The sequence below is a fragment of the Gardnerella coleohominis genome (assembly GCF_002896555.1).
GTDB lineage: Bacteria > Actinomycetota > Actinomycetes > Actinomycetales > Bifidobacteriaceae > Bifidobacterium > Bifidobacterium vaginale_F.
The window spans coordinates 1-334,236 of sequence record NZ_MNLH01000003.1 but is presented as its reverse complement, the minus strand read 5'-3'; the positions used below and the strand labels follow the sequence as shown (position 1 = coordinate 334,236).

220 protein-coding genes, 11 tRNA genes, 1 other RNA gene and 5 pseudogenes are annotated in these 334,236 nt (G+C 41.8%); 63 read left to right on the top strand and 174 right to left on the bottom strand.

Annotated elements, in window-relative coordinates:
• A partial coding sequence (locus tag BFS05_RS06825) for an Ig-like domain-containing protein (protein ID WP_258004252.1) occupies nt 1–1,283 on the top strand: 1,283 nt, incomplete at its 5' end.
• A gap of 469 nt (nt 1,284–1,752) precedes the next feature.
• Here BFS05_RS06825 and BFS05_RS04665 read toward each other — a convergent pair.
• The 10 genes from BFS05_RS04665 to BFS05_RS04615 form a co-directional block, all read right to left on the bottom strand.
• On the bottom strand, nt 1,753–3,207 hold the full coding sequence (locus BFS05_RS04665; RefSeq protein WP_103084815.1) for an RNA-binding domain-containing protein: 1,455 nt from the start codon (nt 3,205–3,207) through the stop codon (nt 1,753–1,755).
• An 18-nt stretch (nt 3,208–3,225) separates the two neighbouring features.
• Nucleotides 3,226–3,717 carry an SLATT domain-containing protein gene (locus tag BFS05_RS04660; protein WP_258004256.1) on the bottom strand — a complete coding sequence of 164 codons (492 nt, stop codon included), beginning with the start codon at nt 3,715–3,717 and terminating at the stop codon, nt 3,226–3,228.
• A 417-nt stretch (nt 3,718–4,134) separates the two neighbouring features.
• The gene (gene uvrB / locus BFS05_RS04650) at nt 4,135–6,249 is read right to left on the bottom strand and encodes an excinuclease ABC subunit UvrB (RefSeq protein ID WP_103084814.1); all 2,115 of its coding nucleotides are present in this window, start codon (nt 6,247–6,249) and stop codon (nt 4,135–4,137) included.
• A gap of 86 nt (nt 6,250–6,335) precedes the next feature.
• Nucleotides 6,336–7,040 (bottom strand): dephospho-CoA kinase, encoded by a 705-nt coding sequence (gene coaE, locus BFS05_RS04645; protein WP_103084813.1) that lies wholly within the window; start codon nt 7,038–7,040, stop codon nt 6,336–6,338.
• A gap of 55 nt (nt 7,041–7,095) precedes the next feature.
• Entirely contained in the window at nt 7,096–7,620 is a 525-nt protein-coding gene (locus BFS05_RS04640; RefSeq protein ID WP_103084812.1) for a GNAT family N-acetyltransferase, read from the bottom strand.
• Nucleotides 7,621–7,777: 157 nt separating this feature from the next.
• The gene (locus BFS05_RS04635) at nt 7,778–8,323 is read right to left on the bottom strand and encodes a TM2 domain-containing protein (protein ID WP_103084838.1); all 546 of its coding nucleotides are present in this window, start codon (nt 8,321–8,323) and stop codon (nt 7,778–7,780) included.
• Nucleotides 8,324–8,528: 205 nt separating this feature from the next.
• Nucleotides 8,529–9,980: an App1 family protein gene (locus BFS05_RS04630; RefSeq protein WP_103084811.1), complete on the bottom strand. Its 1,452-nt coding sequence runs from the start codon at nt 9,978–9,980 to the stop codon at nt 8,529–8,531.
• Nucleotides 9,977–11,665, bottom strand: coding sequence for a L,D-transpeptidase (locus tag BFS05_RS04625; RefSeq protein ID WP_103084810.1), 1,689 nt, complete (start codon nt 11,663–11,665; stop codon nt 9,977–9,979). Before BFS05_RS04625 ends, BFS05_RS04630 begins: the two co-directional genes overlap by 4 nt.
• A gap of 406 nt (nt 11,666–12,071) precedes the next feature.
• Entirely contained in the window at nt 12,072–13,574 is a 1,503-nt protein-coding gene (gene rpsA, locus BFS05_RS04620) for a 30S ribosomal protein S1 (RefSeq protein ID WP_103084809.1), read from the bottom strand.
• A gap of 144 nt (nt 13,575–13,718) precedes the next feature.
• Nucleotides 13,719–14,594 carry a bifunctional methylenetetrahydrofolate dehydrogenase/methenyltetrahydrofolate cyclohydrolase gene (locus BFS05_RS04615; RefSeq protein ID WP_103084808.1) on the bottom strand — a complete coding sequence of 292 codons (876 nt, stop codon included), beginning with the start codon at nt 14,592–14,594 and terminating at the stop codon, nt 13,719–13,721.
• A 147-nt stretch (nt 14,595–14,741) separates the two neighbouring features.
• On the opposite strand from BFS05_RS04615, the gene BFS05_RS04610 reads away from it, so the two are divergent.
• Entirely contained in the window at nt 14,742–15,803 is a 1,062-nt protein-coding gene (locus tag BFS05_RS04610) for a metal ABC transporter solute-binding protein, Zn/Mn family (protein ID WP_103084807.1), read from the top strand.
• 170 nt (nt 15,804–15,973) lie between these two features.
• On the opposite strand, the gene BFS05_RS04605 is transcribed toward BFS05_RS04610, so the two are convergent.
• The gene (locus tag BFS05_RS04605) at nt 15,974–16,570 is read right to left on the bottom strand and encodes a CarD family transcriptional regulator (RefSeq protein ID WP_180978606.1); all 597 of its coding nucleotides are present in this window, start codon (nt 16,568–16,570) and stop codon (nt 15,974–15,976) included.
• A 135-nt stretch (nt 16,571–16,705) separates the two neighbouring features.
• On the opposite strand from BFS05_RS04605, the gene glgB reads away from it, so the two are divergent.
• From glgB to BFS05_RS04585, 4 genes are read left to right on the top strand one after another with little or no spacing between them, the layout of a single operon-like run.
• Nucleotides 16,706–18,979, top strand: coding sequence for a 1,4-alpha-glucan branching protein GlgB (gene glgB / locus BFS05_RS04600; protein WP_180978599.1), 2,274 nt, complete (start codon nt 16,706–16,708; stop codon nt 18,977–18,979).
• A 14-nt stretch (nt 18,980–18,993) separates the two neighbouring features.
• Entirely contained in the window at nt 18,994–19,758 is a 765-nt protein-coding gene (locus BFS05_RS04595; protein ID WP_103084805.1) for a response regulator transcription factor, read from the top strand.
• Nucleotides 19,759–19,798: 40 nt separating this feature from the next.
• Nucleotides 19,799–21,037: a sensor histidine kinase gene (locus BFS05_RS04590; RefSeq protein WP_258004251.1), complete on the top strand. Its 1,239-nt coding sequence runs from the start codon at nt 19,799–19,801 to the stop codon at nt 21,035–21,037.
• A 52-nt stretch (nt 21,038–21,089) separates the two neighbouring features.
• A complete protein-coding gene (locus BFS05_RS04585) occupies nt 21,090–21,863 on the top strand; it encodes a type III pantothenate kinase (RefSeq protein ID WP_103084804.1) in 774 nt (257 codons plus the stop codon).
• 63 nt (nt 21,864–21,926) lie between these two features.
• On the opposite strand, the gene BFS05_RS04580 is transcribed toward BFS05_RS04585, so the two are convergent.
• The 13 genes and pseudogenes from BFS05_RS04580 to map all read right to left on the bottom strand — a co-directional run bounded on the left by BFS05_RS04580 (nt 21,927) and on the right by map (nt 37,586).
• Nucleotides 21,927–23,303, bottom strand: a complete 1,377-nt coding sequence (locus BFS05_RS04580) for an ABC transporter substrate-binding protein (RefSeq protein ID WP_374703768.1) — start codon at nt 23,301–23,303, stop codon at nt 21,927–21,929.
• Nucleotides 23,304–23,448: 145 nt separating this feature from the next.
• Entirely contained in the window at nt 23,449–25,356 is a 1,908-nt protein-coding gene (glmS, locus tag BFS05_RS04575; protein WP_103084802.1) for a glutamine--fructose-6-phosphate transaminase (isomerizing), read from the bottom strand.
• An 81-nt stretch (nt 25,357–25,437) separates the two neighbouring features.
• Nucleotides 25,438–26,313 (bottom strand): amino acid ABC transporter permease, encoded by an 876-nt coding sequence (locus BFS05_RS04570; RefSeq protein WP_103084801.1) that lies wholly within the window; start codon nt 26,311–26,313, stop codon nt 25,438–25,440.
• Between the two features lie 100 nt (nt 26,314–26,413).
• A complete protein-coding gene (locus tag BFS05_RS04565) occupies nt 26,414–27,379 on the bottom strand; it encodes an ABC transporter substrate-binding protein (protein WP_103084800.1) in 966 nt (321 codons plus the stop codon).
• 231 nt (nt 27,380–27,610) lie between these two features.
• Nucleotides 27,611–28,465 carry an amino acid ABC transporter ATP-binding protein gene (locus BFS05_RS04560; protein WP_103084799.1) on the bottom strand — a complete coding sequence of 285 codons (855 nt, stop codon included), beginning with the start codon at nt 28,463–28,465 and terminating at the stop codon, nt 27,611–27,613.
• Between the two features lie 86 nt (nt 28,466–28,551).
• Complete coding sequence (locus BFS05_RS04555) at nt 28,552–29,580, bottom strand: amino acid ABC transporter permease (protein WP_103084798.1); 1,029 nt, start codon at nt 29,578–29,580, stop codon at nt 28,552–28,554.
• A 240-nt stretch (nt 29,581–29,820) separates the two neighbouring features.
• Nucleotides 29,821–30,729, bottom strand: coding sequence for an ABC transporter substrate-binding protein (locus BFS05_RS04550; protein ID WP_180978598.1), 909 nt, complete (start codon nt 30,727–30,729; stop codon nt 29,821–29,823).
• A gap of 255 nt (nt 30,730–30,984) precedes the next feature.
• On the bottom strand, nt 30,985–31,476 hold the full coding sequence (smpB, locus tag BFS05_RS04545; RefSeq protein WP_103084797.1) for an SsrA-binding protein SmpB: 492 nt from the start codon (nt 31,474–31,476) through the stop codon (nt 30,985–30,987).
• A gap of 66 nt (nt 31,477–31,542) precedes the next feature.
• Nucleotides 31,543–32,934, bottom strand: coding sequence for a CHAP domain-containing protein (locus BFS05_RS04540; RefSeq protein WP_103084796.1), 1,392 nt, complete (start codon nt 32,932–32,934; stop codon nt 31,543–31,545).
• Between the two features lie 173 nt (nt 32,935–33,107).
• Nucleotides 33,108–34,031, bottom strand: a complete 924-nt coding sequence (gene ftsX, locus BFS05_RS04535) for a permease-like cell division protein FtsX (RefSeq protein ID WP_103084795.1) — start codon at nt 34,029–34,031, stop codon at nt 33,108–33,110.
• A 427-nt stretch (nt 34,032–34,458) separates the two neighbouring features.
• A pseudogene (ftsE, locus tag BFS05_RS04530) lies at nt 34,459–35,464 on the bottom strand (cell division ATP-binding protein FtsE); the annotation flags it as partial.
• Between the two features lie 103 nt (nt 35,465–35,567).
• The gene (gene prfB, locus BFS05_RS04525; protein ID WP_103084793.1) at nt 35,568–36,725 is read right to left on the bottom strand and encodes a peptide chain release factor 2; all 1,158 of its coding nucleotides are present in this window, start codon (nt 36,723–36,725) and stop codon (nt 35,568–35,570) included.
• An 87-nt stretch (nt 36,726–36,812) separates the two neighbouring features.
• A complete protein-coding gene (gene map / locus BFS05_RS04520) occupies nt 36,813–37,586 on the bottom strand; it encodes a type I methionyl aminopeptidase (protein ID WP_103084792.1) in 774 nt (257 codons plus the stop codon).
• A gap of 69 nt (nt 37,587–37,655) precedes the next feature.
• Here map and BFS05_RS04515 point away from each other — a divergent pair, with 69 nt between their 5' ends.
• Nucleotides 37,656–39,791: a M13 family metallopeptidase gene (locus BFS05_RS04515; protein WP_103084791.1), complete on the top strand. Its 2,136-nt coding sequence runs from the start codon at nt 37,656–37,658 to the stop codon at nt 39,789–39,791.
• A 553-nt stretch (nt 39,792–40,344) separates the two neighbouring features.
• Nucleotides 40,345–40,866, top strand: coding sequence for a single-stranded DNA-binding protein (locus BFS05_RS04510; RefSeq protein WP_103084790.1), 522 nt, complete (start codon nt 40,345–40,347; stop codon nt 40,864–40,866).
• A 338-nt stretch (nt 40,867–41,204) separates the two neighbouring features.
• Here the strand turns inward: BFS05_RS04510 and BFS05_RS04505 are convergent, their stop codons facing one another.
• On the bottom strand, nt 41,205–42,446 hold the full coding sequence (locus tag BFS05_RS04505; protein WP_103084789.1) for an ATP-binding protein: 1,242 nt from the start codon (nt 42,444–42,446) through the stop codon (nt 41,205–41,207).
• A 1,040-nt stretch (nt 42,447–43,486) separates the two neighbouring features.
• Here BFS05_RS04505 and BFS05_RS06820 point away from each other — a divergent pair.
• On the top strand, nt 43,487–47,149 hold the full coding sequence (locus tag BFS05_RS06820; protein ID WP_258004250.1) for a hypothetical protein: 3,663 nt from the start codon (nt 43,487–43,489) through the stop codon (nt 47,147–47,149).
• 505 nt (nt 47,150–47,654) lie between these two features.
• Here BFS05_RS06820 and BFS05_RS04480 read toward each other — a convergent pair.
• Entirely contained in the window at nt 47,655–49,490 is a 1,836-nt protein-coding gene (locus BFS05_RS04480) for a proline--tRNA ligase (RefSeq protein WP_180978596.1), read from the bottom strand.
• Between the two features lie 270 nt (nt 49,491–49,760).
• Between BFS05_RS04480 and BFS05_RS04475 the strand changes: the two genes are divergently transcribed.
• Nucleotides 49,761–50,753, top strand: a complete 993-nt coding sequence (locus tag BFS05_RS04475) for a hypothetical protein (RefSeq protein WP_103084786.1) — start codon at nt 49,761–49,763, stop codon at nt 50,751–50,753.
• Between the two features lie 111 nt (nt 50,754–50,864).
• Here the strand turns inward: BFS05_RS04475 and BFS05_RS04470 are convergent, their stop codons facing one another.
• From BFS05_RS04470 to infC, 27 genes are all read right to left on the bottom strand, one after another.
• A complete protein-coding gene (locus tag BFS05_RS04470) occupies nt 50,865–52,331 on the bottom strand; it encodes an ATP-dependent DNA helicase (RefSeq protein ID WP_103084785.1) in 1,467 nt (488 codons plus the stop codon).
• Nucleotides 52,332–52,406: 75 nt separating this feature from the next.
• A complete protein-coding gene (gene orn, locus BFS05_RS04465; protein WP_103084784.1) occupies nt 52,407–53,114 on the bottom strand; it encodes an oligoribonuclease in 708 nt (235 codons plus the stop codon).
• 193 nt (nt 53,115–53,307) lie between these two features.
• Entirely contained in the window at nt 53,308–54,852 is a 1,545-nt protein-coding gene (guaB, locus tag BFS05_RS04460; protein WP_103084783.1) for an IMP dehydrogenase, read from the bottom strand.
• Nucleotides 54,853–54,919: 67 nt separating this feature from the next.
• Nucleotides 54,920–56,023: an MraY family glycosyltransferase gene (locus tag BFS05_RS04455; RefSeq protein ID WP_103084782.1), complete on the bottom strand. Its 1,104-nt coding sequence runs from the start codon at nt 56,021–56,023 to the stop codon at nt 54,920–54,922.
• On the bottom strand, nt 56,020–56,736 hold the full coding sequence (locus BFS05_RS04450; RefSeq protein WP_103084781.1) for an L-threonylcarbamoyladenylate synthase: 717 nt from the start codon (nt 56,734–56,736) through the stop codon (nt 56,020–56,022). The genes BFS05_RS04455 and BFS05_RS04450 overlap by 4 nt, the downstream gene beginning before the upstream one ends.
• Nucleotides 56,714–57,628, bottom strand: coding sequence for a peptide chain release factor N(5)-glutamine methyltransferase (gene prmC, locus BFS05_RS04445; protein WP_103084780.1), 915 nt, complete (start codon nt 57,626–57,628; stop codon nt 56,714–56,716). Before prmC ends, BFS05_RS04450 begins: the two co-directional genes overlap by 23 nt.
• A 90-nt stretch (nt 57,629–57,718) precedes the next feature.
• Nucleotides 57,719–58,816, bottom strand: coding sequence for a peptide chain release factor 1 (gene prfA / locus BFS05_RS04440; protein ID WP_103084779.1), 1,098 nt, complete (start codon nt 58,814–58,816; stop codon nt 57,719–57,721).
• A gap of 186 nt (nt 58,817–59,002) precedes the next feature.
• Nucleotides 59,003–59,215, bottom strand: coding sequence for a 50S ribosomal protein L31 (gene rpmE / locus BFS05_RS04435; protein ID WP_075523086.1), 213 nt, complete (start codon nt 59,213–59,215; stop codon nt 59,003–59,005).
• A gap of 180 nt (nt 59,216–59,395) precedes the next feature.
• Entirely contained in the window at nt 59,396–68,935 is a 9,540-nt protein-coding gene (locus BFS05_RS04430; RefSeq protein WP_103084778.1) for an InlB B-repeat-containing protein, read from the bottom strand.
• A 323-nt stretch (nt 68,936–69,258) separates the two neighbouring features.
• Entirely contained in the window at nt 69,259–70,596 is a 1,338-nt protein-coding gene (gene glnA, locus BFS05_RS04425; protein WP_103084777.1) for a type I glutamate--ammonia ligase, read from the bottom strand.
• A gap of 147 nt (nt 70,597–70,743) precedes the next feature.
• Nucleotides 70,744–71,655 (bottom strand): hypothetical protein, encoded by a 912-nt coding sequence (locus BFS05_RS04420; protein WP_103084776.1) that lies wholly within the window; start codon nt 71,653–71,655, stop codon nt 70,744–70,746.
• A gap of 98 nt (nt 71,656–71,753) precedes the next feature.
• Nucleotides 71,754–75,308, bottom strand: a complete 3,555-nt coding sequence (gene dnaE, locus BFS05_RS04415) for a DNA polymerase III subunit alpha (protein WP_103084775.1) — start codon at nt 75,306–75,308, stop codon at nt 71,754–71,756.
• 45 nt (nt 75,309–75,353) lie between these two features.
• The gene (locus tag BFS05_RS04410) at nt 75,354–76,328 is read right to left on the bottom strand and encodes an RluA family pseudouridine synthase (protein WP_103084774.1); all 975 of its coding nucleotides are present in this window, start codon (nt 76,326–76,328) and stop codon (nt 75,354–75,356) included.
• Nucleotides 76,321–76,815 carry a signal peptidase II gene (locus BFS05_RS04405; protein WP_103084773.1) on the bottom strand — a complete coding sequence of 165 codons (495 nt, stop codon included), beginning with the start codon at nt 76,813–76,815 and terminating at the stop codon, nt 76,321–76,323. Before BFS05_RS04405 ends, BFS05_RS04410 begins: the two co-directional genes overlap by 8 nt.
• A 161-nt stretch (nt 76,816–76,976) precedes the next feature.
• Entirely contained in the window at nt 76,977–78,290 is a 1,314-nt protein-coding gene (locus BFS05_RS04400) for a DivIVA domain-containing protein (RefSeq protein WP_103084772.1), read from the bottom strand.
• Between the two features lie 260 nt (nt 78,291–78,550).
• A complete protein-coding gene (locus tag BFS05_RS04395) occupies nt 78,551–78,850 on the bottom strand; it encodes a YggT family protein (protein ID WP_103084771.1) in 300 nt (99 codons plus the stop codon).
• Nucleotides 78,851–79,032: 182 nt separating this feature from the next.
• Entirely contained in the window at nt 79,033–79,500 is a 468-nt protein-coding gene (locus BFS05_RS04390) for a cell division protein SepF (RefSeq protein ID WP_103084770.1), read from the bottom strand.
• A 24-nt stretch (nt 79,501–79,524) separates the two neighbouring features.
• Nucleotides 79,525–80,733 carry a cell division protein FtsZ gene (gene ftsZ / locus BFS05_RS04385; protein WP_103084769.1) on the bottom strand — a complete coding sequence of 403 codons (1,209 nt, stop codon included), beginning with the start codon at nt 80,731–80,733 and terminating at the stop codon, nt 79,525–79,527.
• Nucleotides 80,734–80,958: 225 nt separating this feature from the next.
• The gene (gene dusB / locus BFS05_RS04380) at nt 80,959–82,113 is read right to left on the bottom strand and encodes a tRNA dihydrouridine synthase DusB (RefSeq protein ID WP_103084768.1); all 1,155 of its coding nucleotides are present in this window, start codon (nt 82,111–82,113) and stop codon (nt 80,959–80,961) included.
• A 110-nt stretch (nt 82,114–82,223) separates the two neighbouring features.
• Nucleotides 82,224–83,744 (bottom strand): glycine--tRNA ligase, encoded by a 1,521-nt coding sequence (locus tag BFS05_RS04375; RefSeq protein WP_103084767.1) that lies wholly within the window; start codon nt 83,742–83,744, stop codon nt 82,224–82,226.
• A 118-nt stretch (nt 83,745–83,862) separates the two neighbouring features.
• Nucleotides 83,863–84,273, bottom strand: a complete 411-nt coding sequence (locus BFS05_RS04370; protein WP_258004248.1) for an alcohol dehydrogenase — start codon at nt 84,271–84,273, stop codon at nt 83,863–83,865.
• Between the two features lie 168 nt (nt 84,274–84,441).
• Entirely contained in the window at nt 84,442–86,364 is a 1,923-nt protein-coding gene (gene typA, locus BFS05_RS04365; RefSeq protein ID WP_103084766.1) for a translational GTPase TypA, read from the bottom strand.
• A 278-nt stretch (nt 86,365–86,642) separates the two neighbouring features.
• Nucleotides 86,643–87,482 (bottom strand): ParA family protein, encoded by an 840-nt coding sequence (locus BFS05_RS04360; RefSeq protein ID WP_103084765.1) that lies wholly within the window; start codon nt 87,480–87,482, stop codon nt 86,643–86,645.
• Between the two features lie 50 nt (nt 87,483–87,532).
• Nucleotides 87,533–88,546 carry a site-specific tyrosine recombinase XerD gene (xerD, locus tag BFS05_RS04355; protein WP_103084832.1) on the bottom strand — a complete coding sequence of 338 codons (1,014 nt, stop codon included), beginning with the start codon at nt 88,544–88,546 and terminating at the stop codon, nt 87,533–87,535.
• Between the two features lie 314 nt (nt 88,547–88,860).
• Nucleotides 88,861–89,244 (bottom strand): 50S ribosomal protein L20, encoded by a 384-nt coding sequence (gene rplT, locus BFS05_RS04350; protein ID WP_103084764.1) that lies wholly within the window; start codon nt 89,242–89,244, stop codon nt 88,861–88,863.
• A gap of 60 nt (nt 89,245–89,304) precedes the next feature.
• Nucleotides 89,305–89,499, bottom strand: coding sequence for a 50S ribosomal protein L35 (gene rpmI / locus BFS05_RS04345; protein ID WP_103084763.1), 195 nt, complete (start codon nt 89,497–89,499; stop codon nt 89,305–89,307).
• Nucleotides 89,480–90,190 (bottom strand): translation initiation factor IF-3, encoded by a 711-nt coding sequence (infC, locus tag BFS05_RS04340; RefSeq protein ID WP_103084831.1) that lies wholly within the window; start codon nt 90,188–90,190, stop codon nt 89,480–89,482. Before infC ends, rpmI begins: the two co-directional genes overlap by 20 nt.
• A 492-nt stretch (nt 90,191–90,682) precedes the next feature.
• On the opposite strand from infC, the gene BFS05_RS04335 reads away from it, so the two are divergent.
• The 6 genes from BFS05_RS04335 to BFS05_RS04315 all read left to right on the top strand — a co-directional run bounded on the left by BFS05_RS04335 (nt 90,683) and on the right by BFS05_RS04315 (nt 96,402).
• Nucleotides 90,683–91,477 carry a thiamine diphosphokinase gene (locus BFS05_RS04335; RefSeq protein WP_103084762.1) on the top strand — a complete coding sequence of 265 codons (795 nt, stop codon included), beginning with the start codon at nt 90,683–90,685 and terminating at the stop codon, nt 91,475–91,477.
• A 265-nt stretch (nt 91,478–91,742) separates the two neighbouring features.
• Entirely contained in the window at nt 91,743–92,798 is a 1,056-nt protein-coding gene (gene gap, locus BFS05_RS04330) for a type I glyceraldehyde-3-phosphate dehydrogenase (protein ID WP_016638074.1), read from the top strand.
• A 174-nt stretch (nt 92,799–92,972) separates the two neighbouring features.
• Nucleotides 92,973–93,473, top strand: a complete 501-nt coding sequence (ybaK, locus tag BFS05_RS04325; RefSeq protein WP_103084761.1) for a Cys-tRNA(Pro) deacylase — start codon at nt 92,973–92,975, stop codon at nt 93,471–93,473.
• Nucleotides 93,474–93,558: 85 nt separating this feature from the next.
• Nucleotides 93,559–93,633 (top strand): 50S ribosomal protein bL37, encoded by a 75-nt coding sequence (locus BFS05_RS07145; protein WP_369803150.1) that lies wholly within the window; start codon nt 93,559–93,561, stop codon nt 93,631–93,633.
• A gap of 172 nt (nt 93,634–93,805) precedes the next feature.
• Entirely contained in the window at nt 93,806–94,576 is a 771-nt protein-coding gene (locus tag BFS05_RS04320) for an exonuclease domain-containing protein (RefSeq protein WP_103084760.1), read from the top strand.
• Nucleotides 94,577–94,614: 38 nt separating this feature from the next.
• The gene (locus BFS05_RS04315) at nt 94,615–96,402 is read left to right on the top strand and encodes a UDP-N-acetylmuramoyl-L-alanyl-D-glutamate--2,6-diaminopimelate ligase (protein WP_103084759.1); all 1,788 of its coding nucleotides are present in this window, start codon (nt 94,615–94,617) and stop codon (nt 96,400–96,402) included.
• A gap of 263 nt (nt 96,403–96,665) precedes the next feature.
• On the opposite strand, the gene BFS05_RS04310 is transcribed toward BFS05_RS04315, so the two are convergent.
• On the bottom strand, nt 96,666–98,126 hold the full coding sequence (locus BFS05_RS04310) for a bifunctional folylpolyglutamate synthase/dihydrofolate synthase (protein WP_103084758.1): 1,461 nt from the start codon (nt 98,124–98,126) through the stop codon (nt 96,666–96,668).
• A 362-nt stretch (nt 98,127–98,488) separates the two neighbouring features.
• On the opposite strand from BFS05_RS04310, the gene BFS05_RS04305 reads away from it, so the two are divergent.
• The 3 genes from BFS05_RS04305 to BFS05_RS06815 all read left to right on the top strand — a co-directional run bounded on the left by BFS05_RS04305 (nt 98,489) and on the right by BFS05_RS06815 (nt 101,513).
• Complete coding sequence (locus tag BFS05_RS04305) at nt 98,489–100,087, top strand: aminopeptidase P family protein (protein ID WP_103084757.1); 1,599 nt, start codon at nt 98,489–98,491, stop codon at nt 100,085–100,087.
• 365 nt (nt 100,088–100,452) lie between these two features.
• Complete coding sequence (locus BFS05_RS04300; protein ID WP_103084756.1) at nt 100,453–101,349, top strand: carbohydrate kinase family protein; 897 nt, start codon at nt 100,453–100,455, stop codon at nt 101,347–101,349.
• Nucleotides 101,350–101,363: 14 nt separating this feature from the next.
• Nucleotides 101,364–101,513: a hypothetical protein gene (locus tag BFS05_RS06815; protein WP_180978595.1), complete on the top strand. Its 150-nt coding sequence runs from the start codon at nt 101,364–101,366 to the stop codon at nt 101,511–101,513.
• Between the two features lie 81 nt (nt 101,514–101,594).
• Here the strand turns inward: BFS05_RS06815 and BFS05_RS04295 are convergent.
• The 4 genes from BFS05_RS04295 to nrdD form a co-directional block, all read right to left on the bottom strand.
• Nucleotides 101,595–101,671, bottom strand: a tRNA-Ile gene (locus BFS05_RS04295).
• Between the two features lie 48 nt (nt 101,672–101,719).
• The gene (locus tag BFS05_RS04290; protein ID WP_103084755.1) at nt 101,720–102,361 is read right to left on the bottom strand and encodes an ECF transporter S component; all 642 of its coding nucleotides are present in this window, start codon (nt 102,359–102,361) and stop codon (nt 101,720–101,722) included.
• A 296-nt stretch (nt 102,362–102,657) separates the two neighbouring features.
• Nucleotides 102,658–103,365, bottom strand: coding sequence for an anaerobic ribonucleoside-triphosphate reductase activating protein (gene nrdG / locus BFS05_RS04285; RefSeq protein ID WP_103084754.1), 708 nt, complete (start codon nt 103,363–103,365; stop codon nt 102,658–102,660).
• Between the two features lie 221 nt (nt 103,366–103,586).
• Nucleotides 103,587–106,019 carry an anaerobic ribonucleoside-triphosphate reductase gene (nrdD, locus tag BFS05_RS04280; protein WP_103084753.1) on the bottom strand — a complete coding sequence of 811 codons (2,433 nt, stop codon included), beginning with the start codon at nt 106,017–106,019 and terminating at the stop codon, nt 103,587–103,589.
• Between the two features lie 484 nt (nt 106,020–106,503).
• On the opposite strand from nrdD, the gene BFS05_RS04275 reads away from it, so the two are divergent.
• Nucleotides 106,504–106,926, top strand: a complete 423-nt coding sequence (locus BFS05_RS04275; RefSeq protein ID WP_103084752.1) for a DUF3052 domain-containing protein — start codon at nt 106,504–106,506, stop codon at nt 106,924–106,926.
• Nucleotides 106,927–106,977: 51 nt separating this feature from the next.
• On the opposite strand, the gene BFS05_RS04270 is transcribed toward BFS05_RS04275, so the two are convergent.
• The 4 genes from BFS05_RS04270 to BFS05_RS04255 form a co-directional block, all read right to left on the bottom strand.
• On the bottom strand, nt 106,978–108,231 hold the full coding sequence (locus BFS05_RS04270) for a hypothetical protein (protein ID WP_103084751.1): 1,254 nt from the start codon (nt 108,229–108,231) through the stop codon (nt 106,978–106,980).
• Between the two features lie 40 nt (nt 108,232–108,271).
• A complete protein-coding gene (locus BFS05_RS04265; RefSeq protein WP_103084750.1) occupies nt 108,272–109,450 on the bottom strand; it encodes a hypothetical protein in 1,179 nt (392 codons plus the stop codon).
• Between the two features lie 216 nt (nt 109,451–109,666).
• Nucleotides 109,667–111,745 (bottom strand): YhgE/Pip domain-containing protein, encoded by a 2,079-nt coding sequence (locus BFS05_RS04260; RefSeq protein ID WP_180978594.1) that lies wholly within the window; start codon nt 111,743–111,745, stop codon nt 109,667–109,669.
• The gene (locus tag BFS05_RS04255) at nt 111,735–112,478 is read right to left on the bottom strand and encodes an ATP-binding cassette domain-containing protein (RefSeq protein WP_103084748.1); all 744 of its coding nucleotides are present in this window, start codon (nt 112,476–112,478) and stop codon (nt 111,735–111,737) included. The genes BFS05_RS04260 and BFS05_RS04255 overlap by 11 nt, the downstream gene beginning before the upstream one ends.
• 449 nt (nt 112,479–112,927) lie before the next feature.
• Here BFS05_RS04255 and BFS05_RS04250 point away from each other — a divergent pair, with 449 nt between their 5' ends.
• Nucleotides 112,928–114,703, top strand: a complete 1,776-nt coding sequence (locus BFS05_RS04250) for a zinc-dependent metalloprotease (protein ID WP_103084747.1) — start codon at nt 112,928–112,930, stop codon at nt 114,701–114,703.
• 65 nt (nt 114,704–114,768) lie between these two features.
• On the opposite strand, the gene BFS05_RS04245 is transcribed toward BFS05_RS04250, so the two are convergent.
• Entirely contained in the window at nt 114,769–116,412 is a 1,644-nt protein-coding gene (locus BFS05_RS04245) for an ATP-dependent helicase (RefSeq protein WP_103084746.1), read from the bottom strand.
• A gap of 293 nt (nt 116,413–116,705) precedes the next feature.
• Between BFS05_RS04245 and BFS05_RS04240 the strand changes: the two genes are divergently transcribed.
• The gene (locus tag BFS05_RS04240; protein ID WP_103084745.1) at nt 116,706–118,400 is read left to right on the top strand and encodes a phosphotransferase; all 1,695 of its coding nucleotides are present in this window, start codon (nt 116,706–116,708) and stop codon (nt 118,398–118,400) included.
• Between the two features lie 46 nt (nt 118,401–118,446).
• The gene (locus tag BFS05_RS04235) at nt 118,447–118,671 is read left to right on the top strand and encodes a DUF3107 domain-containing protein (protein ID WP_103084744.1); all 225 of its coding nucleotides are present in this window, start codon (nt 118,447–118,449) and stop codon (nt 118,669–118,671) included.
• A gap of 39 nt (nt 118,672–118,710) precedes the next feature.
• Here the strand turns inward: BFS05_RS04235 and BFS05_RS04230 are convergent, their stop codons facing one another.
• The gene (locus BFS05_RS04230; RefSeq protein ID WP_103084743.1) at nt 118,711–119,361 is read right to left on the bottom strand and encodes a vitamin K epoxide reductase family protein; all 651 of its coding nucleotides are present in this window, start codon (nt 119,359–119,361) and stop codon (nt 118,711–118,713) included.
• Nucleotides 119,362–119,437: 76 nt separating this feature from the next.
• Here BFS05_RS04230 and BFS05_RS04225 point away from each other — a divergent pair, with 76 nt between their 5' ends.
• Complete coding sequence (locus BFS05_RS04225; RefSeq protein ID WP_103084742.1) at nt 119,438–120,415, top strand: PHP domain-containing protein; 978 nt, start codon at nt 119,438–119,440, stop codon at nt 120,413–120,415.
• Nucleotides 120,416–121,031: 616 nt separating this feature from the next.
• Here BFS05_RS04225 and murI read toward each other — a convergent pair.
• The 5 genes from murI to BFS05_RS04200 form a co-directional block, all read right to left on the bottom strand.
• Nucleotides 121,032–121,805, bottom strand: a complete 774-nt coding sequence (gene murI, locus BFS05_RS04220) for a glutamate racemase (protein ID WP_103084741.1) — start codon at nt 121,803–121,805, stop codon at nt 121,032–121,034.
• A 49-nt stretch (nt 121,806–121,854) separates the two neighbouring features.
• On the bottom strand, nt 121,855–123,615 hold the full coding sequence (gene nikE, locus BFS05_RS04215) for a nickel ABC transporter ATP-binding protein NikE (RefSeq protein ID WP_103084740.1): 1,761 nt from the start codon (nt 123,613–123,615) through the stop codon (nt 121,855–121,857).
• Between the two features lie 6 nt (nt 123,616–123,621).
• Nucleotides 123,622–125,328 carry an ABC transporter substrate-binding protein gene (locus tag BFS05_RS04210; protein ID WP_103084739.1) on the bottom strand — a complete coding sequence of 569 codons (1,707 nt, stop codon included), beginning with the start codon at nt 125,326–125,328 and terminating at the stop codon, nt 123,622–123,624.
• A gap of 171 nt (nt 125,329–125,499) precedes the next feature.
• Complete coding sequence (locus BFS05_RS04205; RefSeq protein ID WP_103084738.1) at nt 125,500–126,747, bottom strand: ABC transporter permease; 1,248 nt, start codon at nt 126,745–126,747, stop codon at nt 125,500–125,502.
• Nucleotides 126,744–127,673 (bottom strand): ABC transporter permease, encoded by a 930-nt coding sequence (locus BFS05_RS04200; protein WP_103084737.1) that lies wholly within the window; start codon nt 127,671–127,673, stop codon nt 126,744–126,746. Before BFS05_RS04200 ends, BFS05_RS04205 begins: the two co-directional genes overlap by 4 nt.
• A gap of 329 nt (nt 127,674–128,002) precedes the next feature.
• Between BFS05_RS04200 and BFS05_RS04195 the strand changes: the two genes are divergently transcribed.
• The gene (locus BFS05_RS04195) at nt 128,003–128,278 is read left to right on the top strand and encodes a BrnT family toxin (RefSeq protein WP_103084736.1); all 276 of its coding nucleotides are present in this window, start codon (nt 128,003–128,005) and stop codon (nt 128,276–128,278) included.
• A 288-nt stretch (nt 128,279–128,566) separates the two neighbouring features.
• Here the strand turns inward: BFS05_RS04195 and ileS are convergent, their stop codons facing one another.
• Nucleotides 128,567–131,965 (bottom strand): mupirocin-resistant isoleucine--tRNA ligase, encoded by a 3,399-nt coding sequence (gene ileS, locus BFS05_RS04185; RefSeq protein ID WP_103084734.1) that lies wholly within the window; start codon nt 131,963–131,965, stop codon nt 128,567–128,569.
• 346 nt (nt 131,966–132,311) lie between these two features.
• On the opposite strand from ileS, the gene BFS05_RS06810 reads away from it, so the two are divergent.
• On the top strand, nt 132,312–132,461 hold the full coding sequence (locus BFS05_RS06810; protein ID WP_180978593.1) for a helix-turn-helix domain-containing transcriptional regulator: 150 nt from the start codon (nt 132,312–132,314) through the stop codon (nt 132,459–132,461).
• Nucleotides 132,462–132,467: 6 nt separating this feature from the next.
• Here the strand turns inward: BFS05_RS06810 and BFS05_RS04180 are convergent.
• The 21 genes and pseudogenes from BFS05_RS04180 to BFS05_RS06805 form a co-directional block, all read right to left on the bottom strand.
• Nucleotides 132,468–132,540 (bottom strand) — tRNA-Arg (locus BFS05_RS04180).
• 104 nt (nt 132,541–132,644) lie between these two features.
• Nucleotides 132,645–132,977 carry an exodeoxyribonuclease VII small subunit gene (locus tag BFS05_RS04175; protein ID WP_103084733.1) on the bottom strand — a complete coding sequence of 111 codons (333 nt, stop codon included), beginning with the start codon at nt 132,975–132,977 and terminating at the stop codon, nt 132,645–132,647.
• 71 nt (nt 132,978–133,048) lie between these two features.
• Entirely contained in the window at nt 133,049–134,404 is a 1,356-nt protein-coding gene (gene xseA, locus BFS05_RS04170; protein WP_103084830.1) for an exodeoxyribonuclease VII large subunit, read from the bottom strand.
• A 203-nt stretch (nt 134,405–134,607) separates the two neighbouring features.
• Nucleotides 134,608–140,574 (bottom strand): S8 family serine peptidase, encoded by a 5,967-nt coding sequence (locus BFS05_RS04165; RefSeq protein ID WP_103084732.1) that lies wholly within the window; start codon nt 140,572–140,574, stop codon nt 134,608–134,610.
• Nucleotides 140,575–141,354: 780 nt separating this feature from the next.
• Nucleotides 141,355–141,428, bottom strand: a tRNA-Lys gene (locus BFS05_RS04160).
• Nucleotides 141,429–142,333: 905 nt separating this feature from the next.
• Nucleotides 142,334–143,464 carry a class C sortase gene (locus BFS05_RS04155; RefSeq protein WP_103084731.1) on the bottom strand — a complete coding sequence of 377 codons (1,131 nt, stop codon included), beginning with the start codon at nt 143,462–143,464 and terminating at the stop codon, nt 142,334–142,336.
• A gap of 95 nt (nt 143,465–143,559) precedes the next feature.
• Entirely contained in the window at nt 143,560–145,314 is a 1,755-nt protein-coding gene (locus BFS05_RS04150) for a SpaH/EbpB family LPXTG-anchored major pilin (protein ID WP_103084730.1), read from the bottom strand.
• Complete coding sequence (locus tag BFS05_RS04145; RefSeq protein WP_103084729.1) at nt 145,311–148,361, bottom strand: Rib/alpha-like domain-containing protein; 3,051 nt, start codon at nt 148,359–148,361, stop codon at nt 145,311–145,313. The genes BFS05_RS04150 and BFS05_RS04145 overlap by 4 nt, the downstream gene beginning before the upstream one ends.
• A 633-nt stretch (nt 148,362–148,994) precedes the next feature.
• Nucleotides 148,995–155,015 carry a MiiA motif-containing surface protein gene (locus BFS05_RS04140; RefSeq protein ID WP_103084728.1) on the bottom strand — a complete coding sequence of 2,007 codons (6,021 nt, stop codon included), beginning with the start codon at nt 155,013–155,015 and terminating at the stop codon, nt 148,995–148,997.
• 1,049 nt (nt 155,016–156,064) lie between these two features.
• Nucleotides 156,065–156,151 (bottom strand) — tRNA-Ser (locus BFS05_RS04135).
• 193 nt (nt 156,152–156,344) lie between these two features.
• Complete coding sequence (gene truA / locus BFS05_RS04130; protein WP_103084727.1) at nt 156,345–157,304, bottom strand: tRNA pseudouridine(38-40) synthase TruA; 960 nt, start codon at nt 157,302–157,304, stop codon at nt 156,345–156,347.
• Nucleotides 157,305–157,360: 56 nt separating this feature from the next.
• Nucleotides 157,361–158,239: pseudogene (locus BFS05_RS07010) on the bottom strand (Mbeg1-like protein); the annotation flags it as partial.
• A gap of 1,100 nt (nt 158,240–159,339) precedes the next feature.
• A complete protein-coding gene (gene rplI, locus BFS05_RS04120) occupies nt 159,340–159,786 on the bottom strand; it encodes a 50S ribosomal protein L9 (RefSeq protein WP_103084726.1) in 447 nt (148 codons plus the stop codon).
• A 16-nt stretch (nt 159,787–159,802) separates the two neighbouring features.
• Nucleotides 159,803–160,051 carry a 30S ribosomal protein S18 gene (gene rpsR / locus BFS05_RS04115; protein ID WP_103084725.1) on the bottom strand — a complete coding sequence of 83 codons (249 nt, stop codon included), beginning with the start codon at nt 160,049–160,051 and terminating at the stop codon, nt 159,803–159,805.
• 112 nt (nt 160,052–160,163) lie between these two features.
• Nucleotides 160,164–160,796, bottom strand: a complete 633-nt coding sequence (locus BFS05_RS04110; RefSeq protein WP_103084724.1) for a single-stranded DNA-binding protein — start codon at nt 160,794–160,796, stop codon at nt 160,164–160,166.
• A gap of 155 nt (nt 160,797–160,951) precedes the next feature.
• Nucleotides 160,952–161,248 carry a 30S ribosomal protein S6 gene (rpsF, locus tag BFS05_RS04105; RefSeq protein ID WP_103084723.1) on the bottom strand — a complete coding sequence of 99 codons (297 nt, stop codon included), beginning with the start codon at nt 161,246–161,248 and terminating at the stop codon, nt 160,952–160,954.
• A 139-nt stretch (nt 161,249–161,387) separates the two neighbouring features.
• A complete protein-coding gene (locus BFS05_RS04100; protein WP_103084722.1) occupies nt 161,388–162,404 on the bottom strand; it encodes a ribose-phosphate diphosphokinase in 1,017 nt (338 codons plus the stop codon).
• Nucleotides 162,405–162,520: 116 nt separating this feature from the next.
• A complete protein-coding gene (locus tag BFS05_RS04095) occupies nt 162,521–163,540 on the bottom strand; it encodes a DMT family transporter (RefSeq protein ID WP_103084828.1) in 1,020 nt (339 codons plus the stop codon).
• A gap of 227 nt (nt 163,541–163,767) precedes the next feature.
• Nucleotides 163,768–164,454: a non-canonical purine NTP pyrophosphatase gene (locus BFS05_RS04090; protein WP_103084721.1), complete on the bottom strand. Its 687-nt coding sequence runs from the start codon at nt 164,452–164,454 to the stop codon at nt 163,768–163,770.
• Nucleotides 164,455–164,489: 35 nt separating this feature from the next.
• Nucleotides 164,490–165,251 (bottom strand): ribonuclease PH, encoded by a 762-nt coding sequence (gene rph, locus BFS05_RS04085; RefSeq protein ID WP_103084720.1) that lies wholly within the window; start codon nt 165,249–165,251, stop codon nt 164,490–164,492.
• 484 nt (nt 165,252–165,735) lie between these two features.
• Nucleotides 165,736–166,059: a hypothetical protein gene (locus tag BFS05_RS06805; RefSeq protein WP_180978607.1), complete on the bottom strand. Its 324-nt coding sequence runs from the start codon at nt 166,057–166,059 to the stop codon at nt 165,736–165,738.
• On the opposite strand from BFS05_RS06805, the gene BFS05_RS06800 reads away from it, so the two are divergent.
• The 3 genes from BFS05_RS06800 to BFS05_RS04070 all read left to right on the top strand — a co-directional run bounded on the left by BFS05_RS06800 (nt 165,968) and on the right by BFS05_RS04070 (nt 168,223).
• Nucleotides 165,968–166,330 (top strand): ComF family protein, encoded by a 363-nt coding sequence (locus BFS05_RS06800; protein ID WP_180978592.1) that lies wholly within the window; start codon nt 165,968–165,970, stop codon nt 166,328–166,330. The two genes, BFS05_RS06805 and BFS05_RS06800, sit on opposite strands and share 92 nt — an antisense overlap.
• Nucleotides 166,331–166,439: 109 nt before the next feature.
• Nucleotides 166,440–167,273, top strand: coding sequence for an HAD hydrolase family protein (locus BFS05_RS04075; protein ID WP_103084718.1), 834 nt, complete (start codon nt 166,440–166,442; stop codon nt 167,271–167,273).
• A gap of 521 nt (nt 167,274–167,794) precedes the next feature.
• On the top strand, nt 167,795–168,223 hold the full coding sequence (locus BFS05_RS04070; protein ID WP_103084717.1) for a metallopeptidase family protein: 429 nt from the start codon (nt 167,795–167,797) through the stop codon (nt 168,221–168,223).
• Between the two features lie 38 nt (nt 168,224–168,261).
• Here the strand turns inward: BFS05_RS04070 and BFS05_RS04065 are convergent, their stop codons facing one another.
• On the bottom strand, nt 168,262–170,103 hold the full coding sequence (locus tag BFS05_RS04065) for a DUF5719 family protein (RefSeq protein ID WP_103084716.1): 1,842 nt from the start codon (nt 170,101–170,103) through the stop codon (nt 168,262–168,264).
• Nucleotides 170,090–173,464, bottom strand: coding sequence for a glycosyltransferase family 2 protein (locus tag BFS05_RS04060; protein WP_103084715.1), 3,375 nt, complete (start codon nt 173,462–173,464; stop codon nt 170,090–170,092). Before BFS05_RS04060 ends, BFS05_RS04065 begins: the two co-directional genes overlap by 14 nt.
• 446 nt (nt 173,465–173,910) lie before the next feature.
• Between BFS05_RS04060 and BFS05_RS04055 the strand changes: the two genes are divergently transcribed.
• The 4 genes from BFS05_RS04055 (at nt 173,911) to BFS05_RS04040 (ending at nt 179,340) form a co-directional block, all read left to right on the top strand.
• Nucleotides 173,911–175,302 carry an LCP family protein gene (locus BFS05_RS04055; RefSeq protein WP_103084714.1) on the top strand — a complete coding sequence of 464 codons (1,392 nt, stop codon included), beginning with the start codon at nt 173,911–173,913 and terminating at the stop codon, nt 175,300–175,302.
• A 246-nt stretch (nt 175,303–175,548) separates the two neighbouring features.
• The gene (locus BFS05_RS04050; protein ID WP_421777365.1) at nt 175,549–176,886 is read left to right on the top strand and encodes an LCP family protein; all 1,338 of its coding nucleotides are present in this window, start codon (nt 175,549–175,551) and stop codon (nt 176,884–176,886) included.
• A gap of 75 nt (nt 176,887–176,961) precedes the next feature.
• Nucleotides 176,962–178,944 (top strand): FtsK/SpoIIIE domain-containing protein, encoded by a 1,983-nt coding sequence (locus BFS05_RS04045; protein ID WP_258004241.1) that lies wholly within the window; start codon nt 176,962–176,964, stop codon nt 178,942–178,944.
• Between the two features lie 123 nt (nt 178,945–179,067).
• The gene (locus BFS05_RS04040) at nt 179,068–179,340 is read left to right on the top strand and encodes a WhiB family transcriptional regulator (protein ID WP_103084712.1); all 273 of its coding nucleotides are present in this window, start codon (nt 179,068–179,070) and stop codon (nt 179,338–179,340) included.
• A gap of 119 nt (nt 179,341–179,459) precedes the next feature.
• On the opposite strand, the gene BFS05_RS04035 is transcribed toward BFS05_RS04040, so the two are convergent.
• From BFS05_RS04035 to hflX, 3 genes are all read right to left on the bottom strand, one after another.
• The gene (locus tag BFS05_RS04035; RefSeq protein WP_103084711.1) at nt 179,460–180,944 is read right to left on the bottom strand and encodes a sensor histidine kinase; all 1,485 of its coding nucleotides are present in this window, start codon (nt 180,942–180,944) and stop codon (nt 179,460–179,462) included.
• A 132-nt stretch (nt 180,945–181,076) separates the two neighbouring features.
• Entirely contained in the window at nt 181,077–182,039 is a 963-nt protein-coding gene (locus BFS05_RS04030) for an L-lactate dehydrogenase (RefSeq protein ID WP_103084710.1), read from the bottom strand.
• A gap of 307 nt (nt 182,040–182,346) precedes the next feature.
• Nucleotides 182,347–183,861 (bottom strand): GTPase HflX, encoded by a 1,515-nt coding sequence (gene hflX / locus BFS05_RS04025; RefSeq protein WP_103084709.1) that lies wholly within the window; start codon nt 183,859–183,861, stop codon nt 182,347–182,349.
• A gap of 68 nt (nt 183,862–183,929) precedes the next feature.
• Here hflX and BFS05_RS04020 point away from each other — a divergent pair, with 68 nt between their 5' ends.
• The 4 genes from BFS05_RS04020 to ssrA all read left to right on the top strand — a co-directional run bounded on the left by BFS05_RS04020 (nt 183,930) and on the right by ssrA (nt 191,241).
• Nucleotides 183,930–184,634, top strand: a complete 705-nt coding sequence (locus tag BFS05_RS04020; RefSeq protein ID WP_103084708.1) for a class I SAM-dependent methyltransferase — start codon at nt 183,930–183,932, stop codon at nt 184,632–184,634.
• A 125-nt stretch (nt 184,635–184,759) separates the two neighbouring features.
• Nucleotides 184,760–188,866, top strand: coding sequence for an ATP-dependent RNA helicase HrpA (gene hrpA / locus BFS05_RS04015; protein WP_103084707.1), 4,107 nt, complete (start codon nt 184,760–184,762; stop codon nt 188,864–188,866).
• A gap of 136 nt (nt 188,867–189,002) precedes the next feature.
• Nucleotides 189,003–190,541 (top strand): MFS transporter, encoded by a 1,539-nt coding sequence (locus tag BFS05_RS04010; RefSeq protein ID WP_103084706.1) that lies wholly within the window; start codon nt 189,003–189,005, stop codon nt 190,539–190,541.
• Nucleotides 190,542–190,844: 303 nt separating this feature from the next.
• Nucleotides 190,845–191,241: a transfer-messenger RNA gene (gene ssrA / locus BFS05_RS04005) on the top strand.
• A gap of 137 nt (nt 191,242–191,378) precedes the next feature.
• Here the strand turns inward: ssrA and miaA are convergent.
• On the bottom strand, nt 191,379–192,392 hold the full coding sequence (gene miaA, locus BFS05_RS04000) for a tRNA (adenosine(37)-N6)-dimethylallyltransferase MiaA (RefSeq protein ID WP_103084705.1): 1,014 nt from the start codon (nt 192,390–192,392) through the stop codon (nt 191,379–191,381).
• Nucleotides 192,393–192,670: 278 nt separating this feature from the next.
• Between miaA and BFS05_RS03995 the strand changes: the two genes are divergently transcribed.
• Together BFS05_RS03995 and BFS05_RS03990 are read left to right on the top strand one after the other, a co-directional pair.
• A complete protein-coding gene (locus BFS05_RS03995; protein ID WP_374703767.1) occupies nt 192,671–193,375 on the top strand; it encodes a GTP pyrophosphokinase in 705 nt (234 codons plus the stop codon).
• A 197-nt stretch (nt 193,376–193,572) separates the two neighbouring features.
• A complete protein-coding gene (locus tag BFS05_RS03990; RefSeq protein ID WP_103084703.1) occupies nt 193,573–194,325 on the top strand; it encodes a Bax inhibitor-1/YccA family protein in 753 nt (250 codons plus the stop codon).
• Nucleotides 194,326–194,663: 338 nt separating this feature from the next.
• Here BFS05_RS03990 and BFS05_RS03985 read toward each other — a convergent pair.
• Nucleotides 194,664–194,748: transfer RNA gene (locus BFS05_RS03985), tRNA-Ser, on the bottom strand.
• Nucleotides 194,749–194,827: 79 nt separating this feature from the next.
• Nucleotides 194,828–196,114, bottom strand: a complete 1,287-nt coding sequence (gene serS, locus BFS05_RS03980; protein WP_103084702.1) for a serine--tRNA ligase — start codon at nt 196,112–196,114, stop codon at nt 194,828–194,830.
• Between the two features lie 523 nt (nt 196,115–196,637).
• On the opposite strand from serS, the gene BFS05_RS03975 reads away from it, so the two are divergent.
• The 5 genes from BFS05_RS03975 (at nt 196,638) to BFS05_RS03955 (ending at nt 202,080) form a co-directional block, all read left to right on the top strand.
• A complete protein-coding gene (locus BFS05_RS03975; protein ID WP_103084701.1) occupies nt 196,638–197,012 on the top strand; it encodes a thioredoxin family protein in 375 nt (124 codons plus the stop codon).
• 260 nt (nt 197,013–197,272) lie between these two features.
• Nucleotides 197,273–198,259, top strand: a complete 987-nt coding sequence (locus tag BFS05_RS03970) for a G5 domain-containing protein (protein WP_103084700.1) — start codon at nt 197,273–197,275, stop codon at nt 198,257–198,259.
• A 450-nt stretch (nt 198,260–198,709) separates the two neighbouring features.
• On the top strand, nt 198,710–200,260 hold the full coding sequence (locus BFS05_RS03965; RefSeq protein WP_258004253.1) for an MDR family MFS transporter: 1,551 nt from the start codon (nt 198,710–198,712) through the stop codon (nt 200,258–200,260).
• Nucleotides 200,261–201,129: 869 nt separating this feature from the next.
• Nucleotides 201,130–201,603: a nucleotidyltransferase family protein gene (locus BFS05_RS03960; RefSeq protein ID WP_103084699.1), complete on the top strand. Its 474-nt coding sequence runs from the start codon at nt 201,130–201,132 to the stop codon at nt 201,601–201,603.
• A gap of 69 nt (nt 201,604–201,672) precedes the next feature.
• Complete coding sequence (locus tag BFS05_RS03955) at nt 201,673–202,080, top strand: HepT-like ribonuclease domain-containing protein (RefSeq protein ID WP_103084698.1); 408 nt, start codon at nt 201,673–201,675, stop codon at nt 202,078–202,080.
• 376 nt (nt 202,081–202,456) lie between these two features.
• Here BFS05_RS03955 and BFS05_RS03950 read toward each other — a convergent pair whose 3' ends face one another.
• From BFS05_RS03950 to BFS05_RS03920, 7 genes are all read right to left on the bottom strand, one after another.
• Entirely contained in the window at nt 202,457–206,473 is a 4,017-nt protein-coding gene (locus BFS05_RS03950; RefSeq protein WP_103084697.1) for a DNA-directed RNA polymerase subunit beta', read from the bottom strand.
• 63 nt (nt 206,474–206,536) lie between these two features.
• The gene (gene rpoB, locus BFS05_RS03945; RefSeq protein WP_103084696.1) at nt 206,537–210,172 is read right to left on the bottom strand and encodes a DNA-directed RNA polymerase subunit beta; all 3,636 of its coding nucleotides are present in this window, start codon (nt 210,170–210,172) and stop codon (nt 206,537–206,539) included.
• Between the two features lie 299 nt (nt 210,173–210,471).
• Entirely contained in the window at nt 210,472–211,287 is an 816-nt protein-coding gene (locus BFS05_RS03940; RefSeq protein WP_258004240.1) for a peptide ABC transporter permease, read from the bottom strand.
• Nucleotides 211,288–211,429: 142 nt separating this feature from the next.
• Entirely contained in the window at nt 211,430–212,077 is a 648-nt protein-coding gene (locus BFS05_RS03935; protein ID WP_103084694.1) for a tRNA (cytidine(34)-2'-O)-methyltransferase, read from the bottom strand.
• Nucleotides 212,078–212,266: 189 nt separating this feature from the next.
• Complete coding sequence (locus BFS05_RS03930; RefSeq protein WP_103084693.1) at nt 212,267–213,631, bottom strand: PFL family protein; 1,365 nt, start codon at nt 213,629–213,631, stop codon at nt 212,267–212,269.
• A 29-nt stretch (nt 213,632–213,660) separates the two neighbouring features.
• Nucleotides 213,661–213,987 carry an ACT domain-containing protein gene (locus BFS05_RS03925; RefSeq protein ID WP_103084692.1) on the bottom strand — a complete coding sequence of 109 codons (327 nt, stop codon included), beginning with the start codon at nt 213,985–213,987 and terminating at the stop codon, nt 213,661–213,663.
• A 69-nt stretch (nt 213,988–214,056) separates the two neighbouring features.
• A complete protein-coding gene (locus BFS05_RS03920; RefSeq protein WP_103084691.1) occupies nt 214,057–215,421 on the bottom strand; it encodes a dipeptidase in 1,365 nt (454 codons plus the stop codon).
• Nucleotides 215,422–215,559: 138 nt separating this feature from the next.
• On the opposite strand from BFS05_RS03920, the gene BFS05_RS03915 reads away from it, so the two are divergent.
• From BFS05_RS03915 to BFS05_RS03905, 3 genes are all read left to right on the top strand, one after another.
• Nucleotides 215,560–216,195: a DUF3043 domain-containing protein gene (locus tag BFS05_RS03915; protein WP_103084690.1), complete on the top strand. Its 636-nt coding sequence runs from the start codon at nt 215,560–215,562 to the stop codon at nt 216,193–216,195.
• A 173-nt stretch (nt 216,196–216,368) separates the two neighbouring features.
• Entirely contained in the window at nt 216,369–217,178 is an 810-nt protein-coding gene (locus BFS05_RS03910; RefSeq protein ID WP_103084689.1) for a DUF4191 domain-containing protein, read from the top strand.
• Between the two features lie 393 nt (nt 217,179–217,571).
• A complete protein-coding gene (locus BFS05_RS03905) occupies nt 217,572–218,042 on the top strand; it encodes a metal-sulfur cluster assembly factor (RefSeq protein ID WP_103084688.1) in 471 nt (156 codons plus the stop codon).
• A gap of 38 nt (nt 218,043–218,080) precedes the next feature.
• Here BFS05_RS03905 and sufU read toward each other — a convergent pair whose 3' ends face one another.
• The 9 genes from sufU to aroC all read right to left on the bottom strand — a co-directional run bounded on the left by sufU (nt 218,081) and on the right by aroC (nt 229,402).
• A complete protein-coding gene (sufU, locus tag BFS05_RS03900; protein WP_103084687.1) occupies nt 218,081–218,740 on the bottom strand; it encodes a Fe-S cluster assembly sulfur transfer protein SufU in 660 nt (219 codons plus the stop codon).
• Nucleotides 218,741–218,789: 49 nt separating this feature from the next.
• Nucleotides 218,790–220,121: a SufS family cysteine desulfurase gene (locus BFS05_RS03895; RefSeq protein WP_103084825.1), complete on the bottom strand. Its 1,332-nt coding sequence runs from the start codon at nt 220,119–220,121 to the stop codon at nt 218,790–218,792.
• A gap of 114 nt (nt 220,122–220,235) precedes the next feature.
• Nucleotides 220,236–221,012, bottom strand: coding sequence for a Fe-S cluster assembly ATPase SufC (gene sufC, locus BFS05_RS03890; protein ID WP_103084686.1), 777 nt, complete (start codon nt 221,010–221,012; stop codon nt 220,236–220,238).
• A 32-nt stretch (nt 221,013–221,044) separates the two neighbouring features.
• Nucleotides 221,045–222,346, bottom strand: coding sequence for a Fe-S cluster assembly protein SufD (gene sufD, locus BFS05_RS03885; RefSeq protein ID WP_103084824.1), 1,302 nt, complete (start codon nt 222,344–222,346; stop codon nt 221,045–221,047).
• 53 nt (nt 222,347–222,399) lie between these two features.
• Entirely contained in the window at nt 222,400–223,854 is a 1,455-nt protein-coding gene (gene sufB, locus BFS05_RS03880) for a Fe-S cluster assembly protein SufB (RefSeq protein WP_180978602.1), read from the bottom strand.
• 362 nt (nt 223,855–224,216) lie between these two features.
• Nucleotides 224,217–225,899: a CTP synthase gene (locus BFS05_RS03875; protein ID WP_103084684.1), complete on the bottom strand. Its 1,683-nt coding sequence runs from the start codon at nt 225,897–225,899 to the stop codon at nt 224,217–224,219.
• A 50-nt stretch (nt 225,900–225,949) separates the two neighbouring features.
• Nucleotides 225,950–226,405, bottom strand: coding sequence for a type II 3-dehydroquinate dehydratase (locus BFS05_RS03870; protein ID WP_103084683.1), 456 nt, complete (start codon nt 226,403–226,405; stop codon nt 225,950–225,952).
• An 18-nt stretch (nt 226,406–226,423) separates the two neighbouring features.
• A complete protein-coding gene (locus tag BFS05_RS03865; protein ID WP_103084682.1) occupies nt 226,424–228,118 on the bottom strand; it encodes a bifunctional shikimate kinase/3-dehydroquinate synthase in 1,695 nt (564 codons plus the stop codon).
• Between the two features lie 96 nt (nt 228,119–228,214).
• Nucleotides 228,215–229,402, bottom strand: a complete 1,188-nt coding sequence (aroC, locus tag BFS05_RS03860) for a chorismate synthase (protein WP_103084681.1) — start codon at nt 229,400–229,402, stop codon at nt 228,215–228,217.
• Between the two features lie 239 nt (nt 229,403–229,641).
• Between aroC and BFS05_RS06690 the strand changes: the two genes are divergently transcribed.
• Entirely contained in the window at nt 229,642–230,208 is a 567-nt protein-coding gene (locus BFS05_RS06690; RefSeq protein ID WP_146026732.1) for a prepilin peptidase, read from the top strand.
• 118 nt (nt 230,209–230,326) lie between these two features.
• On the opposite strand, the gene rpmG is transcribed toward BFS05_RS06690, so the two are convergent.
• The 5 genes from rpmG to BFS05_RS06795 all read right to left on the bottom strand — a co-directional run bounded on the left by rpmG (nt 230,327) and on the right by BFS05_RS06795 (nt 232,468).
• On the bottom strand, nt 230,327–230,497 hold the full coding sequence (gene rpmG / locus BFS05_RS03850; RefSeq protein ID WP_103084679.1) for a 50S ribosomal protein L33: 171 nt from the start codon (nt 230,495–230,497) through the stop codon (nt 230,327–230,329).
• Nucleotides 230,498–230,547: 50 nt separating this feature from the next.
• Nucleotides 230,548–230,621: transfer RNA gene (locus BFS05_RS03845), tRNA-Met, on the bottom strand.
• 4 nt (nt 230,622–230,625) lie between these two features.
• A tRNA-Thr gene (locus BFS05_RS03840) sits at nt 230,626–230,697 on the bottom strand.
• A 1-nt stretch (nt 230,698) separates the two neighbouring features.
• Nucleotides 230,699–230,780: transfer RNA gene (locus tag BFS05_RS03835), tRNA-Tyr, on the bottom strand.
• A gap of 443 nt (nt 230,781–231,223) precedes the next feature.
• Complete coding sequence (locus BFS05_RS06795; RefSeq protein WP_180978591.1) at nt 231,224–232,468, bottom strand: hypothetical protein; 1,245 nt, start codon at nt 232,466–232,468, stop codon at nt 231,224–231,226.
• A gap of 275 nt (nt 232,469–232,743) precedes the next feature.
• On the opposite strand from BFS05_RS06795, the gene BFS05_RS03825 reads away from it, so the two are divergent.
• Nucleotides 232,744–232,828 (top strand) — tRNA-Ser (locus BFS05_RS03825).
• Between the two features lie 243 nt (nt 232,829–233,071).
• Here the strand turns inward: BFS05_RS03825 and rfbB are convergent.
• Together rfbB and BFS05_RS03815 are read right to left on the bottom strand one after the other, a co-directional pair.
• Nucleotides 233,072–234,151 carry a dTDP-glucose 4,6-dehydratase gene (gene rfbB, locus BFS05_RS03820; RefSeq protein WP_103084678.1) on the bottom strand — a complete coding sequence of 360 codons (1,080 nt, stop codon included), beginning with the start codon at nt 234,149–234,151 and terminating at the stop codon, nt 233,072–233,074.
• Between the two features lie 86 nt (nt 234,152–234,237).
• Complete coding sequence (locus BFS05_RS03815) at nt 234,238–235,488, bottom strand: UDP-galactopyranose/dTDP-fucopyranose mutase family protein (protein ID WP_103084677.1); 1,251 nt, start codon at nt 235,486–235,488, stop codon at nt 234,238–234,240.
• Between the two features lie 125 nt (nt 235,489–235,613).
• Here BFS05_RS03815 and BFS05_RS03810 point away from each other — a divergent pair, with 125 nt between their 5' ends.
• The gene (locus BFS05_RS03810) at nt 235,614–237,797 is read left to right on the top strand and encodes a glycosyltransferase (RefSeq protein ID WP_103084823.1); all 2,184 of its coding nucleotides are present in this window, start codon (nt 235,614–235,616) and stop codon (nt 237,795–237,797) included.
• A gap of 66 nt (nt 237,798–237,863) precedes the next feature.
• Here the strand turns inward: BFS05_RS03810 and BFS05_RS03805 are convergent, their stop codons facing one another.
• Together BFS05_RS03805 and BFS05_RS03800 are read right to left on the bottom strand one after the other, a co-directional pair.
• Nucleotides 237,864–239,141: an ABC transporter ATP-binding protein gene (locus tag BFS05_RS03805; RefSeq protein ID WP_103084676.1), complete on the bottom strand. Its 1,278-nt coding sequence runs from the start codon at nt 239,139–239,141 to the stop codon at nt 237,864–237,866.
• 76 nt (nt 239,142–239,217) lie between these two features.
• Nucleotides 239,218–240,054, bottom strand: coding sequence for an ABC transporter permease (locus tag BFS05_RS03800; RefSeq protein ID WP_258004237.1), 837 nt, complete (start codon nt 240,052–240,054; stop codon nt 239,218–239,220).
• A gap of 85 nt (nt 240,055–240,139) precedes the next feature.
• On the opposite strand from BFS05_RS03800, the gene BFS05_RS03795 reads away from it, so the two are divergent.
• A complete protein-coding gene (locus BFS05_RS03795; RefSeq protein ID WP_103084675.1) occupies nt 240,140–242,455 on the top strand; it encodes a glycosyltransferase family 2 protein in 2,316 nt (771 codons plus the stop codon).
• Nucleotides 242,456–242,616: 161 nt separating this feature from the next.
• Here the strand turns inward: BFS05_RS03795 and BFS05_RS03790 are convergent, their stop codons facing one another.
• On the bottom strand, nt 242,617–243,750 hold the full coding sequence (locus BFS05_RS03790; protein ID WP_103084674.1) for a LicD family protein: 1,134 nt from the start codon (nt 243,748–243,750) through the stop codon (nt 242,617–242,619).
• A gap of 208 nt (nt 243,751–243,958) precedes the next feature.
• Here BFS05_RS03790 and BFS05_RS03785 point away from each other — a divergent pair, with 208 nt between their 5' ends.
• Nucleotides 243,959–245,755: a phosphotransferase gene (locus BFS05_RS03785; protein WP_103084673.1), complete on the top strand. Its 1,797-nt coding sequence runs from the start codon at nt 243,959–243,961 to the stop codon at nt 245,753–245,755.
• Between the two features lie 115 nt (nt 245,756–245,870).
• Entirely contained in the window at nt 245,871–246,836 is a 966-nt protein-coding gene (locus BFS05_RS03780; protein WP_103084672.1) for a DMT family transporter, read from the top strand.
• On the opposite strand, the gene BFS05_RS03775 is transcribed toward BFS05_RS03780, so the two are convergent.
• The 5 genes from BFS05_RS03775 to BFS05_RS03755 form a co-directional block, all read right to left on the bottom strand.
• Nucleotides 246,771–248,405 carry a glycosyltransferase family 39 protein gene (locus tag BFS05_RS03775; protein ID WP_103084671.1) on the bottom strand — a complete coding sequence of 545 codons (1,635 nt, stop codon included), beginning with the start codon at nt 248,403–248,405 and terminating at the stop codon, nt 246,771–246,773. The two genes, BFS05_RS03780 and BFS05_RS03775, sit on opposite strands and share 66 nt — an antisense overlap.
• Before the next feature lie 69 nt (nt 248,406–248,474).
• On the bottom strand, nt 248,475–249,443 hold the full coding sequence (locus tag BFS05_RS03770) for a glycosyltransferase (protein WP_103084821.1): 969 nt from the start codon (nt 249,441–249,443) through the stop codon (nt 248,475–248,477).
• A 341-nt stretch (nt 249,444–249,784) separates the two neighbouring features.
• Complete coding sequence (locus tag BFS05_RS03765) at nt 249,785–252,220, bottom strand: glycoside hydrolase family 25 protein (RefSeq protein ID WP_103084670.1); 2,436 nt, start codon at nt 252,218–252,220, stop codon at nt 249,785–249,787.
• A gap of 170 nt (nt 252,221–252,390) precedes the next feature.
• Nucleotides 252,391–252,464, bottom strand: a tRNA-Gly gene (locus BFS05_RS03760).
• 106 nt (nt 252,465–252,570) lie between these two features.
• On the bottom strand, nt 252,571–253,107 hold the full coding sequence (locus BFS05_RS03755; RefSeq protein WP_103084669.1) for a holo-ACP synthase: 537 nt from the start codon (nt 253,105–253,107) through the stop codon (nt 252,571–252,573).
• Between the two features lie 354 nt (nt 253,108–253,461).
• Here BFS05_RS03755 and BFS05_RS03750 point away from each other — a divergent pair, with 354 nt between their 5' ends.
• Entirely contained in the window at nt 253,462–255,129 is a 1,668-nt protein-coding gene (locus BFS05_RS03750; protein ID WP_103084668.1) for a zinc-ribbon domain-containing protein, read from the top strand.
• Between the two features lie 66 nt (nt 255,130–255,195).
• Here BFS05_RS03750 and BFS05_RS07000 read toward each other — a convergent pair whose 3' ends face one another.
• The 4 genes from BFS05_RS07000 to BFS05_RS03730 form a co-directional block, all read right to left on the bottom strand.
• Nucleotides 255,196–257,274 (bottom strand): zinc-ribbon domain-containing protein, encoded by a 2,079-nt coding sequence (locus tag BFS05_RS07000; RefSeq protein ID WP_258004235.1) that lies wholly within the window; start codon nt 257,272–257,274, stop codon nt 255,196–255,198.
• 252 nt (nt 257,275–257,526) lie between these two features.
• A complete protein-coding gene (locus tag BFS05_RS03740) occupies nt 257,527–267,228 on the bottom strand; it encodes a type I polyketide synthase (RefSeq protein ID WP_103084667.1) in 9,702 nt (3,233 codons plus the stop codon).
• A 72-nt stretch (nt 267,229–267,300) separates the two neighbouring features.
• Nucleotides 267,301–268,929, bottom strand: a complete 1,629-nt coding sequence (locus BFS05_RS03735) for an acyl-CoA carboxylase subunit beta (protein WP_103084666.1) — start codon at nt 268,927–268,929, stop codon at nt 267,301–267,303.
• The gene (locus BFS05_RS03730; RefSeq protein ID WP_103084665.1) at nt 268,929–270,887 is read right to left on the bottom strand and encodes an ATP-binding protein; all 1,959 of its coding nucleotides are present in this window, start codon (nt 270,885–270,887) and stop codon (nt 268,929–268,931) included. Before BFS05_RS03730 ends, BFS05_RS03735 begins: the two co-directional genes overlap by 1 nt.
• Before the next feature lie 156 nt (nt 270,888–271,043).
• Here BFS05_RS03730 and BFS05_RS03725 point away from each other — a divergent pair, with 156 nt between their 5' ends.
• Nucleotides 271,044–271,703, top strand: a complete 660-nt coding sequence (locus tag BFS05_RS03725) for a biotin transporter BioY (protein WP_103084664.1) — start codon at nt 271,044–271,046, stop codon at nt 271,701–271,703.
• Nucleotides 271,704–271,869: 166 nt separating this feature from the next.
• Here the strand turns inward: BFS05_RS03725 and BFS05_RS03720 are convergent, their stop codons facing one another.
• Nucleotides 271,870–272,751: a biotin--[acetyl-CoA-carboxylase] ligase gene (locus BFS05_RS03720; protein WP_103084820.1), complete on the bottom strand. Its 882-nt coding sequence runs from the start codon at nt 272,749–272,751 to the stop codon at nt 271,870–271,872.
• Between the two features lie 272 nt (nt 272,752–273,023).
• Between BFS05_RS03720 and BFS05_RS03715 the strand changes: the two genes are divergently transcribed.
• On the top strand, nt 273,024–275,039 hold the full coding sequence (locus BFS05_RS03715; protein ID WP_103084663.1) for a DUF6020 family protein: 2,016 nt from the start codon (nt 273,024–273,026) through the stop codon (nt 275,037–275,039).
• A 107-nt stretch (nt 275,040–275,146) separates the two neighbouring features.
• The gene (locus tag BFS05_RS03710) at nt 275,147–276,760 is read left to right on the top strand and encodes a helix-turn-helix domain-containing protein (protein WP_103084662.1); all 1,614 of its coding nucleotides are present in this window, start codon (nt 275,147–275,149) and stop codon (nt 276,758–276,760) included.
• 78 nt (nt 276,761–276,838) lie between these two features.
• Here BFS05_RS03710 and proB read toward each other — a convergent pair whose 3' ends face one another.
• From proB to BFS05_RS03685, 5 genes are all read right to left on the bottom strand, one after another.
• The gene (gene proB / locus BFS05_RS03705) at nt 276,839–277,984 is read right to left on the bottom strand and encodes a glutamate 5-kinase (protein WP_103084661.1); all 1,146 of its coding nucleotides are present in this window, start codon (nt 277,982–277,984) and stop codon (nt 276,839–276,841) included.
• A gap of 126 nt (nt 277,985–278,110) precedes the next feature.
• Nucleotides 278,111–279,781 (bottom strand): GTPase ObgE, encoded by a 1,671-nt coding sequence (obgE, locus tag BFS05_RS03700; protein WP_103084660.1) that lies wholly within the window; start codon nt 279,779–279,781, stop codon nt 278,111–278,113.
• 199 nt (nt 279,782–279,980) lie between these two features.
• Nucleotides 279,981–280,232, bottom strand: coding sequence for a 50S ribosomal protein L27 (gene rpmA / locus BFS05_RS03695; protein ID WP_103084659.1), 252 nt, complete (start codon nt 280,230–280,232; stop codon nt 279,981–279,983).
• A gap of 33 nt (nt 280,233–280,265) precedes the next feature.
• On the bottom strand, nt 280,266–280,574 hold the full coding sequence (gene rplU, locus BFS05_RS03690; RefSeq protein ID WP_004111933.1) for a 50S ribosomal protein L21: 309 nt from the start codon (nt 280,572–280,574) through the stop codon (nt 280,266–280,268).
• 182 nt (nt 280,575–280,756) lie between these two features.
• Entirely contained in the window at nt 280,757–285,523 is a 4,767-nt protein-coding gene (locus tag BFS05_RS03685) for an Rne/Rng family ribonuclease (protein ID WP_258004232.1), read from the bottom strand.
• A gap of 389 nt (nt 285,524–285,912) precedes the next feature.
• Here BFS05_RS03685 and BFS05_RS03680 point away from each other — a divergent pair, with 389 nt between their 5' ends.
• Nucleotides 285,913–286,854: an AEC family transporter gene (locus BFS05_RS03680; RefSeq protein WP_103084658.1), complete on the top strand. Its 942-nt coding sequence runs from the start codon at nt 285,913–285,915 to the stop codon at nt 286,852–286,854.
• A gap of 91 nt (nt 286,855–286,945) precedes the next feature.
• On the opposite strand, the gene BFS05_RS03675 is transcribed toward BFS05_RS03680, so the two are convergent.
• The 33 genes and pseudogenes from BFS05_RS03675 to BFS05_RS03505 all read right to left on the bottom strand — a co-directional run bounded on the left by BFS05_RS03675 (nt 286,946) and on the right by BFS05_RS03505 (nt 328,187).
• On the bottom strand, nt 286,946–288,199 hold the full coding sequence (locus tag BFS05_RS03675; protein ID WP_103084657.1) for a hypothetical protein: 1,254 nt from the start codon (nt 288,197–288,199) through the stop codon (nt 286,946–286,948).
• A 249-nt stretch (nt 288,200–288,448) separates the two neighbouring features.
• Nucleotides 288,449–288,736 (bottom strand): toxin-antitoxin system antitoxin subunit, encoded by a 288-nt coding sequence (locus tag BFS05_RS03670; RefSeq protein WP_103084656.1) that lies wholly within the window; start codon nt 288,734–288,736, stop codon nt 288,449–288,451.
• A 33-nt stretch (nt 288,737–288,769) separates the two neighbouring features.
• On the bottom strand, nt 288,770–289,063 hold the full coding sequence (locus BFS05_RS03665) for a hypothetical protein (protein WP_103084655.1): 294 nt from the start codon (nt 289,061–289,063) through the stop codon (nt 288,770–288,772).
• A gap of 178 nt (nt 289,064–289,241) precedes the next feature.
• Nucleotides 289,242–289,532 carry a hypothetical protein gene (locus BFS05_RS03660; RefSeq protein ID WP_103084654.1) on the bottom strand — a complete coding sequence of 97 codons (291 nt, stop codon included), beginning with the start codon at nt 289,530–289,532 and terminating at the stop codon, nt 289,242–289,244.
• A gap of 371 nt (nt 289,533–289,903) precedes the next feature.
• Complete coding sequence (locus BFS05_RS03645; protein WP_103084652.1) at nt 289,904–290,356, bottom strand: DUF2442 domain-containing protein; 453 nt, start codon at nt 290,354–290,356, stop codon at nt 289,904–289,906.
• Nucleotides 290,357–290,651: 295 nt separating this feature from the next.
• Nucleotides 290,652–292,019, bottom strand: a complete 1,368-nt coding sequence (locus tag BFS05_RS03640) for an ATP-binding protein (RefSeq protein WP_103084651.1) — start codon at nt 292,017–292,019, stop codon at nt 290,652–290,654.
• 315 nt (nt 292,020–292,334) lie between these two features.
• Complete coding sequence (locus tag BFS05_RS03635; protein ID WP_180978589.1) at nt 292,335–293,573, bottom strand: ATP-binding protein; 1,239 nt, start codon at nt 293,571–293,573, stop codon at nt 292,335–292,337.
• Nucleotides 293,574–293,752: 179 nt separating this feature from the next.
• Complete coding sequence (locus BFS05_RS03630) at nt 293,753–295,237, bottom strand: Maf family nucleotide pyrophosphatase (protein ID WP_103084649.1); 1,485 nt, start codon at nt 295,235–295,237, stop codon at nt 293,753–293,755.
• A gap of 44 nt (nt 295,238–295,281) precedes the next feature.
• Nucleotides 295,282–295,575 carry a toxin-antitoxin system protein gene (locus tag BFS05_RS03625; RefSeq protein WP_103084818.1) on the bottom strand — a complete coding sequence of 98 codons (294 nt, stop codon included), beginning with the start codon at nt 295,573–295,575 and terminating at the stop codon, nt 295,282–295,284.
• 110 nt (nt 295,576–295,685) lie between these two features.
• Nucleotides 295,686–296,762, bottom strand: coding sequence for a homoserine kinase (gene thrB / locus BFS05_RS03620; RefSeq protein WP_103084648.1), 1,077 nt, complete (start codon nt 296,760–296,762; stop codon nt 295,686–295,688).
• A 19-nt stretch (nt 296,763–296,781) separates the two neighbouring features.
• Complete coding sequence (locus tag BFS05_RS03615; RefSeq protein ID WP_103084647.1) at nt 296,782–298,167, bottom strand: homoserine dehydrogenase; 1,386 nt, start codon at nt 298,165–298,167, stop codon at nt 296,782–296,784.
• A 213-nt stretch (nt 298,168–298,380) separates the two neighbouring features.
• A complete protein-coding gene (locus tag BFS05_RS03610; RefSeq protein ID WP_103084646.1) occupies nt 298,381–299,373 on the bottom strand; it encodes a CPBP family intramembrane glutamic endopeptidase in 993 nt (330 codons plus the stop codon).
• Between the two features lie 153 nt (nt 299,374–299,526).
• A complete protein-coding gene (locus tag BFS05_RS03605) occupies nt 299,527–300,669 on the bottom strand; it encodes a D-alanine--D-alanine ligase family protein (RefSeq protein ID WP_103084645.1) in 1,143 nt (380 codons plus the stop codon).
• 69 nt (nt 300,670–300,738) lie between these two features.
• Nucleotides 300,739–301,734, bottom strand: coding sequence for an NAD(P)H-dependent glycerol-3-phosphate dehydrogenase (locus BFS05_RS03600; protein ID WP_103084644.1), 996 nt, complete (start codon nt 301,732–301,734; stop codon nt 300,739–300,741).
• A 158-nt stretch (nt 301,735–301,892) separates the two neighbouring features.
• Nucleotides 301,893–302,780, bottom strand: a complete 888-nt coding sequence (locus tag BFS05_RS03595) for a lysophospholipid acyltransferase family protein (RefSeq protein ID WP_103084643.1) — start codon at nt 302,778–302,780, stop codon at nt 301,893–301,895.
• 123 nt (nt 302,781–302,903) lie between these two features.
• The gene (locus tag BFS05_RS03590) at nt 302,904–303,776 is read right to left on the bottom strand and encodes an anchored repeat-type ABC transporter permease subunit (protein ID WP_103084642.1); all 873 of its coding nucleotides are present in this window, start codon (nt 303,774–303,776) and stop codon (nt 302,904–302,906) included.
• Nucleotides 303,776–304,564, bottom strand: a complete 789-nt coding sequence (locus BFS05_RS03585) for an anchored repeat-type ABC transporter ATP-binding subunit (RefSeq protein ID WP_180978588.1) — start codon at nt 304,562–304,564, stop codon at nt 303,776–303,778. The genes BFS05_RS03590 and BFS05_RS03585 overlap by 1 nt, the downstream gene beginning before the upstream one ends.
• 20 nt (nt 304,565–304,584) lie before the next feature.
• Nucleotides 304,585–306,369, bottom strand: coding sequence for an anchored repeat ABC transporter, substrate-binding protein (locus BFS05_RS03580; protein ID WP_103084640.1), 1,785 nt, complete (start codon nt 306,367–306,369; stop codon nt 304,585–304,587).
• Between the two features lie 53 nt (nt 306,370–306,422).
• The gene (locus tag BFS05_RS03575; protein ID WP_180978600.1) at nt 306,423–308,618 is read right to left on the bottom strand and encodes a choice-of-anchor M domain-containing protein; all 2,196 of its coding nucleotides are present in this window, start codon (nt 308,616–308,618) and stop codon (nt 306,423–306,425) included.
• A 13-nt stretch (nt 308,619–308,631) separates the two neighbouring features.
• Nucleotides 308,632–309,863 (bottom strand): annotated as a pseudogene (locus tag BFS05_RS03570) (choice-of-anchor M domain-containing protein).
• A 34-nt stretch (nt 309,864–309,897) separates the two neighbouring features.
• Nucleotides 309,898–312,258, bottom strand: a complete 2,361-nt coding sequence (locus BFS05_RS03565; RefSeq protein ID WP_103084637.1) for a choice-of-anchor M domain-containing protein — start codon at nt 312,256–312,258, stop codon at nt 309,898–309,900.
• A gap of 275 nt (nt 312,259–312,533) precedes the next feature.
• Nucleotides 312,534–313,631: an endolytic transglycosylase MltG gene (gene mltG, locus BFS05_RS03560; RefSeq protein WP_374703766.1), complete on the bottom strand. Its 1,098-nt coding sequence runs from the start codon at nt 313,629–313,631 to the stop codon at nt 312,534–312,536.
• A gap of 268 nt (nt 313,632–313,899) precedes the next feature.
• On the bottom strand, nt 313,900–314,373 hold the full coding sequence (gene ruvX / locus BFS05_RS03555) for a Holliday junction resolvase RuvX (RefSeq protein ID WP_103084635.1): 474 nt from the start codon (nt 314,371–314,373) through the stop codon (nt 313,900–313,902).
• Nucleotides 314,374–314,478: 105 nt separating this feature from the next.
• Nucleotides 314,479–317,160: an alanine--tRNA ligase gene (alaS, locus tag BFS05_RS03550; protein ID WP_103084634.1), complete on the bottom strand. Its 2,682-nt coding sequence runs from the start codon at nt 317,158–317,160 to the stop codon at nt 314,479–314,481.
• A 127-nt stretch (nt 317,161–317,287) separates the two neighbouring features.
• Nucleotides 317,288–317,650, bottom strand: coding sequence for a hypothetical protein (locus tag BFS05_RS06995; protein ID WP_258004230.1), 363 nt, complete (start codon nt 317,648–317,650; stop codon nt 317,288–317,290).
• 139 nt (nt 317,651–317,789) lie between these two features.
• A pseudogene (locus tag BFS05_RS03540) lies at nt 317,790–318,197 on the bottom strand (DUF948 domain-containing protein); the annotation flags it as partial.
• Between the two features lie 145 nt (nt 318,198–318,342).
• Nucleotides 318,343–319,017, bottom strand: a complete 675-nt coding sequence (locus BFS05_RS03535) for a histidine phosphatase family protein (RefSeq protein ID WP_103084632.1) — start codon at nt 319,015–319,017, stop codon at nt 318,343–318,345.
• A 242-nt stretch (nt 319,018–319,259) separates the two neighbouring features.
• Entirely contained in the window at nt 319,260–320,879 is a 1,620-nt protein-coding gene (galT, locus tag BFS05_RS03530) for a galactose-1-phosphate uridylyltransferase (protein ID WP_374703765.1), read from the bottom strand.
• Nucleotides 320,880–321,321: 442 nt separating this feature from the next.
• Nucleotides 321,322–321,948 (bottom strand): 30S ribosomal protein S4, encoded by a 627-nt coding sequence (gene rpsD, locus BFS05_RS03525; protein ID WP_103084631.1) that lies wholly within the window; start codon nt 321,946–321,948, stop codon nt 321,322–321,324.
• A gap of 198 nt (nt 321,949–322,146) precedes the next feature.
• A complete protein-coding gene (locus BFS05_RS03520; protein WP_103084630.1) occupies nt 322,147–322,989 on the bottom strand; it encodes an ABC transporter ATP-binding protein in 843 nt (280 codons plus the stop codon).
• 19 nt (nt 322,990–323,008) lie between these two features.
• Nucleotides 323,009–324,220, bottom strand: a complete 1,212-nt coding sequence (locus BFS05_RS03515; RefSeq protein WP_103084629.1) for an ABC transporter permease — start codon at nt 324,218–324,220, stop codon at nt 323,009–323,011.
• A 105-nt stretch (nt 324,221–324,325) separates the two neighbouring features.
• Complete coding sequence (locus BFS05_RS03510; protein ID WP_103084628.1) at nt 324,326–324,811, bottom strand: DUF4418 family protein; 486 nt, start codon at nt 324,809–324,811, stop codon at nt 324,326–324,328.
• Nucleotides 324,812–325,082: 271 nt separating this feature from the next.
• Nucleotides 325,083–328,187 carry an ATP-dependent helicase gene (locus tag BFS05_RS03505; protein WP_103084627.1) on the bottom strand — a complete coding sequence of 1,035 codons (3,105 nt, stop codon included), beginning with the start codon at nt 328,185–328,187 and terminating at the stop codon, nt 325,083–325,085.
• 385 nt (nt 328,188–328,572) lie between these two features.
• Here BFS05_RS03505 and BFS05_RS03500 point away from each other — a divergent pair, with 385 nt between their 5' ends.
• The 4 genes from BFS05_RS03500 to BFS05_RS03485 all read left to right on the top strand — a co-directional run bounded on the left by BFS05_RS03500 (nt 328,573) and on the right by BFS05_RS03485 (nt 333,537).
• Nucleotides 328,573–329,160: a xanthine phosphoribosyltransferase gene (locus BFS05_RS03500; protein WP_180978587.1), complete on the top strand. Its 588-nt coding sequence runs from the start codon at nt 328,573–328,575 to the stop codon at nt 329,158–329,160.
• Nucleotides 329,161–329,517: 357 nt separating this feature from the next.
• Nucleotides 329,518–330,804 carry a thiolase family protein gene (locus tag BFS05_RS03495; RefSeq protein WP_103084625.1) on the top strand — a complete coding sequence of 429 codons (1,287 nt, stop codon included), beginning with the start codon at nt 329,518–329,520 and terminating at the stop codon, nt 330,802–330,804.
• Nucleotides 330,805–330,831: 27 nt separating this feature from the next.
• A complete protein-coding gene (locus tag BFS05_RS03490) occupies nt 330,832–332,154 on the top strand; it encodes a hydroxymethylglutaryl-CoA reductase, degradative (RefSeq protein ID WP_103084624.1) in 1,323 nt (440 codons plus the stop codon).
• A 159-nt stretch (nt 332,155–332,313) separates the two neighbouring features.
• Nucleotides 332,314–333,537 carry a hydroxymethylglutaryl-CoA synthase gene (locus BFS05_RS03485; protein ID WP_103084816.1) on the top strand — a complete coding sequence of 408 codons (1,224 nt, stop codon included), beginning with the start codon at nt 332,314–332,316 and terminating at the stop codon, nt 333,535–333,537.
• A gap of 96 nt (nt 333,538–333,633) precedes the next feature.
• Here the strand turns inward: BFS05_RS03485 and BFS05_RS03480 are convergent.
• A tRNA-Ser gene (locus BFS05_RS03480) sits at nt 333,634–333,720 on the bottom strand.
• A 272-nt stretch (nt 333,721–333,992) separates the two neighbouring features.
• Between BFS05_RS03480 and BFS05_RS03475 the strand changes: the two are divergent.
• A pseudogene (locus tag BFS05_RS03475) lies at nt 333,993–334,236 on the top strand (helix-turn-helix domain-containing protein); the annotation flags it as partial.

Here is a 334,236-nt window from a genome sequence, read left to right as displayed (position 1 = left end):
AGATGTGGATAAGAGACAGAAGCAAGGACGGTGCAACCGGAACCCCAGTCGAAACGACCGTAACCGGTGAAACACCAGCAGCAGGAAAACCAGCTGTTAGCGAGCAGAAAGCTGAAAACAAGACTGGTAAAGACAAGACAACCGTGAGTGGTAAAGCCACTCCAGGCGCAAAAGTCACTATCAGCAAGAACGGTCAAACAGTTGGCGAAACAACAGCTAAAGACGACGGAACCTTCACTGTCGATATTGATAAGCAAGACCCGAACACCAAGCTCACGCTCACTCCAAGCAAGGACGGTGCAACCGGAACCCCAGTCGAAACGACCGTAACCGGTGAAACACCAGCAGCAGGAAAACCAGCTGTTAGCGAGCAGAAAGCTGAAAACAAGACTGGTAAAGACAAGACAACCGTGAGTGGTAAAGCCACTCCAGGCGCAAAAGTCACTATCAGCAAGAACGGTCAAACAGTTGGCGAAACAACAGCTAAAGACGACGGAACCTTCACTGTCGATATTGATAAGCAAGACCCGAACACCAAGCTCACGCTCACTCCAAGCAAGGACGGTGCAACCGGAACCCCAGTCGAAACGACCGTAACCGGTGAAACACCAGCAGCTAAGCCAACTGCTCCAACTGTCACGCCTCAAGACAATGGTTCTGTTGACGTAACACCAGCAGCCGGTACTGATAGTCTGGAAATCACTTATACGCCAGAAGGTGAAACCAACGAGAAGACCATCACTGTCAAGAAAGACAAAGATGGAAACTGGACTGGTAACACTCCAGAAGGCGTAACCGTTGATAAAACTACTGGTAAAGTCACTATTCCAGCAAACAAAGTCAAAGACAATAGTGAGGTAAAAGCTAAAGATAAGAAGGGTAACGGTACCAACAGTGACGAAGCCACTGGTAAAGCCGGAAACAACGGCGGAAATTCTGGTTCTGGAACAGGTTCTGATTCAGGTTCTGGTTCTGATTCCGGTTCTGGTTCTGAGACTGGAAACAGCAATAGTTCTGAATCTGATTCGGGTAACGATTCCACGTCTAACAACGCTGGTAACGCTGAAACCGGTAATGCTGGAAACAGCAACGCTGGTAACGCATCCACTGGTGCTTCAGGTTCCAACGCATCTAATAAGTCCGGCAACAAGGTTCCTGCAAAGCATTCGTCCCAATTAGTAAAGACTGGTGCCGAAGTGGAACGAGTAGGATTGATCAGCGCAATGATTGGTGTACTGGGAGCTGCAGCAGCATTCTTCTCTCGCAAGAAGAATCGCGAGTAAAAAGTTCACCTACAAAATTAAACAAAAGTAAACTAATAATTGAAAATAATTAGGAAAAGGAGCTGAGCCACAACCCCAGCTCCTTTTCTATATCACTGCTCACTTACACATACGAACTCTTGTATTGTGATTCAAAACATATCTTATTTAAGAAGAACCATCTTTGAATATTTTCAAATAAACGATAATAAAATCAATAAGAACAATTTTTGACAGAACTGCAATATAAAAATTGCTCTTAAACCACATTTCCGCGTATAAACAGCTGGGTGCAGGATAGGTGCGAGGTGTGTGCACCTTTTAACGTTAACATCCTGTGCACTCGACCCTACACCGTCGACATGTTTCCTCAAACAGCCAAAACATCATTCAAAACGCCACTTAAAACGTCATCTTGGCGTTTTGGCACTTTGGCTTGATCTATAGGTGCGCTTTGGAGTGCCCTAAAATGCAGATGAATATATTTATCTCAATTCTTATAAATAACTTCCCAATAGCCGTTCTGACTTGTCCCGTGGCGTAGAATTACGGAATCCTTCTTTAGCTTATTTATATAATATTTCACAGTATTAACATCCCAGTTTAATTCATTCGCAATCTTTGCTTGTGTATGGTACGGATGCTTCAGTAAGAGATTAACTAACGTCTTATCTCTTTCGCTCAGTTCAGCTTGCATAGTACCTTGGGTAGTACCTTGGGTAGTACCTTGGGTAGTACCTTGGGTAGTCGGCCCGACCGTGGCAGTTGCAGCCTCAGAAAGAGGAATCACTGTCGTAAAAACATCTGCCTCTGTAAAGACAGGCTCTCCACCAGAATACATTTTCGTGTATTTATAGCTGTTGCGCATACCACTTCCCAGTTCGTCAGCAAGACCGATCTCACGGAACACTTTTGCTATCGGCGGATTCTTTGCAAATGGCTTGAATGTTTTCAGATTTAGGTTGCCGTGTCCATGCGCAAGATTGGCATTCTCTGTTGTAATCTTATTCCGTTCAATGACAAGCTTCGGTACATATCCACTGGAAAAATCACGGTGCATCAACAAATTGGAAATAATCTCACGCAGGATTTTATCTCTGGCGCTTATCCGCTGGACACCATACAATGTAAAAACATCATTCAGATGCTTCTTTCCAAATTCCATCAAACGATCGTAGCTTTCAATCAGGTTTGTGATCACCACATCCCTGTCATCATAACGATCAACATTGAACACTCTGAAAATAGCGTCTGTCTTATGCTGCGGTAACACGGACATGATACGGTTATCCGTACCAAAGAGTAAGACTGCCGCAAGTGTGATACCTTCTTTGTTCGTTTCCGGATCCTCAAGTATAAGCCCACAGCTTCTGAGCATCTCCTCATCCGTCATGTCAATCCACGGATGGTGCTCAGTATTCACTCTCGTCATTCTCCTTGCTCGATCCATAAGATCATGGCGAAGGCTTGAAACCGGGATGGCAGGGTAAACCTTATTCACAAAATAGGTACTTTGCTTACGGGCATAAAGGTTGAAAACCATATCCGCATTATCTGTAATATCGATGTCAGACTCATTATTGCGATCAAATATTCTGCCCGCATTGCGATAAACGGTTTTTCCAACCGGGACATAGACATAAAGAACAATACGCCCATCGATCTCATATTCCTCTGTAGTCAAATAGAGTGGAGGATACATTTTTCTCTCATTGTTGATCGTAGTAACAAAATTTTTCTTCATCTGTTCAACGCAGTCTTTATCAACACCGAGAATCGTACCGTTATCCTTCACGCCAAAGAAAATATGACCGCCATCCCGATTAGAAAAAGAGCAAACAGTATCGTAGACATCCTTCGTAATATCTTTTGTTGATTTTTTGAATTCGACTGTCAGCCCCTCGCCCTGACGAATCAAGTTCATCAAATTTTCAGGGAGTATCATATAACTCACCCCTTTCGATTATTCACTTATCAATTCCATTATGTAAAATGGAATCAACCTCGTTCTCCTTAAAAGTCTGTTCTTCTTCCTTTTGCAAAGCCTTCTGCACAGCCCTGTAGCTTCTCTCATCAGTTGCAGGATAACTATTATTGACTTCTGAAACTTTATTACAAAGAACATCTCTCTTTTTTGTATCTCACTATCGTCAAGCACTTCAAAATCAACTAATAAGGAAACATACTCTTCTCGAATACCCCACAACATATTTGCTGCATTTCGATGCTGACTTACTTCATTTTGAATCTTATATTCCTTGGCATATAGATTTAGGCACAAAGACAATACAGCAGCAATTCCACCTACCCATGTCAATATGACCTTGTTTGTTATAATGCTGGCAAAAAATCCGCAAGAAGAAAGTGCGGTCAATATAATCTGTGCATTCTTCACATACTTATTTTCTTTCTCAAGTCGATCAGCTAATTTGTGATGCGCAGTATATGTGTATATAACTTTTCCACAAGCATCCTTTATTTAATTTTTTAATAGTGCCCTATAGCTTTTATCACTTTCCATTTTACTCAGATACCATCCTATTTAGGATCTTGCCGAGGATATACCATCCCTTTTGTAGTATCAATCAACATTCCGCTTCCGGGAGCAGATAGACTTGGCGCAAATATTCCGTTGCACGAAATACGATTATAATAATTAAGTAATGCCTGTTCATACGATCTTTGTTGGCTTGAGGAATTGCTATCTCCATCAGTAAAATGCCATCCTCCCATCGCAACATATACAAAGGAATCAATTAAAATTCCTGACAGATGATAGCTCGAATAAGAATCATCTCTGATCGTTCTTATGTGCTTACAAGTAGCACACAATCATCAATTAGCAACGCTCACTTACCATCACTCATTACCCTCACTTATTAGCCGCATCCATTTGCCGCAACTCTTTCTTTAGATCGCGTATTTCGTCGCGCAAACGCGCTGCAAGCTCGAATTGCAACTGTTCTGCAGCAACATGCATCTGCTCGCTCAAATTCTTAATTAAAGAAATAATCTCATCTTGTGGCAACGCAGAGATATTCGCCATACGCTTTTCTTTACTTTTCTGCCCAAGATTCGGCTCTTTTGGCACACCATAATGCGAGTTCCCAGCCTTATTAGCATTTCTGTAACCGCCTGCTAGCAAAGTTTGAGTATCAACATCCTCTTTAGCAAGCATGTCGTTCACATCGCTAATCTTCTTTCGCAAAGGCTTAGGATCAATTCCATGAGCCTTGTTATACGCGATTTGCTTTTCGCGGCGACGCTCCGTCTCGCTAATCGCCTTGCTCATAGCATCCGTAACCGTATCCGCATACATAAGAACAGTTCCAGAAACGTTACGAGCAGCACGACCAATCGTCTGAATAAGCGAACGGTAAGACCTTAAGAAGCCTTCCTTATCTGCATCCAAAATCGCAACAAGAGAAACTTCCGGCAAATCCAAACCCTCACGAAGCAAATTAATGCCAACAATCACATCAATTTTGCCTTCACGAAGCTCGCGCAAAAGCTCCACTCTGCGCAAAGTATCAACATCCGAATGCAAGTACTCAACTTTAATACCAAGCTCCAAAAAGTAATCAGTTAAATCTTCCGCCATTTTCTTTGTAAGCGTAGTAACAAGCACGCGCTCATCTTTTGCTACTCGCTCCTTGATTTCCGCAAGCAAATCGTCAACCTGACCTTCTACAGGGCGAACCTCAATCTTAGGATCAAGCAAACCTGTAGGCCTAATAATCTGCTCAACTACGCCATCTGAAAGCCCCAGCTCGTAATCTCCAGGTGTTGCCGAAAGATACACAGTTTGACCAATATGCTCCAAAAATTCTTTCCACTTTAACGGGCGATTATCCATTGCAGAAGGAAGCCTAAAGCCATGCTCTACAAGCGTTCTTTTGCGCGAAGCGTCGCCTTCATACATGGCTCCAATTTGCGGCACTGTTACATGCGATTCGTCTAAAACTAGCAAAAAGTCGTCTGGGAAAAAGTCAAGCAAAGTATGCGGAGGCGTGCCAGCCGCGCGGCCGTCAAAATGTCTAGAATAATTTTCCACTCCCGGGCAAACTCCAACCTGTCTAAGCATTTCCAAATCGTATGTAGTTCGCATTTCCAAACGCTGAGCTTCCAGCAATTTATTCTGCTTTTTAAGCTGTGCAACTCTCTCGTCACGCTCTTTTTCAATCGCCTCTAACGCGCGCTCCATGCGCTCCGGACCCGCAATATAGTGAGATGCTGGGAAAATATGAACGCTGTTCTCCTGGCGAATTACTTCTCCTGTAAGCGGATGCAACATTGTAATTCTGTCTATTTCGTCACCAAAGAACTCAATTCTCACAGCTAATTCCTCGTACACTGGAATAATCTCAACTGTGTCACCGCGCACTCTAAAAGTTCCACGCGTAAAAGCAATGTCATTGCGCTTGTATTGCATGCTCACGAATTGACGCAATAAATCATCTCGCTCAAGCTGCTCGCCAACGTTTAGCATAAGCATTCGCTCGGCATACTCCTCTGGAGTACCAAGTCCATAAATGCAAGAAACAGTAGCTACAACAACGCAATCCCGTCGCGTAAGCAAATTCGCTGTAGCTGCGTGACGAAGACGCTCAACATCATCGTTAATATTCGAGTCTTTTTCAATATACGTGTCTGTTTGCGGAATGTACGCTTCCGGCTGATAGTAATCGTAATAAGACACAAAATAGCTCACAGCATTATCTGGCATAAGCTCACGAAATTCCGCGCAAAGCTGAGCTGCCAAAGTCTTATTCGGCTCAATAATAAGCGTCGGTCGTTGCAAACGCTCAATAAGCCAAGCGGTTGTAGCAGTTTTACCAGTGCCCGTAGCACCCATTAAAACAACATCGTTTTCGCCGTTTTCAATGCGATTTGCCAACTCTTCGATTGCTTGCGGCTGGTCCCCTGAAGGCTTGTATGGTGCTTTTACTACAAAAGGCTTGTTTGTGCGCTGAATTTTATTCGACATAATCTTTTACTTCCCCAATCTTTTACTTCCCAAGTTTTTTACTTCCCAAGTTTTTTACTTCCCAAGTTTTTTACTTCCCAAGTTTTTTACTTCCCCAATTTCGCTATTTCAGCGCTTTTATTGTTTATTTCGCGCAACCATGATTTCAACATATCGTCAACACTGTTAAGCATAGATTCCATTGGTTTAGTGGAATCAACTACAAAATCCGCCATATCTTTTCGAACTTTACTTGGAAGTTGACTATTTATTCGCGCTAAAGCCTGACTCTCAGTCATATTTCGCTCGCTTATCATTCTCTTAACGCGAATTTCTCGAGGAGCTTCAACAGTAATAATATGGTCAAAACTAAATGGAATGCTGTCAATTACTTGCGCAAGAAGTGGAATGTCGTGCACAATAACTGAACTTAAAGATGCTCGTTCACAGCAATCTTCCTTAGAAATTTTCCTATCACACTCGCTTTTATATTCGCTTTCTAAAAGCTTTGCGCAATCATAAATAGCAGGATGAATTATAGACTCAATCTTACTTAACTCTTTCTTACGTTCATCGCCATCTCCAAAAATACGCTCCGCAATAAACGCTCGATTCAAAGAGCCATCATTCTTAACGGCATTTTCCCCAAAAATGCCTACTATTTGTTGCAATACTGCGCTTCCTGGTTCCACTACTTTACGCGCTAAAACGTCGTAATCTATAACAAACGCGCCACGCGAACGCAAATGGTTTACTACAGTAGATTTTCCGGCTGCAATTCCGCCCGTTACAGCAATCCGCATCATTGTCATATTTTGATTATAAACGATACATTTCGCACAATAACGTAAGCTATCATTGTCCTTACTAAAACTTCTTATATAGCACGCAGTAAATAGGCCCGTAATAGGATTTCCAATTATCAGTTAATAAACTGTATCCAAGCTTGTTATAAAAATCTAAAGCAATCGCATTGTTATCTTTTTCTGTAGATAAAATTATTGTCTTATATAATTTAAGATTTTCAACATTCTTCATAAGAGCTCTACCCACGCCTAGATGCTGGAACTCAGGATCTACAAATAACTCATTTAACTCTAAGCTTTGATTAAACCAATCATAATTTTCGGATAAAAATGGTTTAATTTGATTCGCATACCAATTATCTTGTAATAATTCTATGCCATACAAAACACCGATAATACGATTATTCATCATAGCAACAAGTAAAAGCGCACTACTGTTATATTTCAAACTATCTAATATGCGTTCACGAACATTATCTATACGATCAAGTTCTTTAGGAAACGCTTTTAGATATAAGTCTAAAATTATATTCATATTATCTTTGGCTTCTGAATAATCTAATTTTTTAATTTCAATATTCTTCATAAAATTATTCTTCTAAATACTTTCTCTTATTTACTCAATCACTATAATTTCTTATTTTTAAATATAAAAATAAAAGATGTGCTTCGGAAATTGGATTCTAAAACACATCTTTTATTTATAAAATTATTTAGAAAGCTTAAAACTAAATTTGCAAAAACTAGTCCTGCAACTCAGCTCCATCGCCATCCTGGTGATACTCAGAGCCTGGCTTAGAGCAAAGAATCATAATGAACTCAATGAATGCCCAAATGCCACTAATCCAGCAGAAGAAAACTGAAATAGTCAAAAGAAGCTGAGCAACACCCCTACCTGTCTTACCCAGGTAGAAGTTATGTACACCAAGATATCCGAGGAAGAATGCAAGTATAGCTGCAACAATCTTACTGCGCTTGCTAACAACAACTTCATTCTGTGAATAGTCTACATACTGCTGATTGTACTGTGGCTGAGTGTACTGAGGATCACTGTACTGAGGCTGAGCATACTGCTGATCATATTGTGGTTGAGCATACTGCTGTCCGTACTCTGGCTGAGCCTGGGCCTGATCCTGGCCGTACTCTGGCTGAGTCTGATCTTGGCCGTACTCAGTCTGGCCGTACTCTGGCTGAGTCTGATCTTGGCCGTACTCAGTCTGGCCGTACTCTGGCTGAGTCTGATCGTTTGATTCAGTGTATTCACCATTCTGGCTGTCCATGTCACCCATAACATTCACACTTTCTCTTATAAACTTACTAATTCACAACATCAGCTTAAACACAAATCTGAGTTCAAACTCACATTAATGACAGATTTTACACATATGTGCATACGAAACACACCAAAAATAAAAGATTTACAGAAGATACATAAAGATTTTCTACTATACTTTTTACTGTTTTTCAGGCATTCAACAGTATATTTTTCAGCATTTAAAGATTATTTGACAAATTTGTAATATAAGGCAGCAACATCTCTGAAAGAGATTCACCTTCTGGAGAAACAAAAAATGGTACTCCATTAACAGTTCCAGCAGCACCAACAGCATCAGATGTTTTATCAATATCGCTATACGCCAAGCGAGAAGTAGAAAAAGAGATATTAAAATCGTGAGCGCAACGACGTCGAAAATCTTTTACGGTGGCATTATGTTTGAGCTGACGTATACCAACTGCAGCCACGCGACCAGGATATTGTTCAATGATTTTCGCATAAGTGCTCGGATCTTTTTGACCGTCATCACCCAATAAAATAAAACGCATATGTGGAAAATCATCCATAAGCTGTGCAGCAAATTCCATTTTATGCTGAGGGCCGGTTGGGATAAAAGTTTTAGGTCTTGGATCCAAATCGCGCAATAATAATGGACCTTCAGGAAAACCTTCACGCACAATAAAATGCCTAATAGAAGCTTCAACATTCCAAGGCGATGTAGAGAGATAGAAAAATGGCGCGTCTGGCAGAAGCTTAGAAATTTTCGAGAACAGCGAAGACATGCCTCTAACTGGCGAGCGATGTTCTGGATTCATAATAAGCACATTGTAAGCAGCTTTTATAGGAGATGGAGCCTGAGTGACCATAATAGTGTCATCTACGTCAGAAATAATTCCAATAGAAGCAGATGGTGAAATAGCAAATAAACTAGATTCAACAGGTTCACGGCCATCAACACTATAAGTAACAGTGTGTCTTCCAACGCATAATGCTCGTTCAGTTATTAAATCAAGATATCCTGCACGATCCGAAATACAATACTCAGCTCCGCAAACTCCACGAGCGTCTATTTTGTCGTATACTTCAGAATCGCCGACTTGCGCGCGTTCTACAGGTACATCATCAATAGAAATGGATACTCTAACGCGTACGGCAGGAACAACAAGCATTGCGTAAATGCCGCGCTTAAGCACAGAATGATGTCCTTTACTTGGAGCGTAAACTGTACGACATATAAGACGCGCGTAGGAATCAGTGCCATAGCCAATATAAGGCTCAACACTTGGATAAAAACCAAATTTACGCGATACTTTACCAGCTATACGCATCCACATGCCTACTGATGATGTAACAAATTTTCGTAAGCAACGAACTATAAATGGTTTATCATCTATAAGCTCTTCCGGCGCTGGTGTATCAAACAGTGTTGCTGTGGCATGCACAGGAATTGGAGTACTGCTGATACACCTAGCTGGTTTACGTGGAGAACACTCTACTTTGTCAACGATTGATTTGCGTTCCGAATCCGAAGCAGAATCTGCAGAAGAATCAGAGTCTGTAGAAGAAGAATCTCTATCCGCATCTATATCTGCATCTATATCTGCATCAGAATCGGAGTCACTTAAATCATTATCAAAGTCGATATGATCTTGCACGTCACTATTACTCATTTACGCACCGGACCATTTGGAGTAGTTCCAATAACTTGCACGATGGTACCGCGAGGGCAATTATCGTAAATCCAACGAGCGTCAGCTTCATACATGTTTACACATCCATTTGAACCGTGCTTTGCAGGATCACCGGTAGAAATTCCAACAGAATTCCAAGCAGCAGTATGGAAGCTTTCACCGCCATTAAAGTAGCTAACCCAGCGTATACCAGGCAAAACGTAAGTAGTACCATCAAATTCATGCACACCGCGCATAGTTTGCACGTCGTATCTCAAATAAATATAGAAAGTACCATTGTCGGTTTCAGCAAGATTGGTAAGACCTGTGCAAACTGGGAATGTCTTAACAACTTCATCATTCTTATAAACTGTTGCAATCTGCTTACTTTTATCTACGACAATTCGCATTTCTATGAGTTTCTTATCAACTTTAAACTTAGAAACTTCCGCAGGAACAGAAACTTTGATATCCTTTTGATCCTTCAAAGCTGAAATAACTTTCTTAGAAATATCGTCTGAATATTTAATAGAAACGCCATTCACACCTTTATTAATAGTGAGAATAACCTTTCCATTTTTATCTACGGAATCTTCCTGATTCACCTTTTCTTGATTTAATTCTTTAGGAAGATTTTCAGAAAGCCACTTTCCAACAGCATCATTATCTATATCATACGAAATCTTATGATTGGAATCATCGGAATTGATCCTTACAAACGAAGCAAGAACTTCCTTAGGCAAAGTGAAATCTTTACCATTGCTATTATCGAACTTGATTTTCTTAGAAAGCAAAGTATTAAGTTGATCAGCTACTTTTTGCGCATCATCTTGTGTGATAGGAGCATTCACACGGCGATAAACAACCGCGACTTTAGCAACATGACCAGGATTTGCAATCATCTTTTTAATTGCTTCGTCTACAGGCAAAATCTCAATAGAGCGTCCAGGCATGCCGTCTTTTACAACAAACTTTTTCTCTTTCTTGTTGAATTCTGGAGTGTAAGGTACAGCTCGATCTGATTCTTTAACGAAATAGTTGACAACATAAGCATTCATTCCAGAATGATCTGCGGTAACTGAAAGACTTACATTTGTTCCAACCCAAGGGAAAAGCATAGTAAGGAAATTATCATGCTTTGCGCTCATAATATTACGAACAGTTGCTTTCACATCTGGCTTTACATGCAAGTCATCAAACTTAGCATCAAGATCATTGCCCCTGTCGTCACTGATTTTAAACACGGAGCTTGAGACAGCATCCTCAACTACGCGTTCAACATCGTCAGCTTTTTTGCCAACAATTCTTTCAGTAAGTTTATCGTTACCAAAATGCACGCCAGGAACAACGCGATCATGGAAGTACCATGAAGTTCCTAGATAAGCTCCAACAATCAAAATTAAAACAACTAGCAAAGAGTAAAGGAAAGGAGCTGCAGAACGATTCTTAACGCGACTTTTATTACTATTTTTACGCGATTCAGGCGATGCGCTAAATAGACCGTCGTCAGATTTTGAAGACACGCTTGCAATATCAGCAACGCTCATAGAAGTAGTTTCATCATTATCTTCCGCGCTGGAAGAATTATAAGATGAAAAATAATTGCTGTTTGGATTATTTACAGAATTATTTACAGAATTATTTGCGTTATCGCCAAAATCAGTAAAATTGTTAGGATTTGTCATACTCTCAAACCTCTACTCACTTTTATGCACAAAATGCAAAATTTATGCTACCACTAACCGCATAAAACTAATTACGATAGCTCCCAAATTAGTGCTAATTCTAGTTGATTCGTTAATAATTCCCAAATCGGTGTTTATGTTAAGTAACAAGCCAGCCTTGGTGCACCAAGCTATCGTTTAATACCAAGCTAGTGTCGAATACAAAGTTGCATTTGTGTACAAATCTAGAGTTGGCTCACAAAACTAGAGTTAACTAAAAAAGTTGATTCAAAAACACAAAATTATGCTTTAAATAAAAATGTGCCCCGATGAACATAACATCACCGGAGCACATTCAAAACATTACATAACAGTCATTTATAACTAAAACAACTGCTAAGTAAAGTTTCTAAAATTTAAGCAGAAACTACTTCTTTTCGCTTAAGAGCTGTTCACGCAAAGCTGCGAGCTGATCGGAATCAGCTAAAGCACCTTCGCTAGTTGCTTCAGAAGAATAGTTGGAAGCAACTTCTTCCTTCTTTTCTTCCTTAGCTGGCTTCTTTTCAGCTTCTTCCTGCTGACCATCAGCGGCTGCGGATTCTGCTGCAGCTGCGAGTTCCTTAGCGGCGAACACCTTGTGCTGCTCCCACAATTCGTGAGCTGCTGCATACTGTGCTTCCCACTCTTCGCGCTGCTGCTCGTAACCAGCAATCCACTCGTTAGTGTTTGGATCGAAGCCTTCTGGGTACTTGTAGTTTCCTTCTTCGTCATACTCAGCTGGCATACCGTAGAGAGCTGGATCGAAATCTTCAGAATTTGGATCAACAGCCTCGTTAGCTTGCTTCAAGGAGAGCGAGATACGACGACGATCGAGGTCTACGTCAATAACCTTAACGAATACTTCTTCGCCACCCTTAACAACAGTTTCTGGGTTCTCTACATGACGGTTAGCAAGCTCGGAAATGTGAACCAAGCCCTCGATGCCGTCTTCAACGGAGATGAACACACCGAACTGAACGATCTTGGTGACCTTGCCCTTAACAACCTGTCCAGGAACATGGGTACGAGCGAAGCGCTGCCATGGATCTTCCTGAGTTGCCTTAAGGGAGAGGGAGATGCGTTCGCGATCGAGATCAACGTCAAGAACCTCAACGGTGACCTTATCGCCAACCTTAACAACCTCGGATGGGTGATCGATATGCTTCCAAGAAAGCTCGGAAACGTGAATGAGACCGTCAACACCGCCGAGATCAACGAATGCGCCGAAGTTCACGATAGAAGACACAACGCCTTCACGAATCTGACCCTTCTTAAGCTGCGAAAGGAAGGTTTCGCGAACTTCAGACTGGGTTTCCTCGAGGAACTGACGACGAGAAAGAACAACGTTATTGCGATTCTTATCGAGCTCGAGAATCTTAGCCTTAATCTTCTGGCCAATGTATGGGGAAAGATCGCGGACGCGACGCATTTCCACGAGGGAAGCTGGCAAGAAGCCACGCAAACCGATGTCTACGATTAAGCCGCCCTTAACAGCCTCAATAACAGTACCTTCAACAATACCATCGGCATCTTTGATCTTCTCGATATCACCCCAAGCACGCTCATACTGTGCACGCTTCTTGGACAGAATAAGACGTCCTTCCTTGTCTTCCTTAGTGACAACAAGGGCTTCAATGGTGTCGCCAACTTCAACGACATCATCTGGATCAACGTCTTTCTTGATTGAAAGTTCACGGGAAGGAATTACACCTTCAGTTTTGTAGCCGATATCCAACAATACTTCGTCGTGATCAATCTTTACGACGGTACCTTCAACTAAATCACCATCATCAAAATTCTTGATGGTTGAATCGACTGCCTTGATGAAGTCTTCTTCGGTGCCAATATCATTAATCGCAACCTTGGCGACTTCGTTATTATTCTCTGCCATTACTTATTAGTGGTTTCTTCTTGGGGTGGATATTACTCGATATTAAATTATTAGTTATATTTGCGGCGCATTTTGCACACGCTCTGTCAATGTTATATATAGGCATAGCCAAAATAAGTGTTTTACTTCGGGCGTGTCGGATTATTACACTAAGCGTTCAGCCATATCTACAACATTTGCAAGTAGCATTGCTCGAGTCATTGGACCAACTCCGCCGGGGTTTGGAGAATACGCTCCAGCAAAATCTCTACACGCAACGTCAATATCACCTTTTATGCGATATCTTCCAGCTTCTTCATCGAACACGCGAGATACGCCAACATCAACCAGCACAGCTCCAGGCTTCACATCTTCTGGCTTAACAAATCCAGCACTGCCCATCGCTGCAATAATAACGTCAGAACGACGCATAACTTCTTGCACATTTTTCGTGCGAGTATGACACAACGTAACAGTTGCATCAACTCCCCTTCTAGTTAAAAGAAGACCAATTGTTCGACCAACAGTAATACCACGGCCAAGCACGCAAATTTCTTTTCCAGAAAGATTAATATCATACTCATCAAGCAGAGCCAAAATTCCACGCGGAGTGCAAGGCAAAGGTGTAACAATATCTCCAGAAATATGCATCACCAATTCGCCTAAATTATAAGGATGCATTCCATCGCAATCTTTTTTAGGATCCACTGCCTCAATAATCTTCTTAGAATCCACGCCTTTAGGCAAAGGCAATTGCACTATAAAACCTGTGCAAAGAGGATCATTATTTAATTTTTCGACAGCAGCAAGAATTTCATCTTCACTAGCATCTTCTGGCAAATCGCATCGGATTGAGCGAATCCCAACTTCTTCGCAATCCTTATGCTTTCCAGCTACATACTTTAGTGAACCAGGATCACTACCTACTAATAGCGTTCCTAAACCTGGCTCTACACCTTTTTCTTTAAGCAAAGCAACACGCTGAGCCAAGCTTTTTTTAACCTTGCTAGCTAAAGCCTTACCGTCTAATACAATAACCATAAAAATTATCCCTTCCCGACTCGCACAATTCGTATGGATAGGCTATCGTGAGGTATAGAGGTGTACGACACTGCGCGTAAAAATACGAGCACATATAGAACGTACGCCACTTGCCGACGTAATTAAACGACGGAAGGAGCGACAACGATGCGTATCACTGTTAAAACTTTAGTGAAAACATGCAAAACTATTGCGACATTTACAATAGCATCACTTATAGGCTTAAGCGTTGCAGCATGCGGATCTCAAACACCTGATACTAGCACTAAGCCGACAGAAGATAAAAATAAGCCAATATCCGTAGTTTCTACGGTAGACACTTGGGGTACTTTAGCAAAAGAAATTGGCGGAACAGATGTAAAAGTAGTGTCTTTGCTAGCTGGAGCAGATACAGATATATCTGACGTAAAGCTTAATGGAAAAACTTCTGAAGCATTAAGTTCAGCTCAAGTAATTGTAACTAACGGAGCAGGCTATGACGATTGGGCAACCAAGAATTTGCCAAAGCAAGCGGAAAACGTAAGCGCTGCAAGTACTGTTGGAGCGCTTAAAGGAGACAATCCATACTTATGGATGTCTAAAGATGCAAGAAAAGCAATGGCGAATTCATTATCTGAAGCTTTTTCTCGCGTTAAACCAAATAAGCGCAAGGAATTTGAGCAAAGATTAAATGATTGGAAAGATAGAGAAAAGAAGCTAGAGGATTATCTTGACGAATTCGCTAAGAAACACAAGGATTTGAAGATTGCTTCTACTTCTCCTATTTTATTCTGGCTTATGTCAGATTTAAATCTTAAGGATAACGCTCCAAAAGATTACTTATCTGCTATTTCTCAAGAAACCGATCCTAGCTCGAAAAGCGTTTCTGACTTTAGTAAAATGCTTGAGGACCGAAAAGTCGATGTTCTTATAAACGATTCCCAGCAATCTAAAAATGACAATATAAATTTGATTACTGGTATTGCAGGACGTAGCTACACAAGCATTATTAATGTAAGCGAATTAATGCCTTCGTATGCTAAGCAGCTCGATACATGGATAATTAAGATTTGCGACGACATTGATAATGCAACTAAAATGAGCTCATCAATGCGAGAAGAAATTGATAAGCAATTAAAGAAGCCTAGTAAGTTAGTTACTGAAAAACCAAAGCCTGTTGTACCTGGACCAGCTCGTTCTAATCAAGGTCAAACAGACCCAGGAAAGTAATAAAAGTAATCCTGTAAAACAGATACTGCAAAACAACAAAATTCAAAAAAACAAAGCCTTGTCTGAAATCAAAAGTTTTAGACAAGGCTTATTCTATAAAGTTTTATTTTTATAAGGATTTATATAGCGTTATAAAGATTTATAAAGTCTTATAATAACTAAACTTTAACTCACTTTTTGCGAGACTTACGAGAACTACTAGCCAACAAAGCTAAAGTTTCAGAAGCAGGTTCCTCAGGGAATGAAGTATGATGATTCTCATCTCCATCTTGAGGATGCTCATAACCGAGATTCACATTTAACAAACGCTCAGCTTCCTGCTCATCAATCTTTTCAGACAAAGCAATTTCTGAAATTAAAATACTGCGAGCGCGTGCAAGCATACGTTTTTCGCCTGCAGATAAGCCATGCTCATCCACATCTCTTTGAGATAAATCGCGAACTACTTCTGCAATTTTATTAACATCGCCAGTAGCAATCTTTTCAACGTTAAGCTTATAACGACGAGACCAATTCATCTCTTTTTCGATAATTGGTGTACGTAAAATCTCAAATACTTTCGCTACTTCTTTAGCGCCGACAATATCTCTAACGCCGACTTTTTTGACACTGTCAACAGGAACATTAATTTCCAGACCGTCTGATGAAAGAACAACAAGGCGCAAATATTGTCGAGTAACACCCTTTACTGTTCGCTCACTGATTTCCTCGACTCTAGCAGCACCATGACGAGGATAGACGACCATATCGCCGACTTGATATTCCACAGAACCCTCCGTACGCACAGAAAAACTCATAAAAGTTTCTCATAAGCTAACGACTTGAGGAAAAAAATTAATATTTTTTAATAACTTCTCGAAACACACGCGACTTCATACATGAAAGCATGTATTATGGAGAGCATGAGTACAGTTTCTACCATCAATGAAGATGCAGTCGCAGTTGAAGTCCGACAGGACGTATTAGCTGCGGTCAGCAACGCAGAGTATTACAATCCACATGAGGTCCTTGGCGGACATCTTGGAACAGGCGAAGGAGCCGGAACTGCCACGGTACGCGTTTTACGTCCAATGGCCAAGAAAGTAGTAATTCTTACCAAGTCTGGAGAGTACGAGGCTAAGCACGAATATAATGGTATTTTCACCGCTGTTATTCCTGCAACCAAGCACGCTCGTTCTAAAGAGTGGTCAGTACCAAGTTATCGCGTACGTACTGTTGAAATAGACGGCACTGAGTCAGTCGATGACGATCCATACCGTTATCTACCGCAAGTTGGCGAGTTAGATATGTATTTGTTCGGCGAAGGCCGTCATGAGCGTTTGTGGGAAGCACTTGGTGCACACGTAAAGACGATAACCGATTCATGGGGACTTGTTTCTCCAGAAACCGGCAAAATGGTCAAGAAGATTACAGGTACTGCGTTCTCAGTGTGGGCACCTAATGCACGTGCTGTACGAGTAGTAGGTAATTTCAATTACTGGAATGGACGTCGTCACGCCATGCGCTCATTGGGTTCTTCTGGAATCTGGGAGCTTTTCATCCCTGGAATTGTTGCAGGAGAAGTTTATAAGTTCGAGATCCTCACACAATCCGGCGCATGGATTATGAAAGCAGATCCTATGGAGCGCTCGCATGAGGTTCCACCAAACACAGGTTCTGTTGTTGTCGATTCTGAATTCAAGTGGCATGATAGCGAATGGCTTGATAACCGCGCTAAGACCAATGCACACGATGGCCCTATCAGCATCTACGAAGTACAAGCAAATAGCTGGAATCGTGATTTAACTAATTATCGCGAATTAGCAGATAAGCTTGTTGACTATGTAGAAAAAGAAGGCTTCACTCATGTTGAGTTTATGCCTCTTACACAGTATCCATACTCAGGTTCTTGGGGATATCAGGTAACTGGTTATTACGCAGTTGATTCTCGCTTGGGCTCCCCTGACGACTTTAAGTACTTGGTTAACAAGCTCCATAAGGCTGGTATCGGTGTGATTATGGACTGGGTTCCTGCACACTTCCCTAAGGATGATTTTGCACTCGGTCGCTTTGACGGTACAGCTTTGTATGAAGATCCTGATCCTATGCGCGGAGAGCATCCTGATTGGGGTACTTACATCTTCAACTTCGGACGTCATGAAGTTCGCAACTTCCTCGTTGCTAATGCATGCTTCTGGCTTGACGAATACCATGTTGATGCATTGCGTGTTGACGCAGTATCCTCAATGCTTTACTTGGATTACAGCCGTGAAGCAGGACAGTGGAGACCAAATATTTATGGTGGCCGCGAAAATCTTGAGGCAATTGACTTCATTAAGGAAGCAAACGCAACTGCATACAAGAATAATCCTGGCATCATGATGATTGCTGAGGAATCCACTGCTTATCAAGGCGTAACTGCTCCAACCGATATGGGCGGCTTAGGCTTCGGCTTGAAGTGGAATATGGGCTGGATGCATGATACTTTGCAATACCTTAAAGAGGAACCAATTAATCGTCGTTGGCATCATAACGAGATTACATTCTCAATGGTTTATGCCTATTCCGAGCATTACGTTTTGCCATTAAGCCACGATGAAGTTGTGTACGGCAAGGGTTCTTTGTTAGGTAAGATGCCTGGAGATGAATGGCAACAGTTTGCAGGATTGCGTGCACTGCTTGCTTACCAGTGGTCTCACCCAGGTAAGAACTTGCTCTTCATGGGTGGAGAAATTGGCCAATCAAGCGAATGGAATTTCAACGCTTCACTCAACTGGAACGAGCTGCAATGGCCATTCCATCAAGGTGTACAAAAGCTTGTAGCTGATTTGAATACTCTTTATAAGAGTTCTAGGGCTTTCTGGAGCCAAGATTTCACTCCAGATGGATTCCAGTGGCTTACAAGCGATGATGGCGATCACAATACTTTGAGCTACATGCGAATTGGCGATGACGGCGATTTGATTGTTGTCGTAGTCAACTTCTCAGGTCAGGCTTGGCAGAATTATCAAGTTGCACTTCCTCAAGGAGGAAAGTGGCAAGAGATTCTCACAACCGATGATGCTAAGTATTGCGGATCGGATATTCACAATGGTACATTTACTGCAGCTGCTGAAGAGTATCATTCTCGTCCGTATTCTGCAAGAATTACTGTACCAGCATTGGGTGCCGTGTTCCTTAAGCCTGTGAAAGACTGAAAGGTTTTATTGTAATGATTAACGCTCCATCAGGCAACGGAGTTCCACGAACAATCCTTGTGGTTGAAGACGAACCAGATCTTGCAACTGCAATTGCACAGCGTATAGCTGCACAAGGATGGAGAGCTCGAGTTGTATCTGATGGAGCGTCTGCTGTTAAAGTAGCAGAACAGTTGCAGCCAGATTTAATTATCATGGACATAATGCTTCCAATTATGGATGGCGTTGAAGCTACTAAGAGGATTGTGTCTAAGCGCCCTGTGCCAATTCTTATGCTAACAGCTAGAGATGCAGAGTCAGATAAAATTACTGGCTTAAGCGCTGGGGCTGACGATTACATGACTAAACCATTTTCCCCTAGAGAGCTTATTGCTCGTTGCGCCGCGCTTTTGAGACGCGTTGAACGTGCTACGCAAATAGCTAAAGCGATGGAAAATGAACGAGCCATAGTATTCGGTGATTTGGTGATTAAACCTCAACAGCGCGTTGTTACACGCGGCGACGAAGAAATTCACTTTACTCCTACAGAATTTGATTTGCTAGCAACCTTAGCTCGCAAACCTCATACAGTTTTTAAACGCGAAAAGTTACTAGAAGAAGTATGGGATTGGCCTGACGCTTCTGGAACTCGAACTGTTGATTCACATATCAAATCTTTAAGGCATAAAATTGGTTCTTCTTTAATTAGAACAGTGCATGGAATTGGTTATGCTTTTGAACCGCCTATGAACGAATCTGATTTAGAAAATAATTACTCAACTGATAAAAATTCTGATTAAGTAATACTATTAACATCTTATTTAAGAATGTTTTTAAAATATGAAAGAATCAACATCTATATTAAAATCTTCAATCAGCTCACCTTCAAATTCTAAAGCTGAACGCGCTGAATCAGACAAGCATGCCGAATCCGCAGAAGAAAATAAGCATGCCGAATTAAATAAAGAATCTTCTAAAAGTCGCTTTGCAAATCGCGTATCACACTATAAAAAACTTAAAAAACACAATATTTCTCAACAATCAACGGGATTTTTCCCATCTATATTTACATCCCTAAAAAGCGAATTATCCGCAATAATAGTTTTTGCAACAGCAATAGCATTCGTAATGGCATGGTTCCTTCTAAAAGTAGGATTAAGCGGATGGATTGCAATGCCGATCACATTAGCTGTCGCATTAGGCATAACCTATGCGTTTTCACGCGGATTAACTGCACCATTGCGTCAAATGAGAGACGCGTCTGAAGCAATGGCAGAAGGTGATTATTCCGTACGAGTTGCAATAGAAAATCGCAGAGATGAAGTAGGAAAACTAACTTTAGCTTTTAATGAAATGGCTGAAGAGCTAGAGCATGTTGATCAAATGCGAAGCGATTTAATTGCGAACGTAAGCCATGAACTTAGAACGCCTGTTTCCGCATTACAAGCAATGTTAGAAAATCTTGCAGATGGAGTTGTAGAGCCAACGCCTGCAAATATGGAAGCCATATTAAACCAAACACATCGCCTTGCAGATCTTATTACTTTCCTATTAGATTTATCTCGAGTTGAAGCCGGAGCAGAAAATCTTAATATAACATCTTTTGACTTTTATGAATTTATAGACTCAATAGTCGAACCTTTAGAAATAGCCGACGGAGGACATAATCATCATATTGACGTTAAAATTAGCGATAATATACAAATCACAGGAGATAAAAATCGACTATCTCAATTATTCACAAATATAATTTCTAACGCTCTTAAACATTCTCCAGACAACACTAAAGTTCTTATAACAGCTTATGCAGATTTGGAAAATAATATGCTCACAAGCAATGTTATTAACTTCGGAAAGCAGATTCCAGAAGAAGAACGCTCGGAAATCTTCCGTAGATTCGTTAAAGGAAACCAAGGAATTGGAACTGAATCAGGTGGAACTGGACTCGGATTGTCTATTGCACGCTGGGCAGCAGGGCTTCATCATGGTACCGTAAAAGTAGTTGACGATAGGCGCGGACCTAATTTTGAAATCACGCTCCCCCTAAAATACGACGCTGTAACAGATAATAATGAATAACTCTGAAGTATACTAATACAAATAAATCCACTAACAGCCTAAGGAGATGCACATGCTATTAGCAGTTGACATCGGAAATACGAATATTGTGCTCGGATTTTTAGAAGGAAATCGCATAGTAGGCACATATCGAATGACAACTAAAGCAAGTCAAACTTCTGATGAGTATGGCATCATGATTATGCAATTCCTTCATTTAAGCGGATATAGTCTTAAAGATGTGGATGACGTGATAGTTGCATCTGTTGTTCCAAAAGTAATGCACTCATTTAGATCGAGTATTATTAAATTCATTCATATTGACCCAATGATTGTAGGCCCAGGCGTAAAAACCGGTATGAATATTCGCATAGATGAGCCTAAAACTCTTGGCGCTGACTGCTTAGCAGATTGCGTTGGTGCAATAACACAATACGGCGGCCCTGCTTTAGTAATCGACTTTGGTACAGCAACTACTTACAATTACGTAGACGAATATAACGCTATTACTTGCGGACTTATTTGCACAGGAATCCGCACGGCCGCAGCAGCTTTATGGGATAACACAGCGCAGCTTCCTGAAGTAGAAATATCCCGACCAGAATCAGTTCTAGCGAAATCAACTCGTACTGCTATGCAAGCAGGCTTGTACTACAGCTTCTTAGGCGGAATTGAACGCACAATCGAACAGTTTAAGACTGAAATCAATGAGCCGTTTAAAGTAATTGCCACAGGCGGATTAGGTAGTCTTTTTGAAAAAGACGTAAAAGCGATAGACTATTACGATCCAAACTTGATTTTCAAAGGAATGGCAGCAATTTATAATCGCAACACTAGCTCAAAATAGTGCTACTTCTATAGTTCTATCTCTATAGTTCTATTCCTATAGTTTGTTTGACAAAGCAGAAGTTTACTTAACTACAAAGCCTTGATTATAACCGTATTCTTGCAAATCTTTACGCCATAAAGAAAGTCCATCTTGCAAAGAAATACGATCGCCTGGATCATCCGGAAGCCGCAACTGCTTGCCGTCATTCTGCGTTATTCCAGCATCAATCATGGCTTGAACGCGTAAACGAGCGCGCGATTTTCTGCTCCAATCATATGCTTTGCCAACGGTGTAGCGAAAATCACTACGAGCATACACTTCAAACGGCAGATACTTGTACCCCGTATTAACACAATCTGCAGCATCTGCTAAAACGTGGTTAAACTTTTGACCACCAAAATAAGGTATATCAATACCTCTAGAATCGCGAACTGTTGTCTTATTCAAAAATGACTTATTTCTTAACGTAACAACATCCGCTGGAAAAGCTCCACTATCAACTCTCATACGAATGCCTTGCGAATTATGGCATACATATTCCACAAAACGCATAGCAGCCTCAGGCTTACGGCTAGATTGCAATACAGCTAACGCAGATCCACCCATTTCAGAATTGCTCCGTTCGCCATGCAAAGTTGGAACTTTAGCAACACGCCATAATCCAGCATTACCAGGAACATTTGCTAATAGAAGCGATGGCATCCAAGCGCCTGAAAAAACTGAAGCGACTTTACCGGATCCAAGCGCATACTTCCAATCAGATGACCAAGTATTAAACCTAGTTTCAATCAAATCTTCATCAATCATAGACTGCCAAAACTCGGTAAATTCCTTCGTAGCTTTATCTTCTTGCAAACGAACAGTCACAGTTTTGCCATCATTCGAAGTTATATAAGGCTTACCTCCAGCAAGCCAAATCATAGCATCATAAAAACTAGCGTCACCGGAATCGGCTGCAATATAAACGCCAATATCTTTCAACTTTCGAGCAGCATGCCGGTAATCTTCCCAAGTGTGGATTTTAGACGCGTCTACCCCAGCCTGCTTAAAAACATCGTCATTATAAAACCAAGCCATAGGACCTGAATCCATTGGCAAACCATAAACGCGATTCCCTAATTTAACAGACGACCAAGTGCCAGGCGTGTAAAAAGTTTTCATGTCTCGCACGCGATCCGTAATGTCTAAAAGTTGACCGCTAACTGCGTATTGCGGCAAAGCATGATATTCAAGCTGCGCAACATCTGGCATACCATAGCCATCCTGAATCGCATTATTCAAAACGTTATAGCCGCTCGTATCCTTAACTGTTACTCGAATATCTGGATTTGACTTTTCAAATTCAACAGCCAAGCGTTTCATGCTAGGCTCCCAAGACCAAACAGTAATATGCGTTCTGGAATCCGTTTGCCCGCAAGCACAAGAAAAAACTATGGAGATAATACATAAAAGCGACATAGAGAAACGCCATGAAGCAATCTTGAGCATGCGAAAATTCTTCACACTCAAAAATCGCTTAAGCCAAGAAACGCGCTTCAAAACGCCGCTTTTAAACGCAATCATACAATCGCCTAATACTATTTATTCAATATTTATTCAATATTTATTCAACTGTTACAGACTTAGCTAAATTACGTGGCTTATCAACGTCATAACCCTTTAATTTAGCCATATCCATAGCGAAAAGTTGCAATGCTACTACGTCAACTAAAGGACTTAACAAAGTTGCACATTTAGGACGCCAGAACACAATATCAGCGTAACGTTCAGCATCAGCATCACCAACTTCAGCAACTGCAATCGTAAAAGCTCCACGCGCTTTAACTTCTTCAATGCCAGAAATGACTTTAGAATGAAGAACGTCACGTCCTCGAGAAGATGGAACTATTACAACAACAGGTTCGCCGTCATCAACTAATGCAATAGGACCATGCTTAAGCTCGCCTGCAGCAAAACCTTCTGTAAAAGTATATGCGATTTCTTTAAGCTTTAAAGCACCTTCCAAAGCTACAGGGTACCCAACGTGTCTGCCTAAGAATAAGAACGATTTTGCGCCTATTGTACGTTTAGCAGCTTGCATAATAGCATCCGCTTGAGTATCGAGAACTTCTTGAATCTTATCCGGCATATCTTTAAGCTTAGAAACGATTTGCTGAATTTCATCGCGATACATTGTGCCTTTTACTTGCGCTAAATACAAGCCCAACATATAAGCTGCAACGATTTGCGCTACGAACGCCTTTGTAGAAGCAACAGCTATTTCTGGACCAGCATGCGTATAAAGAACAGCATCGGATTCGCGCGGAATACTAGAACCTTGAGTATTGCAAATCGCAAGCACACGACTACCCTGCTCGCGAGCATGACGCAAAGCCATAAGCGTATCCATAGTTTCGCCAGATTGCGAAATCGCTACTACAAGCGTTCGATTATCTAAAATAGGATCTCTGTATCTGAATTCATGTGCTAATTCCACTTCAACAGGTACACGAACCCAATGCTCAATAGCATATTTTGCAACTAAACCAGCATAACTTGCAGTTCCACAAGCAACAACAATAATTTTATCTATTGAACGCAAAACATCTTGACCAATATGAACTTCGTCAAGAACAATATTTCCCTTAGTGTCAAAGCGACCGCGCAAAGTATCCGCGACAGCATGCGGATCTTCATGAATCTCCTTGTCCATAAAGGAATCCCATCCGCCTTTTTCTACTGCAGACGCGTCCCAATCAACTGTAAAACAAGTAGGATTTTTAACCTCATTGCCATTGAAATCAGTAAGCAAAATACTTGCCTTACCAGATTCATCAATGTTACCAACGCATACAGCTTGATCTTGGCCGACTTCCAAAACTCGATCCGTATAAGCAACAAAAGCTGCAACATCTGATCCAAGGAAATATTCACCATTCCCAAGGCCTACAACCAAAGGCGAATCGTGACGAACAGCAGCAACGATACCCGGTTGACGAACATCAACAGCTAATAGTGTGAAAGCTCCTTTAAGCATTTTTGCTGTACGACGAATCGCAGTAAATAAATCCGGATTGCCAGTTTCATTTATAATTTCATTCGCGATTTTACCAAGCAATTTTGCAGCAACTTCAGTATCTGTTTGAGAAGAAAATTCGTATCCTTCTTCATGAAGCTGCTCTTTTAACACAAGTGCGTTTTCAATAATACCGTTATGAATAAGCGCTATTTTACGATCTGCACTCGTATGAGGATGTGCGTTAATATCGCAAGGAGCACCATTCGTAGCCCAACGAGTATGACCGATAGCTGCACTCGAATCAGGCATAGGATTTTTAGCTATATCGTTACGCAAATTAGTAAGCCTACCAGCTTTTTTACGAACGTCAGCATAATCCATTCCTGGAGCAACTAACGCAACTCCAGAAGAATCATATCCGCGATACTCTAAACGCTCTAAACCGCCTAAACAAACTTCTAAAGGTTTTGCACAAACTTTTCCAAAACCTGCGTATCCAACAATGCCACACATAATTTTCTATTCTACGTTATAAAACGTGTGTGTTTCTACATGTTTTGCAATTATGTTTTGAATTATGTTTTGCGATTACTGTTACCTGTTGATATGAATACTATCTGCTTTTGCTTCAAATCCTTTGCCAAAATGCTTCTCGAGCATGTATTGCAAAACCATCAAAACAGACGTAATCACCAAATACCAAATACTAGCAACAATAAGAAGCGGAATCGGCTTATAAATACGATTAGCAACAGCATTAGTAGCAAACTGAAGCTCCAAAGTAAAAGGAACAGCCAAAACCAAAGACGTAGTCTTAAGCATGCCAATAGTTTCATTACCCAAAGGCGGAATAATAATACGCATAGCTTGAGGCAAAATAATACGACGCATCATCAAAGACCTACCCATACCCAAAGCCTGAGCAGCCTCAACCTGACCAGAATCCACAGCCTCCAAGCCAGCGCGAACAATCTCCGACAAATACGCAGCTTCATTCAAAGACAAACCAATAACAGCAGCGTTCAAAGAAGTCATAACAACATTAGAATCAATAGAGAAAAACTCTACAGAAGTAAACGGTATACCCAAACTCAGCTTAGGCACAAGAACCGCAAACATACCCCAAAAAACAAGTTGCGTATAAACAGGAGTACCTCTGAAGAACCAGATAAAGAACCAGCTAACACCGCGAAGAACTGGATTAACAGATTTACGCATCATAGCTAAAACAACAGCCAAAATAATTGCAATAACCATTGAGACAACAGTTAAGAACAAAGTCCAACCAATACCTGAAAGAACGTTCTCGTTAAAAATGTATTTCCAAACGATTGCCCAATCAAATCGAGAATTTGTAGCAATTGAATACACAAGAGCACACGCTATAATCGCAACAATAATGCCAGATATAATAGGTCCAGGTTTTCTGACTGGCAAAATACGCTCGTTGTTGTTATTTTTAGCAAACATGTTCTTAATCCTACTCTAAGCAACCAAAGTTTCTACTAGTGAATATTAAACAGCTAAATCAATCATACAAAGTATCAGCAAAGCAAATCACACAAATCAATCACACTTTTGGATTTACTTCTGGGTGTTTAATCATAACGTCTTCAACACCCCACGCCTTCATTATTTCTTGATAAGCGCCCGTTTGTATTAGCTTTTCAATACCAGCTTTTATTGCTTTTACAAGCTGAGTATCTCCTTTTTGAGTAATAATACCCATAAGAGCTTTATCACGACTTTTACCCAATGGCTCCAGCTGACCGTCCGTTTGCTCAATCGCAAAACTAGAAACAGGAGTATCGGCATACATAACGTCTGCGCGACCTGCCACTACTGCAGTCGTAGCATCCGTTTGCTCTCTAAATGCAAGAACATCTAATGGCGCTTTGCGACTTAACTTGCAAACATCTCTTGCGTCATACATTTGAGTTTCGCTTGTTGTTCCAACTTGAACAGAAACTTTTTTACCACATAAATCGTTAAGATTTACATTTGTTGGATTTCCTTTTCGAACAACAAAAAGCAAACCAGCGTCCGCGTACGTTACAAAATCAACTGACTTTTCTCGCTCTTTGCTAACCGTAAATCCCGAAACACCAATATCAAATTTGCTTCCAACAGATGGCAAAATCGCGTCAAATGGCGCATGAACAATGCGAAGCTTTAATCCCATTAGTTTTGCTAGCGCTTTGTTTAAGTCTATTTCGTAACCTACAACAGTTCTTCCATCTCTAGCGTAGAATCCTGCAGGCGCATATCCAACATTAGTACCCATTACAAGCTCGCCACTTTCTACAAGCTTTTTCGGCAACATTGCAGCAATACTTTCATCTTTTTTAATACGATTGACGTCGTAGCTGCGCGCTAAAAGAGGATCTGGCCCAACCGCATCGCTTGTTCCGCAAGCACTGGAAAATCCTAGTAAAGATAGAGATGTAAACGCTGCAACAAATCTTAGCCAACGAGATACACGAACGCCGTTCTTTCTATGCGAGTTTGATTCGCATGAAGAACATGCACCACTCATACTAATCTCCGAATAAATTGGATGGAATATTTAAACAATGAACAACTTTACACTATGTTTGTTATTAAACAAACATGCCAAACATTGCTAAAGATATCCTTTACGTAAAATTGTTTAAATAATAGTGCTAATCAAAATAAAAAGGCTGCAGCAAACACCACAGCCATAAATTATTCATAATTTTACACAAAATGATTTAATTTTTACATATTTATGTTTATATGTTATATCTTACAAAACGCTGTGCAGAAAATCCTTGAACCTTTCAGTTTGAGGATTATCAATAATCCCAGACGTTCCAAATTCAACAACTTTTCCACCATCCATAAACACAACTTGATCTGCAACTTCTCGAGCAAAACCAATCTCGTGAGTTACAACAATCATTGTCATTCCATCGTTTGCCAAGTAGCGCATAACATTAAGCACTTCTCCAACAAGTTCTGGGTCTAACGCAGACGTAGGCTCATCAAAAAGCATGATTTCTGGCTTCATAGCAAGCGCGCGAGCAATCGCAACTCGCTGCTGCTGGCCGCCAGAAAGCTGAGAAGGATAATGATCCATGCGGTCTGCCATTCCAACACGCTTTAATTCTTCAATAGCTAAATTACGCGCTTCAATTTTACCCATATGCAAAACATGAACAGGAGCTTCCATAACGTTTTCTAATGCAGTCATATGTGGGAACAAATTAAAACGCTGGAACACCATTCCAAGCTTTGCGCGTTGCACTGCAATCTCCTTGTCGTTTAACGCTTGCAAAGCTTCTTTTCCATTATGAACAACAGTTTTTACGCCAATGCGCTCGCCGTAAATCGTGATTTTTCCAGATGTGATTGTTTCAAGCTGGTTCACCAATCGTAGCAAGGTTGACTTTCCACTTCCCGAAGGACCGAGTATAACTGTTACACTTCCTGGCTTTACAGTCATATTAATGCCCTTAAGAACTTGCAAATTGCCAAAGCTCTTATGCAAATCACTTATAACTACAGCTGGAACATCATTACTATGATTCTGATTTTGCACGTCTTGTACATCTTGCACGTCTTGTACGTCTTGCTCTGTAACTGTTAGATTATTTGTCATTTTTCCTCAAATCTAATAAAAACTAATGGAATTTTACCATTTATAATGCACTTATTTATGCTTATATTAATTGCAATCAATACAACCTATGCATTAAATCCAAGCATTGTTGCATTATTGCGACCATTTACAGCATCGCTAGCAGCCTTAATAGCTTCATCTCCACGCTTTGCAGCATTAGAGTTGATTTGCGTATTTTTTACAATGTCTTTTGCTTCAAAGCCTTTCCCAAAATGCTTCTCGAGCATGTATTGCAAAACCATCAAAATTGAGGTGATAAGCAAATACCAAATACCAGCAACAAGCAAAAGCGGAATCGGCTTATAAATTCGATTAGAAATAGCCCTTGTTGCAAATTGTAATTCAAGCGTAAAAGGCACAGCAACAACTAAAGAAGTAGTTTTCAACATGCCAATAGTTTCATTACCGAGAGGAGGAACAATAATACGCATAGCTTGAGGCAAAATAATACGACGCATCATCAAAGAACGAGACATACCTAAAGCTTTAGACGCCTCTACCTGACCAACATCAACAGCCTCTAAGCCAGCGCGAACAATCTCCGACAAATACGCAGCTTCATTCAAAGACAAACCAATAACAGCAGCGTTCAAAGAAGTCATAACAACATTTGAATCAATAGAGAAAAACTCAACAGACGTAAACGGTATACCCAAACTCAGCTTAGGCACAAGAACCGCAAACATACCCCAAAAAACAAGCTGAGTATAAACAGGCGTACCTCTGAAGAACCAGATAAAGAACCAGCTAACACCGCGAAGAACTGGGTTAACAGATTTACGCATCATAGCTAAAACAACAGCCAAAATAATTGCAATAACCATTGAGACAACAGTTAAGAACAAAGTCCAACCAATACCAGCAAGAACATTATCGCTTATAAGATATATTGCAACTTCATACCACTCAAAACGTGGATTAGTAATAATTGAATATAAAAGGAAGCATACGATAATTGCAACTATAATTCCTGCAACAACAGGACCTGGATTTCTAACTGGCAAAATACGCTCAGCATTATTTTCGGATTGCTGCTTCAAATTCTCTTCTCCGCTATGCTCTTCTCCGCTATATTTTTTGGCATTGTAATTCATACTGTTCACTCCATATAACCGTATAAATGCAAGTCTTCAGGAAGTCAATCGTTGCCGCCTGCTTGACTTATTCGCATTTGGTTGATATTGCGATTTATAGTTCTACTATTACAGCTATTATCGCAGCTGTTATTGCCCTTGCTTATTTAAAATATCTTTAAAAACATCTTTAAAGCAGAATATGGCGTATACTGCGCAATCCAATAAATTACACAATATACGCCATAAAAATCATTTCAATCAGAGTTTAGGATTCACTACTGCTTGATCAATAGCAACATCCTCAACACCCCACTTTTTCAGGATGTCTTTGTAAACACCTGACTGCATAAGCTTATCAATGCCAGCTTTCACTGCTTTAAGCATCTTTTCATCGCCTTTTTTAACAGCTGCACCCATTGGCTCAGAATCCTTGCTCTTTTCCAAAATTTCAAGCTTTCCAGGATTCTTAATTGCAGCGTAACCTGCAACAGGTGTATCAGCGTACATAACGTCAGCGCGACCTGAAACTAAAGCAGCAGTTGCATCAGTTTGCTCTTCGAAGCTCAATATTTCCAGAGGCTTATCTTTCTTTGCAGCACACTGCTTCTTAGCTTCTTCCATAAGAGGCTCACCTACTGTGCCAGTTTGTAAAGAAACTTTCTTTCCGCACAAGTTACTTGTATCTACATGCGTTGGATTTCCTTTACGGATTTCAAAAGATAAACCTGCATTAGCGTAAGTTACGAAATCTACGCTCTTCATACGCTCAGCATTAACAGTAAAACCGGAAATACCAACATTATATTTACTGCCGATTGCTGGGATAATCGCGTCAAATGGAGCGTGCATGATTTTAGCTTTTAAGCCAAATACTTTTGCTAAAGCTTTAGCAAAATCAACTTCATATCCGACTGGAGTTTTTCCATCAGCAGCAAAGAATTCAGCAGGCGCATAACTTACATTTACACCAACGGTAAGTTCCCCACTTTTCACAACATCTTCAGGAAGCATAGCTGCGATAGCGTCGTCTTTCTTAACTTGGCTTACGTCATAGCTTCTTGCAACATCTGGATCCGCAGCTTTAGAATCAGCTGGTCCGCATGCAGCAACAGAACCAATTAATACAAGTGACACTGCTATTGCCATTGATTTCCATAACTTTGACATTTTACTTCTCCTAAAAATTACATATTTACAATGTTGTGTATAAATATACATGAAAGTGGCGATATTGCAAGTGTATTTTTCTACGTATGTTGTATATTATAGATTTCTTATACATAATTTTGGCAGAAAATCGCTAATTACAAGTGAATATAATGAATAATATGCAAAAAAATGAATAATAATAATTGATATTCGCGCCTTAAAAGCACAATAAAAGTCTCAAAAACTCAATAAAAGTCTCAAAAACTCAAAAAATTATGCGCGAGAACGCAAATTACGATAACGCATTTCACGCAAAGCTTCTCGCTTATCTTGTTCTTCACGCAAAGCTTGACGCTTATCAAACTCTTTCTTTCCTCGAGCCAAAGCAATCTCAACTTTTACATAGCTTCCGCGGAAATACAATCGCAAAGGTACAACAGTGTAACCTTTCGCTTCTGTTTGCCTGGAAAGCTTAGCAATTTCAACAGCATGAAGTAACAATTTACGCTTACGCTTAGGAGCATGATTATTCCAAGTACCATTCAAATACTCAGGAATATTCGCTCCCTCTAACCACATTTCTCCACGTCTATCAATACTCACAAATGATTCAGCTAAAGAAGCGCGCCCTTCACGAAGAGACTTGACTTCAGTACCAGTAAGCGCAAGACCAGCTTCATAGCAATCCTCTATAGCATAATCATGATAAGCTTTGCGATTATTAGCTATTGTAAGAGTCCCATCTTGAGCAGGTTTTTTATCCACTTTTCACTCCAAACATCTTAAATAAAGCGCACGCAAACCACAGGTAAATTCCCTTTTTCAAAGAATTTAGTAATGTACAAATTCAAACATACCAGGATTACTAATAGTTCTATAAGACGGGAATGTAGCAAATCCAACGCCACCTTCAGAAATTAATACAGAACCATCGGAATTAACGCGCTCAACAACAGCCACATGGCCATAAGTTGAATCAGATCCAGCAACTCCACGAGGAAATACCATAATTGCGCCAACATGAGGAGTGTGATTCACTAAATACCCCAATCGGCGTCCACTAGCAGCCCAATCAGCTCCATTTCCCATATAAGATCCTACAGGAAGATTCAACTGAGAACGGCGCAAATAAGCCCATAAAGTGCATTGGCGAGCAGGATAAGCAGAACCACCAACACTGTTACCAGTTCCATGGCCATAGCAGAACTTAGATCCTTCAGAGCAATTTCCTGGAACATCGTAATTCATACCTTGTGCAAAACCAGAACCTTCAGGCATAGATTGCAAAGACACATTAGATGAATTAGCTCCATTAACCTGCTGACGATTACCGAACCTAGGATTAATACGAGCGGCAGCACTTCTAGCTAAAGCCCTTGCTTGAGCGTCAATAGCAGACTTCATTTTGATAATTTCTGCAGCTTCACGAGCCTGCTGCGAAGCAAGACTACCTTTTTGACTTTCAAGCTGCTTACGAATCTCTTGACCTTTATCTCGCAAATCTTGCAAATACTTTTGCTTATTCTTTGCTTCTTGCTCAGCAACCTGAGCGCTTTGAACTTGCTCGTCTGCTTTCTTCTTTAACTTTGTAATTTCAACTTCAATAGCAGCCAAACGCTGTTTACGATTCATAGAAGTATTCAAAGTTATTGCCGCATTATGAGCCGCATTTGATTCACTACGCGCTATAGCAGCATCCGACTGCATCTTACCAACAAATTGCTCAGTCGTAGTTGAATTCGTAAGCATAGCCATAACATGCGAAGAATTCGAACCATGGAAACTTTCACGAGCAAGCTGAGCTACAGCAGCCTTAGCATCATCATAATCAATGCCAGTTTCTTTAATTTTTTCTTCTAATTCAAGCTTATCTTTTTTAGCAGATTCTAAACGCTGGTTAGTAGCATCCGCAAGATTACGAGCCTGCTCTGAACGCTGTTCTGCTTGTTCTACTTCTCGAAGCTGTTTAGGGATTTGACGCTCGTTAAGATCATTTAACTCTACTATTTTATCTGCAAGCTTCTTACTAACACCAGCTAGTTTTCTACGCAAAGCAGCATTGTTTCGCACTTTTCGATGGTATTCTTGCAAGCTAACAGCTTCTGCCGGAGAAGTCGAAAAAATCGAACAAGTTGCACCTACAGAAAGCATTAATGTAGAAGCCATGATTACACCAACTGCAATTCGAAGACGACTATTGTCTTTCATACGAGTCTTCATCATTACCCTTTCCACGACCTCATTCGTGCTAGTATACCACGCCTTTCGAATTATGAATGTCTAACTAGTTAATTTATAAAGCAGACTTGCAATAATATCTACTCTAAAACCATAAAACAAAGCCTTATTCTAAAACCGCAATACGAAACCTTACTCTAAGGCACTATTTTAAAGTCTTAGGCTTGCAAATACCTACGCAAAGCAATAGAAGACGCAACAATAGAAAGAACTACAGCTCCAATCACGAGACCTGGAACAGTCACCCAAACCGTTGTTTGATCCACAAAAGGCATCCACTTAACCTTCTGAGCAAGCCAATCCGTAATAAACACTTTCACTACAGCGCTTAAAACAACTCCAGAAAGAAGTGAGCCTAAGAAAGAAGCTATGGATCCTTCTAGAATGAACGGCATACGAATAGTCCAATTAGAAGCGCCAACAAGTCGCATAATTTCTGTTTCTTGCTTACGTGAAGCAGCAGACATTCTAATAGTAGTTCCAGTTAGCATAATAGCTACAACAACCATCACAGCAGCTAAAACAATTGTTACTGCGGTAGCACGATTCAATACGCTAAAAACTGGATCAAAAATTTGACGCTGATCAACTACGCTTTCTACGCCATCTCTACCTGAAAGAACTTCTGAAACAACTTGATATTTCATAGGATTACGTAATTTCAATCGCAAAGAATCTTGCATATCTGCTGCAGTAAGCGTACGACCTTGATAAATTCCACGCGGATATTGCTTTAAGAATGTGTTTTTATAAAACTCTTCCCTACTGACATAAGTAATATGCGAAACGTCATCGCCAAGTTCTCTAGAAATAACCTCTTCAAGCTTAACAATGTCTTCTTTAGTAGGAGCTTTGCCAGATGCGCATGAAGCAGATTGACTCGTACCATCTGGGCAAAGCCATGCTACAACTTCTACTTTGTCATACCAATCGCCTTTAGCTTTTGTAATCTGAGCCTGCATTAATACAGAAGAGCCAATAAAAAGAAATGATATGAAAGTGACGAGCATAACTGAAAGAATCATAGAAACATTGCGACGTAAACTAATGCAAGTTTCTGAAAAGATAAATCGCAAACGCATTATTTCTCTCCTTCAGCTTTATTCGTATCATTATCGCTATTTACAGCGCTAGCGTCTGTATCACTAGCATCTTCAGCACTAGCATCTTCAGCACTAGCCTTCTTGTTATGAGTGTTTGATGACGCAACAGGAGGCTTAGGCGGAGCAGGAGGCAACGCAGATTCTTTAGCTACAGCGGCTTCTTTAGCTACAACGTCTTCTTTAGGCACAGCGACTTCTTTTACTACAGAGTCTTCTTTAGCCTCAGAGTCTTCTTTAGCCTCAGAGTCTTCTTTAGATACAGCATTTTCATTATTAGCTACATTAGCTTCATTAGCCTCGGCGTCTTTTTTAACTTCAGCTTTTTCTTTAGCTACAGAGCCTTCGTTAGATTCAGAGCCTTCGTTCAATCCAGATTTTTCAGAAGATTCGGCATTATTCAAACTCAAACCGCGTCCCCAAGTCATAGTTGTTTCCAAAGACTGGAACACTTCACCATAGCGACCAGTTCTTCCAGAATGAACAGACTGAGCGAGACGCGCAATACCCTCATTTTCAGAAGTATCACTTTGAAGATATTGCGTAACAATATCAACAGTTTCGCGAGCTTGCGCTGCACGTTGAGCTTTCTTAGAAAGTCGCTTATGACGTTCAGTTCTTTCAGGCTGCTCACTCACAGCTGAAATTTCATGCTCTTCTTCATTTTTTTCAACAGACTGCTGAGCTTTAGACTTTTGTTCAACATCAGCATCCGGGAAGTAAAGCGCAGAATCATACGATCCTTCGCGCTCATCGCGCACAATTTTTCCAGCATGAAGCTCCACAACTCGCTTACGCATTGAATTCACGATTTCCTCATTATGCGTAGCCATAACAATTGTTGTGCCAGTTCGGTTAATAGCATCCAAAACTTCCATAATTCCGAGAGAAGTAGTTGGATCCAAATTACCAGTAGGCTCATCTGCCAAAATTATTTGAGGATGATTAACATAAGCGCGCGCAATAGCCACACGCTGAGCTTCACCACCGGAAAGCTCATGTGGATAATTATTTTCTTTTCCAGTCAAACCAACTGTTTCCAAAACGCGCGGAACAAGCGAACGAATAGTCGCTCTACTCGTACCAATCACCTCTAAAGCAAAAGCAACATTTTGATAAACTGTTTTATTATTAAGTAATTTATAATCCTGGAAAATAAAGCCAAGAGACCTGCGATACTGCGGGACTTGACGATTAGCTAAACGCCTTAAATCGTTACCAGCAACATGAATTTCACCGCTAGTCGCTTCCTCTTCACGCAATAAAAGACTTAAAAGAGTGGTTTTACCAGATCCTGATGCTCCAACTAAAAATACGAAATCACCGCGATTAACATCCAAAGAAATATCGTCCAAAGCAGGACGCGAACCCTTAGGGTAAATCTTAGAAACATGTTCCAATGACATTAGTGACATGTCCGACTTTCCTTCCAAACAATGACACGAACATAATAAAGTTCAAAATCATATATTTTGCTAATCCGTTTTTGCTAATCCGTGATATTCAATTATATTTAAATTATTTATTGTCAGATTTCAAATCAGACTCTGCTTCAGCTTCTTTTTGAGCTGCAACTCGCTGCTCATGACGCCAACGAATACCAGCTTCAATAAAACCGTCAATATCACCGTCAAAAACAGCCTGAGTTTGTGAAGTTTCGTAGCCAGTGCGCAAATCCTTCACCATCTGATAAGGGTGAAGCACGTAGGAGCGCATCTGATCTCCCCAACTTGCCTTAATATCTCCAGCAAGCTCCTTCTTTTTCGCTGCTTCCTCAGCATGCTTAAGCACAAGCAAACGCGATTGCAAAACTGCCATTGCAGCAGCGCGATTTTGAATCTGACTGCGCTCATCTTGCATAGAAACAACCAAGCCGGTTGGCAAATGCGTAATGCGTACAGCAGAATACGTAGTGTTTACGCCCTGGCCACCAGGTCCTGAAGCTTGGAAAGTATCCACGCGAATATCTGAATCTGGAATATCAATATGATCCGTAGCTTCAACAAGAGGAATTACTTCCACAGCGCTAAAGCCAGTTTGACGACGACCTTGATTATCGAACGGCGAAATACGAACCATTCTGTGAGTGCCGCCTTCTACAGAAAGACGACCATACGCGTAAGGAGCATCAACTTGGAAAGTAGCGGATTTAATACCAGCTTCTTCTGCATAAGACGTGTCCATCATCTTAGTTTTATAGCCGTTTCGCTCAGCCCAGCGCAAGTACATACGAAGAAGCATTTGAGCAAAATCAGCGGCATCTACGCCTCCAGCACCAGAGCGAATCGTAACAACTGCAGAACGAGCGTCATACTCGCCGTCAAGAAGAGTCTGAACTTCCATATCGTCCAACTCGTGAGCAATACTTCCAAGCTCTTCTTGAGCCTCGCTCATAGAATCAGCATCGTCTTCTTCTTGACCAAGTTCAATTAAAGTCTTAGTATCTTCAATTCGCTGCTCAACAGCTTGCAAACGCTTCAATTGAGACTGAGCTGCAGAAAGCTTACTCGTAACCTGCTGAGCATGCTCAGAATCATCCCAAAGCCCAGGCTCTGCAGCCTGCTTTTCTAAATCAGCAATCGTAACTTTCAACGAATCAACATCTAGTGCTTTAGAAATCGAAGAATACTTTGCTTCAACATCATTTAACGCTTGGGCAAAATCAAATTCCGCCATTTACTTAAAGTTCCTCTTTATATACTTGTCTTACGCAATCACTATTCGCAAAACTCTTGCCAAATAAACTTTTTACTCTTTATAAGTTTAGCGTACAGTCAAAATCTCTGGACCGTTCTCAGTAATTGCAATCGTATGCTCAGTGTGTGCACCGCGAGAACCATCAGCAGAACGAAGAGTCCAACCATCCTTTGGATCCTGGTAAATCTCGTCAGTAGTCTTTAAGAACCACGGCTCAATTGCAATCACAAGACCTGGGCGAAGCTTGTAGCCATGATGAGCAGTGCCATCGTTAGGAACATGCGGATCACCATGCATAATATGGCCGACTCCGTGACCACCAAACTCAAGGTTTACGCTGTAACCATACTCGTGAGCAACGCATCCAATAGCAGAAGAAATATCTCCAAGACGATTTCCAGGCTGAGCCATATTAATACCAGCCTCCAGCGCTTCCTCAGTGCACTTAATCAAGCGCAAATCCTCAGGATCCGCATGCTTTCCAACCACGAAACTAATAGCAGAATCTCCAACCCAGCCATCAACGTTAATTGCCAAGTCAAGAGTTAGTAAATCACCATCTTTAAGGTTGTAATCAAAAGGAACTCCGTGAAGAACAGCATCATTTACAGAAGTGCAAATATAGTGTGCAAAAGGACCAGTTCCAAAATCAGGAGCGTAATCAACATAGCAAGAAGACGCACCTTTGCGGCTCATAATTCGCTGGCGTACAAAATCATCAATCTCAAGAAGATTGGTTCCAACTTTTGTCATTGCTTTCAAGTCTTTAAGAATACTACCGACAAAGCGACCTGCAGGCTTCATCGCTTCAATTTCAGATGGAGTTTTAAGTTCAATCATGCTTTAAGACTAACGCGCAGGCACGAAAATGGCGCAAAAACTGTCGCTTAATACTTGTAATCTAGACACATGTCTAATAACAATGAAATTAATAATAATAAGGAATCGCAGAACGAAATTTCTGCTGTAAATTTTGATCCTGCATCCTTCTCATCGGTTACTCGACCACAAGATGATTTATTCCGTTACGTAAACGGTCCTTGGATTGACACTTACACTCTTCCAGAAGACAAACCAATGTATGGCGCTTTCTACAAGCTTGCAGAAGATGCAGAGACGCAAATTCGAGATATTTTAGAAAGCGAAGATTGCCAAGCCAAAAAGTCACAAGCTTTATACCGTAACTATTTGGATACTGCAGCTATTGAAAAAGCTGGAATTACACCAATCAAGGGCGATTTAGACGCTGTTGATGCGGCTAACAGCAAGGAAGATTTGGTTCGCACTATTGGTGCTCTTACTCCATACGGCGGCCCTAATGCAATGTTTGCTTTTGGCGTTTACGGAGACCCTAAGGATCCTAAGACGAATATTATGCATATTGAGCAGGCTGGATTGGGCTTGCCAGACGAAGCATACTATCGCGAAGATAATTACGCTCCAATTCGCGCTGAATACGTAAAAATGGTAGCTTCATTGTTGCGCTTAGCTGGATACGGTGACGCATCCACTACAAGCGAGCAATCGGAACGTTTCTTGAAGGTTGAGACGCAAATCGCAAGCAACCATTGGGATAACGTTGCAACTCGCGATTCTCAAAAAACTTATAATCCTTACAATTATGCTGATTTGGCAAAAGCACTCGAAGCGCTAAATCTTGACGCTTTCTTAGACGCTGCTCAAAAAGCATACGACGATTGCGAAGAAGCAAAGAATCAGCCAATAGATTTTCTTAAAGCTTTTAGCAAAGTAATAGTTCACGAGCCAAGCTTTATAGAAGGATTGAATAAGATTTGGCAAGAAGCCGATTTAGAAGATCTAAAGCTTTGGACACGCGTACACGTGATTTTGTGCTGGGCAAGCATGTTAAGCGAGGATTTTGCACAAGCACGATTTGACTTCTACGGCAAAGTTCTTTCCGGCGCCACCAAGCCGCGCGACCGCTGGAAGCGCGCAATCGGAGTTGTTGACGATGCTTGCGGCGAGGAAATCGGACGCGAATACGTGCGATTGCACTTCCCTGAGTCTTCTAAAAAGTATATGCAAGGCTTAGTTGACAATCTTATTAACGCTTACCGCGAGTCGATTTCTCACAGCAGCTGGCTTGGTGAGGAAACTAAGGCGAAGGCCTTGGAAAAGATTAGCAAGTTTGAGCCAAATATTGGTTACACGAATCATTGGATTGACTACTCTGCGCTAAATATTAAGGAAGACGCTGGCTTAATTGAGAATATGCGCGAAGTTTCTCGATTTGTGTTTGGTAGGTATACTGCAAAAGCTGGAAATCCTGTGGATCGCGAAGAGTGGCAGATGACTCCGCAAACCGTAAACGCTTACTACGATCCATTGCTTAACGTAATTGTGTTCCCGGCTGCGATTTTGCAACCACCATTCTTTAGCCCGAGTGCTCCAGACGCAGCAAACTACGGCGCTATTGGTGCCGTAATCGGTCACGAAATCGGCCACGGTTTTGACGACCAAGGTTGCGAATACGACGGCGACGGTGTACTTAACAATTGGTGGACTGACGAAGACAAAACAAACTTTGCTGAGCGCACTAAAAAGCTTATTGAGCAATACAACGCTTTTACACCAACACAGCTTATTGTTAAATACTCTCACTTAAAGAGCAAAGAAGAGCGCGATGCAATGCCTCACGTAAATGGCGCTTTAACAATCGGCGAAAACATTGGCGATTTAAGTGGCGTAACTATTGCTCTTAAAGCCTACGCTTTTGCTTTGCAAAAGAGCAAGGGTCAAGAAATCGACGGAAGCGACGATGCGATTCGCGAAACTTTGCTGAACGCTCCTAAGATTGATGGTTTCACTGCTTTGCAACGATTCTTCTTAAGCTACGCACTTGTGTGGCGTTCAAAGGCTCGTAACGAGATTGCTGAGCAATACCTTCAAATAGACCCACACTCCCCTGCAGAATGCCGCACTAATGGCATTGCTCGCAACGTTGACTTGTTCTACGATGCTTTCGACGTTAAAGAAGGCGACGAGATGTGGCTCGACCCAAGCGAGCGCGTGCACATTTGGTAAAGCAATATGCGTTTGCAATAAGTACGCACTAGGTATTAAATACACAATAGGTACTAAGTATTCACTAGGTATTAAATACACACTAAGTATTAAATACGCACTAAGTATTAATACGCTAGATAAGAGATAAGAGATAAAAGAAATAAAAGATAAAATAAGCTCACTCGCAGTAATGTGTTGTGAGCTTATTTTTTATGCTAAAAATAAGCGCTAAATCAGAATCAGGATTATTCCCCAAAGTTATTTCCCAAAGTTAGTTCACGAATCAGCTGCGGTTAACAAATCAGTTGCGATTCACAAATCAGTTGCGATTCACGAATAGAAGTTAGTTCGCAAATCATTTAGCACTTTTTCCAAAAAAGTCAAGATTTTACTCTCTTTGTGGTCGGAAGAACTTCTGACCACAATGGAATTTTTTTCTATGCAAAATTTTAAACATGCTTCATAGTAGATAGTACTGCGGCATTTCCTCGTAGCTGCGAAGCTCAGGGGCAATGAAGGCTCTGATTTCGGGGCTGAAATGGCTGCAGTCCAATTTGTGAAAGGATTAAAAATGGTTCAACAACAGGCAACTATTACTATGAGTGGGTATGTTAGTTCAGACCCTGTGGAATTCGGTAAAAATGGCGGAACTACAGCATGCACATTGCGAATAGCCAATACTCCATCTTACTATCATGCTGAAGAAAAACATTGGGTAGATAAACCTACAACTTGGATGACAGTTAAAGCATACAGGAATCTTGCAAGCAACGTATTGCAAAGTGTACACAAAGGCGATGCGATTGTTGTATCTGGAATTTTAAACACTGAAGCATGGCAAAAAGACGGATCAGACTATAGCAGAGTAATCTTAGAAGCTTCTGCAATTGGCCATGATCTTAATCGTGGAACTACTCAATTTACAAAGCACTCATACGACTCTAATAAAAATGCTAATTCTAAAAATTCTTCTGAAGGCTTACAAACACAAAAGAATAATGAGCAAAACAAAATAAGCGTTACATCGTCTAAATCATCAAATATTAATTCTCAAGTAGAAAACGATGAATTCGGAGGTGATGCGAATATTTAAATGGATGGTAATAAATAAATAAAATAAATAAATAAATAAAGTTTTTTGCACATTTCATAATTTGCCGCCAAGAACAATGCTACTACTAGTATCAATACGCGTTACGATACGAAAATAGCAAAATTCCTGGCGGCAAGTTTTAATTTATAAGCGTTTACGCAAGCAAAGCGTTTACGCGCGAGCGCCAACTGCACGGGTGTCTTAAAACGAGCAAAATAAGACACTAACGCAGAAACCATACTGCGCGAGTGCCCGAAGATAGACAAAATCAGGCCCTAACGCAGTACACATACTGCACGGGTGTCCAAAAAAGTGGTACATATCAGAATATTTTATTATCAAATATCCAAAAGCGTTTCATCAAGAAGAAAATCAATAACTCCTAAGACAAGAATTCCGTCATCTGTTCTCCACGGTTTAATACAATCTTTAACAATAATAATTTTCTTGAAATTATCTGATATATTGTTCAACGATCTAGATTCTTGCAAAGTCTTCGCGTGCGTAGACAAATTCAAAGACGACTGAATATAGTACTTGTTATCCGCAAGATTACAAACAAAATCTACTTCTGTTTGAATTCTCTTATTTCCTTCGCGAATCTCAACAACGCCAACATCTACGTTATATCCCCTCACAACTAATTCATTATAAATAACATTTTCCATTAAATGAGACTCTTCCTGCTGCCTGAAATTGAGTCGCGCATTCCTAAGTCCCAAATCAGAAAAATAATACTTTTGTGGAGTATTAATATATTTCCTTCCTTTAATGTCATAACGTAACGCTTTTTCAACAATGAACGAATCTTCTATAAAAGAAAGATAAGAAATAACCGTACATAACGACAGTTCCTTTTCTCCTTTGCTTTTGAACGTCTCAAATATTTTCTGCGGATTTGTCAAAGAGCCAACAGAAGATGCGAGAATATTAATAAGCGTATCCATAACGTCTAAACGCTTAATTCCGTTACGCTCTGTAATATCGCGAACATAAGTTTGATCAAACAAATTCTTTAAATATGAAGCTTTTTCTTTATCATTTTTCTTCGATACGATAAGCGGCATGCCACCATAAGTAAGATATTCATTCCAAGCATTAATCTTGTCGGAATCAACAACTGAATAAAATTCAGAAAACGACAACGGATGAACATGTATTTGCTCACCTCGACCTCTAAATTCTGTAATAATGTCAGAAGAAAGGAATTTAGAATTACTACCAGTTATATAAATATCAATATTTTGCTCATGCAATAGTCCACTTACAACAAATTCAAACCCTTTCACCAACTGAATCTCATCAAGAATAAGGTAATAAGGATTACTGTCTTTAATCATCGCCAAAATATCTTGCTCAAGCAACTCTGCATTATTGTGATATTTCATACTAATTGCGCGATCTAATTCTATTTTAATAATATGATCCGCAGGTACGCCTTCAGAAAGCAGATAATTTCTATATAAAGGATCCAAAAGATACGATTTTCCACATCTTCGAATACCGGTTATCACTTTAACCATTCCATCATCTTTTTTATCAATTATCTGCTGTAAATAATGTTCTCTCGCAATTTGCATTACTATTCCTCACTATTCTCACTAAACAACTCGCTAAACAACTCGCTAAATGATTCATTAGTAATTCACTTAGTAATTCACTCGATAATTTCTTTAAATTACTCACTGAATTACTCACTGAATAAATTTGACAGAAACGGCAATTTTCTTCACTGGAATTCCTTAAGTTTGATTCTATTGCAATCATAAAATAAAAGCAATGAAGATTTTTGCCATTTACGGCAATTTTCTTCACCGACACAATGCGGCCAAACCCAACAGGCAGACAATTCTAAGGTACCCAACCTCTGCTAAGTAAACAAAACCAAGAACCCCCTCTTGCTTTTGTTTACCAACACGCTACCTAAGTAAACAAAACCAAGAAACCATACTGCACGCGTGTCTTAAAACTAGCAAAATCTGACCATAACGCAGAAACCATACTGCGCCAGTGTGCGAAAAACACCAAACAGAGACACTAACGCAGCGCGACGACCTGCCTGAACGCTGCGATTTAGCGCGCGAAGTCAACTCGGAGCGCCGAGCTTGCTCAAAGTTGAAAACACAGTGCGCTTTCAACGCAAGCTCAGTAGCGAGCGCGTAATCCGCGCGAGCGCAATCTGCGAGCGTGCCCAAAAACAGCCAAAATCAGCGCTGCTTTCACGCACAACTCTTGGTTCTACTTCCGAATTAAAACGCAGATTGTCAACAATCATATTGGGCATACTTAAACATTTGTGATACCTGCGTTACAACATTACTTATTTACAACATTACTTATTTTTAATACCACGCTTATGGCTACTGGAATTGTTCTTTCGCAGTTTATTCAGTAACTTACGTCTGAGGATGGCTAGTGATATAGCATTTTTTATTTAGTTAAATATCTAATCGAAAATCAGACTATTCCGAAACGCAAATAAGTGTTTATTGATAATTTTATCAATAAACACTTTTATTTTTTATCAAATTCATTATAATGTAATGTGCAATTTGCATATTTGTTATATTTTATGAAGCAAAATAACAAAAGTTTAATTAATTAATCAATCGGGTATTTTATGAATAAGACAGCGAAAATTATTCTGACTTCAACCATGATGGGTATTGCCACGGCAGCTTGCGCAGTATGCATGAGCCAAACCGCTTATGCTTCTAGCACTGACGCAAGTAGCGCTAATGGAAGTAGCGTTAGTGCAAGTAACACCAACGTAAGAAACACTACTGGCAATAACACTGAAAACAATAATAGCGTAAAAACAAACACCCCCCCCCATACCAATTTCGCTAACCAAAATACTTTAGAAAATAGCGACAAAAATAGTAATAATAAATCTGAAGATAATAAAGCCAGCGAAAATAAAACTAAAAATAATAAAATTAGCGACAATAAAACAGAAGATAATAAAACTAATCCCTCTTACGAAGTTAAAAATACTTTAGACAATAAAAATGCTGAATCTAACAGCACTTCCAGCAATAAAAGTGAAGCAAATACTGCAATTAATAGTAAATTGGAAAATCGCAGCGCAAAAACAACTGAAGATTCAGATTCACAGGAAGAAACCGTTTCATATCCTCAAATGACAGTTGTAGAGCCGGGCGTAGAGGTTACCATTAAGCCAAAGTTCATGCGCGGTAGCAAAGAGATTACGTTAGAAGAATCAAAGAAATACGGTCCTTGCCGTGATAATTATGAGTATATACGCGTAGAATATAAGGACGGCGACAAATACAAACTTGCATATGGCAGTGCTATAACGCGCTCCTCAGATTATAGCTACACGTTCAAATGGCGCACGGTCGCAGCGAACGAACATCCTAACGCTACTATCCAAGTTACTGGACTTCGTATGTATGACAAGGAAGGGCATCAACTTCAAGAAGAGGTTATTCCAACATTTAGGACTAAAGATGCTGATAAACATAAGCCTGAACCAAAGCCATTCGAATTTAATCGGAACGAATTATCGGCAGGACTTGCAACCGACAAAAGCGGTAATTATGTTCGTTGGAGAGTGTTAAGCAACAACGACTCACCATCAATAGATGAGCAAGAATACTGCAGCAAGTTCCTTGACTACGATCCTGACGCACACATACTCAAAACTAAAATCATTGATAATACTGTGCCGCCAATAAACAATAGAGCTCCAAGCGTTGTTGCAAAGCGTTTTATAGGAATTACGCTTCAAACAATGGGCATGAACGATACAGTTCCAGTAACTGAAAATCTTAAAAATACTCCTTGGTTCTTTAAGGACGCAAAAGAAAAAGCTGATTTTGAGAACGCATTGCATAACAAGGTATGGTCGAAACAATATAACTACGATCAATACAGAATCTTGCAGCAAATAGGAGGTAAACTTCCAAAGGGCGTTAAATACAATCTTAATACAAGAGCTTTCGAAGGAAATCCAGAAATTAACGATTGGCAAGAAAACGAGACTATGCGAGAATATCCGCTATATCTCGCTCAAGTCACAATGTATAACACAGCAGATTATCTTACTTTAAAACCATATACCAGCTATATTGTAAGTAAGCCAAAATCTCAGCCGAAACACGATGAAGCTCAAAACTTTAGCGATACTCCTGCAAATGTGGTGTCCACTGGATTGTCGTCTGATAAAAAGTTGCGTTGGCGCATTTTAAGCGACGATTTGCCGAAGGGCATTGATAAAAGCAAGGTTACATATAATTCTGCTACAAAGCGTTTCGAGCCGCTGTACTATGAAGGCTTATCTAAAGATCCAGGTGTTATTGCACAAGTAAGCAATCTCACTCTGGAAACTATTGATGCCAATGGTCATACAACAAAGTATCAGAAAACACCTGTTTTCGTCTATAAAAACGAGGATAGCCACAAAAAGGTACTGGTTATTTACGATACAAAAAAGCGCATTGGTGATGGAACTTTAGAAACTTCAGCCGGTTCATTCAACTATATCGCAGCTGGAGATTTGCCAAACGGCGTTAGTTTTGATGCAGAGACGTGCACTTTTTCTGGCACCGCTAAGATTACTGATTGGAAAAAAGACGAAACTAGCCGCACATATCCGATATATGTTGCAACGTATAAGAGACTAAACGGTACAATGTTCTTACACTTTGTGGATGACTCTATTACGATAGTACGGAACACGGATGAGAAAATTACACCGGTAACTCCATCACCTGTTGTACCACCAACTCCACAACCACCTGTTCCGCCTCAGCCGCAGCCACAGACATCTGATACTGCTGCTAATGTATTGGCATCTGGAACTGCAACTAAGGACGGCAAGCAGATTCAGTGGCAAGTGATAAACAATGATAAAAATTCTGATACGTCACAAATGAAGATGTACGCTCAGTATCTTAGTTACAATCCAGATACGAACGCGTTGACAATGACAGATGCTGCGGCGTTTACAGAAAACGGTAAAGCTATTTCCGCAAGAAAATTCAGCAATATTACGCTAAAAATCAAGAAAGACGGAAAAACAACAGAAGAAAACATTAAAGAAACGCCTTGGTTCTTCAAAGATCAAAATTCGAAGAATATGTGGGACTCAATTAACCAAACACCAATCGGCACACAAACCTTTGAAAAATACAGCCTCGAGCAAAAGATCGGCGGCGCAGGACTAGAAGGTTTGAGCTACGACTTTTTGAATAAGAATTTTGATGGCAAGCCTACGATTGCCTGGAGTGGCGATGAAAAAATCCGCGAAATTCCTGTGTATATGGCATCGATCCATAAAGGTAAAGATGGCTCAGACTATATGACGGTAGGTGAATTGAAAAAATTCAAGGCATATAAAGATAGAAATGACATCTTTATAGGCACAGCTGGAACTAATCAGCGAACGAAACAACCATACAAGTTCGATGATCTCGGTCTTAATAACGTTACGCAGACGGTAATAGGTGAATATAACAGCGGTACTTATGGAATACCTTTTTACATCAAGCCTGGCGAAACAAAGACTATCAAGCTTAGGTTCTATTTGTTGAACGACAAGCGGCAGCCAATTCAGGAAATTACTGACGAATTTATGAAGGTATTAAATCCAGAACCAAGGGAAGTGAGACTGAAGAAGGTTCAACTTTTCCGTAAAAATAAGACAACTGTGATTGAAATGAATACTGAATATACGTTGAATACAGACTATTCAATCACATTTACAGCAAACGCGGATGCCCAGGACGGTGATTCTTATAATACGTACGGTTCGAAGTTAGATGGCTTGTCTCCTATGTTTGATCCAAATGCTACGCCAACATATACATATGAAGACGGCATAACATTGCACGAAAAGAATCATCCTGAGAACATATCATTAATAAAGAACGTAGTGATTAGAGTTACGAAGCCTAAGTCGCAGCCTCCAAAACCAGAGCCTCCAAAACCAGAACCACCTAAACCGGAACCAGAGCCAACACCGGTTACACCGGAACCAAAACCAACTCCTGTTCCGATTCCAGAGCCAGAGCCTATTCCAGTTCCTATAATTCCTGCACCAGAGCCGGAAGAAGTGACAGAACCGGAACCAGAGACAGAACCGGAACCAATGCAAGAAGAGACTGTGGAAGAAGCACAAACTCCACAAACGCATGAACCGCTTGCTAGCACAGGCTCTGAAACATCAAACATTGCAGGTGCTGGATTAGCGTTCTTACTGTCAGCCTTCGGCGCGTTTTCGCTTAAACGTACTCGCATTGGCAGACACAGCAAATAACAAACACGGCAACCAAAAACGCAACTAGCGAATAACGAGAATAACCAATAAACGCCAGCCGAGTTGGAATAAACTCACTGGCGTTTATTTTTAAACACCAATCAACCAATCACAATCAACAAATAGCAAAGTACCCAACCTCTGCAATTTTGCACTTAATGGCTACTTGCGCCAAACAGAGACACTCGCGCAGCGCGACAACCTGCTTTTGCACTTAGAACGTAGTGTGCAAAAGCAACTCGGAGCGCCGAGCTTGCTCAAAGTTGAAAGCACAGTGCGCTTTCAACGCAAGCGAGGTCTGCCTGAGTCAGTGAAGACGAAGGCAGAGCAGATTTGTGTGGTGATTCATTGAGAATTAGGTTGTGGCTATGGTGCGCTGACGACCTGCCTTAGTGCTCGCTTTGACTGAGTCTGAAATTATTGGAATTTCAGGCTCCTTCAAAGCGCGATTTGGCATGTGAAGCGCACTGTGCTTCACATGCCAAATAAGCCAAACGGCTACTCTCTATGCGTTCAAGCAGGTCGTTACGCGCTCAGCGATTCGAGCCGCAGCCTCATCCACTGGAACTGCTTCAACGTTTGAGCCGTTGCGATCGCGGATTTCAATCGTTCCGTTGTTCACGGTATCGCGACCTGCTACAGCAATCAGAGGCACGCCAACAAGCTCAGCATCCTTAAACTTCACGCCTGGAGAAACCTTTGGACGGTCGTCAAAGATTACTTCGATGCCTTGCTTGCTAAGCTCTTCAACAACCTTTTCAGCAGCGTCGAAAGCAACTTGATCCTTGCCAGTAGCAACGACGTGAACCTGAGCTGGAGCAATCGCCATAGGCCATGCGAGACCAGTATCATCGTGATGCGTTTCTGCCAAGCATGCAATCACGCGGCTAACGCCAATGCCGTAGCAGCCCATCCAAACTGGTACAGCTTTACCGTTTTCGTTAAGAACACTTAAGCCCAAAGCCTTAGAATACTTTAAGCCAAGCTGGAACACCTGGCCGATTTCCACACCGCGTTCGAAGCTCAATGGGCCAGAACCATCTGGGCTCATATCGCCGTCGCGAACCTGGGCTGCTTCAACAACGCCATCAGCCTCAAAATCGCGTCCGTAAACAGCGTTATAAACGTGCTTTCCGTCTTCGTCGGCTCCTGTAATCCATGCGCTTCCCTTTGCAACATGAGCATCCATCAAGTAGCGGACAGGATTTTCAATACCACTACCCTCTTTGCGAGCTTGAGGACCTAATACACTAAAGCCAATGTAGCCCTTAACAAACTCAGGATGAGCCTTCAAATCATCCTCAGTTGCTTCTTCAATTTCTGCAGGAGCAAACTGAGCTTCAAGACGCTTCATATCTACCTGGCGATCACCTGGAATACCAATAGCCACGATTTCGCGCCATGGCTCCTCGTGCTCGCCACCCTCAGCATCAGCCGGGTGCTTAACAGCAATAATAAGGTTCTTCAAAGTGTCAGACGCTTGCCATTCGCGACCATCTTCGCGCGGATGCAAATCGTTGGAAACTTTAACCAAAGCCTCAATCGTCTTAGCGTCTGGAGTTTCAAGGGCTTCTGCTGCAGGAGTTGCTGAATAATCAACATCAGACATTTCTGGAGTGGTAAGAGCCTCAACATTCCAAGCTTTTCCAGAAGGAGCGAGAGCAAAAGTATCTTCGCCAATTGGCATTGGAGCCAAGAATTCCTCGGAATCAGAACCACCCATAGGGCCGGAAACAGCGTGAACAATCACATATTTAATGCCCAAACGGTCGAAAATTCGAGCGTAAGCAGCACGCTCTTCAACATAAGCAGACTTCAAACCATCTTCGTCAATCGAGAACGAGTAAGCGTCTTGCATAATAAACTCACGGCCGCGGATAAGACCTGCGCGAGGACGGAATTCGTCGCGATACTTCGTTTGAATCTGATACAAAGTAACTGGCAAATCCTTGTAAGAAGAATACATATCCTTAACAAGAAGCGTGAAAACTTCTTCGTGCGTTGGAGCAAGAAGATAGTCAGCCTCATGACGATCTTTAAGGCGGAAAATGTTATCACCATATTCTTCCCAACGGTTTGTCGCCTCATAAGGCTCACGTGGAAGAAGCGCTGGGAAGTGGACCTCCTGCGCACCGATACCGTTGATTTCTTCGCGAATAATAGCCTGAACCTTGTTTAAAACCTTGAGGCCAAGCGGCAACCAAGTCCACACACCTGGTGCAGATTTACGAATATAGCCTGCGCGCTGCATAAGTTTTGCGGAAGTCACGTCCGCGTCTGCTGGATCCTCGCGCAGCGTACGAAGGAACAGCTGAGACATACGAAGTACATTGGAATTCATGCGTTCCAATCTATTTGCGCATGAGGACATAAACACTTGTTTAATAGTATTAACAAAAATAAATTAGTAAAATATATAAATTCTATTTTAAATAAAATAATTATTTACGAATATTGCAATAACTTGTGAACAATATAATATGCATAAAAGTATTTATTAAATAACTTGACATTAAGAGTTATACTAAAGCCTATATGAAAAATGGCATGAATTGTTGATTTTGTAACTTATAATTTTTTAAATTGTGATTTTAAGAGAGTGGAATTTATTATGAGCGATTTTAATAACAATCATCCTTTGAACAATAATCCTTCTAACAATAATGCTTCGAACAATAATCAAGGCATGCAAAATAATAACTATTCCCAAAACAATCAACAAACAAACTGGCAAAATAATCATCCGTACAATATGCAATTCAATCAGCAAACTTGGCCATCCAGCCCATATGCTCAGCCAGCCAGCCCGTACAATCAACCACAAATTCGCAATCAGCCGCCTCATCCAGCTCAGCCAGCCGGTCCATACAATCAGCCGCCTCAACAATACGCTCATTCACCTCAACCATACGCTCATCCAGCTCAACCATACGCTCATCCAGCTCAACAATACGCTCAACAATCAAATTATTCTCAAACGCCTAATCATTACCAACAAATAAATGCTGGATACAATAACCCAAATCCTGTGAGAAATTCTCGACCAGATCATTTTATTTTGAATCCTGCTTATAAAATATCTAGAGAACCAATAACTAAAACAGAAACAATCGAAGACTTTTTTATTTACTTTATTAATTACTTTACAAAAATGTTTGTGATTAAAGAAACTGCGTCGCGTAATGAATTTTTCGCTGGAGCTCTAGCTACAGGCCTTATATTCCTTACAGTCCAACTGTTTTATTACATATATTTATTTGAAAGCGCTAATTACAATAATTTAATAACTTCTGCTTCTATTCTTCGCTCAGTGTTCTCTCCTACCAAACTTTTATTGGGAGCAATCATAGCATCCCCACTTTTATTACCTTACTCTACTCTTCTTATTCGCAGAGCATACGATGCAGGATTCCCTAATGCGATACCTCCGTTGGTATCTATCGCACTAATCGTATCTGGAACAGCATCAACCATAATTGCACTATTCGCTGATTTCTTACAACAACCACGAATATTTCTTATTTTCATATTTATCGCACTAATTTTAATGGTTTTTGGAATTGGAAGTTCGTGGAACATCATAAAAAGGCCTTCTGCAAAATAAGTATTTCTAAAATTGCTTAAGCATACTATTTATGTTAGTTTCCAGAATTTTTATGGTAATTTAAATAAAAACCACTAAATGAAGCACTAAATAAAATTAGTAGATAAAGCACTAAAACTCGTCATTGAATCCAAACTCGTCATTGAATCCAAACTCATCGTTGCTAGTACTTGCAAAAATATCAAGTTCCTGCTGACTAATGAATTCGTTTTCTAACGTGTTTTTTACGAAAGAATTAGCACCACTGTTAGTAAGCATCTTACTTGCTTTCTCAGAAGCCTCACGCAAAGATCCGTCTAGCAGTACAGCATCCACCGAAACACTAAACGCGCGATCGTTAATACCTTCCAGATAAAGCCCGCTCAGATTTTCCACGCGAGAAAGCGCCACGTATCCCATTCCGGGAGCGAAAGTTCTACGCAAATCCATTACCGCAGAATCAAGCGTCATACCTTGCGATTTATGAATCGTAATTCCCCACGCGCAACGAAGAGGCACTTGATTTACGCTTGCAAGTACAGTCTCACCGTCCGTCATTTCCCAAGCAGCCGGCTTAAGAGTCACAATATTGCCGTTTTCAAACTCAACAATCGGCCATCCGCCTTTAGACTCAGGCGCAAAACGCAACACACGACCAACCGAGCCGTTTACGTACTGCTTTTCCTGGTCGTTTCGCAACGCCATCACAGCAGCTCCGGCCTTTAAAACTAAACGTTCCGGAGCGAGCATATTCTTCTTTAAGCGATCGACGAGATTTTTAGGACCAGCTTCTGTTGCAACGAATTCGTGAGGCTCAGCATCAATTGCCGCCAGCTGCACATTATTTAAGCCATCTGCTTGCGCGTTCGTAGGGAAAAGATGCACTGAAACCTCGTCGTCTTGCGGATACTCACCAAGGCGACTAGCAAGCACTTGCTTATCGTCGTCACTTACAATACCGCCACGAATATCCGTCAAAACTTCAAGCAACTTGCCGTCATCCTGACGATGTTGCTCAGTTAAGTAGCACACAACAGGCTTTAAAGCATCCCAAGCGAAAGATTCCGTAATATAACCTTCAGGATTTTTGCCAGCAGCAGCATACTTTTCTCGCGACTCAATAAATGCCTGACTTGGCTCGAACACATCGCGATTTCGCATAGAAGTGCTTACAGGAGGCAGCTGGAAGAAGTCGCCTGAAATAACTACTTGAAGTCCGCCGAAAGGAGCAGAATTTTTGCGCAACTTCCGGCATACTTCATCAACCATGTCAAAAAGCCACGCGTGAATCATTGAAACTTCGTCCAACACGAGCACGTCCGTGGCTTTTATGCGTTTCCCTCGCCTAGCTCTAATGGTTTTAAGAAGCGTATCGCTAAGCGCATTTGAAACTCCAACTCCGCTCCACGAGTGAATGGTTTGACCGTTTAAATGAGTTGCCGCAATGCCGGTAGAAGCTGTTACGGCAACACTTAAACCATTTTTTCTCATTGCGCGAATAGCTTCGTTTAATACGTAGGTTTTACCTGCACCCGGAGCGCCGGTAATGAACGCGCTTGCACCAGCGTTGATTATGGTTAGAGCTTCGGATTGCTTCATTGGCAGTACCTTTTATTGCGTTTAGTAGTCGCGCTTTATTTAGTAGTCGCGCTTTATTCAATAGTAGCGTTGTGTTTAGTAGTCGCGCTTTTCTGCGGAATTTACGTCTTCTAATGCTTCACCGCGACGCTCATAGTCACGAAGCAAGCTAGTGCTCTCAATGTGCTGTGCGCCAGCTTTTGCCTGTGCTTCGCTTGGTCCTGGAGCTGGAACGAACATCATATCGCGGTAGTAACGAAGCTCGTCAATCGACTCAATAATATCCGCGAGCGCACGGTGACCGCCATGTTTTGCCGGCTTATTGCGGTAAACGTCTGGGTAAAGTCTGCGCGAAATCTCTTTCAACGTACTTACGTCGATTACGCGGTAGTGCAGATTTGCCATTAAATCTGGCATGTAGCGGTCGAGGAACTTTTTGTCTGAGCCAACGGAGTTGCCTGCAAGATGCGCTTTTCCACGCTCTGGCAAAAAGCGCTTTACGTACTCAACAACCTGCTTTTGCGCTTCTTCCAAAGTCAAACCGTTCTTATTCCACTCGTCAACAAGTCCGGAAGAAGTGTGCATATTGCGTACAAAATCGTTCATATGAGCCACAGCAGCATCGCTCGGCTTAATCACTAAATCAATTCCGTCGTCCAAAACTTTCAGATTAAAATCAGTTGGAACTACAGATACTTCGCATAATTCGTCATGGAAAATATCGAGTCCCGTCATCTCGCAATCAATCCAAATTAAGCGCGATTCCTCCGGCGTAAAAGTAAGATCTTCCTTAGCTTCAGCCATTTTCGTTCCTTTCCTAATATTTTTTCGAACCCATCAGCCTACATCTTCGTACAGACGAGGCGCATATTAAAAACGACGAAAAGCATGCAAGTATGGGGAACTTGGTTAACTTTTCGCCGTTTAGAGCAAAATTAATTTCGCTTTATACGTGCTTTATATGCGATTCAATTGCGCACCACGCGCACCACGCGATTTAGTTGTGGAAACCGCTGTAGTTTGGCGCTTCTGCAGTCATCACGATATCGTGAGGATGTGATTCGCGAAGACCAGCATCCGTAATGCGAATAAAGCGTCCGCGCTCTTGCATTTCCTTAATATTGTGCGCACCAACGTAGAACATGGACTGATGCAATCCGCCAAGCAATTGGTAAAGCACAGCGTTAAGTGGACCGCGATATGGAACTTCGCCTTCAACGCCTTCTGGAACCACCTTGTCGGAGCTGGTAACGTCTGCCTGGAAGTAACGATCCTTTGAATAAGACTTCTTACCTCGAGGAGCCATTGCGCCAAGCGAACCCATGCCGCGGTAAAGCTTGTACTGCTTGCCGTGAAGCAAAACCTTTTCACCAGGAGCTTCCTCGCAACCAGCCAAAGTGCCGCCGAGCATTACGGTATCCGCGCCAGCAACCAAAGCCTTAGCAATATCGCCAGAATAATGAATACCACCATCAGCAATGCATGGTACGCCAGCAGCCTTGCAAGCTTGAGCCGCATCATAAACAGCAGTAAGCTGAGGCACGCCAACGCCAGCAACAACGCGCGTAGTGCAAATAGAGCCTGGGCCAACGCCAACCTTTACAGCGTCAACACCAGCGTCAATCATTGCCTGCGCACCCTGACGAGTAGCAATATTTCCGCCAATAATCTGCACGCCATCGAAAGCTTTATCTGCCTTAATGCGACGAATCATATCGAGAGCCAAACGAGCCTCGCCGTTTGCGGTATCAACCACAAGCACGTCAACTCCAGCTTCCATAAGCGCGCACGCACGCTGCCAAGCATCACCAAGGAAGCCAATTCCAGCAGCCACGCGCAAGCGACCCTGGTCATCCTTAGTAGCATCCGGATACTGCTCGGTCTTCACAAAGTCCTTAACAGTAATCAAACCTGTAAGCTTGCCATCAGCATCAACAAGCGGCAACTTTTCAACTTTGTTGTCTGCAAGCAAACGGTGAGCGTCATCCTTAGAAATATTTGAAGGACCGGTGACGAGATTTTCACGCGTCATCACATCCTTAACCTTCAAGCGGTCGTAATCTTCGGAAGCAATGAAACGCATATCACGGTTGGTAATAATGCCAACTAAACGATTTTCGCTATCCACTACCGGCAAGCCAGAAATATGGAAACGCCCGCACAATTTATCTAAATCGGCGAGCGTAGCATCTGGATGAACAGTAAGTGGATCGGTAATCATACCGGATTCACTGCGCTTAACAATATCAACTTGCGCAGCTTGATCATCAATAGAAAGATTGCGGTGAAGCACACCAATACCACCATTACGCGCCATAGCAATAGCCATATCGGATTCTGTAACAGTATCCATAGCAGCAGAAATAGCTGGCACTTTCATGGTAATTTCGCGAGTCAAATGAGTAGAAGTATCCACTTCGGAAGGAATAACATCAGTCTCATTTGGAAGCAAAAGGACATCGTCATAAGCGAGGCCGAGCTTCTCGAAAATTGGTGGAACAGGAGCATACACGGATTCCGTGTTCATATCAGTTGTAGCCATAGGGTTACTATACGTTTTTGCTATGACGTTTAGAAAAATAGCGTTTCATGAGCGTTTCATGAGCGTCTCATGAATTACGAATTTCTGGAATTCTCTTGCGCAAATACGGGAATAGCGTAAGTACTGTAAGAAGTGAAGCTGCAATTATCATTCCAACAAGTACATAAGCAGCTTTGAAGAACAAGATCATAATAGAACCAAAAGCAATAAGCGCTGCCCAACCCCATAAAATTAAAACTGCACCTTGCACAGAATGGCCAATTCTAAGCATTCTATGATGTAAATGCATTCTGTCAGGATGCGTAGGCGACTGACCTTTAGAAAGTCTACGAACAATCGCCAAGCACATGTCTAATACAGGCAAGAAAAGAACTAAAATCGGCAATAATATTGGCATGAAAACAGGCAAATATATACTCGTATGAACCGCTGAAGGATCAATATGGCCAGTCATTATAATCGAAGCGCAAGTTATTAAATAACCTATAAGCATGGATCCTGAATCGCCCATAAAAAGTTTTGCAGGATGCCAATTATGCAATATAAAGCCTACGCATATACCTACCATAAGCACGTCAACAAGAGTTGCCATAGAAGCATATATTGGAGAAGTTCTTGCAAGAATATATGAGTACGTAGCGAATGCAATTCCACCAATTGCAACTATCCCGGAAGCTAAACCATCAAGTCCATCAACAAAATTAACTGCATTAATAGATGAAACAATTAAAAATGCTGTAATTGCAATAGACAAACTAGGAGATGCTGTAACAAGCGAGCCAAGCGGCAATGTGACGATTTGCAATCCTCCCCATGCCACAAACACAGATATAAGAAGCTGACCGGCAAGTTTAAGCATCCAATCCAAATCCCAGATATCGTCGCAAACGCCCAGAATACATATCATTATGGCACCTGCTAAAACGACCCAAGGCTGATTACTACCAGCAAATAAACCAGAAATAAATGGCATTGAACTTGCAAAAGCTAAAGCAACAGCTAATCCGAAAAGCATGCCAACGCCACCCATACGAGGTGTAGGTATAGTGTGAACATCCCTAGCTCTAACTTTTCCAACAGCTCCCATGGTTATAGCAAGATGACGCACTAAAGGCATAATCAGCCATGTAGCTCCGCCTGCAATTGCTGCAATAAACAGGTATACCCTCATCTCTTGCGACTTTCTGCTCTTATCTGTTCTTCGCTTATCACGCCTTCGCGCAAAATCACAATTCCGTCTTTATCGTTTGGATCCGCGCCAACTACTGTGCTTGCCACGTGCGAGCGAGTCGGACCAGCGTTCAAATACAGCGGAATTTCGTCTCCAAAAGCAGCCACTGCCTCTTCTACGCTGTCTGCACTTTCATGTCCACTGCGATTCGCACTAGAAGCAGCCAAAGGACCTGTAACTCGCAAAATTTGCATTAATTCCGGGCAATCTGGCACGCGCACGCCTTGAGTTGCTTCAGCTTCAGCTGACTGAGTTGCTTCAGCTGACTGAGTTTCTTGAGTTTGCGTATCGTTTTGAGCATCAGTTTCAGACGTTTTACAAAGCGTAGCAAGCCTTGAAGCAATCGAGCCTTTTTTAGCACGCGCAATCGGAGAATATCCTCCCGGAAGGAACTTTTTGCCTAAAATATCTAGCGGAGATGGCAAATAAAGCCCAAGCTTTTCTAAGTCATCTACACTGCTCATTAAAATTTGCAACGCTTTTGTGCGAGGTCTGCGTTTAAGCTCGTAAATTTTTGCAACTGCTTTCTCATTAAACGGATCGCAAGCAACTCCATACACAGTGTCAGTAGGCACTACGATTACTCCCCCAGCATTAATAATTTGTGCTGCAAGCTGCAAGGATTCTTCATTAATTGTGCAAATTTTTCTCATTTTTTCCTCTTTTTTTGCATACTACAAATCTTGCTCTGTTTGTTAAGTCGTTTTTGACTTTTGCGCTGCCAAATCCTATGTTTTGTGCATAATCCGAAAGGGCTTTTCCTTGCGTAATATCGTGCTCCATAATCATTATTCCACCTGGACGCAAATACTCAAAACTTGCTTCCATAATTTTTTGCGGTATTAGTAGACCGTCTTGAGATCCACCATATAACGCCATTTTAGGGTCATAATCTCTTGCTTCTATTTGCTCTACAGGCTGATTTTCTGGCACGTATGGAGGATTCGTAATCACTAAGTCTACTAGTCCTTTAATCGCACTTATTTCAGGCAGATTAACGTCTGAGGCATCACCCAATATTGCATGATATCTGTTTGAAATATAATATTCTTCCGCGATTTTGCAATAGTTTTTTTGTAAATATTCAAATGCTTCAGGTGACTTTTCTACAGCCCACACTTGCGCGTCTGCAACTTCCGTCACAACCGACAATCCGATTGCGCCCGAACCTGCGCATAAGTCTACAACTACCGGATTTTTTAGATTATTTGCGCGAATCCAATCTATTCCTTCTTGAACTACGACTTCTGTTTCCGGCCGCGGCACAAAAACACCTTTGCCAACGCTCAAATCTAAGTATCGAAAAGGCGCGTGACCAACAATATGCTGCAACGGCTCGCGAGAAGCACGCCTAGATATAAAATCGCTATATTTGCTAGCGTAATCGGGCGGAAAATCATTTAAATCGCCAAGTATTAGCGCTTTGTTTAAATCCGACAAACTTACTCCGCAAGCGTGTGCCAAAAGTACACGCGCGTCGTATTCCGCAGACTCCACGCCTGCTTCACGAAGACTCGCAATAGCATTTTGCAAAAGTTCGCGCATAATACAAGCAATTCCTAGAAGCTAATTTCTACGAGCTAACACAAACTAACACAAGCTAAAACAAGCAACAAGTTTAAAGGATATTACTTATTACTTGGCTTGTGCTAAGCGGTCAGCTTCATCTGCCTGAATATCACTGTCGATAACAGGCTGCAAGTCGCCGTTAAGCACCTGGTCAAGATTGTAAGCCTTGTAGTTTGTGCGATGATCCACAATACGATTTTCTGGGAAATTGTACGTGCGGATTCGCTCAGAACGGTCCAACGAGCGCACCTGCGAGTGACGCATATCCGCAGCTTCTGCCGCTTCCTGCTCGTGCTTCATGGCAAGCAAGCGCGACTTTAACACTCGAAGTGCTGCCGCACGGTTTTGAATCTGCGACTTTTCATCTTGCATGCTAACAACAATTCCGGTTGGAATATGCGTCATGCGAACCGCGGAATAAGTAGTGTTAACGGACTGTCCGCCAGGACCAGAGCTCATGAAAATGTCGATTTTCAGATCTTTTGGATCGATTTCAATCTCGTCGTCATCTTCGTCTGCTTCTGGGAACACGATTACGCCGGCTGCGGAAGTCTGTATGCGCCCCTGCGATTCCGTAACTGGGATTCGCTGCACGCGGTGAACGCCACCCTCGTACTTCATGCTCGCCCACACGCCGTCTTCTGGAGCAGGAGTTCCTTTTGCGCGAATCGCAAGCTGAACGTCTTTTACGCCGCCAAGTTCCGTTGAATTTTCGCTTTGGATTACGGTAGTCCAGCCACGCTTTTCAGCATAACGCATGTACATACGCAATAAATCGCCAGCAAACAGAGCCGCTTCTTCGCCGCCTGTGCCAGCTTTAATTTCCATAATCATATCGCGCGCATCATCCGGATCCCTAGGAATTAGCGCTGTGCGTAGCTTTTCTTTTGCTGCTGGGAGTTGATCTTCTAAGCGCTTAGCTTCTTCGGCAAAATCTGGATCGTCGCTTGCCATTTCGTTTGCGGCTTCAAAGTCGTCGCAAAGCTGCTTGTAATTTAGGTAAGCGTTTACGATTGATCCGAGTTCTGCATGCCTGCGGCCGAGCTTTCGAATAGCGTCCGGATTTGATGCAACTTCCGGGCTACCCATACGACTTTCAATATCGCGATACTCTTCTAACGCGGTAACTGCTGCCGGGAACTGTTCCTCTACTGACTCAGCCATCATATTCCTTTTTAGTCACGCTTAACGCGGATTGTAAATTAAAAATTTAAATATCAAATGTAAAACATTAGACACACGTATATTAAACACACGTCAAATGTAAAACATTAAACACGCATTTTTGGCACATAAAACGCCAGCCCCGATTCCGCGAGTTACACGAAAGCAGGGCTGGCGTCACAAAAGCTACTTAGTCTTCTTACCGTAGCGCTTCTCGAAGCGAGCCACGCGGCCGCCGGTGTCGAGAATCTTCTGCTTGCCGGTATAGAATGGGTGGCACTTTGAGCACACGTCAACCGTCATGTGATCGCCATTAGCGGTAGAACGAGTTACGAAAGTGTTGCCGCAAGAGCAGGTAACCTGCACTGCATGATAGTCGGGATGAATACCCTGCTTCATAATGTCTCCTATGGAATTCGGGCGACCCGGGTCGCAAAGCCCCAATAGCTAAGCGTGAACCGGAACCTTCGCTATTCTAGTCACCACCCTCGACGCACTTATAATTCGCATAAAACGCGTTTATAATTCGTATAAAAATGGAGCGCATGAAAAATTCAAACGCTCCAAATTTAAAATAGATTATTTATTATTGCGACGCTTGCGATGGTGCTTGCCAGTCTTTACAACCGCGAGACCGATTGCTGCGATTGCTGCCGACAAAATACCAGCGGATGCAACACTAGACGTGTCACTACCAGTCTTGGCGAGCACAGGCTTTGACTCTGGCTCTGGTTGCGGCTCTTCTTGCTCAGGCTGCTCCGGCTGCTCAACCTCAGGCTCTATAACTTGAGCTTCAGGAATCACAGAAGGCGCAAAATCTGGCACAAACGGAATCTCAGGCGTTGGAACAGGCGTTGTATCTGGCTGCTCCGGCTGTGGCGCTGGAGTTGGCGCTGGCGTGTACTCAGGAATCACATCAATTTCCATAGTAATTTCCGCGTCGCGACCGTACTTGTCGGTAGTAGTAAACTTTAGCTCAACTTTTGGCTTTCCGTTCACAATCTTTGGAGTGCCGGAAATCTTGCATTCAGTACCATCGCAGATTGCATTAATGCCGTTTACAGAAGCTAAGCCTTGAGCAATTAACTTGTTAATAGTTACTTCCTGGCCGTCTACTGTAACTGTTGTGTTATTCACATCACCTTCAGTCATGTTTTGCAATCTGAAGTTCGTGAAAATACCCTCGCGAGCAGAACCACTAAGCTTAAACTTCATAGGAGCCATCTTCTCGAAGTTTGCAGTAATAGTGGTTTCGTACGTTGGCTGTGGCTCAGGTAGAGAAGTCTCAGGATTTACACCTACACTGCGCAAAAGCTGCTTCAAGGCTTCAAAGCTAGACTTCTTGGAGCTTCGAATTATCTTTGCAATAAATGGTTTACCCGCAACTTCAGCAGCTTCAGCAAGCTCAACAAGCTCAGCAAGCTTATCAGTATTATTAATCTCCAATGGATTAGTAATATTTTGCGCTAGTAAGTTACTCAATGCAGCTAAAGTACTTTTCTTAGATCCGCGAATCAACTCAGCTAAGTAATACTTACCATTACTTTCCGCGATTTTAGCTAATTGTTCTCTCTTCGCTTTATAAAGTTTCTCTGCATTCTCCTTTTCAGCCTCACTAAGCAGATTCTGCAATGCAGCCAAAGTGGAACTATGCGAATTACGAATAATATTAGCTACAAACGGCATACCACCAACAATAGCTATATTAGCTAATACTTCACGCTCTTTACTAGTAGCTTTACGCTGATCTGCTGGAGCTGCTGGCTTTTCAATCGTCTTAGACGACCAATCCTTGAACACGTATCCCTTATCAGCAAGCACATCTGGAATATAATCCTTTATTGCAGACTCTTTGCCATTACGCACCCAGTATGTGTGCATTGGCGACTGCATGGTTCCGCCCTCGCCAGCTACATACGTTACTTTCGTGTAGTTTTCAGCAATAAATTCATATTCCTTCGTACCTTTTTCTGGCAAATCTTTATCCGCAATAACTTTTGGAAGCACACGAATATGTACCTTAACAGGAACTATTACCTGTTCCTTCTTATCATTCGTGCGAGTAACGTTTACTACGACAGTGGTAATACCAGGCTTAGTAATTGCTTTGTTAATATCGTATACGCCAGCACCTTGCACGCCAACAATATTAGGATTCGAATTAGCATCATTCCCGTGCACAAGCTCATCAGGACCAGGTATGCCGTCGCCAACGCTTAGAACAATATCCGAGGCGTTCACGTCGTCAACACGCGCCTGTTTTGCAACATATACGCGGGTTTCTTTTTTACTATAATCAGGTGAAGTGGCCGTGAGTTCGTTGCCGGCAGCCCCATAAATAGACCAGCCACCAAAGCCTTTAAGCTGAACACCTAAACCATCAACTTTATTATTAATATCGCTATAATAGTTACTACTTTCTGGATCAAAGTAGAACACCTTCGGATTGGAAGTGCCGTCGGTCCACCTTCTACCAAAACCTGGTAAGAACAAATGTGGCACGTAATTATCCGGAATCTTCTCATTGGTGCCAGGCTCCAACACGTTATCCACTTTTCTAAAGACAGCTTCGAACTTGGTGTTTTCAGTAAACGACATCTTAGCAATTTGTTCTTTAGTGTAAATATTATCCTTTGATGAATTCCCCGTTTCAACAGAACGTATTACACCAGCACCTGTTGTGTTAGGTGCAGATGCATACAAAGCTACCATTGGCAAAGCAGGAGCTGCAGATGAGGAGGTAGATGCAACAGGTTTCACAGTAGGTGTAGTAGACGCAATACTGCCCTTAACCATCTTCCAGCCAACAAACTCGTAGTGGAAGCTTCTTTCATCGTACTTTTTGCCAGTAGCTTGAGGAGCTTTTATTCCTGTAGTATTGGTTTCTTTACTAGCATTCAAGATGTAATATTCTTTACGGCCCGAAACAGTACCTTCAGTACTATTTGGATTCTCAAACTCTACCTTAACGTATTTATCAGTATTATTTGTAACAAGATTAATCTCACCAGATTCGCCAATAACTGGTGTATCATAATTCTTCTTAATATCATGCTTAGGAGCAGGCTTAGTATCATCCTTCGGCAGACTTTCTGGGTACATCAACTGATAAATAACCTTAAGGCGAGCAACGAGATTATACGGTTCAGGCTTAGCACCATCCTTGTAATTTACTGTAACCTTTAGAGGCACAGTGTACAAAGAAGGCTTAGAAAGCATTTCATTCTCAAATTCTTCTGGCGTCTTACCTTTCGGCAAATCGTAGTCAAATTTTACGTCTTCTATCTCGCCTTTCTTTTTCGCCTCTTTCAAAGCATCAAAACTTTCCTTTGTCAAATACTTTTCTAACGCCGGAAGCTCACTCTTACCTTGCACAGCAACCAAGTAATCAGTCTGAACTTTTGGCTTTGTCCAAGGAGTTTGATCTGCCACGAACTCTTGGAATGGCTTATCAACTTTCCAATCCGAAACATTGTCTATAGGCGTTACTTCCTCTTTGCCATTAATCATTTTGCTTCGAGACCACTTACCAGTAGGGTTGGTGAGATTGTTTTGAAGGAAATCTAACGCCTTTTCTTCTGTAGTGTTACCATCGCTATCCGTAACTTTTACTGTAATATCAGCAAGATTAGCGCCCTTCTTTACGTAGAACACCTTAGGGCCGTCTGAGCCGTCCTTCCACTTTCGTTTTGGAGCAGGCTTGAATATTGCAATTACAGAATCCTTAGGAACTGTTCCGTTGTCAGACGAACTGGAGAAGTAGTCGATTCGCTTGTAAATAGCGTGGTAAGTTACGCCGTTGTCTAAATTGACATTCTTGTAACGGTCGCTTGAATTTATATCAAACGTCTGCTCTTGCTTCTTCTCCTCTGGCTTCTGCTCATCTGGCTTCATCGTGCCAGAAGAAGGCGTACTAGCAGAAGGCGTACTAGTAGTCGGCTCTACAACCTTAGTCACCCAACCCTTGAATACGTAGTGGTAATGCTGGCCGTTATAATCCTTACCGAAAGCTTGCGGCACGCGGATTCTAACATCCTTATTCTTATAAACGTAAGCAGTAAGCGTAGTTATTCCGCTAGTAGAAGAACCAGTATTACCTCCATCGTGACCAATAATAGTGCCTTCATCATTCTTACCGGTAAAGGTAATCGGCACGTAGTCGTCAGCATGCTTGCTGCCGTACTCTGTAGCCTTAAACTTACCCCAATCGCTTGCGTACACCAAATCTGGCAGCACGCGGTACAGCACTTCAGCTGCAGCAGTGTTGCCATCAAGATGTACTTGCACTTTAATCTTGTGCAAGCCCGGAGTGCTGTCAAACCTTTCGCCAGGCGCAAAGCTGAACTTAGCGTTACTTGGATACTTATCAGCATTCTTTATAAGCTCTTTAGCTGAATTATCATCCAGACTCAAAGCATCTGTTGGTTTCAAAACCTTAGTATCGATTGCAACAGGAGCTTTTAGCTTGAATTTAACAGTGTAAATAACCTTCGGATTAGGTTGAGACTCAGAAAGAATTGGCAGACGGTCGAAACCATCAGTATGTGTTTGCCCACCATGTCCATCATCTATATAAATCTTAGAAGTCCAGACATCAAACTCATATCCAGGCTTCGCTTTAACTGTTGGAAGCGGCATCTGATATGCCTTCGTGCCCTTAATTGCGTCGTACACAAGAGCAGAGCCGTCGGCTACATTACTTCCTTGCCAGTCAACAACGCTACCCATAGAGCCTTGGCCATCAGCCACTTTAAACACGTAGCGCGTGTAGTTGGTTGGGCGAGATTGAGCATCATCCTGGCGCTTAAGCACGCGAACGTCTTTATATTTGAAGGTGTATGTTTTTTCGCCAATCTGCTTGCCATCTTTGCCAATAGCGTATTCAATATTCTGCTGCGTAGTTTCCGGCATAAAGCCTTCAATCGGCTTGTAGAACGCTACGTCGTACTTTCGATTTACAGAGCTGACTTCGCTTTCTGGAAGAAGATCCTTGCCGTCTTGATCAATATACTTTACCTTATACTTGCGCGTATTGTACGTTTGGTAAATAAACTCGCCAGTATTCTGATCCTCGTCCTTCGAGGCTTCAAAGCTCGTGAACTGCTTATCTGGGAAGTGCGTTTCGTCACTGTAGACTGCTTCCGCATTGTAGCGCAAATGCTCGCGCAAGCCGGAAACCGTTTGAGTAGAAATGTGGTCCACCATCGCGGCTTTGGCTGATTCGGAAAGACCAGGCTGCTTATAGTCAGTAAACGTGTACCCTGGCTTTAAGAATATATGCTTAAAAGTACCGTTGTAGCGAGTATCCTTAACCCACACTGCATCAAGCGTTATATCTTCTACTACTTTGTTGCCAAAAGCGTACGGAAGTTTTGTGCCGTTCTTGTCAATTTCCCAGCCGTAGAAGTCGTAGCCTTTGCGTGTTGGAACCTTTATATCTTTATTTTCCTTAATAACATAGTAGTGATCGAACTGCTGTTTCGTAACTACGTTAGAGTCCTTTATTTCATTGCCGTTTTCGTCAATTTCAGGCATGTGGTAGTTAAGCGTTACAGTGTGCTTAATATCAGTTGGCTTACCCCACGCAGCGTAAAGCTTAATGCCGTTGACTGGCATTGTAAAATCTTTAGCTTTGCCTTTAGCTTTGCCTTCGCCTTCAGTACCTTCACTATTGTCATTTATCTTGCCATTTATAAGATGAATACCGGCTTGATCAACAGCCCAGCCTTTAAACACGTAGTCTTTTGGCAAATTTTCAGGGCGAACGATGGAGTACTTAGTACCATTAAGCGTGAAAGTGTACTTGCCGTCGAACTGCTTAGACGTATCGTCAGCATCGTCTTTAGTTACAGAAGCATCGTAAGACTTAACGTTGCCACCGTCGTAGTACAAGTCTGCATCTTCGCCCGTCAATTTAGCATTGCCGCGCTTAGTCAAGCTATACTCAAACGGCAGTTCTTCTGTAGCAGCGACATTATCTTTTGTTATAGCATTGCCGTCCGCATTATAAAACTGCACAGCGTACTTCTGGCGGTCGTACCTAAACTCAAGTGGTTTGTTATCATCAAATTCAGTTGCATCACCAGTATAACCTTCTTGTTCATCTACTGGAACGCCCCTATACTTTCGAAATGCTAAATGATACTTTTTAGCAAAAGCTTTCTGCTCATCCTCACTTAAATCATCCCACTCCCCATGATCATGAGATTCGTTATACCACTCTTCCAGCTTACCTTCAAAGTCGTCTGAATCTAACGCATCACCAACTCTTGCCGTATCATAACCATCAGCAGGATTAAAACCAGCAATAGATGGAGCTGGATAATCATAGTCACCGCTAGGAGTATCATCTTTGCTATAAGAATCGGTAGAAAGCTCATAATCGTCCTCGCTTATGTCACCACCCTTTTTAGCAGAGGCAATACTTTGCTTCCTAATAATCACCTGTATAGGCTGACTTTGATTACTTTTATCAGCAGTAAGCAGACGCTGATTATCTTTTAACTCGTGTGTAACTTGAGGGTTATGCTCAGGGTCATCGCTAATTTTAGGTATTACTTTGTCTTTTGGATTTTTTTTAAAAGCAGCACGCCAACGAGGGTCAGCAAATTCTTCTTTAGTAAAACGATACGGAGGAGTGTCACGATACTTTACAACCCCTGCAAATCCAAGCTGCCACCCTAAAGAGCCTTTTCCCTCTTCACTAAAATATAATTCATTTACATCAGGCCAAATATCAGTAAGCTTTTGACCGTAACGAACATTTACGCGGTAGCCTTTATGGTTAATCTCAGTGCCATGCTCATCCTTGTCTTTACCAACATACTTATCTGAGCAACCGCCACCGCCAGCATAGCAATAAATAGTTGTTTTGCCGTTTTCATCTTTTCTTTTTATAGCAGCATTGTCACCATTATCTACGCCAGCCGGCTTAGCAAAAATAAGCTCATAAGTATTGCGATCGTAAACTAAGTTAAGAGTGTTGTTTAAGTCGTTCGCGCAAAGCTTCGCTTTACTACGTTTGCCTAAATCTGGACGACCCGGCACAAAATCATGTTGCTCATTGTTAAGCTTTTTAGTAAGATCCTTATTCACGTGGAAGTAGCGCGTGAATATGTCCTTGTAAACTCTATTATCCCAATTAGGGGTTTTAGCATCAATAGGACCTGTAACATAATTACCGCTAGAATCTTTAAGGTAATTGCTTTCGGCACCAGGATTAGTGGTATCATACCCTTCCAAGTTTGTTACGTGCGTATCGTTCATCCAGTTGAACTTTGCAATTAAGCCAGTTTCGTGTTTAGAATCTTTGCCTTGCAACTCTTCTTTAGTTAAGCCAAGCTCCGGGTTCTTTACATACTCAGTTTCGCTTGCGCCATTAAGCTTACTAGCATCATCAACAACGCCAGCGTCATTCATCTTATCAAGCGCAACTTCACTGTCTGTTTGCACATTCTTGCGCTCAACAAGGCCAACAAAGTCGTAGTTTACAAGCGAATCCGGATGCTCTTTGTCAACCAAATCTGCCTTTTGCACCCACACGTTCACGCGGTAGCTGGTAGCCTCGTTAGCCGACCAAGCTGCGCGGAATTGCACATTGTGATCCGGCATCTTGTAGTTAAGCGCTTCATTAGTTACAGACCTATTAGAAGTACTTGAGCGATTAGCACTCTCCCCCGGTTCTACTATCTGCCAGCCAAGGAACGTATGACCACGATATGTAGGCTCTGGAACCTTAGGCACTTTCTGTCCATAATACACTTTTTGAGCAGTAACATCCGTGCCGCCAGCAGAATCGTAAGTAACTTCATAAGCTTTACGGTAATAGCGAAGGTTCAAAACTAGCTTGTCTTTTTCGTCTTCAGAATCCGAAAGGGGCGAGCTAATAAGATTATGCTCCGGTTCGTAGCCTGGAATATACGTTGAAACAGCTGTTACATCCGAGCCAACTGTGCCCGTAATCTCAGTAACATGTATAACTTCTTTAGTTGTTGTAACGCTGCCATCGTCGTTGGTGGTTTTATGTTCTACAACAATTGGTTTGCCGATATTAGGCGCTTCTTCAAACTCATCTTTATTGTCAAGCTTTTGCAACAAGTGACGCACATAGTACTTAGCTGTTTTAGGAGCGTAGTTGATGTTCAACTCGCCGTAGTACTGAATACCGTCGTCTGAACCCGACTGCGTAGACGATGTATTCTGCGAAGTTTGAACACTATTATTGCTTTCAACAGCCTGCCTTTTCTTTACAGCGTAATCCGTAATCAGCTTCTTGCTTAAACGCAAGTAGCGAATAGCATCCGCATCCGTGCCATCGTCAATAACGAACTTGCTGTTAGCTCCCTCAACTTTTTTAACGTAGTACTGGTAATCCCCAGAATGATATACGGACGGGCGGTATCCAGCAGCTTTTGGAAGCTCAATGTATTCATATTTGCCGTCTTTGCCGAGATTATTTAAGAAGCCTTCGTCAATCGTAAGCTCGTACGGCTGCACAAGCTGCTTATTCGCAGCACCGCCAATCGTATAGCGAATTTTCAAATTGTACGTAGCTTTTGGCTTTTTGTCGGTTTGTACCTGACCATTGGCTTCACTGGTGCTGCCAGCCTCTGGATTATCTGTATTCGGCTTAATTACCTGACTATTTGGATCAGTTGCTGTGTTATTAGTTGCTGAGCCGGTGTTTGTTGTGCCAGTGTTCTGTGTGCCAGCGCCCTGTGTACCAGCGTTCTGCGTAGAAGCAGGTGAAGGCGTTGGATCATTGTTCGAAGTAGACCTAGGCTCTGAAGTAGGTGTTGAGCCAGCAGTTGAAGGAGCGCCGTTTTTATTTGCTCCTTGAACACCTGTATTTGTACCTTCTGCACTGCTTTGCGAACCTTGTGCAGCGGCATTGCCTTGTGTACTTGGCTTTTCCGCAGTTGGGTTAGCTGTAGTTCCAGCACCAGCATTAGATTCTGCACCTGCCGAAGATGTGGAAGCAGAAGGTGCAGATACATTACCTGCAGGAGCCGCAGACGGAGTTTCAGGTACATTATTTGCAGGAGCCGCAGGAGCACTTGTTGTTGTAGTTACAGTATGCTCATTCGCAGGATTAGTGTTCTCAGAATCAGTATTCGAAGTAGCAGGCTTTGCGCTTTCAGCATTTCCAGACTGCGCATTTGCAGGCTGCTGATTTTCAGCTGGATTAACCTCAGCAGGCTTAACGCCACCAGCATTTTCTTCCGGTTGCTTTGTTTCTGAAGGTTGCTTTGCATCTTGTTTCGCAGTTGGCGTTGATTCAGGCTTTACTTCTGTTGACTTCGCATCTGTTGGCTTCGCATCTGTTGGATCTGCGTTTTCTTTCTCAGTCTTTGCAGCAGGCTTTGCACTTGCAGTCTGTGAAGTTTCTGGTTCTGCAGATTTATTCGCTGCAGGAGTCTCAACTGATGGCTTTACTTCTGGCTGCTTAGCTTTCGAAGAATCAGAGGACTGAGCAGTAGATTCTGAATTAGTTGATTCCGGCTTTGTAGCTACTGTACCCTTAGCAGCTGTCTCCGTCTTTGGTTGTTGCGCAGTTGTATCTGGCTTCGCAGTATCTGGCTTCGCAGTCTTTTGATTATCTTGCCCAATAGCATCAGCAGTATCAACACCAGCAGGAGCACCAACAGCAGGATTAGTATCACTAGAAGCATCACCACTTCCATCAACCGCACCACTGTCAGTACCAGCACCAGCATTATCACCAGACACACCGGTCGCACCATTACTACCGGCAGAATCAGCACCATTGCTTCCGTCAACACCAGCACCGGCCACACCAGCACCGGCCACACTATTATTAATAGACTTCATTGCTTCTGCAGCAAGTCTATTAGCCGTACGCTTACTTAAATCACTTGAAACAGGTGATAGCGGCTCAAGAAGATTCTTATGAGTTTTTTTAATTGATCTACGAACTACACTCTCATCTGCCAAAGTACGCTTATACTCTGAAACCTGAGCTGCAGCAGAAGAAGGAAGAATCATGGCAAGAGTCGAAACGAGAACCATAGATGCAGCTGTAACATTTTTACGGTTCACTCTTTTATGAACTTTTTTACTTCTTTTTTTAGCATCAACTTCATTAACGTTAGCGCTCATACTAATCCCTACACAAAGCAAAACACTATTTGTAACGTACACTTATAAATTAAGGGCACAAAACTCTTGGCAGCACTTATACCTAAGCATTAAGTATTTAAACATCTCAATGCATATATGCAAACAAACTATACATATGGTATTGACAGTCCAAGTACGAATTATACCAACACATGCTTACAAAAAATTGCAATAATAGCAATGCCAATAGCAATATTTACAGCAACAATTCCGGCAACAATTCCGGCAACAATTCCGGCAACAATACTGGCGACAAAACCAGCAAAAATACCAGTAACAAACCAGTAAAAATACCAGTAAAACTACAATCTAGGCAGATACTTCTCAAGTTCAAAAGGCGTTACCTGACGACGGTATTCTTCCCACTCTTGATGCTTATTACGCAAGAAGTATTCAAAAGCATGCTCGCCAAGCACACTAGCCACAAAATCAGATTTCTCCATAATCTTCAAAGCTTCATCCAAAGATTCAGGAAGCGGCTGAATGCCCATTGCCTGACGCTCAGCATCAGTAAGTTCCCAAACATCATCGCTTGTAGGATCACATAAAGTCATCTGCTTATCAATACCATCCAAGCCAGCAGCCAAAAGCACAGAATATGCAAGATAAGGATTTGCTACAGGATCGAGCGCACGGAATTCCATACGGCAAGAATTACCCTTACCAGGCTTGTATTGCGGCACGCGAAGAAGCGCAGAACGATTACTATGACCCCAGCAAACATAGCTAGGAGCCTCAGCACCTCCCCAAAGTCGCTTATAGGAATTCACATACTGATCAGTAACAGCGCAAATTTCCGAAGCATGATGCAAAATACCAGCCGCAAACTGACGCGCAATAAGCGACATATTAAACTCTTGACCAGCCTCATAAAAAGCGTTAGCATCCCCTTCAAACAAACTCAAATGAGTATGCATACCGGAACCAGGCTGATCCGTTAAAGGCTTAGGCATAAAGCTTGCATACATTCCACGCTCAAGAGAAATTTCCTTAACCACAGTGCGGAAAGTCATAATATTATCTGCTGTAGTAAGAGCATCCGCATAACGCAAATCAATCTCGTTTTGGCCAGGGCCACCCTCATGATGCGAATACTCAACAGAAATACCCATTTGCTCAAGCATGCTAACAGCACTGCGACGGAAATCCATAGCTGAGCTTCTAGGCACGTGATCAAAATACCCGCCCTCATCAATAGGAACAGGAGTTTTAGACCAATCATCCTGAGCTTCGAACAAATAAAACTCGATTTCAGGATGCACGTAGAAAGTAAAACCTTTTTCTTTTGCTTTAGCGAGCGCAGTCTTTAAAACGTGACGCGGATCTCCAAGAGACGGCTCACCATCTGGAGTCAAAACATCGCAAAACATTCTTGCTGTACCCTGAGGGCCACCATGCCAAGGGAGAATTTGGAATGTAGAAGGATCCGGCTTGACAATCATGTCATCCTCTAAAATACGAGTCATGCCTTCTATGGCAGATCCGTCGAATCCTATACCCTCTTCAAAAGCTGTTTCTAGTTCAGCTGGAGCAATCGCTACAGATTTTAACGTTCCTAACACGTCTGTGAACCATAGGCGAATAAATCGTACGTCACGCTCTTCAACCGTACGTAAAGCGAACTCTTGCTGTCTATCCATAATCTACAGTCCAATCATATACACGTTAGGCATTGTTATTGTATTCTCATTATCCCCTATATATATAAGTTTTTATAAATATAAGCGATGAATTTACCTATTGTTAATTTGTTATAGTATAAAAATTACGATATAAATCTATTGCATTTATAATCCATACTTGCTGAAATATTTTTTGCAAATCGATAGCGCACCGTCAAAAGTTATATCTTCAGGGTCAAAACTTTCAACAGAAGGATGAAAATCTTTCATAGTTTTCAGTCCTAAAACAACATCTTCTACTTCTTCAGATAAGAAAGTTAAAGCTACAGGAGAAGGAAGAAAAGCATCTCTTTTTTCGCCGTACTTATACATTGAAGTTTCAAGTTTATTAGCTCGATTAACAATAAGTATCATTTCCATATCGCCAAGTAAATCACTTAATCTTAATACTGCGGCTTCAGGCTCATCATTATCGAGATTCTTCAATAATGCGACAGCAGCAGTTCCAGTCATAACGCAAATAGACGGGATCTGCGAGATTTTACAAAATGCTGATAATAAATCCGCTCCCTCGCAATATGTGATAATTATTGCAGAACGAGCTTTTTGTCCGGTTAAACCTTCAAGAGTATCTTCAAACGACGTTTCCTCTTCGAACTTTCTAGCAGCTTCTTCAGCTTCTTTGCTGCGATGCATTTTGCTTAAATCTATAGTATCGGGAATGTCGTCATATATTCCATACGAATCGCTAGATTCTGAATCATCGGAAGAATCGTCGGCAGAATTATCAGCAGAATTATCAGCAGAATCCTCGGAAGAATCGTCTGCAGAATTTCCAGAATTACCAGCATCGTTCACACTATTTGCATTATTAAATTCGCGTTCGAAACTGGCTAATGCGGCATCAAGCTCAGCATCCGTAAACGACGTTCTCATACTAGAACTATCACCCTTTGATGAAGAATTACCTAAATTATTCTGCTTATTCTGCTCATTTTGATTATTCTGCTCATTTTGATTATTCTGAGAATCTTCATTAGAATACAAAGATTCCTTATCGTCGAATTCCTTACTCATCCCTATGCAACTCCTCTTTATTTGCACAATTATTTACACAATTTAACAAACTCATACAATGCGTCTATACAACAATAAAACAATTATACATTTTACGACTAAGTACTTGGTAAACAACTAGGGCCAAACAAGATCTTAATTTCAGCAAAAAGCGAAGTATCTCGTTTAACTCTGTACTTATCACCAAAAACAAATACGTGAGCATTACCTTTATCGTCTATCATAGCTAAATTAACTTCGCAACAACCCGGGTGCTCACTTAAAACAGAACTCAACTTATTCAAGCGAACACGATTAATAGCAGAATGAGGAAGCATAATAGTAATAGGACGCGAATCAATAGACTCTAAAGAAGGCACTTCAAAATCAGTTGCACGCAAGGAAACAGTTTCATCACGAAACTCAACTTCACCGCGAATTTGAGCAACCTGATCAATAGCAAACTCATTAGCAGCAGCCTCATAAGCCTTACTAAAGAACATGCATTGTATTGAACTTTCCATGTCTTCTAAAGTAACTATCGCCCAAGCATTACCCTTTTTAGAAACACGACGATCAACGCTTGTAATTAAACCAGCTAAAGTAACTTGCTGACGCTCCCCCATTGTTTTCGCTTTATCAATAAGCTGCGCAATAGACATATCACTCAAACTCGTTAGAACAGCTGAAAGACCACTTAAAGGATGATCAGAAACGTAAAGACCAAGCATTTCACGTTCAAAATTAAGCTTAGTTTTCTTATCCCACTCTTCAACATCAGGCACACTAATATCAACATCACCTAAAAGCGACTCGCCATCATCGTCAAAATGAGAGAATAAATCAAACTGACCTTCCGCCTGCTTACGCTTAAGCGGTATAACAGAATCAATCATAGGCTCACAAATTTGCCAAATAGCACACCTATTAGGATCAATCGAATCAAAAGCTCCAGCTTTAATCAAAGATTCAACAAGCCTACGATTAAGCGCTGTAAAAGGAACTCGTTTCACAAAATCTTTGAAGTTTACAAAACGTCCTTTAGAAGACTCACGCTCAGCAATAATATCGTTTACTGCTTTATCTCCAACATTACGAATAGCACCCAAACCAAAGCGAACAACGTCTCCAACAGCAGAATATTCAAGCACGGACTCGTTAACATCAGGCTGCAAAACCTGAATACCCATGCGACGCGCTTCACCCAAGTAAAGAGCTGTCTTATCTTTATTAGTGCGTTCGTTTTGAAGCAAAGCTGCCATAAATTCCACAGGATAATGCGTTTTCAAATACGCAGTCCAATAAGAAATCAAGCCGTAAGCAGCAGAATGAGCCTTGTTAAACGCGTAACCAGAGAACGGGACTAGCACATCCCAAACAGCTTGAGCAGCCTCCTGAGAATACCCATGTTCCTTCATGCCTTCAAAGAAAGGAACCTGCTCTTTTGCTAGCACTTCAGGCTTCTTCTTGCCCATTGCTCGACGCAAAACATCTGCCTTACCAAGACTATATCCAGCTAAAATACGCGCAGCAGACTGCACCTGCTCCTGGTAAACAATCAAACCATAAGTTTCACCAAGAACATCCTTCAAAGGCTCAGCAACTTCTGGATGAATAGGAGTAATCTCTTGCAAACCATTTTTGCGCTTAGCGTAATTAGTATGCGAATCCATATCCATAGGGCCAGGTCTGTAAAGCGCAATCAAAGCCGAAATATCGTTGAAATTATCTGGCTTTAACGTACGCAGAAGCGCGCGCATACCGTCGGAATCTAGCTGGAAAACACCTAAAGTATCTCCCCTAGCAAGAAGCTGATAAGTGGCTTTATCGTCCAAAGGTATTTTCGTATAATCAATCAACTCATGACGATTATGCTCAACATTTCGAATCGTATCGCGAATAACAGTCAAATTAGAAAGACCTAAAAAGTCCATTTTAACTAGACCCAAAGTTTCGCAAGTATGATACTCAAAAGTCGTAGTAATCGTGCCATCAGTGCGCTCTAAAAGCGGCGAAGTGTTAGTTATAGGCTCAGAACCCATGATTGTTGCGCAGGCGTGAACACCAGTTTGACGAATCAAACCCTCAATACCCTTGGCTTCTTCAGTAATACGCCTAGTATCAGGATCAGACTCATACATTTCGCGGAACTCGCGCGCTTCAGCATAACGCTTGTTTTTTTCGTCGAAAATATCGCGCAAGCTCATATCTTTACCATTTTTAGGAGGAGGCAAGATCTTCGTTATTCTTTCTCCAACAGAAAACTCATATCCCATAATTCGAGCTGAATCTTTAAGAGCCTGCTTAGTTTTAATAGTTCCATAAATCACACACTGAGCTACTTTATCTCTACCGTATTTTTCACCCACGTATTCAAGAACCTTAGCGCGACCATCCGGGTCAAAATCAACATCAATATCAGGCAATGAAACTCGCTCAGGATTTAAGAATCGTTCGAAAATCAGACCGTGCTTCATAGGATCAAGCTCTGTAATACCCATTGCATACGCAACCATTGCGCCTGCAGCCGAACCACGTCCAGGGCCAACCATAACACCATGCGCTTTAGCCCAATTAATATAATCCGCAACAACTAAAAAGTATCCACAGAATTGCATTTGGCAAATCACGCCGCACTCGTAGTCAGCTTGCTTAAGAACCTCTATAGGAACGTTGTTATCGTAACGCCTCTCCAAACCTTCTTCGACTTTTTTAAGGAATAGCGAAGTCTCATCCCAACCTTCCGGGCAGTCAAATTGAGGCATAAAAGCGCCATCCTCACCGTCATCAAACATAACGTTACAACGACGAGCAATCTCAAGCGTATTATCGCAAGCTTCAGGAAGCTCCTTAAAAAGTTCGCGCATTTGCTCAGCAGACTTCAGATAATAACCAGAACCGTCAAATTTAAAACGGTCAGGATCATCCAAGCGCGAGCCTGAATTAATGCAAAGCATAGCATCCTGCGCTTCGCGATCTTCTTCATGAACGTAATGCAAATCGTTTGTTGCAAGAAGAGGAGCATTAAGACGCTTAGCAATTTCAAGCAAATCTTTAGTTACGCGCGTTTCAATAGAAAGCCCGTGATTCATAAGCTCAATAAAGAAATTATCTCGACCAAAAATATCTTGAAACTCGCCCGCAGCGCGTAAAGCCTCATCAAATTGGCCTAAACGAAGACGCGTCTGAATAATACCAGATGGGCAGCCAGAAGACGCTATAACACCCTTAGAATAAGTTGATAACACTTCCTTATCCATACGCGGGTAACGCATAACGCGGCCTTCGAGATTTGCAACAGATGACGCTTTAAGAAGATTCGTTAAACCTTCATCGTTTTGCGCCCACAAAGTCATATGCGTAATCAAACCGCCGCCAGAAACATCATCTGCATGCTGCTCTTCCGTGCCCCAATGCACGCGGCTCTTATCTTGTCTTGCAGTTTCAGGAGTAACATACGCTTCAATGCCAATAATCGGCTTAATACCAGCCTTTACAGCCGTACTCCACATTTCGTACGCGCCGTGCATATTGCCGTGATCCGTAATAGCTACAGCTGGCATACCTAATTCTTTAGCACGATTAACCAAATCTGGAATTTTAGAAGCTCCATCAAGCAATGAATAATGCGTGTGATTGTGCAAATGTACAAAATTGGTTTCCGGCTGACTCATAGACGATATTCTATAAGCGAAAGCTGACCTCTAAAATCAAAAATGCTATTTTGATAACGCTCGCATGGCTTCTAAAGCGTGTTGCAAATCTGAAGGATACTGCGACTTTAACGTAATAATTTTACCGGTAGTAGGATGCGTAAAAGTAAGTTCCATAGAATGCAACCATTGACGTTGCAACCCAAGTTCTTGAGCCAAAACTGGATTCGCGCCATACATTGAATCCCCTACCAAAGGATGGCCTATAGAAGAAAAATGCACTCGGATTTGATGCGTGCGGCCGGTTTCCAAATTAATGCTTACTAACGTTGCTCGACCGAAACGCTCAAGCACATCCCAGTGAGTTACAGCAGGCTTTCCATCCAAAGTAATAGTGAAACGGAAATCAGATACTTTTGCGCGACCAATAGGAGCCTCAATAGTTGCTTTATTTTGCGCTAAATCTCCTTGAACAAGCGCATGATATGTTTTTTTAACACTATGATTTGCAAACTGCTTTTTCATTACTTCATAAGCAAAATCTGTTTTACAAACCAGCATTAATCCGCTTGTTCCAACGTCTAATCTGCTTACTATTCCTTTGCGTGATTCATCGCAAACGGTTGTTTTTATATCTATTCCAGCAGCTTCTATGCATTCTGGGACTGTCGGCCCGCTCCATCCTTTGGCTGCATGAGATGCAACTCCAACAGGCTTATCTACAACAACAACATCGTCATCGTTATAAATTATTGGAATATCGCATATAGAAGATTTACTATTTTGCTCTTCTTTTTGTTGTGCTGTTACTTTTTCTTCTGCTGTTCCCTTATCTTCTGCCGTTTCTTTTTGATCAACAACAATCATGTCTCCATCTTGCAAAATGGAGGATTTTTGCGATTTTCTACCTAAGATTTTTGCTTGGTTACGCTCAATAAGAGATATCGCATTTGCACGCGAAACTCCCATTAGCTTTGATAAGCAAACGTCAAATCTGCAGCCGGAAAATTGGCTTGTAACTTTAAAGCAAATATCACTCATCAGCACGCTCTAAAAGAGGAATCCCAATCAAAATAAGGCATACAACTGCGATTCCTGCAAACATAAGCTCAATATCTGCAACGTTTCCAACAGACCAACCGTAGTTTATAAAATCTACGACTTTGCCATTCAAAAAACCTTGAGCATATTGCGCTCTATCAATGAGATTTCCAAAAGCTCCAGCAAACGCTAGAGCAAACGCAATAGTCCAATACAAAGATTTTGTGTGCTTAATAGCCGCTATCATGGCACCACAAGCAGCACAAGCTAATACGCTAATAACCCATGTAAAAGAAGAACCTAAGCCAAATGATGCTCCAGGATTTCGTACAAGAGTTAAAGAAAGCAAGTGTGGGAAAACTTCAATATTTTTCCCACCGCTAAGCGCTGACAAAGCCCAAATTTTCGTTATGCGATCTAGCACAACGCCAACAAAAACAATCAGTGCAAAAACGGCTACGCGAGTACGTAGCCGTTTCACACGCACATCTCTATGCGTCAATTTTTATCCGATCTGTAATAGCGAAATAGTATCGGCTCTAGCACGCAAACACTTAAAATTAACTTAAAAATCAATCTAAAACTAGCCTGAAACTAATCTAAAACTAATTTAAAAATTAATCTAAAATTGCGCGCTTGTGCAGAAAACTACTCCTTCTTATCTTCAGTGGAAGCTTGCTTCTGACCTAATGAGTCATAAGTATTTGCATCGGAAACTTGAGCAACAAGCTGTCCAAGGAAATCAGTCAAGCGAGCACGATATTCAGTTTCGAACTGCTTAAGGCTCTGAATATTACCTTCGATAACTTTAGTTTGCTTCTCAAGATTCTCACGTACCTGGCGAGCATAAGCATCGGCCTTAGTGCGAGTATTAGCGTCATAGTCGGCAGCACGATGCTGAACTTCAGCTTCATACTGATCAGCTTGCTCATGAACTTGCTTAGCGTAATCATCTGCAGCTTGACGAACCTTGCCTGAATAAGCATCAGCTTCATTATGCGCACGAGCGGCATAAGCATCGGCGTCAGAACGAGTACGTGCAGAGTAATCATCTGAATCACCACGAGTCTGCTTGCTGTATGTATCTGCTTCAGAACGTGTGCGATTAGAGTAATCATCAGCCTTTGCAATAACTTCGTTATAACGAGCTTGGCTTTCTTCAACAATCTGCTGAGCCTTAGCCTTGCCCTTATCAACATATTGATCATGAAGTTGCATAGCAAGAGTCAACATTGCAGTAGCGCGTTCAGGCTCAGATCCTGAAACTTCAGCACCAGCGCCAGCAATCTTCTGCAAGCTACCGGTTTCAGTATTTGGTTCGAGCTTAGAAACTTGCTTACGCAACTGTTCCTCGCGCTGACGAGATTCTTCAAGTTGGCGAGCTAAATCTTGGAACTTAGCATTTTCTTGCTGTGTAACAACAAGCTGCTGACGAATATTGTCAAGTTCTCGACCCAAATTCTCACTGCTTGCACGGAAGTCATCACGCTCACGCTTAACAGTTTCAAGTTCCTTCGCAGCTGCCTTATCGTCATTATCAGACTTAGCTGCTTGTGCTGTAAGCTGATCAATTTGATTGCTCATAGCGTCAAGTTGCTCCTTAAGTTGCTGATTCTGCGCAGACAAAGCGCGGTTGCTTTCTTCTGCTTCAGTAAGCTTTGCAGAAACAACATCTTCCTTATCGGAGCCTTCTTTAGAAGCTGCACGCAAAGATTCATTTTCCTTGGTTAAAGATTCAACCTTAGAAGTAAGCTCAGCAATCTTCTTATTTAATCCTGCAACATCCTGTCCCAAAGACTGAGTTGAAGCCCCAAGTCCTTGAACAGCTTGCTGACCAAGAGCTTCGATTGTTTCGGTGACTTGATCCAAAAAGTCGTCAACCTCGTCGACGTCATAACCACCTTTAAAACGAACAATCTGGAAAGTATGCTCTCGGATATCTTTAGGCGTTAAAAGAGTCATAATGCATTACACCTCACTTTTGGGGACTATGCTCCAAGATATATATCTATTTGATGCTATCACGTTGAGTAACCAATTACAGCAAAACACGAGTATAAAAAATAAAATTAATAATATTATTTATTTTTACTGCCTACTTTTAGTATCTACTTTTGCAATTTGCTTTCAATATCTACTTTCGCTGCCAACTCTCGCTGCTACTTCCAGTATCTGCTTTCGCTGTCAACTTTTATGAATGTAGATAAACAATAATTTGCTAATTAAATCAAATGAATAATATTTCTAATTAGCATAAGTCCAAAATACAAAACAATAAACGCTGTATCAAAACTTATGCGCCCCATATTCATAGGCGGAATATAGCGCCGTAAGAATTTTAATGGCGGTTCAGTCAGCTTATAAATAACGCGGATAATAATTCTTAACACGCCATTAGGCCTGAAAGATGGGAAAAACACGTGTGCCCAATCAGCAATAACTCGCAAGAAAAGTATTGTCATATAGGCGTCAATAAGCAAAGATAACGCAAGTATCACAAAGAACAACAAAATTTTAATCATACTGTCTAAATAAACTCCATCACTATTCGCGGTCTTTAATTATATACATAAAAGCAATACTTAAAATAAAAAGGCAATGAATTCATATAAAAACATTGCCTTTTATAAAATCAATATTAAATTGTGCAATCAAATCTTCACGTAATTAACGCAATTCTTCAATAGCCTAGTCAATAAATAAACTAGTCAGCAAATAAATCCCTGGCAGAATTACTCTTCGGAGTACTTTCAACCTTAATATTTACTTGAGCTGGACTTAGCAAGAATACTCTAGGTGTTACTCGCTCAATCGAACCACCAACACCAAAGACTACGCCAGCAGAAAAATCAACAATACGATACGCAACAGCTTCAGAAACCCCAGTTAGATTTAACACAACAGGAGTGCCATCTCGCAATGCGCGACCAACCATTTGAGCATCGTCATATGACTTCGGATGAATCGTAGTAATCCTGCTCATACGATTTGCGCTACCGACTCTAGGAGAAGAAAAATCCCTGCTACGAGAAGCATCATCACGCTGAATACCAGGAGCTACAGAATAATCGCTATCAAACGACCTATCTTGCTCATTAGATTCAATCGCATCGTCATCTTGTACATCTGACATACCCATGTACGACATCACGCGATTTACTAATCCAGCCATTGAACAACCCTCCTCAATTCACTTTCAGCGCAAGAAATCAGGAATATCCAACTCGTCTGGTTCCTCAACAGGTTGTACTGAAGGAGCAGGCGACTCATATTGACGCGCAGCAGGCTCTTCAAACATAGAAGGAGTGCTTGTTGCAGTTGGTGCAGCAGGTTTTGGTTCAGGCTGTGTACGAGTTTTAGATGTTGACTGAGCTGGAGCAACATGCTCAACACCAGCTTGCATATCTACAAACTTACCAGATAAACCAGCATCATCCTTCTTAGAATGAGCGTCAAATCCTGCAGCAATAACAGTTACGCGCACTTCATCGCCATAAGCATCATCCAATGAAAGACCCCAAATAATCTGGGCTTCTGGATGAATAGCCTTACGTACAAGTTCAGTTGCAGCTGAAGCTTCTTGAAGTTTCAAATCACATGGACCAGCAATATTAATCAAAGCACCATGTGCACCTTCAATGCTTTCTTCAAGCAATGGAGAACTAATAGCAATTTCAGCAGCCTGTGTTGCGCGATCTTCACCCTTAGCAGCACCAATACCGAACAAAGCAGTACCAGCACCACGCAAGATAGCCGTAACATCAGAAAAATCAACGTGAATATACGAATTGGTAGAAATAATATCCGTAATTCCGCGTACACCGGAAAGTAAAGCTGTATCAGCTAACTTGAAAGCGTCGATGATTCCAATAGCGCGATCAGATACTTCCAACAAACGGTCGTTAGGAATAACGATCAAAGCATCTACTTCTTTACGAAGATTTTCAATACCAAGATTTGCAGAAGCAGCACGCTGAGGACCTTCAAAGCTGAATGGACGAGTTACAACAGCAATGGTTAATGCACCTTGTTGATGTGCTGCACGAGCCACGAGAGGGCCAGCACCAGTACCTGTACCGCCGCCTTCGCCGCAGGTGACGAACACCATATCAGCGCCCTTTAATGCCTCTTCGATATCTGATTGATGATCTTGAGCAGCCTTAGCACCCTTTTCAGGGTCAGCTCCAGCTCCAAGTCCTCTACTAGAAGCATCTGATAATGAAATCTTTACGTCAGCATCCGAGCGCATCAAATCTTTAGCATCTGTATTTATAGCTACAAACTCTACATTCTGTAAGCCCTCGGTGATCATTCGGTTGACGGCATTACCGCCGCCACCACCGACGCCGACTACCTTAATGATGGTTTTGTCGTTGAAATTGTCAGTCTGGGCAATCTCGCTCACCGTTGTCTCCTGTCACTCAAGCACGTTTACGCAATACTTTAGCGCAAAACGCTCGATAATGGCGACTTTTTACTAATAAAAACTTAAAAAAATCGTCTGGTACGATAATACACCTGACTATACGCAAATTATTATCGTGTTTTTCTTAATAAAAGTTTATATAAATAAACAAAAGTTTAGAGTAGTTTAAACTATGAATAAAACCCTAGAAAACACTACTAAAACTTAATAACTAGCATCCATAGGATCATCGCCAAAAAGCGCTTCACGTTCTTCGTGAGACGTTTTGCGCGAATCCAACCAGCCATAAGGCAAGTGAACTTTCTTTGCGAAACGGACTCTACCTCGCGGCGTGTCTAAAATACGCTCAGGCAATCTTAAAGACCCGTCCAAAGCATCAATATTTCGTTGCACGTCATCAATTGACTCGCATTCCATAAACGCTTTACGAGTACCGCCACCAACAGGGAAACCCTTTAAATACCAAGCAACATGCTTACGCAAATCATGAACAGCCATACGCTCGTCACCATCATAAAACTCAACTAAAAGTCTCAAGTGACGCAAAATAACGGAACCAACTTCTGCCAAAGTAGGATTCACACGATTATCGCTACCTTCGCAAGCATTGCGAATATCAGCAAACAACCACGGGCGACCTTGGCATCCTCGACCGATAGCAACACCAGCGCAACCAGTTTCTTTAAACATTGCGAGCGCATCTTCCGCACCCCAAATATCACCATTGCCAAAAACAGGAATATTCAGCGCCTCTACAAGCTCCCCAATACGCTGCCAATCTGAATGACCACCGTAATATTCTGCAGTTGTGCGAGCATGCAAAGTTACAGCAGCACATCCTTCTTCTTGCGCAATATGACCAGCTTGAATAAAAGTTTCATGACTTTCGTCAATACCAACACGGAATTTAGCTGTAACAGGAATTCCTGCTGGCTCACAAACAGAAACAACGCGATGCAAAATTTCTTGCAACAAATCTGTTTTCCAAGGAAGAGCAGAACCGCCGCCGCGCCTTGTAACTTTTGGAACTGGGCAGCCGAAGTTTAAGTCAACGTGATCAGCCATGTTTTCGTCAACAACAATTCGAGCTGCTTGCTCAACTATAGAAGGATTTACACCATAAAGTTGCAAGGAGCGCACTTTTTCGCTAGGCGCAAAACGGCATAAACGCAATGCTTTTGGATTTCTTGCAACTAATGCGCGAGCTGTGATCATTTCTGCCACGTAAAGCCCGTCCGGACCATATTCGCGGCAGATTACTCGAAAAGGCCAGTTAGTGATTCCGGCCATTGGAGACAAAACAACAGGAGTTGCAATATGAACTTTCCCTAAATCCACTGGTTTTATAGAAAAATTCATATTGCTTTAACTCCGTTCACTTTAATAATAATTTTGTCTGCTAATTCTTAAGCGCTACTCAAGAGATACTCAAGCGATACTCAAGATATCTTTAATCGATAAAGCGCGTATTAGTACAATCCGCCAGCAGTCGCGATTTGCACAGGCTTAGACTCGTCTTCTCCTGCTTCTTTAGCAATATCTACAGCACCATCAGCCGAGCGAGTACCAACGATTTCAACAGGTCCTTGCGGATACTTAACACGCTTTTCGTTAATGCGGCTAGCAACGTAATCTGCAACCTTGTCCAAGGAAACACGCTCCTGCTGCATAGTGTCGCGCTCGCGGATTGTAACAGCATGATCTTCCAAAGTATCGAAGTCAACTGTTACGCACAAAGGAGTACCAATCTCATCTTCACGACGGTAGCGGCGACCAATAGCACCAGCCTCATCGTAATCAATAACCCAATCATGCTGGCGCAAATCTGCAGCCAAATCTTGAGCAACAGATTGCAATTCTGGCTTCTTGCTCAAAGGCAAAACTGCAGCTTTAACAGGAGCCAAGCGAGGATCAAGTCGAAGAACAGTGCGCTTGTCAACTCCGCCCTTAGTGTTTGGAGCTTCGTCAACGTCGTACGCGTCAACCAAGAATGCCATAAGCGAGCGCGTAAGGCCAGCAGCAGGCTCAATAACGTAAGGAACATACTTTTCGCCAGTAGCCTGATTAAAGTAGCTCAGATCCTCGCCAGAATGCTTAGAGTGAGCAGACAAATCGTAATCGGTACGGTTTGCAATACCTTCAAGCTCTCCCCAATCCGAACCTTGGAAGCCGAATTTGTATTCAATGTCGACAGTTCGCTTGGAATAGTGACTGAGCTTTTCCTTAGGATGCTCATACATACGCAAGTTTTCTGGCTTAACACCCAAATCCACATACCAACGCACGCGAGTATCAATCCAATACTGATGCCAAGCTTCGTCGGTTCCAGGCTCTACGAAGAACTCCATTTCCATCTGCTCAAATTCGCGAGTGCGGAAGATGAAGTTTCCAGGCGTAATTTCGTTACGGAAAGACTTACCAATATTTGCAATACCGAAAGGTGGCTTTTGACGAGTAGAAGTCATAACGTTCTTAAAGTCCACGAAAATGCCCTGAGCTGTTTCTGGACGCAAATAATGCAAGCTGTTTTCGTCTTCAACCGGTCCTAAATGAGTGCGAAGCATCATATTGAAGTCGCGCGGCTCAGTCCAGTTTCCACGAGTACCGCAATCTGGGCAAACAATATCTTTTAAGCCATTTTCTGGCATTTTGTCGCCATGCTTTTCAGCATAAGATTCTTCCAACTTATCTGCACGATGACGCTTATGGCAATTCAAGCACTCAATCAAAGGATCGTTAAACACGGAAACGTGACCGGAAGCAACCCACACTTGCGAAGGCAAAATAACGGAAGTATCCACGCCAACAACATCTCCACGCGTGGTAACCATGTAACGCCACCATTCGCGCTTGATATTATCCTTCAACGCAACGCCCAACGGACCGTAATCCCACGCAGAGCGCGTGCCACCGTAAATTTCGCCGGCCGGGAACACAAAACCTCGACGCTTAGCCAAGGACACGACTTCATCAAGCTTTGAAACAGCCACAATACACCTTTTCATGATCTTTAAGAATTTGTTTAAAAACGTTGCTTATTATAGAAAAACCCTGTGACGCTAGACGAATATAAATAAAACTACACTTATTTGCAAACGCGCTCTGCTGTTAGTTATGCATAGAAAAGAATTTAGAAGGTAAGAAAATCATAAGAAGCGGAAGAACAACAACACCATAAATCCATATTCGTCCAGCGTTTTGAGAAAGCCATGGAAGCTGCGCATAAAATCCAACAGGAACAAGCACATCATTGCCAATAATCCTCAAAGCCATAATCCAAACAACAGCACTTGAGCATATAACGTGCAACAACAATCCAAGTATGCCAGTTCTAGAACGCGCGCACCAAGTAGAAATAAGAATTAAAAGAAATGCTACGACTAATCCAATGGGCATATTGCTAGCAGCACCAACTCTATGAGCAAAAGTGCCGATTAATCCGCATAAAATAGCCGAAACAAACGTAACCACATACCTGCCCCACACTGGAAGATTATGCGACCACGGTTTTTCTTTCATAATACGCCTCACAAAATAAAAGTTATAAAAGAGTATACAAAATTTCTATAAATTCCCTATAAAATATCTATAAATTATAAAACAATCATGAAAAATAAGATACGCGTAACTTATGCACATTTAACATACATAAATTACGCGTAACTTAGAAAATTTATTTAAAACGCGTCACGCAGCATTATTTTGACGACGCTGCTTAGCACGCCACTTATACCATTCGTCGCGGCTCAAAATAATCTTGCGCACGCGAATAGATTCAGGCGTAACTTCCACGCACTCGTCTTCGTTAGCGAAGTCAAGAGACTCTTCCAAGCTCATCTTGATTGGTGGAGTCAAAGTTTCAAGCACATCAGCGGTTGAAGAACGCATGTTAGTCATATGCTTAGCAAGAGTAATGTTCACATCCAACTCGTCTGGCTTGTTGTTAATACCAACAATTTGTCCTTCGTAAACTGGGCTTTGCGGATCAACGAAGAAGATACCACGAGCTTGCAAACGCTGCATAGCATAAGGAGTTGCAACACCCTTACGATCGCAAACCATAGAACCGTTTTGACGAGTCACAATCTGACCAGCCCATGGAGCATATCCGGCAGAAATAGAGCTTGCGATACCAGTTCCGCGAGTAGCAGAAAGCAAAGCTGTGCGGAAACCAATAAGACCACGAGAAGGAACAGTAAATTGCAAACGAACCCAACCGGAACCATGGTTGCTCATAGAATCCATGCGACCTTTACGATCAGCCATAAGCTGAGTGACGGTACCCATGTACTCTTCTGGAACGTCAATCGTAGTGCTTTCCATAGGCTCGTTAATCTGACCATCAATAGTCTTAGTAACAACCTGAGGACGACCAACAGTAAGCTCGTAGCCTTCGCGACGCATTTGCTCAGCCAAAACAGCCAAAGCAAGCTCGCCACGACCCTGAACTTCCCAAGTATCTGGGCGATCAGTTGGAAGAACCTTAATGGACACGTTACCAATAAGTTCGCGATCCAAACGATCCTTAATCATACGAGCAGTAAGCTTATGATCCTTGCCTTCAGTTCCAGCAAGAGGAGAATCGTTTACACCGAAAGTCATGGAAATTGCAGGATCGTCAACGTGAATTAATGGAAGTGGCTTTGGATCATTCTGGTCAACAATCGTTTCGCCAATCATAATATCGTTCACGCCAGCAACAGCCACAATGTCACCAGGACCTGCAGAAGCTACAGGAGTGCGCTCCAAACCTTGAGTGCGAAGAAGCTCAGAAACGCGGAAGTTTTCAATAGATCCGTCGACGCGAGAAAGACCGTAAGTCTTACCCTTTTCCAAAGTACCGTTGTAAATTCGCACTAAACCAAGACGGCCCAAGAAGTCAGAGGAATCAATGTTTGCAACATGAGCCTGAAGAGGAGCTCTTTCATCGTATTCAGGAGCTGGAATGTTGGAAATAATAGAGTCAAAAAGTGGCTCCAAATTATCGTTATCTGGAAGAGCACCATTCGCAGGCCTATTAACAGAAGCGTATCCAGCTTTAGCAGCGCAATAAATCACTGGCAAATCAAGCAAAGCGTCGAGATCGAGGTCAATACCTTCCTCAACAACGTCCTGAGCTAAGCCAAGAAGCAAATCTGTTGACTCACCAACAACTTCTTCAATACGAGCGTCTGGACGATCGACTTTGTTTACGCACAAAATCACAGGAAGCTTAGATTCCAAAGCTTTACGAAGCACGAAACGAGTTTGTGGAAGAGGGCCTTCAGAAGCATCAACCAACAAAACAACGCCGTCAACCATAGAAATACCGCGCTCAACTTCGCCGCCGAAATCAGCGTGGCCTGGAGTATCAATCACGTTAATAGTGATACCTTCTGGATGACCATACTTTTCAGCCAATGGACCAGTGTATTGCACAGCAGTGTTCTTAGCAAGAATAGTAATGCCCTTTTCGCGTTCCAAATCGTTGGAATCCATAACGCGATCTGGAACTTCTTCACGCTCAGAAAATACGTGCGACTGCTGAAGCATAGCGTTTACCAGAGTGGTCTTACCGTGGTCGACGTGCGCCACAATTGCCACATTTCGAATATCACCGCGAACAGTCATCACAAACCTCTTCCATTCTTCGCGTATTAAGCGTTTTACATTTCCTAAATAAGCATGCAAATACTATTATTACGACTATAAATTGCATAAAACTTGACATTGTGCCAAACCGCACCGATTTTACTCGATGTTAAAGACAGTTATATACACGCTACTAATCTAATAAATCTAATAAGTATTTTTAAAATAAATTGCTCACAAATCGCAAGCAATTTTCTACTATTATTAGAAAAACTAAGACACAAACTAAGCCAGAAACCAATATAAACTAATATAAACTAAGCTACAACGCCCTTAGATATAAGCTCTCTAGCAACTTCGCGATATTCCTTAGCTGTTTTATGCTCAGGAGCAAAAATCGTGATTGGTACAGCAGCAACAGTTGAATCAGGAAGCTTAATAGAACGAGAAATCACAGAGTGAAGAACACGACCTTGGAAAGCTTCATAAATGCGTTGCAATACTTCTTCACTGTGGAGAGTGCGAGTATACATTGTCACAAGCACGCCAAAAACTTCCAAGTTTGGATTAATGCGCGATTGGACTTTTTCAATTGATTGCATAAGCAAAGCAACACCACGAAGCGCAAAGAATTCAGCAGCAACAGGAATAATCACGCCATCTGCAGCAGTAAGAGCATTAACAGTCAGCAAACCTAGAGAAGGCTGGCAATCAATAATAATCACATCATATTCATTACGAATCTTATGCAAAACACCAGCTAAAATTTGCTCACGACCAACTTCAGTAACCAATTGCACTTCCGCAGCAGAAAGGTCAATATTGGCAGGCATTACATCTATATTTTCAGTTGCAGTATGACGAATTACATCATGAACATCAACTGACGAGTCAAAAAGCGCTGTGTAAACAGTATTGTCAAGAGCATTAGCGTTAATACCAAGTCCAACAGTTGCAGCACCTTGAGGATCAAAATCAACTATTAAAACTTTACGACCATACTGACTTAATGCACCAGCGATATTGATAGAGCTTGTTGTCTTACCAACACCACCTTTTTGATTGCACATAGCAATAACACGCGCAGGTCCATGAGAATTCAATGGTTCCGGCGCACAAAAAGTTTCATATTCACGTCCAAGTAAATCAGTAGGCATGTCTCCAATGCTATCAATAGGTATGCTCACGAAACTCTGTACACAGAAAATTATTTCGCTCTTGGATGAGACATTACATAAGCTTCAATTAAAGCGTCTGGACTAATATGTGTGTAAATTTGCGTAGTAGTAACAGATGCATGCCCCAAAATTTCCTGAACAGTACGAACATCCGCTCCTCCAGCTATAAGATGCGTAGCAAAAGAATGTCTTAAAGTGTGCGGATGCAAGGATTGCGAAACACCAGCTTTTTTGCCAGCTTCCGCTATAACTGCCCAAGCGGATTGCCTAGATAATGCGTTCCCTCGTTTATTTAAAAATATAAACGGCAACTCTCGCTTACCTCGAGAAGATAATATTGGACGAGCATGTTGAAGATATTTTTTCAACGCTCTGATAGCACAACCTCCAAGAGGAACTAAACGTTGTTTAGAACCTTTGCCCGTAAGTTTTACGACTGACTCCTCTAAATCAAAATCCTCAAATTTTACACTAACAGCTTCAGAAATACGCGCTCCTGTTGCATATAAAAACTCTAGTAATGCGCTATCTCTTAAAGAAATTTCATCGTCTGAACCAAAATTTCCAGCCGCTTCAATAACTTTGTTCACCTCATCGATGCTAAGAACATCTGGCAAATGTTCTGGCTGCTTAGGAGCTTTTATAGATGAAGAAACATCACTAGTTACATCTCCATGAGCAAGCATAAAACGATGCCACTCATGAATACTTGCTAATCTGCGAGCAACTGTTCTCGCTCCAAGTCCACAATCACGGGATTCACTAATATAAGCGTCAATATCTTTATATGAAATATCTGAAATACTACGAATATTGCGATTCTTACTAAGCCATAAAACATAATTATTTAAATCAGACTTATACGCTGACACGGTTCTTGCGGAAAGACCACGCTCAATATCAATATGCGCAATAAAACGTTGAATTAAAGGCGCGAAATTTTCGTAAGACTTAGTACAAGACTTACTTGCATCGTAAGAACTACTTGTATCACAAGAGTTATCGTAAGACTGATTAAAAGACTTATCGTAAGAACTACTCATATCGTAAGACTCAGGATCCGAATTCATAGATTAATTATAGGATTACTCCCCCAAACAAGGGTTATTCCACACAAACAGGCGCAAATTATCCACTTTCAAGCGCCAGCTATCTAATTTCAAAATTAAAAATGGGGGTTATTTCCCAAAAATGGGGCTATAGGACAAAATAAAAAGCCCGCCATAAAAATGACGAGCTAAAAGGAGAAGAAATCTTAGATTTATTATACTCGAAAATTCATGAGCACGCAACAATTAACATAATTAATATTAAATAATCACTATTGCATGCTCATTATTAAACGAGAAAAATCAAATCAAGCTTCAACAGGTGCATTCACATCGGCTGGCAAAGCAGCTTTAGCAGCATCGACAACAGCCTTGAAAGCTTCGATATCGGAAACAGCAAGCTCAGCGAGAGCACGACGATCCAATTCGATACCTGCTAAACGCAAGCCCTGAATGAAGCGATTGTAAGTGATGCCTTCAGCGCGGACAGCAGCATTAATGCGCTGGATCCACAACTTGCGGAAGTCACCCTTACGAGCCTTGCGGTCACGGAAGTTATAAGTAAATGAGTGGAGCAGCTGTTCCTTTGCCTTACGATAAAGACGGGAGCGCTGACCGCGATAGCCAGAAGCCCTATCAAGAACAACGCGACGCTTCTTGTGAGCATTCACTGCGCGTTTTACTCGTGCCATAAGTATTCCTCTTTCTTAAAAATTCTTTATGCGTCTTTTTATAAGCTGTATAAGTAATGCTTACTTAGCGAGTAAGCCCTTGAGCTTCTTGCTCTGTGCTGGAGCCAAAACCTTATCTTCAGACAAGGCACGACGCTTACGAGCAGACTTATGCTCCAAGTTGTGGCGCATTGCGCTACCATCGTGCATTACTTTACCGGTGCCGGTAAGGCGAACGCGCTTGGAAGCTGCGGAATTAGTTTTCATCTTCGGCATTGCTGCCCTCCTTGTGATGTTGATCGGATTGCGCGGAATTTACTGCAGCCGCGGCCTGGGCTTGGATTTCCTGCTTAGCTGCAAGACGTGCGGCCTGACGAGCTTGACGTTCAGCACGTGACTCTGCGCCACGACGACGCTGCTCGGACTGTGTGTGAACCTTCTTGCCTTTAGGCGCAAGAGTCATAACAATATTACGAAGTTCTTGCTTTGGTGCAAACTCAACGGTTCCACTTTCTGAAACCTCATCTGCCAGCCTACGTAACAGTTCCACGCCGCCAATCGGACGAGATTGTTCGCGGCCACGCAGCATGATAGTAACCTTTACCTTATCTCCGCCATTCAAGAAACGAAGCACATGGCTTTTCTTGACTTCAAAATCATGATCATCAATCTTGAGACGGAAACGAATTTCCTTAATCTCAGCTGTGGTCTGATTTCGACGCGCCTCACGAGCCTTAATCTTCTCGTTATACTTGTACTTTCCGTAGTCAATAAGCTTGGCTACAGGAGGCTTAGCGGTAGGTGCAACCTCGACGAGATCGAGATTTGCTTCCCTTGCCAGGTTTAACGCGACTGAGGTCGCAATAACCCCAACCTGCTCGCCTTTCGGACCGATAAGACGTACCTGGGGAACGCGAATCTCATCGTTAATGCGTGGTTCGTCGCTAATGATGACTCCAATCCTTATAAATCTAGTGAGATGCAAACCAAGGAGTCATAGCAGATTCATACTCAATCGCACAATTGCATAACAACACATTTATCTTATGCAATATACTCATAGTGAGATGCATAAATAGCAACACTATGTGACCGAAGTCATGAACCCGAAACCGCTACGGCTTCCAGGTGGGGAATCCCACTTTCTTGATTACTCAAGCCGAATATCTATTTTACAGATAGCCCAGACAAATCCTAGAGATAAGTTTTAAATAAGTTTTAAATAAGTTTTAAATAAGTCCTAAATAAAAATTAAGCAAAACTTAAATAAAAAAAATATCGAAATGTTTATGCAGAAATAACAGAAATATTTGTACAGAAATATATACGATTAAAACATTAAAAATACTGTAATATTGTTAGCACACACTAACAATTGTACAAGGATGTAACATAAAAGTCACAATAAAATGCAAAACAACGCTTGAGCTACGTATTAAACGCTGTACACTATGAACGCATGGAACCTTTACAACGTTGCGTAGTATTAGCAGCAGGCGATTACTACGATCACACTCGCGAACAAATACCAGACCGCGCTTTAACAATTGCAGCAGATGGCGGCTGGGATCACGCTTGTAGACTTGGATTACACGTAGATGCTCTTATCGGAGACTTTGATTCAGTAAGACTTAAGCTCCCGAACGATGCAGTTATTACGCGTTTACCTGCGCAAAAAGATGATCCGGATTTACTTTCTGCGCTTAAAGTTGGTTGGTCTAAAGGCGCTAGAGAATTCCATATTTTCGGAGGTTTAGGTGGCAGAGTCGACCATACTATTTCAAATATCCAATTGATGGTTCGTTTAGCCGTTCGCGGAGGAATAGGATTCCTATACGGAGACGGAACTATTGTAACGGCGATTCATAACGGTTCTCTTGACTTCCCTGCTTCTAGTAGCTCTGAAGAAAGAATGGTATCCGTGTTTTCTCACACTCCTGTTTCGTATGACGTTAACGAAACTGGCTTAAAGTATCAACTTCAACATGCACAAATGTTTGGCGACGCAGTTCAAGGTTTAAGTAACGAGTTACTTAATGACGTTCCAGCTCATATCGACGTTCATGAAGGCACAATTATTGTCACATTCCCAATTAACGCACCTTTGCCTCAAGTAAAGTGGTTTAAGAGACCAAGTGGAGATTTAGGATCAATAAGCACGTCTGTGTCGGAAGCTCTAGCTACTCCTCTTGAAAGCGAAGAAGATCCTACTGATTCAACTACAGCTGCAGCGAATTCGATTAACAAAAACTAGTTTATTTGACTAGAAAAAACGGCAAATCGAACATAAATTAATCAAAAACTGCACAAAAACGCTCACAAAAATAAGTAGTTGCAACCAGTTTTCTCTCGCTTTCAAACAGAATATTTATATAACAGAAAGCTAGAAGTGTAGTACATACCGCCATTTAGAATGAACACGTTAGTTCAATATATCGAAGGCCTTGGCGTGCCTTGTAAATAGCGAGAAAACTCGTGTAATTACGCGCATTAAGAGGTCTTACTCAAGGGAGAATTACATGACAGTCAAGATTGGTATTAACGGCTTTGGTCGTATCGGTCGTTTAGCATTCCGTCGCATTTTTGAGCTTCAGGCTCGTGGCGGTCAGGCAGGTGACATCGAAGTCGCAGCCATCAATGATTTGACCACTCCTTCAATGCTTGCATACTTGTTGAAGTACGACAGCACTCATGGCACATTCCGTCACGATGACGGCACTCCTGTTGAGGTGACTTCCACCGAAGACGCGATTGTCGTAGACGGCAAGACTTACAAGGTCTACGCTGAAAAAGACGCAAACAACATTCCATGGGTTAAGAATGATGGCGTTGAGTTCGTGCTCGAGTGCACTGGCTTCTATACTTCTGCTGAGAAGTCTCAGGCTCATTTGAATGCTGGCGCAAAGAAGGTTCTTATCTCCGCTCCTGCTAAGGATGAAACCACTCCAACAGTTGTGTTCGGCGTTAACCACGAAATCTTGAAGCCAACCGACAACATTGTGTCCGCTGGTTCTTGCACCACTAACTCCATGGCTGCAATGGTTAAGCTTTTGCAGGATAACTGGGGCATTAAGTCCGGCTTCATGACCACCATCCACGCCTACACTGGCACCCAGATGATTCTTGATGGCCCACGCGGTTCCAAGCCACGCAACAACCGTTCTGCAGCTTGCAACACCATCGAGCACTCCACCGGTGCTGCTAAGGCAATCGGCAAGGTTGTTCCAGAAGTTAACGGCAAGCTCCAGGGTCATGCACAGCGTATTCAGGTTCCAGATGGATCTGTTACCGAGTTGACAACCGTTCTTGAGAAGCCAGCTACTACTGAAGAAATCAACGAAGCCTTCAAGAAGGCTTTCGAGAATTGCGAGTACTTCGGTTACAATGCTGACAGCATCGTGTCTTCTGACATCATCGGCGACACCCACGGTGGCGTTTTCGATCCAACTCAGACCGATGTTAACACTGTTGACGGCGTAACTTTGGCTCGTACCGTTACCTTCTACGATAACGAATGTGGCTTCACCGCTAACATGATTCGCACCTTGCTTTACTTCGCAGAAATCTCTGAGTGATTTCACCAAGTATCGCTAAGTATCAATCAGCAATAGCTGTTTGTGCGAATATTTAATCTATTAAAACCCCTTGTGTGACTTAGTAAAGCGACGCAAGGGGTTTTGTTATGCATTAGTCGATATACCATATCATGTAACACAATTTGACAGTTAAATATAAGGCATGGTAACAAAATGAGCAAAAAGCATGCAGAAACCGGAAAATCAACCCCAGCAATCGCGCAATTAGAAAAAGCTGGCGTGACATTTCGAGTAGTTGAATACGAGCATGATTCAGATCATATGGAAGACGGATATGGTTTAGAAGCTTCTGAAAAACTCGGGGTAAGCGCAGAACAAGTATGCAAAACTCTTATGGTAGACACAGGAGAAAAGCGCGTAATCGGAATTGTTCCTGTTAATGGTCGTCTTAGCATGAAATCGATTGCTAGCGCGGTTCATGCAAAGAAAGCTAGTATGACAAGTCCAGAAGTTGCTCAGCGTGAAAGCGGCTATGTAGTTGGGGGCATTTCCCCGTTCGGACAGCGCACGCATCATGAAACAGTTTTAGATAGCAGCGTTATGAAGTTTGACGAAATACTAGTTTCAGGCGGAAAGCGCGGACTTGACGTAGTTCTTAGCCCTAAAGATATCGTTAGCATATTGAATGCGACTGTTGCAGACATAGCAGCATAATCTACGAAATGCAAATCGTCGCTAAACGTCTTGACGACGTGCGATAATCCCTAAGGTTATGCTTTTAATCGTTAAGGAGTTTATTATGGGCATGCGTGGACGTAAGCGCAAGGCGCGTCGTAAAAAAGCAGCAAATCACGGCAAAAGACCAAATGCTTAAGCTGTAATTTTGCTTAATAATGCTATACCCACGAATTTTCTCGTGGGTTTTTTATTATCCACTATTATTCCCTACTATTACTTACTATCCACTATCGTTCCTTGCTATTCCCTATCATTCACTGCTATTCCCTACTATTTATGGGTCTGTAGCGCATTCTAGGATTAATACCATGGCGGACAACATCGAATCATTGCTAGAAAATTTAGAAGAAGCACAGACGCAATCTGGCAATACTACTTTATCTAAATCGTGGTTTTTAGGATTTGACACTGAAACTACAGGCGCAGACACTAAAAATGACTGTATTGTTTCAGCAACACTAGTGCTACGAAATCCTATTCTTGGACACGCTGGTGATGTTATTGCAACATGGCTTGTTAACCCTCATCATCCTATGAATCCTCAAGCAAGTGCTGTTAACGGTTTCAGTGACGAATACTTGCAAGAAAATGGCGGAGAACCAGTGGAAGAAATTGAGCTTCTCGCAAAGGCTGTGAGCATAGCTCAATCAAAAAACATTCCGCTTTTAGCCTACAATGCTCCTTTTGACGTATCTATGCTTCGCCATGACATAAAGCGATGGGATCTTGAACCTTTGGAAAATCGCGAAAAAAGTAGCATTAACAATGGCGACATACTTGTTGTAGATCCACTTGTTATCGATCGCGCATTGAGCTGGAGAAAAGGAAAACGAACTTTAACTGCAACAACACAATTCTACGGAGTGGAACCTATAGGGAACTTCCACGACGCTACGGCAGATACAGTTGCAGCAGTTGACTTAATGCAACCTCTTTGCAAAACTTACGATATAGTAGCAAATATGACTTTGGATAAGCTTATGGATTACGAGCGCGCAGAATACGCAAAATGGGCGAAATCTTTTAACTTATGGTTACAGTCAAAAGGTGGAAAACCTACTTCTGAGTCATGGTTGTAAAGTATTAAATTTTACATTTTTAGCAAGGAATAATACTTATGAAACGTTCGAATTTAACTTTGGAAAAAGCAAGCGATATCTTGCAAGATAATTTCTTACTTCGCGAAATTATTCAACGCCATCCAAACGTAACACCTGAGGATGTTGAAAAAGATCCGACTTACTCAAAAGTTGAGACTTGGTCTACAAATCCTAAAGATTTCCCAGATTTTAAAAAGCCTTTTAATCATGCAACATACGATACTCGTGATATTAAGCCTGGAACGTTGCTTTTTATTAAAGGAAATTTCAAAGAAGAATATCTTGCTGATGCAGATAAACTAGGCTTAAAAGTTTATGTTGCGGAACGTAGTTATTCTAATTGCACTAACGCGATTGGTTTAATCGTAACAAACGTTCGAGAAGCTATGAGCATACTTTCAGCAGAATATTTTGGCAATCCTCAAGAAAAACTTAAGATTGTTGGAATCACTGGAACAAAAGGTAAAACAACTACTGCTTACTTTACGCATCAGATTTTAAATACGCATTCTAAGGGAAAAGCTGCGCTATTTTCTTCTGTAGACAATTGCTTAGATGGTAAAACTTATGTTGAATCTGATTTGACTACTCCAGAAAGCTTTGACTCTTTCAAAATGATGCGCGAAGCTGTAAATAATGGCATGAAATACTTAGTTATGGAAGTATCTTCGCAAGCTTATAAAATAAATCGCGTATCTAATATTAACTTTGACGTTGCAGCTTTCTTAAATATTAGCCCGGATCATATAAGCCCAATAGAACATCCAACTTTTGAAGATTACTTCTATTGCAAACGTCAGATTGTTGAAAATACGAAAAACTTAGTATTAGGTTCGGAAATTAATCACGGTGATTTAATTGTTCAGAACGCTAATGAGTGCGATGTCAATATATTATCGTTTGCGAGAATAAACAAGGATGAGCTTAAAAATAATCCTTGCGATTCTAACAACTGCGACTTGTGTAAAAAATATCATAATTCATATGATTCAAGAAGGTATCCTGAATTAGCGCATCCATTCTATATTGCTATCCCATCTAAAGTAGATAACGAAGCATATGAAATTATGAAGATGGATCTTACGGACGAATACTTGGAAAGAATTTCAAGTATGAGTGTAACCAGGGGCGTTTTCGACAATCCTCCTTACAAATCTATTGGAGAGTTCAAGCTTTCGATTGCCGGCGATTTTAACTACGATAATGCTATGGCTGCTCTTGCTATTGCGAACATGCTTAACATTGATGAAGACAATGATGAGAAAGCTTTAAGGGCTATTGAAGAAGTTAAGATTCCTGGAAGAATGGAAATCTTTGAAGATAGTAAATCTAACACAATTGCAATAGTTGATTACGCTCATAACTACATTTCTGTAAAATCTATTCTTGACTTTGTTAACGAGCGATATGGTGATAAAAATCCTCGTATTACGCTTATAGCTGGTTCAGCAGGAAATAAAGCATACGATCGCAGAAAAGAAATCGTAGAAGCTGCACAAGATAGAATTAAGCAGTTTATTTTCACTATTGAAGATACTAATACTGAAGATCCAATGGATATTTGTGAGTCTATGAAAGGCTATATAACTAATCAGAATGTGGAATCTAGTATTATTATCGATCGAGATGAGGCGATTGAGTCTTGTATTTCTGACGTGAGAAAACGTTATGAGGAAAATAACAATCAGCTTAATATCATTCTTATTATCGGAAAAGGCGACGAGAAATGGATTAAGCGATTAAATAAACATGTTCCTTACGAGGGAGATTCGTTTATTGTTAAGCGAGTTTTTGAGATAGATTAAACTGAGGTTTTAATTTAAAAGTTAATTGTGTTTAAAAGTTAACTGTAACTATGTTTAAAGGTTAGCTATGTTTAAAGGTTAGCTGTCACAAGGTCAGAAAGTTAAAAAGTAGATTTACTTAGACTTCGACAATGTGGCAGCTAACTAATTTGTATTTAAATAATCTGAAACGAACTAATCTGCAATAGATAGCATAAAGCATCTAGTAAAACAGATAGTAAATCATCTAGTGAATACTGGCATTCGAATGCCGACATTCGCAATCATTTTTCAGATTCATCAATATTAGGATGAATTGCGCGCTCAGCTTTTGGCTTTAACAAATCAGGATTAATATGCTCAGCAAGCATTGTTCGTGCATCACCTGCTGTAGCAAAACTACCGCAAATAAGCACTCCCAAACCGTATCCGACGCCTAGCTCATCGTTTTCATCTACTATATTAACTGCAGTTTGAATAGCATCAGGCAACTCGTTTTCTCGAATAACACGATCGCGTCCAAATACTTTTACAGCTATTTTTTCTAATTCTTCAGGAGGCATAACGCGCTCACGCCAAGAATTACTAGTAACAACTACTTTAGTTAATATTGGCTCTAGAACACCCAAATATTCTTCAACTTGTTTATCTGCCATCATCGCAACAATGCCAACAAGCTGATCGAAATGGTAGTTTTCTTCAATAGTAGATCTCAAAGTTTCAGCGGCGTTAACGTTATGTCCGCCATCAATAATAATTGTCGGAGAATTACGAACTTGTTCAATTCGACCTGGTACTTTAACTTGGCTTAAAGCTTCAGCAACTAAATCTCCATCAAGCGCTCCACTAACAGGTAGCACAATTTCAGCTGCAGCGAGCGCAGCTAAAGCATTATGAGCTTGATGCTTTCCAAATTTATCAATAGGAACATCCTCATAAGTTCCAAGAGGCGTGCGCAAAGTAGCAATCTGCCCTCCAACAGCAGGAGTGCGAGAAACTACTTCAAGCTCCCCTTCCCCGTAAGGAGCATCTCTTAATAAAGTAGCATTATTTTTAGCTGCGACTTCTTGAATAATAGGAAGTACCTGCGATTCATGAGGTTGTGGCCCTAAAATAACCGTGCAATTAGGCTTTATAATTCCAGCTTTCGTGCGCGCAATCTCTTCAACAGTGTTTCCAAGCCATTGCATGTGGTCCATATCAACCGGCCCAATAATTGCAGCATCAGCGTTCATAACATTGGTAGCGTCCCATTCGCCGCCCATTCCAACTTCCATAACAGCAACGTCAACTGGAGCGTCTGCAAAAGCCCAAATCGCCATAGATGTAAGCACTTCAAAGAAACTCATATGAGGTTTGCCTTGCTCATCCATGCGAGCATCGACCATGTCTATAATGTCTTTCATTTGATCCCAGACATCCACAAATTGGTCATCGCTAATTTCTTGACCGTCAATCATAATGCGCTCGTTTACGCGCTCTAGATGCGGAGAAGTATACAATCCAGTACGCAAACCATAAGCTCGGCAAATCGCCTCAGCCATACGAGCAGTAGAACCCTTACCGTTCGTGCCTGTTATGTGAATAACACGCATAGATTGTTCTGGATGACCTAGAATATCAAGGATAAGTCGCATGCGATCCAGGTCGAGATTAGTTTTATTATGTTCTGGAGCGCGACTCATAATATTTCGTTCAATATCAATAATTCTCTCGTTGTTGCGATTTGGATTTTCTATAGACATAACCGCACTCCCCCTAAATTTCGTGCTTGCTTACTCATTTTCCAAATATATAGATTACTTTAAGCCAACAACACTCGCATAAGAAAATATTGTGACAATATTCACATATCCAAGACGTAGAAATACACATAACTAAGTAACAGGAACTTCACATATATAAGACACAGAAACTTACTTTGTAAATTGCATATAAAATCTTATTATTTTGCGTCAAAAAACTCGCATAAAACAATAAATAAGACTATGTTAGTTTATTGACTGTTTATTGGCTATTTGCATAATTTGCATTACTAGCATAATTTGCATATTTTGCACAATTTGAACTATTTGCATAAGCAAAGGAAAACTTAAGGAGTTTCATAATGGCAGAACATACTCCAACTGAACATGGCGAAAAATTAAATCCAGATGGCACTCAAAAAGCGGAAGACCGCGTAAATAATCGTTCTCTTCGCCCTAATAGCGATTCTTTTAAAGATTTTATGACAAGCTGCTGGGATAATCAGGAACCAGAAATCACTAGACTTGAATCAGCAAAGTACACTCCAGCTAGATTAGAAGCTCTTGGAAAGAGATTCCCAGGCGAGCGTTTAGTTATTCCTGCAGGACAGCCAAAAGTACGTAACAATGATTGCGATTACGCTTTCCGTCCTGATACAACTTTTGCATACTACACTGGTTTGGGTCAGGATTATGAAGCTGGAGCTGTTCTTGTAATGGAACCAGTTCAAGCAGGTAGCGATGAAGAAAAAGCCGGCAAAACGCATGTACCTGAGCTTTTCGTTGCTCCTCGTGCAGATAACAGCACTTCTGCATTCTATAAGGATCCACACTACGGAGAATACTGGGTTGGTCCTCGAGCAGGCTTAAAAGAACTTAAAGCGATGACAGGCATTGAAACGCGTGATATCGCTGAACTTGATGATGCTCTTGCTAAAAACGTTAGCGACGATACGAGTTCTGAAGAAAGCGTAAAAGTACGTATTATTCGCGAAGCTGATGCAGATTTAACAGCACACGTTGACACACTGCGTGAAGCTAGCGGATTTACTGATGAAGATGCGAATGTTGCTGAAGATGATAAGCTTCACGAAGTTGCAGCTGAAGCTCGCATGCTTAAAGACGAGTATGAAATTCGCGAAATGCGCAAGGCAATTGCTGCTACAAAACTTGGATTCGACCGCATGCTTACTCGTTTGCCACAGGCTTTGGGTAAGGAACATTCTGAGCGCATGGTTGAAGGTGCGTTTAATTCTGTTGCTCGCGAAGAAGGCAACGAAGTAGGTTATGACACTATTGTTGCTTCAGGCAAGCATGCTCCTATTTTGCATTGGATGCGAAATACTGGCGTTGTTTCTAACGGCGAGCTTTTGCTTATTGATGCTGGCGTTGAAGTAAATAGCCTTTATACTGCTGATATTACGCGTACTTTCCCAACTAACGGTAAGTTCACCGATTTGCAAAAGAAGCTTTATCAGTGCGTTCTTGATGCTCAGCAGGCTGGTTTTGAAGCTGCTAAGCCGGGAGCAACTTATTCAAGTATCCACCACGCATGCATGCGTGTACTTGCAGAACACTTGCACGAATGGGGTATTCTGAAGGTTAGCGTAGAAGAATCGCTTTCTGCAGAAGGTCAACAGCATCGTCGTTGGCATGCTTGTGGTGTGGCACACCATTTAGGCTTAGATGTTCATGATTGCGCTCAAGCTAGATACGAAGCTTATCAAGGTGCACCTCTCACTCCTGGAATGATTTTCACCATTGAGCCAGGATTGTATTTCGCTGCTAACGATTTGATGCTCCCAGAAGAAATGCGTGGCATTGGAATTCGTATTGAAGACGATGTGTTAATGACAGAAAACGGTCCAGAATGGCTTTCAATCGATATTCCTAAGCAAATCGATGAAGTTGAAGCTTGGATGGCTGAGCAAGCTGCAAAAAACGATATCTTCAATAAATAAAATAAATAAGCCAATAAATAAAAACTATAAAAAGTCTAAAATTAGACTGTAAAAAATTATAGTAAAACATAAAAATTAAATAAAAGATAAATAGTGATGAAAATCACTAAATTTGTCTTAAAAAATATTATTTAATAAATAATATGAATAATGATTTAAATAATTCTCTAAAATATTATTTAAATCATGAACTTAAGAATTATATAAATCAAAATGTAAATTATGGTGTGACTCACATAAAGTAAAAAATTTACTTTTATCGTGTGTTCACACCATAATTAAATTGTATATAAATTTGTATAACTATTTTATGCAACTTTTACGTTATATTATCTCTATTTACTAGCGTATTCGAAAGGAACACTATGTCACAGCCAATCGTTATTTCACTTGGAGAACTATTATGGGATTTACTTCCACAAGGAAAACGAGTTGGCGGCGCTCCTGCAAATTTCGCCTATAACGCACAAGAAAACGGCGCAGAAAGCTACGTTATTAGTGCAGTCGGAGAAGACGATTTAGGAAATGAGCTAATAAACGAAGTTGAAAAAGCTAATATAAAGCATATTATTCAACGAAATACTTGGCCAACAAGCACGGTAGATGTTGCTCTTCGAAATGGTATTCCTGAGTACACAATAGTTCAAAATATTGCTTGGGATCATATTGTTTACACTGACGAACTCGCTGATATCGTTAGCAAAGCAGACGCAATTTGCTTTGGTACTCTTAGCTTAAGATCTAAAGAAACTCATGACACTGTTTTGGAACTTTTGAAGCATACTAAGCCTGGCGCAATGAAGTTCTTCGACATAAATATACGAAGCAATTACTATTCAAAAGATTTGATTGAAGCACTTCTTAAAGAAGCTACTGTGTTTAAGCTTAATGATTCTGAGCTTCTTTTATTACGCGATATGTTTGATATTCGCGAAACTTCAGATGACGAAGCATGCAAGTGGTTCCAGAATCATTACGATTTGGATTACGTAATTCTTACAGGCGGTTCTACTTTCAGCACTATTATTGCTAAAGATGGCGAAAGTTCTACTTACACAACTCCTCATGTTGAAGTAAACGATACTGTTGGAGCAGGCGATTCATTCTCCGGAACTTTTGCAGCAAGAATATTGGAAGGCTACTCTTTGAAGGATGCTCACCGCTACGCAGTCAATACCGCTGCATACGTGTGCACTCAGGCTGGAGCATGGCCAAAGTATCCAGAACAAATCACAGACTACCTTGCTCAGGCGGAGCAGTAGAAAAAGTTACAATCATGACTGATTTCGTCTGGGATAACAGTAAAGCTGATTATTATGAAGGCGATGAATCTAAGAAAATGATTCAAGCAATGTTTATGCGCGCAGCAGATGACGCACCTGACATTGATACAGCCGTGAGACTTTTAAGAGCAGTAGGCCGCTAGAATATAAACAAAAGCTTCAACTTGTAAGACAAGGATTGATTCCTTAAATCAAACGAGTTGAAGCTTTTATTTTTAGTCATTTGGTGGGGCCTCAGGGGCTTGAACCCTGGACCGGCGGATTATGAGTCCGCTGCTCTAACCGACTGAGCTAAAGCCCCACGCTGATGAACTCAGCAACGACTAGATTAGCACACACCCATAAACGTTTAACACGCTAATGCATGTTGTTCTCTTCCAGATGCAAAATTACTTAAAGCTCCAGTTTTGCGAATTGCCACAAACAAAACCCAAGGGATAATTCCAGCAATCACAAATCCACTTATAATTTCGCAAATCATGTGAATTGTTAAATAATTTGCATTCTTTCCTTGGTAGATTACAAACATCAAATAAATACCATATTCGATTGCTGTAAGAACACCGGAAATAATACTCAAACTAAGGTTATACTTCTTATATTTGGTAATCGCAAAAGGAATCTCACTAAAAACGGCTTGCAAAGCAGCAGAAATAATAACCATAAATGCTGAGAACTGATTCCCAAGAATATTCTCAAAAACAGCACCAAGAACATTTACATAAATTGCAGCACCAGGTTTACGAATTAAAAGAAGCGCAAGTGGACCAGATAAGTACCAAACGCCATGCAAGATACTTCCAAAACCAGGCAGAATAGTTCGCAGCACAGGCGAAATCTGCGAGAAGAACACCATAGTGAATCCCCAGTAGATTACGCCAAAAACAGCAGCTAAAGAAGAAGCTAAAGCGATATCAGCAACGCGCCAGTGGAAATTAAAAGTTGATTTAGAATTATCTAGATTCAGTGTATTTTTAAAAGTATCACTCATATGAGATTCCTTTTTATTTAATGCTGCGCATTGTAATTACTTTTACAGATGTTCCCTGACCTACGCAGCCCGGGCAGAAACAACCTACGATACTTTACCATCTTTAAACTTTTAGGCAAGCGTGTTGCTATTTTTATAATATTTATGTAATTTATGAGAGATTATAAATCTTTTTATATTTTGATAGTTTTTAAACATAAGATTTTACTATTAAGATGACTCTAGATTATTTTTAAATCATCCCCAAAATCACACTCAAATTCATCTTTAAAATCATCTTTAAAATAACTTAAATACTAAGACGCGTCACCTTCGCCTTGTGCACGATCTTTTCCGTAAATAGACGGAATAAAACGCTCCTGATCATGAAGCTTTTCCCAGATTACAGGAGGATTTTGCGGATTTTCCAACGACTTTGGCACATCGATAATTCGCTGATTACTAGAACCGCGGAATTGCAAAAGCGAATCGTGCAAATCTTTCATATAACGGCCGTCAACAAGAATATCAATGTATTGCAGCAACTCAAGCTTATCAGGCGTCTCCCCCGGGCGCATAAGCTCTTCCCAAGTGTATCCAGTCCAACTCCAAATATCTTTTGTATTGCCAAACTCTTTTCGAATACGCTTGCAAAGAGGTAGCAAAATGCCAGTATTAAGTAAAGGCTCACCGCCAAGCAAAGTCAAACCTTGCACATAAGGCTGCGACAAATCTTCCATAATTTGATCTTCAAGCTTTTGAGTATAAGGATGCCCAGCGCGAAAATCCCAAATCGACTCGTTATAGCACTCAACGCAATGGAACGGGCAACCGGAAACGTAAAGCGAGCAGCGAATCCCCTCGCCGTCTGTCATCAAAAAACGCTTGTAATCGGCAATCATCCCCTGGCTCATGCGCTCACTAGACCACTGGCCGGCGCGAGGATTATTGGAAAGAGAGGTAGGAATCCACGGCCCACGATTCACATCTGCAGGCGCAAAATCGTGCAAACTAATACGAGCCATATCCAACCCCCTTCCGAAGCAAATAAACAACCAAAAAATAAACGACCAAATTTGAGAAAATAAAATAAATCCAGCCGTTAGAAAGTGCAATCACAAAATGCAATCAACATTTTCTAGCGGCCAGATTATCACCAAACAACAAACAAAAGAAACGCTATTTATCTAACTAAATTACCTATTCAACTTATTTTAATAAGTTTCACATAGTAAATTAGCTAAGTTTATTTTGTTTCCTCATACCATTCACGAGACTCACCATTGTTAAGAGTCACATGGCCAGTTTCGCCAGACATGTGTTTTACGCGGTGAGCGATTTCCTCGTGACGTCCGTGAACCATTGGGCGCTGAACAGGATTACCCAAGTAACCGCAAGTACGCTTAGTAACATTGCACTTATCTGGGTCACTATTTCCGCACTCCGGGCAACGGAAGCCTTCTTTAGTTGGCTCAAAATCACCCTGGAATCCGCAAACAAAGCAATGGTCGATTGGCGTATTCGTACCCAAGTAGCCAATGCCAATCTTATAAGCATAATCCCAAACAGCTTCCAAAGCCTTAGGATTTGCCTGCAAGCATGGGAACTCGCAGTAGTTAATAAAGCCGCCGGAAGCAAGATACGGGAAGTCAACCTCGTAGCGAAGCTTCTCCATAGGAGTTGGCTGCAACCAAACCGGGTAATGGAAGGAATTAGTGTAGAAGTCGTGATCGGTAACGCCTTCAATGCGGCCGAACTTCTGACGATCCATGCGGTTAAAGCGGTCAGTCAAAGACTCAGCAGGAGTTGAATAAACGGAATAATGGTAGCCTTCAGCCTTTGACCACTGCTGGCAAAGCTTATTCATGCGGCGAACCAAAGAAAGCGCAAATTCCTTGCCTTCCTCATTCCAGCTGTGATCTTGCATCCAATCCTTGCCGAAGAACACTGCAGTAGTCTCATACAAGCCAATGTAGCCAAGAGAAACTGTTGCGCGCTCATTACGGAACAACTGATCAACGCTCTCATTAGCTTCCAAACGACCAAAAGCACCGTAACGGAACAGTGTTGGAGCGTTCACAGGAGTTGCTTGCTTGCAACGCATAATGCGGAATCGCAAAGCCTGGTGAGCAACTTCCATACGCTCGTCAAAAAGCTTCCAGAAGCGAGACACATCGCCGTGAGATTCAAGAGCAATACGTGGCATGTTAACAGTTACAACGCCAAGATTCATACGGCCATCTTCAACATCCTTACCAGTTTTTGGATCAATCCAACCCTGGAGGAATGAGCGGCAACCCATAGGAGCCTTGAAGGAACCGGTAATCTTAACAATATTCTCGTAGAAAACGACGTCCGGATACATGCGCTTAGTAGAGCACTCAAGCGCAAGCTGCTTCAAATCGTAGTTCGGGTCACCAGCATCTGCATTAACACCGTGCTTAATAGTAAATACAAGCTTAGGGAAGATTGCGGTATGACGATCTTTACCGAGGCCACGAATTCGGTTAAGCAAAATAGCGCGCTGGATTTCACGAGCAAACCAAGAAGTACCCAAGCCAAATCCAACAGTTACGAACGGAGTCTGACCGTTAGAAACGCGGTTGGAATTAATTTGATATTCCATAGTTTGCATAGCGTCGTAAATAGCCTTACGCGTCATAATCTTTGCGTAAACTTCACGAATCTGATCAAGCTCGCTCAAGTTTTCATCAAAAGGAGTGTCTTTTGGAAGAGGATCTCTGTCTGAGCAATGAAGATTCTTAGGCTCCTGAGCCTTTAAGCCGTCAATCATATCTTTTGCGACTTGAATTGGCGTGGAATCAGGAATCATTGCGTGTGCCATAGCAAGATTCTTGTCGTAATCGCACTTAGCATAAGGCTCAAGCATCTCGTCTGCACGATTAACTGTTTGACCGCCGTATTGCGCTCCAGCAATATCCTTAATAATCTGCGTAACCTGAGTTGCAGCAGTACCAATAGACTTTGGACTATCCATCATTGCGTTACCAAGAGCAAATCCCTTAGCAAGCATATCGCCAAAATCAGGAAGTGAGCAGTTGCTCATGCAAGTAAATGGCGAATAATCAGCGTCATGGAAGTGAATATCACCCTTCATATGAGCGTTAGAAACTGCGTGAGGAAGCATAGAGAAAGCAGAAGCCTTAGAAACAGCGCCTGCAAGAAGATCGCGCTGAGTTGCGTAAACATTAGAATCCTTATTTGCATTTTCGCGAACAAGAGACTCATCACGATTTACAAGACGATTAACAGCTTCATTAATATCAGTAGCTTTAGCGCGGTCAATATCGCGATTCAAACGATAACTTGTGTAGCAGCGAGCAACCTCATAAAGATGATTTTCAATAAGGCTATGCTCAACCAAAGTCTGAATATCTTCAATCTTTGCAGGGCCATTGTAACGATCTTGAATTTCAGCCTCAATATGATCTGAAATATCGCGAATCATCTGCTCTTCTTGCGGACCGACTTCCTTGCCCAAATCCTTAAAAGCAGCCTTAATAGCCATGATTATGTTCATAGGGTCAAAATCAACCACACGACCATCGCGCTTTTCTACAAGTACGCGAGACTTTTGATTATCTCTCGAAGCGTCCTTGTAATCTGCGCTTACTTCATCTTCAGATGTTGCTTCTAAAGTCGTTCCGTAGACCTGCATGTTACAGACCTTTCTTGATTTCTTTTTTCCTTTACACCTAAGAGTTACTTGTACCTCACTTGTAACTCAATGCCAAAATCGAGCATATTGCATGCCAAATTCATAGCAACTTGGTTAACTATAACCCTAACCATGCACAATATCTAGGGTTCAAGTAAAGATTCCCACCCAGATATAGTGATTTATGTTATTTTCGCGATTTTTCAGGCGTGTCTAAGCGTGTTGAAAAATTGCGTATAAAAATTGGTCGTAAAAATTACTATTTTTAATCAAAATACTAATTATTTTTATCAAAAATACTTATGATTTTTGATACTACATTCGTATTAATTAATTAAAGAAAGCAACACTTATAAATAACCAGTGCTTTATATGTGATAAATAACACATTCAATAAATTCATGTTTTAAAACAAATATTCAAAAAAATCGAATACACGCCGGAATAAGTGCGCACTTCGTGACGATTTGATATATTGAGTGACGTGGAACAGACAGCTTTTCAACATGCAGAAGAATTTGGATTCCAATCCGGAGATGTCATACAGCAATGGCTGTGGGATGACGATGTCGATGATGCCATTTGCACAAGTATTGAACAGCTTACTGGCGTAGATCTTGTAGACGAAGACTACGATTCAGCTGTTGACGGCGTTATTATTTGGTGGCGTGACGGCGATGATGAAGATGAGCTGGCAGATACCATCATGGATGCAACTAATATGCTAAGCGATGACGCTCCAATGTGGGTTCTCACTCCTAAACCTGGACGTCCTGGCTCACCAAGCTCAAGCACAGTTCAATCCGCAGCAAAAACCGCAGGAATGAACGCAGCCACTCCTCTAACTGTTAGCGCAGATTGGAATGGAATTCGCTTGCGTGCTTTCGGAAAAGGTCAGAGTAAGTAAAGTCTTACGCTTTAGCACCATCAATAGGTGCAACTATGCGCACTTCTATGCTCACCTTCTGTAAGGAGCATTCGTGTTCGCATTGCTTTGAACGTTAATTACATTATTTGCGTTAATGCCACTACTGTTAACATTAGTGGCATTATTATTAATGTTTCGCGCACCGTTATTAACGTTCATAACATGATTATTAACGTTTCTCGCGCCGTTTCGAGTATTATTTACAGCGCTGTTCATAGCGTTGTTTCTCGCGCTGTTTCTAACACTATTACCGACATTATTTTTTACGTTGTTTTTGGTATTGTTCTTTGCAGAGCCGCCATTATTATCAATGTTGCTTATAGTATCTTCAATAGCTTTGTATTCTTTTTTGAAGAAAGTACGACATTTTGTAATAATCACATTATTTTGAAAAACTTTCGTCGTACTTTGTTTTAAAGAAATATAGTAATCTCTAAAAGAATTATTTTTATGATTAGTACCTTCATTTTGAGTATTAATACTACTAGTAGAATCAGTAACACTAGTAGTATTAATCACATTTTGAGGCGCTGCTGACATAGAAGTCACCTGCGCAGGCGTTACCGGCATATGCTGATTCTCATAAGCGTTAGGATTCTGACCAATCAAAGCAGGAGTTTGACCGACTAAAGTATTAGCTTGACCGACTAAAGTATTATCTTGACCAACCAAAGTAGGAGCCTGACCTGCAAAAGTGGGAGCATGATTCACATCTATATTATTATTTGCGTCTGCATTCATGCCGTCTTTATGGAAATTATCTGAATTATTTGCAGGCAAAAGAACTTTAGTCTGCGATACTTGACAAATCACATGATCATCATGGCTTCTCAAATTAACTTCAACTGTATTATTTTCAAGTTTTTCTTTTTTGTGATACTTTCTTTGATCAAACGCACCAATAAATCCAAAAACAATACTCATAATAGGCAATACTAGAACCAAGCTTATTGGGAAAATCACAGATCCTACGAGATAAATAATCGCAGAAGCAAGACCTGTACCCCAGCTTTTCCTAGCATATGCAATCCATCCAAGCAATATAGCTAAAACAAATAAAACAACATGCAATAAAGCTAAAACAACAATTACGAAAACAGTAGTAAGAGCTGTAGAAGAGTATTGAACTAATTTAAAAATTAAAATCCAAAACTCAAAAGACATATAGGGAATATTTACTCTAATTTTGCTGATTTGCTCAATTAGCAAAATAGTAGTTCCAAATAAAATAGGAATGTAAATAGAAGCTAAAATATTAGACGCTAACAAGGCTTTGCTTCTCATAATAATTCCCTATCCTTAACTATCTACTGAATGAATCCAACTATTCAATAACTTTAAGCTTGTACAAACGAGGCTCGCCGAAAGGCAATCCAGTATCCGAAGGGAAAACTCCATCTTTTACTGTAAAGCTTATATAAACTTTCTTATTAATGTACTTCTCCATAATTTGTCTTGCCTGACTACCATCCTCAATCGCCATCATGGTTGCATCGCTAGGATGAGGCGGATTGCCCATATCTCCTACGTGAAGCACAGTAACGCTGGTTTTATTATCAAGAATAAGAATCATGAAAGTTTGATTAAGATCTGATCCAGGATTAGGATCTTGAATATTTTGCGCTTCAAGAACCTGGTTGTATGACAAAACTCGCACAGTTCCAGAAACTACTTGCCTTCCGCTTGCTTTTTCAGCTTTAATCTTGCTATCTAAAGATTCGCCACTAGCAGCTTTCTTAGAATCGGCTTTCTTACTAGCTTTCTTGTCAGACTTCTTGTCAGCCTTCTTAGAATCCTTATCTTCTGAATTAGAGTCGCCGCCTTTATTGCTTACGGTTTTCTCATAAGTATTATCCTCAGTTTTTGCCAAATTATCGAGAAGTGTAGTGTCATCTGTACTTACAAAATTAATATCTTTTACATTCTGTTTAGGAAGATCAGTGATTATTCCAGACCAGTATTTTTCTTGTTTAAGAGGATTGCTATCCTCAATATCCATAGTCACTTTATAAGCTCCAGTATCCCCTGTTCCAGAAGACCACTCAACATAGCTTAATGAATTGCTGTCTGCATATTGAGATACTGAAGCTCTAATGCCACTAGCTACGCCAGAGCCAATTAAATCATCTGAAGAAACAACATCACTGTAATCTTTATTTGCAGCAAAAAACTTCAGCAGTGATATACCTTCCAAATTTTTCCGCAAAACAAGCTCCGGAATATCCCTATCGCTCATATTGACTAACGCGTAAGAATACTTACTTTGGCTAGCATCAATTTTTAAATCAGCATCATTAAAGTTATATTTATCAGCGTTTGCTAAAACTTTTTTATATAAAGCTGCTACTTTTGCATTAATAACATTAACTTTTTTTGCACTATTAGCGGATTTTGTATTTGCGCTATTTTGATTCGAGCATCCAGCACATAATGGCACGAAAAGAAATAGCGATAGCACTAACGCAATAAATTTTTTTAGTTTCAACATAATTTCATTAGGCATAACTACCCCTTCTCAAGCTTTAACTAATTATAAGCAAACAAGTTAAATATTTTAATACGACATTGTAATATTTGAAAACTACGAAAAATATAGATTAATTAAATATAGAAAAGATATAGAAAAAGAAGAGATAGATATAGAGAAACTATAGAAAAGCCTGCGCAAAAGCTTTTCACTATTACGCAGGCCAGTATTTAAATATTAAATAAGCAACGCTTATGCTTCGAGCGTAATAGCAGGATGCAAATCAAACATTGTAACGTTGCGCTTAATGTGAGCAACAATGCTTGTTATAGCAATTGCAATAACGCCGAAAATCACTAGTATTCCAAAGCAGAAAGCTATTTCCCCACTGTTTCTACCAGCCATAGCCTGACGCAATCCCATAATAGAATACGTCATAGGAAGGTACGGATGAACAGCTTTAAAGAATGATGGAGTCATCTGCACTGGGAATGTTCCTGCAGAACTTGTGATTTGTAGCATAAGAAGCACAATCGCCACAATTCGACCTGGTATATGGAACACTGTCATAATCATTTGCATAATCGCCATAAATGTTATAGACGCCACAACTCCCAGCAGGTAGAATACGGCAACATTGTCAATTTGCAACTTTAAAACGCAATGAACAACAACCATAAGAATAGCCGACTGAACAACTCCCATAATCGCAAATGGCGTAAGGCTAATAAGCGTGCTCTTAAGCGAATTCATGCCATTAAGTATCGATCGTCTATCTATAACTCTTAACACGAATGTTGCCATAAGAGCGCCAACCCAAAGTCCTATAGAAATAAAGTAAGGTGCGAAACCAGTTCCATAGTTTTCAACATGAGAATACTCGTGTTCTTCCAAAGAAACAGGAGCACTCATCATCTTACTTTTTTGCACAATATTGTTGATTTTCCCAGACTTTTGAGCATCTTTAAGCCCGTCATGCAATTTCTTAGCACCATCAACAAGCTTTGGAGTGTTATCAGATAGCTTCTTAGCTCCAGAATTAAGCTGATTGGAGCCATTAACTATTTTCGCAGATCCTTGTGCAGCTTCATTCACGCCATTATTTAATTTCTCACTACCGTTACTTACTTGAGTCAAACCGTCAGCGAGTTTGTTCGCTCCAGCAGCAAGCTTATTCGAACCAGCGTTAACAGTTTCAATACCAGAAGAAAGAGCGTCAACTCCGCCCTTGATTTGTAAACTTCCAGTAGAAAGTCTGTCTGCTCCAGAACTTAGCGCAGAAAGATTTGTTTCTAGAAGATCAGAATTCTCACTTAATCCTCCAGCCAAACCTTGCAAGCTAGCAAGCACATCTTCCTTAGTAACTCTAGGATCTTGAGCTTTCATAAGAAGACCCATAATTTGTGCTTTTGTTTCAGCATTTCCAGCTTTAACGCGTTCTTCTAATTCGCTGCTCGAAGCTGCAAGCTTTTGCGCACCATCGTAGAATTCGCCTGTTGCTGCCGATAGTTTTTGAGTTCCTTCACTTAATTGTTGAGCACCATTTGCTAAATCTTGCGTTTTTTGAGCAAGATATTGAGCTCCTTCTTTACTTTGAACATTTGCTTTAGAAAGAGTATTCGCGCCTTTTTGAAGCTCACTTAATCCGCCTTGAAGCTTTCTCAAAGATTGTGAAAGCTGATTAGATCCATCTGCAAGCTTATTCACTCCATTTTGCAAAGATTTTGAGCCTTCATGCAAAGCATTAGCGCCATTTACGGCAGCACCAAGAGAATCAGAAGCGGAATTAACTTTCGCAAACATATTCTCCCAATACTCTTGTGCAATCGCCTCGCTAATTTCGCTACGCATAGTATGGAAAGCAGTTTTACCAATTTGCGAAGCCAGCATATTGCTTGCTTGATCATACTTTACGTGAAGCTTTGCTTTAGTAGGAGTATCGTATTGCGCAGAAGCAATGCACTTAGTGAAGGAAGATGGAATAGTTGCTACCATAAAATAGCTGCCATTCTTAAGACCTTTGTTTGCTTCATCACTATTCACAAAATTCCACTGGAATCCTTCGCTACCATCTTTTTGATTCTTTAAGCGTGTTTTAATTTCGTTTCCAATGTTACGCATTTTGCCGTTAATAACAGCACCATTGTCTTCAACAACAACAGCCACAGGAACGGTATTTAAAGTCTTATAAGGATTAGTAAATGCCCATAAATAAAGCGATCCGTATAAAAGTGGTATTAAAGCTACGGTTCCAATAACAAGCTTTCGAGCTTTTCCTTTCAATGTATTGTTAAGCTCACGAAACGCAAGAGAAATAATATTAGCGCGCATTTGTATCACCCTCATTAAGACTATTTTTATGCTCGTGATATGAATTTGAATCGCTTAGCGAAATAATCTGATCTGCTTGTTTTTCTAATTCGCTTTGTAAAACTCCAACAATGCAAGAGCAATAGTTTTCATTAACATACGCTCTAAGATCAGCAAATAAGCAATCGCTTTGCTCGCTTGTAAGCTCCGATTCAACTCCATCAACAAACAGTAACAATGGCTTCTTTAGCAAAGCTAACGCAATTGCTAAACGCATTCGCTCGTATGGAGTTAAATCACCTATTTCTGTTTCGCGAGGAGAAAACACTTTCCACTGTGCGAGTAAGTTATACGCGTACTGACGTAAGGCTTCACGATTATTAACGTTGTTCTTATACTGTTCTAAAAATAGTTTCGATTTAGAAGCAAGTTTCAACTCACTTGTTAAGACTTCTTCTATTGTTTGAGTTTTGTAAAAGTCATTAATTCCACTAAACAATCCCAAACCAACATAATCACGCGATTTTTGAAAGTCGCGAGGAAGAACCATATCTGAAATGCTAAGAGTTCCAGTAGTGAATTTCATATAACCGGATAATGTTAGAAGTAAAGCAGATTTTCCTGAACCATGTTCGCCTGAAATAGCAACGATTTGATGAGGCTCTACTTTTAGCGATATATCCCAAAATGGAGATCTTTTAAATTTTTTTAATCCTAAATTTTTAGCTTCTAAGAGCGTTTGGAATTTTTGCATAATTAATCAGTTGGCTGCAATTTTGCTAAGCCAAGCATTCCTCCTTACCTAATAATTGAATTACTAACTTTTTTACTTTTAATCATTTGATTTTTATTTTTTTACAGCAATCTCACATTACGCGCTGCAATAAAATTTTTAACTATTTAGATTAACGATTATTACTAACTATCCGAACAAACACTTTCAGAGTACTCTTTTATATGAACAACATGTGAACAACAGTAAAACAATCGAAATAATTAATGTTTTTTGCTTAATCTGCGTATAATCTTCAGCTAATATGATTTAATACCTAAAATTTACAAGACGCAACTATCCCCAAAACTGCATCAAAAATAAGATTTCAATACATGCATATAACTAAATTATCAGGTAGAATGATTGTGCTATATAGTCTTATAACACTCCTATAACACTGTGTTTTAAAGAAATAAGGGACACGCATTATGAATGAAGAAGCAGTACATCAATGGCTAATTAAATGCTTCGGCCCTGTTCAAGGTGAAGAAGCATGGCAACAGTTAAATCAGCTTCCTTTTGAAGTGCGCGAACAACTTATGAATCAGGATGCAGATAAGTTACCAAGCCCTGAAGAAGTTCGCACAATGATGCAAGCTTTTGCTATGGGAGGATTGAACTCTCCTGCACAAATGAGCGATACTCTTGAAAAAGGCCCTATTAACGTCAAACTAGCGCAATCATTGGCTTTGCAACAAGCAACTGGAGATAATGGCTCAGTTAATGCAAATATTGCAGATTCAGCGCGTAGATCTATAAGTCAAGCAAATTTATGGCTTGATATAACAACTAATTTCAATCCAGCTCCTGGAACTCCTGAGATTCTTTCGCGTGAAGCTTGGGTTGAAGACACTATTGATTCTTGGATTAAATTCGCTAATCCTGTTGCTCGTTCTATGAGCGATGCTTTTACTTCTGTTATTGCAGAAAGATTTGGCGATGTAGATAATGCTGAAATTTCAGGATTATTTGCTGGCGTTGTTCCTATCCCACTGCCTGAAGGTATGAATAATCCAGTTCAGCTTATGAAATTGTTAGCTAACACAAGTTTTGCAATGCAATTAGGGTCTGCTGCAGGAGCATTATCTCATGAAGTTCATGGAAGTTTTGATCAAGGTATTGCTTTATTGAAGAATCCTGCTGGAGGATTAATTCCTTATAATTGCATTGATTACGCTAAAGTTTGGAATTTAGAAACAACTGAAGTGATGAATTATCTCGCGTTAAGAGAATTGGCTCACGCTAGATTATTTGCATCAGTACCATGGCTTATGCCACGATTTGAATCTCTAATTATCAAGTATTCAAATTCTATCAATATTGATTTGGATGCTATGGAAGAACAATTGCGTAGCGTTGACGCTATGAATCCTGAATCTATCAGTGGAGCGATTAATCTTTCTAAAGTTGGTCTTAGTGATTCAGAAGATCAAAAACACGCTTTAGAAAGTTTGGAAACTTTACTTGCTTTAACTGAAGGCTGGGTGGATTGCGTTACTTGGCGAGCTGGAATGGCGCATATTCCTCATATAGATCAATTGCGCGAAATGACTCGTCGCGAGCGCGCTGCAGGCGGACCTGCTGAAGTTACGTTTGAAGCTCTACTTGGATTGCATCTGCGTCCAAAGCGCATGCGTGAAGCTGCAGATTTGTGGGAGAATATCACACGCGAAAAAGGCATTGAAGAAAGGGATTCTTTATGGTCACATCCTGATTTATTGCCTTCTCTTCCTGAAGATAATTCTTCTTCTAATAAATCTGGAAATAGTAAGAATCTTGAAAGTATTGAAAATATTGAGAGTATCGAAGATATTAAAGATATTGAAAATACTAAGGATACTGAAAATACTGGTGACGCTAAAGATACTGTTGCTACTGAAGATACTAGCGATGCTAAGAATACAAGTGATGCTAAAGAAGCAAAATCTGTAGAAAATACTGCGGATTCTAAGTCTTCTAATAGCAACAATACTTCTTTAGACAGCTTAGGCTTAAATAGTAGCGATAGCGAAAAAATTGATTCAATAAATTGGGATGATGAATTAGCTAAGTTACTTGATGATTCCAACTACAATGAAGACGGTAGCAGCAATCCAAGCAAAGATAGCGATAGTACAGATAACGCAACAGATAACGGAACTGACAATACAGACGATAACGCTACAGACGATGGCACAAATAACAGCTCTAAAAAAGATGAATAATTAAAGCTAAATAATTTTTAGCCTAAAAATCTACTAGACTAAAAATCTGCTAGCCTAAGAATGTTTTAGCCTAAGAATCTACTAGGCTGTCGTGTTGCTCCTGATGCAACTTCCCTGCGCAAAGCGTATGAAAGTTGCAGTGTTTTTTCGGAGCGCGTAATTGCAACATACATTAATCGCCGCTCTTCTTCGAGATTATCGTCATCAAGAGAAGACTCGTTTCCGAAAGGTATAAGACCTTCTGAACATCCGATAATAAAAACATGTTTAAATTCAAGACCTTTAGAGGCATGAATCGTAGAAACATTAACAGGAACAAGCATACGCGATTCTTCGCTATGAGGAATATCGCGCATCAAATCAGAAACTTTCAAAGGCTTATCTTGAATTTCAGAAGACGCTAAAACCGAATTTGAACCAACTTTTAAATCTGTAGAAGTATTCGAATCTGTAGAAGTATTCGATACGCTTTCATTTGCACTATTTTCAGATGGCATTGCTTCATCTAACACAGTTCGTTGAACACCCATATCGTTACGAACTTTAACGCGCAAACCAATATTGCATAACATCTTGCAAATAATATCTTGCTGAGCATTAGTCCTAGTTAATACAGCGCAATCACTTGGCACAACCTTATGATTGCGGACCATGCTCATGATATCTTGTGCAACAGCTAAAGCTTCATCCTTATCTGTGAGAAACATTTTTTTAGAAACTCTTTGACCACCCTTAGTTAATGCACGCATTTTCACATAATCTTTGCGATAAGGAGAAGCCGAAAGTACGCGATTTGCTAAACCAATAATGCGCTCTGTAGAACGATAATCCGTGTCTAAACTAATATCTGCACTAATAGGAGCAAATTCTTGAGTAAATTGCAACAAATCATAACTACTAGCTCCAGCGAATGAATAAATAGTCTGTGCAGGATCTCCAACTACGCAAACGTTCCTATTTTCACCCAACCATAATTTCAAAAGCTCATGTTGCAATGGGGAAACATCCTGATACTCATCAACAGTAAGCCATTTAATAGATTTACGTATTTTACTTGCAGCTTGAGGAAACGCGTTAATAATATGGCAAGTAAGCAGCAATAAATCATTGAAGTCTATAAAATTATGAGAATTCTTCTCGCGCTCATAGGCCTCATACATTTCAATAAACTGTTCTACTTCCAATCCTGCTGGAGGCTTGCGATGCGTTGCTGCACAAACTTTTTCATAGTCTTTAGGAGCTATAAGAGATACTTTAGCCCAATTAATTTCCGCAATAATATCTCTAACATACGAAGCAGGAATATCAGATAATCCTTCACATTGAGATGCAGCCATTCGAACGATATTTCTAGGATCATCGATTATGTTAGGAAAAGGAGCAGAACAAACGTCTTGCCAAACACTACGAGTTTGTTGCAATGCTGCAGAATGAAAAGTAGAAACCCTAGCTCCAGCACACACGCCTAAACTATCTAGCCTATCTTTCATCTCTTTAGCTGCTTTTACAGAAAAAGTAACAGCTAATACGCCTTTAGGATCCCACTCATTTTTAGCGCAAGCGTATGCGATTCTTCTAGTAATAGTACGAGTTTTACCAGCTCCAGCGCATGCAATAATTCTCACAGGACCATGCAATGACATTGCTGCTTCGCGCTGTTTATCGTCCAAACCTTGCAATAATGCTTCAGGAGTATCTATAAAACTCATACTTCTATTGTGACAGTAATTCTAGCCATATAAAAATTTTTATTGCATATGTGGTCAGAAGTTTTGTTAATAGCTAAAAAAGACCTTCTGTTCGCGGATTGAAGCAATACTGTTAGCGACTAAAAGCAATTCTGCTCGCGACTAATACAAAACAATCGCGATTGACGCAAAACAATACTTGGAAAAACAAAAAACAATACTTGGAAAAACTGTCGCATTTCGTTACTTTGTATTACTGTGGGAGTGTGACACAGTTAAGCAGATTCAAGTTAGCAGCATTGGCCTCATCGGTCATGCCAGAAGTACAGTTCGCTGGAACCCGCCAAAGCGAGCAGGCAAATGCCACTGATGCCTCTGCGGGAATCTCTCATGCAGTTATACAGGACGTTTCAGGCAAGCTTTACGACATATTTGTCAGTAGCGAGATGAAAGGCCGTGTAAGATTACGCGATCGCGCAAGAGCAGCATGGTCATTACAGCAAACAAAAGGCTTAGCAGGACTTGGTTTTGCTCATGATGAGATGCTTAATTTTTATCCTGGAGCATTACGCCCATCGAATGAAAGCAATGACGCTGAAAAGAAATCTTCTGATTCTCAAGCAAACCTAAATTCGTCTGTTATGCAAGGTGCTACATACGGCGAATATAAGCCTTTGAAAGACGATAATCCAACTGTATTGATCTGCTCACACCTTCGCGGAACTGCTAGAGAACTTAATCTTCTAACTACTGATGATTGCATGAATGTTGGCACAGCTTTAGGTGCGATTCACAGGCTCCGTCCTACTTTTTTGCAAAGAGCAAAATACCCAGCATTTACGACTGGGAATATTAGAGCACAGCTTACTGGTTGGATTAAGCGTTTACGTTCTGCCGGTCACATACCTACAGAAATCACAGATAGCTGGTCACGAGTACTTGAAACAGAAGGATTATGGGCATTTGATACTTGCCCAGTTCACGGCGGATTCTCAGATGGAGATTTGCTATTTTCTGGTTCCACTATTAGCGCTATTACTAATTGGCAAAGTATGCAAATAAATGATCCTGCACGCGATTTAGCTTGGATTTTCGCAAAGTTAAATGAGCAAAAGCGAGATGCATTACTTTCCTCATACGGGCGCATGCGCGGATCGCATTTAGATAGCCTTATTATGCTACGCGCTAATTTATGGCTGCAGATGGAACAAGTCGGAGATTTTATTCAAGCATTACAGAATGCGGATAATATTGGAATAATGCGATTTAAAGCACAAGTTGAACGTCTTGCGCATGAGCTTAATCGCATTAATGGATCTAAAGCAGCTAAAAACGCTAGAGCTAATAGTGTTAAGCCTTCTACTCTTACAGTTGGTGATTTACTAAGCGATGACACTCGTTCTTCTGAAAGAAAACCAGCTACCGGAGCAAATCTTAAAGCATCTTATGATACTCAAATAGTCACAGATGCATCTACAGATGTTACCGCGGAAAGCGATGTCACACTCGATAGAGGCGCTCAAGTCAAAGATCCTACTAATGAGCATACTGTTCAATTAAATGATGACACTAATGAAACTACGTCTTCTACAAGTGCGAAATCTGGGACTTTTGATTCTATTGAAACACAAGTTATAAATAGCATAAATAATAAAGAAGAAGCTAACGAAGTTAACGAAAACAGCGCTGACAGCACTAATGCTACTGAAGCTACTCAAGCTACTCAAGCTGCTAAAGCTGCTAAAGCTTATGAAACTAGCGGCGATGCGGCTGACAACGCTGAAGATACTGAAACTAGAGCTGACGACGCTACGGCCACTAAAGCTACTGAAACTAACACTACTAAAGCTAAAGCTACTGAAACTAAATCTGACAGCACTAAGACTGACAACTCTAAAGCTAATCAAACTAAAGTTGATTCAGATGACGCTCCTGCTACTATTGCTATCCCGTTACTTGAACGAGAAGAACGTGCGATGCGCGACGCTAGAGCAGATTTAGATAATTAATATGCTGATAAAATAACTTTAAATAAACACACAATAGGAGATTATTATGCAAGTAGTGCTCGGAGTGAAATACGTTTCTGATTCCATTGATTTTGAAACTAAACAAAGCGCAGACGAAGTTCGTGAAGCAATAGCAAATACCAATGAAAATTCTATGATTGAACTCACTGATATAAACAATCGTAAGATTATTATGCCAAAAGAATCACTATCTTACGCAATTATCGGAGACAAACCAAAGCACACAGTAGGATTCGGCGCTCTAAATTAAGCAATATATTTTGATTTATTCAATATATTTTGCTAATTGTCACGCGAAAATATCACTGCCATGCGTTGCTAAAATCAAAGTAATCAAAGCAGCAATCCACAAAGCATCAACCATAATATCGTAATTCAAACGATAATACGTTTTAATCCATGGCATAGCTTTCAATCCTACTCCTTGCAAACAAGTAGTAGCGTGAGAAAGCGCCATGAATTGTATTGTTGTGCAAAGCATTAAAACTAAGCACCACGGGCATATGATTTTAATCACGAATAACGATTGCGAAAACAGCCAATAAGCGTAAAGCAAAGCACACAATCCACATGCCCACGAAGCAGCTGCAAGCCATTTAGGGAATTTCATTCGCGCTAATCCGATTATTGCAATCGTTACAAAAATGCTCTCTGCAGCTATTCCAAAGAATGAGTTAGGGAAACTTAATTCACCGAATCGTATGAATTCCGCCTGCCATGTTTGAGCAACTTTTGAACAAGACACTACAGCATTAACATCGCAGCTTAATTGAGAATGTGGAGCGCGAGCCAAAGCTAGCGTTTCAGACGAAAGAACAAATGAAGTTAGTAACGCTAATGCTGAAACAGCAAGCATAACGCCATAAGTCCATATATGCGAATTACGCCAACCTTTAAACTCGGCTTCGTTATTTTTTTGTGCAATATCTGATTGTTGCATAATTACTCCTACGCGTTTTTAAAGATTACGTAACTTTTCGCAAAGTGCGTTACATAGCACAGTTTACGATAGTTGTATGACTGTAAACGGTAACGATAACGAATCTACTAAAAAGCATTGCTGTGAATCCATAAACGACAACGAATGCGATTATAAAAATACGTTTTCGTATAATACAAGTTTACACTATGATTCATTAATTCATTCACATATAAGCGGCTGGGACTTGCACTGCCACACAACGTATTCCGACGGCACTAAAACTCCCCAAGATTTAATAAAAATCGCCAAAAAACTTAATATCGAAGGCGTTGCCATTACAGATCACGACACAACATCAGGATGGGATGATTTTCAAAAAGCTGCATCTAAAGAGAATATGCCAGTTTTATACGGTTCTGAAATTACAGCCGAAGATCACGGAATTTCAGTACACATGTTAGCTTATCAATATAATCCCGAAGATAATCTTGTGACAAAAATGTTTGCGACTACTAGAAAACGACGCATAGATCGCACGCGTGCAATGGTTGAAAGAATGTCAAAAGATTATCCGATTACTTGGGAAGACGTTTTAGCTCAAGCTAGCTATGGCGAGCTTACTACAATTGGACGCCCTCATATTGCAGACGCTCTTGTTGCTGCTGGAATTTTTGAAACGCGATCTCAAGCTTTCGCCGGACCGATTTCTCCTCATGGACCATACTACATTCCAACTCCATCCCCGAATGTTTATGAAGTTATTGAAGCTGTTAAACATGCTGGCGGCGTGAGTGTGATTGCTCACCCTGCAGACTATAGTCGCAATTCTATTTTGCTTTCAGACGATCAAATTATTTCCTATGCTCACTCTGGATTAAACGGATTAGAAGTTTATCACCGCGGAAATTCTTTAACGCAAAGGCAAAGATTATTAAAAATAGCTAAAGATTACAATCTGCTTATTACCGGCGGATCTGATTGGCATGGAGATGGCAAGCCGAACCTCCTCGGGGAGGAATTAACAGGGCGTGAGACAGTAAACAAAATACTCAAGCTAGGATACAAGCTCTAGCTCTAGCTAATAAAAGCATCCTCCTATTTTTTGCAGAATTTTCGCCAATTTTTGCCATTTTTGACTGTGACTCTGGCGGTGACTCTTGCTGTGAGGAATAAGGGTTGCTTGTCTCGCAGACGTTACGCTCTCGTACAGTACATGGTTTTTATGCTTGTGCTACTAGTGTTTGGATTCTTAGTTAAGTTTTTATTCCCAATAGGATTGGATTATGTGAAGGTCTGTTTAGAATCGCTCCACTCTTATATTGCTCGACCAAGCAATCCTTATCCCTCACTAGTACCTGGTGCGTAGATCTATTTACCAAACATGCTTTTACCAGTTAGGCAGAGATTTAAGATTTTTCGCCCAGAGCGAAATGAACCTCAGCACGAAGTGGTGATTCATTGAGCGAAGAAGAAAAATTGAAAAATCTCGGTGATTAACCGAAGATTAAAAGACTAAACATGCCAAGAGCTGTCGAAGTTTCTCTTAGAGCAATGTAAAAATCTTGCGATGAGAGAAACTCCGACAACTCAGCAACACTAAATAGGAGCTTAAAGCGCGCAATGCTGCACTCAAGCAGGTCGTCGAGCTAGTAATCCTTGTCTCACGCCAGAATTAAAAAATAGCAGAACTAGTTAAGCAAAGTTTTAGACAAAACGCTTATGCGATTGCTGTTATCGGAATTTGAAAGAGTTATACTGCCAATTTCTGTTTGAGGAGCAAGCTCTGAGCGCGCAAACAACACTTCGCGCAAATGATTAATAGTCCCAGCATTGCCATCAACGATGTTAACATTAGAAGGCAAAAATTCGCGAAAATAATCACGATAAAAAATAAAATGCGTACACCCAAGTACAACCGAATCAATAGACTCTAAATCGTAATCATCAAAATATTTATGAAGAGCTGCAAAAACTATATCGCGATTACTAAGCTCCCCTTGTTCAACAATACGCACTAAATCCGGGCAAGGCCTAGAGAAAATCGTGTTGTTTTGAGAAAAGCGTTGAAGCAAATCCGCAAACTTGCGCTCGCGAAGAGTTAGCTCAGTTGCTGCTACGATTACGCGTTGAGGCTTGCCTTTGCCTAAATCGCAAGCTAATTTCAAAGCTGGCTCCATACCTATGATTGGTATGTCGTAGTGCGCTCGCAAATCTTTCACAGCCGCAGAAGTGGCGGTATTGCAAGCAATCACAACTGCTTTTACATTTAGGTTAACGAATCGCTCAACGATTGCAAAGCTCAGCTTTTTAACTTCTTCAGGAGTTTTAATGCCGTATGGCGCGTTTGCAGAGTCGCCGAAATAAAGTATATGCTCATTTGGCATAGCGGATCTTATTTCGCGAGCAACAGATATCCCACCTAATCCAGAATCAAACACACCAATTGCTGCCGACGAAGACATACGCTACCTCCTAAGACAGTTCACAATCGTAATGGCGAGCCTCAACATACTACGAAATATATTGAACACTGCCATTTCTAATTATGGCAACTTCGCTAGCAACTTCTTGCACAACGCCAACATCATGAGTAATAAACAAGCATGCGTAACGGTATTTTTGTTGCAAATCATGTAATAAGTTAAGTACACGACGTTGCACTGTTACGTCAAGCGCAGAAGTTGGCTCATCCGCAATAAGCAGAGAAGGCTGTAAAATCAACGCTCGCGCAATACCTACGCGCTGTCTTTGACCTCCGGAAAGCTCGTGAGGAAAACGGCTTGCGAATTCAACTGGCACTTGTACTTGATTAAGCATTTCTTCAACGCGCTCTAAACGCTCATTGGCATCAAGATTCGTGTGTAAAAGTAATGGTTCTGCAATACTCCAGCCAATGGTTTTACGCGGATTTAGTGCGGAACCTGAATCTTGAAAAACGTATCCAATTCGCGATAATGCTTGGCGTCGAGCTTTACTGTTTAATCTGTTTAAGTTTTCTCCATTAAGTAGCACTAATCCTGAATTTGGTTTGATTTGCCCAGAAATAAGCTTTGCAATAGTGGTTTTTCCAGCTCCAGACTCCCCGACTAAAGCTAGTGTAGATCCAGAGTTAATGCGCAAGTTTGCGTTAGTGAGAGCAAGTTTATTTGAATCTTTGCTAAAACGAGCATGCGAATACTTCACACTTACGCCTTGAACTTCAACTACTGGAGATCCAGATTCTGGAGATTCAGATTCTGGAGATTCAGAAATATTTTCAGCAATATTATTAGAAATATTCTTAGAAATATTCTTAGCAATCGCTTTCGCTACTTCTTCTATACTTTCATAAGAATCACCACTTGAAGCATATTGCATATCAAATTTCGGAACAGAATCCAGCAAAGTACGCGTATATTCGTGCTTAGGATTCGCAAAAATATGCTGAACTTCGCCAGATTCCACAATATTCCCGCCTTGCATTACATACATTTCATCCGCGAGCGCGCGCACAACACTCATATCGTGCGTAATAATTAACACAGCAAGATGTAATTTCTCCGACAAATTACGTATAAGACGTAAAATATCTCGTTGCGTTGTGATGTCGAGTGCTGTTGTAGGCTCGTCTGCAATCAAAACTTGTGGACGATTTATTAAAGCCATCGCAATCATCGCACGCTGAAGTTGGCCGCCAGAAAGCTCATGCGGATAAGAACGGTACACGCGCTCAGCATCACTCAACTCAACCTCGAGAAGCTGCGAAATCACACGCTTCTTACGCTCTCTATGGCTAAGTTTTCCTGCTTTTTCAGGATGATATATTAGCGCTTCTTCTATTTGCTTGCCGATTGTTTTCACAGGATTAAACGCACTGGACGGCTCCTGAAAAATCATGCCAATCATACCACCGCGAATATGCTCATATGGGGCATCTTCGCTAAGCAAATTTATAAAGGATTCGTTAGAATCCGAAGCGTTAAAAAGCGCCACATTCCCTTCAACACGCGCATTATTATCAAGCAATCCCATAAGCGCGAGCGCAGTAAGCGACTTTCCAGAACCGGACTCGCCTACTAACGCAGAAACCATTCCGGCGCGCAATTGCATAGAAACGTTGTGCGTAATTTGCCTATCATCAATCGAAACCGACAAATCTTCAACGCTTATAACAATTTTTTTACGCGCATCTGAAGCTTGCGCATCTGAAGCTTTATTATCCAAAGATTGCGCATCCAAAGATTGCTCACTAGAAGCTTTATTATCTAAAGCTTGCGCATCCAAATTCGTCATCTTAAATCACCTATTCAAAGACACAGCTGCATAATTAGGGTAAGCAGGAAAACTTCCGATGTAAAAATTCTCAACACTGCTTCCATGAATAAACGTGTTATGCGAGTAAATAAGCGGAACAACAGGAGAATCTTCCATAATAGTTCGATCCGCCTTTTGCCACAGTTTATGAGCCGAATTCTCGTCAACAGTTTGCACAGCTTCGTGAATTAAAGCATCTACTTTAGGATTCGAATAACGAGAAATATTCCAGTTACCGCCGCCAATTTGCGAAGAATCAAAAAGCGGTCCCAAATTCGCAAAAGCAGAAGGAAAATCAGGCTGCCACGAAGCCAAAGCCAAATCGTAATCTCCGGAATTTGACGTAATTGCATCCGTAAAGTTTACTGCGTCAACAGTTTTAATCGTCACTTTAATACCAGCTCGCTTTAAACTTGATTGCACAGAAGACGCCACTTGCGTTTGATCCGGACGCGCGATAAGGCTCAACTTAATATCAGTTTTACCTGATTTTTTCAACAGTTGTTTAGCTTTCTCAACGTTCCCTCGAGGATCTTCAGAATACAAGTTAAACTGCTTTCGACCAGAAATACCAGGCGTAATAAGCGTAGTAGCAAAACCTCCAGCAATTTCGCCGCCCTTCGCAGTGCGATACGACTGCTTATCAACAGAATACTGAATCGCCTTTCGAATATTGATATCCGTTATTCTGCGCGTATTAATAGCCAAATATTCAAGAGCACCATCACTACTAGTAGTTAGCAACTTGCGAGATTGAGGATGTGCTTGAGCTTGTGCAAGCTGAGCAGGCGGCACAAAATCAGCCAAAAATGCGGCTTTTGTATCCGTATTTCCTTGAATCATAGACTGAGCTGAAACAGTAGTATCCGAACCAAGTTTCCACACGATTTCATCTGTAGCAGCTGTGCGAGTGCTGTCAAGCTTGGGATCCCAATACTTATTGCGTTGCATTACAACTTGCTTTCCAACTTCGTTTTGCACAATCCTGTATGGCCCTGAAGATTTAGGCTTTTTACTATATGTCTGAGCATCGCCTGAACTAGTTGGAACCGGCACGAATGCAGCCAAAGATGTCACCCACGGCCAATCTGCAAAAGGTGCTTTCAAATGGAAAATAATCGTTTGATTATCTGGAGTTTCAATCGAATCAAGCGACTTTCCGTCGAATGGTCCTCTATAGTTTTCAGCTCCAACAAGAAGAGTTTTGTGATATCCAAAACCACCGCTTAACGAATCTGCAAACGAGCGCTCAATGCCAAATTTAATATCGTGCGAAGTAATTTCGGTTCCATCTTCATACTTAACACCCTTTTTAAGAGTGTATTTCCAAGTTTTTCCACCGTCACTTGTTGTGCCAGTATCCGTTGCCAAATCTGGAACTACGCGCGTTTGCTTGCTTAAATCCGGATTTACTTTCCAAGTAGTAAGCGCGCGGAAGATGAAATTATTTGACGTAATTGGCAAACCCTGACTGCGAGCTGGATCGAAATTCATATTCGTATTTGACGTAAATATTGTAAGAGTTCCGCCTTTTTTAGGATTAGAATTTAGAACGGAAGCGTTCGTAATACTGGTTTTTCCCGAGTTGTAATTTGTGCAAGCTGAAAGCGAAAGTAGTGAAATTGTAAGTAGCGAAAAAGCTGCTGTTGAAGCAAGAATTTTCTTTGAAATCGTATTTTTGAAAATGAACATAATAATCCCCTTATTTCTTTAATATTTCTATTTAAAATTTAATTCTTTAAAACTCGCGCATACGCTATTTAACGTTTTTTAACTTGAAAAAAGTGAGCGAGCTGACACGATTAGCATCAATCAAACGCAAGCGCTTAGTACTCGCCCACTAACAATTGCACTCGAAAAGCACTAACAGACTGCGGCACGAGGATCGACGAAGCGATAACAGATGTCAACAATAAGATTCGCAACAATCACAAGCGCAGCCGCAAAAAGCGTCACACCAACCAGCACTTGCAAATCAAGATTTTTAACAGAATCAAGAAGTAGCGAACCCAAACCTTGCATAGAGAAAACTCTCTCAGTAATCACAGCACCGCCAAGCAAACCGCCTAAATCCAAGCCAAACATTGTTAGCACAGGAAGCATTACGTTAGGCAGAGCGTGACGAGTTATAACTTTCGTTCGCGGCATACCCTTAGCCAAGGCAGTGCGCATATAATCCTGTTGCAACTCGTCAAGCATATGAGCACGAGTAAGTCGCGTATAATAAGCGGCGTTAAGAAGCGCCAAAACAATCCACGGAAGTAGCAAATGCTGCAGCCAACCTAAAGGATTATCCGAAAAATTCACATAACCGCCTGTAGGGAAAATCGGCAAATACACTGCAAAAGCAAGTATCGCGAGCATACCAATCAGGTAAGCAGGAGACGAAATCCCAATTGACGAAAGCGCTCTAAATGCACGATCAAAAAGCGATCCTTCTTTAGAAGCAGAAATCACTCCGGTTACTACACCAATAATTACCCAAAGTAATGCAGCGCCAATCGCCAAAGAAGCTGTCACGGTGAAACGGCTCATAATAAGATCTGTGACTGGTTCGTTAAGCGTGAATGACCAACCTAAGCATGGAGACGAGCAGATAATTGCAGCACCGGCGGAACTAGCGGCACCAGCTGCTGAACCGGCGGCACCAACGGCAGCACCAGCTGCAGAAATTCCTGAGGATGCAGAATTAGTTCCAAATTCTCGTCCAAAAAATATGCCACGAATATAGTTTCCAAGCTGCTCATACCAAGGCGCGTCCGTGCCCATAAATGCGGAAACTCGAGCCAAACGCTCAGGAGTGCACGGCTTTCCGCAAGCGAGTTGCGCAGGATTCGCTGGAAGCATAAAGAAAATAAGGAATAATACAACTGCAATTAGTGTTAAAACAAGTACCGCGCTTGCTGAACGCTTTATTAAAAACGTAAGAAAATCTACGGTTTTGCTAATAATTCGCGAGTTTTGGGCGGATTCTTTATTGCTGCTATTACTAATATTTTGTTGCATATTGTTCTTCTGCGTATTATTTACATTCTGCTTATCACTGATAGTTTTCGTATTGCTATTACTATTTTTCGTATCGCTATTACTAATATTTTCCTTATATCTCATGCCGTCGCCGCCTTTTTAGCGCGAGGCTGAAGAGCACTGGCCAAACCGTCACCAACAAGATTAAAACCGAAAGTTAGCAAGAACAGTGCAATTCCAGGGAAAAGTAAATACCATGGGTCAACTAAAACCCATTGCACAGCTTCTGCAATAGCGCGACCCCACGAAGGCGAAGGCGGATTCATACCAACGCCAAGGAAAGACAACGCAGCTTCAGCTCCAATTCGTCCAGGAATAAGGAACGTTATATTTACGAGCAACAACGGCATCATATTTGGCATTATTTGTTCACGAAGAACATGCCACGTACCAGCTCCCATTACGCGAGATGCAACTGCAAAATTGCGGGATTTAAGCGTAAGAGTTTGAGCACGAACTAAACGCGCAATACTTGGCCAACCAAAAAATCCTAAAACAAGTATTAGCAAAAGTGGACGCGGAAAATCTTGTGGCACAACAGCAGACAAAGCAATCGCAAAAATCAAGAACGGGAATCCGAAGAACACGTCCATTGTGCGCGAAAGCAAAGCATCTGCAAAACCACTGAAATACCCTGCAATCATGCCGATTATGATGCCAAGAAATAGCGATATTATGGTAGAAGCGACGCCAATTCCAAGTGATACGCGCGCGCCATGAGCCACAATTGCAAAAATATCAAGACCACGAAGTGGAGTAACACCAAACCAATGCTGGAAACTAATTCCACCAAAGCCTTTTGGAACAGAATTAAGATCTAAATATTCTGGATGCTCATCATAAGGATTATTGCCAGTGATTGCAGTAAAAACATCGGCGAAAATTGCCAAAATCACGAAAATTGCAATAATTATACTTCCTGCAATAATGCCAGAATTATTTCCAGTAGGAACGGTGACGCTAGATGAATCACGCTTATAGCGTGAACGAAATACACCGACCCTTCTCATCTTTACTCATTTCGTCACCTGCACTTTCTTTTGAATATAATGCAATATAAATTAACGCAAAATACAAATCGAGTAAAAATTTGTATTGTTGTCTTATCGACACTATCGGAACCCATAGAAAATGGGGTGTCGCATCGTCTTGCTTTTTCACTCAAAGCGTAGCGTGAAAAAGCAAACCGATGCGAAAGCGCTGAACTTCTGACCACATTGAATAAAAAATATAGGAAAGCCGACTTAAAGCATTTACGATACTTAATACAAAACAACAATCATTAAAAATAGTTTCAATTGATGCTATTTTACGTTAAACTAGATGATAGAAGGTGAGTATGAATTTTGAGTACGATCCTGCAAAAAGCTTAAAAAATTTAGCTAAACATGGTATCAGCTTCAAAAAAGCCCAATTACTTTGGGAGAATACGACAATTACATTAGAATCCAAAAATTCAGGAAACGACAACTCTCGCTATTTAGTTTTTGGAAAGATAGGCAGCAAACATTGGACTGTAGTAATAACAAAAAGGAATAATCGAATTCGTATTATTTCTGTAAGAAGATCACGAAAGAAGGAGGAACAATATTATGAAAAACACCACAAAAAATAAAGAAATAAGCGGAAAAGAAATTGATAGAAAATTCGATAACGGCGAAGACGTACTTGAGTACTTTGATTTGGAGCATCCAATTATAGAGAACCACTCGAACGAACAAAAGCACGTCACTTTTATTATGCCTGAATGCATATTGAGAATAATGAAATTCTTTAGAGTAGCTACAACTCGGTAGTCGAATAAAACTAGAGATAAAACAAAAAACGTGCCGACGTATTGAATCATACAACGGCACGTTTTTTGTTTAGTTATTAGTTATCTAAAATTTGCTTAATGCTTAAACTACGCGCGCTTAAGAGTTACGCTAAGCTCAGTTGCGCTAGAATCAGCCTCAGTAACGTCTAAGCTTGTAGCAAGAGTTTCGTTAGCAATCAAATCACGGAACTGCTCAACTTTAGCAACGTCCGAAGCTGGCACGCTCAAAGTCAAAGCGATTCGGTCGCTAATATCCAAACCGTTCTCCTTGCGAGCATCCTGAACAGCGCGAATAGCATCGCGAGCGTAACCTTCAGCAAGCAAATCGCTAGTCAAAGCAGTGTCAAGCATAACGAAACCGCCAGTTGGCATTGCAGCAGAAGCCGTATTTTGAGCCGCTTGAGCATCCGAAGACTCAACTCGATTCACAAGCTCATATTCGCCTTCAACAAGCGCAACTTCGCCGTTTGGAGTCTGAACAACAGGAGCGCCAGACTCGTCAACTCGCCAATCGCCACTCTTAGAAGACTTAATAGCAAACTGAACTTGCTTACCCAAACGAGGACCAGCCGCGCGCGCGTTCACCTTAAGCTCGTGAACAATCTTCAAACCGTGAGAGCTTGCATCTTGCAAAGTGCAGAATGTAACATTCTTCACGTTAAGCTCGCGCTCAAGCACCTGCTCATAAGGCTCTACAGCAGCAGTATTTTCCGCAACAACCGTCAAGTTTGCTAACGGCTGGCGCACACGCAACTGTTCAGCCTTACGCAAAGAAAGCGTAGAAGACACAACCTCGCGCACCTTATCCATAGCAGCAACCAAAGCATCATCGTGCGCAAGAACAGCGCCAAGTTCGGTTACTTCGCCAGCCTTAGGATTCTTCTCACCATCCGAAAGAGTCTCAGGCTCAACCAAATAAGGCCAATCAGCCAAATGCACGGATTCGCCGCCGGTAAGACCACGCCACACAGCCTCCGCTTCCATAGGAGCAAGAGGAGCAATCGTGCGCATAAACACTTCCAACACAGTGTAAAGCGTGTTAAAAGCAGTCTCATCTTCATTCCAGAAACGGTCACGGCTGCCGCGAATATACCAGTTCGTAAGCACGTCAATAAAATCGCTTACTGCCGTGCAAGCATCGCTAATCGCAAACTCGTTCAAGCATTTTTCTACGCGCTCAACAAGTAAACGCGTGCGAGCAAGCAAGTAGCGATCCATGTTGCAAAGTCCTGCAACCTCATCCGCGCGAAGGCGACGAGCATCGTAACCCTTACCGCCGTTTGCAGCATTCGCATACAGCGTGAAGAAGTAGTATGAGCTCCAAACTGGAAGCATAACTTGACGAACAGTATCCCTAATGCCGTCTGCAGTCACAATCAAATTGCCACCGCGCAAAATTGGCGAAGACATAAGGAACCAACGCATTGCATCCGAACCGTACTCGTTGAAAACGCCGTTCACATCCGGGTAATTGCGCAAATGCTTACTCATCTTCTGACCGTCGGAACCAAGCACGATTCCGTGGCAAATCACGTTCTTATAAGCCGGGCGATCGAACAGAGCCGTAGCCATAATGTGAAGCGTGTAGAACCAGCCGCGAGTCTGACCAATATACTCAACGATGTAATCGCATGGGAAGTGCTCTTCGAAGAATTCCTTATTTTCAAACGGATAATGGAACTGCGCGAAAGGCATGGAACCGGACTCAAACCAGCAGTCGAGAACATCAGTAATACGGTGCATTTGCGACTTTCCAGTAGGATCGTCTGGATTTGGACGAGTAAGGCGATCGATATACGGGCGGTGCATATTCACATTGCCGTCGTCGTCGCGCGGATAGTCGCCAAAATCAGCCTTAAGTTCTTCCAACGAACCGTACACGTCTACGCGAGGATACTTCGGATCGTCACTCACCCACACTGGGATTGGCGAGCCCCAGAAGCGATTACGGCTAATCGACCAGTCACGAGCGTTAGAAAGCCACTTACCAAACTGGCCGTCCTTAACATTTCCAGGAATCCAATTAATCTCCTGATTAAGCTCTAGCAAACGCTCCTTAATCTTTGTAACAGACACAAACCAGCTAGAAACAGGCTTATAAATAAGCGGAGTTGCGCAACGCCAGCAGTGAGGATAGCTGTGCACATAGCTTTTTTCTTGGAATAGCAACGCGCGCTGATCTTCTGGCATTTGAGCAAGCGGGCCGTCTCCTGCACGCAAGTTGCGCAAAATTGGCAAGTTCGCGTCGAAAACGTACAAGCCTTCGTAATCCGGGCAGTCGCTTGTAAACTTGCAGCCTGCGTCGAGCACGTCAACGCTGCGAATTTCGTGCGCGTTAAGCGTGTTCATATCGTCCTCGCCGTAAGGAGCCTGGTGAACGAGACCAGTACCTTCAGCGGTGTCAACATAATCTGCTGTGAAAATCGTAAAAGCGTTAGGACCAGGAGTGCCACCCTCAGCGAGCGCAGAATCGCTTGCAAAGTATGGGAATACTGGGTAGTAGCGCCAGCCTGCCATATCAGCGCCCTTAAGTTCGCGCACAACTTCGTAGTTTTCGCCAAGTTCCTTAGTGTAGGAGCCGAGCAAAGGCTTACCGATGTAGAACTTCTTTCCAGCAAACTTGCCTTCAGTTGGACGAACTTCCACATAGTCGATGTCTGCGCCGACTACGATTGCGAAGTTGGTTGGAACTGTCCAAGGAGTAGTGGTCCAGAATACTGCGTAAGCATCGGCTTCGTCACGAAGCTTAACAGCAACGGAAACTGTGGTGTCCTGGCGATTCTGGTAAACGTCCGCATCCATGCGAAGCTCGTGCGCGCTGAGCGGAGTCTGGTCCTTCGGGCAGTACGGAAGCACGCGGTAACCCTTGTAAGCCAAGCCCTTATCGTAAAGCTGCTTAAAAGCCCACATTACAGATTCCATGTATGGAATGTTCAGAGTTTTGTAGCCGCGCTCGAAATCAACCCAACGAGCCTGACGATGTACGTAGTTTTGCCACTCGTTCGTGTACTTTAAAACGCTTGCACGGCAAGCATCGTTGAACTTCGCGATGCCCATTTTTTCGATTTGCTCAACCGACTCGATGCCGAGTTCCTTCTGCGCTTCCAACTCTGCTGGAAGTCCGTGAGTATCCCAACCAAAAACGCGGTTTACTTTGCGACCGCGCATAGTCTGATAGCGCGGAACAACGTCTTTTGCGTAGCCTGTTAGCAAGTGACCGTAGTGAGGAAGACCGTTTGCGAATGGAGGGCCGTCGAAGAACACGAACTCGTTTTGGCTACCTTTGCCGGACGGGCGGTATTCGATTGACTTGCGGAAAGTGTTGTTTGCATCCCAGTATTGGAGAACTGATTCTTCAAGCTTTGGGAATGAAGGATTTGGTGCAACTTGCGCGCCGGCGTTTTCTTGCGTTGATGCTGAAACACTTACCTTTGGGTATACGTTATTTGCGCACGACTCTTCTGATGGACTAGTGGATTCGCTCACTGTGATCTCCTCGCTCAACAGGGTGAATATTTCCCTGCGAGGACGACAGTTACTGCCGCGGTACCACCTCGCTTGCTACAAGATGATTACGTAACTCAAATACGCAAGTTACAAAACTTAAGTACGTAACGCAATCTAACTATTCTTATAGCCTCTCGTGTTTGGCTATACGGGCCAACCCCGTCGGTTCTAATAAGCGAGAATCTTACGAACACTCGCCGTTCTTCCGAAAACTCCCCGCCGATAACGGATCATCGCTTAAGTTAGAAACAATCTAACACTATCCCCTAACATTAGCAACTTTGCTAATATAAATTGACAGGACAATTACGCGAGGAACAATAAGATGGACAAGGTTACTTTTTCAACGTTTGATGCAAGTAAATACTTAGACACACAGGAAGCAATTGATGAATATCTTGCTATTGCACTAGAAGATGGAGATACTAAAACAGTCCAACTTGTTCTAAGAGATATAGCAAAAGCAAACAAGTAATAAAAGTGCCCCGGATCAGAATCGAACTGACGACACCCACTTTAGGAGAGTGGTGCTCTATCCACTGAGCTACCGAGGCAGTGTAGTTGATTGCAGCGCGCAACACGCAAAACGAAACACGCGCACGCATCCTGCAAAGCAACAAATGGCAATTATACACTAAGGCGTGTCACTGCGGCGCGCTTAATCCTCAAGATTCGATTGCGTACCAGCTGTAGCCGCCGTTGCAGACTGCTCCGCCTGAGCCGCGTCCAATTTGGCACGAACTGTGGCAAGCAAACCCTGCGCACGTTTTGCCAACGCCTCGCCAATCTCCCACTGACGCATGGACTGATCCAGCGTCAAACCTCCAGCTTCCAACGCCTGAACAGCCTGAACCAGCTTTTCACGAGCCTCTTCGTACGGCATCGCCTCAATCGCAGCGCGCTCTTCTTTCGTAAGTGTGCTTGCAAATTCTGCACTTTCGTTATTTTCTGCAGCTACTTCTTCCGCTTTTTTCGTTGCTTTCTCGCTCATATCTAACCTTTCGTTGTATCTAAATAAATATCTAAAATGTCTAAAATGTCTAAAAATTTACTCACTTGACTTTAAGCAGCAGCTTTCGTGCCAGTCACCTTTGTTCCAGTCACCTTGCCAAGAACCACGCCACTTTTAAGCGTAACTGTCATATCGTCGCCAACTTTCGCTAAAGCCGCGTCGTCAAGCACTCGCCCACCGCTAAGCTGCACAACGGCGTACCCGCGATTCAAAGTCGATTGCGGACTTAACGCAGTCAAGCTCGCGTGAGCCTTCTCAACAGTCAAACTCGCGTCGTCAAGAAGTCGCACTAAACCGTGACGCATTCGCTCAACAGCCTGCTCAACCAAGCGCTCGTGCGGCTCAAGCATGGTGCTCGGACGTGTAAGACTCGGGCGATTAGCATAACCTTCAACGAGGCGAATCTCATTGTCAACGCGCGCAGAAATTCGCATGCGCATAGTTTGCAACGCGTTATCAATAAGCTGCCACTGTTCGCGAACGTCCGGAACAACGCGCTTTGCAGCATCCGTAGGAGTCGAAGCGCGCATGTCTGCAGCCAAATCAATCAGCGTCCAATCGTCCTCGTGACCTATTGCAGACACAATCGGCGTCACGCACGCAGCAGTAGCACGAACCACGCCCTCGTCCGAAAAACCAATCAAATCCTCAAAGCTGCCACCGCCGCGAGCAACAATAATAACGTCAACTTCTGGGTCCGCGTCGAGCTGCTTAATTGCGGCAATAATATCCGCCGGGCACTGCACGCCTTGCACGTGCGCGTGAACAACTTTGAAGCGCGTAACAGGCCAGCGCAAATTCACGTTCGTAATAACATCGCCTTCAGCGCGAGCTTGAGGAGCACACACGAGACCGATGCACTTAGGAAATTCCGGAAGCGGAACCTTATTTTCAACGTCAAATAAGCCCTCACCTTTAAGCTTTTTGCGCAACTCATCAATTTGCGCTTTTAAGTCGCCGGCACCAACGCGCCTAATTTCGTCTGCAACGAAGCTCAAACGCGTGGCTTTCACCCAAATATCCGCTTTGCCGTGAACGACTACGCGGTCGCCCTGGCGAAGTTCGCGCGCCTGCTGCACGAAATTGCTGAAGCCCATTACGGAAATCGACACTTCTTCGTTGCTGTCGCGAAGAGTGATGTAACCGGAAGAAGCGCGTCGCATGTTAATTTCGACGATTTGACCTTCAATCCACGCTGCTGGCCACCGTTCTACAGCACTGTGGAACTTTTGGCTTAAGATTGCAACAGGCCATGGATTTTCGGCGGTAGTGTCGGCTGCTTTTAGAGGAAGCTGGCGCGGCTGAGGCATAATCGTCTGCTGCGAATCTTGCTGCAAACCTTGCGAAGTATAATCTTGCGAAGCATCATCTTGCGAAGCATCATCCTGGAATAATTGCGGCATCATATTTGACGAGGTCATGTTTACAGCTTGACTGCAAAGAAGGACAAACACGCGCTAACACTCGACAGTAGTGCCAACAATAAAATACTCCCCATGCGATTAGGCATGAGGAGTACTTAATTATTTAGAATCTTAGAATTTTAGAATCTTAGAATCTAAGATGCAACTTTAGAATCTAAAATGCAACTTTAGAATCTAAAATGCAATTATTTAATGCTTCGATTCCGCAACCTGCTAGCAATTAACGCAAAAGCACCAATTAGCATCAACAAAGTAACTGTAACCAGAGTGGAGACTGTTCCAACACCAGTTGCACTTAACTTTGAAAGCATACTATTTGCATTAGTTTCCTTTGAAGATGCAGAATTGCTTGTACCAGACTTGGCAGCGCCATTAGCTTTAGATCTACTTCCGCTCTTATTTCCGCTACCGTTAGCATCAGCATCGTTTCCACTTGCAGATACACTTGCATTTGAGCCACCAGAGCTCAAATAATCATTGGCAGAATTGCTAGAAGATTCATAATTCTCGTAATCTGAATCAAATCCAAATCCTGAAGAACTTCCCAAAACACTTCCGAAATTATTTTCAGAATGTTTCAGATTATCTTCTGCAATTGTTTCTGCAAATGAAGTTGCATTAGCCGGAATAACCCACACAGTAGTCCATGCAATCTGCGAACCCTTTTCATCAAGAAGAACAATCGTATGCTTACCTGAATATCCTTCTGGGATCTTAGCGTCGAAGCGAGGCGACCCATCATCACCTAACGTTACCGTTACATACTTAGATCCATCTTTACCTTGCAATAGCACAGGCGAAGAATAAATGTACGCGTATGCATATATGGCTTTATCCTCTTTAAGCTTCTTAGATAATTCACTATTATTATCGAGTCGAAGCTTCATAGGATTTTCGGCACCAGAACGTGCAACATTGTTCTCATTCTCGCCAACTACAAGATTACTCTTCAAGCTCTTTTTCAAGCTAATAACGCTATTAGGAGCTTGTGGGACAGGAGCATTAGCAGCAGGAGCAGGAACTTCTTTCTTCTTTGGAGCAACTGGAGTCACCGGCTTGTCTGGCTGATCTGGTTTAACAGGTCCTGGTTTAACAGGTCCTGGTTTAACAGGCTCAGGTTTAACAGGCTCAGCAGGATTCTTTTTCACGAACGAAATGGCAGTTCGCTGATTATCTCCCTTAGCAGAGTTTCCAGCATAATCAGTAGCTTCTATGCGAAGAACATGATTACCGACAGACAAATCTTTACCATGAATAACCGCCTTTAACTCCAAATTATCCTTTTCAGGTTTATCTATTTCCGTATAAGAACTATATCCTTGAATTAACGAAAGCAATGTACTTTCTACAGGATGAGGAGCTAAATTCGTATTAGAAACAGCACCGATTGGCTTGTCATCAACATATGCAGCTACAGATTTAAGATTTGCATCTTTAGCTTTTATAGTAACAGTATAGTCACCTTCTACTGATTCTCCGTCTTTCATGCTCACATCTACAGTTGGATTTGTTTTATCAACAACAACTGGAACTGAACCATACACAGACGAATTCACCTTGTCGTTAAGCTCAAGAAGAATATGATCTCCATTTTCTACATGAACATCACGCTCAAATTCCTTCTTATTTGCTTCTGGACCATCACCATTTTCTAGAGAAGTGAATTCCGCAACAACAGAATGATTAATAGAAAGCCTATATCCAGAAGCGTCATCTTGAGCACTACCCTTAAACTTTACGGTATCTTTGTTTGTAAACAACGTATGACCGTATAATTGTGGCTCAACAAAAATGGCTTTTGGAGCTTCTTTATCAAACAAGAAAGCAACTGCAAAATCCATAAGCTTATTACCATCAGCAGTTTTTACAACAGCACGGAAATCATTAATTCCCGTATGCATTGGCAAATCAATAGAGAAACTATGCGCTTGACTGTCTATTCTTGCAACAACGGCTGGCTTTATTTCATATTTACCATCTTTAAGACGTGTAGAAGGAGTGAATTCTACACTCTTGATATCTGGTCCAACAGTACCTTCCAAGGTAAAGGAATCTAAGCTTGGCCCTGCAGTAAGCGGATTAATCATCCAAATATTCGCGCCAAGTGGCGTTACATTACTTGGATAGAACACGCCATTACTTACCTCCATATAACTTGGCTCACTACGCCCCTGAAGCTTAACGGATTCAATTTTAAGATTCTGACCATTACTTGCACACAGAGTAACCTGATACGCCTTAGCAGAAGGCTTTACCGTTACTTCAAACGTACCATCTGGGTTAAGAGTTACTGTATCCTCTTTTGTTTCAGTATCATCTGCATCTTCAGCAGATTCACCACTTGAATTAGAAGAACCAGCATTAGAAGAACCAGCATCTTTCTTAACTTTATCCACTTGGTAACGAATAGTCAGTTCGAGCTTTTGCTTAGGCTGAGAACTATCTTTTACCTTGCCTTTTACAGTTACACTACCATCACTTGCAACCGGCAAATTACCGTCACTATCTCCAGTATCCGTATTAGTAACACTAATACGAGGACGCTCTGGATTGTATGTTAATGTGAACTCTTCACTAGCTATTTGCGTCTTGCATTTATCGTCAGAGAACCCAAGCACCTTTACAGTATTTTCACCACGAACAATCTTTATATTATCAGTGGTAAACTTCGGAGCTTTATTTAGATTCACTTTAACTGTTTGGTTAACAGTGGTTCCGTCGTATTTTTTATAGCTTGCTAAGACTTTCATTGATTTAACATCGTCAGAAACATAACCTTCAAGACTTAACTTATTGTCACGCACTACCGATGTTCCAACCATCTTCCCATCCATTTCCTTTCGACGGGAAATGAAAATCTTATGATTTTTATCAGCAAACACTTTCACTACACGAGTTCCATTCATTCCTGCGTCTTTAGCGACAACAGAGATAAATGGCGTAGTGTTACCAACGTTTATTTTGCAAACGCGCTTATGATGTTCTTTATCTAGAGTGCAATCAGCTGCATCATCATACTTAAACACATCATTATCGCCAACACGACGAATAACCGGAAGACCAGGATCCTCACTTAAACTATCACTTAAGGTGATTGTTACAACGCCATTAGAATCGCGGTCAGAAACATTCATATCAGGCCCATGAGTATCTAGAGCAAACTTCATGTCGTAATTTTGCCAAGGGAATTCCTTACCCAAACGAGCTTGAATACGATAAACGTAGTTTCCATCCTTAAATCTCACAAACTCTGTGGTTTTCGGATCATAGCTAGTACCGTCAAAACGACCATTCACAGCTTCATGTCCCATTGAATCCGCCGCAGAAGGCAAAGTAGGTCTAGAAACGTTATGATCCTCACCAAGAACTCGTAATACCTTAGTGGCGGTTTCATCCATAATCTCATAGCGAATGTCTGCAGCACTACGCAATAATGGCGCATAAGGTGTTATTAAATCATACCAATCGTCATTATTAGGCGAGAACATAAATCGTTTAGATCCATTTACCTTAACTTGCATGCTTCCGTCCGCTGAATCAGCCATAAGAGCTGTAGTAGAATCGATTTCACCATTACTCTCATCAGCAGGCTGGCTTGGAGTTCCCGGAGCAGGATTTGGCGCAGGATTAACAGGCTTAGCTGGCTTATCAGCATTCTTATACTTTTCACCAGGTTTAACCAAAATCTGCTCAGCATTCCAATCGCCAACAAAACCAAGATATGGAACAGACAAATCAGGCTGTCCTTCAGTTTTAGACTTTAAGCAAACCCAACCCTCAATGTAATGGTTTTGTACATATTGAGGAGTCAAAGTAAAAGTAATATTAACCTTTTCGCCTGCTTTTACAGTTACAGAAGACTTGTCTGCAGTTAATGTTTCTTTATCGTTTACGAACGTAGATGTTTTTTCACCAGCTTTATTGGTCTCATTTACAACAACCTGATTTGGTACGCTATATTCAACATCTTTAGAACCATAGTTGTTCAATGTTATATTAAACTTGCGTTCGCCTTGCTTTAACTCATAAAGAGAAGCATACGCCTTGCTTTCGTTGCTACGACTATCTTTAACAGTTGCAACAACGTCCGCCTTAATAGCCTTGTCAATCTGCGCTAAACCAGCGCCAATTTGACGAGGAGCATATGGAACTTTCTTATTGCCATCATCGCGAGTGAGAATCTTAGCTGTATTCATCAACACTTGCTCAACACGATCAACTAATTCAGAAGACTTAAGTTCTTTGCCCTTAAAACGCTTCTTGTAACTTTCCATAAGCAGCGCAGAAAGACCTGAAATATTTGGAGCTGCCATAGAGGTACCAGACATGCTCCTGTACTTATTATCATTCTGAGTAGACCACACATTTCCACCGATACCCGAAATATGAGGCTTAAAATTAAGATCTGGAGTTGGGCCCCAAGATGTGAACCTAGATGGCTTTAATGAATCTGGGTTAGCAATAGCAACAAAATCATTACTGAAAGTTACTTCCACTTTTCCATTATTCTTTTTGATTGCTTGATAAATAGCCTCTCCATCTTCGTAACGTATTGATGTTACAAAAATGTCTTTAATCTTATCAACGCCTGCCATATCTAGGAATTGAGTAGAGTCATCCTTTACGTTGTATACAACAACGCCTTCAGCACCCTTTTCTTTTGCATTATTAACCTTTTCTGTAAACGCAATATCTCCACGTTTAACTAATGCATATTTACCCTTGAGGTCAAGGTCTTTAACATCATCTTTTTTGCCAAGGTTAATATCAACAATTTCATGTGATTTCCCATCAGCAACACCAGTAGAAAGTGAATAAGGGAAATCATTCTGCTGAGCATCGCTAGAAGATGTACTTGTAGTGGATGCTTTCTTAACAGACCAAGTTGCCTTAGTCTGCGTAACTTTTGAATTTTCAACAGAAGCAACGCTGAAAGCATCTGGGAATGAAGATGGTGATCCTAAAGTACCATCGTCCCATTTGCCAAACTCATCATCTAATCCACCAGTCTTCGAGAAGTTCAAACCGGAGTTTCCAGCGGAAACAACAGGCAATACACCAGCTTTGCGAGCCTTCATTAATGCAAGAGCAGCAATGCTTGAAGTAGAGTCAAGACCATTATCGGAACCAATAGACATGTTAATAACATCGGCACCAAGCTTAACAGAATCTTCTATAGCGGCTACAATGTCTGCATCGCGGCATCCTGGCATATCTGGATTATTAGAAAACACTTTCATTGCAAGCAACTGAGCATTCGGAGCTATACCATCAACGCGATGATTGCTAGCTGCAGGAGCGTTTTCTTCATCTCCATTAGCAGCCACAATACCAGCAACGTGCATGCCATGCTGTTCTGCATGAGTATCTTTTACATCAGACGTTTCATCCGCATAATTGAATCCTGCAGGAACTTTATCAGTAAAGCCCGGCTGTGGATTGAGCTTTTTTGCAGTTTTAGCAGCAGGATCCAATTTCATATCTTTGTTTTTAATATCGATTCCAGTATCGATTATGGAAACCAGCATTCCTGTACCGTCTAGATTTTTATTAGCAGCCTTGAAAGCTTGCGTAATACCTTGAAGCTCACGAGCAAAGTTCTCCAGAGGATAATACAAGCGCTCTTTTTCTACAGACTTAACTTCTGGCTCATGACGCAAAGCTTGCATACGATTTGCTGGAATTGTTGCTTCGAAGCAGTTCATCAAATAACCAAGTTGGCGACGAACATTCATATTGTACTTTTTACGCCATTTAGCAATTAAATTATTTTGCTGATTTTTATTTGATTTCTCGGAAGCAATTGAAGGACTTTTAGGCTGATTGCGCAATGTTACAATAACAGCAATCGGCTTAGTAGGTCTGCTTGAATTATTTTTTATTGCATACTTTTCAAGCAATGCAGCCTTATTTGAATCTACGTATAAATTCTCATCTTTAGTAAGATTATGACTTATTGACGTTTTTTTATTAGATGTAAGTTGCTTTTCAAAAGAAGATACTTTCGCATCTTTTGAGTAAACACCTTTACCTATATTTACTGGATTTTTAGCATCAGCAGCATTTACTGTACCAAAAGGCACGATAAGTGTTGCAGCAGCAACACCTAATGCAGCTAAGCGAGTCAGGTATGACGTTCGTTTGAACTTCATAAATACACTCTCTTTCAAATAGAACTGCACGCTCAAGTACGCTTGTAATTCAACGCACATGTAATTCAACGCACATGTGACTCAACGCACGTATGACTTAACGCGTGTAACTCATGCCACACATGTAACTCGTTCCACACACGTTTCACATGCACATATCGTGACATCTAATTCACATATCGCGCATACATCACATGTAGCCCAAACAAGAATGGACTAATGCGTTAACTGCAACGTTCTAAATCAAATTTGGGTTAATTCAGAATTAGCTCCCAAAATCTCAATAAAATGTTGCAGAAACTACTCTTACAAGTTCTGAGCATTACTAATAAGTGTAAATATTTCTGTAAGATGTTATGAATTTTCTACCGCTATCAAATGCAAAAACAATTTAAAAACAATTCAAAATGCTTTGTAAATAGCAGATAAATACATTCATCAACGATTTCACAAAATATTTTTCACAAACTTTAGCACTACGTAGTAAATAAAATATGCAATTAATATGTAAATTTTTATGAATCTGATTTCAAAAAACACGAGCTCTTATATAAGAACGGCTATATTCCAACATTTCTAGCGCAAGAAATTTTTTAGATCGTATTATTTTAAGGCCAATAAATTAACATGTTATTCACATTTGATATTGAATATTGGACACTTTTTGGGAAATAACCCGAAATAACCCGAAATAACCAGAGAAATAACTCTACTTGTTGGGAAATAATCCGAAATATTAGATATGAAAAACCCAAGCGATGAAGCTTGGGTTTTTGTTTGTGCCCCCTCAGGGATTCGAACCCTGGACACGCTGATTAAGAGTCAGCTGCTCTAACCAACTGAGCTAAAGGGGCGTTGGTTATCTTGGTTCATTTCGCGAACCGAGTAACTACTATACTCAGAATTTGATTGGGCGCAAGCCGGCGTGTCGCATCGCCTTGCTTGAAGCTGCATTGCGAGTTTCGTAAGCGAGCAAACAAACAAGCTTCCCCGATTTTGTTTACTTATCTGGTACCTAAGTCCACAAAACCAAGAACACTTCCCCGATTTTGTTTACTTATCAAACCCATAAGCGCAACGACCTGCTTGAGCACTAATCCTCACGGCATAGCCGTTCGGCTGATTTGGCATGTGAAGCACACCGTGCTTCACAATTAAGCCAAATCACGCTTTGAAGGAGTCTGAAATCCCAATAATTTCAGACTCAGTCAAAGCGAGCACTCGATTACGCTTACTTTACCACCCTAAAGAAGCGTAATCCAACGACCAAAAAGGCTTCTTCTCGATACACTAATGCGAAAGCGCTTGCACAAACACTACTAGGCGCAATACAACAGGTGCAAATCGTAATTGAATGTGTTAGAATTTGTTTTACCTGTGTAGGTTGCTCCTACACGTGATTTCATTGAGCTCTTGTTTGTTTAGAACAAGAGCTCAGTTGTTTTTGTCTGTCGGATTTTAACGAAACGTGAGTTTCGTAAGCGAGCAAACAAACGAGCTTCCCCGATTTTGTTTACTTATCTGGTACCTAAGTCCACAAAACCAAGAACACTTCCCCGAATTTGTTTACTTACACGACCTCTAAGTAAACAAAATCAAGAACACTTCCCCGATTTTGTTTACTTACAGGGTAAATAAGTAAACAAAACCGAGAACCCCTTCTTGCTTTTGTTTACTTATCAAACCCATAAGCGCGACGACCTGCCTGAGCACTGCGATATAGCGCGCGGTAACGCGCTCGCTGCATACAGCCGTTGCTCTACTCGCGACGCAACTCGCGCAGCATTTTGCGCGAAACCGCAAGCAAATGCCTACCGCGAAGCAACCTAGAATTGCGCTTCTTATTTAAAATCGCAACCAGCATCATCGCCATCAACACCGCAGACATCACCATCGATATCACAAACAGCGTCATCCACAGCGGCCACTGCATATGGTCGCCCGGCACGTTGGCAGGATCCGGCAGCACGCGATACCCCGTCACGAGCAGCCTGTGCGTGTTAATTCCGTACGGCGTACACGTAATCAGCGTCGCCAAGTCGCGCCCCTTCTCGCGCCGCAGCAAGCGAATATCGTTCGGCTCCACCACATTTATGCGAAACACTTTGTACCGAAGAGTTTTGCCTTGCACATCAAAATAGAAGTAGTCGCCTTTTTTCAGCGTGTTTAAATCGTCGAACATCGTGGCATCCGGCATACCCGTATGCGCCGTCACAACCGTGTGCCTGCTTTTGCCACCCACCGGCAAATCCGTGCCGTACAAATGCCCAGCGCCCATTGCGAGAGTATCTTGAGTAGTTCCGTGATAAATCGGCAGTCTCACGCCAATTTTCGGAATCTTAACAATGCCCATAATCCCCATCGGCTCGCTAAGCATTTTTTCGTACTCTTTATATTCGGGAGTGTCCATGTAGTCGTTACTGCCGTTATACGGATCCGCGCTAATAATTGCCTTGTGGCGAACGTTGTATTCACGCGCCTTTCGCAAAATTTCCGCGCGATTTTCTTTAGGCTTTTCCTTATTTAATTTGTCGTACTCGATTGAGAGTTCCTTGGCAGCATGATTGTTGACCAAAGTAGAAACCACAGGATAGCTGAAACACAAAATGCCAATAGTAACAAGCGCAATCGGCTCAGCCAGCTTACGAAGTGTGGACATTGGTTTTGGAGAAGATTGGTCTTGTTGCGATTGTTGCGATTGCGGAGACTGCGATTTTGATGATGGAGATTGCAAAGTTTGCGTAGACTGCGCAGATTCAGTATTTTCGGGAGACTCAGCAATTCCAGAGCTCGCTGAATCTTCCACACTTTTGGAGGACTTATTAGCGCACATACGAGTCAGCCGCTTAAATAGCACGCGAGCAGACTCTGCAAAATCAGCCAACTTCATAATTCCTCCAATAAATAAAAAGGGAGCCGGGAAAGCGTTAGTTAACGCGCGCCCGACTCCCCATTTTCGTTAATGCTTAAAGAAAGGGATTTAACTTAAGCGCGGAGCTTAGCCTGCTCCTCTTCCTTCTTGCGGCGACGCATGTACACAAAGAATCCGGAACCAACGAAGCACATGCCGATAACTGCGAAGATAATTACGCCATCAGCACCGGTCTTTGGAAGAAGGCTGAGCCAAGAGCCGTTGCTATCGTCTGGAACATCCTTGAACTCGAAGTTCTTAATAGCGTCATTATCTCCAACTTCTACTTCAACCGCATCAGGGTTACGAATGTAACCGGCTGGAGCAACAGTTTCCACAACGTAGTACTTCTTACCGCGAACTACTGAATATTCATCAGTCTTAGCATCAGTACCCTTTGCTTCTTTCTCGCCGAAGTTAGTAGAATAAGCAGAGCAAGCGGTATCTACATTCTGATTAGATGTAATAGCCTTAGAGCAATTATCCGCATTGGTCTTATCTGCAAACAGCTTAAACTTTGCGCCTGTAACCTTGGAGTTATCCTTTGCAGAAAGCTTCTGAATAGTGAACTTTGAGAACTTCACTTCCGCCTTATCCTTACCCGTAACAACGTCTGGAGTCTTACCCTCGTGCGAAGGAATTAAGCCACCCTTGTTAATAACAGTGCTGTTGCCAAGGGTTGTCGAATCAGCAAGAGTGAACTCTAAAGTAACAAATACCTTTACTACATTGCCAGCATTATTGTTAGCAGCTGCAGCAAGCGCAGTCTTACCGTCATTAGTGAAGGAGATAGTAATCTTATCGCGTTTAGTATTATTATCGGTTGTATCCGTAAACTCTTCTGGAACGCTAACGGTGTAGTCAGTATTAGCAGTAAGCGTCTTATCGGTATTTACAGGTGCTTCGCCGGTTCCAAGTTGTACCTTTGTAACTACTTTTGCAATGCTGGTATCAGTAACCTTATGAGAGGTGTCGTCAGTAGGATAAACAAAAGCATTAGCAGGAGCGAGATCGACTACAGAATAGCCTTTAAAATCATCGGCAGTAAGAGCTGTAGCATCAGCATCCGCTGCCTTCATCTTGTCAAGCTCAGCACTAATGGTGTAGGAAATCTTATCGCCAGCGCCAACAGTCTTAGAAGTATCCGCAGTCTTCTTAACGCTATTGCTCAAATCCTTGTTCTTTGGATCCGCGTATGGAGCATAGTTGTAGACTACGTTGCCATCAGAATCCTTTTCAATCCTTGGGATTGTCATATAGAATGGCTTGGATTCGGCAGCAGAGAAGCCCTTTGGAGGATTTGATTCTGTAACTTGATACAGACCGATTCCAAGATCGAACTTCGCAACACCACTAGCATCAGTATCTTTTGGAGAACCAGTAACAGCTTCAGTGGTCACAGTAGCAGTGTTTTTATTAAGCTTATCCATCTGATTGGCGACCTTAACCCAATCGGCGTACTTAGTTAAGTCAATAGTACCGCTACCAATCTTTGTCACCTTTTTTACAGTGAACGAAGCACCGGGAACAGGAGTTGACTTCTTCTGCTTGCCGCTCTTATCAAGCTCGTCCTTCCACTTGAAAATAGTGAGGGAATAAGTTGCATTCTTTTCTTCACTAGTAAGTTCCCATGGTGCTGACTTAAGCACTGCATCTTGTGATGGAGTATCAAAACCAGTCTTACCACCTTTAGGTTGACTACCCTGTCGTGGACCAGGCTTGCTAGCCCACGCAACGCTGGATACTGTCACAGCACCCGCCGCGCACAGCGTGCCAGCCATTGCGAGCGAGGCGAATGCGGCGACGCATCGTTTTGTGAAATTATTCATTTCCTCTCCTTTATTTCATTGCCCTTACGAGCAGATACTTCAGTGCCCTTTTGAACAGCTATTTCACTGACATTTTGAGCAGAATTTCTGTATACAAAATTTTTCATAAATGCGCGCCCCCACTGTGTTTGGTCGAGAACAAACGCAAGAACCATAAGACTTGTGAAAATCGTTGTAGCAACGCTAAGAATCATGTTCCAGCCTGCGAATCCAGTTTTTGGAAGTTTAAAAGGCTCAACAACGTGAATTTTGACCGCGGTCATCGTCCAGTCCTTGCCTTTTTTGATACCAGTGATGCCGTTAAGAAGAGTATCGCCGTTTTTTGCTTTACTTTCTCCGCCTACTGCAGCAACAGCATCTTCATATTTTTTGAGCGCCGTCGGCTTCAACGCATACACAACGCACTGGTAATCGCCTGTTTCTGTAGGCGCGCCGCCAATAATCGAATCCGTGCGTTCTACTGCATAGAACGGGTTATACACATCCCAATCACTAGCTTCAACATCTCGCCTAAATAGGGTACGTTTTGCATCGCACGAAGCTGGGTTCTTATCACAACCTTTAAGTTCAGCAACAGTTTTAATATGATCCCATTTATGAATTTGATCCTCCGTAGGAGCAGTCAAACCATCAACATTACTAGACCAAACACTCGCACCACTAGAGCCACTAACGTTAGCAGTGCCGTCTTTGCTAGCTTTGCTAGCTTTGCTCACCTTAGTGCACAAAACTTTTAACGAAATTTTCTTACCCACTTCACGCAATGACCACGCATCAATATACGGATTCAAAAAGCGCATTCCACGCATCATTGTGATGCCCTGGTCTGGATCTACATCGCCATAATCGTCGGCTTGTGAATCAGACTCACCATCAGCTGAAGCTTTTTCAGTCGTCACACGTAACTTTAAATCATCATTATTAATCCGTGGAGAATTGTTGACTGAGACTTTCAAATAGATAGGCTTGCCTTCGTTACTGGAATCTTCATCCTTTGAAGAAGAGCCATCAGGATAATGCGCAACCACTGGCACATAGTAATACCCTGTTTTAATCCAAGTGCTCATTCTTACAGTAATTTTTCCATACACTGCGCCGGAACCATCACTACTATCTTTTCCGACTTTACCCCCAGCTTCGCTAGGCTTGTTACTTTGATCACTGTCATCTTCATCGTCAATAAACGAAGCCCAATCAGGTAATTCTTCAGTCGACTTAGGATAATTTGCTATTTCAAACCAAGTTCCGTCAGGAAGATGACGAGTTCTAGCTAACTTCTTACTGCAATTTTTGCCAACTCCGCACTGGTTAAGCGGTACAATAGAAGCTTGAGTTTTACCAGGTAGCGTATCAATTCCATCACCGTAATAAGGCTGATAATAATAAGACATTCTGCGAACAGTAATGTTCAAAGTTTTAGCTTCCCAAGTAATTCCAGACTTAAATAAAGCATCTTGCTTTAGCACAGAATCAATTTCATCAATCTTATTGTGTTTTTCTGCAGCTATTTGATCAAACTTCTTTACTAAAGCATCATCTTGCTCGTCTTGCACGCCGTCATCTTTAACAGAATTTCTTAAAGCATAAACTTTGCACACAAAATCACCGGTTTTATTTACAGTTCCCTTAAACTGCCCTACTGTGCGCTCGTTTACACTCTTAGGCTCAAAATTCGGATGTGTTTTAACATACTCGTTGTAGACGTAATCGTCATAAAGGAAGTCAGCCATCTTGCAGCCGTTAGCAGGATCGTCAAAGCACTTCTTTTGCTGATCGTAACTGGCATGCTTCCAAACTGTTACGTTAGTATCTTGTTTTAATTCAAGCCCGTTAATTCCACCAGACTCGTATTTTCCATCAACAGGATTTCCATTCTTATCTTTCTTATAGCAAATCACACGCTGATTGATATTGCCTATACCAAGATGCGCAGAAGCATCAAAAGTGGTTTTCTTAACCTCTTGACCAGACAATAACACTAAATCTGAGTTATCGGACTGTCCATATTTCAGATCTTCTTTGTCTTTGCTGATTATTGAAAGTTGCAAATCACTATCGTGAGGATCAAATCGCGTGACAACTACGTTTGCATAAACAGGCGAAGACTTACCACCTTTGCTATTTCCAGCATTTGCTTCATCGGAAGTAGTGCCATCAGGATAGTGCACAAGTACGTGCACTTTATAATTCCCATCTTTGGTCCACCTACTTGGCCTAAATGTAATTACACCATATTTTGATGGAATTGAAACACCTTCTGGAATAGCTTTCGTTTTCTTGCACTGTTTATTATTGCCAGATGCATTATTGCTCGACGCGTTATTACCAGACGTATTATCGCTTGACGCATCACATTGCTCACCTTCAAAGTTAGCCCAGTCGTACGCGTCTTCTTTATCACTAGGATTTGTTTTTATAAGTTCGAACCACGTGCCAGCAGGAAGATATCCAACTCTAACATTTTTATTTTTACGTATTTTCCTGCTTTTAGGCGTACCAGACTTATTCTTTGCACTTGTAGACAAATTACCAGCAAATACATTCGGATAATCCATTGGATATGCAGGATTATAGAATTGCGCGCTATTTTCGGTATTGCCAGTTACGCTTCTGTTTTCGTGATTTTCAGTTTTCGCAGATTTAGCAGCGTCTTTAGCTTTATTGTCTTTACTGCTTTGCTTAGCCTTTTTATCATTGGAAGCTTCGTTTTGAGTATTTGTATTAGTCGTTGCAGAAGTCTTTTTCTCAGGCTTACCACCAGGTTGCTGCTGCTCAGTCTTAGGCTCAGCATTTTTCTCAGCAGAACTACCAGGTTGATTTTCAGCCTTCTTCTTATCCCCTTGCTCCGCAGCACCGGTATGCTCCGCAGAACCGGCATCCTTCACAGAATCAGCACTTTTCGAAGTCTTCGCCGTTTCTTCGGTTGATGCGTTCGACGAAGCGATAGGCACAATCGCGAGAGTTGCGAGAGTCAGCACGCAGGACGTGAAACCGCAAATTACGCGCATAATCTTAGAAAGACTGTTACGACGACGCTGCGGAAACATTTCTAATCACCTTCGTTAAATTCAAACTCTCAAATTTGTGTAGCAATCATTACAAAATCAAGAACCACACAGCACTGCAAAGCCACTCATAATTGTGGCCACAGTTCTTGCAACTATACCCCCCCCCCCAAGGCAGATTTCAACCCATATTCTTTGGTAACATTGAATGCATAATTATTTAAATATTTTTTATATGAAATACTTTCTTTGATGCAATTTGCAAAACTTATAATTTATAGAAAAAATCGCATTTTCAGATATAAATATGGAATAAATACGCAGATTATGAGAAGTTAAATATATGTAACATAATGCATTTCGTGCATTTATGCGGATTTAATTACGTAATTAACTAAAACCTGACCCAAAAATAACATTGTGAAATACAAATTAACCGCATAACTAGCACGATTTAAGTGCGCAATTAACACTTGATTTAAAAAAATTGATTTTAAAAAAAATCTCATCTCTTGATTTAGAAAAAGCCTCACCCGTGAATTTAATCACGAAGCGAGGCTTTCACTAATTATTTAATTATCCAATAGCTAGATAACAACTATTAACAACAACCATTACTAATACCCATTAATAACAGCTATTAACAGTCATCTAAGCTTTTAGCTTACATTGTTCTTACCTATTGCTGTGGCGAGAAATACCGCGACGCTTGGTAGCGAAGAGCGCGGCACCTGCAGCAGTAAGAGTTGCAGCAAACAAGCCAAATGCAGACACATTACTACCGGTTGCACTCAACGAAGCAGACTCTTTAGACTCTTTACTACTTCTCAACACCTGAGCACGCACAGAAGCACGCACCTGAGCCGCGTGAGCCTTAGCAGCAGCCAAAGCCTTACGAGCAGCAGAAAGCTTCTGAGCCGCAGCATCAACCTGAGTCTGAGTTGCATTAGGATCAGCCGCAACCTTCTTAGCCTCAGCCAAAGCAGCATTTACAGCCTCCTGAGCCTTAGAAACTTGAGCGTCTGCCTGCTTCACAGATGGATTATTCTCAACAGCTGCATTCACAGCAGCAGAATTTGCGCCATTAGCATTATTGGCGTTGGAACCAGAGTTGGCATGGGCGTTGGCAGCATTGTTGTTAGTAGCGTTACCTGCATTACCTGCATTAGCGCCACCATTGCCAGCGTTGTTAGAGCCAGCGTTACCTGCACCGGCGTTACCATTACCAGCATTGCCAGGCTGCAAATCAGACTCAGCACTATCAATCTGAATGTTCAACTCGCCCTTATCCACAGTAGTAGGCGCGTTATCATTCACACCATAGCCGGATTCAGAACCAGTTCCAGCATTACCAGTTCCAGCATTTCCAGTTCCAGCACCAGGATTTGGCAATGGATCTGGAAGAGGTAATGGACTTGGGGTTGGTGAAACAGTACCATCATCAAGCCAGAAGTAACCGCGCAAAGCCTCCGCAGCACGACGCAAAGCCGCAGCAGCAGCATTCACCTGCTCCTGAGTTGCATTAGGATCACCGTAAACGCGACGAGCTTCAGCCAAAGCCGCATTATAAGCATCCTGCTTATCTGAAGACGAAATCAAATAAGAAAGATAACGCCCGAAAGTATTCGCCTTAGAAAGCTCTACAGCCAAATCCGTCTTATCGACAGCAGCAGGAGTTGGGGTCGGAGTTGGTTCCTTACCATCAAGAGCAGCAGCGGCATCTTTAAGAGTCTGGAGAGCCTTATCCAAAGCCTTCTGCTTATTCTCCTTGGTGTCCAATGTGATTTCATCATACTTAGGTGCAGAAGCACCAGCAGCGATAGGAGTAGTCAAATCAGTTATGAGCTTCTTAGCAGCTGCAAGAGCATCGTCGTACGCCTTCTTCTTATCTTCAGAAGCCTTTGTGTACCTTACAGACTTATTAATATCTGCATCTTTAGCAATCTGTTGCTCAAGCGGCTTGGTGTTGACGCCGTCAAGAGCTTTACGTGCTTCTTCAAGCTTCTGAAGCGCGTCGTCTACTGCTTTTTGCGCATCAGCCTCTTGCTCAGGAGTCCGCGGAGTAGAGTCTGGCTTCGCTTGATCTGCGTTATCGCCATTAGCTTTATTCAATGCGTCTTCTGCATCGGATAGTGCCTTGTCAAACGCAGCCTTCTTATCTGCAGAAGCAGTGGTATAAACCGAATCACCCTTAGTTGCAGGATTTGCCGTAGCGTTTGGCTTAAGAGCCTTATCGTTATCTACTTCAGCCTGAAGTGCATCAGTAATAACGCCAGCACCCTTAGCTTTGTCGTCAATGGCCTGCATTGCCTTAAGAAGATCCTTGTACAGCTCATTAACCTGATCCGCATTCTTGGCATCGCCAGTTTCCTTAGCAAGCACGGCACCAGCAGCTGTGGAGGCGGTATTAAACGCATCCTTCTTGGTCTGATCAGTAGAGCCAGTGAACTTTTCGCCCTTAGCGAACTTATCAGCGATCTCTTTCAGCTTCTCAAGACGAGCCATAGCATTATCGGTGTTTGCAGCATTTGCGAGCGCATCATCAATGTCGTCAGAAGTTGTACCGTCATCATTGGTGTGATTACCAGCATCAGTACCATTGATGATTGCCTTGAAAGCATCCTTTTGAGCCTTGTTTAAATGCTTAAATTCATCAATCTTCTTTAGAGCATCGGCAATCTTTTGAGCCTTCAGCGCGCGATCAGCAATACCCGTTGGGTCGCCAAGCTTCTTTGCATTATTGATGTCATCAATAGCCTTCTTCTTGTCTTCGGCAGAAAGACCGCTATTTTTGATGCGTTCAATCTGCTTTTCTTTTTCTTGCTTGAGAGCGTTCTGGTCATCGTTGGTGTTGCCAGTCGTATCACGCTTAGGCGTATTCTTCTTGATGTCTCCATTCGCAGCATCAATCTTAGTATCTACGCCATCAACAGCCTTCTTGATTTCGGAAGGCTTTGTTGCGTTGTTCACAGCAGTCTTAGCATCATCAATTGCTTTAATGGCAGCATCATATGAAGTTTTAGCGCTTGCTTGCTTATCAGGAGTCAACGCATTATATGCTGCATCAAGTTCTGCCTTCTTAGCATCAAGCTTCGCAATACCAGCAATCTTGGCATTCTGCTCATTACTTGTATTCTGGCGCTTTGCTTTTGCAAGAGCATTATTGATGCTTTCTGCAGTGGCATTACTATCCTTTAGAGCAGTTTCCAAATCGGTGAGCGTTTTATCCTTACCAGGAGTTCCACCGAGCAACTCATGCAAGGCTGCATCATCGGCGTGAGTATCAGCGGTGTTGTGCTCATCTCCTGTACCGTGATCAAGGAACGCAAGAGCACCCTTGGCAATGTCATTCTGCAATGCACCCTTAGCATCGTTAATAGCCTTGGCCTTTTCGAGAATATTCTTAACTTCCTCAGGAGTTTGAGCATTATCAATTTCATCTGACAACTTCTTCTTATCGCTAGAATCACCATCAGTAGTCAGATTGCTCAGAGAATTGAGAGCTTCCTTGGCTTTATCTTTATCCTTTTGAAGCTGTTGTTTGTTATGCTCCTCCTCTTCTTTTTGCTTCTTGTCTTCGGCTTCTTTCTTTGCGGTGCCGCCACCCTTGTTGTCGGTTATAGTTTGTGCCTTTGACGGATCATTTTGGTTATCTTTGCCCTGCTGAGCCGCTTTATTGAGAATCTCTTTGATCTTGTCTGCAGTGGTCGCTTCCTCAATCTGCTTCTTGTAATCTTCTTTTTGCTCTTTTGTCAAATTAGGATTACGGTCAATTTGCTGCTCAGCGTCCTTTTTCATCTGCGCAAGCGCATCAGGCGTTGGCGCAGGGGTTCCCGCCTTCTTATAAGTTACCTTAACGGAGAACAAATCATTATTAGCAGAATCCTGGAACACAAGTGTTGTAAAATCACTATTCTTATATGTAACCTTTGCAATGCCATTAGCATTAGAAGTTGAGCTAAGCTCCATTAAGACGGTATCTGTTTTTGGCTTTAGACTCGTAGGAACGGTATACGGCACCTTATCTACTGCTAGTGAATCCGTGCCATCGTAATTGGCTTTCAAGAATGCTTCTGCAGCTTTCTTGAAATCAGCTTCAGACAGATTTTCTGGGTCGGTAACTTCAATCTCAGGAATTGGATTGTACTTGCGCTCAGCTTTCTTTGCATCGGTAAGCTTGCGAATAAGGTCGCGCAGGTCTTTCTCGGCTGTTTGACCCTTTGCTATTTCATCGATCTTGGCATCATTCAGCTGATCAGGATCCACGATACCAGCGCGCTTCAAATCGTCGTTGGTAAGCTTATCAGTATTCCTGCGTTTATCTAACAGCGCTTTTGCCTGATCCTTCAAATGATCAATGGTGTTATCTTTTTGTTGCTGTGACTTGGCAACATATAAATCCGACAGAGGAACATCAAATAGTTTCTTTGAGCTATGCTCACCAGTTTCAAAACCTTGAACAGCTATGGTTCCGTTCGAATTAACGCTAAACGATACAACTCCTGCACCATTATTTTGGCCCTGAACATATCGTTGCATATTGGTCACACCAGATACAGGCGTATTATTTTCCTTAAGTGTATATGAGCCAGTACTCAAATCACTTTCGTTTACGTTAGTATAGTTCTTCTTCATGAACTTCTTAAACGCCGCAATCTGATCTTCGGGGTTAGGGGAATTAACGTTATCTACTTGTACTGGATCTACATAATACTGATATGCAGTCATCTGACCTGGATGGTGCAAAGTGGTATCTGGAGCCGGAGTTTGCTTATCAGTTTTTTGCTTGAAGAATATGCTCATTGGATACTTAGCGGGTGTATAGCCATCAGCGTTAAAGGTGATATAACCAACACCATTGTCATCAACGCTATATTCGACGCTTTTAATATTCACTTTCTTGGAAGAATCCTTAGCGTCTTTTCCCTTTTCACCAATATATAAAGCCTTAGCACCATCGAGTGTCTTAGTATTTTGTTGATTAGTTAAATCAGCTTCCGTCATCTTGAGAGGATCAAAGTTGACGTTTGTTTGGGTTGCAGGCGCTTCGACGATGAAAGTTTTATCGCCCTGTTGCGTTGGTGTTGAAGGCTCAGGGTTTTGCTTTGGCTTTTCCTTAAGGAATTGCCACGCAGAGATGGTAGTGGTTGAACCGTCTTCCCAGGTGATGGTTGCGTTTCCTGTCGCTTTATCAACTGTCACCGGCGCTTTATTGCCATTGCCCTTTTTAGCATCATCATACGGCGTGATGCCCGTGTTTGCTGTATCAAAAGCAGATACTATCTTGGTTATTTCCTCTGGCTTAAGATTTTTCAGATCGTCGACGTCGATGTAGTCAGGAACAACATACGGAGCCCAGTCGGCAATGGTTGATCCTTGGCACACGAGCTCAGAAGCGTTAATTTCAAGCTTTGAACCGTCTTGGTATGTAACAATAAGCTTGGTCCCGTCATCGTTGAACTTGATGCCGTCAGGATCAGCTTTCACATGATCGTTAAAGTCCTTTTTGTCTTTATTGGCTGTCTTAAACGCGGCAATTACCGCCGTTTTGTCAGCGTCAGTAAGCTTGGACGGATTCACGACAGGCGTACGAGCAGGCATAATAGGCTTATACTTGTCTTTGTCTTCTTCATTCTTAAAGACAAGCAAATCGGCAGAAATTGTGCGAGTCGTATTGTCTTTGAAGGTGATAGTAGCCACACCCTTATCAGACACTTCCACCTTATCCACTAAGTCCGAATAATGTTTCGTATCTTTATTAGCGTCTTTAATTTTGTCTTTAATTGCATTTTGCTCGTCGGTGCTTACGTTTTTAAGATCTTTCACAGGCGTAAGCTCAGGATACTGCAGGCCGATATGATCCGCAATCTTTGGAGTATTGTGCTTTTGACCAGCCGCATAATGCCAATTACCGGCAAAACGGTAAACGCCAGCAGCAAATCGCAAAGGATTCTTATCACGATTCTTCCATGTTGTTTCTTCCATTTCGGAAACGTAAGTCATGTCATACCAACGCCGACCAGCAGACTCCCAGTCTACGAAAATACCCTTAAGACCTTGTGTGTCCTGCTTATAAATATTCCACTGCTTCTCTGTATCACCAGCATTGTCGTAAGTCTTGCTATTGTCTTTATCACCAAGTCCAACAAGCTGCTTCCAACCCTTTGTAGCAATATTATTGCCGCTAAAGTAGAAGTTTGAAAGATTAGACCATTCTTTAGTGCTGTTGTAATGGCGATCAGAAACAGCACCATAGCCATTAGCGTCTGTAGTAATCTTCTGCGAAGAACCAGCAGGTTGAACCTGCTGCTTGCCATTTTTTGTTAACTTTTCAATACGCTTAAAATGAATATATTGAGGATCCTTCAAACCAGCAGGAACGCCAAACCACCACATTGGGCGGAACTTCCATTCGTCTGCTGTAGCATCGTTGTTGCAATTAGAAAGATAATGAACGCGAACAAATTTTCCTAAAGGATCTATTCCTTCAGTACCGCCAGCTTTGGCGTGATCTAGAGTATCGTAATATTCAACGTCAATGTTGAAATGAGCTTCTGCATAAGAAGCATCAGTTTTGAAACCGTAATAAATGTTGTTGCCAGTGCCGTCTACATACCCATCAGCATACGCAGGCAAAGGAGTAGAAACGAATACCCCCCCCCAAGCACCATTGCGCCGGCAAGCATCGCAGCGCACACACTCTTAGAAAGTGGCGCGTAAGACGTATTCTTAGCAGACTTAAGTAAATCAGCAAAATCGTTTGCGTTTATACTATTCTTCTTCATATTTCTTTACTCCATTTATTCATTATTACCATTTTTATGCATAAATCGCAGCAATAGAAAATAGCGTTCGTTCCCATTTTTGACATCCATAATTAACGCAAATGCTATTTTGCTCTTATATATTTCACAAGAAAACTTGCGAAAACTACAGATACACGTTGTACACAATACCAAAATATTCATGAATTTCAAACTATTTATACAGTGATTTTTATCACTAAATTTGTTATGACAACATTACCAAGGTGTTTTATGGTTATTTAAACATGATTATTCATTTAAACACAGCGTTTGTAATTAAAAAATAATAGTTTAATTTACAAAATATGCTTTTCCATTATTTAGGCAGAGATTTAAGATTTTTCGCACATGCATGTTCTTATGTGTGCATTACCAGGTACTAGTGAGGGATAAGGATTGCTTGGTCGAGCAATATAAGAGTGGAGCGATTCTAAACAGACCTTCACATAATCCAATCCTATTGGGAATCAAAACTTAACTAAGAATCAAAACACTAGTAGCACAAGCATAAAGACAATGTTCCTCACGAGAGCGTAACGTCTGCGAGACAAGTAATCCTTATTCCTCACAGCAACAGCCATACACTCGCTTTCAACGCAAGCGAGGACGTGAGTGCTAATCCTCACGGCATAGCCGTTCGGCTGATTTGGCATGTGAAGCGCACTGTGCTTCACAATTAAGCCAAATCACGCTTTGAAGGAGCTTGAAATGCATTATGCAATTTCAAGCTCAGTCAAAGCGCCTGCTATGAGAGAAACTCCGACAACTCAGCAACATTACATAGGAAAATCCTGCAAATTTAACTATGATATTTAATGCTAAAACAAAAAACCTGTAAACAAGCCCAAAGCGTTGATATTTGGCCCACACCACTGATATTTCAAATGTTTTCAGAATGAAAAAAAAGGGCTTCTAGCGATTTGCTAGAAACCCTGCTTGCGGATGAAGCGAGATTTGAACTCGCGGAGGGCGTAAACCCTCACACGCTTTCGAGGCGTGCTCCTTAGACCGCTCGGACATTCATCCAATGCATCGAATCACTTTAATAAAAGCGTAAACGAATGCAACTTTTCTATTATAAACCAACCTGTGAATATGACAACCAACTGAAGTCAGCAAACCAACCAACATAAAGAATCGCAAGCCCAATCACCCCAACTCTTAAATCACAAACTCACCACAACTACGAAATCACAAACGCATCACACCCAACCCAGAACTAACCCAACTCAGAAAGTTCGCGGCGCGCACGAATCGCATCCGCTCTTACACCTAACTCATCGTCTGGCGGATAAGCAACATTTTCCAAGGTCAAACCATGCGGAGCAATCGGGCCAGTCGAACCCTCTCGAATCGGATTATGAATCTTCTCATTAAACCAGTCTAAAGTACGCTTGCCCATGCCGATTTGCACAGACGCGTTAACAAGCGAGCGCACCATATTATGCGCGAAAGCATCTGCAACAATAGTGAATTCAAGCAAACCTTGTTCCAAAGGAGGCACGCGATAAAAAGCATCAGACTCCAAATTATTAGAAACAGAAGAACAGCACTCATGCGCACAAGTATTGGACTTACCACAATCCACAATCCGCTCCCAATACGCTTTCTTAACTTCGCGAATCGTAGTTCCACCAGGATTTGGCCGTGCGAAAGATCCAAAATCATGCAATCCAACCATCATTTGGGCAGCCTGATTCATAGCATCGACATCCAAAGCATAATCAATTTTCAGCACAAATCCTCGCATGCGCGGATCAACAAACGCAAAACCGGAATTGTCAATAATCCTATAAACATACGTGCGTTCTAATGCAGAAAAACGCGCATCAAAACCCTCTGGAGCCTCACTAACTTTATGAATAGCAATATCTGCAGGCAATACATGACGCAAACGATACTCCAGCGCGCTTAACGAATCACAAGACATGTGTCCAATGCAATTTTCTAAAACACTTTGCGAAACGTCTAAATGGCAAACTTGATGAGCCGCATGAACACCAGTATCTGTACGACCAGCAACCGTAAGCCTTAAAGGCTCTGACTCATCTCCCTCGGGAACGCGCAAAACTTTATGCAAAGCAGATTCCAATTCGCCTTGCACAGTACGCAATGTAGGCTGCTTAGCCCAACCGTAGAAATCGCTGCCATCATAGGCAAAATCCAAGCGAATCCTCACAATCACTCCCCTAAAGCGTTAATTACTTACTTCCCAAACACTTCTAAAATACTTACTTACTTCCCGAAACCAGCAATTGCAGCCAAAACGTCAAGCAAAAGCGAGCGCGACTTATCGTCAATATGCGATGTCATATGCCACAATTTCGGCAGCATCTCAGACCAATGTGAAGATATTTCATCAAAAGTAGGATATCCCAAACTTGAAAGCGCATTATATACACTCTCAATTCTGCGTTTACGCTCATCAAAATCAAAGCCAGACATCCACCGATTCACAACTTTTGATACAGCCAATGAGCGCTTAGTTACAGAATTACAATACGCAAAATCACCATTCTTAACTTGCCAATACATGCCAAAATGTTGCATAAGACCTATAGAATCCGCTTCAGTTACTTTATAAGGCAAACCTTCAGGCATTAACAAACCAATAAAGGCGGACGACGGCACGATTTTTTCGATTTTTGGAACCAAATCTGAAAAAATATCTATGTTAATAACATCTGAGGCAAAACCCGGCCCGTCCATTGAATAAACTCTTTCAAGACGATTGCACAAAATATTATCTGCAGAATTTTTATTTTTATTACCGGAGTCCAATTTACCGGAGCCCAACTTATCAGAGCCAAACTTACCAGAGATCAACTTATCAAGCTTCATCTTGCCCGGCTTTAACTTACAAGAGTTCAAATTGCCGGAATTCAACTTCATAGCTGCATAAACGGCCATATTCCCGCCTTTTGAATGGCCTGCCACAATAATACGCGGTACCGCTTTATGCAAATTATATCGTTTCTTAGAAGATCTTTTTGCTATAGAAAGCAAGTATTCTTCAGCTGATTCCTGCGCTGGTATCGGGCAGCGAAAAGCCATATTAAAGTCTTCTTTCCAGCCTACAAGCGTATTGTCAGTGCCTCGGAAAGCCACTACAAGAGCGCCCGAATAAGCTTCCTTCGACTTCGACTTTTTGAATAATTTGAAGCTAAATATTTTAGATAATGCGCAACCCAACTTATGCGCTATCTTCGTAAAGAATCCTGGATTTTCCCCTGATTTAACTGAATTATTATCAGAATTATTGTTATACGAATTGGAACTATCATCGCCACTTATATCAGAAGCATTACTCTCAGCGTTACTATCTGCATTAACATCTGCATTATTATCAGAAGTATTTCTACTTTCAGATTCGTTCACGCTGGAATCTTTATACAAGTCAGAAGAAGATTTATACAAATCGGCATAATCTTTATACAAGTCAGCGTAATTATTTTTAATTAAGTTATTTTTGATTAAATCATTTTTGCTTAAATTATTTTGAGGTGAATCATGCTTCTTAAGATCATCTTTAGATTCCGAAGAATAATTTGCGTTAAACCAATTTTTCACTAAACTATTCGCAAAATCAGACGCGACTATTGGCTCCATTGGGAAAGAACTATCTATGCCTTCGCAATCGCTAAGATCAAATGTCACAGCAGCAAATTGTTGTTCAAGAGTATCGTCGAAACGCTCAAGCGACTCTCCAATGCGCAAACCACGATATCTTGGATTTGCTACAACAGCCATTAACAAATTCAAACGGAACTCGTCTACTTTAGGAGATCCGCAAGAAAACATGTTTGAATATTCTTCTGCTCGAAGCAGATCAGTTATAGGAACAGTAGATATTCCTTTTGATGACGAATTGTAATTTGACACAGACTTAGGCATGCGTAAATATGCTAGTTCGCAAAAAACTAAAGAATCAGTAGCATTAAACGGCCGCTGCGCAAAAGTACGAAAATCAGTGCTTATAAGATCAAGAATATTCGACATATTTCTATAATAATTGACAAGCTAATAATTTAAAGTCTTATAAATAAAAACCTCGAGCATGCTGTAATTTAACTTACATACACGCACGAGGTTAATGCTTAAGATCAATCCAAATGGATTGCTTTCTAACGAATCATGCCAACAAGCGCAATACACTCTAAGCGTAATCACTCGTATTAAGCAGAATCGTTAGAAAGCTATAACACGTTTAAAAACTATTCAGCAACAACTTTCACAGTGAAAGAAGCGGTGATTTCTGGATGCAACGCAACAGTTGCTGGGAATTCACCAGTTGTCTTAATAGTGGCAACGCTGATAGCACGAGCTTCAACTTTAGCCTTGGAAGCCAAAGCAGCAGCAATCTTATCTGCAGAAACACCACCGAAGAGCTTGCCAGATTCGGAAACCTTAGCAGCGATTTCCACAACAGTACCCTCAATCTGAGCCTTAGCAGCAACAGCTTCTTCACGGGTAGCAACAGCCTTAGCAAGACGAGCGCGGCGCATTGCTTCAATTTGTGAAGCAGCACCCTTATTCCAAGCAAAAGCTAAGCCCTGTGGAATCAAATAATTACGTGCATAACCAGCCTTAACTTCAACAACGTCACCGGAGTGACCGAGGTTGGCAACAGTCTTGGTGAGAATAACCTTGGTTTCAGCCATGTTCTTATCCTCTCAATCAGCGACCGGTGGTGGCGTATGGAAGCAAAGCCATCTCGCGAGCGTTCTTCACGGCCTTCGAGATCTTGCGCTGTTCCTGTACGGTGACACCAGTGATACGACGGGAACGAATCTTACCGCGGTCCGAAACGAACTTACGCAGCAATGCAACGTCCTTGTAATCAATTTCTGTAATCTTGGCAGCCTTCAAAGGATTTGGCTTCTTTTTGAAAGGCTTGACCGGTGGTTGCGGCCTTTTGCGTGACATAGGATGTCCTCTCTCAAATATGTTTTAACTGATGTTTAAATATTTATTAGTAAATATAAGCAAATAAGAAAACTAAGAAATTTCCGAGAACGATTTAGGACTCAGGATTATCTTAGAACTCAGGCTCATCGTTTGCACCGCCAAAATCTGATGTTGCACCAAAGGTTGCAAAACCATCATTTGAAGGAGCAGATGCACTCCAAGGATCTTCAGCAGAAGCATCATTTCCTGGAATGGATGCGGAGATTCCATTAGCAGTTGCATTAGCGTTTGCGTAATTCGCACCGCCAGCATATCCGCCGCCAGCATACGCACCATTATTGAATCCAGAATCACTACCCTGCTGACCAGCATTAGTATTGCCAACAAAACCAGAATGTGCAGCAATACGATTTACTTGAGCAGTAGCATAACGCAATGATGGACCAATATCGTCAACAATCATTTCAATAGTGTTTCGTTTAGAACCATCTTTGGCGACAAATGAATTCTGCACTACACGGCCTTGTACGATTACGCGAACACCCTTGTGAATACTATTAACACAATGTGTTGCTAAATCATTCCAAGCAGTGCAACGCATGAATAACGTAGCGCCATCTTCATATTTGCCAGAATTGCGATTGTATGTTCTAGGAGTAGAAGCCACAGTAAAGCTAGCTAAAGATGCTCCACTAGGCGTATTCCTTAATTCAGGATCTGCAATGAGGTTTCCCACCACTGTAAGAATCGGTTCACCTGCCATATCAGTCTCCCTTTTAATCTCAAGATCTCACAAATACTTGAATATGATTTATATGACTTTACTTATCTACTTTTAACAGTGATTTTCTAAATCTAGCTATCGTTTTATTTACTAGTTACTAGATACTTTCACTGCTATTTACCCGCATTTACTGTTTACTTAGCATCCTTACGAATAATCTTCGTACGGATTACAGATTCATTAAGGTTCAAAACACGATCAAGCTCATCGCTAACAGATGGCTCGGCAGTGTAATTCACAACAGCATAATTACCTTCGGTGTAACCGTTGATTTCGTAAGCGAGCTTACGACGACCCCAATAATCGGTGCCATCAACAGAACCGCCCTCTTTGGTGACGAGCTCAAGATATTGCTCGGTCAACTTCTTAAGACCACGCTCATCAAGCTCTGGATTAGCAATGAACATCAGTTCATACTTATGTGCAGACATCACCCACCTCCTTCGGACTATCGGCTATGGTATTTCCACAGCAGGAGTGTGTTTGCAATCATTCGCGATTTCATATAGACACGAATAACTTGCTAAGTATAACTTAAAGTGAAGACCTGGAAGCACGCTTATTAGCGAATCAGTGTGCGTAAATATTCCTCTGCTTCATATCTTCAGGCAAAGCATTGCGCAAAGAAACAAGCGAACCATAGCGGAATACGGATCTAATACCAGCAGCCAAAAGTGGAGCAATCGAAAGAACGGTCATATTCTTCAAACGCTTTTCTTCTGGAACAGGCACAGTATCAGTCAAAATAATCTCTCGCGCACCGCAATTCTTAAGTCTTTCAACAGCAGGACCAGAAAGTAAAGCATGCGTTGCAACAAGCGTAACAGACTTAGCTCCAGCTTCACGCAAAGTGCGCACAGCTTCACAAATCGTGCCTGCGGTATCAATCATATCGTCAACAACAATGCAATCGCGTCCTTGAATATCGCCAATAATTCCATGCGCTTCAGCGTGATTTGGTCGAGTTGTATCGCGAGTTTTATGAATAAACGCTAAAGGCAAACCGCCAAGTTTAGCAGCCCACTGTTCGGAAACCTTAATACGCCCAGCATCTGGAGAAACAATAGTAGCATTATCAAGCTTCATAGTGCTTCTAACATAATCTATTAACACTGGCATAGCTGTTAAATGATCCACAGGACCATCGAAGAATCCCTGCTCCTGAGCCGCATGCATATCTACAGTAAGAATACGAGTAGCGCCAGCTGCGTGGAACAAATCGAACATTAATCGCGCTGTAATAGGCTCTCTACCTTGGTGCTTTTTATCTTGACGAGAATAGCCAAAGAATGGAGCTACAACATTAATGCTTCTGGCTGAAGCTCTACGCAAAGAATCAACCATAAGCAATTGTTCCATAATCCAATTGTTAATAGGATTCGTATGAGCTTGCAAAACGAATACATCCGCTCCTCGAACAGGCTGAGTAAAGCGCACGTACATCTCGCCGTTAGCAAAATCGTAAGCAGTAGTTTCAAGTACATCAATGCCAAGGTATTGGGCTGTTTCATCCGCAAGCTGTGGGTATGCTCTACCAGTTACCAACATTAACTGCTTTGTAGGTTTACCTTCAAGAATAGTAGACATATCAGCCTTCCTTCGCAATTGCACATACGAATACTTATGTTACCAGCTGGGCAAGTCGTGAGAAAAATAGGCGATTTTATAAGCGAGCTAACAAGCAAGCGCTAGCTAAACAAAATCTATCTTAAAAGCGTCATCATTATAAAAATAAGCGCAAAACCAACGAAATCAGCCCACGAGAACACAGCTCCCGTGAAAAGAACAGCAGTTAACGCAGCCATAACAGGTTCACTTGCCCCAAGCAAAGTACCGCGTACAGCACCAACTCGCATAACACCCGAAAGGAACAGCCAGTATGCTCCAAAAGTACCGCCTACAACAGTGAATGTGAAAAGCGCAATACCTCTCCAATCAAGAGGCGGCATCGTTTCCCACGGTCGCACAAAAGGCAATAAAATCAATCCGGCAATAATAAAAGTAATGCCATTAATAGTTAAATTTCCCCATTTTGCAATAAGTTTAACTGGCATAATCGCGAGCGCTGCAGTTGAAGCAGCATCTAACAATCCCCATACTAATCCCATAATAGGCAGCGAAAGCTTTGAAAAATCGCCACCAGTAGCCATTAAAGCAGTACCGACAAACGCTAGTAAAACGCCAATATTTTCGCGCATTATAGGAAGCCGCTTATTCCTTAAGCACACGTATACAAGCACAAAAACAAGATTTAAGCTTTGTAATACTGTTGCTGTTCCAGAATTAGTGCAATCAATTGCCCATAAATATGATACTTGAGTTAGTAAAACGCATACTATACCGGTTAAAGCGAACATGCCCCAAGATTTAGTTGATTTTGCAGCGCTTAATAATTGTTTTCGCGCGCATAAACTAGCTGTTATTGTAAATAAAACTCCTGCAGCAAGCTGTCTGACGCACGCGATTTGCAGTGGGCTTACTCGGTAATCAGCCATAAGTATTTTGGACACAGTCGCATTAGTGCCCCATAGCGCTCCGCCTAGAAGCGTAAGAATCATGCCGATTAATATTGTGCGAGCAGAGGAGCTAAAAGCAGGATTAGGTGAATCCGGAGAGCTTGAGATGGCAAGTTGTGCAGATTTAGATGAATCAAAAGTTTTAGAGGCAGTTTCAGAGGTGACTTTAGAAGCGTTTTCATTAGAATCCTCTTCCTTGCGATTCATAATATTTTTATCTGATTCGCAAGATGTGTCACAAGACTTTTTGTTCAATAAAAACTTAGACATAACGTTCCCCCCTGGTTCACTAAACCTAATTTTAAGCTCCACTAGCCAAGCTCTACTAGCCAAACCCCACAAGTAAAGCTTCACCAGCCAAGTCTTACTTAGTAAAGCCAAGTCTTACCCAGCAAAGCAAAGTTTTACTTATAAAAGCTTAACTTAGTAGAGCTTTACTTAGTAGAGCACATGGCTTTCAGCTCCGGAAGCAAAGCTCGCAAAGCTCTTCCCCTATGAGATATAGCATTTTTTTCTTCAGCTGTAAGCTCAGCAGAAGTCAAACCTTCCATTTGAACCCCATCTCTTACAGGCTGATTATCTGGCACAAACAACGGATCATACCCAAAACCGTTTTCACCGCGTTCCTCGTGTAAAAGATGCCCAGTCATTTCGCCAAATCGCACAATCTCGAATCCATGAGAATGATTCATTATGCTTTCATGATCTATTTCATCGCATCCTTCTGGCACTGCTAAAGCCACAGCACAACGGAATCGCGCTGCACGACAAGGATCTGGTATATCTTCAAGTTGTTTAAGAAGAAGTGAATTATTTGCGTGATCGTCTCCGTGCACTCCGCTCCACCTAGCAGAAAGCACACCTGGAGCAGCTCCTAAAATATCTACGATTATTCCAGAATCATCTGCTATTGCCGGGCAGCCAGTAAGACCTGCTACAAATCTGGCCTTTAGAAGTGCATTCTGCTCAAAAGTCACACCTGTTTCAACAGGATCAGGCAAACCTAAAGACCCAGCGGTCACAAGATTAATGCAATTTGCAAAATCTGCACATTGCTCAGAAAGTATACGCTTAATTTCTACAAGCTTACCTTCGTTATGCGTGGCCACTACTAATTTCACTTTCTCTCCTTTTACTTAAAGTTAAAACATTAATTTTAGTTTTCAAGTGCTTTACGCTGCAAAGCTTGAAGTTCAACGTTTCCTTTAGTAGCTAAATCTAATAACACGTTTAACTCATCGCGATTAAATGGACGATGCTCTGCAGTACCTTGTATTTCTATAAAGTTTCCAGATCCAGTCATAGCAACATTCATATCTGTCATAGCTTGACTATCTTCTATATATGGCAAATCAAGCATAGGAGTTCCATTTATTACTCCAACAGATACAGCAGATACAGAATCAGTGAGCACGCGATCCGCAGAATGAATATGCTTATTTTTTTCAGCCCAACGCAACGCGTCAACAAGAGCCACATACGCTCCTGTTACAGATGCTGTACGAGTGCCACCATCTGCTTGCAAAACATCGCAATCGATTTGTATTTGCGTTTCACCCATGGCTTTCATATCCACTACGCCTCGCAAGCATCGACCAATAAGTCGGCTAATTTCGTGAGTGCGTCCTCCAACTTTACCCTTAACAGACTCACGATCTGTACGCTCAGCAGTAGCGCGCGGAAGCATAGAATATTCTGCAGTAACCCAGCCGAGTCCTGAATCTCTACGCCAGCGTGGCACTCCAACTGTGAACGTAGCAGTGCACATAACTCGTGTATTTCCGCACTCAATTAATACGGATCCTTCCGGAACACTTGTAAAATTGCGCGTAATTTTAACTGGACGTAATTCGTCTACAGCACGACCGTCTGGGCGAATTGGCGTAACTAATCCCAACATATCTTTAATTTGAGCCATAATGTGTAAATTTACCATGCTAGTGGTATGTCTTAGAAAAATTTATATACGTACTTCTAACTACATGCACGAACCTCCGACCACAAATACAACTTCCGACCACATACACGAACTTCCGACCACAATAAAAGAATTTTCTTGCCCGGAAATTAATAAGTAAATAATCTAAAAACATGGTTGGAGGACGCATATTAAAACGTGCACAAGAATTGGGGTCTTGTGCACAATATTCTTACGCTCTTTGCAATCGCACGCACGGATGGTTTTGCTCTAGTTGGAAAGAATTATGGAAATCTATAACAAAAATACTTCTTCCAAGAGGATGTGCAGGATGCAATAAGCCGGATGAAATTTTATGCGATACTTGCAAAAACTCGTTAAGTAACATTTATAGCAAAGATTTTCCTGGAAGCGAGTATGGGAAATTATATGCTTGCGGCTTATACGAAAACAACGTTAGAAAAGCAATACTTTTATGGAAAGATCACAATGACGTTGAATGCGATACTCCTTTTTCTAACTTAATATCTTCTTTAGCTTTAAATGTGATATCAAATTCAAAATTAAAAATAGCAAATACAAGCTCAAGCACGCACTCAAGCTCAAGCACGCACTCAAGCTCAAGCACGCACTCAAACACAAGCACGCGCTCAAACACAATCACACGCTCAAGAAGAAACTCAAGCAAACACTCGGATGAAATCCTAATAATTCCAATGCCATCTTCTAAAAAATCATCACGAAAACGAGGCAGAAAACACGTATTACCACTCGCGAAAGCAATCGCATCAAATCTAAAAAATAACAAAATAAACGCACGCGTTTGCTGCGCTATTCAAATGCGTAAAAATGTGAGCAATAAATCTGTACAAACATCTGGAATCAAAGGTAGAGCAGAACGCACAACACACGCATTTAACGTAACAAAATCGCTAGTAAAAGGCAAAAAAGTGATAATAGTAGACGATATTGTTACAAGCGGATCCACTATGACAAACTGTGCAATTTCACTTAGAAAATCCGGCGCAGAAGTATTAACAGGATTTGCTTTGGCGATTACTCCACAAAAAATAGCATAATAATTCATCATGATGTATCATAATTCGCAAGTTAATTTCCAAGATTAAAATTATATGTAATACTGAAATAGTTAATAGTTGCGTTAATTAATAAGCTAAGGAGCCGGCGGTGTTAGAAGCTATAGTGCATGATTGCAATGAGGATTTTCTTGCACAACGCATAGCCCAATCATCGCTTATAGCTTTCGATTTAGATAACACTTTAGCGTGCTCAAGGCAACCAATGCTACCAGACATGGCTTCGATTTTAAGCGACTTAATGTGCATAAAACCAATCGCAATCATCACCGGAGGATGCTTAGGATTAGTTAAAAGCCAAGTTCTAGACGTACTTAATCCATATGTAAAACTCGAAAATTGCCATATTATGCCAACAAACGGCACGCGATATTACCGCATTGACAATGATGGAAAACTATATTGCGTTTACGCGCATAATATTTCACCTGAAGATGCAAAAAGAATAACAGAAGTTATACGTTTCCACGCTCATAAATTAGGATTACTAAAAGAAAAAGGCGATCCTGATTTGTGGGGCGAGCAAATTGAAAACCGCGGAAGTCAAATCACGTTCTCAGCACTAGGACAACAAGCTCCTGCAAATCGCAAAAAAGCATGGGATCCTCAAGGACTTTTGAAAAATGAGCTAACTAAAGCAATAGCAAAAGATTTGCCGGATTTTGCCGTTCGCTCCGGAGGCGACACAAGCGTTGACGTTTATTGCATGGGAGATGATAAAGCTCATGCATTACTCGCTCTTGCCGATTTTTGCTCAATAGACATAATGGATACCGTGTTCATAGGCGATCGTATGTGCGAAGGTGGGAATGATTATCCTACAGCCTTCACCGGTGCGCTTGCTGTGGAAGTACGGAATCCTCAAGATACTTTTTCGCTGTGCAAAGAAGTGCTAAAAGCTATTAGATTTTCACATAAACTTTGAGAATCTCAAATGGCAACAGAGTGTACTTTAAAATCCATTTTAGTGTTGTTGAGTTGTCGGAGTTTCTCTCATAGCAAACGAGGATATGGCTGTGGCGGTGAGGAATAAGGATTACTTGTCTCGCAGACGTTACGCTCTCGTAAGGAACATGGTTTTTATGCTTGTGCTACTAGTGTTTGGATTCTTAGTTAAGTTTTGATTCCCAATAGGATTGGATTATGTGGGAGTTTATTTAGAATCGCTCCACTCTTATATTGCTCGACCAAGCAACACCCGTCCCTCACTTGCATCCTGTTCTTGGTTTTGTGGACTTAGGTACCAGATAAGTAAACAAAATCGGGGAAGTGTTCTTGATTTTGTGGACTTAGAGCGCGTGTCGGTAAACAAAATCGGGGAAGTGTTCTTGATTTTGTTTACTTGAAGTCAAGTTCTATTCGCTGCGAAAAATCTCAAATCTCTGCCTTATGAATAGCAAAGCAGGTTGGGTAAGTAAATCTATAGGGTAATTTACATTGTAGAATATGACGACTTTAATCTGGGATCAACGCCGCTATAGAAACCGTCATGGACGCGGTATGCGAGCACCTATGTTCGGCACAAGACTTCCAAAATATAGAACTGCAAGCGGAATGTTTGACGCTATGGTCGCCTCTCAAATACGTAGGCTTAACGGAGCCTGGCATGATCTTATGAAAAACGTCCAATTTGCAGTAGAAGACATGCCGCCATCGCAGCCTATCATATGGGAAAATAATCGTAGAATAATGTCTCAATGCTTCCCCGCAAGTCATGGAATGCCGCCAAGAATCGTACTTTATCGCATGCCTTTATGCACGCATGTCACAAGTAGATCAGAATTAAATTACGCGATTCGGGATGAAATGGTTCAGCGATTAGCGCAACTATACGGCAGAAGACCTGAAGAAATAGATCCAGATTGGGGTTTTTAAGCAAAACAAAAGGCTAGCCAAAAAGCTAGCCTTAAAACTTATTTAACTACTCTTTGCGTTTCCGTAACTTTTATAGAAACTTGTTGCGGCTCCAACGATTGAGATCTAATCCACGATATACCTGCAAGATGCGCGTCATCGACTTCTTTTTTATGAATACGCGCAGCAAAAGATACTTTCGATTTTGAATCAGCTTCAAACACAACAGCCTTATCTCCAAAATCTTTAGCTTCCAATTCAATCGAACTATCAGCCGGAACAACCAAAGTTTTTCTTGCTATAAGAGCACCTTTATCGTCGAAAACACGCAAGTGCACAGTTGATTCACTAGAGTCAGCAGAAGCAAAATACAAAGTTGTTTCTTCGGATTTAACAGGCGTGACTAAAGCACTATATCCTTGCGAATGCACCGGTTCAGCAAAAGCTAAATCTTCCTGACCTGATTCGCCAGAACGATTTATAGAAACCATAGAGAAAACAGGATTGTTCGCTTCAACTTTTAAAGCACTTACCTTTTCCGGAACTTTTCCAAGATCCACTATTTGCAACTTTTTACCTTCAAGAAGCAAATTATTAACAGTCTTAGAACCAGATTCGCCAACCCAAGATACATTCACTTTGCTAGTAGTTTTAGACCATAAATATAACTTTGCGTTATCTGATTTAATAACACCAGGTATAAGAGCAGACTTTGAATCAGCTTGCAATGGCTGAATAACATCCACGCCTTTAACAGTTAATCCTTGCATTTTACGCACTTGTATAAACGAAGCAACAGGAGTTTGTTCGCTTAAAACTTGAATATACAAGCCTTTAGAATTCGGAGCGGCTGCAGAAATATCAAAATAAGATTCACTATGAGCTGGCACAGTAAAAGCGCTACCAGTAGATGGAGTAATTAAATTACTTCCACTTTCAACAGACCACATCCTAACTTGCACAATAGTTGACTTAGACGAAGTATTTACTGAAACTAAACGCATTAACGTACCAGTTTCAGTTTCAGGAGCTAAGAAAGTTTGGCTTCGAGTAGCATTAATACAAGATGATGCAGATAATCCTCGAAGATCCCCATTAGTTGACCATGAAGCGGAGGATGCGGCAATTCCTGTTCCAGAATCCGATTGAGATAATCTTCCTTCTAAAACTTGCGAATCTTTATCTATATTTTTAGAAGCGATAAAAGTAATATTGCTGCTGGAATTTTTACTCTCGTCACTTTCATTATTTTCGCCATCTTCATAATCATCACTGTTTTCAACAGAATCTAACGAAGAAGCTGAATCGTCACCATCTTTAGAATTTCGTACAGTAGCACGATAAACATTCCCAAATGCAGCAAAACGAGACATAGAAGTAGAGTTTCCATCTGATTCTCTATATTCTTTATCGCCGTAATCAGAAGATTCAGATACTGATAATCGCGCTGGGCAAACCATTTTTAAGCTTGTTGCTCCAACTTGTTGAGTTACGGAAGTGCTTGAACGCACTCCACTATCTACAACGTTTGGATAAATTTGCATAGTTGCGAGAATAAGAGAAACTACTATAAGAATTATTGCACTTATAGAAGATAGAAAAACAATGCCTATATTGTGAAGATGACGCTTTCTTTGAGATTCTGTTTCAGGAGAATTATCTCTATGCTGGCCTAAAGCTTTATGCTCACTAGAATCCCTATTCTCGCTGAGGTTATTGTTCTCACTGAGGTCTTCGCTTTCACTTAGATCTTTATTTTCAGTGATGCTATCGCGCTCAACATTCTCAATATCTGCACTATCTGATCTATCCGCAATATCCGCGATATTATCGATATTCTCGCTATCCGAGCTATCCGCACTATCCGCGCTATTCTCTCTATCCTTTTTACGCCAACTCATCAATACTCTCCTCTCGCTCATCATCAGCACGCTCTAACACGTTATGCTGACCAAATCGAGGAACTGCAACTAAGCAATACATTATGAACACAATTCCACAAACTGTCATCCAAGACTTTCTCCAAGCTAAAGGACGCATATTGTAATAGAACGAAGATTTAGATTTGTAAGAAACAGGATTGTCAAAACGCAAATACGTTCCTTGATGTGAACTTACAACAAGCTGAGTTGATTCAGAAGCATTCACATTAGTAATAAAACGATCCGTTGCTGATTTATCTGCAAAATTTTCACCATATAACAATGAATTTGTGGCGTACTTTTTAGCTTGAGACGAATCATCCACTACGTAAATACCGCCAAATCCAAGCTGCTCTAAAGTAGAAATAGCACCAGAATCAGCATGCGAAAGTAATTTAGCAACTGTTCTGGAAAGCGTAATATCGTTTTTAGACATGCCATATAGAACGTTGCGCACGCGCAAAGCAGGCGATTCGTCAATAGAATCACCTCTAGAAGTACGCATAATAGCAACCTCAACATCTCTATCGCTAATAGCTCGAACCGCTAAAACTCTACGATTACTGTCTTTATTAAGATAATCGACAACAACCATAGGCAAACCATTATCACTTGAATTAACAGAGCTTAAAGGTCCGCTAAGAATAGCAAAAATAGCTAATAGAATGGCCATAGCAAATATTCCACAAGCTAAAAGTCCTCTAGCGCAATATGCGATTTTTTTCAAAACCAACTCGGCAGATTTACGCATAGCAGCACGCCTATCAGCACGAGTTTTATATACCCCGTCAGAAACTTTAATATTCTTAACTTTTAAAGGCTCAAAACGACTAACGGCATGACCAGCTACCATGCATATGCACGCCAAAACGCCAATAGCTGAAAGCACTACTCCAGGCAAAGCACTACCTGCAACAGGCCCAAACTCATCTTGTCCAACTACGATTCTTACAGAAATGAGGGAAAGAACCATACCAGATATTATTACGCCCCACATTACGCGCGAAACACGCAATGCGAATGGCAGCGCAAGAGAAGCAATAGCCATAACAACAGCTATGATTGCAAAAACAATCATAATTATTCCGCGAAGCGAAAGTAGCGGATTATATGAAGAAGCAAAAGAATATCCCGCATTTGAATATCCTGCATTCATATTAAAAGCGCGCAATAATATGTCAACATATCCATCAGTTCGCGGAACGCCTTGAATACCGCTATGAACTAAAGACATAGATCCAAATATTTGACGCCACATTCCAGCGTTGTAATATCTAACAACACTTCCTAAAGTTGGCAAGCACACTAAAATCGACGGAATAGGCATAAGAGCCAACATTGGCCTATGCGACTTCACCATTACTATTGCAACTACGAAAATTACAAACAAAGCTATTAGCAACTGCGGCTGAGCTGCAACAGCAACCATAAAGCACAATGAAGCACAAGCTGCGGATTGAGTAGAAGGAACAGGCTTAACAGGATCTTCTGTAACATACATTCCAACAGCGTGGAAAGCAAACGCAAAGGCAGCTGGCAAAAATACCATGAAGATCAACATAGGCAAATCTCCACGAGCAAATAAGCCGAAAGCCATTGCTAAAACAGTCCAGCAAATTCCAGAGCAAACTCGAACTGAATCAGATCTTGTAAACACTCCAGCGAAAGCCCAGAAACTCAATAACATTGCTGGAGCCGAAAGGAAGAATGCTAATGTAACAGCTAATCCTGGATTTCCAAATGTAAAAGCGGAGGCAATAGTCCACATCAACAGCAACGGAGAAGGCGGTATAGCCGGACCAAATCCGTTATCAGGCATCCACGCGCCAGTCGCAGCCTTCCATAATTGGCTCATGCTAGATCCGGTAGGAATCCACTGCTGAGTATAAATAGTCGAGCCTTCTATAATTTCTCGCCACGAATGCCCATAAAATACAGCAACCGCACAAAATACTACTAACGCAGCAACTAACGCAGCACTCCAGCGCAATAAGATTCTTTTATGCAAATGTTTTCTTGCAAGAGGGCCAAGCAATACACCACGTTTTTGAGAAAGATACGCCGCACAACGATCTTTCCATACTGATATTTGTTTACGATCTGCAACAAGAGCACTTAAATTCTTTAAAGATACTCTAGTAGATCTAGCGACGCGGAATCGCACGAAAAACGCACTAGGCAATTGCAACAAAGCTTGCCATGGAAGCCACAATCTCACTAAAGCGATATAAGGCTGTTTAACAAATAAAGATTGCAAAGCCATGATTAAGGAAGATGGAACACTTATAAGCCAAATAAGCGGCCATAAGATGATACGAATATCCGTATAACGATAACGTTGTAAAGCTTTAAGTGAGGCAGCTATACCATGAATCATACCTGATTTTTCTTCAGGACGAGCATCCCCACTTCGAGTACGAATTCCTTCAAAACGCGCTCGCCTATGCGCAATTCGAGCAGATGGAACAACAACTACTCGCCCACCATTCAAGCAAACACGACGACAAAAATCACGAGATTCACCGAAAGTTGTCATCCACGGCTGAACACCATGCATAAGTTGCCAAGTACTTAATGGAACAAGCGCTCCAGCAAGAGATACGCTAAAAACATCCCCTCTGTTATCGTATTGCTCTTGATCTAATTCGCCTTCAACAGTTAAAGAATGCAAACTATGATGCCATGCGTACATTCCAACGTTGTGTAAAATCTTTCCATCCCAATCAACTTGCTTAGCTCCTAAAACAGATGCTGTTGGAGTGTTTCGCCATGTTTCTCTTAAATGTTCCAAACAATGCGAATCAGCTGGACGCGAATCATCGTGTAAAAGCCACATTGCTTTTACGCCGGTGCATGGCATTAACTTGTGTAAAGCTTTATCTATAGCATCGCCAAAAGATCGTGCTGCTGTTACAGGGACAATAATTATCTGTATTTTTTTGTTATACGAATCCAAAGATGAACCATATTCACGCTCTTTATAGTTCTCTTTATAGTTCTTCTTATAATGTTCTTTATAATTCTCGTTATAATGCCCTTTATAAGCAAGTTCATGATTCATCATGTCGCTTAAAGCCGAAGAAGCACAGCAAACACTAACATTAGCTCTTTTGATTTTGCTAGTTCGTCTAGCGCAATCGACTATAACAATAGTGCCTGGGAGCACTGTTTGATCAGATAAAGCGCGTAATGTTTCTTTATAAAATCGCGTATCTCGCTCAAGACACATCATTGCCATAATAGACGAGTCAACACCTCGAGGCTTTGCTTTTTTAAGACTAGCAAAAGCGCGAAGAACGTCATGTTCGAGCTTATCTACATCAGCGATTATTGAATCCATAGTTACAGTGTACGCAAGGGGTATGTAACTACAAGTGTTTATTGCAATAAAACGAGCGAATTGAAGGATCTGACACAGAGTAGAAGCTATCGCTACGACCTGCCTGAGTTTCGTATGCGCTAAGTACACAAAACTAAGAACATTCCCCCGAGTTTGTTTACCAACACGCGCTCTAAGTAAACAAAACCAAGAACACTCCCCCGAGTTTGTTTACCAACACGCGCTCTAAGTAAACAAAACCGAGAACACTACCCCGAATTTGTTTACTTATCCTGTACCTAAGTCCACAAAAGTGAGCGCGACGACCACAATATAATAATTTCAATAGATTGCACTATAGTTATGTGGATATGTGTTTAATCGTGATTCCTCCAGAGAACACGGTAAAAACACAACGATATTAGACCCTGTTTTCTGCAGAATTCTGGCTTCTGAAAGAAGGTGCCATGGTGACTTCACGCCACCCTAGAGTATACGGGAATCACGCTAGGACGAAGGTTACTCGCTTGGCCGCTCCACGGCACTCTCTTGGCTTTAGTATTAACAATCGCGTGAAGAATTTAGTATGCATGTCGCTTGTTGCAATACTCACCTTCTTTTCGACTATTGTTTCAATAACGTGGATGGATTTTTCAACAACTATTAGCAATAATTCTGTGCACGTTATTTATGGCTCAAGTGGCAAAAAATCTTCAGAACCTATAGATCCTAATGCTGGCAAACCAATTACCTTCCTTCTACTCGGTCAAGATACTCGAGAAGGTAAAAATAATAACTTTGCTCATGATGGAGAAACAGATAATCACCAATCTGATACAGCTATGGTTGTGCAGATTAGCGCAGATCGTTCGTATGTGAATATAGTTTCTATTCCTCGAGATTCAATGGTAAATGCACCAGAATGCGATACTACTCGCGGACGTATCCCTGCGCGCGAACACGTAATGTTCAACTCGATTTTTGCTTACGGATACGCTCAAGGCGGAGATTTATCTTCAGCGGCAAGTTGCTCGCTTAAAACAGTTAATTCTCTTACAGGCTTAGATATTGATAACTTTATTGTTGCAGATTTTAATGGCCTGAGCGAAATGATTAACGCTATTGGCGGCGTAGACTTATGCATTCCTGTAACTACACACGATGTTTATACTGGCGTTACTTTAAAGCGAGGAATGAGACATCTTAACGGTGTTACAGCCACACAATACGCTAGAATGCGTCACGATTCCGCAAGCGACGGTTCGGATATTATGCGTACAACTCGTCAGCAATACTTAATAAAACAGCTTGTTCATCAAGCTTTATCTAAGAATTTGCTAACTGAATCCGGACAGCTTTACCAATTGGCTAAATCTGCTTTAAATTCTTTGAATATTAGCTCAGGTCTTGCAAATCCTGCAACTTTAGTTGGATTAGCTATGAGCTTACACAAATTAGACACTTCTCATATTTACGCAAGAACAATACCGATTGTTGCCGATCCTTCTAACCCTAATCGTGTTGTTTGGGATGCTTCTGCTCAAGAGGTATGGGAGAAGATGCGCGAAAACAGGCCACTTACAAATAAACGTCACAATGCTTCTTCGCATCCAAAGTCTTCTGATAATGTTCAAAACGATAACACGCAAAATAACTCTTCGGATCATAAATCTGAATATGGTCCTGTAAACCCTAAGACTGGATTAGTTAAAGATAGTTCAGGCAGACTTATCGATCCTAATACCGGAGGAATTGTTAATCCAGAAGATGGCACTATTCGCGATCCTAACACCGGATATTACATGGGTATAGCTGATAAATACATAAACAACACTATTTGCGCTGTGCCTAAATCGTGATTGTTTGGATTGCTGAAATGTTAGATTGTTAGATTTTAGATTTTAAATTATGCAATTGTTAGATTATTAGTTATTAGTAATACTTGCATAAAATTATTCTAAAATACGTAAGCGCAAAGAAAACAACGCAAAAAAATACAGATAGCAAATAGATAAGAGTTAAGGAAGAATATGACAAAGCCAAATTCAGACGATTCTTATGATAATGAGCAGCCGCCGAGCTTTGCACCTTCTCGCAATCGTAGAATGAGGCAACCGCTTCCTTCCAATAATTCAAACGATAATATTCCGCCTAGCTTTGCACCAAATTCAAACAGACGCAAAGCAACAGCATCGAGTAGCAATATATCTAGCGATAACTCACGCACAAACAACAGGTACGAAAACAATTCTTATACAGAAAACGCATATACAAATAGCCCACGTACAAATAGCCCACGCGCAAGCAGATCTTACACAGGTGGATCTTACGCAAGCGGATCTTACGCAGGAAATAACTCTTACACAGGAAACAACTTACGCGAAAGTAATTCTTACTCAGGCAACGCATATACAAATGACCCACGTACAAATATCCCACGCGAAAATAAACCTTTAGAAAACAATAATCCAGCAATAGCGATTCCCAAAAAACGCAAAAAACATTACATTCTCATGACAATATCGCTATTGATGTGCATTTCGCTTATAGTTGCCGCAATCGTAGGAAACAACACATACCATTGGGTCGAATCGCGCATACAAAAAACGCACTGGCTTACTAACACAAATGACACTCCTGAAAAAACATGGCTTATATTAGGATCAGACCAGCGCGAAGGAGAAGAAGCCAAAGAAATTACCGGCTTTAGAATGGACTCAATCCTCGTATTAACAAAGCCAGCAAACGGGCACAGTTCCCTTATTTCAATACCTCGCGACTCGCTTGTATCAGTGAATAACAATAAGATGAAAATCAACACTGTAGCGCAATTCTTTGGCAAACCTGCACTAACTAAAGTTATCGAAAATATTACAGGACATCATATTGATCACGTTGCAGAAATACGATTTGGAGGCTTAACTCACGTTGTTGATTCTATTGGAGGAATCGAACTCTGTTACAATCGCACAGTAAAAGACAGGTTCAGTGGACTTAACTGGAAAGCTGGATGCCATCACGCAAATGGTAATACTGCTTTAGCGTTCTCACGAATGAGATATGAAGATCCTGAATCTGATTTTGGTAGAGCAAAACGACAGAGAATGGTTATTTCTGCGATTATCAAAAAAGCTACATCAAAAGATACGCTAACAAACTTTGGTAGAGTGAAAAAACTTACAGAAACAGGATTAAAATCCTTTGTATTCGACGAGAAATCTACGCCTATGTCTTTAGCAGATATGGCATTCGCTTTTAAAGAAGCCACAGGGCCTAACGGAATTTCAGGCACTGTTTATTGGACGGATCCAAATTATTTCGTTCCGGGAGTAGGATCCTCAGTGCTTTTAGACGACGATAAAAATACAAAGCTTTTCGATTCACTATCTTCTGGAACGCACAAGCCTGGAACTGTTGGTACTCTTGCAGAAATGGAAAAGTAAATTCAACTTTTGAACTTCTAACCACATAGCTCGTTTTTTCTTGCCTTTGATTAAAAGCATAGTAATCATAATGCTATGAAAACTATTACACAACGAGCACTTTTGCGATTGCAAATATTCGCAAGCATTGTACCTATTGTTGCAAACATAACAATGGCTGTTATAGCTTTTGTGCAACACCAGTGGATGATGATTGCAATGATAATACCGAGCACGATGATGTATCTTGCCAGCATTATTCCACAACTTATACAACAGCACGCAAATATGTCTAGAGATATTTCAAATAGCTCTTTAGACTCGTATGCCAATGGTTTTAAAAACTCTAATAAATTAAATAACTTGTTAGAAGCAAAATCGGAGCAATCGCTTGGAGCTATAAACTCAAATTCGCATAGAAATCAGTACGCTAATTCTCAGGAGAATTCATATTTTAACGAGAGTGGACTAAACGGGAGTGGATTAAATAATACGTTAAATAATACGTTAAATAACGTTTTAAGTAACGCACCTAAAATAGATGGAAATCCAGACGAAATAAATCCAATAATATTGGAAAAATTACTATTAAATATTCCTCAAATATCTAAGAATTATCAACTTGGAAGCAAACTACTAATGCCTCCATGGAGAGAAATCGCAAGATCTTGGCTAATGTCTTTTGCGAAAAATAAAAGCCAGAAAAGGCAACTTATAGCGCCTATAGGAGTTAGCAATAAAGGCGATATGAATATTGATCTTGTGAAAAATGGACCGCACGCTCTTGTAGCAGGAACAACAGGATCTGGAAAATCCATATTACTTACGACTTGGTGTTTGGCTCTTGCTTTTCGATATCCGCCAAGCGCATTGCGATTCGTATTCATGGATTTTAAAGGAGGAGCAACTTTTGACGCATTAGCAAAAATTCCTCACAGTATTGGCAACGTTGGAGACTTAGATTTGCATCATGCAACTCGCGCATTACGAGGTTTAGAAAAAGAATTAGATCGAAGAGAACGCTTAGTTGCAGAACAAGAATGTCATGATATTACGCAAGTAAAACCGTACCAGCCTTCAATAGTGATTGTTATAGACGAATTTCACGCATTAAAAGATCAACTTCCGCACTATATGAACAGGCTAATTCGAATCGCGTCGGTAGGAAGATCTTTAGGGATGCATATTATTGCCTGCACACAAAATCCTCTTGGTCAAGTTAATGCAGATATGAAAGCAAATATATCTATTAATTTATGCCTGCGCGTAAGGGATGCTCTTCAATCGCACGAATTACTTGGATCCTCGTGCGCAGCATACATAAATCCTCAATCACTTGGAGGAGCATATTGCAATCTTGGCGAAGGAATTACAGCTGTGCGATGCTCTGAAATAGCAAATACTTCTACTCTTATCGAAGGAATAAATCTTGCTGGAAAATTCTATCATTACAATCAAGCCGAACAATTATTTAGCAAACCATTGCCATCGCTTGTAACAGTAAAACAAGCTGAAAAATATAGTAAATTTGATGCGAATGATAAAACATCTAATCGCATTCATAAAAATAACGATATTACTATTGGATTATTAGATGACGGAATACGATTATATGCAGCCACTCTCCCACTAAACATAGGCAATATAGCTATAATCGGCACTCAAGGACGCGGCAAAACTAATATTTTGCGTCTTATAGATAACTTATTGAAAGAAGATATAGCAGACGGCGAAAATCGGGAAGAAAACACTAATCATCCTTATATTGTTGACAATGCAGATGCGCTTGTAAACCCTTTGAACAACAATCCTGATGCCATATATTTTCAAGAACAACTATCTTCATCTAATACTGTGATTTTTAGCGTAAAAACAGCTCATAGATTACGATTGCCGGATCAAGCTCCAGTGCGCATAATATTCCCAACTGGGGATGCTGGAACAGATACGATGCTTGGAATACCGTCAGAAATTCAACAATCTTTAACTCCGCAAGACTATCACACCCCGGGGCGAGCAGTACTAATTTATCCAGGGCACGCTTATCTTCTGCAGTTAATTTATTTCGAAAATACATAGCATAAATATTTATATATTTAACTAAACTTCATAAAACTCTTGAAAAAAATACATATTCGTGATTTCCTTACATACGGGGAAATTTTTTGTAATGATACTTTAAGTAGTGAGGTTTACTTAGATATGAGCAATGTATTTGACTGGCGTACAAGAGCAGCGTGTAGGGATAAAGATCCAGAGCTGTTTTTCCCAGTTGGAAATACTGGACTTTCATATCAGCAAATCGAGGAAGCAAAATTAGTATGCCGCTCGTGCAAAGTTTCTGATTCTTGCTTAAGATGCGCATTAGAAACAAACCAGGATTATGGAGTTTGGGGCGGATTAAGCGAAGAAGAACGTCGCTCACTAAAACGACGTGCAATGCGTGCACGACGTCATAGTGATTCAGAATTATAGAAATTAAATTATAAATAAATCTAGCTCGAACCAAGTTAATCTAAATTAAACTGATTCAAGCTAGATTATTGATATTATGCGAAATATTATGCAATATTACGCAATAAAATCACGCAATATTAAGCGACTCCAGGTACGCGTAATTTAATATCCAAAACCACGCGCGTACCGCCTTCATGCCTCTGCTCCCAGCGAACAGTTCCACCAAAGTCATTTGTAACAAAAGTATTGATAAGCTGCGTTCCTAAGCCAGAACCAGAAGGTCGAGCCATTCCGTGCGAAGCCTCGCTATCAATACCATCTCCATCGTCTTCAACAATAATATTTAGATTATCGCCACCACGCCCAACGGAAATCTTAATATGACCTGATTCTTTGTCTTCAAAACCATGCTCAACAGCATTAGTAACCAATTCCGTAAGAACCAAAGATAGCGGAGTTGCATCTTGAGCGGCAAGCATTCCGAATTTGCCAACAAAATCAATAGTAATTTTCTGATTTTGCGAAGCTAATTCTATAGACATCTTAAGCAAACTAGAAATAACTTTATCAAAATCAACAACTTCATCGGCAGTCTGACTTAAACCTTCATGAACAAGAGCAATAGTTTGAACACGACGTTGCGCTTCTTCTAACTCTTTTCTCACTTCTTGAGATTTAGTTTTACGCGCCTGCAAGCGCAAAAGTGCCGAAACAGCTTGAAGATTATTCTTCACGCGATGGTGAATTTCAGAAATAGTAGCATTCTTTGTTTGCAATTCACGTTCTCTACGAAGAACTTCAGTAACATCACGACATAATATTACAGCGCCAGTTCTTTCGCTAGGACCAAAAAGCGGCAAAGAGCGCATTGAAACAACAGAATGATTTGCCTCAAGTTCGCAATCTATATCTGCTTTACCACTTAAAACAAGCGGCAAACTTTCAGGAACTACATCGTTAATATGCAAAAGCCTAGTGCCAAACTCGCTTAAATACTCGCCAGTCATAGTATTTAATCCGCCAAGACGACGGAAGCAGCTAATAGCATTAGGAGAAGCGTATCGAACAATTCCATTCGCTTCAAGAACAATAAAACCATCTGCAACACGAGCATTATGGCGCTGATTTAAAACAGAATAATGATATGGGAATTGACCACGAGGAATCATATCAAAAAGTGTTTTACCAGCATTAATACTTTCTGTTTCATATCTACCGTTAGATTCGCGCGTTGCCAAATTTGTTTCTCGCAAAACAAGACCTAAAGCTTTACCATTATGGCGCACAGGAGCATAAACATTACAAACTGTTGCTCTTCCAACAGAACGCAATACTGAAGAATGGAAACTTGTTTCTGACTTCATAGCTTCCGAAAGCTCATCATACATAGAAATATCAAGCTTTTCCCCAAGCAAATCCTCAGTTCTAAGCGTTATTGCAGTAGATGGACGGCACTGTTCCGCAACAACATAATCACCATCACCATTTTGAATAACTAAAAGAAGATCTGCAAAACTTAAGTCAGCTATAACTTGCCAATCAGCTACCAAATGATGTAACCATTCACGATCGCTATCGTCAAAATCTGGACGAGTCGAAAGAATATGAGAAAAATCAGCCATATGGATAATCATATATCTAGCATGTAAGAAATAAGTCAATTAGGTATGTTGCAAAACACTTATAAAAAAGCTGCCCCCGCACTTACGTACAGAAGCAGCTTATAAAACTAACAGCGAATCTAATTATTTAAATTAGAAGCCAAACTGTGCAGCAGTTTCGCGCAAAGTCTCAGCAGAACGCTTTAATGCAGCCAATTCACGATCAGAAACTGGAGTATTAAGACGAGAGTTGACACCATTGCGGTTCAACAATGTTGGCACAGACATGCAAACATCAGAAATTCCGTGGAAGTCATCGAGCAAAGAAGACACTGGAAGAATGCGGTTAGTGTCACGAAGAACAGCCTCAACAATATCTACACCAGACATAGCGATAGCGTAGTTTGTAGCACCCTTACCGTTGATAATCTTGTAAGCAGCGTTAACAACTTCCTGATGGATTTCTTCGCGCTTAGCAGCATCAAGTGGCTCATGACCTGGAAGAGCATTCCAATCGCACATAGGGACGCCACCGATGGTTGCAGAAGCCCACAGAGGAACTTCAGAATCGCCATGCTCGCCAGCGATATAAGCGTGAACGTTCTTAACATTTACGCCAGTATGCTGAGCAATAAGGAAGCGAAGACGAGCAGAATCAAGGTTGGTACCAGAGCCAAACATTTGATTTGCTGGAAGACCAGAAAGCTTCATTGAAACGTGGGTAACAACATCCACAGGATTAGTGATTAACATGTAGATAGCGTTAGGAGCGACCTTAACAACATTAGGAATAATAGACTTCATGATGTTGATGGTTGCGCCGGCGAGATCCAAACGAGTCTGACCTGGCTTCTGGCGAGCGCCAGCAGTAATAACCACCATGTCTGCATCACGGCAAATTTCTACATCGTCCGAACCGGCAATTGATACTGCAGGATAGAAGCTTGAACCATGCTGCATATCCAAAACTTCAGCTTCTACGCGTTCCTTAGCAATATCCTCAAGCACAATTTCACGGGCAACACCACGCTGAGCGGCAGCAAAGGCGAGCGTAGAACCGACTGCACCAGCACCAATAATCGCCAGCTTTGTTGGCTTAACCTGCGAATTTACCATGCGAAACAACCTCTTTTCAACAACCTATTAACACCTTCAAAATGTATGAAACACACTAACTTATGAAGGCTGCTCTTTTATTAAGAGCCTGTGGGTATGAACACCTTTACTCTAATCGCACCACCGGAATTTGTGGCCCTGCAAAACTCGCAAATCACATATGTTAATAAGTGAAATTATTTGTGGAATTATTTGTGCAATTATGTGTGAAATTGTATTGAAATTGTGCGTGAAATTGTTTATGTAAAAATATGCATATCTAAATATGTGTGGAATTGTTTATGTAAAAATATGTAATGAATTATTTTTACAAAGCTACACTCATAAGCTTTGAAGCCAAAGAGTCATTAACATAAGCGATTAAAGCAACTCCACGATCTTCATAATCAACTTTTTCCACTACGCCATTTTCACGAACTTGCGAAAGTAAAGATCCAGCACTATACGGCAAAACAACGTCAACTTTCACTCTTGGAGAAGGCAATAACCATTCAATTCTTTGGCGAAGTCGAAGAATACCATCTCCAGATGCAGCGGAAACGATAAGAGAATCAGGATACAATTTTTCTAAACGCTCTCTTTGAGGCTGACTCATGCAATCAGATTTATTAAATACAAGTAGTTGAGGAATCTCTTCCACTCCATTAATAGATCCAAGAACTTCGTTAACAGCATCAATTTGAGAAGTAGGATCCGGATGCGAGCCGTCAACTACATGCATAATCACATCCGCTTGCGAAACTTCTTCCAAAGTAGATTTAAATGCTTCAACTAATTGTGTTGGGAGCCTACGAACAAATCCCACTGTATCTACAAGCGTATAATTGCGTCCGTCTTGTGCTTTAGAACGTCGAACTGCCGTATCGAGAGTTGCAAATAATGCATTTTCTACTAATTCTTCTGAACCAGTAAGCCTGTTAATAATAGAGGATTTGCCAGCATTTGTATATCCTACTACAGCAACAGTTGGCACACATTGCCTGCGACGAGAACCGCGCTTAACATCTCGAGCTGGAGCCATATGCGCAATATCATTCCTCAATTTTGAAATGCGATTGCGAATAGCACGACGATCCATTTCGATTTTAGTTTCACCAGGGCCTCTTGAGCCAATACCAGCATCGCCTGCAGCTCTACCACCAGCCTGCCTAGAAAGAGCAGCACCCCAACCTCTTAATCGCGGAAGCATATATTGCAATTGAGCAAGCTCAACTTGAGCTTTACCTTCACGACTCGTAGCATGCTGAGCAAAAATATCCAAAATAACAGCTGTACGATCAACAACCTTAACTTTAGTCGCATCTTCTAAAGCTCGACGCTGGCTAGGTGGTAAATCATCGTCAACAATAATCGTATCCGCATCATGCTGAGCAACTACCGCTGCAAGCTCACGCGCTTTACCTGAGCCAACGTAAGTTGCGGCATCCGGCCTATATCTTTGCTGTAACATGCCATCGCAAACAACAGCACCAGCGGTTTGTGCCAACGCTGCAAGCTCACGCAAAGATTCTTCTGCTTGAGAAAGAGTTCCACGCGCGCTTGACCACACGCCAACTAACACAACACGTTCAAGACGAAGTTTTCTGTATTCAACTTCAGTAACATCTTGTAACTCACCAAGACCAGCTACTCGTTTCAAAGCATTACGAGATTCGCGCTCCTGCCACGCTTCATCATGCTTCTCACTTTCTAAAGTAGTGTCTAAAAGTACATCAGAATGGCCAGAAAGCACATCATTATGCTTGCTATTCGAATTGCTAATAGCATCTATATCTACGTTATTTACCAAAGACGCACCCTTCGTCGTTTTACTTAATAGCATTTTACAACGTTTGTTTTATTATTGTGATTTTAGAAGACATATTAAATGCTAAATCGTAAATAAGTACAATGACTAAAAACCAGGATCAAAATCAGCTTAAGAATCGCAATCAACTTAAAAATCAACCTAAAACTAATGATGTTGCAGTAAAGAAAAGCGGCGAACAGTATTTTTCCGCAACTCCTTCATCAAGCGATGAGCGAAAAACACTTCATGTAACATTACGCGACCGTGATATTGACGTTCAAGTTTCAAACGGAGTATTCAGCGCTTCTAAACTTGATTTAGGCACGTCTGTGCTACTAAAACACGCTCCAAAACCACCGGAAAATGGCCGATTTCTTGATATTGGATGCGGATGGGGTCCTATCAGCTTATCTCTTGGATTAGAATCTCCGAATGCAGAAATCTTCGCTATCGACGTAAACGAGAGAGCGCTAGAACTCACTAAATTAAACGCGAAAAATATTAATCTTAAAAACATACACACTGAACTTGTTGAAAACGCAATTAAAAATAAAGATTTAGAGCACATAGATCTCATATGGTCCAATCCGCCAATTCGCGTTGGAAAAGAAGTATTGCACGAAATATTACTTACTTGGATACCAAGACTGAACGAAAACGGAAAAGCGTATTTAGTTGTACAAAAAAATCTTGGATCAGACTCGCTTATTCCTTGGCTTGCTGAAAATCTTGGCGAAAACTACATAGTTGAAAAATATGCAAGCTCTAAGGGATACCGAATTATAGAAGTAACAAAGACGAAGTAAGTACTAAAAGTACTAAAAGTAAAAAGCAATACTAAAAGTAAAAAGCAACGCTAAAAGCAAGAATCAATGCTAAAAACGAAAAGCAATACTAAAAGCAAAAATCTACGAAAAGAAATAAATACACTATGAAATTCGACTACCCTGTTGAGCTTCCTATTTGCGCAGCACACGACGAAATAATAGAAGCAATTAAGTCTTCACAAGTCGTGATTGTTTCCGGACAAACCGGCTCCGGTAAAACTACGCAAATCCCAAAAATGGCGCTTGAACTTGGAAGAGGCGGAAGAGGTAAGCAAATCGTACACACTCAGCCTCGCCGTTTAGCTGCACGCACTGTTGCTGAGCGAATTGCAAGCGAAATGGAAGTAAAACTGGGCGAAGAAATCGGCTACCAAGTGCGATTTACCGACGAAAGCTCACCTAAAACAAAGCTTCGAATTGTTACGGATGGTATTTTACTTGCGCAAATTCAGCGAGATCCTCTTCTTACTAAATACGACACGATTATTATTGACGAAGCCCACGAGCGCAGTCTTAACATTGACTTTTTACTAGGATATTTAACAACTTTACTTCCACAAAGACGCGATTTGAAGCTGATTATTACTTCAGCAACAATAGATTCTGCAAAATTCCGTGAACATTTTGAGCAAGCTTTACACATAAAAGTTCCTGTTATTGAAGTTTCTGGACGCACTTACCCTGTGCGAGTGCTTTATGAACCGCTTGGATCCGCGCCTTCACTTATGCGACACGTCCCCGGCTTTGCAGATATAACAATGGATGAGGAAACTGTTGCAGAAAGCCAATCAAGCGAAAGCAATCGAGACGATATTGCAGATGAAGATATGACTTCTGCAGTAACACGCGCATGCGCTCAATTAGTGATTCATTCAAGCCACGAGCAAGGCGCGCGCGATATTATGGTTTTCGCTTCCGGCGAGCGCGATATTCGCGAATTTGAATCAGGATTACGCTCATATTTTGGCACTCGAGCAAGTGATATGAAAAGAGCGGATGCTATTGAAATAGTTCCGCTTTTTGCGCGTCTTTCTGCAAAAGATCAACATCGCGTATTTGAACACCACTCTCATCAACGCATTGTTATTGCTACTAACGTTGCTGAAACTTCGCTTACTGTTCCTGGGATTCGATACGTTGTCGATCCTGGTTTTGCGAGAATTAGCAGATATTCTAAGTCTGCAAAAGTGCAGAGGCTTCCTATAGAGCCGATTTCTCAAGCGAGCGCAGATCAGCGTTCTGGACGATGCGGACGAATCGCGGACGGTATTGCTATTAGACTTTACTCGCGCGAAGATTACGAAACTCGACCTCGTTTTACTGATCCTGAAATTCTTCGCACTTCGCTTGGAGCAGTAGTATTACACATGCTTTCAGTAGGCGTTGCTAAAACTGGCGAAGATATTACGAATTTCGGTTTTATTGACCCTCCTGATATGAAAGCAGTAAGCGACGGTTTTAATGAGCTTAACGAGCTTGGCGCAATAAGTAGAAAATCAGGTTTCATCACTTTAACTCATATTGGACGCGAGCTTTCTAAATTGCCGATTGACATTCGTTTAGGACGCATGATTATTGAAGCGGCTCGTAAAACCACTCCGAATACTCTTGCTGCAGTGCTTGTAATTGTTGCGTTTTTGAGTTTGCAAGATCCTCGCGAGCGCCCTGAAGAACAGCGTGAAGAAGCGGATAGACTTCATAATCGTTATGCGGATGAAACAAGCGATTTCTTAACTGCTTTAAATATTTGGGATTATATTTTCCAAGCAGACGGAAATATGAGCAATAACGCTCTTCGCAAACTTTGTAAAGCGGAATTCTTCCACTTTTTGCGTTTAAAACAGTGGAAAGATTTAGTTAATCAACTTCAAGACTTATGTAAAGAATTGCATTATAAAGTTGGCGATCCTATTCCAGTTAGAAGACCATCTTTGGAAATTCGTCAGCTTCCTAATAATCAGCAGGCGGCTCACAGCTTGTGCTGTTCTTGGGATTATCAAGGAATACACTCATCGATGCTTGCAGGCTTGCTTTCTATGTTGGGAATGCAAGTAGTGCGTGAACCGAAAGCTTCAGATTTTGCTAATTTGCATGGATCAGCAAAAATTCGAGCTATGAAACGCGCTCAAAAAATGGCTAAAAACGACTATCAAGGCGCGCGCGGAGGAAGATTCGCAATATTCCCAGCTTCAGCTGTTTCTAAAACAACTCCTTCATGGGTTATGTGTACGCAATTAGTTGAAACATCTAGACTTTGGGCAAGATATTGTGCGCAAATCGATCCTGCTTGGGCTGAGCCGCTTGCTAAAAATCTTACTAGAATCACGTATTCTGACGCTCATTGGAGCTCTTCTAAAGGTGCTGCTGTAGCAAAATCTAAAGTATTACTATACGGATTGCCTATTGTTCAAGATCGCACAGTTCAATGGGCTAGAGTTAATCCTTACGAAGCTCGAATGATTATGATTCGTCAAGGCTTAGTTGAAGCAGACGTACAACAGCGTTTCCAACACGATGAGTTTATTTTAAATAATCGCAATGTGCTTGAAGATGCAGATAATCAAGCAAATCGCACTCGTCAAATAAGTGAAACTGTAAACGACGAGGATTTATTTACTTTTTATGACACTCGTCTTCCTCAAGAAGCAACTACTATCGCAGCTCTTGCAAAATGGTGGAAAGATAACCGCGAAGAAGATCCGCACAAGTTAGATTTTAATCCCGATGAAGTTGAACGTTTACAAACTACGCAAAGCACTGATTTAGCTGATTATCCCGATCATTGGAACACGATTGGCACAGACGGTCAGCCTATAAGACTGCGCCTAAGTTATATTTATGATCCGGCTAATCCTTTGGACGGCGTAACAGCGCATGTGCCTCTTCATATGCTTTCGCGTTTAACTCCTGAAGAGTTTAGTTGGAATGTTCCAGGCTTGCTTGACGAGCTTATTATTGGCATGATTAAATCTTTGCCTAAAGCTTTACGAGTACAGTTCGTTCCAGCTCCTGACACTGCTAAAAAAATTCGCGAGTGGATTGACGAACATTACGACGAGCTTCCTGGAATTGAAGAAACTGGAACAAACGTAAATAAAAATAGGCTGATTTGGCCAGATTTTAGAGAAGTTTTCACTAAAGCTGCAATTAGCGTAGTTGGAGCGCAAATACATCCTGAAGTTTTCGACGACGAGCAAATAAGCAGACTCTCGCCATACTTGCGCATGACGTTTAGTGTTGAAGAAAGAAAAGCTAACGAAAAAGCTAGAGAAAAAGCTAGAGAAAATCGCAATAAACCTGCAGGTCGTAACAAGTACTCTAATCGCGGAAAACCTACTATTCTTGGAACCGACAAATCATTAATTGCATTACAACAACATTTCGCAAAAGAAGCACAAGAATCTGCGCGAGCAATTGTAAATCGTAAAGCAAATGAAGCCGCACAAGCTGGGCATGTTATTGAACGAGCAGATTTATTGCACAAGTCTGGAGCTACAAATCTTTCTCGATCGCAAATGGTTTGGGATGGCGCGTTAAACATGCTGCATTTAGACAATAAGCGCATTACTTCTCGCTGGCTTGGATCGGAAGCTTTACTACTCGCAGCTGCACCTTACTCAACTTCTAACGCTTTAGCAGAAGACTTGCAAATGGCTGCAGTAAAACGACTTATTACGAACACGGATAATATTACTGACGATAATTTATTACGCGAAGCTGTTGCAAACGTATCTGAAGTGTATGAAGACACTGTTTATGCTGTTGCACACGATGTGATTGCAATATTAAAACGTCAAGCAGAATCAAGTAAAGCTGTTTCAGGCAAGGCTGATTTGCCTTTGCTTTCAGTGTTGCAATCAATACGCGAACACACTGCAAGTCTTGTGTACGAAGGATTTATTGCTAAAACTCCATCCGATTCACTACCTCGTATTGAACGCTACTTGCATGCAGACGTGATTCGTCTTGCTAAAGCTAAAGCAGATAAAAATCGTGATGTGCGGTGGGCATGGCAGGCAGATGAAGCACATAAGCTTGTAGTAAAAGCCCAAGAAAACGCTCAGAAGATTCCAGCAGGACCAGCACATGACGAGTCGCAAATAATCGCTGAGAAATTACGCTGGATGTGCGAAGAATTCTATGTCTCTCTTTGGGCGCAAGAATTAGGCACAGCTTACCCTATAAGCATTCAGCGTATGCAAAAACTGTGATAGGCCTCAAATTATTTGCAATAAGCTTATGTATCCATACGAATATAAAATTGTGAACCTATATGAACGTAACTTTAACAGCATGCAAAGTTTAGCAAGTAAACGCACTCATGCGCTGCAATAGTTTGGGAGAAATATGGCTGAGCTATCACCTGTAGATGAATCTAAAAAATCATATGCGAATAAAAGTAATGCTGTTCAAAATAGCGCTCACAATACTTCCAAACATACTATTTTCCATGCTCACACATTAAACAATGACGCTTATGAAAATCCTGAAACTCGCAATAAAATAGCAGTTCGCGCGCTTATCCTACTTCTCATATCTTATGTTTTTGGAACTTTATGCTTGCAGGGCTTCAATTTGCTATTTAAGCAAGTCGGATCAGATGTTGGAAGTCCTGAACAATCGTCTTTGATCACAGGTCTGCCTGGAATTATTTTAGGAATCGCATTATTTATTTACGGTTCTTTGGGCGATTTTGTATCGTTGAAAAAACTTGTTACAGTCGGATTGCTAACACTTTTTACAGGCTCAATATTTGGTTTTGTAGCGAATTTTTGTTTCGAGCCACATTTGTGGAGCGTTATTTTAGCTCGTATGATTCAATCTGCAGGCGAACAAGTAACAGGTTCTGCTTATCTAGTAATCGCATCAAAATATTTACGCAATGATCTTAAAGTTATTTTCTTCGGATTATTTACAGCTGGATATCAAATTTCGGCAGCACTTGGCATTTTTACAGCAGGATTATTAAGCTCTATCTCCTGGCAATCATTCTTCTTAATCCCAGCTATCACTATATTCTTCCTACCTGTTTTAAGGCGTTATTTGCCTCAAAATAATGGAAATGGAAATAAGATAGACACTATAGGATTCATGATTTTTGGCACAGCTGTTGCACTTCTCACTGTTTTCTTCTCGTATCATATTTGGTGGATGCTTATTATTTCAATCGGATTATTTATAGTATTTGGAATTTATATCAGTAAAGCTAAAAATCCTTTTGTTGCTCCAGCATTTTTCAAGAACAAACGTTGGATTTCCGCAATGATAGTTCTTATGTTCCTTTATTTCACAAACTATTGTTTCACTCCTATTTTCAACCATTTAGGAGATGAATTATATAAACTAAGCACATCTGACGTAACACACTATATGGTTTTCGCGTTTATTATTGCAGCCTTGGCTGGCACTAGCTCGGGGAAAATAATTGCCCACTTCGGTCGCAAAAATGCTGTTATTATTGCGTCACTATTAATGGCTTTAGGATGGCTTGTTTCAAGCTTATGCGTTATGAGCGGATTCTGGGCACTAACTGTTGGAGCTTGCATATATTACGCAGGCTGCGGTCTTATGTACTCTCCTCTTGTTTCTACAATTTTGGATTCTTTGCCTGTTGAAGAAACTGGACGCGGTTGCGGTATGAATGATCTCGCTATGAGTATTACAACTTCCATTGGAATCGTGATTTTTTACGGTCTTATTGACAATCACACTTTAGAAGGATTCTCGTTTATTGGCGCTAAAGGTTCAGCAGCAGGATTCTCGAATGTTTTGCTTATCGGTTCAATAGTCTCGATATTAGGATTGTTGGTATTTGTGATTAGAAATTATGTGTATTCTAAATTAGACAAAAAAGATAAAAGCAATAACAGTGATAAAAAAAGATAACAAAGTTGAGAAAATAAGAAAAAGTTGAGAAAATAAAAAAGTTGCGGAGAACGCTAGTAGATAAAGATATTAGATATGTCTATTAGATAACAATATTGGACTACTTTAGTAGATAACGATATTGGACGATTAAATACTGCGAAAATAACTACCTACAGCAAATGTTACAAATCTTATTAGAATAAATAATTTGCTCTAATTTAAAAGTTTGTTGTACTATATGTTGGTGAGTTTAAATACTTCACTAAGTTGCTTTGCTATATGAAATTCATATTGCAAAATTCATATTGCGATAAGTTAAAAGGGGTCGATCGGTTTCGACGGCGATCTGTTCGCCGCGGGGAAGCGTGCCGAGAATGCGAAAGTCCACTCGTAAACGTCCTTTCGCAAAAGAATAAGTGCTAAATCTAATCGCACTGAGTTCGCTCTCGCTGCCTGAGCTTCGCGCCAGGATTAACCAGTGAGCAGCTGCTCCGTTCACCCACTCACGTCTTCGGAGTGGTGCTGAACGTCATTAGAAGACTTGCTTGAATTGCCGGGCTTCAGGGCAATTCAGGGACTTTTACTGTAGATATGCTCGCCATGAATTGTCTGCGATAACATGGGGGCAGAAAAACTGCCGTGCGGCCAGCAGACTACGCACGTAGAAGACCGAGGGTACGGTCACCGGACCGGGGTTCAATTCCCCGCGACTCCACCAACGCAATAACGCCACTGCTATACCAGCGTATAACGCAATAGGTACACAGTGGCGTTTTTTGTAGTAAAACCTGAGTTATTTGAGTTATTTGAGTTATTTGAGTTATTTCCTAAAACCCAATGCTTACAAGATTTAAGCTAAGCGTCAAAAGCATCTCCGAGATGATGCTGAGTAGCATGCTCAGCAGTGTCAGAATTATCGCAATCAAACTCCCCCGCGTCCGCAGCATCAACTATCGCGAGCGCAGCTTCCGCAAGATCCGGTCGCAACGCATCCAGCCAGTGGATGCGCGCATCCCTACCAAACCAACCCATTTGTTTGCGCGCAAGTCGTCGAGTTTTCTGCGCAATATCCGCAAAAGCCTCATCCTCGCTCCACACACCATCCAAATAATCCATAATCTGCTGATAGCCAAGAGCACGAACTGCAGTCACACCCAATCGCCCTCGAATTGCGCGCACCTCATCCACAAAACCCTGCTCACGCATAATCCGCGTACGTAAATCCACGCGCTTATCCAAATCTTCACGACGCAAATCTAAGCCAATTTGCACGCAATCAATCACATACTTATACTTCGGAAGCGTTGCGGAATAAGGCTTTCCAGTAAGCTCAATCACTTCAAGCGCGCGAATTGTACGTCGCGGATTGCGCGCATCCATATTAGCCGCAGCAACCGGATCCTTCTGCTTCAACTCATCAAAAAGCGCACCAGCTCCCTCCTTGCGCTCGCGATCCTCCAAAGCGGCTCGAATAGACTCATCCGTGCCCGGGAATGTAATATCATCCACGGCAGCACGCGCATACAATCCAGATCCTCCAACTAAAATCGGCCTCACACCGCGCGATTGCAACTCACTAATACACTGCCTAGCCAAGGTTTGGAAGCGCGCAACCGTCATCGTTTCTTCAGGATCAATAATGTCAAGCAAATGGTGAGGTACTTCCGCCTGCTCCTCCTCACTCGCCTTCGCCGTACCAATATCCATGTAACGATACATTTGATACGCGTCTGCGTTGATGATTTCCGCACGAATCCCACGCTCAGCTAATTTTTTCGCAAGCGCAATACCTAAACTTGTTTTACCGGAAGCTGTAGGACCGACTATTGAAATTACTTTAGGAGCACGATCCTGCTTATTTTCTGACATGCTATACTCCTCAATTTCCCCACAAAATCACATTTCGCTAAATTTTTACTAGCTAAAATTTTCTGTATATTCCTTCTATATTACTTCCATATTTCTTCTATATTTTTATTATTATCACATACTTATTCGAAACTCACTATTTGCTGCACTTTCGTAAATTCACTACACTTTCGTAAATTTATTCTGTTAAATGCCACGCTATCAGCTATTTAGCAGTTTTCTGAGTATTATTAAAAGACGTGATACTTGATCGTCATAATCGCATAAATTCCGCAGAGCTGTATGCTCGCCTGCGAAGCGCTGATGCACTTGAAGCTAACGGTGACTCTATACCATCATTACCTGATGATCAAATAGATGACTTCGTAAACATGATGCAAGTTTATGAAGGCGCAATGTATGAAATAAGCACTAAGCTCGAAATTCTCGACAGTGAATTCCAAGTTCGATTCTCACATGATCCGATTCATCATATGGAAAGACGCTTAAAATCAGTACACTCTATTTTTGAAAAGCTTCATCGTCGTAACCTTGATATTTCCACTCATGCAATCCGCGATAACCTTTTTGACGTTGCTGGAATACGCGTTATTTGCAACTATAGAGATGATGTTTACGCTGTTGCGCAATATCTTTCAGAACAAACAGATATTCAAGTATTGCGAGTAAAGGATTATATTAAAAATCCTAAGCCTAATGGATATAGAAGTTTGCACGTGATTTATGCAGTCCCAGTATTTCTTTCTTCTGGAGCGCATTACACTCCTGTTGAAGTCCAATTCCGTACTATCGCAATGGATTATTGGGCCAGCTTGGAACACGCGTTGCGTTATAAAGCGGATTTGCCGGATAGTAAGCTTGCTGAGCATTCACAAACTTTGCTTGATTGCGCTTGTAATTTGCAAAAAATCGAAGCTCTTATGCAGGGAATTCACCGTGATATTAACGGCACTCCTCGCGTAGAAAATGCTCCACACTCGTAATACGTGCAGTTTAATAAGTGACTTACGTAATAAGCGACTAACACTATACGTGACTTAACACTATATCTACTTTCGCAATACGTGCATTCATATTTTTATAAGGTAAAATTGTTAGTGTTATTCATATAGCAATTATCTATAATAGTATTTGTGTGATTGTTTATTATTAGTGAAATTTATTTAAGAAAAGGAGCGTTATGGCATATTACAACGAAAAATACGAGCAACAATATGGCGACGTTAAACAAACTATAAACACGAATGCAGTTTATGCATACGAGGAAGCAAAACGAACATCTGTAGCAAAAGTCTACGGAGAAATGACAGTAGGCTTGATTGTAACAGCACTAGTTGCAATGTTTTCACAGTCGACTGGCGCTTTTGAACAATTCCTCATCGCGACCGGAAAGTTAGGTTGGATTGGCATCGTATTAGTACAAGTCGCATTGTCTGCTTTCTTGGGAATACGAATTATGAAGATGAACGTAGTATTAGCTAGAATTATTTTCTACGCTTATGCTGCTATAACAGGATTCACTATTAGCATAATATTTGATATTTTCAAAATTAAATCTATTGTAATCGTATTCGCTCTTACAGCAGGATTCTTCTTGTGCTTAACTATGCTTGCACTAACTACAAAAATCAACATGCTTAAAGCTGGACCGATTATTTTTGCTGGATTAATAACACTTGTTATTGCTCAGTTTATTCTTATGTTCCTAACGCCGAGCAACAATGCAATTAAGATAATTTCAGCCATTGGAATATTGGTTTTTGCTGGTCTTACGGCTTATGACGCTCAAAAGACTCGTGCTTTATTTGAAGAATACGATCAGCAACCTGAAGTTATCAAGAGAATATCAATTCTATGCGCTTTGCAACTTTACTTAGACTTCATAAATATGTTCGTCTATCTGTTGCAATTAATTGGAGATAGAAAAGATTAACTCGCGATTAATATTCGATTGATGCGTAGTTGATACAAGGTTAATGCGCGATTAATCAATAATCTATTATGTCTGCTGAGATTTTATGATTTCAGCAGACATTTTATTTATATCCGTTAATACAACAACTAAATTACTGTGCTTTGGGCCCTGAGCAAGCTCGGCGAATTAAAAAAGCTTCAAGCAAAACAACCACACTAATCTGGTCTGCCTGCGTCAATAAAGACACAGACAGACCTCGCTTGCGTTGGAAGCACACTGTGCTTCCAACCCTGAGCAAGCTCGGCGAATTAAAAAAGCTTCAAGCGCACAATGCAGCTTGAAGCTTGGTTAATTCGCGGATGAGGCGAGATTCGAACTCGCGGTAGGTTTCCCTACAACGGTTTTCAAGACCGTCTCCTTAGACCGCTCGGACACCCATCCATTTTGCGCATTAAAGCAATCAAATCACTGCCTTCAATGCACAAGGGTATAGCATATCATCACGTATAGAACGCAACACTCACGCTTCCCACTTAGTAGGCTCAATGACTTCCTTGCCACCCATATAAGCCTGCATAGCCTTTGGAATATCAATCGAACCATCTTCATGCTGATGATTTTCCAAAATAGCCACAAGCCAGCGAGTAGTAGCCAAAGTACCGTTAAGCGTACTAACTGGACGAGTTCCGCCATCTTCCATGCGCTCACGCACATTCAAGCGACGAGCCTGATACTCAGTGCAGTTAGAAGTAGAAGTAAGCTCACGGTAACGACCCTGCGTTGGAACCCAAGCCTCGCAATCAAACTTACGGGCTGCAGAAGAACCAAGGTCACCAGCAGCAGTATCAATAATGCGGTAAGGCACTTCCACCTTAGCAAGCATTTCCTGCTCCATACCGAGCAACTTCTGATGCTCAGCGCGAGAATCTTCCTGCTTGCAATAAACAAACATCTCAACCTTATCGAACTGATGCACGCGAATAATACCAGAAGTATCCTTTCCAGCAGCACCAGCTTCACGACGGTAGCAGCTCGACCAACCGCAATAACGCAAAGCACCATTGCTTAAGTCAAGAATCTCATCCTCGTGCATACCAGCCAAAGCAACCTCGGAGGTACCAACCAAATACTGATCATCTGGCTCGCGCAAACGGTAAATCTCATCCGCATGAGAATTCAAGAAGCCAGTTCCGCGCATAACTTCTGGGCGCACAAGCGTTGGAGTAATCGCAAGCGTAAAACCGTGCTCTTCGGCTTGATCAACAGCCATAGTAAGCATTGCGATTTGCAAGCGAGCCACAGCACCGCGCAAGAAGTAGAAGCGAGAGCCTGCAACCTTCACACCGCGACGCATATCAATTCCAGCAACGCCAGTTCCAAGAGTCAAATGATCCTTTGGCTCAAAACCTTCGGCTGCAAAATCGCGAGGCGTGCCAACCTTCTTAACTACAACGTAGTCGTCTTCTCCGCCTTCTGGCGCTTCATCTTCAACGATGTTAGAAAGCTTCCACATTGCTGTAGTGTAGTCGGCAGTAGCTTTTTCGGATTCAGCCTTGTATTCTGCAACCTTAGAAGCTAATTCTTTAGTTTCAGCAATAAGCGCAGCCTTTTCCTCTGCACTAGCTGTTGCAACCTTCTTACCAATAGCTTTTTGCTCAGCACGAGCGTCTTCAAAAGCCTTAAGAGCGGTTCGGCGCAAGTCATCGCTGCGCAATACTTCATCGACGAGTTCAACGGATTCACCACGCTTGCGCTGCGATTCCTTAACTACGTCGGCATGTTCACGAATAAATTGGATATCAAGCATGACTCCTAGCCTAGTGCCGCAAGACGACAGATGCATATAATAGGTATAAATAGTGCAAATATGACGCAAAGGCGTACCCATTTTACGAAATTCACATGTCTGATGGGGCTGAGCTGTCGGAGTTTCTCTCATCGCAAGATTTTTACATTGCTCTAAGAGAAACTTCGACAGCTCTTGGCATGTTTAGTCTTTTAATCTTCGGCTAATCACCGAGATTTTTCAATTTTTCTTCTTCATTCGATGAATCACCACTTCGTGCTGAGGTTCATCTCATTCAGGGCGAAAAATCTTAAATCTCTGCCTAACTAATAGTAAAGAACGCTTTGTTAATAAAACTTGCAAATAACCTATAACACGATATGAGTCACATATAAATACTTAAGTGTATAATTGTAGAACTTGATTCAATTCACAGCTGAATACAAATATAAATAAACACTAAAAAATAAATAAATACTGGCAAATTTAAAAAATAATAAAAGCAAATATTAAAACAACTATCTAGATCTAATGGGAGCAAAAAATGGCAGTTATGCACGTTAAGCAAGAAGACTTTATGTCTGTTGTACGATCAAATGAAATTGTTTTCGTCGATTTCTGGGCAAAGTGGTGCGCTCCATGTCGAGCATTCGGACCAATTTTTGAAAAGGTAAGTGAAAATCACCCAGAAATAACATTCATTAAGGTAGATATTGACGAGAATCCAGATATAGCCGCAGAAGCTGAAATTCACTCTATTCCAACGATTAAAGTTATAAAGAATTGCGGAGAAATTTGGAATCATCAGGGTTCTGTAACAGCCGAGGTACTTGAACTTGTTGTTGAGGAAGCGAAGAAACTTGACACGAGCGATGAAGATGATAACGAAGATAGCGGCGATAACGGCGATAACGAATAAGACAGCAACGAATAGAACAGCTACGAATATTAAGATAACTACAAAATTAAGACCGCAACAAAGCATAACCGTGCGATTAAATAAACCTTGGAATACCGCCATTCTCTTTGCGTGCGACTAATATACTAGTAGTTATGTCTATTGTTTAACTGATTAATTTTCAATATTGGTTAACGATTAATTAGACTGATTAAATTAATTAGTTAGTGTTTAATTAATTAGATTTGGATTGATTATCGCTTACTTGAAGAGGGAGGGATATGACCAGTCACCGCAAACATACAGTCACGCTTAAATCACTGAGCATGCGTCAGTGGGCAATTTTGATTGCGTCTGTTATAAGCGCGATTGCTTTAGTGGTGCTTGTCGTTGTTTCTCGAAATTTTTACGAGTCATCAGCACCTCAGGCAACTCCTGTAACTTCTTATTCGGCTACAGAAAATCTCACTACGGTTTCTCGTGGCGCAGTTCGTGATGTTCTGAATAGCAATACTTCGTATATTACTGTTGTTATTAATGGGCATCATCGCACAATTTTAGGAACTAATTTTACAGATGTTCGTTCCGTGCTAAACGCTGGAGATATCACGCTTGAGCCTCATGATGTTGTAACGCCTTCTCTTGACACGAAAGTTAAAGAATCAACTGTTATTACAATCCAACGCGAAGGCGCTAAATTAGAAACTTCAGATGACGATATTGCTTTTAACGTTGTCAAAAAGGAAACTGCCGCGCTTCCAAAAGGCACTGAAAAAGTTCAGCAAAATGGCGTTAATGGCGTTATGGAAACAGCTAAGCTTGTTACGCATGTAGGCAAAAAAGTAGTATCTTCTAACATATTTGCATCTTACGTTAAAAAAGCTCCTAAAGATAAGATCATACTTGTTGGAACAGGTGGCGAACTTGCAGGATCGCCAGCAGATATTTCACTCGGAACTACTGTCCCAGCTGGAGAAATGCAAAATTGGGCGCATGATTGGCTTCTTTCCAACGGTTATAGCGAAGCTGATTTTACCGCCACGGTATTTATTATTTCTCACGAATCTGGTTGGCGCGTAAACGCAATGAATCCTTCTGGAGCTTACGGCTTGCCTCAAGCTCTTCCAGGCGGAAAAATGGCTTCTGCAGGCGCTGATTGGGCTACTAATTATCAGACTCAGCTCAAATGGTTCTGGAATTATTGCAATCGTAGATACGGCTCAATACAAGGCGCATACCAGTATTGGATGGTTCATCACAACTACTAATCAGCCTGCTAACTGCCGAATAGTAATAGGTAGATTAGTAACAGACCGAATCGAGATCCCAAAACTAGATTCACAATCTAGACCCCAAAACTAGATTCCAAAGCTACGGCTTAGGCTGAGTTTTGATTTTAAAACTTACTTTCGTATTTACTAAATAAATTAATATTACTTAGTAAAATTATGCGATTACTGTGTATAGACTACTAACTTAAAACTGCACGTTATGTTCAGCATGCTATTTTCCGCATGTTACGACTTGCATGTTATTAGTTTGTTTTACGTCTTCACGCAGTAATCGCTTGATTATTTGTTATCGACTATTGCAGAAAGGATTAAAACGTGCCACTAACATCATGGTTGCATAAAAGCAAATGCGGCAAAACTGAATGCAGCAAATGCGATGATTTAAATCATGATAATTTAAATCATGCTAATTTAAGTCATGCTTTAATAGGCGAAGAAGCGTATAAAGACAATCACCTTACTCGCGCAGCCTTGGTATCACTGGCAATATTAACCTTCATAACATTCATAGGTAACTTCGCTCAGTTACAGCTCACAGCGGCATTGCCTACAATCGTTCGAGAATTCAATATAAGCGTTACAACAGGCCAATGGCTTACTTCAATATTCCAGCTAATTATGGCAATAATGGTGCCGTTAACAGCCTTTTTAACAAGGCGATTTTCCACTAGGCAAATAGTAATAACCTCTATGTGCTTATTCACTGCAGGCTCTATTTTAGCTTGGATAAGCACCGATTTTATTATGGCTCTAATCGGACGTACTCTAGAGGCGATTGGAACCGGAGTCATGTGGCCTGTATTGCAGATTACCGTATTTTCCGTCTACCCTCTTACGCGCAGAGGCATGGCAATGGGCAGCGTGGGTATGGCAATGAGTATCGCCCCGGCAATCGGCCCAACTATTGGCGGTTTGCAAACAGATTTCAACGGCTGGCGCTCAATCTTCTTATCTTTAACCGTAATAGGTTTTATTTCTATAATTCTCTCAGCATTTTTCTTGCATAATTTTGGCGAGCAAGATAAAAATGCGAAAGCTGATTTCTTCTCTGTAAGCCTCTCAGTTATTGGCTTCGGAGGCTTAATGTTTGGATTCACAAATATTGAAGCTTACGGTATTACTCACCCAATGTCGTGGGTGCCAATGATTGTAGGCGGCATTGGAATCATATGGTTTGTAATACGACAATTCCTTGATCAGAAGCGCGGTAAACTCCCCCTTCTTGGCTTAAGCGTGCTTAAAAATAAGTATTTTACAATTGGAACTATTTGCGCGTGCTTAACATTTTTCGCTTTCAGCTCGATTATGGTTCTCATACCGCTTTACATTCAGGATGATCGCGGATTTTCTGCAACTATGAGCGGTCTCATACTGCTTCCTGGAGCTTTCGGCATGGCTATTTCGCAATTCTTAGGCGGACGCATGCTCGATCGTTTTGGAGTCAGACCAGTTGCTATGGCCGGATCTTTGATACTGCTTTTCGGCACCGTGATGATGAGTCTTATAGATATGCACACGTGGATTTGGTGGATTTCTATTTGGCAGTTTACAAGGCAGATTGGCATGGGTTTCCTGCTTATGCCTATAACAACGTGGTCGCTTAACTGCTTGAAGCACGAAGAGCTTGGAGATGGATCTGCTGTAACTAACACTATGAGACAGCTTTGGGGTGCAATAGGCGCTCCCGTACTAGTTGTTACTATGACGGCATTAACTACTTGGCGTCATTCCAACCTTGGCACGGGGCATGCAGCGGATGTTGCTGCTAGCATTTTTGGTGTTCAGTGGACTCTTAGGATCAGTGCGATTATTACAGCTATTATGGCTGTTATCGTGATTCTTGGGGTTAAAGGTGAAGGCGCAGGATCCGCTCACGCCTTAGCTAGAAGGGCGATTGCTAAAATGCGCGTATTGCATATTCCGCATTCTTCCGAGCACAAGGATGTTTTAAACGATCATACTCATCATCAATACTGAATCTTCGATTCGCCGGAGCTGGCACAGAGAGGAAGTCCAACGCAAGCGAAGATGTGAGCAATACATTTTGTTTACGAAACTCGCGTTGGAAGTCCACTGGACTTCCAATCCAAGCGAGTTTCCGCTCCGAATTGCCTTCGCGCGCTATATCGCAGCGCTTAGGCAGGTCGTCGCGCTTACTCAAAGTTGAAAGTCCAGTGCGCTAAGGCAGGTCGTCAGCGCACCATAACCACAACCAAACTCCCAATGCAATACCAAATAAATCACCCTGCCTTCGTCTTTACTGACTCAGGCAGTCCTCGCTTGCGTTGAAAGTCCACTGGACTTTCAACCCTGAGCAAGCTCGGCGCTCCGAATTGCTTTTGCACACTACATTCTAAGTGCAAAAGCAGGTCGTCGCGCCAGCAATCCTTATCCCTCACTAGTATCCTGTTCTTGGTTTTGTGGACTTAGGTACCAGATAAGTAAACAAATTCGGGGTAGGGTTCTTGGTTTTGTTTACTTGAAGTAAAGTTCTAAATCTCAAATCTCTGCCTAACTAATAGAAGTACAGTGTGCTGCACTTTAGGGACCCTCATGCAGAAATAAAACTGCGCGAGGGTCGGATTTTGCCAATCTTTTGACACTGGCGCAGTTGGCGCTCGCGAGGATTACGCGCTCGCTTACGAAACTCCCCCAATGCAATACCAAATAAATCACCCTGCCTTCGTCAATAAAAACGAACACAAGACGATTTATCTGATCGTTTGAAACTAGGTTACGAAAACCAGCTAAAACATCACATCAAACATATAAAATCGTATGTAAACCATAAATTCACAAATTAATATCAAGGCAATTAATAAAACTTCACGCGCAAAGGAGGGGAAATGACAGCGACAACAGTAACTACGATAAATACAAGCATAATAGACTCAAATACGACATCTGCAAAAACTGTAATATCTGAAAAGCCTTCAAAAGCATCAAAAAACACGAAGTCAAATCACCCTTCTGCACTAACTCCCTCGATTGTGCAAAAACTTTGCGCGCCAGTCGCGAGAAAACTCGGCGTAAAAGAACTATACTTGTTCGGATCTGTTGCTAAAGGAACAGCAAATCAGAACTCAGACGTGGATTTTATATACGAAATGCAAAACGATTCAAGTATAGATTGCGAAACCGCTTACATCGTTAGCAAAAAGCAAATGCTCACGGAAGCACTATCTAAATGCTTAGGCAGAAAAATCGACCTTGTTAACAAACGTTACGTAACACAACCGCTAGTAAACGAAGATGCCGAACTTCAGCGAAAAGCGTTCGTAACAGAAATCAACACTCAACCAATTTTCCAAATTGTGTGAAATTGACTTTTTGAAACTTAAACTAATCTATTTAAAACGTAGCACACGCAAATAATCAAAGGCCAAACAATGAGCAAAGCCAGCAAATCAAACGACATGGTTCATGTTGCAGCGATACGCAAATACTTGCGCGCTGCCACTAAATTTATAAGCGATGTTCCTTTTAATCAGTTTGCCAAGGACGAAGAAAAACAATATGCCGTAGCTCATGCAATTGAGCAAGCTGGCGAACATGTGAAAAAGCTCTCGAAATCATTCCGTGAAAATACTAACGATATTGAATGGAAGAAAATCGCTGGAATGCGTGACTGCATTGTGCACAATTATGAAGGAATAGACTTGGAGCTTTTATACACGTCAGTGTCACGCGACTCTAAACAAGTTATTGAAATTCTCACAGAATATATCAACAAAAACAAAAGCTCTTATTCAGACGATTTGCTTGATTTTACTCGTGTAAACAAATTAGGCAACTAAAGATTTTAAAAACTTGCTAACACTTACCAACGCTCAGGCAGGTCGTCAGCGCACCATAACCACAACCAAATTCCCAATGCAATACCAAATAAATCACCCTGCCTTCGTCTTTACGGACTCAGGCAGTCCTCGCTTGCGTTGAAAGTCCACTGGACTTTCAACTTTGAGCAAGCTCAGCGCTCCGAGTTGCTTTCGTGCGCGCAATGCTGCACTCAAGCAGGTCGGAGCGCAAAAAACGACCCAACCAACAGAACGCGCTAAAATAACGCAATCTGCTAGTTGAGCCGTTTCAAATATTTGACCCTAGCTTAAAAACTCAAAGCCAAATCTCGACAAAGGCCTTAATTAATAAGCCTTAGCCACCAACTAGTTAATCCTAATCGTTGTAATCGCTCTGACCACCCTGATCGTCAAGGTAATCATCTGGATTAAACTCATCGCCAATGGCCATGTCACCAAAATCGATGTTAGAGAAGTCAACTTCACCCATATCGGTTGCACCGAAGTTAGACGGAGTATTGTCAACGTTCCCCAAACCAAAGTTTGGATACATGCGCTCACGTGCTTCCGGAGTTGCATCTACGTGAGAATTGCGGTAACGAGCCAAACCAGTACCAGCTGGGATGAGCTTACCGATAATCACGTTCTCCTTCAAGCCCTTAAGATCATCTTCCTTCTGGCTCAAAGCAGCTTCAGTAAGAACGCGAGTAGTTTCCTGGAACGATGCGGCGGAAAGCCACGAATCAGTAGCCAAGGAAGCCTTAGTGATACCCATAAGTTCTGGTCGACCAGCAGCAGGCTTGCCACCATTCTTCACAGTCTCGAGATTAATCTCACGGAACTTAGTCTGATCAATAAGCTCGCCTGGAAGCAAATCGGTATCTCCAGAGTCAATCACAGTAATACGACGAAGCATTTGGTGAACAATAACCTCAATATGCTTATCGTGAATATCTACACCCTGCGAACGATACACATTGTGAACTTCTTCAACAATGTTGACCTGAGCTGCACGAGTACCGAGAATTCGAAGAATCTTCTTAGGATCCACAGAACCCTCAATAAACTGCGTACCAACTTCAACATGCTCATGATCCTTCACAAGCATTGGAGCGCGGCGAGTTACTGGATACTCGATTGGTTCCACGGTCGTATCATCTGGAATCAGCTTAACAATGCGACCCTGAGTTGGGCTATCCTGAATTTCAACAGTTCCAGAGAACTCAGCGATTGGAGCCTCGCCCTTAGGAGTACGAGCTTCGAAAAGCTCCGTAACACGAGGAAGACCCTGCGTAATATCAGAAGCAGAAGCAACACCACCGGAGTGGAAGGAACGAAGTGTTAACTGCGTACCAGGTTCACCAATGGACTGTGCTGCAACAATACCAACAGCTTCACCAACGTCAACCAAAGAGCTTGTAGCCAAAGACCAGCCATAGCACTTTGCACAAACGCCACGCTTGGATTCGCAAGTGAGCACGGAACGAGCCTTAACTTCTTCAACACCGTGAGCAACCAAATCGCGAAGCACAGACATAGAGAGTGCATCTCCACGCTTTGCCAACACTGTTGTTCCATCTGAAGGGTCAATCACGTCTGCAGCAAGCAAACGAGAGTATGGACCACCATCAGCGGCTTTTACAAGAGTTAAGTTGCCGTCAGCATCACGATCAGCAATCTTCATGTCAAGACCACGCTTAGTACCGCAATCTTCTTCACGAACGATAACTTCCTGAGAAACATCAACAAGCTTACGAGTCAAGTAACCAGATTCTGCTGTACGAAGTGCGGTATCTGCCAAGCCCTTACGAGCACCGTGCTGAGAAATGAAGTACTCCAAGACGGAAAGGCCATCGCGGTAATTCGACTTCACAGGACGAGGAATAATCTCACCCTTAGGGTTAGCCACCAAACCACGCATACCAGCAATCTGACGAATCTGCATCCAGTTACCACGTGCGCCTGACTGAACCATGATGTTCACATTGTTATCATCATGGAAGTTCTCACGCATGGCTTCTGCAACCTTATCAGTGCACTCAGTCCACAAGTTGATCAACTCTTGACGACGTTCCTCATCGGTTAAATCACCAATGGTCTCGTAGCGCATGTTAATCTTTGCGGCCTGATCCTCATAATATTGCGCAATTTCTTCACGATTTGGAGGAAGAACAATATCAGAGAATGCCATAGTTACGCCAGACCATGGAGCGCGAGTGAAGCCAAGATCCTTCAAAGCATCCAATGTGGCTGCAACTTGCGCTGTTGGGTAACGCGTAGCAATATCGTCAACGATCTTAGAAAGCACGCCCTTAGGTACTTGCATGTTTACGAATGGATAATCCACTGGCAAAGTTTCGTTGAACAACACGCGTCCATAAGACGTTGCGAACAAAACAGTTCCATCGGAGAATCGCTCTTCGTGAACGACTTCTGAGCTACCTGGTTCAGGATCCACAACCTTCAAATCTCCTGGCTCCCAATTTTCAGGAAGCACGAAATCCTTAGGCATACGAATCAAAACCTTGGCTTGCATATCAATCTCATGCTTGTCGAGAGCCATTTGAGCTTCAGCGAGCGAAGAGAATATGCGACCTTGACCCTTGGCACCGTCAATTACGGTAGACAAGTAGTAAAGACCCAAAATCATATCCTGAGATGGCATAGTCACAGTGTGACCGTCTGCTGGCTTCAAAATATTGTCAGATGCCATCATCAAAGTACGAGCTTCAGCTTGAGCTTCAGCAGAAAGAGGTAAGTGGACTGCCATCTGGTCACCATCGAAGTCAGCGTTGAATGCTGCGCAAGCAAGTGGTGGCAAGTGGATTGCTTTACCTTCAACCAAAATTGGCTCAAATGCCTGAATACCCAAGCGGTGAAGTGTAGGAGCGCGGTTAAGAAGAACTGGATGCTCGGAAATAACTTCTTCCAAAACACTCCAAACTTCAGAATCGCCGCGATCTACCAAGCGCTTAGCGCTCTTCATATTCTGGGCAAATCCTTGATCTACCAAACGCTTAATAACGAATGGCTTGAACAATTCCAAAGCCATTGGCTTAGGCAAACCGCATTGATGCATGCGCAAGCTTGGGCCGACGACGATTACGGAACGACCAGAATAATCTACACGCTTACCAAGCAAGTTCTGACGGAATCGACCTTGCTTACCTTTAAGCATATCTGAAAGCGACTTTAATGGGCGGTTTGACGCGCCAGTTACAGGGCGACCGCGACGACCATTATCGAAGAGCGAATCAACAGCTTCCTGAAGCATACGCTTTTCGTTATTAAGCATGATCTCAGGAGCGCCAAGCTCAATAAGTCGCTTCAAACGATTGTTTCGATTAATAACGCGACGATACAAATCGTTCAAATCAGAAGTTGCAAAACGGCCACCATCAAGCTGAACCATTGGTCGCAAATCTGGTGGAATAACTGGAATAACATCCAAAACCATAGCTTCTGGCTTATTGCCAGTGGTTAAGAACGCGTTCACAACCTTCAATCGCTTCAAAGCGCGAGCCTTACGCTGACCAGAGCCAGTGTCGATTTCTTCACGAAGTTCTGCAGCAGCAGCCTTCAAATCGAAATCTTGCAAACGCTTCTTAATAGCTTCAGCACCCATGCATCCCTGGAAGTAATCGCCATAACGATCTTCCATTTCACGCCATAGGTCTACATCGCCTTCCATATCGCCTGGGCGAATTTCCTTAAAGCGGCTGAAGACTGCATCCAAACGCTTAATTTGTTCGTCGTAACGCTGGCGGATTGCAGACATTTCGCGTTCTGCGCTAGAACGAAGCTTAGCCTTTGAAGCACCTTTAGCTTCGCCTGATTCTTCAAGCTCACGCAAATCTTCTTCAACCTTTTTAGCGCGAGATTCTATTTCGTTATCACGACGCTTTTCAAGGTTTGCGATTTCTGTATCGAACTCGTCCTGCAAATCAGGCATATCCTGCTGACGCTGCTCAACATCTACACTTGTAACCATATAGGCTGCAAAATAGATAACCTTTTCCAAGTTCTTTGGAGCAATGCCAAGCAAGTAACCCAAACGGCTAGGAACACCTTTGAAGAACCAAATGTGTGTAACCGGAGCTGCAAGCTCGATATGACCCATGCGCTCACGACGAACGCGGCTACGAGTAACCTCAACGCCGCATCGCTCGCACACAATGCCCTTAAAACGAACGCGCTTATACTTACCGCATGCGCATTCCCAATCCCTAGTCGGACCGAAGATCTGCTCACCGAACAGACCATCTTTTTCCGGCTTCAAGGTACGGTAATTAATGGTTTCTGGCTTCTTTACTTCACCGTGGCTCCATCCGCGAATGTCGTCAGCGGTAGCCAGCCCAATCCTCAATTTGTCAAATGTGTTGACGTCCAGCACTCTTATTGTCCTGTCTGTGAAATTTTTTACGTTTTACTATCACATAAGTGCGGCTATAGCCGATCACTGATATTCCGGCTCAGAAATGATTTGATCTTCCTTGGCAGACGAATCTGGTCGTGCACCAATGTTAAAGCCCAAATCATCTGAGGACGAAACAGGATCGTCTTCTTCATCCTTCATGTCAATTGCAACGCCATCAGCGTTTAACACCTCAACATTCAAGGAGAGCGACTGCATTTCCTTAAGAAGCACCTTGAAGGATTCAGGAATACCGGCAGGCGGCAAATTCTGACCCTTCACGATTGCGCCATATACGCGCACACGACCCGAAACATCATCAGACTTAGTAGTCATCATTTCGTGCAATGTGTACGAAGCACCATAAGCCTCAAGAGCCCAAACTTCCATTTCGCCGAAGCGCTGGCCACCGAACTGAGCCTTACCACCCAACGGCTGCTGGGTAATCATTGAGTACGGACCAGTGGAACGGGCGTGAATCTTATCATCAACCAAGTGATGCAGCTTCAAGATGTACATGTAACCAACGGAAATTGGCTTAGTGAAAGGCTCACCAGTACGGCCGTCATAAAGCACTGCTTTACCATCAGGGCCAACAAGCTTATTGCCATCAGCATCCTTCAAAGTTGTGCTTAACAAGCCCTTCAAAGTTTCTGGACGAACGCCATCGAATACTGGGGTTGCAACTGGAGTTCCAGGATCGCCGTGTTCAGCGCCCTGTGGAACATATTTCTTCCAAGCAGCTTCCAAATCTGGATCCAAGTTAATATCCCAACCAGCGTGAGCAATCCAACCCAAGTGAAGCTCGAGCACCTGGCCCAAGTTCATTCGAGAAGGCACACCCAATGGGTTAAGCATGATGTCAACTGGAGTACCATCAGCTAAGAATGGCATATCTTCTTCTGGCAAAATGCGGGAAATAACACCCTTGTTGCCGTGTCGACCGGAAAGCTTATCGCCTTGTGTAATCTTACGATGCTGAGCAATGTAAACGCGAATCATTTGATTCACGCCGTTTGGAAGCTCGTCGCCATCGTCTTCAGCGTCTTCACGAGTGATTTCCTTAACTGCAATAACAGTACCGGTTTCGCCGTGTGGCACGCGCAAAGAAGTATCACGAACTTCGCGGCTCTTTTCGCCGAAGATTGCGCGGAGCAAACGCTCTTCTGGTGTAAGCTCAGTTTCACCCTTAGGAGTTACCTTACCGACCAAAATATCGCCTGCTTCAACCTCAGCACCGATGCGGATAATACCGCGCTCGTCGAGGTTTGCAATAGCATCTTCGCCAACGTTTGGCAAATCACGAGTAATCTCTTCAGAACCGAGCTTAGTTTCACGAGCGTCGATTTCGTATTCTTCAATGTGAATTGAAGAAAGCGTATCGTCTTGTACTAAGCGCTGAGAAATAATAACAGCATCCTCGTAGTTGTAACCATTCCATGGCATGAATGCAACAAGCAAATTCTTACCCAAAGCAAGTTCGCCCTTATCTGTTGCAGGACCATCTGCCAAAACAGTACCAGCTTCAACACGTTCGCCATCTTTAATAAGTGGAACTTGGTTGTAGCAAGTAGTCTGGTTAGAACGCTGGAACTTAGAAAGCTTGTAGCTGGACTGAGTGCCATCATCGTTCATAACGCGAATAATATCTGCGGAAACGTAAGTTACAACACCTGGCTTTTCAGCTAAGATTACATCGCCAGAATCAACTGCTGCACGCCATTCAGAACCGGTACCAACAAGTGGTCGCTCGGACTTAATAAGAGGCACAGCCTGACGCTGCATGTTAGTACCCATCAAAGCACGGTGGCCTTCATCATGCTCCAAGAATGGAATCAAAGAAGCACCCAAGGAAACCATCTGGCGTGGGGAAACATCCATGTAGTCAACGCTTCCGACTGGCACATCGACTGCCTCTTCTTCATCGATACGAGCAAGTGCTTGAGTACCAACAAAGTTGCCGTTTTCGTCGAGTTCCTGGTTTGCCTGTGCAATAACATGCTCGGCTTCACGATCTGCAGTCATGTATTCAACTTCGTTCGTTACATGACCATTCACTACCTTACGGTATGGAGTTTCGATGAAACCGAATGGGTTGATTCGTCCGAAGGTTGCCAAAGAACCAATAAGACCGATGTTTGGACCTTCTGGGGATTCGATTGGGCACATACGTCCGAAGTGGGATGGGTGCACGTCTCGAACTTCCATGGAAGCACGATCTGGAGAAAGACCACCAGGACCGAGTGCAGAAAGACGACGCTTATTAGTAACGCCTGCCAATGGGTTATTTTGATCCATGAACTGGCTTAACTTAGAAGTTCCGAAGAACTCCTTAATAGTAGCGTTAACTGGGCGAATGTTAATCAAGGACTGTGGAGTAATAGCTTCAGCATCCTGAGTGGTCATACGCTCGCGAACAACGCGCTCCATACGGCTTAAACCAGTACGAAGCTGGTTTTGCACCAATTCACCAACCTGGCGAATACGACGATTGCCGAAGTGATCAATATCGTCAACTTCTACGCGCAATTGCACATCTTTGCCATCGCGCTTACCTGGGAATGTCTGCTCGCTCTGTGCCAAAGCTGCAGCTTTATCAGCCGGATTAGTGGCCTTCAAAGCAGTATTCTTAGCAGTAGCATTAGAATGCAAAGTAACCAAGTACTTAATAGTCGCAATAATATCTTCGCGATTCAAACTGCGATCGTTGTAATCAGCTTCCAAACCAAGCTTACGATTAATCTTGTAACGGCCAACTCGAGCCAAATCGTAACGCTTAGTATTGAAGTAGAAGGAATCGAGCAAAGTATGGCCAGCTTCTGGAGTTGCCGTATCTGCCGGACGAATCTTACGATACAAATCCGTTAATGCTTCATCCTGAGTTTCAATAACTTCCTTATCAAGTGCATCAAGCACCAAAGGATATCCCTTGAAAGCTTCAGCAATCTCTGGCTTAGTCATACCGATTGCCATTAAGAATACGATTGCAGACTGCTTACGCTTACGATCTACTCGTACGCCCAAGAAGTCGCGCTTATCGATTTCAAATTCCAACCATGCTCCACGGCTTGGAATAATTTTGGCACCGTAAACATCTTTGTCAGAAGTGCGATCCTGAGTGCAATCAAAATACACGCCTGGAGAACGCACTAACTGTGAAACGATTACACGCTCTGTACCTCCAATAATGAAAGTACCGTGTGGAGTTTGCAATGGGAAATCACCCATGAAAACAGTCTGGCTCTTAATTTCGCCAGTCTCGCCGTTTTCAAATTCAGCATTCACATAAAGTGGTGCAGAATATGTGTAATCCTTTTCCTTGCATTCCAACACCGTATGGCGTGGCTCTTCAAAATATGGGTCTGAGAACGTGAGGCTCATTGTTTGAGCAAAGTTCTCAATAGGGGAAATTTCCTGGAATACTTCATCTAAACCAGAAATATGAGGCACTGTGTGAGTACCGTTTGCTTCATCTTCTTCAACGCGCTTCTTCCAGCGGTCTGAACCGATCAACCAATCAAAGCTGTCGGTTTGTACACCGAGAAGGTATGGCACATCGATAGTCTCACAAATGGAGCCAAAATTCACACGATCTGACGCTTTGTGCAACTTGATGTCGTGTTCGTCAGCACGTGCGATGACTTTAGTGGTGCTCGTCGTAGCTTGTTCAGCAGCCAATGGACGTTCCTTATCGCTCGCTATTACCTATACATGCGCGTAAACGCATGCGTGAACTCTGAAAAACCTAAGAAACACCAACGCAAAACACGTTAAAATAATGTGCTAAAACACGTTAAAATAATGCGCAAATGCGGGCGACTTCTTTGGCTTATTCAGTATGCCCGCTATATGACACACCGTATACAGACTGTCTATTTTACAAGCACATTGCGACTATTTTTCGCCATTTTTCGCGGCGTGTTGCGGATTTAAATTAACTTATTTAATCCCAGTTACCTTAATCTAAATCGATTCGACTAATTAACATTCACAACTATCGAATCACTTTGTAAGCCTGGTATATCTTTCTGGAAAATCCTAACAACATAAGGCCCGCGATTAACTTTCGGCATATTATCTTTATCAACACAGCCGACGCCACGAGTCGCATCCGTATCCCAAGTAAATTTTTTATCAAAATGATCGCCTTGAGCCATAAGTAAAGGCTTATCTATCACAGGGCAAACATCCGAACGCCATATATCAGTTGAATTAGAATCCTTCGTATCTTTCGCATCTTTCTCAGACTTATTCTTGCCGCTATTGGCAGAATTATCTTTAGCAGAATTATCTTTGGCAGAATTATCTTTGGATTTATTATCCTTGGACTTACTATCTTTAGACTTAGAATCCTTTTTCTTTGCGCTATTTTTGCCATTTGCGCTATTTGCATTCGAACCCGAAGAATCACTGATCGCCAGAATCAGATGATCTGGAGCTGCATTAACTAAACATGAGCCAGTGCCAACAAAAATCAAATTAGCTTTAAAATCAACACTTCCGCCCATCGGCACATTTTGAGATTTTGCAGAAAGCTCCAAACGCAAATCCTTACTAGTACAAGGACGAGTAAGACTTGCAGGACGAGGATCCGGTACGGCTTTACGAGCAATATCAACATTATGCGTTTTAAAAATTTCACCACTTATAGCAGAAAAACCCTTAGAAATACTTACAACGCAAAAAATCGCCAAAGCTAAAATAAGAACGGCAACAACACCAACAAAGATCCTACGGCGCATATACATAGACTGCTTCTTAGCGTAAGCAGACTGTTTCTTAGCGCTAGCCATCGTTCGCTTTTTAGTGCGAGGATTACTGCGCTTTGAAATCTTGCGCATTAGTTGTGGTAATTGTATGCCCATATCTTCTATTGTAATGCATTGATTGAAATGAAATAAAATACTTAAACTAAGCTACTTATTTGAGCAAATTTTAATTGCCGCCAACAAAATTAAGCTGTCTCCACGCTTCGTAAACAGCTATTGACGCGCAATTAGCCAAATTCAAACTACGCAATGCCGGTCGCATAGGCAGACGCACCTGTTCAGCAACATGAGGGCCAGCCATAATATCCATAGGATCAGGAATATCACCTGGCTCAGGTCCAAAAAGCAAAATATCAGTTGGCTTATACTCAATATCCGTATAAAGTTTCGTGGCATTAGCAGTAAACGCAATAATGCGAGAATTTGGCATAGATTCAACAAGATTATTGAAATCAGGATGTATTACAACATGAGCCATATCATGGTAATCTAATCCGGCGCGGCGCAATTTCGTATCATGCAAATTGAATCCCAATGGCTCAACCAAATGCAAAATAGTGCCAGTCACAGCACACAATCGAATAGCAGAACCAGTATTTCCTGGAATCCTTGGAGAATAGAAGCATAAATGAGGAGTGTGCGTCTGCTTTTTAGCAGCATCATCCGCGCTAAGCATAGCGTCAACAACGCTAATAGGATTACCATGCGCATCAGTTACAAGCTCATCTGGACCATAATTCGATTTGCGGTAACCATATTCGTACATTTGTTGCACGCGCTGTACTGGTTTTTCATTCGTAGAAGATTTGCACATATCACTATTTTCTGAGACGTCTGCGCTATCTACATTACTTGCGCTATCAGCGTTATCAGCATTGTACGCATTATCAGCATTGTCTGCATTATCAGCGTTAATATGCTGATCCGCACACTCTTCACGCGTCATTATTACCTCTTGTTATCACCTATAAACTAACCTATAAACTAACCTAAAACTAAAACTTTAATTCTTAAAACTATGCACAGGGGCAGGAATACGCCCTCCGCGAGTAACGAAATCCTCACAAGAAGCGTTATTCACAGGCATAATAGGAGCATAGCCCATCAATCCGCCAAAATTCGCCATTTCCCCAACAGTTTTACCAATCACCGGGATAATACGAACTGCAGTAGTTTTCTGATTAATCATGCCAATAGCAGATTCGTCTGCAATCATTCCAGAAATAGTAGAAGCAGTAGTATCTCCAGGAATCGCAATCATATCAAGACCAACTGAGCAAACACATGTCATTGCTTCAAGTTTTTCAATTGTTAAGCATCCTGATTTTGCTGCAGCAATCATATTCGCATCTTCTGAAACTGGTATAAACGCGCCAGAAAGACCTCCAACATAACTGCTTGCCATAATTCCGCCCTTCTTAACTTGGTCGTTAAGCATAGCAAGAGCAGCAGTAGTACCAGGAGCGCCAACCTGAGCTAAGCCAATTTTTTCAAGAACTTCACCAACAGAATCACCAACAGCAGGCGTTGGAGCAAGCGACAAATCAATAATTCCAAATGGAATACCAAGTCTGCGAGATGCTTCTTGCGCAACAAGCTGACCTACACGAGTAATTTTAAAAGCAGTGCGCTTAATTGTTTCACACAAAAATGCAAAGTCTTTGCCGCGAGCATCATCCAAAGCTCTAGAAACTACTCCAGGGCCTGAAACACCAACGTTAATAACAGCATCGCCTTCAGTAACACCGTGGAATCCACCAGCCATAAACGGATTATCGTCAGGAGCATTACAAAAAGCTACGAATTTAACGCATCCGTAAGAATCATTGTCTTTTGTAGCCATTGCAATATCGCGAATCACACGTCCAAGCAAATTAACACAATCCATATCAATGCCTGTGCGAGTAGAACCAACATTGGCTGAAGAGCAAACGATGTCTGTCTCACTAAGAGCTTGAGGCAAAGATTCAATAAGCATGCGCTCTGCTGAAGTCATCGACTTTGCAGGAAGTGCGGAATATCCGCCTATTAAGTCAACTCCAACCTCTTTAGCTGCTTTGTCTAAAACATGCGCAATTTTTACAAAATCTTCAGGAGTTTTGCACGATGAAGATCCGACTAAAGATATAGGCGTTACTGTAATTCTTTTATTAACAATCGGTATGCCATAATCGCGTTCTATAGCTTTACCTGTAGAAACAAGATCTTTAGCTAAAGTAGTAATTTTGCTATATACATTATTACAAACTTCAGAAACGTCAGAAGAAGCGCAATCAAGCAGATTAATGCCCATAGTTATAGTTCGAACATCTAATTTTTCCTGCTCAATCATGGTGTTCGTTTCGCGAACTTCCATCATATTTAACATAGCAATCCACCTTTAGTATCTGAATATTTTCATACTCGATGCATGCTAGTGAAAATCTCAGTGCGCTGACAATGAATCCTCACACCAATTTCTTCACCAAGAGATTGCAAACTAGACACAAGATCATCGAACTCAACATTCATATCTGCAATATCAACAATCATCATCATATTGAAAAAGCCATCAACGATTGTTTGAGATATAGTGAGCACATTCACGTGTCGAGAAGCCAAATGAGTAGTAACGCTGGCGATAATTCCAACTGCATCCTTGCCAACAACAGTTATAACAGCCTTGTTTTCACTAACATTTTCGGCAAAGTTTTCACTAACAGGAGTATCTGCTTTGAGATTCACAGCAATTCCTCTCTTTTAAGATTGCATACTTAATTAAGACAAAACTTAAAACAAAACCTAAGACAAAACTTAAGACAAACGATCCAAAAGCAAAGCTTCAGTTACGATATTCGATTTCAAACCAGAAAGCGAAATCGACTCGTTAGGACTATGCGCATTAGACTGAGGATCTTCTGGACCAGTCACCAAAACCTGAGCTTTAGGGAAAATACGTTGCAATTCTGGAATAAATGGAATAGATCCGCCTTCGCCCTTATTAATAGGATCCACACCAAAAGCATCCTTCATAGAAGCTAAAGCGTCCTTAGTTGCCACGGCATTCGGATCCATAGCCCATCCCATACCGTTATCCAACGGCTCAACAGTAACCTCAGCCCCAAATGGTGCGTGAGATACTAAGAAATCACTCAAAGCTTTTTGCGCTTCTTCCGGACGCTGGCTTGGAGCCGTACGAAGAGAAAGACGCAAACGCGTTTCGTGAGCAATCACGTTAAAGCTTTCTTCAACAGGATGAGCATCCATACCGATAACAGTCAAGCTAGGCTTAGTCCACATACGAGCGGCAAGAGAACCAGTGCCAGCAAGCTTATAAGAATCCACTACTGAAGAGTCTGAGCGAACTTGAGCCTCATCCAAATCGCGTTGCAAACCGCCAACAGGTTCCTGAGATTTAATTCCAGGAACAACCAAATCGCCATCCTTGTTATAAAGAGAAGCAACAAGCATTGAAGCAATAGTATAAGCGTCTAAAATTGGTCCGCCAAACTGTCCAGAATGAACCTGATGACCAAGAACCTTCACTTTAACGTCTACAGTAGTGTTTCCGCGCAAGCTAGTAGTAAGACTTGGAACATCCGCAGACCAATTTCCAGAGTCGGCAACAATAATAACGTCTGATTCAAACTCATCTTTATGAGCTTCGATGAATGGAATGAAACTTGGAGAGCCCATTTCCTCTTCACCCTCAATAAATACCTTAATATTTACGCCCAAATCTTCACCTAAAGAGCGCAAAGCACCATAGTGAATTGCAATTCCGCCGCCATCATCAGCGCTACCGCGACCATACAAGCGACCATCTACCTCAGTTCCTTTGAAAGGATCAGTATTCCACTCACTTGCATCCGGAACAGGCTGAACATCGTGATGAGCGTAAAGCAAAACAGTCGGAGCACTAGGATCCACAATACGAGATCCAACTACTTCAAAAGCTCCAGGAGTACCATCCGGATTCTGAGACTGCTCAACGCGAGCATTAACACCAACCTCGCGCAAAACTTCAGCCACATACTCAGCCGAAGCACGCATATGATCCCCAGTAATTCCCTTAGCAGAAACAGCGCCCAAAGAAATTTTCTTATTTAAAACGCAAACAACGTCGTTCCAAGCATTCTGCACTCGCGAGCGCATATCTTCAACTGCTAAACCAGCCATAAATCCTCCCAAAAACTATGAATCAGCAAAAGCAAAAAGCAAATTACTACTATCAGACTATTAACAGCCTTCGAAATAAACGCTGATTAACCTCATATTATTGTTTTAAGCGTCTAGTCTGTTATGTAATCTGCAAACATGACATGGAATCCATTTGCTAAAAAATCAGCTGAAGCAAAAAGTGATAATGACGCACAAGAACATTCGTCTACGTTGACTGAAAAAGAGAAAAATAGTAGACAGAAAAACGCTCCTACTCCTAAAAGAAATAAAGCACAAGCTAAAAATTTGCGCCCTATTGTACCTACAGATCGTAACGCAAGCGCTAAGGAAGCTCGCAAGCGTATGCGCGACAAGGAAAACGCTGAATATGAGGCAATGCGCTCTGGAGATTTAGCACATATGCCGAAGTATGAGCAGCTTCCGTGGCGTGTTTATATTCGCGATTACGTAGATGCAAGGTTAAATCTTGGGGAATATTTTATTCCTGTTTCATTAGTACTTATGATTGTCGTCATGGCTCTTAGCCAATTTAATTTGAGAGCTTTGTCGTTTGTTTTGATTGTAATTCTTTACGTATTCTTGCTAGTTGTTGTAATCGACTTGTTTATTATGTGGAGAAAATTACGCAAAGAGCTGATTCGTAAATTTGGACCTGAATCTGTAAGCCGCTCTTCCAGATCTTCAACTTATGCTTGGAGTCGCGCAATTCAATTCCGCAGATGGAGGCTACCAAAGCCGCGTTATAAGAAGCACGGTAATTGGCCTAAGTAATTATTTAAAACTTCTGATGCTTTAATTTAGTTAATTTAGTATTAGAAGTTGATTATTATAGAGCATTACTGAGTATTATTGAATTACAGAGTATTACCAAGTATTACAGAGTATTACCAAGTATTACAATTACAGGCTGAGCAAAGGCTACGCGAATAACGGGGATTTAACATATGTCACAAAATAATTCTGATAGAACGAATAATAATAAGGCTAATAAAAGCCCACGCAACAATATTTTCTCGCAGATTTACAGAATTTATAAATATACGCATGAATACGATAAGTTGTTGCCGTTATTGCTTGCAATAGCTTTCATAGCGCCTATTGTCTTATGCTTGGCAATTGGATTCGCTTTGCACTGGCAGGTTGTGACTTTAGTTATGACCGCGATTACAGCTGTGATGCTCGGATTCTTACTTTTCACTATTGTGCTTACCAAGCGCGCAGATAAAGTTGGATACGCTCGTCTTGAAGGCAAGCCTGGCGCTGCAATCGGCATTCTATCTTCTATTAATAAAGGCGGATTCACATTCCCTAAAGAACCTATTTGGGTTGACCCTAGAACAAAGGATGCGATTTGGCGCGGAACAGGTCATAACGGAATCTTCTTAATCGGCGAAGGCAATTATGAGCGAGTCATGACTGCTATGAATCGTCAAGAGCAAAGTATAAAGCATATCACTGTTGGATCATGCATACCTGTATACAAGTTTGTCGTTGGCAATGGAGAAAAAACAGTTAAGCTGAAGGAATTGCGAGGTAAAGTACTTAACGCGAAGTCTTATCAGCCAACCAATCATAAATTTGCTTTAATCGCAAAAATTCATCCGCGCCGCAGATTCTTTATGACCAAGCTGGAGCTTGCAAACGTAAACAAGCGATTGAGCACTTTACAAGGAAAAATTGGATTTGGGATACCTAAGGGCATCGATCCTACTAAAAAGCAGCATATAAGCCGCCGTGCTATGCGAGGCAAGTAAATTCTCCTAAACCCTGAATTTCGGTACTAGCTGTTATTCGCACACTCTTACTCGTGTAGCTTTTGTGCTTGCTTTGCTTGTACCTATTTTTGCAGGATTTTCCTATTTAATGGTGCTGAGTTGTCGGAGTTTCTCTCATCGCAAGATTTTTACATTGCTCTAAGAGAAACTTCGACAGCTCTTGGCATGTTTAGTCTTTTAATCTTCGGTTAATCACCGAGATTTTTCAATTTTTCTTGCTCTCTCGGCGAGTCACCATCTGGCGACGCTGAGGCTCGCCTCGTTCACTGCGAAAAATCTCAAATCTCTGCCTAATTAGTGACAAAACATAAATCAGTAAATTCTTAGCAACTTGTAAAATTAAATTTCGGTACAAGCAAAGCAAGGAATATTATGGCAGAAAATCAATCGTCATCTGAGAATCTATCATCTTTGAGCACTAATGACATTGGTAGAGTTACGGAAGATGATATTTTAGATGCTTTACACGATGTTGTGGATCCTGAACTTGGAATCGACGTGGTTGATTTGGGCTTGGTTTATGGCATTGAGATTGACGAGCTTGGACGCGCGATTATTACAATGACTCTCACAACACCTGCTTGCCCGCTAACTGATTTGATTGAAGATGAATGCGCTAATGCGCTTGTTGGATTGGTAGACGAATTCAGAATTGACTGGACTTGGAAACCTAGATGGTCCGTTGAAAACATCAACGAAGATGGTAGAGCGCAGCTTGAGGCATTAGGATATAATCTTTCCACTTTGCAAGCTAATTTTGCATTAGGAAGCAAATACGGCGCTAGCAACGCGATGTTTTCTGATTCTGAAGAATTCTCAGAGGGTATTCCACCTACTGCATAATTTTGCGATTTTGTGAATCGTAGGTTTTGTGACAGTAGTTATAAGTTTTGCGAAGCTTTGGCAATGCTGTCTTTTAAGCCTTCCCACGCCAAAAGCGCGCACTTAATTCGCATTGGGTAGCGCGATACGCCTTGCAAAACCATTGCATCTTCCAGCGCATCTTCGTCTTCTTCGTTTTCAAAACCTGCGCCGCGAGATTCCATAAGTTTGTGGAAAAGCGCATCTAATCGCAAAGCTTCGTCAACCGACTTTCCTTCGACTAGATCAACCATCATTGAAAGGCTTGCTTGAGAAATAGAGCAGCCGTGACCATCCCACTTAATACTTGATACTATTGGGGTTTCGTCATTATTTTCGCTACGTGAAAGCTCCACGCGCATTGTAACTTCATCACCGCAAGTTGGATTGAATTGGTGCGATTGCCCTAAGGCAGAGTTTTCGCCAGATGCAACAGCGCAACTTTCGTGAGCATTGTTTAAGGTGATTTCGGCAGATTCTGCATTTTTTGTAGATTCTTGAGATTCTTCCTGCAATTCCGCTTTTGCGAGCGCGTCCGTGCTTTCGAAATGAGTTTTGCCATGCGGATTTCGCGCAGCATCCAAAATTACTTCTTGATACATGCTTTCTAGGCCGTCACCAGCCATATCGCCTGCACCTGTACCAAAACCTGCATCTGTACCAAAACTCATATCAAACATACGCACTCCTTACCAACTCGCTAACTTACTTGGCTAACTGCTAACAATATTATGCGCCAAAGTAGGCGCGAACGTGCGAGACTGCTTCAACAAGCGCACGAGCCTCATCAATCGTATTGTAAACGCCAACAGAAGCACGATTCGAAGCATACACGCCAAAATGACGGTGAATCGGCTGAGCGCAATGATGCCCGACGCGAATCGCAATGCCTTGCGCATCCAAAAACTGTCCAACATCGTGCGGATGCACGCCTTCAACTTCAAAAGCAACCGTACCAATTCGATTCTCTAAATCAGTCGGCCCCAAAATGCGCACGCCCGGAACATCTTGCAATTTTAGCAATTCTGCAGCAATTTCCTGCTCATGCTCTGCAACTCGGCTCATATCCAACGCGCGCAACCAATCCGCTGCAACTCCGGCCGCAACCATTTGCGCAACCGGCTGAGTTCCAGCCTCAAAACGGTAAGGTGCATCCATATATTGCGCCGGCTTGTTAAGCCATGCAAGCTCTACCATTGAACCGCCAAAATTGGCCGGCGGAAGCGCGTTCAAAAGCTCGCGACGACCATACAAGAACCCAACTCCTGTAGGACCATACATTTTATGCGCACTAAAGGCTGCAAAATCAACATTTAACGCATGAAGATCAACAGGAATATGCGGCACTGACTGGCATGCGTCGAGCACAAAAATCGCACCAACTTCATGAGCGCGCTTGCAAATCGACGAAACGTCCGTAATAGCGCCAGTAACGTTGCTAATATGCGTAACTGCAACGATTTTCGTGCGCTCGTCAATAATCGTCCGCAAATAATCCGCGTCCGTACGCACGCGGCCGTCTTCTGTTACGTCAATCCAACGAAGCTTCGCTCCCGTGCGAAGGGCCAACTCTTGGAATGGTAGCAAAACAGAATGGTGATCTGCGCGAGATACGACTATTACATCGCCTTCTCGAAGCACAAAATTTTTGCGGAAATCAGCAGAATCATCGCTGTCTTTTTTGCAAATCCTTGACTTCGCACTAGCGTTACCAATAGCAGTTGCTAGAAGATTAAGCGCACCTGTAGCGCCCGGAGTAACAACAATTTCCTCACTGCCAGCGTCCGCGCAAGCTCCAACGAGACGCGCAACTTTCGCACGCGCTTGTTCAAACGCAACCGTCGAAAGAGCAGCCAACTCGTGCGCTCCCCTGTGCACACCAGCGTTAATTGTTTCGTAAAACTCTTTTTCGGCGTCAATTACAACCTGCGGCTTTTGCGAAGTCGCTGCAGAATCCAAGTAAATCAAGGGTTTTCCGTGCACAGTATCGTGAAGCGAAGTGCCATGAACTGTGCGACTTAAAATCGGAAACTGCGAGCGCAAATCGCTAAATTCTCGCATAATATTTTCTGTAGTCATATTAAACCGCTATTTTTACGCTATTCTTACGCTATATTTACGAATATACAGATAGATTAAGCAGTAACTTAAAACTATCCAACTAATAAACCGCGATTAAGCCAGCGCAGACTCGGTTGCACCTTCAGGCAAATACTTGTCGTAGCCTTCTTCTTCCAGCTCATCCGCAAGCTCCGGTCCTGCAGTCTTTACAAAGTGACCTTGAGCAAAAACGTGCACAATATCCGGCTTAATATACTTAAGGATTCGCGTGTAATGCGTGACCATCATAATACCCAAACCGGTGTTTTCTTTGGCGCGATTCACGCCTTCCGACACGATTCGAAGAGCGTCAACGTCTAGTCCAGAATCAGTTTCGTCCAAAATTGCAAACTTCGGCTTCAAAAGCTCTAATTGCAAAACTTCCGCGCGCTTCTTTTCGCCGCCAGAGAATCCTTCGTTTACAGAACGCGACGCAAATTTTGGATCCATTCGAAGCTTTTTCATAGCATCGCTAAGTTCTTTAACCCAGCTTCTTAAAGATGGAGCTTTTCCTTCGACTTCAGTTTTTGCAGTACGAAGGAAGTTCGTCATAGATACGCCCGGTACCTCTACTGGGTACTGCATTGCGAGGAATAATCCGGCTTTTGCGCGCTCGTCAGGAGTCATTTTCAAAATATCTTCACCGTCGAGAAGAACTTGACCGGAATCAACTTCATACTTTGGGTGCCCTGCCAAAGTGTAGGCAAGAGTAGACTTTCCAGATCCGTTAGGACCCATAATTGCGTGAGTTTCGCCAGAATTAATTGTAAGATTTACGCCTTTTAAGATTTGCTTGCGACCTTCTTTTGTTTCTACAGAAGCGTACAAATCCTTAATTTCCAAAGTTGACATGTTTATATCTCCTATTTTTCTGTTCTTGCAAGTCAGTCTTGTACAGGTGAGTCTTGTGCAGGCTTGTTTTTCGCTGGCTCTTCCGTTCTTGCAAGACGGCGCTCAATAGCCTTCATTAAGTGATCAACAATTTCCGGAACGCCAATTTCTTCAATCAGCTCATTAAAGAATCCACGCACAACAAGCTTCCTTGCCTCAATCTCACTAATTCCGCGCGATTGCAAGTAGAAAAGCTCTTCGTCGTCAAATCTACCGACTGAACTTGCGTGACCGGCACCAATAATATTTCCGTTTTCAATTTCCAAATTCGGCTCAGAATCGGCGATTGCGCCAGGAGTGAGCACCAAATTACGGTTCAACTCGTACGAATCTGTGCCAGGAGCTTCCGGCTTAATAAGCGCGTTTCCAACCCAAGTTGAATGCGCGCCCTTTCCTTCCAAAGCGCCCTTGTACACTACTCGCGACTTGCATTCCGGATAATTGTGCACAACCATTGTGCGGTGCTCAACATGCTCGCCTGGATCCACAAAATACATGCCAAGCATGTTCAAATCACCCTGTTCGCCGCCAAAATCCTGATCCATGCGAATTCGAACAACATCTCCGCCAAGAGTGACCATCGTGTGACGAAGCGAAGCTCCCTCACCCACGTGAATACGCTGATTTCCAACGTGTTTGCTGCCAGAATCCCACTCTTGAATAAAGGTAGTAGAAACGTGCGCATGCTTTCCGAGGATGATTTCCACACCTTCAGCAAGTTTTGCAACTCCCGTGTGTTCTACGATAATATCCGCATTCGAGCGAGAATCCGCTTCGATTACTAAGTGCAATGCGTCAAGCGATTGCGCGTCAAGCGTATTAACATTATTGCCCTGAATTTTCAGCACGATTGGCTTTTTGATTTCTCCAGATACGTGAAGCACATATGCAGATTTCGCTACATTCCACGCGACTGCAGCAACGCGATCAGACGGCTTCATATCGGTATGAGGAGCTTCAATTTGCGGCTTTACTTGCAAACTTACAGAACCATCGCTGCCAACGTAAGAATCATCCAACGCAGCTCCACCAACGCCTTCAAGAGTTATTTGAAGGCTATTAGACGGCTCGAAACGCTCAAAAAATTCGGAAATTCGCTCAACTGGAGTGTATCGCCAATCTTCCTGCTTACGCGTCGGAATAGCAAAATCTTCCACGTTGAACGAGCGCACGGATTTATCGGCACTAGAAGGCATTGCGGCAGGAACCGCATAAGGATCATTAGGATCTGCTACAGGAATATTAATTTCCTTGCGCGCAGAAGAGTTTTCAGAATCAGTAATATTTTCAGACATAGTATTTTTAAACCCAGTATCTTCCATATTTTCACTACTTGCTATATCGCTCATCAGCCCACGGATCCTTCCATTTGCAACTCAACTAGGCGATTAAGCTCAAGCGCGTACTCCATTGGCAACTCACGGCTAATCGGCTCCACGAAGCCGCGCACAATCATGCCCATAGCCTCTTTTTCTTCAAGTCCGCGACTCATCAAATAGAAAAGCTGATCCTCAGAAACCTTGGAAACAGTGGCCTCGTGAGCCATCGAAACATCATCTTCACGCACGTCAACATGCGGATAAGTATCCGACCTCGAAAAATCGTCAACAAGCAAAGCATCGCACACAACAGACGAGCTCGAACCTTTAGCGCCTTTAATAATCTTCACAAGACCGCGGTAAGCAGAGCGTCCACCGCCGCGCGAAATCGACTTAGCAACAATCGTTGAACTCGTATGCGGAGCCAAGTGAATCATCTTCGCACCCGTATCTTGATACTGTCCGCGGCCGGCAAAGCTCAAAGACATAGTCTCGGCTTTTGCATACGGTTCGGCGAGAATGCAAGCAGGATACTTCATAGTTGCTTTGGAGCCAATATTGCCGTCAACCCACTCCATTGTGCCGCCTTCGCGCACGTAAGCTCGCTGAGTTACCAAGTTATACACGTTATTTGACCAGTTTTGCACAGTGGTGTAACGCACGCGCGCATGCTTTTCCACAACAATTTCAACGTTTGCAGCGTGAAGAGAGTCCGTGGAATAAATTGGAGCCGTGCAACCTTCAACGTAATGCACGTAAGAGCCTTCGTCTGCAATAATAAGCGTGCGCTCAAACTGGCCCATGTTTGGCGTATTAATCCTAAAGTAAGCCTGAAGTGGAATATCCACGTGCACGCCTTTTGGCACGTACACGAAAGAACCACCACTCCAAGCCGCTGTGTTAAGAGCCGCAAACTTGTTGTCGTCAACAGGAATCACGGTTGCGAAATACTTTTTTACAAGCTCCGGATACTTTTGAACCGCTGTATCCGTATCAACAAAAATCACGCCTTGAGCTGCCAAGTCCTCACGAATCGAATTGTAAATAACTTCCGACTCGTACTGTGCTGCAACGCCTGAAACTAAGCGCTTTTTCTCAGCTTCAGGAATACCTAAGCGATCGTAAGTTTTGCGAATATCTTCTGGCAAATCATCCCAAGTTTTCGCCTGATCGTGAACTGGACGCACGTAGTATTTAAAATCATCCGCGTCAAAACCGCTTAAGTCCACACCCCAATCAGGCATTGGCTTTTGCAAGAACGCGCGATAGCCTTGCAAACGAAGATTTAGCATCCACTCAGGCTCATTTTTATCTGCGGAAATTGCACGAACAACCGACTCGTCAATACCCTTTTTTGCAGCCTCGCCTGCAGCATCCGAATCGTGCCATCCGTAATTGTACTCACCAAATTCAGCAACAATCTGCTCGTCTTGACGAATTTTCTCTTCGTTTACGCGAGCGCGATCTGCCACATACTGGCTCATTTCAACGTCTGCAGCTTTATTTTTTGCTGAATTATTAGCATCACTTGCTGTAACGCTTGTATCGCCAGTAACACCAGCATCACTAATATTGCTAGTATCGCTCATAACGCCTTTGACACCTCCATGTATAACGAATCGTACGGCATCGTTATACGCATTAATTCACAAAAGCCGCTCCCCCAAGCGCTACTTTTGCGTTCTAGCTACTATATTTCTTACCTATTTAAGGTTACCGCGTAATGCGATTTCTTGGTATAGCTGTGTTACGCGCAAAACGTAATATTACTCACAATCTAATAAAACAAAAAGCGGTAAAACTTAAGGATTCCAAGTTTTACCGCCTGTTTTTACATGCTTAAGACTTACTTATCCGCCTTGCTGTTTTGAGCAGCTTCTTGATGTTCCAAAGCTGCCGCAACCAATCCAGCAAACAGTGGATGAGGCTTAGTTGGGCGAGACTTAAACTCTGGATGAGCTTGAGTTGCCACGTAGAATGGGTGAACACTCTTTGGAAGCTCCACAAACTCAGTCAAATTACCATCTGGGCTTTGGCCGCTAATACGCAAGCCGGCTTCACGCAAACGATCCTTATACGCCACGTTCACTTCATAACGGTGACGGTGACGCTCAGTAACATGCGTAGTGCCGTAAAGCTCAGCAACAATCGAGCCTTCTTCAAGAGTTGCAGGGTAAGAGCCGAGTCGCATTGTGTGACCCATATCTCCCTTACCGTCCACAATATCTTTCTGCTCTTCCATAGTTGCGATTACTGGATCGCCACAATCCTTCTCGAACTCAGTGGAATTAGCATCCTCAAGTCCAAGCACGTGACGAGCGTACTCAATAACCATGGACTGCAAACCAAGGCAAAGACCAAGCGTTGGCAAACCGTGCTCGCGAGCGTAACGCAAAGCTCCAATCTTACCTTCAATACCGCGAATTCCGAAGCCGCCTGGAATAACCATTCCGTCCATTTGGTCAAGAGCCGCAGCCGCACCTTCTTGAGTTTCGCACTTGTCAGCAGCAACCCAGCGAACGTTAACTTTAGCCCAGTTTGCAAAACCGCCAGCCTTAATAGCCTCGGTAACGGAAAGGTACGCGTCTGGCAAATCAATATACTTTCCAACGATTGCAATATTTAGCTCATGCTTTGGATGATGCACGCGCTCAAGCAAATCTTCCCACTCGTTCCAATCAACATCGTGGAATGGAAGCTCAAGCTCACGAACAACGTAAGCATCCAAGCCCTCGTTGAACAAAATCTTCGGCACATCGTAAATGCTTGGAGCGTCAACGCAATTCACAACGCCTTCAGCATCAACATCGCACATAAGCGAAATCTTATCTTTAATGCCTTGATTAAGCGGACGATCCGAACGCAAAACAAGCGCATCTGGAGAAATACCAAGCTGACGAAGCATCATCACAGAATGCTGAGTTGGCTTAGTCTTCAATTCGTGAGCTGCAGCAATATAAGGTACCAAAGAAACGTGCACAAACATGCAGTTTTCTGGGCCTAAATCGCGACGAACTTCGCGAGCTGCCTCCAAGAATGGCTGGGATTCAATATCGCCAACTGTGCCGCCTATTTCTGTAATAATCACGTCTACATCGTCTGAAGCTTGCGCGCGCATACGCGACTTAATTTCGCCAGTAATATGCGGAATAACCTGCACGCACTGACCCAAATATTCGCCAGCACGCTCCTTACGAAGTACAGACTGATAAATCTGACCTGTAGTTACATTCGCTTTCTGGCTTAAGAAAACATCGAGGAATCGCTCATAATGACCAATATCGAGATCTGTTTCCGCTCCATCTTCCGTAACATAGACTTCACCATGCTGGAATGGGTTCATTGTACCCGGGTCAACATTGATATAAGGATCGAGTTTTTGTTGTAATACATGCAATCCGCGACTGCGTAAAAGTCGGCCTAAAGATGATGCTGTAAGGCCTTTTCCGAGGGACGAAACTACGCCACCAGTGACAAAAATATGCTTTGTAATATGCTCCTGAGAGTTACCATGTTGTCTTCTAACCATGGAACTCCATAGTATCTTCGAGCCTCGACGCTGGAAATTTGCTTAAAAAGTTAGATTAAATAAGCAACAGCTTCAAGCGCAAGTTTGTAACCATATAATCCCATGCCGGTAATTGTGCCGGTTGCAACAGGACTAATTACACTAATTTTACGAAAAGCATCACGCGCAGCAGGATTGGAAATATGTACTTCCATTAACGGCACTCCAGCGTCCAAAACCATGTGAGCCGCGTCCGCAAGCGCATAACTGTAGTGCGTGAAAGCAGCAGGATTCATAACTACCGGCGTATGCGTGTCGGCAGCTTCATGCATCCAGTGAACCATTTGAGCTTCGTCATCGGTTTGCCGCACTTCTACTTTTAAGCCAAGATTCGCTCCCCACTTTTCGCAACGCTCGCACAAAGTTTCAAAATTCTCGCTGCCGTATACGTCTGGTTGACGCACGCCTAAACGCCCTAAATTTGGCCCGTTCACTACAAGAACTTTTTTTAACTGCTTATTTTCCATTACGACCTCGCAATTTAATTAATTTTGCTTATAAACTCGTCTAAAAGCTTCATAAACCGCTTCAATAGGCGGATTATCAAGATGCGTAGGATTAGAAATACCATCCAAAATCACGAAACGTAGCATATTTCCGCGCGCCTTTTTATCTCGATGCATAAGATTAAGCACGCGCTCAAACGCACTTTCAGCATCCTCATTGCCGTTCCAAGATATTGGCAATCCAAGAGATTCCAAAAGCGAACGATGATACGTAACATCTTCCGCATCCAAATATCCCAAAATTTGTGCAAGCTCTGCAGCAAAAACCATTCCAACAGCAACCGCGTTTCCATGACGCCAACGAAAATGCTCAATCTGCTCAATCGCATGCCCTAAAGTATGACCGTAATTCAAAAACTCGCGCAAACCTTGCTCTTTTAAGTCATTCGACACGTGATACGCTTTTACTCTAACAGTGCGCTCAATAAGTTCTACTAATAGATCGTGAAGTTCTTCACAATTTTCTAATAGTTCTCCATTAAATTTACGCAATAATTCAGCATTATGAGTGTCACTAAGCAATTTTAATATTTCAGAATCGCGAATAAACCCAGATTTTGCAACCTCTCCCAAGCCCTCAATCAAAATATCATTGGGAAGAGTGCGAAGAGTGGAAGTGTCAGCTAGAACTCCAGCTGGAGTGTAAAAACTACCAACCAGATTCTTGCCAGCATCCGTATTAATACCAGTTTTTCCACCAGTTGATGCATCAACCATAGCAAGAAGCGAAGTAGGACAATTAACATATCGAATACCACGCATCCAAGTTGCGGCCACAAAACCAGCCGAATCTGTTGCAGCACCTCCACCTAATCCAACAATCGCGTCTGAACGAGTAAAACCAGCTTCTGCCAAATTAGCCCATAATCCGCTTGCAACTTTAATAGTTTTTCCAGCTTCCGCGTCCGGAATTATCATGTCGAAAACTTCGTAGCCAGATTGACGCAAAATAGTTCTAGCTTTATCACTATGCCTCTGCACTGGCTGAGTATGCACTAACGCCACTCTAACAGGCTTTTCGCCAAGAATTTGCGGCAAAAGCTGCATAACTCCGTCACCAATTCGCACATCATAAGGCTCTATGCCTTCGCCGGTAACATGCACAATATGTTGCATAATCATGCTCCTAACTTTTTCAGCAGCCAATCGCGGAGTAGCTCCATGAGTGCGAACATGCATATTAGCAAGTTCAGAAAATACAGGATTGCGATTCTTAAATAATTCCATCCAACGTTCAGCACCATCCGAACCGGAAAGCATAGGACGATTATTATTCCTTCCAGCTCTTTCAATCGCTTCTTGAGGATTTGCCTGCAAATATACGATTTTACCGCCGAGAGCTTTATATTTTCTCAAAACATTTTGAGTGGATTCGTTCATAGGAGCGCCACCACCTAAAGAAACGATTCCCGTGCAAGCATTATCACCTTCAATGGCATCGCGCACTACTTGAGCTTCAACTTTACGAAAAGCATCTTGACCATATTGCTCAAAATATTGAGACACAGACATTTCTATTTTTTCTTCGATAACAATATCTGTATCCAAGAAAGGAACGTGCATAATATTCGCAACTTCTCGCCCAACACGAGTTTTACCTGCTGCCGGCATACCAATAATCACAGCAAGCGGGTAACACTTATCGTTACTGTTGTTTTCGTTAAAGCGTTTCATTGCAATACTCTTCTGACTTTTTAACTGCTACTTTAAGATGCTACTTTAAACCGTTAATTTAAACTGTTTTAGCATTTCTGTTTTAGCATTTCTGTTTTAACGCATGTGTTCAGGCCATGAATCAACGTAATTTTTTGCATTACGCATTGTTTCCGACACGCTATCGCCGCCGAATTTTTCTAAAGCATACTTCGCTAAAGTAAGTCTTACCATCGCTTCTGCAACTACTGAAGCCGCCGGTACAGCAGTGAAATCAGAACGCTGATTAATAGCTTGAGCAGCCTCGCCAGTAAGCACATCCACAGTACGCAAAGCGCGTGGAATAGACGGAATTGGCTTCATTGCAGCGCGCACGCGAATAATTTCGCCGTTCGACATTCCACCTTCAATACCACCAGCACGATTAGTAAGACGCTTAATTTTACCGTTTTCGTCTGTTATGATTTCGTCGTGAGCAGCCGATCCTGGGCGATCTGCCTCTGCAAATCCGTCTCCAATTTCCACGCCTTTAATAGCCTGGATTCCCATAAGCGCGCTCGCTAGAGCCGCATCTAAGCGACGATCCGATTCCACATACGTGCCAACTCCTGCAGGCATGCCGTAAGCAAGCACTTCCACTACTCCGCCAAGCGTATCCGCATTCGCTTTTGCTTCATCAATGCGAGCGATCATTCTCGCTTCAGCATCTTTGTCGAGAGTGCGAACTGGAGAAGCATCCAAAGCAGCAACATCATCTGGCGTTGGTAAAGCTAAACTTCTGTTGGCATATACGCCACCGATTCCAATAACATGCGCAACTGTGCGCACACCTAAAGCTTGCTGCAAAAACGCATCGGCGATAGCGCCTAAAGCAACTCGAGAAGCCGTTTCCCTAGCACTCGAACGCTCTAAAACTTCGCGAGCATCATTAAAACCATACTTGCGCATGCCAGTTAAATCAGCATGACCTGGGCGCGGCCTAGAAAGCGCAGCATTGCGGCCTTCTTTCGGCAAATCGTGATCCAAAGGATCTGCACTCATTACTTCCGTCCACTTTGGCCACTCTGTATTCGCAATTTCTACAGCAATCGGAGAACCAAGCGTTACACCGTGTCGAACTCCGCTAAGCAGGCGCACTTTGTCCTGCTCAAACTTCATGCGAGCGCCACGACCATATCCTAAACGTCTACGAAAAAGAGCAGCAACAATATCTTCGCTAGTTATACGAATACCTGCAGGCAAGCCCTCAATCATTGCAACCAACGCTTCACCATGCGATTCGCCTGCTGTCTGCCAATGCAGCATATAGTCTCCCTTCGCCGACGCTTTAGATTTTCATTCTACTCACTACATCATATTCTTATTAAGCGTATTTTACGCATATCTTATTTCACTAATTGCAATTTTGATTTTCGCTATTCCACTTTATATTTGACTCCACGTACGGGTTTCAAAATATTTAACTTCTAACCACAAGCTATAACTTCTAACCACAAGCATTGATTTTTCTTGCGCAAAAAATCACGATTTTCTAGCATTATTTCATGATTGAGCTTGCAAAAATAGTAACTTCTATACCGACTTTAATTTGCGCAATAGCATTATGCTTTACAGATATGCGATACTTTTGCGTACCCAGATTATGGGTGATTATTGCAATTTTCGCCCAAACTTTATCAAATTCAATTTATTCAATAGCAACAAAACATGATTTTTCAATAACTTTATACGGATGGGTTTCTGCAATAAGCTGTTTTCTTTTATATTTAACTATGCGAAAAATATCAGGGAAGAAGTCGATTGGATTCGGAGACATAACCTGCGCGACTATGCTTGCACAGGCTTTGGGATTATTTGGAATTGAAAGTTTAATAACATGGATAGCACTAACAGGGGTAATCGGCGGATTTGCGATTATTGCATATGTTATATTTCAAAAGTACGTTGATTCTAAAAAGCAAATATATAATTCTACTTTTAATTCAAATCCAAATTCTAAATCAAAATCAAACTCAAAATATGAGGATAAAAATAAAAGCTTACGAATACCGTTTGTTCCAGTTGAAGTATTATCCGCTATATTCGCAGTGATACTAACTTTTTCGTATTAATTGGGGTTATTCCCCAAACTAATAGATAAAATAAAAACCCCGCACAAGCGGGGTATTAAGTCTAAACAAACAATCGCGCTGAAAACTAAGACAACGCAATTGAATTTGCAAACACAGCTTATCGGGTCTCGCGATGAAGTGTGTGCTTGCCGCAGCGTGGGCAGAACTTGTTCAACTCAAGACGATCAGGCGTATTACGACGATTCTTCGTCGTGATGTAATTACGCTCCTTGCACTCCGTGCATGCAAGCGTAATGCCTGGACGGATGTCTGCGCTCTTACTTGCCATTTCGTTCACCTCTAGAATATTGTATGTTGACCAACTCCTGCTGGCCATTGTAGCGAGGAAGAGACTCGAACTCTTGACCTTACGATTATGAGTCGTACGCTCTAGCCAGCTGAGCTACCCCGCCAGAGAGCCTCGAGTGAGAATCGGACTCACGACCTCTTCCTTACCAAGGAAGTGCTCTACCACTGAGCTATCGAGGCGTGGCGGGTAGTGGATTTGAACCACTGAAGCACGAAGCAACTGATTTACAGTCAGTCCCATTTGGCCGCTCTGGTAACCCGCCATGTTATCGCTAGGAGTAATCTCCAAACGGCAACTTTGTTATTTTGCCACGAAAACGAGACTAATGCAAGCCAAGACACGCCGAATAAGCTCACAAATGCCTCCGCTTATCGGATTATTCCCGTCAAAAACCTTGATTTTACAAGGAAAAGAAATTTCTATATTTATTTTATTTGCTAAAGCATATCGGAGCTTTCGCATAAAAATTGTCACGAAATAGCTATACGAGATAACTAAATGAAATACCTAAACGAAATAACTAGACGAACTAGCTAAACATGTCATTTGCTCGCGAACATATACAAATCCGGGTTACTTCCCAAAAATCCAAATATCAGATTATTAAAAAAGTGCACTAACTTTCGCTAGTGCACTCATAAATCCTTATTAGTAACTCAGATTATTATCCAAGATTCCTATAAGAACGAAACCAAAAATAGGAAACTAACCTTCAATAGTTGTTGTACCCGAAAGAATCGTGTACACCTTGAAACCTATCTTTGCAAGCTTATCGTTAGACAACAAACCTAACTCATCAACTTCGCTTTCGTTCATACCTGGAATCATCTTTACATCACCGCAATAGTTCTTAGTGCGATCAGTGTAAATAGGCATATAACGCAAATTCCAAAGGAAGTAAGGCAAACGCACTAAGTCTTCCTTAGTTAAATTAACTGTATTGCTATATACAGGGATTCCAGCAACTCGAGCATAAGCCTTTACTACTGCAAACTGATTCGCATATACAGTGTTCTTGCATATCTCGCGTGTTTTGTAAAGGAACAAAACGTACAGAATAGTGCAAATTACAACAATAGCCATTATTGCCAAGAAAAGCAGCACAAACAAAAATGCAATAAAATGAACTACAGCAGCAGCATTCTTAACATCTGAAATATAGGAATAATCATCATTTGGCAGGAATGCTGAACCAACGCCACGCAGTCTTCCTTCATATAATACGAAGCATGGGAAAAGTCCAGAAATAAGCATAAATATGAACGCTACAACAAATACGATTGCGCCAATAAGTGGAGCTCGATTTGTATGCAAGAACGCATAAAGCAAAGTTCCTCTTTGAACCATATTGGAAGAATAATCATAATTCGGCGGCAAAACAGCTTTGCTTGTCAAAGAATCATATGGATCAGCACCATTCTTGTCGCGCATTGCGTAGCTATAACCCTGATTCAGCTTATAGCGGGTCTCAATATTCCCCAATTTGGAAGCCGAGAAACTACTCATTAAGCCTTTCAAGGAATCCATTATCTGGGAGCCATTATTACCTGGCTGACCAGGACCACCCATTGGCTGACCAGGACCACCCATTGGATAACCACCCATTGGCTGACCCATTGGACGACCCTGTGGCATAACAGGACGACCTAAAGCCTGACCTGGGTGACCCGGCTGGCCCATTGGCTGACCCATTGGACGTCCCATTGGCTGACCCATTGGCTGACCAGGGCGACCCATTGGCTGACCCATTGGCTGACCCATTGGCTGACCCATTGGACGACCCTGCTGCATAGGCTGCTGAGGACGATTTTGGTTGTAAGCGCCATTAGATTGCGGATTCATATTACGATTTGGTGCCTGATTAGGACGCGCACCATTATTCTCATTATTCGGATTATTTGATTGACTAGAAGACTTATTTTGCATCTGACGATCAGTCGAGTCTGTCATAGTTTCTCCTTTTCCCATTCTCGATTGTCGGTTTCTGGTAATTTTACTCTATTGAATCACTTTTTAATATATTGTTGTGCGTGTCGAAAAAATATTCTTTTCCTTAATATCTGATTTAAACTTATATATTTTCCTTTACCAAATACGCTCTGCACCAATTAGGCATAGATTTGAGTATGACACACCCACGGCACACCGTATTTACTTTATCTCCACTCTGTGTTACTCTGTTTGAGTTGTCTGCCGAACGATAATATTCGATTGGCATTCGACTTGGAGAATTCGCCTAGTGGTCTATGGCGCACGCTTGGAAAGCGTGTTGGTGTAACAGCCTCACGAGTTCGAATCTCGTATTCTCCGCGAGTAGGGTTTCTAGCCAATCGCTAGAAGCCCTTTTTTCATGTCGAAAACCCTTGAAATATCAACGTTATATCAGGATCATACCCCAAATATCAAGGGTTAAATAAATCTAAAAATAAGGGTTATTTCCTAGTTTATTCCCGGGTGACTGCCGGGTGATTGCCGGGCGAAAGCGAAAAATAAGTCCTTATTCAGGGTTAATTCCCAAAAATAAGGACTTATAACGCACAAATAAAAAAATAATCAGTGCCCGGATTCAGCGTAATGCTGTTCAACGGCATATTTCAGATTATTCCACATCTCGTAATGCGACGAATACCAATCAATAGTTTCCTTTAAACCAAGATTGATACTTATATGCTTTGGACTCCATCCAAGCTGAGTTTGAATTTTAGTTGCATCAAGAGCATATTTGCGATCTTCACATAATCTTGGCTTAACTTGCTCTATATCAGACTCAGGCCTACCCATAATGCGCAAAATAATCCTAAGCATTTCAATATTACTTATTTCGCATCGAGCACCAACGACATATGTTTCACCAATTGTTCCACATGTCAATATTCGCCATATTGCGTCGCAATGATCTTCTACATGTATCCAATCGCGAATGGAATCACCCTTGCCATACAATTTCGCTGGCAATCCGCACATGATATTCGTAATCTGTCTAGGAATAAACTTCTCAATATGCTGACGAGGCCCATAATTATTCCCACAATTAGAAATAGTTGCGCGAAGACCATACGTTTTACACCATGCGCGAACTAGATGATCACTCGAAGCTTTTGAAGCAGCATATGGACTCGTGGGATTATATGGACTTTCTTCATTGAAGCGCATTGTGCTGTTTAAAGGTAAATCACCATATACTTCATCAGTGCTTATGTGATGGAATCGAATATTGTATTTTCGGGCAGCATTAAGCAAAACATACGTGCCACAAACATTCGTACTTATAAAAGGATCAGCACATTCAAAAGCATTGTCGTTGTGAGATTCTGCAGCAAAATGAACAATAACATCTATCGCTGGAAGGCTATAACCGGATGCGGTTACATGTTTCGCATAAGGATTTAAAAGCTGATCAACTAAATCAGCATCGCGAACATCACCTTTTACGAAGGAATAGTGGTTGTTAAAAAACTCTTGCGGCAATTCGTATAAATTACTTAAATTCCCTGCATAAGTCAAAGAATCCAATACAGTAATTGCAACATCAGGATGATATTTCGCAATATAATGCACAAAATTAGATCCTATAAATCCAGCTCCACCAGTAACTAATATATGAGATGGCATATCGATAGAATTATTTTCCATTATTATCACTTCAATACAGATGCTTACTTATATAGTCTTTTGTTTAACCATATGGCTTTATATAGTTTTTGCTTACTTATATAAGATTATTTATTTAAAAGTGGAGCTACTTGCGATTCGTAAGCGCGCAAAGCCATGTCAATCACATTGTGCATATCGTAATAGCTGTAAGTTCCCAAGCGACCACCGAAAACAGTGTTCGGCTCAGCTGCAGCAAGCTCCGCATAGCAAGCATACAATGCTTTATCTGCATCAGTATTCACAGGATAGTAAGGCTCATCCTCGCGAGTTGCAGCGCGAGAATACTCCTGCCATACAACAGTTTCCCCAGCTTTCACGCTTTTGCCCGGCACGAAATCAGCTTCACTGCTAGCTTCACCACTAGCCTCTCCACCAACTTCCTCGCGCTCTGGATTAAAGTTCTTAAACTCAATCGCGCGCGTAAATGGCACATCAGCATCCGAATAGTTCATAACTGGGCAGCCGAAGTGGTCACTCTCCTCGTAACGCACTTCCTTAAAGTCCACAGTTCGCCACTTCAATTCGCCGAGCGCATAGTCAAAATACCTATCAACCGGACCGGTATAAACCACAGGCACTCCAGCCTCCGCCAACGCGCGCTTGTTAAACGGCTGTGATTCGTCGAAAAAGTCTACGCCAAGCGAAACGTGGATTCTAGGATCGTCAATCATGCGCTGCATCCAAGCTGTGTAGCCGTCTGTTGGCAAGCCTTCCCAAGTGTCTTTAAAGTAGCGATTATTGTAGTTAAATCGCACAGGCAAGCGCTTAATAATTCCAGCAGGAAGCTCAGAAGGATCTGTTTGCCACTGCTTTGCTGTGTAGTTTTTAATAAACGCTTCATAAAGCGGACGGCCAATTAAGCTAATGCCCTTATCGTTCAAATTCTGCGGATCTTTGCCAGCAAACTCCCCCGCTTGGCTTGCAATCAAAGCCTTCGCTTCTTCTGGCGTGTAATGAGCGTGGAAGAACTGGTTAATAGTACCCAAGTTGATTGGCAGTGGATAAACTTCGCCGTCGTGAGTTGCATAAACGCGATGCACGTAGTTAGTAAACGACGTAAAACGGTTCACGTAATCCCATACGCGCTTATTGCTTGTGTGGAAAAGATGCGCACCATACTTATGAATTTCAATTCCTGTACGCTCGTCAAAATACGAGTAAGCATTGCCGCCAATATGATTACGAACGTCAATAATTTCAACGCGAGCGCCAGTATGTTCCACTGCTTGCTGAGCTACAGTTAAGCCGAACAAACCAGCTCCAACAACCACTAAATCTGGGTAAGTTGTATTTTGGGAGGTTGCTGACTGCGTCATATTATTTACCTTTCGTACTTTCAGTTGGACCTATTATTTAAACTATGCTCCAACTCAATTCATTCATGCACAATACATTTCAAGAATAGGCTTAAGCGTATATATACGTATATATAATGTCTAATATGACTAAGGCAAAGAGTGCAGAAAACCGCGCAGAAACCCAAAATAAGCAAGAAATGCAAGAAAAACAAGATTCTAACAGCGCAAATAGCAACAATAAAGGTTGGGAAGTTGTAAATCGTGTTGTTTACCCTGTAAAAGACACTGAAATTACTATGCCGCTTTACGTAATTCCGTGGCATCGCTCGTACTTGCAGCGTACTGTGCTCGATCCTCGTATGAATACGCGCGCAATCGATATAAATAATCTAAATCTTACTGATTTTAAAAAGCTTCTTGCAGACACAAGCAGTCACTTACCAAATGTTGAAACTCAAGATGTTTGCACTGTTCTTTCGCGAAACTCACTTTGCATTGACGCAGGAAAACATGTGTCTCTTTGCACTTTCTTTAACGCTTTTCCTGCAAGCTATTGGCAGCATTGGACGCGCGTAAAAACTGTTAAGTTTACTGCAAACGTTGAAGGCACTGGCTACTTGCAACTTATGCGATCGACTGGTCGCGGACTTACTTATCCTGTGCAAAAGTTTGAGTTTAATTCTAATAAACAGCAAAATCAGCCAGAACAGCAAAATCAGCCAGCACAGGTTACGCAAAATCAGTCTGCGCAAACCATCAGCTACGAAATACCTATGACAGGTCTTGCAGACGGTGGATATTTTTGGTTTGAAGCTAAAGCAAGTGATTCTAGTTGCTTTACTGTTAGCAATGCTGAGTGGAGCGTGCCATGCGCGAATAAAGTGCAATCAGGCAAACAACAGCAATCAAATAGCACTTTTTCTATTGCTATTACTACGTTTAATCGCCCTTCATACTGCCACAATCAGCTGAAAGCAATAGCAGAAAACACAGCCCTTCGTGCGCGACTTGACACAATTTATTGCACGGATCAAGGCACCGATTTAGTTAAGAATCAGCCTGGATTTAATGAAACAAGTGCAAATCTTGGCAACCAGCTCACTTATATTCAACAGGCTAATTTAGGCGGTTCCGGCGGATTCTCACGAGGCATGTTTGAGACGCTTAAAGCTGGAAAAAGCAGCTACACTATGCTTCTCGACGACGATGCAATTAGCGAAACAGAGTGCATTCTTCGCGCGCTTCAATTTGCTGATTACACGATAAAGCCTGCTATTATTGGCGGCGGAATGCTTCACTTGGATAATCGTACCGTCCTTTACACTCAAGGCGAGCGATTCACTCGTAATAACGTATGGATGAAGCCTTCACAGAATCTTGATTACAATCATGATTTCGCAGCGATTACTTTGCAAGATTGCCCTGAGCGCCATCAACGAATAGACACTGATTACAACGGTTGGTGGATGAGCCTTATCCCAACTGCAATTATGAAAGAAATCGGTCTTTCGTTACCTGTGTTTATTAAGTTTGACGACACTGAATATTCGATTAGAGCGCTTGAGCACGGTTATCACACGATTTGCTTGCCAGGAGTTGCAGTTTGGCACCAGGCTTGGCACGATAAGGATCCTTCGCGCACTTGGGAAGAGTACTTCTTCCAGCGCAATCGTTGGATTTGCGGACTACTTCATTGCACTAAACCAAGCTTGCGTTTTGCGATTGAAATGCTTCGAAGTGACTTGGCTTCCGGCTTAAAACTCGCGTATTCTGCAATGCATTTGCATCATATGGGATTGCAAGATATTTTGCGAGGACCACAATATATTGTTGATTCGATGCCGCAAAAGCTTGGCGAGGTTCGTAAAGCGCGTCAATCCTTTAGTGATACGCAGCCTATAAGTGACGAATCGATTATTAGCGAGGTTTCGCGCGAGCACGTAAGTCCGTTTACTGCACATGATGCTAAAGCTTTACGTAAAGCACAAAAGCACGCAACAATTAAGGCTCTGTTAGCGCACGAAAAACACAAAAAGAACGCAACGAGCGCGAAGAATCCTCGTCCGGAAGTTGCGATTCCAGCTCAAGATGTTTCTTGGCCTTCGTTTGTTGGCGTAAATACTGCAATTGTCACAGCCCCAGATGGCACTACGCTGAATCTTTTCCAAAGAGATAGCAAATTATTCCGTAAACTGTTGCGAACAGACGTATTCTTGGCTTTAAAGATGTTACGCCGCTGGAAGAAGCTTTCTAAAGCGTATCGCGCTTACGATATGGCTAGCGTTGAAAGTTGGGATAAAATCTTCAGCTCAACTAACAACAAATAAGTAACGGCGATGGCGAAAACAGCTACAAAAAGCCATAGAAATCACCGGCAAATGTTTCACGAAATTTCACGAAACTTGCTTAATCGTCATCGCACGATCGCTTAGCAAAGCATAATCGCGATTACGACTATCTCTGATTACAAACGTGCAAGCGTTCGCATCCACAGCCACAGCTAACAAATCAGTGTAATCATCCTCAGTTGGGCTAGGCGTACGCAAGGAAGTAAAAAGCGTAAACTCGCCATTATTAAACAAATTTAACGGCATTTCAAAATGCACTATTTGATGCCCACGCTTTTGCATTTTCAGCACTTTAGAACCAGTATCGTAAGTAATTCCGCCGCGCCGAATATCATGCAAAGCAATCGCCAAATAGAAATCACCCGGCTCGTCATACTGATACTCAACAGCAAAACGGAAAGTATCGCTACTCTTGTAAATCTTGTCTTCCAAAGCATACGTCCTAAGCAACGGACACTTTGCATTTAATCCTTGCGCATACTGCCCCTTGCACATCTTTTCGCCAAGCTTATCCTGCTTTGCGCGCTCAGCTTCAATATTTGCCAAAGTATATTGATCTGCCACGGACTCGGTATTTCCAATCGCAGCAACTTCACCGTCGCTAATCATCATCGCACGCGTGCAATAGCGTTTCACAGCATTCATATCATGCGTAACAAGAATAACGGTTTTAGTAGGATCTTTTCGAATTTCAGTAAAGAAAGAATCACACTTACGCTGGAAAGCTTCGTCGCCAACAGCCAAAACTTCATCAAGAACTAGAATATCTCCCTGAGCTTTAATTGCCACAGAAAAAGCCAGTCGAACTTGCATACCAGAAGAATAATTCTTTAACTTTTGATCCATAAAATCTTCAAGCTCAGCAAATTCCACAATATCGTCATACATTGCGTCGATTTCTGCGCGAGTAAATCCAAGTAAAGCTCCGTTAAGATAAACGTTTTCGCGTCCTGTAAGCTCTGGATTAAACCCAACACCAAGCTCAATAAAAGGAACGAGCTTGCCTTTTACTTTCACACTTCCAGTATTTGGGTAATAGATTTGCGAAATAATTTTCAGCAACGTTGATTTTCCGCCACCGTTTCGCCCGACTATTCCGAAGAATTCACCGCGATGCACTTGGAAACTTATATCCTTAAGCACATGCTGGAATTTGTAGCCTTTAATGCCTTTAGTAAGATTTATAAAAGCCTGTTTTAAGCCAGTTGCTTGCTCGGTTGGCAATTTAAAATATTTGCCCACGTGATTTACAGACAAAACAATATCGTCGTCTCTTGCTTCAACGTCGTCTCTTGCTTCAACGTCATCTTGCAACTTATTCATAAAATCCACTTCCCCATCATAGCTTTCGTAAAATTTTCGTGATTTTAAAATCAGTCATACAGTTTCTTGCAACACATCACATAACTTCTACAAAAGCATGACTATTTTTCTTAAACACATAAATACCAATCAGAAAAACTAATATCGTTAGCAAAATAGGAACAAAAGACATCCATGAAAGCCCGAATAAACTCCACACAGTTGGCTGCGTATCAGGAGCGATAAGATTATGCCTCATATCCTGAATGCATTGAGCTATAGGATTAAGCAATTCCATCCTTGCTAACTTAGCGAAAATACCGCCTTTATTAATTACGTAGCTAAGCGGATAAATAATTGGCATTCCATAAAATAGTAGCTGCTGAGCCACTTCCCAAATATGCAAAATATCGCGGAAATACACATACATAGTAGACATTATTAGTGCGATTCCAATAGCGATTACATAAAGCTGAATCAAGCTAATAGGAAGTAAAACTACTCTCCACGTAAAATGAACACCGTTGAAAATAGCGAAGAAAAGCACAACTATTAAGTTAATTAAGAAGCTTATTAAAGACCCGATAGTTGCCGAAACTACAACAATATAGTTAGGGAAATGAATTTTACGCAACAAATCGCCACGATCTACAAGCGAGCGCAATCCAATAGACGTAGATTCTTGCACAAACTGCCACGCGCTAATACCTAAAAGCAGCACCACTGGATACGTTGACGTGCCATCAGTCATACGCAAAAACTTGCCAAAAATAAGATACATTACGCAAAACATCATCAATGGCTTTAAAGCTGACCACGCTACGCCCAAGAAAGATCCTTGGTAGCGCAACTTAAAATCAGTTTTTACTAAGCCTCTAAGCACGATAATGGCGTACGAATACTTTTTACGACAATGATCTATCAGATTTTTCACGGTACTCATATTATCAGTTAGATTGTAATTGAATTTGCGTGTTGTCTAGCGTACACATAAACCTCTTTGTGTTAACATCATAACTATGCCAAAAATATCTATTATTGTTCCGATTTATAACGTTGAAGCCTTTTTACAGCAATGCTTGGAGTCTATTCAAAATCAAACTTTTACTGATTGGGAATGCTTAATGTTTTCAGATGGAAGCAAAGACGGTTCCATCGATATTATGAAATCTTTCGCTAAGAAAGATAGTCGATTCGTTGTTATTGAAAAAGAAAACGAGGGCTATGGAGCTACTTGCAATCGCGGCTTGGAGCGCGCTAAAGGCGAGTGGATTAGCATTGTTGAGCCTGACGATTTCATCGACCCACACATGTATGAGCGTCTTTTAAGCAATACAGATCTTACGGATGAAAAAATCGATGTTATTAAAGGCGGATACTGGCTTTTTTATGATGGAAAAGATGGATATAAGGATGCAGTAGACACGCCAAACTTGTGCTATTTTATGCCGAAGCACAGGTCTATTTTTAGCTTAAACGAGTTCGCTGAGCCTTTCTACCATCACCCTTCTATTTGGTCTGCTATTTACCGCAAAGATTTTCTTAACGGAGATAACAAAAATAATGAGACCATACGTTTTAAGCCGATTCCTGGAGCAGGTTGGACCGATAATCCTTTCTTCGCACAAACTATGGTTTTAGCGAATAAAATCTGCTGGAATCCTGGAAAGTACTACTATTATCGTCAAACTAATCCTGGCGCTTCTAGTTTATTGAAAGATTTTCATCTTCCTTTCGATCGTTTGCGTGATATGCGCGAATTTCTTAGCAAGCAGAATATTTCACGCGAAGTTTTGCAAGCTTTTTATTCGCGCGAATTTGATTACGTTAATTCGTTAATCACAGAATTTGGTTTCGACGATAAGAATCCTGAAATACGCAAGCTTATTTACGAAGTTTTTAGTTCTATGGATTCAAAAGAAGTTTTCCTTATGGCTTCTCGCCTGAAGCCAGAATTTATGGATTACTACATGGATTTCTTGGGATCCTCGTACGAAGTTAAAGCGCACAAAGCAGAATCTAATCCTGAGCTTTCTCTTGTCATTTTCACTCATAATGCTCATTCTTGGATTGTTGACTCCCTCAAAGCTTGCACTTCTATAAGCAATATTTCTTGCGAATTTATTATTGTTGACTCTCATTCTTTGGATAGCACTCTTAATATCGCTAAGAGATTTACAGATAAAGATAAGCGCTTTACAATTCAGCAAAATGACGATTCATGCACTATAAAAGACATGATTTCTAAGGCAGTTGATTACGCTCATGGAAAATACACGATTTTCATGCCTTCAAGCTATATAATCAACGAAAATGTGCTTAAATCCGCTTTAGATAATCTACACAAATGCTCTAATAATAAAAATAAGATTATTGATCTTGAGTTCTTTAATAACAAAAGCTTGCATAGCGATTATCTAATTGATTGTTCTATTAAAAATGATATTAAGAATAATATTGATCTTTCCAACGAAAGCTTTATTAGAGCTGTAAATAGTGATGACACAGTGCAAGATACTTATTACGGATCTTATGAACCTAAGGATATTTCAGAACTTCTTATAAACAGCTGCTACAGCTACGGTTGGCAGAAAATATGGAGAACTGACTTCTTGAAATCTGCTCACATAGAAGCTGGAGATAACGATACTCCTGCAACTCTTATGACTTTTAGCACTCGCGCAGCATTAGAAGCTCAAAATATTATGTATTGCGATTTGGCTAAATCATACGAAAATGCTTATGGAAGATTCAGTGTTGGAGCTGGAGAAGGATTCGAAAATCTTAATACTAAAACGATTCCAGAAAACTTCTGGCTTTCAATAGAGCATAATACGTCGTTTAATGAAGCACCCCTTGAAGTTAATTCAGTGCTAGAAGTTGGAAAATGGCTTGAAAGCGAAGGACTTCTTGAAACATATAATCAGGGATACGCGAATGCTCTTGTGGAAAGCTTCGTTCACGATTGCCATACGCGAGTAACTTCTGAATCCTTAGCAAACATCGTTCAAGACAAGCTGCAAGAAGTATTAAAAGCTCTGAATTATGAGGAAAATTCACATATCTTGCCAACGTATTTCTACGACGAAAAAGCTTATAACGAGTTCCAAAAACTACAACTTAACGCTAATTCTCGCACTTTGTGGCTAAAGGAACGCATGTTTGAGTTTGAGCGCAAAAGCGAATTATGCGAGCAGGAAATTAGTAGCATTCGCACTTCTGCGCGCTATCTGATTGGCGAAAAAATCGTAAAAACAGCGAAGAAAATAACTCTCCCAGTGTTTATCGCAAAATTGCAGAAAAAGTTACGCCTTATGAGAAGGGATAACAAATAATTCTGCGAGCGATACTGGTATTTAAAACTACTGATGGCTAAATACTGGTAGCTAAATACTGGTAGCTAAATACTGGTATAACTGGTATAAATACTGGTAGCTAAACCACCAGCGCTTTAACGCCAATAAGCTTAATGCAACTAACCCTTATGTTTTGTGCTCTATTTACGCGCGTAAGGGTTAGTTTCAATATCTTGCTTAATCGCCTCAATAGTATGTTTGTCGTTGAGTAATTCACGGCTTACATGTTGCAAGTGCGAAACCATATCTGAAGGAAGCTGATAAATATTCCCGTAATAGTTGAAGAGAATTTTTTCTGCTTTATTAGGTACTAGAATTTCGAATTTTTCAAATTCTTCTTGCCTAAGTGGGAACATATCCTCATATTGAGATGTGTATATTAGTTCAGAATCGACGTTATCAAGCCCGTAAATAATATTGCACTCGTTACTATTAGATTCATTTGCAATAATATTTTCGCTTTTTGCAATATTTTGATATTTAGTGAAAATATTTTCTATTTCGCTACTAAGTTCTTCGCCATCTTCCAAATATCCATTCGCAAGCCACTTATTATAAAAAGGATTAGATTTCAAATCTTCCTTTAGCTCTTCACGAATTTCAATAAACCTTTTCTTAGTATGCTCATCGTATTTAGGCATGTAATCGTAGAAGAAGATATCAATAAAGCTAGGATCTTCAGAATTTTTATATCGCAATCTAAGCTGTCTGCAGAAAACGTAAGGGTCAAATACAAGTACTGCGCGATAGCGTTTAGACAGCTTTTCGTCTTTTTTAAGCAATTCGAGAAGCTTATCTACGTCACTTCGCATCATTCCTAAATCTGTATCGTCATCCCAAGGAATAAATCCGCGATGGCGAATAGTTCCAAGCAAAGTGCCAAAATCAGCCCAATATCGCAAATTATATTCTTTAGCAACCGCTGCAAATTCACTTAAAAGCGAAGCGCAACCGCGTTGAATAAGTCTCACTGAACCCGTTGCTTGAGGAAGACCATAGTAAAAGCGCTTGCGAGCGTCAAAATCGCTTTCGTTGTCATTTCGATAGTTTGCCCAAGCTAAAAGAGAAGCGTGCTCTCGATTCGTAAGTATGTTAACGTGCATATTGCGTTGGTTTTCAAGAATGCGCGGCAATTGCTCGTCTAACACGCGTTGCATGCGATCTATGCTTGCCTGTAAATCGCTAACTTGCGCTCTAAGATCTTTTATTGAACGTTTTGATGAAGGACAATGCTCAATAAATTTGCGCATTAGCTTACGAAATACAGACGCCATACTTACACCTTCTGTTGTTTTCTCTCACTTTTACTAGCAAAAGTCATATGGTTATTTATTATAATACGGTTTGTATCTCGCATGCACCTTTATAGCGTTGTAAAGTTTGCAAAATTTAACATCGTCGGTGTTCAAAATAAAAATTTAATAGCTATTTTTGAACGCTTGTTGTATAATTAATAAAATACCAACCACAAGCGAGGCTCGCATGGCTATTAATCACAACGAATTTAAGCTTCTTACAACGCTATTAAATAACAAAAACAGCAGTGTACAGTTAAGTCAGCGAGACATAGCATCTCAATCAGGGCTTTCACTCGGAACTGTTAATTCAGCAATAAAAAGCGCAGAAAATAAAAATCTTATTGAAACAGCAAACGAATTGCGCATCACTGAAGAAGGCATTAAATCTCTTGAACCATATAAAGTACGCAACGCTATTATTATGGCAGCAGGCTTTTCTTCAAGATTTTCTCCTATTTCATACGAGCTACCTAAAGGACTAATCAAAGTTCGAGGAGAAGTTCTTATTGAACGCCAAATCAAACAGCTTCATGAAGCTGGGATTAACGATATAACAGTTGTTGTCGGCTACAAGCAAGAGCAATTTTTCTACTTAGAAGACGCTTTTAACGTAAAAATCGTGCCAAATAGCGAGTACAGCACGCGCAATAACAACAGCTCAATTATGGCAGTAGCAAACCAACTATCAAACACTTATATTTGCTCATCCGACAATTATTTCGACGAAAATCCATTTGAAAAATACGTTTGGAAAGCTTATTATTCCGCACAATTCCAGCAAGGTCACACTAAAGAATGGTGCATGACTTACGGCGCGCATGATCGTATTACAAAAGTCACGATCGGCGGAAGTAACGCTTGGTACATGATTGGTCACGTGTATTTTGACGAAGCATTTTCTAAGCGATTTGTGCAAATTCTTCGTGAAGAATACGATTTGCCGCAAACTGCAGGAAAGCTTTGGGAGGATATTTTTATTGAACACATTGACGAACTCGACATGCAAATGCGAAAGTACGATACGCCAATTATTCACGAATTTGATTCTATTGATGAGCTGCGCGAATTTGATCCACTTTTCCTAGAAAATATTGATAGTGCAATTTTTGACCATATCACTCAAACGCTTAAATGCAAAAAATCCGATATTCATAACGTTTATCCGCTTAAAAAAGGTCTTACTAATTTATCTTGCCATTTTTCGGTCGGGAATAGCGAATACGTTTATAGGCATCCTGGCGTTGGAACAGACGTGCTTATTAATAGACAAGCCGAAGCTGAAGCTTTGCAATTGGCTCAAAAACTTGGTTTAGATGGCACTTTTATTACAGCAGACGCTAAAGAAGGCTGGAAGATTTCACGATTTTTGCCAGATTGCCATATTGCGGATATGCATGATCCTAACCAACTACGAGAAAGCTTGAAATTAGTTCGTTCTTTGCATGAAAGTAACGAAAGCGTGCATCGCAACTTTGATTTTTACGCTGAATCTCAGCGCTATATGAAAGAGCTTAATGATAGAAATGTGGAAATACCGCAAAAAATCATCGACTTGAGTGTTTTAGCTGACAAGCTTCATAACTTTGTAATTACTCAAGACGGCACGCATACTTGCCTTTGCCATAATGACATACTAGGCGCAAATATTTTAATAGATCAAAACAATCGCTATCATCTTATCGATTGGGAATATGCTGGAATGTCTGATTACGCTCAAGATTTTGGTACTTTATGCGTTTCGGACGAATTCAATAACACTGAGATAAACGAAGCTATGTCTGTTTATTTAGCACATACTCCGTCAGCACAAGAAAAGCGTCATTTGCTGGCTTATATAGGATTTGCAGGATGGTGCTGGCATTTGTGGTCACTTGTTAAACAAGCAGAAGGCGAAAATATAGGGACTTGCATGTACACGTACTACAGTTATGCGAAACGCTATATTAATGAAGCTTTAAAAGCTTATGAAAATAACAAATAATCGACAAACTAAGAATAAACAAGCAAACGGAAGCTGAATAAGCAGCATATAAGAAAGCTACAGATAAACAAGCAGAAACAAATCACGAACATCTTCTAAAAGCAAGTAGGTATTTATGAAATATTCGTTTCTAAGTGGACTTTTATGGGGAGTAGATACAGCTCTTCTAGCTCTTTTAACTGCATCATTCGTATTTACAAATAACGCATCTTACGCAAACAACACTGCTCTAGTAATCTTCACAGGAATTATTGGCGCATTACTTCACGATATTGTATGTGCAATACTCATATGGACTTATATAAGCGTTAGAAAAAAGTGGAATAAAACTTTTGAAATACTAAAAAAGCCAAAAATTCTCACGCCTATTATCATAGGATCTTTACTTGGCGGACCTATTGGTATGAGCGGATACGTTTTAGCAGCAAGCAATATAGGAGCAGGATACGCTGCAGCAATTTCCGCACTGTACCCTGCTTTTGGAGCAGTTCTTTCAGCAATCGTACTAAAAGAACGTTTAAGCGCAAAAAAATACGCAGCTTTTACTTTAGCTCTTATAGCAGTAGGAGCACTTGGATATTATTCATGCTCTGATGCGCAAAATACACTAGGTTCTGCAAATATTACAAACACGCTATTAGGGTTAGCTGGAGCATTTTTAAGCGTAATCGGTTGGGGCAGCGAAGCTGTAGTATGCGCTTGGGCAACTAGAAAACAAAGCGCGGACGACGAAACAATCTTACACATTCGAGAAACAGTATCTGCTATTTCTTACACGATAATCGCGTTAATACTATGCTTCACAGCCAATATTTCAGTAAGTAGCATATTCGCATCCTCTAAGCTTCTATCAACTGTATCAATGCTAATTGCAATAGGCTTACTTGGAACAGGGTCATATTTAAGCTATTATCGCGGAATTGCACAAGTAGGAGCTTCTCGCGCAATGGCAGCAAACGTCACGTACGCTGCATGGGGAATGATTGCATCCTCCATAATTTACCAAACAATGCCATCAATTATCGCTTGGATTTGCTGCATTACTATTATGTGTAGCACGATTTTCGTAGCGCGAAAGTAGCATATCAAAACCTTGCGCAGCAAACGGAATCATAAGCAAGTATGCTGGCAAAATATATTGCGATTGCGCTTCCCACATAAGATACAAAACAGCAATACCGAATACAATTACGAAAGGCGTTAAATATTCGCAAGAAATAGATTTTTTCTTACGCAAAGTTACGCATAAAAATAGCGCGTTAAAAGCTACAAGCATAAATTGAAGAGCATCCAAGAATGTAAACGTAATAAAGCCAAGCTTTCCGGAATAAAGCGACTTTAAAACAGGATTCATTTTACGCTCAATCAAAACTGGCCTACCTGGGCCGCTCCACTTCCAACTACTTGCAAGCAAAGATTCATAGGTTGGCTCAAGCCATTCTCCAGCAAACTTTTTAGTTATGAAGCTAAAACCATCTGCAGGATTATTTGCGAAATGCTTAAGATTATTGCGTAATAATGCTGTAGATTCTTTCTTAATATTATCCTTGTTATATGTTTTAACGTCAAAGCTCGTAGGATATCCGTTATACCATCCAGGATTATTTGGACCTGTTTTGCGAGACGGATCAGTTGCCATTGCAAGCCAAACAGTAGAAGGCAAACCATTTTTTGCATTATGGCCAAAAGAATTAGCTGAACTTGCTACAGCAACATTACTTAAAGCAAAGAACACAATCGCGAGCAATACGCAAACAGCGTGCTCCCACTTTTTAGAACGCAATGCAGATACAATCCACACAACAATCATTCCAAGTAGGAAATAAACCATAGTTGACTTAAGCAATATAGCAAAGAATATGCAAATCAGTGCCTGGACCGCGTTAAGCCAACTTCCGCTTTTAATATTCTTCGCGTGGAAGATAAGCGCGCCAAAAACAAACGGCAAACACACAGTATTACCGTACGCAAAAGTCGCGTAAAAAATCATAGGCAAAAACGCTGCGTACAAAAGCAGAGAAAGAATAGTCACATTTTTATTACGGAATAACAAATTCACGTAGTATGCAATAAGAATTCCAGTAATAGCAGCGCATAACACGTTCAATACTTCAAAAGCAAGATATGCATTAGAGCCAAAAATGATTACCAAAAATCGCATAAGAGAAAGAAGCGGGAATTGGAATGGGAAGCGAGTCAGGTAACCGCCAGGGCAAATAATCCACGATAATTCCGACGTATCAGTAGCGCAATTTATAGGTTTTCGATTAGGATCCGCATAATATTGCGCCGCGTTAAACATATAGGCAGAATCCCATTCAGGCCAAGTATGAGTGACCCTTACCCACAAAAATCCTAATATAAGCACATAAGCAAAAACTGCTATTGCAAAGTATCGAATACGAATCTTATCAAAAATATTTCGCTTCTTTAAAAACGCGAAAATAAAGAATAATAAAGCGCTTAAAGCGAGTACGAATGGAGACTGAAACCACAAAAACTCAAGTCTGTACTCCCCCGGGAAAAGATGAGCAGAAAGAATTAAGCTAAGTAGTGCTAATGCGCTGAAAAATATGGCTGAACACCACACAATAGCATTGCTAAAAAAGCGCCCGAGCATTACGCTTACATGCTGAAAACGCTCAATCATACTTTTAACCCCTTTAAAGATTGCTTTCACAAAGCGCCGTAACAAAAATTGTATTTATAAAGGCGATATTTACAAAGATTTCTCGATATAGTAACGCGGACGATGCTTAGATTCCAAGTAAATCTTGCCAATATAGCTTCCAAGTATGCCCATCGAAATCATAAGGAATCCGCCAATAAACCATATTGAGCACATAAGCGAAGACCAGCCGACAGCAGTGTGATTAGTAAACAGCGAAACAATTACGTAAATAAACATGGCGAAAGCAATAACAATAGAAAGCAATCCCATATACGTAACTAACCTAAGCGGCTTAACTGAAAACGAAGTAATACCCTCTAAAGCGAAAGAAATCATCTTCTTCAAAGGATACTTTGAAACTCCGGCAGTTCTTACACCACGCTCGTAATAAACTTTGCCAGTTTTAAATCCAAGCATTGGCACAATTCCGCGAAGGAATAAGTTCACTTCACTGTATTCGCTTAGAGCATCCAAAGCAGGAGCGCTCATTAGACGATAATCCGCATGATTCGGAACAACTTCCGCACCCATTGCGGCAAAAACCTTGTAAAAAGCCAAAGCAGTATTGCGTTTAAACCACGTGTCTTTTTTGCGCGAAGAACGAACTCCGTAAACAATCTCGCAATGCTCTTCAACAAACTTTCTAAGCATTGCGTCTACTGCATTCACATCATCTTGTAAATCAGAATCCATAGAAATAGCGGCATCGCAACCCTTCTCGCGCGCATACATAAGTCCTGCGTAAAGAGCATTTTGATGACCGCGATTATGCGCAAGTTTTACACCGCCAAAAAGTGAAGGATCATAAGTATTAAACGAAGAAATCAAATCCCAAGTAGAATCTTTAGACCCATCGTCAACAAAAATTACGCGACTAGAAGAATCAATAAGCCTACGAGATACAAGGCTATTCATTTTATTGCGAAGAACTTCCGCGGTAGTTGCAAGTCCTTGTTCTTCATTAAAGCAAGGCACAACAATGTATAAAACTGGTGCTTTAATCTGTAAATCTTCCATATTTCTATTTTTTATATTTTTGTTTTTTATATTTTTGTTTTTTATATTTTGCGTTTTTATATCTAGGTTATTTATATCTCTGTTATTTATATCTCTGATTTTACAATCAACATCTTGACTGTCAGTATTTTGACGATTATCAGCAGAATTCTTCACAAATAAAAAGTATAATATACAACCAGTATCTGATAAAAGTTGCATCAACTACAGTCACTCACATCGATAATTACATATGAAAATGGCCGGCATGCTTATCACGCCGGCCATTCGATTATTAATTGCTTAAATTATTACTTTTATTGCTTGATTATTGCTAATAATTACTAATTTGCAATTATTACTTATCTCGCTTCAAGCACGGAATTCTGGCACTTCTGACGCCAAATACCCTTGCCGTCGTAATGTTCATCTTCAACAGGTCCGCCGACTTTTTCAAAGTCACCGCGTGCGTAATAATCCTTGCGAAGATTAAACAATATTGCGAACTTATCGCGCGAGCCGCGAGTCCACAAATCGCCGTTCTTGCACTTCTGACGCCACCAGCCGTTGCCCATGTCTTCTTCATCAGCAACAGGCGCGCCAAGACGAGGAGTACCGCCATGCTTGTAGAACGAACCGCGCAGATTAAACATTATTGCAAGCTTAGTATCTCGTCCGTAAGTCCAAACGTCACCATTCTGACACTTCTGACGCCACCAGCCGCCACCAATGTTTTCCTCATCAGCAACAGGCGCACCAAGACGATTGCAATCTCCGTGATTGTAATAGGAATCTCGCAAATCGTATTGAATTACAAGCTTCGTACTACGTCCGTGAGTCCACAAATCACCATTCTCGCACTTCTGACGCCACCAGCCGCCGCCCATATCTTCTTCATCAGCAACAGGAGCGCCAAGACGAGGAGTACCACCATGCCTATAGAACGAGCTACGGAGATTAAACATTATAGCGAATTTCTTATCTGAACCATGAGTCCAAACGTCACCATTCTGGCACTTCTGACGCCACCAGCCGCCACCAATGTTTTCCTCATCGGCAACAGGAACACCGAGACGAGACTCGCCACCATGATCATAATAAGATCCGCGCAACTCGTATTGAATTACGAACTTCTTATTACGTCCGTGAGTCCAAACGTCACCATTCTGACACTTCTGACGCCACCAGCCGCCACCTAAATTCTCTTCATCGGCAACAGGCGCGCCAAGACGGTTGAATCCACCGTGAGAGTAGTAAGCATCGCGCAATTCATATTGCAGCACGAACTTGTCACCACCACGGCTCCATACTTCGCGGCGTCCATTCTTACTAATATTCCAGCCGGTTCCGTTATTTTCTGAAGACTGAACAGAGACCCTACCGAAATGCATCAAAGGACCGCTTGTAATAACGCTTCCATCGGCCATGCCAAATGCGTTCAAATCCACTCGTCCATCAATACCATCAATATCTCCACTGGAAGTGTACTGCCATCCAATTAACGGAGTTGTCATATCAAATCCAGGGCGCATTCCATAACTTGCAACCCAGCTTGTACGATCATGTATGAAGCTTGAATTAAGCGGACCCTTCAAATAATTCGCGTATGAATAGATACCAAGATTGTCATAGCCTGCATCAACTAATTGATTCCACCATGAAGCAACAATATCCTGATAAACATACGGAGAATTAGGAGGATTGTGACCGCTCCAGCTCCATTTTTCCAAATCGTAATACACTGGGTAAGTTAAGTCGGAAGGCTTAACTCCTAAGCCACGCAATTTTTTAACTAAATCTACGCCTTCTGAAGCACCATCTTCTGGGGTTTCAGCATAAGAATAAAGATAAACGCCAAACGGTATGCCTAAACGCTTGCATTCGCTAATATTGCGCCTTGCCTGCTTATCGTATCCGTTATCCCAGCCGTAGCTTACGCGAATAATAGCACCGTCAACGCCTGAAGTACTGACCTTTTCCCAGTCAATCTTCTTCTGATGCTCGGAAACATCAATAACAGCAGTTGCATTTCTTGCAAAAACATTGTCATAACCATCAATGAATGTTACGGCACCTGAATCATCTGTATCCCAATGAGCACCATATTCGTTTCCGTAAACAGCTATATTTCGTACGCTGCTTGTTGTGCGGACTGTTCCAGAAATATTCTGATTCAAGGCTTCACTAAAAGTAGCATTCTTAACAGTTGGCTTATTTGACGAATTTAGTTCTTGTTCTTTGCTTGAACGATTATTATTCGAAGCACTATTGTTATCTTTCGCGCTATCTTTCGCGTTAGATTTCGCGTTATCTTTCGCGCTAGTTTTATTTGATTGAACAATAGCTTTACGAACTTCTGAAACTTTTACAGGTTCAAATCGTACGCCATTCGTAAGCTCTAATGGATCGGCAGGATGATCTTTTGTACCGACAAGTTTTTTATCGGTTACAGTTTTTCCTGTATCCAGAGACTTTAACTTTCCATCCTTTGTGAAAGCGTACTTTGAAGAAACAACTTCAGCATCGTTTGGAACTGATGAATTAATCTTCTTAGGAAGCTCCACATTCGGATTGTTAGGAATAGAAGATGAGTTATTAACATTATTTGATTGATTTAATTTAGCTCGCAAATCATCAGACGAATCTGCATACGTTTGACGAACAACACTCGATTCAGCATTATCTACTAACGATAATTTTTGACGAGGTCCACAAACGTTCGCACTGAAAGCAGTTGCAACTGATATTAAACCTACAAGCACACGCACAATAATCTGTCCCACAAATCCTCCAGACATATGTTTTTACGCGTTTTTGCCTTTATAACCATAGCAATATGCACAAACACATTCAAAATATTGTGATTCTTAAGGCTGATTTTAAGTGTTATTTCTGGGTTATTTCCCAAAATGTGACAGAAAATAAAAAATCTCAGCGAAATATGAGACATACTCGCTGAGAAATCAAGTGGAGCGGACGACGGGAATCGGACCCGCGTAATCAGTTTGGAAGACTGAGACTCTACCATTGAGCTACGTCCGCAATCATCTCATTCTACTTACCGCAAAATGGCGACTCGTCCAATTATACAGGTGCTTTTGACATCGACACAAGTGCGCATACATATTTTCTTATAATTTATATTTTTCTATAAGACTTCTAGCATTACAACAGCGGATGCAAAAGCTGAATTATCTTCTAACAATCCATCGTGAGTAAGCGAAATATGCCAGCAGATTTTATTGTCTAAGTTCTCAAGTACTTGATCCAAACGCTTACTGCTATCTGGATTCTTAGCATCTTGATTCTTAACATCTGAATTCTTAGCAAAAACACTTTCCAGCGATTTTACAAGTTGAGAATGAACATCTGAGCCGAGAATAACGCGAGGGCAACCATGAGAATCGTTAAGAATCTCAATACTCGCCCACGGCATGTTATCTAAAGTATATGGGTAAGGGCTATTTATTGTGCATAACGCTTCAGACCACGCTTTAATCACAGCTTCTTTGCCGGCCCAGCGTGCGGCAATATGTAATGCTTTCTCATCATTCTTAGCTTGCGCACGAAGATCACATTGTCGGAGTTCGCGCACAGAAAACAGAGCACGCCAGCCGTTGCTATCCTGCATCTGCTGAGCAAACTGCGCAACGCTGACTATATCGTGGCCAAGTCCTGCAATCATGCGCACACCTTTCCGACGTAACAACTTTATACAGATATATCATCAATAAATATGTCAATAGGTATATCAACAGATATATAAACAGATATACCAACAGATATACCAACAGATATACCAAATCTTCACAATATGACACGAAATGTGCAAATAGCTTTATTTTAATAAATTCTCATAGAATAAGAAATCTTATAAGAAATTAATAGATTATGTTGCTTCAGCAGCATTTTATACATGAACCACCCCAACTCCCCAAAAAAGCATAAATTTTAGAACCTTACGCGCAAATATATAAAGCGGTAATCGTAAGATTGCATTAGTAATTTGAAGAGAAAAATATGAGTAAGAAGGTTGCACATGTTTTGCATAAATTGCGGTAATAAACTTGAAAGCAGCGACAAGTTTTGCACAAAATGCGGAACTCCTGCGGATAACGCAAGCAAAAAGCCTTTTTATACTCAAAAGAAGTTTATGATACCGATAATTGCATTAGTAGTGTTAGTTTTAATCTGCTCTTGCACAGGAATAGCGTTATACGTATCAAATAAAAATCACTCTTCCTTATTCTCTACTTCTCAAAGCATAGTAATACCAAAAGTTTTACAATCGCAAAGCGCTCAAAGCGTAGTTGACTCGTTACATAAAAAAGGAGCAAATGCGCGTTTAGTGAAAGAGTTTAGCGCTAAAAACTCAGGAGATTTTGTACGCTATAAGAATGTAAAACAAGGCGATCGAGTAGATAAAAATCACGTTGTTGAAGTAGTGGAATCTAAAGGTCCTGGCGTACCAGAAAAAGGCGTTGTCGGCGCAAGTTTAGAAAAAGCCGAAAAAATTGTGAAGTCGATGGGTGTGACTGTGAGGCTTCACCACGTGCCAGCAACTGATTCTGCAGTAGGTAAAATCGTTGCTTCCAGCCCAGTGCCTGGAAACGCTGTTGGCAAAGACGACGTAATACATATCGCAGTTGGAGAAAACACTGACGGCGTGCCAGTAAACGTGTTTGGTGTGGATAAAGAAAAAGCTAAGGACATGCTATCTTCTAAGCCTTTCAGCGTGGATCTTCGCCCGAAGTTTTCTTCTGCAAAATATTTCGGCAAAATCGTTGGCGCTTATCCAGCTTTGGGCACTAAAGGCGATCCTAAATCCGTAACGCTTTACTATGGCGTTGACGCTTCTAAAGCTAAGAATGTTGTAACTGAGCCGACGGATTTCGGCGATAAAACGGCTTATCTTGTAACTCGGGCAGGCTCTTTTGTTGGCAAGTGGTGCACGAAGAGTGGTAATTGCATAAAACTTATTCCGCGTCTTATGAGCAATGAACAATTCGTAGAGGAACGAAATATTAGGAGACTTATTCCGGCAGATATTGCAGATAAAAACGGTAGAATACCTGATGAAAGCCACAAAGGTTATCTAAATAGTAAGGGTGTTCTTGAATTAAATTCAGGAAGCCAGGATCCTACGGGTTACGCTGTATTTGATAAGAATCTTCCAAATAGTTCAATGATGAGAAATCATCTTATTTCTGGTGATACTGGTGCTGTGGAGCTGTATTCTGAAGGCGCTATTGTGCAATGTGACAATCAAGATGTTCCTGTTGGAGACACTACATCCACATGCCTGAACGGAAAATACGTTCAGCTTCCACATAACGATCCAGACGAATATGACCGTATTAAAAATGATCCAGGTGCAGACGTTGGTTTCTACTATACAATGCAAGATTTTATGGTAGTTGTGCCTGTTGGTGCGAAATTCGATAAACTTTTAAATAGCGGATATTTCGTTGGAAAAGGCGAAACTAAACCAGATTTGACTCGTCCGTTTATTTTGCGCAGGAATCCTAAGCTATACAAAGAAACGCGCAAGAATTTGCCTGCTGGAGGAGGCGATTGGGTTAATCCTTTTGTGCCTACAGAGCATAGTCGCGCAGTTCCGTTCGCACCTGCCCCGGACGATTCAAACGCGTATTATCTTGTGGAAGAACCTTTCGACTGGGATACTTCCACTAGCGAATCATTGTAAAAGCTATAAGAAGCTACAAGAAATCACATCAGAAGACACTTATAAAGCTACAATCTAAACATAGTTTTACAATTCTCTGTCTTTAACAAAACTATTCCAATCAAACGGCTGCTCAACTAAATAGTATGCATTTGAATCATCTGGAGCCGGAGCAAAAGGAATAGGCTTATTAAATTCAGTAGGAATAAACGGATTGCGACGCAAATCACTGTCTTTTGCGTCTGCCACACGCTCGGATTCGCTATAGCTAGCAGGGTCGCGACGCAAAATAAACGGACGATTCATATCAGGCTTCGTGCTACCTACGCCCTTAAAGAATCCGCTTGCTTCAACTTCATCAAGCTTCGCATTAACAGGAACAAGCACAAAATACGCGCGCATCTTAAATACAAGCCCTTGATTCATTCCAGGAATCTTCCTGTAATCAGACTTGTAATCTTCAAAGCGAGAATCGTTATCTAAATCCTCATACGAATAAATCTTTCCATTAATGCAATAGTCTGAATGAACTTCAACTATTTTATTACCGCAATAAGGCGCTCCACCATCGCGGAAAATATCAACCATACCTGAATCACCAAAAAGCAATGTATTGCGCAAAGGCAGAGAATTCTTATTTTCACTACTATCATCCGTGTCAATTGCATCGCCTAATAATTGCTGCGTATACTGCCACATATCAAAACTGTGATGATACTTTCTACTGTCATCGCCAGCTAAATCTTCCATAGCATGAGAGCCACGAAGAAGAAGATCCGTGTTCTCTTCCGGATCTTGAACATTGTAATGCCCTGTTTCAAACTCTAAGCAATCTCCCGACTTCGTGCACCACTTTCCAACAAATGGAACTAATGTAGAAACTACGGTTGCATGGTTACCTTCACCATATTCGCGCTTGCTAGTAAACATTTTCTTCGTTTCAGAAGCATCAGCACCATAGTAAAGCGTTAAACTCTCGCTTGCGTTATGCGTTCCTAATGCAGGATTTGATCCAACAATCTTGCCTATATATTTTCGAGACGAATACCTTGGCACAAGGCGTATTTTATTGTATCCGCCACGATTCATCATTTTCCTGTAAGCGCGATCTTTATCTGTGTTAAATAATTCCACTGGAACGCCCAGATTATCCGAATAATTATAATCGTCACCTATTGCCAGCTTTATACTTCTACTCTCCCCTAATGGTTCGCCTGGCATTGGGTCAGATGCAACGATTTTTCCTGGATGCTCAGAATATACTTTATAAATCGCAACCGGCACTCCCATAGACTTCATAATTTTTTCAGCTTTATTTAAGCTCGAACCAACAACGCCTTTCGCAGGCATTCCAGGACCTTTGGATTCTATTACGGTTACAACGCCATTTTTAGGGAATTTTTTGCCGGCTTTTGCATTAGCGAATCCTGCGAAATTGCCTTTTTCTTCACCGCTAAATTCTTTAACTAAACGAGTTTTGAATCCTTTAGATTTAAGATCTTGAATAACATCTTCAGCTTTTTGCGAAGAATCAGCTTTAGGTACTACGAGATTGTATGAAGAAGAAGCTGAGTTATTTGAATTATGCGAGCTCGTTAAGAAAACAGTAAGGCAAATTATAACTATTAAAACTACTACAGCTACGCATGAGGAAATAATAACTAAATTGCGATTTTTAGAGAAGAAATTATTGCTGCTTGGATTTTGAATGTTAGCCGGATTTTGGATATTGCCAGGACGCTGGATATTGCCCGGATTTTGGATATTGCCCGGACGCTGAATGTTGTTGAATCTTGACGGGTTGTTTGGATTTGAAGGGTTGTTGAATCTTGACGGATTTCCAGGATTGTTTGGATTGTTTGAATTATTCAGATTTCCAGGATTATTCGGATTATTCGGAATTGAACGATTATTCTGAATTCTTCGATTAGCAATATTCTGTCGATTACCTGCGTTTACCGGTCTGCTTTGATTAAATTGGTTACTTTGATTAAATTGATTTCCTTGATTACGCGAATTACTTTGATTAGGCTGATTCTGATTGAACTGATTTTGATTAGGTTGATTTGAATTAGGCTGATTTTGATAGTCGCTTACTGTTGCACCACATTTTGTACAAAACTTATCATTTCCATCAATCTTATTGCCGCAGTTCTCGCAAAACATCTTTAACCTTCTCTCACGCAAGCAACAATCTCATCTACAGAACAAAGTCTTATTTCTATACTACAGCTACTTACGCGATTTTTTAATGCGAAAAATATGCCAGAAAAATTACAAGCATTTATATCAAAAACAAAACAGAGTAAAACAAACAAAGCAAAAACAAACAGAGCGAAAACAAAAGCCGGAGAAAATACCAGCAAATGTTTCCGCTCTGGTTGTGCATTTATTTCAATGCGTCAATACATCAGAAGCTCAGCAGTAGTATCCGTTTGCGTTAAGGCGAGCTTCAGGATTAAGCAGCATCGCCTTTTCTGCCTCGTGGCCGTCGTAGCGAGTGCCATCTGGAAGACGAGTACCATCCTTCAGCAAGTGACGATTCTCAACAGGCTCGAACAGTGCAGATCGACCCATCATGCCTTCCTCAAGCCTCCTCTGACCTGCAGCCAAACGAGCATTTGCCTTTGAACGCCACTCTTCAAGCGCATCGACACCAGCGCTAGCAGCAACAGCCGCCTCAAAAGCGCCAGGGTGAACCAATGCAACAAATCCGCTAACGTGACCGAAGCCGAGCGAAGTTGCGAGAGCAGCCTTCACTGCACAAGAACCAGCACCGGAACCAGCAACATTACCAATGCGCATCGGCTCACGCAACCAAACCATGTGGTCGTCGCGCGCAAGCTTAGGATCCACGCAGTCAAGCGATGCATTTCCAGGAATTACGCCACTTCTAAACAGTTGCGTCAAACCGTTGATTTGGAAGATGCACGCGCCACCCTTTGCGTGACCGGTCAGCGTCTTTTGGCTGATTACGAACAGTGGATTTCCATCCGTACGTCCGATTGCATGCGCAAGAGTATTGTGCAACTCGGATTCGTTCGGATCGTTTGCATTCGTGGAAGTATCGTGCTTAGAAACCACAGCAATATCATCCGGAGTAACGCCAAGAGCCGCCAAATCGCGCACAAGCTTAGACTTAGCTCCACCCATGCCTGCAGCCAAAGCACCCAAGCCAGGAGCAGGAATAGAAGTGTGAATGCCGTCAGCGTAGGAGTGAATGAAACCAACCACACCAGCAACAGGCAAGCCAAGCTTCAAAGCAATATCGCCGCGCGTAACCAAAATCGTACCGCCACCTTGAGCTTCAAGGAAGCCGCCGCGTCTGCGATCGTTTGCGCGAGAGAAGAATCGAGGATTTATGCCCTTAGCATACATTTCTTCACTATTGGCAGTTGCGTTCATATTGCCGAAGCCAACCACAGATTCCACACCGATATCGTCAATTGCGCCAGTTACTACAAAGTCAGCTTTGCCAAGAGCAATCTTATCAACGCCTTCTTCAAGCGAAACCGCTGCAGTTGCGCATGCAGACACAGGCTGAACCATGTTTCCGTAACCGCCGATATATGTTTGCATTACATGCGCTGCAACAACGTTTGGAAGTGCTTCTTGCAATACGTCCGTAGGTATTTCACGGTTCAAGAATCGATCCAAATACAGTTTTCGCATTGAACTCATGCCGCCGAAACCGGTGCCTTGAGTTGAAGCAACCATTGAAGGATGCACAGCTTGCAATATTTCAGAAGGCGTGAAACCAGCGGAAATATAAGCGTCCACGGTTGTGACGATATTCCACAATGCAATCGTGTCAACACTTCCAACCATCGAAGCTGGAATGCCCCACTTTAGCGGATCGAAGCCCTTAGGGAATTGTCCACCAACAGTTCTGGTCATTGCAGCTCTGCGCGGAACGCGAATAACAGATCCAGACTTGCGCGTAACAATCCACTCTCCCGATTCAGCATCACGAGCAATCTCAGTGTGCGCTTCGTCGAGCGCCACGTATTCGCGCGCAATTGTTTCTGTTGGAACGCTGAAAGTTACGTCGTGATCGAGGAAGATTTCTGCTTCTTCTTCGTTCGCTCCATCCTTGTAATCGCCGCCCATTCCGGTTTCAAATGGTCGAATACCGGAACGTGCTACTACTTCATCGCGATATTTCTCCGCAATATCTTCTTCTGGGACAAGCGTGCCGTCCGCATCATACCAGCCTGGCTTTGGTGAATCCTGCCAAGTAAGCAAGCCCATATTCCAAGCCAATTCCAGTACTGCTCCTGCAGAAAGCTCCACGGATCCGTCTTCGCGAATTCCAAGTTCTGCTTCGAAACGAGTACGTCCGGAACCCCATGGACCAAGCTCGCCGACTGAGACGATTACGATTTCGTCTTCTGGACGCGCTGTTACATTCTTCCAATCAGCCAAGTTCACATGTGCTTGAGTTGGCACGTAAGGAGTTGGCAGAGCTTTGTTTGTTGACTTTGCAGAGGAGATTGCAGACGATACAGTTTCTTCTGAAGCAGCTTCAGCAGCTTTTTCTGCTTCTTCCGCACGCTTCTGATCTTCCAGCGCTTCTGCACGAAGAGCATTCAAATCAAGAGGCTCCTTGCCTAATCCACCAGTAAAATCTACGTCCAAAGGAGCTATTGCAGCCTGCTCTCGAGATTCCTTAGTGCACAAATCAAGCAAACGATCTGCCATTTCTTGAGTTGAGTAGGTAGTTAAGCCATGACGTTCAACTACAGCCACAAGCGGATCATTTCCACCCATTAAGCCAGTTCCACGCACCCAGCCAATCTTAGGATGAGCGAATGTAACGCGATCTGACCACACACTTTCCGCATGCGCACGATTCACAATCGCGTCGAAAGCGCTCTTGACTTCGCCATAAGCACCGTCGCCGCCAAACATACCACGGTTTGGAGAGCCAGGTAACACAACGTGCATACGATGTTGCACATCCGTATCTGCTCCAATCTGTGCAAATCCGGCGATTGCGCGCTCAACACCCCACAGCATAAGTCTTGATTGCGATTCAAAAAGCGAACCAGAATCAGCCAAAGTGCCGTGAACTGGTGGAGCCGCGAATGGGAAGAACATACTCGGCTCATAAGCAGGCTTCAAAATGGTGGTTGTTGCACCGCTAACCTTCTTTGAAACCGTGCCAACCCACTTTACAAGCGCGTCAACATCGCGATAACTAGACAAGTTTGCTGGAACAAGCCACAACTTTGCACCCATTGAAGCATGCTTACGGTAAGCTTTCTTTGCCCAAGACTTAACGCTCGGCTTGAAACTGTGAGAAGTTGCAATAACCGTAGCACCGCCTTCAAGCAATCCTGTTACAACACGAGCAGCAATAGAGTTAGGAGCAACGCCTGTAACAACGGCCACATCTGAGGCAAATCGAGTTGCATATCCACTGTCTTTAGCCGCATAAGACGAATCCTTCACGTTCGCGCGAGCATCATCACAAATGCGATTAAATATTGTAGATAGATTATTCAGATGATTTTCTTGAGATTTCTTTGCGAACCAAGCAGCTTCAGCCGCAACGGATTCTCCAGCTCCCAAGAAGCTTCCGATATTATTTAGGATTGCTTCAACATCATTAGGATTCACATCAGCAGAAGTTGCAGCTGCAGAAGTTGCATTACTATTAGCGCAAGCATACTTGTAATACAAGCGAGCAACGTCTTCGCGAGCAGAAGCCCAGCGATCGTCGAAAAGAATCGCCTTACGCTCATCAAATCGAGGAGCAACTTGCTTTGGCCAATCAGCACCAAGCTCAGCTTCAACAGCAGCCACAACAGCAGCATTTTCGTCACTCTCAGTTTCTGCTTTAGGAGCTTCAACACCGAGCTTTGCTAACACAAACTTAGCTGTTGCAGCAAGTACTCCGTCCGCTCCAACAACGCGTTCAGCAAATGCATCAAGAGCTGCAGAATCAACAACAGCACCGCCTGCACCACCAGCAGCACCAGGCTGAGAAACGCTAACGCCGTGAGCTTGTGCGACTTGCGCAATTGCAGCGTCAATTAACGCATCCGCAGCAGAAGTGTTCTTTGCTGGTTCAGTTGAAATTTGCGCAAGATTTTCGCCGCGCACGCTAGCACCTTCACGCGTTTGCAAAACCAAAGCTGCAAGCACGTGAGCACGCCAGCCTTCACCTAACTGCCAAACTTCCAAAATACGCTTATCAATTTGCGCTGGCTTCACGCCTGCTGCACCGAAAAGCGCACGTAAACGTTCGCGCACAATATCGGAAAGCACAGCACCAAAAGCCTTATAGCGTGGAGCAACGGAATCAACCAACTTACGAAGAGCACTCATTGGAGCTTCTGCTGCACCATCCACGCTTGCCACGCCAAGCTCGGAGCTAATATCCATAAGAAGCTGGTTTCTGCGCGAAGATACGCCGTTTGTAAGAGTATCCGTTGTATCCGTATCGCCAATTTGGTCAAGACGGATTTTTGCACTATAGGCAATAAGCATTGAGATTGCGTCAGATGCTTTGAATGGCAAGTCTGCTACAGGTCCGCTTGCTGCAGGGGCAGGAGCCGAAAGAGCCGAAGCAGGAGCGGCAGACGGCACAGCAGCGGCAGGAGCAGCATTCGCAGTAGTAGAAGTAGTAGTAGAACCAGCAGGAGCAGCAGAAGCAGCTTCAGCCGTACTATCTTCCTCAGCAAATACTTCTGGCACAAGCGAATCCGTGTCTGTCATATAAACGCGACCTTCATCTCTGCCAACGTTATAAACAGTTACCTTTTCGCCACTAAACTGCGGCAAAGCTAGAGTTTTAGCACCAAGATTTGCCAAAGTTGGAGCGTTTCCTAAACCAACTTCCACGTATTCTTCAACGCCAAGACCACCGCGAGCGCGATCTGCAAACATAAGAGCCTGCGTTTCAATCCAGCGAACTGGAGAAGCGAACTGCCATGAAAGAAGCTCTGTAAGAAGCAATCTACCAAGCTTCTGCTCATCATCTGCATAAGATTTCCACGTAGTTTCATCTTCCAAAGCTGCTTCAATACGCTCAGATGGAACAACATCCAAAATCTTCTGTGCAAATTCACGAGTAAGCTCGAAAGGCACAGCTACTAAGTTAGGAATATATCTTCCAACTAAACGAGAATAGTCAATATTCTCTGGGAGAAGTGAATCAAGCTTATCGCGGAATTCCGGCACACCTTTGCGAAGCACACGAGAATGGAATGGCACGTCAATTCCAGGAACAAACATGAACGGCGGCTTACCACCATATTCTTTTGCTCGCTTAGAAGCGTCTGCAGCCAAGGCCTTCAAACCTTTAACCGTTCCAGCAATCGCATACTGTTGACCAGCCAAATTGTAGTTTACAATTTGCAAGAATTCACCAGTAGCTTTAGAAATGCCGTCAACGTAAGCGTTAACGCCTTCATCGTCCACACCGAACTGGTTTGGTCGAAGCGCGCCCATGCGATAGTTTGAGCGACCTTGTGCGTCTCGCTCAATCAAATGATGCATGGTAGATCCGCGATGGAATACTAATTCAAGCACAGTTTCGAGCGGAATAATTTGCGCGAAGGAGCTTAAAGCATTGTATTCGCCAAGCGAGTGACCAGCAAAGTATGCAGGCCAAATATCGCATCCTGCTTCACGAAGACGAGCTGTTTGAGCAAAAGCAACTGTTGCAAGCGCAACCTGCGTGAACTGCGTCAAATTCAGCAATCCCTCAGGATGACGGTAAGTTACGCCGTGAGCTGTAAGCTCCTTAGGATTATCACGCACAACTGCGAGGATTGAGAATCCAAGCTTTTCGCGAGTAAGCTTATCAGCTCTTTCCCAAGTATCACGCACTGCAGGCGATTTTGCTCTCTCATCCAGAGACATTCCTTGCTTTTGAATACCCTGACCCGGGTATACGAATGCTGCTCGTGGAGCGCGAGTAAGCGCACTGGCTTTAGACACAATTTGCCCGTTAACTCGGCATGTAACTTCCAAAGCGAGACCGCCGCGGCGAACTTTACCAACGCGCTCAACTGTAATTTCTACTTCGTCATCAAGCTGAACCATGCCGTACATGTTGTAAGACCAGCCGATTAACTCATAGCGAGCGCCCTTTGCGTCAACTGCTTGAGCTACATGCTGAGCTGTTGCAGAAAGCCACATTCCGTGTACAAGAGGTGCAGAAAGTCCAGAAATTGCAGCCCCACGCTTAGAAGTGTGGATTGGATTGAAATCTCCAGAAGTACGAGCGAAAGCGGTCATATCGTGTGGCGCACGAATTACTACTCTGCGCAAAGCACGACGAGGAGTGTCCTCAACTTCGTATCCGTGTAATTCTGCAGAATCACCATACTGTGCAGCTGGCACAGGAAGTGCTGAGCTAAAGCTGCGTCCGCGAATTGCAAAGCGCTCTGTTTCGTGAGCCAAACGAGTTCCATCAGCTGCAGTATGAATTACGTGAATTGTTACAACGCGTCCGGAAGCAGATTCAGCGTAAGGCTCTGCCCATCCGAGTAAGTTGATCTTTTTATCAACATACTTGCGGAAATCTTCAGCATCAACATCTAGCTCAACTAAGTGATCTAAATGAACAGCGTTGAGAAGGCCTTCAATAACAGGGTAACCATCTACCATCACAGAGCCTAAAGCCGAGTAAATAGTTGGCCAAGCAGGTCCAACTAAAGCGTCAGGCACAATGCGAGAAGCAAGCAACCCATCTGGGAGTCTTCCAGCAGTAGCTGACTCGTGATCAATTCCAAGATTGCGAGAGAAAGTATAAGATGAGTGAACTAATCCAAATGGAGATTTCTCATAACATTCGTTAAGCAAATCTTCTGGTAATTCAGATTCTGTTCCAGCTGTTTCAATCTTTGGCATAGATTCGAGTACGTCACCTGTAATCGCCGTGTTTCCAATACCTGCGGTTGCTGCAAGCATATCGTACACGTGCTTTGGTAAGCGTTCACGGTCAACTACCGGTATGCTTCCTGCTCGACTTGCGTCAACTGTAAGCGGAATAACAATATCTCGCACAGCATGCTTAATCTTAGGCAACTTATTAGAAGACTTATTGCCAGTCTTTTGAGAATTCTTCTTAGAATTATCAGAATCATTTGAATTCTCGTCATCCCAGAATGTGTCCAACTTAACGTCTAAATCAAGCTGAATAACGTCATTTTTCTCGCTAATAACGCTAATCACATAATTTTCATCGCCAAGATTAGTACCATAAGCCGGATTAGAAGTCACATGGCCAACCCAAGAAATATTCGGGCATGCACGCACGTAAGCTTCAACATTTTTAGCATCTGAAATCTGACTAAAAGCTTTAGGCTCATAGCATTCGGAAGATTCAGAAGATTCAGAAGACTTATCAGACTTAGAAGACTTATTCTTATCAGATTTGCTCTTGTCTAATTTATTCTCATCTAACTCTAAATCTTTAGCGCGCTGCATCATAGCTGCTTCGAAACGACCGAGAATATCCGCGATCGGCTCATCCATAGTCGTGATACCAGCCACGGAAATAGGGCCAGGTATTACGCGCACAGCATCCGCTGAATAACGCGAATCTTCAGACTGCCAAAGCTGATCTTGACCCCACCAGCGCAGCAAATCATTGTCAATAACTGGCACGAATGGCATTGGCTTAGGATATTCGCGAACCAAAGTTGGGAACCAAGCGGCATCCATTGGCACAACGTTAAGTTCACGAGCTTGAGGCAAAGCTTCAAGTAACGCATCCAAAGCATCTTGAGGATGTTCGCTAACTTGCGCGCGAGTTGGCAAAATCGAAGTAAACTCACCAGAATCCTGAGAAATAAGACGAGCTTCAATACGCTGGAGCAAATGCAAGTAGCGATCCGCGTAAGTAGGATCAACCCAAGGATAAGTTAAATCAAGGAATCTTTGAGCAAATTGCGCATAAGTCATAGTTTCAACATCGCCAAAATATGGCTTAGCTGTGGCATTAAGCGCGCTAATAACCTCATCTCTGCGAGTTTCAAGTTCTTCAGGATGCTTCATCATATGAACAAGCAAGCGACCACAGCGAGCAGAAGCGTTTTCTAACTCGTAAATATCTGCATGCAAATGGCTTAAACCACTTGTAACTCCGCCAACTACACCACCAGAAGGAACCCAACGCTCTCCCATTGGAGCAAATGGATCATCATCAAATCCTTCAACACTAGAAGCTTTTGGAGCTACAATTCCAGGAGTTTCTACAAGCATGCGCTTTACTTCAGGACTTGTATGCGCTTCTTTAGCGGTCATTGCAGCTGTACCAATCATCACAGCATCAACTGGCATATTAGGCAAATCATATTCATTCGCCCACTGTCCAGAAATATAATCTGCAGCGCGAGAAGGAGTACCGATACCACCGCCGGCAACAAGTACCAAATTATCGCATTCACGAACTTGCGCGTATGTTGAAATCAACAAATCGTCAAGCGATTCCCAAGAGTGGTGTCCGCCTGCAGATCCTCCTTCAACTTGTGCAATAATCATCGCTGGAGCAACAGCTTTCGCAATTCTCACAACTTGACGAATTTGATCAACAGTTCCAGGCTTAAATGCCACATAGGAGAATCCGTCTGAATGCAAAGAAGCAACCAACTCTTTTGCTTCATCTAATTCAGGTATGCCAGCGGAAATTACAACGCCATCAATAGGAGCACCAGATTGACGTTTCTTTGAAACTATTCTCTTTGAACCAAATTGCAAATTCCACAAGTAACGGTCCATAAACATAGCATTGAACTCAACAGTAGAACCTTCGTTAAGCTGCTTTGTAAGAGAATTCATATGACGATCAAAAACTTCAGCGGTAACTTGACCACCGCCAGCAAGCTCTGCCCAATATCCAGCATTTGCAGCTGCAGCAACGATTTCCGGCTCCACGGTTGTTGGAGTCATACCTGCAAGAAGCACAGGAGCTTTACCAGTCAGTTTGCTGAACTTTGTAAGAACTTTATTTCCTGCAGGAGTTTCAATAACGCGAGGTGCAAAATCATCCCAGCATCCCGTACGAGCAGGAGCGCAATCCATTGTTGAAAGCTTTGCGCGAGAATTCACTGAAGCAGCTTCAACTACTCCAGCGCCAGTACCTTGAACAAGCACACCGGTAAGCTTTCCAAGTACTTCTCCAGGACCCATATCTATAACCCAAAGCGAGCGCGCGTCTGTGTTTTCAAGCACATTTTTAACAAGCTCAGACCAATCAACAGGCTTAACTAATACTTCATCTGCTAGAGTGCGCACAAGTTCTACATTCAAACCAGCTTCATCAGCCCAATCTTCAGCCTGCTTAACTGCAGCTTCCATCATTGGAGAATGGAATGGAACAGTTACGTCTAAATATTCAGCTACAGGAGAAAATACGGATCCGCCGCGCACTTTCATCTCACGCAATTTCTTAGAACGCTTAGATTCTTTCTGCGCTTCGTTTGCAACAGCTTCCATATCTTCTGGATATCCTGAAAGCACAACGTGATTGCGAGAATTTTTTACAGCAATCGATATTGTGCCTTTAGTGCGTTCAACACGTGCAATCAATGCTTTTGCTTGCTTTTCAGTAACGCCTTTAAGAGAAAGCATTGGGGTTAAATCACCATCACCGGAAATTTCAAGCATACGCGATTCGCGATCACCTGCTGCTCCAATTATGTAAGCGCAAGCAAGTAATTCTTCTATTTGAGTGCGAGCTTTCTGCCAAGATCCAGCTTTAATGCGAGCTTCAACCATTCTTGCTGCAATCACACCTTGAGAATGACCGAGTACAGAATATGGCTTATTAACTTCAAAGTTATAACCAAGATTAGTTAAATCAAGCACTGCGCCTAACTGTGCTAAAGCAATTCCAGGAACGCTTAATTGTGCATCTGATGCATGAATATGCTTATTATCAATTGCATCAAATACGTTCATGTCTCCACCTGCGTTAGCTAATAATTCAGCGTAAATTGGAGACAATAATGCTTTTGCGCTTGATTCGTAACGGTGAAGCTCAGCATCTAATTCTGCGTCATCGCGCAAGGATCGAAGAGCATCAACCCATGGAGTTGATTGTCCTGCGAAAGCAAGCACGTGAGGATCTTTAGCGAGTCGATCAAAAAAGTATGTTGTCATGATATTTCCTTCTCGTTGATATCTGATTTAGATCTTTTTATAAATTCAATATTCAATAACTGATTGATTCATTTACATAGGCTGATTACCATGATGCTTACCGGTCCTCGAAACGCGCTTTTTGCTACGTAAAAGACTCAGAGAACCAGATATCATATCGCGAGTCTGCTCAGGGTCGATCATTGCATCAATCTGACCAGTTTCTAGCGAAAGATTTGCATTAACAGTAGTTGCCTCGTATTCGTCAACAAGTTTTTTACGCAAAGCATCCACATCTTGACCGCGTTCTTTTGCTTTATGTAAATCTTTTCGATGAATAATATTCACAGCACCTTGAGCGCCTAAAACAGCAATCTGGCTGGTTGGCCAAGCGTAATTTACGTCAGCACCCATAGATTTCGAGCCCATAACAATGTAAGCTCCACCAAAAGCTTTGCGCAAAATCACTGTTACAAGCGGAACTTGAGCATTCGCGTAAGCGTAAATCACTTTTGCGCCCCTACGAATAATTCCAGCATGCTCTTGATCTGATCCCGGCTTATAACCAGGCGTATCAACCAGGGTAACGACTGGAAGATTAAAAGCATCACATAATCGCACAAATCGCGCTACTTTTTCGGAAGAATTAACATCCAAAATACCAGCGTTTACTTTAGGCTGATTTGCCACGATCCCAACAGGATGCCCTTCAATGCAAGCAAAACCGACTACTGCAGAAGCAGCATACAATTCCTGAACTTGCACAAACTCACCGTAATCAACGATTCTGCGAATTACGTCAAGCACGTCATAAGGCTGACGATCGTTATCAGGCACGATATTTGCTAATTCTCGCGCAGTTTCACGATCTGCACGAGTAGCAGAATACGCAAAAGTAGGAGGCTCAGACTCGCAGCTAGATGGCAAATAAGCCAAAATCGTGCGCGCATAATCGATTGCGTCAGCTTCATCTTCACCCAAATAGTGAGCAACTCCGGAAGTTGCGTTATGCACAAGTCCGCCGCCCAAATCGTCCATGCTAATAGCCTCGCCTGTTGCAGCTTTAACAACATCCGGGCCGGTAACGAACATGTTTGAATGTTCGCGAGTCATAATAATCAAATCAGTTAGCGCAGGGCAATAAACTGCACCACCAGCGCAAGGACCAAGAATTAGTGAGATTTGCGGAATTAAACCGCTTGCTTCACAAGTTTTTTTGAAGATTCGTCCGTACTGCATAAGCGCACTAACGCCTTCTTGAATACGCGCACCACCGGAATCAATTACTGCAACAACAGGCACTCGAAGCTCTAAAGCCATATCCAAAAGATGGCAGATTTTCTCACCTTCAGCTTTGCCTAAAGTTCCACCTTTAACAGAAAAGTCTTGCGCATAAACTGCAACTTTTCGGCCATAAACTTCACCAAAACCAGTGATTACAGCGCATCCGGCAACATCGTTATTAATGTCGCCGCCGTTAAAACGTCCGATTTCCACGAATGATCCGGTGTCAAAAAGCAAATCTAGGCGCTCTCGTGCAGTGCCTTTTCCTTTTGCATGCTGACGTTCGCAAGCTGTTTGCTCAGCATCTCTAGCTAATTGAGCTGCATGCTGAACGGCTGCTTTTCCACGTCTTGGCTGCAAAGTTTGCTCTTCTGAATCGGATTTTGAACTCGAATTTTTTGTTAGAAGAGATGACCTATCTTTTACTAAGGCACTCATTATTTCTGCTCTCCTTCCGACTTTTCAGCAGACTCAGCAGAATTTGCAGTATTCGCATTATTTTCAGACTTGTTGGAATCTTCAGAATTGTTAGAATCTTCAGACTTATTTGCGCCGCTCTTCGAACTACCGGATATATCAATAGTCACGATTTTTGCGCCAGCTTCAACGCCATCTCCAGGACTTACAAAAATACCTGTAATAGTTCCAGCAGCTGGAGCATACACGTAATTTTCCATCTTCATAGACTCAAGAACAGCCAGCAAATCACCTTTAGCAACCTTCTGACCTTCAGCAACATTCACGCGCGTAATAACAGCTTGCATAGGAGCAGCTATAACACCAGGAATCTGCTTTTGCTCCTCATTTTTATGCGTATCTCCGCGAAGACTACGACCACGAAGAGGCTGCGAAACTCTGGAAACACTACGTACTCGTGCGGAACCAGTAAGATTATCGACAATATCTTGAGGAATTGTAAGCTTTACGCGCTTGTTATCGACTTCAATTACGAATGATTCCATAGCAGGCTGCTTATTTTCAGGCTCACCTGAAACCTGACCAGAAACAAGAGATGCTGGCTGCCCGCCCAAAGAAGCTGCAGGAACACGATTCAAATACTTGCGTTCCATCCACTTAGTAGATACGTCAAAACTGTGATTTTCAGCAGTAAACTCTGGATCGTTAAAAATCTGCTCAAAAAGTTTTGCAGGTGTTGGCACGCCCTCAATGCATAATTCCTTCAAAGCACGACGAACTCGAGCTACAGCAGCTTCACGACTTTGTGCAGTTATAATTAACTTGCCCATCATAGAATCAAATTTTGGAGATACGTTATCTCCTTCTTCTACGCCAAAGTCAACACGAACTCCAGGTCCAGAAGGCCACTTGATTTTCGTCAAAGTTCCAGAACTTGGAGTCAAATTAGTTGCAGGATCTTCAGAAGTAATACGAAGCTCAAAACTGTGTCCTCGCGGCTCTGGATCTTTAGTAAGATTCTTGCCATTTGCAATATTTAATTGCTCGCGAACTAAATCAAGTCCACTAACTTCCTCACTAACAGTGTGCTCGACTTGCAAACGCGGATTAACTTCTAGGAAGTAAACCTTATGCTGAGAAGTCACCATATATTCACACGTGCCAAGGCCCACGTAATCAACAGCTTCAAATAGGTTACGAGAATATCTGCGAAGCTGATCATTCTCATCGTCCGTTAAGAACGGCGCAGGAGCCTCCTCAACTAACTTTTGATTGCGGCGCTGCACAGAGCAATCGCGCGTGGAATATACGGTGAAATTCCCATGACTGTCACGTCCACATTGTGTTTCGACGTGACGAGCTTTATCTATAAAGCGTTCAATAAAGTATTCGTCTAAATCTCCGCCTTGCAAAGCGTCGTGATTCATATAAAAACCGCGCAACTCGTCGTCGTTATGCACAACGGTAATGCCTCGTCCGCCACCGCCATCAGTGCGCTTCATCATAACCGGGTAACCGTGAGTTTGCGCAAATGTTAAAAGCTCTCGAATATCTTTTACTGGATCTGAGATTCCTGGAACAGGAGGTACTTTTGCGCGTACTGCAACTCGTCTAGCTGTGATCTTATCCCCTAAATCAATCAGCGCTTCTGGACGAGGTCCAATCCAAATCACACCAGCATCGTTGACTTTCTGCGCGAAAGATGCAACTTCAGATAAGAATCCATAGCCTGGATGTACTGCGTCAGCACCACTTCTTTGAATAATGTCAAGAATCGCGTCTTCATTCAAATAAGTATCGCGATAGGTGTCTCCTGAAAGCGCGTACGCTTCATCTGCCATTTCTACAAATTGAGCATTGCGATCTGTTGGCGCGTAAATAGCAACCGTAGAAATGCCCATTTCATGCGCCGTGCGGATAACACGCAAAGCGATTTCACCGCGATTAGCGATGAGTAATTTTTTGATATTCGTAACCATACGATAAAAAATATCGGAAAATTCGCGTTTTAGTATGAGCCAACATACACAAAAGCTTGCACAAAATTTTGTACACTTCTCCAATGCACATGATTTTTACGGCACGTAATGTGTTTAGCGAAACGGAAAACGTTTAAAAAACGAAAGAAGGTTTTCATGACTAACATGAACAAAAACAATGCAGCATCAGCATTCAATGGAGCAACAGTTGCAAACAAGTTGAAAGCAGCCGCAATTTGGATTTCTAAGCCAGCTCTTCTTACTGTGCTTTTGGCTCTTTCTACTATGGCAGGCGCAATTTATATTTATCCTGTTACTCCTGTGCCGATTACCTTGCAAACTCTTGTTTTGTGCATTGCTGGTTTAACCTTGAATTGGCGCAAAGGCGTGGCCTCAGTAATTATGTATCTTGCTATTGGCGCTGCCGGCATGCCTGTGTTCGCTGGCGGTAAGGCCGGTTGGGTTGCCTTCGTAGGACCAACCGCAGGCTTCCTTGTTGGCTTTATTTTTGGCGTTGCAGCAACTGCCGCTTTGAAGCGCGTATTTGATGTAGCTCTTGACGCTATGATGCCAGAACGTTCATTCAAAAAGACTTTCGCACGTTTCAGCACTTACGCTGTAGCTTCCATAATCGGCACGATTGTTATTTACGCATTCGGCATTTTTGGCCAAAGCTACTTAACCGGCATGCCACTTTCAACTGCTGCAGCAACCTTGATTATCTTCATGATTGGCGATTTAATTAAGGCCTTTGTTGCTAGCGCGGTTTGCTCCGGATTCTACAACGTTCTTAATAAGAAGCGCGCTAACAACTAAACATAACTTCTATAAGTGGAGCATTTGTCGGAAAATCTCCGGCAAATGTTCCACTACGCTTGTTTTGAGACACTAATGCAGAACGACAACTGCACTAGTGTCTTAAAACAAGCAAAATGAGACACTAGTGCAGAAAGCAAGTCATAGCGTACGCTTTATTTAAATCTCATTTTTCATACGCAACAGCGTTCACATCACCGCTTTTAACAACAACTTCTTCTCCTGAATCTTTGCGAATCGTAAGCGAAGCATCTTCTCCAATTCTCAAAGCAACACCCTTAACAACATCTCCATCCACAGGATGCACGCTGACTTCACGTCCAAGAGTCCAGCAAACTTCATTAACTTCATTAAGCAAATCAGACGAATTATTCGGATACTTTTCTACAAAATCAGCTAAACGCGAGCGCAGTCCTCTTACAATATTTGACGCAATCACATCTCTTAACTCGTAAGATTCAGGCAAAGAAGTCATATGCATTTGCAATGATGTTGCCATTTTTATAGGTAGCACTTCTTGAGGAACATGCAAATTCAAACCTATTCCAAAAACTACGCCAATTAAATCCTCATCTACTGAAGAAACAAGTTCTGTTAATATTCCGCCTTCTTTGCAATCATGCAGAAATATATCATTAGGCCATTTAAGTTTTAAAGTACAATCTTTTCCGTGAATTGCTTCACTTTTATACTTGCTAAAAGTTTCTAATAAAGCGTCTCTAGTTGCAAAACCTGAAAGAATAGGCAACCATCCATTTCGATCCGCGTCCATAACTATTTTTTTCGGCAAAAGCGTTACAAAAGAAACTAAGAAGCTTTCACCTGGCCTGCTCACCCATTCGCGTCCAAGACGACCTCGTCCTGCTGTTTGATCATCTGCAACAATCGCATAAATTGGAAGCTCTCCACTTTTTTTAACACGAATATCACCATTTGAAATCATTTCTCTAGCAATATTTTGTGTAGAATCTGTACAAGCTACGTATACAAGTCCGTCTGATGAGGCTTCAGTTAATGGCAATACTTCATGAGCAGACAATGAAGGCATTTTTGTAACATCAGGATTTATATGAATATTCATAATATTTATTATATACGTGACTTTTAGGCTATAACCCAAAATAAAGAATTTCAATTAGGCCAAGCGATTAGGCCCAGCAAATCAAAACCAGCAAATCAAGCCCAGCAATCATAGCAATATATCAGATCTAATAATCAAATCAATCTATCAAATCAAGAGATTAAATCCAGCAATTAAATTTAGCGCTTAAAAGATGTAAGCTAATAACATAGCTTCAAGCAACTAACATAGGCAGAATAATGAACAATACTTATACACATTTAAAGAGCATACTAAAAATTGCGCGAACAATAGCAGAGCATACTCTTATGATCACGCTATGCGCATGGTTTGCTTTGTGTACAAGTATCGGGCCTATTTTTAGAATGCAAAATTATGAAAAATCTTCAATTGGTAAAAATGTAGTTTTTTATTCTATTACAGATTTTCAATGGCAAAACTGGCTAATTCTCATTATTTCTTTCGCCTGCTATTACTTAATACTTCTAATCGCTGTACAATTTGGTAAAACTTCACATCTTCCTAATTGCATAATAAAATCATGGAATTTTGTTAGAAAACTTATTTCTAAATATGCTCATAACTTAGCAAAATCTTCAACAAAATTACCAAATTACCTTCTGATTCCAATAAAACTCTCACACTACATTTCTGTATCAGCTATAAAATTTGCTCGAACTGCCATTATAAATATAACTTCTACGCGTTTAAGACTTATAATCACGCTATTTATTGGGTGGCTGTGGATTCCAGTTACACTTTTAGCTGCCTATGGCGCAGATATTTGCTCACAAATACGCGAATACAGTTGGGCTTGGAATCAAGTTACTGGATTAAAACAACCTTATATTGGATTCTTTAGCTTTGTTCCAGCCGATATTTATCCGACAGCACATTATTTATGGCCATCGCAACCAACGTATTTAACAGATCAGCATAATATTGTTTTAACTGTTATTTATGGATCAGTAACAGCCGTTTCTAGGTATTTCACCGACTCGAATGATGCAGGAATCGTAATACTCGCGTCTCTTCAATTCCTATTCGCAATATGGTGTTGTGCTGCAACAGCGCACAGATTCCTAAACCAGCCGTGGAAAAGTCACCCTGACACTCCTGTTTTCATACGTTTTGCCGTATTAGTCACATTCTTATTAAGCCCACTCGTTATTTTTAGCACTATCGCTTTAACAAAATCACCATTATTCGCATTCGCTTTCACATGGTGGTTTGGAACTTTATACGAGCTTAGAAATAAAAACTACAAATGGTACACAATACTAGAACTTGTTATATCCGTATGCGTAATGCTTATAGCAGCAAAATACGCTTGGTACATTCTAGTAATCCAATTTGTGATACTACTTATAAGCGAAAGAAAACGTTGGCTCATATGGGTTTGCTGCCTACTTTTACCAACTATTGCAATACATGGTTCAATCGCATTACTTATACACAATGGAGTAATAATAAGCGGAGACCCGATTGAAAGCCGCGGACTTCAACTACAACAAATCGCGCGCATTGCCAAATTAGATCCAGAAAGCATACCTAAAGAAGCACAAAAAGAACTAGCGCCAATTTTTAATATTGATCAAACTGCTGAAACTTATAATCCTCAAGATGCCGACCCTGTTAAGTCTTCCGGAATGCAATCTAAAAAAGTAAGCTACCGTTGGCGTTACGTAAATAAATCGGACTTAAATAAATTTAATCACGCTTGGTGGCTTATCGTTTCACACAGTCCTGTTGTAGCTACAGACGCATTTTTAGCGAAAACTTACGGTTATTTTGATATTACAGACAAGCCTTATGTTGGACCAGAATATTACATTTACACAGATAATATTTTTAATTCAACGTGGATAAAATATTGGATGCCAGATTGGCGTAAAGATGTATACAATACTTCAAGCGATATAAGCGATAGTAATGAGTTTGGATGGCTTATTCACGGCAATACGTATGTTATTGCAACGTTACTTATTGGCATTGCAGAATTAGTTTGTAGAAGATGGAAAACATTCGCTTTACACATGCCGTTAGCGCTTTTAGTTGGAGTTATGATGCTTGCTCCTGCAAATAATTTTGAAAGACATATGCTACCAGTTGCTTTTGTTTTTTGGTTTACAGCTTTAACTTTTTGGCGCGAATCACTAAAAACAGAAGAAATGCCGACGATTGATAAAAATGGCACGAATCTGAATAAAATAGAAAACACTTGTTCTAATAAAATATCTAATAAAACAGAATAAATGGAATAAATATAATAAACAAAATAAAAAAGAATAAACAGAATAAACTTGGGCTAATAAAATAGAAGTTAAATATTCTATTAAACGAACGATAACAAAGGTGTGAAATGAGTGACGCGATTTGCGCAGAGAGCAATGATTCTAACGATAAGAATCATACGTCTCTAGCAGAAGGCGATTCGATTTCGCCTAGGAATGATATTCCTCAATCACTTAGCTTAGATATAGATTTTCTTTCACTTTTAACAGGAGTTAAAGCTGACGGAAGTAGTATTTATGCGTCAGAGCACTCTAAACAATCCGAGCAGTCCAATCAATACAATCAATCCAATCGCGAATACGAAAGTAGTGCATACCAAGGCGCATCAAATAACGCATACTCAAATAACGCATACCCAAATAACGCTGAATTATCTGCATACCCTGTAGCAACCACGAATACAACAAATCCTGTAAATACAGCAAACACTGATTCTTATGAATCTTCTATAAATTCTGAATCTAATTCGGAATCGCCATACAAAACTAATTACGAAAATCAAAAAAACTCAGAAGAATCAACTACTTCGGAAGAACCGACTAAAAAACGCAAACATCATCTTTGGCATTTTGGCTCTAGAAATTCTCAAAAGAATCAGGAATCTAAAGACGACAAAAATTCCAAAAACGCCAAAGACGCTAAAGATAGTCAAAAAACTAACGGTGACGATACACCACATTTCACAGTATTACCAACAGCTCCTTCTAGTGAAGAAAAATTAGGTATTTTTGACAATCGAGACGGTCAAGTTTTCGATTCTGCAACAAGACTTCGTTTGCATACTCTTATTGCAACATGTCTTATGAACGGTATTGCAGATCAAAGAGTAAGCGCATTAATGCATCTCTTACAATGGCCTAACAACCCTAAGATTATTGTTATTGCCGGCACTTATGGAGCTGCTAAAAAGAAGGACAATGGCCCAACTAGACGCGTAGTAACGCATGAAACACCAAACAATACAGATACGTTACGCAGGACTATTTGGCCAATGCTAAGCTCATGCAATGCTTATGACGCTATAGTTGAGAGCGTACAAAGCGACGCTATAGAACGCATAGCTTCAGCTTGGAATATTAATTCGATAGTTCACTCTAAAGAAGAAAAAAATAAAAGTAAAAGCAAAAATGATAATAACGATTTTGAAAACAACGGATTCGCTTCACCATCGCATATCATCATTCTTGCTATTCGAGAAGATCCGCCTAAACAAGCTTTAGAAAAACTATGCAGCGTATTTGAGCCGTCAAAAAAACCGATTGTTATTAGTTCAATAGCTAAAAGCGTCAGTCAAGTATCTTCAGCAATCACCGCAACTCTTGCGTCTCTTGCAGTGGCTCCGTCAGTTAATCATTTGCCAAATATTATTCACACAGACGACGTACTCCCAGAAAGAGCACTTATTGGCGATTCTTCAGCTATAGATACCTTGTATACTTCGGTTTATCAAAGCTTAGCGCCTTATAGCGAAGATGATCCTACTTTGTCTACTATCGATATGTTCTTGAGATTTGGCGGCGCTCTTGATCAAACAGCACACGAGTTAAATGTTCATCCAAACACTGTGAGATACCGTTTGCGTAAAGTTGCACAGACAACAGGATGGGATGCAACAGATCCACGCGCAGCATACGTTTTACAAACAGCTATTACTATTGGGCGTATACGCGATTCGCATTAGACTTTGCGAGAATTTAAAATCAACAAATCTTGATCTGCAAACGCTAAAGAAAGCAGGATAGCTAAACAAGCGAAATTCTTAAACAAGCACAAGATTGTCGCGATGCACAACTGGATGCGCATACTGTCGCCCAAGCGATTCCTCAAGCTCATCAGTAGTAAGACCCATAATTTCAGGGATTTCCTCTGAATCAAAAGCAACTAAGCCTCTAGCTAAATGATTGCCTTGCTCGTCATCAATCCACACCGGATCAGTCGCAGAAAAATCGCCGCGCACGCCCACAATACCAGCCGCAAGCAAGCTTGCACGACCACCGCGCACAGCTTTTGCAGCACCACTATCAACTATTAAAGTTCCGTTAGGATTAGAAGCAAAACCAATCCACAGTCTTCTAGAAGAATCGCGCGAATTAATCGGAGCAAACACAGTGCCAACTGCATCTCCAGCAAGCGCAGGCCCAGCATTATTTGCACAAGTAAGAACAGTTGGAATACCCGAAACAGCAGCAACATGCGCTGCTTCCATCTTCGTAACCATACCCCCAGTTCCTACTCCAGAAACACTAGAGCCAACTTTCACTTCTTCTAAAGCGCGATTAACATCTGGCACAAAACTTATACGTTTAGCACCCGGTTCGCTAGGAGGCGCAGTATACAAAGAATCAACATCCGTAAGCAAAACTAAAGCATCCGCTCGCACAATATTCGCAACTAAAGAAGCTAACCTATCATTATCTCCAAAACGAATTTCATTACTTGAAAGAGCATCATTTTCATTGACAATAGGAATGATTCCAAGCTCAAGCAAACGTAGCATGGTACGCTGAGCATTTCTATATCTAGATGGAGAAATAGTGACATCCGCAGTGAGTAACATTTGACCTACGCGGAAGCCGAATTGCGCGAAAGCAGACTCGTATTGAGCCATAAGCAGACCTTGACCAACAGAAGCTGTCGCTTGCTGAGTTGGTACATCTTTAGGACGTTCATTAAAGCCAAGCAATCCAAATCCTGCTGCAATAGCGCCAGAAGACACTAGAACCACATTAGCTCCAGACATTTGAGCGTGACTAATAGCTGCAACAAGAGCACGCAATTTTTGCACGTCCAAATGACCGGATAAATCTGTAAGAGAACTAGAACCAACTTTTACTACAATGGTGTGCGCTTCGCGAATTGAACTCCGAACCCCCTCTTCGGTAGGATCAATTGCTTGACTACTCATATACCATCCCCTTATGTATCTTCTTGTTTTAGTACCCTTACTTTACCAGTATTTACTAGCTTTTACTGAACTTTACTGAACTGGCTTTTACTAATCTTTACTGGCTTTTACTAGTCCTATTTTGCACTACTCGCCACGGCCAAATAAACTATTTTCGTCATGACGATCATCGTCAACAGACGGATCCGCCCAGTGTCCAGATTTGCGCTCAGCCATCATAGCGTCGCGAACCGCAGATTTTGCATCCATCATAATGTGATAATCGCGTCTACGTTCAGCATTAGTACGCCTTGCACCACGCGGATCATTCGCTTCAAGTCGCAAATCTTTACCACGAGCACCCAAATTAGCGCCATCTAAGCCTTCAGCTCCAGCAGCAATACTTGGATCCCAATCAAAGCAAACCATACGATTTCCGCGGCCAATCCTAATCTCATCTCCAGGACGCGCGCCCTTCTTGCGTAGCTCATCTTCAACACCAAGCTTTGCAAGACGATCAGCCAAGTATCCAACAGCTTCATCGTTATCAAAGTTAGTCTGAACAACCCAACGCTCAGGTTTTGCACCAGTAACAGTGAACCAGAAATCGCCGTTCCTGTCTTCCTCGCGCTCAATAGTAAAATCTGCACTATTGCCACGGCCATCATCACGACGTCTACGCAACGTTGATGCAGACTGCTCAAGAGGCTGAATAACAACACGCTCTTCTTCACGCGCTGCTTCCTCTGCAGCGAGCTTCTCACGCATTTCTTCAACCATTCGCCCAATCGCAAAACCAAGCTCTTTCAAGCCTTCATGCGATGCAGTGGAAATTTCGAATACAGTTAATCCCATTTTCTCAAATTCACCACGTACAAAATCAGCCAATTCTTTAGCTTCAGGCACGTCTACTTTATTAAGAACAATAATGCGCGGACGCTCAGGAATTGGAATCGCGCCCAATGGAAGCTCAAGCTTATCAGCGTATTGTGCAAGCTCATGCTCAAGAGCATGATAGTCACTAATAGGATCACGATTAGGCTCTAAAGTAGCGCAATCAATTACGTGCGCAATAATTTCCGTACGTTCAATATGACGCAAAAACTCAAGACCTAAGCCTTTTCCTTCAGAAGCTCCTGGAATTAAACCTGGAACATCTGCAATTGTGTAGCGATAGTTACCAAAACTTACAACTCCCAGATTTGGCACTAAAGTCGTAAAAGGATAGTCTGCAATTTTTGGTTTAGCTGCACTAATCGAGGCAACTAAGCTTGATTTTCCTGCGGAAGGGAATCCAACTAAAGCCACGTCTGCAATTGATTTAAGCTCTAAGATTACGTCACGCTCTTCGCCTGGTTCTCCTAAAAGAGCAAATCCCGGAGCGCGGCGAGTTTTATTAGCAAGAGCAGCATTTCCGAGTCCGCCGGCACCACCAGCAGCAGCTACAAATCGATCGCCTGTCTTATTTAAATCTGCTAATACTTCTCCTGGGCGCTTAGATGCTCCAGCAGATCCTCGAGCAGTAAAAATCACAGTTCCAACCGGCACTGGCAATATCAAATCAGCTCCCTGTGAGCCATCTTTTGTATCACCTAATCCCATAGTTCCGTTTTCAGCATTGCGATGCGGCATAAAACGATAGTCGAGTAAACTATTAGCATTACGATCAGCTACGAAAATAACCGACCCACCGTTTCCACCATTGCCACCATTAGGGCCTGCTAACGGCTTATACTTTTCACGACGTACGCCAGCAGAACCATTTCCGCCGTCTCCGCCTTTCACATGCACTGTTACGCGATCTACAAAATCACTCATACCTGCTACCTTACTCGAATATCTAAATTTGACTAGTTCAATTGACTAGCTAAATTGACTAGCTAAACACGAATTGAATAAGCTAACTCTGAATCTAACTCAGAATCTTATACCGGAATAAAAAAGCCGCACCGATCGGGGTGCGACTTAAACGTTTTACTATCGACTACTGTCGAAATTGCTTAGGCTTAGTTAAAACTCAGGCAGTCACAACGTCAACAACCTTGCGGTCGCGACGAACGCCGAACTTCACATTGCCGTCCACCAAAGCGTACAGCGTGTGATCCTTACCCAAAGCAACGTTCTGGCCTGCGTGGAACTTAGTACCGCGCTGACGAACGATAATGTTGCCAGCCACTACAGCTTCACCGCCGAACTTCTTAACGCCAAGATATTGCGCCTGTGAATCGCGACCGTTGCGCGAGCTAGACGCACCCTTCTTATGTGCCATCTTGCTGTCCTTTCAGGTTTATAACACCGTCAATCAGGCGATGGCCGTGATCTTGACGAGAGTCAACTTCTGACGATGACCCTTGCGACGAGCCACACCAGTCTTATTCTTATACTTCATAATGCTAATCTTTGGACCCTTGGCTTCGTCATTCAAGACTTCAGCCTTCACTGTGATCTTTGCAAGATCCTTAGCGCTTAAGGTCACCTTAGCACCGTCAACAACGAGCGCGACCGGGAATTCCACGGTATCGCCCTTCTTTGCATCGAGACGGTTAACGAGGATGGCGTCTCCAACCTCAACCTTCTCCTGATGGCCACCGGCCTTCACAATCGCGTACATAATCTGTTCCTTGCTATCTGGAAAGCTTATTTTGCCCAACACGCAGCACTTAAGCCTGCGCTCAGACACCGACTATCTAAAATACACCAACCTATGTACTAACGTCAAGAAGGTGTTTTCTCAAGCCGAATTAGACAATAGTCACTATTCTACTCATGGCATATACTTTATTCATTCAGACTTCACTCAGATTGCTCATCTGCAGAATAAGTAGAAGCATTTTGTGAATCTTCGTGATCTATCGTATCTTCTGTTGATTCAGAATTTTCACCAGTCTCATTTTGCGTATCTTCTTCAGAATCAGCCGCAAAATCGTCTTCAACTTCAGAAGAAACTTCAGAAGAAACTTCAGTATCAGCTTCAGTATCAACCGACTCTGCAGTCACAGAATCATCAGATTCAGAATTTTCACCAGTCTCATTTTGCGTATCTTCTTCAGAATCAGCCGCAAAATCGCCTGCTACTTCAGCACTAACTTCAGTATCAACCTCAGTATCAACCTCTGCACTAACTTCAGCTTCAGTTGCATCTGCCACTTCAGTCACTTCAGTAGCTTCAGTCACACCAATAGCATCATTAGACTCAGTCGCTGTGAACTCAGCATCAGTGGATTCAGCCACAGCAGACTCAGTATCAGTAGACTCAGTATCAGTAGACTCAACCACATCACTCACGTTATCAGAGGATTCCGCAACATCATTAGCGTCAACTGACATACTCGCAGCAGCCGCAGCAATACGAGCCAGCTTCGCACGAACATCCGCACTAGAACCCTTTGGCTTAGGAGCAGCAGGCTCTACAGAAGTGCCATGACCATACTTATTCGTCTTAATAAACGGATCTCCACCCTTAAGCGCGTAAGGATCAGCATATTCCGAAGAAACAGTTGGCTCATCGTGCAAAATAAATCCACGACCCTTACAAGTCGGACATTCCTCCGAAAATGCTTCAACTAGTCCCTGACCAACTCGCTTACGAGTCATTTGCACAAGTCCAAGAGAAGTAACTTCCGCAACTTGATGCTTAGTACGATCTCGTGCCAAACACTCAACAAGACGGCGCAAAACCAAATCGCGATTAGCAGGCATAACCATATCAACATAATCAATCATGACCATGCCACCAATATCACGCAAACGCAACTGTCTAGCAATCTCTTCAGAAGCCTCCAAATTGCATCGCGTAACAGTTTCTTCCAAAGACTTACCGCGACCAATAAATCGTCCTGTATTAACGTCAATCGTTGTCATAGCTTCCGTGCGATCAATCACAATAGATCCGCCAGAAGGCAAATAAACTTGACGCTCCATGCCCTTACGCAGCTGACTATCAATCTGCCACTTATCGAACACATCCCTGCCTTCATGATCCACAGGATCCCAATACTCAACCTTGCTTCTCAAGTCAGGAGCCATCATTTCCAAATATTCATCAATTCGGTGATAAACGCTTTCACCTTCAACAATCAACTTTCGGAAATCATCGTTGAATATGTCTCGCACAACGCGAATTGCAACATCAGGTTCGCCTTGTAACAATTTAGGACGCTTGCCATGTAAGAATTCTTCGCGCTTTTCACTAATACGCTGCCATTGACGAACTAACGACTCTAAATCTTTAGAAATCGCTTCTTCACTAGCACCATCAGCAGCAGTACGAATAATCACACCCATATCTTTTGGAGCAATCTTCGAAACGATACCGCGCAAACGCGAGCGCTCACGATCTGAAAGCTTCCTACTAACGCCAGTCATACCGCCTGAAGGAACCAATACTAGGAATCGACCAGCAAGAGTTACTTGCGAAGTTAAACGCGCACCCTTATGCCCAATAGGATCCTTAGTAACCTGCACTAAAACAGGATCTCCAGACTTAAACGCCAATTCAATAAGTCGAGGCTGGCCTTCCAATCGAGTCATATCCCAATTAACTTCACCAGCATATAAAACGCCATTTCGAGATTGGCCAATATCCACGAATGCAGCTTCCATACTTGGCAACACGTTTTGCACGCGACCAAGATAAATATTGCCAACAGTAGCAACTTCTTGTATATCTGAAACGTAATGTTCTACAAGAATATTGTCTTCAATAACTGAGATCTGAGTATGACTATCGCGCTCACGAACAATCATCAAACGATCTACATTTTCGCGACGAGCCAGGAAATCCTGCTCCATAATGAGATTTTGTCGACTACGCTCACGCCTATTATCGCGACGACGCTGACGTTTTGCTTCAAGTCTCGTAGATCCTTCAATATCTGTAATTTCGTCAATATATTGCTGTTTACGCGAACGACGAACCATATTTGAGTCATTCGAAGAAGAATCATCATTCGAAGATGAATCAGATACATCAGACGAATTAGACGAGCTAGACGAATCATCATTCCTGGAATTCCTGCGACGGCGACGACGACGCGTATAAAGAGTTTCCTCCTCATCTTGCGCACGTAATTCTTCTGGATCCGGTATTAAATCGCGATCTTCTTGCGAAACTTCAATTTCGTCAATATCTATATCGTCATTTTCTGAATCACTAAAATCAAAATCAGAATCGGAAACAGAAGACGATCCGGAATCAGAGCCATAATTTCCTGACGCTAATTTAGAAGATTTATCAGCTCTTGACGATCTGCGACGGCGACGACGACGCGTATAAAGAGTTTCCTCCTCATCATTATCGCCATTAGCTCCATTATTTGAATCAGATTCTGCAAATTCATCTACATTATCTCCGCCATCTGAATTAGCGGATTCGTTTCTGTCAATATTTCTATTATTCCTACGAGAATTTAATGAATTAGACTTCTTATCTTCATTAGAACTGGAATTTTCAGAAACACTAGAATCGTCAGAATTATCTGAATTCCCGAAATTATCCGAATTATCAGAGTTGCTTAGATTATTTTGCGAATCATCTACTCTATTTCTACGACGGCGACGACGCGAACCCTTTTCAAGATTCGCACCATTATTAATTAAATCGCTTATATCGATAGTATCTTCGATTTTGCTGTCAATAGGAGAATAAACGATGTCATCATATTCTAAATCTTCTTCAATTTGCTCAACTTCAGCCGCAGCCCTACGCTCTGAAGCATTCATACGACGATTCTTACGCGAACGCTTAGAAGAGGAATTATCAAATGAATCATTAGACTCATTACTGGAACTATTCGTGTTATTCGCACTATTCGCGCTATTTTCATCGTTAGAAATATTCTCGTCGTTAGAATTATTCGCAAAATCTTCCGAAGATTTATTTTCAGACTTATTAGACGATCTATTAGATGACTTTGAAGACTTATTCGCGGTCTTACCTTCAGCTTTACCTTCAGCTTTACCTTCAGCTTTACCTTCAGCTTTACTGAACGAAGAATCAAACGAATCTTCTAAAGACAAATCGTCAAAATCCATACCCTCAAAAGACTTATAATCTTTGATATTTTTGTTAGAACGATTTGTCGATCTTCTACTAGAGGATTTATCAGCTTCAATATTGTTATCTAAATTGTTATCTAACTTGTTATCTAAACGATTTCTTCTACGGCGACGCTTAATAGACGAATCTTGGCCATTGCTCGCGTCAGAATCATCATAATCATCGTAGCGATTCCTTCTATAATCACTCTCGTAATCTTTCGAATAACCATTCGAATAACCATCAGAGTAATCGGAATCGTAGTCTGAATCATTCACATAATCGCCGTTATAATCTGCGTCATAATTGCTTTTGTAATTGCCACTTCTATAGTCGTCTTTATAGCCGGAGCGGCCATAGCTTCTGCCATATGAAGACTTATATGCTGAATCCCTGTAATCCGAATCCTTGTAATCTGAATCCCTATAGCCTATATAATCCGAATCCTTATCCTTATAATCCGAATCAGCGTAATCTATATAATCATCGTAATTATTGTTAAAATCATCATCACGATATCTGAAATCACCGTTAGAATTATTCGAATTCTTGCGAGAACGCGAGCGAGAAGAATTATCTTCCGTCATACGATTTCTAGACAAACGTCCCTGATTTGAGCGAGTACGCAAACGACTTTCACGAGCACTCCCACGACGATCTTCCCTGATATTTTCCCTGATATCTTGGCCAGCATCGCGACCATCTTCACGTACTTCGCTTCTTAAGTCATCTTGCGAATCATCAATAAGATTTACTCTACGCTTGCTTCTGCGATCGTTTCGATCAACACGATTATTAGAGTCATCTCTATTATTGCGATCATTACGATCATTGCGCTTGCTTCGATTATCACGCTCTTCTTTTCGCAAATCACTAGTTTTATTTAGCGAATCACTAGAATCTGCACTACGCTTATCTGCGCGAGTTTCACGACTGCTATCATTACGATTATCCCTACTAGCCCTAGCGCCACTGCTCGTTCTAGTATCTCTACTATTCCTAGATTTGCGACGATCGTTTTCATAAGAATCGTCATCACTAGTTAAATTATCTGTTTCTTCTTTAGCGCGCTGAGGTAAAACAGGTTCACGGAAAAGCAAAGAAGTAATAGAACCTGCAGATGACGAGTTTTCTTTCTTACTGCCTTCAACGTGCAATTCCATAGCTTCCCCAGCAGCACCAGCAACTCGCACTACTCTACGACCACTACGGCGACGCGAAGTTGATGAACCGTCATTAGACGACGAAACTACATTAACAACGTGTTCAACTACATTTTTTGCGGAAGAAACATCCGCAGATTGAGCTGCAGATGAAGAAGCCTTAGTTGATTGAATAGCAGATGAAGTCTCAGACTGAGTCTCCGAAGATACTGAAGACAATACTGAAGACGATACTGAAGAATTGGCTACAGACTTATCCTCAGATGAAGTCGCGGAAGTATCTGCAGAAACATTTTCTACAGACGATTTACTATTTTCAGCTTCGCTCTCATTGAAGCTTTCTTTCGTTATATCAGGCACAATAATCCTCACGAAACGCTGCAATCGTCTCGCATTCCTGGCCGAGATGTGGCATGCTTACGCCATACACCAACATTCTCAAGCTCTCAACAAAGTCTAACTGCGCGGACAGCGGACACCAAGCCTCGCCAAACTCATGCAAGGGGATCGACGCCATCGGACGCTATGGCGGCTTGCAGTGCCACCGCTCTCTAGTATGCCATAAAGTGTATAAAACTACACACAAAGCATCTTAAACTGTTCAAAAAAACTATCTAAAAGTTCTCGTAAAATATCTGAAACTACACGTAAACTACACTAAAACTGTTGTAAGTTATATAACACGTTTATAGTATCTCATGAAACTGAAAGATTGCTTCACATATCTCTTTCATAATTCGGAGGCTCAAATGGGCTTAATAAGCGCTATGCAAGGTTTTTGCGTAATTGGCATAGTAATCGTAGCTGGATATATTACAGCACGCATGCGTATTGGCGGACCTCAAGCTCATATGGTATTAAATCGCGTAAGTTTCTTCGTTTCCAGCCCTTGTTTAATGTTTGCAATTCTTTCCAAACAGCCAATTTTTGAGATTTTTCATTCTTCTATTTTTGTTGCATTCTTTTCTGCAATGATTGTTGGATTAATTTTTGTTTTGCTAAATTGCGTATTCTTCCATCTTCCTGCATCTGATTGCACTATTGGCGCGCTTAATTCGCTTTACTTAAACTCGAACAATATTGGCCTTCCGGTTGCAACGTATATTTTAGGAAATCCTGCGCTCGTTGCTCCGATTTTAGTTATGCAACAGGCCGTGTTTACTCCTGTTGGCTTGACGGTTCTCGACATTACAACTACTGGAAAATGTTCACTTAAGCGCATTGCACAGCAGCCTTTAAAGCAGCCACTTTTAATTGGTTCGCTTGGTGGAATTATTATTTCTGCAATTTCCGCAAAAGTTGGCTATTTCCCTGTTCCTAATTTTCTTTACGATCCTATTAAAATGATTGGCGATTCTGCAGTTCCAATGATTTTAATGGCTTTCGGAATGTCTCTTTATGGCAGCAAGCCTTTGCAAAAGGATTCCAATCGCGCTGCCATTGCTGCAGTTGCGATTCTGAAAAACTTGATTATGCCAATTGTTGCGTTTTTGTTGGCTTATTTTGTTATGGGTTTCCGCGGAGCAACTTTGTATGCGTGCGTTGTGTTAGCTGCGCTTCCTACTGGTCAAAACGTGTACAATTACTCTGCTCGATACAATGTTGGCTTGAGTTTTGCTCGCGACGGCATACTATTTTCAACTATTACTAGCCCGATTTTTATTGCTGTAATCGCGGCGCTTTTAGGATGACTTTAGAAGCGACTGATACGAGTGGTATGTGCCCATTTCTGAACACATACCACCAGTGCATGCTTTATAAATGCTTGCTATAAGCAAACTTTTATAAATGCATCATCTCACGCTCTGGATTAAGGAACTTCGTGAACTTTACAGCCTTTAACAGCAAAGCTATGAGACATGGCAAAATTATCAACACAGGAATTGCAACAATAAAGAATCCTTCTGCTTCTATTAAGAAATATTCTGAAAATAGATATGGTAAATTTAAATAAGCGTTATGTATACCGAGTATAGTAACAACAAGATAATAAATATAACCAATTACAGCTGCTATGAAATTTATGAGAATATATTTCCAAAAACTTGCAGCTTTATATTTTGTCATCACCCACTGTAGTAGTTCTACAAGAATCATAAAAATAACTATCGATGAACGTTGCCAAAAGAAGTCTCTAAAATAGATTCGTACTACAATATCAATATGTTCCAAATGCGACGAATTTAATATTTCATATGTCGCAAATGTTAAAAAGTCAGTAACAAAAACTACTAAACCACATGCAACAGTAAAGAATCTTTTACGTAATACTTGAGCAAAACTAAGCATTATTGCAAGCGGAAATATGCAAGAAAAAATATCGTCTTCAATATACCAAATCAACCGCCTATTCTCAAGAAAAAAATCTATTGATAAGACTTCTTGTACCCGTGAATCAAAAAAGGAACTAATTTCAGAATGATAATAATTGAAAACAAATGCGAAAATCACTGCTATAACAACAACTATAATCGCAGAAATAATTTCTTTAGCATTCCACCTAAAAGAAAACTTACGAGCCTGCTCTTCAATATAAGCAGGATTAAACCTACCATTCACATAACCAGCTCGAGTAGCAAACGCAGGACTACCATACGGACGACCCATAGGAACACCACCATACGGAGGACGACCATACGGTCTGCCCATAGGAGGCTGACCATACGGAGGCTGCTGACTCATACGAGGCTGGACAGGCTGACCATACGGCTGACGGTATTGGTACGGATGAGCAAACTGCTGCTGAGCAAACGGCTGACCCATCTGCTGTGGATTCATCTGCGGTTGAACTGGCTGACCATACGGACTAACGAACTGAGGCTGCTGCTGCATTTGATCATGATGCTGCGACGACTGACCATACGGCTGACCATACTGCTGAGAATATGATTGGCTATACGGCTGACCATACGCCTGAAAATTTTGAGAATAACCAGCATTACCAGTAACACCACTACTGGAATTATTATTACCAGCAACACCATTCATCTGATTTTCGCTCCGATAATCATCAACACCATTATTGACATCACTCATAGCAAACCTCCAAATCTAACACTCGCCATAACACTCACTGTTAAAAATCTCTCCCAAATAAAACAGTCAGCCGATAAAAATAATCCAACAAAACTGTCAGCTTATTATACCTCCATCAACAAATTAACCCCACAAACAGTAACATTAAAAAACTCAATACTTCCCTATTAAAAAAGTCCACAAACACAGGCGCATTACCCAGTGATTGTGGACTTAATCGATGCTATAAAACAACCTCACACTATGCAATCACAATGCATGCTGAGCAAGAAGCAATTTGCACGCCTCTCGCACAACATCACCTACCTTCACACCCTGCTTATCAGCAGAAGCTTTTAAAGCCTCAGCGTCCTCAACAGATATACGGAAAGTTATAGGCAACATAGCTTCTTCATAAAGAGGAGGTCTACCAAGAGGCTTCTTAATATGCAAATTGCCAGCTTTCCCATGATAGATGCCTTTTTCGGCATCGCTTTCCCATTTATCAAGCATTTCATCAGTGACATCAACGCCACCTTCACCGCGAAAATTATCCATAATTACTCCTACTATCTCGTAGATATATTCCAATTATCTTCTACCAAAAATTTGTCTAATTTCTTCTTGGCTAAATCCCATCTCAGCAAGAAACTTTTTAGTTGCAGGAGCGACGTGAAAAATGATCCATTCCCCATCTTCACCCTTATATGCAATAAGTTCTGTAATAACTCCGCGCGAATCCCACGCAAGTGAAAGCATTTGACTAGGCTCATATTCACCTTGTCTGGGAAGCTCTCTACATGATGAGTTCCACATATTTATCACTTCAGTTTCTCTGAGCCAAGGTCGCTTTCGAATAACTCTAGGATGCACTAAAACCTTCATAAATAATATCTCCAACTCTCAATATTTTCGTATACGAAATGTTATCACATTGCATTAAAGTTCATCAACATACCTACACATAAAAACACAAGAAAAAAAAACGAAAATAACAACCCTATCGCGACTTGGAAGTCTACTTCCAAACTGCATATCTCTTTGAGCAGCTACATTCGCGCAACTATCTTTGAGCGGCTATCTCACTAGATAATTCGTTAAGTATAGCTTTTCTAGTCCACGCACTAACAGTCATCTTTCTACGCTTCGCATCAGCCTCGATTAAATGCCAAACAGTATCACTTAACCTAACAGTACGCGGTTTCAATGGCTGAGTTTCATCTTCCCAAGCTCTTCCAGTAAACTCTGTAACAATAGCACCAGAAAAATTGTCTTCTGCTTCCTTAGCCCACTTATCAACAATATCGTCCGTAATAACGAATCCATTTTCTGCCGTATACGTATTACCACTCATCTTGAATCCCTTATCTCTTGTAAAAATCCTTTTGTAAGTCTATTCGCATGAATTATAAGTATCGCGTTGCTTTCAAGCTTTACAAAAACAAGCGACATATTGAAATCACTCATTAATTTATCAAAAACATTGAAAACGCTACGGTTTCGCCATATGCATTTCACGAAATCAAAGGTAAAAATATGCCAAATTTTCACGAAAATCAAGGTAAATATAGGGCAATTTTTATTGACGAGTTCGCCCCTTAACACCGTCATAAGCATATAAATACCCTGCCCCGTAAAAGCATTAGAACCAGCCTCATTCTTAAAGGAGTCGAATTCGACCCCTTTAAAATTCTGATTGCTAATACTCTCACAAATTCCAAGAACTCAATCAGAAACCACTTGATTACCATACTCTCGAACCATCGCGCTACGAGTAACAACCCACTGCTTACCATATTTTTGAGCATCCACACCCTTAACAAGCTTCTTATACGACACAGCTTTTCTAAGAGTCGACTCACTTAAATTCCACAAATCACTCGCATCCGCAAAAGACATTAAATTGTCAAACGGCGTTTTAATCTGCTTACCATTACTCCATAACTCATCGCACGAAATATCTAAATCATCATTCCAAACAATGCCATATCCTCCAGTATCCACAACAACTTTATTAAACAACTCTGAGTCTTCCAACGCTTTAAACATTGGAAACTTCCCCAGAAGATTATGCACATCGTATTCTTTAACAGTTCCATTTACAAAATGCACGAGGAGCCTCATGTTTGCACACGCTTTTACATCTTTAATCTTATAAAACCTTGAAATTACAGGCACATTCGCCCCTCCTTCTTCTTATGATTTCTTTTTAAGCATTAAACCATACTAATATATGATATCACGATACAGTGATATTTAATACTTATTGACGGTGCGCAAAACAAATTCGCAACTTTACACATACGAGCAACCACATAACTACGCAACTGGAAGTCTACTTCCAAATTCTGCAAAACAAGCTCACATTTGGAAGCCTACTTCCTAAATGCAGATTTCTTTGCACAACTATCTTCGCACAACTAACTTTGAGCAGATACCTTTGCGCAACTATCTTTGCAAGGCTACCTTCGCGCTACACCAATCCACACATATAAAGTGGTAATATTACGCAATTTAAATCTTTTCTAACACTAAGCTGTTTAGGAGCAAATACATAACTCGTTCCAATTCTTTTTGAAAACTTGTTCTTAAATTTATCAAGAGAAACTGTTTTAAACACATTCCCTGATTTAACCTCAATAGGAGATATGCGCATTTTGCCAGCAGAATCCTGAAAAGCTTTAGAAATCAAAAAATCTATTTCCATAGTGTTTTCCGAATTTTCTTTATCTCTATTTGAATAGAAAAATAAGCGATGCCCAGATGCTATTAGCTGTTGCGCAACAACGTTTTCAACTAGCATTCCTTCATTAATTGAGATTTTTCCAAATAAAATTTCTTTATACAGATCATTAGACGCAATACTACTATCTGAAAGTATCATAGAAGTCAACAATCCAGTATCAGCCATATAACATTTTACTAACGCATCATCCGCATTAAGATTCAAGCCAACATTTGGATCTGTAGATTTGTAGCAATTATTTGTAATACTCGCATCCGAAAGCCAAAAAAACGCATCCTTATAATCACGCATACGAGCATTCTTACCCAAGGAAGTAATCCTATATCTTTTTTCATGCCTGGAAAGCTGTGCTGGTATTCCATCAAACACAGCCATAACTTTCATTTCATAACCTTTTGCAAACTTTGCAGCATCCTGCCTATAGAGCGAAAGAATACGACGCTTAACCCTATCTACTCGAGCAAAATCCCTCGAATCAACATATTCATTTACAGACTGCGGCATGCCGCCAACTAGCATGTATTCTCTAAAAAGTCGCATAGCTTTTTTATGTAAAGCATCCGGCAAAGGATTTAACTCATCAAATGAACTCTTAATAACCTTCGATAGATTTTCTTCTCCGCAAGCCCACAAAAATTCTTCAAAATCAAGAGGATACATACGTTCTTCTTGTTCTTCAGACGGAATCACTATTGTTTCAACATTATGTTTAATAGACAATAACGAACCAGTCTCTATATAGTCGTACCTACCATCTGCAACTAATTGTTTTATAAATTCTCTAGCCTGTGGGAAAAATTGCACTTCATCAAAAACCATTACCGATTCACGATTATAAAGTTTCACACCATATAATGCAGATATATACGTAAAGAAAGTGCTTAAATCTGAACGATAATCTTCGAATAGTCGAAGCGCATCTTTTGATGCTTGTGAAAAATCAATAAGAATATAAGACTTGTACTCGTTTTTTGCAAACTCTTCAACTAAAGTGCTTTTCCCAACTCTTCGAGCACCTGTTACTAAAAGCGCTGTTGAACCGCGATCAGCATTCTTCCAATCGAGCATTTTTTGATAGAATTTTCGCCTTAACATATAACACCACTTTTAATTAACACAAAACCGTTGAAAATACTATTGTTTTATAGTATATATTTCACGAAAATCAATGTCAATTTATGCCAGATTTTCACGAAATCAAAGGTAAAAATATGCCAAATTTTCACGAAAATCAAGGTATTATTTCTCTAAATCTTCACGAAATCAAAGGTAAATATAGGGCAATTTTTCACGAAATTGAGGGTATCGCGCGATTTTAAGTAAGCTGCAAAAAAAAAATCGGGGCAAACACACTACATCGCAACACTAAGGCAGGTCGTCGCGATCATTTATTAAGACTTTAAAAAAACTTTAAGACTTTTCAATAAGCCAATCAACCACATACTTCACGCGAATCCCATCTATTAAATCAACACCAGCATATCTGCCAGTAATAAGGAATTTCGCGTAATTATCGCGTATTTTAAGCAGATTATCGGTTTCATGCGTATTCTCCGGCAACTGCTGAGTAACCTGATAATATTCAACCAAATCACCTTTGCGCGCAATAAAATCTACTTCACTACCCTCAACTCGAGCAACATCAACGTCATATCCCCTTCGCAGCAACTCCAAAAATACAATATTTTCTAAGCGATTACCCATATTCCCAAGACGATGACTAACTGCCTGATTCCTCAAACCACTGTCAACAATAAAATACTTTGCATTCTGCCTCAAGTATGCTTTACCTCGAATATCATACGGGCGAACTTCAAAAAACAGATAAGCATTTTGCAAAAGCTCTAAATACCTAGAAATAGTATGATTCGAAACTTCTATACGCTCGTTTTTTAAAAGACTCGTAACTTTGGAAGCATTAACTAGCTGACCAACATTATCAGCCAAAAATGCAACTATTCTTTTAAGAGTAAAACTATCTTTTATTTGCGCGCGAGCAGCAATATCGTTAAGAATAATGGAATCATATATGCCGGAAAGAATAGTGTATCTAAGCGGCTCATCCGCAAGAACAACACTAGGAAATCCGCCATATTGTTCATATTCTTTATACGCCAGATCTACTTCCCTAGAATTAACGTCGATTTGCTTCGCTCCCAAAAATTCCTTGAACGAGAACGGATACACTGGTATTTCAACGTACCTTCCACTTAAGTTAGTGGCAAGCTCGCCAGAAAGAAGTTTTGCGTTAGATCCTGTTATAACAATATCGCAATTAAAACTAACTCTAAGCGCGTTAATTGCTTTTTGCCAACCATCTACAAACTGTATTTCGTCTATTAAAATGTATGTTTTTGGTTGATTTACATTTGTTAGTTGACTTTTGCCACTGTTCGAATTTTCTCCACTGTGCATTTTTGAACAGATAACATCCATAAGATTGGAATCTGTAAGCACATCGCGATATTCAAAACTTTCAAGATTTATATATATTATGTACGAGTCTGGCACTCCAAGCTCGCGAAGAGAATCCATGTATTGTTTAAGGATTACCGATTTTCCGCAGCGACGTACGCCTGTTATCACTTTTACAAAATCAGTGTCTTTAAAAGCAAGAAGCTTATTAAGATAATCAGTTCTCGAATACATACGTTTGCCTTTCGCAAGTTGGAAGTCTACTTCCAAGTTTAGTGCAAAATGGCAAAAGTTGGAAGTCTACTTCCAAATTCTGCAAAACTAGCTCACATTTGGAAGTCTACTTCCAAACCGCAGATCTCTTTGCGCAACTATCTTCGCGACGCTACCTTCGAACAACTATCTTCGCGATGCTACTTTTGAGAAGCGAGCGAATCGAGGCGAGCGCGGAATGACGGCCAATCCGTGCGCATTGCCGTAAGCAGCTTCAGCTCAGGCACGTCGTCAATCGGCACCCACTTGATTTCCATACTCTCGTCGTCATGCGCACACGGATCCACACTATGCCCTGGCTTTTCAAACGCAAAAACCGTTGTATAGCGCCAGTTTCCGTGATCTTCGCGGTAAGCTCCAACAACTTCAATATCTCCCGAAGTAATATTTGCTTCCTCGAAAGACTCACGCAATGCGCCTTCAATCGCACTTTCGCCATCAGAAATTGCGCCACCAGGGATACCCCAAGTGCCACCTTCTGCGCTCCAAAGCGCGCGATGTTGCATCACAACGTGCGTCACGCAACCAGTTTCGGCATCTCTCCTAGCAAGCAGCACTCCTGCAGCACCGTTATGACCCCAGTGTCTGCGACCACAATTGCAATGCACCCAGCCATCTCCCGGCTGGTGCACATTTTCTTTAGGTACCTCTGTGGAAGTCGGATCGTTCTTTTCGCCAACTTCTTCCAAGCTTTTCTTATTCCACAAATCCGGCCAAGCGTATCCAAGCTCGGTAACCATCTGCCTAAGCAGCGGCAAGCTGATTCCAAGAACACCGTGCGGATCTCCATTAATGCTTTCAATGAAAGCTCCGCCAAAACCTTCTAGCGTAAAGGATCCTGCAACTTCCAGAGGCTCTCCAGTTGCTACATACGCGCGAATTTCCGCGTCACTCATTTGCGCAAAAGTTACGCTTGCATGACTTGTTTTGCAAACAGTTTTTCCGGTTTTTGCGTCGATTAAGCAGTGACCAGTCCACAATTGTCCTGTTTTTCCGCTCATCTGCTTGATTCGTTCAAATGCAACTTCTGGAGTATGCGGCTTTCCGTAGCATTCGCCATCGAGCAGGAACATAGAATCGCAGCCAACAATCAGCACACCGCTACAATCATTAGAAGATTTATTCTTATACGCAAAATCGTGAATATCGAAAGTTTTTGTAGGAACAGTAACGCCTGAAAAATCACGAGTTTGCGCCGTATCTACGTTATGCGTTACGTCTGATTGCGAATCGCTTGCTAAAACATTATTAGAGGATTCAGAAGTTTCAGAAGATTCAGAAGATTCAGTTTCAGAAGTTTCAGAAGATTCAGATTCCGCAGATTCAGATTCCGCAGATTCAGATTCCAGCGGATACCCCACAACTAAATCGCCACTAGCACTCGCCGCCGCATCTGCCACAAGTTTCCACGCATTGTACACAGCTTGAGCTTTTGCACGAGCCAAAATAGAAACTCGCTGCTCAGCACTCAACTGCTCAACGCTTGTACCTCGCTCACTAGCGACATCACGCAAAGCAGCCGGCTCATCCACTTCGCTTACGTGAATTACCGGAATCACGCCAGCCGCCGCCAAAACCGCTCTACGCGCTGGAGACTGTGAGGCCAAAATCAACGAAACTGTCATATCTTACTCTTCCTTTTTACAACTTCGCACAAATCATTCGCGAGTTATTGCAACGCCGCCTGTAGCTGGCACTGTTCATTATGCATCTGAGCATCTCTCAAAATCAAAGATTGCAAATACTTGCTTTTATTTGGCATACCATCTCTCTTAGCAGCGCGAGAAATATATTCACTCCACGATTTAGGAACGCGAAAACGCTCTTGAACACTGCTTTCGCGCCTTTCTTTCGAATTTGGTCTTCCCGGTCCAGATAAAGATGCAAATATTTCAGTTGCATCCGAATCCTTAGAAAGTAAAGTTTGCATAATTTTTGCAGCTGCTTCGCCAGAAAATTGCATTACAGGAGGATTATTTGGAGCAGACACATTTTCATCAGCTAAATTCTCATACACCCGGTTAAATGTACCACAATTTATTGACTTGCTACTTCATTACAACTTCGCACAAATCATTCGCGATTTATTGCAACGCCATTAGAATCAACCGGCACATGCAAAACGCGCCAGCCTGTGCGCGAAAGCCACGGCTCTGCAATTGCGTCGATTTTTTGAGCCGCACTCTTTTTATACTCAGCGTCTCCTGCATAAAATACAGCAACGCACGATCCTGCTCCCGAAATCGCTGCCGCAAAACCATGCTCTCGCAACGCCTCCACCAGCTTCCACGAATCCTTCATAAGATTTGCGCGATACGTTTGATGAAGAGCATCTTGAGTTGCTGCAAAAAGTAGCGCATTTCGCGAAATATCAGATTTTACTGTGCCTAATTTATTTTCAGAATCACTATTTAACTCACCAAATGCAACCGGTAGCATTGCAGCTCGCGACACGTTAAATATTGCGTCGCCATACGGCACTTTTGCCGGAAGCGCACGCCTAGCAAGCTCTGTAGAAAGCTCAAAATCAGGAACAAATACAGACACGGAAATATCTTGCGAAACTTTGTATCGTACAGTATGAAAACCAGTAGAAAGAGGAGCTTCACAATCTCCGGCCACACGCACAGAGCCTTTGCCTTCTCCAGCATCAAGCTTCCAACTCATCGTCAACCCGCCAAAAACAGCAGGAGCAACATTGTCTGGATGGCCTTCAATTGCGGCAGCGATTTCGAAAATCGCTTCGCGATTAAGATCACCTTCATGCGCAAAAGCCCAGGCAGCAGCAACAGCAGCCACAATCGCTTCTGCAGACGAACCCATACCGCGCGCTTGCGGAATCTGATTATGCGCTTCTAACGTAAATCGTAAGTTTGGCAAACCAAATATTTTGCAAGCTTTGCGAAAAGTCGATACAACTAGATGCGTTTCATCTTTTGGAAGAGTATCCTCTCCTTCGCCGTGAATAATTACGCGCACATTTCCAGCATAATCAAGCGAATCAAGCGAATTTTTAGACTGATTATCATCCAGAGTAAATACTAAAGAATCCGCATAATCAAGCGCAATACCGGCTGTATCAAACCCAGAACCAAGATTTGCGCTAGTTGCAGGAACGCGCACGGAAACACTATTACATACTGGATTCACACAATCACCTTCTCGCTTTTCACTTTATAACGCGCAAAACTAGAGGCTTTCCGCACACAACGTCCAACTTCCGCAAATCCTCGCAAATAGCTTGAACCGCAGCTTCCGAACATTCGCGCACAAGCACACGCATGCTGCCAGGACCACCAAGACCGCACTCTGGGCAATCCGAATCGCCATTAGTTTGCGCATACTTAGCTTGGCATGCCGAAGCCAAACGCTCAGCTGCAACGCCATGATCTGCAAAAACATCCATAACTTCGCTGCACAATGCCAAAGAAGTATCTTCCATGTTGCAACGAATTACAAAATCTGCTTTAGTTTTCTCGCTAGAAGCCGGCACATACTTGTTGTACATTGGCACGCCAAAACCGGAGCATCCGCGCACAATATTTCTAGCTGCGCTAACAACATCTCCAACAACAGCGCTGGCAGTTGGAGCGCCGCCGGCACCGCGTCCGTAGAACATCAAGTCATCGGCAGCCTGAGCTTTAACAAACACAGCATTAAAACTGCCGTGAACCGATGCCAAAGGATGCTCAGCGCCAACAAGAGCTGGATAAACACTAACGCTTACTCCAGCGTCCGCACTTACGCCGCCATCTGTGTTAGACTCGCCGTCATCATGCCTTTCAACTGCCGCAAGCAGCTTAATTACACGATCTTCCGCACCTGCTGCCGCAATATCTTCAGCCGTAATCGCGCTAATTCCTTCAACGGAAACGTCGTCAATACTTACTGGCATTTGGAATGCCAGAGTTGCTAAGATAGCAGCTTTATTCGCAGCGTCGAAACCTTCAACATCTCCGGTTGGATCCGCTTCCGCATATCCCTTTTCTTGAGCCGCGCGCAAAGCCGAGTCAAAATCAAGTCCACGCACAGTCATTTCATCAAGAATATAGTTTGTAGTTCCGTTTACGATTCCGAAAATTTGCGTAATTTTATCGCCAATAAGTGACTCTCTAAGCGGTCGAACAATAGGAATTGCCCCTGCTACAGCCGCCTCAAAGTACAAGTCAACTCCGTGACTTTCTGCACACTCATATAATTCCGGACCAAACTTTGCGAGCAGCGCTTTATTAGCTGTCACAACAGATTTTCCGTGACTCAGCGCGCTTTTTACAAAAGTATGCGCAGGCTCAAGTCCGCCAATAAGCTCGATTACAATATCAACGTCCTCGCGAGCGCACAAAGAGGCAGTATCCGTAGTTAATAATTCACGCTTAATCCAAGGAACGTCAACTTCTTCCGGATGCAAGCATGCAACTCCTGCAAGCTCAATATTTGCGCCAATTCTAGCTGCAAGCTCTTCACTCTGCTCAACTATAAGTCGTGCAGTTTGCGAACCAACCGTGCCTGCGCCAAGCAATCCAACGCGAATAGTTTTCGTATTGTTTTGTGTCATATCAACCCCTACTAAAATTTGCACTTATAAATTGCGCTTATAAAATTACGATTATCAAGTTGCGCTCATTCAATTCAGCGCTCATTCAATTCAGCGCTCATTAAATTCAGCAACCATCGAACAACATCACCACAAGAATCCAACAGTTCCAAGTCGCAAAAAGTCTCGATCAATCAAAAAGTCTCGATCAATCAAAAGAACAAAACTCATCTCTCATAAAAGAACGGAAACTACGCTCATGAATACTGTAATCGCAAGAAATGCTATAACTCCGATATTGCCATACAACGTACGAATTCCATCTTTTTTAGATAATTCTTTAGGCGATTCAAAGAATACAAGATACTTACGGCAGCGAATAAGCAAAACAACGCCTACTATAAGCATGGCAATCATAAACATCCCATAAATTCCAGCTAGAATAAAACCGGTTGGCAGGCTAGCTAATTCCTGTCTCGACATCTTTTCTACGTCAATCATATTTCCGCTTGCATCAACCAGCTGCTTTTTCAACCACATGGCAACGATACTTCCTTGGAAGTTAATTATCATATGCAAGAAAATGGTGTAACGAAGTCGCGAAGTACGCATATACATATAGCCAAACACTAAGCCTAAGCCAAATGCGTAGAAGAATTGGAATAGATTTGTATGGAATAGAGCAAACGCTAAAGCAGAAAATACTATAGCTCGTTTTTCTCCGTATATGCGAAGCTTGTCAATAAGCTGTTTTCTAAACAGAAACTCTTCTACAAGTGGCGCCAAAATAACAACAAAGACGAAGGTTTCTAAAGTATCGCTTGAAGATATGAGATCAGATACTCGATCTTCCGCGCCTCCACCAGAAATAGCAGAAGACATTACTACGCCTATGATATTACCCAAAAACATGATTGGAATGCTAACGCAGAAGAATCCAATAAAATGCTTGAATTTCATAGGCATTTGTTTCACTCGTAGAGTTGGGACAAAATGCATTACGATCAAAGCTAGCGGCAAAGCAATAGCATATTGCGAAATATCAGATATGAGGAATGTGTATAGCGAACTTCCAAGTACTTTTTCTAACGAATACATATCAAAAAATATTTTGATAGCAAAAGAAGCAGCAATCCAAACAATGAGCAATAAACACAACGAAGCGCCAAGTATACACTGATTACGCTTAGCTACAGCGTAAATTTTATCCCGTTCGTGTTCAAACATTGCTATTCCTCTCGTATATGTAAATTTCGGATTTTATAACTATTTTTACTTGATCTACTTAACTTGATTTAACTTCAATTAGTCCAGCTTAAACTAACCCAACTGCAATTAGATTATCCTAACTTAGCTTAGCTTAAATCAACTTAACCCAACTCAACTTAGAACGCCTTCAATAAGCTTTGTGATTAAATCACTGTAGCTTATTCCAGTTGCTTCCCAAGCTTTTGGATACATGGAAATTGGCGTAAATCCAGGCATCGTGTTGATTTCGTTAAGAATTACGCGCCCGTCTTTAGTTACGAAAGAATCCACGCGACTAAGCCCGCGACCGTCTGCTGCTTTGAACGCTGCAAGCGCTGTTTTGCGAACGCGCTGCAAAGTTTCTTCCGGCAGATTTGCTGGAACTTCAACGTGTGAAGCTGCGGAATCCATGTATTTGCTGTCAAAATCGTAGAACTGATCTTCACCAGCCTCGCGCTTGTCTAGCACAACTTCTCCAGGCCAGCTTGCTTGAGGCTCGTCGCCGTCATGTGCCGCTAGAACAGCGCACTCGATTTCGCGCGCGTCAATTCCCTGCTCTACTAACACTCGCCAATCGTGCTTCGAAGCTTCATAAACTGCATCTGCCAAAGCTTTAGCATCGCGCGATTCCACTTTTGTAACTCCAAAGCTAGATCCTGCACGGCTTGGCTTCACGAAAAGCGGATACTCGAGTTTTGCTTCATCAACTTGCGCAAGAATTTCATTTTCGTATGCAGCAAAGCGATTTACAGCATCGCCCGCAAATTTTCGCGCATCTAAAGCAATTCCCGGAGCCACGGCAATCCCAGCTGCCTTAAAAAGTTGCTTCGCGTAATACTTATCCATGCATGCAGCTGAAGCCAATACTCCGCAACCAACGTATGGAACTTGCATCATTTCAAGCAAGCCTTGCAAAGTGCCATCTTCACCGTTTGGACCGTGAAGAACTGGGAAAACTGAGTCAATATGACCCAAACTTGTAAGCGTTCCATTCGCCTCGCGCACTAAAAATCCGTCTGCTCCCTTAGCTGGGTCAAGCACAACATCGCGCGTTTCAGCGGTTTTTGTGATTACCGGCAACTCGCCTTCTTCCATGCGGAAGTTACGAGGATCTTCACCGCCAACAATCCACTCGCCTTTTTTAGTAATCGCAATGCGAATAATATCAAAACGACTTTCGTCAACAGCACTGAGTACTCCAGCAGCAGATATGCAAGAAATCGAATGCTCGTCTGCTTTACCGCCGTACAAGAACACTACACGCTTTTTCGTCATTTTTTTCCTTTAGATTATTTTTTGATTATTTTAGATTTTTTAATTATTTCGGATTACTTTCGCGCTTTACTACTCTTCGCAAACGTCGTCATCGAAAAGCATTGCGAGCATTTCTTGGCAGGATATTCCTTCTTCCAGCACGCGAGCCATTGCGCTTGCAAGCGGAGTTTCAACGCCCAAACGCTTGCCCATTGCCACTACTGCACTCGTGGTTGGCACGCCTTCCGCAACGCCATTGCTTACAGCAGTTGCTTCTTCAACGCTCATTCCTTTACCGAGATTTGAGCCAAAAGTATAGTTGCGGCTTAGAGGAGATCCGCAAGTTGCGACTAAATCGCCGAAGCCTGCAAGACCTGCAAAAGTGCGAGAATCTGCACCTTCTGCAACGCCCAATGCCGTCAACTCTGCAAGCCCACGCGTTTCAATCATAGCTGCAGTGTTTTCGCCGTATCCTGCGCCTCGAGCCATACCAACTGCGAGCGCAACCACGTTTTTAAGAGATCCGCACATTTCTACGCCGATCACATCGGTTGACACGAATGCTTTAAAGTAGCTATTTGAGCATGCTTTTGCAACTACTTCTGCTTGAGATTTTTCTGCGCAAGCAACTACTGCTGCAGCAGGATGGCGAGATGCAACTTCCTTACTTAAGTTTGGACCAGAAAGTGCAGCAAAACGATTACGCGGCAAGTTCAATGCTTCGCACACAACTTCATCCATGCGTTTGCCAGTTGAGCGCTCAATGCCTTTCATAAGCGAAACAACAATCGCATTTTGCGGAATAAGACCAACAAATTCTGCTAATGCAACGCGGGCAAATTGCGCTGCAATCGCCACAACTACAATATCTGCATTTGCAACAGCCTCAGCACGATCCCCAGTTGCCGTCATGTTGTCTGGCAGTTTTTCAACGCTTGGCAAGCGCACGCCGTTATGATGATGGTCGCGAATTCCTTCAACGATTTCCGGCTCAATTGCCCACATCGTCACTTGATTTCCTGCGTCCGCAAGTACTTGTCCAAAAGCAGTTCCCCAAGCACCAGCACCCAACACCGTAACGTTCATTATTTACGCCTCAACTTTCGGTTGTAAATCATTGCCTTATACTTTGTCTATATGTCTATATTTTTACGATTTTTAGACCTGTAATTATTGGCTTTAATCACACTATTACATAATTCTACACACGACGCTTTACGGCGATCATTCGCGATTTAAAAATTTTATTCTTCTTCTTTAACTCGCTTCATAAGCTTATAGTCAAAGTATCCTTCTGGTGATTTTTCACCGCGAATTTCTTCCATAATTTGCGTCATACGCACGCGCACGCGACGAGCAAGCTCTTCGGCAGATTCCATTGGAGGCAATTCTCCCCAATTTTCGCTGCCTTCTAGTAGATCAGAATAATCAAGCCGCGAATCGTAACACATAACTACATTTTTCTTTGGCCATGGCCACCAGTGGTTAATACTTGCAGCACCCCATGTGACAGCGCAAAATAGTGGTATTTGATGTCCGAGTCTGCGCGATGCTTCGAGAGCTATTATTCCTATTCCAGGCTTCATGCTCATAGGCCATTTTTTAGGATCTCGTGTTAAAGTTCCTTCAGGCCAGACGCTTAGAGGTCTTCCGCTTGTGAGGATTTTAATAGATTCTTCTTCAATTTCGCGCGCTTTCCCACTTCTGCGAGGAACCGGCTGCATACCTACTAGCTGGAACCATTTGCCTAAAATCGGCCAGTGTGCAAGTTCTGCTTTTGCCATGTAACGAGGCCTACGTCCTTGATGGAACAACGCAGTCATAGGTATGAAAACGTCGAACATAGTCACGTGTGTGCAAGCGGTAATAAACACGCCTTCTTCTGGCACGTTTTCCAATCCCCAAGCCTTTACTTTGCAGCGCGAACGCAATACGCGCGACGTTCCTTCAAGTAATCTTTCAGCAGCTTTAGGATTTTGCGCGTCAATTTCAGCCTGGTTTGGCTTTCGCTCACCAGTTGGGTAATAATACGTTGGGTCAACTAAATCATGTTTGCTAGCTAAAAGCTTTACTTGCTCATCGCTGAGTGGTTTTACTGCGCTTCTTGGCGAAGGTTTTCCTTTTGATACCATACCTTCTATTGTGCAGCATGCTATAAACTACGCTAATTACAACGCTAATTACAACACAAATTACAACGCGAATTGCTATGCAGATGACAGCGTGAATGGTAGCGCTAATTACAACGCGAATTGCTATCTAACAAATCGTTGCAATTTTGGCAATGCTTTTGCAATCAAACCGTGCTTAGGCGAGCAAATCCATGCAAGCACAAAGAATACTGTTGCTACTAACACAATTGTTCCGCCTGTTGCTGTATCGAAACTCCATGAAACGTACATTCCGACTATTGATGAAGCACATCCAATTACAGGAGCTAGAACCATCATTATTGGCAATCTATCTGTAATAAGTCGCGCTGTTGCTGCAGGCGTGACAAGAAGAGCGAGAACAAGCACGTTTCCAATAATTTGTACTGAAACAACTACAGCAATCGCAACTAACACATAAAGCATTCCATCAAGCCACGCAACTGGCAATCCCATTGCACGCGAAGTTTCTCGATCCATTGATACACATACAAGTTCTTTATGGAATATGAACAGCAATGCCAAAATAATAAGGCCTGTTACAGCAACAACAGTAATATCTGAATCTGGAATACCAGTTATAGAGCCAAACAGGAAGGATTCCAAGGATCCAGCGTATCCGGATGCTTTAGAAATAATTACTATTCCAAGAGCGAAAGCAGATACGAAGAATACTCCAATAAATGAGTCTTCTCGAAGCCTACGATTTTGGCTAAAAATAGATACGATAAGCGCTGTTGCTACTCCTGCTAGAGCGCCTCCTAATAACAGATTTCCTTGCAAGACGAAAGCTATGGCAAGTCCTGGGAACACTGAGTGAGCTACAGCATCCCCAATAAACGCCATTCCTCTAAGCACTACATAGCATCCAACTACGCCGCAAATTACGCTAGAAAGACAGGCCACGATAAGCGCTTTTAGTAAAAACCAAAGGTCAGGATTTGTTAAATCTTGTATAAATTCTATTGGAGATAACATTACTTTTCCACCACACTTTCTTGCGACATTACGCGCTCAACGGCTTTAATAAGAGGATTTTGCGAAGCTACGTGGAAAGTTCTAACCCACTGTTCTGTTTGCAAATTTTGCGGATTGTCATCGCCCACAATAGTGCCGTCAAATAGCATTATTCTCGAGCATGAGTTAATGGAGCCAATAATATCGTGTGAGCTCATAAGAATTGCTTCGCCAGAAGCAGACAATTTTAAGAATAAATCTGTAAGCAGCTCCTGAGTAGGCATATCAAGACCAGTAAACGGTTCGTCTAACAGAAGCAAACGCGGCTCTCCAGCCAATGCTCTAGCAACGAGTACGCGCTGACGTTGACCTCCAGAAAGTTCGCCAATCGTGCGATCTTGGAAATCAGCCATTCCTGTGCGTGCAAGCGCGTTTAATGCAATCTCGTAATCTTCTTTTTTAGCGCGGCGAACGTAACCAATATGACGAATCCTACCCATCATCACTACATCTAAAACAGAAAGCGGGAAATCCCACGCAATATCGTGACGTTGAGGCACGTATCCAACGTAAGATACGCGAGAATTAAGTTTTGCACCTTCCACATGAGGAGCGCGCACTTCAAGTTTTCCAGTATGCGGAATCAAACCCATAATTGCACGAAATAGCGTCGTTTTACCAGCGCCGTTTGCGCCAAGCAATCCCACGAATTCGCCGCTATTAATGGTAAAAGAAACGTCTTTTACAACAGCGCGATTCCCGTACGAAATATTCAAGTTTTTTGCACAAATTACTGCATTTTCTTCCATATTCACTACCTTTAACACTTTCACTTCAAACATTTCGCTAAAGAATCCGCGTTCGCACGCATCATATCCGCATAAGTTCGCACATTCGCGTCGAAAGCGTCACCATAAATTGGGCAAACTTTCACATGCGCTTCAGCTGCAAGCTCTTTAAGCACAGACGAGCGCGAAATCAAATTCGGCTCCAAAAACACTGCTGGGATTTCCAAGTCGCGCAAAATTTGCGAAAGACGACGCCTATCTTGTACACTTGGCTCGCTTGAAGGGTTGATTGTTACAAATCCTGCAATATTTACGCCGTAAGCTTTGCCTAAGTATGCAAAAGCATCATGCGTTGTAACTAAATTGCGGCTCTCTTTTGGAATCGACTCAATTTTCTTACGCATATAAGCGTCTACATCGAGAAGCCTGTTAATATATCGGTCTGCATTAGCGCGATATTTGCGAGAATTTTTAGGGTCAACCTCACACAATCTGTCAGCTATTGTGCGCACATAAGCGATACCGTTTTTCACTGACTGCCATAAATGTGGATCAATATCTCCATGAACATGTTTTCCAAGAACTGCTTGAGGAAGTTGATAGATTTTCTGCCTTGCAAATCCAAGGAATCTATAGCCTTGTTCAGCTGGAATTTCTTTTAAAGCATTAGTAGGCACTTCTACTACCACATCTCGCGGCTCATAATATACGCGCTTTGGCGCAACCGACCGCTTTTCTTGCAAAGTATCAACCCTGTACAAGAATCCGCGTTTAGCTAAATCGTAAGCCAAATCTGCATGACCTTGATTCAAAACTACGCTAGCTCCACGCTTTTTCGCTAGTTTCTGCGCGTTAATACCTACAGCAAAACGCATAGTAGCATTTCCTAAACTTGCAACTCTTTCGTTTTGAGCATTGAGCATATCTGCGTGGAAATCGAGAGTGTATTCTCCTGGCTTACTAAAAGCCCAACTTAAATGCGTATGAGCATCCGCAGGCAAATCCACATGATCTTCATCATTAATTCCGTTTGCTGAATTAACGTAAGTTTCTACGCTTCCAAAAGTGCCAGTAAGGTAAGCGAAAAGCGAGCCAGGACCAGTTACTTTAGTGGCAGTTAAACGAATCCTATCCGAACGCTTCATATTGTATGCTTTTGGCTTTATTACAGTAGCGCGTCCTTCTTTCGTTACAGTTGAAGGCGCGTTTGATTGCGAAGACTGAGAAGACTGAGAAGAAGACTGAGAAGAAGACTGCAAAGACCGTGAATTATCGGATTTTTGCTCAGTTTTCTCTTGAGATTTTTGTTGCTCTTTAGCGTCTTTAGCTTCCTCAACCGGCTGCGAAGTTTGTCGTTCTGTAGCAAGACCAAGCCAAATAGTGTCTAAGGACACATCTTCGACCATTGGGATAATATCTGCCGCATGCTTCACGCTTTCTTCAGCAAGTTGCACATTTGGCACACCTTTTTGCAAGTTTGCATCTAAAGCTGTAATAACACTATGTTCTTCGAGCATCATGTAATTGCTAAAAGCTATATCCGCATACACAACGTCTCGAATTGAACGCAAACGTGGCTCGTAGGAGTGCGGATCAGCATTATCTGGCACAATTGAACTTACATTTGCAGAATCACCTGCTACATTTGCCACCATATCGCGCAAAATGCCTGTAGTTGTAACTACATTAATACGACCGTCGCGATGCCCTGCACGATTTCCGTTAGCGCTACCACAAGCAGAAAGCGGCAAAATAAGAGCAACGGATGCAATTGCAGCAAGCGAAGAGAACAAAGTCTGCTTTACTTTTTTGGGCTTATAAATCACCCTTACACACTCCTACTACCAATAAACCTAATAGCACAACCTAATAGCGCAACCTAATAGCGCAACAACCAGTCGAAACTAATAAGTCCACGCTTGTGGAGATACCAAATTCCTGCACCCAAAACGCCAATCACAGCAACAATTCCACCAATAATAAGCGAATAAGCAAGTGAAGGATTTCGCTTGAATAATCCTTTTACGCCCTTTGCTTCAGACTTCGCAATATCATCATTATCGTTCAAGTTCTTTCGATACAAGCTTTTAGCGAGCCTATTGTTACTAATTTTTGAAACAAGACCTTTAGACTTTTTAGCTTTTCTTGGCAATTGTTTTCCAGAGTTTGAATTGCTTGCTCCGAAACTACGACCACCACCGAAAGAATTTCCGCCGCCAACAAAACCGATTCCACTGCTGCCTTTATTTCCTCCAGAACGAGGCAAATTAGTGGACTTTGCTGGACTATGAGGTGAAGAAGGACCACCCTTTTTGCCTTTATCATCCTTTTTTTCAGTATTTTCGCCGCCGTCAGCATAACCCATTGGTGTTTCTTGTGGATCTACACCAACAGCAACGTGAATATTGCGAGTTACTGTAGAATTTCCGTCGGAAGCCTGGAATTGCAATGTGTAATATCCCGGTTCGTCGAAATCCCAATTCGCATGAGCATGCGTATTTGCAGGTATCGTATAATCTGTTGATCCTTGAGTGGAGAAAATCTCTTTATCTCCGCCTCCCAAGCCTCCAAACATCCAAACGCGTACATTTCCAGGACCTTCAACTCCTGTTAGGCTCAATTGAGTTGGCTTATGAGGATTCATAGACTGATTATTCCAACCCATCCATGGCACACCATCAATTTGTGTTTGCGGTATACGATACACGCCCTTAGTTTTACCAGCCTCACCAACTGCGAATACAACTGTGTCTGGGTCTCTAAATACGTGGCTTCCTGTCACATCTTCTTGCACAGCCATATCAACATTATTTGAATCGCCAGTATATACAGCAATATCAACGTGACCATGATCTATAACAAGTTTGTCACCCTTGATGTCTTTGAACTTTGTTGCAGAAGATTGCTGCTTTTGAGAATTTTGCTTCCCACCTTTAACGTTACGAATCCCACTAAAAAGACCACCGTTATTATTCCCAGCAAGTCCTTTATTGCTTCCGGCAAGTCCTTGTTGCTGCATTTTTGCTCCAGGCCATGGAGTCACATACACAGTGTTGTTATTGCCGTTAATGAAGAAAGATCCATTACTTTGTTGCAAATTAATGCCGTTACCTTCACTTTGCGAATCGTCATCGTCATTATCATCTGAATCTTCTTCGTCATCTTCGTCACCGTCAAAAGATGCGCCATCATAATCAGCAAAATCGCCATCTGTTACATCATGATTAGTTACATGAAACGTATAAGTCTGCTCAGAACTTTGCTCCTTGCCGTCAACGGTAGCAGTAGCTTTCATTTTTAACTTGTACACACCAGGACGGTTAAAAGACCAATACATGTGCGAATGCTTGCCGCCATCCTCAGTAATTTCAACATTTTTCGGCCAGTTTTCAGCGGAGCCGAGCATTTTCTCATAATCTTCACCGCTGCGAGTGTACATAAAAACTTCGCCGTTGTGAGGTGCTTCGATACCAGTTAGCGACAATTTAACTGTTGGATTAACTTTTGTAGAACCAGCTCCCTCATATAACGGTCTAGTATCTAAACCAGGCCACAAAGCGCCTGTATCCCCAGCTCCCGACTGATCAAAGAACCAAACTACACCTTCGCGAGTTGTTGCGTAAATTTCTTTTATTGCCGGATTGTCCTCATCTTTGGAAAGCTGCATGATGTTTTTGGAGCCGACTTCAAAAATAAGTCGATTCGTATCGTAACGAGCGCCATCATGATCATCACTTTCAAACGAATCACCCAAGGTACCTAATACCATGCGCTTATTTGTAGTATCAAAGAAAGTTGCAAAAACGTCAGTATGACCTTTATACGCGTGGCATATTGTAGCTTTACTATCAGCCGCAGATTGCGAAGCAGTTTTATCTAAGCGAGCAGCGGCACACGCTTCAAAATTAGCTTTCTTTATTTCGGCAAAATCTTTAGAAGATTTCTTTCCGCTTGCAACAGTTGCGTCACTACCATTGCCAGCAGCAAAAGCCGCAGGCGTTCCCATCATCATGCCGCACAAGCACACGCCCACCAACAAAGCGCGAGATAATTTCTTTATACTATTACGAACCATTTTCGTTACACCATTATTTCCACTGACTACCATCGTTTACATATCATCCGATTGAGAATATTGAGAATTATTAATTGGTGACATTACTGTCGTTTCTTGATCACGCACTAGATCCGACAAAGCACTTTCGCCATTTGCATTATTCACAAAATTTGCATTATTCACAGGATTTGCATTATTTGCATGCTGTTGATTAGCCTGTGCAGAAGCTTGTTCAGCAATCGCAAGATTACGTGCTTTCTTACTTTTAACTACAGCTATTAGCACAAATATCACAATAATTACGGCAATAATAGCTGCAAAAATAGCTATAATCTGAAGAACTAAAGCAGTGTCATCACTGTTTTCAGATGCGTTATTAGAGTGCTTATGCTTGTTGTGAAGAAGTTTGTTATTATGGTTATCTCCATCTTGTCCAACTTCATCTTTTATAGCTATATCATGTTCTTCTTCATCTCGGCCCTCTTCGTCACCCTCGTCGTCACTTGCTCCAGCAGCAGCTCCCGCACCTAAAGCGGCATTAGGATCAGCATTATCTCCAACAGCAAAATTAAGAACGCGAGTATCACTTACAGAGCGTCCGTTTTTAAGCTTTCCAGAAAAAGTGAGCTTTACGTGGTAGATTCCAGGCTTAGAAAACACCCAATTCACATGAGTATGAGCATTGGTTTCAATCCAGCTATTTTGCGGATATCCTTTAGTACTATCCCAAAGTTGCTGTGGATTATTGTTTCCATTTTCTAAGTAAACGTGCAATTTGCCCGGGCCGCTTACTCCTTCAAGCGAAAGATTCGCACCACGATTAAGCTCGTTAAGCACGCCACCTTCCTGCGTGTTCCAACCAAGCCATGGAACATCAGGATTCTGAGTTTGTGGAATAACATACAGCTTCGTTCCAGGCTTTTCGCCAATAAAACTGTAAGCAGCGTCATCAGGCATAGGAATTATTGAATTGCCACCTAATTTAAATACCACATTTTCTGGGTCTCGCCACACTGGTTCGTCACCAGTATCATCGCGAATCTTCAATTTCCATTTGCCGTCGATTAGCGTTGGACCAAAATCGGCATGACCTGCTTGAATCATAACTGGCTGATTGCCTTCAGCAGCATAAGCAGTGTGCATTGAAGTTGGCACGCATAAAGATGCAACCAAAGTCATTAAAGAAAATATGAGCGCAAGCAATGAAGTAGGATATGCATGCTTTTGTTTTACTTGCAATGTTTCATTTTGTTTGTAATTCATTATTTAAACTTTCTAGTAATAATACGAATATTATTTACAACAATTTCAATTTAGAACGTATCACTGCTCCGCATGCGCCAGTTATTGCACATAAGCCAACGCTCGCGCTTGAAGCTGCAACCGCAACCCACTTAGTTGAGGAACCACTACTTTTCTTATCCTCTGGATTATCCTCATACGCTTCATCAGAATCTTCATCGTATTGCCTTGCATCTTTTGAAGCCTGATTTTCCTTATTTTTAGCTAAACCAGAATTTCTAACAGAATTATTCCCGGAATTATTGCCAAGACTATTGCCGGAATTATTATCTGTTTTCACGAAATTACGAACAGTTTGCCCACTTTTCTTAGAGCTTTTGTTTTTAGCGTGAGTTCCACCAGAAGTTCGTCGCGATGAATTATGCGACGATTTTCCGCTTGAATTTTCTGTTCTTGCAAAAGAGCTAGAACCAGAGCTAGAACCAGAACCCTTTTGCGCATTATTGTTAGAATTATTCTTAGGATTATTCTTACGATTAGTGAGGTTAATCTTATTGTGATTATTCTTTGTGCGCTTTAATTTTTTGTTGGATTTCTTAAAGAAATTAGATTCGAATTGGAATCTACCGTTAGAACTAGATCCTAATAATCCAGAATTTGCAGCGCCGCCAAATACGCCTTTCAAGAAGCTCCTGCCACCAGCAAAATGCTTAGTCTTATTTTTACGCTTATTTTTACGCTTATTATGGCGCTTCTCATGGCGCTTTTTTCCATGAGGATTCTCATCATCTTCAGAATCAGAACCGCTTTGATCATCATTGCCATCATTGTTATGAGAGTGAGGAACGCCCTTCATCTCAATAACATAATCGCAAAACTCATCAAATTTGCTATTTCTGTAAAGCTCACCGTTCTTTAAAACTAAAGAAGGACGAATCGTTGCACCTTGCATTGATGCATCAAGCTTTAAGTCCAACTTGCTGCTAACAGCACCAGGAATGCGCTTAAAATCGTTTTCTCCTTCCTTTTTAATCAACCAAACGTAATCTTTGACTATGGAAGTTACAGGATTCGTAGGGTCATCGATTGGATCACCTGTAGTAGCATCGGTTGCAACATGAGGGTTAAGCAATACTGTTTTCGCGTGTAAAGTATCCCCTGGCTTAAAACGCTTATAAGGAACAATCGCTTTTACTACAGGATGCCCATCAGCACCGTGATCTTCAACGGCGATGGTTGCAGACGCAGTATCTTTACCAATTTGCGTTTCGCCTTCAGTTGCGTGAGCATACACTTTCATCTTGTTCATTGCAGGCTCAGCTGGAAGCTGCAATCTCTCAGCAAAAAGAGTGGTTCCGTACGCGTCAGGACCTTCGTCAGCGCGCACATATCTCCACTCAATACGAGCACCCTTTGGTTTGTTAACTACTTTTAAATCTAAACCGCCATAACCTTCGTATGAATGATAATGCGGATGTTCTCCGGAATCGCGAATATTGCCGATGCGCATATCGCCGCCATCGTCTTTATCCGTGTCTTTATGTTCTTCGGAAGCTTTGTGCGCTTCTTCATCATCGTCAGGATTAATAAAATCACCGCGACGATGCAAATCAAGCGTTTCTGGGATTCCAGAAGTAGGAACTTCGCCGGAATATGTGTCTTCTACTTCAAAAGTGTATTCTGCAGGCTCGGTTGTGATCTGCTTTTTAGTGTTCTTATTTGTAATAGTTGCTGCTACTTTTAGCTTGTAAACGCCAGGCTGCGTAAATCCCCAGTTTGCATGCATATGACCAGCAGTATGTTGGTGAATTACGCCAGGTAGCATAAATCGGCTGCCCTCAGTATCAGGTTCGTCGTCTAAATCGTTCTCTTCAAATGATACTTTCTTCGAATTTTTACCAATGCCATTGGTAGTCCAAAGCAAAATGCGACCGTTCATTGGTCCAGTAACTTGCTGGATTGCAATATCTGCTGTTGCGTCATCTGCGTGAGATGCACCAACTAAAGTTGAAGCATAACCTGTGTCCCAACCCGGGAAGAGAGGATTTCCTTTTTGATTTCCGGAGCTATCAAGATAGTAGTATTCAGTAGCAAGAGAAGGAAGTTGCGATTTTGGAGTATACGTGCTTTTTGCTACGCGCAAAGTAGTGTTTTCAGGCTTTAAGAAAGTTTCAGCGTCTTTTTCGACGGCCATAATGAATTTACCATTGTATTGAATTGGGTAAAATACGTCTGTATGGCCGTGACTTAGCACTTCTTTTTTTGTAGGATCGTATTTTTCACCAGGATTACTATTTTCTAATGCAACTGCTGGTAAAGCTGCACTAAATCCTGATGCAAGCACGGCAAACGCAAGTATTGCAACACTTGCCATTGCAAAAGCACGTTTCCCAATATTCCTGATGACCTGAGTCATTATTATTTCGCTCTCTACACTTCATCTTCTTCAGTCTTATCTGCTCTCTTCTAATATCAGATAATTATTGAAGATATTTTTACAACGTGTATCAATAATAATAATGATTCTCATTAATGGCAAATAAATATTCAGCGCGTGTCGCAAGTAAATAAAATGCAATACAGATTGGCGAGCACTTCCCTTTTTTTGTTTACTTACACACCAAATAAGTAAACATTTTCTGGAAAATTGCCCGCCACTTCAGCTAAATCAAAACTAAATCAACTAATCAACTAATTAGCATCCTTGTTATTACGCTTATATTCGTCACGAATCTTCACGAAATCCTTATAGTTATTAGCGAACTTCGTTTCACCAGTCTTAAGATCAGTCGTAACAAAATAAAGCCACGGACCTTTCTTAGGATTAAGCGCTGCATAAATAGCATTATCTCCAGGAATACTAATAGGAGTAGGAGGCAATCCTTTATGAATACGCGTATTGTACTTATTATTCACATCATCTAACTGAGATTGTCTAAGTTCTATAGCTTTTATCCCAATGCCATATGCAACAGTAGTATCCATACCAAGAGGCATGTTTTTATCAAGACGATTCAAAATTACGCGAACAACTTTGCCATAATATTCTTTGGTGTTCACTTCAGCTTCCGCAATTGAAGCTATTTTCAGTACTTTTTCACGTTCATTGCCTTTAGGAACTTTTAACGCGTCTAATTTTTCTATGCGACGATTAACCATAGCTGAAAGGATTTTCTTAGCATCCTTAATCTGCTTAACGTTATAATTTCCAGGCTCAATCCAACCTTCAAAACTACCATTTGCTTCAGGCGGCAAAATTCCAGCACCTTTAGCGCTAATAATTTCTTTGAACTTTGAGTAATCGACTCCAGAAATTTCAGCAGCTTTTCTAATAACATCAGTTGAACGCTGTCCAGCCTGTACTTCTAAGAATCCTGTAGCTTTAGTTCTGTCTGAAAGAATATCTACAACATCCATAGAAGACATATGCTTCTTTAACTTGTAAATTCCAGGATACAAAATCTTATTATTAGCAGAAACCACGCTTGCAAAAACAGCTTGGGATTTAACGATTCCTTGCTTAACTAATTTCGCGCCAATCGAGTTTGCACCTTCACCAACTTCAACAGTGAAATCTACTGAGCCTTCTCCAGGACCAGGCCAATCATCATTTGCTGAAATCTCTTGCGGATTCATAATAGAACGCGCGATTTTGGCGAAACCATAACCGGCAATGCAAAATATTAACGCAATAACAATGGTAATAATTACAGCGCGAGTGCGACGCTTACGCTTAGATTTCTTCGACTTCATAGACTTCTTACCTTTACTAGCATGAGAAGACTTTATATGTGAAGCTTTAGATTTTGAGGACTTTGAATGGGCGGATTTTAATTTAGCTTTTTCTTCAGAATCAGACTCTGAATCAGAATCCAAATCAGAATCCAACTGAAGATTATTAGAATCAGATTTATCGGATTTATCAGACTTATCATACTTATCCGAATCTAAACTGGATTCTTCAGACTCTAAATCAGATTCCTCATCATAAGATTCTGAAGACTCAGAATCATTGCTAACCCATTGAGCATTATGCTCGAAAAAATCATCAAGATTTTCAGGCACGACACTCTCCTTCATTGTGATAATTATCAATAGCTGATTGCAAAATCAACACTGCCGACTGCTGGTCTACAATAGGACGATGCTTTTTAGTAGAAAGATCCGCTTGCAAAAGCTGACGGTGAGCACTTACTGTTGTTAAACGCTCATCTTTCCAAACTACTTCTGGTATATAATCCAACGCCCAATCTTTTTCATCATGCAATAATTGCATGCGCTTGATTAAGTTTTTCCCCCAGCGCAGAGCTTTTTTAGCAGATTTTCCTTCAGTGCCATCAAGTTGCAAAGGCAAGCCAATAACAACTTTTTCTACACTGTTATCTTCAATAACTTCAAGTACTTCATCGATAGCACGGAAGGAATCCCCAAACACTTGCACATTACCAATCGGATGAGCAAATGTAAGCTCAGGGTCGGAAACCGCAAGACCGACCCTGGCATCACCTAAATCAACGCCAAGCCAAATCATAAAAACTAAACCCAAGCTTTCTTGTTCTGCTTAGCGCAAATTTAATACGCACTTTATTTTAAAGTAGGCAAAAATTTTCATAAACTTTAATTTTATTTTTTAAAACTAAAGATTTGCAACTTCTGCCTTAACGGATTCAAGTGCTTCATCAATCTTAGAAGCGTCAACGCCACCGCCCTGAGCGAAGTCTGGCTTGCCGCCGCCACCGCCACCAAGCACCTTGGAAGCAGTACGAACAAGATCTCCAGCCTTGGCTCCAAGACCGCGAGCAGCTTCGTTTGTAGCAACAGCAACCATTGGGCGATCATCTTCATTAACACCAGCAAGCACAACAACCACTGGAGCAGATTCGCCTAAGCGAGCGCGAATATCTAGAGCTGTCTTACGCAAAGCGTCGAATGAGCCAAAATTGCCAACATTCTTAAGAACAAGCTTAACTTTTTCGCTACTGTTCTTTGCTTCATCAACTAATGCTGGCACAGACTCATTTAATTGAGCTTCGTAAACAGCAGCAAGCTTACGATCAGAATCCTTCATCTTGTTAAGCAAAGATTCCAAGCGTTCAGCTAACTCGTCTGGACGAGCGTTAACCATATCTGCTAATTGCGCAACCAAAGTGTGTTCGCGAGCGCCATACTCATATGCAGCCTCGCCGCAAAGAGCGTCGATACGTCGCACACCAGAGCCAATAGAAGACTCGGAAAGAATTGTTACCATGCCAATCTTTCCAGTGCTCTTAGCATGAGTACCGCCACAAAGCTCGCGGCTCCAACCGTCGCCGATTTCAACCACGCGCACAACGTCGCCGTACTTTTCGCCGAACAAGTGCATTGCTCCAAGCTTGAAAGCGTCGTCAATTGGCATTTCCTTTGGAACAACCTGCAAATCGTCGCGAATACGCTCGTTTACGCGAGCTTCCACGCGAGAAAGCGCATCCTTATCAACAGCCTTTGGCCACTGGAAGTCGAAGCGCAAACGATCTGGATCAACTACAGAACCGCGCTGAGTTGCCTGTGGACCAAGCTCTTCGCGCAAAGCCTTGTGAAGAGTGTGAGTAGCGGTGTGAGAACGTGCCAAAGCAGCCCTACGAACCTGATCAATATTCGTGTTCACTGGAGCACCAACACTCAAAGTACCTTCAGTAAGTCGGCAGCTGTGAACAATCAAATCCTTAATTGGACGCTGAACATCGTCAACTTCCAAAATTGCGCCGTCGTCGGAAATAATCTCACCCTGATCAGCAATCTGACCGCCTCGCTCAGCATAGAATGGCGTGCGGTCGAGAATAATCTCAATGTTTGCAGGAGCAGTAACGCTTTTAACAGAGCCTTTACCTGCTTCAACAATTGCCAAAACGTTTGAGCGGCTTGAGAAGTCAGTGTAACCGAGGAAGTCGATTGGCTTTTCAAGCTCCTTCTTAATATCGTCATAAACGCTAACGTCCACATTGTGACGCTTCTTCAAAGCATCAGCGCGAGCGCGGCCCTTCTGCTCGCTCATAAGCTCGCGGAACTTAGCTTCATCAACCTTAACACCCTGCTCAGCAGCCATCTCCAAAGTCAACTCGATTGGGAAGCCATAAGTATCGTGCAAAGTAAATGCGTCAGAGCCGCCAACAATAGGATCATCCTTGTGTTCTTTCTTAGCTTTTTCAACAGCCAAGTCAAGAATAGTTGTGCCCTTTTCAAGAGTGCGACGGAACGCGTCTTCTTCACCGTATGCAGCTTCACTGACTTCATGGAAAGTATTATTAAGCTCTGGATAGCTTGGTTCCATTGCAGCCTTAGAAACTGGGAACAAGGTTGGAAGAACTGGATCTTGAACGCCGAGCATGCGCATTGCGCGAACAGTTCTGCGGAGAAGACGACGAAGTACATAGCCGCGGCCAACATTACTTGGGCGCACGCCATCACTCATAATCATCAAAGCGGAACGTACGTGATCTGCTACAACGCGGAAACGCACGTCAGCATCATTATTATCGCCGTACTTTACACCGCTAAGCTTTTCTGCAGCTTCAATAACTGGGTAGACTTCGTCGGTTTCGTAAATATTTTCCTTACCTTGCATAAGGTAAGCCAAACGCTCCAAACCTGCGCCAGTATCGATATTCTTCTGGTCAAGCTCACCAACAATATGCAAATCAGTCTTGGACTTGACGTTATCTACCTGGAAGTTTTCGAAAACCAAATCCCAAATCTCAATAAAACGAGATTCGTCAGCAGCAGGACCGCCATCCTTACCGTATTTAGGACCGCGATCAACGTAGATTTCGGAGCATGGGCCACCAGGACCAGGACCACCAGTAGTCCAGAAGTTATCTTCCATGCCAAAAACTTGCATGTGCTCTGGGTCGAAGCCTTCGTTCTTCCAAATTGCGCGAGCTTCATCGTCGTCAGTATAAGTAGTTACCCAAAGCTTTTCAGGGTCAAATCCGTATCCGCCCTTATCTTGCGGAGTTGTTAAAAGCTCCCAAGCGTAGTGAATAGCTTCTTCCTTAAAATAATCACCAAACGAGAAGTTACCAACCATCTGGAAGAATGTGCCGTGACGAGTAGTCTTGCCGACTTCGTCAATATCAAGAGTACGAACGCACTTCTGATTCGAAGCCATGCGGCGCGAAGGAGGTGTCTGCTCTCCGAGCAAGTAAGGAATAAACGGCACCATGCCTGCGATAGTAAATAACGTAGTTGGATTCGGCGAAATAAGAGACGCCGAAGGAACAACCATATGACCATTCTTACCAAAATAGTCGAGATAACGCTTTGCAATTTCTGCTGTGCGCATAGGTATGAACTCCTCTTGTTTTATTTAAGACGCCATGAGTCAAGGCGGCACAAAGAAATATCATACCATCATGATTAAGGCGTTAAAGCAGATGAGTAAATCTGCCGTGTTAGCTCAAATATTATTTTTAATCGACAGCTTTATCGGCCGATTCTTCATTAAGCTTTTCAGCTTTAGATTCTGTAGTATAAACCAACTTGTCTGCATGCTTATTCGCAGAATCATATTTATAACTACCGGATTCAACTTGACCGGATTCAACTTGCTTAGCATAGCGTGAATTCAACTCTTCTTCATGATTCTTGCAATTAGAATTAAAATCTCTAAACAAGAGTATCAAAGTGCGCAAATTAAGAGTATCTGGACTATCGTCATCTAAAATCTTGCATGCGGCAGCAGAAAGCTTGTTCTTCAAATAAGCGCGGAATTTCGTAACAGCTAATACTCCAGCAATAAAACCAGTGGCAACCCAGAATAAACGCTTAAACATGACTCTACTCCTCGTTATCTAAAGAAGAATTTAAAGAAGAATGCGATGAGGATAATTTATCTTCTTTATCTGATTTATCTGAAGATTTAGATGAAGAAGATACAGCAGATGCCATAGCAGAAACAACAGCAGACGCTACTGCAGAAGCTGCATTCGACACATGCTCTGAACTTTTAGATTCAGCAGAATCAGAATGTTTGTTGAAGAAAGATGAGAATGTATCTTTGATGGAATATCCAATAGACGCAAGCTTTATAATTGGCTTGCCAAGGAATGTTCCATACAAATCAGTAAGAGCGCTAATATTCGTTAAGGTTGTGCGAGTGGAATCAGTAATTACATTCACATCATCCAAAGTCTTATTAACTCGCTTCATAGTTGTTAACGACTCATCGATTGCAGGAATAGCGTGATCACCTGATTCTTTAACAGTTTGTGAAACTTGGTCAAACATTTTACCCAATCTAATAAGTGGGTAAATTATGGAACCAGAAAGCACTGCGAACGCAATTGCCGCAATCAATCCCGCGATATCTCCAACGCTCATCATACCTCTTTCCTGCCATGAAGAAATCACGTTTATCCCATGATTTCCAACATTATTCTGCTCGCCTAAAGCTCACAGATTTATCCTATGCAATGACATAAGATTAACGAACGGTCACGACTCAAAATATTAGCTAAATCTGCCGCTACTCGTTGTATCCCTTAATTTCAATAGCTTGATCTAATGGCTTAGTTGTATCAAAATCAAGTCTTGTTACGCTACCGTTTGCTGGTCTTTCACTTAAATCGTATCCTTCAGGAGCAAAGCGATGCATAAGACTTAGCAAAGTGTTGCCATGCGAAATTTGCAAAACATTATCTCCGTCCAGCAAACTTTTATTAGCTGCGATAAGAGAAAAACCACCTTCTACGCGAGTCCAATATTCAATATCCGACTCAGCGTCATGGAAAGGATCAGCTTCTTTAAGCATGTCGCGAGTTGCACTAAGACCAAATTTCTCAACTATTTCATTATATGAGTGAACACCGTGCGGAGCTCCTGCAGCCCACCATGCCATAGACATATCTTGACCTTCAAAATACCCATAGCATTGCTCACGAAAATGCATATCGCTTATAAGCTTTGGGCGTTCGTGTCCTGCAGTTTCGTTTATGTCTAAGATTTTCTGTGCAGTAACTTGCGCACGAGTAGTATCTGAGCAGTAAGCTGCAGCAAAATCAACATTAGCTAATTTTTTAGCAGCCCGATTAGCATCCGCAATACCGCGCTCAGTTAATGGAGAGTTAGACCATCCTTGCAAACGGTTATATCTATTGAACATAGTCTGACCGTGACGAACCAAGTAAATATGCAATAACATAATGCCTTCGTTTCCATGCGTATATTGCGCTTTACATTTTAATATGTCTTAAAATGCGTTTTAATTTATCTCGATGTGCCCTAACTCGCTTTAACTAGCCTTAGCGTGTATTTTTAAACGCAAATATTGCAATCAAAAACACACGCTAAAGCTAAGACTAAAGCTGAAACTAAAACTTATAAACAAAGCCTAAAACTTATAAACTAAACCTAAAACTTATAAACTAAGCCTAAATCTCAAGCTTAATCTAAATCTATTTCTCCAATTTCGTGGAATCGCTTTGCAATAAGCTCAGGAGTAGTATCCGAAACCCAAGCAGCCATACCAGATTCAGAACCAGCTAAATACTTGATCTTGTTAGCAGCACGTCTGAATGAGAAGAATTGCAAATTCAAACGATAATGAGATCTGCGAGGATCGCGAACAGGAGCTTGATGCCATGCTGCGATATAAGGAAGATCCATACCCTTGCCATCGCCTTTATCGAAGAACTTATTCCCTCTTTTCAGCAAAGTAATATACATTTGCGCAAGATCCCAGCGCTCTTGATCGTCAAGCTGGTCCAAGGTTAATACGTCTCGAACTGGAGAAACATGAACTTCTAACGGCCACCTAGCAGCTGCAGGAACATACGCAACCCAACTGTGATTTCGCATAATAACGCGAGTTCCAGCTTCAAGTTCTGCTTTCATCAAATCCTTAAGCAAATTTCCACCAGTGCGATCGAAATAAGCTTCAGTATGACGCAATTCTTGTTCAAGTCGAGGAGCAATAAATGGATAGCAATAAATCTGTCCGTGAGGATGAGCTAGCGAAACACCAATTTCCGCACCGTGATTTTCAAATGGGAATATTTGCTCAATTCCATCAATCTGACTAATTTCTGCAGTACGGAAAGCCCACGCTTCAACTACAGTACGCATTCTAAAAACAGAAAGATTAGCTGGAAGAAGATTCTCATCTGGACCGAAGCAAATTACTTCGCATCTGCCAGCTGCAGGAGCTTTTTTCCACAATGGATTTCCGTCAACATATTTGACTGACACGTCTTCGCCTGGAACTTGCACCATTGATGGGAAGCGGTTTTCAAATATTACAACGTCATAATCCGTATCTGGCACTTCTCCATCTTGGTAAGGATCCCCCGGCTTGCGCGCAGCTAAAGGATTGCTTTTAGCAAGAACGGTTGGACCGGCTGTAATAGGGCGATTCATACGAGCTGTTGCCATAGGAATCCAGTCGCCAGTAAGAGGATCCTGGCGCATTTCTGGAGCCGTATAAGGCGATTCGTTTCCATTCGCATCCACTATATACGAGAAGCGGTAAGGAAGTTTGCGCGGATCTTTTAACTCTCGCGTTTTACGACCGCTTACGTATTCAGGATTGTCATCCATGTAGAAGAAATCGCGTCCGTCTGCAAGCTTTGTTGCAGTAATACGAATATGCTCTCGAGCGTACGTTCCAGGGCGATAAAGCTTATACGGATATTCACCATCAAAATCACGAATAGGATTTTGCATGGATACTGTTATTGGAGTTTGCAGCATATCTTTGGAAGATAATAAATCAGATTCATCCTCAGATTTCGATACAAGATCCATTAGAGAAGAATCTCCAACGCCTGTGCTCGTTATTTTATTGATAGCAGAGGTATCTTTTTGACGAGCTGCGCGAATTGCATCAACATCAATCGCGTCAAACGCGTCTGTATCTTCCAAGTTTCTAATTACTTGCGAATCGTCTATATTTGGACGTTCAGATCCTCTTTCGTTGATTTCAAATCCTGGAGCGGCTCCACCTTCAAATCCTGCTCCTGGACCAGCAAACCCTGCATTAGTTGGTATTGAATGTAAACCATCCATTGCAAAAGTTTTATCTTTCGAATCTGATCCTTTAATTTTGTTATTAGTCGATTCGTTTTCTGACTGGCTAATATTTGGGTTCATAATGTAACTCTTGTTCTGGCTTTCATTTTTATCGTTTAAAGTATTGTAAGACATTTCGACCCCATCGTCTTCGCACCCTGAAGTGCTAAGCGTAGTTTTTACTATTCTATGCTTTATTCCCGTATAATACACTCAACATGTTACTTTTTGTAACATAACGAGCGTTATTGCAAATATCATAACACATATATGTGAACTTTTAATATAAATCTGTAATAAAATGTAACTTTCGCAAAACGCCGGAAGAATACCATATTCTAAACATTTGCCAAATAACACTAAATAACGCATTAACCCCTGCCACGTTATATACACAGCAGGGGTTAAGCGGTATGTCCTTAAGAATTAAATCGACGAATTAACGAGCGTAGTATTCGACGACGTACTGAATGTTGACTTCAACTGGAATCTGATCGACTTCCGGCTTACGAGTCAAAGTAGCCTTCAAAGAGGCAAGATTCACATCGAGATAACCAGGAACTGCTGGCAAAACGTCGCGATGAACGCCTTCAGCAGCCATCTGGAATGGAACCATTGTCTGGCTCTTAGCGCGAACCTGAATGGTCTGACCTGGCTTCACACGGTAAGATGGGCGATCAACAAGATTGCCATCAACCAAGATGTGACGATGTACAACAAACTGACGAGCCTGGGCGGTGGTGCGAGCAAAACCTGCGCGCAAAACCAAAGCATCAAGGCGGGTTTCCAAATCGGTGAGCATTGCGTCACCGGTCTGGCCTGCAGTGTGCGTACCCTTTTCGTAAGCAGCGCGAAGCTGCTTCTCGGAGATGCCGTACTGAGCGCGAAGACGCTGCTTCTCACGAAGACGTACTGCGTAATCGGACTCTGTACGACGACGAGTGCGGCCGTGCTCACCTGGAGCATATGGGCGCTTCTCGAAGATACGCTGAGCCTTTGGAGTTAAAGCGATGCCGAGGGCGCGAGAAAGACGCACCTGACGGCGAGAACGCTGAACATTAGTCATAGCTAATCCTTTAATTCTGTCGTTATCTGAACGGAACGTGAATGTAATCATTTGACTACTCACGCTGAGCCGGCCTCTCCAGTGCTTCTTCGTGTTAACACACGAACACACAAAAATTAAAGCTTTGAAAACATATAAGTTCTGCAATGCATAATTCCTGTGCGCCGACCCACTGATGGGCTAAGGCTCCAGACGTGCCTAAAAATAGGCAACGTTGCTAATAGTACTCTGTGGTGCGAATGTAATAACGCCAGAATCCATAGAATAAACACGATCCGCGCAATCAGCTACTTGATTATCGTGAGTTACTACCAACACAGCCGCCCCTTTAGCAGCAGCATCTCGCAACATATCGATAACAACAAGAGTGTGCTCTGAATCCAAGTCACCCGTAGGCTCGTCGAAAATTAAAAGCTTCGGATTAGTCATCATCGCACGCGCAATCATAACACGCTTTACTTCGCCGCCTGAAAGCTCTTTAGGATAACACCACAATAAATCTTCAATATCCAATTTTTTAAGTAAAGCTACAACTTTATCCATATAGGATTCAGTCGTATTTTCAGTGGACTTATCAGACTTATTGCCAGTATCACCACCAGCCTTGTCGAAATCTTCCAAAATGTACATAGGTAACATAACATTTGCACAAACTGTAAGATTCGGCATCAAAGTATGAGTTTGCGAAACATATCCTATATTTCTTGCTCGCAATTCAGATATTTCATCGTCGGTACAATTCGCCGAAGAAATATCACATCCGCATATTTTCACGCTTCCATGAGAAGGTTTAAGCAATCCTGCAACAATATTAATAAACGTAGTTTTACCATTGCCAGACTTGCCTACTATTGCCGCAAACTCGCCTGATTTTAACGAAAAACTCACATTATCAACTGCTGCAAATGTCTTTTTTCTGCGAACAAAATTGCGCGTAACTCGAGTAATCTTAACAATCTCATTAGCATCAGAAGCTGAATCAGAATTAATTTCACTATCTGTATCTTTGTGAAATTCTCTGTACGATTTGCTTTCACTCATGTTTAAAATCACCCTACTTTTATTCGCCTTCGCGCAATCTTAGGTAAGATTCACCCATAGCAATTCGCCAAGTTACAGCCATAGAAGTTAGCATCGTAGTGACTAGAGAAATAGCAACACCTGCGATAATCAATCCAATTACTGGAGCTGCAGTAATTTCAAGATAAGGCAATTGCATTTGCTTTGAAATCAACGAACTGTATGGGAACAAAATCAGCGAAGCAAAAGACACTCCAATAATTCCGCCAAGCAAGCCTATTATGAATGATTCTTTCATCATTAATTTCACTAGTCTTGAGCGAGTCACGCCCATGATTCTTAGTGATGCGCATTCTTTTTTGCGTTCGTTAATAGAAGATGCAAAAACGGCGACCATAATAATTACAGTAATTATCCACAAAATTCCTATAACTATAGAAATAGATCTAGTTACTATAGATAAATTATCTTTAGTTGTAGCAGTAACACCGCCTGGGAAAACTATTCCGATGCCTTTTAATCCGCTTGTTTTGCGAATATTATCTGCGACTTTTTGCGCACTATATCCTTTATCTAATTTCACTAATACAGCTGATATAGCTTTATTAGCATATTCTTTAGGAATAGCAGCATGGCCAACTTTTGCGGAATATTCGACTACTTGTGGAACTGTTTGCATGTTTACGAATACTGAATTATCAAGACTCGTACCAGTTTTTGCAAGCTGAGCTACAACAGGCCAATAATGCCCATAAAGTCGAACTGTATTTTCATATGAAACGACTACGTTAGCTCCAGCAATCATTTCACCTTTATGCAGCGTATTTTTATGTTGCGAATAAATCCAAGGGCCTATAACAAAATCAGAGTCGGGGTCGAATCCAATAATTTGCAATTTTTCCGCACAGCATCCTGCAGAAAGCGACGAAATATAAGTTTGTACGCTGGCTTTTTTAACACCTTTAGCTTTGCGAACTAAGTCCTCAATATTATTCGTAAAATAAAATGTGCTCGATCCGCCATTTGTTAACAAAGCTTCAGCTTTATTATGTGTTCCTTGCGGAATCACCATAATATCTGCACCTAAACGTTCGCGCATACTTTCTAATCCGCGCGATAAATTCATAGAAATCAGCGCGCCGCCGAAGAATACTGCAGACAAGCATGCGGCAACTATAACAAGCGATATAGTTCGCAATGATTTGTACTTGAGATTCTCCAGCGGCAAACGCTTTAATGTAATTTGTTGCATAGCATTTACGAATTACAGTTATCTTAATTATTAATCTTTTATTTCAATTACTGATATTCGCGTTTACATTAACGTTTATATTAACGTTAATTTTTCACGCTAGTATCAATTCTGCTCTTCGCATTCAGATGATTTCAAATCCAAATACGCGCCAGCTGCTGAAAATACTGCTGTTAGAACAGCTAATACAATCAGAGTTGGTCGAGTAACTGAATTGCAATGCATTGCTGGGCTTGAGCAAACGCCAATAAGGAAAGTAGGAACCGAAATCATAAGCAAAGCATTCAAAACGATTGCGATGCTGATTCCAGCGCGAACTGAAGATTTTACAAACAAAGCTACAACGCCGAGTATTGCAATAATAATTCCAATGCCTAATGCAGCTCGACCAGTGTAGTAGCAAGCCATTGGAGCAGCGCTATGCATTGCGCCACCCATGCCTTTCATACCACCCATGCCTTTCATGCCGCCCATACCTTTCATTCCACCCATTGCACCAGATTTGCATACAGGAGCGAAAGTTATAGGAGCGATAGCAATGAGAATACCTAAAATAATCGCTGGAATAGAAGCGAATAACTTGTTTTTCATAATAAATACCTCTTTAAAATGTATGTTATTAATTTTTAGTGTCACATTTTCTTCAATGTCACACGCCTTACGGCACTCACGTTTGCAAGTACCACGCCTCTTAAAAAATCTTGTTTACGCATACAAAAACACGCAATATTTAAGCACTAAGTAACCTCCCCTTAGCTACCCTAGCTACAATCTTGCTCTCTTGCGTTTTCGCATACGTATATATTTTTTCTTATACTTTAAAAGAAAACAAGACTTGAATATTTTGTTTTTGTAGATATAATCACAGCTTTTCTATAGGAGCGACTCTTAGCATTAATCGTTTTACTCCGTCGCTTCCAAAATCGACTGTTATAATCGAGTTTCTGCCTTTATCTTGCGTTGAGATAATAGTTCCTAAACCGTATTGGTCGTGTGTAATTTTGTCTCCAGCTTTGAAATCTTGAATATTAAGCTGATTATCTCGATTTAACGAGCTAGAAGAACTAGACGATTTAGCGTAGCTAGATGACAATGAGCTAAAAGAGCTAGAAGACTTATACGAGCTAGAAGATTTAGAAGATAAAGATCTAGATGTTCTAGAAGAGGCACTTGAATAAGAGCTGGATCTACTTCCATACGTGCTAGACGACCCATAAGAGCTAGACGACCCATAAGAGCTATAGCTTGAATAATAGGATTTTCTTGATTTCCTTGCGCCTTTTGCATATGAATCCGATCCGTACGCGCGGCCTGTAAACGATGAAGATTCACTATAATCGTCATCCCAACCGCCGTCGCTTCCAAAATCATCGCAATCTTCGTCAAAATCATCTGTTGAAAAACGACTTTTCCCAAACTTTTTGCGCCCGAACTTAGAGGAACCGAACTTAGACCCGCCAAAGCTTACAGATTCGCCTTCATATTCACCTTCCCACTCGTCAAATCCAGCTTCTTTACGCTCCCAATGAATTAAATCTTCTGGAATCTCATCCAAGAATTGGCTAGGAACCATATCCATAGCTTCTCCCCATTGCGAGCGCACAGCAGCGTACGTCAAATACAATCTTTGTTTTGCGCGAGTAATTCCCACATAAGCCAATCGTCTTTCTTCGCAAAGCTCAGACTCGTTATCTATAGCACGTGAATGAGGGAAAGTTCCTTGTTCCATGCCGGTAAGGAATACGACTGGATACTCTAGGCCTTTTGCAGTGTGCAATGTCATTAAAGTTACTTTTCCAGTATCTTCATTGCTGCCAGGCAATTGATCCGAGTCTGCTACGAGTGCAGTTTGCTCAAGGAATCCAGCAAGCGTCACTTCATCTGCTGTTTGCTCGTATTCTGCTGCTACAGATTGCAATTGCGACAAATTTTCTACACGATTAGCATCTTGTGGATCTTCAGAACGCTTTAGTCCGTCTAAAATTCCTGTTTTTGAAAGCACGTTTTTGACTATTAGAGATGGCTTTGAATCTAATTTTTGAGTCATTTCTATAAGTTCTTGCATTAATGTGTGGAAACTTTTTATTTGCGTCATGCTACGAGTTGGCATTCCGGGTATGTTTTCGCACTGTTCGATTGCATTCCAAAAACTTGTGTTATTAGCTTGTGCGTATGAGATTAAAAGTGATTCTGCGCGAGACCCCAATCCTCTTTTAGGCACGTTAAGTATTCTTCGAATGTTTATATCGTCGTTTGGGTTAACAATGCTTTGCACATAAGCAAGCACGTCTTTTACTTCTTTGCGCTCATAGAATTTAGTACCGCCAACTAATTGGTATGGTAATCCTGCTCGCATCAACGCATCTTCTAAAGCTCTTGATTGAGCGTTTGCGCGATACATTATTGCTATATTTGAGTAAGGTATATTTTCTTCACTAGAAAGCTTGGAAATTTCTTGCGCAATCCACCATCCTTCTTGCGAAGCGTTGTTTGCAGCGTATCCGATTATCGGCTCACCCTGACCTAATGCCGTCCATAATTTTTTAGGTTTTCTAGCTTGATTATGCGATATTACTGAGTTTGCGGCGTCTAGAATCGTTTGAGTAGAGCGATAATTTTGCTCTAACATAATGGTTGTTGCGTGCGGGAAATCTTTTTCAAAATCTTGTATGTTTCGTATGTCTGCTCCGCGGAATGCATAAATAGACTGGTCTGAATCTCCTACGACTGTTATTGATGCAGGTTTTAGTAAATCATAGTTCGACGATACATCTTGCGCATTTTGTGATTTTGATGAATCGTTTTGAGTATTTTGAACACCAGTATTAATAGAAGAAGTATTTTGCGCATCAATATTTTGCGCATCAACTCCAGATAATTCTCGAATAAGCACGTATTGCGCATGATTCGTATCCTGATACTCGTCTACAAAAATATATCTAAATTTTCTGCGATACTTTTGAGCAACTTGCGGAACTTTTCTCATAAGCTCTACAGTTCGCATAATAAGATCATCGAAATCAGCAGCGTTTGCCATAGCAAGTCTGTGCTGATATTCCGCGTAAACAGTTGCGTAAACTGCTTCTGATTGCCAAGCTCTAGCTAATTGCTGCCCAGAAACTCCAGGGCGATAATCTGGAGCGTATGCGGCTAATTGATCTTGCCAAGTAATCAAACTGTTTTTAAAATCAGATATTTTTGCACTAATACTTTTAGGCGTAAATCGTTTAATATCAATATTTAATTCAGTTGCGATTATTTTAATTAAGCGTTCGCTATCTGAAGAATCATAAATGGAGAATCCTGATTTTAGGCCAATTTGTTCTCCGTCTTTGCGCAATATTCTTACGCATGCTGAGTGGAATGTTGAAACCCACATATGTAGGGCTTCGTTTCCAATAAGAGTTGCTAAGCGTTCTCGCATTTCGGCAGCGGCTTTATTAGTGAATGTAATTGCGAGTATATGACTTGGCCACTCGTGATGTTGGCTTAAAATCCATGCAATTCTGCGAGTTAGTACTCGAGTTTTGCCTGATCCTGCTCCAGCGCCTATAAGCAGTGCTGAGCCTTCGTATTTAACTGCTTGTAATTGTTGAGCGTTTAGTCCTGCTGTGAGTTTTTCAGTGTCGATTGCGATTTGTTGATTTGAGTAATATTCGTAAGAGTTTTTAGCAAAATCTGATTCCTGATTTTCGTAATTAGCGACTGACTGATTTTCAGCAAAACTAAAATCTGATTCCTGATTTTCAGCAAAACTATCTTCCTGATTAGCAAAATCAGCTGCAGATTCAATAGCCTCATTAGCTTCTGTAGATTCTGTAGCTTCATTCGCTTCAGTCGCAAAATCGTATGCTTTTTCTGCTGAACTATTATCGGAATAATCTTCTGAAAGATTGTCTGCTTGCTTTACGCTTTCGTTTTCGATTGGTTCACCAAACAAATCAGTATCGTACATGCTTGAACTCATTCATTCAGGTTTACCATATGCTCAGGTCACTTAAAATATGATTTTGCGCATACAATTCTTCACAACAAATGTTACGCGTTGCTACAATAAATCTTACAGAAAATAATATGAAAATAATGTAAAAATAACCACGCATTAAGCAATAGCATTAAATATTATTGAAACTCGTACTAACAGTTGTATTACAGTCAGGGGTATGCTTAAAAGCTAAACGCTTAAATTGCTTATTAGACTATTAATTATTAGCTTATTAGACGTGCATTGAATAGATATTGATGCGTATTAGATGCATGCTAAATACGCGTTAAAAACGTAAACACGCGTACCAAATAAGCATTGGTAAGCATCAGATGCGTATAGGTAGGAATTAGAAAGGAAAACAATCGTGCAAGAACTGGAAGAACGCATCCGCAAAAACGGTATCGTTAAGCCTGGAAACGTATTGAAAGTTGATTCTTTTCTTAATCACCAATGTGATGTAGCTCTATTCGATCATATGGGCGAAGAATGGGCTAAGCATTTTAAAGATGCGAATATCACAAAGATTTTAACTATTGAAGCTTCAGGAATTGGAATCGCATGTGTTGTTGCAAGACATTTTGGTAACGTTCCTGTAGTTTTCGCTAAAAAAGCACAGTCTATTAATCTTGATGGCGATCAATATGTTTCGACTGTTTTCTCTTTCACTAAGCAGCGCGAGTTTCCTGTAATTGTTTCGCGTAAATATTTAAGCAGCGAAGATAGCGTGCTTATTTTGGATGATTTTTTGGCTAATGGAAATGCTTTACAAGGTTTGATTGATATTTGCAATCATGCTGGAGCTAAAGTTGCTGGCATTGGTATAGCTATTGAAAAAGGATTCCAAGGCGGCGGCGATTCTTTGCGTGAAGCGGGATACGATGTTGCTTCTTTGGCAATTGTTGATTCTATGAATCCTTCTGACGGATCCATAGTATTCCGCGAGCAAATCTGAAGTATTTCTGATAATCGTTTGTAAGACGTCTGATCAATTGTTTGCAAGACACTTTATCGATCGTTTACAAGACGTTTTATCGCCTTATGTTAATCGTCTAATAATAGGCTTACCGAATATTAGATAACCAGTGTTAGATAACCAGTGTTAGATAAAGCGCATTTTTGGCTTTCGCATATTCTCTTGCTTATTTACTAATATTTCAGATTGAATACGATTCCGTACTCACGCATTTGTGTAAATATTTGTGAAAGAAACGAGAAGAATTTTTCACAAATAGCACTTTTGCGTCAAAATGCTGTAAAGTACTCTGGTTAGTAAATGTCAGCATAAACACTTGAGCAGGTGACTAAACATATGACTGAAGTGGTGATTGCAAGCGCAGCGCGCACACCTATTGGTAAATTCGGCGGTAGTTTATCTTCCCTCTCCTCAGTTGACTTAGGAGCGATCGTAGCAAAGGCAGCAATCGAACGCGCAGGAATTGCAGCGAAAGATGTTGACCAAGCTATTTTCGGCAATGTTTTACAAGCTGGAAGCGGCCAAAACGTAGCTCGCCAAATCGCATTAAAATCAGGACTTTCTACTTCAAGCTGCGCAATGACCATAAACGAAGTGTGCGGTTCCGGATTGAAAGCTATACGTTTAGCGCAAGCCGCAATCGTAATGTCAGACGCGCAAGTAGTTGTGGCTGGCGGAACTGAAAGCATGAGCAACGTGCCATTTTACGCACAAGATTTGCGTTTTAATGAGCATCGTTATGGCGATTACACTCTTATAGATGGATTAAAACGAGATGGCTTATGCGATGCTTTTACCGGCGACGCAATGGGTGTTACTGCAGAAAACGTTGCTGCTAGATTTGCAATATCTCGCGAAGCTCAAGATCTTTTCGCGCTAAAATCTCATAAAAAAGCTGTGAAAGCACAAGAAAATGGCGAATTTGATGCCGAAATCGTTCCAGTACAATTAGCAGATGGCACTCTTGTAAGCAAAGACGAACATCCTCGCGCAGATACTTCATTAGAACGTTTAGCTAAGCTTCGTACACTTTTCAAACCTTCAGTTGATTTTTCTGATAGTTGCGGAAACGCTAATAATACTTGCGAGTGCGAGCATACGCCTAATGGTTGCGTGAACGAACATACGACTAGTGGTTGTGCGAACGAACATACCCCGACAGTTACGGCAGGAAACGCAAGCGGTATAAACGACGGAGCCGCAGCACTCGTACTTATGAGCAAAGATTACGCTTTAGAGCACGGAATCGATTATTTAGCTGAAATAGTTGGATTTGCAGAAGGCGGAATTAACCCGGATCTCATGGGTTACGCTCCTAAGAAAGTAATGGAAAGTCTGTTAAATAAAACAGGTTTCAGCTTTGACGATATTGATTTGTTTGAAATTAACGAAGCGTTTGCAGCACAAAGCATAGCCGTTTCTGAACAATTGCATATTGATGAGGAAAAGTTGAACGTGCGAGGCGGTGCGATTGCACTCGGACATCCGCTCGGAGCCAGCGGTGCAAGAATTTTAACAACGCTAATCTACGCTTTACGCGATCGCCATTTGAAAAATGGAGTTGCAGCTTTATGCGTAGGCGGTGGAATTGGAGTGTCCTTGCAAATCGCCATGCACTACTGACGTATCAACGCAAATAATGAGGTAAATATGACTGCTTTTCGTGAACTTAGTGTCAACGATCGCATCAAAACATTGCAATCAGAAGGATTGTTAAGCGAAAACGAGACACGACTTTTACTCGAACAACAAGCAGAAAGCTCTAGAACCAACATTCCGGCAGATATTGCAAACCATATGATTGAACATCAAATAGGAAAATACACTTTGCCTGTTGGAGTAGTTCGAAATTTAATCGTAAACAACGAAAAACACAATGTGCTTTTAGCAACAGAAGAGCCATCTGTAATCGCAGCAGCATGCAACGGCGCACGCATAACAGCGATGAGCTTAGAACACGGCATAATCGCATCATCTCCAAGCTACATGACAACAGTTCAAATAGTTTTTGAAGATTATGACGGCACGCTAGCCAAACGATTAGAAGACGTAGTTAACAGTCGAAAAGACGAAATATTAAATATTTCAGACAAAGCACACCCATCGATTGTGGAGCGAGGCGGAGGAGCGCGCAAATGCCGCGTTGAAGCTTTGAAAAGCTTCGCCAAACTATCGATTGACGTGGATACAAAAGACGCAATGGGTGCGAACATCGTAAACACTATTGGCGAAGCTGTAAAAGCCCAGCTGGAAAGCTGGCTCGGCTGCGAGGCGCTTGTGGCTATATTGACCAATACAAGCCGCCACGCGACTGTGGCGGAAGTGCACCTTCCTACAATCAGCCTGGCTTCGAACAAATTACCTGAAAGCGAAAAAGCTTCGGAAGGTGCGCGGCTCGCACGCCGAATCGCGGCATTAAGCGCGTTCGCCGCCGCAGACCCGGAGCGCGCCGCCACGCATAACAAAGGCATCCTCAACGGCATAGCCGGTGCTGCGCTCGCGTCAGGAAATGATACGCGAGCGCTTGAAGCGTCTGCTCATGCGTGGGCGGCTCACTCCGGCAGCTATCTGCCGTTGTCAACGTGGAGCATCCAAGAATACGAATCTCAAGAAACGCTTTATGGACGCATAGAAATACCTCTTCAAATCGGCATTGTAGGCGGATCCATTACTTCTCTACCGATGGCTCAAATAGCAATTCACGTTGGTAAATATAAGACTTCTAACGAGTATCGCAATGTTTTGGCAGCGCTTGGTTTAGTTCAAAATCTTGCTGCTTTACGAGCTCTTGCAGGTCCTGGCATACAGGAAGGCCATATGCGCTTACAATCAGCGAATATTGCTATTGCAGCTGGCGCTAAGGGCGTTGAGATTGAAGAAATCACGAATAAGCTTGCACACATGAAGGATGCGGATCGAAACGCTCAAACTGCCGAAAAGCTTTTGAAAGCATTACGCGATTTGAACAATTAAATATTTCACTTACAATTACGATTTTGCTTAAATGTCTTGTAAAATCTTTGTTATACGAAATAGTTTTAATCGTGAATCACTAGGGAAAGAATAAAAATGAGTTTTTCTCCTGCGCTGAACGAAAACGCTAAAGATGCTATTAACAAAACGAATAACGGTATGAATACTGAAAATATTATTGTCGGAATCGATCGCATCAACTTCGCCACGCCACACTACTACCTTGACATGGAAGATCTTGCTTTAGCGCGAAATGTGGATCCTAATAAATACACGATAGGAATCGGACAAAGCGAGCAAGCTGTACCTCCAAGCAATCAAGATATAGTAACTCTCGGAGCACAAGCTGCTTTCCCACTATTGCCTTATATCAACGATGATAAGCTAGCAATGGTTATAGTTGGAACAGAAAGTGGAGTTGACGCTAGTAAGTCAAGCGCACTATACATTCATAATCTTCTAAAACTCACGCCATGGCTTCGTTGCATTGAAATAAAAGAAGCCTGCTACGGCGGAACTGCAGCTTTAATGACAGCATGCGATTACGTTCGAGTACATGCAGACGCCCAAGTGCTTGTTATAGCAGCAGATATCGCTCGCTATGGCCTTAATACGCCTGGAGAGGTAACACAAGGCGCAGGAGCTGTAGCAATGCTTGTAAGCGCCAATCCTCACGTTTTAGCGATTAATAACGATAGCATTGTAAAATCCTCTGATGTTCAAGATTTTTGGCGACCAGTTTATCAAGATACAGCTTTAGCTCGTGGAAAGTTTTCAACAGAACAGTATATTCAATTCTTCTGCGACGTGTGGCAAAAATATAGTTCTAAGTATTCCCTTAATTTCGACGATTTTGCGGCGATGTGCTTCCACTTGCCTTATACGAAGATGGGCTTGAAAGCTTTGAACGCAGCAATGGATTCTACTGAGAATCTTTCCGAATCCGTACGCGAGCGCATGCTTTCAAAGTATGCTACTAGCACGAAATACAGCCGTAGAATTGGGAATATTTATACAGGATCGCTTTATATAGGATTATTATCTCTTCTTGAATTAGATTGCGATTGTAATGATGAGAACTCTAAGCCTATTAAAGATTTAGATAGAATCGGATTATTCTCATACGGTTCTGGCGCTGTTGGTGAGTTCTTCAGCGGAACTCTTATGCCAGGATTCAGAAATGCACTGTTTATTAAGGATCACAAAGATATGCTTGATTCTAGAGTGCGTTTAAGCGTTGAAGAGTATGAAGAAATGTTTAATAGCGTAGCTGATTACACTCCTGAAGATTTTGTAAGCGACGCTAAGCATCGCGATTGTACTCAATTCTTCCTTGATTCAATTACAAATCAAGAGCGCCACTATAGTTCTACTACACTGTAATTTGTATAAGAGGCGAACCATATAAACATAAGCCGCAAGTAGGCTTTAAAGCAAAAATCTCAGTGAATATTAATATCCACTGAGATTTATTTTTCGCGGAGTCAGAGAGATTCGAACTCTCGAGCCGCTTACGCAGCTAACACCTTAGCAGGGTGCCCCTATCGGCCACTCAGGCATGACTCCAGTTGCTTTATCGTCTGATAACGCAACGAGTTGCTACTATATCACTATTTGCGGACTGTTTAAAGAAAGCAACGACACGCCAACGTAATCTTTTAATAAAATAGAACCCCATCAAACATGCTTTGCTACCAGTTAGGCAGAGATTTGAGATTTTTCGCAGCGAATAGAACTTGACTTCAAGTAAACAAAATCAAGAACACTTCCCCGATTTTGTTTACCGACACGCGTGATATGTACCCCTTTTTCTGGACTGCTAGTCAAAGGAGTAACGCATGTCAAAATGTAAATATAGTTACGAGTTTAAAAAGAAGTGTGTTGAACTATATCGTCAAAATCTGGAATTACCAACACCTGACGCTGTTAGTAGGAATAATTTTCGTCATACTGTCGCGTATTGGACGCGTTTAGTAGAAGCTAACGGGTTTGAAGTGCTTAAACCACGTTTTAAAAAACATAGGTATTGGGATCCCGTGCAAGAGCTTTGCATGGTTAACCAAGTTCTTACTCTGTCTCTTA

What these genes read in the sequence shown, in the direction of transcription:
- BFS05_RS03935 (WP_103084694.1), bottom strand. Translation starts at nt 212,077, where the DNA reads ATGTGCAAATCTTCTACGAATGAAAAACCAGTACAGCGCGTGCAACAA.
- BFS05_RS03510 (WP_103084628.1), bottom strand. Translation starts at nt 324,811, where the DNA reads ATGAAAAACAAGTTATTCGCTTCTATTCCAGCGATTATTTTAGGTATT.
- BFS05_RS03865 (WP_103084682.1), bottom strand. Translation starts at nt 228,118, where the DNA reads ATGAAACGCTTTAACGAAAACAACAGTAACGATAAGTGTTACCCGCTT.
- BFS05_RS04420 (WP_103084776.1), bottom strand. Translation starts at nt 71,655, where the DNA reads ATGAGTAAGGAATTCGACGATAAGGAATCTTTGTATTCTAATGAAGAT.
- BFS05_RS03780 (WP_103084672.1), top strand. Translation starts at nt 245,871, where the DNA reads ATGAAATATTCGTTTCTAAGTGGACTTTTATGGGGAGTAGATACAGCT.
- BFS05_RS04145 (WP_103084729.1), bottom strand. Translation starts at nt 148,361, where the DNA reads ATGTTTCCGCAGCGTCGTCGTAACAGTCTTTCTAAGATTATGCGCGTA.
- BFS05_RS03575 (WP_180978600.1), bottom strand. Translation starts at nt 308,618, where the DNA reads ATGGTTCGTAATAGTATAAAGAAATTATCTCGCGCTTTGTTGGTGGGC.
- BFS05_RS03675 (WP_103084657.1), bottom strand. Translation starts at nt 288,199, where the DNA reads ATGAGTGATGTCAATAATGGTGTTGATGATTATCGGAGCGAAAATCAG.
- BFS05_RS06815 (WP_180978595.1), top strand. Translation starts at nt 101,364, where the DNA reads ATGACTGATTTCGTCTGGGATAACAGTAAAGCTGATTATTATGAAGGC.
- BFS05_RS03515 (WP_103084629.1), bottom strand. Translation starts at nt 324,220, where the DNA reads ATGCAACAAATTACATTAAAGCGTTTGCCGCTGGAGAATCTCAAGTAC.
- BFS05_RS03565 (WP_103084637.1), bottom strand. Translation starts at nt 312,258, where the DNA reads ATGACTCAGGTCATCAGGAATATTGGGAAACGTGCTTTTGCAATGGCA.
- ftsX (WP_103084795.1), bottom strand. Translation starts at nt 34,031, where the DNA reads ATGCGTTTGCGATTTATCTTTTCAGAAACTTGCATTAGTTTACGTCGC.
- BFS05_RS03625 (WP_103084818.1), bottom strand. Translation starts at nt 295,575, where the DNA reads ATGCAATTTTCTGGCGAAGCAGCTGCAAAAATTATGCAAACTTTACTT.
- BFS05_RS04195 (WP_103084736.1), top strand. Translation starts at nt 128,003, where the DNA reads ATGAATTTTGAGTACGATCCTGCAAAAAGCTTAAAAAATTTAGCTAAA.
- gap (WP_016638074.1), top strand. Translation starts at nt 91,743, where the DNA reads ATGACAGTCAAGATTGGTATTAACGGCTTTGGTCGTATCGGTCGTTTA.
- BFS05_RS04595 (WP_103084805.1), top strand. Translation starts at nt 18,994, where the DNA reads ATGATTAACGCTCCATCAGGCAACGGAGTTCCACGAACAATCCTTGTG.
- BFS05_RS04320 (WP_103084760.1), top strand. Translation starts at nt 93,806, where the DNA reads ATGGCGGACAACATCGAATCATTGCTAGAAAATTTAGAAGAAGCACAG.
- aroC (WP_103084681.1), bottom strand. Translation starts at nt 229,402, where the DNA reads ATGCTGCATTGGCAGACAGCAGGCGAATCGCATGGTGAAGCGTTGGTT.
- BFS05_RS04410 (WP_103084774.1), bottom strand. Translation starts at nt 76,328, where the DNA reads ATGAGTGATATTTGCTTTAAAGTTACAAGCCAATTTTCCGGCTGCAGA.
- BFS05_RS04360 (WP_103084765.1), bottom strand. Translation starts at nt 87,482, where the DNA reads ATGCCTACTGATTTACTTGGACGTGAATATGAAACTTTTTGTGCGCCG.
- BFS05_RS07000 (WP_258004235.1), bottom strand. Translation starts at nt 257,274, where the DNA reads ATGTTTTGCGAGAACTGCGGCAATAAGATTGATGGAAATGATAAGTTT.
- BFS05_RS04040 (WP_103084712.1), top strand. Translation starts at nt 179,068, where the DNA reads ATGAGCAATGTATTTGACTGGCGTACAAGAGCAGCGTGTAGGGATAAA.
- BFS05_RS04200 (WP_103084737.1), bottom strand. Translation starts at nt 127,673, where the DNA reads ATGAGAAGGGTCGGTGTATTTCGTTCACGCTATAAGCGTGATTCATCT.
- BFS05_RS04020 (WP_103084708.1), top strand. Translation starts at nt 183,930, where the DNA reads ATGACTAAAAACCAGGATCAAAATCAGCTTAAGAATCGCAATCAACTT.
- BFS05_RS04265 (WP_103084750.1), bottom strand. Translation starts at nt 109,450, where the DNA reads ATGCCTAATGAAATTATGTTGAAACTAAAAAAATTTATTGCGTTAGTG.
- BFS05_RS03680 (WP_103084658.1), top strand. Translation starts at nt 285,913, where the DNA reads ATGGGCTTAATAAGCGCTATGCAAGGTTTTTGCGTAATTGGCATAGTA.
- rpmA (WP_103084659.1), bottom strand. Translation starts at nt 280,232, where the DNA reads ATGGCACATAAGAAGGGTGCGTCTAGCTCGCGCAACGGTCGCGATTCA.
- BFS05_RS04585 (WP_103084804.1), top strand. Translation starts at nt 21,090, where the DNA reads ATGCTATTAGCAGTTGACATCGGAAATACGAATATTGTGCTCGGATTT.
- BFS05_RS04635 (WP_103084838.1), bottom strand. Translation starts at nt 8,323, where the DNA reads ATGGGTGACATGGACAGCCAGAATGGTGAATACACTGAATCAAACGAT.
- ybaK (WP_103084761.1), top strand. Translation starts at nt 92,973, where the DNA reads ATGAGCAAAAAGCATGCAGAAACCGGAAAATCAACCCCAGCAATCGCG.
- BFS05_RS04045 (WP_258004241.1), top strand. Translation starts at nt 176,962, where the DNA reads ATGAAAACTATTACACAACGAGCACTTTTGCGATTGCAAATATTCGCA.
- BFS05_RS04070 (WP_103084717.1), top strand. Translation starts at nt 167,795, where the DNA reads ATGACGACTTTAATCTGGGATCAACGCCGCTATAGAAACCGTCATGGA.
- BFS05_RS04475 (WP_103084786.1), top strand. Translation starts at nt 49,761, where the DNA reads ATGAGCGATTTTAATAACAATCATCCTTTGAACAATAATCCTTCTAAC.
- BFS05_RS03740 (WP_103084667.1), bottom strand. Translation starts at nt 267,228, where the DNA reads ATGACAACATACTTTTTTGATCGACTCGCTAAAGATCCTCACGTGCTT.
- BFS05_RS04540 (WP_103084796.1), bottom strand. Translation starts at nt 32,934, where the DNA reads ATGATGAAGACTCGTATGAAAGACAATAGTCGTCTTCGAATTGCAGTT.
- BFS05_RS03535 (WP_103084632.1), bottom strand. Translation starts at nt 319,017, where the DNA reads ATGTTATTGCATATTTACTTGGTTCGTCACGGTCAGACTATGTTCAAT.
- BFS05_RS04615 (WP_103084808.1), bottom strand. Translation starts at nt 14,594, where the DNA reads ATGGTTATTGTATTAGACGGTAAGGCTTTAGCTAGCAAGGTTAAAAAA.
- BFS05_RS03930 (WP_103084693.1), bottom strand. Translation starts at nt 213,631, where the DNA reads ATGTTAAATATGATGGAAGTTCGCGAAACGAACACCATGATTGAGCAG.
- BFS05_RS04205 (WP_103084738.1), bottom strand. Translation starts at nt 126,747, where the DNA reads ATGAGATATAAGGAAAATATTAGTAATAGCGATACGAAAAATAGTAAT.
- BFS05_RS03975 (WP_103084701.1), top strand. Translation starts at nt 196,638, where the DNA reads ATGGCAGTTATGCACGTTAAGCAAGAAGACTTTATGTCTGTTGTACGA.
- BFS05_RS04110 (WP_103084724.1), bottom strand. Translation starts at nt 160,796, where the DNA reads ATGGCAGGTGAACCGATTCTTACAGTGGTGGGAAACCTCATTGCAGAT.
- BFS05_RS04400 (WP_103084772.1), bottom strand. Translation starts at nt 78,290, where the DNA reads ATGACTCTTTTAACGCCTAAAGATATCCGAGAGCATACTTTCCAGATT.
- BFS05_RS03755 (WP_103084669.1), bottom strand. Translation starts at nt 253,107, where the DNA reads ATGATTGCAGGACTTGGCCACGATATAGTCAGCGTTGCGCAGTTTGCT.
- BFS05_RS04055 (WP_103084714.1), top strand. Translation starts at nt 173,911, where the DNA reads ATGGTGACTTCACGCCACCCTAGAGTATACGGGAATCACGCTAGGACG.
- BFS05_RS06995 (WP_258004230.1), bottom strand. Translation starts at nt 317,650, where the DNA reads ATGTTTAAGCGTTTATTCTGGGTTGCCACTGGTTTTATTGCTGGAGTA.
- BFS05_RS03905 (WP_103084688.1), top strand. Translation starts at nt 217,572, where the DNA reads ATGGCAGAAAATCAATCGTCATCTGAGAATCTATCATCTTTGAGCACT.
- BFS05_RS03805 (WP_103084676.1), bottom strand. Translation starts at nt 239,141, where the DNA reads ATGAATAAGTTGCAAGATGACGTTGAAGCAAGAGACGACGTTGAAGCA.
- rplU (WP_004111933.1), bottom strand. Translation starts at nt 280,574, where the DNA reads ATGTACGCGATTGTGAAGGCCGGTGGCCATCAGGAGAAGGTTGAGGTT.
- BFS05_RS03615 (WP_103084647.1), bottom strand. Translation starts at nt 298,167, where the DNA reads ATGACACAAAACAATACGAAAACTATTCGCGTTGGATTGCTTGGCGCA.
- nikE (WP_103084740.1), bottom strand. Translation starts at nt 123,615, where the DNA reads ATGACGAATTTGGATGCGCAAGCTTTAGATAATAAAGCTTCTAGTGAG.
- prfA (WP_103084779.1), bottom strand. Translation starts at nt 58,816, where the DNA reads ATGGCTGAGTCAGTAGAGGAACAGTTCCCGGCAGCAGTTACCGCGTTA.
- BFS05_RS03635 (WP_180978589.1), bottom strand. Translation starts at nt 293,573, where the DNA reads ATGTATTCGAGAACTGATTATCTTAATAAGCTTCTTGCTTTTAAAGAC.
- BFS05_RS04315 (WP_103084759.1), top strand. Translation starts at nt 94,615, where the DNA reads ATGAAACGTTCGAATTTAACTTTGGAAAAAGCAAGCGATATCTTGCAA.
- glnA (WP_103084777.1), bottom strand. Translation starts at nt 70,596, where the DNA reads ATGGATAGACAGCAAGAGTTCGCTTTACGTACGGTTGAAGAGCGTGAC.
- BFS05_RS04225 (WP_103084742.1), top strand. Translation starts at nt 119,438, where the DNA reads ATGACTGTAAACGGTAACGATAACGAATCTACTAAAAAGCATTGCTGT.
- BFS05_RS04100 (WP_103084722.1), bottom strand. Translation starts at nt 162,404, where the DNA reads ATGTCTACTATTCTTGAAGGTAAACCTACAAAGCAGTTAATGTTGGTA.
- orn (WP_103084784.1), bottom strand. Translation starts at nt 53,114, where the DNA reads ATGGCTGAAGCTAAGGAAGATCTTACTTTTACGCCGGAGGAATCGCGC.
- rpsR (WP_103084725.1), bottom strand. Translation starts at nt 160,051, where the DNA reads ATGTCACGCAAAAGGCCGCAACCACCGGTCAAGCCTTTCAAAAAGAAG.
- BFS05_RS03725 (WP_103084664.1), top strand. Translation starts at nt 271,044, where the DNA reads ATGACTAACATGAACAAAAACAATGCAGCATCAGCATTCAATGGAGCA.
- BFS05_RS03790 (WP_103084674.1), bottom strand. Translation starts at nt 243,750, where the DNA reads ATGGCGTCTGTATTTCGTAAGCTAATGCGCAAATTTATTGAGCATTGT.
- BFS05_RS06820 (WP_258004250.1), top strand. Translation starts at nt 43,487, where the DNA reads ATGAATAAGACAGCGAAAATTATTCTGACTTCAACCATGATGGGTATT.
- BFS05_RS03870 (WP_103084683.1), bottom strand. Translation starts at nt 226,405, where the DNA reads ATGGAAAATAAGCAGTTAAAAAAAGTTCTTGTAGTGAACGGGCCAAAT.
- BFS05_RS03600 (WP_103084644.1), bottom strand. Translation starts at nt 301,734, where the DNA reads ATGAACGTTACGGTGTTGGGTGCTGGTGCTTGGGGAACTGCTTTTGGA.
- BFS05_RS03585 (WP_180978588.1), bottom strand. Translation starts at nt 304,564, where the DNA reads ATGGAAGAAAATGCAGTAATTTGTGCAAAAAACTTGAATATTTCGTAC.
- dnaE (WP_103084775.1), bottom strand. Translation starts at nt 75,308, where the DNA reads ATGAGTCAGCCGGAAACCAATTTTGTACATTTGCACAATCACACGCAT.
- rplI (WP_103084726.1), bottom strand. Translation starts at nt 159,786, where the DNA reads ATGGCTGAAACCAAGGTTATTCTCACCAAGACTGTTGCCAACCTCGGT.
- BFS05_RS04610 (WP_103084807.1), top strand. Translation starts at nt 14,742, where the DNA reads ATGCGTATCACTGTTAAAACTTTAGTGAAAACATGCAAAACTATTGCG.
- obgE (WP_103084660.1), bottom strand. Translation starts at nt 279,781, where the DNA reads ATGAGTGATTTTGTAGATCGCGTAACAGTGCATGTGAAAGGCGGAGAC.
- BFS05_RS06690 (WP_146026732.1), top strand. Translation starts at nt 229,642, where the DNA reads ATGATTGAGCTTGCAAAAATAGTAACTTCTATACCGACTTTAATTTGC.
- BFS05_RS04515 (WP_103084791.1), top strand. Translation starts at nt 37,656, where the DNA reads ATGTCTAATAACAATGAAATTAATAATAATAAGGAATCGCAGAACGAA.
- BFS05_RS04305 (WP_103084757.1), top strand. Translation starts at nt 98,489, where the DNA reads ATGGCAGAACATACTCCAACTGAACATGGCGAAAAATTAAATCCAGAT.
- BFS05_RS04455 (WP_103084782.1), bottom strand. Translation starts at nt 56,023, where the DNA reads ATGAGGGTATACCTGTTTATTGCAGCAATTGCAGGCGGAGCTACATGG.
- BFS05_RS03670 (WP_103084656.1), bottom strand. Translation starts at nt 288,736, where the DNA reads ATGGATAATTTTCGCGGTGAAGGTGGCGTTGATGTCACTGATGAAATG.
- BFS05_RS03735 (WP_103084666.1), bottom strand. Translation starts at nt 268,929, where the DNA reads ATGAGTGCCTTAGTAAAAGATAGGTCATCTCTTCTAACAAAAAATTCG.
- prfB (WP_103084793.1), bottom strand. Translation starts at nt 36,725, where the DNA reads ATGGCGGAATTTGATTTTGCCCAAGCGTTAAATGATGTTGAAGCAAAG.
- BFS05_RS03495 (WP_103084625.1), top strand. Translation starts at nt 329,518, where the DNA reads ATGACTGAAGTGGTGATTGCAAGCGCAGCGCGCACACCTATTGGTAAA.
- BFS05_RS03915 (WP_103084690.1), top strand. Translation starts at nt 215,560, where the DNA reads ATGACATGGAATCCATTTGCTAAAAAATCAGCTGAAGCAAAAAGTGAT.
- BFS05_RS04430 (WP_103084778.1), bottom strand. Translation starts at nt 68,935, where the DNA reads ATGAGCGCTAACGTTAATGAAGTTGATGCTAAAAAAAGAAGTAAAAAA.
- BFS05_RS04665 (WP_103084815.1), bottom strand. Translation starts at nt 3,207, where the DNA reads ATGATACTCCCTGAAAATTTGATGAACTTGATTCGTCAGGGCGAGGGG.
- BFS05_RS03895 (WP_103084825.1), bottom strand. Translation starts at nt 220,121, where the DNA reads ATGCGAGAATTTAGCGATTTGCGCTCGCAGTTTCCGATTTTAAGTCGC.
- BFS05_RS04570 (WP_103084801.1), bottom strand. Translation starts at nt 26,313, where the DNA reads ATGTTTGCTAAAAATAACAACAACGAGCGTATTTTGCCAGTCAGAAAA.
- BFS05_RS04065 (WP_103084716.1), bottom strand. Translation starts at nt 170,103, where the DNA reads ATGAGTTGGCGTAAAAAGGATAGAGAGAATAGCGCGGATAGTGCGGAT.
- BFS05_RS03955 (WP_103084698.1), top strand. Translation starts at nt 201,673, where the DNA reads ATGAGCAAAGCCAGCAAATCAAACGACATGGTTCATGTTGCAGCGATA.
- BFS05_RS04480 (WP_180978596.1), bottom strand. Translation starts at nt 49,490, where the DNA reads ATGAATTCCAATGTACTTCGTATGTCTCAGCTGTTCCTTCGTACGCTG.
- BFS05_RS04230 (WP_103084743.1), bottom strand. Translation starts at nt 119,361, where the DNA reads ATGCAACAATCAGATATTGCACAAAAAAATAACGAAGCCGAGTTTAAA.
- BFS05_RS04580 (WP_374703768.1), bottom strand. Translation starts at nt 23,303, where the DNA reads ATGTCGCTTTTATGTATTATCTCCATAGTTTTTTCTTGTGCTTGCGGG.
- BFS05_RS03590 (WP_103084642.1), bottom strand. Translation starts at nt 303,776, where the DNA reads ATGTTATCTCCAATAGAATTTATACAAGATTTAACAAATCCTGACCTT.
- BFS05_RS04010 (WP_103084706.1), top strand. Translation starts at nt 189,003, where the DNA reads ATGGCTGAGCTATCACCTGTAGATGAATCTAAAAAATCATATGCGAAT.
- BFS05_RS03485 (WP_103084816.1), top strand. Translation starts at nt 332,314, where the DNA reads ATGAATACTGAAAATATTATTGTCGGAATCGATCGCATCAACTTCGCC.
- BFS05_RS04335 (WP_103084762.1), top strand. Translation starts at nt 90,683, where the DNA reads ATGGAACCTTTACAACGTTGCGTAGTATTAGCAGCAGGCGATTACTAC.
- serS (WP_103084702.1), bottom strand. Translation starts at nt 196,114, where the DNA reads ATGCTTGATATCCAATTTATTCGTGAACATGCCGACGTAGTTAAGGAA.
- BFS05_RS04030 (WP_103084710.1), bottom strand. Translation starts at nt 182,039, where the DNA reads ATGGTAAATTCGCAGGTTAAGCCAACAAAGCTGGCGATTATTGGTGCT.
- murI (WP_103084741.1), bottom strand. Translation starts at nt 121,805, where the DNA reads ATGTCTTCGTCGGCAGCAATTGGTGTGTTTGATTCTGGATTAGGTGGG.
- BFS05_RS04630 (WP_103084811.1), bottom strand. Translation starts at nt 9,980, where the DNA reads ATGAGTAATAGTGACGTGCAAGATCATATCGACTTTGATAATGATTTA.
- rpsF (WP_103084723.1), bottom strand. Translation starts at nt 161,248, where the DNA reads ATGTCTGCACATAAGTATGAACTGATGTTCATTGCTAATCCAGAGCTT.
- BFS05_RS03810 (WP_103084823.1), top strand. Translation starts at nt 235,614, where the DNA reads ATGACTAAGGCAAAGAGTGCAGAAAACCGCGCAGAAACCCAAAATAAG.
- rph (WP_103084720.1), bottom strand. Translation starts at nt 165,251, where the DNA reads ATGGCTCAAATTAAAGATATGTTGGGATTAGTTACGCCAATTCGCCCA.
- rpsA (WP_103084809.1), bottom strand. Translation starts at nt 13,574, where the DNA reads ATGGCAGAGAATAATAACGAAGTCGCCAAGGTTGCGATTAATGATATT.
- prmC (WP_103084780.1), bottom strand. Translation starts at nt 57,628, where the DNA reads ATGCGCGAACTTTTGCAAAATGCTATTGCGAGTCTTCGTGAAGCAGGC.
- BFS05_RS04550 (WP_180978598.1), bottom strand. Translation starts at nt 30,729, where the DNA reads ATGTCAAAGTTATGGAAATCAATGGCAATAGCAGTGTCACTTGTATTA.
- hrpA (WP_103084707.1), top strand. Translation starts at nt 184,760, where the DNA reads ATGAAATTCGACTACCCTGTTGAGCTTCCTATTTGCGCAGCACACGAC.
- BFS05_RS03990 (WP_103084703.1), top strand. Translation starts at nt 193,573, where the DNA reads ATGGCATATTACAACGAAAAATACGAGCAACAATATGGCGACGTTAAA.
- BFS05_RS04625 (WP_103084810.1), bottom strand. Translation starts at nt 11,665, where the DNA reads ATGACAAATCCTAACAATTTTACTGATTTTGGCGATAACGCAAATAAT.
- BFS05_RS03595 (WP_103084643.1), bottom strand. Translation starts at nt 302,780, where the DNA reads ATGGTATCAAAAGGAAAACCTTCGCCAAGAAGCGCAGTAAAACCACTC.
- BFS05_RS04095 (WP_103084828.1), bottom strand. Translation starts at nt 163,540, where the DNA reads ATGAATCGCAAGGAAGAGGATTCTAATGAAAACGCTTCTAAAGTCACC.
- alaS (WP_103084634.1), bottom strand. Translation starts at nt 317,160, where the DNA reads ATGCGCACAGCAGAAATTGCAAAGCGTTATCTCGACTATTTTGGTAAG.
- BFS05_RS04510 (WP_103084790.1), top strand. Translation starts at nt 40,345, where the DNA reads ATGGTTCAACAACAGGCAACTATTACTATGAGTGGGTATGTTAGTTCA.
- BFS05_RS04290 (WP_103084755.1), bottom strand. Translation starts at nt 102,361, where the DNA reads ATGAGTGATACTTTTAAAAATACACTGAATCTAGATAATTCTAAATCA.
- rpsD (WP_103084631.1), bottom strand. Translation starts at nt 321,948, where the DNA reads ATGACTAATGTTCAGCGTTCTCGCCGTCAGGTGCGTCTTTCTCGCGCC.
- BFS05_RS06795 (WP_180978591.1), bottom strand. Translation starts at nt 232,468, where the DNA reads ATGACAGACTCGACTGATCGTCAGATGCAAAATAAGTCTTCTAGTCAA.
- rfbB (WP_103084678.1), bottom strand. Translation starts at nt 234,151, where the DNA reads ATGGAAAATAATTCTATCGATATGCCATCTCATATATTAGTTACTGGT.
- BFS05_RS03765 (WP_103084670.1), bottom strand. Translation starts at nt 252,220, where the DNA reads ATGTCTGGAGGATTTGTGGGACAGATTATTGTGCGTGTGCTTGTAGGT.
- sufC (WP_103084686.1), bottom strand. Translation starts at nt 221,012, where the DNA reads ATGTCAACTTTGGAAATTAAGGATTTGTACGCTTCTGTAGAAACAAAA.
- BFS05_RS04035 (WP_103084711.1), bottom strand. Translation starts at nt 180,944, where the DNA reads ATGGCTGATTTTTCTCATATTCTTTCGACTCGTCCAGATTTTGACGAT.
- BFS05_RS03490 (WP_103084624.1), top strand. Translation starts at nt 330,832, where the DNA reads ATGACTGCTTTTCGTGAACTTAGTGTCAACGATCGCATCAAAACATTG.
- BFS05_RS04300 (WP_103084756.1), top strand. Translation starts at nt 100,453, where the DNA reads ATGTCACAGCCAATCGTTATTTCACTTGGAGAACTATTATGGGATTTA.
- BFS05_RS04310 (WP_103084758.1), bottom strand. Translation starts at nt 98,126, where the DNA reads ATGTCTATAGAAAATCCAAATCGCAACAACGAGAGAATTATTGATATT.
- BFS05_RS03665 (WP_103084655.1), bottom strand. Translation starts at nt 289,063, where the DNA reads ATGAAGGTTTTAGTGCATCCTAGAGTTATTCGAAAGCGACCTTGGCTC.
- BFS05_RS04555 (WP_103084798.1), bottom strand. Translation starts at nt 29,580, where the DNA reads ATGAATTACAATGCCAAAAAATATAGCGGAGAAGAGCATAGCGGAGAA.
- rpmG (WP_103084679.1), bottom strand. Translation starts at nt 230,497, where the DNA reads ATGGCAAGTAAGAGCGCAGACATCCGTCCAGGCATTACGCTTGCATGC.
- BFS05_RS03770 (WP_103084821.1), bottom strand. Translation starts at nt 249,443, where the DNA reads ATGGAAGATTTACAGATTAAAGCACCAGTTTTATACATTGTTGTGCCT.
- BFS05_RS04245 (WP_103084746.1), bottom strand. Translation starts at nt 116,412, where the DNA reads ATGAGTTTTATAGATACTCCTGAAGCATTATTGCAAGGTTTGGACGAT.
- nrdG (WP_103084754.1), bottom strand. Translation starts at nt 103,365, where the DNA reads ATGGCTCGTATTAGTTTGCACGATTTTGCGCCTGCAGATGTGAATCGT.
- BFS05_RS04175 (WP_103084733.1), bottom strand. Translation starts at nt 132,977, where the DNA reads ATGAGCGAGAAAGCAACGAAAAAAGCGGAAGAAGTAGCTGCAGAAAAT.
- ruvX (WP_103084635.1), bottom strand. Translation starts at nt 314,373, where the DNA reads ATGATTTGGCTTGGCGTTGATTTAGGTGATGCCAGGGTCGGTCTTGCG.
- BFS05_RS04560 (WP_103084799.1), bottom strand. Translation starts at nt 28,465, where the DNA reads ATGACAAATAATCTAACAGTTACAGAGCAAGACGTACAAGACGTGCAA.
- guaB (WP_103084783.1), bottom strand. Translation starts at nt 54,852, where the DNA reads ATGGCTACAACTGATATGAACACGGAATCCGTGTATGCTCCTGTTCCA.
- dusB (WP_103084768.1), bottom strand. Translation starts at nt 82,113, where the DNA reads ATGAATTTTTCTATAAAACCAGTGGATTTAGGGAAAGTTCATATTGCA.
- BFS05_RS06810 (WP_180978593.1), top strand. Translation starts at nt 132,312, where the DNA reads ATGGACAAGGTTACTTTTTCAACGTTTGATGCAAGTAAATACTTAGAC.
- BFS05_RS04250 (WP_103084747.1), top strand. Translation starts at nt 112,928, where the DNA reads ATGAATGAAGAAGCAGTACATCAATGGCTAATTAAATGCTTCGGCCCT.
- BFS05_RS03710 (WP_103084662.1), top strand. Translation starts at nt 275,147, where the DNA reads ATGAGTGACGCGATTTGCGCAGAGAGCAATGATTCTAACGATAAGAAT.
- BFS05_RS03630 (WP_103084649.1), bottom strand. Translation starts at nt 295,237, where the DNA reads ATGACAGTTTCGTTGATTTTGGCCTCACAGTCTCCAGCGCGTAGAGCG.
- BFS05_RS03640 (WP_103084651.1), bottom strand. Translation starts at nt 292,019, where the DNA reads ATGTTAAGGCGAAAATTCTATCAAAAAATGCTCGATTGGAAGAATGCT.
- uvrB (WP_103084814.1), bottom strand. Translation starts at nt 6,249, where the DNA reads ATGTCGAATAAAATTCAGCGCACAAACAAGCCTTTTGTAGTAAAAGCA.
- sufB (WP_180978602.1), bottom strand. Translation starts at nt 223,854, where the DNA reads ATGAGCCAGTATGTGGCAGATCGCGCTCGCGTAAACGAAGAGAAAATT.
- rpmE (WP_075523086.1), bottom strand. Translation starts at nt 59,215, where the DNA reads ATGAAGCAGGGTATTCATCCCGACTATCATGCAGTGCAGGTTACCTGC.
- BFS05_RS03920 (WP_103084691.1), bottom strand. Translation starts at nt 215,421, where the DNA reads ATGGCTGGTTTAGCAGTTGAAGATATGCGCTCGCGAGTGCAGAATGCT.
- BFS05_RS04590 (WP_258004251.1), top strand. Translation starts at nt 19,799, where the DNA reads ATGAAAGAATCAACATCTATATTAAAATCTTCAATCAGCTCACCTTCA.
- sufD (WP_103084824.1), bottom strand. Translation starts at nt 222,346, where the DNA reads ATGTCTGAAAATATTACTGATTCTGAAAACTCTTCTGCGCGCAAGGAA.
- BFS05_RS04395 (WP_103084771.1), bottom strand. Translation starts at nt 78,850, where the DNA reads ATGATTAAAATTTTGTTGTTCTTTGTGATACTTGCGTTATCTTTGCTT.
- BFS05_RS04155 (WP_103084731.1), bottom strand. Translation starts at nt 143,464, where the DNA reads ATGAAGTTGGCTGATTTTGCAGAGTCTGCTCGCGTGCTATTTAAGCGG.
- BFS05_RS03960 (WP_103084699.1), top strand. Translation starts at nt 201,130, where the DNA reads ATGACAGCGACAACAGTAACTACGATAAATACAAGCATAATAGACTCA.
- map (WP_103084792.1), bottom strand. Translation starts at nt 37,586, where the DNA reads ATGATTGAACTTAAAACTCCATCTGAAATTGAAGCGATGAAGCCTGCA.
- BFS05_RS04370 (WP_258004248.1), bottom strand. Translation starts at nt 84,273, where the DNA reads ATGAAAGAAAAACCGTGGTCGCATAATCTTCCAGTGTGGGGCAGGTAT.
- nrdD (WP_103084753.1), bottom strand. Translation starts at nt 106,019, where the DNA reads ATGCAGGTCTACGGAACGACTTTAGAAGCAACATCTGAAGATGAAGTA.
- sufU (WP_103084687.1), bottom strand. Translation starts at nt 218,740, where the DNA reads ATGTTTGATATGAGTTTTGGTACAGATGCAGGTTTTGGTACAGGTGCA.
- BFS05_RS03815 (WP_103084677.1), bottom strand. Translation starts at nt 235,488, where the DNA reads ATGACGCAGTCAGCAACCTCCCAAAATACAACTTACCCAGATTTAGTG.
- galT (WP_374703765.1), bottom strand. Translation starts at nt 320,879, where the DNA reads ATGGATGGTTTACATTCAATACCAACTAATGCAGGGTTTGCTGGTCCA.
- BFS05_RS04390 (WP_103084770.1), bottom strand. Translation starts at nt 79,500, where the DNA reads ATGGCTGGATTAGTAAATCGCGTGATGTCGTACATGGGTATGTCAGAT.
- glmS (WP_103084802.1), bottom strand. Translation starts at nt 25,356, where the DNA reads ATGTGTGGCATTGTTGGATACGCAGGTTTTGGAAAAGTTTGTGCAAAA.
- BFS05_RS03775 (WP_103084671.1), bottom strand. Translation starts at nt 248,405, where the DNA reads ATGATTGAGCGTTTTCAGCATGTAAGCGTAATGCTCGGGCGCTTTTTT.
- BFS05_RS04240 (WP_103084745.1), top strand. Translation starts at nt 116,706, where the DNA reads ATGCCAGAAGTACAGTTCGCTGGAACCCGCCAAAGCGAGCAGGCAAAT.
- miaA (WP_103084705.1), bottom strand. Translation starts at nt 192,392, where the DNA reads ATGTCAGAAAATAAGCAGGATCGTGCTCCTAAAGTAATTTCAATAGTC.
- BFS05_RS04505 (WP_103084789.1), bottom strand. Translation starts at nt 42,446, where the DNA reads ATGCAAATTGCGAGAGAACATTATTTACAGCAGATAATTGATAAAAAA.
- BFS05_RS04255 (WP_103084748.1), bottom strand. Translation starts at nt 112,478, where the DNA reads ATGCAAAAATTCCAAACGCTCTTAGAAGCTAAAAATTTAGGATTAAAA.
- BFS05_RS04235 (WP_103084744.1), top strand. Translation starts at nt 118,447, where the DNA reads ATGCAAGTAGTGCTCGGAGTGAAATACGTTTCTGATTCCATTGATTTT.
- BFS05_RS03610 (WP_103084646.1), bottom strand. Translation starts at nt 299,373, where the DNA reads ATGTTTGAACACGAACGGGATAAAATTTACGCTGTAGCTAAGCGTAAT.
- BFS05_RS03505 (WP_103084627.1), bottom strand. Translation starts at nt 328,187, where the DNA reads ATGAGTTCAAGCATGTACGATACTGATTTGTTTGGTGAACCAATCGAA.
- BFS05_RS03520 (WP_103084630.1), bottom strand. Translation starts at nt 322,989, where the DNA reads ATGAGTGAAAGCAAATCGTACAGAGAATTTCACAAAGATACAGATAGT.
- hflX (WP_103084709.1), bottom strand. Translation starts at nt 183,861, where the DNA reads ATGCTATTAAGTAAAACGACGAAGGGTGCGTCTTTGGTAAATAACGTA.
- BFS05_RS04150 (WP_103084730.1), bottom strand. Translation starts at nt 145,314, where the DNA reads ATGAATAATTTCACAAAACGATGCGTCGCCGCATTCGCCTCGCTCGCA.
- BFS05_RS04210 (WP_103084739.1), bottom strand. Translation starts at nt 125,328, where the DNA reads ATGTTCATTTTCAAAAATACGATTTCAAAGAAAATTCTTGCTTCAACA.
- proB (WP_103084661.1), bottom strand. Translation starts at nt 277,984, where the DNA reads ATGAGTAGTCAAGCAATTGATCCTACCGAAGAGGGGGTTCGGAGTTCA.
- BFS05_RS04260 (WP_180978594.1), bottom strand. Translation starts at nt 111,745, where the DNA reads ATGCGCGCTAATATTATTTCTCTTGCGTTTCGTGAGCTTAACAATACA.
- BFS05_RS04165 (WP_103084732.1), bottom strand. Translation starts at nt 140,574, where the DNA reads ATGAAGTTCAAACGAACGTCATACCTGACTCGCTTAGCTGCATTAGGT.
- BFS05_RS03795 (WP_103084675.1), top strand. Translation starts at nt 240,140, where the DNA reads ATGCCAAAAATATCTATTATTGTTCCGATTTATAACGTTGAAGCCTTT.
- xerD (WP_103084832.1), bottom strand. Translation starts at nt 88,546, where the DNA reads ATGAGTAGTTCTTACGATAAGTCTTTTAATCAGTCTTACGATAACTCT.
- BFS05_RS04640 (WP_103084812.1), bottom strand. Translation starts at nt 7,620, where the DNA reads ATGAAGAATATTGAAATTAAAAAATTAGATTATTCAGAAGCCAAAGAT.
- BFS05_RS03660 (WP_103084654.1), bottom strand. Translation starts at nt 289,532, where the DNA reads ATGAGTGGTAATACGTATACGGCAGAAAATGGATTCGTTATTACGGAC.
- BFS05_RS04450 (WP_103084781.1), bottom strand. Translation starts at nt 56,736, where the DNA reads ATGAGAAAAATTTGCACAATTAATGAAGAATCCTTGCAGCTTGCAGCA.
- coaE (WP_103084813.1), bottom strand. Translation starts at nt 7,040, where the DNA reads ATGACAATGATGCGGATTGCTGTAACGGGCGGAATTGCAGCCGGAAAA.
- BFS05_RS04270 (WP_103084751.1), bottom strand. Translation starts at nt 108,231, where the DNA reads ATGAGAAGCAAAGCCTTGTTAGCGTCTAATATTTTAGCTTCTATTTAC.
- BFS05_RS03715 (WP_103084663.1), top strand. Translation starts at nt 273,024, where the DNA reads ATGAACAATACTTATACACATTTAAAGAGCATACTAAAAATTGCGCGA.
- BFS05_RS03730 (WP_103084665.1), bottom strand. Translation starts at nt 270,887, where the DNA reads ATGGTTACGAATATCAAAAAATTACTCATCGCTAATCGCGGTGAAATC.
- BFS05_RS03910 (WP_103084689.1), top strand. Translation starts at nt 216,369, where the DNA reads ATGTCACAAAATAATTCTGATAGAACGAATAATAATAAGGCTAATAAA.
- BFS05_RS04470 (WP_103084785.1), bottom strand. Translation starts at nt 52,331, where the DNA reads ATGAAGCAATCCGAAGCTCTAACCATAATCAACGCTGGTGCAAGCGCG.
- BFS05_RS06800 (WP_180978592.1), top strand. Translation starts at nt 165,968, where the DNA reads ATGCCATCTTCTAAAAAATCATCACGAAAACGAGGCAGAAAACACGTA.
- xseA (WP_103084830.1), bottom strand. Translation starts at nt 134,404, where the DNA reads ATGATGCCGCAATTATTCCAGGATGATGCTTCGCAAGATGATGCTTCG.
- typA (WP_103084766.1), bottom strand. Translation starts at nt 86,364, where the DNA reads ATGACTGTTCGCGGTGATATTCGAAATGTGGCAATTGTGGCGCACGTC.
- BFS05_RS03970 (WP_103084700.1), top strand. Translation starts at nt 197,273, where the DNA reads ATGACCAGTCACCGCAAACATACAGTCACGCTTAAATCACTGAGCATG.
- glgB (WP_180978599.1), top strand. Translation starts at nt 16,706, where the DNA reads ATGAGTACAGTTTCTACCATCAATGAAGATGCAGTCGCAGTTGAAGTC.
- BFS05_RS03605 (WP_103084645.1), bottom strand. Translation starts at nt 300,669, where the DNA reads ATGACGAAAAAGCGTGTAGTGTTCTTGTACGGCGGTAAAGCAGACGAG.
- BFS05_RS04565 (WP_103084800.1), bottom strand. Translation starts at nt 27,379, where the DNA reads ATGAGTGGTGCATGTTCTTCATGCGAATCAAACTCGCATAGAAAGAAC.
- BFS05_RS04060 (WP_103084715.1), bottom strand. Translation starts at nt 173,464, where the DNA reads ATGGATTCAATAATCGCTGATGTAGATAAGCTCGAACATGACGTTCTT.
- BFS05_RS03720 (WP_103084820.1), bottom strand. Translation starts at nt 272,751, where the DNA reads ATGCCTTCATTGTCTGCTCATGAAGTATTGCCATTAACTGAAGCCTCA.
- BFS05_RS03875 (WP_103084684.1), bottom strand. Translation starts at nt 225,899, where the DNA reads ATGGTTAGAAGACAACATGGTAACTCTCAGGAGCATATTACAAAGCAT.
- BFS05_RS03750 (WP_103084668.1), top strand. Translation starts at nt 253,462, where the DNA reads ATGTTTTGCATAAATTGCGGTAATAAACTTGAAAGCAGCGACAAGTTT.
- BFS05_RS04050 (WP_421777365.1), top strand. Translation starts at nt 175,549, where the DNA reads ATGAGGCAACCGCTTCCTTCCAATAATTCAAACGATAATATTCCGCCT.
- rplT (WP_103084764.1), bottom strand. Translation starts at nt 89,244, where the DNA reads ATGGCACGAGTAAAACGCGCAGTGAATGCTCACAAGAAGCGTCGCGTT.
- rpmI (WP_103084763.1), bottom strand. Translation starts at nt 89,499, where the DNA reads ATGCCGAAGATGAAAACTAATTCCGCAGCTTCCAAGCGCGTTCGCCTT.
- BFS05_RS03940 (WP_258004240.1), bottom strand. Translation starts at nt 211,287, where the DNA reads ATGGCTAGCGCTAAGAAACAGTCTGCTTACGCTAAGAAGCAGTCTATG.
- BFS05_RS03785 (WP_103084673.1), top strand. Translation starts at nt 243,959, where the DNA reads ATGGCTATTAATCACAACGAATTTAAGCTTCTTACAACGCTATTAAAT.